The organism is Bradyrhizobium sp. USDA 372 (genome assembly GCF_053629095.1).
In genome coordinates this window covers 6,555,905-7,017,277 of record NZ_JBRJHR010000001.1, presented here as the reverse complement: position 1 = coordinate 7,017,277, position 461,373 = coordinate 6,555,905, and the positions used below count along the sequence as shown (strand labels likewise).

The following is a 461,373-nucleotide window of genomic DNA, read 5'->3' as shown; positions in this document are numbered from 1 at the left end:
CACCTTGTCGAAGGAGCGGAAGCTGGAGCCCTTGCCGAGCCGCGGCGAGACGATGTGATCGACGATGCGATAGTCGAAGGTGTCGCCGGCAACGCCGATGCCGGCGTGGCCGAGCGGCTCGGCGCGAAGCACGCCGCCCGCACGCGAGAAACGCATCACGGAGAAATCGCTGGTGCCGCCGCCGAAATCGGCGACCAGCACGGTGGCATCGCGCTCCAGCCTGCGGGCGAAGGAGAATGCCGCGCCCACGGGCTCGTAGACATAGCGCGCATGGCCCGCGCCCAAGCGCTCGAACGCGGCGCGGTAGCGCTGCATCGCCAGCGCCTCGTCGGGATTGCCGCCGGCAAAGCGCACCGGGCGACCGACCGTGATGTTGGCCGCCTCGAAGCCGAACTTGGCCCCGCCGTGGCGCGCCAGCGTGCGCAGGAAAGCCGCCAGGATGTCCTCGAACTTGTAGCGCTGCCGGAACACCTGCGTGGTATTGAAGCTGGAGCTCGCCGCGAAGGTCTTGAACGATTGCAGGAAGCGATAGACGTGGCGCCCTTCGAGAAACTGCTCGATCGCCCACGGCCCGCCCTCGGCCTGGGCGCCGGCGCCCGGCCGGTCCTCCCAGAAGCACAGGGCAGACACATACACGCTGTGGCGCTGCCCGCCATGGTCGAAGCGAATGGCCTCGACGCGGCGGTCGTCCGCCGCCAGCGCAACGACCGTGTTGCTCGTGCCAAAATCGATGCCGATCGAGACGGCGGGCGAGGCGCTCGACATGAACCACTCTGAGGGAGGATTGGATAAGGGGGCGGACCACTAGCGGCTTTGCATGACCATGCCAAGGGCCCTGGCATTGCAGCACGGCCGGAACCCGGACCGCCCGGGGGCCAGGTGCCCCTCTCGGACCGCTTTTTCAGCCGGCTTTAGTGCCCGTTTGTTCAAGAAAGGCGCCGCCATGTGTCCGCATCGGCAACTTTATGTCCGAACCGGACCCTTTAACCCACTATTATGCTGCAATGCGATAGGCTGCATGCTGCTATGCAACCACGGGCATGGACACTGGCATCTGGTATACATAGATTGCCCCTAGAAATGAGACAGCAAGGCTGACCGTCTCAAGAAAGGGAATTCCGATGTCGAAGACCGCCTCCGTCGCTTTCGCCCCCTCCTCCTCCTCACTGTTCGCCCGGTTCATGGCCGCGGTCGATCGGTTCCTGCTGGCAAGCGCCGAGATCTCGAACCACAATGGCGACCTGCCGCGTTTCGGCCTGTAAGACAGCTTGGCGGCCCCGCGCAACGGCGGGACCGCAGACCACCCGAGACCCAATTGTTTGGATTAAATGGCCCCGCACATCGGGGCCATTTTCGTTTTACGCGCTGCCTCCGCGCGACCACAGCTGCGACGATTCGTCCACCGACGTGCCCGCCGATCCGATTGTTTGCCCCTTGGCATCTCGCATACCATTCGACCAGCAAGCCCAATTGAACAATCAAAGGTGTAAGGCGGGGGACGACGTAGCGCAGCGGAAGCAGCCGAGGGGCACATTTGCACCAACCCTGGCCGAGGCTTAGCCGAAAGGAGCGGATGCCGCGCGTTGTCCCTGCTCATAGAGTTTCTACCGGGACTGCCATGGGAGAATCGGCACCATGGGTGACACCAGGCATTTGAATCGAGATGGGCTGACGCAAGCCGACAAAGAGCGGCTGCGTTGAGGGTTCGACAGGGAGAGAAACAGATGAAGCCATTCGTTCTGAATGTCGCTTTGGCGGCAATCGCGATGTCATGCGCGAGCAGCACCGCAAGCCGGGCTGCCTGGGAGCCGGTCCGTCCGGTCGAGTTCATCGTGCCCGCGGGCACCGGCGGCGGCGCCGATCAGATGGCGCGCACCATCCAGGGCATCGTCACCAAGCACAATCTGATGAAACAGCCGCTTGTCGTCATCAACAAGGCCGGCGGTGCGGGTGGCGAAGGTTTTCTCGACGTGAAGACCTCGTCGGGCAATCCGCACAAGATCATCATCACGCTCTCGAACCTGTTCACGACGCCGCTGGCGACGGGCATTCCGTTCAACTGGAAGGATTTGACGCCGGTCGCAATGCTGGCGCTCGACGAGTTCGTGCTCTGGGTCAATGCCGAGAAGCCCTACAACAGCGTCAAGGACTATGTCGAAGCCGCGAAGAAGGCGCCAAGCGGCTCGTTCAAGATGGGCGGCACCGGCTCGAAGCAGGAAGACCAGATCATCACGGTCGGCATCGAGAAGGCGATCGACGCCAAGTTCACCTACATCCCCTACAAGGGCGGCGGCGAAGTCGCAGTCCAGCTCGTCGGCAACCACGTCGATTCGACCGTCAACAACCCGATCGAGGCGGTGGCGCAATGGCGCGGCGGCAAGCTCCGTCCGCTTTGCGTCTTCGACGCCCAGCCGATGGCCTATGACGAGCCGATCGCCGACGGCAAGGCCTGGAAGGACATTCCGACCTGCAAGTCGCAGGGCCTGGCTATGGAATATCTCATGCTGCGCGGCATCTTCATGTCGCCCAAGGCCACGAAGGACCAGATCGAATATTATGTCGAGCTGTTCAAGAAGGTCCGCGCGACGCCGGAATGGCAGGAGTTCATGAAGAGCGGCGCCTTCAACACGACCTTCCTGACCGGCGCCGACTACGCCAAGTGGGTCGAGGCGGAGGAGAAGCGCCACGAAGGCCTGATGAAGGAAGCCGGCTTCCTCGCGCCGGGAAATTGATCCGCGAATTGACCCGCGACATCGATGACGGCTGAGGACGCTGCTTCCGGCCGTCTCCTCGACTGCGCAGCACTGCGATTTCCGCCTGGAGGGCTCATGACTGAACGATCCGGATCCGAGTCCGGCCCCGCACACAAGACGCTGGAAATCGGCACGGCGCTGCTGATCGGCGTGTTCGGCCTGATCGTGATCGTCGGCAGCCTGAAGGCCGGCATCAACTGGGGCGCGGAGGGGCCGCGCGCCGGGTTCTTCCCCTTCTATGTCGGCAGCGCCATCGTCGTTGCAAGCGCCATCAACCTCTGGCATGCGCGGCGCGACGACGATGGCCGGCTGTTCGCGGAATGGGGGCAGCTGCGCCAGGTCATGAGCGTCGTCGTGCCGACCGCGATCTATGTCGGCTCAATGCCGTTCATCGGCCTCTACGTCGCCTCGATGGTGTTCATCGCCTGGTTCATGCGCTGGCTCGGCGGCTATCGCTGGCTGACAGTCGTCGCGGTGGCGGTCGGCATGCCTGTCGTGACCTATCTCGTTTTCGAGCGCTGGTTCCTGGTCCCGCTGCCGAAGGGGCCGCTCGAGGAATGGCTCGGTCTGTAAGAGCTACGCATTCATTCAATTGCTGCTGCAGGACGTTTTGACATGGAAGAGTTGGCCAACCTGTTTCACGGCTTCGCGGTCGCCCTGCAGCCCTACAACATCATGCTGATGGTGATCGGCATCACGCTCGGGGTCATCATCGGCGTGCTGCCGGGACTAGGGGGCGCCAACGGCGTCGCGATCCTGCTTCCCCTCACCTTCAGCATGCCGCCGACATCGGCGATCATCATGCTGTCCTGCATCTATTGGGGCGCATTGTTCGGCGGCGCCATCACTTCGATCCTGTTCAACATACCGGGCGAGCCATGGTCGGTGGCGACCACCTTCGACGGCTATCCGATGGCCCAGCAGGGCAAGCCCGGCGAAGCCCTGACGGCTGCCTTCACCTCGTCCTTCGTCGGCGCGCTGTTTGCCGTCATCATGATCACGCTGGTGGCGCCCCTGGTCGCAGGCTTTGCGCTGCGGTTTGGTCCGGCGGAGAAGTTCGCGGTGTACTTCCTCGCCTTCTGCTCCTTCGTCGGCCTCAGCAAGGAGCCGCCGTTCAAGACCATCGCGGCGATGATGATGGGCTTTGCGCTCGCGGCGGTCGGCCTCGATTCGATCACGGGGCAGTTGCGGCTGACCTTCGGCGTCACTGAGCTGCTCAACGGTTTCGATTTCCTGATCGCCGTGATCGGCCTGTTCGGCATCGGCGAGATCCTGCTGACCATGGAGGAAGGACTGGCATTCCGCGGCGGCAATGCCAGCATCAACCTTCGCGTCGTGCTGCAGACCTGGCGCGAGCTGCCCGCCTATTGGATGACCTCGCTGCGGTCCTGCCTGATCGGCTGCTGGATGGGCGTCACGCCCGCCGGCGCCACGCCCGCCTCCTTCATGAGCTACGGCATCGCCAAGCGCCTGGCGCGACGCGGCAACAATTTCGGCAAGGGCGAGATCGAGGGCGTGATCGCGCCGGAGACGGCCGCACATGCCGCCGGCACCTCGGCGCTGCTGCCGATGCTGTCGCTCGGCGTGCCCGGCTCGCCGACCGCCGCCGTGCTGCTCGGCGGATTGTTGATCTGGGGCCTGCAGCCCGGCCCCATGTTGTTCGTGGAGCAGAAGGAATTCGTCTGGGGCCTGATCGCCTCGATGTATCTCGGCAATCTCGCCGGCCTCATCGTCGTGCTGACCTGCGTGCCGATCTTCGCCGCGATCCTGCGCGTGCCCTTCGGCATCATCGCGCCGCTGATCCTGGTGCTCTGCGCGATCGGCGCCTACTCGGTGCACAACAGCACCTTCGACGTGATGCTGATGCTGGTGTTCGGGGTGCTCGGCTATCTCCTGAAGAAGTGCAATTATCCGCTCGCGCCGCTGGTGCTCGCCATCGTGCTCGGCGACAAGGCGGAGGAAGCATTCCGCCAATCGCTGCTGGGCTCGCAAGGCTCGCTCGGGGTGTTCTTCTCCAACGGCCTCGTCAGCACCATCATGGCGCTCGGCCTGGTCGCCCTGTTCTGGTCCGCGATCCAGGAAGGCTACAGCCGGCTCCGTACATCGATGGCGTAAGGCCGGGATCTGCGTAAACTGCATCGGCGCGAACGCCAAATTGCCGCACTCCAGAATTCTGGAATATAGAATTCCAGGAATTGCGCCGCCGCCACGGACTGCGCGTCGGCGGACGCGACCAATGCAGGCGTGGAAAAATCTCCGAGCGCATAAGCTTTCAATAGCGTCCTGCGGTATCGCTGAACCAAGAAAAAGCAACGCAAAACCAACGATTTATCTTGGACAAGCTGCAATCGCCGCCGTCCGCCGAGCGCGATCGGGGCTTTACAATCATGCCCTCCTGGCGCATGTGAACAAGCCCGCGTTATTTCGCCGCACCCTCCCATCCCAGCTTGAATCTTGGCATATTGCATACCAGGATGCCCGCCAGCGCATGCATAAAAATGATCGGCGCGTTCGGGAGGGTTTTTGATGACGGACATGGTGCAGTCGGCAGCGGCCCCTAGTGCCGCACGCGTAAGCGATGCCTATCGCTGGGCGCAATTGGCGATCGGTGTGGCGGCGATGGTGATGATCGCCAATTATCAATATGGCTGGACGTTCTTCGTCCCCGACATCCAGAAGAAGTTCGGCTGGGATCGCGCCTCGATCCAATGGGCCTTCACGCTCTTCGTCCTGTTCGAGACCTGGCTGGTGCCGATCGAAGGATGGTTCGTCGACAAATACGGCCCGCGCATCGTCGTGCTGGTCGGCGGCGTGCTCTGCGCCATCGGCTGGGCGATCAACGCGCAGGCGACCTCGCTCAACGGCTACTATCTCGGCATGATCATCGCAGGCATCGGCGCCGGCGGCGTCTACGGCACCTGCGTCGGCAACGCGCTGAAATGGTTTCCGGACAAGCGCGGTCTTGCGGCCGGCATCACGGCGGCCGGCTTCGGCGCAGGCTCTGCGCTGACCGTCGCGCCGATCCAGGCGATGATCAAGGACAGCGGATTCCAGACCACCTTTCTGTATTTCGGCCTTGGGCAAGGCATCATCATCTGCATCCTCGCCTTCTTCCTGCTCGCGCCAAAAGCGGGTCAGGTGCCGAACGTGGTGGCGAATGCCAATATCATCCAGACCCGGCGCAACTATCAGCCGACCGAAGTGCTGCGCCAGCCGATCTTCTGGTTGATGTACTTCATGTTCGTGATCGTCGGCGCGGGTGGACTGATGGTCACCGCGAACCTGAAGCCGATCGCGGTTGACTGGAAGGTCGACAGCGTGCCGGTGACGCTGATGGCGGTGACGATGACGGCGGTGACCTTCGCGGCCACGATCGACCGCGTGCTCAACGGCCTGACGCGTCCGTTCTTCGGCTGGATCTCCGACATGATCGGCCGCGAGAACACGATGTTCATCGCCTTCGGCATGGAAGGGTTCGGCATCTGGATGCTCTATCTCTGGGGTCACGATCCGGTCTGGTTCGTGTTGCTCTCGGGCTTCGTGTTCTTCGCCTGGGGTGAGATCTACTCGCTGTTCCCCTCGACCTGCACCGACACGTTCGGCGCCAAGTTCGCGACCACCAATGCCGGCCTGCTCTACACCGCGAAGGGCACCGCCGCGCTGCTGGTGCCGATCGCCAACTACATGCAGCAGTCGTCGGGCACCTGGGACAGCGTGTTCATCATCGCGGCCGGCGCCAACATCCTGGCTTCGCTGCTGGCGATCGCCGTGCTCAAGCCCTGGCGCAAGGTCGTGGTCGCCAAATCGACGATCTGACCCGCCCCAAGCAGCGGCTTCCAAACACCACCGCCCGGCCTCAACGGCCGGGCGTTTTCGTTTGGACGCAAAGATCCCGCGCTCCCGTAGGAGTCAGGCAGACCCGCGCATTTTGTGGAAAGGGAACCAAGATAGGGCTTGCAAACTGGAATATGGCATACCAATCTCCACGCCGCGCCTGCGACGATAAGCCACAACATTTGCGACATCAGGTCATCTTGGCAAACTGATGCGCGACCAAACGGGCGCGTTGGGAGGTTCTCGATGATTTCCAGCCCGGACGGCGTCGTCACCGCCGCGCCTCTTCGCACCGGTTTCCGCTGGCTCCAGCTCGGCATGGGCATCGTCTGCATGGCGATGATCGCCAATCTGCAATATGGCTGGACGCTGTTCGTCGATCCGATCGACGCCGCCCATCATTGGGGGCGCGCCGCGATCCAGCTCGCCTTCACCGTCTTCGTCGTCACCGAGACCTGGCTGGTGCCGGTCGAGGCTTGGTTCGTCGACAGATACGGCCCGCGCATCGTCATCATGTTCGGCGGCGTGATGATCGCGCTGTCCTGGATCCTCAACGCCTACGCCGACAGCCTCACCCTGCTCTACGCGGCGGCGATCATCGGCGGCATGGGCGCGGGCGCAGTGTACGGCACCTGCGTCGGCAACGCGCTGAAATGGTTTCCCGACCGCCGCGGCCTCGCGGCGGGTGCGACCGCCGCCGGCTTCGGCGCGGGTGCCGCGATCACCATCGTGCCGATCGCGAGCATGATCGTCTCGAGCGGCTATCAGCACGCCTTCCTCACCTTCGGCATCGGCCAGGGCCTCGTCGTGTTCGCGCTCGCCTTCTTCGTCCAGCCGCCGCGCCTCTCCATCCCGCCGAAGAAGAAGCAGCTCAACCTGCCGCAGACCAAGATCGACTTCACCCCGCCGCAAGTGCTGCGCAGCCCTGTTTTCTGGGTGATGTATCTCGTCTTCGTCATGGTGGCTTCCGGCGGACTGATGACTGCGGCGCAGATCGCCCCGATCGCGCACGACTTTGGGATCGCCGACACGCCGGTGACACTCGCCGGCTTCCAGATGGCGGCGCTGACCTTCGCGATCTCGCTCGACCGCATCCTCGACGGATTCGGGCGCCCCTTCTTCGGCTGGGTCTCCGACACGATCGGCCGCGAGCCCACGATGTTCATCGCCTTCGGCACCGCCGCCTTGATGCTGCTGACGCTTTCGGCCTATGGCCACGTGCCTGTTGTCTTCGTGCTGGCGACCGCGGTCTATTTCGGCGTGTTCGGCGAGATCTACTCGCTATTCCCCGCAACCTGCGGCGACACCTTCGGTGCGAAGTTCGCAACCACCAACAACGGCATGCTCTACACCGCCAAGGGCACGGCCTCCCTGCTCGTCCCGCTCGCGAGCGTGATCTCGACCGCCTATGGCTGGAAGGCCGTGTTCGTGGTCGCGGTGGCGTTGAACGCAATGGCGGCGCTGACGGCGCTGTTCGTGATCAAGCCGCTGCGCCGCGCCTTCATCCTCGGCAAGGAAGCCGAGCACACTGAGGCCGCGACCGGCACGGCCAAGACCGAGACGGCCTAAGCCGCGCATTTTGCAAGGCTTGCTAAGGGGCGCAGCAATGCGCCCCCTTTTTTTTGCTGGATGTAAACGTCAGCATTCCTGTCGCAAGATTTTTCGGATCAGCCAAAACCAGCGCTTGACGATTGGCATTATGTATACCACACTTCTCCCAACGTTCACCCCAGGGAGGTTGCAATGCTGGTCGGAGACATTCTGCGCAAGAAGACGCCGCGCGTTGTCACGGTGCGTATGAACGAAACGGTGGGGATCGCGGCCAAGCTGATGCGCGCCAACAATATCAGCGCGCTGGTGGTCAAGGACGTGGTCCGCTCCGAGGGCAACACCGCGGTCGGCATGTTCACCGAGCGTGACGTGGTGCGCGCCGTCGCCGAGCACGGCGCGGGCGCCGTCAACGTCAAGGTTTCCCAGCTGGTCTCGGTGCAGCAGCTGGTGTCCTGCAGCTCCTCGGATACAATCGAGCAGGTCCGGCATCTGATGAACCGTCATCACATCCGTCATTTGCCGGTCATCGACGATTACAGCCTCGTCTCCGTCATCAGCATGCGCGACATCGCCGCTGCGATGGACGAGGCGCTCAACGGTACGCCGCAAGCGGCAGCCTAAAAGAGCTCGCCCTACTTTCAGTCACGGAAGAGCTGCCCCCTCTCCCGCTTGCGGGAGAGGGTTGGGGAGCGGGCTGTCTCCGCCAGCGAGACTCCCCACGAGGATAGAGCCCTCACCCGCCGCGCTCTTCGAGCACGTCGACCTCTCCCGCAAGCGGGAGAGGTGCAGGGAGCCTATGGCCCGATCGATCCACCCAACTACCAAATTGGTCCCGCGAGGATTTCATGAAGATCTGCATCTACGGCGCCGGCGCGATCGGCGGATATCTCGGAGTTCAGCTCGCGCGCGCGGGCGCCGACGTCGGCCTGATCGCACGCGGCGCGCACCTTGCCGCCATGCGCGAGCGCGGCCTGACGCTGCTCGCGGGCGAGGAGAAGCACACCGTTCATCCGCGCTGCACCGACGATCCCACCGAGCTCGGCGTGCAGGACTTCATCATCATCACGCTGAAGGCGCATTCGATCACCGGCGTGATCGAGAAGATGCAGCCGCTGCTCGGGCCCCACACCCGCATCGTCACCGCCGTCAATGGCATCCCCTACTGGTACTTCTACAAGCACGGCGGCCAATACGAGAACTCGACGCTGGAGAGCATCGACCCCGGCGGACGGCAGTGGCGCGAGCTGGGGGCCGAGCGCGCCATCGGCTGCATTGTCTATCCCGCCACCGAGATCGAGGCGCCCGGCGTGATCCGCCACGTCTACGGCAACAACTTTCCGCTCGGCGAGCCCTCGGGCGAGATCACCTCCGACGTGCAGCGGCTCGCCGATCTCTTCGTCGCGGCCGGCCTGAAAGCCCCCGTGCTCGACCGCATCCGCGACGAGATCTGGCTGAAGCTCTGGGGCAATGTCTGCTTCAACCCGATCAGCGCGCTGACCCATGCCACGCTCGACGTGATCTGCACCGATCCCGCCACGCGCGCGCTGTCGCGCGCGATCATGGTGGAGACGCAAGCCATCGCCGAGACCTTCGGCGTCAAGTTCCGCGTCGACGTCGAGCGCCGCATCGAGGGTGCCCGCAAGGTCGGTGCCCACAAGACCTCGATGCTGCAGGATCTCGAGCGCGGCCGCCCGATGGAGATCGATCCGCTCGTCACCGTCGTGCAGGAGATGGGCAGGCTCACCGGCATCCCGACGCCTGCGCTCGACTCGGTGCTGGCGATGGTGACCCAGCGCGCCCGCATCGCCGGCCTCTATGACGGCGTCTCGACGCCGGCTGATCCGCGCGCACTGGCGGTGGCGTGATGGCAACCGCGACCAAATGGCTGCGCTTCCGCCATGCCGGCACCACGGGCTTCGGCACGCTGACGTCATCGGGCATCAGCCTGCACGAGGGCGAGATGTTCGGCCGCAATGCCAGCACCGGCAAGACACTCGCGCTGTCGGAGGTCGAGCTGCTTGCGCCCTGCGTGCCCAGCAAGATCGTCGCGCTCTGGAATAATTTCCACGCGCTCGCGGCCAAGCTGAACCAGCCCGAACCGCCGGAGCCGCTCTACCTGCTCAAGGCCACCACCAGCATCGCCGCACCCGGCGCCGTGATCCGCCGCCCCTCCTACTACGACGGCAAGACGACCTACGAGGGCGAGCTCGGCATCGTCATCGGCAAGACCTGCGCGCACGTCTCGCCTGATGAGGCCGATGGCTTCATCTTCGGCTACACCTGCGTCAACGACATCACCGCCAACGACATCCTGACGCGCGACCCCACCTTCCCGCAATGGGCCCGTGCCAAGGGCATCGACGATTACGGCCCGTTCGGCCCTGTGATCGCGACCGGCCTCGATCCCGCAAAACTCACGGTGCGCACCATCCTCAACGGCGCGGAGCGACAGAACTACCCGATCTCGGACATGATCTTCAGCGCGCAGGAGCTGGTGAGCAGGATCTCCCACGACATGACCTTGCTGCCCGGCGACCTCATCGCGGTGGGTACCTCTGTCGGCGTCGGCGTGATGAAGGAGCCCGTGAACAGTGTGACCGTCGCGATCGACGGCATCGGCGAGCTCACCAACGAGTTTCGACTGTAATCTTTCGCCGCCGCAGCGCAGCAAAATTGATCCGGCGCAAATCGGCCGTCGCGGCCAACGCTATCCTCCCCGGCAAAATTGATTTCTGATGCAAGGGAGGACGCAATGACGAATGCCGGCAACGCGCTTTTGTGGACGGCCCTGTACTTCGCTCTCTCGTTCGCCGCGATCTTCGTGGTCTGGTTCGCCGACAAGATCCGGTCGAACCTGCTCGGGAAGCAATAGCCCAGGGCACGTTGGTTCGTCTTGGCGCTCGCGGCTGGCCTGGGTGCAAGCGGGCCGGCAGAGCGACGTGCGCGCCACCTCGCATCTTTCCGCAGCGCCTGGCGTTGACGGGATCCCGGTGCTGCGCGCCCCCGGGCGAGCCAGCGGCCCCCGTCAGCACCAAGCCGAATTTCGGATAATCCGGCTTCTCCCCGTGCGCCGCCGAGCCCGAGCCGGCTGTGGATCGTTTGGCCACAAACGTCCCGCGTCGCCCCGGCCTCTTGATCTCGGTTCCGCTCTTCAATAGCAACACAGGAGTGCGCCGGCGTGAGGAATTCACGATGTGGCTGTTTTTCCTGGTTGCCTGGATCGCCCTGCTCGCCGTCATCGCAGTCTTTGCCCAGCAGGCGTTCGGTTACGACATTGCCCACCTGCCCGCCTGGTTCGCGGGCCTGTCCGTGCCGCAGCGCATTGCCACCGGCGCCATCCCTGTCCTTGCCCTGGCCCTGATCGCCGGCTCCGCCTGGCGGCTCTCGCGGCAGGACCGCAGCCTGAAGACGCTCCGCGATCGCCTCAGGAGGACCCGCGAGGACGTCGTGGTCGCCCACGCCCTGCAAAACCACCTCGATGCCACCGTCCAGCATTTGATCGAGAGCGATCCTCGGGAAGCGGTTTCCACCCTCCACGACAAGCTGGGCGAGACCGAGCGGCGCGCCCTGCTCCAGCAAGGCCGCAACGAATCCACCGACATGCACGACCAGCTCGCCGAAATCCGCCGCCGCCAGCAGGCGCTGCGCGAGATGGTCGGCAAGGTCGCCGAGCATCGCCGTGCGGTCGAGCCGGTCTTCACCGAGATCCGCGACCGCCAGAACCAGCTCGAACGCGCCCTGCACGACCTCGAGACCGACGACCGCAAGAACAACCTCGCCGACCGGCTCAAGGACATCGCACGCGACGTCTCAGGACTGCTGACACGGGTGAGCGCGGTCCAGGAGACGTTTGCGACCCTGAACCGGTACAAGGAGGATCTGGCGAAATCTCACGCGGAGCTGGCGCCACTGCGCTCGACCGATACCGGCATCAATGCCTTGATCGGCGAGCTTAGCCTCAGCCATGACCGCCTCGAAAAAAGCATCGACGAGCTCGAGACCGGCGGCGAGGCGCCGCTTCCCACCCGCGTGGAGACGCTGTCGCAGAACAAGATCGTGATCGAGCAGCGCCTCGCCCGCATCGACGACAATTTCAACGTCTTGAAAGGAATCCGGCTCGATTTCGAGGAGCTCAGCCAGCGCCGGGTCGAGCTCGAACGCGCGATCGCCGATGTCGAGACAGATGCGGACGGCAAGACCCTGACCGACCGCCAGAACGCGCTGAACGATTTCGTGCTCCAGTCGCGCCAGCGCCTCGGCGCGCTGCAGGAGACGCTGGCGACGCTGAACGCCTTCAAGGCCGAGCTGTCGAAGTCGCAGGCCGACCTCATCCCGCTCAAGGCGCCGGTGTTCGGCATCGAGGCCATGATCGCCGAGGTCGGCGCCACCCGCGATCTCCTGGTAAAAACCGTCGGCGAGATCGAGGCGAGCGCCGGCATGACGCTGGCCTCGCGCGTCGACATGTTGACCAGAAGCAAGCGCGAAGTCGAAGACCGCCTCGCCCGCGTCTTCGAGAATTTCAACGCGCTCGATGCACTTCGCAAGGACATCGGTGGCATCTTCGCGACGATCCGGAATAGTTTGAATCGGATCGGGTGAATTTTGGTAGGCCGCAGCGTCGGTCGCGGCCCCCGAACATCCAGACACATCACATCTCCGCGCGCCCGATCAATGCCGCCAACATGTCCCGTGCGCGCCGCAACTTGGACGCATTCGGTCGCCCTTTTGGGAGGCGTGTCTGGGGGCACGGCATGACCGTGTTTGGACCAAACCTTCTAGGGGTATCGCTGTGAAGAAGATTGTATTTGCTCTGGGTGCCACGCTTGCTCTTGCGACGGCCGCGAACGCTGCGGATCTGCCGCGCCGCCAGCCCGTGCCGGCCTACCCGGCCGAGCAGGCGCCGATCGGCAAGATGCCGATTGGCAAGAGCCCGGTTGGAAAGGCCCCGATCGGCAAGGCGCCGGGCCCGGTCGCGGCGCGCTACTGACGCGCAGCGACGTCCGCGCGAGACATTTGCGGCCGATGGTCGAGGGGGAATAGCGTGACGAACAATGCTGGTCGATCGGGATCCTGCATCCTCGCGGGCTTCGCTCTTGCGGCTATGCTCTCGTGCACGACGCCCTCGGCCTCGGCTCACGAAGCCGACAGGCGCGTTGCCGATGCGAACGCGCTTGCTACGACCGACGCCGCCGCGCGGCCTCAGCCGCCATCGACGCGGCGCTCCGTCGCGCGTGCGGAGAGAGGCCCCTACTATGTCGACTTCCGCGCCCGCACGGCCGCGAGCTGGGGCCATGCCTTCGTCTGGTACGGCAAGACCAGCGAGAAGGCCGTCGAGGTTGCGGGCTTGACGCCGGCCGGCGACACGCTCGCTTACGTGCTCGGTCACATCACCTTTGTGCCATCCGAGACCGGTGCCAGCTACGGCGATCTCGATCCGGAATATCTGACCGCGAGCTATCGGGTCTACCTGAACGAAGCCGACGCCAAGCGTGTGTTCGCCTACATCAAGGAGTTGCAGGCCAGCTCTCCGGTCTGGAACGCCGAGACCGTGAACTGCACCGGCTTCATCGGCGACATCGCCGAGTTCATGGGATTGAAGGTGCCCCATCGCTGGCAGCGCCCGGAAAACTTCGTCAACAGCCTCAAGGAAATCAACGGCGGGCGCCAGATGGTGCGGTTGTCGGCGAAGTAGCTCCTCGCCCCATACTCGGTGTCATTGCCCGCGTAGGCGGGCAATCCAGTATTCCAGAGACCGCGAGGCTAGAGCCGAGACGCCGCGGCGTACTGGATGCCCCGGTCAAGCCGGGGCATGACGACGGTGTCTTGAGCAAAGGCTTGTGCAGACAGCAGCGCACGCCAATTGTCCGCCCTGCGGAATCTCCTCGCCTTCCGCATGGTCGCCCCGCCCGGCGGCGCAATAGACTTTTCCCACCCCCGGCGGCATCCTCCCCGCCAGTCAATGGATAACAGAGCGCCACGCCGGGCGCGGGGGAAACAGATCATGTTGCAGACACGGTTCACCAGGCTCGTCGGCGTCCAGCACCCGATCGTTCAGGGCGGCATGCAATGGGTCGGACGGGCCGAGCTGGTGGCGGCGGTCGCCAATGCCGGCGCGCTCGGCTTCATCACGGCGCTGACCCAGCCGACGCCGGAGGACCTGACCAAGGAGATCGCGCGCTGCCGCGACCTGACCGACAAGCCGTTCGGCGTCAACCTCACCATCCTGCCGGCGATCAAGCCGCCGCCCTATGCCGAGTACCGCGCCGCGATCATCGAGAGCGGCATCACGGTGGTCGAGACCGCCGGCAACAAGCCGCAGGAGCACGTCGACGAGTTCAGGAAGCACGGCGTCAAGGTCGTGCACAAATGCACCAGCGTCCGTCACGCCCTCTCGGCCGAGCGGATGGGCGTCGACGCCATTTCGATCGACGGCTTCGAATGTGCCGGCCATCCCGGCGAGGACGACACGCCCGGCCTGATCCTGATCCCGGCCGCTGCCAACAAGATCAAGATCCCGATGATCGCCTCGGGCGGCTTCGCAGATGCCCGCGGCCTCGTCGCGGCGCTGGCGCTGGGAGCCGAGGGCATCAACATGGGCACCCGCTTCATGGCCACCAGGGAGAGCCCGATCCACCAGTCCATCAAGGAGAAGATCGTCGCCAATGACGAGCGCGAGACCGAGCTGATCTTCCGCACCATGCGCAACACCTCGCGCGTGGCCAAGAACGCCGTCTCGACCAAGGTCGTCGCGATGGAGAAGGAAGGCGCCAAGTTCGAGGATATCCGCGAGCTGGTTGCCGGCGCCCGCGGCAAGATGGTCTATGCCACCGGCAATTCCGACGAAGGCATCTGGTCAGCCGGCCAGGTCCAGGGCCTGATCCAGGACATCCCGAGCTGTGCCGAACTCGTCTCCCGCATCGTGCGCGAGGCGGAGGCGATCATTCGCAGCCGGCTGGAGGGGATGATCGTTCAGCCACAACGCGAAGCAGCGGAATAATCACTGCAACACGTGAGAGCATTGCATGAAAGCCTACGTCTACGGCCCTGAAGGCGCGAGGATTTCCGACGTCGCTCAACCGAAGCCGAAGGGCACGCAGGTGCTCGTCCGAGTCCGCACCTGTGGCCTCAACCGCGCCGACACCGGCATGCGCAAGGGCCACGCCCATGGCGCGGCCGGCGGCGTCGGCACCGTGCTCGGCATGGAATGGGCCGGCGAGGTTGCCGAGCTCGGGCCCGACGCGAAGGGTGTCAAAGTCGGTGACCGCATCATGGGCTCGGGCGGCGCGGCCTTCGCCGAGTATACGCTGGCCGATCACGGCCGGCTGTTCCATGCGCCCTCGAACATGAATTTCGAGGAGGCCGCCACCCTCCCCGTCGCGCTCGCGACCATGCACAACGCCGTCGTCACCGTTGGCGGCGTGCAGGCAGGACAGAGCGTGCTGATCCAAGGTGCGAGCTCCGGCGTCGGGCTGATGGCGATGCAGATTGCCAGGCTCAAAGGCGCAAAACTCGTGATCGGCTCGTCCACCGACGCCACTCGCCGCGGCCGGCTGAAGGAATATGGCGCCGACCTCGCCGTCGACAGCTCCGATCCGAAATGGGTGGACGAGGTGCTGAAGGCGACGAACGGCGAAGGCGTCGACCTCATCGTCGACCAGGTCTCGGGCAAGGTCGCCAATCAGAACCTCGCCGCAACCAAGGTGAAGGGTCGCATCGTCAATGTCGGCCGGCTCGGCGGCACCCACGCCGACTTCAATTTCGACCTGCACGCGGCCCGCCGCATCGACTATGTCGGCGTCACCTTCCGCACCCGCACGATCGAGGAGGTCCGCGAGATCTTTGCCGAGGTCCGCAAGGACATCTGGGGCGCGGTGGAATCGCGCAAGCTGCAACTGCCGATCGACAAGGTGTTCGCGTTCGGCGACATCGACCAGGCGTTCGCGCACATGGAGGCGAACAAGCATCTGGGGAAGATCGTGGTGACGGTGCCGTAACCGTCGATCCAGTCTCGGTCTCGTAGTCCCGTAGGGTGGGCAAAGCGAAGCGTGCCCACGATCTCTGTATCCATCGCGGACGAATGGTGGGCACGGCGCTAACGCGCCCTTTGCCCACCCTACTTGGCCGGAGCAAGGCGTAGAACGCTCCTGCAACTCACTCGCGACTACAGCTGTGGATCGGCGCTTGATGTTCAGCCATGGGCTGCTAAATCCCCGCCATGACCTCCCAGCACAACAAGACCTCGGTCGCGGCCATCTCGATCTTCGCCAGCGGCGGCATGGCGGCGGCCAAATTCGTGGTCGGGATCGCGATCGGCTCGCTGGCGCTGATCTCCGAGGCCCTGCATTCCTCGATCGACCTGGTTGCGACCATCATCACCTGGGCGGTGGTGCGGGTCTCCGACAAGCCCGCCGACGAGGAGCACCATTACGGCCACGGCAAGCTGGAAAGCGTCTCCGCGCTCGGGGTCACGGCCCTGCTCTACGTGCTCGCGGGCGGCATCCTGGTCGAGGCCTATAGCCGGCTGCGCGAGGGAACCCCGCCGCCGACCATCTCGGCCGTGCCGTTCGTGGTGCTGGTGATCGACATCGTCGTCAATCTCTGGCGCGCCCGCGCCCTGCACCGCGCCGCGCGCGAGACCCGGAGCCAGGCACTGGCGGCGGACGCGCTGCATTTCGCCTCCGACGTGATGGGCTCCTGCGCCGTGATCGTGGGCCTGATCCTGGCCGGGCTCGGCTTCTGGTGGGGCGACGCCGCGGCTGCCGCAGCGGTTGCCGTGATGATCGCAGCGCTCGGCCTGCGCATGGCCGGCTCGACCGTGCAGACGCTGGTCGATCGCGCGCCCGAAGGCGCGCAGGAGAAGGCCACAGCCGCGATCCGCGGCGTGCCTGGTGTGATCGACGTCGAACGCTTGCGCGTGCGCATGGTCGGAGCGACCACGTTCATCGACACCATCGCGAAGGTGCCGCGAACCTATCCGATCGACCGCGTCGAGGACATCAAGCGCAACGCGCAGGCCGCCGTCGCCAAGGCTTTCGGCGATGCCGACCTCACCTTCGCCGCAGTGCCCGTCGCGCGCGACAACGAAACCGTGCGCGACCGCATCATGGTGATCGCGCGCAATTCCGCCCTCGCCGTCCACCACGTCACGGTGCACGATCTGGGCGCCAAGCTGATCGTCAGCATCGACCTCGAGGTCGATGCCGACATGGCACTCGAGGCCGCCCACGACGTCGCCAACACGCTGGAGCGCAACATCCAGGAGGAGTTCGGCGAGGACGTCGAGGTCGACGTTCACATCGAGCCGCTGGAACCGGAACTGCCGTTCGGCGTCGATGCCGCGCCCGAGAGAGTGCAGACCATCGCCGCCGCGCTGGCCGAGTTCGCCGGCGAAGGCGAGATCCACGACATCCACAATGTGCGGGTCCGCAACACCGACGCCGGCGAGATCGTCAACTTCCACTGCCGCGCGGCACCGTCGATGAGCGTGATCAAGGTGCACGAGCATGTCGACGCGATCGAGCGTGCGTTGCGGCGCGCGTTCCCGAGCGTGAAGCGCGTCATCAGCCACGCCGAGCCGCCGCGCGCGTGATGAAGAATGCGCGGCGAGTCACACGTTCTCGTTTCGGACTCCTCGCGTCCGTGAGTTTGCGGACGCGCGATGCACAAACTGCGCGTTGGATAAGAATAATTTCGCGTTAACGATTCGTTGACTCTCGACAGCCCGCGAAAACTGGATTCAAATCGGTGTGATTCGGAAGCGATGTGGGGCTGCTTCCGGACCTCAGTTGCAAGCTGGTTTTCAGGGGGCCGAAGGCATGTCGCGCGCAGACGCCGCGAGCGCGTGCGTCCAATCCGATTCGATCAAGGGATTGGCGCAATCGATCGCGAAACCTGCCTATCACCGGCTCCTGATCGCGGAGCCGGCGCTGCGCCGCGCCGTGCCGACGCTCATCATCGCGTTCCTGATCACGATCTGCCTCGGCGCGTTCGTGCAGGTGGTCGATCAGACGCGCCAGAAGCGGCTGGTGATCCGACACGACATTTCGGCGCTCGCCGACCTGCTCGCCGAGCGCATCGACCGCCTCACCTCGGTTCGGCAGGAGCGGCTCAGGAACATCGAGAGCCTGCCGTCGCTGCTGCCCGATCTCATTCCGTCCTGGGCCACGGCCTCCGGCCGCCACGTCATCGTCACCTCCGCCGGCATCGACCGCCGCATCCTCGCCCGCATCCCGGCCGACAGCGATCCCTCAGGCAACGACCGCCTGCTCGATGCGATCACGACCGCGCAGCTGATCGCGGCGCCGCCGCGCGACGGCAACATCGCCGACATGACGCTGCCGAGCGGCAACGCCGCGATGGCGACCTCGCGGCAGATCAAGTCGCTGCCCGGCTTCGTCACCGTGATCCAGGAGCGCAACGAGCCGATCTGGGGCTCGGACGCCGCGCTCTCGGTGACGCTGTCGGCGACCACGGGCTTCGTCGTCCTGATCCTCGGCTTCGCCTTCCACTGGCAGTCGACCCGCGCTCGCGAAGGCGATCTCATCAACGACGCCGTGCGCGGCCGCATCGACACCGCGCTCAACCGCGGCCGCTGCGGATTGTGGGACTGGGATCTGTCGCGCGGCCGGATCTTCTGGTCGCAGTCGATGTTCTCGATGCTCGGCCTCGACGGCCGTCACGAGCTCCTCACCTTCGGCGAGGTCAACGCGCTGGTGAAGTCCGACGACATCGACCTGTTCGAGATCGCCGACCAGCTCATCTCGGAGAAGATCGACCACATCGACCAGACCTTCCGCATGCAGCATGTCGACGGCCACTGGATCTGGCTCCGCGTCCGCTGCGAGAAGACCCGCGGGGCGACCGATTCCAGCGTGCACCTGATCGGAATCGCGGTCGACATCACCGAGCAGAAGAGCCTCGCCGAAAAGACCGTGGAAGCCGACCTTCGCCTGCGCGACGCGATCGAGACCATTCCGGAGGCCTTCGTGCTCTGGGATGCGAGCGACCGCCTGGTGCTCTGCAACTCGCACTTCCAGCGCCTGCACAAGCTGCCGGACACCGCCGTCATCCCCGGCACCTCCTACGAGACCGTGCTCGAGGTCGGCCGCATGCCGGAGGTGCGCACCCGCCACAACGAGACTGCGGCCCAAGGCCCGGGCGCACGTACCTTCGAGGCGCAGCTCGACGACGGCAGCTGGCTGCACATCAGCGAGCGCCGCACCAAGGACGGCGGCTACGTCTCGGTCGGCACCGACATCACCCGCATCAAGGAGCACGAGCAGAAGCTGGTCGACAACGATCTGCGCCTGCGCGCCACCGTCATCGACCTCAAGCGCTCGCAGGCCGCGCTGGAGCGTCAGGCGGTCGAGCTCGCCGACCTCGCCGAGAAGTACCAGCGCGAGAAGACCCGCGCCGAGGAAGCCAACCAGACCAAGTCGAAGTTCCTCGCCAATATGAGCCACGAGCTGCGCACGCCGCTCAATGCCATCATCGGCTTCTCCGAGATCATGGGCTCGGGCATGTTCGGCGAGCTCGGCAGCGAGAAGTACCAGGAATACTGCCAGGACATCCTGACCAGCGGCCATTATCTGCTCGAGGTCATCAACGACATCCTCGACATGTCCAAGATCGAGGCCGGCCGCATGAAGCTCGACATGGAAGAGCTCGACCTCGCGCAGACGCTGGCCGAATCCTTGCGGGTCGTCACCGGCCGCGCGCAGGACAAGCACCTGACGCTGGATGCCGACATCGCAAAATCCATCTCGGTCGTCGCCGACCGCCGTGCCACCAAGCAGATCATCGTCAACCTGCTCTCCAACGCCGTGAAGTTCACGCCCGACGGCGGACGCGTCGTGGTGCGCAGCCGGCAGCTCGACGACAGGATCGTGCTGATGATCGCCGACACCGGCATCGGCATCGCGCCGCATTCGCTGGCGCGGCTCGGGCGTCCCTTCGAGCAGGTCGAGAGCCAGCTCACCAAGACCTATCACGGCTCGGGCCTCGGCCTTGCCATCGCCCGCTCGCTGGCGCAGCTCCATGGCGGCTCGATGCGCCTGCGCTCGAAGATCGACGTCGGCACCGTCGTGCGCGTGACCCTGCCGCGCGATGCTATCAAGGCGGCGTCGGGGATATCGGCTGCGGCTTGAATCCTACAATTGCAGCGTCGGCGCCACTTCCCGCGCGACGTTGACCAGCGCTGCGATCAGCGGCGTCATGGGATCGCGCTGCGGGACCACCATGCCGATGCTGTAATTGACCTCGGGATCGACGATCGGAATTGACCGCACGGTGTCGGACAGGCCGAGCGTCTCGGCGAGCTTCGCCGGCATCACGCTCGCCCAGCGCCCGGTCTTGACGTGCGTGAACAGCACCAGCAGCGAGTTCGACGTCAGCGTCGGTGTCGCCTCCGCACCGACCGATCGCAGCGCGCGGTCGATGATGCGGCGGTTCTGCATGTCCGGCGTCAAGAGGCACAGCGGCACCTGCCCGACCTCGGTCCAGGTCACCGCCTCGCGGTCGCCGAACATCGCATCCGGCGCGGTGAGCAGGCGATAGCTCTCGTTGTAGAGCGGGATGGTGCGCACCTTGCCGATCGGCTCGTTCTCGATATAGGTCAGCCCCGCATCGACCTCGAGATTTTCGAGCAGCCCCAGCACCTCGGACGAGGTGGTGGACTGGATGCGAAAGCGCACCTCGGGATGCTTGGCGCGGAACGGCGTCGTCAGCGCGGCGACCATGCCGAGCACGGTCGGGATCGCCGCGATGCGGATCTCGCCGGAGAGCTGATGCTTCAGCCCGTTGATCTCGTCGCGCATCGCGCGGGCATCGCCGACGATCCGCCGCGCCCAATCGAGCGCCCGCTCGCCTTCGGGGGTAAATCCCTGAAAGCGCGAGCCGCGCTGGACCAGCATCACGCCGAGAATTTCCTCGAGCTGCTTGAGCCCGGTCGACATCGTCGGTTGCGTTACGCCGCAGGCTTCGGCCGCGCGTCCGAAATGTCGCTCCTTGGCCAACGCCAGCAATAGCTCAAGCTTGTCAATCAACCGGTCGTCCCCTCGAATTCCATCGTGGCATGCAAGTTAGCACGCCGGGCCTGCACCAACACGTAAAAACCGGCAGCCGATCCAACTTTCATTACCAATCCGTATCGATCAATCGCGGTTGCAAATCGATCGGAATCCGCAATCGCAGCACGGGACAGCTTTATTGATCTGCGAATGATTCCAACTAGTTTGCGGCGAAGGAAACGCTCTGGTTGAGAACGAAGAATGACAGCGGTTTTTGAGCCTTGGAACGAGACGCGCGGCGCCGAGATCATCGCCGAACATGCCGGCCAGGAGGGCGCGACGCTCGTCATCCTGCACGCGCTTCAGGAGGCGTTCGGCTATGTGCCGGAGGCGGCGATTCCCATGGTGGCGCAAGCGCTCAACCTGTCGCGCGCCGAGGTGCATGGCGTGTTCACCTTCTATCATGACTTCCGACACAAACCGGCCGGCCGTCACGTTCTGAAGCTGTGCCGCGCCGAGGCCTGCCAGGCTGCCGGCGGCGATGCCCTGGCTGCGCGGGCCGAGGCGAAGCTCGGCGTGTCGCTCGGCAACACCACGGCCGACGATCGCGTCACGCTGGAGCCGATCTACTGCCTTGGCCTCTGCGCGACCGCGCCGTCCGCGATGCTCGACGGCCGCCTGATCGGCCGGCTCGACCAGAAGCGCCTCGATGCACTGGTTGCGGAGGTGCAGCGATGAGCATGCGTGTCTACGTCTCACGTGATGCCGGCGCGGTCGCCGTCGGTGCCGACGAGGTCGCCCTGGCGCTGGAGCAGGCCGCCGCCAAGCGCGGCGTTGCCATCGAGATCGTCAGAACCGGCTCGCGCGGAATGTACTGGCTGGAGCCGCTGGTCGAGGTCGCAACGCCGCAGGGACGCATCGCCTTCGGCCCCGTCACCGCGGCCGACGTGCCCTCGCTGCTCGACGCGCTCGCCCGCAACACGCCGCATCTGTTGCGGCTCGGGGCCACCGACGAGATCCCCTGGCTGAAGCGCCAGACCCGCCTCACCTTCGCCCGTTGCGGCGTGATCGATCCGCGCTTGCTCGACGACTACCGCGCCCATGGCGGCTACAAGGGCCTCGCGCGGGCTCTGTCGCTTGGCTCGGATGCGGTCCTCACCGAAGTCACCGCATCGGGCCTGCGCGGCCGCGGCGGCGCGGGCTTTCCGACCGGCATCAAGTGGAAGACCGTCGCGCAGGCCAAGGCCGACCGCAAGTTCATCGTCTGCAACGCCGACGAAGGCGACAGCGGCACTTTCGCCGACCGCATGATCATGGAAGGCGATCCCTTCCTGGTGATCGAGGGCATGACCATCGCCGGCCTCACTGTCGGCGCGACCAAGGGCTATATCTACATCCGCAGCGAATATCCGCACGCCGTAGAAGCGATGAACGCCGCCATTCTGGTTGCGAAGCACGGCGGCTATCTCGGCGACAAGATCGGCGGCTCGAAGCAAACCTTCGATCTCGAAGTCCGCGTCGGCGCCGGCGCCTATGTCTGCGGCGAGGAGACCTCGCTGCTGGAGAGCCTCGAAGGCCGCCGCGGCATCGTACGTGCAAAACCGCCGCTGCCGGCGCATCACGGCCTGTTCGGCAAGCCGACCGTCATCAACAACGTGCTGTCGTTTGCCGCGATCCCCTTCATCCTCGCCGAGGGCGCCAAGGCTTATGCCGATTTCGGCATGGGTCGCTCGCGCGGGACCATGCCGATCCAGCTTGCCGGCAACATCCGCTACGGCGGGCTGTTCGAGACGGCATTCGGTGTGACGCTCGGCGAGCTCGTCGACGACATCGGCGGCGGCACGGCTACCGGCCGCCCGGTCCGCGCGGTGCAGGTCGGCGGCCCCCTGGGCGCCTATTTCCCGCGCGCTTTGTTCGACACCCCCTTCGACTACGAGGCCTTCGCCGCACGCGACGGCCTGATCGGCCATGGCGGCATCGTCGTGTTCGACGACAGCGTCGACATGCGCAGGCAGGCGCGCTTCGCCATGGAGTTCTGCGCCGTCGAATCCTGCGGCAAGTGCACGCCGTGCCGGATCGGCTCGACCCGCGGCGTCGAGACCATCGAGAAGGTCATGAGAGGCGAGCGCGTCCATGAAAACATCGCACTGGTCGAGGACCTCTGCAACACCATGAAATTCGGCTCGCTCTGTGCACTCGGCGGCTTCACGCCCTACCCCGTGCTCAGCGCATTGAAGCATTTCCGGGAGGATTTCGCACCCATCCCGACCACGCTGCAGGCTGCTGAATAGGAGAACGACGATGTCTCTGATCGAAGAAATCGACTACGGCACGCCACGCTCCAAATCGGAAACGATGGTGACGCTGACCATCGACGGCAGAGAAGTCACGGTGCCCGAGGGCACCTCGATCATGCGCGCCGCGATGGATGCGGGCCACCAGATCCCGAAGCTCTGCGCGACCGACATGGTGGACGCGTACGGCTCCTGCCGGCTCTGCCTCGTCGAGATCGAGGGCCGCGCCGGCACGCCGGCCTCCTGCACCACGCCTGTGATGAACGGCCTCATCGTGCACACCCAGACCGAGCGGCTCAAGAAGCTGCGCAAGGGCGTGATGGAGCTCTACATCTCCGACCATCCACTCGACTGCCTCACCTGCGGCGCCAACGGCGATTGCGAATTGCAGGACATGGCCGGCGCCGTCGGCCTGCGCGACGTGCGCTACGGCTATGAGGGCGAGAACCACGTCTTCGCCAAGACACCTGGCAAGTCCCACGGCTGCGACAACGACCACTGGATGCCGAAGGACGAGTCCAACCCGTACTTCACCTATGATCCCTCCAAGTGCATCGTCTGCTCGCGCTGCGTCCGCGCCTGCGAGGAGGTGCAGGGCACCTTCGCGCTGACCATCTCCGGCCGCGGCTTCGACAGCCGCGTCTCGCCCGGCATGAGCGAAAGTTTTCTGGGCTCCGAATGTGTCTCCTGCGGCGCCTGCGTGCAGGCCTGCCCGACTGCGACGCTGACCGAGAAGTCGGTGATCGAGATCGGCCAGCCCGAGCACTCCGTCGTCACCACCTGCGCCTATTGCGGCGTCGGCTGTGCCTTCAAGGCGGAGATGCGCGGCGAGGAAGTGGTGCGCATGGTGCCCTACAAGGACGGCAAGGCCAATCGCGGGCATTCCTGCGTCAAGGGCCGTTTCGCCTGGGGTTACACCAACCACAAGGAGCGCATCCTCAAGCCCATGATCCGCGAGCGGATCGAGGATCCCTGGCGCGAAGTGTCCTGGGACGCGGCGTTCTCGTTTGCCGCCGCCAGGATGCGCGGCATCCAGAAGACATACGGCCGCGACGCCATCGGCGGCATCACCTCCTCGCGCTGCACCAACGAAGAGACCTATCTGGTGCAGAAGCTGATCCGCGCCGGCTTCGGCAACAACAATGTCGATACCTGCGCCCGCGTCTGCCACTCGCCGACCGGCTATGGGCTCGCCACCACCTTCGGCACCTCCGCCGGCACGCAGGATTTCGACTCGGTCGAGGACACCGATGTCGTGGTCGTCATCGGCGCCAACCCGGCCTCCGCCCATCCGGTGTTCGCCTCGCGCCTGAAGAAGCGGCTGCGCCAGGGCGCCAAGCTGATCGTGATCGATCCGCGCCGCACCGAGATGGTGGAATCGCCGCATGTGAAGGCGCTGCACCTGCCCCTGATGCCCGGCACCAACGTCGCAGTCATGACCGCGCTGGCGCATGTCATCGTCACCGAAGGGCTCGTCAACGAAGCCTTCGTTCGCGAGCGCTGCGACTGGAGCGAATTCGAGGAATGGGCCACCTTCGTCGCCCAGCCGAACAACAGCCCCGAAGCCACCGCCATCCTCACCGGCGTCAATCCGAAAGACCTGCGGGAAGCTGCCCGCATCTACGCCACCGGCGGCAACGGCGCGATCTATTACGGCCTCGGCGTCACCGAGCACAGCCAAGGCTCGACCACGGTGATCGCGATCGCGAACCTTGCGATGGTCACAGGCAATATCGGCCGTCCCGGCGTCGGCGTGAACCCGCTGCGCGGCCAGAACAACGTGCAGGGCTCCTGCGACATGGGCTCGTTCCCGCACGAGTTGCCCGGCTATCGCCACGTCTCGGGCGATGCCGTGCGCGACCAGTTCGAGGCGCTGTGGAACGTCAAGCTCAACCCCGAGCCGGGCCTGCGCATCCCCAACATGTTCGATGCCGCGGTCGAAGGCACCTTCATGGGGATCTACGTTCAGGGCGAGGACATCCTACAGTCCGATCCCAACACCAGCCACGTGGTCGCGGCGCTGTCGGCGATGGAATGCGTCATCGTCCACGACCTCTTCCTGAACGAGACCGCGAACTACGCTCACGTCTTCCTGCCCGGCTCGAGCTTCCTCGAGAAGGACGGCACCTTCACCAACGCCGAGCGCCGCATCCAGCGCGTCCGCAAGGTGATGACGCCGAAGAACGGCCTGGCCGATTGGGAGGTCACCATCGGCCTTGCCAAGGCGATGGGCTTCGAGATGAACTACAGCCACCCTTCCGAGATCATGGACGAGATCGCGGCGCTGACGCCGACCTTCGCCGGCGTCTCCTATGCCAAGCTCGACGAGCTCGGCTCGGTGCAATGGCCCTGCAACGACAATGCGCCCGAGGGCACGCCGGTGATGCATATCGACGGCTTCGTCCGCGGCAAGGGCAAGTTCGTCGTCACCGAATATGTCGCGACCGACGAGCGCACCGGCCCGCGCTATCCGCTGTTGCTCACCACGGGCCGCATCCTCAGCCAGTACAATGTCGGCGCGCAGACAAGGCGCACCGAGAACGTGGTCTGGCACGCCGAGGACCGCCTTGAAATCCACCCGCATGATGCCGAGCAGCGCGGCGTGCGCGACGGCGACTGGGTGCGGCTGAAGAGCCGCGCCGGCGAGACCACGCTGCGCGCGGAAATCACCGACCGCGTCGCGCCGGGCGTCGTCTACACCACCTTCCACCATCCGGACACGCAGGCCAACGTCATCACCACCGACTATTCGGACTGGGCAACCAACTGCCCCGAGTACAAGGTCACGGCGGTGCAAGTCTCGCCCTCGAATGGCCCGTCCGACTGGCAGAAGGCCTATGATGCACAGGCGCGCCAATCCCGCCGCATCGTACCGGCCGAAGCCGCGGAGTAAGGCGCATGCACGTAGCAGTCCAGGCCATCGATCGCGACATCTGGCGCAACGGCGCAGCCTCGGAAGGAACGCGTTTCGTTCCCGAGGAGACGCCGCTGGCGCTCACCTATAATGGCGGCACCTACGCCGTCATGATGGGGACGCCGCAGAACCTGGAGGATTTTGCGATCGGCTTCAGCGTGAGCGAAGGCATCGTCAAGTCGGTCGACGACATCAAGTCGCTCGAAATGGTCCGCCTCGACGACGGCATCGAGCTGCGCATGTGGCTCGCGTCGGAATATGCCGAGCGCATCAACCAGCGCCGCCGCCACATCGCAGGTCCCACCGGCTGTGGCATCTGCGGCGTCGAGTCCATCGCCGAAGCGGTGCGGCCCGCGGCGATCGTCCCGAACGGGCAGACCTTCACGCCCGAGCAGGTCATGGCGGCGATGCAGGCCATCGCGCCGCTGCAATCGATCAATCTGCAGACGCGCGCCGTTCACGCCGCCGCGTTCTGGTCCCCTACAGGCAACATCGTCGCGCTTCGCGAGGATGTCGGCCGCCACAACGCGCTCGACAAGCTCGCCGGCGCCCTCGCCCGCAGCCGCACGGAGCCGCGCGGCGGCATGGTTCTGCTGACGAGCCGCGTCTCGGTGGAAATGGTGCAGAAGACCGCCGCGATCGGCGCGCCGGTGATGGTCGCCGTATCCGCGCCGACCGCGCTCGCTGTGCGCACGGCGGAGGCCGCCGGCATCACACTGATCGCCATCGCCCGCCAGGACGGGTTCGAAGTGTTTTCGCATGGCGACCGGATCGTCGCGCGCCATGCCACGGAGGTTGCCGATGTCGCCTGACCGCCTGATCTACATGGCCAACCAGATCGGCAAGTTCTTCGGCAGCCAGGGCCATGACAAGGACGTGCCTGGTATTGCCGAGCACATCAGGAAGTTCTGGGATCCCCGCATGAAGCGCGCGATCTTCGCCCATCTCGATGCCGGCGGTGCCGGCCTGGAGCCCAACGTGCGCGAGGCCATTACGGCGCTGAAGCAGGCTATGACCCTTCCAGCAGCGCCCTGAACACGCGCCGCACCTCGCTTTGCGTCTCCTTCACGCGCGCCTCGAGCGAGGAGAAATCCGGCGCGTCGCCGGCGCGCGCCATGACGCGCTGCAGGTCGGTGCCGGCGGTTTCCGGCTTGAAGCGCTCGCTGACGCAGAGGCGCAGGATCTGGGTGAGGTCGTGATAGAGCCGCGCCGCGGCCCGCAAGATCTCCGTCTCCGATTGCGCGAGCACGCCGATCCTGCAGGCATTCTCCAGCACCTGCATGGTGCTGACGTCGAGAATCTCCGGCTTGTCGCGAGCATGCACGAGCTGGAGGTATTGCGCGATGAAATCGATATCGACCATGCCGCCGGCAGCGTGCTTGAGATCCCAGCAATCGGCCTCGCCCTTCTCCTGCGCGATCGCGCGCCGCATGTCGGCGACGTCGTTGGCGGTGATGGCGGGGTCGCGGCGGCGAGTCAGGACATCGCGGATGACGCGCTCGATCCGTTCCCGGAATTCGGGCGACGCCGACACCACGCGCGCACGCGTCAGCGCCATGTGCTCCCAGGTCCAAGCCTCGTTGGCCTGGTAGTCCGCGAACGAGGTGAGGCTCGAGGCCACCGGGCCCGCGCGTCCCGAGGGCCGCAGCCGCATGTCGATCTCGTAGAGCACGCCGTAATTGGTGCGTGTCGTGAAGGCGCTGATCAGGCGCTGGGTCAGCCGCGCAAAATAATGCGCACCCTGCAGCGATTTCGTCCCATCGGAGTCGGGATTGTCGCTGTCGAAATCGTAGAGCAGGATCAGGTCGAGATCGGACGAGGCCGTCATCTCGCGGCTGCCGAGCCGGCCCATCGCGATGATCGCGGTCTCCTGGCCCTTGATGCGGCCGTGCTGGGCGGCAAAGCGGTCGGCAACGAGGCCGTGCACGGTGTGGACGATTCCCTCCGCGACGTCGGCGAAGGCCGTGCTCGCCTGCTGCGCCGAGACGGTGCCGGAGAGGATGCGCGTGCCGATCAGGAACAGGCTCTCCTGCCCGAACAGGCGCAGACGATCGAGGAACTCCTCGTATGAACCGGCGTCCTGCACCGTGGTCGCGAGCCGCCCGGACAATTCCTGCCTGTCGGGCATGGCCCCGAAGAAGCGCGGATCGATCAGGCCGTCCATGAGCTGAGGCTGACGCGCCAGCATGTCGCCGAGCCGGGGCGCTGCTCCCAGCACCAGCGCCACCAGCGCGACGAGATCGCGGTTCTGGCCGAGCAGCGTGATCAGCCGGCCACCCCGCTGCAGTGCTCCGAGGAAATGATCGAACGAAACGACGGCGCGATCCGGCTCTTCGGCATGGGCAAGGCCGTCGATCAGGGCCGGCACGAACTCGACGAAGGCGCTTCGCGTCGCCTCAACGCGGAAGACGCGATAGTCGCCGGTGATCCAGTCGCGCACCGTCTGCGCGACCGCGGCCGGCTTCTTGAAGCCGAGCGCCGCCAGGTGCTGCAGCAGGCGCGGATCGTCGGGGCCAGCACCGTAGTCGAGCGCCGGCAGCTTGGCCGTGCCGGTGGGGTCGTCGCCCTCGAACAGTTTTTCGTAGTGACCCTGGACGATCTGGAGCTGGTGCAAGAGGTCGCGCGCAAAGGCCTCGCGATTCTGATAGCCGAAGAACCAGGCGAAGCGCTCGACCGCCTGCTTGTCCTCGGGCAGCGTGTGGGTCTGCTCGTCGGCGATCATCTGCAGGCGATGCTCGACCCGGCGCAGGAATTCGTAGGCGATCGTCAGCTCGTCGCGCGCCGCCGCAGTGATCCAGTTGCTGGAGGCGAGCACGTCGAGCGCCTTCAGCGTCGGCCGAATCCGCAAGTCCGGATGGCGGCCGCCGGCGATCAATTGCTGGGTCTGCGCGAAGAACTCGATCTCACGAATGCCGCCGCGCCCGACCTTGACGTTGTGGCCCTCCACCGCGACCTCGCTCTGGCCGCGATAGGTCTGCATCTGCCGCTTCATGTCGTGCACGTCGGCAAGCGCTGCGAAATCGAGATGCTTGCGCCAGACGAACGGCGCGATCTCGGCGAGCAGCGCCTCGCCCGCCCTGGGATCGCCGGCACAGGCCCGCGCCTTGATCATCGCGGCGCGCTCCCAGGTGCGCCCTTCCCGCTCGTAATAGTTCAGCGCGGCATCCCGCGAGATCGCCACCTGCGTCGAGGACGGGTCGGGCCGCAGCCGCAGATCGACGCGGAAGACGTAACCGTCATAGGTGCGCTGCTGCAGGATGCGCGCCATGCCTTGCGTCACGCGGACGAAGAACGGCTGCGGTTCGATATCGGGCGCGAGGGTCGTCGCATCGGGATCGAAGAACACGATGAGATCGATGTCGCTGGAATAGTTCAGCTCGCCCGCGCCCATCTTGCCCATCGCGAGCACGATCAGGCCGCAGCCCTCTTCGGGTGCTTCGGGATTGGGCGGTGAGAGCTTGCCGCGTGCGGCTTCCTGCCGCAGCAGATATTGCAGCGCCGCCTGCACCGAGGACACCGCGACATCGGTCAGTGCCGCCGTCACCCGCATCACCGGCCAGACACCGCCGATGTCGCACAGCGCGATCAGGAGCGCAGCTTCCGCTTTCATGCGGCGGAGCAGCCGCATCACCTCGGCCTCATCCGAGGCCGCGAGCACCGCGCTGCGCGCCTCGGCGATCAACGCCGCCAGATGCGCATCCGGATCGCAGTCGAGCAGCCGGATCAGGCGCAAGGCATCGGCGCGCACCAGATCGAACAGATAGGGTGAAAATTCCGCGATCCCGGCGAGGATGTCGCGGGCGAAGGGATGGCCCAGGAGCGTTGCGAGACGAGCCGATTGTGCCGGCTCGAGCTCAGCCAGCCAGCTTTCGAAACGGCCTTCGTCGGTTGTGGAAGCGGCAATATGGGGAGCCTCCGCGAAGCGTGCGGCCAGCCTCTCACCATGCTTGTCCGCGTTTCCCGGCGCGGAGTGGTTCATGCCACCTTCTGTGGCACATCCGGTATTGGCGGAGCAACCCTGTCGCCGGCACCCGCGCGCGCCGGCAGCACGAGCGTGGCGACGAGGCCGGGATGGGCATCGCCCAAGCGCAATTCGCCGCCGTGCAACGTCGCGACCGCCGAAGCGAGGCTGAGGCCGAGGCCCGAGCCCGGCAGCGTGCGGCTGGCCTCCAGCCGCACGAATCGCTCGATGACGTGCTTGCGATCCGCTTCGGGGATCCCCGGGCCGCGATCGGTGACGCTGAGCAGCACGTGGTCGCCATCGCGCCTCGCCTCGATCGTGATTTGCCTTGCGTCCATGCTGACCACGGTTCCCGCGGTCTGTGCCGCGGGCTTGCCGTATTTGATCGCGTTCTCGACGAGATTGGCGAGCGCCTGGCTGATCAGCTCGCGATTGGCATGAACCGGTGTCGGCTCGCACTTGACCTTCAAGGTCATGCCGTCGTCCTCGGCGAGCGGCTCGTAGAGCTCGTGGATGCCCTCCGCGACCTCCGCGGCGTCGAAGTCGTCCATGTTGCCCCGCGCTTGTCCGGATTCCGCCCGCGCGATCATCAGAAGCGCGTTGAAGGTCCGGATCAGCCCGTCGGACTCCTCGATGGTCCGCTCCAGCGCGGCGCGATAATCCGCCTCGCAGCCCGATTTCGCCAGCGCCTCCTCGGCGCGGTTGCGCAGCCGCGTCAGCGGCGTCTTGAGGTCGTGGGCGATGTTGTCGGAAACCTCCTTCAGCCCCGCCATCAGCGCCTCGATCCGCTCCAGCATGGCGTTGAGGTTCTCGGCGAGGCGGTCGATCTCGTCGCCGCTGCGCCCCACGGGCAGGCGCTCGCTGAGATCGCCCGTCATGATGCGCTGCGCCGTTCCGGTCATCGCATCGATGCGCCTCAGCACCCGCCGGGCGACGAAAATGCCGCCGCCGAGGCCGAGCACGACGACGATCAGCACCGAAAACTGCGCCGCCTTGGCGACGATGCCGAACAGGCGCCGCCGCTCGGCAAGGTCGCGGCCGATCAGAAGCCGGAAGCCGTTCTCCAATTCGGTGACGCGAACCAGTGCGCGATGATCGCGGTCATCACTGTCCTCGATCCGCCGGTAGGCTGTCTCCGACCAGCCGCGCGTCGCCAATACCCCCGGCGCCAGCGAGCCGACATTGCCGGCAATCGCCTGGCCCGTCGGCGTGGTCACGAGGTAGAGGTTGGCTCCCGGCCGCAGTGCGCGGTACTCGATCGTGCGCACCAGGCGAACCATGCCGCCGCGGCCGTAGATCTCGTTGATCTCCGAGGTCTCGGCATTGACCGTCTGCGTGATCTCCTCGGTGATCAGCCGCCGCGTGTTCCAGGCGAAATAGGCCAGCAGCGAAGCCGCGAACATCGCGAACAGCAGCAGATAGACCAGCGTCAGCCGGAACGCCGTGGTGCGGACGAGTTTACCGAATGCCGTCACGGATCATGTACTTTCCGGCTTTTCCGAACTTGTATTTCCCCAACATTTACAGACAATCACGTGGCTCACCGTCACAAAAATTATAGGCTCGCCACGACCAACTCTCTACTTAAATCTACGCAATCTCCGAAAATGGAGAGACCCGAGCTCTACCGGCCGTGACTTCCGCCTGCGGTCATCCAGACCGCGGCGGCACAAGTCTACCAATACCTCCAATGAGCATACCAATCGCGATGCTGAGACCGGACTGTGTTTCCTCATCTTCGAGATTGTGGCGCCAATCGGCCGGCGCCCAAAAAAAGATGCGAGCAAGGAACGGCGCGATATCGGTTGGCTCTATCCGATGAGCGAGACGGTTGCGTAGCGTGTTCCACGCTTCAACCACGTCCCACAAGTCGTGAGGATTTTCATGGGCCCTGTCAGGCAATGGACCGTACAGTGCGCGAGCTACACACAGAAGATTGAAGAAAGTAAGGTTTGCCTTGCGGAGCGCTGTAGGGTCGTGGACTGCGGCCTCTACTTTCGCCCGGATCAATTCCTCTAGGACCAGATGACCTTTGAGCACGATGAGCGTTCCGTCCTCAGTGCGGTTCTCGATCTTGTGCATCGCCATCCTGATTTGGATGTAGGCGGCTTGATCGGCCCGAATATCGTCAATCATGGAATGTTTCCTCAGCTCCTAGCACGTCACACACACCTGCGTGGTACAGAACGCTAACAGCGTCGTCACGACAAGATAACCAAGCCGAGGTCGCAAGAAATCGGGAGGGCTTGGACGAAAGGTGGCTTCGCCTCACCGCCCGGAGGGATCGTCTGGAGTTGCCTTGCGATCCGCCACTAAGCTCTCAATAGACCTAATGAGTGTGCCTCGCGAGAACCCGCCCTTATCGCTAGGATCGAGAAGCGGATTAATCACCACGTACAGTCCGTCGCGCTCGGCTTGAACCATCAAATCATCGAAGCCGCTGTCAGTATAGATCACGGTCGTCTGATATGACCCAAGATCGATACCCGCCGAGCGCCAGTTGTCGATGTATCGATCTAGTTCTAAGGGGTTCGTCAGAATTGGTACAACGTTGCCGATTACGACGACCGCGCCATCGTCAGTACTTTGGAGCAGAAGCAAGGGCGCGTACCAACTGCTCCAGTATTCGTAGCGCTTAGCAATCGCTTCGTCGTAACGGACCGTCCTAGCGCCGATCATCTCTCGCAGCTTCTCCTTCACACCGAGAACCCTGGTCAGTTGTGACCTGCTGCTAAAAGCACGAGATTGATCGCTATAACAAAGCGGGTCCTTGTCCTTCGCTGCCTTTGCAACCCACGCATTCAGCTTTTCTGCGAAGTCTTCGGCAGCCAATTTAGTGAGACGATGAATCTTGCCCCGTTCAGTGCAATACTCGCTCTCTCCGTTCGCAAGCATGCACTCGACGAGAAAGTCTCCTGGGGCGAAATCGGGCTTTCGTCCCCCCCAAGCCATAACGGCTTCTTCTCGCTCGTGAACACCGGCAGCAAAAGCGCCCTGACCTCGTTCAATTGCCCGAAACCACCCGTTGACGTCGAAATTTACGAGGAAACTATAATCTCTGAAAAAGTCATTTTGGATCGTTCCAAGTAGCCGATCCAAAGGATGCAAGCACTCATCATGGATGAGCCCTACCTGTAAAGACGCGCCGTCCAACTCGGCGACCTCTGCTGTGAGAGAGCTGACGTGCCGACCGCATCTCAGACAGGTTAACAGTGATTGATTAGCCAATGCGGCATCGCGCAGCTTATGCCGATGCATCTCGGCACAAAGGCCTTTTTGCAGATCCTCGTCTGAATCAAACGGAAAATGGACAAGTTCCGCTCCCTGAATGATCTCCTTGTGGCGTTCGATATAGCGGAGCATCCCGGTCATTGTTGCTGTTCGGCGAAGAACATCGATGACAATGCCGTTCTTAAGGCGGCACTTGCTTCCGCCGAATTGGAGGCGCTCCTCGCAGTCATCGTTGAACCGCCGGAACTCCATGAGAACTAAGTTACCTGATTGGCCCAACTGCTCGCCCTCTTCGGATAGGGTTCCTAGGAGGACTTCCCGCCCCACTGGAAAATCGAAACTTCCAAACTCAAATTTCAGGAAAGTCTCGGCTTGAACTGGAGCAGTAAATTCGGCCGAACGGACAAACCGAGCGTATTTCTCTCGCTCGGCTGCGATGGAAGCTGTATGCCTTCTAGTCGAGTGTGTCAGGCAATCGGAGATCAACTTTGTCCACAAAAGCGCTGGGTTCAGGTAGCCCTTCGCGGCCAGAATAAGCAAAGTAGCTTGCTCAAGCGGAGAGTTCTCATCGAGATCGACCACCGCCACATGCATCCGTCGAAGGACTTCTTCTCCTATCCCCCGCGGATCGGAACAACCCTTTTCATTCGCAATCGCGACCAAATGCTCGCGAAGCTTATCGATCAATACGGTAAGCGCCTTCGCCTGATCACGGTAGAAAGCTTCATGAGAGCCCATACGATATGCGCCTAGGGCAACACGCATATCGGAAGAAATTCTTCGTGAGGACTCGCTAGTGGTAACCAGGACGTAGCGCCCAGCCTCTCCGGAAAGGTGCTGTCGCACAAACTGGTCAAGCGTCTTACCCAGTTCGGTTGCCGCACCAAGTGAGAAGGACAGTTCTCTCTTGACCTGCAGATAGAGGGACTCTGCTCCTGTTGAAATATTTAGATCGTCGACGGCCTCGGTGGTCTCGAAACCAATGACCTCTACTCGGGCGCCCGCCAGGGCCTGCGTTGGCTGATCGCAGAGAGCCGTCGCCAGCAAGTAAGCCGCGACGCGGTTCTGATAACGCACTCCCGAGTTTGTTGCCGCACCACCGCCGGACTCAGCTGCCATGGTCCATTCCGATTAAATGAATTAGCTTTCTTGTCGATGCTGTCAGCGCCGCCCGCAGTCCCCCTCGGGATGCGCGCTCGAAGAAGCTAGTTCAGCTGTCGACACAGGAAGTCTGCCTAAGCGCAAGGGACGTAAGCAAAAGCAACGACAAATGCAAACGGAAAAAAACCGTATCGATCACAGGCCATCGATACAACCGTTTGAATTCTCTTATGCTTATTTGATGCCGTCACGGATCATATATCCGGCGCCGCGGATCGTGTGCAGCAGCGGCCGCTCAAAACCCTTGTCGATCTTGGAGCGCAGCCGCGAGATGTGCACGTCGATGACGTTGGTCTGCGGATCGAAATGATAGTCCCAGACGTTCTCCAGCAGCATGGTCCGCGTCACCACCTGGCCGGCGTGCTTCATCAAATATTCGAGCAGGCGGAATTCGCGCGGCTGCAACGTCAGCTCGTCCTTGCCGCGGGCAACACGATGCGAGAGCCGATCGAGCTCGAGATCGCCGACACGATAGAGCGTCTCTTCGGCGGGACCGCCGCGGCGGCGCGACAGCACTTCGACGCGGGCCAAGAGCTCGGCGAAGGAATAGGGTTTTGGCAGATAATCGTCGCCGCCGGCGCGCAGGCCCTTGATGCGGTCATCGACCTGCCCGAGCGCGGAGAGAATCAGCACCGGCGTGGTGTTGCCCTTGTCGCGCAAGGCGCCGATCAGGGACAGGCCGTCGCGCTTGGGCAGCATGCGGTCGACCACCAGCACGTCGTACTCGCCGTTCTCGGCCATGGCGAGGCCTTCCTCGCCGTCGGCGGCGTGGTCGGCGATGTGTCCGACCTCGCGAAACGCCTTGGCCAGGTAGTCGGCGGATTCGCGGTCGTCTTCGATGATGAGGAGGCGCATCGTGCGTTCGGCGGCGATCAAGGAGGTCAACCTTCTCTAAACATGGCGCGGGCGGCAATCGCATGCAAGCCGAGCGGGAGAAGCTCGAAGCGGGAAAAAGGCGGGCGGTGAAGCTGGGGGGACCTCACCGCCCTAGGCCTTCCGACGGAGGGGGGCGTAATTCCACCGGAAGGTAGACGAGGGAAGCCAGCTTTGCGCTGCTTCCCCGAAGGGCGCCGACGGCGGGGGCGACTGATGCCGGCGACACCCTTCATCTCGTGGGCCTCCTGAAGGCCTCAGCCCTTGGCGAGGGGCACCGCGACGAAGCGCGACTGGCCGCCGCTCTTCACCCGCATCAGGACGCTGTTCTTGTTGTCGGTCCGCGCCGCGTTGATGGCGTCGCGGACTTCGCCGGCGGTCGCCACGCTCTTGCCGCCGACCTCGAGGATCACGTCGCCTTCCTTGAAGCCGCGTTCGGCCGCGGCGCTCTTCGGATCGACCTCGGTGACCACGACGCCTTCCTTGCCGGCGCCGGCCACGGAATTGGCGGGCGCAACGGTCATGCCGAGCTTCGGCACGTCGGTGCCCTTGCTGGCGCCCTTGCCGCTGTCATTGTCGGTGTCGGCCTTGGCCTCGACCGTGTTCGGCAGCTGGCCGAGGGTGAGGTTGATGACCTTGTCCTGGCCCTTGTGCAGCACGTTGAGCTTCACGGACGCGCCGGGCGCCATGCCGCCGATGGTACGGGCGAGCTCGCGGGCATCCTTGACGGGTTCGCCGTTGACCGCCGTGATCACGTCGCCGGACTCGATGCCGGCCTTGGCCGCCGGACCGTTCGCCTGCGGCTCCGCCACCAGCGCGCCTTCGGCCTTCTTCATGCCGAGGCTGTCGGCGATGTCGGACGTGACGGGCTGGATCTGCACGCCGATCCAGCCGCGGCTGACCGAGCCCTTGTCCTTGAGCTGCGCGACCACGCTCTTGACCGTGTTGGCCGGAATCGAGAACGCGATGCCGACGCTGCCGCCGGAGGGCGAGTAGATCGCGGTGTTGACGCCCATCACCTCGCCGTTGGTGTCGAACGCAGGACCGCCGGAATTGCCCTTGTTCACGGGCGCGTCGATCTGGATGAAATCGTCATACGGGCCGTTGCCGATGTCGCGGCCGCTGGCGGAGACGATGCCCGCGGTCACGGTGCCGCCGAGACCGAAGGGATTGCCGACCGCGAGCACCCAGTCGCCGATCCGCGGCTTGCTATCCGCAAGCTTGGCGAACGGGAAGTTGGTGCTGCCCTCGACCTTGATCAGCGCGAGGTCGGTGCGCTGGTCGGTGCCGATCACCTTGGCGGTGTAGGTCTTGCCATCGTCGGTGGTGACCTCGACCTTGTCGGCGCCGTCGACCACGTGGTTGTTGGTCACGGCATAGCCGTCAGCCGAGATGAAGAAGCCGGAGCCCTGGCCCTGCACGACGCGGCCACGACCGCCGCCCTTCAGGCCTGGAATGCCATCCGGACCGCCGAAGCGGCGGAAGAAACGCTCCATCGGCGAGCCCGGCTGGAACGGCGAGGACGAATCGTCGCCGTCATCGTTGCTGGCGGTCTTCTCCTTGATGTTGACCTTGACCGAGATCACCGAGGGCTTCACGCGCTCGACGATGTCGGCAAAGCCGATGGGACGCTCGACCTTGCGGACCTCGTTGTTGACCTGCGCATGCGCCGGGCTGGAAAACAGGTCGGCCGGCGACGTCGACGGGCTGAAGCCATAAACGGCCGCGCCGAGACCGGCGACGACCGAGGCCATCAGCGCGAACTTGCGCGCGGAAAACACCGACCGGCGCGGCTGCCGGTAGGACGGGAGGTTCGAGAGGTCGATACGATCGTTCATGCAGAAATCTCCAGGGCCCTGAATTCCTTTTGGTGCCGGATGTCGGCACCTTGCGGACCTGAAGATGGGGACTCCCGCCTTACCGCGCGCTGGCGGCGGGGTTAAACTTTCGTAATGAACGGACGAAGCGGATGCGGCAGTTTAGCACAGGCCGAAAATCATGGTCTTACAGGAACTTAATCGAGTTCCGCTGACTAAGCGGCGGGCGCGATTTCTCCCCCTCAGCTCGCCCTGACACTGACGATGAACTCGTCGACTTCGCGCTTCAAGGTCTCGGCCTGCTGCGACAGATCGACCGCCGAATCCCTGGCCTCGGCCGCCATGCGGCCGGTTTCGGCGGAGGTGGAGGTGATCTGGACGATATGGTTGGAGACGTCGAGGGTTCCGCGCGCGGCGTCCTGGGCGCTGCGCGTGATCTCCTGCGTGGCGTTGCGCTGCTGGGCGGTGTCGATCTCGATGCCCGACATGATGGACGAGATTTCCGACAGCGTCTTGGAAATGCCATCGATCGCGCCGCGGGTCTCCGCGGTGATGCCCTGAATGCTGGCGACATGGGAGGTGATCTCCTCCGTCGCCTTGCTGGTCTGATGCGCCAGGTTCTTCACTTCCGAGGCGACCACCGCAAATCCCTTGCCCGCTTCGCCGGCCCGTGCCGCCTCGATGGTGGCGTTGAGCGCCAGGAGATTGGTCTGCGATGCGATCGCCTGCACGAGCTGGACGACCTCGCCGATCTTTTCGGCGGCATCCGACAGCGTGTGAATGGTATCGCGGCTCTTCTCGGCCTGGCTTGCGGCGCCTTCGGCGCGCTGGGTCGCGTCCGTGACGCGGCGGCTGATCGTGCCGATCGAATTCGTCATCTCCTCGGCAGAGCCTGCGACCGTCTGCACGCTGGCGCTGGCCTGACCCGCAGCGCTCGCCACCGCATTGGCCTTGGTGCTGGTGTCGTTGGCGGTCCGCGACAGCGTCTCCGCGTTGGTCTTCAGATGCACCGCCGATGACGCCACGCTGGCGACCACGCTGGCGACGAGATCGTTGAAGCGCTTGATCCTGTTATCGAGGAATTTCGACCGCTCGGCCTGATGCTGTGCTTCATGCAGCTGCTGCTCGGAGAGGCGGCGCCGCTCGATGCCGTTGGTCTTGAACACCTCCAGCGCACCGGCAAGCAGGCCGATCTCGTTGCTGCGGCCGAGCCCCGGAACGGAGGTGTCGAATTTCTGATCGGCAACCTCGCGCATGGCATGGACGATAGCCGCCAGGGGATTGAGGATGCCGTTGCGCACGGCGAACCAGGTGGTGAAGCAGATCGCGAAAGCGACGACGGCGATCACGCCGCAGGCGACCAGGAAATAGGAGAACGCGGTCTGCGCCTGCTGGTAGATCTGCATCGCATGGTCGCGCGCCGGGCCGCTCAGTGCGGCGAAGTCCGAGGACAGGCTGGTGATCTCGTTGTTGAGATAGAGCACCGCGATGAAGCCGGTGCCGCCGCCGATGCCAAGCAGGAACAATAAAGCAGCGACGACGGCGCCGACCAGGAAGCGGATCGTCAGATTGCTGTTCGCGAACATCGGGGGACTCAGGAGCTGGGATCAGATCTCGCGACAAGCTTCCAGACAAAGGTCAATTTAGCATGAACCACGCAGCCGCTGCCGCGGCCTACGCGGCACCACGTAGCTCGACGGCTTCAGGAGGACTTGGTTTCAGGACGACTTGGTTTCAGGACGACTTGGTTCGTCCGACATCAAGGCCGCGAGCCGCGCCTGTTCGTCGGGCGTGAGCGGCGGGGCCGGTACGTCCACACCGCTTCGCGCGCGACGGCGGATTTGCAGCCACAGCGCCAGGCCGCCGCCGAGCAGCAGCACCGGCCCGAGCAGCCACAGCAGCAGGGTCTGCCGCTCGAAGCGCGGCTTGAGCAGCACGAACTCGCCGTAGCGCGCCACCAGGAAGTCGAGCACTTGCGAATTGCTGTCGCCGGCCGCGATGCGCTCGCGCACCAGCAGGCGCAGGTCGCGTGCCAGCGGCGCATCGGAATCGTCGATCGACTGGTTCTGGCAGACCATGCAGCGAAGCTCGCGCGACAATTCGCGCGCGCGCGATTCCTTCACCGGGTCCGACATGATCTCGTCGGGCTGCACCGCGTGGGCCGCCGGCAAAGCCAGCAGCAGCGCGATGAACGCGGCCATCATCCAGCGCATCGGATCATTCCGCGGGCTGCAGGCGCTGCTTGGCCCGTGCCGGCTTCGGCGCGCCGACCCGCAGGCGGCGGTCGGAGAGCGAGAGCACGCCGCCGAACGCCATCAGCACCGGCCCCCACCAGATCAAGAGGACCAGCGGCTTGTGATAGATGCGCACGGCGATGGCGCCTTCGGCGGTGGCATCGCCGAGCGAGACGTAGAGCTGGCTCGCGCCGCGCGTCAGCAGCGCCGCCTCGGTGGTCGAGGAGCCGCGCGTGGTGAAGCTGCGCTTGGACGGCGTCATCACCGTAACCACCTCGCCATCGCGGCTGATCTTGAACTCGGCGATCATCTCGCGGTAATTCGGGCCCTGGCGTTGAAACAGCCCGTCGAGCTTCAGGTCGTAGCCGGCGACGTGGGCGACGTCGTTCGGCTTCATGGTCGCGATGTATTCGCTGTTCCAGGTGGTCTCGCAGACGATCCCGATCAGCGCGACGCCGAGGCCGGCATGCGCGAATGCGGTGCCCCAGGCCGAGCGTGGCAGGCCGCGCGCCCGGTGCAGCACCGTTGCGAACGGCAGGCGCACCAGGCCGGTCCGTTCGACGAGGTCGGTGACGGCGCCAGCAATGACGAAGACGCCGAGTCCGATCGCGAGCGGCGCCAACGCGCTGCCGCCCCGCACCCAGGCCCAGACGATGGCGACCACGACCAGCCCGGCAACGCCGGCCGCGAGCAGGCGCTGCATCACGCCGAGCAGGTCGCCGCGTTTCCACGCCAGCATCGGCCCGAATGGCACCGCGAGCAGCAGCAGCGCGAACAGCGGCGCGAAGGTGAGATTGTAGAAGGGAGCGCCGACCGACATCTTGAAATCGGCGAGCATCTCCATCGCCAGCGGATAGAGCGTGCCGAACAGTACCACCGCACAGGCCACGGTGAGCAGGAGATTGTTCAGCACCAGCGCGCCCTCGCGCGAGATTGGCGCGAACAGGCCGCCCTGCTTCAGCGAGGTGGCGCGGCCCGCGAACAGCGACAGGCTGCCGCCGATGAACAGGCAGAGGATCAGCAGGATGAACACGCCGCGGGTCGGATCGGTCGCGAAGGCGTGCACCGAGGTGATGACGCCCGAGCGCACCAGGAAGGTGCCGAGCAGCGACAGCGAGAAGGTCAGGATCGAAAGCAGGATGGTCCAGACCTTCAGCGCGTTGCGCTTCTCCATCACCAGCGCCGAATGCAAGAGCGCGGTGCCGGCGAGCCAGGGCATTAGCGAAGCGTTCTCGACCGGATCCCAGAACCACCAGCCGCCCCAGCCGAGTTCGTAATAGGCCCAGTACGAGCCCATGGCGATGCCGAGGGTCAGGAAGATCCAGGCGACCAGCGTCCAGGGCCGCACCCAGCGCGCCCAGGCCGCATCGATCCGGCCCTCCATCAGCGCCGCAATGGCGAATGAGAACGAGATCGAGAAGCCAACATAGCCGAGATAGAGCATCGGCGGATGAACGGCGAGGCCGATGTCCTGAAGCACCGGATTGAGGTCGCGTCCCTCGATCGGCGGGCTGGCGATGCGCAGGAACGGGTTCGACGTCATCAGGATGAAGAGGTAGAAGGCGCTGGCGACCCAGGCCTGTACGGCCAGCACGTGCGCACGCAGCGACAGCGGCAGATTGTTGCCGAAGCCTGCGACCAATCCGCCGAACAGCGCGAGGATCGACACCCACAGCAGCATCGAGCCTTCATGGTTTCCCCACACGCCGGTGATCTTGTAGAGCAGCGGCTTCATGGAGTGGGAATTCTCGTAGACGTTGGCGACCGAGAAATCCGAATACACGTGCAGCATCACCAGCGCCGTGAACGAGGCGCCGACGAACAGCAGCTGCGCCAGCGCGGTCGAGCGCGCCACGTTCATCAGGGCGGCGTCGCCGAGGCGCGCGCCGATCAGCGGCACGATGGACTGGATCAGGGCCAGAGCGAGTGCCAGCACCAGCGCGTAATGTCCGGACTCTGCGATCACCGCACCGCTCCCTGCGGATTGCCCTGCGCGGTCGCCGCGGGCCTGGCACCGGAGGCTTGGGTACCAGAGGCTTGGGTACCAGAGGCTTGGGCGCCGTAATCGTCCTTCCAGTGCCCCTGCTTCTTCAGGGCATCGGCGACGTCCTTGGGCATGTAGGTCTCATCGTGCTTGGCAAGCACGGTATCGGCCTTGAACACGCCGTTGGCGTCGAGCGCGCCTTCGGCGACGACGCCCTGCCCTTCGCGGAACAGGTCGGGCAGAATGCCCTTGTAGGCGACCGGCAGCTTGGCGTTGCCGTCGGCGACCTCGAACGTCACTGCGAGATTGTCGCCGCGCCGGAGCGAGCCGGGCTGCACCAGGCCGCCAAGGCGAAACCGCTTGCCGGCCTCGACATGCTTCTCGGCGACCATGGTCGGGGTCGAGAAGAACACGATGGAGTCGCGCAGCGCGTTGAGCACCAGCGCGGCCGCGAGCGCGAGCACGGCGAGCGATCCGCCGATGATGGTCATACGTCGCTGCTTGCGCGTCATGGCGTATCCGTTCTCCGCATCTCTCGTCCCGAAATCGTCATCCGCCGATCCCGAGAGTCCTCAGGCCTTCGTTGAGCTGGCGCAGCCGCTCGGCGTTGCTGGCAACCGCCTGCCGGGCATCGACTGACGCCCCCATTGCCTTGTCCCGCTCGCCCATCACCAGATAGGCGCGCACCAGACGCAGCCAGCCTTCGACATCGTCGCCGTTCTGCTTCAGCCGCGTCGCCAGACGATCGACCATGCCGCGCACCATGGCATTGCGATCGACTTCGGCCATGTCCTTGGAGGCAGCAACCGTCTCGTCGGACAGCGCGGGCATCGTGCCGCCCCCACCGACTCGCGCCAGCGAGGACTGCACCAGGGCACGCCACGGTGCGTCCGCAGGCGCTTTCGCAAGCAGCGCGCGCCAGATATTGGCCGCATCCTCCTTGCGCCCATCCTGCTCGGCGGCAAGACCCAGGAAATAATTCGCCTTGGGGTCGTCGGCGTTCAAGCCGCGTGCGCGCTCGAATTCGGCCTTGGCCTCCGCGGTCACCACGCCGCCGGCGGCGGCCGATATCGCTTCGCCGAGATCGGACCGGCGCTCCGCGCTCTCGCCATTGTAGGTGAGCGAGTTGCGATAGGCGCGCACCGCGTCGTCGAAGCGGCCGAGCCGCTCCAGAACCGGCGCGAGCACGTTCCAGCCGCGACCGTCCGTCGGATTCTTTTCCAGATGCTGCTCGACCTGCACGACGAGGTTCTCGAGCGACTGCGCCATGCCGGACCCTCGCTCCCGCTGCGCGAGGGGGAAGTCCTGCAGCCGGGGGGAGCCGAGCGGCATGTAGACGCCGATCGCAACGAGCGGCAGGCCGGCAAGCGCCAGCACGGCCGCCGCGCGGCGCCATTTGAGGTTCGACATCGGCGCCGTTGCCGGCTCGCTGGCCGCCGCCGCAAGCAGCCTGCGGCTGATCTCGACGCGCGCAGCCTCGGCTTCGGGCGCCAAGATCAACCCTGCGGCCAGATCACGCTCGATCTCAGCCAGCTGGTCCTTGTAGACCGCGACCTCGCTGCCCTGATCTTGCGCGCGGCTGGTGCGGCCAAGCGGCCAGAGCACGGCGAAAATCGCCGCGACCGTCATCAGCGCGAACACGAACCATAGCGTCATCTGGCAAGCTTCCGGCGGCGCCCGAACCGCGCCTATAGGTGCCTTTACACCACGGCCGGAGGATGCGGCAATTGACAATTGTCAATTCGGCGCGACCCGCACGTCGTCCCGAAAGGGTGAAAATCCAACGGCTTAGCCGATCTCGAAGTCGACACTTTGGGCGGCGTGCTCGCCGTGCCCGTCGAAGGCCTTCAGGAAGTATGTTCCCGGCTTGATCGCATCGGGCAATCTGATGCGCAGCGCTCCGACCGGAACCCTCGATGCAACCCTCGTGATGGTCTCAGGCAGCTGCCGATCGCTGGCCTTCTCGACCAGCACCACCTTGGCCCCAACCATCAGCCTTTGATACTTGGCCACGATGACGCGGTTCTCAATTTCGATCGAGCTGATAACGGGTTTCATGCGCCCACAGATAGAAATTCCCCGGACTTGCGGCGGGAGCGTAGGGCGCGCCACATGTGTCGTCAACCTCAAATTGTGATCAAAAAAAGATGCGCGCTGATCAACCCGCGCGCGACGATTTGCGCTCGCCCGTGAGTGCGTTTTCCGCGGCCCGGCTCATCAACGAGGCATAGTCGTCGCCGAACAGCACCTGGCAGAAGCGGATCGCGGCCTGCACCTGCTGCTGCCGATAGGTGCGGACCTTGTGATCGGCGGCGCGCAGCGACTGCACCAACTGCTCGGTCGAGCGTTCCACATATTGCTGGAGATCGGAATAGGTGCGCAGCGTCACCTCATTGATCGCAAGCTCGCTCGCATAGTTGCGGCAAGTCGCGACGAAATCGATCAGCGCCACCGTCTCCTCGACTTCGGTGCTGTCGATCCGCGCGCCCGGCGGAATGTCCTTTTCGGGACGCTGGCGCAGGATGCGGCGGACGCGGCCGGGCACGCTGTCGATCTCGGATTGCAGCGCATTGGAGATGTCGGCCCGGATCGAGGTCAATTGCTTGCCCCAGGCGGAATCGTTGCGCAGGTCGAGCTCGGTGCGGAGGCCGCGCACGCCGTCGTGCAGCGTCTTGAGATTGCCGGCGACATTGTCGAAATGGCCGCGCTTGATGTCCATGCGCAGGATCGCGGCAACGCAGGACAGATCATGCAAGGCCATCGTGACGGCGATACCGTAGGGCGTCGCCGCGACGCGGATCTCGTCGTCGGATGCCGCTATCTTGACCGCAAGGCGGATGATCTGCCAGGGCGCGGTCATGCGCTGCACGACGATCGACAAGGCGAAAGGCAGCATCTGCGGCGTCTGAAGCGCCGGAATGTTGAGCGCCGACGTCACCGAGGCGATCTGGGAATCCCCAAAGGCCCGCAAGGTGCGCGGCAATTTCTCGTTCAACGTCGCGATGGCGTCCCGGACCTGGAGCACCGCACCGATCGAATAGAGATCCTCGATCACGTTGGGCGGGCCGACCCGGGCAAGCGCCCGCGACTTGTCGCCGCCGCCCGGCCCCGTCAGCTCGAAGATGGCATCCGCCGCCACGGCCTGAAGCTTCTGCGCCAGGGCCTCGACCTGCCCTGCACTGTCCGCCGGCATGCGCGCCAGCGCCGCCTCGAACTCGTTCACCTTGGCCGGTGCGCCGTCTCGGCCAAGCCACTGCCAGATCGGCTGCAGCGAGGAGCGGCGAATCTGCCCGGCCCTGACAGGAGTGCCCGCCTCGACCAGGAACGGCTCCAACACCTGGAACAACAGCCGCGACAGATCGTCCGTACGCGGCGGCAAAGCCTCCTCGGCCTCGCTCTTGCGGACGATCTTGCGCAGCTGCTCGAGCACGAGGGTGGCCACCGCCGTGTCCTGGCCGCGCTCCAGCGCACGCTCGAACTCCCGCATCAGCAGCGCCTGCGACTGCGGCGGGAGCTGCGCGAGATATTCCCTCAGCCGCTCGATCGATGTCTGGCTCATGCGCCCGGGTAATGCACGGTAAAATGGCGGACATGGGATGGGTCCGGCACGATCATAGGAGGTCCCCACTTAAGAAGCCGTTTAGGAAGCCGCCTCGAATGCCCCCGCTTTTCCCTGGAGGAGCGTCGGCCATGCCGGAAACTGTCGTCGAAACAAGGGATTATAGGCCCGGAAGAACCAGCTCGGCGCGCAGGCCCCCGGTCGGCGCGCTGCCGAGCGAAAGGCTGCCGCCATAGAGGGCGGCGAGGTCGGTCACGATTGACAGTCCCAGCCCCGACCCCGGCTTGGATTCGTCGAGGCGCTGCCCGCGCCGGGCGACCTGGGCGCGCTCCGCTTCCGACAGGCCGCGGCCGTCGTCATCGACGATGACCCGCAAACGCGGGCCGGCGCCGGCCTTGGGGGGCGGCTCGACGAGGACCTCGATGAAGACGCGCGAGGCCGCCCATTTGCAGGCGTTGTCGACGAGATTGCCGACCATCTCCTCCAGATCCTGCCGCTCGCCCCGGAACCTGGCGGACGGATCGGCCTTGGCTTCGACCACGATGCCGCGGTCGCGATGGATCTTCTCCATGGTCCGCCGCAGCGCCTCGATGGCGGGCGCCACCTCCGTCACGGTCGCAACCACCGAGACCCGTGCCGCGATGCGGGCGCGCTCCAGATGATGGGCGACCTGGTCGCGCATCACATCCGCCTGCTCCATCACCTTCTCCGCGAATGGATCGGCCGCATGCGCGCTGGCTTCGTTGACGATCACCGAGAGCGGCGTCTTGATCGCATGAGCGAGATTGCCGACATGGGTGCGCGCGCGCTCGACGATCTCGCGATTGGCGTCGATCAGCGCGTTGGTCTCGCGCGCGAGCGGCGCGATCTCGACCGGGAATTCACCCTCGAGCCGTTCCGCCCGCCCGGAGCGGATGTCGGCGATCGATTCCGAGATGCGCTTGAGCGGCGCGAGGCCGAAGCGGACCTGGAACACGGTCGTCAGCAGCAGCACGATGCCGAGCGCGGTGAAGGTGCCGCCGAGGTAGTAGTCGAAGCTGCGCGTCTCGTCGAAGATCTCGGTGTCGTCCCCGGCGACGCTGACCAGAAATTTGCCGTCGGCGCCGAGATCGACCGGCCGTTCCACCATGCGCAGATTTTGCCCTTCCGGCCCGTCGACGTAAGCGAGGCGGATGCCGGCAGCGGTGAGCTCGGCGCCCTGCTCTTCCAGCTTCGGCAGCTTCTTGTCCCAGAGCGAGCGCGAGGAGCGCACTTCCGGCTTTTCGGTGTCGGTGCGGGTGATCTGCCAGTACCAGCCGGACAGCGGCAGCTCGAACAGCGGCTCGCCGAGCGACTGGAACTGGCGGTCCGGCGGCTCGTCGGGGGTGGCGACCTCGGCGATGAGGGTGCGCAGATAGAGATTGAGCCGGCGGTCGAAGGCGCGCTCGGTGGCGTTCTTGTAGACCGACGACAGCACGATTCCTGTGATGGCCAGGATCACCACGAGCCAGGCGGTCGCCGACAGGAACAGTCGGTTCGCAAGCGAGCTAGCGGCCATCGGAATGATCCCGGTCGGCGCAGGATGGCAGGTGGTTGGACGTCATGACCGGACCAAGGGCCCTGTTCGGCCTCCCGTCAAGCCAAGATACTTAAAGGCCGGAACGCCTCAAGCGCCCGGCGCCGGCGGCGGGGTCAGGAGATAACCGAGGCCGCGGACGGTCTGGATGATGTCGACGTCGAGCTTCTTGCGGATGCGGCCGACGAAGACTTCGATGGTGTTGGAGTCGCGGTCGAAATCCTGGTCGTAGAGATGCTCGACGAGCTCGGTGCGCGAGACCACCCGCCCGGAATGATGCATCAGGTAGGCCAGAAGCCGATATTCGTGCGAGGTCATCTTGACGGGATTGCCCGACACGCTGACCCGGCCGGTCCGGGTGTCGAGCGTAACCGGGCCGCAGGTCAATTCGCTCTGGGCATGGCCGGTGGAGCGGCGCAGCAGGGCGCGGATGCGCGCCAGCACCTCCTCCAGATGGAACGGTTTTGCCACGTAATCGTCGGCGCCGGCATCGAAGCCCTGCACCTTGTCGCTCCAGCGGTCGCGTGCGGTGAGGATCAGGACCGGCATGGTGCGGCCGTTGCGGCGCCAGGCCTCCAGCACCGAGATGCCGTCCTTCTTGGGCAGGCCGATATCGAGCACCACGGCGTCATACGGCTCGTTGTCGCCCAGATAGTGCCCCTCCTCCCCGTCGAAGGCCCGATCGACGACATAGCCGGCGTCGGTCAGCGCCTTGGTGAGCTGGCGATTGAGATCGGGGTCGTCCTCAACAACGAGCAGGCGCACGCTTCTCTCCAAAAATGGGCTGCCAGAACAGGCGAGTTGAACACCGCCAGAGATGAGCAATTCCGGCGTGAACCGAATATGAACGCGGGGAACCGGCCGACGTTACTTTTTGGTCATATACGACCTGCCGCGCGTAAATGCGACTGCGCCCACCATGCCGCCGGAGGAGCCGGCGGCATGGTGGGCGCAAGGTGCCGCATCGCGCGGCGAGCCGGAAGGTGCCGGCGTGCCTTGCCGGCCGTCAGGTCCGGAAGAACACGAACCAGACGACGGCGAGGATCAGGATCGCAAGCCCGGTCGAGATGGCGAGCAGCGCCGCCACCGAAGGCCCAGGCTCGCCCTGGCGCGCCTCGGTCGGAGTTTCGACGATCCGGTTCTGCTCTCGCGTGGTTGCCATGGTGACCTCAATCTGTGGCTGTCGCGTCGGATGGCCGCGACCTCCTCGCGGCGATGAACTGCCGGGGGCAACGCGTCATCTCGGGCGATGTTCCGGGCCATGGGCCCGCCAGACGACGCGGTGCAGGCGACGATTAACGCCGTTGCAAGATTCCGCGTCGGCGCTTGCTATGATTCGCAACTGGGCGATGGTATCTTCAGGGCTTGTCCTCTGTTGCGTCTGGAGTAGCCCATGGCCCCCCGCGCCAATTGGAAGGGTTTTCTGCGTCTGTCGCTCGTGACCTGCCCGGTCGCGCTCTATCCGGCCACTTCGGATACCGAGAAGGTCTCGTTCAACCAGATCAACCGCAAGACCGGCCACCGCATCAAGTACCTCAAGGTCGACGCCGAGACCGGCGACGAGGTGACTTCCGAGGACATCGTCAAGGGCTACAAGGTCGACACCGACACGTACATCGAGGTCAGCAAGGACGAGCTGGACGACATCGCGCTCGACTCCACCCACACGATCGAGATCGACGAGTTCGTGCCCAAGGCCGACATCGACAACCGCTATCTGATCCGCCCCTACTACCTCGTGCCGGACGGCAAGGTCGGCCACGACGCCTATGCCGTGATCCGTGAGACCATCCGCAGCATGGACAAGGTCGCGATCGGCCGCGTGGTGCTGACCAACCGCGAGCACATCATCGCGCTGGAGCCGCTCGAGAACGGGCTGATGGGCACGCTGCTGCGCTACCCCTACGAGGTCCGCAGCGAGAAGGAATATTTCGACGACATCCAGGACGTGAAGCTGACGCGGGACATGCTCGACCTTGCCAAGCACATCGTCGAGAAGAAGTCCGGCGCGTTCGAGCCCGAGCTGTTCGAGGATCATTACGAGACCGCTCTGATCGATCTCATCAACAAGAAGCGCAGCGGCATGCCGATCACCGCCAAGGCCGCACCGAAGACCGGCGGCAACGTCATCAGCCTGATGGACGCGCTGAAGAAGAGCATCGCGAGCGAGAAGGAGGCTGCTCCCGCGGCGAAGGTCGCCAGGGACACGGCCAAGGAAAGCGCCAAGGCCAAGAAGCCGAAGAAGCGCGTCGAGGGCCAGCGCGAGATGCTTCTGCCGATCGCTGGCAAGGGCGGCAAGGACGCCGCGGCCAAGGCTGCGACCAACCCGAAGAAGGCCGCCGACAAGCCGGTGCGCGCCCCCGCGCGGGCAAAGAAGGCCGGCTAACAGCATCACACCCCGCGATCGCGCCGTGATGTCTCTCCTCGCCGATCGGCCGGTCTGACATGCCCTGGTCGACGGCGTTCGACGATCCCGTTCGCGTGAGCAACAAGCGCAAGCTGCTCACGCTTCAAGAGGCCGCCGACTACATCATGCAGCTGCCCGAGGACGCCCAGCACGAGGCGCATTGGCAGACCGCGATCGAGACCTTGATCAATGCGGCCGAGACCGGCGGCGGCTGGGTGATGTTCGCGCGCATCGCGATGTTGCGGGCGCTGAATGCGGACGGCCGGCGCGGATGAGCGCGATCGAGATGTCCTTGCCTGTTCGTTGACGAACAGGCTCAACAATCGGTTAAGGGCCACAGCACGGAGGGCAATGCCCGCGCCGGGCGGCCGATTTGACTTCATTTGGACGGAACTACGGAACCTTAATTTAATGAATGCCGTCGTAGGAGATAAGGTGCGATCGCCCTCGCTCGATCCATTTGGCGCGCACGAAGACTTATTCGATCGATTTGCAAGTCCGATAACGACGCGACCTTCCATCGGATCGGATGAACAGGAGTTGGCAATGCGTCTGGTTAGGTCCTTTCTTGCCGATGAGAATGCCGCGACCGCAATCGAGTACGGTCTGATCGCCGCAGGGATCGCTCTGGCAATCGTGACCATCGTCAACAGCACGGGCGCTGCGCTGCTCAACAACAAGTTCAACTCGGTCAGCACGGCGATGAAGTAACCGCCGGCCAACGGCCTGCGCAGCGGCTGGCCCGTGCCCGCCGGACTTGCGGGCCATGATCTGGGCCAACAGCATCTGTTCCTGGTTCACGACAACACCCCGGATTGCGCTTCGCTCCATCCAGGCTACGGCGCTTTGACGGCCCTCTGAGTGCTGATATTCTTCGGCGGAGCGGGCTCGACGAGCCGTGCCGTCAATCGATCAACCAGCGCTGCCGAGAGGATGCGGATGAGAAACGTGACGCTCCTGGCTCTCGGCCTCATGTTTGTCGTCGCGTGGTCGCACGACAGCGCGCGAGGCCAGACTTCGGCCGCGCCGCCGGTTTCGCTTGCTCCGCCCGATGCATCGCCGCCACGCCCGGGTGCCGCCAAGCCTGCGCGGGTGACGACGAACAGAGCTCCGCCGGCGGCGTCCAGCAGAGAGCCTTCCGTGATTGGCGGGCCTCAACCGATGCCGAATCCGGCCGCCGACTACGATGGCTTCAGCGTCGGCACCGTCGATGACGTTAACACGGCGAGCCGCGTGGCGCCGCCTGCGCGTTCACGCGCAGCAAGGGACGCCGGGTCCAATCCAGATGCAAATGGCCTCGATCAGGAAGATGAGGCGTTGAAGCGAAAGCTGATGATCTGCCAGAACTGCAAATAGCAGGGCAATCGCATATGACTTGTGGCGGCGGTCTGCGCGCACGCCTCGTCCTTCGAGACGGCGCTTGCGCGCCTCCTCAGGATGAGGCGAATCAGCATGAGTGCTCGTTGAACCTGCTGCCGCGCACTCCGCCCTCGTCCTGAGGAGCCCGCCTAAAGCGGGCGTCTCGAAGGATGGCAGCGGGGAAAAATTCCCAAAAGCGATAGCCCTACTGCAAATAGGGATGCGGCTACTTCGAAGGTTCGCCGACGCCGTTCACCTGTCTCCAACCTCGAGCGCTTCCAAGACCACGGCCGTCCGATCAGCCAGCTCGGGAATTTTGGCCAGGTAGGCCTGGTAATGCGGCGAGGCTCGGTGAGCTTCGACGGCCGCAACGTCGCGGTACAGCTCGTCGAGAACGTAGCGATCTTCGTTCGATATGTCGCGCCAGACATCCCAACGCAGGTTGCCGGGCTCAGCCCTGGAAGGCGGTGCCATGCCGACAAGCAATGCGCTGAGTTCAGCGGACTTGCCCGGGCGAGCAACCAGGATAGCGGTGATCTTGGATGGCGATTGCGTCATTCGATGGCTCCCCATGAGAGGGTAAGCGCGGCTTCAGATGCGGGCCCATCCCTCTCGAATTCCACACTTGCGAATCTTCAAATCTTCGCGGCGCTGCTCCTATCCTTGAGGGCGGCCAGCAACTCTATTCCCAGCGCTCCGGCCGACGCGGGGTTCTGCCCCGTGATGAGCCGGCCATCGACGACGACGTGAGGTTGCCAGTTGGCTGCGGACGAGTACTCGGCACCCTCTGCCCTCAACGCGTCCTCAAGCTCGTAAGGCACGTCATCGCGGGCGTAGTCGTACTCTTCCTTCTTCGAGAAGGACGTGAGCTTCTTGCCGCGCACGAAAGGGACGCCATCGCCAAGGTCAACGCCAAGCAGCGCGCACGGTCCGTGACAGACAGCGGCGACGAGCTTGCCAGTGCTCCAGGCACGCACGATGGCACTCTGGACCGCAGCATTGCGCTGGATGTCCACCATGGGCCCAAGACCGCCGGGCACCAGGATGGCGTCGTAGTCCGCGGCGTCCACCTCGGACAATTTGCGACTGTGATTCAAGCGGCGAAAGGCTTTGCTCGCGAGAAACTCCTTCTGAGCGGCATCTTTCTCGTCGTACGCATCGTAAGGCGTCCACCCCCCGGCCGGGGACGCGAACTCCACTGCGACCCCAGCCTTGTCGAGCACCTCGAAAGGATGGGCGACCTCGGCGAAAAAGAAGCCGGTCTTGCGACTATGCGGACCGATCACGGCTGCGTTGGTGACAATGAAGAGGACATGCTGGGTCACGGTTTTCTCCTTTCGATGACGCTGTGTGTGTGATCGCGCTTCCGCGACGCGGAGAACGCATCAGTTCGGACAGGGCTGCCCGGCCGCGCCCCACAAGGCCATGTCCTTGACATGGTCCTCGAAGGTGCCCGGCGGCGTCGAGCGGCCGGCCCCAGGCGCCCAGCCGCGCGGGATGAAGCCACTCAGCGACGCATCGTGCCGCAAGTGCCCGACGAGACCGGCGGCGTCGCGACCGCCATTGCGCTTGGGATCCTTCAACTGCGCGCAGATCTCGGCACCGCTCTTGCCGAACCAGATGAAAGCCACCGGGGCCAGCTGCCAGTCGATGCCGGCGCGCGGCGGCGACGGCGCCGGCTCGTTCGCCTGGGTGGAGGTCATGTGACAGGTCGAGCACGGAATGGCCTCCGTGCCGATGCGGCTCTCGCCGCCGTGGATGTTCATGCCATGCGGGCGGGGCTTGGTTTCGCCGGCCGGCGTCCAGATCGGGATGGCCTTGGCGTCGACATGGCAATTGGCACACCGTGGATGTGTCACGACGGCCTCAATCCGCTTCCACGCCTCCAGTCCCTCGGCGCGACTGACGCTGCCGGACGGCAGCACGTCCTTGGCGGCCTCGTCCTTGGCCGCGACGATCCCGGTGAGGGCCGCGACGGCCGAAGCTGCCAGGACGAACGCGATCAGAGATCTCTGCATGGCGCGTCTCACACGAAATCGATGAACTTGTTGAAGGGCATTTCACGGATGCGCTTTCCGGTCGCCGCGAAGATCGCGTTGGCGAGCGCAGGCGCGGCCGGTGGCACCGGCGGCTCTCCGACGCCCCTCACCTTCGGATCGTTCTCGAGCCCGCGAACTTCGATGACCGGGCATTGGTAGATCCGCATCGCCTCATGGTGGTTATAGTTGGTCTGCTGCGCCGCGCCTTTTGAATAAGTGAGCTCGCAATTGATGGCGTGGCCCAGTCCCCAGACGACGCCACCCTGCACCTGGTTCTCGAAATTCACGGGATCGACGACCTTGCCGACGTCGACCGCGACCCAGACCTTGTCGATCCTGATGCCGCGGTCCGTCGCCGTCACCTCGACGACCTCGGCGACCGGTGTCCCGAACGACTCGACGAAAGCGACGCCGCGGCCACGGCCGTTCCCGAGCGGTCCCTTCCAGTCCGACATCTGCGCGACGGTCTCCAGCACCTTGCGATAAGGCGGCACGGTGCACATCGCGATGCGCGCCTTCATCGGATCGAGACCCGCCGCATGGATCAATTCGTCGATGAAGCTCTCGGTGAAGAAACCGGATGTCGAAGCGCCGACCGAGCGCCATGTGGTGCTTGGCGACAAGCCCTGCGCCTCGTAGCTGGTGGCCCGGAAATTGGGAATGTCGTAGTAGACGTTCCACAGGCCGGCGGCCAATTGCCCATCCGGATCCTTCGAGGGCGTGCCCGAACGCTCGAGCAGTCCCTTGAGCGGCGCCGTCGAGGCCAGCTGCAGGTCGGCAGCGAGGATCTTGCCCTTGTCGATGCTGCCGCGGTGCCGGGCGATCGCGATCTGCCGCGGAATGTCCTGGAGGAAATCCTCTTCGCGCGAGAACACGAGCTTGATCGGCGTGCCCTTCATCTGATTGGCGATCTCGGCGAGAACGCGGACGTTCTCGTACTCGAGACGGTGGCCAAAGCTTCCGCCGGTCCATTGATTGTGGAAGGTGATCTGTTCCGGCTTGAGGCCGATCGCAGTCGCCGCGACCCATTGCACGAAGCGTGGGCTCTGATGGCCGACCCAGATCTCCATGCCCTCGTCGGTGACGAGGCCGATCCCGTTGAGCGGCTCGAGCGGCTGATGCGCCACATAGGGCGCGCGATATTCGGCTTCGACGAGCCTGCCGGTCTTCAGGCCGGTGTCAATATCGCCGATCTTCCGCCACTCCTTGCCGAGAAACTCGGGCTTGAAGGAGGATTCCAGAACCTTCCAATGGTCGGCCTGCTCGGCGGGATAGGCCGAAGGCGCCCACTCGCAAGCGATGGCGTCGACCGCCCTCATCGCGTACCAGCTGTTCGTGGCGATCACCGCGACGCCGTTCTTGATTTCGAGGATCTTCCTGACCCCCGGCATCGACTGCGCCTTGCTGGCGTCGTACGATTTCAGCGGCTGCCCCTTATTGGGATTCAGCTTGACGGACGCGTACAGCATGCCGTCCGTTTTCAGGTCGATGCCGAACTTCAGCTCGCCCATCACCTTCGCGCGGACGTCGAGCCGCATCATCGGCTTGCCGAGCATGCGCCAGCTGGACGGATCGCGCGGCTGCGCATCGAGCACCGGCGGAATTTTCGATGCCTCCGCCGCGAGTGCGACATAGGCGATCTTGGTCCCATTGGGCAGGATCACATGGCCTGATTGCGTGCGAAGGTCGGCCACCGCGACGCCCGAACGTCTGGCCGCGGCGGCCTTGAGCGTCTCGCGCGCGACCGCACCGGCAACACGCAGCTTTTGATACGTGTCCGGAATCGAGCTCGATCCACCCGTCATTTGCAGGCCGGACTTGCGCAGCCATTCGAGCGTGGACGCGCGCGCTTCCTCCGCAGCCGGGCTTTGGTCCGCGGCCACGAACGGCGCGAACTCGTCGGCGAAGCCCGTGTTGAAATAGGCGGGGCTTGGCTCAGCGAACCGGATTTCGAACTGGCCGGGGTCGAGATCCATCTCCTCGGCGATCATGATCGGCTGCACCGAGCCGACACCCTGGCCGATGTCGGCGTGTTGCGCGATCAGCGTGATCTTGTCGGGGCTGATTTCGACCCATGGATTGAAGGTTACCGAATTCGGGCCGAGGCCGGCGGCCAGCGGATTGCCATCGGCGCTCGTCGCGGCCGCTTCGGCCCGACCATAGGCACCGAAAGCGATGCCGCCGGCGACGACAGCAGAGCCGAAAACGAAAGCCCGACGCGAAAAGGCCTGCATCTGGCCCATCTCACTTCTCCGCCATCTTGTTGGCCGCAGCCGCATGGATTGCCGCACGAATCCGCGGATAGGTGCCGCAGCGGCAGAGATTGCCGGACATCGCCTGATTGATCTGCTCGTCCGTCGGTTTGGGGATCGATGCAAGAAGCGAGATGGCCTGCATGATCTGACCGGTCTGGCAGTAGCCGCATTGCGGCACCTGATGCGCGATCCAGGCCTGCAGGACCGGATTTTGGTCCTTGTTGTGCAGGCCTTCGAGCGTGACGACCGATTTGCCCGCGGCCTCGCCGATATGGGACTGGCAGGACCGCACCGCCTTGCCGTCGACGTGAACGGTGCAGGCACCGCATTGCGCGACCCCGCAGCCGTATTTGGCACTGGTGATGCCGAGCTCGTCACGCAGCACCCACAACAGCGGCATCTCGGGAACGACGTCGACCTGGCGCTTGATCCCGTTCACCGTGAGCTCGATCATATCGATGTGTCCTTCGCCTACCTGGTCGCTGCAACAGCACTGCCCGATGCACGTTGAGCCGTATTCCCGAATCCTGCTGGATCATGCGCAATCCCTGCGAAATGGCTTTTCGACGTAATCGGGTTTCACGTCGGCCTGGCCGCAGCACAATTCGCGATACTGCCCCGGCGTGAGATTTGCGGCCTTGCGGAATACGCGCGTGAAATTGGCCTGCGAGCCGAAACCGAACTCCAGGGCAATCTCGACCAGGGACAGGCGGTCACGGGCGAGCTCCTGTCGCGCGGCGTGGACGCGGCGATCGGTGACGTAACGGTGCGGTGACAGTCCGGTCGCTTCGCGAAACAGCCGGGAGAAATGATAGGGGCTGAGGCAGGCCTGAGCCGCCAGATCCTCGAGCCTGACATCGTTGCCGAGAGAAGCCTCGATATAGTCCAGCACGCGCTGGAGGCGCCGCGGGTCGAGCGCCGGCGACTTGTCGGGCGCGCGCCAACGGTCGATCGTGTAATTGCCCAGAAGATGCGCCGCGAGGGCGACCTGGATCCCCTCGACGAACAGCGCGTCGGTCGGCTGGCGCGGGCGATGGAGCAGATCGCGAAGCGGCGAGCAGATGTGGAAGAGCACCTGGTCCGGCAGGCCGTGGGCGTAGGCGATCTCGACTTTCGCCGGATCGATGTCGAAATCCGCAAGTGCGCTGTGGTCGAGCAACGCCGGCGGCAGATAGAGATGAAGACATTCCATCCGGTCGGAAAGCTCGAGATGGCTCTCCTGCGTCCCTACGGGCACGAGATAACTCATCCCCGGACGTGCGAGGCTTTTCTGGACTTCGCCGTTGCCGGCGCGGCACACCATCCCGCCGCCCGACAGCAGCATGACGAGCTCGGTGCAGATGGGAACGGGCGTTGCCTGACGGCCAGCCTCGAACTTGCGATGCTCGATGCTCAGCCCTGGCCAATCACTGGCCTGCGCGAGCTTCTCGCTGTTCTCGTACTTCTGATCTCCATGCGTCACGAGCGCCATCACGACCTCCGCTTCGTTGCGGCGAATCCCGGCCCCGTATCGCGCGAGCGATCATTCCATCCGGTGGTGAATTGCAGCCCGGTCGCTGCCACGCCGATCGTGAATTACTCACAAGCCTCGTTGGCAGAGTCCAGAGGCGGCGCGGTTAAAAGAGGTAAAAGCCAGGCAAGGCAAAGGCTTGGAGCCAGGCGCGTTCGGCTTCGAAAGCTGATCTCGTCGCACCTCAGCAAGATGCGTACGTCATCGCGCAGGAATCGGAAATACCGCAATGCCGCCGCGCGCTAGAAGGCGCATCAACGGCAATGTCGCCGTATCGAGATCGGAGCCTGTTATGAAGACGCTTATCTTTGCGCTTGCTGCAATGTCGATCGCAACGGCCTCCGCCGCGGTCGCGGCCGAGAGGACCGTCTCCATCGTCCTCGTCCACGGCGCCTTCGTCGACGGATCGGGCTGGAAGGACACCTACGACATTCTCTCGAAAGCGGGCTATGAGGTGCTCGTCGTCCAGCAGCCGACGATCTCGCTTCGTGACGATGTCGCGGAGACCGAGCGCGTGATTGCCAGGGCGCGGCATCCGGTCATTCTCGTCGGGCATTCCTATGGTGGAATGGTCATCACGGAAGCCGGCGACAATCCGAAGGTTCGCAGCCTGGTCTATCTCGCGGCATATGCTCCCGATGTCGGGGAGTCGGTCGCCACGCTGTCGGAAGCACCCGTGCCGCCCGGCGAGCACAAGGGTCCCTTGGTCACCGAGGGCAATTATCTCTTCGTCGAGCGCGATAAATTCCCGACCTCCTTCGCCGCCGGTGTCGACCCGGCCACGACCCGCTTCATGGCTGCGGCGCAATTGCCGTTTGGATTGCAGGCGGTGCAGACCAAGGTCGAGCGCGTGGCCTGGAAGACGAAGCCGACCTATTACATGGTGACGATGGAGGATCACATTATCCCTCCGAGCTTGCTGCGCACCATGGCCAAGCGATCGGGCGCGAAGGTGACGGAGATCAAAAGCAGCCACGCAGTGATGCTGTCGCATCCGCGCGAGGTCGCGGCGTTCATCAGAAGCGCAGATACGTCCGCGACCGACTGAGATCGGCTGCGCCGCACACCGACGGACTTTCCTGCCGCAGACAAGGACTCGCAACATGGCCCTGAAGGATATTCTGCCGGGAAAACTGGGGTTCGGCGCAGCGCCGCTCGGCAACATGTTCCGCGACATCCCGGAGCAAGAAGCACTCGCGACGGTGAATGCGGCCTGGGACGACGGCATCCGCTATTTCGACACCGCGCCGTTCTACGGCGCGGGGCTTGCCGAGATCCGCATCGGCGCCGCGCTCGCCGGCCGGCCGCGAAGCGACTATGTCGTCAGCACCAAGGTCGGAAGATTGATCCTGGACGAGATCGAGGATACCAGCGCCCGCGACCTTGGCGAGAAGGGCGGCGTCTTCCAACACGGGCGTCCGAACAGGATCGTGAACGACTATTCCCGGGACGCGACGCTGCGTTCGATCGAGGACAGCCTGAAGCGGCTCGCGACCTCCCACATCGACGTCGCCTTCGTGCACGACGTTGCGCAGGATTTCTACGGCGACGAGTGGCTCTCGGTGTTCGAAAGCGCCCGCAAGGGCGCCTTCAGAGCGCTCGACCGGCTGCGCGAGGAGGGCGTGATCAAGGCGTGGGGACTCGGTGTCAACCGGGTCGAGCCGATCGAGCTGCTGCTCGCGCTCGACGAGCCGCGCCCCGACGGCTTTCTGCTGGCGGGCCGATACACGCTGCTCGACCACGCAAGGGCGCTGCAGCGGGTGATGCCGGTGGTCGCGGAGCACGAGCTCGCGATCGTCGTCGGCGGACCCTACAGTTCCGGCGCACTCGTTGGCGGCCCGAACTTCGAATATGCGCCGGCGCCTCCCGAAATCCTCCAGAAGGTGGCGCGGATCAAAGCGATCGCAGACCGCTATGGCATCAGCATGAAGGCGGCCGGCCTGCAGTTCGCGCTCGCCCATCCGGTGGTCGCGGCCGTCATTCCCGGTGCGAGCCGCCCGGGCCGCATCGCCGAGGATCGCGCTGCGCTCGAGGAGGCCATCCCGGCGGACTTCTGGCGCGAGCTCCGCGCCGAGGGGCTGGTCAGCCCCGCAGCCCCGCTTCCCGTCGCCGATTGAAAGCCCGAGGGCGCGGCAGGTTTACCCCGGCCGAGCACCGCTCCGGCCGGCAGGACAACGCAGACCAATCCACCGAACGACCAAGGAGAGCGACATGACAGATGAAGCCGTCAACGCCACCGACATGGATCGCCGCGCCCTGCTCCAGACCGCCGGCGCAGCCGTCGTCACGGGCCTCGTCGCCGGCACGGCAATCGACGCACGGGCCGCGACACAGGACGCCGAGCGCGACGAGGCGCCGCTCGGCGCGCGGCTCCAGGGCGTCCAGCATTTCGGGCTGACGGTCCAGAACATGGAACGGGCCTACCAGTTCTACACGGAGGTGCTTGGCGGCACCGAGGTGTTCCGGCACGGCGACTTCCAGGGCGACGGGGTGCAGAACACGCTGCTGGCCGACCAGGAGATCGAGGCGAACGCACGCGGGGTCAATCCGCGAACCATCGGCGTGCCCGACTTGCGAAGCGGAGCACAGCGGCTCGATGTCCGCTTCATCCAGTTCGACAACATGGTGCTGGAGCTGCTGCAATATCGCGAGGCTGATCAGCCCATGGGCAGCGCGAAGAGCTTCGCCGAACCGGTGGAGCACATGAGCCCTGCTTTCCCGCGCATGATGCATATCTGCTTCTATGTTCGCGACGATGTCGACTTCAACAAGTTCATTGCCGATCTCGAAGCGGAATCGGCACGCCGCGGCATGACGCAGGTGAGAGCGAACCGCACGATCCGCGTCATGACGGAAGCGGATCGCAAGGCCGCTCCCCGCAGCAGCAACACGAACCGGGTGACCGCCGAACCCTCGAACGGTTGGGAGCTGATCTATTGCAAGGGACCGGAGGGCGAGCAGCTCGAGTTCGTCAAGGCGCTGGGTCCCGTCAAGAAGCGCTTCAGCGAGGCCTTGGCAAAGCGGCAACAGACCATCGTGCGCTAGACTCTCGTGCGGGGCGGCGGTCAGTGCCTTAGCAGGTCACCCGGCGATACAGTCACATCTCGAGGACTTCACCATGCAAACTCTCGTCCGCAACTCGCTTGCCGCCCTGCTGATCGCCGCCGCTACGGCGCCGGCGACGCTTCCGGCCGTGGCTCAGGAAACGCCGCGCTTGCACTATCAGGAGATCCCGGAGGGTGCATATTCCGTGGTGGCGCAGGTGCGCGCCAAGCCTGGAAAAGAAGACATGCTGCGCGCCGCCACCTTGCCGCTGATCGACCTGGTCCGCAGCGATCCCAAGAACCTGGTCTATTTCCTTCAGGAAGACCGCGCCAAGCCCGGCCACTTCATCTTTTACGAAGTGTTCGCCAGCCAGGCCGATTTCGACGCGCACAACGCGATGCCTTATGTGAAGGATTGGTTCGCCAAGCTTCCGGAACTTGCCGACGGCGGTGTCGAAATCATGCGCATGGCCATGCTTGGCAAGCCCAAGAAATAGCCGAACTGTCCCGCGCGAGCGCTTTGCCGCAATTGCCCTGCGGCAAATCGTACGAATTCGGAACCGCTCTCTTCAAAATTATTGCAGTGCATGATAATTACGGCCGATCGGTTCGATCGATTGGCAATGAGCAATGCGGGCTGCCACGGAGATACGACAACGGGGCACAGACCGGCGGGAGCTCACCTACTGCTTCGGCCCTTTTCGACTCGTTCCCCGCCGCCAGTTGCTTCTTCTCAAAGGGCGCCCCGTCAAGCTGGGTGGACGCGCATTCGAGCTTTTGCAGCTGCTGGTGCAACGCTGCGGCGAGCTGGTCAGCAAGAATGAGCTGATGGCGGCCGCCTGGCCGGGCACCTTCCTCCACGACAGCAATCTCAAGGTCAACATGTGGAGCTTGCGGCGTTCGCTGGGAGATACCCAGATCGAGCCCGTCTACATCGCGACCGTGGCACGCCGCGGATACAAGTTCATCGCGGAGGTGCAGATCAGCATCGGCGAGGTCGAGGACGATCTTGCGCTCGCCGAACCGCTCCCCCCGTCCAGTCCGCCAATGCTGCGCGGCATCGTCGGTCGTGAAGCGGAAATCGACGAAATCACGGGTCTGTTGACCGGGAACAGGCATGTGACTCTGGTTGGCGCAGGAGGAATCGGCAAGACGACGGTTGCCTTGGCTGTAGCCCAGGCATTTTCGCCACAGTGCCGCGACGGCGTGTGCTTCGTCGATCTCGCAACGATCTCCGACCCGACGCTGTTCGGCGCCGCTCTGGTGACGGCCCTCGGCATCAGGGGCAATCCGGACAACAGCCTGGCTGCGGCCATCGACTATCTGAGACCGCGGCAGATGCTGGTCATTCTGGACAATTGCGAGCACGTCCTGCCGGCCACGACGATCTTCGCCGGCAGATTCATGGCTGACACATCGCCGTCGAGGCTGCTTGCGACGAGCCGAGAACCGCTCGGCACCGCCACCGAGCATGTGGTCCGGCTCGGCTCGCTGGTCTCACCAAAACCCGGCCACGCCCTGACCGCCGATCAAGCCGTCAGGTTTCCGGCAGTGCAGCTGTTCGTCAGCCGCGCCGCCGAATGGGCGGACTACCAATTCGTCGACGATGATTGCGAGGCCGTCGCCGCAATCTGCCACTCGCTCGACGGCCTCCCGCTGGCCATCGAATTGGCGGCAGCCCAAATCGGCAGGTTCAATCCTCGCCAATTGGTGGAGTTGCTCGACCAGAATCTGGGTTTTCGTGCCCCCGCCGCCGATGGCGCGCCGCCGCGCCATGAAACGCTGATGGCGACGATCGACTGGAGCTTCAGGCTGCTGTCGCAGCGGGAAGCCAGACTGTTCGGCCTGCTCTCGGTGTTCAGTGACGCGTTCGAGGTTGAGGACGCGGTCTTCGTCGCCGAGGCGGCAGGGCTCACGCCGGTCGACGTCGTCACCGGCCTCGGCAGTCTCGTTGCCAAATCGCTTTTGAGCGCGCAGGCACATGGCGCGAGCCTCCGCTATCGCCTGCTCGACAGCACATGCCGCTACGCGGGCGAGCGGCGCCGGGCCGATCCTGCCTGCGACCAGGCGTTGCGCCGTCATGCGCAACGGGTCCTCACGCTGTTCGAGCAGTCCGAGGAGGAGTGGAAATGGCGCGAGCCGGCCGATTGGACACAGCGCTACCTTGGCCGCATCGCCGATTTGCGCGCCGCTGTTTCATGGGCATTCGGCGAGCATGGCGATCCCGTGCTCGGGATCAGGCTCACGGTTGCGGCGATCACCTTGTGGTCGGAAACGTCGATCCTGTCGGAAGCGCAGGCGCGGTTGGCGGACGCGCTCGCATTGGCCAAGTCCGTCCCGTGCGACGATCTGTCGAAGACAAAACTCGCCTGCGCCCTTGGATGGAGCCTATTCTACGCCCGCAAAATGTCGAACGAGAACGAGATTGCCTGGCTCGATGCCATCCTCTTTGCAAGGCGGGCCGGCAACATCGAATATCAGCAGCGGGCGCTGGTCGGCTTCGGCTTCTACCTGTTGCAGATTGGCGAGGTGCCGCGCGCCACGACTTATCTCGAGGAAGCAACGGAGCTTGCCGACCGCGACCGCGACCTCACGGCAACGTCCGAAGCCGATCGGGCACTCGCCTGGGCCCGCGCTTTTGCCGGCGAGTTGAGCAAGAGCCGCCCGGTTCTCGATCGCCTCGCGGCGACTTATTCGCTGGCAGAGAGCCGTTCGCGCAAGGATGCGAACGAAGTCTACCGGTTCATCACCGTCCGCTTCAACCTGCCTTTCGTGGCGTGGATGCAAGGACAAGCCGACTACGCGGCGAGGCTGGCCAAGGACGCCGTCGACGCCGCTGATCGCAGTGGCCATTGGGTGTCGCAGTCGAACGCACTCGGGCTCGCCGCACTTCCCGTCGCGCTCGAAACCGGCAATCTGGACGCGCTCGCAGGCTACACTGAGCGACTGCGCCGCAACCTTGAACGCGAGCGCATCTCACGCTGGGTTCCGGTCGAGCGCTATTTCTCCGCCTGCCTTCGCGACCTCAGGGGCGATCCACGCGCGGTGGAGGATATTCGAGGTGCGATCGACGAGCTGATCGAGTGCCGGTTCTTGATGCGGATCGGCAGCTATCTTGCGGTCCTCGCCCGCGTCTATCTGAAGCAGGGACAGATTGCCGAAGCGCGCCAGGCCATCACCCGGGCGATCGAGCATCAGGAACGCCAGGGCGAGCGCTGGTGCCGGTCGGAGCTCCAGCGGGTTGACGCCGCGATCCTTCTTCAGGCGGGCGAGCCGCTGCGCGCCGAAAAGCGGCTGCAGCAAGCACTGGCCGAAGCGCGCGCGATCGGCGCGATGACATTCCAGTTGCGGATCGCGGCCGATCTTGCGGCACACTGGATCGCGACCGGCCGCAGATCCAAGGCTGTCCGGCTGCTCTCGCCGATCTATGGCGAGTTCACCGAGGGCTTCGAGACGCCGGATCTGCTTGCGGCCACGCATCTGCTGCAGCGCGTGCGGCCCACCGCGCGCGGCTACGGCGACCATCACAGGATGGAGCCGGTGCACGCTCGCGACGCATAGCTGGCCTACCGCCACGCTCGCCGCGCGCGCTTTACGCTTCCGGAAATTCCTGATCCTCTCTTCGCAACAAGCCGGATCAACCGGCCTTGCCAGGGAGAGAGACGCCATGAAGCTCGGCACCGCCATTGCGGAAATCATGAGGCGCGAGGGCATCGAGATCCTCTGCGGCTATCCGGTCAACCATCTGATCGAGCACGCGGCCAAGGCCGAGATCCGGCCCGTGATGGTGCGGCAGGAGCGCGTCGGCATCCACATGGCGGACGCGATCTCGCGGGTGACGTCGGGGCGCAGCATCGGCGCCTTCTGCATGCAGCACGGGCCGGGCGCGGAGAATGCGATGGGCGGCGTCGCGCAATGCTTCGGCGAATCGGTCCCCGTGCTGGTGCTGCCGATGGGCTATCAGCGCAGGCTGGCGCATATCGAGCCGAACTTCAATTCCAGCGAGGCGATGAAGCCGTTCGCGAAATCGTCCGAGCCGATCGTCCTCGCGACCGAAGTCGCCAACATCTTCCGCCGCGCCTTCACCAAGCTGAAGAACGGCCGCGGCGGACCCGTGATCGTCGAGATCCCCTCGGACATGTGGAACGAGGAGGTGCCGGAGCCGCTGAACTACACGCCGGTGCTGCGCACCCGCTACGGCGCCGACCCCGTTCACGTCAAGGACGCCGCCGGCCTGCTGGTGAATGCAAAACGGCCGGTGATCTATGCCGGCCAGGGCGTGCATTATGCGCAGGCCTGGCCGCAGCTGAAACGGCTCGCCGAGCGGCTGGCGATCCCCGTCACCACCAGCTTGGGGGGCAAATCATCGTTTCCGGAGACGCATCCGCTGTCGCTCGGCTCCGGCGGCCTCGCAGTGCCGCGCGCGGTGCCGAAGTTTCTGGCCGAGGCCGACGTCATCTTCGGCATCGGCTGCTCCTTCACCGAGACCAATTTCGGCATCGCGATGCCGAAGGGCAAGACCATCATTCATTCGACGCTCGATCCCAATCATCTCAACAAGGATGTGGAAGCGAAGATCGGTCTGGTCGGCGACGCCGGCCTCGTGCTCGACGCGCTGCTGGAGGAGATCGGCAAGACCGTCACCGCGGATCGCGATGCATCGGCGATCGCGGCCGAGATCGCGGCCTCGCACAAGGAATGGTTGGCGAAATGGATGCCGAAGCTGACCAGCAATGACGCGCCGCTCAGCCCCTATCGCGTGCTGTGGGACTTGCAGCACACCGTGGATATCGAGAATACGATCATCACCCACGATGCCGGCAGTCCGCGCGACCAGCTCTCGCCGTTCTGGAAAGCAGTAAAACCCCTCACCTATCTCGGCTGGGGCAAGACGACGCAGCTCGGCTACGGCCTGGGTCTTGCGATGGGCGCCAAGCTGGCAAGGCCCGACAAGCTCTGCATCAACGTCTGGGGCGATGCTGCGATCGGCTTCACCGGCATGGATTTCGAGACCGCGGTGCGCGAGCGCATCCCGATCATGTCGATCCTGCTCAACAATTTCTCGATGGCGATCGAGCTGAAGGTGATGCCGATCTCGACCGAAAAATATCGCTCGACCGACATCTCCGGCGACTACGCCGCGATGGCACGCGCCTTCGGCGGCCATGGCGAGCGGGTGACGCGGCCGGAGGACATCGTGCCCGCGATCAAGCGCGGCATCCAGAAGACAAGGGAGGGCGTCCCGGTGCTGCTGGAGTTCATCACAGCCAAGGAGACCGAGGTGTCGCGGCCGGGGACGTGAGGCGGGCCGGTGCGGGGCATGGCTGCGAGCGCTGGCTCCGGCCGCGAAAGATGTGATAATCCGGCCCGGTGCCGCGCACGTCGCGGCATCAAGCTGGATGAGGAATGACCACGCTTTCGCACGACATCGAGGAACTCGAACGCCAATTGCAGTTGGCCGCGGCCGAGAATGCGCAGCTACGCGCTGAGCTTGCGACTGCGCGGGATCGCCAGAGCGCCAGCGCCGAGATCCTGCGCACCATCGCGGCATCGCCGTCCGATGCGCGGCCGGTCTTTGCGGCGGTCGCCTCCAGCGCGAAGCGCCTGCTCGGCGGCTTCTCCGCCACCGTGCTTCAGTTCATCGGCGACGAACTGCACCTCGTGGCGTTCACGCCGACCAGCCCGGAGGCGGACGCAGGGCTGAAGGCGTCGTTCCCGCGCAAGATCACGGACTTCCCGACTTTTGCCCTCGTGCGCGAGGGCGAGACGATCCAGTTTCCCGACAGCGAGGCTGCCGACGTTCCGGAACTGAACCGGGAGCTGGCGCGGCTGCGCGGCTTCCGCAGTGTGCTGTTCATGCCGCTGATGAACCGGGGCGCGCCGGTCGGCATGATCAGCGTCACGCGCGCCGTAACGGGCGCATTCGCGCCCGACCTGGTCCAGCTGCTGCAGACCTTCGCCGACCAGGCCGTGATCGCGATCGAGAATGCACGCCTGTTCAACGAGACGAGAGAGGCGCTCGAACGCCAGACCGCGACGGCCGACATCCTGAAGGTGATGGCGGCCTCCCCGTCCGACGTGCAGCCGGTGTTCGAGGCGATCGCGACCAATGCCAACCGGCTGATCGGCGGCTTCTCCACCGCGGTGCTGCGCTATATCGACGGCGCCGCGCACCTCGCGGCATTCACCCCGACCGATCCGACCGGCGATCGCGTGCTCCAGGCCTCGTTTCCGGTGCGGTTCGCGCAATTCCCGCCCTATCAGCTCGTGGCCAATGGTGCCGCGGCACAATTGCCCGACACCGAGCTCGAGCCCGCCGCGCGCGACATCGCGCGCGCCCGCGGCTATCGCAGCATGCTGTTTACGCCCCTGATGAGCGAAGGCGAGGCCATCGGCATCATCATCGCGACGCGACGCGCGACCGGCAACTTCGCCGAGCATCATGTGCGCCTGCTGCAGACTTTCGCCGACCAGGCCGTGATCGCGATCAAGAATGTCAGCCTGTTCAACGCCACCAGGGAAGCACTTGAACGTCAGACTGCGACTGCCGACATTCTCAAGGTGATCGCGGCTTCACCGTCCGATGTCACGCCGGTGTTCCAGGCCATTTCCGACAGCGCCAAGGCGCTGATCGGAGCGCATTCCTCCACCGTCACCCGCGTCGTCGACGGCATGCTGCATCTGGCCGCCTTCACGACCGACAATGATGCCGGCAATGCGGATCTGCTGAGCTCATTTCCGACACCCTTGTCATCGTCGGGCATTCACAGCCGCGTGGCGACGAGCGGCGAGTTTGCCTTCCGCAGCGACATGCAGAACGAGCCTGGTCTGACCGAGGCCATGAAGGAGCTGGCGCGAACGCGCGGTTATCGCAGCATCCTGGTGGTGCCGATGCTGCGCGACGGCGTTGCGATCGGCACCATCGCCGTGACACGGCGGGAGCCCGGTCATTTCCCGGACAAGGCGATCAACCTGCTCAAGACCTTTGCCGATCAGGCCGTGATCGCGGTCGAGAATACCCGACTGTTCAACGAAGTTGCGACCCGCACCAGCGAGCTCGCCCAATCGCTCGATGATCTGCGCGCCGCGCAGGACCGGCTGATCCAGACCGAGAAGCTGGCATCACTGGGCCAGCTCACGGCCGGCATCGCGCACGAGATCAAGAACCCGCTCAACTTCGTCAACAATTTTGCCTCGCTGTCTGCCGAGCTGACCGAGGAGCTGAACGAGGCGCTCGCGCCGGTCCCCCTCCCCGAGAACGTCCGCAGCGAGGTCGACGAGCTGACGGGGCTTCTGCAGGACAACCTCGGCAAGATCGTGCAGCACGGCCGCCGCGCCGATTCCATCGTCAAGAACATGCTGCTGCATTCGCGCGAAGGCGTCGGCGAGCATGGGCTGAGCGACATCAACGCCCTGGTCGAGGAAAGCCTCAACCTCGCCTATCACGGCGCACGCGCCGAGAAGCCGAATTTCCACGTGACGCTGAAGCGCGAGCTCGATCCCGCGGCCGGACACGCCGAAATGTTTCCGCAGGAGATCACCCGCGTGCTCCTGAACCTGATCTCGAACGGCTTCCACGCGGTCACCCGGCGCAAGGCCGACGGCGCCGCCGGCTACGAGCCGATGGTGACCGCCGCGACGCGCGACCGCGGCGACCAGATCGAGATCTCCATTCGTGACAACGGCACCGGCATTGCCGACGACGTGAAGGAGAAGATGTTCAATCCGTTCTTCACGACCAAGCCGGCCGGCGAAGGCACCGGCCTCGGGCTGTCGATGACCCACGACATCGTCGTGAAGCAGCACGGCGGCACGATCGACGTCGCAACGGAGCTCGGTGCGTTCACGGAGTTCACGATCCGGCTGCCGCGGAAGAGCGGCTTCCCGGACGCAGGCCGCTGAGCCTTACTCGGCCATCTCGACGGGTTGCTTGGCCGAGGGTCCGGCCAGCGGGCGCTCCTCCATCGCGATCAGGCACAGCGCGGCTATCGTCATCAGTGCGGTGGCGGCGCCGAAGACGTAGCGGAACGCATGACGCATGTCGTCGGCGGGAATCGCTACGCTGCCTGCGGCATGGTGCTCGCCGGCGAGCGGGATGTCGGTGCCGAGCGCGATGAGCAGGATCGCGGCGAAGGCCGCCACCGTGAACGAGGACATCAGCGAGCGGAAGAAGTTCATCGCGCCGGTGATGGTGCCGACTTGCGGACGCGCGACCGAGTTCTGCAGCGAGACCACGCAGACCGGGAAAGTCGTGCCGAGACCCAGCGCGAACGCGGCCATCAGCAGCAGCAGCCCCCACAGCGGCAAGGTGGTGACCGTGAGGCCGAGGCCGCACAGCGCGGCCCAGGACGTGCCGATGATGGCGACGCGCTTATAGTGCTTGGCCCGCGCCATGGTGCGGCCGGCGACGGCGGCGCCAACGGTCGAGACTGCCGCGAGCGGGATCAGCGCAAGCCCCGCCTCGCTGGCGCTCAAATGGTAGACCTGCTCGTAATAAAGCGGCAGCTGCACGGTGAGGCCGGTGATCGCACCGAGCCCGCAGCCGCCGGCGGTCAGCGCGAACGGCGCCACCGATCCCGTCAGCAAGGGCAGCGGCAGGAACGGCTCGTCGGCCCGCCGGGCGTGCCACACGAAGCCCACCGCGAGCGCGACGGCGCCGCCCACCATCGCCAGCACCGTCGGCGACAGCCAGGGATAGCGCGTGCCGCCCCAGGTCAGCACCAGCATGAAGACCACGGCGGCGGCCATCAGCAAGACGCCGCCGAGCCAGTCGACCTTGCGCTTGCGATGGAACACCGGGATCTTGCTCATCTTGGGCAGCAGCAATGCGAGCGCTGCGGCCGCAAGCGGCAGGTTGATCCAGAAGATCATCGACCAGTGCAGATGCTCGGCGAACACGCCGCCGATGACCGGGCCGAGGATGCCGCCGACCATCCAGACGCTGGAGAAATAGGCCTGATACTGCCCGCGCTCGCGCGGGCTCACGACGTCGGAGATCACGGTCTGCACCACCGGCATGATGCCGCCGCCACCGAGGCCCTGAAGCCCGCGTGCCAGGATCAGCATCGGCATGTTCGGCGCGATCGCGCACAGCACCGAGCCCGCGACGAACAGGCTGAGCGAGATGATGATCATGACGCGGCGGCCGTAGATGTCGCTGAGCGTCCCGAACACCGGCGCGACCGCGGTCGAGGCGAGCAGATAGGCGGTGATCACCCAGGAGAGATTGGAGACGTCCTGGAACTGGCGTCCGATGGTCGGCAGCGCGGTCGCCACGATGGTCTGGTCGAGGGCTGCCAGGAACATCGTCAGCATCAGGCTGATGACGATGGTGCGGACCTCGTCGGAGCTCAGCGGCACCGGCGGGGCGATCGACGGCGCGTCGTCGACGCTGATGACCTCGCTCGGCAGGCGGGACAGCTCTTCGGCAATATCGTCGGGCAAGGCCTGGATGTCGGCAGAATTGCTCTGCCGGTCGAACTTGTTCATCTCGATCGGACGTCGTGACGCGGCGCAACGCCGCGAAGGATTCGTTCTATGCAGGCAATGTAGAGAGGAAAGTTCTTCCCAGGCAGGCACCGCGGCGCATGGGTGCATCCCGCCGATGCATCCTCGCGGTTCCGGGATCGACAGAGCCGGGCCGTATTGAGGTACTGCTTGGAGCCTGAGCGCCCCCGAGCCCACTAAAGCCTGATGGGGTCCAGCAAGTTGATCAGATGTGGTTTGCCGGGATCAACGATGACCACCTTCTTGCCGAACTTGGGATTGCTCTGGAACAGAGCGCCGAGGCTGTGCTTTTCCGGCGACCAGTTTTCTCGAACCGGCTTCTTGGTCGCCGGATTCTTCTTCTTGCGCGCCTTCTCCTTGGCCTGCTCCTTTTCCCAGTCGGCTTGGCGCTCGATATCTATCTCGTCAATCGGATAGGTCAGGTGGATTGTGTATTCGGCGTCGACGCCCCGCGCTTCCAGCAGCATTTCCAGCGTCTCACGTTCGGGATTGCCGTGTTCGCCATCACCCGAGAAGACGTAGTGGTCGGCAGGCAGGCGCTCGAAAAAGACCTGCTCCAGATTGTTGGAGCTGCCGTGATGCGGCACCTTGAGAAGATTGACGTGGCGCGTCTTTCCGGGGGCAAGCAACCTGGCCAGCTCAAGTCCCTCCAAGACCTTGTCACCACGCGCGTCGCCGGTCAGCAGCATGCACTTGCCGCCCATTTCGGCCAAAACGACGATGCTGGAGAGATTGGGCACCGACTTGTCGACGAATGCCGCCAGCATTGCTTCCGGGCTTTTCTTCCCCTGCTTTTGCTCCCGCAGCCATTTGTCATGGGCTTCCTGTAGGGCCAGCAATTCCGGCTGCATCGGTCCGGCCACGGTCATCTTGAGGCCACCATCCAACATGACCGCGTCCGTATCCTCGGTCGCGAGGATCAGCTCGCCGTCGAATTTGTGGTTCAGTTTCCACTGCCGACGCGCCGGCGAGCGTCGCTGCAACACTTCCCGATCATCACGCAATTGACGGCCCTGCGATATGCCGGCGAGAACATCCACTGTCTGATGCACCTCTTCCTCGTCGGATTCTTCGTCGGGCTCGATTGAGTCAAAATCCGGCCTTCGCGCAGTGCCTGCCTCGAATGACGCCGGCCCAAACCCGGACAACAGTTCTTCAGGCGCAGTCGTGAGCAGATCGTCAAAGCTGTTGTGCCACAAGCTGGCGACCTTGAGACGGAGATCGGGACTGTTCCCCAGCTGATCCGCCGTTAGTTCGAGAATGCCCCTAATGTGATCGTCGTCGATGTGACTGACCATCACAACGTCTATCGGCAAGGGATCATTCGGCTCCAATTCGCGCGAACGGTGAATCTGCGCGATTCTCGGCGCCAGATGTGGCTTATAGACCTTGGCAGGTCCTCCATCGATCAGCATCAGGTGCGGATCGTCAGCTGTTCCGAAATGAAGGATCAGGCAATCGCCCTTGCGGGCGCGCAAGACGTCAAGGCTAAAATGCATCGCATTCCTCCTCAGATCGATTGAAGTGCCCGCAACACGTCGAGCATGCCGTGCCCCTGAAAGCTGCGCTCGCGGCCAAGATCCGTCGCGCTGTCGCACAGGATGCGTTTGACTCGGCGCGGTTGCCCGATCAGCTCTTCGTATCGGGCGAGCAGCATCGCCGCGGCTCCGCTAACCATGGGAGCCGCCATGCTGGTGCCCGATTCCGGAGCCCAATCATCATTCGGAACGGTCGATAGAATCCGCTCACCGGGCGCGACGAGATCCGGCTTCGCGCGGCCATCGCCGGTCGGACCGCGGCTCGAGAAGAAGCTGACTCCGTATGTATGCGGCCAATTCCCGTGGGTCGATCCAACGGTGATGACGCCGTCGGCATTTCCGGGATCGGTGATACTGAAGGCGGCATAATTTTCGAACGGACCATCCTTCGTTTCGAATTTCTGAAAGCCGCGATTGCCTGCTGCGGCCACGACCACCACTCCGCTTTCGACCAAACGTTCGCATTCGTTGCAAATCGGCGTCCGCCCACATGCAAAATTGCGCACGTTGTGCGGAATTGAGAGGCTGAGATTCGCGCCGTGAATCGTGATGTAGTTATGCCGCTCGTTGACGTAACGGATGTATTGCATGGCAGCGATGACGGCGAACTCGGTCTCCTCAAGGCTCGCACCCAGCACGCGGAAATCGTAGAGTCCGATGTCCGGGCACATGCCGCCAGCGTATTTGCCGTCCTTCTGGTCCGCTCCGATGATTCCGGCAACGTGGGTCCCGTGCGAACTGGGCAGCTTTTCAGATTTGTCGTTTGGATCCGGCCTCTTGACCGTGATCAGCCTTTCGACGGTCGCCCAGTTGATGGGGCGCTCCTTCTCGAAGTCTTCGGCAATCTTCTCCAGGCTGACGTCCACCTCGGCTTCAGAGAGCCCGGACGCTCGGATCAGCTTCTCGCGGGTTTGAGCATCGACGTCACCCGTCTCACTGCTAACGATCTCGCGAATATTCGTGAAGTCGAAGATTTTCCTGACACGCGACGCCGGCTTCTCGCCGGACGTCATGAACGCGTCGTGATTGTTCTGAATACCGGAATCAAGAACTGCCCAAACGATATTCTTGCACTGGACGTTGAACAGCGACCTCGCAGCGTCGGCCTTGACCGCAGGCACCGACCGATCGAGCGCGGGAACGGCCGATCGGTTGAGCGATACCTGGAAAATACAAGCTGGTCTTTCTTCCGCCGGCTCGCTCCTGGCATCGACGATGTCGTTCTGCTGCCGAACGTTCTCGTCCGCCTTGACTACCTCATAAAGTGCAAACATGCCGGAGAGAATCTCGTCGGCGTAGTCCCGGTATCGTTCCAATGCCTGCTCAAAGGTCAGTGGCTCAAGCGGTTCGTCCCAACCGACGGGACGTTCCAGCTTGCAAATCCAGTAGATCAATCCGGCAAGCGCGATATACCTTTGGAGCGACGTGGCATTGTCCAATGCGCGTTCGCGCGGCGCGTTGGACCTCCTCGGCCCTTGCTGGAGCAGCTTTTTGATCGTCCCCTGATTGTCGCCGGCATCTACGCCTTCGATCCTTTCGGCCACCTTCGGCTCGCGCCACCATTGTGTCCGCGGTACCAGGATGCGGAGCACCTGGTCGAAATAGAGCCGCGCACCGACGAGCCCCTGCAAATAGGCGACCTTGGCCTTTGTTGGAGGCCGGCCAGGCGGGGCAGATTCGACCGGCAGTTTCAGCGCGCCTGCGATGGTACGGGCCACGCTCACCGCGGTCGCATTTTTGTGCGGCGTAATCAGAACGTCCTGGGCGATGCCCGGATCGAGAGCGTAAGCCGCCCAGACATCGCCGAGCAGCGGCGAGTCCTGCAGCACGCGCCTGTCGTCGCGGGGACCCAGGAGGATGTGTTCGACCACTTCGGGCGGAATAGAGAACTGCTTGGGTCTTCCGTCGGCCGAGACCGGCCAAGTCGGCCCGCGGCTTTTGGGTGTGCCGCTTTGCGGTTTTGCGCGCCGCTTACGCCCCTTGTCGTCCGCCATTGTCGTCTTCCTCAGACACCGGACTGCGGATAGGGAAAGGCAGGCGCTGGCCTGACCGCCGCAACATGCTTGCGCAGGGCCGCATCACACACGGCGTAGCCCCAATTGATCAATCTTTCCTGCGTCGTCGCGTCCAGCCGTTTCAGACGTGTCGGCACCTCCGCAAGCTGCAACGTACGCTCGAAAGGACACGGCAGAGCATCGGCCAGCCCGTAGTCCGCGATGTCGGTGCGGATGCCCCAATAGGCGCCCTTGCGCGTTCCCGACTTGAAGGAGTCGATGACCTGCCGCTTGCGCAGCGAACGCACCTGATTGTCGATCAGATTGAGGACGCGGTAGGAATGCCGGGGCCAATCCGTCTCCGGTTGCTCTTCAGCCTCTATCTTGCCGCCGGCATCGCTGACCAGAACCGTCTGGTGGCGCTTCCATGCCGTCTCAAGGCCGAGATTGTCGTAGACGCCGCCATCGCTGAGAACGACGCGCGTGGTAAATGGAGGCCGCTGCAGGTCGAGTCCCGTACCGGGCACGAAATCGCTGTCCTTGAGACGCAATTCGAATGGAGAGAGGACCGGGGGAAAAGCGGAGGAAGCCGCTACGGCTTGCGCCAGCGGAATTTTGGGATTCTTCACCTCGCCGACGCGGTAGTCGCGCATATAAGGCTTCATGAAACGCCAGAGCGCGCCTGATTGCACGTTCGTTGCATTGATTACGAAGCGCGGCCCGTCAGGCATGTCCTGCAGTGTCTTGCCGTGAAACAGGTGATCGTCGTACGCCTCGGCGATACGATCACCGATGCTGCCTGGCAACAGCGCCCCCAGGATCACCGACTCGGCATCGATCGTGACGCCTGCGAAGGTGCGCAACGGCGCGACAAATTTCGGAATGAAATCGCTGTTGATGCTGCCAGGTTTGAAGCTGAGCTCGGGCCACGCCAGCGCCAACATGCCAGCAGTGATCGACCCACCGGAAACGCTCGATATGCGCTCGATGTTCTGCAGCAGTCCCGTTTCGTACAGCCGCCACAGGACGCCGATATGAAACACCATCGCGCGATATCCTCCGCCGGAAAGGCAAAGCGCAGTGGTTGGTTCTATTGGCTTGTTCTCGTCGTCCGTCGGTATCGGATCAACCGGATCAGTATTCATCGGACCCCCAAAAATTCTAGGGTACCTCAATCATTCAAACAACCTAAGTATATCCAGATCAAAATCTACAACCAGAATATCACCTCAACCCGTGAATGTGAAGCGTATCTCCGTGCGACCTCTACGCACAGCCGTTCAAGGTCGCTTCTTCAGACGCGCCCGTTTCGGCAAGGTCGCCGGCCAGTGCACGATGTGGTCCTCGAGCTTCTCGTCCGGGACCTCCTCCTCGCTGCCCTCGACGCGGCCGCGCACGGAGACGCCGGCTTCGTGCACGGTGTTGGGGTCACCCGAAACCAGCGGATGCCACCAATAGAGGTCGCGCCCTTCGGCGACGAGCTTGTAGCCGCAGCTCGGCGGCAGCCAGTTCAGGGTGCGGACATTGGCCGAGGTCAGGCGGACGCAGTCCGGAACCTTGTCGGAGCGATTCGGATAGTCCTTGCAGGCGCAGCTCATCCCATCGAGCAGCTTGCAGCCGATATGGGTGAAGTAGATCTGCCCGGTGTCCTCGTCCTCGAGCTTGTTCAGGCAGCAGCGGCCGCAGCCGTCGCACAGGCTTTCCCATTCGGCCCCCGACATCTGTTCCAACGTCTTGGTTTTCCAGAAGAATCCTTCCTGTCCGGAAGGTCGTTTGGGAGCTGCGGTCATGCGCCTCAACAACGGTTCGAAAGAGCTACGGCAACGCCATCTAGGGCGCGCCGCGGCAAGGGTGCAAGCGAGGCCCCTTTGAGGCCCGTAATGAACCGGGGTCAATTAGGCCTGTTGTTCAAAATCGCGAGCGTGACCATTGGTTTATGGGGCCCGCTCGGCTAGAAGGAACAGCAAGTCCCTCGGATGCTGGCCGGGCGCCTCGGGTTTGCCGCAACATTCCCGCAAGACGTCTCGAGGCCGCCCCGGCCGGGTGCTTGAACGCTTTCGAAGCAAGCCTCAAGGGTTCTAGGTGCGCCAGATCATACCACCGCATTGGAAACAGAGGATCCGGAATTTCTTCCTGGATCTCGATGCGCGCATCGACTCCTCGCTGTTCTCCTCGGCCAAGGGCATCCGCGAACTCTACGAGCGCTACTCGACCTTCATGGACCGCTTCTATGTCGGGCGGTGGAAGCGCTGGGTGTTCATCGAGCCGCTGTCGGAGGCCGCAACCCTCGGGCTCGGCGGCCTGGTCGTGATGCTCACCCTCGCCATTCCCGCGTTCCGCGAGACCGCGGACGAGGACTGGCTGAAGAAGTCCGACCTCGCCGTGAGCTTCCTCGACCGCTACGGCAACCCGATCGGCAGCCGCGGCATCAAGCACAACGATTCGATTCCGCTGGAAGACTTTCCGGACGTGCTGATCAAGGCGACGCTGGCGACCGAGGACCGCCGCTTCTACGAGCATTTCGGCATCGACATCGCCGGCACCGCGCGCGCGCTCGTCACCAACGCGCAAGCCGGCGGCGTGCGCCAGGGCGGCTCCTCGATCACCCAGCAGCTCGCCAAGAACCTGTTCCTGAGCAACGAGCGCACCATCGAGCGCAAGGTCAACGAGGCCTTCCTCGCGATCTGGCTGGAATGGCGCCTGACCAAGAACGAGATCCTCAAGCTCTATCTCGACCGCGCCTATATGGGCGGCGGCACTTTCGGCGTCGACGGCGCGGCGCATTTCTACTTCAACAAGTCCGCACGCGACGTGACGCTGGCGGAAGCGGCGATGCTCGCCGGCCTGTTCAAGGCGCCGACGAAGTATGCCCCGCACATCAACCTGCCCGCCGCCCGCGCCCGCGCCAACGTCGTGCTCGATAACCTCGTCGATGCCGGCTTCATGACCGAGGGCCAGGTGTTCGGCGCCCGCCGCAACCCGGCCTTCGCAGTCGACCGCCGCGACGAGGCCTCGCCGAACTATTATCTCGACTACGCCTTCGACGAGATGCGCAAGCTGGTCGACACCTTCCCGAAGTCCTACACCGAGCGCGTCTTCGTCGTCCGCACCGCCATCGACACCAACGTGCAGAAGGCGGCGGAAGACGCGGTCGAGAACCAGCTGCGCCAGTTCGGCCGCGACTATCACGCGACGCAGGCGGCGACCGTCGTCGCCGATCTCGACGGCGGCATCCGCGCCATGGTCGGCGGCCGCGACTACGGCGCCAGCCAATTCAACCGCGCCACCGACGCCTACCGCCAGCCCGGCTCCTCGTTCAAGCCCTACGTCTACACCACGGCGCTTTTGAACGGCTACACGCCGAACTCGGTCGTGGTCGACGGTCCGGTCTGCATCGGCAATTGGTGCCCGCAGAACTATGGCCATTCTTATTCCGGCTCGGTGACGCTGACGCAGGCGATCACCCGCTCGATCAACGTCGTGCCGGTGAAGCTGTCGATCGAGATTGGCCGGAAGAGCGAGCCGAAGGCGCCGAACCCGGCCAAGGTCGGCCGCGCCAAGATCGTCGAGGTCGCGCGCCGCTTCGGCCTCAAGGCGCCGCTGCCCGACACGCCCTCGCTGCCGATCGGCTCGGACGAAGTCACCGTGCTCGAGCATGCGGTGGCCTACGCGACCTTCCCCAACCGCGGCAAGGCGGTGACGCCGCATTCGGTGCTCGAAGTGCGCACCGGCGCCGGCGACCTGGTCTGGCGCTGGGACCGCGACGGACCGAAGCCGCGGCAGGCGATCCCCGCCTCCGTCGCCGCCGACATGGCCGGCATGATGAGCCACGTCGTCAGCGAAGGCACCGCGCGGCGCGCCGCGCTGGACGGCATTCCGACCGCGGGCAAGACCGGCACGACCAATGCGTATCGCGACGCCTGGTTCGTCGGTTACACCGGCAATTTCACCTGCGCAGTGTGGTACGGCAACGACGATTACTCGCCGACCAACCGCATGACCGGCGGCTCGCTGCCGGCGCAGACCTGGCACGACATCATGCTCGCCGCGCATCAGGGCGTCGAGGTCCGTGAGATCCCCGGCATCGGCATGGGCCAGAAGCTGCCGCCGCAGCCGATGGCCGCGCACGCCAGTGCGGCGCCGAAGGTGCTGGAGACCAAGCCCGGTCCGCCGCCGGTGCTGACCAAGCGCGGTGCCGACATCCTGGTGCGCGTCGAGAAGCTGCTGGATGATGCGGCCAAGGCTGCGAACAAGTCGACGGCAAATGACGGCAAGCCGTCCTCGTCGACGAGCGCGCTCGCCTTCCCGCAGAATTATGCGGAAGAGAACGCCAACACCTCCGCCCCGCGCAAGAACTGATCGAAACCCGTGCGGCTGATCCTGATCACATTGACGGCGCTTCTTCTTGCGACAGTCGTCGGCGTCGGCGCGACGTGGATGACCACGACGCGCGGCACCGAGATCGGCGCGCTGACCATCGGCGCCTGGACCGCGCGGCCGCGCACCGGCACCGCCGACGTCGACCCCTATTCGCGCGCCACCATCGTCCGCAACGGCGAGCTGCCGATCGGCACCGGCGACGGCGTCGCCTTCACCGCCACCACTGACGACAAGAAGAAGGCGCTCGACGGCCGCTGCGACGTGATCGTGTCCGGCGTGACGCCGCCGGCGCGGTTCTGGACGCTGACGCTGTACGACCGCAAGGGCCACCTCGTCGCCAACTCGCTGCAGCGCTACGGCTTCACCAGCCAGGAGATCGTGCGCTCGTCCGACGGCTCGTTCGAGATCCGGATCGCCTCGCGCTCGCGCGCCGGCAACTGGCTGCCGACCGGCGGCATCGAGCGTTACGCATTGATGCTGCGTCTCTACGACACGCCGGTCGGCGTTGCGACGCGCACCCAACGCGATGCGCCGATGCCGAGCATCACAACGGTGGGCTGCTCATGATCCGGCTCGTCTTCACCATCGTTGCCGGCGTGGTGCTGGGCCTCGTGGTCCATCTCGTCAGCGTGCTGGCGCTGCCGCGGATCGCCACCCAGGATGCCTATTCGCGGCTGACGCCGATGACCAGGGTGAACGCCGTCACCCAGCTTCCCCTCGCCGATCCCAACAATTCGCCGATGCCGTTCATGGATCCGGCCTTCGCGCTGGCGATCTGCCGCTACGACCTGTCGGGCGGGCCGATCAAGCTGACGGTGCCGGTGAGCCAGGCCTACACCTCGGTATCGTTCTACACCCGCAACGAGATCGCCTATTACGCCATCAACGACCGCTCGGCGGGCCGCAAGGTGATCGAGCTCGACCTGATGACGGAGGCGCAGCACAACGAGCTGCCGGAGGACGAAGAGGTCACCGCGGCCGACCGCCTGATCATCGATTCCCCAACCACGACCGGCCTGATCCTGATGAAGGCGCTCGCCCCCGAGCCCGGCCTGATGCAGCAGGCGCAAGGCTCGCTTCAGGCTGCGACCTGCGCTCCGCAGACCGAGCCGCCAGCCAAGGCCGAGGCGCCGCGCGGACGGCGGTGAGCGCGGCCGTTTCGGCGAGCTAGAACAAAAGTGCGAAAACAACCCCATGCACAGTAGCGGGGGTGTTGAAATCATTACGCTCTTCGGATCGGTGATGTTGAGGCTGCTGGCCGTGCGTGCGCCGCTCTTTGACTCGTCGGGCAAAACAGGGGCATACTGGCATCATCGAGAGTTCGTCACACCCGCGCGGAGCCATCCGTCGCGGGTGTTTTCATTTGGGGGAGCACGGAGCGCCATGCTTCGACAGTGGTTCTCTGAAGCCAAATCAATGCGCGTTTGCAACACGCAAAATTCTGGACTACGCTTTAGCTCAGCCCCACGCCCTGCCGTAAGCAGGTGTGAAGCTCCCCGCCACGACGGATTACGGGCAAGCTTGATTTTGCGCATTGGCGCATTTTTCTGTCGTGTCCATGCGAAACAATTCCGCCGCGTTCGGCTCGGGCGCAATCATCGGCACTCTGGGCGGCCTCATTGGTCTTGGTGGCGCGGAATTTCGGCTGCCGCTGCTCATCAGTCTATTCAGGTTTCGCGGCCTTGAAGCCGTGGTTCTCAACAAGGCGACGAGCCTGATCGTGGTGGCGAGTGCGCTGCCGTTTCGCGCAGGCGCCGTTCCGTTCGACGAGATACATGCCCATTGGCCGATCATCTTGAACCTGCTGGCGGGCAGCCTTGTCGGCGCCTACGCCGGGGCGTCCTGGGCGACGCGTCTCGAGTCCGGGACGCTGTACAGGATCATTGCCGTCCTGCTGCTCGTGATCGCGGGCATGCTTCTGTTCGCACACGGCAACGAGGCCGCGATCACTCCGGCGCTGACCGGCGCGAGCCTGATCGTCGCGGGCATCGCAGCGGGCTTTATGATCGGGATCGTGGCATCGTTACTCGGCGTTGCCGGAGGCGAATTCCTGATCCCCACCCTGATCCTGTTGTTCGGCGCGGACGTGAAGCTGGCAGGAAGCCTCTCACTGGCGGTGAGCCTGCCGACAATGCTGGTGGGATTTGCGCGCTATAGTCGCGATCAGAGCTTTTCGGTGCTGCGCGCGAATTGGCGGTTCATGCTTGCAATGGCGATTGGATCCATCACCGGCACATTCATTGGCGGCCTGCTTCTCGGCATCGTCCCGAATTCGATTCTTCTGCCGGGATTGGCTGTGATCCTGGTCGTTTCGGCAGTGAAAATCTGGCGGCACGAGTGAGACGGCCTCAGGCATAAGGCGTTCCGGCCTGCGATTGCAACTGCCGTCGCCGACGGATGCGATAAACCGATGCCGGCGGAATATTGAGCGCGGTTCGCCCGACCAGGCTTGCCTTCAGCCCGAGACGGTCGAGGATGGGCCGGGGCACCGGGCAGCGCGGTCCGTAGGTGAACTGATAGAGCGTGCCGCCCTCCTGCATGTGGCGGAAGGCGCCCGTCAGGATCGCGATCACCTTGCGCGGCGACATCGACAGGAGCGGAAGGCCGCTGACGACGGCCGCGGCTGGCGCCATGAACGGCTCGTACTGACTTAGCTGGCGCGCATCCATCCAGAGCACGCGCGCTCTCGGGAAGCGCTCCTGCAACAGGCGGACGAAATCCGAACCGTATTCGATCAGCAACAGGTCACGCTCCGCGACGCCGTGCCGGAGCAACGCCTTGGTGAAGATCCCGGTGCCCGGCCCGAGCTCGATCACCGGCCCGGTCCCGGGCACGATCTCCTGCGTCATCAGCCGCGCCAGTGACTGGCCCGATGGCGCGATGGCGGAGACCTGCCAGGGGTTGGACAGGTACGAGCGGAAGAACTGGAAGAAGTCTGCAACTGCGGTCGCGTTCATTGCGATCCTCTGTTTCCCGCTGGCGAAGGGAGCGATCCTGTCCGGAAAGGGCTGGTGCGACTACGATGCGATGTTGTGTTGCCGGGCCTCGCCCTGAGCCGCGCTGGAAAGGGGTTCCCACGCTTCCCACATCGCGAGGCGATCGGCATAGGCGGCCCGGGCGCGCGGCAGACCTTCGGTTCCGACAAAGAACCGCAATGGCGGATTCTCGGCGTCGACGATCTTCAGGATCGCATCGGCCGTCGCCTCCGGCTCACCAAAATCCAGCTTGGCGCCGGCGGCAAACACCTCCGCCCGCGTGTTGCTGTAGGCGTTGATGACGGGCGCGATCCTGAGCGAGGCCGTGCTGGCGAACCCCGTCGCATAGGCGCCAGGCTCGAGCAGCGTGACTTTCAACCCGAAACCCTTGACCTCCTGGGCCAGGCTTTCATGGAGAGCTTCGATCGCGAATTTCGAGGCGTTGTAGAACCCGGTGATGGGCCCGGCGACGATGCCCGCAACGCTGGACACGCCGATGATGTGGCCGCTGCCCTGCCGTCGCAGCAAGGGGAGCGCGGCCTGGATGACGCGAAGGGTGCCGAAGAAATTGGTGTCGAACTCAGCACGGACATCGGCCTCGTGTGCCTCTTCGATCGCCCCGACCAGCGCGTAGCCGGCGTTGTTGAGCACGACGTCCAGCCGTCCGAAATGCGCGTGAGCCCGGGTCACGGCATTCTGCACCGCATGGGCATCGGTCACGTCCAGGGCGATCGGCAGCACGGCATCGCCGTAGACTTCCGAAAGATCGGCCACGTCAGCCAGAACGCGGGCGGTGGCAGCCACGTTGTCGCCGCGCTTGAGGGCGGCCTCCGCCCAGACGCGGCCAAAGCCGCGGGATGCCCCGGTGATGAACCAGACTTTGCCAGACATGCGATATCCTCGATCGATTGAGTTGGGCTTACTCGGCAAGTCCTATCCTCGCCGGCCAGGATCGGCATTGGCGAGGTGCGCCAACGAAGTTGCCGGAGACGCCAAAAAGACGCCGCAGCGGTCAGTGAATCTTGCTGCCGTGCAGCTCGCGCCAGCGGCTCGGCGTCACGCCTTCCCAGTACCGGAAAGCGCGATAGAACGAGCTTGCGTCCTGATAACCCAGAAGGCAGGCGACCTCGTCGATGTCAGCCGTCGGATCCGACAGAAGCTGCCGCCCGAGCTCCTGACGCGCCTCGACGAGGAGCTCGCGGAAGCTCGTACCTTCCTCGGTGATGCGGCGCTGAAGGGTCCGCTCGCTCAAGCCGAGATCGCGCGCGACGTCTGACAATTCCGGCCGCCCGCTCGCAAGGCTCCGCTTGAGGACGACCTTCACCTGCTCCCTGACGGAGCTGCGCGCTTCCAATTCGCCCAAGGCCGACGCCAAGGCCGGCGTCAGGATCTCGAGCAGCTCCTTGTTGTGTCCGGAAAACGGACGATCGAGGTCGGCGGATTTCAGGACCAGCAGGTTCCGCGCCGCGCCATAGCGGATTTGGCATTCGAAATAATTGTGGTGGACGTCGTTCTTGGGGCGAGGACGAACAAGCTCCACCCGCTTCGGTGTCAGATGCAGTCCCGTCCCGCGGCGCCCGAGTTCGACCAATGATGCGAAGGTCACGTCGATCGAAATCGCGGGCTCCGACTCGGTTGCGTACGGCCACTCCGTCGTGACGACGCACTCGTCCTTGCCATCGTCGACGTGCAGCTGCTCGGGCGAGCACAACCGCTTGAAGCGCGCGAGGCGGTTCAGTCCATCGCGATAGTCCCTTGCATAGAACGCAGCGAGGCTCGACGGCGGATGCACCGCCGTCTCGACGCTCTGCACCAGCATCAAGCCGAGCCCCGGCTCCGGCTTCAGCTCCTCCAGCGCTCGCCAGAGCGCAAAATATTGCACCGTGGTGACCTGCCCCTGATCGTTCAGGTGCAAGGTCGCCGGCAGCTTCGCCTGCCGCAACAGCACGGCCGGCGGCACGCCGATGTGTTCAACGGCCTGCCAAAAGGCCCGGGGAATCTTGCACCTGTCCGCCGCCGTTCCACTCATGACTGAACCTTAGCGCATCTGGCTCATGATGACGCGATCGAACATGCGATCGCCGAACCATTCGCGAATCTTGATCATGGGAAGCGCATATTTGCCTGCAACGTAGCGCGTGCGCGGCTTCGGCTCCGTCACCGCCCTCGACACGATGTCGGCGATGACGCTCGGATTGGTGCCGCGTCCCTGTCCATAGGCTTTCACGGGTCGATTTCGCGACCGCCTGGGTCAGTTTGGCGTAAGGGCCTTCACCCGATCGTTTGAGCAGGCCATTGGCGACCACATCGCCGAATCCCGTCTCGATCAGGCCGGGCTCGACGACGACGACCTTGATGCCGAATGGCGCCAGTTCAAGCCGCAGGCAGTCGGACCAGCCTTCCAGCGCATGCTTGGTTGCGTGGTACCAGGCGCCCAGGAGCGTGTAGATCTTGCCGCCCATCGAGGTGATGTTGACGATCGTGCCTGCGCGCTTCTCGCGCATCTTCGGCAGCAGGAGCTGCGTCAGGCGGGCGGCGCCGAACAGGTTCACCTCGAACTGGTAACGCGCCTCGTCGATGCCGACCTCCTCGACGGGACCGTATAGGCCGAAGCCGGCGTTGTTGACGAGCACATCGACCCCGTCCACCTCGCGCAGGATGGCATCGACCGCCGCCTGGATGTCGGCCTCGCTCGATATGTCCATGCGCAGGGACCGCGCCCCGAGCTTGACGAGGTCATCCATCTTGTCGACGTGCCGCGCGGCGACGAAGACCTGAAAGCCGTCCTTGATCAGACGCCGTGCGATTTCCTTGCCCATGCCGGAGGAGGCTCCGGTGACGAGCGCCGTTCTTTTCGATCTGTCGAACATGTCAACCTCTCTTCGTTCCGATCCTTATCCTGCCGCCTCCTCGGTACGGATTGACTGACCAAGCGCGCCAATAGACTTGCACAACCCGCCAATCCTGGCGATCACTTAAACCGCTGTATTCGCAAGAAAAAAAGCGCGGTCCGGGCGACCGCGCTTCGGTAGAACGGCTCGATATTGGCGGAAGCCCTACCCGCGAACCCGGTGGAATGTGCGGGTCTGTCCCATCGCCGGCAGGCCGAGATAGCCTCGCAGATGCATCTTGCCGTCCTTGACGGCTGCCTTGCAGTTGTAGGTGCGTCCCGATGAGGCGTCATAGATCGAGCCGCCGCTCCACTCGCCATTTTCCCAGTGCAAGCCCGTGATGAAGACGATGTTCTTTAGCGACCGCGAACGCAGCGCGGGGTCAGGGTTCTTGGCGTCCTTCTTGAAGGTGACGTTGTCCGCCTCGACGATCTCGTTGCCGTAGAGCATGCGCGCCTGGAATTCTGCGCCGGCCTTGAACATGTCGAGCTTCACAGTGCCGTCGTCTGCCTCCCAGGTCCCGACGATCGCGTCGGGCACCGGCGCCTCGCCATGCGCCATCGGCATCAATCCGATGTTCAGGGTCGCCATCAGCAGGAAAATGGCGGATCGACGGGAAAGCGGGAATGATTGCATGGTCTGTTCCTTGATCTGCGGTGGGCAGGAGCGATTAGGCCGCTCGCTGGTCTCGCAGGTGTCTAGATTTCAGGAACAGCGTTGGCAGCGGCAGAAGGCGCCAGCGGGATTGCGAGACGTGCCAATCAATGACGCCGCGCCCGGCGACGCGCCTCGATCGCGTTGCAGACGGACACGTATACTTAGCGGATGATCTGAAATCCTTCGCCCTTCAAAACTCCAGCTTGTCACGAATGGCCTCGATCCCGGCTTTCGCGCACGCTTCGTCCGCGTCACCGCCCGGAGCGCCAGAGACGCCGACCGCTCCGACCAGAGAACCGCCGGCTTCGACGATCAGCCCTCCGCCTATGATGACGGCTCCGGGAAGACTACGAATGCCTGACTGCATCATGCCGGGCTGGCTGATCGCGTTCAGTTCGGTCGTGCTGGTTTTGAACGACGCCGCCGTCCACGCCTTGCCGGATGCCGTCGAGGGCGTGTGAGAGCCAGCGAAGCGATCGCGCAGCATCACTTGGGTGATACCGAAGCGATCGACGACGGCGACGGCAACCTGATATCCACGGCTGCGGCAGCTATCCAAAGCGGCGCGCGCGAGATCCAGCGCCAGCTCCGGACTCAGCGATTTGTAGGCGACGAGGGTCTCTTCCGCCCGCACTGGGCCGACAAACGCAGCCAGCAGAATCGTCGCGACCGACAGACGGCGAAAGCTCATGGTCATCTCCGACAGAGGTGGACAATTTCTATTTGGTCTCACCATATGTCAGATCATCGAACAAGGTCACGCTATCTGCCTTGGTCCACAGGCCGATCATGCCGGCGTCCGTGATGGTGGCGTCCTCCACCTCGAATAATGGCTTTCCGTCAAACATCACCTTGAAGCGATTTCCCGCGAAGTCGCAACGCAGCGCGTGCCATTGCCCGGATGGCACCGGCGTGTTGACGCCGTAGCCACCCTTGCGTCCGACGATCTCCAGCGAACTTCGTATGCCCTTGATCGTCTTGTAGAGCACCACGTTGTCCTCCAGCGCGTTTGCCCGGACGACGTAATAATTGTCGGCGTCCTTGGCACGCCAGATGATTCCCGCGGCGCGATCCTCGGACCCGGACACCGCCTTGAACTTCACTTCAACGAAGCCGTTGCGGATGTTGCTATCGCTCTTGATGGCGACCGGAAAAGTCGCGCGTCCGGATTGCTTGAGGACGTTCGGCTTGCTCGGCGCTGTGGGCTCCGCCTCGACGGTCCATTTCGGTTCACCCTTGCCTGTCATCGTGAGAGTCCAGCCTGCCGGCGCCGTTCCAGCGGGAGCGTTGTCGAAATTCAGGGTCTCGGCCATGGCGTTCCCTCCCATCAGCAAAGCCAGCATAAGAGCCAGGATGAGACTGGCCCGTGCGGACGACCACAACCGAAAGGCCAAAGCGGCGCGCATCGTCGGCTGTTCCAACGTCAGACATTCAATCATTGAAACGCCTCACGGTGCTTTGGCTCAGCTCTTGGTGCTGGCGGTCTTCTCGATCGCCGCACGCAAGCCTTCGGCAAGCTTGACCGCGTCGTCGTTGGCCCAGAAGTGCATGAAAAAGAGTCGCGGCTGTTCGTTCAGCATGTGGCTGTGCAGCGCCGTCACCTCGATGCCATGTGTCCGCAGCGCCACGATGACCGGATTCACCTCGTCGCTGGTCAGGACGAAGTCGCCCGTGATGGCCGCCTTTCCGCCGCCGGTCGGCTGGAAATTGATCGCGGTCGCGACGCCCATCGCACCGACCGGCGTCAGCAGCATGCCGTCTTCGGAGACAGGGTCTCGCCGTTTGACGTTGAACTGGTAGACGCCGCCATTGGCCTGCCCCTTGACGCCGATGATCTGATCGAGCTTCGCCGTGTCGAGATCGATGGAGGGCGAGTTCGCTGCCGCGGCGACCGTCAGGGGCGTCTTGCTTTCGGCGAGGGCATCATGGATTGCCGACGCCAGCTTGACCGGGTCGCCATGTCCGGTGACGTGCATGTAGAAGGTCGCCGGGCTTGCGCGCAGCAGATGGTTGTGCACGGCGGTGATCTCGAGACCGCTCGCAATCATCTTCGTCATCACAGGGCTGACCTCGCTCTCGAGCAGCACGAGGTCACCCATGACCATGGCTCCGCCATGCGCGGGCTTGAACGCGAGCCAGCCGCCAAGCGCCAGCGCCGGCTTGATCGTGACGCCATCCAAAGTCACGGTGAGATCGGTGCGCGGAAAGCCGTAGCGATGGACATCGTCCGCAACCATGGGCTTGCGGCCCAGTGTCTCATCGACCTTTTGCCAGTCGATGCCCTGCGCGTGAGCGCTCGTGATGAAGCAGGCAGCGACGCCTATCAGTGCCGAAACAGTCTTATGCATGGATCAGCTCCCTTGAGCTCTGGGTGTGTCCCTGCCCCAGGTGACGCTGGACATGTGGGGCCGGCTCCGGCCGTTCCGCCAGACACAGCGGACTCGCCGCCGAGGCGCATGCCATGGCGATTCGGCGGCCGGAAGCTGGCAAGTCGGGCGGATTGTGGAATGGAGCTGCGGTGTGATGACATGCTGCGCCCTTGGTGATCAGGACGCGATGCTTGGGCATGTCGCCTCGCGGGGAGATCGCACATCCCCGTCGCGCCGACTAAAAACCCGCAAGACCGGGCTGTCAACCGGCGCACGGCCGCGCCACGTCACGAAGAGTTGCCCCTGCGAAAGGAACTCGCCAGCCCATCTTGAAACGACGAGGCGGTTTCACATACATTCTCCGGGTGGGGACGATGCAGACTCCCCGTGAGACCCAGGTCCAAGCTCTGCGCAGCACGCAAATACGTGGAGCTTGCGCATGGACACCGAACGTCATTCCCCTCCCCTCCGAACCATAGCCATCCTCTCGCGCGGCGACGTTGCCGCGCGGCGCGAGGCGACGGCGCAGAACAGCCGCTTCGTCCGCGTCTTCGAAGCGCTCGCCGCCGCGGGCATCGAAGCCTTCCCGGCGATCTACGACGAGAGCTTTGCGGGCGCGGTCCGCGACCAATTGCTCGCAGCCGACGGCGTGCTGGTCTGGGTCGATCCGATCCACCAGGGCAAGACCCGCGCCGAGCTCGACGCCCTGCTGCGCGACGTCGCTGCGCAAGGGCCATGGGTGAGCGCGCATCCGGACATCATCCTGAAGATGGGCGTCAAGGAGGTGCTCTACCGAACACGGCATTTGGGCTGGGGCGCCGACACGCACCGCTACGACAGCGCGGCAAGCTTCCGCAGCCAGTTTCCGGCGCGCCTTCGTGCCAGCGGCCCGCGCGTGCTGAAGCAGAACCGCGGCAATGGCGGCCAGGGCGTCTGGAAGGTCGAGGCCCTGCCCGACAGCCAAGGCATGGTTCGCGTGCTGCATGCGCAGCGCGGCAGCATGCCCGAGGACATGCCGATGGACGCCCTGCTCGCACGGTGCGAGCCTTATTTCGGCTGGGGCGGCTGCATCATCGACCAGGCGTTTCAACCGCGCCTGCCCGACGGCATGATCCGGTGCTACATGAGCGGCGCCAAAGTCGCCGGCTTCGGACACCAAAAGATCAAGGCCCTGATCCCGCCGCCGCCTGAAGGACCGGAGGCGCCCGAGGCGCAGCCCGGGCCGCGGATCATGCACGGGCCTGATGCTCCGCAATTCCAGGCGCTGCGGCGGTCGATGGAGGACGAATGGACGCCGCAGATGATGGCAACGCTCGGCATCGATGAGCCCTCGTCATTGCCGGTGATCTGGGACGCGGACTTCCTGTACGGGCCGACAGATGCGGCCGGCGCGGACACTTACGTGCTCTGCGAGATCAACGCGAGCTCGTGCTTTGCGATCCCCGAGGAGGCGCCGGCGGCGATCGCGCGGACGGTGAAGCAACGCCTCCTGCTACCTCAGAGTACACGGGCGCGAACATAGCCTCGTCGGCGGAGCCGCATTGGCAGCAGCTGTCAGGCGACAGTAGGACGCAATCGCGAATTGACTGCGTTGTTGAAGCCACCAGGCGCGAGAGCTATCGATTTGAAAACTCGTGTTCGATCGGAGGAACGCATGAGCACCATGAAGGGCGGCTGTCACTGCGGCGCAATCCGTTACGAGGTCGAGGGCGAAGCAATCGTGCACGCGCTGTGCCACTGCCGCGATTGCCGGCTTCACGCCGGGGCTCCGGTCGTCGGCTGGACGATGTACCCGGACGGCGCCGTCAAGGTGACCAAGGGCGAACCTAAGGTTTACCGCTCCTCGGAACACGGACGACGGCACTTTTGCGGCGAGTGCGGAACCGGACTGTTCTACGTCAATACCAACATGATGCCGGGGATCATCGACATCCAGAGCGCGACCTACGACGATCCCGAGGCGGTGCCCGCCACGATGCAGATCCAGGTCGCCGAGCGCCTGCGCTGGATGGAGCATGCGCACGAACTGCCGGCGTTCGAGCGCTATCCGCCACAGCCATAGGCTAGCATCGCGCTGCACCGTCTAATGTGTCCCCCGCACAGCACCAAGGCAGCCCCCAAGGCTATCGCATACGACTTGTAGCACGGCCGGTGCGCACGCCTCGTCCTTCGAGACGGCGCTTACGCGCCTCCTCAGGATGAGGCTCATCGGCATCAGTGTTCGTTGAAACCGCTGCCGCGCACTCCGCCCTCATCCTGAGGAGCCCGCTGAAAGCGGGCGTCTCGAAGGATGGCCGCAGGGAAGAGCTCTCAATGGATAGCCCCCGCACAGCCCGGTGCATCATGCCGGTATGGTAGCGCGCCTTGGTCAATCAATCGCCTGCGCGCCGATGAAGCGCATGAACGGCTTTTGGCCATCGGCACCGAACAGCACGACCTCGTAACGCTGCGGCGTGCCGCCTTCCATCCCGGGCGATCCGACCGGCATGCCCGGCACGGCGAGTCCCTTCGCGTTGGGACGCTCGGAGAGGAGGCGCCGCACGGCCGCAGCCGGCACGTGCCCCTCGACGACATAACCGGCGACCTCTGCCGTATGACAGGCGACCAGGTTCGATGGGATGCCGAGACGAGCCCGGATCGGGTCGAGGTCGGGGGTCTCCTCCACCTCTACGGTAAATCCTGCATCCCGCAGATGCTGCACCCAGCCGGCGCAGCAGCCGCAGCTCGGATCCCGGTGCACCGTGAGTGTGGCTGCGTCGGGCGCGGCCGCGGCCGGCCTTGCAAGAGCGGCCGCGGCGATCAGCCCGACAAGCGACCGGCGGGTCATCAAACAGGCGCGTTGCTTCATCTTCGGATTCCTTTCGCTGTCACTCCAGAGCTTGATCGTGCATCAGGGCTCGCGTCATCCGGCCGGCTCCACGACGCGCAATCTGGCGCCGATCGGCTTTGGCGTCTCGGTCGATGGCGCCTTGTCCTCGCGCTTGGGCGGCAAGCGGACGCCCTTCACCAATCCGAAGATCGCGGGGATCACGATCAGCGTCAGCAGCGTCGACGATATCATGCCGCCAATCATCGGCACCGCGATCCGCTGCATGATCTCCGACCCGGTTCCGGTGCTCCACATGATCGGCAGCAGGCCCGCCATGATGGCGACGACCGTCATCATCTTGGGACGCACGCGCTCGACCGCGCCCACCATGATGGCCTCGTGGAGATCCTGCCGGGTGAACCCCCTGCCCTCGGCGCTGCACGTCGCCTTCAGCTCGGCTAGGGCATGCTCGAGGTAGATCAGCATCACGACGCCGGTCTCGGCGGCGACGCCGGCGAGCGCGATGAAGCCGACGGCGACGGCGACCGACAAATTGAAGCCTAGCCACCACATCATCCAGATGCCGCCGACCAGCGCGAAGGGCAGCGACAGCATCACGATGAGGGTTTCGGTCATGGCCCTGAAATTCAGGTAGAGCAGCAGGAAGATGATCGTCAGCGTCACCGGCACCACGATCTTCAGGCGTGCCGCGGCGCGCTGGAGATATTCGTACTGGCCGCTCCAGACCACGTAATATCCGGGCGGGAACTGGATGCTGTCAGTCACGGCGCGTTGCGCGTCGGCGACGTAGCTGCCGATGTCGCGGTCGCGGATGTCGACGTAGACGTAGGTCGCGAGCTGGCCGTTCTCGGTCCGGATCGAGGTCGGTCCTCGCGCCGGCTCGACCTTCGCGACCTCGCCGAGCGGCACGGCGCCGCCTGCGGGCATCGGCACCAGGATGTCGCTGGCGATCGCCTTGGGATTGTCGCGCAGGTCGCGCGGATAGCGCATGTTCACCGTGAACCGCTGCCGCCCCTCCACCGTCGTCGTGACGGTCTGGCCGCCGAGCGCGGCCGCGATGGTGTCCTGAACGTCCTGGATCAGGATGCCGTAGCGGGCGAGCGCCTCGCGATCCGGGACGATCTCAAGATAATAGCCGCCGATGCCGCGCTCGGCGTAGGCCGATGCGGTGCCCGGGACCGCCTTGATCACGCGTTCGACCTGCTTCGCCAGCCGATCGATCTCGACGAGGTCGGTGCCCATCACCTTGACGCCGACGGGAGTGCGGATGCCGGTGGACAGCATGTCGATGCGCGCCTTGATCGGCATGGTCCAGGCGTTTGAGACGCCCGGAAACTGCAGCGCCTTGTCCATCTCCGCGATCAGGCTGTCGATGGTGACGCCAGGGCGCCAAAGCTCCTTCGGCTTCAGGCTGACCACCGTCTCGAACATCTCGGTGGGCGCCGGATCGGTCGCGGTCGCCGCCCGTCCCGCCTTGCCGTAGACCGATTGGACCTCCGGGAACGACTTGATGATGCGGTCCTGCGTCTGCATCAGCTCGGCCGCCTTGGTCACCGAGATGCCGGGCAGCGTGGTCGGCATGTAGAGCAGCGTGCCCTCGTTCAGCGTCGGCATGAACTCGGTGCCGAGCTGCCGCGCCGGCCAGATCGTGACGGCGAGCACGACGAGCGAGGCCAGGATCACCAGCGTCTCGGCGCGCAGCACGCCCTTGATGACCGGCCGGTAGATAAAGATCAGGAATCGGTTGATGACGTTCTTGCTCTCGGGAACGATCCTGCCGCGAACGAAGATCACCATCAGTGCCGGCACCAGAGTGACGGACAAGAGGGCCGCGGCAGCCATCGCGAAGGTCTTGGTGAAGGCCAGCGGGCTGAACAGCCTCCCCTCCTGCGATTCCAGCGTGAAGATCGGCATGAACGAGACGGTGATGATGAGCAGGCTGAAGAACAACGCCGGGCCGACCTCGGACGCCGCATCGATCAGGATCTGAACGCGCGACTGACCGGGCTCGGCGCGCTCGAGGTGCTTGTGCGCGTTCTCGATCATGACGATCGCGGCATCCACCATGGCGCCGATCGCGATCGCGATGCCCCCGAGGCTCATGATGTTGGATCCGAGGCCCAGCAGCTTCATGGCACCGAACGCCATAAGCACGCCGACCGGCAGCATCAGGATCGCGACCAGCGCGCTGCGGACATGGAGCAGGAACACGATGCAGACGAGCGCGACCACGATGCTCTCCTCGAACAACGTGTGCTTGAGCGTGTCGATCGCCGAATAGATCAGGCCCGAGCGGTCGTAGACCGGGACGATCTCGACCGACTTCGGCAGGCTGCTCGCGATCTCCTTGAAGCGCTTCCTGACGTTCTCGATGACGTCGAGCGCATTGACGCCGAAGCGCTGCAGCACGATGCCGCTCGCGACCTCGCCCTCGCCGTTCAGCTCGGCGATGCCGCGCCGCTCGTCGGGTCCGAGCTCGACATTGGCGACGTCCCGCAGCAGCACCGGCGTGCCGTTGCTCGTCTTCAGGACGATATTGCCGAGATCGTTGATGCTCTTGATGTAGCCCTTGCCGCGAATGACGTATTCGAATTCCGACAGCTCGACCGTGCGGCCGCCGACGTCGGAATTGCTGGCGCGGATCGCCTCCCGGATCTTCTGCATGCTGATGCCGCGGTCGCGCATGCGCTGCGGGTCGAGCACCACGTTGTACTGCTTGACGAAGCCGCCGATGCTGGCGACCTCCGCGACGCCCTCGGCCTTGGCCAGCGCGAATTTCAGATTCCAGTCCTGGATCGTGCGTGTGTCGGCGAGGTTCAATTCCCTCGACATCACGGCGTACTGATAGACCCAGCCGACGCCGGTCGCATCGGGCCCGATGGTCGGGGTGATGCCGACGGGAAGCCGCGACGTGGCGCTGTTCAGAAACTCCATCACACGCGAGCGCGCCCAATAGATGTCGGTGCCGTCCTCGAAGATCACGTAGACGAACGACACGCCGAAGAAGGAGAAGCCGCGCACCACCTTCGATTTCGGCACGGTCAGCATCGCCGTCGTCAGGGGATAGGTGACCTGGTCCTCGATCACCTGCGGCGCCTGGCCGGGATATTCGGTGTAGACGATGACCTGGGGGTCCGAGAGGTCGGGGATCGCGTCGAGCGGCAGATGAAGCAGCGCGTAGAAGCCGGCGGCGGCCGCAAAGCCGGTGCCGAACAACACCAGCAGCAGGTTGCGCGCCGACCAGGCGATGATGCGGGCGATCATTTGTGCTCTCCCGTCGCATGGCCGGCGTCGGGGGCTTGAGGCGCAGCCTCGGCAAAGCCTTTCAGCGCGGCCTTCAGGTTGCTCTCGGCATCGATCAGGAAGTTGGCGGACGTGACCACCGCTTCGCCTTCGGCAAGGCCGTCCCGCACCTCGATCAAGCCGCCGCCGCGGCGCCCGAGCTTCACCTCCCGCGGCTCGAAGCGCCCTTCCCCCTTGTCGACGAGGACGGCCTGCCGCGTGCCGGTGTCGAGCACCGCGCTGTCCTGGATCGCCAGGACGGGCGCGCTATCTGCCGTATCGACCTCGGCATCGACATACATGTCCGGCAGCAGCACCGCCTCGGGATTGGCGAGCTCGATGCGGACGCGGACCGTCCGGGTCTCGCGGTTCACCTGCGGATAGATCACCGCGATCTTGCCGGTGAAGCTTCGGCCGGGGAAGCTGCGCGCGCGCACCGCAACGGACTGCCCGACCGCGATGTTGCCGAGATCGCGCTCGGCGACGTCGACCAGCGCCCAGACCAGCGAGGTGTCGGCGATGCGGAACAGCACGTCGCCGGGATTGGCGCGCATGCCTTCGATCGCGTTGCGCTCGAGCACGATCCCGTCGCGCGGCGCCGACCAAAGGATGGTGACGGGCGCGACATGCGTTTTCTCCATCTCGGCGATCACCCGCTCGGGGACGTCGAGATTGACCAGCCGTTGCCGCGAGCCGCGGCCGTACATCTCGACGCCGCCGACGGTCTTGGAGGTGATGGTCGCGAGGTATTCGGCCGCCGCGGAGGCGACCGCCGAGCTGTAGATCTCCATCAGCGGCTGGCCCGCCTTGACGCGGGTGCCGGTGGTGACGTCCGCGATCTTCTGCACGAAGCTCTCGGCGCGCATCGCGATCACCGAGACGCGGCGCTCGTCCAATTGGATCGTGCCGGGCGCCTTGACCAAGGCACGGACCGATCGCCGCGCGACCGGCTCGGACTTCACGCCGCTGCGCTGGATCTTGCCGGGCGACAGCTTCACCGTGCCATCATCGACGTCGTCGCCTTCGTAGACGGGGATATAGTTCATCCCCATCGGGTCCTTCTTCGGCACCGGCGAGGTGTCGGGCAAGCCCATGGGATTGCGGTAGTAGAGAATCTTGCGCGATGAAGCCGCCTGCGCTGGTCCCGGTTCTGCCTGGGCGGCCTTATCGTCATCGTAGACCGGCAGATAGTCCCGCCCGCGGTCATCCTTCTTTGGCCCGGCGGACCAGAGCGGCGCGCCACTGGGATCGCGATAGTAGAGCGGAGTCCGGTCCGCTGGCGCCGCAGCCGGGGTCACTTCGGCATGGACCGACCAGCGCCCCTCGTTCGAGGACCAGTACGCGCCAAGGGCGAGGCCGCCGCCGAGAGCGAGAGCAGTCAAGAGACGCAACGTCTTCATGGTTGAATTCGCGCGCTCAGAGCGCGTCCATGTGAATGGGAAAGAGAAGTTCGGGCGCCATCCGGAGGCGCCCGAAAGCTCACTTGATCGCCTTGACGACGACCTTGCCCGTGACCGTCTCGGCCTCACCCTGCACCTTCGCCGAGAGCGTGACCTGATAGCGGCCGGCCATCGGCAGGTCCGTCCTAAAGGCGTAGACGCCCGGCTCCTTGGACGGCAGCGGTGCGACCGCCGATTCCATCTCGGCCATGCCGTCCGGCGCCATGTCCACGCGCGTCTTGAAGATGACGGCGTCGGACACCGGCTTGCCGGTCTGCTTGTTGGTCAGGCGAACGGCGAGCGTGACGTCGTCGCCCTTCTTCATCTCGGGATTGACCGGCTCGAAAGCATAATCGCCGGCGCCCGCCAACGCGGCCGAGGCGGCAAGCGAAAGGGTGGCGGCAACAGCCGCAGTGCTGAATTTGGAAAGCATTGTCCTGTCCTCATGAATTGATCTCGACCGTGACGCAGGAATGCGCACATCAGCCGTCGTCGCGCGGGGCGTGCCCGCGCGCGTCTTTTACGGAGATCAGATTCGAGGAGGCCGGAAGGGAGGACTGCCGCCGCGGGAGGCGACGACCTGATCGGCGGGAATAGCCGCTTCCGCTGCCGCGACGGCAAGGAATTCGAAAGCCAGGGGACGAATGTCCGCAAGTGCGACAGTACCGCCGACACAGCAGAAGCCCATCCCGCACGTGTAGCTGCTGTCGGAGCCCGTTCCCTTCATGTCGGGACAACAATCGTCCATCGACATATCGCCGTCGCCGCCGACCTGCATGGCCGCCTGCATATCACCCGACGACATCGTAAGGCTGGAAGCGGACGCACCAGCCGGCAGCATCGCCAGGGATATGGCGATGGCGAGTGCCAGGATGGTCCGAACGATCCGCATCAGACGTGCTTTAACCTTTTGGATACCCTTTGGAACCCGCAATGCAGCCTGAGTAACATAGTCTGCGGCCGAAAGCATTCTTTGATCCGGGTCAAGCATTCGTGAGCAAGGCTCGGATCCCTGTCAGCCCGATCGCCCGCATCCTGCTCGCCTATTGCGACCTCGATACCAGCTCGTCGGACCGAGCCGTCCGCGACCATATCAACGCGAGCGGGCCGAGTGCGATCCCGGTCGCGAGCACGGTGAAGGCCAGCAACCAGCCCTCTGCACTCTGCGGACCGCCAGCGGCATCGAGGGCAACCCCGGTTCCCCACGCTCCGATCGCCGACAGGCCGAACCCGACGGTCGAATGCAGGGCCAGAGTCGCGCCGCGATGCTCCGAGACAGCTGCAGCCGACATGCCGGCCGTCAACGCACCGGAATCCGCCGGCACCGTCAGGCCATAGATCACCAGCAGCAGCGCCAGCAACCATGCCGGAGCCGTCGCATTCAGACCGATGACGAGCGCAACGCAGGCCGAAGCGATCATCACCACCGTGATCGCCCGATGTCGCCCGAACTTCAATGCGGCCTCGTTGCCGAGGATGCTGGCCGGCATGGAGATCACTGCAAAGCAGAAGCTCATCAGGACCGGGCTCAGCCATGAGGGTGCGCCCTGATGCGCGACGACGTAGGTCCAGAAGCCGACCAGCCAGGTGCGAATGCCGTAGAGCTCGAAGCAATGCGCGCCATAGCCGAAGATGTAGCCGAGTGCCTCGCGGTTGGCGAAAACGGGCGCAAAGTTCAAAAGGCGTCCTGTTCTTGGAGCGGGACTGCGCCTCTCGATCAAAAGACACGCGACCACCATCGCGATGGGGCCGATGCCGGTCACGTAAAACGCGGTCCGCCATCCCCAGCCGTCGGCGAGGACTTGCGCGATCAGGAACGACAGGCCGACGCCCACCGAGAAGCTCGACGTGTAGAGCGTGACCGCCCGCGAGCTGTCGCCGGCGGGCAACCGGTCCGTCAGTGCCTTGAGCCCGGGCATGTAGGCACCGGCAAAACCAAGGCCGGCGAGCGACAGATGATGGTCCCCGACCAGAACCCTTGCGCGAAGATGCCGAACGCAACGGTCGCTACTCCGCTGACGACAGAGCCGCAGAGGAGCACGAGCCGTGCGTCGATGCGATCGGTCAGCGTCGTGAGCACGGGCACCGCCAGCATGTAGCCAAACGCATAGCCGCTCGCCATCATCCCGCCCTCGGCGGCCGACAACCCCCACGCCGGCATCAGATGCTGGGCGAGATTTGCGGACAACGTTACGTGCGGCAGCAGATTGCCGAGCTGGCCGATACACATCACCGCAATCAGCGGCCAGCCGCGCAAGCTACGAATGTTCTCCTCCCCTCGGACAGGGACTCATGCCGTCTGATCCCCACGAAGCAGCAGAAGGGCGAAGAACGCAGAGACCGAGGCCAGGGCGCTGATCCAGAGCGCGCTGCTGCCGAGATGCTCCACCATCAGTCCCAGCGCAAGGGGCGCGAAAGCGCCCGTTGCCCTGGAAGGCAGCGAAATCATCCCGACACGCCTGCCGAACCCGACCGGCCCAAACAGCGCCAACGGCAGCGTACCACGGGCAATGGTGATGATGCCGTTGCCGGCGCCATACAGCACCGCGAAGGCCGGTGCGAGCCAAGGGCCGCCTGCGACCAGCGCAAGCACGCCGATGGGATTCATGAGCATGGCGAGTCTCGCCGACAGCAGCGGATGAAACCGGCCAAGCCATCCTGCTTCCAGAAGGCGGGCACCGACTTGTGCCGGTCCGACCAATGCTCCTGCCAACAACGCCTGTGCTGGCGTGGCGCCGAACGCGACCAGCATGGTGGGCAGAATGGCCGAGACTCCGGAGCTGACAAAACTTGCGGCCGCAAACATGTACGCCAGCAGTATCATGACGAAGGTTTCGCTCTGCCGACCGGATTGCCGGCTTGCGCCCGTGCTCGGTCCGGACTCCTGATGCAAAGGAGCGGCACGGGGCAGCGAAAGGTTGAGCGGCAAGGCAAGGCCGATGTGGATCACCGCCCACAGCTGACAGGCCGCGCGCCAGCCGTACTCCGTGGCGAGCCAGGTCGTGAGCGGCCAGCCGAGCGTGCTGGCGAAACCGGCGATCAGGGTGATGCCGGTGATCGTTCGTCGCGCATCGGCGCCGTAAATGCGCGCAAGCGTCGCGAACGCGGCTTCATAGAGGCCCATGCCCATGCCGATCCCGAGCAGGATCCAGGCTGTAATCAGCGCCGCTACGCCATAGGCCGCGGACAGCAGCAGCAAGCCTACCGCCAAAACGAGGTTCGAGACAGCAAGCAGGCTGCGCCCACCGAACGTATCGATGGCATGCCCAACTCTCGGACCAAGCAGGCCGGAGATGATGAGCGCTCCCGACAGCGCGGCGAACACGTAAGTCGGCGCAAGACCGAGATCGCCCGCGATCGGCGCAGCCAGGATCGCAGGAAGATAGTAGCTCGACGCCCAAGCGATGGTCTGCGCGGTGCCGAGCGCGACGACGACAGTGAGCGGGCTCGCAGTGCCACGGCTCATGAGCAACCGCATCCCACACCGCCCGCCTTCTTGGCGGATTCATCGGCGGCGCAGCAGGCCGAGGGTTCGGCCTTGGGCGGACCACCGCAGCATCCCGCTGCGCTGGCGGACTCCACGCCGGCGCGTGTGCAGACGCCGGTCTCCGGCAGCACGAGCTCGACCCTTGCCGCCGCCTCCTTGTCGCCGGCGATGTCGGCGACGATCGAGCGGACCTGCTCGTAGCCGGTCATCATCAGGAAGGTCGGCGCGCGGCCGTAGGATTTCATGCCGGCAAGATAGAAGCCCGGCTCATCATGCGCCAGCTCGCGCGCGCCGTGAGGCCGCACCGTTCCGCAGCTATGCTCGTTGGGGTCGATGAGCGGCGCGAGCGCGAGGGGCGCCTCGATCGCCGGATCGAGCCGCAGCCGCAGCTCGGACAGGAACGAGAGATCGGGCCGGAAGCCGGTCGACACCACCAGCTCATCGGCAACCACACTCGGCGCAGCAGAACTGGCGCCTGCCGAAATCCTGAGACGGCCTTCGAGCTCCGAAATATGGGTGACACCGAAGCCGGTCTCGACCGCAATCTTTCCGGCAGTCACGAGCGCGGCGAAGGCTGAGCCCAGCTCGCCGCGCGCGGCAAGCTTGTCGTTGCGGCCGCCGCCGAAGGCCTTTGCCGGATCCGCGCCGCGCAGCAGCCAAACGGGCCTGGTGCCGGGCGCCTCCTCGGCGAGCTGCGCGAGATCGATCAGCGTGCCCAGGGCGGAATGGCCGGCACCGAGCACGGCCACGGTTTTGCCCGCATATCTGTCGCGAGCGGAGCCGCGCACGGCCGGCATGCCATAGGCGATGCGGCCGGCGCATTCGCGTTCGCCGAACGCCGGCAGACCGTTGCTGCCGGCGGTATTGGGCGAGGACCACGTGCCGGAGACGTCGATGACGGCATCGGCGCGCATCACCTCGTCGCCTTTGCCGTTCCGGTAGCGGATTTCGAACGGCGCCTGGCCCCGCCCCTTCGTCTTCGCCTTGTCGAAGCCGGCGCGGCTGATCGCCGTGACGCGGCTCGAGGTCCGGATCGTCTCGCGCAGCGGCGTTCGCGTGGCCAGAGGCGCGAGATAGCGATCGATCAGTTCGCCGCCGGTCGGATATGAGCTCGGGTCCGGCGAATTCCATCCAGTCGGCGCAAGCAGGCGCGCCGCGGCCTTGTCGACGTTGTATTCCCAGGGCGAGAAGAGCTGGACGTGCTGCCATTGCCGCACGGCATGCCCGGCTTCGGGTCCGGCCTCGAGCACGACAGGGGACATGCCGCGTTCGAGCACATGAGCGGCGGCTGCGAGGCCGACCGGCCCCGCTCCGATGATGGCTACGGTCTTGTCCACTCCCAGTACTCCATCCTTCTAGAATTATCGAATAATTAGCGAAATGAATCAGGCTGCCGTCTGGGCATCGTTACATCCCGCTTCGTCTGCACAGCACTCCGCGGCCAGGAAGTCGACCAGCCCCCGCATGGCATCGAAATGGGCGCGGCAGATCAGGGTCGTCGATTCCCTGCTCTGACTGACCAGTCCGACCGAGACCAAGGTTTTGATGTGGTGCGACAGCGTCGAGGCCGGAATCTTCAGCTTGTCCTGCAGGCGGCCGACCGGCATGCCCGCATGCCCGGCCCGAACCAGCGCCCGGTAAATCTGCAGGCGGGTCCGATTTCCGAGGGCTTCCAGGCGTGCTGCTGCGTCGTCGATCTTCATGAGCGACACGGTGCGCCCGTGCACATCGATTGTCAAACGATATTTCTAGAATATTCGAAATTTGGATCGGTGCCCGGAGGTTTCCAGATTGACGCGGCCTCGATAATTCCATAAATCTGGATGTATGGAAACAGAGCAAGCCGTCCTGGCGCTCGCCGCGCTGTCTCAACCGACCCGCCTGGAGGCGTTCCGGACGCTGGTCAGGCACGAACCTGAAGGTCTTGCGGCCGGCGACCTCGCGCGCCTCTTGGAAGTCCCGCAAAACACGCTGTCGGCGCATCTGTCGATTCTGAGCCGCGCCCGCCTCGTATCTTCCGAGCGGCACAGCCGCTCGATCGTCTATCGCGCCAATCTCGGCGAGTTTCGCAACGTCGCAGTCTTCCTGCTGCGCGATTGCTGCGACGGACGGCCGGAAGTTTGCGACCCCGTCGTCGAGACTTTGCAATCGTGCTGTTCGCCAAAACGAAAGGAGCGAAGCCGTGTCTGATCACAGGTTTAACGTCTTGTTCCTATGCACCGGCAATTCGGCACGATCGATCTTGGCTGAGTCGATCCTGCGCAAGGACGGCGGCGGCCGCTTTCAGTCCTTCTCCGCCGGCAGCACCCCGAAAGGCGCAGTCCATCCGCTGGCGTTGCGCACGCTGGAACACATGGGCTATCCCGCCGACGGAATGCGCTCGAAAAGCTGGCTGGAGTTTGCCGCTCCGGATGCACCGGTGATGGATTTCGTCTTCACCGTCTGCGACAACGCAGCGGGTGAGGCCTGTCCGATCTGGCCGGGCCAGCCGATGACGGCGCATTGGGGCATCCAGGATCCTGCCGCAGCAGAGGGTTCAGAACTGGAGAAACAGGCGGCATTCGTCACCGCGTTTCGTTATCTGAGAAACCGCATCGCTACATTCGTGAACCTCCCGCTGAGGAGCATCGACAAGCTTTCGCTCGGCACCAAGCTGCGCGAAATCGGCCGCTCCGAAGGTGCAACCGATTTGGTACCGAAGGCCGGCTGATGGACAGTTTCGATCTTTCACGGCGCCTTGCGGCCGAAGCGCTCGGCACGGGCATTCTCGTCGCCACCGTGGTCGGCTCCGGCATCATGGCGGAAACGTTGACCAAGGACGTCGCGCTTGCGCTGCTTTGCAACACCTTGCCGACCGGCGCCATCCTGGTCGTCCTGATCACGGTGCTCGGCCCGATCTCCGGCGCGCATTTCAATCCCGCGGTGACACTCGTCTTCACCGGACGGCGCGAGCTGCCCCCATACGAGGCTGCGTTCTATATTGTCGCGCAAATCGCCGGCGGGATCGCGGGAACGGTGGCGGCGCATCTGATGTTCGGTTTGCCTGTGCTCGACCTCTCGACGAAAGTCCGAACCGGAGGGCCGCAATGGTTCGCCGAAGCGGTGGCCGCGTTCGGGCTGGTTGCGACGATCCTGGCCGGCATCCGGTTTCAGCGGACGGCCGTGCCTTGGCTGGTGGGCCTCTACATCACCGCGGCTTATTGGTTCACGGCCTCCACCTCGTTTGCCAATCCGGCCGTGGCCATTGCGAGGTCCCTGACCAACACGTTCTCAGGCATTCGTCCCGCCGACCTGCCCGGCTTCGTCATTGCCGAGCTGTGCGGAGCGTTCGCCGGCATGCTGCTGATGAACTGGCTGCTCGGACGCTCACGCGCGTCCGCCTCGGTTGCAATCACGGAGACAATTCGATGACCGTCACGATCTATCACAACCCGGCCTGCGGCACCTCGCGCAACACGCTGGCGATGATCCGGCAGAGCGGCACCGAGCCCGTCGTGGTCGAATATCTCAAGACGCCGCCCTCGCGCGACGAGCTCAAGGAGCTGATCGCGACCATGGGCATTCCGGTCCGCGCGCTGCTGCGCGAGAAGGGAACGCCTTACAAGGAGCTCGGCCTGGACGATCCCAAATGGAGCGATGACGAGCTCCTCGATGTCATGATCGCCCACCCTATCCTCATCAACCGTCCGATCGTGGTGACGTCAAAGGGCACGCGCTTGTGCCGGCCGTCGGAAGCCGTGATCGATCTCCTGGACGCTCCGGTCGGCCGCTTCGTGAAGGAAGACGGCGAAGTGGTGGAAGCGCGATAGGCCGGCAAGCGCGCTTCGGAAGGTTCAGCTATCCCAGCAAGCCTTTCAAGCCCGCATAGATCGAGCCGACGGCGGTCGCGGCAACGCCGGCCAGTGGCCCCACGGTCTGCATGAGGTCCTGTATCAGGCGGGCGCGGCGGCGCAGTTGCTCCTCACCGACATGCTGCCCCAATAGACGCGCCATGCGGAAGGCGAACGCGTTCGGCTTGCCGCCCTGGGTCAGCACACGCGGCAATATCTGGAAGATCACGACGCTGAGAATGTTACCCGAGACGAAGGCGAGCAGGATACTGGCGCCATATTCGAACACCTCCCGCCATTCGATCCATACCGTTGGAAGGATCGGGACACGATCGTGGATCCCGGTGATCGTCAGCATCGCCAGGATGCTGACACTCGCGGTGAGAAACGCGAGCACGAATGCCGCCAGGACGTAGACCCGGTGCAGCGGATAGGCAACGAATCCGAACAAGAGCGGTACGGCGATCGACGCGATCCGAAGCGGGATCGGCGACAGGTTGAAGGTGATGGTCACAAGCACATGCGCGATCACCAGCAGCAGAGACGGAATCGCAACATAGAGCACCGCATGCGTTCCGTAATAGCGCAACGGATTGTTGTAGCGCTCGAGACGGACGTTGACGCGATCGAGATCGCGCCTGAGCTTGTCCAGCTCGGCAACGATCTCGTCGATCTCGAGAAGCGTCGGCCGTACGACGCGCAAGTCCCGCGAACAATGCTTGCACGCGATGGCTTCGTCCTTGATCGTCTCGGCGCAGAACGGGCACTCCATCGCTAGCGCGACTTCCTTCGTCTCATGATCGCTTCGATCTCGTCTCTGGCCCGTTTCAGTTCATCGCGCAGATCCTCGCGCTTGCGCAAGAGATCGTCGCGCTCGGCAAGCAGCGTGGCAGGAACGGCGATGTCGCGCCCGCACGAGGCACAAACCAGCGCACCCTCGGCACTTTCGGACCGGCAGTAAGGGCAGGTCACTTGGGCAAAGGTCACTTGGGCGCGACCTTCAGAGTGAAGACGGCCGTGCCTGGCCGGCCATCGCTGTCCTTGATATCGACGCGCACCGTGTATTCGCCGGGCGGCAGCTCCGCATCCTGCATGTTGATGCCATCAGCCTGCACGAAGGGCTTCACCCTGGGAGTCAGGTCGACGTTAGGCGTGCGGAGGAAGATCACCTTGACCGAGTTCGGGTCGACCTTTGCCCCGCCATAGGACTGAAATTTCAACACCAGCCGCAGCGGCGAGCTCGCCGCGTCGCCCGGCGAGACGAACTCGACCTTCGGGCCACGCAGGATGCCGCGCTGTTCGACGGCAACCGCTCCCTTGGGAGGCGGCAGCTTGGCTTCCTCCTCCGTGATCAACAGCGTGGCACGCGATGGCGCCGAGACCAGCAAAGCTGCAGCCACAATTCCGAGCAAGACATTCCGCTTCATTTCCCCTGCCCTCCTTCCCGTCTCATCACCGCAAGCCGCCATCGCCGATGATCGTGTACGGCGCCCAAAACAGCGGATGCGCATAGGCGAACTCGGTCTTGCCTTCGCTGTTGAGATAACCCGGACCGTCGACGAGGGCCATTGCCGCCTGGCGCAGCGCCTCGCTGCGCGACAGCTTGGGATCGTCGGCCTGCCGCTTGAACAGGTCAGTCACCAATTGCCGCGCCGACTGCGAATGCACCGACCAGTTCGTCACCAGCAGTGCGCGCGTTCCGGCGTAGAAGAAGGCGCGCCCCAGCCCGGATGCGGCCTCTGCCCCGGCGCCGGCGCCGGCCCCGGTATTGCAGGCCGACAGGACGACCCAGTCCGCATCCAGCTTGAGGCCGAGGATCTCCTCCATGGTCAGGAGGCCGTCACCGCCCTCGCCCGTCACCGTCGGCGACGACAGAGCGAGTGCCGGCTGCGTCAGCCCGTTCAGCTCGCCCGGGACGAGCCCATGGGTGGCAAAGGCCAGGATCCTGAAGCCGGACAGGTTCATGGTCTTAACCGCGCTCTCGGTCGCGCTCTTGCCGAGGAACAACACCTTCGAGGGGTCCGCCTGCAGTGCCAGCGCGATCGATTTCAACTCGTCGGCGGTGTCGGGCAAACGGGGCAGCAGACCGAGCTCGGCGCTGTCGACGCCTTCGAGCTTGGGACTGTTGCGCCGCTTCAGCGGACCGCCGCGCGTGATGTTGCCGCCGGCGTCGGCGACCTGAATCTTCTCTCCGCCGCCTTCCGCCTCGGCCTGCTGCTCGCGGTTGAAATAAGGATCGCCAAAGGCCACGAGGTCGCCGCGACCGGGCTTGCCCGGCGGCAATTGCCGCAGCGTGCGCAGCGCCGCGGCCGAGGGCACCGTCGACACGGCATGGCTTCGCGCCAGCCACGGTACGTTGCGATAGCCGACGAAGAGCGGGTCCTCGTCCGCGGCCACCTCCGCCGGTGCCGTCGGCAACAGGGACAGCGGCAGAAGCCCGAGAGCGCCGTTGGTCACGACGATCAGGTTCTTGGCCGGCTTCCATCCGCTCTCGACCGGCTTCAGCAGCAGCTCGTAGAGCTCGTGGCCGAGCTTGAGATCGAACGGCGGAATGTCCGAGATCATCGCCGCCTGCGGCTCGAGCGCTTCGCGCAGCTTGCGTATCTTGGTCTCGATGTCGCCGATCCTGGCGTTGACCGCGGCGAACGCCACCGGGCCCGATTTCGGCACGGCCCAGACGAAACTGCCGCTCTGGCCGAAATAGAACGACAGCATCGCCTCCCCGTCGGCGAGCGTCGCGCGGATTTCGGCGACGCTGGGCGGCTTGGGAGAGACGAGATCGGCGTAGACCGGAAACTTCTGCTTGATCTCCTGGCGCGCCTTGTCGCGCTCGGTGCGCAAGGCGGCGATCGAGGCCTGGATCTGCTGCACGCCTTTCTCGTCCCGCTCGGTGGACGGAAGCGCCAGCACGTTGTTGAGCGTTCCAAGTTGCGCGTTGACCTGCTTGGTGAGGTCCTGCTCCTTGCGGACGAGATCGGCCAGCGCCGGATCCTTGGCGGCCGCCCGCGCGCTCGATGCCGCCAGAGCCTGCTGAACCGAGCGGCCGCGGATGGCGTCCGCGAGACTGAAGGTCTCCTCGCCGACCCCGCCGCTTGCGGCTTCGGTACGTGCAAGCAGCACGAAATAGCTTTCAACGATGCTCTGCAGGCGCTGGCTGCGCGCGGCGACCACGGTGGTGTTCTCGTCGTCGGCATTTTCCCGCGCGCTCGCCATCATGATCGGGATGGCGGCCTTGAACTCGCGGATCGCTTCGGCATCGCGCCGCGCCCGCATCAGACCGACCGCCAGCGTGCCGCGCGCCGAGGCGGCATCGAAATGATTTTCGCCGACGCGGCCGACCTGCTTCTTCACCAATTGCTCGGCTGCAGCGATGCCGGCCTCGAGCTGGCCGGAGGCGTAGAGCGAGAGGATGCGCGACGGATTGAGCTCGAACACCTGGCGGCGCTGCGGCTCCCAATTCGCAATCGCCTTGTCGATCGCCGCGTACATCGCGTTGGCTTCCGGCGTCTTGCGCTGGAGCGCCAGGATGCCGGCCAGTTGCGACAGCCATTGCACGGTGGATTGAGAATCGTCGGGAACACCGACGGTCTTGTTGATCTCCAGGGCCACGCGGCCGAGCTGCTCGGCTTCTTCGTAGCGCCCCTCTTCGACCAGAATGCCCGCGAGGCCCATGACGTAGCGCGGCGTCACCGGATTGTACTTGCCGGTGTCCTTCAGTCGCGCCAGCAGAGCACGACGGGCGTCGACCTCGGCTTCGGCAAGCCGGCCTTGACGCGCCTTCATGCGGGCCTGACTGAGCACCAGGTTGTCGATCGACTGCAGGAAGACGGTTTCCGCCGGGGGATTGTCCGACTCCATCACGCCCTTCATGCCGGCCCGCTTGCGCTGCTCGGCCACGCGATAGGCAGCCTCGGCCTCCGCGAACTGCCCGCGCGCTTCGAAGATCATCGCCCTGGTCGCTTCGAGCTCCCCTTCCCAGTTCTGCCCGAAGCGCGCATAGGAGGTGCGCCACCCCGGAAGACCGCTGGTGCGCGCCTCCTGGATTGCGGCCTGTGTGCGACGCAGATAGGCTTCCGCCTGGGCGACATCGCCCATCTGGATGAGGTTGCCGACAACGGACCGGTTGGCGCTCAATTGGTATCCTTTTGCGCCCGGCTGGGTGGCGGTCTCACGCAACAACTTCTGAATCACATCCATCGACCGCTTTGGGTCGCCGGCTGCGGCGTATTGCAGCGAGAGGAGCTGCTGCATGCGGCCCATCAGCCGAGGCTCGACGGCGCCGCGGCCGACCTCGACGGCCTTGCTGGCATCCGCAATGGATTCAGCAAGCCGACCAAGCTGCGCACGCGCATTGGCTCGATCGAAATAGAACTGCGCGAGATCTTCGCGCGATTCCTTGCCCTTTGGCGTGGAATCGGCATCCGCTTTCAGCTCCACGATCAGCTTCTCGTTCGGCTTCTCGCTATCGAGGATCGCCGTGATGTCGGCGATGGTGCGGGGCGGCGCGATGAAGCCCTTCGGCAGTGCGGTGCCGGGCTCCAGCTTCGGCGCCGCTTCCTTCGGCAGCTCGACGGCGACATTGGCCCGGCCATTGGCGGCGTTGAGAGCCGCCATCACGCAGGCCTTGACCTGCGGCTTGGCCTTGGCGCGGCAACCCTCGATATCGGCACCGGCCTTGCGGCCGCCTTGTGCCTGCATGCAGGCTTGCACGATCGGCTTGCCGACCGTCATCCGGCAGTTCTCGAGCGCGGCCTCCTGGGTCAGCGCGGCGGCCGGGCCGGCTGATCCGAAGAGAATGGCAAGAATTGGCAGTTTTCGCGCAAGTGTGGAATTTCGACGGACCTCAAGCCGCATCCCGGAATTGCTGCTCATCGCAAAAGACCTTCGTGCAAAATGACTTGGTGTAACAGCGCAATCCTATCGCTACGGCCGGGGGGAACAAGCGCCAATCGGGGCGATTCGCCCATTATGCTGAACCGCGAGGCCCGCGGCGGGCGCGCGTGCGGCAGCACCGTCCCGGCGGAACTGGCAGGCGTGAGGACCGGCGCTCAGCCCTTCGAGATCACCGCGCGGCCGTAAGGCGGCTGGCCTGCGACCGGCGGGTTGGCGGTCTGGGCGGCGAGCTCGCCGATCAGGCGGTCGGCATCGGCGGCCATGCCGTCGGGGGCCTGGATCACCAGGCGCTCCAGCGCCCAGCGGTAGGACGAGACGCGCTGCTCCAGGCACTGCTGCACCCATTGCACGATCAGCGAGTTCTCCTGCATGCGCGCGACCGCATCGTCCCTCTCCCTCGGCGAGAGCGCGGAGACGCGCGCCATGCTGGCATCGCGCTTCCTGTCGAGGTCGATGACGCGGATCGCGCTGGCGAAGAACGGCTCGAAGCGGGTGATGTCGTTGCGCACGTCCTCGATCAGCTGCGCATAGCGCGAGGAATGCGAGCGGTGCGGCTCGTCGATCAGCGTGCGTCCGTACATGGTGCGGTCGAACACGATCTTCTGCCGCCACGGCGAGGGCAGCGCCTTGTAGTCGCCGAACACGCTCTTCCATGCCGGGCGCGACAGCGGCGGCTCGATCATGGGATAGGCGAGATCGCGAAGCTGGCGCTCTTCGTCGGTGAGCTGGAATTGCGAGGGCTTCAGGCCGACGCTGGAGGTGACCTCCGCACCGAGCCAGCGATGCATGTCGTCGCTGCGCATGCTCTCGCGGGTGCGGCCGAAGTCGCCGCCGCTGCACGCCGCGAGCAAGGCGCTTAGCAGCGTGAGCAGGACGGCCGATAGGACAGGCCGGATCTGACGGATGGAGCCCGGCATTGCATGAAGCCGGATGTCAGCGACGGCGACGACGGCGCCCCGGCGCTGTGCCCTGCTCCGGCCCGCGATCGCCACTGGTTTCGTCCGCCTCACGCTCGATACGGATCACGGGAAGGATCACGACCGTTCCCATGTCCGCGCGCGGAGCGACATCCCCCGACGAGCCCACCCGGCGACCGGCCGGAAATTCGATGATGGTCCCCATGTCAGCTCTCTTCAATTGCCGCGCGACCGAACGCGCCCCTGCAACATGCATTTCATTAAGATCAGTTCATGGTTAACGGGGTGTAAACGCGCCCCTTCGACCGTAAGCGCACGGACCGCGCCGTCCCGTTGCGGCACGACAATTGCTGAATTTGCAGGGCCGGCTTCACGCATCGTTTTCCTTAACGAGGCTTTAAAAGAACCTGCGCTAGGCTCGCCCCCAAGTCTCTTTCCCGAGTTGCGTACGCCTCCATGACCAAGTCGCTGTTTCCCGGATTCGACGGGCTGATGACCCTGTCCCGTCGCGAAGGTGTCGACGTCCGTCCGACGCTGCTGCGCGTGCTGACCGACCTTTACGTCCAGACGAGCACCCACAGCGACGACGAGCAGCGGCAGTTCGTCGAGCTCGCCACGCGGCTGATCGACCAGGTCGACGATGCGACGCGCGCGGCCGTCAAGGCGCGGCTCGCGGTCTATCCGCAGACGCCCGTCCCGATCCTGCAGAAGCTCGGCCTGGTCGCGGCCCAGGAAGGCCGCAGGGTTCCATTGGCCCGGGAGATCCCCGCTCCGCCGCGCACGCCCGCATCGGCACGCGTGCCGACCGAAGCCGAGCAGCGCATGGCCGCCAACATGGCGATGCAGCCGAAAGAGGCGGCCGAGATCCACGACATGTTCTTCCGCGCCGGAGCCTCCGAGCGCGCGCTGATCCTGCACAATCTGGCGCAGACCCCGCTGAAGGCCGCCCCCCGGATTCCGACCGTGCGCGCCAAGCGCGCGATCCAGATCCTGGAGATGGCGGCGATCGCGGGTGATGTCGAAAACTTCGCCTTCGAGCTCGGCGACAGCCTGATCCTGCCCTCGCGCGTCGCAGCCCAGATCGTCGACGATGCCGGCGGCGAGGCGCTTGCGATCGCCGCGCGCGCGCTCGACATGCCGAGCCCCGTGTTCCAGCGCATCCTGTTGTTCTTCAAGCCGGAGATCGGAACGTCCGTGAACACGGTGTACCGGTTGTCGCGGCTCTACGACCGCCTCGCCGAGCGATCGGCGCTGGTGATGCTGGCGGCCTGGCGCGGCTCGACGCTCGCGGTGACGCGGGCCAAGCACCAGTCGTCGCTACACGACGGCGAACGCCAGCGCGCCCGTGCCGGCGCAAGCCAGACGCGCCCCGGGTTGCAGCCGGGCTCGGCGCCCGGGGTGAAGACCGGTACCGGCGGGTCGTCGGAGCGATAAGGCCGGCCTTCAGACGCAGCGACATTGGATGGAGAGTGCGCGACGCCTGCCCCAAGCGCGTCATTGCGAGCGTAGCGAAGCAATCCAGAGTCCCTCCGCAGAGAGCTTCTGGATCGCTTCGTCGCTTCGCTCCTCGCAATGACGATTGGCGCTAGGCCTTCGCCAATTCCAGAAAATGCCGCCCGGCGCGATCCTCGGTCTCGACGATCCAGGCGTCCGGATCGAACCGGATTTCCTTGGTCAGCCGCTCCTCGATCGTGTGCTCCGGCAGAGGCTGCGGCGCGACGGGCACGAAGAAGCGATCGATGGGCCGGCCGTCGTCATAGACGGTCTGCGGCGCCGGCGCGTACAGCATCGCATTGCCGTCGAGCAGCGACACCTTGACGAACACCGCGCCCGCCTCCTCGGCACCGCGACGCCGCACGGCGCCGAACACGCCCTCGGTCTGGCAGCGCCGCAAGTAGGCCGCGACCCAAATGTTGGATTTCAAACGCATGAGCTAACCTGCGGCAGAGGTGCGCTTGCGCTTCACCACCTTGACCAGCTCTTCGTCGATCCTGCTCTGCCAACCCGGACCTTCCGCCTTGAAGTGATCGAGCACGGCCGGACTCAGGCGCAAGGTCACCTGTTGTTTCGTCGGGGCTCTATTGGGACCGCGTCCCTTCCGCATGCCCGGGAAAACCTCATCGAAAGTCTTGGCCCTGGCAAAGTCGCCCTTGGTCCATTCCGGATTGTCGCTCACAGCACGCATGTCCCGTGCGGTGTAGCCCTTCTTAGCGACGGTTTTCTTCATAGAGCCTCCTTTCCTTCCTGCTGGCAGGACGCATGCTGACGATGCTGACGCCCTCAGCTCCACGGGTCGCGAAGATCACCGAGATCACGCCACGAATGTTGATGCCGATCGCGCGCCAGCGACTGCCATGGGTGGCCAAAACCAAAGCATTGTCGAAGAAGGTCTCGTTGAGATCTGCGAAATCCATCCCGTGCTTGTCGAGATTGGCTCGGCGCTTTGGCTCGTCCCAAACGATCTTCACAAGATTATTTTGTAACTACAAAATAATCTGAAGTCAATTGTAGCGACATCCCGCCGCGCGGAGGCACCGAGGGCGCGCTTGGGATTGTGCCTCTGCGCCGGCCTGGCGCTTATTCGACGGGGTGGCCGATCGCAGCGGCGAGCTCGCGCAGCAGGCGGTCGGAGACCTGACCGGTGACCTGCATCTTGTGCTCGCGCTCGAATTTCTGGATCGCGGACTGGGTCTCGCTGCTCATGCTGCCCGTGATCTTCAAATTGCCGTAGCCATATTCGGACAGCGCACGCTGCACGCCGGCAATGCGCCGCGCGGCCGGGCTTTGCGCCGGGATCGGCGCCGGCGGACGCACGGCCGCCGGCGGCGTCGAGGTCGTCGCCTTGACCAGATTGGTCATCGGATCGTTGGAGCGCGTCGAGGCGGTCGCCTCGACCGGCCTTTCGGTCGCCTTCTCGGCGGCACGCTCGGCAGCCTTGGACTCGGCAGGCTTGGGCTCAGCAGGCTTGGGCTCGACGCGGAACTCGGTCGCGCGCGGCTCGAGCGGCGAGGTATCGGCGCCGACGGGGCGCGGACGCGGCAACGGGTTCGACAGCGGCACGGAGGACGGCGCGGGAAGATTGATCACCGTGCCGAACATCGGCGCGGGGTGCCGGCCGGTCTGGAGGAACAGCGCATTGGCGACGATCGCGGCGATCGCGGCGACGGCGACGAGACCGGCCAGCGTATCCTTGGGGCTGTGCAGCAGCACGCGCATCACGAGGTTGCGCTCGGTCTCGACATCGATGACCGCGGCCTTGGCGCCACGGCGGCGCGGAGCGGCTTCGTCCTTGGCAGACTTCTTAGGCACTTTTCTTCACCAGAGCGGGTTGATCCTGAGGTTGGTCCTGGGACTGGTCGTGAGCTTGGTCTTGAATATCCTGGCGCAGCGCCGGCGTCAGCGTCGCGATCTTGCGCTCGGCCGGCTTGACTTGCGGCGGCGTGTAGACGAGCGGCAGCTTGACGGTGACCGCCGTGCCCTCGCCCAACCGGCTTTGTACCGTCAATTCGCCGAGATGCAACGCCACGAGGCTCTTCACGATCGAAAGTCCAAGGCCGGTGCCCTCGTGACGGCGCTGATAGGTCGTGCCGGTCTGGAAGAACGGCGCGCCGATGCGCTTGAGATCGTCGGGCGCGATGCCGACGCCGGTGTCGCTGATGCGCAGCGTCAGCTGCGAGCCGGACACCGCGGCAGAGACGCAGACCTGGCCGCCGCGCTCGGTGAACTTGATGGCGTTGGCGACGAGGTTGAGCACGATCTGCTTGAAAGCCCTGGGGTCGCCGGTCATGACGGGCAGGTCCTGCGGCGCGTCGGTGATCAGGTCGATGCCGTTCTCCCGCGCCTTCAGCGCCAGCAGATTGCAGCAATGGAGCAGCGAGGCGCGCGGCGCGAACGGCTCGGACGCGATCTCGAAAGTGCCCGATTCCATCTTCGACATGTCCAGGATGCCGTTGACGACCGACAGCAGGTGCTGGCCGGAATCGTTGATCAGCTGGGCGTATTCCTTGCGCTGGGCCGCACCCAGCATCAGGCTCTGCTCCTGCGCGATCATCTCGGAGAAGCCGATGATGGCGTTGAGCGGCGTGCGCAGCTCGTGGCTCATGGTGGCGAGGAAGCGCGTCTTGGCGGCATCGGCCGCCTCGGCGGCGCTGCGCGCCTGGTCCAGTGCCTGCTCGAAAAGCTTGCGGTCGGTGACGTCGCGCATCACGGCGACGACTTCGGCTTCGCACGTGACGTCACGCGCCCTATCCTGGTCGAGCGGACGGCAGCGCATCTCGACCCAGATGAAATCGACCTGACCCCTCTCGGAGACGGGCTCGCGCCGCAACCGGAACTCGACGCTGCGCACCTCGCCGCGCGCCGCATCCGACAACGCGGTGAGATAAGCCGGCCGATCGGCGACATGGACGCGGTCGAACAGGCCGTGGCCGAGCAGTTGCGCCACCTGCATGCCGAGCATGGTCTCGGCGGCCGGCGAGATGAACTGCACCGCGCCGTTGCGCTGATGCCGTGAGATGACGTCGCTCATGTTGCGCGCGAGCAGGCGATAGCGCTCCTCCTCGCGCGACAGCAGCGCGACGCTGGTGCGCGCAAGCGATTCCGCGCCGAAGGCGAGGCCCGCGGCATAGAGAGTAGCCGAGGCAACGCCGAACGCCATCAGCACGCCGCGCTCGGCCGCGCTCGGCTCCGCCACGGGCAGCCAGCCGAGCTGGCTGACCAGGATCAGCATTCCGGCGCAGGACAGCGCGAGCAGCGAGGCGAAAGCCGCGACGCGGCGCGAAGCCGACAGCGCAGCTTCGAGCGGAACTACGACCAGCCAGACCGCGGCGAAGGATTCGATGCCGCCCGTCGTGACCGCGACGGCCATGATCAGGCCGGCGAGCGCCAGCGACGACAGCACATGCGCACCCTCGTAGCGGCCGGTGCGTGACAGGAACCAGGACAACATGATCGGCGCGATCAGCCAGGCGAAGGCCGCGACCTCGATCGCGCTCGGCGCGCCGCGCATGGCGAGATAGACCGGGAATGCGGCAAAGGCGGCGAGGCTGCCGAGCAGCCGCGGTGCCATGAAGGCGCGATGGCGCGCGCGCGTCAGCGCATCGTAGCGCGCGGAGGGATGCAGCAGTGCATCGAGACAATCGCGGATGATACTCAAAACTGTCACGGGTCTCGCGCTTCGGCTCAATCGTCTTGAGAAGACGCGCCGGAACGCCTCCTTGTCGTTGCGCCACCGTGTCAGAGCGACCTTAAACGAGTGCTAAGGCGGCACAGCGCGCGGCCGGACACCGCGTTATCGCGGAGCTTTTTAGACGATTTGGCGACGTCTTCGCTGCGGATGGTGAACACAGGGTTTCACTTGCTCCGCATGGTTTCGAATTGGTGGATGCGGGACGGCCAGCAAAACCACGGGCGCGCGCGTCAACTGAAAATTCACCGGAACGTCGCTTCCAAAGATTCTTGCGTCAATTTTCCGCGAATTAAGCTCAAGGCAATCACTTGCGATTTATCGAGGGTTGCTAGGTCCGACATCCGCGGGAGATCGCCGCGGGCGGACTCTAACGGACAGGTCGATAAGATGCGCTTTCTGCTCCGCATCACATTCTGGCTCGGGCTGGTGCTGGTGCTCCTGCCGCGGGACAAGACGCCCGAATCGGACAAGCTGCCGCAGATCGGCGCCGCCGATGCGGTGCAGGCCGCGACCGCGGCCGTTTCCGACATGACCCAGTTCTGCAAGCGCCAGCCGGCGGCCTGCGAGGTCGGCGGCCAGGCCGCGACCATCATCGGCCAGCGCGCCCAGGACGGCGCGAAGAAGCTCTATCAGATCATCAACGACAAGAAAGAGCAGATCACCAACGACAAGAACGACGGCAGCAAGAACGAGAACAAGAAGGCGCCCGACCATACCGGCTCGATCGCGCTGGCCGGCGAAGGCGATCTTGCCGCGAACGAGGCGCCGCGCGATACCCTGACCCAGGATGATCTTGCGCTCGAATGGCGCGGACCAGGGCCGGCGAATTAGCGTCCAAACCCTATCGATTTCAGGGCTTCGCGTCTCTATATTGGCCCTAACAGGAACTGTGGGCCGATATGACGACGATCGACGACATCAGGGACAATTTCGAGCTTCTGGACGAGTGGGACGACCGCTACCGGTACGTCATCGAGCTCGGCCGCACTCTGGAACCGATGCCGGAGGCGGAACACTCGGCCGAGAACAAGGTGCAGGGCTGCGTCAGCCAGGTCTGGCTGCAGAAGTTGGTCGACCGCGGCAATGGCGAGCCGGTCCTGAGATATCGCGGCGACAGCGACGCCCACATCGTGCGCGGGCTGGTCGCGATCGTGCTCGCGCTGTATTCGGGCCGCACGCCGCGGGAGATCCTCGATACCGACGCGATCGCCGTGTTCAACGAGTTCGGCTTTCGCGACCATCTGACGCCGCAGCGATCCAACGGCCTGCGCTCGATGGTCGAGCGCATCAAGACCGACGCGAGAGAAGCGCTCGCGGAAGTTTCGTAAAGAACGCCCCCTCGCGTGAGGAGCGCCGTAAGGTGGGCAAAGGCGCCCTTGCGCCGTGCCCACCATTTTTCTTCGATTGCGCTGGAGCTGGTGGGCACGCTTTGCTTTGCCCATCCTACAAGATCCCCCGACTACTTCCGCTTCCGCTGCTGCTGCCCGAGACCCATCTGCTTGGCGAGCTGCGAGCGCGCCACCGCATAGTTCGGGGCCACCATCGGATAGTCGGCCGGCAAGCCCCACTTCTCGCGGTATTGCTCCGGCGTCATGTTGTATTGCGTGCGCAGATGGCGCTTCAGCGACTTGAAGCGCTTGCCGTCTTCGAGGCACACGAGATAATCGGGCGCGATCGACTTCTTCAGCGACACGGCCGGCTTGGCCGGCTCCAGCGGCGCGGTTTCGGTGCGGCCTGACGAGACCCGCACCAAGGCGCCGTGCACCTGATTGATCAGGTTCGGAATCTCGGCCGCCGGCGTCGGATTGTTGCTGAGATAGGCCGACACGATGCTCGCGGTCAGCTCGATGAAATTCTTCGCCCCCGCATCCGACATGCGCCCCCCTTCTCCCGCTTGTGGCCACGGGATTGACGACACCGAAGTATTCCCTGTCAAGAATACATTCGGCTGAAACACGACGACTGAGGGCGATCGGCTGATTACTGGTGAAGGGCGCCCGCTCTACTTGAACCCCGGCGCCTCAACCGCGCTGGTCGAGATGGGCGCGGAGCTCGTCGATCGAGGCAAAGCGCATCATGCCCTCCGGCATCTGCGCCTCGATGGAACCATCGGAATAGAGCGAATAGGCCATGCCATCGACGATGCCGGACTTGAGCACCGTCACGGGTGGTGCGGACTCCACGGGCGGCGGCGGCTCGGGCGCCGGCGCGGTCTCCGCGAAGGTCGACGGCGAGCGCGGCGGCGGCGGCGGACGGCGCGGGGCGGCCGGCGGTTCTGGCGGGCGCGTACGGTCCGGCTTCGGCCAGGCCACGTCAAAGCTCGCTGGCGGAAGGTTCGGGGCCTCACTGGGCTCCACAGGCGGCGGCGCCGCCTCACCGGATTTCGCCTCGGCGCGCTCGCGTTCCTTGCGCGAGGTCGAGGCGAACAGCAGGTTGCGCCGGCGCGGCGCTTCCGGAGCGGCAGGTGGCGTCGGTGCTTCCGGTTCCTGCTGCGGTGCCTCGGCACGCGGACGCTCGCGCGCAGCAGCTTCGCTCTGCCACGGCGGCGGACTTGCGGGCGGTGGCGGCGGCGCCGGCTCGGCTCTCGCCGCCGCGGCGGGCACCGGCTCGGGGGCGACTGCGCCAGGCGCGGCGAGACCCGGCAGCACGGGCCTGACCCGAACCTCGGATGGCACGACCGCACCGGCCAGCCGGCGCGCGAGGCCCTTGAGCTCGAGCAGCACCAGACGCAGGCCGACCAGTAACATTCCGGAGCAGACGCCAATGGTGCCGGAGATTATGAGAGTCCCACCGAGACTGAATTCCCTGATCGTCATGCCGAAAATGATCGCGAGGAGACCCGCCAGGACGGCGCAAATCCCCACGATCAGCAATGCCAAATTCATCGAACTCACCCCCGGCCGCGCATCTGCACGCGAGAACCGCTACGCCACGATACCGTCATACGCTGTTCCACGCCAACGGCCAATTCTGGGCGGTGTTCCTAAAGGGAAGGAAATCAGGGACTTATTCACATTCCCTTCAGCTGCGGCTCGCTACTGCTAGAGCTGCTCTCAAGTCATCGGAATTGGTGCCAACCGGAATTGCTGCGTCGCATCAGGAATTTAGCCATAATGCCCAATTACTTGGTAATGGAACTGCGCTATAGGGAGTCCGGGGTTGAGGCCCGCGCGCACCAGCAGGGCCAAGAGGGGATTCCGGGGCACCGATAGCCATGACATCCATCACGACTTCGGCGATCGACACGCCTTCACGGCGCTCGGTCGAGCGGACTTGCGACGATCTCGCCATGCTGGTGCTGGCCGCGGTCGCCGTCATTGCAGGCTTGACCTTCCGCGATTACGGGCTCGGCTGGGACGACTACACCCACGCCGAATACGCCGACCTGCTGCTGCGCATGTTCGGTTCCGGCTTCAAGGATACCGCGGCGCTCTCCTTCGCCAATCTCTACATGTATGGCGGCGGCTTCGACATGGTCGCGGCCCTGCTGCACAAGGTCATTCCGCTCGAGCTGTTCGAGACGCGCCGCCTGGTCGGTGCCATCGTCGGCGTGATCGGGCTTGCCGTGACGTGGCGGCTCGGCCGCCGCATCGGCGGACCGCTCGCAGGCCTCGCCGCGCTGCTCCTGCTCGCGCTCTGCCCGATCTTCTACGGCCACATGTTCATGAACCCGAAGGATGCGCCCTTCGCGGTCGCCATGATCATCCTGATGCTCGGCCTCGTGCGGCTCGCCGAGGAATATCCGCAGCCGTCGCCGCGCACGATCCTGATCGTCGGCCTGGGGGCCGGCCTCTCGCTCGGCTGCCGCGTTCTCGGCGGGCTCGCTTTGGTCTACGCCACGGTCGGGTTCATGCCGCTGCTCCTGGAGGAATTGCGCAGCGAAGGTCTGCGCGAGTCGGTTCGCCGCTTCGCCCATGTCGTCTATGTGCTGCTGCCCGGCCTCGTGCTCGGCTACCTCGTGATGGGCCTGATCTGGCCGTGGTCGATCATGGAGCCCGGCAATCCCTTCGAGGCGCTGACCTACTTCTCGCATTTCTTCGAGAAGCCATGGAAGGAGATGTTCGACGGCGCGATCGTGTCGGTGCCCGACATGCCCTGGTCGTATCTGCCGACGCTGTTCGCGCTGCAGCTGCCCGAGGTGATGCTGGTGCTGATGGGTGGTGCCATCGTCAGCACCTTCGCCATGCTGCCGCGGCGCGAGGTTCCGGCGCGCCGCAAGACCATCCTCCTGATGCTGACGCTGGCTGCGACGCTGCCGCTCGCGATCGCGATGGTGAAGCGCCCGGCGCTCTACAACGGCATCCGCCATTTCGTCTTCGTGATCCCGCCGATGGCGGTGCTCGGCGGCGTCGCCTTCGCCTGGACCATGGAGCGCCTGCGCGCCAACCACCGCACCTGGCAGCCGGTCGTGCTCGCCACCTTCTGCTTCGGCCTCGCGCTGTCGCTCGCCGAGATGATCCGGCTGCACCCCTACCAGTACACGCACTTCAACCACATCGCGGGCACGGTGCGCGGCGCCGACGACCGCTTCATGCTGGACTATTGGGGTCTCGCCTTGAAGCAGGCCTCGGACGGATTGCGCGAGCAGCTCGTCGAGCGCCAGGAAGTGCCACCGAGCAACCGCAAATGGAAGGTCGCGGTGTGCGGACCGCAGCGCCCGGCCCAGGTCGCGCTCGGGCCGGACTTCACCATCGGCTGGGATTCCAATGCCGCCGATTTCGCCATGACGCTCGGCGAGTTCTACTGCAAGGGCCTCACGGCGCCGGTCATGGTCGAGATCAAGCGCGACGACGTGGTGTTCGCCCGCGTCTACGACATCCGCGGCCGCGGCATTTCCAGCCTGCTCTCGATCCCGGCGCCGTAGGATTATTCTCCGTTTCCGTAGATGGGATGGACCGAAGCGTAATCCGGGGACCTGTGGCGTCGTGCGAGCTGCCCCGCATTCCGCTTCGCTCCATGCGGGCTACGCGCGACAGCCACGCTCCTTGCGCCTTGCCGCCAGCCTCACCCGCGACTACGCTCGCTTCCCGCAACAACGACGTTCGGAGAGATCAGCCATGTCGCCAGCAGAAGCCCGCGTGAGGGAAGTGCCCTCCAACATGACGGAGGCGGAGTGGCAGCAACGGATCAATCTCGCCGCCTGCTATCGCCTGGTCGCGCTGTACGGCTGGGACGATCTGGTCGACACCCACATCTCCGCGCGCGTGCCCGGCCCCGACCATCACTTCCTCATCAATCCCTACGGGCTGATGTTCGAGGAAATCACGGCCTCCAGCCTCGTCAAGGTCGATCTGCACGGCAACCAGCTCTCCGAGAGCGAGTACAGCATCAACCCCGCCGGCTTCACCATCCATTCGGCAATCCACGAGGTGCGCGAAGACGCCATCTGCGTGCTGCATCTCCACACCCTCGACGGCACCGCGGTGTCGAGCAGCGCGGAAGGGCTGCTGCCGCTGAACCAGACCGCCCAGCTCGTCACCCACGACCTCGCCTATCACGACTATGAAGGCATCGCCCTCGACCACGAGGAGCGGCCGCGGCTGCAGAAGGATCTCGGCGACCACAACCACATGCTCCTGCGCAATCACGGCACGCTGACGGTCGGCCGCTCGGTCGCTTCCGCTTTCGAGCGCATGTATCACCTCGAACGCGCCTGCTCGATGCAGGTGCGCACGCGCGCACTGGGCACGCCGGTCTATCCGGTCGAGGAGATCGCGATCGAGAAGAACACCGAGCTGTTGTCCAACCGCGACCGCGCCGAGCTGCGCGCGAACAACCTCGTGTGGCCGCCCTTGCTGCGCAAGCTCGACCGCGTCAATCCCGGCTACAGGTCTTGAGATATTTGGGATCTGGTGTAGAGTAACACCAACGAACCTCTACGCCTTTTGGAATGAAACGCCGCCCAATCCCGGGCGGCGTTTTTATTTGGTGTGGCGACCTCTCCGCTCGTCATTGCGAGGAGCCCTTGCGACGAAGCAATCCAGACTGTTTCCGTGGAGGGATTTCTGGATTGCTTCGCTTCGCTCGCAATGACGATGAGAGAATCTTCGTAGCGAATGAAGCTATCGTAGGGTGGGCAAAGCGAAGCGTGCCCACGTCTTCTTCCTTCCTAATCACTGGGAGATGGTGGGCACGGCGCTTTTGCGCCTTTGCCCACCCTACGGCACCGTGCCTATTTCACCTCCGCCAGCGCGGCGAGGATCCTTGCCCAGGAGCGGATCCCTTTCTGGAAGCTCTTCAGGTCGTATTTCTCGTTGGGCGAGTGGATGTTGTCGTCGTCGAGGCCAAACCCCACCAGCAGCGAGTCGAGGCCGAGCGTGCGCTTGAAGTCGGCGACGATCGGGATCGAGGCGCCGGAGCCCATCAGCACGGTCTCCTTGCCCCACTCCTCCGTCAGCGCCCTGCTGGCGGCGGCAAGCGGCTTCATGGTCCAGTCGAGCGCGACCGCGGGCGCGGCGGAATGGTCGCCGAACTCGACCTTGCAGTCGCCGGGAATGCGCGCCGTCACGTAATCACGGAAGGCCTTGCGGATCTTTTGCGGGTCCTGGCCCTGGACCAGACGGAACGAGACTTTGGCCGAGGCATGTGAGGGAATCACGGTCTTGGAGCCCTCGCCGATATAGCCGCCCCAGATGCCGTTGACGTCGCAGGTCGGACGCGTCGAGGCCTGCTCGACCAGCAGCCTGCCCTTCTCGCCAGCCGGGAGCGACAGCCCGATCGGCTTGAGAAAGGTCTCGGGCGTGAAATCGAGCTTCTTCCACTGCGCCAGGATGTCGGGCGGCGTGTCCTTCACGCCGTCATAGAAGCCGGGAATGGTGATGCGGTTGTCGTCGTCGAACAGGCCGCCCAGGATCTTCGTGAGCAGGCGGATCGGGTTCATCGCGGTGCCGCCGAACACGCCGGAATGCAGATCGCGATTGGCGGCGGTGATCTTCAGCTCTTCATAGAGCAGGCCGCGCAGCGAGGTCGTGATCGCCGGCGTGCTCGGATCCCACATGCCGGTGTCGCACACCAGCACGTAGTCGGCCTTGAACTCGTCCTTGTTGGCCTCGATGAAGGGCACGAAGTTCTTCGAGCCGACCTCCTCCTCGCCCTCGATCAGGAAGGTGACGTCGACCGGCAGCGAGCCCGTCACCTTCTTCCAGGCACGGCAGGCCTCGACGAACGTCATCACCTGGCCCTTGTCGTCCTCGGCGCCGCGCGCGACGATGATCTTGCGGCCATCGGCATGATCGGTGACGACGGGCTCGAACGGCGGACGGTGCCAGAGATCGAGCGGGTCGACCGGCTGCACGTCGTAATGGCCGTAGAACAGCACGTGCGGCCGTCCGCCCGCGCCGGTCCTGCCGACGACGGCGGGATGGCCCGCGGTCGGCCTCACCTCGGTGGCCACACCGAGGCTGGCGATGTCCTTGGCGAGATGCTCGGCGGCAGCCTTGCAATCATCGGCGAAGGCGGGATCGGCCGAGATCGACTTGATCCGCAACAACGAGAACAGGCGCTCCAGGCTGTTGTCGAAATCCTTGTCGATGTGGTCGAGCACGGATTGGAGCTGCGCGTTGGCCATGATTGCTATCCTGGTTGTTGGGTCTCACGAGGTCCCGGGTTTTAACGCCGGCGCGGCCGCGGGGCTAGCCGCAAGCGGCGGATGCCGGATGTGCCAGGCGAGGCACCCTGCGAGGACCGCGGTCGCAGCGAGGTTGTTGCCGCTGGCTTGGATGACAATGGGAAACCACGGCAACGACAGCAGCATGAGGATGCCGGCGGCACCCAGCGCGAGCCAGGTTCCCAGGCGCACATGCGCTCGCTCGTCGAAGGCGGCGCGATGCATCAACACCGTCATCGGGAAGAACAGCCACATGAAGTAGTATTGCCGGGCCAGAGGCGAGGCCACCGTCATGAGGCAGAACAGGATGCCGAGCTCCTCGGCATCCGAGCGCGCCGTTCGCCGCGCTTGCCGCGGCATGATTGCGACGAAGCCGAGCCCGAGCAGCGCCGACAGCGCGAGCACGATCCAGTTCGCCGTCCTGTAGTCGACGTCGATCACGTTCATGGTGCGCGGCGGCTTCTTGGGATCGTCCTGATTGTAGTTGATCGGCCGCACCAGGCGATGCGTGACGGCAATCAGGGATTGGTTGACCCACGACCAGTTCTGCTCGCCACGCTGGCCAAAGCCTTTTTCCGAGCTCGTCCCGACCATGCCCTGGTACCATTTCGCAAGCTCGGCGGCGTTGCGCTCGAAGCCGCGGATCGGCGCCGGCACGAGGTAGAGAAGTATGCCGGTGAAGACGATCGTGCTGACAAGGGCGGCCCATTTGCGCCGCCACGCCAGATAAGGCAGCACCGCGACTGGAAACACCTTGATGGCGATGGCGAGTGCGAACATGAAGCCGGCGAGCCACGACCGTTGATGCCGCAGGCTCCAGAAGCCGTAGAGCATCATCGCCAGCAGCACGAGGTTCGGCTGGCCGAGGTCGAACATGTCGAACACGAAGGAGACGGTGACGACGACCGGCAGCGCCTCCAGCCACCGACCCGGCGCGCGGCCCGAGCCGGTCATGACCTGGGAGAGCGCCCCGGTGCACCACCACGCCACGGCGTTCAGGATCGACAGGACGACATAGAGCGGGATCTTGCCGAACCAGCTCGGGATCGCCAGCAGGATCGCCGGCAGCGGCGGATAGATGAAATCGAAATAGTCCTCGGGCGAGGCAGGATAGAGCGGCTCACCCTGCAAGACCTGCTGTCCAGCCCAGTACCAGAGCGAATAGTCCTTGGTCTTGCCGCGTCCGAAAATCTCGGGAACGAGCACGTCGGCGGCCAGGAGGATGCAGCAGAACAGAAAAAGCAGATCCAGCGGCGCCCGCAACGACGGGCGTCTGGGCAGGTCAGGCTTGGCTAACGGGGAGGACGTGGTCACGGTGCGGTCCCGAGCGGCGATGACACAGGACGTAGCAGACCGGCAAGGGCTTGGAGAGTCCCCTCACCTGAATGTGTGACGTTCGGCCCCTCCCAGATCGCGGGAGCGGTCGATCGATTGCCTTGCTGTGCGGCGTTCTGCCTACCGCCGCAGCAATCCGCCGAGCGCACCGCGGACCAGCGTGCGGCCGATCGAGCCGCCGAGCTGACCGCCGATCGACTTGCCGAGATTGGCCGCCATCCCGCCAATCACCTGGTTGGTGACCGATCGCGTCACGTCGCGGGCGATGACCTGGCCGGTCGACAGACGACCTCGCTTGACGTTGGTGCCGAAGATGGTGCCGACGATCGAGCCGATCTGGCCGAGAACGCCGCCGCCTCCGCCCGCGGGGCCGTCGGCGGTCGCCGCCGTGCCGGCGATGCGCTTCTGGATCATCTCGTAGGCGGACTCGGCATCGACGGCCGTGTCATATTTGCCCTTCACCGGACTTGCCGCCATGATCGCCTTGCGCTCGTCCGGCGTAATCGGTCCGATGCGGGCGGACGGCGGCCGGATCATCACCCGCTCCACCATCGAAGGCGTGCCGTTGCCCTCGAGGAAGGACACCAGCGCCTCGCCCTTGCCGAGCTCCGTGATCACCTTTGCGGTGTCGAGCCTCGGGTTGGGCCGGAAGGTCTGCGCCGCAGCGGCGACCGCCTTCTGGTCGCGCGGGGTGAAGGCACGCAAAGCGTGCTGCACCCGGTTGCCCAATTGTCCGAGCACACGGTCGGGCACGTCGATCGGGTTTTGCGTCACGAAGTAGACGCCGACACCCTTGGAGCGGATCAGGCGGACCACCTGCTCGATCTTGTCCATCAGCGCCTTGGGCGCGTCATTGAACAACAGATGCGCTTCGTCGAAGAAGAACACCAGCTTCGGCTTGGGCAGATCGCCGGCTTCGGGCAGCTCCTCGAACAGCTCCGACAACATCCAGAGCAGGAAGGTCGCGTATAGCCTCGGGTTCTGGAGCAGCTTGTCGGCGACCAGGATGTTGACCATGCCGCGGCCGTCGCTGTCGGTCTTCATGAAGTCCTTGAGCGTCAGCGCCGGCTCGCCGAAGAATTTGGTGCCGCCCTGGTTCTCCAGCACCAGGAGCTGGCGCTGGATGGTGCCGACGGTCGCCTTGGTGACGTTGCCGAACCCCTGAGCGGCCTTGCGGATGGCGGCGAGCGGGTCCTGCTCCGCGTCCGCAGCCTTCTTTCCGCTGTCGGGCACGATGGCGTCGAGCAGCGCCCGCAGATCCTTCATGTCCATCAAGGTCAGGCCGTTGTCGTCGGCGACGCGGAAGGCAACGTTGAGCACGCCTTCCTGCACGTCGTTCAGATCGAGCATGCGCGCGAGCAGAAGCGGCCCCATTTCCGTGACGGTCGCGCGCACGGGGTGGCCCTGCTCGCCGAATACGTCCCAGAACACCGTCGAGAACTGATCGGGCTGGAATCTCAGCCCCATTTCAGTGGCGCGCTTGACGATGAAGTCCTTGGGTTCGCCGATCTGGCAGATGCCGGCGAGGTCGCCCTTGATGTCGGCCGCGAAGACCGGAACACCGGCGCGTGCAAATCCTTCCGCCATCACTTGCAGCGACACGGTCTTGCCGGTTCCGGTTGCACCCGTGACGAGGCCGTGGCGATTGGCGAGCGCAAGCGTCAGCCAGGCCTGCTCGTCTCCCTTGCCGACGAAGATCTTGGCGTCGGTATCGCCGAGCTTGCTGTCCTGTGCGGTCATTATTCTCTCTGATCTCTCTGCCGAGTTTCGCGTATTGAAACTCAAATGCACCAGTTCCGTAGTTTAACGCATCTCGCGCGCCGATTAAATCGGTTCAGCGGCTCCTGCGCATGCGACATTGTCGGACACCGATGGGCGAGATCAGCCGAAAGTCGGAACGCGGCGTTCGCAACGCGGCAATTTTTTGCCGATTCGTTCTAGGCTCTTGCACGGCGGCAACACTTTTCGCGCGTTCGCGACGGCGCATGCGTTCATCGCTTGTATTTCACGTCACACCGGCTCAAGATCGTTTTCGAAAGCAATATTCCGGAATGTAAACCGGCTGAGGGGCGGGTCTTATGGACGAGCTGATCGGACGGCTGGCGACAAACGCCAGCATAGACGGTGCTGTCGCTGAAAAGACCGTCGGCATCATCCTGGCCTTCCTTCGCAACGAGGGTCCTTCCGACAGCGTGCAGGCCCTGATCGATCAGATCCCCGGAGCGGAAGCTGCGATCGAAGCGTCCAAGAGCGGTGGCGCCCTGTCGCGGCTGATGGGCGGCGGCTTGATGGCCGTCGGCACGCGCCTGATGAGCCTCGGGCTCGGCATGTCCGAGATTCAAAACGTCTCCCGTGAACTTTTCCGCTACGGGCGAGACAAAATCGGAGCGGATCAGATGGGCAAGATCATTGCGGGGACGCCGGGCCTCAGCCAGTTCGCCTGAGCGACGCTTTTCATATCGAGCATCATGACATATCCGATCTCCGAGATTGAGGGCCTGCCGGCCTTTGCCGCCAACAAACTGAAGGCGCAAGGAATCCGCACCACGGACGCGCTGCTCGAGGCGGCCTCCACCGTGAAGGGCCGCAAGGCGCTTTCGGCCAAGACCGGCATCAGCGAGCAGCAATTGCTGGAATGGGCCAACGTCTCCGACTACATGCGCATCCCCGGCATGGGCAGGGCCAAGGTCGGGCTCGTCCGCGCCGCCGGCGTCACCACCGTGCGCGAGCTCGCCTATCGAAATCCGGCGAGACTGGCGCAGAGCATGCGCGAGGCCAACGAGAAGAAGAAGCTCGTCCGCCTCCTGCCTTCCGAGAAGTCGGTCGGCGACATCATCGCCAAGGCCAAGAAGCTGCCGCCGAAGATTACGTATTAGGCTGCGGGCCAAGCTGGAGAGGTGGGGCATCACTGCTCCCAGATCGTCATTGCGAGCGCAGCGAAGCAATCCAGAATCTTTCCGCGGTGACAGTCTGGATTGCTTCGCTGCGCTCGCAATGACGGAGTGTGGGCAAGAACATCGCGTCCTCTCGGCCGTCTGTGCGCATCGGAATGGCCGCGAATCGCCCTCAATCCGGCTTGACACCCTCTTCGCGACCGCGCAAAGCGGGCCGCATGAATGCCTCGCCCTCCCCTTCCGTCCCGCCGGCCGGCTCGGCCGGGATCGACGCGCTGCGGACGCTCGTGGGCCGGCCGCTTCCTGCGGTGATGGGCGTGCTCAACATCACCCCGGATTCCTTCTCCGACGGCGGCGAGTTCATCGCGCCCGCGCGGGCGCTGGAGCGGGCGCGGGCGATGATCGCCGCCGGCGTCGACATCATCGACATCGGCGCCGAATCCACCCGGCCCTACCAGGGCGCCCGGCCGATCACGGCGGCGGAAGAGCTCGCGCGGCTGAAGCCGGTGCTGTCGGACGTCGTGGCGCTCGGTGTGCCCGTCTCGATCGACAGCATGAAGGCGGAGGTGGTGGCCTTCGCGCTCGACCAGGGCGCGGCGATCGCCAACGACGTCTGGGGCCTGCAACGCGACGCCGAGATGGCGCCGCTGATCGCCGCCAGGGGCGTGCCCGTCATCGTCATGCACAACCGCGACAGCGTCGATCCCGCCATCGACATCGTCGCGGACATCAAGACGTTCTTCCTGCGCTCGCTGGATCTCGCCGCAAAAGCCGGCATCGCGCGCGACAAGATCGTGCTCGATCCCGGGATCGGCTTCGGCAAGACCGCCGAGCAGAGCATGGCCGCGCTGGCGCGCTTGCGCGAGCTCGACATGTTCGGCCTGCCGATCCTGGTCGGCGCCTCGCGAAAACGCTTCATCGCCACGGTGTCGCCGTCGGAGCCCTCGGAGCGGCTCGCCGGCTCGATCGCGGCGCATCTGATCGCCGCGCAGCGCGGTGCCAAGATCATCCGGACCCATGACGTCGCCGAAACCCTGCAGGCCCTGCGGGTGGCGCATGCCATCGAGAGCGAGCAATGACCGATACGATCTTCGTCACCGGCCTGTCGATCCATGCCCGTCACGGCGTCATGGATCACGAAACCGAGGTCGGTCAGCGTTTCGTCATCGATCTCGATCTCTATACCGACCTGTCGGAGCCTGCGCGCAGCGACCGGCTCGCCGACACGGTGTCGTACGCTGAAGTCGTGGCGACGACGACGGCGGCGTTCAAGAACACCAATTACAAGCTCCTGGAGCGCGCGGCCGGCGCGGTGGCCGATGCCATCCTGTCGCACTTCCCGCGCATCCGCGCCGTGAAGGTCACGGTGCACAAGCCGCACGCGCCGATCGCCGCGATCTTCGACGATGTCGGTATCGTGCTGACGCGCTCCCGGCATCCCTGATGGCGAGCGTGCTGATCGCGCTGGGCGGCAATGTCGGCGATGTCCGCGCGACGTTCAAAAAGGCGATCGCGCATATCTGCGGCATGGCACAGGCGGCGCTGATCGCGCGCTCGTCCGACTATACGACCCCGCCCTGGGGCGACGAGAACCAGGATCCCTTCATCAATGCCTGTATCGAGATCGAGACCAGTCTCGATCCGCACGCGCTATTGTTCGTGCTGCAGAAAGTCGAGCAGAAGTTCGGCCGCACGCGCGAGAAAGACCGGCGCTGGGGCCCGCGCACGCTCGATCTCGACATGATCGCTTATGACGATGTCTCCTTGCAGAAGCCCGACCTGACGCTGCCGCATCCGCGCCTGTTCGAGCGCGCCTTCGTGCTGGTGCCGCTGGCCGAAATCGCACCGGACCGCGTGATCTCGGGCATTCGTGTGCGTGACGGGCTCGCCAGCGTCTCGACGCAAGGCATTGAGCGGCTTCCGGATACCGGTTAACCAAAAACAACCGTTTGCAGGAACGGTCCGCCGTGGCAATTTCGCCTGCGGATAACAAGACGTTGGGGAGCCCCGCGCCGCATGACCTCCGTGACTGACGACCTGCCGCTGGCGGCGGATTTTCCCAAGGCTACGCCTGAGGACTGGCGCAAGCTGGTCGACGGCGTGCTGAAGGGCGCGCCGTTCGAGAAGCTGGTCGGCAAGACCTATGACGGCGTCAAGATCGAACCGCTCTATCCGCGTGCGAAGGGCGTTACGCCGGTGGTGGGCCGGCTGCCGGCCGCGCCGTGGCAGATCGTGCAGCGGATCGACCATCCCGATGCGGCGCTCGCGAATGCGCAGGCGCTGCAGGATCTGGAGAACGGTGCGACCGGGCTTGCGCTGGTATTCGCCGGCGCCAATGGCGCGCGCGGTTTCGGCCTGGAACCTTCTGCCGACGCGGTGGCAAAGGTCCTGAAGGACATTCATCTCGACGCCGGGATCGGCATCGAGCTCGAGATTGGACCGCAATCGCGGATGGCCGCGATCCATGTCGCGGAATATGTGAAGAGCAACGGCCTCGATCCCGCCGCCTGCAACATCCGCTTCGGGCTCGATCCGCTCGCGGCTGGCGCGGTGTGGGGCCACAGCCCCTATACTTGGGAGGAAATCGCCCCCGCGATCACGGGCGCCATCAAGGGCCTCGCCGGGCTCGGCTTCAGGGGGCCGTTCGCCTCCGCCGACGGCCGCGTGATCCATGATGCCGGTGGTTCGGAAGTGCAGGAGCTCGCCTTCGTGCTGGCCTGCGGCGTCGCTTATCTGCGCGCGATCGAAGGCGCGGGCATTCCGCTGGAAACCGCGCAGGGCATGGTCTATGCGCGGCTCGCCGCTGATGCCGACCAATTCCTGACCATGGCCAAATTCCGCGCGCTGCGGCTGTTGTGGGCGCGCATCGTGACCGCTTGCGGGCTCACGCCGAAACCGCTGTTCATCGCCGCCGATACGTCCTGGCGCATGCTGACGCAGCGCGATCCCTACGTGAACATGCTGCGCGCGACCGTGGCGACCTTCGCCGCGGGGCTCGCCGGCGCCAATGCCATCACCGTGCTGCCGCATACGCTGGCGCTCGGCCTACCCGATCCGTTCGCGCGGCGCGTGGCGCGCAGCACCCAGCTTTTGCTGCTGGAAGAAAGCAACCTCGCCAAGGTCAGCGATCCTGCGGCGGGCGCCGGCGGGATCGAGACGCTGACGGCGCAGCTGTGCGACGCGGCCTGGGCGCTATTCCAGGAGAGCGAGAAATCCGGTGGCGCCTTCGCCGCGCTTCAGCAGGGTGTGTTCCAGAGCAAGGTCGCGGCCACGCGCAAGGCGCGCCAGGCCAATATCGCGAAGCGCCGCGACGTGCTGACCGGCGCCAGCGAGTTTCCGAACCTGCAGGAGAGCGAAGCCACTGTCCTGAAGGCAACGCCGATCGCGCTTCCGCCCTATGGCGAACAGACATACAAGTTCGAGGCGCTGGCGCCGATCCGTCTCGCGGAACCGTTCGAGGCGCTGCGCGACAAATCCGACGCGATGTTGAAGGCGCGGGGCGCACGGCCAAAGGTGTTCCTGGCCAATCTCGGCACGCCCGCCGATTTCACCGCGCGCGCGACGTTCGCCAAGAGCTTCTTCGAGGCCGGCGGCATCCAGGCGGTCGACAGCGAGGGCTTTGCCGATCCGGCCAAGCTGGCCGCGGCCTTCAAGGCCTCCGGCGCCGAGTTGGCCTGTCTGTGTTCCAGCGACAAGGTCTATGCGGAACACGCCGAAGCTGCGGCGAAGGCCCTGCAATCGGCCGGCGGGCGACATATCTATCTGGCAGGCCGCCCGGCTGAGGCAGAGGCGGCGCTGCGGGCCGCCGGCGTCACGGGTTTTGTCTTCGCCGGCGGTGATGCGGTTGCCACGTTGCAAGACGCTTATCGACGGATGGAAATGGCATGACCGAGACCAGCAAACCCGTTCTCACCGGCGGCTGCCAATGCGGGGCGGTCCGTTTTGCCCTGACGGCGTCGCCGAACAAGATTTCGATCTGCCACTGCCGGATGTGCCAGAAGGCCAGTGGCGCGCCGTTTGCCTCCTTCGCCGACATCGAGAAGACGGACTTTGCCTGGACCAAGGGCGCGCCGTCGGCGTTCCAATCCTCGTCGATCGCGATGCGCGACTTCTGCGCCGCCTGCGGCACGCCCCTGAGCTTCCGCCGCATCGATGGCCCGCGCATCGAGATCATGACTGGCGCCTTCGACCGGCCGGACCACGTGGTGCCGACACGGCAATATGGCACTGAATCCCGCCTCGGCTGGGTGGTCGGCATCGCCAATTTGCCGAGCCAGACCACGCAGCAGAATTACGGACTGGAGAAGATGGCCACCATCGTCAGCCATCAGCATCCGGACCATGATTGAGCTTACGATATGGTTGAAGCCATGAGCCGCATTCCGAATTTCGCCGACATTGCCTTTGAGCGGCCAACCGTCGCTGCGCCTGCGGGCAGCGCCGAGCCGTGGCTGACGCCGGAGGGCATTCTGGTGAAGCCCGCTTATGGCGAGGCTGATGTCGCCGGGCTCGACTTCCTCGAGACCTATCCGGGCATCGCGCCATACCTGCGCGGCCCCTACCCGACCATGTATGTCAACCAACCCTGGACGGTCAGGCAATATGCCGGCTTCTCCACGGCGGAGGATTCCAACGCGTTCTACCGGCGCAACCTCGCGGCGGGGCAAAAGGGCCTCTCGGTCGCGTTCGATCTTGCCACCCATCGCGGTTACGACTCTGACCATCCGCGCGTCGGCGGCGACGTCGGGATGGCCGGCGTTGCCATCGATTCCATCTACGACATGCGCACGCTGTTTGCAGGGATTCCGCTCGATCAGATGAGCGTCTCCATGACCATGAACGGCGCGGTGCTGCCGATCCTCGCGCTCTACGTCGCGGCCGCCGAGGAACAGGGAGTGCCGCCGGAGAAGCTGTCGGGCACCATTCAGAACGACATTCTGAAAGAGTTCATGGTGCGCAACACCTACATCTATCCGCCGGCGCCCTCGATGCGGATCATCTCTGATATCTTCGCCTACACCTCGACGAGGATGCCGAAGTACAATTCCATTTCAATCTCCGGCTATCACATGCAGGAGGCCGGCGCGACGCAGGATCTCGAGCTCGCCTATACGCTCGCGGACGGCGTCGAATATCTGCGCGCCGGACTTGCCGCGGGGCTCGACGTCGACCGCTTCGCGCCGCGCCTGTCGTTCTTCTGGGCGATCGGCATGAACTTCTTCATGGAGGTCGCCAAGCTGCGGGCGGCGCGCCTGCTCTGGGCGAAGCTGCTGAAACCCTTCAACCCGAGGGACCCGCGCTCTCTCTCGCTGCGCACGCATAGCCAGACCTCGGGATGGTCGCTGACCGCGCAGGACGTCTTCAACAACGTGATGCGTACCACCGTGGAGGCGATGGCGGCGACGCAAGGCCATACCCAATCGCTGCACACCAACGCGCTCGACGAAGCACTGGCGCTGCCGACCGACTTCTCGGCGCGCATTGCGCGCAACACCCAGCTGTTCCTGCAGCAGGAGAGCGGCACCACCCGCATCATCGATCCCTGGGGCGGCTCGTATTATGTCGAGCGGCTCACGCGCAACCTCGCCGCCAAGGCCTGGGGCCATATCCAGGAGATCGAGGAGCTCGGCGGCATGGCGAAGGCGATCGAAGCCGGCGTGCCGAAGCTGCGCATCGAGGAGGCCTCGGCCAAGACGCAGGCGCGGATCGACGCCGGCAAGCAGGCGGTGATCGGCGTCAACAAGTACAAGCCGACCGACGAGGACAAAATCGAGATCCTGAAGGTCGACAACACCAATGTCCGCCGGCTGCAGATCGACAAGCTCAAGCGGCTGAAGGCAGAGCGCAATCAGCAGGAGGTCGATGCCGCCCTCGCCGCGCTGACGCGCTCGGCCGGCGAAGGCAACGGCAATCTGCTCGCGCTCGCCATCGACGCGGCACGCGCCAAGGCGACCGTCGGCGAGATCTCCGACGCGATGGAGAAGGTGTTCGGCCGGCACCGCGCCGAGATCAAGTCCATCACCGGCGTCTACAAGCGGGAGGCGTCCAGCATGGGCACCCAGGTCGAGAAGGTTCAGGCGCTGATCGACGCCTTCGAGGAGGCGGAAGGCCGCCGCCCGCGCATCCTGGTCGCCAAGATAGGCCAGGACGGCCATGACCGCGGCCAGAAGGTGATTGCCTCAGCGTTCGCCGATATCGGCTTCGACGTCGACATCGGGCCGCTGTTTGCCACCGCCGACGAAGCCGCGCGGCAGGCGGTCGAGAACGACGTGCACATCCTCGGCGTCTCCTCGCTGGCCGCCGCCCACCTCACCGCCGTGCCGGAGCTGAAGGCCGCGCTGAAGAAGCAGGGCCGCGACGACATCATGATCATCGTCGGCGGCGTGGTGCCGCCGCAGGATTACGATGCGCTCTATGCCGCCGGCGCCGAGGCGATCTTCCCGCCCGGCACCGTGATTGCGGATGCGGCCGAGGAGCTGATCCGCAAGCTGAACGCCCGGCTGGGGCATAGCGAGGCGGCGGAGTAGCCTCGCGGTCGATATCTTCTAAAGCGCGATGAGATTTGGACGAATCGTAATCGCGCGTTAGGTCCTTGTTTGAGCGTGATCCCTTCGGAAAACCGGTTCACACTTTTCGAGATCATGCTTTAGCTGGATCGCGGACGGGTCCGGGCCAGTGTCCGTGCCAGTGAATCCGTCCAATCAGGAATCCAGGAGGCAAACAGGGCTTTCCAGCGCTCGGCATCCGCAGCTTCGGTTTCGAGCGCGACCGACCATTCGATGAGGGTACGGTCGCCTTCGACGATCGGACGCAGATGCATGGTGCCTTGGTAGCGCGTCGGCGCCGGACTCGGACCGCCGTCGTCTTGCGGGTATGGTATCGCTTCGAGACCGGCATAAGTGAGAGTGTGCTGCCGGTCCGAGTGATCGACCAGGCGCTGGCGGATCCAGTTTCCGAGATAGCAGAAGCGCCTGATGGCGCCGACTTCATCGCCGCGCTTGTCATCTTCGATCTCGCTCTCGCTCACCCCGTCGATGTAAGCGGGGTAGTTGTTGAAATCGCGGATCAGCGACCAGACGTCGTTCAGCGGATGGTCCAGCACGGCGCTGTAATAGGCTTGGTTCATCGATGGCTTGCCTTTGGTTCTTCGTTACGCGCTGAAGTTGGCTGCGCGCGCGGACAAAACCCACCCGATTTCCGACCACCCATTCGATCGGCCGTCTGCTCTTCACAACATGGCGCGTCCAGTTGGTAGCGCTACCTTGCGGCGGCGACGCAAAGCCGACTAGAATGCCGGCGTTGACAAGAGCGCCCGACATCACGGGCGCCGCTGGGAGGCATTCAATGTCCAAGATTTCGCGCCGCACCTTTGCGGCTTCCACCGCTGCAGTCGCGGCCTCCGCCGCTTTCGGCTTCAAGTCCGCACTTGCGCAAGCCTATCCGGCCCGGCCGGTCACCGTGATCGTGCCTTGGGGCGCCGGCGGGGGCACCGATGCCACCGCGCGCATCGTCGCGGCGCTGCTGGAGAAGGACCTCGGCCAGCCGTTCAACGTGGTCAACCGCACCGGCGGCTCCGGCGTGGTCGGCCATAGCGCGATCGCGACCGCGCAGCCCGACGGCTACACCATCGGCATGCTCACGGTCGAAATCTCGATGATGCACTGGCAGGGCCTCACCGACCTGACGCCGAAGAGCTACACGCCGCTGGCGCTGATGAACGAGGATCCGCCCGGCATCCAGGTCTCCTCCTCCTCGCCCTACAAGACGGTCAAGGAGCTCGCCGATGCGATCAAGGCGGCGCCTCCCGGCAAGTTCAAGGCCTCCGGCACCGGCCAGGGCGGCATCTGGCATCTGGCGCTGGTCGGCTGGATGCAGGCGATGGGCCTGCCTGCCAACCAGGTCGCCTGGGTGCCGTCGAATGGCGCAGCGCCCGCGATGCAGGATCTCGCTGCCGGCGGTCTCGACCTCACCACCTGCTCGGTGCCGGAGGCGCGCGCGATCATCGAGGCCGGCAAGGCCAGGAGCCTCGCCATCATGGCGCCCGCGCGCAACCCGGTGTTCAAGGACGTGCCGACGCTGAAGGAGGCCATGGGCATCGACTACGCAACCGGCGCCTGGCGCGGCATTGCCGGGCCGAAAAATCTGCCGCCGGAGATCGCAACGAAGCTCACGGCGGCGCTGAAGAAGGTCTACGACTCGGCCGAGTTCAAGGATTTCATGAGCAATCGCGGCTTCGGCACCGTGTGGGGCGATGCGGCCCACTTCGCGGGCTTCATGGACAAGGGCGATGCCCAGATGGGCGAGGCGATGAAGGCCGCGGGCCTGAGCAAGGCGTGAAGGACTGAGCTCTTGCCACATCGTCATTGCGAGCGCAGCGAAGCAATCCAGAATCCCTCCGCAGAACGACTCTGGATTGCTTCGCTACGCTCGCAATGACGGAGTGCATATTCGATAGCCCCGCCGCGCGCGAGGCAGAACATCTCTCACAGGGCCCTCCCATGCGTCTTCCCGACTCCGTCACGGGATCGTTTCTCGTCGTGCTCGGCGCGGCTGCCGCCTATGGCGGCTACATTCTGCCGCCGGTGCCGGGGCAGCCGGTCGGCCCCAACGTATTTCCGCTGGTGATCGGCTGCGGCCTTGCGCTGTGCGGGCTCGCGATCGTGTTCGGCATCGGCCATTCCTTCGAGGAGGAGGAAGAGCTGGTGCCGTTCGAGGACGGCCAGGCGGCAGCCCCGCCGCCGCAGAGCAAGCTCTACGGCCTGCGCGCGCTGCTGCCACCGGCGCTGCTGCTGTTCTATGTCTTTGCCGCCGACAGGCTCGGCTTCATCATCACCGCGGCGATCATGGTCTACGTGACCTCGACCGCGCTCGGAGCCAAGTGGAAGCTGGCGCTGCCGCTCGCGATGCTCTCGCCGTTCGCCATTCACCTCATCTTCGGCAAGCTGCTCCGCGTGCCGCTTCCCGCCGGCCTGTTGCCGACGCCCTGGTAATCCCATGCTGAAGACCCTGATTGATGCCTTCGCGCTGATCTCCACCTGGGAGGTCATCATCGCGATGATCGCGGCCTCCGTGTACGGCCTCGTGATCGGCTCGCTGCCGGGCCTGTCGGCGACGATGGCGACCGCCCTGCTCGTCCCCGTCACCTTCTATCTGTCGCCGATCGCGGCGATCGCGACCATCGTCGCGGCCTCCTCGATGGCGATCTTCTCCGGCGACATTCCCGGCGCGCTGCTGCGCATCCCGGGCACGCCCGCCTCCGCCGCCTATGCGGATGAAGCCTACGCCATGACGCGCAAAGGCCAGGCCGAGCTGGCGTTGGGGGCCGGCGTCTGGTTCTCCGCCGTCGGCGGCATCGCCGGCGTGCTGTCGCTGATGATCCTGGCGCCGCCGCTGGCAGAGATCGCGCTGTCGTTCTCGACCTTCGAATATTTCTGGCTGGCGCTGCTCGGCCTGATGTGCGCCACCTTGGTGGCGCGTTCCTCGCCGGTGAAGGCGATCGCCGGCATGTTCATCGGCCTGCTCGTCTCCTGCATCGGCATCGAGAATCCCGGCGGCATCCCGCGCTTCACCTTCGGCCTCACCGATCTGTTCGGCGGCATCGAGCCGATCCCGGCCCTCGTCGGCGTGTTCGCGGTGGCGCAGGTGATGCGCGCGATGCTGACGCCGGAACCACCACCCCTGCCGCGACGAAAATTCGGGAGCATCATGGCCGGCCAATGGAGGCTGACCAAGCTCTATCACTGGCAGATGACGCGCGGGAACATCGTCGGCATCATCATCGGCGTACTGCCCGGCGCCGGCGCCGACATGGCCGCCTGGGTCTCCTATGCGATGTCGAAGCGCTTCTCCAAGGAGCCGGAAAAGTTCGGCACCGGCCACGTGGAGGGCCTGGTCGAGGCCGGCGCCAGCAACAATGCCAGCATCGCCTCGGGCTGGGTGCCTTCGCTGCTGTTCGGCATTCCCGGCGACACCATCGCCGCGATCGCGATCGGCGTGCTCTACATGAAGGGGCTCAATCCCGGCCCGACGCTGTTCACCGAGAAGGCGTCGAGCATGTACGCGATCTATCTGATGTTCATCATCGCGAACATCCTGATGATCCCGCTTGGCATCGCCATGATCCGGGTCGCCGCCTATATCCTGCTGGCGCCGCGCTCGGCCATCATGCCGATCATCATGCTGTGCTGCGCGGTCGGCTCGTTTGCGATCGGCAACAACATGTTCGGCGTCGTCACGGTCGCCGCGTTCGGCGTGATCGGCTATGTCATGGAGGCGAACGGCTATCCCGTCGCGGCCATGGTGCTCGGCATCGTGATGGGCACCATGGTCGAGCAGGCTTTTGTGACGTCGCTGATCAAGTCCGATGGCAGCATTTTGCCGTTCTTCGAGCGCCCGGTCGCGGCCATCCTCGCTGCCATGGCGATCGGCGCGCTGCTGTGGCCGGTGATGGTGTGGGTCTGGCGGAAGGTGAAACCAGCGCAGACGGTCGCCGCAACGACCCGGTGATATCAGGCGGGCGGGCCTCGCCTGCCCCCGGCCGGGTCAGCAGAACTGTCTCCGTATCGCTGGGCCGGGCGGCTGCCCTGTGCTAATATCCAGCCATGACCGATGTCGCAGACATTCCACTCCAAACTCTCATCGGGAAGCTCCGAGAGCTTGCTCCCGCCTTGAGGGCTGCGGGCGTGAAACGGCTGCACATCTTCGGATCGCGTGCCCGCGGTGACGCGCGGCCGGACAGTGACCTCGACGTGTTGGTCGAAACGACCTCGCGCGAGGAAGCGCCGCGGTTCGACTATTTTGAGGTCCTACACCTGATCGAGGATCATGTCGGCGTTCGAGTGCAGGTATCGATGCGCGACTTGCTGAAGCCGCGCATGGCCGAGCGGATCGCGGACGATCTGATCGAGGTCTTCTGAATGCCGCCGACCGTCGAAGACCGGCTGCTCGACATTCTGGAAGCCATATCGGACATCGAAAGCGTCACGAAGGGCCTCACATTCGATCAATTTGTCTCCGAAAAGACCTCCCGCCTCGCAATCGAACGGCTTCTAGAGATCATCTGCGAGGCATCGAGATTCATCCCGGATGAGGTCAAGCGAACGGAGCCTGGAATCGACTGGCGCAAGATGATCGACTTTGGAAATCTTCTGCGTCATGCCTATCATATGACGAAGGCCGAGATCGTTTGGGATATCATTCAAACACACCTTCCACCGTTGAAATCCTGCGCTGAGAGACACGTTCGCATGTCAGGCCGCTAGCGGCTGGACGCGAAAGCAACGATGACCACTCCCAAATCCATCGACATCAAATCCCTCGCCCGCGACCTCCGCGCCGGCAGTCGCGCGGCGCTTGCGCGGGCGATCACGCTGGTGGAGAGCCGGCGCGGCGACCACCAAGCGCTGGCGCGCGAGCTGGTGCAGATGCTGCTGCCCGACACCGGCAAGGCGTTCCGCGTCGGCATCACCGGCTCGCCCGGCGTCGGCAAATCCACCACCATCGATGCGCTCGGAACGTATCTGATCGAGCAGGGCCACAAGGTCGCGGTGCTCGCGGTCGATCCGTCCTCGGCGCGCAGCGGCGGCTCGATCCTCGGCGACAAGACCCGGATGGCGCGGCTGTCGGCCGCGAACGACGCCTTCATCCGCCCCTCGCCCTCCTCCGGCACGCTCGGCGGTGTCGCGGCGAAGACGCGCGAGGCGATGCTGCTGTGCGAGGCCGCCGGCTTCGGCGTCGTGCTGGTCGAGACCGTCGGCATCGGCCAGTCCGAGACCGCCGTCTGCGACATGACCGACTTCTTCCTTGCCCTCATGCTGCCGGGCGGCGGCGACGAGCTGCAGGGCATCAAGAAGGGCCTGGTCGAGCTCGCCGACATGATCGCGATCAACAAGGCCGACGGGGACAATCTCAAGCGCGCCAAGATCACCGCTGCCGACTATCGCGGCGCGCTGCATATCTTGGCGCCGCGATCGGAGCATTGGCATCCGCCGGTCGAGACCTATTCGGCGCTGACCGGCGACGGCATCGCAAGGATCTGGCAGAAGGTTCTGGATCACCGCAAGGCGATGAGCGCGTCCGGCGATTTCGCCGCGCGGCGGCGCGAGCAGCAGGTGAAGTGGATGTGGTCGATGCTGGAGCAGCGCATGCTGGCGCGGCTCCGCAGCGAGGCATCGGTGCGGACGAAAGTCCGCAAGATCGAGGCCGAGGTCGCCGAGGGCCATCTCACGCCGGCACTCGCCGCCGAGCAGATTCTGGAGTTGCTGCAATGAGCGACAAGCTCCGCATTCTCCTCACCGGCTTCGGTCCGTTTCCCGGCGCGCCCTATAATCCGACCCAGCCGCTGGTGGCGCGGCTGGCGCAATTGCGCCGGCCCGCGCTCGACGATGTCGCGCTATCGAGCCACATCTTCCCGGTCACCTATGCCGCGGTCGACCGCCAATTGCCAGAAATGCTCGCTGCGCAAAAGCCCGACGCGCTCCTGATGTTCGGCCTCGCCGCACGCACGCCTTACCTGCGCATCGAGACGCGGGCGCGCAACGCGGTCACCATGCTCTGGCCCGATGCCGCCAACACCCGCTCGGCTAAGCGCGGCATCGCCGGCCATGCGGACGCGATGATGTTCGGCCCGCACACGGCAAGGCTGCTGCGCGCCGCGCGCCTCACCGGCATCGACGCGCGTCCCTCACGCGATGCCGGCGCCTATCTCTGCAACTACCTGAGCTGGCGCGCGATCGAGCACGTGAAGGCGGGCGGGCCGCAGCTCGCGGCGTTCATCCACATTCCCCTGCTTGCGCGCAACGGCGCCGTTCGCCGCAAGGGCGCAGCCCGCATCACGCTGGAGGAGCTGGTGGATGCGGGGGAAGCGATGCTGATGGAGATGGTGCAATTGGCACGGAAGGCGCGGAACATACCGGTCTCGTAGGGTGGGCAAAGGCGCGCAGCGCCCCGCCCACCATGCATCGCTTGGGCGCGGACAATGGTGGGCACGCTACGCTTTGCCCACCCTACGGCACCGTCTCTTGCGTAAACATTTAACCCTACCGCGAACAATCCTCACGGTCCTCGCCCTGCTGAGCTACGAAACCGCTGCGGACCCCCGCGTCCGCCGGAGGACGCGTCATGGACCTCAATCGCCGTCATCTCATCGGGGCTTCGACCGCCGGCATTGCCGGTGCCCTCGCCATGCCTGTTGACGCCGCGCGCGCCGCGCCGCTGACGTCGATGCTCGGCCGCGATGCCACGCAATACGGTGTGCGGCCCGGCAGCAGCGAGGATCAAACACGCGCGCTGCAGCGCGCCATCGACGAGGCCGCGCGCGCGCAAATGCCGCTCGCCTTGCCACCGGGCGTGTACCGGACCGGCCTGTTGCGGCTGCCGAACGGCGCGCAGCTGATCGGCGTGCGCGGCGCGACCAAGCTCGTCTTCACCGGCGGGGCCGCGGCGATCCAGAGCGACGGCTCCGATGCGATCGGCATCACCGGCATCACCTTCGACGGCGGCGGCATTGCGCTGCCGACACGGCGCGGCCTGATCCACGTCCTCGGCGGGCGCGATGTGCGCATCACCGATTGCGAGATCACGAGCTCGGGCGGCAGCGGCATCTGGCTCGAGCAGGTCGCGGGCGACATCTCCGGCAATATCTTCACCGGCATCGCGGTGACGGCGGTTGTGTCGTTCGACGCCAGGGGCCTCTGTGTCTCCCGCAACACGATTCTCGGCACCAACGACAACGGAATCGAGATCTTGCGCAATGCGATCGGCGATGACGGCACGCTGGTCGCCGACAACCGCATCGAGAACATCAAGGCCGGCCCCGGCGGCTCGGGCCAATACGGCAATGCCATCAACGCCTTTCGCGCCGGCAATGTGATCGTGCGCGGCAACCGCATCAGGAATTGCGACTATTCGGCTGTGCGCGGCAACTCGGCCTCGAACATCCATATCACGGGCAACAGCGTCAGCGACGTGCGCGAGGTCGCGCTCTATTCCGAATTCGCGTTCGAAGCCGCCGTGATCGCCAACAACATTGTCGACGGCGCGGCCGTCGGCGTCTCCGTCTGCAATTTCAACGAGGGCGGCCGCATCGCGGTGGTCCAGGGCAACATCATCCGCAACCTGGTCCCGAAGCGGCCGATCGGCACCGCGCCTGACGACGATGCCGGCGTCGGCATCTACATCGAGGCGGACTCCTCGGTGACCGGCAACGTCATCGAGAACGCGCCGTCCTACGGCATCGTCGCCGGCTGGGGCAGATATCTGCGCGATGTCGCGATCACGGGCAACGTGATCCGCAAGGCGCTGGCCGGCGTCGGCGTCTCCGTGGTGCCGGGCGCCGGCACCGCGCTGGTCAACAACAACATGATCTCCGAGACGCCGCGCGGTGCCGTGGTCGGCCTCGATCACGCCCGTGCGGTGACGTCGGACCTGTCGGCCGACGGCGCACAACGCTTCGCGCAGCTGCTGGTCGGCGGCAATGCGGTGCGAAGGTAGGCGTGGTTGACGGCCGGGCCCTGCATCCTTCAAGGCTCCCCATGGGATGCACTGCGTCCCATGCCTCGCACCTCAGGATGACGGAGCGACAGGTGCGGCTGCCTGCCGTTTTGCCCTCGCGACGGAGCGTTAGAACGCGTTCCGCAGCAGCGGGTATTTCGCTTCCAGGCCGTCGAGGCTGAAGGTGAATTCGACGACGCGCTCGGGGGCGGCGACGATTTCCTCGGCGGGCGGAGCGAACTGCGGCAGGAGCGCCGCCATCGCTGCAGGCGCCGTCCTCGGCGGCTGCGCGGCAGGCACCGGCGGCCTCACTTCCGGCGCGGTGAATGGCGCGGTTGCGGCCGGCTCCGCGCGCGGCGATCTCACGGCAGGTGCGGTGAACGGTGCCTTCGCAGCGGGAGCCTTGAGCGGCGGCATCTCGGCAGGCGCGGTGAACGACGGCCAAGCCACCGGCATGGCAAGCGGCGCGATCGGGGCTTCGGTGATCTCCGCGAGCACGTCGGGCTTCGGATCGAGCCTGACCGGCGTGGCGGTCTCGGGAGCGATGTGAACGGCCTTTGGCTGCAAGGTCTTGGGCTGCACGGTCTGCGCCTGCTCGCGCGGCGCCATGCGGGGCATCGTCGCCGGCGACCAACCGAATGCCGGCGTCACGCTCGCGGCCGCCTCGGCGACGTCCCCGCCGGTCGCAAGCGCGCGCCAGGTCTGGACGGCGCGCTTGGCCTCCTGGATGTTTTCGAGGAACGCGATCTCGGAATGATAGCGGCGCCAGCGGCCGGTCTCGAACATCTCGGAGAGATGTTGCAGGCGCTGTTCGGCGAGAGCGCACCAACGCGCCGCGATTTGGCGGCTGCCAGCCGCGTCGCGAACGAACTCTTGGCGATGTGTCATGAACCAGCCCGTCAGGAGAAAACACGGACGCGGGGGACGCAACGCACACGAATCAATTTAGACGCGACATGAATATTTTGTGGAAAAGTTTTGACTTGTCCAGCAACGACGCGGCATTGGTCGTCAAACACCGTAGTCGTGCGGTGATTTTCCGTGTTTTCGAGTCAAGCTTCGCACAAGCATAACGGAGTTGCGGCGCGCTCCGCGCGCGGCGGAGACCGACGCCGCGGCGACCTTCAACCGCAAGCTGAACGGAAGCGAAGCTTCAAAAGATCGGACGCCAGATTCCTGTTTTGGCGCGTTTTCTTCACGCGAACCGGCATCCACTTCGGTCAAAAACGCTCTGAAAAGAAAAGACCCGTCCGGGGGGACAACCGGACGGGTCGAGCCATATGGGCGCTTGGGGTGGATGGGCGCTCGCGCCTGATATGACTGATGGGGAGGGATGACCGCTCCCACATCAGTTGGTCGTGGCAGCGGGCTCAACGTTCAATGCGGGGTCTGATTTTTTGACCTTCGGCGCGCGCGCAAAGTTGTCGCAGCGACTATCGCGTCGCCGGCCTATCTGCCTGAGAAATCGCGGCTTTATCGGCTGTGCTCGACAGCGAGGGCTGTTCGATCGCGCGAATGCCGGGCTCGTCGCGACGCTTGTCGGCATCTTCACGTTTTGTTGTACCCGAGGCAGCAGCGACCGGCGTCGCGCTGTCGACGGGAATAGCCATGACGGCGGCAAACGCGTCGGCCTGGCCGTCGCCGAAGAGGTCGTCACGCCCGGGGGAGCCGAGGTCGCGCGCGGTCTTCACCAATGTCATGCGCAGCGCTTCCGGCTTGAGTGCGTAATTGCGCTCGAGCAGCAGCGCCGCGACGCCGGAGACATAGGCGGCGGAGAACGAGGTTCCCGACGTCATCTGGTACTTGCCGTCGGGTGCCGGCAGGAAGATGTCGACGCCGGGGGCCGCGACGGCGATGTAGTTGCCGCGGTTGGAGGCGGCGAACAGCCTGTCCTGCTGATCCGTCGCGCTGACCGCAATCACGTTGGGGTTGGCGGCCGGATAGAGCGGCGGCGATTTCGCGCCGGCATTGCCGGCGGCCGCGATCAGCACGAGACCTCGCGCGGCCGTCGCGGCGATCGCGCGCTCGATCACCGCGTCCTTCGGACCGGCAAAGCTCATATTGACGATCTGCGCGCCGTGCTCGGCGGCGTAATTCAGGGAACGCAGGATGATGTAGGACGAGCTCTCGGCGCCGCCATTGGCACCGCCGAAGGCCCGGATGGCGATGATGCGGGCCTCGGGCGCGCTGCCCATCAGACGGGCATGGGCCGCGATCGCCCCGGCGATGCCGGTACCATGGACGTGCGGTCCTTCGGCACTGCCGAGCGCGTCGAAATTGTCGGCGATGGAATTGGCGAGCTCGGGATGCCGGGCGTCGACGCCGGAATCGATCACGGCGATCGTGACGTTGGCCCCGTGCGCCAGCGTATGCGCCTGCGGCAGGCGGAGCTTTGCCAGCGCATATTGCGCAGGATCGCCCTCGGTCGTGGCAGCCGATTTCTGGTCCTGGAGCACGTAGCGGAAGTTCGGCTGCAGCGAGCGCACGCTGCCGTCGGCCGCGAACTCGCGCCGCACGGTTTCATAGGGCCGGCCATCGGCAATGCGGAACAGGCCGAACGTGGCTCCGATCAGCGGGAAATTCTCGGAAGCGAGGCGGGTCAGGCCGTGGCGACGCGCCAGCTCGTCGGCCTCGGCGGTCGACAGCACACCGTCGATCTCGGCGACGAATTCGCCTGCGAAGCTGCGCGAGGTCAGCGCGACCGGCGTGTCGTTGCCGCGCCCCTTGCCGGCGCTCTTCTTGCCAGATTTTCCAGTGCCCTCGCCGCCCGCGTTCGGCTGCGCCAGACATTCGCCGTCGGCAGCACGGTAGGACGCGGTGCAGGCCGGGTAGAGGTTCGGCGAGTAACGCGCGTAGGGCAGCACCGGCGTCGTCGGGCGGATGCGCGACGTCGTGGTACGCGGAATGGTCGCCATCGTCCGCGGGCCGCGGTCGACGCTTACCGCGCGCGCAGCGATGTTCGGGCTGACCCGCGGGGTGATGTTGGGAGAGATGGTCGGCGTGCGCGAGGGCACACTGATCGTGGGGGTGCGCATGATCGCCTGCGCCTGCGCAACCTCGACGCCGAGACAGGAGGCGACCAAAAAGGCAACGCCGACGGATGAAGCGCGGATCCCGGTGCGCACCCAGCTCTCGGATTTGCCCGTCATCGGTTCAGCGGCGCGCCTACGGCGCCGCGACGGCGAGGTTGACGAACTTCTCGCGCTGCATCCTGCCGAGCAGCGAAGCGAGCTCGTCCTGGCTCATCGCCTTGTCGAACTGGAGGCGGAACATGCCGCCCTTGGCATCGCCGATGATCGAAGCCTGGTAGCTGTCGAGCAGCGCGGTGATGTCGGCGACGCGCGCCTCGGGCGTGAAGCGCACCAGCGCACGCGCCGGTGCGGCCGCGCTGCCAAGCTCGCGTGTGATCGGCGCACTGGTCGAGAGCGAGGCGGTCTGGAAGGTCGCCGGCTGCTTCTTCATCAGCACGGCGCCGATGATGCCGGCCTGCAGCACGAGCGCGACGGCGCCGAGGCTCGCCGACCAGGCCAGCGTGCGCGGCGACAGGCTCGCGAAGAAGGTCGAGATGCGCGCCGACAGCGGCAGCGAGCCGCTCGCCCGGGCCGGCTCGGCGTCGATCGCAGCGAACAGCTTCTGCATCGCGCGTGCCGACGGCGCCCCCAAGGTCTCGTTCAGGTGGATGGTCTCTTCGTACTCGGCGCGGATCGCGGCATATTGCCTGGCGAGCTCGGGATCGCGCCCCAGCGCTTCCTCGACACGGCGCGCATCGCGCGCGTTCAGCGTGCCGGCAGCGTGCCAGGGCAGCAGCAGTTCAATTTCACTGGGCTCTTGCTCCAGCATCTTCTTGCTCAAAGCCATCATGGCCAGCCTCGCTCAACGCCGGCTGCCTTCAGCAGTTCGGCCAGTTTCTTGCGCGCATAGAACAAGCGCGTCTTCACAGTGTTCTCCGGTATCCCGACGATTTCGGCCACCTCTTCCACGGACTTCTCGTGGTAGTAGACGAGATCGACGATTTCCCGGTGATCCGGCGAAAGGCCCGTCAGACACTCCCGCAACGCCTCACTGGTATCCTTCTTCTGCACCACCGTTTCCGGATCGTCGGACGTATCCTCGATCGCGTTGGCGGCGTCTTCGTCCAGCTCGAAATCCTTCCTGCGCCGGAGCGCAGACAGGGCCTTGAATCGGGTGATTGCCAGCAGCCAGGTGGAAACGGCGGATCGGCCCTCGAACTTGCCGGCTTGACGCCAGACGTCGAGAAACACCTCGCTGATGAGGTCTTCCGCCGCCTGCTCGTCCCGCACGAGCCTCAGTCCGAACCTGTAAACCCTGACATGGTGCCGCCCGTACAGCACCTGCATGGCAAGCCGGTCACCTTGAGCGATCCTAGCGATCAGGATCTCGTCCGAAGCCGCCTGTGTCGCGCTCAATGGCCGTCTCGCAAAGTTGGTCGAGTCGATGCGGCGGACGGTTCGACGTGGGGGGCAAAATTGTTCAACCTACCGCACTCATACGGGGGCCTGTGTGAGCTACCCCACATACAGGCTTTTTTCTCGTCCCACCCGCGGTGGTCAGCGTCGCAAGTCCGAATCGGTACCATAATACTGCGAATTTCCCTGCGGAATGCCCTGTCCGGGGTACAGGCGGCCCGGCCTCACCGGTTCCATAGCAGCCCTGCACCACCTTTGTCGCGCCAAGCCCTGCTTCGGCTCGACCGCAGCGCACACGATACCTGATCGCCGGTAAAAATCTCACACTGGCTTATCGCCTTGTTCCGCGCTGCACGGTTCGGATTCGATTTCAAAGGATACCAAACCTAAAGGCTTGCCACGTAGGTTTTTACGCTGACATCCACCATTGGCGGGACCATGAGCACGGCCGCGACGTCCTTTCCGGAGAGGAATGCCGCAGAGGTCGCGGATCTCGTCCTCGCGTCCGAGACGACAGCTCCCGAGGTCAGGGCACGCCGGGCCCGGCAGCGCCGCCAGATGTATATCGGCCAGGTCGCAAGCTACTCGCTGGGCGCCTCGGTCCTGCTGCTCTACGCCTATGACGGGACGATCTCCATCGGCGTTCCGTCGCTGTTCTGGCTCGGCGGCCTCCTGATCATCGGGACGTTCACGGTGCTGTCGGAAGCCGGTTTCGGCAACCGCTTCGAGGATCATTACCTCACCGTCTATCAGATCTCGGCGCATATGGCGCTGCAACTGGTGTTCCTGCTCGCGGTGCCGACGGTCGGGGTCGCGTTCCTCGCCGTGTTGTTTCTGATCTTCGCGTTCGGCACGCTGCGCATGACGTCGAGCCAGGCAATGGTCACCTGGGGCCTTGCCACCTGCGGGCTCACCTTGGTTTTCCTCGGATCGGATCTGCCGATCGGACTGCCGGTCGCGACCCGGCTGCAGCGAACCGCCTCGATGCTCTGCTTCGTGCTGGTGATCGGCCAGTGCGCCTTCCTCGGCCTGTTCGGCGCCACGCTGCGCAAGATCCTGTACCGGCGCAGCATCGAATTGAAGGCCGCCTATCGCCGCATCGAGGAACTGGCCGAGCTCGACGAGCTCACCGGCTCGTACAACCGCCGCTGCATCATGCGGCTTCTCGACGCCGAGATCGAAAACTCGCGGCAGGCATCCACGCCTTGCGCGATCGCCCTGATCGATCTCGACTGGTTCAAGCGCATCAACGACGCTTACGGCCACCCCATTGGCGACGAGGTGCTGCGCACCTTCGCGATCACCATTTTCGCCAACACCCGGCCGACCGACAGTTTCGGCCGCTACGGCGGCGAGGAATTTCTGCTGCTGCTGCCGGACACGTCGGGCGACGTCGCGCGCCGCGTGCTCGAGCGCCTGCGCGGCATCGTCGCCGATCTGGACTGGAGCGCATTCTCTCCGGGCATGCGGGTGACCATTTCCGCGGGCGTCGTGACGCTGCGCGACGCCGATACTGCCGACACGTTTCTCGCGCGCGCCGACAGCGCGCTCTATTCCGCCAAGGCGCAAGGGCGCAACTGCATTGCAACGAGCTGACCGACCCATTTTCCTCCGGTGCGACAGAAGCCGCCGCCGGCCCGAACGCTCCAGGACAGGGCAATGAGATCCAATTCCGCAAGACCATCCGAAAACCTGATCGAGGAATTGCAGGCTGCCCTCTCGCACGGCACCGTCGCGCGCCGGGTGGAGACGCTGCGCCGCGTCACCGACCTCTTCGTGGGCAACGCGGTCGACTATTCCGACGACCACATCCGCGTGTTCGACGACGTGTTCCAGTGCCTGGTCGAGCAGATCGAGACATCGGCCAGGGCTCTGCTCGCCGAACGGCTCGCACCGATCGCGGCTGCGCCCCCGCAGATCATCCGCACGCTCGCGCTCGACGAGATCATCGAGGTCTCCGGCCCCGTGCTGTCGAAGTCGGAACGACTGGACGAGGCGACACTGATCGAGATCGCGCGCACCAGGGGCCAGGCGCATCTCAAGGCGATCTCGCTGCGGCGGACGCTGTCGGAGGCCCTGACCGACGTGCTGGTGGCGCGGGGCGACGAGGACGTGGTGCAGTCAACCGTCGGCAATCCGGGCGCGCAATTATCCGAGGAGAGTCTCGCCGACCTCGTCGTCCGCGCCGAGCGCGACGACGACCTCGCCGGCTGCATCGGCCTGCGGCCTGACCTGCCGCGCCATCACTATCTGAGGCTGGTCGCCAAGGCATCCTCGAGTGTGCACAGGAAGCTCGCGGCCGCACATCCCGAGCTCGCGGACGAGGTGTCGAGAGCCGTCGAGGAAGCGGCCCAACGGGTTCGCGCCGTTGCCAGGACGAAGCAGACAGACATGGCTCGCGCGCTGGTGAAGTCGCTGCACGAGGACGGCCGTCTCACCGAGCTCCAGATCACGACTTTCGCCGAACAGGGCAAGTTCGACGAGACCAATGCCGGGCTCGCGGCGCTCGCGGGCGTTGCGGTCGAGACCGCCGAGACCATGATGATCGAAAGCCGTACCGAGGGCGTGATGATCCTCGCCAAGGTCGCGGGCATGCAATGGCCGAGCGTGCGCGCGATCATCGCCATGCGCGAGAAGCTCTCCGGCGGGTCGCAGACCGACATGCTGAAGCTGCGCGACACCTACGAGAGCCTGCGCGCATCGACCGCACAACAGGTCCTGCGCTTCCACCGCATGCAGAATGCGACGACGGTGGCCTGAAGCAGGCGCGGCTAGTACCGCAACACCCTCGATCCCACCGCCGCGCCGATCGCCGTCACCAGCGCGGTCGCGAGCGTGTACCAGGTCGCGACGAACAGCGGGGAATCGTCGGTGCAGTGCGAGGCATAGAGGGTCGCCGCAAGTCCGGCCGACACCAGCCCGGCGAGCGCTCCGGCGAGCGCGGGGCGGGACGGCGCGCCGTGGCGCAGGCCGAACAGCGCCCCCGCAAGCAACGGCAGCGACATCGCGGGGATCGCGACCAGGCACACCCTGGAGTTCTTGCCCATCAGGCGCATCGTCATCGGCATGGCTGGCGCCATCATCGCCTCACTGCCGATCGCCACCGCGAGCAGCCCGACGGGAAGCAGCAGCAGCCAGCCCCAGCCGCGCAGCAGGGCTTCGGGGCGCGACAAATGCAGGCTGACGATGATGGCGGGGATTGCGAGCGACAGGGTCACCGCGAACTTCATGTCGAAGAACGGATTGCGCATGGCGCTCATCACGTCGGCGCGCATACCGAGGAACGTCGCAAAGATCAGGATCGACAAGGGCGCGGCCACCAGCAGCGCCATGGTCAGCACGGCGCCGACCCGTGGGGCGCGGTGCGCGTTGTCGACCGCAAGCGAGCGAATGAGTTGATCGGTGTCCATGATCAATGGTCCCGCAGTTTGGCCGTCAGCGCCGCAAGTCCGCGATGCAGCGCGACCCGGACGGCGCCCTCGCTCATCGACAACTTTGTCGCCGTATCCTTGATCGAGGCGGCCTCGACCGCGATCGACTGCAGCACGTCGCGCTGACGCTGCGGCAGGGTTCCGAGCTGGGCGGCGACCTCGCCGGCCGAAGCGGTCTCCTGCGGCGCTTCGCCCGGCAGCGTCTCGGCGAAATCGTCGATGTTGACGAACACGCGCCTGCCGCGCCGGCGGAGCGCATCGATCAGCTTGTTGCGGCCGATCGCAAACAGCCAGGGCGCGAAAGGCGCTTCGCTGTCCCAGGTATGCCGCTTCAGATGCACCGCCAACAGAATCTCCTGCACGATATCCTCGGCCTGGTCGGGGGGCTGACCTGCCCGCGCCAGGCCACGCCTCGCGGCGGCCCGCAGCACCGGCGTGACTGCCTTCAACAGGCGATGATACGCGGCATCATCGCCGGCCATGGCCGACCGCATCAGGCCGGTCCATTCGTCCTCACGTCCGCGCACCCGCGCCCCTCACCATGCAATTCGGCCGCTCTTTCAATTTGTTACGCGGGCACCGAACATATCACGAATTCGTGATCGAGATCCGGGCCGCGCGACCGATGCGGCCGCAAACATCTGCGACGGCTCATAACACCGATCGCTGCGTCCCGCATCGGGCGGGTGGCTGCGGGAGGGGGTTTGCCGCGTTTTTGGCGGGTGTAGCCCGAAGATTCCCATTTTTTGCCGCGCTGTCGTCACGCCCCGGGGTCTCTGTTCGCTGCCGGGACGGGCGGAATTGGGGAGATCGTCGACATGATGAAAACCAGCGCGCGCGCGGCCCTGATCGGTTTGGCCGGGCTTGTCTTGCTGTCCGGAGGCGTCGCACAGGCGGCGCCGAACTCGGCCGCCGGCAACAAATCGGAGAGCGTGGACAAAGGGGCCGATACGCCCAAGCCCCGGCGCCATGACTCGCGCCGCACCGACAGCAAGAAGACGGTGCAGAAATCCGAGGACAAGGCCGACAAGAAGGACGCGGCGGCCAAGGCCGACGAGGCCAGGAACGACAAGACCGACAGTCAGGTGCCGGCCGCGAGCCAGATGCCCCCGGGGGTCGCCAACGCCAATGCGCAGCTCGCCGCTGAGACGCCGGCTGCCGCAGCCGTTTCCGCGATGACGAACCGCGCCAACGACAACGTCCAGGCAGCCGCCGATAATACCAACGCTGAGAACCCGGAAAACCAGGTCGTCGCGCCCGATCAGCTCAACGACATCGATCGCGCCCTGCAGGAGAACCCGCCGCCGCAGAAGACGGTGATCGCGGCGACCGAGGCGCAGCCACGGCCGGCGCCGGTGATGGCCAGCGCCCAGCAGAGCTCGGCCTGGGACCAGAGCTCCCTGATCGGCAAGATCTTCATCGGCGTCGGCACATTGCTGACCCTGGCCTCCGCCGCGCGCATGTTCATGGCCTGATTGGCTGTTCCGCGGGACGCACGCCGCGCGCGTCCCGCGTCCGGCCCCCTTGAAGGCATCCGCGCCAGCGGGCACATTGCCCACTCAATCAAAAGCGTGGGTGGAGCATGAGCACGTTCGAACACATCATCGTCGAGAGCATCGGTGCGGTCGGCATCGTCAAGCTGAACCGGCCAAAGATGCTCAACGCGCTCTCGTTCGGCGTCTTCCGCGAGATCGCCGCGGCGGTCGACGATCTCGAGGCCGATGACGCCATCGGCTGCATCGTCGTGACCGGCAACGAGAAGGCCTTTGCCGCCGGCGCCGACATCAAGGAGATGCAGCCCAAGGGCTTCATCGACATGTTCTCCGAGGATTTCGCCGCGATCGGCGGCGACCGCATCGCGCGCTGCCGCAAGCCGACCATCGCCGCGGTCGCGGGCTACGCGCTCGGCGGGGGCTGCGAGCTCGCCATGATGTGCGATTTCATCATCGCCGCCGACACCGCGAAGTTCGGCCAGCCCGAGATCACGCTCGGCACCATTCCAGGTATCGGCGGTACCCAGCGGCTGACACGCGCGATCGGCAAGTCCAAGGCCATGGACCTCTGCCTCACCGGCCGGATGATGGACGCGGCGGAAGCCGAGCGCTCCGGCCTCGTCAGCCGCATCGTACCCGCCGACAAGCTGATGGACGAGGTCATGGCGGCCGCCGAGAAGATCGCCGCGATGTCGCGCCCCGCGGCCGCGATGGCCAAGGAAGCGGTGAACCGCGCCTTCGAGACCACGCTCTCCGAAGGCATGAGCGTCGAGCGCAACCTGTTCCATTCGACCTTCGCGCTCGAGGACCGCTCGGAGGGCATGGCGGCGTTCATCGAGAAGCGCAAGCCGATGAACAAAAACCGGTAGCGCACAAACCGGTCAGGCTGGTGTAAGGCACTGGCGCTTTGCCGCATACATCCTGTGACGCGCCTGCAACAAGCACGGAATACATGGGGGTTTCCCCCGCGGCAGTTTGCCTGCGGGACCTCGGCTGGCTAAACAGTTAAGAGGCCATCGTCGGCGGGGGCGGACAGCCGGGGTTAAGCGGGAATACATGATTGGGCGTACCGCCAGAGCTGGTCGCGGAGGGACGCGACGTCGATCGGGCGCGGGTCCTGTGCTTGCGACATGGACCACGCTGGCGCTCTCTTGCGCCCTGCCCGCGACGGCATCGGCCGAAGCCCTGCCGGAAGCATTGGCAAAAGCCTACCAGACCAATCCGCAGCTCAATGCCGAGCGCGCTCGCCAGCGCGCCACCGACGAGAACGTGCCGCAGGCGCTCGCCGGCTACCGGCCGCAGATCGTGGCGAGCCTCAGCGCCGGGCTGCAATCGGTCCGCAATCTGTTGCCCGACAACACCATCCAGACCGGCAATCTGAAGCCCTGGATCATCGGCGTCACCGTGACGCAGAGCCTGTTCAACGGCTTCCGCACTGCCAACGGCGTGCGGGCCGCCGAGCTCCAGGTCCAGTCGGGCCGTGAAGCGCTGCGCAATGTCGGCCAGGGCGTGCTGCTCGATGCGGTCACGGCCTACACCAACGTTCTCGCCAACCAGTCGCTGGTCGAGGCGCAGCGCTCCAACGTCGCCTTCCTGCGCGAGACGCTCGCCGTCACCCAGCGCCGCCTCAATGCCGGCGACGTCACGCCGACCGACACCGCGCAGGCCGAAGCCCGCCTCAATCGTGGCCTTGCCGATCTCAACGCGGCCGAGGTCGCGCTTGCGGTCAGCCAGGCCACCTATGCGCAAGTGATCGGCAATGCGCCCTCGCAGCTCAGGCCTGCCGAGGCCGTCGACCGTTATCTGCCGAAGAGTCGCGAGGACGCCATGACGATGGCGATCCGCCAGCATCCGGCGGTGATGGCCGCCAGTTTCGATGTCGATGTCGCCTCCACCAACATCCGCATCGCCGAAGGCACGCTGCTGCCGAGCGCGACCATCCAGGGCAGCGCCAGCAAGAGCCGTAACAACGACCCGACGCTCGGCACCTTCGCCGAGGACCAGGCCTCGATCGTCGCCAACGTCACCGCGCCGATCTACGACGGCGGCCAGGCCGCGGCGCAGACCCGGCAGGCCAAGGAGATCACGGCGCAGAGCCGCCTCGTGCTCGACCAGGTGCGCAACCAGGCGCGCACGGCGGCGGTCAGCGCCTGGGTCGCCAATGAAGGCGCCAAGATCACGGTCTCGGCCTCCGAATCCGAGGTGAAGGCGGCCACCGTCGCGCTGCAGGGCGTACAGCGCGAGGCTGCGGGCGGCCAGCGCACGACGGTGGACGTTCTGAACTCGCAGGCCGATCTGATCCAGGCCAAGGCCCGCCTGATCGGCGCGCAACGCGACCGCGTGATCGCCTCCTACACGCTGCTCAGCGCCATCGGCCATCTCGACGTCAAGACGCTGAACCTGAACACGCCGGATTACCTGCCCGAGGTGCACTACCACCAGGTCCGCGACGCCTGGCACGGCCTGCGCACGCCGTCGGGGCAGTAGCCTTCAAATCTCTCTGGTGGATGCCGATGAAAAGCCGCCGCATCCATCTGATGGGAGCCTCGGGCTCCGGCGTGACCACGATCGGTCGCGCGCTCGCGGACCAGCTGGCGCTGCCGCATCACGACAGCGACGATTATTTCTGGCTGCCGACCGTGCCGCCCTATCAGACGACCCGCCCCGCCGCCGACCGCCTGCGCCTGATGCGCGAGATGTTCTTGCCGCGCCTCGACTGGGTGCTGAGCGGATCCGTCACCGGCTGGGGTGAGGAGCTCGTTTCGTACTTCGACCTGGTCGTCTTCGTGACCGCGCCGCGCGAGATCCGGATGAAGCGGTTGCGCACCCGCGAGGCCGCCCATTTCGGCGCTGATGCCGTCGCGCCAGGCGGCTGGCGCCATGGCGAAACCGAAGACTTCGTCGAATGGGCATCCCATTACGAAGCCGGCGATCGCGAAGGCCGCAGTCTCGCTAAGCATGAAGCGTGGCTCTCGGGCCTGCCCTGCCCGGTCGTGCGCGTGGACGGCTCACGTCCGCTTGCTGGTCTCGTCGAGCAGCTATGCAGCGAAGCGGAGCGGTTGCCCGGCTGATGTGATATTCTTCTTCCACCCGCCTACAAAAAAATAACCGGGAGAGAAACCATGCTCAGCCGACGCAGCGTCCTGCTTGCCTCCCTTGCGGCCGGAGTAGCCATGACCAGCAAAGCCCATGCCCGCGCGGCGCAGCCCGCGACGCCGATCAATTTCGACGTCCCGGCGCATGCCTGCGACTGCCATACCCACATTCATGGCGATGTCGAAAAGTTTCCGTTCTTCGCCGGACGCGTCTATACGCCGGAGCCGGCTTCGCCGGAAGAAATGGCCGCACTGCACAAGGCGCTGCATATCGAGCGCGTGGTGATCGTGACGCCGAGCGTCTACGGCACCGACAATTCCTCCACGCTGTTCGGCATGAAGGCGCGCGGCGCGACCGCGCGCGGCGTCGCCGTGATCGACGACAAGACGCCGGAGAGCGCGCTCGATACGATGCACCAGGACGGCTTCCGCGGCATCCGCCTCAATCTGGCGACCGGCGGCGTCAACGATCCCAATGTCGGCCGGCCGCGCTTCACCGCCGCCGTCGAGCGCATGAAGGCGCGCGGCTGGCACGTGCAGCTCTACACCACGCTGGCCATGATCTCGGCGATCAAGGACCTCGTCGAGACGGCGCCGGTGCCGGTCGTATTCGACCATTTCGGCGGCCTCGAGGCTTCGCTCGGGCTGGAGCAGCCGGGCTTCTCCGATCTCGTCGCGCTGGTGAAGTCCGGCAAGGCCTATGTGAAGATCTCGGGTGCCTATCGCTCGTCGAAGCTCGCGCCCGACTATCAGGACATGGTGCCCTATGCCCGCGCGCTGATCGCAGCCAATGCCGACCGCATCGTCTGGGGCACCGACTGGCCGCATCCGGATTCGAGCCGCGTCGAGGGACGCAAGCCCACCGACATCGCGCCGCTCTATCAGATCGACGACGGCCGCCTGCTCAACCAGCTTCCGGTGTGGGCGCCGGATGCCGAGGTGCGCAAGAAGATCCTGGTCGACAATCCGGCGCGGCTCTACGGGTTCTGACGATCAGCGCGCGCGGCGGGAAAAGAAGGAGATCAGGACCGGCAAGGTCACCAGGATCACGACCGGCGCCAGCATCATGCCGGTGACGACGACGACCGCGAGCGGCTTCTGCACCTGCGAGCCGATGCCTTCCGACAGCGCCGCCGGAAGAAGGCCGACGCCTGCGACGACGCAGGTCATCAGCACGGGCCGGAGCTGCAGCTCGCCGGTGCGCACCACCGCGCTCATGCGGTCCATGCCCTCTTCGATCAGCTGGTTGAACTGCGACAGGATGATGATGCCGTCCATCACGGCGATGCCGAACAGCGCGATGAAGCCGATCGCCGCCGAGACGCTGAATGCGGTGCCCGAGATCAAAAGGCCCAGCACGCCGCCGAAGATCGCCATCGGGATCACGCTCATCGCGAGCAGCGTGTCCGTCATCGAACCGAAGTTGAACCAGAGCAGCACGCCGATCAGCGCCAGCGAGATCGGCACCACGATCGAGAGCCGCCGGATGGCGTCCTGGAGATTGCCGAACTCGCCGACCCATTCCATGTGCGAGCCCGGCGGCAGCTGCACCTGCGCGGCGATCTTGTCCTGCGCCTCGCGGATCGCGCTGCCGAGATCGCGTTCGCGCACCGAGAACTTGATCGGCAGATAACGCTCCTGCTGCTCGCGATAGATGTAGGCAGCGCCGGAGACGAGGCTGATGGTCGCGACCTCGCTCAAGGGGATCTGCGTGACGGTGCCGTTCGGCCCGGGCGCGCCGATCCGCAAGTTCTGGATCGCCTCGGCGCTGCGGCGATATTCCGGCGCGAGGCGGACGATGATCGGGAAGTGGCGGTCGCTTCCGGGCTCATAGAGGTCGCCGGCGGTGTCGCCGCCGATCGCGACCTTGATGGTGGCGTTGATGTCGCCCGGTGCAAGGCCGTAACGCGCCGCCTTGGCGCGGTCGATGTCGATCTGAACGGTCGGCTGCCCGAGCGAGGTGAACACCGCAAGGTCGGCGACGCCCTGCACGGTCGACAGCACCTGCTTGATCTTGTTGGCGGTGTCGGTGAGCGCCTGGAGGTCGCTGCCGAACAGCTTGATCGAGTTCTCGCCCTTCACGCCGGAGACGGCTTCGGAGACGTTGTCCTGGAGATATTGCGAGAAGTTGAATTCGACGCCGGGAAAGCGGTCGTCGAGCTGCTTGAGCAATTGCGCGGTCAGCTCTTCCTTGTCGCGGGTGCCGGGCCATTGGCTCACGGGCTTGAGCGGCGCGAAAAACTCGGCGTTGAAGAAGCCGGCGGCGTCGGTGCCGTCGTCGGGACGGCCGTGTTGCGATACGACGGATTCGACCTCGGGCCGGGCCCGGATCACCTTGCGCATCTCGTTGACGTAGCTGTTGCCTTCCTGGAGCGAGATGGTCGGCGGCAGCGTGGCACGGATCCAGAGATTGCCCTCCTCCAGCTTCGGCAGGAATTCGAGGCCGAGCAGCCGGGCGAGCGCCACCGTCATCAGCACGAGGCCGACCGCACCGCCGAGGACGATGCTGCGATTGGCGACCGCCCAATTCAGCAACGGCGAGTACAGCCGGTGCAGGATCAGCATCACCTTCGTCTCGGTCTCCTCGACATGCGCGGGCAGGATGATTGCGGACAGCGCGGGAGTCACGGTGAAGGTGGCAAGGAGGCCGCCGGCCAGCGCGTAGGCATAGGTGCGCGCCATCGGGCCGAAGATGTTGCCCTCGACGCCTGACAGCGTGAACAGCGGCAGGAAGGCCGCGATGATGATCGCGGCGGCGAAGAAGATCGATCGCGAGACGTCGGCGGCCGCGCTGAGGATGGCATGGCTCTTCATGCCGAACAGCGTTTCGGGGGACATATGCTCGGATTCCGACATCGGTGTCGTTTGCGTCAGGCGGCGGAAGATCGCCTCGACCATGATCACGGTGGCATCGACGATCAGGCCGAAATCGATCGCGCCGACCGACAGGAGGTTGGCCGATTCCCCGCGCAGCACCAGGATGATGACGGCGAAGAACAGCGCGAACGGGATGGTGGCGCCGACGATCAGCGCGCTGCGGAGATCGCCGAGGAAGATCCACTGCAACAGCACGATCAGCAGGATGCCGATCACCATGTTGTGCAGCACGGTGTGGGTGGTGAGCTCGATGAGGTCGCCGCGGTCGTAGATGCGCTCGATGCGCACGCCGGGCGGCAGGATGCTGGAGTTGTTGATCTGCTGGACGAGTTCGTGGACGCGCTTGATGGTCGGCGAGCTCTGCTCGCCGCGCCGCATCAGCACGATGCCCTGCACGATGTCGTCGGAATCGTCGAGGCCGGCAATGCCGAGACGCGGCTTCTGGCCGACCGTGACGGTGGCGACGTCCTTGACCAGCACCGGATTGCCGCCTGTCTGCGCCACCATGGTGTTGGCGAGGTCGTCGATCGAGCGGATCAGGCCGACGCCGCGCACCACGGCGGATTGCTGGCCGATATTGACGGTGTTGCCGCCGACATTGACGTTGGAATTGCCGACCGCCTGGAGCAGTTGCGGCAGCGTCAGGCCGTTGGCGACCAGCTTGTTGAAGTCGACCTGAATCTCGTAGGTCTTGCTCCTGCCGCCCCAGCCGGTGACGTCGATCACGCCGGGCACCGCGCGGAAGCGGCGCTGCAGCATCCAGTCCTGGATGGTCTTGAGGTCGAGCACGCTGTAGTTCGGCGGGCCGACGAGACGATAGCGGAAGATCTCGCCGATCGGGCTGAGCGGCGAGATCTGCGGCTGGACGTTGCCGGGCAGCGGGGCGAGCTGCGCCAGGCGATTCAGCACCTGCTGCAGCGCCTCGTCATAGGTATAGGCGAAGGAGAACTGGATTTTGACGTCGGACAGACCGTAGAGCGAGATGGTGCGGATGGTCGTGATGTTCTTCAGGCCCGCCACCTGGGTCTCGATCGGGATCGTGATGTAGCGCTCGATCTCCTCCGCCGACAGCCCCGGGCTCTGCGTCACGATGTCGACCATCGGCGGGGTCGGATCGGGATAGGCCTCGATGTTGAGCCGGTTGAACGCGATCAGACCGCCGATCAGCACGGCGGCGAACATGCCGACCATCAGGAAACGCCGGTTGACGGCTAGGGCAACGAGACGATCCATTCAGGTCTTCAATTTTCTTGGGTCGTCGATCAGCTGCCGGACGCCGCACGGTCGATGAACAGACTGCCTTTGGTGACGATCTGCTCGCCGGGCTTCAGATTGCTGGTGACCTCGACGAGATTGCCGTTGATGAGACCGGTCTTGATCTGGCGCAGCTCGACCGACTTGTCCTCACGCGCGACCCAGAGGCGGACCTTGTCGGCCTCGTAGATCAGCGCCTGCTTCGGCACCGCCGGCGCGGCGCGGTCGCCGGCCGAATAGATCGTGACGTTCGCGAACATTTCCGGCTTGAGCAGCCCGTCCTTGTTGTCGATCGTGGCGCGGACCAACAGGCGGCGGGTGGCGGGGTCGATCGCGGCGGCAACGTAATTGATCTTGGCGCTGAACGGACGGCCCGGCAGCGCCATCACGTTGACGGTGATGTCCTGCCCGATGCACACCGCGGCCGCATCGCTCTCGCGCACGAAGGCGGTGAGCCAGACTGTGGAGAGGTCGCCGACCACGAAGACCGGATCGCTCGCGCCGGAATTGACGTATTGGCCCGGGCCGATCTTGCGCTGCACGACGGTGCCGGAGATCGGCGAATAGATCGTGATCTCCCGATCGATGACGCCTTTTTCCTGGAACGTCCTGATCGCCTCGTCGGTGAAGCCGAGGATGCGCAGCTTGTTGCGTGCGGCTTCCAGCGCCGTCCCCGAAGAGCGCATGTCGTTGCGCGCCTGCACCTGGGCCGCTTCCGCCTGCTGGTAATCCTTCAGCGGAATGGCATGGCCCTCGTAGAGGTCCTTGGCGCGCTTGAACTGGATGTCGGAAAGCTCGAGCGCCGACTTCGCCTTGTTCTGCGAAGTCATCGCCGCGATGAAATCGTTCTGGGCCTGCACGGTGTCGGCGGCCTCGATCGTAAACAGCGGTTGGCCTTGCTTCAGCATCTCGCCCGGCTTTGCGAGCAGCTTGGTGACGCGGCCTGCATAGGGCGAGAACACCGGCGTCGAGCGGTCCTCGTCGACTGCGACCTTGCCCTCGGTGACATACTCGGCGCGGAAGCTCCTGGCGGCGACCGGCTCGATCGTCAGCGTCGCCCATTCGGACGGCGTCGGCGTGAAGGTCTGCGCATTCCTGCGCGACTGGCTGGAGATTTCGGAGTGCTTCTTTTCCTTCGCCCCCGAAGAGAAGAAGCCGTACGCTCCGGCACCGGCGCCGGCGAGAGCTAGTAAAACTACGGATGCGATCACCCGTTGTTTTGTAAGCACCTGCAATCGCTTGGTATTCTCAACTACCATGGGGCCCGGTCGTGTCTGCGACGATCTCGGCAAATGACGGCCTGATCGGTCGCGCTAATAGTGCCGAATTGGGAGTTCAAACAACCTAAAAAACGCCTCGCCCCTATCCGTTTGCGTTAAAATTTTGCGACACGTCAGCTTCATGTCAGCTTCGCGCCGGCCAGTGCGCCGGATGACTGCCGAGCGGCATCGCCGGACGGCTCCATTGCGCCGGCGTCTTCGACAGCAGTGCGGAATGCTGCACCGCCTTCAACGTGCCGAAGCCAGATTGCATGCGTTCTATGAACGCAGCATGTACGGCCTCTCCCGTAGTATCCGGGGTATTCAATCCGCCCTCGAGCCGGCCGAGATTCCACAGCCAGCGCCCCGTCTGCGCCAGCGATACGCGCACGTGCCAGCTGCCGCCTTCGCGCACCTGGCGTGCCTTGGCCATCATCGCGCCGAACGCCATCAGATAGCCGGTGGCGTGGTCGAGCATCTGTGCCGGCAATTCCTTGGGGCCATCGATGCCGGCGGCCTGGCCTTCGGCATGGTTGAAGCCCGTCGCGGTCTGCACCAGGGAGTCGAAGCCGCGCCGCTCGGCCCAGGGGCCGGCGTGGCCGTAGGCCGACAGCGTGACATAGACGATGCCGGGATTGATCTGCGCTGCGTGCTCCGGCGCAAAGCCGAGCGCGGCGAGCGCGCGCGGACGATAACCTTGCGAGAAGATGTCGGCGTCCTTGAGCAGCTCGCGCAACTGCACCCGCCCGGCTTCGCTCTTCAGTTCGATGAAGGTGGTGAGCTTGCCGCGGCCGGTGTCGATGGTGAGCCAGTCGATCGCGGGCAGATCCGGTCCTGATACCAGCAGCACGTCCGCACCGTGCGCAGCGAGCGTGCGGCCGGCGACGGGGCCGGCGATGACGCGGGAAAGATCGAGCACGCGAAGACCTGAGAGCGGACGATCGCCTTTTGGCCACGGCTTTGGCGGCGCTTCACCGATCTTCTCGATCGAGAGCAGCGGCAATTGCGCGAGCGCGCGCGCCTGCGGGTGCGCGGACCATTCGTCGTAGGAGCGCATCAAGGCGACGACTCCGCCCGCGGCATAGGCCGCGCTTTCGAAATCCTCGCCCTTCCACTGCATCAATGCGGCCTGTACTTTCTCGCGCTCGGGCTCGCAGTCGAGCACCTTGCAGACGGCGTCGCGGTGATGCGGAAAGTTGGTGTGGCAGCGAACGAAGCGGCCATCGCCGGTTCTGTAGACGCCGGCGATGGCGTCCCAGGCCGGTGGCGGTGGCTTGTCGTCGCGGCGCAGATAACGCTCGGAACGGCATTCGGCGACGGCATGGCGTATGTCGACGGAGACGTCCTGCGCCTCGCCGCTGCGCAGCTTCCATATCTCGGCGGCGGCAAGGCCGGCCGCCGCGATCGTGGTCTGGCCGGCGACGGCAACGCGAAACGAGGACGGGATTTGCGGCTCCTCGCCGGTCAGCCGCACGCGGCCGAGCGCGGCCTGATCGCCACCGGCGGAGGTCCAGATATCCTTGAGAATATCGGCGGGGCTTTGCATGGCCACTTCTCTCCCTTGCAGTTGAGCATGATCTCTGCGCAAGCGCGTTCCGCGTTTGTCGCGTCGGAAAACCGCTGCACATTCTTCCGGATCATGCTGTAGTTTCGCGACCATCCATCAGCACATAAGGGAATGCAATGGCCGCCATCGATCCCCTCATCGCAGGTGCCGTGTTCATCGCGACAGCGGCCACCGACGCAGTCTATGTCATGTTCACCTCGGCCGTGATCGCGCGCAAGCGCATCCCCGCCGCGAACTGGAGCGCGGTCTGGTACCTGCTCTCCTCTTACGCCGTGATCAGCTACACCGAAAACGCCTTCTATGTCGCCTTCGCCGCGATCGGCTCCTGGGCCGGCGCCTATGCCTCGCTGACCTTCCTGCACCGCCCGCCCGGTGGCCCGCCGGTGGGGGCTGCGCCGGAGTGAGGAGTCCCGCGTCTCGCCGCGTCATTGCGAGGAGCCCTTGCGACGAAGCAATCCAGACTGTTTCTGCGGATGCAATCTGGATTGCTTCATGCGCTCGCAATGACGACGTGGGGGCTTCTGGGCGTCTCTCGAAACAGCTACAGTCCCTGCGACCACCAAAAAGGAGCCAACAATGGATCTCGGTCTCAAGGGCAAGAACGCCGTCGTGCTCGGCGGCACGCGCGGCATCGGGCGGGCGATTGCGGCGACGCTGGCCGGTGAAGGTGCCAATGTCGCGGTGTGCGCGCGCAACGCCGATCAGGTTGCGGCAACCGTCGCGGAGTTGAAGGCGAGCGGCATCAACGCCACCGGCGGCACGGTCGACGTCACCGACGGCGCGGCGCTGAAAAGCTGGATTGAGACGGCTGGGAAAGCGCTCGGCGGCATCGACTTGCTGTTTTCCAATGCCGGCGCAATGGCGCAAGGGCACGATCCCGCATCCTGGGAGCAGAATTTCCGGCTCGACGTGCTCGGCGCCGTGCACGCCTTCGAGGCCGCCCGGCCGTTCCTCGAGGCAAGCGGCGCCGAAGGCGGCGATGCGGCCTTCGTGATCGTCTCGTCGATCGCCGCAGCGCAGGCGGACGCGGCCGGCTCCTACGGCCCGATCAAGGCCGCGCTGATCCACATGGCCAAGGGACTGGCGCGGCAATACGCGAAGAAGAAGATTCGCGTGAATGTCGTGTCGCCCGGCACTGTCTATTTCAAGGGCGGCGTCTGGGAGATGATCGAGAAGAACATGCCGGAGCGGTACCAGGACGCGATGAAGCGCAACCCGACCGGCCGCATGGCGACGCCGCAGGAGATCGCGAACGCGGCGGTGTTTCTGGCAAGCCCGGTGTCGGGATTCACCACGGGTTCGAATCTCGTCGTGGATGGTGCGATCTCGAACCGGGTGAATTTTTGAGGGGCGGCATCATCATCGACGAACTTGGAGGGTGGGCAAAGCGAAGCGTGCCCACCGCTTTCGCGACGAGATCCCAGAAGGTGGGCACGGCGCTTACGGCGCCTTTGCCCACCCACGGCAGCTGAGAGTGTGGCGCGCGATCGCGTCAGCAAACTCGTCATTGCGAGCGTAGCGAAGCAATCCAGCATCTTTCCGCGGGGACAGTCTGGATTGCTTCGCTGCGCTCGCAATGACGGCGTGGTGGGCAGCCCGCCTTACGACGCTCAATGAAAATCCCGCGACGGCGGCAGGATGCGGACGTTGCGGGGGTGTCGGACTTTTTGCGCGGGCATGTCCGCGAGGGCGCGGGGGTCTTCGTTGAGTGGCTCCACGACGGTGGCGCCTGCGGGCACCGGATGTTTGCGGCTTAGCGCATCGTTGGCCAATCCGACCAGATCCTGCGAGCGGTCGACCATGCGCTGGGCGATGAGATGCGTCACCTTCTCCGGGCTGCTCTGGATGTAGCCCTCGACCAGGATGAGGCGCGCGCCCATCACCTCTTTCCGGTACTGCTCCATGATCTTGGGCCACACCACGACATTGGCGATGCCGGTTTCGTCCTCCAGCGTCATGAACACGACGCCGCTGGCGCTGCCCGGCCGCTGCCGCACCAGGACCACACCGGCGCAGCGGACGCGGCGCCGCTCGTTCTCATGGCTGATCTCCTTGCAGGCGACAATACGCTCGCGCGTCAACATCTCGCGCAGGAATTCCATCGGGTGGCCCTTCAGCGACAGGCGGATGGTCTGGTAGTCCGCGACCACCTGCTCGGCGCGCGGCATCACCGGCAGCGGTTTTGCGCCTTCGTCCGGCTGCTCGCGCGCGGTCGCCGCTTCGAACAGCGGCAGCGGCACGTCGTCGGGCAGTCGCCGCACCTGCCACAACGCCTCGCGGCGATCGAGCCCGAGCGAGCGGAACGCATCGGCATCCGCCAAGAGGATCAGCGCGCGCTTGGGCAGGCCGGTGTCGCGGGCGAAATCTTCCAGCGAGGTGAAGGGCCGGCGGTTGCGCGCGGCGACGATGCGGTCGGCCCAGTCGGGCACTCTCTCCACGTCGTCATTCCGGGGCGCGCCTCTTGGCGCGAGCTCTGGTGCGCAATTGCGCACCTTAGAATCCATACTCCCGATCGTGGTTATGGATTCCGGGCTCGACGCTGACGCGTCGCCCCGGAATGACCGCTGGGAGCGCTTCAGCCTCTCCTCGTCCTCGTCCAGCCAGTGGAATCCATCGATCTGGCGGAAGCCGAGGCGCACGGCACAGTATTTGCCATCCGTATTTTCCAGCGTGTTCTGCGCAAAGCTGTAGGACACGTCGATGTCGCGCACCTCGACGCCGTTCTTGCGGGCATCGCCGACGATCTGCGCCGGCGCATAAAAGCCCATCGGCTGCGAGTTCAACAGACCGCAGCAGAAGGCGTCGGGATGATAGTGCTTCAGCCACGACGAAATGTAGACCAGCTGTGCAAAGCTCGCGGCATGGCTCTCCGGAAAGCCGTAGGAGCCAAATCCCTTGATCTGGTCAAAACAGCTTTTGGCGAAATTGGGATCGTAGCCGCGGGCGACCATGTTGCCGATCAGCTTCTCCTCGTACTGGCCGATGGTGCCGACGTTGCGGAAGGTCGCCATCGAGCGGCGCAGGCCGTTGGCTTCCTCGGAGGTGAAGTGCGCGGCCTCGATCGCAATGCGCATCGCCTGCTCCTGGAACAGCGGGACACCGAGCGTCTTGTGCAGCACCTTGTAAAGCTCGTCCTTGTCGCCATGGTCCGGCGACGGCGAGGGATAGCTCACCTTTTCGAGCCCGTTCCGCCGCCGCAAGTAAGGATGCACCATGTCGCCCTGGATCGGCCCGGGGCGCACAATCGCGACCTCGATGACGAGATCATAGAAGGTTCGCGGCTTCAGCCGCGGCAGCATGTTCATCTGGGCGCGGCTCTCGACCTGGAACACGCCGAGCGATTCCCCGGCGCACAGCATGTCGTAAACCCTGGGATCGTCCTGCGGGACGCTCGCCAGCACAAGACGCTCGCCCTTGTGCTGGTCGATCAGATCAAAACATTTCCTGATGCAGGTCAGCATGCCCAGCGCGAGCACGTCGACCTTCATCATATGAAGCGCGTCAACGTCGTCCTTGTCCCATTCGATGAAGGTGCGGTCGTCCATCGCGGCATTGCCGATCGGCACATAGGTGTCGAGCCGGTCCTGGGTCAGCACATAGCCGCCGACATGCTGGGACAGGTGACGCGGGAATTCGATCAGCTCGGTCGCAAGCTCGACCGCGAGGTTGATCATGGGATTGTCGGGATCGAGCCCGGCCTGGCGGACCTGCATGTCGTTGAGGCCCTTGCCCCAGCTGCCCCAGACGGTGTCGGCGAGCGCGGCGGTGACGTCCTCGGTCAGGCCCAGCGCCTTGCCGACGTCGCGGATGGCGCTGCGCGGGCGATAATGAATGACGGTGGCGATGATCGCGGCGCGGTGGCGGCCGTAGCGCCGATAGACATATTGCATCACCTCCTCGCGGCGCGAATGCTCGAAATCGACGTCGATATCGGGCGGCTCCAGCCGCTCCTTGGAGATGAAGCGTTCGAACAACAGATCGACCTTGGTCGGGTCGACCGAGGTGACGCCGAGCACGTAACACACGGCCGAGTTCGCTGCCGAACCGCGGCCCTGGCACAAAATGTTCTGGCTGCGCGCGTAGTGGACGATGTCGTGCACGGTGAGGAAGTAATGCGCGTATTTCAGCTCGGCGATCAGCGCGAGCTCTTTGTTCAAGGTCGCGCGCAGCTTGTCGTCGATCTTGCCGCCGAAATATTTGTCGACGCCCGCCCAGGTCAGGTCCTCCAGATGCCCCTGCGCGGTCTTGCCCGGCGGTACCGGCTCGTCGGGATATTGGTACTTGAGCTGATCGAGCGAGAACTCGATTGCGTCCGCAAAGCGCATGGTCTCTGCGATCGCCTCGGGAAAATCGCGGAACAGCCGCGCCATTTCGCGCGGCGTCTTCAGGAAGCGCTCGGCATTGGCTTCGAGCTTCCGCCCAATCGCCTCGATCGTGGTCTTTTCCCGGATGCAGGTCAGCACGTCCTGAAGCGGACGGCGGCGAGGATCGTGATACAGCACCTCGTTGGTCGCGAGCAGCGGCACCTTGGCCTTTGCGGCGAGATCATCGAGCCGCGAGAGGCGCCGCCTGTCGTCGCCACGATAGAGCAGGCTCGCCGCCAGCCACACGCCCTCGGCACGGCTATCCCTAAGCTTTGCGAGAACATCCAGCGCCTGCGCCGGCTCGAAACGATGCGGCAGCGTCAGGATCAGGAGCTGGCCTTGCGAGAATTCCAGGAGATCGGCGAAGGTGAGACGGCACTCGCCTTTCTCGATCCGCGTGATGTCGTCGCCGCGCTTGCCCCTCGTGAGGAGCTGGCACAGCCGGCCATAGGCGGCGCGATCGCGTGGATAGACCAGGATGTCGGGCGTGCCATCCATGAAGACGATGCGGGCGCCGATCAACAGTTTCGGCTTGTGCAGCACCTCGTCATTGTCGAGCTCGTTCCAGGCACGCACCACGCCGGCGAGCGTGTTGTGGTCGGCGATGCCGATCACCGGAATTCCCAGAGCGCTGGCCTGATGCACATAGGCACGCGGATCCGAGCCGCCGCGCAGGAACGAGAAGTTTGTGGTGATGCCGATCTCGGCATAGCCAAGCGTATTCATGCGAAGAGACCGTGCACATACCAGCCGGGAGACGCAGGCTTGCCGTCACCGTCGAACACCTCGCCTTCATAGAGACCGTCGCGAAAGATCCAGAAGCGCAGGCCCTCGGCATCCTCGATGCGGAAATAATCCCGCGTCAGCTGCTTGCCGTCCTGCCGCCACCATTCCATCGCGATGCGCTCGGGGCCCTCCACCCGCACCACCGCATGCAGCGCGCGGCGCCAGGTGAATTGATGCGGCGGGCCATCGGGCACGGTCGCGAACGGCACCTTGATCGGCTCCGGCTTGTCGAACAGCCGCAAGGGACGCAGCGGCGGCTCTCCCTCGGTACGAACAGGCCATTCCGCCTGCATGGCAGCCGCGAGATGATGCTGCGCCGATGCGGCCAGCACCGCGCTTTCGGGGATGTGGGTATCCTGCGGCAGGTGCACGACGACGCGTTTTCCCCCGATGCGCGCGGCGATGCGGTCGATCAGCGCGGCGAGCTCGTCATTGTCGTGGACATGCGCATCGAGATCGCGTTGCTCCTGCACCACGATCTCGGTGCGGCTCGCCGACAACCGCACCATGTCGAAGCCGAAGCCGGGATCGAGGGGATCTGCGAGTGCATCGAGCCGCTCGCGGAACAGGCGGTCGATCACGGCGCTTCGCGTTACGGGACGTCCGGTTTCGACCGTGATCGTGCGCACCACGCCATCGGTGCGGAAGAATGCCGCTTCAAGTCGCCGTGCGCCTTTGCCCTGCTTCTCCATGGACGTAACAAGCGTGTCGGCCAGCCGCGACAGCGTCATCGCGATCATGGTGTCGGTCGCGATCGGCTCGGCAAAGCGTTTTTCCACGATGTAATCGGGCAGCGGTTTTCGCGGGCTAATCGGCGCATCGCCCTGCCCCAGCGCATGGGCGAGCAGCGTGGAGAAGCGCGCGCCGAACCGCGCCGTGATTTCGGAGGCGCTGCGCGATGCGACATCGCCGATGGTCTTCAGCCCGGCACGGCGCAGGCCGGTGGTGATGGCTTCACCTGCACCGAGCGCGGAGACTGGAAACGACCTGATCGCCTCCGCCTCGCCGCCATCGGCAACGATGGTGCCGGATGCCTGCCGCGTCAGCGTGCGGGCGCAGATCGAGGTGCCGGCGATCGCCGCGCTGACGGCAAAGCCTTGCCGGCCGAGCGCGCGGACCAGCGTCTTGAGCAGCGCGGCCTCACCGCCGAACAGATGGGCGCAGCCGGTGATGTCCAGGAACAGCCCGTGCGGCGCATCGAGCGCCACCAGCGGCGTGAAACGGTCGCACCAATCGGCGATATCGCTGAGCGTCTTGGCATCGGCGACAGGGTCGGCGTCGAACACACGCAGGTCCGGACACATCGCCCGCGCATTGGCGAGCGGCTGGCCGATATACAGGCCGAGGCGCTCGGCGGCCTCGTCCAGCGCATGGATCACCAGCGCATTGTTGTCCTTGATGACGACGATATCAGGCTCATGATTGGTCTTACCCAGCCCGGCGCTGCTGAAGAACCGCTGGATCCTGTCGATGGGCAGGCGCGGCAGCCACAGGCTGAGGATACGTCGACGGTTCACTGAACTGGCACTCATCACAATTCCATTCCATGATCCACCGGCCGCACGGGCCATGACGATTGCGCAAGAGTTCGGCATCGAACACCGGCGCGCCCCAGGCACTCCACACCGAGCCCGGCGGCGAATGCGCCGCCCGCAGCATCCATCGTGTTTCCGCGGTCGAAGGCAGCGGCTGCGCCGCCATCCGCAGCAAGAGGCCGGTAACGCCCGAGCCTTGCGCGGCGAGCGTCAACTTGCGGCTTGCCACGAGATCGAACTGTCTGGTCTCGCCCCACAGCTCGAGCACGACGGCGCCCAGCGCATCGCAGGCGAGCGCATCGGCCGAGGTGCGCAACGCGCTCTCGACATCGGCCGCGCGCACCATCACCAGGCGGCGCGGATCGAGGCCGAGCTCGGCGAGCCCGCTCATCGACAGCGCACCGGCTTCGAGCTCCGAAAAATCCTGTCGCACCCACAGCAGCGGCCGACGCGCGCTCACGCGTCCCGCAAGCCCCATGACAAAGCCCGTCGCGGCCGCGCCCTGGCGCCCCTCGCAAAACACCTCGTGGATCGCCGCGCGCGCGAGCCCGCCCTTCAGCGCGCTGTCGGCCTCGCTGTGGCCGAGCGCGACGCGATCGTGTTGATGCATGACCTCCGCCGTCTCGATGCGCTCGATCTGGCTGCGCAAGGTCGCAAGCGCGCTGATGCGTGCGCCGCTCATGCTCGCCGCTCCTTCAGGAATTGGTGCCGTGGTCTTCAAAAGAAGAACCAACGGCTGGCTCATTTGTTCATGATATGTTCTAATATAAAGCTAACGGTGCTCGAAGAGTCAATCGAATTGGCGCGCTGTCGGATTCATGAGTTGAATCAAAGGGATTCCCAAATGGACGTGCAACGCAAACTAGAGATTCTGGCGGATGCCGCCAAATACGACGCATCCTGCGCTTCCAGCGGCACCGAGAAGCGGGATTCCAGCGACGGCAAGGGCATGGGCTCGACCGCGCCAGGCATGGGCATCTGCCATTCCTACGCGCCGGACGGACGCTGCATCTCCCTGCTCAAGGTGCTGCTGACCAACGCCTGTAATTACGATTGCCTCTATTGCGTCAACCGCGCGTCCTCGAACGTAGCACGCGCCCGCTTCACCATCGACGAATTGGTCAAGCTCACGCTCGACTTCTACCGGCGTAATTACATCGAGGGCCTGTTTCTCTCCTCCGGCATCATCCGCAGCCCCGACTACACGATGGAGCAAGTGGTGAGCGTCGCGCGCAAACTGCGCGAGGAGCATCACTTCCGCGGCTACATCCACCTGAAGACCATTCCCGAGGCCGACGACGCGCTGATCGCAGAGGCCGGCAAATATGCCGACCGCCTTTCGATCAACATCGAGATGCCTGAGGAGACGAGCCTGCAGCAATTCGCGCCGGAGAAGGACGTGCGCGCGATCCGCCGCACCATGGGCCGGCTGCGGCTGAAGCTGGACGAGGCCGAGGAGAACCGCACAACGAAAACAAAGGCCAAGCCGCAGCGCTTCGCGCCCGCAGGCCAAAGCACGCAGATGATCGTCGGCGCAGACAGCGCCTCCGATCACACCATTCTCCACACCAGCGCCAACCTTTACGGCGCCTACCGGCTGCGGCGCGTCTATTACTCCGCCTTCAGCCCGATCCCCGATGCCAGCCGCGCACTGCCCCTGCGCGCGCCGCCGCTGCTGCGCGAGCACCGGCTCTACCAGGCCGACTGGCTGATGCGGTTCTACGGCTTCGATGTCGGCGAGATCGTCGACGACAGCGCGATGCTGCCGCTCGACATCGATCCCAAGCTCGCCTGGGCGCTGCGCCACCGCGACCGCTTCCCGCTCGACGTCAACCGCGCCAGCCGTGAGGAACTGCTGCGCGTTCCGGGCTTCGGCACCAGGACGGTCGACCGCATCATCGCAACAAGGCGCACCACCACGATCCGCCTCGCCGATCTCGCGCGGCTGCATGTGCCACGCAACAAGGCGCTGCCGTTCATCGTCCTCAGCGATCACCGCCCCTCATCGCATCGTCTCGATTCCGCCGGGCTGATCGAACGGTTCAAGCCGAAGGCAACGCAACTGGGATTTGGCTTCTGATGCAGTACATCACCCTCGACACCGAAACCGATTTCGACGGCTGGCGCAATGCCGCGCGCAGCCTCGTGCTTCACCACGTGCCGCCCAGCGACGTCACCTGGACCGTGCAAGGCGGCGAAGCCGAGTTGTTCGCGTCCCCCGCGCCGTCTCCGATCCTCGAGGTGAACGACGGTACCTTCAACGTATCAGGCAAATTCGTCGAGCTCGCCAAGGCGGCGATCCTGCATCGCGACGGCGAGCGCTTTGCGATCCTCTATCGCTTGCTGTTCCGGTTGAAGGACAACCACGATCTCATCGAGGTCGCGACCGATCCTGATGTCGCGCGCGTCACTTCCATGGCGAAAGCGGTCTATCGCGACGAGCACAAGATGCATGCCTTCGTCCGCTTCCGCGAGATCGGCCGGGAACGCCAGGCGCATTACGTCGCCTGGTTCGAGCCGGAGCATCATATCGTCGAGCTCGCCGCGCCGTTCTTCGTCAAGCGCTTTGCCGACATGCCCTGGTCGATCCTGACCCCGGACCTCTGCGCGCATTGGGACGGCCATGCGCTCTCGTTCACGCCGGGCGTCAGCAAGAGCGAGGCGCCGGGCGAAGACCGTCTCGAGGAAACCTGGCGGCGTTACTACGCTAGCATCTTCAATCCGGCCCGGCTCAAGGTGAAGGCGATGCAGGCCGAGATGCCGAAGAAATATTGGAGGAACCTGCCCGAGGCTTCGATCATTAAGCCCTTGATCGAGGACGCCGAACGCATGACCGGTGCCATGATCGCCAATGCCGCAACCGATCCGCATAAGCCTCAGAAGCGGCCGGAGGCTCCGATGAAACGCAAGCCAGCTGCCGACGATCTCGAAACGCTCCGCGAGGAGGCCGCGCATTGCCGCGCCTGCCATCTGTACAAGGACGCGACGCAGACCGTGTTCGGCGAAGGCCCTGAGAATGCCAACATCATGTTGGTCGGCGAGCAGCCCGGCGACAAGGAAGACCTCGCCGGTCACCCCTTCGTCGGCCCGGCCGGGCAGATGCTCGACCGCGCGCTGGAGGAGGCCGGCGTCGACCGCAAGAAGGTCTATGTCACCAACGCGGTGAAGCACTTCAAATTCGTGCCGCGCGGAAAGATCCGTCTGCACCAGAAGCCGAACACCCCGGAGATCCGGGCGTGCCGGCAATGGTATGAGCGGGAAGTTTCGGCAATCCAGCCCGATCTCATCGTGGCGATGGGCGCAACTGCCGCGCAGAGCGTGTTCGGCAAGATCACTCCCATCGGCAAGAACCGCGGCCGATTGATCGATCTTCCCGACGGGCGCAAGGCGCTCGTGACGGTGCATCCGTCCTATCTGCTGCGGCTGCCCGATCCCGAAGCCAAGGTGCTGGAGTATCGACGCTTTGTCGAGGATCTGAAGATCGCCGCCGGCTTGCAGAAGAAGGCCGCACGCGCCGCCTAAGCACTGGCAGGACAACGGCATACTTGCAGGAAAACGGCTTTCGCGCCTCGGTTGTCATCCAGGCTTCAAATCCATCGCGGACAATGCCTTGACCTGAAAGTTAAGGGGCGTCCAGACATGACCGATGTTGCATTCGACCGCGCGGTAGCAGATCCCGCGCCCGTCCAGCCGGCCTCGCGGCCAAATCTCGACAAGGGCTTCAATCCGCTGACGATGATCCTGTTCTTCGGCATCCTCGCCGCGGGCCTGCTGTTCGTCGCCTACAGCATCTATGTCGACGTCAATGCCACCGGCGCGCGGGTCACGACCTACCTGCCCTACATCCTCCTGTTCGTCGCGCTCCTGATCGCGCTGGGCTTCGAATTCGTCAACGGCTTCCACGACACCGCCAATGCGGTGGCGACCGTGATCTACACCCATTCGCTGCCGGCCGAAGTCGCGGTGATGTGGTCGGGCTTCTTCAACTTCCTCGGCGTGCTCCTGTCCTCCGGCGCGGTCGCCTTCGGCATCGTCTCGCTGCTGCCGGTCGAGCTGATCCTCCAGGTCGGCTCCAGCGCCGGCTTTGCCATGGTGTTCGCGCTGCTGATCGCCGCGATCCTGTGGAATCTCGGCACCTGGTTTTTCGGCCTGCCCGCCTCCTCCTCGCACACGCTGATCGGCTCGATCATCGGCGTCGGCGTCGCCAACGCCGTCATGCGCGGCCGCGACGGCACCTCGGGCGTGGACTGGACCAAGGCGACCGAGATCGGCTACGCGCTGCTGCTGTCGCCCCTGTTCGGCTTCATCTGCGCCGCCACGCTGTTGCTCCTGCTCAAGTTCATCGTGCGCAACCCGGCGCTCTATTCCGCGCCGGAGGGCAACAAGGCGCCGCCGCTGTGGATCCGCGGCCTCTTGATCGCGACCTGCACCGGCGTCAGCTTCGCGCACGGCTCGAACGACGGCCAGAAGGGCATGGGCCTGATCATGCTGATCCTGATCGGCACCGTGCCGACGGCCTACGCGCTCAACCGCGCGCTGCCGGAATCGCAGGTCGTCCAGTTCCAGAAGACCTCCGATGCGGCCGCCAAGGTGATCTCGGCGAAGGGCGCCGGCCACAGCATCATCGGCGATCCCCGCCCCGCCGTGACGCAGTACATCACGCTGCGCCACATCAACGAGGGCACCTATCCCTCGCTTGCCGTGCTGGTGAAGGATGTCGGCGACCAGGTCGCCAAATATGGCACGCTGAACAAGGTGCCCGCGGAAGCCGTCGGCAACACCCGCAACGACATGTACATGACCTCCGAAGCGATCCGCTTCCTGATGAAGGACAAGGAGAACGATCTCACCAAGGAGGAGATCGCGACGCTGAACGCCTACAAGGGATCGCTCGATGCCGCCACGAAGTTCATCCCGAACTGGGTGAAGATCGCGGTCGCCATCGCGCTCGGCCTCGGCACCATGATCGGATGGAAGCGCATCGTCATCACGGTCGGCGAGAAGATCGGCAAGAGCCATCTCACCTACGCGCAAGGAGCGTCCGCCGAGCTCGTGGCCGCCGCCACGATCGGCGCGGCCGACGTGTTCGGCCTTCCGGTCTCCACCACGCATGTGCTGTCGTCGGGCGTCGCCGGCACCATGGCGGCGAACGGTTCGGGCCTGCAATGGTCGACGATCCGCAACCTGCTGATGGCCTGGGTGCTGACGCTGCCCTGCGCGATCATGCTGTCGGCGACGCTCTATGTGATCTTCTCGCGGATGTTCTGAGAGTCGCTCCCTCTCCCCGTTCTTACGGGGAGAGGGCTGGGGTGGGGGGCTCCATCCGAGAAAATAGTGACAGATGGACTCGCGGAGAGTCCCCCTCACCCGGCGCTTCGCGCCGACCTCTCCCCGCAAGCGGGGCGAGGTGACGAAAAGCTACGACGCCGCGAGCTGCTCCTCGACCAGCTTCACCCAATAGGACGTGCCGTAGACGATCGCCTCGTCGTTGAAATTGTAGGCGGGGTGATGCAGGCCGGCGCTGTCGCCGTTGCCGCAGAAGATGAAGGCGCCTGGCCGCGCTTCCAGCATGTAGGCGAAATCCTCGCCGCCCATCAGCGGCGCCATCTCGTGCACATGGGATTCGCCCGCGACCTGCGTGGCGATGCGCCGTGCCACCTCGGTTTCCGCGGCATGGTTGTTCACGACGGGATAGTTGCGCTTGTAGTGCAGGTCGATCTTGGCGCCGGTGATCTGCGCCACGCCCGCCACGACCTCATGCACGCGCTTCTCGACCAGCTTGCGCACCTCCGGCGTCAGCGTGCGGATGGTGCCTCTCAGCGTCGCGGTCTGCGGAATGACGTTGCGGGCGTTGCCGGCGTGGAACTCGCAGATCGAGATCACCGCCGATTCCAGGGGATCGACGCTGCGGGAGACGATCGACTGCAGGGCCGTGATTACCTGCGCGCCGACCAGCACGGAATCGACGCATTTGTGCGGACGCGCGGCGTGGCCGCCGAGGCCTTCGATCATAATGTCGACCTCGTCGGTCGCCGCCATGATGGGGCCTGGCCGGATCGCGAACGAGCCGACCGGGATGCCTGGGCCGTTGTGCATGCCGTAGACCTGCTCGATGCCGAAGCGCTCCATCAGGCCGTCCTTGACCATGGCCGCGCCGCCGGCGCCGCCCTCCTCGGCGGGCTGGAAGATCACCACGGCATCGCCGGCAAAATTGCGCGTCTCGGCGAGATAGCGGGCCGCCCCGAGCAGCATCGCGGTGTGGCCGTCATGACCGCAGGCGTGCATCTTGCCGGGTGTCTTGGAGGCGTAAGGCAGATTGGTCTGCTCCTCGACCGGCAGCGCGTCCATGTCGGCACGCATGCCGATCACCTTGAGCCCCTCGCCGGCCGGCTTGTTGCCCTTGATCACGCCGACAACGCCGGTCTGGCCGAGGCCAGTCACGACCTCATCGCAGCCGAACTCCCGCAGCCGGTCCGCAACGAATGCTGCGGTGCGGTGGACATCGTACAGCAGCTCGGGATGCTGATGGATGTCCCGCCGCCAGGCCTGGATATCGGGTTGAAGGTCGGCGACGCGGTTCACGATGGGCATGGAAGGTCTCGAGCTGGTTGGAAATACAGGACTGTCTACCATGCAAGCGTCGGTCCACCCAACCGCCGGCAATCGGGGTCTAGCCCTGTTCACCCGGCATGGCCGGGCTTGTCCCGATCGGCTGCGTCGGCCTATTAGACGAACGCAAAGAGACCATTCGGGTGGAAGCAGAATGCCGAGGCGGCTTGAAGGTGAGTTTGACTACATTGTCGTCGGAGCCGGTACGGCAGGCTGTATCATCGCGAACCGGCTGTCAGCTGATCGCAACAACCGCGTCCTCATCCTGGAAGCCGGCGGCGACGACAATTGGATCTGGTTCCACATTCCGGTCGGCTATCTCTTCGCCATCGGCAATCCGCGTTCGGATTGGATGTTCAAGACCGAGGCCGAGCCCGGCCTGAACGGCCGTTCGCTGGCCTATCCGCGCGGCAAGGTGATCGGCGGCTGCTCGGCGATCAACGCCATGATCTCGATGCGCGGCCAGGCTGCCGACTACGATCACTGGCGCCAGCTTGGCCTGACCGGCTGGGGCTATGACGACGTGCTGCCGCTGTTCAAGCGCCTCGAGGACCACTTCCTTGGCGCCAGCGAGCATCACGGCGCCGGGGGCGGTTGGCGCATCGAGGCGCCGCGGCTGTCATGGGCTGTTCTCGATGCCGTCGGTGACGCGGCCGAGGAGATGGGCATCAAGCGCATCCCGGATTTCAACACCGGTGACAACGAAGGCACCAGCTATTTCCATGTCAACCAGAAGCGCGGCCGGCGCTGGTCGTCGGCGCGCGGCTTCCTCAAGCCCGCGCTCAACCGTCCGAACCTGCGGCTCGAGAAGCACGTGCTGGTCGACCGCCTCATCATCGAGCAGGGCCGCGCCGTCGGCGTGCGCTTCATCCAGAACGGCGAGATCATCGAGGCGCGCGCGAAGCGCGAGGTGGTGCTCTCGGCAGGCTCCATCGGCTCGGTGCAGGTGCTGCATCGCTCCGGCATCGGCCCTGCCGACTGGCTGTCGCCGCTCGGCATCGACATCGTCATGGACAAGCCCGGCGTCGGGCGCAATCTCCAAGACCATCTCCAGCAACGCGCGATCTACAAGGTCGAGGGCGTGCGCACGCTGAACGAGACCTATTACAATCTGTTCCGCCGCGGCCTGATGGGGCTCGACTACGCCTTCCGCCGCCGCGGTCCGCTGACCATGGCACCCTCGCAGCTCGGCATCTTCACGCGCTCCGATGCGACGCGCGCCCGCGCCAACATCCAGTTCCACGTGCAGCCGCTGTCGCTCGACAAGTTCGGCGATCCCCTGCATCGCTTCCCTGCGATCACCGTCAGTGCCTGCAATCTGCAGCCGACCTCGCGCGGCACCGTGCGACTGCGTTCGGCGAGCCCGGACGAGAAGCCGATCATCGCGCCGAACTACCTGTCGACGGACGACGACCGCCAGGTCGCCGCCGACGCCATCCGCACCACGCGACGCCTGATGCAGCAGAAGGCGCTGGCAAAATACCGGCCCAGCGAATATCTGCCGGGGCCGACGGTCGGCGATGACGACGCCTCGCTGGCAAAGGCCGCCGGCGACATCGGCACCACCATTTTCCACCCTGTCGGCACCGCGAAGATGGGCACGGCAAACGACCCGATGGCGGTGGTGGATGAGCGCCTGCGCTTCTATGGCCTTGGCAATTTGCGCATCGTCGATGCCTCGATCATGCCGACGATCACATCGGGCAATACCAACACGCCGACCGCGATGATCGCCGAGAAGGGTGCGACGATGATCCTGGAGGATGCGAAGTAAACGCTATCGTGTCCCGGACGCGGCGCAGCGCGAAGCGGTGCGACGCTGAGCCGGGACCCATTGCGGCCCTGGGTCCCGGCTCTGCGGCGCACCGCCAAGCGGCGCTGCGCCTTGTCCGGGACACGAGACTGCACTCACGAAATCGTCATCGCATCCGGGAATAAGTCCCCCGCTCCTCCGATCACCTCCCCGAAGCCCAATTCCGGGCGACGTGGAGAGGCGCGATGAGCGGACACAATCACGGGGACGACGGCGTCAGCCGCCGCAAGGTGCTGGAGTGCATGACCTGGGCCGGCACCGGGGTGCTCTGGACCGTCACGGGCGGCGTGCCACGCTCGATCGGCATCATCGATTCGGCGCAAGCCGCAACCGCGGCCGCGCCCGGCATGACCTTCCTCCAGATCAGCGACAGCCATGTCGGCTTCGACAAGCCGGCCAATCCCAACGCGCTCGGCACGCTGGAAGAGGCCGTGAACAAGATCAACGCGATGCCGGCAAAGCCGTCGTTCATGATCCACACCGGCGACATCACGCATCTGTCGAAAGCCGCCGAGTTCGACAATGCCGAGCGCATCATCTCGCAGACCAAGCTCGACGTGCATTACGTGCCCGGCGAGCATGATTTCATCGACGAGGAGGTGAAGCTCTATCGCGAACGGTACGGCCGCGGCACCAAAGGTCACGGCTGGTACTCGTTCGACGCCGGGGGCGTGCACTTCATTGGCCTCGTCAACGTCGTCGATCTCAAGGCCGGGGGCCTGGGCAATCTCGGCGCCGAGCAGCTCGCCTGGCTCGAGGACGATCTGCGCGGCAAGTCGAAATCGACGCCGATCGTGCTGTTCGCGCACATCCCGCTCTGGACCGTCTATCCGCAATGGGGTTGGGGCACCGAGGACGGCGGCCGCGCGCTGGAATACGTCAAGGGCTTTGGCTCGGTCACCGTGCTGAACGGGCACATCCATCAGGTGATGCAGAAGGTCGAGGGCAACGTCACCTTCCACACCGCGCGCTCGACGGCCTTCCCGCAGCCGGCGCCGGGAGCCGCTCCCTCGCCCGGCCCGATGAAGGTCGAGGACGCAAGGCTGCGCTCCATGCTTGGGGTGGCCAGCATCAACTTCAAGCAGAACGAGCAGCGGCTCGCGATCATCGACACGCCGCTCCAGGGCTAAGGTTGAACGGAAGCTGACAATGAAGACTTTCAATCGCCGCGACTTCGGTTTCGACCTCGGTCTCGCTCTGGCCGCGGCTATCCTGTTGCCCGCGGCAAAGGCGCACGCCGACGACACGGACGTGCATATCGACAATTTCGTGTTCCAGCCGGCCGAGCTCAAGATCAAGGTCGGCACCACCGTGACCTGGACCAACCGGGATGACATCCCGCACACCATCGTGTCCGCCGGCAAGTTCAGGTCCAAGACCCTTGATACCGACGACAAGTTCTCCTTCACCTTCACCAATGCGGGCGACTACAAGTATTTTTGTTCGCTGCACCCGCACATGACGGGGATGATCAAGGTTGAGTAACGTCTCCAACCAAGGCATCAACGTCCTGCCCGGCCGGTGGTCCCACGCCGGCCGGGCGCATGCGCCCGCGGTCAAGGCAAAAGAAGAACCAGAGGCAAAGCGAGGAGCGATGCCCGCCACCGACGATGTGCAGAAGGCACAGCGCTTCCGCGAGGCAGCGCTGCCCTATCTCGACGACGTCTACACGCTCGCACGCTACCTGCTGCGCGATGCCTCTGACGCCGAGGACGCGGTGCAGGAGTGCTATCTGCGCGCGCTGAAGCATTTCGACAGCTACCGGGGGCCTGCGATGAAGCCCTGGCTGTTCGCGATCCTGCGCAACGTCTGCAACGCCGAATATGTGCGTCGCGCGAACCGGCGCAGCGCGATCGAGGATACGCTAGGTGCCGCCGAGCAGACGCCGCTCTGGCGGGAGACCGAGGCGAGTCCCGAGACCGAAGTGCTGCGCAGCCGCGATGCCGGCGCCATCCGCAAGCTGATCGACGCGCTCGCCGAGCCGTTCAAGGAAACCTTCGTGCTGCGCGAGATCAACAACCTGTCCTACCGTGAAATCGCCGAGGCCGTCGGCGTCCCCGTCGGCACCGTGATGTCCCGCCTCGCCCGCGCCCGCGCCATGCTGCGCGCGGCCTGGACGGAAGAGGAGCAAGCGAAATGACCTGCGACGAAGCAAGGATCCTGCTTCACGCGCTGCTCGATGGCGAGCTCGATGCCGGCCACGCGCGCGAGGTCGAGGCCCATATCGCGAGCTGCCCGGCCTGCGCCGCGGAGTTCGCGGCGCAGCGCGAGATGCAGCGCGTGCTCGCAGGTACCAATTTGCGCTACACCGCGCCGGCAAGCCTGCGCGCTCGCATCGAAGCCTCGTTGCCTGAGCCGCAGCGCCAGCAGCCGAGCCGCCGCGCCGTGCTGCGCGGATTTGCGATGGGCTCGGCCGTCTCCGCGCTCGCCGCCACCGGAATCGTCGCGGTGGTGCTGCGCCAGGATGACCAGCAGCGGATTCTGTCTGAGGTCGTCTCCGCGCATCTGCGCTCGCTCCAGGCCGGCCATCTCACCGATGTGGTCTCGACCGACCAGCACACCGTCAAGCCCTGGTTCAACGGCAAGCTCGACGTCGCACCACCGGTGATCGACCTCACCGCGCAAGGTTTTACGCTGGTCGGCGGCCGGCTCGACTATATCGACGCCCGCGCCATCGGCGCCGTGGTCTACCGGCGCCGGCAACACGTGATCAATCTGTTCGTGTCGCAAACTTCGAGCACCGAGCATCGGCCGCCGAAGACCCAGACCATGCAGGGCTTCAACTGCCGCCGCTGGGGCGGCCGCGGCCTGAACTTCTGGGCCGTCAGCGATCTCGGCGCCGACGAACTTGCCGAATTCGTCGACAAGTTCGAGGCGGCAATGAAGGCGAACGTGGAGGGGTAACGGTCTCCGCCGTCATTGCGAGCGTAGCGAAGCAATCCAGACCGCATCCGCGGAGGGATACTGGATTGCTTCGCTTCGCTCGCAAAGACGAATGCCGAGATGGCTCGGCCAAAATCAGGCCGACCTTCGCACCGCGTTGTCCACCAGCGTCTTGCCGAGCGACCAGATCGCGCCGGGGACCTTGTGGCTGCCGGCGATGACGTCGTCGAAGGCGCGCTCGATCCAGGTGCAGTCTTCCTCGGTGATGGTGAGCGGCGGCAGCAGCTTGATGGTGTGGCTGCCGTGGCCGGCGACTTGCGTCAGGATCTTGTGATCCTTGAACAGCGGCACGGTGATGAGCTGGCAGAACAGGCCCTTGTTGGCGGTCTCCAGCACGTTCCAGGAGGCCCGCAGGCGCAGCGATTTCGGCGGGCCGAACTCGATGCCGATCATCAGGCCCTTGCCGCGGACTTCCTTGAGCAGCTCGTAGCCCGGCACCATGCGCGTCAGCGCGAGGCGCAGCTCGGCGCCGCGCTTGGCGGCCGCATCGATCAGCTTCTCCGATTCCATGACGTCGAGCGTGGCGATGCCCGCGGCCATCGCGAGGTCGTTCTTGGAGAAGGTGGAGCCGTGCACCACCGCGCGGTCCATCTGGTTGAAGATCTTGTCGAAGATGCTCTTGCGCGTCAGCACGGCGCCGACCGGCACGTGGCCGCCCGACAGCGACTTCGACAGCAGCACCATGTCGGGCTCGACGTTCCAGTGCTCGACCGCGAGGAAGCGGCCGGTACGGCCCATGCCGGTCTGGATCTCGTCGGCGACGAACAGCGTGCCGTATTTCCTGCAGAGCGCGGCCGCCCCGGGCAGGAACTCGTCGGTGGGCATGTTGACGCCCTTGCCCTGGATCGGCTCGACGACGAAGGCGGCGACCTCGCGCGAGGCCAGCGCCTTTTCCAGCGCGGCCAGGTCGTTGAACGGGATCGGGGTGCAGCCCGGCAGCAGCGGCTCGAAGCCGGTGCGGAAATTGGCGTCGCCGGTCAGCGACAGCGCGCCGTACGTCAACCCGTGATAGCCGTGCGCGCAATAGACGATGCCGGGACGCCCCGTCGCGCCGCGCGCGAACTTGATCGCAGCCTCGACGCATTCCGCGCCGGAATTGGCGAAGAACGCCTTGTCGAGATAGGGAACGTATTTCAGGAGGCGCTCGGCCAGCACACCGGCGAGCGTCGAAACGTCGAATTGGACGAGGTTGGGCAGGTCGGCATCGAGCACGCTCTTGAGCGCCTCGCGCATGACGGGATGATTGCGCCCGATCGCAAACACGCCAAAGCCGGACAACAGGTCGAGATAGCGCGCGCCGTCGCGGTCGTAGAGGTACTGCCCCTGCCCCTTCTGGAAGCCGACATCGTAGCCGATGGTCTTGAGCACCCGAACGAACTGCTCGTTCAGATACCGGTTATGCAGGGTGCTGCGCTGGGCCTGACGGTCCGCGAATAGCTGAGACATGTCTGGATTTGGGCTGTGCATCCGCTACATACTTCGGTTGAGGGCCGTCTCGTCAACTGAAAACGGACCGTTACTGAAAACGGTCTGTGCGGCCTTTTGCCCTTTTTCGGACCATCTTCGCAAGCACAGCTTTAGACCATGTTGCACTGCCAAGGAACACACATGCGTTTGGCCCTTTACACCGGACTAATACTGGCTGGCGGTTACGCCGGCCTGACGCCCGCGCTCGGCGCGGATCCGACCGGCGACTGGCGGGTCGCCGACGGCGTTGCCAACATTCGCGTCGCCCAATGCTACGGCAGCATGTGGGGCGCGGTTTCCTGGGAAAAGCAGCCCGGCGGGCGCGACGAGAACAATCCGGATGCCTCGAAAAAGAACAGGCCGACGCTCGGCATGGCAACCCTGATCGACATGAAGAAGAAGCCCGGCGTCGATCAGTGGGAAGGGCAGGTCTACAACGCCAAGGACGGTCAGCTCTACAGCGCGACGATCACGCCGGCCGGCCCCGACCAGCTCGAGATCAAGGGCTGCGTCATGGGCTTCCTCTGCGGCGGCGAAACCTGGACCCGGGTCGGCCCGCCGATCCCTTCCAGCCCTGCCAACGCCATGGCCAAGGGCGCGGCGAAATCCAGCGGCACTGCGCCGAAGCCGCAAGCGGGGCAAGGGGCCCAGGCAGCCCAAGCCACGGGCGGCACCACCACGCCTGCGCCCGCAGCTCCCAAGGCCGCCGGCGCAGCCAAGCCCGGTCAGAAGGGCACCGCCGACCCCGTCGGCGACATCTGCCTACTCCCTGAGATTGCGGGGTTTGCCCATTAGGGCCGGCTGGAACAGCAGCACGGCGGCGAGCGTCGTCACCAGCGAGAGGGCCAGCAGCTTGCCCATGCTGGACGTGCCGGGATGGCTCGACAGCCACAGGCTGCCGAACGCGGTCGCCGTCGTCAGCGCACTGAAAAAGATCGCGCGCGTCAGGCTGGTCTGGAGCAGGTTCGTCCTGCCCGAGCGCCAGGCCACGACATAATAGATCTTGAAGGCGACGCCGACGCCGAGCAGCAGCGGAAACGCGACGATGTTGGCGAAGTTCAGCGGCAGGCCGATCAACACGCAGATCTCGAGCGTCACCGCACCGGCAACCAGAAGCGGCACCAGCGTCATCAGCACGTCGACGAAGCGGCGGAGCGTGATCCACAGCAGGAGCCCGATCACCAGCAGCGCATAGATGCCGGCGTGGATGAACGCCTTCACCACGGTGTCGCCGGATTTCAGGATCGAGACCGGCCCGCCGATCGCAGTCGGCTCGGCCTGGAGCACCGCCGCTGCGAATTTGCGCAGCGTATCGTTGTCGTTGGGATCACCCTTGGGCAGCGCCTCGACGCGGATGACACCGTCCTTGCTCTTCCAGGCGCTGACGAGATCGGGCGGCAGCGAGCTTAGGGTGACGGGACCTGCCTGCATCGCGTTCCTGAGCTGGTCGAACACGATCTTCAATGGCGCGACGAACACGTCCTGCGCCTTGTTGCGCGTTGCCTCGTCGCCATTGGCGAGCTTTTCGAGCGCGTTGGCAAGACGGCGCGAGGCGACAGCGCCCGGGCCCTTCGCGTCGCCCGCCGTCCGGCGCAGATTGTCGACCGAGGATTTCAGCGCTTCGACATTCTCCTGGTCCGTCGGCGCGGCGTCGATCTGATCGGGGTTGAGCGCGGGATTCAGCACTTTGGCGCGCCCTGCGCGAGCAGCTTCAGCTTCGGCGGCTGGTCCTGCGGCACGAAGCTGTCGAGCGACATCACCCTGAGCACCTCGGGCACCTTCTCCAGCTTCGCCTCGACCTGGCTCGCCTGCTCTTCCGACGTCGTCATCACGTTGACGGCATTGGCGCCGGTGTTCGGATCCTTGCGCAAATCGAGGAAGGTGGCGATCGACTCGGCGTGCGGATTGCGCAGGTTCATCGGGTTGAAGTCGAACTTCATGAAGTAGAGCAGCGGCAGGCCGCCGAGCGCGAGCAGCAGCGTGCCGCCGACGATCAGCACCCGATGCTTCTCCAGGAAATGGTCGAGCGGCGCGAGGAAGGCGTAGCCGACTGGCTCCGGCTCGCCCGGCGGGTTCAGCAGCTTCAGCATGGCTGGCAGAACGGTAATCGACGAGATGAACGCCACCAGCATGCCGACGCCGGCGATCTGGCCGAGCTCGGCGATGCCCTTGTAGTCGGTCGGCATGAAGCAGAGGAAACCGGCAGCCGTCGCCATCGCCGCCAGCGACAGCGGCACCGCCGAGCGCTTGGCCGCCAGCACCAGCGCACCGGCGAGATCGTCGTGCTTGTAGCGCTCCGAGCGGTAGCGGACGCTGTACTGGATGCCGAAATCGACCCCCAAGCCGACGAACAGCACCGCGAAGGCGATCGACAGCAGATTGAACGATCCGACCATCATCAGGCCGGCCGCGGTCGTGATCGCAAGGCCGACGAACAGATTGACGAACACCGCGAAGATGATCTTCGACGAATGCAGCGCCAGCCACAGGATGACCAGCACGACGAGAATCGTGCCGACGCCGTTGACGACCGCGCCCTCCTGAACGGTGGCGTATTCCTCGTTGGCGATCGGCACGGGGCCGGTCAGCCGCACCCGCGCCTGGTATTTGCCAGTGAAATCCAGATCCGCAGCGGCCTTGCGGATCGCGTCGGTGGCATCCTTGCCCGGCTCCAGCGCGTTGTAGTCGAGAATCGGCTTGAACTCGATGAAGGTACGCTTGTCCGAATCCTTGAGCGGCTCGTCGCTGACGAGCTCGCGCCAGGAGAAGCTGGCATTGCCCTTGTTGAGCACGGTCTCGACCGTCTGCGCGATCAGGTTGAAGGGCCGCTCGGTGTTGTCGAGCTTGACCTGGCCGCGCTTGACGCCGGCAAGGCCCGTCTCCAGCGCCCCGGTGAGGCCGCGGATCGAGGGGTCGCCGGCCATGATCTCGATCAGGGGCGCTGCGGATTCGAACTGGCCGGTGATCTTGCCGACCTCCTCGGTCGGCAGGAACAACAGGCCGTTCTTCTCGAAGAATTCGCCGCTGCCGAGCTGCTGCATGGACTGGAAGTTGGTCTTGTCGTCCTTCAGCTTGGCGTAGAGCGCATCGGCCGCCGCGCTCGCCATTTCCGGGGTCTTGGCCTCGACCACCGCCGTGATCGTCGCATCGCGGTCGAAGGCGCGATCGAATTGCTGATCACGCTGGCGCCAGTCCAGATTCTGGGCAATCAGCGAGTTGATGTCGGTGTTGATGGCGAAGTGGCGCGCAGCGTAATAGCCCGCCCCCACCGACAGCAGGAGCCCGAGAACGACGACGAGGGAGGCAAACCGGGTGCAGGCCCTGACGATGGCAACGACGACGCTTTGCAGCACTTCTTTTCTTTCTGCGGTTAACAGCTTGCCGGAAACGCCCGCTGTTTATCGGAGTTCCCGGGCGAAACCTATTGCTGTTTTGGGTGGTTCTCGCCGCCAGAAGGTTCGAGGGTAAACGGCGGGAGACCGTGGCAAAATCATGCGGGCCGCCGGTATAGCCGGGGAGTTGAGGCGGGAAAGTGACGAAGGACTACGCAGGAATGTCGCGCAAGCGAGCACATCGCATACCCTACCAAAATACCTCAGAAGCCTCCGCCCGCGGTTCCAGCTTTCCATTCTGCCGATTTTTTGACACAAAGTACTGCGCCTCCATGCGGCGGAGCCCCCACAGGGGTGGGTAGTTACCGCAGGCGCGAACCAATGGTGCGGATATTGCAACTCATTGGTCAGTATCGGAGTGCCGCTTGGGGACTTACGAGAGCGGATGGGTGCAACTTGCGTGATGGGCGTCCCATGGAACTTTATCTGGCGCAACCGCGCGGCTTCTGCGCGGGCGTGGTGCGTGCAATCGAGATCGTGGAACGGGCGCTGGAGAAGTACGGCCCGCCCGTCTACGTGCGCCATGAGATCGTGCACAACAAATACGTCGTCGAGAGCCTGAAGAACAAAGGCGCCATCTTCGTCGAGGAACTCTCCGAGGTGCCACCGAAGGCGGTGACCGTGTTCAGCGCCCATGGCGTCGCCCGCAGCGTCGAGGAAGAGGCCGCCGCACGCGACCTTCCGGTGCTCAATGCCACCTGCCCGCTGGTCACGAAAGTTCACAATCAGGGGAAGCGCTACATCGGCAAGGGCCGCACCCTGATCCTGATCGGCCATGCCGGCCACCCCGAGGTCGAGGGCACGATGGGCCAGGTCCCGGGGCCGGTGCAGCTTGTTCAAAGCGTTGAAGAGGTTAAGGCACTGACCCTGCCGGCAGATACGCCAGTGGCCTACATCACCCAGACCACCCTGTCGGTCGACGACACCAAGGACATCATCGCGGCCCTTCAAGCCCGCTTTACAGACATTCAAGGTCCGGATATCCGGGATATCTGCTATGCGACACAGAACCGCCAATCTGCGGTAAGGGACTTGAGCAAGCTGGTCGACGTGATCTTGGTGGTGGGCGCTGCCAACAGCTCGAACTCGAACCGGCTCCGCGAAATCGGCACTGAGGCCGGCGTCGCGAGTTATTTGATTGCCGACGGCAGCGAGCTCAATCCGGAGTGGTTGAAGGATGCCAGGACCGTCGGCGTCACGGCCGGCGCTTCGGCGCCCGAGGTACTCGTGGATGACGTGATTGAAGCGATGCGGCGGATCGGACCGGTGAAGGTCTCGGTGTTGCCGGGCCGCGAGGAAAACATCGAATTCCGGCTTCCGGCCCAACTGGCCGCGAGCTGACCCACCCGAATTGAAAAGCCCAGAAAGAAACCTGTAATGGCTATCCCGTTCTTCAAGGAAATGCGTATCGGCGGCTATTTGCTCAAGCAGAAACTGCTTGGCCGCAAGCGCTATCCGCTCGTGCTGATGCTGGAGCCGCTGTTCCGCTGCAACCTCGCCTGCGTCGGCTGCGGCAAGATCGATTATCCCGATGCGATCCTCAACCGCCGCATGACCGCGCAGGAGTGCTGGGACGCGGCCGATGAATGCGGCGCGCCGATGGTCGCCATTCCCGGCGGCGAGCCGCTGATCCACAAGGAGATCGGCGAGATCGTGCGCGGCCTCGTGGCGCGCAAGAAGTTCGTCTCGCTCTGCACCAACGCGCTGCTGCTGGAGAAGAAGCTCGATCTGTTCGAGCCCTCGCCCTATCTGTTCTTCTCGGTGCATCTCGACGGCCTGCGTGACCACCACGACAAGGCGGTCTCGCAGAAGGGCGTGTTCGACCGCGCGGTGTCGGCGATCAAGGCGGCCAAGGCGCGCGGCTTCACCGTCAACGTCAACGCCACCATCTTCGACGGCCATCCGGCCGAGGAGATCGCCAAATTCCTCGACCTCACCACCGAGCTCGGTGTCGGCGTCTCGATGTCCCCGGGCTACGCCTATGAGCGCGCCCCGGACCAGGAGCACTTCCTCAACCGCACCAAGACCAAGAAGCTGTTCCGCGACGTCTTTGCGATGGGCAAGGGCAAGAAGTGGAATTTCATGCATTCCGGCCTGTTCCTGGACTTCCTCGCCGGCAACCAGGAATACGAGTGCACGCCATGGGGCATGCCCGCGCGCAACATCTTCGGCTGGCAGAAGCCCTGCTATTTGCTCGGTGAAGGCTACGCGAAGACCTTCAAGGAGCTGATGGAGACCACCGACTGGGATTCCTACGGCACCGGCAAGTACGAGAAGTGTGCCGACTGCATGGCCCATTGCGGCTACGAGCCGACGGCCGCGACCGCAGCGCTCAACAACCCGCTGAAGGCGATGTGGGTGGCGCTGCGCGGCGTGCGGACCAGTGGCCCGATGGCGCCGGAGATCGACCTCTCCAAGCAGCGCCCGGCGCAGTACATCTTCTCCGAGCAAGTCCAGAAGAAGTTGTCGGAGATCCGCAAGGACGAAGCCGCCGCCGCGCAGGCGAAGGCCGCGCAGAAGGCTTCGACGGCGGCGTAAAACGCACACGAGCTGGCACGAACGAACGAAGCCCGGTCGCGACCGCGACCGGGCTTTTTTCTTTTGCGCAGGATCCGTGCAGCGTGGGAGCACGCCATCAGTCCCAGCGTCATTGCGAGCGAAGCGAAGCAATCCAGAATCTTTCCGCGGAGACAGTCTGGATTGCTTTGCTGCGCTCGCAATGACGGAGAGTGCGGCAGCAGCTTACTCCTGCCATTCGGGCTGTCCATCGCAGACACACCTTCGCATTCCCGCGGTGCGTTCGCCCGGGCTATGCGTCTCGTTCGCGCCCCTTTGAAGACCAGAGGGCGCAGGGAAGGCCGGGCGCCGGCGGCACCCGCGGTCCGCATGCATCAGAAAACGCACACGGGGTGGATCACAGGTGCTGCCGGTCGGCCGGCCTTCCCTGCGCGGTTGTTTTAACGGTGTCCTTCGTGCTCTCCTCGGGGAGCGTTGCACTATTGCCCCCGTCGTCGTCGCGGCTGATCGATGTGCACACCCGGTCGGGCCGCCGCATCACCGCAAGACTTGACGCCAGAACCCCGGGCGTCGGGACCACACGACTTCTCCGTCCGCGGACGGCCCTTCAGGAAGCATCGGGGGCTCGCGTGTGCTCGCCCCAGAGATCCAGCCTGGCCGCTTTGACGGCGCCGTGTCGTACGCGTCGCGCATGACTCACGGATGCCCGCCCTGTCATCGCCTTTCGCGCCGGCGCTGCCGCGTCCACCGCACCCCGACCCGCATCTCGTGACGATCGCGAAGCGCCCCTCTGGCAGGACCGGGATGAGCGTCCTATGCCACAAATCCGAAATTCGGGAAAGTGGAATATTTTTGCAGGAAGGGATTGACGAGGTCCGCGCTGTTTTGCCCGACGGGCATTTTGACCAGCCGCGTTGAGCTCCTGCGAGCCTATCGCTGTCGTTGCGTGCTGAGTGGAAGGACGCCACTCGCCCGTGACGGGGATCGGGCAGCTCAAAACAAAAGGCCCGGTCAGACGACCGGGCTGTTTTGTCTTGCCAACTCGAAGAACCCGCTCACGCCGCCTTCGACACCAACTCCTCGCTCTCGATCAGCTCCGTCCCGATCAGATAATCGCGGCAGCCACGCAGTGACCGCAGCGCGCGGTTGAAGTCGATGCCGGTCGAGACCAGGGCATGCAGCGTCGCCGGATTGCGCACGATGCCGCGCAGCACGGCGGCGAGGTCGATCTGGCCGTTCGGCTTGATCGCGGCGCGGGCGAGCGCCGGCAGCGCGCGGTGGGCGGGGTCGCTGATGACGCGGACCGCGGCGAAAGGCAGCCCGGCCTCGGCGGCGTAGGCGGCGGCGATGTGGCTTTCCATGTCGACGGCGGCGGCCCCGGTCTCGGAGTGCAGCGCTGCCTTGCAGGACCGCTTCGTGACCACTTCCTCGGCCCCGGCGAGGCTGCCGCGCACGACGCGGCGACGGCCGGAGGTCAGGCGCTCGATCAGGTCGTCACCGAGCGACAAGCCGGCAGCCCAGCGGGCGTCGCCGGAGAGCACTTCTGTCGCCAGCACGACGTCGCCGGAGCGCAAGCTCGGATCGAGCCCGCCGGCCACACCGAACGAGATCACGCCGCGAATCGTCTCTGGGTCCACCACCGTCAGAAGCGCCCGCAACTGGGTCGGGCTGCTGGATGAACAAATGACCGCCATGCCAGGCCCGGCCGCAATGCGGGCCTCCTGCACCAGTCCAGTCACGATCAGTATCGGCCGCGGGTCGATGGCATTACCCGCGGTAACAAAGTCCCCCGTCCCCAAAGTCACATTCCGACCCCTACCACCCTGCTGTTGGTGTTCCGCAAGTTCCGATACCGCGCCAATGCCCACAGCGGAAAGAACTTTGGGTAACCATGATAACGTAGATAGAACACGCGGGGGAAGCCTGTGGCGGTGTACCGCTGCTCTTCCCACAGTCCTTTTTCGTTCTGTGTTGCAATCAGGTACTCCACCCCGCGGGCGACGGCCGGGTGATCAACCTCGCCTGCCGCCATCAGGGCAAGCAAGGCCCATGCCGTTTGCGAGGCGGTCGAGGGGGCGGCCTCCCAGCCCTTGTAGTCGAGCCGGTAGCTTACGGCGTCCTCGCCCCAGCCGCCGTCGTCGTTCTGGATCGAGGCCAGCCAGTCGGCGGCCTTGCGGATCATGGGGTCCTTGTGGTCGACGCCGGCCATGTTGAGGGCGCACAGCACCGACCAGGTTCCATAGATGAAGTTCATGCCCCAGCGGCCGTACCAGGACCCCTCCGGGTGCTGGGTCTTCCGCAAGTACGCGACGCCGGCGGCGACGTGCTTGCTGGTCTTCTCGGTCTCGCCGAGTTGGGCCAGCATCGAGATGCAGCGCGCGGTCACGTCCTCGGTCGGCGGATCAAGCAGCGCGCCATGGTCCGAGAACGGGATGTTGTTCAGGTAATATTCGAGGTTGTTGACGTCGAAGGCGGCCCAGCCGCCGTCGTCGCTCTGCATGCCCTCGATCCACTCCCGGCCGCGGGCGATCGCGTCGTCATAGCCGGCCGCACCGTGCTCCCGGCGCATGCGGTCCATCGACATCACGACCACGGCCGTGTCGTCGAGATCGGGGTAATGGGCATTGTTGTACTGGAAGGCCCAGCCGCCCGGGCGGACGTCGGGCCGCTTCACCGCCCAGTCGCCCTTCACCGCGAGCTCCTGCCTCGGGATCAGCCAGTCGAGGCCTTGCTTGGCCGCCGGCACCGCCTTGTCGCCGCCGGCTTCCAGCAGCGCATGCGCGGTCAGCGTCGTGTCCCACACCGGCGAGACGCAAGGCTGGCAATAGGCCTCGTCGCCCTTGATCACGAGCAGCTTGTCGATGCCCCGGCGCGTGATCGCGCGCGGCGGGAAGTTCTCGTCCTTGCCGAGCGCGTCGTACATCATGACGATGTTGGCCATGGGCGGATAGATCGCGCCCATGCCGTCCTCGCCGTTGAGCCGCTCCTCGGTGAAGGCGAGCGCGGCGTCGATCGCGCGCTTGCGCAGGCTCTTCGGAAACAGCGGCTCGATCACGCGCAGGATCGCATCCAGCGAGCGGAACAGCAGGAACCAGGCCATGCTCTGATGCGGCGCCTTGGCGGTCATGCCGATCGAGCGCGGGTCCTGCAGGAACAATTCGTCGATGCCGACGCCCTTCGGATTCCTCGCGCGCGGCTTCAGCGCGGCGATCACCATCAGCGGCACCATGGTGGTGCGCGCCCAGTAGGAGATCTTGTTGAGGTGGAACGGCGACCAGAACGGCAGCAGCACGATCTCGATCGGCAGCACCGGCACCGCGCGCCAGGTCACGACGCCGAAGGTTGCGAGCAGGAAGCGGGTGAAGACGTTGCTGTTGATCGCGCCGCCGCGGGCGTGGATCGCCTCGCGCGCGCGCATCATGTGCGGCGCGTCGATGGAGTCGCCGATCATCTTCAGCGCGAAGTACGCCTTCACGCTGGCGCTCATGTCGAACTCGCCGTCATGCACCAGCGGCCAGCCGCCATGAGCGCCTTGAACGCGGCGTAGGTAGTTGCCGATCTTGGCCTCGAGCACGGTGTCGACCGGCTCGGCGAGATAGTGGCGCAGCAGGATGTACTCGGCCGGAATCGTGCAGTCGGCCTCGAGCTCGAACACCCAATGGCCGTCGGATTGCTGGAAGCCGAGGACGCCCTGGGTCGCCGACGCAATGCTCGATTCCAAAGCTTCGCGGCTGGTCGCGGTCACGGAATCCATGTCGCTCGATTGCTCCGATAGTCGATTGAAAGTTGACCGGGACATTTGCCCGTCAGGCCGCCTTTCAGGATCCTTTGGCGGCCAGAACCAGATCGGCGGCGCGGTCACCCGACCGGACCGATCCCTCGATGGTTGCTGGCAATCCCGTAGCAGTCCAGTCGCCGGCGAGGAACAGGTTTTTCAGCGCAGTGACCGGCCCCGGACGCAGGGCATTCTGGGCCGGCGTCGCCGCAAATGTGGCGCGGCGCTCGCGCACGATCTGCCAAGGAGGCAGCTCGCCGGAGACACCGCCCGCCTCGCAGACGTCGTTCCAGATCGCCTGCGCGAGTTCCTCGCGCGGCATGTCGACGAGCCGGTTGCCGTTGCTGATGGTCACCGAGAGCCGATTCGGGAACGCGAACAGCCATTCCACAATGCCGCCGATCACACCGAGGATCGGCGCCGAGCCGGGCGGCGGCTCAAAGCGGAAATGCGCGTTGACGATGGCGCGGAATTCAGTCGGCGTCTTCAGCCCCGGCAACAGGCCGGCGGCCGCGCGCGGCGGCACCGCCATCACGACGACATCGCCCGCGCCGAGCTGGATCAAATCCTCGCCGCCGAAATTCAGCGCGGTCACCTTGCCGTCCGTGCTGACGAACGAGCGCAGCTCATGGCCGAGCTGAACGGTGTGGCCACGTTCCTGCAGAAACGTCACGGCGGGCTCGATCAGCACGGCGCTGAGGCCATCGCGCGCGATCAGGGGACGACAGGCCTGCCCGCCCGCAAGCAGCGTTTCGCGCACGATCGCGCCGGCAAGCCCGGCCGAGCCTTCAGGCGGATCGACGTTGAGCGCGGCGAGCAGCAGCGGCTGCACCAGGCGCTGATAAAGGATGCCCTCGGTCGGAATCGACTTGCCGACCAGCGTCTCCTCCGACGCCCAGATCAGCGGCGCCAGCTTGAGATAATCGGAAAGGCCGGTGTCAGGCACGCGGCGGCCTTCGTCGAGCACCCAGGTCGGCCAGCGGCCGTCGCCGAGATCGATCTGCCAGCGCTGCCCGGTCTTGATGTCGACGAAGGGAAATTGCGCGCGCTCCGGGCCGACGAGGCCCGCCTCGGTGCCGATCGCGCGCGCATAGGCACGCGCATGGCTGTTGCCCGACAGCAGCAGATGATTGCCGTTGTCGATGGTGAGATTGGTCGCACCGTCGAAATAGGACCGGCAGCGGCCGCCGGCCTGGTGCGTCGCCTCGTGCACGGCGACCTTGAAGCCGGCATTGGCGAGCCGCACGGCGGCGGAGAGGCCGGAAATTCCAGCACCGATGATGTGAGCTGTGTTTTGCATCAGATGAAAGCGTAACGGAGCAGGATCAGGATCCGTGTGATCTTCGACACACGTACCGGCGCGCGTGGCGCGGAGAAGCCACGCGCGATCAGGAGGTCCAGAATGGAATGATAGTATTTCGACATGATCCGCGGCGCGCGCACGGCGCGGCGCCTGTTGCGGTTCATGATCTCGTCCGACTTCTCGAAATGCACCTTGGCGCGCTGCGCCAGCGGCAGGCAGACTTTCGGCAGCGCGCGCTCGGCGATCACGCGGTTCGGATCGTTGGAGGTGATGCCGGCATGCAGCAGCGCCTCGCGCGGCAAATAGAGCCGGCCGAGGCCGGCGTCCTCGTCGATGTCGCGCAGGATGTTGGTGAGCTGAAGCGCGCGGCCGAGATGGTGCGCGAGCAGAATGCCGTCTTCCTCGGGCATGCCGAACACCCGCACCGACAGCCGCCCCACGGCGCTGGCGACGCGGTCGCAATACAGATCCAGCGTCGTCATGTCGGGCGCGCGGATATCCTGCGGCACGTCCATCTCCATGCCGTCGACGATGGCGAGGAAATCCTCTCGCTTGAGCCCGAACGTCTTCACCGAGGCGACGTAGTCCTTCAGCCGCGGCGGGGGATGGCCCTGATAGAGCGCGTCGATGTCGTTGCGCCATTCCTGAAGTGCTGCGAGCCGCTCCTCGCGCGGGCCGTCGGAATCGGCGATGTCGTCGACCTGGCGGCAGAAGCTGTAGATCTGGAACATCGCGTCGCGCTGGTCACGCGGCAGGATGCGCATCGCGGCATAGAACGAGCTGCCGGATGCGGTCGAGCCGTAATTGGCGCCGGGCGTGGTCGCCTCAAGCGTCATGGGCAGTCCCCGGTCTGGAAATGGCCTTGCGGCCGACCGCACGGCGGCCGACTTCGCCGATCATCCCGGCGAGGCTGAAGGCGAGCAGCTCGAACTTGTTCAGATGCACGCGCTCGCGCAGGGGGTCGCGGACCTTGAGCAGGCGCACGATGCGGTCGGCATAGGCCTGGATGACGGAGACGTCGACGCCGAGACGGAAATCGCGGATTTCCGCAGCGAGCGACCTGCCCTCCTCGAGCAGCGCCTCGTTGCGCGCGGCGAGCGATTGCAGGCAGGCCAGCATCGCTGGCGGCGATTGCGCAAGGCCGAGCTGCTCGACCGAGGCGCCGTGTGCTGCCAGCGCATCGCGCGGCAGATAGACGCGGTTGAGCTCGCGGAAATCCTTGCCGCAATCCTGCAGGTGATTGTTGATCTGCAAGCCTGCGCAGAGCGCGTCCGAGGCGGCCCAGGTCGAGGTGCTCTCGCCATGAACGTCGAGCATGAAGCGGCCGACTGGCATCGCCGAGTAGCGGCAATAATGGATGACCTCGTCCCAGGTCTCGTAGCGCAGCTTGGTCACGTCCATGCGGAACGCGATCAGCACGTCGAGCGCGTGGCGCGGCGGCATGCCGCGCTCGGCCAGGGCGCGGCGCAGGCTGACGGCCTCAGGCTGGGTGTCGCCCTTGCCGAGCAGTTCCGCCTCGAGCAGGTCGAGAAAAGCGAGCTTCTGGTCGGCGGGCAGCGTGGCGTGGTCGGCGATGTCGTCGGCGGTGCGGACGAAATTGTAATAGGCCAGGATCAGGGCGCGATGACGCGGATGAATGATCCAGGACGCGACGGGAAAATTCTCGTCGCGGTCACCCTTGCCGGATCGCAATTCGCTCGCAGAGGTCATCGAGGGGCTGGTTTACAATCGGTTGGACAGGAAGGGCTTCTTCGCTCGCGCGGGCTCATGCCGGCGGCCCCCATATAGGGGAATACGGCCGCAAAACCAATCCTGTCCGTCGACGGCCGCCCCTTCGCGGATCGCGCCCGGAAAAAGCGGCCGAGGCCGCCTTGGGGGCCAATGGCCGAGTTTATTGATTGTGGTTCTTCAGGACCTGGTCGCAGGCCTGCGAGATCTTGGCCCGGTTCTCCTTGAGGCAGGCCAGGATCGTGAAATCGCCCTGGTCGATGACCGGACGGCAGAACTTCTGCACATCGCGGGTGCAGGCCTTCTGCTCGGCGTCCGTGCCTCGCCCTTGCTGGGCGAACGCCGCTGTCGAAAGGGAGGCCGACAGCAGGGTGAGAGCGACGAGAAGATTACGCATTGTATTCCTTCATTCTGGCGGCAGAATCGCACCGATCCCGGACTGCACAGGGCGGATGACCGGAACGGATTGTTCTGATGGCAAGTCGCCGCTTGTAGCGGCCTCAGAGAAGGCACAAGCACTGGCAAATGCGGCCAAATTGGCGCCGCACCCGCCGAACAGGTCTTCCCCGCATTTTCAATCGCAGATGTAAGGGCTTGATACTACATCATAATTCGGAAGCGTTGCGTTTTAATGCAGACCTGTTGCCGCGCTGCATCTCTTCGCCCGCCCTTGGTCGCCGCAAACATGCCGAAACACGGCAAATCGCGGCCCTAGAGCACGGCGGGGCTGCGTGAACCGCCGTCTCTGGCCGCCGGGCGTTGAACCTGCGACTTGCTCGGAGCACTAAACTTTCGATGTGGCGAGACGTTCTCAATGGTGAGCGAACGTCGTTCCAAAACGGGATATTTGCGATGAAATTCTTTGGGCGATCTGGACTGGCAATCACGGCGGCCGGCATCGGGGCGGCGCTGCTCTTTTCGGTTACGGCAAGCCATGCTCAGTCGTCCGGACCGTTCGCCGGTTTCGACGGCGCATGGAGCGGCACCGGCACGGTGTCGTTGTCCGACGGCTCCACCGAGCGCATCCGCTGCAAGGCGGATTACAAGGTCGCCGGCAGCGGCCTCAGTCTGAAGCAGGCGCTGCACTGCGCCTCCGACAGCTACAAGTTCGACCTCACCAGCGACGTGACGAGCCAGGGCGACCGCATCTCCGGCAATTGGAGCGAGTCCAGCCGCAACATCTTCGGCAACCTCCAGGGCACCGCCGGTGGAGGCCAGATCGAGGTCTTCGTCGAGGCCAACGGCTTTGCCGCCAATCTGTCGCTGCGCACCAACGGCACCAAGCAGACCGTGCAGATCTCGTCCAAGGGCGAGATCCGCGGCGTCAACATCACCATGACGAAGGGCTGAAGGCTCTTCGCCCGCAACGAGGAACATGCCCCCGGTTCTCGCGAGCCGGGGGCTTTTTGCTGACACGAACTTGCGCGGCTGGATTTGCTGAGATGGACCCGATCCGCAGACATCTGTTGAAAGCCGCCGGGCTGTTCGTGGCCAGCCGCGCCTTCGCCGGTGAGCAGGGAGCGAACATGCAGCCTTCGTCCGTGAAGCCGCGTCACGTGCTCTGCTTCCTCGGCAGGAATGAAGGCCTGCTGCATCCGCCGAAGGCGGTGGCCAAAACGATTGCCGATTTCGGCTTCGAGATCGACCGCACCTATTCGCAAGGAAAGCCCGATCCGCGCATGGAGCGGTCGTTCGGCGTGTGCTGGGACCGCGTCTTCCCGAAGGCATGGTCCGCGTCCGACGAAGCGGCCGTGGCCAACCACAAATCGGTCCTCTACCTGCGGAGCCCGCCGATGGCTCAGCAGAAGACGGCCGCCTACTCGGCCGCCGCGCTGCAGATCGTGGACGAGATGTTCGACGCGGGCGCCGTTGCCGCAAAAGGCGAAAGCGCCGGCGTCGCCCACGGCCTCTCGCGGTGGCGAAGTCTCATGGATCAGGCGCGCAAGGGCTCCATCACCAGCCAGGGCCTGCGCATGACCCCCGCCGTCACCAAGGCCTGTCGTCTTGCCTTCGCCAAGCGCCCGCTCGCCGGCGACCGCTATTACGAGACCGTCGGCTATCACCTCGTCGGCCTGCCGGAGGTCTATGTCGCGAAATCGCGCGGCAACGAATGGTCCGCGGTGATGCTGATGGAAGAGATCGCCAACGCCATGGCCGAGCACGGCGTCGAGGCGACGTTGCGCGACCGCAAGCTGACGCTGTCGCGGGAGCAGGACTACGCCGAGGACGACTTCAAGTTCAACCCCTACGGAATCGTCCGCGTCGAGGCGTGAGCGCGAGGCGGCGTCTGCCGCCCCAGACTCAGATCGCCGGCTTGTCCGTGCCCTGCAGCTTGTCGTGCAGGTTGATCAGCCACATCGCGGTCGGCCTGAGGATGAAGAGGTCGGCGACGAGGGCCATGACCATCGAGAAGGCGCTGAGCCAGCCGAACAGCCGCAGCGACGGCAGGTCGGAGAACACGGTGACGACGAGGCCGCAGGCCAAGACCACCGTGGTCAGGATCAGCGCCGGTCCCACCAGTACGGTCGCCCGCTCCACCGCGAGCGCGGAGCCGACGCCCGGCTTGCTCTCCAGGCGGAGACGGTTGAGGAAGTGGATGGTGGCGGAGAGGCCAAGGCCGAACGAGACGGTGAGCGCGACGACGCTGGCGAATTGCAGTCCCTCGCCCATCGCCCACAGCACCGTGCCCGACATCACCACCGGGAAGATGCCCGGCAGGATGCAGGCGAACATCACGACCCAGGAGCGGAAGGCAAGGCCGATGAAGATCGCGACCAGCGCGAATTCGACGGTGAGGCCGCGGTTCAGCTTCTCGATCATGCTGGCCGAATTGCGCGCGGCAATGGCGGCGAGGCCCGTCACCGCGACCTCATAGCCCGGATGCTTCTTGCGGACGGCGTCCAGCTCGGAATCGAGCTTGTCGACGATCGGCAGGAGCTGGCTGGAATCCTTGTCCGGCACGCGGCCGGCGACCACGACGGCGTCCTGCTCGGCGTCGATGAAACGCCGCACCAGATGCTCGGGGATGACGCTGACATATTCCTTCAGCGTCGCGACGTCGGCACTGCCGGCCTTTTCCGCCAGCCAGCGACGCAGCGTCTCCAGCGACCAGACGTTGCCGACGCCCGCGGCCTTCTCGACCGTCGCGTGGACTTCAGCGATGGTCTGGAGCGTCTGCGGTGAATAGAGCGATTCACCCTTGGGGAACACGATCAGCACGTTGACCGGATTGGCGCCGGTGAGCTTGGCGTCGAGCCGGTCGCTGGCGGCGACCGCCTGGCGCTTGTCCGGCACCTGGTCGGCGAGCCGGTAGCGCGGCTCCAGATTGGCATAGATGACGCCGAGGCCGCCGACGAACAGCACCGCGATCAGGCTGAACAGGCCGGGCCGGCCGACCATGCGGACCGCGATCCAGTAGCAGAAATTGCGCAGCGCCTGGACGCCGGCATCGGCCCCCTGGAACTTGACCGCGAAGACCTTCTCGTTGCGCACGAACAGCACGCCGAAAACGGGCACCAGCGACAGCACCGCGACCAGCGCGATGATGGTGGCGGCAAGCCCAGCCTCGCCGAACTTGCGGATCAAATCGGAGTCGGAGAATTGCAGCGCGATGAAGGAGATGCCGGCGGTGCCGTGCGTCAGCACGCAGGCCGGCCCCACCACCAGCACAGCGTTCTTGAACGCGGTGAACTTGTCCTGGCCAGCGATCAGCCGGTCGCGCGCGGCGAAGGTCAGCTGCATCGAGTCCGAGAAGCTGATGACCATGATGAGCGGCGTCATCACGTTCAGGAACATGTTGAGGTTGAAATTGGCCCAGCCGAGCGCGCCGAGCGCCAGCAGAATCGCGATCATCGGCGGGAATGCCGCCGCGATCATGAACGAGATCTTGCGGAAGAAGATGATGGCGATGATGCAGCCGGCGAGAATGCCGAGGATGTTGTAGGTCAGCCCGTCGCGCTCGACCGCGTTGCGGATCTCGAGCTGCATCACCGGCACGCCGGAGAGCTGGACGTTGAGCCCGGTGTCGCCGAGATCTTCCTTCATCAGCGCGCGGATGTCGCCGACGGTCTTGGTCAGCTTGTTGGAGCCGACCACTTCGGGATCGAGCGACAGCACGATCAGCGCCAGCGTGCCGTCCTCCGACAGCAGCTTGCCGCGGATGATCTCGTTGTTCTTGACGGTCTCGATGAACTTGTCATAGGCCGCGCCCTCGGGCAGCTCGGCCGGGAACAGCGCCGCCGGCAGCTTGCCCGGGGCCGGCGCCTGGCGCGCCGAGAACAGCGAGACGAGGCCGCGCGTGCCTTCGACCAGTTGCAGGTCGGTGACGAAGTCGCGCAGCTTCTCCAGGTTGTTCCGCTCCAGCAGGGCCTTGCCCTCGACCACGACGAGGACGTCGAACTCCTCCGCCGGGAACTTCTTGGTCACCTCTTCATACTGGCGGAATTCCCGGCTGTCGGAGCGGAACAGCTGCGACAGCGAATCGTCGATCTTGATCCGGTAGATGCCGAACACCGCGCCGACAATCAGCGCGAGCAGGACGATGCAGGAGACGATCGGGGCCCGGACGGCGATCAGCCCGAGACGCTCCAGCCCGAAGGCGATGGAGGACGCAGGTCCCTGCTCGACCTTGTCGACATGAACCTCACTCTCGCTGTGCTTTTCGAGCATGCCTTGTCCAGTTCCTAAATCGGCTCGGCCTGTGAGCTTATTGCGCCCCGCGAACGGCTTGAAAACGCCATACCAATGGGAGGCTTGCCCCTTGAAAATGCGCGGAAAATCGCCGCGAGGGGGTTTAGCAGGTCAGTCACCCCTCTCGCAAGCAGGCGAAGTGTGGGCAAATCGATCAAGATGCGGCGATTTCGGGCCCGGTCCCCGGTTATCCCGGCGAGAATGTGCCAATTTGGCGCGGCGCGCGATCTGCGCTCTCGTCCTTCAATGCGACGCCGGTGACCTCCCGGGCCAGCCCCTCGCGAACCAGCCAGGCGATCTTGAACGCCGCCTCGTCATGGCTCAACCCGGCGTGGTGGATGTTCGAGACGCAATTGCGCTCGGCATCGGTGCGGCCGGGCTGCGGCGCGAAGGTCAGATATGCGCCGAGGCTGTCGGGCGCGGACAGGCCGGGCCGCTCGCCGATCAGCATCAGAACCATGCGCGCGGCGAGAATGGCGCCGATCTCGTCGCCGAGCGCAACGCGCGCGCCCGAGGCGACGACGACATGGCCGACCGCGACAGCATCGCCCTCGGCAAGCAATTGTAACAGGCGCCCTACCACGATCGCCGCATGGCTGTGGACCGCCGCTGCGGACAGGCCGTCTCCGATCACGACAGCGAGCTGGCACGGCGCCGAGACGCTTCGTGCCAGACGCTGCGCCGAGTCGGGCTCGAGCTGTCGTCCCAGATCCGGCCGCCGCAGATAGTCGCTGCGATCGACCGCCCGGCTCCTCACCTCGGTCACCGCAAGACCGAGCGCGTCGAGATCGGCGATCAGACGCGGCGTATCGAAGGCCGCATGGACGGCATCGCGCGCACGGGCATGGTCCAGCGTGAAATCGAGCAGCGCCTTCGTCGGCAGGCTCGCGCCGCTGCGCCCGAGCGCGACGCGCGCCGGCGTGAACGCCCGCAGATCGAGGGTCGGACGGTGCGGCAGGGCCGGATCAGACATGTGGCATCATTCGGCGGGAACGGCGGCCTCGCGCAGGCGGATCGAGTAGTTCGAAGCGTTCTGCTTGCCGCTGGAGGCCGCGCGCGCAAAGGTGATGAGGTGGTGCGCAATCAGCGTGCAGCCGATCAGGCCTTCGAGATCGCCGCGCTTGATGCGCCCCAGCGCGAACTTCCAGAATACGCGCTTGTAGTCGCCGAGCACGCCGACCTTCCAGAAGATGTTGCGCAGCATGACGAGGCCGCGCCGGATGTTACGCCAGGTTTTCATCTCATCCGGCACCGGCATCTTCAGGCGGTTCACATAGACGTTGTCGCATTGATGCTGAAAGCGCGCGTAAACCTTCTCGGGTGCGTAAGCGACCGCCATGGCGTGCTTCCAGGACGCGACGACCTCGTCATAGGGCAACAGGAAGTCGACGTTGGAATCGCGGCTGTCGTCATCGACTAGGCGCCCCTCGCGCTCCAGCCGGTCCCATAGCGGCGTCTTCGGCAGCGCCTGCAGCAGGTTGATGGTGAGCAGCGGAATCCGGGACTCCTCGACGAAGGCGAGCAAAGCCTCCGAGGTGTTCGGCTTGTCGGTGTCGAGCCCCATGATGATGCCCGAGACCACCTCCATGCCGTAGGAGTTGATGGTGCGCACGCCCTCCAGGATCGGGACCATCATGTTGTGGTCCTTCTGCATCGCCTTCAGCGCGTCGGGATCGGGCGTCTCGATGCCGCAGAAGATGGTGATGAAATAGGCCTCGCGCATCTTCTCGAGGATCTCGGGGCGCTTGGCGATGTTGAGCGTGGCTTCGCACGCCAGCCGGACGACATAGCCGGTCCGCTTCTGCCACTCGATCAGGTGCGGCAGCAGGTCCATGGCCGCCTTGCGGTTGCCGATGAAATTGTCGTCGACGAAATAGACCGTATCGGTCATGCCGCATTCGCGCAGGCGGTCGAGCTCGGCGATGATCTGCTGCGGCGTCTTGATGCGTGGATTGCGGCCGTAAAGGCCGGGGATGTCGCAGAACTCGCACTGATAGGGACAGCCGCTGGAATACTGGATGCTGCCGAGGAAGTATTTCTTGACCGCGGCGAGCTCATAGGCCGGGATCGGAAACTCCGTCATCGGCACGCGGTCCTTGGTCGTGAGCACGACCTGCTGTTCGGGCCGCGAGGTGTCGCGCGACAGGATCTCGATCAGCTGGTTGGTGGCATCGCCCAGCTCGCCAACATGCAGATAGTCGAAGGACGGATAATAGTCGGGGCAGGCGCTGACGGAGGGACCGCCGAGCGCGACCGGCAGATCGAACTCATGGGCGCGGCGGCAGATGTCGTTCATCTGCTGGCGCTGGATGTGCATGCCGCTGACGAAGACGGCTTCCGCCCATTCGAACTCCTCCCTCGTGGTGCGGCGGAGGTTCTCGTCGACGAATTTGACCTGCCAGTCATGCGGCAGATAGGCGGAGATCAGCAACAGCCCCTGCGGCGGCATGAAGGCGCGGACGCCATCGGTCAGGGGATAGGAATGCTCGAACGTGCCGAAGGACGAGGTGTAGCGCGGAAACACGCAGAGAATCCGCCGGGACGTTCCGTTACTTTCAGCTCGCATCAAAGCTCCCCCGCCACGACCTGGTTGCGGAAATTGCCAGCCAGACACATAGCGTAATGCTGTCGCCGGAATTTCTCAACATTGTGGCACAAGCACAATTCCGGACAGCGCCGACGGTTTCCCCAAAGGAGAAAGTTTGACGCTTAGTGCCGCCTTACGCGATCAGACGCGAGGCAAAATCGGGCAGCAGGCCTGCATCGGCCGCAATCCGGAAATCGCCGCCGGTGATGCCCGACCGCGCCAGCCAGTCGTCGAATTCCGGCGCGCGGCGCAAACCAAAGACGTCCCGGACATAGAGCGCGTCGTGAAAAGACGTCGACTGGTAGTTCAGCATGACGTCGTCGGCACCGGGAACGCCCATGATGAAGGTGACGCCGGCGGCGGCGAGCAGCGTCAGCAGATTGTCCATGTCGTCCTGATCTGCCTCGGCGTGGTTGGTGTAGCAGATGTCCACCCCGAGCGGCAGGCCGAGCAGCTTGCCGCAGAAATGATCCTCCAGCCCGGCGCGGATGATTTCCTTGCCGTCATAGAGATATTCCGGGCCGATGAAGCCGACCACGCTGTTGACCAGCAGCGGGGCGAAGGCACGGGCGACCGCATAGGCGCGCGCCTCGCAGGTCTGCTGGTCGACGCCGTGATGGGCGCCCGCCGACAGCGCCGAGCCCTGGCCGGTCTCGAAATACATCACGTTCTGCCCTTCGGTGCCGCGCCGCAGCGATCGCCCCGCCTCGTGCGCCTCCTTCAGAAGCGCAAGGTCGATGCCGAAGCTGCGGTTGGCAGCCTCGGTGCCTGCGACCGACTGGAAGACGAGGTCGACCGGCACGCCCTGCCCGATCAGTGACAGCGTCGTCGTGACATGGGTCAGGACGCAGCCCTGCGTCGGGATTTGCAGCCGCGCGATGATCTCGTCGAGCAGCCGCAGCAATTGCCCGATGATTGCGGGATCGTCGCTGGCGGGATTGATGCCGATGCAGGCATCGCCCGCCCCCAGCAGGATGCCGTCGAGGATCGAGGCGGTGATGCCCCTGGCGTCGTCGAACGGATGGTTCGGCTGCAGGCGTGTGCTCATCCGCCCCTTCAGGCCGATGGTGTTGCGAAAGGCGGTGGTGATCTCACATTTCCGCGCCACCAGTATCAGATCCTGGTTGCGCATCAGCTTCGACACCGCGGCCGCCATCTCGGGGGTGATGCCGGGCGCCAGCCGCTTCAACATGTCAGGCGTTGCGGCGTCCGACAGCAGCCAGTCGCGGAAGGCGCCGACCGTCAGCGATGCCACCGGCGCAAACGCCTTGGCGTCATGGCTGTCGATGACGAGGCGGGTGACCTCGTCGGCGTCGTAGGGAACGACGGCTTCCTGCAGGAATTGGCCGAGCGGCACATCGGCGAGCGCCATCCGCGCCGCGATCATCTGCTCGGAGCTGGCAGCGGCAATTCCGGCCAGCCGATCGCCGGAGCGCGGGGGTGTCGCCTTGGCGAGCAGGTCGCGCAGATCAGGGAAGCTGTAGGTCGTGGCGTCGATGCTGTGGCGGTAGACCAAGGGTCTCTCCGGGGTTGCTCGGCCAACGGCCGACTCCAGGACTATCCCGAAAGACTATCCTGAAACTAAACCCAGGGATCAAGACGCTGAAATGGCTTGCCTTTCCTTCGACCAAGGACGGAGGGCGGCCAGGAGCTGCGTTAACGCCGTATCCATCTTCGTTCCGCATAGTTTTGCATCAATTTTACCCAACCCCGCTCACCGGCCGCTCCAGGCCATCCGGGCCCCTGAATATCATGACATCCGACCGATCTGGGAATGCCGCCAAGCCGGCAGGCCGCTTCACGCTTGCCGGCAAGCTCTATGCGATCTTCGCGCTGTTCGCGCTGCTCACGGCGGCGATCGCGATATTGTCGGACTACAACAGCCGCCGCAGCGCCGACCTCGCAGGCGCGATCGAGACCGCCAATGCCGCCGCGCTGAACGTCGAGCGGGTCAACTCGCTGGTCTATGCGGTGGTGATGGAATCGCGCGGCGTCTACATGTCGACCGAGCCGGCCGTGGTGAAGAAATACGGTGACGGCCTGCTCAAGTTCAACGCCCAGATCCTCGACGTCGTGAAGCGCTGGGAGACCATCGTCAAGGCCGACGATGCTGAGCAGTTCGCGACGTTCAAGAAGCGCATCGAGCAGTTCGTCGAGTTCCGCAAGGAGCTGGTGCGCCGCGGCGTCGAGATCAACGCGGCCGCGGGCCGCGAATGGGGCGACAACGACGCCAATCGCAGCGTGCGCTCGGCGCTGAACAAGGACCTCGAGGCGCTGTCCAAGGTCTATGCCGAGCGCGGCAGGCAGATCGCGCAGCAGACCGAGACCAACCGCACATTTTCGTTCATCCTCACCTGCCTCGGCGGCGTCGCGCTCGCCCTCGTCGTCGTCGGCATTGTCATCATCGCCCGCTCGATCGCCCGGCCGCTCGCCGCGATCACGGCCACCATCAAGCAGGTCGCCGACGGCGCCGAAAATGTCGTGGTGCCGCACTCCAACCGCGCCGACGAGATCGGCGCGCTGGCCCGCGCCATCCAGGTCTTCCAGGACGCGATGGGGCGCAACCGCAACCTCGCCTCGCAGGTATCGCAAGACGCCGCCGCACGTGAGGAGCGCGCCCGCCACGTCGAGCAGTCCGTCGAGCAATTTCGCGAGGCGATCGGCGCGATCATGCGCGGCCTCAGCGACAATGCCTCGGTCATGCGCGAGACCGCGCAGACCATCACCCGGGTCACAGCGGATGCGAGCAGCCGCGCCGGCACCGCGGCGAACGCCACCGAGCAGGCCTCGCACAACGTCACGGCGGTCGCGGGCGCGGCCGAGGAGCTGTCGGCCTCGGTCGTCGAGATCGGCCGCCAGGTGCGGCAGAGCGCCGGCGCGGTCGAGCAGACTGGCCAGCGCACCGAGAAGTCGATCTCCGAGATCGAGAGCCTCGCTGCGGCCACGCAACGTATCGACGGCGTGCTCAGCCTGATCCAGGCGATCGCCGAGCAGACCAATTTGCTCGCGCTGAACGCCACCATCGAGGCGGCGCGCGCCGGTGATGCCGGCCGCGGCTTTGCCGTCGTCGCCCACGAGGTGAAGGCGCTCGCGGGCCAGACCGCCAAGGCCACCGCCGAGATCAGCGAGAACGTCGCGATGATCCAGGCCTCGACCCGCAACGCGGTCGACGCCGTGCGCGAGATCGGCGGTGCGGTGCGCGAGATCAACGAGGTCACGTCGGCGATTGCCGGCGCCGTCAGTCAGCAGGACCAGGCCACGCGCGAGATCTCCTCCAATGCGCAAAGCGCCGCGCAGGGCAACGAGACGCTGGTTGCGAACATCACCTCGCTGCGCGATGCCATCGGCGAGACCGATACGGCGGCGGCTTCGGTGCTGACCGCGGCGAGCAGCCTGACCGAGACGGCGCAGACGCTGTCGCGCGAGGTGGAGACGTTCTTCCAGAACCTGCGCGCGGGGTCGGCGGACGGCCGCATCGCCAGGGCGGGGTAGCGGCTGGACCACCGCGGCGAAAGCGGTCGCTCCAACAAAAACTGAAAAAACAACCCCATGCACAGTAGACGGGGCCAAGCTTTTCAATGGCTTGGCGGCCGGGCGTCAAAGCTTGCTGTTTTTACGAATCGATTTTGACTCGTCGGGCAAAACACTGGCATGATGTCAGCATGGCGAGCGTGGCGCCGGTGCCGCGGCCGGCGCACGACCGAACGGGTTGTTACCGCTCCGAACCCGATCGAGCGACCAGGATCCGGACGCGGCCGCCGGCATCTTCGACCTCGCGGTAACGACTTAGCTCCGCCTCGATCTCGGGATCGGACCTCGCCCAGGCCAGCCAGTCGAACGGGACCGCGCTCAGCAGCTGGGTATCCACGAGGATCACATCCGGTCGACCGGCGCGCAGGTCCGCGAGCAAGTGCCGTCGCTCGAAATCGATGATGCTGTCCAGTCTTGCGCGCTCGCCTTGGGTTGGCTGCGTCGTCTTCTGGAGCATCGTCGCGCCGGCCGCCAATAGCTGCACGCAGGAGCTGCCCACCCAGGTCCCGTTGACCTCACGGACGAGCGGATGCCCCAGCGCGATGTGATCGCCGATCGTGATCAGCCGCGGATGCGTTGCGAGAGCCTGGATGCGCTCCTTGAGCGGCGGAAACGGCCGGACCTGCAAGGACAGGCAGTAGGCGATGAGCGCAACGGCAGCAAGGCCCGCGATCATGACCGGCATCCGCATCGTCCTCACGCGCGCATGGAGCAGCGGCGCGGCAATCGCAAAGACGCAGAGCGCAAACGCCGTGTAGGTCCAATGCTTGCCCTGGAGAACGAAACTCGCAGCTCCGCCGACGGCTGCGGCCAGCCACGGGGTCGCGTTGCCCCCGATCTTGAACTCGTGCGGGGCCAGCAGGCCGAGAAACACGATGGATCCGGCCATCACCGTGGCCGGGAAGGACAGCAGATCGCCCAGATTCATCCGCAGCGGCAGATAAGCGGCAGAGACCATCGGCGCATAGTCGAACAGATAAGCGGGGAAGACGATGACGAGGATCGCTCCGTAGCCGATGACGACAGCAGCCGCCGTCATCGCTTCCGGAGAGAACAACGGCTTGACAGAGCGCTGGCGGAAGACCGCGAGGACGACCGGAAGTCCTGCGACCAGGGCGAGGTGGGGCTTGATGCTCAAGGCCAGCCCGGCGCCAAGTCCTGCCAGGATCGCCACCGGTCCGGGGCTGAGGCCGCGCCAGCGGATCGCCGTGACGGCGACGAAAGGGGTCAGCGCAATGACGGCGATGTGCTCACGCTGTCCGAAGACGCCGCTCGGAAGAATTGCGAACAAGAACGCGAACAGGCAGGTTGCGACGACCCGCTCTTCAGTCCCCAGCCTTGCTGCCGCAGCGGCACGATCGATGATCAGAAGCGCGACGACGATTTCGACCAGGATCAGGATGATCACGATGAGCTCAGGCGCAATGCCGGTCGTTCGCGCCAGCATCGATGCCGGCATGTACAGATAGACCGACAGCGGCGGATTCAGCTCCAAAAGGTCGACGCCGGGCTTGCGCCCATCCAGGACCTGCTCGCCTTCCGTCAGCAGACAGGCCAGATCGGGGTTCAGAACGACGGGGATCTGGACCAGCAAGGCGGCCAGGAGAAGCGCCGCGACGATCAGCCAACGCAGGCTCATGCGGAAACGGCTTGCCGGCATATCGGGGGCGCGAGCGCTTCCCGTGACGTCGGCCGCAGACGTTATCTCGCGCGCAAGCGATCTATGCTCTTTCACCTGGGTGAACCTGCCATGGCGTGCAGGGTCACTCTCGGCCAGCAGTAGTTACTATTGTACTACGGCGATCTGAAGCGCTGCATCAAGGCTAAAGCGGGGGCTTCCTCTTGCATATGGGCACCGCTGCGGGGATGTTCGCCAGGAGTTGATCGCGCCGGTGTACCTGATCCCGACAATTCCGGCTCGCCCACGGCTACGGGCATGTTGCAGCTCCGCGCCAACTGACGCGGAGGGCCAATAAGCGACATCAAGTGCCTACTCGATCACTACATCGGCCCGCGTCAGCAGGGTCGGTGGCATGTTGATGTCGAGTGCCTTGGCGGTCTGGAGGTTTATAACAAGTTCATACTTGATCGGCCGTTCAACCGGCAGATCGCCAGGTTTCGTACCCTTGAGAATCTTGTCGACAAGGATTGCAGACCGGCGAAACTGATCTGGCAAATCAGTCCCGTAGCTCAAGAGGAAGCCCGCTTCCGCGTATTCTCTCACCGCAGAGATTGCAGGCAGCTGATTTCTGACGGCCATGACGCCAACCAGACCGCGGTGGTTGAACAGTACTCCATCGCTCAACACGACGAGCACCTGAGCGCGTTCCCTCACCATTGTCGCGAACGCTTGTTCAAGCATATCCGGGCCGCGCGCCTCGGCCGGGACAAGCGTCAACCCCAGCGCTTGGGCAGCTTCCCGCAGCGATGCCAGCCGCTCCTGATTGGGCGCAAAGTCCGGATTCCACAGAACGCCCACACGCGAGAGGTTCGGCAGAGTGTCCTTCAGAAATTCGAGCCGCTTGCCGTTGATCTCATCGCCGGGCTCCGAGCTGAACCCAGTGACATTGCCACCCGGGCGCGCCAGACTGGCGACAAGTCCGGCACTGACAGGCTCAGCACTGTTGGCCATCACGATCGGGATCGTCCGGGTCGCCTTCATGGCTGCAACCGTGGTCGCATTGGTCCCGGACACGATGACGTCCACGCCGAGCCCGACCACCTCGGTGGCAAGCGCCGCCAGCCGCCCCATGTCTCCGTCGGCAAAGCGGTACTCGATGACGACATTCTCGCCAGCGCGGTAGCCAAGGCTCCGCAGGCCCGCTTCGAAGGCTCCAACATTACGAAGTGTTTGCTCCCGCGACGCGCTCGCGAGATAGCCTACCCTGTAGCGCCACCTTGCCGGTTGCTGCGCACGCGCTCCGAGCGGCCACGTCGCCGCCGCGCCGCCGATCAGCCCCATGAACTCGCGTCGTCTCATTGAGCACCGCGGAGGAAAGGCCCATCCATGTCCGAAGCCTAGCACTTTGCGGCGACACAGCTAGTGAGAATGGACAACCAATCCGATGTCCGAAGCCGCGTCCCTATGTCCGAGATGGGCCACAAGCGAAAAGCGCAATCCTTGCCCGGGTCCAATGCATTCCTCTATGCGCAGATCCTGGCGCAGGACGTCACCTCTACCCCGCCATCACCCCGCCGCGCCTGATCAGCTCCTTGCCCACCGCGGCGAGGTGCACCTGGTCCGGGCCGTCGCCGATGCGGATGAAGCGGGCGTAGACGTAAGCGCGCGCGAGGAACGTGTCCTGCGACACGCCGGCGGCGCCATGGATCTGGATGGCACGATCGATGACGCGGGCGGCCATGCTGGGGACCACGATCTTGGCCGCGGCGATCAAATCGCGCGCGGCCTTGTTGCCCTCACGGTCCATCCTGTCGGCGGCCTGCAAGGTGAGCAGCCGCGCCTGTGCGATCTCGCAGAAGGAGTGCGCAATGTCCTCGCGCACCGAGCCCTGCTCTGCGAGCGGCTTGCCGAAGGCGACGCGCGAGACCGCGCGCTGGCACATCAATTCCAGCGCGCGCTGGGCGCAGCCGATCAGGCGCATGCAGTGATGAATGCGGCCGGGGCCGAGCCGGCCTTGCGCGATCTCGAAGCCGCGGCCCTCGCCGAGCAAAATGTTCTCGGCGGGCACGCGGACGTCGTCATAGACGATCTCGGGATGGCCGACCGGCGCATCGTCATAGCCGTAGGTGAGCATGTCGCGGACGATGCGCACCCCACGCGTATTCTTCGGCACCAGGATCATGGATTGCTGGCGATGGCGGTCGGGATGGTCCGGAGCAGTCTTGCCCATCACGATCAGGATCTCGCAATCCTCGTTCATCGCGCCCGAGGTGAACCATTTGCGGCCGTTGATGACGTAGTCGTCGCCGTCGCGCTTGATCTCGCACTGGATGTTGGTGGCGTCGCTGGAGGCGACCTGCGGCTCCGTCATCGAGAAGCCGGAGCGGATCCGCCCCTCCAGAAGCGGCTTCAGCCAACGCTCCTGCTGCGTCTTGGTGCCGTAGTTTGCGAGCACCTCCATGTTGCCGACATCGGGCGCCGAGCAATTGAAGACTTCGGGCGCCCAGAGGATGCGTCCCATGATCTCCTTCACCGGCGCGTATTCGAGGTTGGTCAGACCCGGGCCGTGCTCGCCGGACAGGAACAGATTCCACAGCCCCTGCTCCCGCGCCAGCCGCTTCAAGTCCTGCAAGACGGCAGGTGTTTTGTAACGCGCGGCCTCGGGCTTCACCTGCTCGTAATAAAGCTCTTCGACCGGCTCGACATGGGTGCGCATGAACTGGCGAACGCGCTCCTGCAGCTCCAAAGAACGGGCGGAGTGTTGAAAGTCCATGATGGGTCTCCTTCTTCCTTCTCCCCTTGCGGGAGAAGGTGGCGCGAAGCGCCGGATGAGGGGTTCTCTCCGTCGGCGACAACGTTCGTGAGGAGAGAGACCCCTCACCCGGCTGCGCTTCGCGCATCCACCCTCTCCCGCAAGGGGAGAGGGTGCACCGCCTCCTCGGCCGCCCCTCATGTCCCCTTCAGTCCCGTAGGGTGGGCAAAGCGAAGCGTGCCCACGCATTCTCTCGACAATCATTGATAGATGGTGGGCACGGCGCAAGGGCGCCTTTGCCCACCCTACGATTCCCTTCCCTTCTCCCCTTGTGGGAGAAGGTGGCGCGAAGCGCCGGATGAGGGGTTCTCTCCGCGAGTCCAAGATGGAGACGACTCGCGGAGAGAGACCCCTCACCCGGCTGCGCTTCGCGCATCCACCCTCTCCCACAAGGGGAGAGGGTGGACCGTCGTTGTAGCCCCCGCCTCACGTCCCCCGCAACAGCTCGCTCGCCACCACCCAGTCATTGCCGTCGAACTGGAGCATGTAGCCGTCCTTGATCGGGCGGAAATCCTGCGGCGTGGTGTTGAGGGTGATGCCGGGCATCAGAAGCGACAGCGGCACGTTCTTCAGGTTCGCCGCCTGTGCCATGATGTTCTCGCGCGTCAGATTGTCCTTGCATTGCTTGAGCAGCACCACCAGTGCCTCGGCGACGGTGTAGCCGTAAAGGCCGGCGACGTTGTTGATGTCTGCATTGGGCAGGCGCTTCTTCATGAAGTCGATATAGGCGGTCATCGCCGGATCGTCCTTCGGTGCCTCGACGAACGGCTTCAGCGCGCCGAGCGACAGCACGCCCTTGCCGGCCTCGAGCCCGGCCGGCGCCATCACGGTGGCCTTGTTGGCGCAGCCGGAGGCCAGAAAGCGCGTCGGCTGCCAGCCGACCTCGTGCGCCTTGCGGATCGCCTGCGCGCAGGCGCGCGGCGTCACCGAATAGATCATGAAGACGTCAGCCTTGGTGTTGGCCAGCGTCAGGACCTGGGAATCGACAGTGGGGTCGGCGACCTCGAAGCTCGACGCCATCGCGATCGCCTTGTCGGCGTCGGCACCGAGCGCCTCCTTGACGCCGCGAAGATATTCCTTGCCGGCGTCGTCGTTCTGGTAGAGCACCGCAAAGCGCGCATTCGGGTTCTTGGCGCGAGCATAGGCGACGTCGATCGCGGCCTCGCTGGTGTAGTTCGGCGCCCAGGGCAGCGCGATCGACCAGGGCATGTTGGCGGGATCGTTCCACTTCGAAGCCGAGCTGATCAGGAAGATCTGCGGCACCTTGTTGCTGTTGAGATATTTTGCGATCGCCGAGCTCGGCGCGGTGCCCATGGTGGCGAAGATGAAGGCGACGCCGTCGCCTTCGACGAGGCGCCGCGCGGCTTCCATGGTCTTGGGCGGCGAGAAGGCGTCGTCGAGCGAGATCAGGTTGAGCTTGCGGCCATTGACGCCGCCCTTCTCGTTGATCTCGTCGAAATAGGCGGAGATCACCCGTCCCGTGATGCTGAGCGGCGAGGCCGGGCCGCTATAGGGCATGGTGTTGCCGATCTTGATCTCGGTGTCGCTGACCCCGGGGCCGTAGGATTTTTGCGCCGAGACAGGGTCGGACAAGCAGGCGGCAGCCAGCGCTGCGGCCAGGGCCAAAGCGGCTTTCATGGTTTCTCCCCGGGTGAACATCGCCGCGCGAGACGGTCGCGCGGCGTGCTGCTTGTTGTCAGCACGTTCAGCTCAGCGGAGTTCCGCAAGAGGGTCTTGCGTCGAGTTGCTGATGGCGTTGCGCTAAAGCGCGATGAGATTGGGATGAACCATCGTCGCGCTTTAGGTTGTTGTTTACGCATGATCTTTCCGGAAAACCGCTTCGCACTTTTCCGGATCATGCTTTAGCCGCGCCGCTTCAAGGCAAAGCCCAGGCTGATCCAGCCGGCGCCGGCCATCATCAGATCGATACCGAGAAACAGGCCGAGGATATAGACGCTGTTCACCGGCCAGCGCGCCACGATCAGGAGGCCGAGCAGCAGCGTGATGGCGCCCGAGAGCGCGACCCAGACCCACGGGCTCTCGCGCTTCATGCTGAAGGCGAGAAACAGCCGGACCACGCCCGAGGCGATCAGCGACGCGCCCAGGAACAACGTCAGCAGGACTGCCGCGAATAGCGGGTTCGCGAAGGTCAGGAAGCCGGCGACGACATAGAGCACGCCGAGCAAGGCCCAGATCAGAAACTTGCCCCAGCTCTTCATCTGGAATGCGCCGATGATCTCCGTCACGCCGGCGACGATCATCATGGCGCCGACCACGATCACGCTCGCCACCGTCGCCATGACCATGCTGCCGAGCGCAACGAAGCCGGCGATGAGATAGACGACGCCGAGCGCAACGATCCAGCCCCATTTGCCGTGTAGCGCAGAGATACCCGAGCCGAGACCGGGATGACGGGACGCATCCGAAGCACTTGTCATGGGCCACTCCTGCATGCGAAGCCCGCGGGCACGCGCCAGGATAGCACGCCCCATGCCGGGACGACAGTCAGTAGAGCAGCCCCCACCTGCGGCAACGTTGACACAAATCAAGATCGAATTCGGCGCGTCAGCGGCGTGGCCGCTCCATTTCGAGCTCGGCCTTGAGATTGTCGAGATCGCGATAAATTGAAGCGACGGCAAGCACGCGACCGCCCTTGCGGTACTTCAGCAGGCAGTCCCTTCCCGAAATACTGCCGTCGATCGCGATGTCGTCGAAGTTTTCGGCGTGGCCGACATAGTTGATCGGCACGTCGTAGTGCTGGCTCCAGAAGAACGGCACCGCATCGAAGCGCTCGCGCCTGCCGAGCATGTTGCGCGCCGCGGTCTGCCCCTGCCGCTCCGCCACCACCCAATGCTCGACGCGGATGGTCTGCCGCGAGTGCGAGTCAGGCCAGCGGGCAATGTCGCCGGCCGCGAAGATGCCGGATACACTGGTCTCCAGATATTCACTCACGCTGACGCCACGATCAGCCGCCAGCCCCGCCTGCTCGGCGAGCGCAAGGCGCGGCTTGACGCCGATGCCGACGACGACGAGGTCGGCCTCGATGACGGCGCCGCTTTTCAGCGTCGCGCGCAGGCCATCGAGATGGTCGACGGTGTCCTTCAGGTGGAAGATCACGCCGTTCTCTTCGTGCAGCGACCGGACGAAGTCGCCCATCTCGGCGCCGAGCACCTTCTGCATTGGCCGTTCCTCCGGCGCGACCACGTGCACCTCGATCTTGCGCGCCCGCAAGGAGGCGGCGACTTCGAGGCCGATGAAGCTGGCGCCGATCACCAGCGCGCGCCTCGCACTCCCTGCGGCCTTGATGATGGCGCGGCTGTCGGCGACGGTCCGCAGGGTGTGAACATGCGGCTGGTCCGCGCCCGGAATCTGCAGCTTGACCGGCTCGGCGCCGGTCGCGAGCAGCAGCCGGTCGAATGGGAGCTTGTCGCCATTGCCCAGCGTCACACTGCGCGTCTTGAGACCGATGGCAGCGACGTCGGTGTTGAGCCTGAGATCGATACCGGCGTCCCGGTAATAATCCTCGCCGCGCAACGGCAACCAGTCCTCCGGCGCATTGCCAGCGAGGTAATCCTTCGAGAGGTTCGGCCGGTCGACCGGCATCGCGCCGTCATTGCTGAGCATGGTGATGGCGCCGGCAAAACCCTCACGCCGGAGCGTCTCGGCGGCAGCGAAGCCGGCAGCACCGCCGCCGACAATGACGAATTTGTCGGGCGTTGCCGCGCTGCGATGTGCAGCCGGCGGCTTCGGTGCCTCGCGCTTGCGCCGAACGATGATGTTGTCCCGATCGCGCTCGACCTGCCACACCGCCAGCGCATTCAATGCCGGCGGACGACTGGCTTCGCCCGTGCGCAAGGAGAAGCAGGCATGATGCCAGGGACAGCGGATGCTGTCGCCCACCACCAAGCCGTCGGCAAGTGGGCCATGATAATGGCTGCAGGCCGGCTCGATCGCAAAGATCTCGCCGCCGGCTTGCACCAGCAGAACGTCGTCCTCTCCGACGTGACCGAGCAATTTGCCATCCTTGAACGCGGTCAGCGACACGCCTTTGCTCAGGTCGGGTCCGCTCGGCTTGTTGTCTTCGGCCATGGCAAACGCCTCCTTGCGCGCGCGGGGTCAATCGTCCGAATTGGCGAGCCCCAGCAGTTCCTGGCGCGTCAGCGCATTGTCGCGGAACACACCCAGCATGCGGCTGGTGACGAGATCGGTCCCGGGCTTGTGCGCACCGCGCGTGGTCATGCAATGATGCGTCGCCTTGATGATGACGCCGACGCCTTCGGGCTTGAGCACGTCGTTGATGGTATTGGCGATCTGCGCGGTCATCTTCTCCTGGATCTGGAGCCGTTTCGCGTAGACGTCCACCACGCGCGCAAGCTTGCTGATGCCGACGACGCGCCCCTGCGGAATATAGGCGACCCAGGCGCGACCGACGATCGGCGCCATGTGGTGCTCGCAATGGCTCTCGAAGCGAACGCCGCGCAGCACGATCATCTCGTCATAGCCTTCGATCTCCTCGAAGGTCTTCTGCAGGATTTCGGTCGGGTCCTGCGCGTATCCGGAAAAATACTCCTCGAAAGCGCGTGCGACGCGATCCGGTGTCTCGCGCAAACCGTCGCGCTCGGGATCATCGCCGGCCCAGCGGATCATGGTCCGGATCGCCTGCTCGACCTCCGCTTTGTCCGGGCGATCGGACGGCGCCTGCGCCACCGCGACACGTTCCAGCTTGCGCACTGATGACTTCATCAAGATCCTCCCTGCAACGAGCCCGCCTATGGAAGCGGGCCCACAGCTTGGACGGCTGCAATCGGAAAAGGTTCCCGCAGATCAGGGAAATTTGGTGAACGGGTCGTTGGCCCGGCGCCGGCGCGCCATGGCCTCAGGTGAGGAGCGCCGAAGGCGCGTCGGGGCTGCCTATGACGCAGCCGCTTTCCGGACGTCGATCACGGCCTGCGCCCATTCGGCGGGCCGCTCCTGCGGCAGGTTGTGACCGGCATCGGTGAAGACGCGGCGCTTGAAAAATCCCTCGAACTTGCGCGCGTGGTGGGCGGTGCCGGGATTGACGCCGTCGCTGTCGCCGTCGATCGCAATCGTCGGGACACGGATCGGCGGCTGCGCGGCGAGCTTTGCCTCTATTCCCGCATAGGCGGGATCGCCCGCCACCAGCGCATAACGGTGGCGGTAGGAGTGGATCACGACGTCGACGAAGTCAGGATTGTCGAACGATGCAGCGCTCGTCTCGAACGTCGCGTCATCGAATGTCCATTTCGGCGACCACATCGTCCAGAGCTGACGCGCAAAGCCGCGGCGGTTGCGCTCCAGCGCGCGGCGGCCGCGCTCGTTGTGGAAGAGATATTGATACCAGAGCGCCGCCTCCTCCGGCGGCGAAGCCGGCTCCATGGATCGCGCGATGTTCTGGATGTTGTAGGAATTGCCGGAGACGAGACCGATCACGCGCTCCGGATGGAGCGCCGAGACCACGCAGGCGGCGCGCCCGCCCCAATCATAGCCGCCGACGATTGCGCGTTCGATCCCGAGCGCATCCATGAAGGCCAAGAGATCAGCGCCGAGCGCCGCCTGCTCGCCGGAGCGCAGCGTCCCGGCGAAGCGAAACCGCGTCGGGCCGTAACCGCGCAGCCAGGGCACCAGCACGCGTGCGCCGGCCTCAGCAAGGATCGGCGCGGTCTCGGCATAGGCGTTCACGTCATAGGGAAAGCCGTGCCCCATGATGCAGGACCAGCCGTCCGGCGCACCGTATTCGCGATAGGCGATGTCGAGGATATCCGTGGTGACGGTTTTTTGTTGCATGATTTGCTCACGGCGTTGGGCCACGTGGATGGAGCGCAGCGCAAGCCGGGCCGCGAGCATCCGCGAATCCCGGATTTCGCTTTATCCGGGCTACGAGAGCCCGATCTACTTCTGCGGACCGGACAGCGAGATGTCGCGTTCGGCGCGGAACACGTTGCTGTAGAGATTGGCGATCCATTGCCGGCCAATCTCGGTCTTGTTGAGATAGCCGATCTCGGTCTGGATGTGCGGTGCGACGCTGTTCCAATAGAATTGCGGGTAGCGGTTCACGATGTCGGCGGGCGAGTCGTAGCCGAGTTGGCGGTTGATGCCGACCTCCTCGAACTCGTAATAGAGCGCGTTGGCCTTGCGCAGATAATTGGGATCGCCGAGCTGGCCGATGAAGTCGGCCGCACGCAGGATCGAAGCTTCGTCGTCATAGTCCTGGCCCTGCTGAGCGGGGAACCGGGTGCCTTCGATGGCACGGGCGACGCGTTCCGGATCGAGTCCCGGAATATGCCGCAGTCGCCGCGTCACGTACAATTTCGATCGATCGACGTGATACATCATCAGGCTGGCATCGGATGCACCCCGCGGCAGGGAAACCTTGGTGCCGGCCGCGTCGACCAGAAAGCCGTCCTCATCGTCCTCCTCGAACAGGCCTCGCACATAGCCGATGTCGTGAGCGAGGCAGGCGATCAGGACGTGGACGTAATCCTCGGCCGACAGATGGGTATGAAGACTTCGGCCGCGGAGGATCGCCTGGGCTGCCAGCGTCACCAGCATCGTATGCTCGATATTGTGATAGAGCGCATCGCTGTTGCCGATACACTCCATCGCGGTGCGGGTCGCACTCTCCACGATGCTCGCGGCAGTTTCATCGAACCGGCGACGCAGGAACTTGCCGAGGAATTCCTCCAGGGATTCGGCCGCCAGTCTCGGTAAGGTTATCATGGATGCAGCCCCGTCCGCCGCTGGTGTCCCATGCCGTCTCCCGACGTCTCATTCTTGTCCTCGACGCAGCGGGGAGCATAGCCCATCTTGGGCCGGGTAACCAAACGTCGGGGACGAAAATACGAAAATACCGCGCCGTTTCGCTGCGCAACATCACGGTTGCGGCCAAAGTTTAACACAACCCAAAGCAGCCGGAAAGCCGCTGCCGCCGCTCGGGGCGCGGCACCGCAGGGAATTGGCCGCGCGGGCCGGCTACTCCACCTGAAGCACGTCGACGGCGACGGCGAGCTTCTGCTTGGGCGAGCCGACGATGATGCCGTCGACCGGCGAGACGTCGGAAAAATCGCGCCCCATTGCGAGCACGATGTGATCGTTGCCGATGAGGAGATCGTTGGTCGGATCGAGATCGATCCAGCCGAGCTCGGCCCCGCACCACAGCGACACCCAGGCGTGGGTGGCGTCGGCACCTTGCAGCCGCGGCTGGCCCGGCGGCGGAATGGTGCGCAAATAGCCGCTGACATAGGCCGCGGGCAGGCCGAGCCCGCGCAGCCCGGCGATCATGACATGGGCAAAGTCCTGGCAGACGCCGTGACGCTTGTCGAAGACCTCGTCGAGCGGCGTCGAGATCACGGTCGCCTTGGGATCGTAACGGAAATCGCCGCGGATGCGGCGCATCAGGTCGACGGCGCCGGCGAGGATGCCCGCGCCTGGCGGAAAGCTCATCCCGGCATAGGCGCTGACCGGGCGCAGCACCGGCACCAGCGGGCTGGCAAAGACATAGCCGACCGGCGAAGACGGCCCGAGGCTGGTTGCTTCGAACGCGATGTCGCGAATGCTCTCCCAGGGCGGGCTGACCGCATCGCGCGCCAGCGGCCGGCGCGAGATCGAAACCCGCGAACGCGAGTCGATGCGCAGATTGCGATGCGCGGCTTCGATCGTCACGCTCTCGGTCAGCGTGCCGAAGAAGTCGCGCCGCACGTTGCGCTCGGACGGGCGGGGATGGATCTCGACCTCGTGCGAGATCAGCTCCTGGCCGCCGCCGCTTCTGGGCTCCAGCCGCAGCGTGCAGCGGGCGAAGCTGACGGGATTCTCGTACTCGTAGGTGGTGACGTGACGGATGTCGTAGATCACGCCAGCCCCGTCAGCTTTTCCGGCCGGGCGGCATTGGGGCCATGCGGGAAGTAGTGCTGCCCGATCGCTTCGGCGAGGCTGAGCAGATCCTGCTCCAGCGCGAACAGCGTCTTGACCTCGAGCTTCTCGGCCTCCGCGGTCGCGAGCATCGCCTGCATCGCCACGGCGAGACGCTGCGGCTTCTCGATCAGGCCGTGCTCCTTCAGGCTCGGCAGCGCCGCAATGTGCTCGTTCAGCGTCGTCACCTGAAACGCCACCGAACGCGGATTGTAGCCGTCGAGCACCGCGAGGTCGCGCACCGGGGCCAGGATCGGCGCCAGCAGATAACGCGAGCGGTAGGTGATCTGGCAGTCCACCAGCGTCAGCAGGATGTCGAGATCCTCATCGCCAGCCTCGTCATAGGCGAACTGGCGCGTGAAGCGCGTGGTGTTGATGGCGCGCTCGACGCGGCGGCCAATGTCGAGGAACCGCCAGCCGGCGGCGCGGTTCATGTTCTCCTGCGCAAGGCCTGCGAAGCTCGCCAGCTCCTGCAAGGTCAGCTCGGCGGCGCTCAGCACGCTGTCGTCGTCCTCGACCTCGTAGGCGAGACGCTCGGCCATTTCCGTGATCACCTGCCAGGCATCGGGCGACAGCCGCTCGCGCAAGGAGGTCGCGGTGCGCTGCGCCGCGCGCACCAGCGACAGGGCCGAGCCGAAACGCTCCGCGCTCTGCAGCGCTTCGGCGACGATGCGCCCCGCGGCCGTGCGCGAGGATTGCGAGACCGCGCCCCAGGCCACCAGCAGGCGCTGGATGCGTTCGGCCGATTGCGCCGAGGCCGCGGTGCCCTTGTTGGGCCCGCTCGGCGAACCAAGCGCACGCACCAGGCGCAGCGTCGCCTCGGCGCGCTCGAGGTAGCGGCCGAGCCAGAACAGATTGTCGGCGGCGCGGCTCGGCAGCACGCCGGCGATGCGGCGGATGCGCACCTTGTCCGTCGCGGGCAGAAGCGTCGCGGTCGCGACCTGCTTGTTGGAGACGACCCAGACGTCGGCGGCGCGCGCGCCGTCGCCCATCGACACCGCGCGCGCGTCCGGCTGCTCGGCGATCCGGCAGAAGCCGCCGGGCATGATGGCCCAGCCGTCGGGCGTGGCGGCGGCAAACACGCGCAGCACGAAGGGGCGCGGCGTGATCTGGCCCTGCTCCCACACCGGCATGGTCGAGAGCCGCACCACCTCCTGGCCGACATAGTCCATGCCGCGCGCGCTGATCGCATCGATCAGGCGCTGCCGTCCGCCCGCGTCGAGCTCGCTCGCGAGCACCGGGCCAAGCGAGTCGAAGCCGGGAACGCCGCGGCGATAGGCGCCTTCGATCGCAACTTCGTCGAGCCGCGCCAGCACCTCGTCGCGCGCGTTGCGCTGGCCGCACCACCAGGTCGCGATGTGCGGCATCTTCAGGTCTTCGCCGAGCAGGCGGCGGCTCAGCGCCGGCAGGAAGCCGAGCAGCGCCCGCGCCTCCAAGACGCCCGAGCCCGGCATGTTGGCGACGACGACGCCGTCCTTGCGCAAGACGTCGATCAGGCCGGGCACCCCGAGATGCGAGGAGGCATCGAGCTCGAGCGGGTCGAGCGAGTTGGAATCGACCCGGCGCAGGAGGACATCGAGCCGCTTCAGACCGGCAACCGTGCGGATGTGGACGCGATTGTCGCTGACCGCGAGGTCGTCGCCCTCGACCAGCAGGAAGCCGAGATAGCGCGCCAGCGTCGCGTGCTCGAAATAGGTCTCGCTGAAGCTGCCGGGGGTGAGCACGCCGATGCGCGGCTCGTCGCGATCGGCGCGCGCGCGCAGGGAGTCGCGGAACGCCTCGAAGAACGGCGCGACACGCGGCACGTTCATCGACTTGTAGAGATCGGAGAAGGCGCGCGACAGCACCAGGCGATTTTCCAGCGCGTAGCCCGCGCCTGATGGCGCCTGGGTGCGGTCGCCGAGCACCCACCAGCGCCCGTCGGGCCCGCGGCCGACATCGGCGGCATAGATCGACAGATAGCGCCCGCCCGGCGGCGGCACGCCGCAGACCGGACGGAGATATTCGGGACTGCCGGCGATCGCCGCGGCCGGGAGCGCGCCTTCCGCCACGAGGCGCCCCTCGCCATAGATGTCGCGCAGCACGCGCTCGAGCAGCTCGGCGCGCTGGGTGATGCCGGCGCAGAGCTGCTGCCAGTCGGCTTCATCGATCAAAAGCGGCAGGTGGCTGAGCGACCAGGGCCGGTCGGCGCTGTCGCCGGGCGCGCGGTAGGTGACGCCGGCCTCGCGCAGGTGACGGTCGGCCATGCCGAAGCGCCGCTCGATCTCGTCGGGCGCCAGCGCGCCGAAGGCATCGAAGAAGCGGCTCCAGACCGCGCGCGGCGTGCCATCCGGGCTTAAGAACTCGTCGGGGATACCCGGCAGCCGGCTATAGTCGCGGACCCATTGCGCGAGGCGGCGCTGGCCGTCACGCTGGCCTTGCGCCTTTCCCGCCTTGTCGTCCTGCTCGGCTGCGCCCTCGGCCATGCGCCTCTCCCTGCCCCACCATCATACTCATTGCAGGAGCGGGGTCCGCAAGTCGAGGGTCAGCGGAAACTCATTTGTGCGTTCCTCGGGCGGCGGCTGCATCGGCCCCGGGGTGTGGCCGTGGTCCTGGAAGCGCGCCAGCCGCCGGGCCTCGGCCTCGTAGGTGTTGACCGGCTTGGTATCGTAATTGCGCCCACCGGGATGGGCGACGTGGTAGACGCAGCCGCCGAGCGAGCGGCCGTTCCAGGTATCGATCAGGTCGAAGGTCAGCGGCGCGTGGACGGGGATGGTCGGGTGCAGGCCGGAGGCCGGCTGCCAGGCCTTGAAGCGGACGGCGGCCACGGCCTCGCCGGAGCGGCCGGTCGGGGTCATCGGCAGGCGGCGCCCGTTGCAGGTGACGACGTGGCGGCCCTCGACGAAGCCTTCGGCCTTGACCTGGAGCCGCTCGACCGAGCTGTCCACATAGCGCACGGTGCCGCCGGCCGAGCCCTCCTCGCCGAGCACGTGCCAAGGCTCCAGCGCCTGGCGCAATTCCAGCGTCACGCCGCCATGATGGACGCGGCCGAAAGCGGGGAAGCGGAATTCGAGCTGGGCCAGATACCATTCCGGCTCGAACGGATAGCCCGATTGCTTGAGCTCGCCGAGCACGTCGAGAAAATCTTCCCAGATGAAATGCGGCAACATGAAGCGGTCGTGCAGCGCAGTGCCCCAGCGCACGAACTTGCCGCTCAGCGGCTCGCGCCAGAACTTTGCGATCAGCGCGCGGATCAGGAGCTGCTGCGCCAGCGACATGCGCGGATCCGGCGGCATTTCGAGCGCGCGGAATTCGACGAGGCCGAGTCGCCCCGTGGGCCCCTCCGGCGAATAGAGCTTGTCGATGCAGATCTCGGCGCGGTGGGTGTTGCCGGTGATGTCGACGAGCAGATGCCGGAACAGCCGGTCCACCAGCCACAGCGGCGTCTGGTAGCCCGGCGGCGGCACGTGCGAGAGCGCGATCTCGAGCTCGTAGATGCTGTCGTGGCGGGCCTCGTCGATGCGCGGCGCCTGGCTGGTCGGCCCGATGAACAGGCCGGAGAAGAAGTAGGACAGCGCGGGATGGCGCTGCCAATACAGCACCAGGCTCTTCAGGAGGTCGGGCCGGCGCAGGAACGGCGAGTCCTGCGGAGAGGAGCCGCCGACCACGACGTGATTGCCGCCACCGGTGCCGGTGTGGCGGCCGTCGACCAGGAAGCGGTTGGCGCCGAGCCGGACCTTTGCCGCATCCTCGTAGAGGCCGGTGGTGATCTCGACCGCATCGCGCCAGCTCTTCGCCGGCTGGATGTTGATCTCGATGACACCAGGATCGGGCGTCACCTTGATCACCTCGATGCGCGGATCGAACGGCGGCGGGTAGCCCTCGACATGGACCTGTAGCTGCATCTCCTCGGCGGTGGCTTCGAGCGCGGCAACGAGTTCGAGATAGTCCTCGATGCGCTCGACCGGCGGCATGAAGGCGCAGAGCACGCCGTCGCGGACTTCGACCGACATCGCGGTGCGCACCGGGACGGAGGTGTTGAGATGCTCAGGCGCGGCCCGCGGCGGGGATTCCGGACGCGCGGCGAGCGTGAATACCGGCAGCTTGTCCCGCGCCTCCATCGGGTCCTGCTCGACGATGTAGGGATATTGGTTGGGCGGGACGTAACCGAGCGACCCAATCGGCAGGCGCAAACCGAGAGGCGAATCGCCGGGCATCAGGAACAGATGGTTGCGCCGGAGTTGCCACCGCTCGCTGCGCCAGCGCGGCGGCGCGTTCCAGCGCTGCACCGGCAGCACGAAGCCACGCGGTGCGTTGAGACCCTCGTTGAACACGCGTGCCATCCGCGCGCGAGCTTCCGGATCGGATAATTTGGAATCGGAGGGATCGACGTTGACGGGAAGCTCGGCCTCCTTCTGGAGCCAGTACGCGGTGTCCTCATAAGCCGGCATGATGTAGCCGGCATCGAGGCCGAGCCGGGCCGCCGTGCCTTCCATGAAGGCCTCGGCGTCCTTCACCTCGGCACGGCGCCGATTCTCGATCTTGGCGATGAGGTCGGCGTTCTTCCAGATCGGCACGCCGTCCTTGCGCCAATACAGGCCAAAGGCCCAGCGCGGCAGGCTCTCGCCGGGATACCATTTGCCCTGGCCGTAATGCAGCAGCCCGCCCGGCGCGAAGCGCGTGCGCAGGCGGCGGATCAGATCGTCGCCGAGCGCGCGCTTGGTCGGGCCGACGGCCTCCGTATTCCACTCGCCCGCCTCGAGATCGTCGACCGAGACGAAGGTCGGCTCGCCGCCCATGGTGAGCCGCACATCATGGGCAGCGAGATCGCCGTCGACCTGCTCGCCAAGATCGTTGAGCCGCGCCCAGGATTCGTCGGAGAACGGCTTTGTGATGCGCGGCGCCTCGCGGATGCGCTTCACGCTCATGTCGAAGGCGAACTCGACCTCGGCAAAGCCGGCCCCGCCAGAGATCGGCGCCGCCGAACGATAATGCGGCGTGGCCGCGACCGGGATGTGCCCTTCGCCCGCGAGCATGCCCGAGGTCGCGTCGAATCCGATCCAGCCGGCACCCGGCAGATAGACCTCGGCCCAGGCGTGCAGATCGGTAAAATCGTTCTCGACTTCCGGCGGCCCCTCGATCGGATCGATGTCGGGACGGATCTGGACCAGATAGCCCGAGACGAAGCGGGCGGCGAGCCCGAGATGGCGCACGGTCTGGATCAGCAGCCAGGCGGAATCGCGGCATGAGCCTGCGCCGGAGACAAGCGTCTCCTCGGGCGTCTGCACGCCCGGCTCCATGCGGATGATGTAGCGGACTTTCTTCTGGATTTCGCGGTTGAGGTCGACCAGGAAATTGACGGTGTTCGGGGCCTCGTGCGGGATCGTATCGAGGAACTTGGCGAACAGGCGATCGGGCTTGATGGTCTCGAGGTACGGCGCGAGCTCCGTCTTCAAATCCTTGGGATAGTCGAACGGAAAGCTGTCGGCATAGGGCTCGACGAAGAAGTCGAACGGGTTGACCACGGTCATCTGCGCCGTGAAGTCGACCTCGAATTTCAGCTCGGTGGTCTTCTCCGGAAAGACGTAGCGCGCCAGCCAGTTGCCCTGCGGGTCCTGCTGCCAGTTCACGAAATGATTTGAAGGCGTGACCTTGAGCGAATAGCTCAGGATCGGCGTGCGGGTATGCGGCGCCGGCCGCAGCCGGATAGTCTGCGGTCCAAGGTCGATCGGGCGGTCATATTTGTAGTGCGTGACGTGGTGTAGCGCGACGTAGATCGACACGGGGTGCGGTGCTCCAGCAGCTTTTTTGAGCAGAACACCTGAGGTCAACGCGATCAAGCACTAACAACGGGCAGAGTGTGCCTAGGTAAGATGCGGGGCGGGTGATTGTGGGCGCCTTTCTTCCTTCTCCCCTTGCGGGAGAAGGTGGCGCGAAGCGCCGGATGAGGGGTATCTCTCCAGTCGCAAGATCGATCGTGAGGAAAGAGACCCCTCACCCGTCTCGCCGCTTCGCGGCGAGCCACCCTCTCCCGCAAGGGGAGAGGGAAAGAGAGAGCGCGTTACGCCGCAGACGTCAGCCTTTGCAAAAACTGGGTCACCTCGCGGCGGAGTATCTCGACTTCGCCGTGGACGCGCTCGGAGGCGTGGTTGACGCGAACAGCGACGCGGCCGGTGTCGGCAGCGGCTTCGCTGATGCCTGTGACGTTGGAGGACACCTGCGAGGTGCCGGCGGAGGCTTCGTGAACGTTGCGGGCGATCTCGCGCGTCGCCGCCCCCTGCTGCTCGATCGAGGCCGCAATCGAGGCGGTGATGCCGTTGATTTCGGCGATGGTCTGCGCGATCGCCTCGACGGCCGCGACCGAATTGCTGGTCGATTGCTGCATCTCGCCGACCTTGGCGCTGATCTCCTCGGTCGCCTTGGCCGTCTGGTTGGCGAGGCTCTTGACCTCGGAGGCCACCACCGCGAAGCCGCGGCCGGCCTCCCCTGCGCGGGCCGCCTCGATGGTGGCGTTGAGCGCGAGCAGGTTGGTCTGCGAGGCGATCTCGCTGATCAGCTTGACGACGTCGCCGATCTGCATCGCGGCGTCCGCAAGGCTGCGGATCTCGCTGCCGGCGCGATTGGCTTCGTTCACCGCCCGCCCCGTGCTCGCGGTCGAGCCGGCCACCTGGCGGTTGATCTCGGCGATCGACGATGCGAGCTGCTCGGCGGCGCTGGCGACGGTGGCGACGTTGCGCGAGGCCTGGTCGGAGGCAGAGAGCACGCCGGAGGTCTGCAGGCTGGTCTTCTCCGCCGCCGCCGCCATCTGGCCAGCGTCGGATTCGAGATCGGTCGCGGCGCCCATCAGCGTGCCCGCAACCTGGTCGAGATGCGTGCCGAACTGCCTGGCGAGGTCCGCGATCTCGACGACCCTGCGGCCGAGGCTGTCGGTGCCGGCATTGATGACGGTGGCCGAGCGGCGGAACGAGCCAGGCAATCCGCGCGCCAGGATCTTGCGGAAATGCTTGCCGTGGCTGGCATACTCCATCGAGGCCGAGGCTTCGCGCTGGAACGCATCGGTGATGTCGAGCATGTCGTTGACGGATTTCTGGATCGCCCCGATCCGCCCGGCCTGCCGCTCGCTGAGGATGCGCGCCTCGAGATCGCCGCCCGCCGCCTTGCGGCACACATCAGCGACCTCGTCGACGGCAACCGCGGTGCGGTGCTGACACCAGACGGCATAGCCGGAGAGCGCGATCGTCGCGCCAAGCAGAGCGGCACTCGTGATCCCGGTCATGCCGAGAAGAGAGAGAACGAACGCGACGACGGCAAGACCACACGCGAGCGCGGTCGCTCCCTGCGCCTTAGAGAGAGAGCACAAATTCATCGTAACCGACACCCTGTTGCTTGAGCAGCCCGATCATCGCCTCGAAGCTTGCCTGCATACCCTCCTTGGCATTGGCATGCCGCGCCTCTTCGGCGCACAGCGTCTTGTAGATCGGCTTGATGCGCTCGATCTGCGCGGGATCCGGCTTGCGACGGTTGGAGTGATAGCCGACGATGTTGCCGCGCTCGTCGAACGTCGGCGTGACGTGGGCGAACACCCAGTAATGACTGCCGTCCTTCGCCAGATTGACGACGTAGGCGAAGATCTCCTGCCTGGACTGCAGCGTATCCCAGAGCAGCTTGAAGACGGCGCGCGGCATGTCGGGATGGCGGATCAGGCTGTGGGGCGCGCCCATCAGCTCGGCGTAAGAATATTTCGCCATCCGGATGAAGACGTCGTTGGCGTAGGTGATGCGGCCCTTGAGATCGGTCTTGGACACGATCAGCTCCTCCTCGCCGAGGAGATTTTCCACGCCAGTCGGCCGTATCGCATGCGTCATCGTTGACGAATCCTGTCGAGGGCAGCGCCCTCGAAGGGTAGCCCGCATCACCTCACGAATACGGTGCGAAATGTTAATCCCGAGTGACCGCGGAAACTCCTGCGGTCATATGACACCTACGTATGAGTACGTAGGTGTCGGCATCCTGCAGCGGGGTGCATCAGCACCATCACATCGTCGCGCCCAACACCCAGGGCGCGAACTCGGCGCCGCCGAAATCAAAGCTCTCGCTCTTGGTCGGCTGGCCCGAGGCGGTCTTGAGGATGAGCTCGAAGATGCGCTGGCCGCATTGCTCGACGCTCTCCTCGCCTTCGAGGATGGTGCCGCAATTGACGTCCATGTCCTCTTCCATGCGCTTGTACATGGGCGTGTTGGTGGCGAGCTTGATCGACGGCGCCGGCTTGCAGCCGAACACGCTGCCGCGGCCGGTGGTGAAGCAGACGAGGTTGGCGCCGCCGGCGACCTGTCCGGTCGCGGCGACCGGATCGTAGCCGGGCGTGTCCATGAACACGAAGCCCTTCTTGGTGACGGGCTCGGCGTAGCGCAGCACCTCGACGAGGTTGGTGGTGCCGGCCTTGGCCATCGCGCCGAGCGACTTCTCCAGGATGGTGGTGAGGCCGCCGGCCTTGTTGCCGGGGCTGGGATTGGCGTTCATCTCGGCGCCTTCGCGCGTCGTATATTCGTCCCACCAGCGCATGAGGTCGACCAGCTTCTCGCCGACCTCGCGGCTGACGGCGCGGCGCGTCAAGAGATGCTCGGCGCCGTAGGTCTCCGGCGTCTCCGACAGGATCACGGTGCCGCCGTGGCGCACGATGAGGTCGCTGGCCGCGCCGAGCGCGGGATTGGCCGACACGCCGGAATAGCCGTCCGAGCCGCCGCATTGCAGCGCCACGGTGAGCTCGCTCGCCGGCACCGTCTCGCGCTTGACCTTGTTGGCGTCAGTCAGCGCCTCGCGCACGAAGGCGATGCCGGCTTCGACCGTCTTGCGGGTGCCGCCGACCTCCTGGATGTCCATCGCGCGCAGGCGTCCGGCGAGCTTCTGCTCTTCCATCAGGCCGCCGATCTGGTTCACCTCGCAGCCGAGGCCGAGCACGATGACGTGGGAGAAATTGACGTGCCGCGCATAGCCGCCGAGCGTGCGGCGGAGCAATGCCAGCGGCTCGTTCTGCGTCATGCCGCAGCCGGTTTTGTGGGTCAGCGCGACCACGCCGTCGACGTTGGGGAAATCGGCCAGCGGATTGTCGCCGGTGAACGGATTCTTCTTGAAGACGTCGGCAACGAGGCTTGCCACATGCGCGCTGCAATTCACCGAGGTGAGGATGCCGATATAGTTGCGCGTGGCGACGCGGCCGTCCGGACGGCGGATGCCTTCGAAGGTCGCCGGCAGGTCGAAGTTCGGCGTCGGCTTGACGTCGACGCAATAGGCATAGTCCTTTGAGAAATCACCCATGCCGCAGTTCTGCACGTGCACGTGCTGGCCCGGCGCGATCGCTTGCGTGGCAAAGCCGATGATCTGACCGTAGCGCCTGATCGGCTCTCCTACCGCGATCGGCTTGATCGCGACCTTGTGGCCGGAGGGGATGCGATCGACCGTGCTCACGCCGTCGGCGACCAATGTTCCCGGCGGCAGGCTCGCACGCGCGATCACCACGCCATCATCGGGATGCAGGCGGATGACGGGGCTGATGGTCATGGGAAGTCTCCTTGGGTCTCTTACTTCACCTCTCCCCGTTCTTACGGGGAGAGGTCGGATCGCGCAGCGATCCGGGTGAGGGGCAAGCCGCGCGTTCGATCGTTAGATTAGTCGTGTTGAGAGAGGCCCCTCACCCTGACCCTCTCCCCGTAAGAACGGGGAGAGGGAAAGAGTTCAAGCCTTGCCGGCCGAATCCTTGCGGGTCGCGTTCACCTGCATCTTGGCGTAGGTCGTCATCAGGCCGACTTCGTTGGACAGCGTCACCAGCTTGAAGCCCATGTTGATGGCGCGCGCCGCGCCTTCGGCGCCGCTGCAATGAATGCCCGGGTTGAGGCCGCGCTTGCTGCATTCCTTGATAATCTTCTCGTAGATCGCGAGGATCTCGGGCTCGCTGCGGTCGAGCTTGGGCTCGAGGCCGTAGGAGAAGCCGAGATCGGACGGGCCGATATAGACGCCGTCGATGCCTTCGACATCGAGGATCGCTTCCATGTTCTCGACGGCAGTCCGCGTCTCCATCATCGGCAGCAGCACGATCTCGTCGTTGGCCGTCTTCTGGTACGAACCCGCGGTGCCGTACATGCCGGCGCGGATCGGGCCGTTGGAGCGCACGCCCTTGGGCGGATATTTCGAATAGGAGACCAGGTTCCGGGCTTCCTGCGGCGTGTTGACCATCGGGCAGATCACGCCATAGGCGCCGCCGTCGAGCACCTTGCCGATGATGCCGGGCTCGTTCCAGGGCACGCGGACCATCGGGGTGATCGGATGCTTGTCCATGGCCTGGAAGCACTGCACCATCGAGAGATAGTCCTGCACGCCGTGCTGCATGTCGACCGTGACGCTGTCGAAGCCGCATTGCGCGATCATCTCGGCCGAGAAGCCGGAGGGGATGGCAAGCCACGCGTTGACGACCGCCTTGCCCGACTTCCAGATCTCTTTGACTTTATTCGCCACGTTGCCTTTCCTTCCCTGTTGCTCTCACTCGCCGCGGATCGGGTTGGGCCGCACTTTGAGCGAAAAAAAGCGTGAATGTCCATGGCTCTCGCCGCGCACGCACGCATATCTGGTTTCACTCCTCGGCTATTGTCTCGTCCGCGCCTCCGAGCCCCGCAAGGCTCCGTTCGAGCTCGCCGAGCATCTCCTGCAATTCGGCGAGCTTGCGGGCGCCAAAGCGCCGCGTGATCTCGGCATAGATCGCCTCCGACGTCGGCGCGACCGAGGCCATCAGCTTCAGCCCTTCCTTCGAGATCGAGACCATGCTGCGGCGCTGATCGGCTTTCGCGGTCTTGCGCTCGATCAGGTTGCGGGCCTCGAGATCGCGCAGGATGCGCGACAGGCTCGGCCCGAGCAGGAACGCGGTGCGCGCGAGTTCCGTGACCTCGACCGCCTCGATCGCAGCCAGCGCCCGCAGGATGCGCCATTGCTGCTCGGTCAGGCCGTGCTCGCGTAGCGAGGGACGAAACTGCCGCATCACCGCTTCCCGGGCCCGCAGCAACGACATCGGCAGCGAGCGCGAGAAATCGCGCATCGGCACCTGGCGCGCGGCCGGCGGGTGACCGTTGGCGGGATCGGCGGATTTCTTGGTCATGACGCCCTTTCAAGCTGCAAAACGTTTGCAGTGCAGCAAGTCGAATTTGTGGTTGACGCATTCACTTAACATGTTAAGTATCTCGCGGCACCACGATTTGTATGATCACGGATGGCGCTTTCCAACGACGATATCCAGGCTTGCGCGAGGCGTCTGCACCAGGCGGAGAAAACCCGCACGCAGATCCGGCAGCTCTCGCAAGACTTCCCCGACATCACCATCGCGGACGCCTACGCGATTCAGAAGGCCTGGGTCGACGTCAAGATCGCCGAGGGGCGGGTGGTCAAAGGCCACAAGATCGGCCTGACCTCGAAGGCGATGCAGAGCGCGCTCAACATCGACGAGCCGGATTCCGGCGTATTGCTCGACGACATGTTCTTCGCCGATGGCGGACTGGTGCCGACCGAGCGCTTCATCGCGACGCGCGTCGAAGCCGAGCTCGCCTTCGTCATGAGCAAGCGCCTTTCGGGGCCCGAATGCACGCTATTCGACGTGCTCAACGCCACCGACTTCGTGGTGCCGGCGCTGGAGATCCTGGATACGCGCATCGAGCGCGTCGATCCCAAGACCAAGGCGACGCGCAAGATCTTCGACACCATCGCCGACAATGCGGCGAATGCCGGCATCGTGCTCGGCGGGCGGCCGATCCGCCCGCTGGATGCTGACCTGCGCTGGATCGGCGCGCTGTGCTTTAGGAACGGCCAGCTGGAAGAGACGGGCCTTGCCGCCGGCGTGCTCAATCATCCTGCGACCGCCGTGGCGTGGCTTGCCAACAAGATCGCGCCGCTTGGGCTGGCGCTCGAACCGGGCCAGATCGTGCTCGCCGGCTCGTTCATCCGTCCGATCGAGACCCGCAAGGGCGACACAATCCAGGCGGATTATGGCGCCTACGGCTCGGTGAGCTGCTACTTCGCGTAAACGAAAGACGACAGGGAGTGACCGCGATGCCGCATTTCACCATCGAATATTCGGCCAATCTCGACGGCCGCCTCGACATCGCTGGGGTGTGCGAGGTCGTGCGCAAGGCAGCCGTCGAGACCGGCATCTTCCCGCTCGGCGGCATCCGCGTTCGTGCTGTCAGGTGCGAGCACTATGCGATCGCGGACGCGCGGCAGGATTACGGATTCCTGGACATGGTGCTGCGCATCGGCGAGGGCCGCGACCTGCCCACCCGCCAGAAGGCCGGCGAGCACGTCTTCCAGGCGCTCTCAAGACATCTCGATCCCGTCTTCGCCGCCAGCAAGTTCGCCCTGTCGTTCGACATGCAGATCAACGACAAGGACACCAGCTGGAAGCGCAACAACATTCACGACGCCCTGAAAGCGGAGGCCGCTCATGGATAAGCCAACGCCGAAAGCCGATCTGTTCCAGGCCAACCGCGACCGCCTCGCGCCGCTGCTGAAGCAACTGCGCGCCGACGGCATCGGCCACATGATCGACGGCAAGACGGTCGCCTCGATCTCCGGCGAGACGTTCGAGACCAAATCGCCGGTCGACGGCACCGTGCTCGCCAGCGTGGCGCGGGGCAATGCGGAGGATATCGACGCGGCGGCGACCGCGGCGGCGCTCGCGTTCAAGTCCTGGCGCGACATGGGGCCGGCGATGCGGAAGAAACTGCTGCATCGGGTGGCCGACGCGATCGAGGACAATGCCGACGACATCGCCGTGCTCGAATGCATCGACACCGGCCAGGCCTATCGCTTCATGGCCAAGGCCGCGATCCGCGCCGCGGAGAATTTCCGCTTCTTCGCCGACAAATGCGCGGAGGCACGCGACGGCCTCAACACGCCGAGCGACGAGCACTGGAACGTCTCAACGCGCGTGCCGATCGGTCCCGTCGGCGTGATCACGCCGTGGAACACGCCGTTCATGCTCTCGACCTGGAAGATCGCCCCGGCGCTGGCCGCCGGCTGCACCGTCGTGCACAAGCCGGCCGAATGGTCGCCGGTGACGGCCTCTATCCTGGCGAAGCTCGTCAAGGAGGCCGGCGTTCCCGACGGCGTGCTCAACACCGTGCACGGCTTTGGCGAGGAAGCGGGCAAGGCGCTGACTGAGCATCCCGCCATCAAGGCGATCGGCTTCGTCGGCGAGAGCGCGACGGGCTCGGCCATCATGATGCAGGGCGCGCCCACGCTGAAGCGCGTGCATTTCGAGCTCGGCGGCAAGAACCCGGTGATCGTGTTCGACGACGCCGATCTCGACCGCGCGCTCGATGCCGTCGTGTTCATGATCTACTCGCTCAACGGCGAGCGCTGCACCTCCTCGAGCCGCCTGCTGATCCAGCAGGGCATCGCGGAGAGATTCGTGGAGAAGCTGACCGCGCGCGTGAAGGCGCTGAAGGTCGGCCATCCCCTCGATCCCGCCACCGAGATCGGGCCGCTGATCCACGAGCGGCACCTGGCAAAAGTCTGCTCCTATTTCGACGTCGCGCGCCAGGACGGCGCGACGATTGCCGTCGGCGGCAAAGCTTATGACGGGCCGGGCGGCGGTCACTATGTCGAGCCGACGCTGGTAACAGGCGCGCATGGCAAGATGCGGGTGGCGCAGGAGGAGGTGTTCGGTCCCTTCCTCACCGTGCTGCCCTTCAAGGACGAAAAGGACGCGGTCGAGATCGCCAACGACATCCGCTACGGCCTCACCGGCTATGTCTGGACCAACGACGTCGGACGCGCGCTGCGCGTTGCCGATGCGCTGGAGGCCGGCATGATCTGGCTGAACTCGGAGAATGTCCGCCATCTGCCGACGCCGTTCGGCGGCATGAAGGCTTCAGGCATCGGCCGCGACGGCGGCGATTACTCGTTCGACTTCTACATGGAAACCAAGCACGTCTCGCTGGCGCGGGGCACGCACAAGATTCAGAAGCTGGGGATTTGATTGTCATTCCGGGGCGCGACGAAGTCGCGAGCCCGGAATCCATTCATCCACCAACTCTGCTGCGCGATGGATTCCGGGCTCGGCTCTGCGAGCCGCCCCGGAATGACAGGACCGAGGGGAAACGCACATGCCCGTACCGCAACACGTCTTCGAGCCGCCGTTCAACATCATCCGCTCCAGCCACGTCGTGCTCGACGTGACCGATTTGAAGCTGAGCCGCGAGTTCTACGAGACCATTGTCGGCCTCCATGTCGAGGACGCCGACGATAACGCCGTGTACCTGCGCGCCGCCGAGGAGCACCAGCATCACTCGCTGGTGCTGCGCAAGGCAGCCGTGCCGGCTTGCGCCCGGCTCGGCTTCAAGGTCGGCAACGACGGGGATCTCGACAAGGCTGCCGCGTTCCTCTCCGAGAACGGCCTCGCCTACGCCTTCGTCGATCAGGCGTTCCAGGGCCGCACGCTGCAATTCACCGATCCCTTCGGCTTTAGAATTGAGCTCTACGCGGCGATGGAGCGGCGGCCGCATCTCTTGCGCCGCTACGACCTCTATCGGGGCTGCCACCCGCAGCGGCTCGACCATTTCAACGTCTTCGCCGCCGAAGTGCAGGACACCATGGAATTCTACGCCCGGCTCGGCTTTCGCCTCACCGAATATGCCGAGGAGGACGGACCGAACGGGCGCATCGCCGCGGCCTGGATGCATCGCAAGGGCAACGTCCACGATTTTGCGATCACCAACGGCAAGGGTCCGCGGCTGCACCATTTCGCCTATTGGACGCCGACGGCGATGAACATCATCCATCTCTGCGACGTCATGGCCTCGCAAGGCTTTGTGAAGAACATCGAGCGCGGCCCGGGGCGCCACGGCATCTCGAACGCGTTCTTCCTCTATGTGCGCGATCCCGACGGGCACCGCCTCGAGCTCTACACCAGCGATTATTTCACTGGGGATCACGACCACGAGCCGCTGCGCTGGTCGCTGCGCGATCCGCGCCGCCAGACGCTGTGGGGCGCCCCTGCCCCGCGCTCCTGGTTCGAGCAGGGCTCGCCCTTCACGGGCCAGGCTGTGCGCGAGCCGAAATTCGTGGCCGATGTGCTGGTGGCGGACTGATGAAGCTGCCTCGTCTCGCCACCTATTCCGTCAAGGGTGATGTCGGCTATGGCGCCGTCCTGGAGGGCGGCATCGTCGATCTCTCCGCCCGCTATGCCAAGACCTATCCGACGCTGCGCGAGGTGATCGCTGCGGGCAAGCTCATCAGCTTTGCCGAAGAGGCCGCCAGCCGCACGCCGGATCACGCGCTCACTGAGATCACCTGGCTGCCGCCGGTACCGGCGCCGGAGAAGATCATCTGCATCGGCGTCAACTATCCCGACCGCAATGCCGAGTACAAGGACGGTCAAGAGGCGCCGAAATATCCGAGCATGTTCATGCGCTCGCCCCGCTCCTTCGTCGGCCACGACACGCCGCTGGTGCGCCCGCGTGCCTCCGCGCAGCTCGACTATGAAGGCGAGATCGTGCTGGTGATCGGCAAGCAGGGCCGGCACATTCCGGAAAGCGCCGCGCTCGACCACATCGCGGCGCTCACGCTCTGCAACGAGGGCTCGGTGCGCGACTGGCTGCGCCACGCCAAGTTCAACGTCACGCAGGGCAAGAATTTCGATTCCAGCGGCAGCCTCGGGCCGTGGCTGGTGCCCTACACGAAGGAATCGGAGATCGCCGACATCCGCCTCACCACGCATGTCAACGGTGAACTCAGGCAGGACGATCGCACCAGCCGGCTGATGTTTTCGTTCCGCTACCTCATCAGCTATATCTCGACCTTCGCAACGCTCGTTCCCGGCGACGTGATCGTCACGGGGACGCCGACCGGCGCCGGCGCGCGGTTCGATCCGCCGCGCTATCTGAAGCCGGGCGACGTGATCGAAGTTGCGGCCGAGGGCATCGGCTCTTTGCGCAACGGCGTGGTCGACGAAGCCTGACCAACAACCGAAATGGAAGTGCCAAAATGACCACCCTCACCGGCGGCGAAGCGATCGTAAGCGGGCTTGTCGCCCACGGCGTCGACACCGTGTTCGGCCTGCCCGGCGCGCAGGTCTACGGCCTGTTCGACGCCTTCCACCAGGCGCAGCTCAAGGTGATCGGCGCACGACACGAGCAGGCCTGCGGCTACATGGCATTCGGCTACGCGCGCGCCAGCGGCAGGCCCGGCGTGTTCAGCGTGGTGCCCGGCCCGGGCGTGCTCAACGCCAGCGCGGCGCTGCTCACCGCCTTCGGCTGCAACGAGCCGGTGCTCTGCGTGACTGGCCAGGTGCCGACGCAGTTTCTCGGCAAGGGCCGCGGCCATCTGCACGAGATGCCGGACCAGCTCGCGACCTTGCGCACCTATGTGAAATGGGCCGAGCGGATCGAACATCCCGGCAACGCGCCGACAATCGTGTCGCGCGCGTTCCAGGAGATGATGTCTGGGCGGCGCGGTCCCGCCTCGGTCGAGATGCCCTGGGACGTCTTCACGCAGCGCGCGGCAACAGTGCCTGCGCAGGTGCTGGAGCCGCTGTCGGCGCCGCAGCCCGATCCCGATATGATTAAGCAGGCGGCAGCGCTGATCAAGGCGAGCAAGGCGCCGATGATCTTCGTCGGCAGCGGCGCGATCGAAGCGGGTGAGGAGATCCTCGAGCTCGCCGAGATGATCGATGCGCCGGTGGTCGCCTTCCGCAGTGGCCGCGGCATCGTCTCCAATGCGCATGAGCTCGGGCTCACCATGGCCGCGGCGTACAGGCTGTGGCCGAACACCGATCTGATGATCGCGATCGGCACGCGCGCTGAGCTGCCGGCCTCCGGCTTCCGCTGGCCCTATCAACCGAGCGGCCTGAAATCCATTCGCATCGACATCGATCCGGCCGAGATGCGCCGACTCGCCGCCGATGTTGCAATTGTCGCCGATGCCAAGGCCGGTACGGCCGATCTCGTCGCGGCCGTGAAGAAGGCCGGCTACGCCAAGAGCCGCAGCCGACGCGAAGACATTCGCGAGGCCACCGCAGCAGCGCAAGCCGAGATCCAGCGCGTCCAGCCGCAGATGGCCTATCTCAACATCCTGCGCGAGGTGCTGCCGGCGGACGCGATCGTCACCGACGAACTGTCGCAGGTCGGCTTCGCCTCCTGGTACGGCTTTCCGATCTACCAGCCGCGCACCTTCATCACCTCGGGCTACCAGGGCACGCTCGGCTCGGGCTTTCCGACTGCGCTCGGCGCCAAGGTCGCCAATCCCGACAAGCCGGTCGTCGCCATCACCGGCGACGGCGGTTTCATGTTCGGCGTGCAGGAGCTTGCCACCGCCGTGCAGTTCAACATCGGCGTGGTGACGCTGGTGTTCAACAACAACGCCTACGGCAATGTCCGGCGCGACCAGCGCGAACGGTTCGACGGCCGCGTCGTGGCCTCCGATCTCGTCAATCCGGATTTCGTCAAGCTCGCGGAGTCCTTTGGCGTGACTGCTGCGCGCGTGACGGCGCCGGAGCAGTTCAGGGCGGCAATGGAGAAGGCGCTCGGCCACGGCGGGCCGGTGCTGATTTCCGTCGAGGTGCCCAGGGATTCCGAAGTCAGCCCGTGGGCTTTCATTCACCCGCCGAAGCCGTAAACGAAGCGTCGTCGTTCCGGGACTCTTCCCTTCTCCCCTTGTGGGAGAAGGTGGATCGCTGACGCGAAGCGGCAGCGAGACGGATGAGGGGTCTGTCTCCGCGGATCGAGACCCCTCATCCGCCTTCCCTTCGGGAAGGCACCTTCTCCCACAAGGGGAGAAGGAAACGCGTCAGCGCGTCCTGCGGAAGGTCAGATTGATCCGCTTCCGGCCGAGCAGCGGATGCTCGCCGTCGGCGAGCGGCGCGACGCCGTGATAGGCGAGCCTGCTGGCCCCGCCCCAGACCACCACGTCGCCATGGACGAGGCGGAAGCGGCGCGGCTTGTCGCTGCGCGCGAGGCCGCCGAACAGGAAGGTCGCGGGCAGGCCGAGCGAGACCGAGACGATCGGCGCGGAATAATCCAGCTCGTCCTTGTCCTGATGCAGCGACAGCCGCGTGCCCGGCTCGTAGCAATTGACGAGGCAGGCATCGGGGGCAAAGCCTTCAAAGCCGCCCTGCTCCGCGGCGCGGCGGGCGAGATCGCAAAACAGCGGCGGCATCGCCGGCCATGGCGCAGCGGTGCGCGGATCGATGGGGTCGTAGCGGTAACCGGTGTGATCGGTGATCCAGCCGCGCTCGCCGCAATTGGTCATCGCCACCGACATCTGATGGCCGCCGGGCGTCGTCATCCGCCGGAACGGCGATTGCGCCACGATGGCGCGCACGGTGTCGATCAGCCCGCTCTCGATCGGCTTGACGAAGCCGCGCAGCAGCACGGCGCCGTCGGCGATCTCCTCGCGCGGCGGCTGCGCCTCGGCGACGCTGTCGAACAAATCACCCGTCAATCGCAGCGCTCATTTGGCATCGTGGAAAATCACACCCAGCGTGTGGCGCTGGCCGGACCTGATCCGGCTGACGCCGTGGCGGAGATTAACGCGGTAGGTGCCGCGTGTCCCCTGCACCGGGCGATGATGCACAGCGAAGGCGACCGCATCGCCCTGCATCAGCGGCACCACCTCGGCCCGCGACTGCATGCGCGGGCGCTGCTCGGTCAGCACGAACTCGCCGCCGGTGAAATCGCGTCCGGGCTCGGAGAGCAGGATCGCAACCTGGAGCGGGAACACGTGCTCGCCATAGAGGTCCTGGTGCAGGCAATTGTAGTCGCCCGCCTCGTATTGCAGCAGCAGCGGCGTCGGCCGCGCCTGCCCGGCGTCGTGGCAGCGTTTCAGGAACGTCTCGTGTGTGGCGGGATAGCGGATGTGGATCCCCATCGCCTCGTTCCAGCGATTGGCGACGGCTTGAAGATGCGGGTAGAGCGCGGGGCGGAGCTGCGCGATCAGATCGGGCAGCGGATAGGAAAAGTACTTGTACTCGCCGCGACCAAAGCCATGGCGGCCCATGACGATGCGGCTGCGGAAGTGCGCATCGTCCGGGTAGAGCGCGGCGATGGCGCGGCATTGGTCCGGCGTCAGCAGGTTCTTCAGGACGGCGCAGCCCTGGGTGTCGAGCTCGGCGGTGATTTGGGGCCAGTCGAAGGCATCGACGTGGGCGGCGAGGTCAGCGGATGGCTTCTGGGGCGATTTGCGTGCTGTTGCTGTCATGGCTGCGACCTTCGCAAAGCAGACTCGCCCTCCGCCACCCGATTTCCGATGACTATCTCCCCGTCATTGCGAGCGAAGCGAAGCAATCCAGAATCTCTACGCGGAGACAGTCTGGATTGCTTCGTCGCAAGGGCTCCTCGCAATGACGGAGGAGAGAGTCGCGCTCGCAATGACGCGGAGAGAACTCAGCCCCTCACCGGCAGCGTCACCACGTCATACCCGTGCCGGATCGTCCGCTTCAGCACGGGATCCTCCAGCTCGAAGTCGAAGCGATCCGCCGGGCGGATGCCGCCCTTGGCGGCGAAGGTGCCGCCGAACATGGCGCTGCCGTCGGGGAACTTGCCGCCGTCAAAGCCGCGCGCGATGAGGTCAGCGACCGGCAACATCGCATCCAGCGTGCCCTCCTGGTAGAGCACACGCTCGCCCTTGATGGTGGCGTAGGAACGCAGGATCATCTTGTCCCAATGGCCGATGACGTCCTCGAGCTCCCAGAGCGTCGAGGCAACCGGCTTGTCGCACATCTGCTTGGAGACCGTGACGCTGTAGGCCTCGACCTTGCGGTCGGTGTGATCGGAGCCGCAGCCGACGAAGATGCGGCCCTGCCAGCCGATCAGCACGAACTCGACCTCGCCGGAGGAATCGCCACCGGTACATTCGATGCTGTCCTCCTGGGTCAGTCGCCGCGCCGAGGCGCGGTAGTAGATCGGCGTCGAGGCCGGGCGGGCGATGCCCATCTCCTCCAGCTCGGCGATGTGCTTGTCGCGCGCGACCGTGTCGCGGCCGGTCCAGCCGGCGATGACCAGCTGATCGATCGCCAGCGTCAGCGGCGTGGTGGCGTCCTTGGCGTCGATGGTGAAAGTCAGGTCAAACACGAATGACGGCCTCCATGCCGGCAGCAAGTTCGAAAATGCGATGGTCCGAGCCGCCTGCGCCCGCCAGCATCAGGCCGACGGGAACGTCGCCCTCGCGATGACAGGGCAGCGAGATGGCGCAACCGTCGATCAGGTTGATCAGGCTGCAATTGCGCAAGGCGCGGATGTTCTCGCGGGTGAAGGCCTGATCGTCGGCGAGGTCGGCGATCTTCGGCGGTGTGTTGGGCGTCGTCGGCAGCACCAGGGCATCATAGGGCGCGATGCGCGCGTTGACGCGCGCGATCAGCGAGCGGCGTTCGTTGAGCAGGTCGATGTAGTCGGCCGCGCTCTGCGCCTCGCCGCGCATGATGCGCACGGCGACCCTGCGATCGTAGACGTCGCCCTTGGCCGTGATGAGATAGCGGTGCCAGGCATAGCTCTCGGACGCCGCGAAGCCGCCCTTGGCATTCATCGGGCCGACGTCGTGGAACTCCGCCATCTCGATCCGCTCGATGATGGCGCCGTGATCGGACAGCGTCTTCAGCGCGCGCTCGAAGGTCTTGGCCACCTCTGCGTCGAGATCGTCGAGGGCGATCGTGGTGGGCACCGCGAGGCGCATGCCCTGGATCGGCCGCGGCCTCAACGCGACGATCGGCTCGCCCGCGAGCACGGCATCGAGTATGGCACAGCAACTGACCGATCGTGCCAGCGGCCCGATGCTGTCGAGCGAGAACGACAGCGGCACCGAGCCGTCGAGCGGCACGCGCCGCTGCGTCGGCTTGTAGCCCACGATGCCGTTGAAGGCGGCCGGAATCCGGCAGGAGCCGCCGGTGTCGGTGCCCAGCGCGCCATGCGCCATGCCGTCGAGCACGGACACCGCCGCGCCGGCCGACGAGCCGCCGGGCACGTGGCCCTCGGACCGGTTCCAGGCCCCCTTCGGCGTGCCGAAATGCGGATTGATGCCGATGCCGGAAAAGGCGAACTCGGTCATGTTGGTGCGGCCGATGACGACGAAGCCGGCCCCGCGCAGCCGCGCCACCGTCGCGGCATCGTGCTCGGCCGGGGCTGAGTCATCGAGCGCGCGCGAGCCGGCGCGCGTCACCTGGCCCTTGATGTCGAACAGATCCTTTATCGAGATCGGGATGCCGGCATAGCGCGACGGCGCCGCCTTGGCCTTGCGCAAGGCATCCATCGCGTCGGCCGCCGCGAGCGCGGCGTCCTTGTCGACGTGGATGAAGGCGCGCTGGCCTTCGCCGGCGGGGTCGGCGATCCTGGCGAGGCAGGCCTCTACCAACTTGCGGGAGGTGGTGCGGCCGCTTTCGAGGTCATCGGCGAGCTGCGCCAGTGTCGGAAAATCGGGCATGTCTGTCTCACGGAATATTCGCGCGCAATCTATAGCGCTGACTCAGCTCGACACAAGCATTGTGCGCATGATGGCATGCATGCGCATTGCTGGACCGTTGACGCGCCATGGTCGATTGTCGCATCAAGTTCGAAACCGGCGGGCGCGAGGCCTGTCGCTCGGGAGACTCTTGGGAGGAGCCGCCAACATGGCCGAACCGCAGCGCGCGCGACCGAAACCGACGCCGGAAACCCAGCATTTCTGGGACGGCACCAAGGCCGGCGAATTGCGCCTGCAGCGCTGCGATGCCTGCGCCCATGTCTACTTCCCGCCGCGCCCGTTCTGCCCCTCCTGCGCCTCGCGCAAGGTCAGCATCTTCAAGGCGAGCGGCAAGGGCTTTCTCTACAGCTACGTGATCAACCACCGGCCCGCCGCGCCCGGCTTCACGCCGCCTTACGCCATCGCGGTGGTCGAGCTCGACGAAGGCCCGCGGATGATGAGCAACATCATCGACTGCCCGCAGACCCCCGAGGCACTCGAGCTCGACATGAAGCTCGAGGTCGCGTTCCAGGAGCTCGACGACAAGATCACCCTTCCCGTCTTCCGTCCGGCGAAGGGGTAGACCATGCGCAAGAACCAGGTTGCCGTCGTCGGCGCAGCCGAGACCACCGAGCTCGGTGTCATCCCCAACGCCTCGCAGCTCCAGCTGCATGCGGACGCCGCGCTCAACGCCATTGCCGACGCCGGGCTGAAGCTCTCCGACATCGACGGCTTTGCCACCGCGGTCGAAACGCCGCAGCAGGTCTGCCATTATCTCGGCATCAAGCCGACCTGGGTGGACGGCACCTCGGTCGGCGGCTGCTCCTTCATGCTGCACGTCCGGCACGCGGCGGCGGCGATCGAGGCGGGTCTCTGCAAGACGGTGCTGATCACCCACGCCGAGAGCGGCAAGTCGATGATCGGCAAATTGCCGCGCTCGACGCCGGCCGACAGCCTCAACGGCCAGTTCGAGGCGCCCTACGGCGTCTACGGCCCGCCCAGCATGTTCCCGATTCCCGTCCTGCGCTTCATGAAGACCTACGGCATCACCCACGAGCAATTGGCTTCGGTGGCGGTGGTGCAGCGGGAATGGGCGGCGAAGAATCCGCGGGCGATGATGAAGGATCCGATCACGGTTGCCGATGTCCTCAACTCGCGCATGATCGCCTATCCGTTCCGGCTGCTGCAGTGCTGCCTCGTCACCGACGGCGGCGGCGCGCTGATCCTGACCTCGGCCGACCGCGCCAGGGATTTTCCGCGGAAGCCGGTCTACATCATGGGCACCGGCGAGAGCGTCGAGACGCCGATGGTCAGCCAGATGGAGACGTTCAACTCCTCGCGTGCGTTCAAGACGGCGGGGCCGCTGGCCTTCAAGGAGGCCGGCATCGCGCACGGGGACGTCGATCATCTCATGATCTACGACGCATTCGCGCATCTGCCGCTGTTCGGCCTCGGCGATCTCGGCTTCATGCCGTACGAAGAAACCGGCCAATTCATCGCCGACGGCAACACGCGGCCTGGGGCCAAGCTGCCGCTCAACACCAACGGCGGCGGATTGAGCTACATGCATTCGGGCATGTACGGCATGTACGCGCTGCAGGAGAGCGTGCGCCAGATGCGCGGGATCGCGCCGGCGCAGGTGCCGAACGCGAAGATTTCGGTGTGCCACGGCGTCGGCGGCATGTTCGCGGCGAGTGGCACGATCGTGTTCACGAACGAGAGGTAATTGCTGCTCGCCTCTCCCTCTCCCCGTTCTTACGGGGAGAGGGTTGGGGTGAGGGGCTGCATCCACATACACCAGACTCGCGGAGAGTCCCCCTCACCCGAATTCGAGCTTTGCTCGAATTCGACCTCTCCCCGCAAGCGGGGCGAGGTAAGAAAACAGGAGAACCCACATGAGCAAATCACTGCAAGACAAGGTCATCATCGTCACCGGCGCAGGGCGGGGCATCGGGCGCGAGATTGCGCTCTTGTGCGCGGCCGAGGGCGCCAAGGTCGTCGTCAACGATCCCGGCGGAGCTGCCGACGGCGCGGGCGCGAACGCGGCGCCCGCCGAGGAGGTGGTCGAGGAGATCAAGAAGCGCGGCGGCACGGCGGTCGCCAATTTCGAAAGCGTCGCGGAAGCTATTCCCGCCAGCAAGATCGTGAAGACCGCGACCGATCATTTCGGCCGGCTCGACGGCGTCGTCAACAATGCCGGCATCCTGCGCGACATGATCTTCCACAAGATGAGCGTGGAAGCCTTCGAGGCCGTCATCAAGGTGCATCTGATGGGCTCGTTCTACGTCAGCCACGCCGCGGCGCGCATCTTCCGCGAGCAGGAATCGGGCTCGTTCGTGCACTTCACCTCGACCTCGGGCCTGATCGGCAATTTCGGCCAAGCCAACTACGCGGCGGCCAAGCTCGGCATCGTCGGGCTGTCGAAGTCGATCGCGCTCGACATGGGCCGCTTCAACGTCCGCTCCAATTGCGTCTCGCCGTTCGCCTGGACGCGCATGATCGGCACCATCCCGACCGAGACCGACGCCGAGAAGGCGCGCGTCGAGAAAATCAAGCAGATGGGCCCGGAAAAGATCGCCCCCCTCTGCGGCTATCTGCTCGGCGATTCCGCCAAGGACGTCACCGGCCAGATCTTCGGCGTGCGCATGAACGAGATCTTCCTGTTCAGCCAGAACCGCCCGATCCGCTCGGTGCAGCGGAGCGAAGGCTGGACGCCGCAGTCGATTGCGGAACACGGCATGCCGGCGCTGAAGGGCTCGTTCTACAAGCTCGACCGCTCCGCCGACATCTTCACCTGGGATCCGGTGTAACCGATCCCTGCCTTTGCTGCATCGCGATCTCCGGTTGTCCAGCCGGAGATCGCCCGCTTTACGCCCGATTGCGGGCGGATGGTTTGCTCCCAATAAAAAAAATCGGGAGGCAACCATGACAAAACCACTGACCATTCCCGCAAATGGCAGCGAGCCCTCTCTCGCGCGCCGCACGCTGTTGAAGGGCGCTGCCGCCGCAGTCGCGGCGACGGGCGTCACCATGAACGGAGCCCTGGCCGCGTCCGTCGCGCCCCTCGGCCAGACCGGCGCACCGACGAGATCGACGGCGCCGCTGCCGCTCGGACCATTGCCGGGCAGCCGCTACCCCGACTCTCATCTGGAATCGGCCAAGAAGGGACCGCCGACTTTCGGTCCTTCCGGCTTTCCGGCCTTCGCCGGCACCATGGCGGTCGAGCGCGTCGCAACCGGCTTCCGCTGGGCCGAGGGGCCCGTCTATTTCGCAGCCGGGCGATACGTGCTGTTCAGCGACATTCCGAACAACCGCATCATGCGCTTCTGCGAGGACGACGGTCACCTCAGCGTCTATCGCCAGCCGTCGATGAACTCGAACGGCAACACGATCGATCGCGAGGGACGCCTGATCACCTGCGAGCACAGCGGCCGGCGTGTGACGCGGACCGAGCTCGACGGCTCGATCACGATCATTGCCGACAAGTACAACGGCAAGCGGCTGAACTCCCCGAACGATGCGGTGGTGACTGCCGATGGCGCGATCTGGTTCACCGATCCCGCCTACGGCATCGGCGGTTTCTATGAGGGGATCAAGGCCGACCCCGAGCAGGACAAGAAGAACGTCTACCGCGTCGATCCGAGGTCCGGAGAGGTCAAGGTCGTGGTCGACGATTTTGTCGAGCCCAACGGGCTTGCCATCTCACCCGACGAGAAGAAGCTCTACGTCTGCGACACCGGGTTCACCGACGGGCCGGACAATCCTTCGCATATCCGCGTGTTCGACCTCGACGTCGCGGCAGGCAAGGTCTCGAACAGCAAGGTCTTTGCCGACATGCCGAAGCCCGGCATCACCGACGGCGTTCGCTGTGACACCGAGGGGCGGGTCTGGTGCTCGGTCGGTTGGGGCGATCCGAACGAAGACGGCGTGCGCTGCTATACGTCCTCGGGCGAATTGCTCGGCAAGATCCACATTCCCGAGACCGTGGCAAACCTGTGCTTCGGCGGCCAGCAGCGCAACAGACTCTATATTTGCGGCTCGACATCGCTTTATGCCGTCTACACCAGCGTGCAGGGCGCGATGAAGCCGTGAGTTGGTGACGTCGAGTTTCCGGGTTCGCCCTTCGGGCGCCACGGAACGACGTCGCAGCTACCCGGTATTCCTCAACCCCGCCGAGATGCCGTTGATCGTCAGCTGGATCCCGCGCAGCACCTGCTCGTCAGGGTTCTGCGCGCGGTGCTCTCTCAAGAGCTCGACCTGCACGTGGTTGAGCGGATCGAGATAGGGGAAGCGGTGGCGCACGGAGCGCTCCAAGAGCGGGTTGCCCTGAAGCAATCGGTCCTGGCCCATGATATCGAGCAGCGTTTCGATGCAGGAATGCCATTCGCGGCGGATGCGGCCAAAAATCTTTTCGCGCAAGGCCTCGTCCGGCACGAGCTCGGCATAGCGCGAGGCGATCGCGATCGAGCTCTTGGCCAGCACCATGTCCATGTTCGACAGCAGCATGCGGAAGAACGGCCATTCCTTGTAGAGCTCTTTCAGGAACGGCATGCCCTGCTCCGGATGCTCCGCGATCCACTGCTCGACCGCGCTACCGAAGCCGTACCATCCCGGCAGCATCAGGCGGCATTGCGCCCAGGAGAACACCCAGGGAATGGCGCGGAGGTCCTCGATCGCGCGGGTCTTCTTGCGCGAGGCCGGACGGCTGCCGATGTTGAGCGTCGCGATCTCGTTGATCACGGTGGACGACCAGAAGTAATCGACGAAGCCCTCGGTCTCGTAGACGAGGCCGCGATAGGCCTTGAAGGCGAGGTTCGACAATTCGTCCATCGCGGTCAGATATTCGCGGCGCGGCGCGCTCTGGCGCGGATGCAGGAGACTTGCCTCCAGCGTCGCGGCGGCGAGAATTTCCAGATTGTTGCGGCCGACCTCGGCGTTGGAATATTTCGACGAGATGATCTCGCCCTGCTCGGTGATGCGGATCTGGCCGTTCACCGCGCCGCCGGGCTGGGCGACGATGGCGTCATAGCTCGGCCCGCCCCCGCGCCCGACAGAGCCGCCGCGGCCGTGGAACAGGCGCAAGCGCACGTGATGGCGCTCGAACACCTCGACGAGGCCGATCTCGGCCTTGTAGAGCTCCCAGCCTGAGGTAACGAAGCCTCCGTCCTTGTTCGAGTCGGAATAGCCGAGCATGACCTCCTGCACGCTACCACGGCTGTCGACGAGGCGGCGGTAATCGTGCAGCGACAGCATGCGGTCCATGATGCTGCTCGAGGCCTGCAGATCCTCGATGGTCTCGAACAGCGGCACGATGTTGATGGCGCTGCGGCCGGAGGGATGGACGAGGCCGACCTCTTTCAAGAGTACGGCGACCTCGAGCATGTCGGACATGCCCTTGCACATCGAGATGATGCATTGGGGAATGGCGTCCGAACCGAACTTCGCATGCGCTTCCGCGGCAGCATGGAACACGTTGAGCTCGCCCATGGTCTCGTCGCTGTATTTGACGAAAGGAGAGACCAGAGCGCGCGTCGAGCGCAGCTCGTTCGTCAGCAGCGAGATGCGGGCTTCCTCGCCGAGCGCGAGATAGGACATGCCGGGGTTGGCGGCGTCGATCAGCTCGGCGATGGTGCGCTCGTGCACCGCCGAGTTCTGACGGATGTCGAGCCGTGCAAGATGGAAGCCGAAGCAGTCCACCGCGCGGCGGAGCAGCCGCAGCCGGCCGCGGGCGATGACGCGGGCATTGTTGGAGATCAGCGAGCGATGCAGCACGTCGAGATCGGCCTGCAATTCCCTGACGCTCTCGTAAGGCGCCGCCTTGCCGACCGGCCGGCGCGTGATCTCGACTTCGAGCTTTTCAGCCGTCGCGGTGAGCCGGGCATAGATGCCTGAGACCGCGAGGCGATAGGGCTCCCCGCTCCGATGCGGCGAGGTGTCCGGCGAGCGCTCCGCCAAATTGCGCAGCTCCTCCGAGACGTCGGCGAGATGGGCTGCGATCGACAGCTCGGCGCCGAGCACGTGCAGCTCGTTGAGATAGAACTGCATCACCCGGCTCGACTGCAGCCGCAGCGTGCCGCGCATCACGTCGGCGGTGACGAAGGGGTTGCCGTCGCGATCGCCGCCGATCCAGCTGCCCATCCGCAGGAACGAGGCAAGCTCGCTCGCGGCCGCCTCGCCGCCCTGCTCCAGCCGGTCCTCCAGCGCGTTGACGAGCCGCGGCACCTCGCGCAGGAAGGTGTAGTCGTAGAACGACAGGCCGTTGGCGACCTCGTCCAACACGGTGAGCTTGGTCCGGCGCAAGAGATTGGTCTGCCACAGCGTCAGCACCTCGCGGCGCAGCTGCTCGTCGCCGGCATCGGCCTCCTCCGCGGTCATGGCGACACGCTCGCGGCGGTCGAGCAGGGCTGCGATCTCCATCTCGCGGTCCATGGTGCTCTTGCGGCGGACCTCGGTCGGGTGCGCGGTCAGCACCGGGCTGACCAGCGCGGTCTTGAAGAAGCTGCGGAGCTGGTCGGGACCAATGCCCGCCGCCTTGGCGTGCGCCAGTGTCTCCGCCAGCACGCCGGAGCCGCCATTCTTGGCCGCGCTGCGCGCGCGCATCTGGCGGATGTTGTTCTGGTCCTCGGCGATGTTGGCAAGGTGGGAGAAATAGCTGAAGGCGCGGACGATCCGCACCGTCTCGGAGGTCGACATGCTGTCGAGGATCTGCTCGAGCTCGCGGCGGGCGAGCCGGTCCTCGTCGCGGTGGAACCGGATCGAGGTCTGGCGGATGCGCTCGACCAGATCGAACAATTCGGCGCCCTCCTGGTCGCGCACGGTGTCGCCGAGAATGCGCCCGAGCAGGCGGATGTCGTCCCGCAGCCGGGCATCGGCCTCCATCGCCTGAACATCCTCAGGGCGGTTGGGGCGAAGCTCAGTGGCGTCGGATGGTACGGTCTGGAGGGACATGGCTCGCTCCCCTGCTCGCGCCCTTGGCGGCCCGGTCCGGCGGAGTGTGCGATATTTTTCTGCCGCAGTGCAAGATGAAGTTGGTGGCGGCGCGGCAGGGCGAAGATTTCTTGTCCCGGACGCGCTGCAACGCCCCTTAGCGTTGCAGCGCGTTCGGGACCGAGGAGCGACAGAGCACATGTGCCGCGACATGGGCCCGGCTCTGCAGCGCATCGCTGAACCGGACGATGCTTCGCATCGCCGGGGGAGCGCTGCGCTGCGTCCGGGGCACGAGAATGGTCGGCCTTGTCAACAAACATGCCTTCGCGGTCTCGCAGTGCTCGGGACATCCCGGCGAAGCGAAACCGATCATGTTTCATCATCCGAGAGCAGATGATGGGTTTCGCTGGCGCTCTACCCATCCTACCGCGTTCGCCCTACGCCGGCACGATCACCTTGCCGATCGGCCAGAGCGCGATGCCGGCGAGCTTGAGATGCGCCCAGGCGAAGGGGATGCCGATGATGGTGATGGCGAGAACGAGCGCGGTCACGAGGTGGCCGAGCGCCAGCCACCAGCCGGCGAGCACGAACCAGATGATGTTGCCGATCACCCCGAGCGGGCCGGTGCCGATATCCTCGACACCGGTCACGTCGTAGCGGCTGACCGCTTTCGAGCCGAACGGCAGCAGCGTGTAGACGGCGATGTTGAACGCCGCCCGCGCCCAGGGCAGGCCGATGATGGTGATCGCCATGACGATTGCGGCGATCAACCAGCCGAACGCCATCCAGGCGCCGCCGATGAGGATCCAGAGGATGTTGAGCAGAATAGATACGGGGGTCATGGGACTCAGGAGCCTCGAGCTTGTCCGGGTTCAACAAGCAGGCATATATGGGCGCGATCTCCGGAATCAAAGACCGTTGCGACGACTGCGTTCGGCTCGCAGTGACCTGCCGACGAATCCAACATCCGTGATTCCTCGCAAAATCTCCTTCGCACCGAGACAAAGCGTCAGCGCGGCGACGCCAACCGCGGCAAGTCCCGAGATGAGAATGGAATTGGGGCAGAATATGACAAGAAACAGGTCAAGCGGTATGTATCCAATCGGCATGTGCGGCCAGCAAGCAAACGCCAACGCCCAACCGCACAACAGCACTGCAGCAGCGTTCGCTCCGGCCAGGGTCGGCACGACGACCGCGAGACCCTTTTTCATAGAAAGCGCGAGATCGACCATCTTCACGACGGCACAGCATGCGACCACGATGACGACCATCAGCCCCCAAGCGGAAGCGTTTGTAGCGATGCTCTGAGCCGGACCGCTCCACGCCCACAGCGCGATGACGCAGGCTAGCAGAGTCAGGTTAACCTTGACGACCTCGGGAAACTTGCAACGAAGCGTCCAGGCATTCGCTGTTTCGACAAGGTCAAGCAATGCGCAAGTGATCAAGCCGGCTGCAAAACCGCCGAGATGGACGCCCCAGTCGATCCGCGAACTGCCGAGCGCGAACGCAATGTTCAACCCGATGTTTATAGCGAAGAAGTCGAACCCGACGTCGAGCTTGCCGAGTATCCACAGGCAGAGCAGCGCGCCGAGGATGCCCGACGTGGCGCCGGACGCCCCGACTGTCAAATAAGGCGTGGAATGGATGCCATTGCCGATGACGGCACCGAACACCATCGCACAGAGGTAGATGATAAGGAAATAGGCCGGCCCGACCCGCCGCTCGAGATGCGCGCCCCACAGCACCAGGCACAACATGTTCATGGTGAGGTGGACGAAATCAACGTGCAAGAAGCCATACGCGACGAGGCGCAAGTACTCGTGCCGCGCGATTGCGGTCGCGTACATGCCGCCGGACCGATACAGCAAGTCCGCCGGCGCCGACGCGCCGCCCGCCAGGATGAAGCAGAAACCCGACGCGAGGACAGTGACCGTCATCATCACGTAGACGGCGGCATGGGGGACTTCGAAGAAGCCAGGACTGGCACGGTACGGGGGCATGGACGACCGAAGCGGGTTGGCGTGGGCACCCAACCTAGCCGAGCCGATCGATGATTGCTACTCCAGCGCGTACCTGGCGGTCTCGGCTACCGCCCCTCCATCTTCGGGTCGCGCTTCTCTTTGAAGGCCTTCATGGTCGATCGTGGTCGACAAGACGCCGACGCTGAGGCCGTGCCGTCGCGCTCCTTGCGCAGGTCGAGCCCGGCGCAGGACGTAAGCGAGATTGGTGGCACGCTTCCGCCTTGCCCACCATACCATATCGTCAGATCTTCCGGCCCGCCTGCTCCCAATAGGGGTCGCGCAGGCGGCGCTTGAAGATCTTTCCGGAATCTTCGCGCGGCAGGCCGCTGCGGATCTCGATGTGCTTGGGCACCTTGTAGTCGGCCAGATGCGCCTTCAGGCTGGCACGGACACTGGCGGCATCGAGCGTCACGCCCGGCTGCGGCTCGACCACGGCCATCAGCGCCTCGCCGAACTCGGCATCGGGGATGCCGAACACGGCGCAATCATGCACGCCTGATACGGCGTGCAGCACGGATTCGATCTCGGCCGGATAGATGTTGACGCCGCCCGAGATCACCATGTCGCGCTTGCGGTCGCAGATGAAGACGTAGCCGTCTTCGTCGATATAGCCGACGTCGCCGGAGGTGATGAAGCCGTCGCGGTCGATCTCGGCGCGCTTCTCCGGCTTGTTGTGATAGGTGAAGTCGGCCATCTCGGCCATGCGGGAATAGATCTCGCCGATTTCGCCGACGCCGAGCACGCGTCCGTCTTCGCCGATGAAGCGCAGCTCGGCGCCGGGCGAGATCTTGCCGACGGTGCCGGGCTTCTTCAGCGCATCCTCGGAGGTCGCGAAGGTCACGGCGCTGGATTCGGTCGAGCCGTAGAATTCGTAGATCACCGGACCCCACCAATCGATCATGGCACGCTTGACGTCGGCCGGGCATGGCGCGGCGGCATGGATGACGTGGCGGAGCGAGGAGACGTCGTACGTCCTGCGCACCTCCTCGGGCAGCTTCATCAGGCGGATGAACATGGTCGGCACCATGAAGATGGTGTCGATCTCAAAGCGCTCGATCGCCTGCAGGAATTCCTCCGCCTCGAAGCGTGGCATCAGCACCAGCACCCCGCCGAGCTTGCCGGCGCGGATGCCGAACGAGTTCGGCGCGGAATGATAGAGCGGTCCCGGCAGCAGCGCGCGGGCGCCGGGCTTGAGCCCATAGATCATCGCGCGCATGCGCTCACCCGCGGCCTGCTGCTCCGGCGTCGGCGCGTTGCGGCGGACGCCCTTGGGATGGCCCGTGGTGCCCGAGGTATAGATCATGTTCATCGGCTGCGGCACGATCGGACCGTCATAGGGCGCATGTTGCGTAAGCCAGGCTTCGAAATCGGTCGCAAAACTCGGCGTCGTCAGATGATCCGGATCGATCTTGTAGTTGTAGCGATTTCGGGCGGCGTCGGCACGCTGAGCACGGTAACTCCCTCAGGAATCGCATCGCGCAAACCATGCAGCATGTCGGCATGAGCGATCAGGACGGCGGTGCCGGAATCTTCGAGGATGTAGGTGATCTCCTCCGGCTTGAAGTGCCAGTTGATCGGCACGCCATAGGCCCCCAACCGCATCGCGGCGTAGGCGGCTTCCAGGAAGGCGATGTCGTTGCGCATCAGCATGCAAACGCTATCGCCCTGGCGGACGCCGATCTTGGCGAGGCCGGCGGCGATGCGGTCGGCGCGGGTCGCGACTTCGGTGTGAGTGCGGCGGCGGTCGCCGGAGACGATGCCGAGGAAGTGAGAGGTTTCGTTCATTTGTCGAGTTCCGATCTTTCGTCGGGTTGAAGATTTTTAGCCACGAGCACCCTCGTCATTCCGGGATGCGGCGAAGGCGCAGGCTACGACGCGCAATGGCGCATCTGAGAATCCATAATCACGAGTCGGGGTTATGGATTCCGGGCTCGATGCTTCGCATCGCCCCGGAATGACAAGAGGCTAATCCACAAAATTCGGCGCGCGCTTCTCCAGGTTGGCGCGGACCGCCTCGGTCTGGTTGGGGCTGCCGATCAGCTTCTGCTGCTCGACGGATTCGGCGAGCAGTGCCGGGCCCGGATCGACCGAGAGATCGTTGAGCATCCGCTTGGCCGCCCGGATCGCATCGGGGCTTTTCCCTGCGATCTCGCGCGCGACCTCCAGCGCCACAGCGCGCGGATCGTCGCAGATGCGCGTGGCGAGGCCGTAGGCCATCGCCTCCTGCGCGGAGAAGATGCGGCCGGTGTAGGTGAGATCGCGCAGGATGTCGTCGCGCACCAGCGAGGCCAGGATCGGCGTGCCCGCCATGTCTGGCACTAGGCCCCATTTGATCTCCATGATCGACATCCGCGCATCCGGGCTGAGGAAGCGCATGTCGGCACCGAGCGAGAGCTGGAAGCCGCCACCGAAGGCGACGCCGTGCACGGCGGCGATCACGGGCATCGGAAGCTGGCGCCAGCCCCACACCGCCTGTTGCGCGAAGTTGGCCTTGCCATAGGTGCGCACCGTGAGATCGCGATTTTCGCCCCCCGGAATTCCGTTGCCGCCCTTCTCCTTCATGGCGGCAAAACGCCCCATGTCCAGCCCGGCGCAGAAGGCGCGGCCTTCGCCCGAGAGCACGACGGCGCGCACGCCTTTTTCCCTCGAAAGCCGGTCGGTTGCGGCGACGAGGGCCTCGAACATGGGCTGATCCAGCGCGTTCATCTTGTCCGCGCGCACCAGGCGCACGTCGGCGACGCCTTCCGAGATCGAGACCGAGACGCGATCTTCCATGGATCAATTCTCCCCTGTTCTTGTTCGGTGCCGCTTTACAGGACGACGGCGGCCGGATTTAGTCAATCGACCAATTAACTGACAATCCCTACGGGGGAAACAGCCATGTTCAAGGAAAATCTTCTGGCCGGCCGGCGCATCCTCGTGACCGGCGGCGGCACCGGTCTCGGCAAATCGATGGCGGAGCGCTTCCTCCAGCTCGGCGCCGAGGTGCACATTTGCGGCCGACGCAAGATCGTCTGCGACGAAACCGCGACCGAGCTGATGGATCGCTACGGCGGCCGCGTCACCAGCCACGGCGTCGACATCCGCAACGCGCTCGCGGTCGAGGAGATGATCGAGACCATCTTCCGCGATGGTCCCCTCACCGATCTCGTCAACAATGCGGCCGGCAATTTCATCTCGCGCACCGAGGAGCTCTCGCCGCGCGGCTTCGATGCGGTCGCCAACATCGTCATGCACGGCACGTTCTACGTGACGCATGCGGTCGGCAAGCGCTGGATCGCCTTGAAGCAGCCCGGCAACGTCGTCTCGATCACCACGACCTGGGTGCGCAACGGCTCGCCCTACGTGGTGCCGTCGGCAATGAGCAAGTCGGCGATCCACGCCATGACGATGTCGCTTGCCACCGAATGGGGACGACACGGCATCCGCCTCAACACCATCGCCCCGGGCGAGATCCCGACCGAGGGCATGAGCAAGCGCATCAAGCCGGGCGACGAGGCCGGCGCGCGCACCAAGGCGATGAACCCGATGGGCCGCGTCGGCACCATGGAGGAGTTGCAGAACGTCGCCGTGTTCCTGATCTCCGGCGGCTGCGACTGGATCAACGGCGAGACCATCGCCATGGATGGCGCCCAGGCGCTCGCGATGGGCGGCAACTTCTACCAGCTCCGTGACTGGAGTGACGACGACTGGAAAACGGCGCGCGAGAGCATCATGGCGCAGAACGAGAAGGACCGCGCGAAGCGGGGGTGATGTTCTCTCGTGCCCCGGACGCGGCGCAGCGCGCCGCCTTCGGCGTGGTGCGCTGCAGAGCCGGGGCCCATGTCGCAGCATGCTGGGTCCCGGCTCAGCAGCGCATCACTTCGTGCTGCGCAGCGTCCGGGACACGAGACGGCGGCATTCTCCTGCCATCTTGTCTTCATCCGCCGATGACGCCACACTCCCCCGCATAAAAACAAGAGCTACGGGAGAAACATGTCCACACAGCCATTGGCGAACCTCGCCGACATGGTGCGCGAGCGTGCGAAGAGCCGCGGCAGCGCCATCGCCTACGAGTTCGAACGCCGCACCACCAGCTTTGCCGAGTTCGACATCAAGACCAACAAGGTCGCCAACGCGCTCTTGGCAATGGGCGTGACGAAGGGCGATCGCATCGCCTATCTCGGCAAGAACAGCGACATCTATTTCGAGCTCTTGATGGGTGCGATGAAGGCTCGCGTGGTGATGGCGCCGGTGAACTGGCGGCTCGCGGGGCCCGAGGTCGCCTTCATCGTTTCGGATTGCAAGGCGCCGGTTTTGTTCGTCGGGCCCGAATTCATCACACAGGTGCGCCAGATCAGGGACCAGATACCGGGCGTGCGCACCATCATCACCGCCGAGGGCGGCGTGCCGGAATGGCCAGATTTCACGGCGTGGCGCGATGCGCAGCGCGGCGACGATCCCAAGGTGCCGATCGACACCAAGGACATCGCGATCCAGCTCTACACCTCGGGCACCACGGGCAAGCCGAAGGGCGCAATGCTGAGCCACGCGAACTTCCTCAACCTGGTGCAGACCGGCAACGCCGAGGACAAGCCGGAATGGAACCGGTGGTCGACCGACGACGTCTCGCTGGTGGCGATGCCGATCTTCCACATCGGCGGCTCCGGATGGGGCGTGATGGGTCTCTATCACGGCGCTCGCGGCGTGATCGCGCGCGAGTTCGATCCGACCAAGGTTTTGGATTTCTTCGAGCAGTCGGGCATCACAAAGCTGTTCATGGTACCGGCGGCGATGCAGTTCGTGGTGCGGCAGCCGCGCGCCAGGACGGTCGACTTCTCGCGGCTGAAATACATGCTGTACGGCGCCTCGCCGATTCCCGCAGCACTGCTGAAGGAATGCATCGAGGTCTTCAAATGCGGCTTCGTCCAGATGTATGGCATGACCGAGACGACAGGCACCATCGTCGCGCTGCCGCCGGAGGACCACGTCGAGGGGCTGGAGCGGATGCGCTCGGCCGGCAAGGCGCTGCCGGGGGTCGAAATCGCAATTCTCGACGCCGACGGCAAGCCGCTGCCGCCGCGCCAGGTCGGCGAGATCGCGACGCGCTCGGGCTCCAACATGGCGGGCTATTGGAATCTGCCGGAAGCCACCGCCGCGACGCTGCGCGGCGACGGCTGGCTGCGCACTGGCGATGCCGGCTACATGGACGAGGACGGCTACCTCTACATTCACGACCGCATCAAGGACATGATCATCTCCGGCGGCGAGAACATCTACCCGGCCGAGGTCGAGAGCGCGCTGTGCGACCATCCCGACGTCGCGGAAGCCGCCGTGATCGGCGTGCCCGACGAGCAATGGGGCGAGGCGGTGAAGGCGGTCGTGGTGATGAAGCCCGGCAAACAGGCGACCGCCACCGACATCATCAACTTCACCCGGACGCGCATCGCCGGGTTCAAGACGCCGAAGAGCGTGGAGTTCCTGCCGGCGCTGCCGCGGAATCCGTCAGGCAAGATCCTGCGGCGGCAGCTGCGCGAGCCGTATTGGGCGGGGAAGGATCGACGGGTGAACTAATTAATCCATAATCTCTCCGCGGAGACATCTCTGGATTGCTTCGCTGCGCTCGCAATGACGGTGTGGAGACAGGAGCGCATCTCTCTCCTCCGTCATTGCGAGGAGCCCTTGCGACGAAGCAATCCAGGCTGTCTCCACGGAAAGACTCTGGATTGCTTCGCTGCGCTCGCAATAACAGTCAACGCTTCCCCGGCCCCATATAGCCGAACAGGAACCCTGCCACTTTCCGCATCTGGATCTCCTCGCTGCCTTCGGTGATCCGATAACGGCGGTGATGGCGATAGATGTGCTCGAACGGCTTGTGGCGTGAATAGCCCATGCCGCCATGGACCTGCATGGCGCGGTCGGCGGATTCGCAGCAGAGACGGTTTGCCCAATAGTTGCACATCGAGACGCGGTCGGACAGTGTGCGCTCGATCTGCTCCTCGTTGAGCTGGTCCATTTCCCAGGCGGTCTTGCGGATCAAGAGGCGTAGCATCTCGGCCTGCGTGGCGAGCTCGACCAGCGGGAATTGAATCGCCTGGTTCTCGGCGAGCGCCTTACCGAACGGCTTTCGCTCGCGTGCATACTTCACGCTCTCGTTGATGCAGTAGACCGCGGCGCCGAGCGAGCTCGCGGCCTGACGGATGCGGTTCTGGTGCACGAAGCATTGCGCCAAGGATAGACCGCGGCCGACCTCGCCGAACTGCGCATCTTCGGGCACGAACACGTCGGTAAAGCTCACGCGCGGATGGTCGGTCGGCATGTTGAAGGTCCACATATACTCCTCGACCTTCACGCCAGCGCTTTTCGCCGGCACCAGGAAGCAGGTGATGCCGCGGGCATCGCCGTTATTGCCGCTGGTGCGCGCGAACAGCGCGCAGTGGGTGGCGACATGCATGCCCGTGGTCCACATCTTCTCGCCGTTGATGACCCAGCCCTTGACGTTGTCGCGCGTCGCGGGCACCGCGCGCGTCTCCATGTGGGTGGCGTCCGAGCCGTGATGCGGCTCGGTCAGGCCGAAGGTGATGCGGTACTTGCCCCTGATCGAGCCGTCGATCATCGCCTTCTGGTCGTCGCGGCCGTAGCGGTCGAGCATGGTGACGACGGGAAAGTTGCCGACAATGGAGTGCTCGTTCTGGAGGTCGTTGTGCAGGCCGAGACCCTTTGCGGCGAAGTGCTCGCGGATCACGGCCATCCACAGGTTGGAGCCGTCCTTGCCGCCATATTGCTTCGGCACCGGAAAGCGCAAATGCCCGGCGGCATCCGCAAGATCCTTGGCCTTGCGCAGCAGCGCCTCCCATTCGTGGCGCGGCAGACCGCCATTCTCGAAATCCGTGCGCGCCCATTCGCGGCGGTGGTCGAAGAAGCGGATGTTGTCGTCGGCTTGTTCGAGCGGCTTGATCTCGCGCTCGATGAAACGGTCGAGCTCTCCGAGATAGGCGACGAGATCGGCAGGCAATGAGAAATCCACAGGTTCTCTCCCGGATTGATTTTATCGTTTTGCGTTAAGGCGCTAGGCGCATTCTTGCTTGGCACGATTAAGGTGAGAAGAGCGCGTGCAAGTCAAGCAAGCCGAGACGTGACGATGGCGCAAGGCGCACCAGCGCAATTCGATGGTGCTCAGACGCACCCGCACGGTAGTATGGCGCCAATATTCCTTCGAAAGAAAATCCGGGAGCGCGCGATGGAGCTGAAATTCTCAAAGGTGGAACGCAAGGGGCCGATCACGATCGTGACGCTGTCGCGCCCCGAGGTCTACAACGCGCTGCACACCGACGCGCATTTCGAATTGCAGAAAGTGTTCGACGATTTCTCCGGAGATCCCGAACAGTGGATCGCGGTCGTCACCGGCGCCGGCGACAAGGCGTTCTGCGCCGGCAATGATTTGAAGTGGCAGGCAGCGGGGGGAAAACGCGGCTGGGACAAGGGCGGCTTTGCCGGCCTCACCTCACGCTTCGACTGCGACAAGCCGATCATCGCCGCCGTGAACGGCGTCGCCATGGGCGGCGGCTTCGAGATCGCGCTCGCCTGCGACCTCATCATTGCCGCGGAGAACGCAACCTTCGCCCTGCCCGAGCCGCGCGTTGGACTAGCCGCGCTCGCCGGCGGCCTGCATCGGCTGCCGCGCCAGATCGGGCTGAAGCGCGCCATGGGCATGATCCTCACCGCGCGCCATGTCAGCGCCAAGGAAGGTCTTGAGCTCGGCTTCGTCAACGAGGTGGTGCCGCAGGGCGAGGCGCTGACGGTTGCGCTGCGCTGGGCGGAGACGATCGCCAAGAATTCGCCGATGTCGATCCGGGCCTCGAAGCAGGCGATCCAGAAGGGGCTCGGCGTGTCGCTGGAGCAGGCCATCGCGGAGCAGCGCGACTACCCGGCCGTGCAGGCGATGGTCGCCTCGCAGGATTACATCGAGGGCCCGAAGGCGTTTTCCGAGAAGCGGCCGCCGAAATGGGTGGGGAAGTGACCGCGCTCTGCGCGGTCATTCCGGGGCGCGCCCCGCTTGGGCGCGAACCCGGAATCCATCGAGGGTCCGAGGCGGTGGATGAATGGATTCCGGGCTCGTCGCTTCGCGACGCCCCGGAATGACAGCAAGAGAGCATCGCGCCCTACTCGCCTCGCGATAGCTCCCGCTTGTAGGACGCATAGTTCGGCTGATCGACCGCAAGCTTGTCCATCGTGGTCGCCCAGAGATGATTGGCGAGACCGGGGGTTGCCAGATCGACCTCGCCCTTGGCGATGCGATCGGCGAGCGCGCGGTTGAGCTCCATGACCGAGCCGTCGATGCCGAGCAGCGCGCGCAGGCGCTCCACCTCCTCCGCGTCGCTCCCCGCCTCCCGCGTCAGCTGCCGCGTCACGAGGTCGAGGATGTTGATGGCGACGCGCAGCTTGAAGGCCTGGTGGCCGGAGATCAGCGGCGTGATGTCGCTCCGGAGGAAATCGGCGACCGACTTGGTCAGCTCGATCGGGGTCGGCTCGTCCTGCATGTGTCAGCTCCCGCGCGGCGCCAGGAGGCGCAACAGATCGATCTCGGTCTCGCTGGCGCGGCGGCCGATCATGGCGCGCTCCATGGAATGGTCGGGACCCTCGCGGAAGCGCTGCATCATGCCGCCGCACATGATGCCCCAGCGCAGCGTGCCCATCACTTCCCAGAATTTGACTCGCTCTGGATCGACTTTTCGGCCTGCCGCCTCGTAGCCGGCGAACAGCTCCTCGCGTGTGCCAAAACCGCCGACGGGCTTGTCGATCTCGCCGAAGCGCCAGGAGTTGACGCAGACCCAGCCGAGGTCCTCCATGGGGTCGCCGAGATGGGCGAGCTCCCAGTCGAGCACGGCGCGGACACCATCCCGACCGATGATGAGATTGCCGTTGCGGAAATCGCCATGCACCAGCGTGGTCTCGGCCGCGGGACCGGGATCGTGGTCGCGCAGCCAGCGCAGCGCCAGCTCGAACACAGACTTGGGCCAGTTCAGGCTGCGATAGTCGCGCTCGAACTCGGCGATCTCCTGGGTCGCGCCCCTGCTGCGCAGCTGAGGCAATTTGTCGTGTGGCAGCCGATGGAGACCTGCGAGAATTCCGCCGATCTGCCGCGCCAGAATGGGGCGCGCCGCAGCAAACTCCTCATCGCGAAGAATCTTGCGCGCGATGGTCTCGCCCTCGACCCTTTGCATGATGAAGCCGGTGCCGAGATCGTCCTCGGGCGTGAGCACATGCATCACGCGCGGCGACGGCACGCCGGCTTCATAAGCAAGCTGCATCAGCTGCGCTTCAGCGGCGAGACCCGCAGCGCGCGTCGGCGCCGCGCCATAGCCTTTTGGCGAGCGGCGCAGGATCGCGCCGATCACACCATCGGGATGCACGATATCGAAGCGCCAAGTTTCCTGGCTGGCGCCGCCGGACAGTTTTGCCGCAGAGGTGACGCCGGTCGCCCCTTCGCACCAGCGCTGGACGCTGCGTGAAAGCGCCGCCTCGATCATTTGCCCTTGAACTGCGCGGGCCGCTTCTCGAGGAACGCACCGACGCCCTCGCGGAAATCCTCGGTGTCGCCGGCGCGGAGCTGGCACTGGAATTCCAGATTGAGCTGATCCTCGAAGGAGTTTTCCGGGCTGTCCCAATAGAGCTTGCGGATCAGGGACAGTGCGACGGTCGGCCCGCTGGCGAGATCGCGCGCCAGCTTCATCGCTTCCTCCATCAGCACGCCGTCATCGTAGACACGGTTGACGAGGCCCCATTCCAGCGCCTTCTCGGCCGGCAGCCGCTCGCCCATCAGCGACAATTCGATCGAGCGCGCGCGTCCGACGAGCCGCGGCAAGAGCCAGGTTGAGCCGCAATCCGGCACGAGGCCGATGCGGCGGAAGGCCTGCAGGAAATAGGACGAGCGCGCGCACAAAATCATGTCGCCGAGCAGCGCGAAGCTCATGCCGGCGCCGGCGGCGGGGCCGTTGACCGCGGTGATGATCGGGCAATGCAGATTGCGGATGCGGCGCAGGAAGGGATGAAAGCCGGTCTCCAGCGTCAGGCCGGCCTTGGTCTTCTTCGACTGGTTGTTGCGGCCCTGCAGATTGGCGCCGGTGCAGAACGCGCGCCCTGCGCCGGTCAGCACCACGCAGCGCACCTCGCCTTTCTTCTCCTCGATCGTATCGAGCGCTTCGGCAAGGCCCCCCAGCATGTCCACGGAGACCGCGTTCATCACCTCCTGATGGTCGAGCTTGAGGATCGCGACCGAGCCATCGAAGTCGAGCGTGACGTGTTTGAACTGCATGGTTTCCTCGTCAGTTGCGGCCCGCGTCAGTTTCGCAGACCGGAATTTGGTTTTGTCGGGGCGCATATTTGATTTTTGGCGCGGTCTTGTCCATGGTGATCGGAGCATAGCAAGCAATCTTGTGCGCAGCGGCTGATGGGCCGCAGACCAAAATACAGGAAACGCGCCATGAACCTTTTCGACCTCTCCGGCCGCGTGGCCGTGATCACCGGTGGCAATGGCGGCATCGGCCTCGGCATCGCGCAGGCGCTCGCGGGCCAGGGCTGCAACGTCTCGATCTGGGGCCGCAATGCTGACAAGAACAAGGCCGCTGCCGCGAGCATGGCGGGCCTCTCGGGCAAGGTCGACAGCCGCGTCTGCGACGTCAGCGACCCGGCCTCGGTCGCTTCAGCGATGAAGGCCACGCTCGACACCTTCGGCCGGGTCGATGGCTGCTTCGCCAATGCCGGCATCGGCGGCGGCGGCCGGCGCGCCTTCATCGAGCGCACCGAGGAGGAATGGCGCACGATGTTCGCGACCAATCTCGACGGCGTGTTCCACGCCTTCCAGGCCGCGGCGAAGCACATGACGGATCGCGCCAATGCAGGCGATCCCTTCGGCCGCCTCGTTGCGACCTCGAGCCTCGCCTCGATCTTCGGCACCGCGCGCAACGAGCATTATGCCGCGACCAAGGCCGCCATCAACGCGCTGGTGCGCGCGCTCGGCGTCGAACTGGCGCGTTACGGCGTCACCGCCAATGCGATCCTGCCCGGCTGGATCAAGAGCGACATGACCGCAGGGCTCATGGCCAACGACAAGTTCGTCGCCAACGTGATGCCGCGGATTCCGATGCGGCGGTTCGGCGAGGCGTCAGATTTCGGCGGCATCGCGGTGTATCTGATGAGCAAGGCGTCGTCGTATCACACCGCGGACACGTTCGTGATCGACGGCGGCTATACCGCGTTTTGAGATTTCGTAGGGTGGGCAAAGGCGCTCTTGCGCCGTGCCCACCGTAAGCATTTTTCGAATGTCGTGGTGGGCACGCTGCGCTTTGCCCACCCTACGGCTCCTCGTTTTGTCAGCGCAGAAGGGAATGGGCAAATGTTCTCGCACGTGATGATCGGCACCAACGATCTCGACAAAGCCAAGACGTTCTACGACAAGCTGCTCGGCACGCTCGAGGTGCGGCCGGCCAGGGTCGACGGCCATCGCATCTTCTACATCACCAAGACCGGCGTGTTCTCGGTGTCGAAGCCGATCAACGGCGAGCCGGCGACATGCGCGAATGGCGCCACGATCGGCTTTGCCGCCAATTCGCCGGAACAGGTCGATGCGTGGCACGCGGCGGGCGTCGCGGCCGGCGGCAAGCCGATCGAGGATCCGCCGGGCATCCGCGAGGGCTCCGGGGTTAAGCTCTATCTCGCCTATCTGCGCGACCTCGACGGCAACAAGATCTGCGCGATGCATCGGATGCCGGCGTGAGGCCGACCGATCTCTCCTCGTCATTGCGAGGAGCTTTTGCGACGAAGCAATCCAGACTGCCGCCGCGGTAAGATTCTGGATTGCTTCGCTGCGCTCGCAATGACGGAGTCCTGGGCTCGGACGGCGCTCCAGCCCAGCGCGCCTCCCCATTCAAACAACATTTCAAACGTCCCTGCGATATTCCATCGCATGGCATGGCCCGCGCGTGAAAATGCGCGCTCGCGCTTTGGCGGCGCTGCGTCTATTCTCCGGCCCAAACTGAACTCAGCGATCCCGGGAGGACCAATGACAAAACACACCTACATTCCCCGCACCACCAACTACACGCTCAATCCCGGCGACGAGCTCAACGATCTGCGGATGTCGGACCAGGTCCGGCCGCTCTACGATCACGTCAAGAAGTTCATCCGCGACACCGTCGAGCCGATGTCGATCGAGTTCGCCAAGGCCGGCGAAAGCAAGGAAGATCGCTGGAGTTTTACGCCAAAGCAGCTCGAAGTGCTGGAGAAGGCCAAGAACAAGGCCAAGCAGGAAGGCCTCTGGAACTTCTTCCTGCCGGATGACGAGACCGGCCAGGGCCTGAAGAATCTCGACTACGCCTATATCGCCGCCGAGCTCGGCAAGAGTCCGCTGGCCTCCGAGACCATGAACTGCTCGGCGCCCGACACCGGCAACATGGAGGTGCTGGAGCGCGTCGGCACCAAGGAGCAGAAGGAGACGTGGCTGAAGCCGCTGCTCAACGGCGAGATCCGCTCGGCCTATGTCATGACCGAGCCGAACGTCGCCTCCTCCGACGCCAAGAACATCTCGACCACCGCAAAGCTCGTTGGCGACGAATGGGTGATCAACGGCGAGAAGTATTACATCTCCGGTCTCGGCGATCCCCGCTGCAAGATCCTCATCGTGATGGTGAAGACCAATCCGGACGCGGCACCGAGCAAGCAGCAGTCGCAGATCCTGGTGCCGCGCGACACGCCCGGTGTCGAGGTCCTCGGTCCCATGTACGTGTTCGGCCAGGACCACGCCCCTCGCGGCCACATGCATATGCGCTTCAACAATGTGCGGGTGCCGAAGGAGAACATCCTGCTCGGCGAAGGCCGCGGCTTCGAGATCTCGCAGCTCCGGCTCGGACCGGGGCGCATCCATCACTGCATGCGCACCATCGGCAAGGCCGAGAAGGCGCTCGACCTGATGGTGCAGCGCGGCCTCACCCGCGAGGCCTTCGGCAAGAAGATCGCCCATCTCGGCGGCAACATGCAGATCATCGCGCAGGCGCGCTGCGAGATCGAGGCGATGCGGCTAATGGTGCTGAAGGCCGCCAAGGCGATGGACGTGCTCGGCAACAAGGAGGCCCGCGTCTGGGTCTCCATGGTCAAGGCCATGGTGCCCGAGCGCGCCTGCAGGATCATCGATCAGGCCATCCAGATGCACGGCGCCACCGGCATCTCGCACTGGACCCCGCTCGCCGAAATGTATCAGGACGTGCGGCACCTGCGCTTCGCCGACGGTCCGGACGAGGTGCACTGGATGGTGGTGGGCCGCCATGAGCTGAGCATGGCGTGAAGACTCTCTCCTCCCCCTCTCCCCGTTCTTACGGGGAGAGGGTCGGGGTGAGGGGCCTCTCTCCACACGCGAGGTGATCGAGGGACCTGTACCCCCTCACCCGAATTCGATCTTCGATCGAATTCGGCCTCTCCCCGCAAGCGGGGAGAGGTGAAGCGCCTACGTCGCGGGCACGAGCTTGTCCTGCGTCTTGGTCTCGAAATCGGACGCGTCGTGGCGCTCGTGGAGCTGGCTGGCGGGATCGCCGGAGACGCGGTTGACCATGCGGCCGCGCTTCACGGCCCGACGCTTGGCGATCTGGTCGGTCCAGCGCTGCACGTTCTTGTAGTCCTGCACCGACAAGAATTCGCCGGCGCCATAGACCAGCCCCTTGGCGAGCGCGCCGTACCAGGGCCACACCGCGATGTCGGCGATCGTGTAGTCCTTGCCCGCGAGATATTCGTTGTCGGCGAGACGCCGGTCGAGCACATCGAGCTGGCGCTTGGTCTCCATGGCGAAACGGTCGATGGCGTATTCGATCTTGGTCGGGGCATAGGCGTAGAAATGGCCGAAGCCGCCGCCGAGATAGGGCGCGCTGCCCATTTGCCAGAACAGCCAGGACATCGCCTCGGTGCGGGTCTTGATGTCCTTCGGCAGGAAGGCGCCGAACTTCTCGGCGAGGTAGAACAGGATCGAGCCTGACTCGAACACCCGGATCGGCTCCGGGCCGGAGCGATCCATGAGCGCCGGGATCTTGGAATTCGGATTGATGTCGACGAAGCCGCTGCCGAACTGGTCGCCGTTGCCGATCCTGATCAGCCAAGCGTCGTATTCGGCGCCCTTGTGGCCGAGCGCGAGGAGCTCCTCCAGCATCACGGTGACCTTCACCCCGTTCGGCGTCGCCAGCGAGTAGAGCTGAAGGGGATGCTTGCCGACCGGCAGCTCCTTGTCGTGAGTGGGGCCGGCAATGGGTCGGTTGATGTTGGCGAACTGACCGCCGTTCTCCTTGTTCCAGGTCCAGACTTTAGGCGGCACGTAGGGGGCGTCGGTCATGCGGGGGCTCCGGCAAAAAGATGCGCCTGCATTAATTAGCCCGCAAACGGCCGATGACAAGGGCGCCGAAATGCATTGCCGGACGGGACAACTCTGCGTTTTGTCATGGCAGCCCCTCCCCGCCGTCATTCCGGGGCCGGATTCTCGCTTGCCGAGCCCCGGAATGACGACGCCACTCAGGACGCCGCGGCCTGCGGCCCCCGGATCAAGCGCGACGTCTACACACAAGATGCCTCGTCGAATCCGGCATGTCATCGATCGGCTCGCGTCACTTTGCTTTGCCAGCGAAAGCAACGAGAATGCGAAGCCTGCCGCCGGGAGAGAGCCATGAAATCGCCGATCTGCGACATGCTGGGGATCGATTTCCCGCTGCTCGCCTTCAGCCATTGCCGCGACGTCGTTGCCGCCGTCAGCCGCGCCGGCGGGTTTGGTGTATTGGGCGCGACGGTGCATACGCCGGATACGCTCGAGCGTGAGCTGAAGTGGATCGACGATCACGTCGACGGCAAGCCCTACGGCATCGACGTGCTGATCCCGGAAAACATCTCGACCGCGGGCGAGAAGGACGTTACCTGGAAGAGCCTGGAAGCGCGCGTGCCGCAGGAGCACCGCAACTACACGCGCGATCTGCTGAAGAAGTACGACATCGAGCTGACCAGCAGCGAGGTCGCGGACAACCAGCCGCAGCCGTTCGACGGCAAGACCGCGCTTCAGCTGCTCGAGGTCTCCTTCGATCATCCGATCCGCCTGATCGCCAACGCGCTGGGCGTGCCGCCGAAGGCGATGATCGAGATGGGCAAGAAGCACGGCGTGCCGGTCGCAGCGCTCGTCGGCGCCAAGGAGCACGCGCTGCGCCAGGTCGCGGCCGGGGTCGACATCCTCGTGGTGCAGGGCACCGAGGCCGGCGGCCATTGCGGCGAGGTCTCGACCATGGTGCTGGTGCCGGAGGTGATCAAGGCGATCAAGCCCATCCGCGACGTGCCGGTGCTGGCGGCCGGCGGCATCATGACGGGACGGCAGATGGCGGCCTGCATGGCGATGGGCGCGGCCGGCGCCTGGACCGGCTCGGTGTGGCTTGCGACCGTGGAGGCCGAGACCACGGAGATCTTTCGCGAGAAGATGATCGCGGCCTCCTCGCGCGATGCGGTGCGCTCGAAGGGCCGCACCGGCAAGCCGGCGCGGCAGCTCCGCTCGGTCTGGACCGATGCCTGGGACCGCGCGCCGGACAGCCCGGGCGCGCTGCCGATGCCGCTGCAAAGCATCATCAGCCGCGACGCCTTCCATTCGATCGACCGGGCCGCCGCAAGCGGCAACGCGAGGGCGCGCGATCTCGTCAGCTATTTCGTCGGCCAGGGCGTCGGCCTGATCGACAGCGTGAAATCGGCGGGTGCCGTGGTACAGGAGTTCAAGCAAGATTTCGCCGAAGCCGTCGAGCACATGAATGCGCTGGTGGCGGACTAGTCACGACCTCGTCATTGCGAGCGCAGCGAAGCAATCCAGACTGCCTCCGCGGAAAGATCCTGGATTGCTTCGCTGCGCTCGCAGACGAAACAAATGACATCGTGAATTGAAGCATGACAGATAAGAACAAGAATCCCGAAGACCGCATCCCCGTCATCGTCGGCATCGGCGAGATCGTCGACCGCCCGAAGGAGATCACCGACGGTCTCGAGCCGCTCGACCTGCTCGAACAGGCGCTGCGGCGCGCCGAACAAGATTCCGGTGCAAAGCTGCTCGGCGAGGTGCAATCGCTCGACATCGTCAATTTCCTGAGCTGGCGCTATCGCGATCCGGAGCAGCTCTTGGCGCAGCGCCTCGGCATCTCGCCTGCGCATTGCTATTACGGCCCGGTCGGCGGCGAGAGCCCGATCCGCTACATCCACGAGGCGGCCAAGCGTATCGCGCGCGGCGAGTGCAGCGTCGCGGCGATCTGCGGCGCGGAGGCGCAATCGACCGCGACCAAGGCGGAGCGCGCCGGCATCAAGCTGCCGTGGACGCCGTTCGCCCATGACGTCGAGGAGCCCAAGCGCGGCGCGGCCTTCCAGAAGCCCTTGGCAGTGAAGCTCGGCGTGTTTCTGCCCGTCACGGTGTATCCATTCTACGAAGCGGCCTCCTCGGCGCATTGGGGCCAGACGCCGCGCGAGGCGATGGCGGAATCAGGCACGCTGTGGTCGCGCTATTCGGAAGCCGCCGTGCAAAACCCCAATGCCTGGCTGAAGCGGCGTTACGCGCCTGAGGAGATCACGACACCGACCGCGGACAACCGCCTGATCGCCTGGCCCTATAACAAGCTGATGGTGGCCAACCCCAGCGTCAACATGGGCGGCGCGCTGCTGCTCACCAGCCTCGCCAAGGCGCGGGCGGCCGGGGTCGCCGAGGACAAACTGGTCTACCCGCTCGGCGGTGCTTCGGCGGAAGAGCCGCGCGACTATCTGCTGCGCGACCAGTTTTACGAGAGCCACCCGCAGAACGCCGTGCTCAAGAGCGTGATGGACCTCGCGGGCGGCGACGGCAACAGGTTCGACGCGATCGAGCTCTACAGCTGCTTCCCCTGCGTGCCCAAGATGGCGCGGCGGACGCTGGGCTTGGGACCCGACGTGCAGCCGACCGTGACCGGCGGCCTCACGTTCTTCGGCGCGCCGCTCAACACCTACATGACGCATGCGGCCTGCGCGATGGTGCGGCGTGTGCGCGACGACGCCAGGCTCGGCCTGCTCTACGGCCAGGGCGGCTTCGTCACCAAGCACCACGCGCTGGTGGTGTCGAAGACGCCGCCGCGCGAGACGCTGGCGCAGGAGACGAGCGTGCAGGACGAGGCCGACCGCAACAAGCGCGCGGTGCCGGAGTTCGTTAACGAGGCTTCGGGCAAGGGCAAGGTCGAGAGCTTTACCGTGCTCTACGGCCGCGGCGGCGACGTCGAGCACGGCGTCGTGATGCTGCGGACAGAGGACGATCGCCGCACGCTGGCGCGGATTCCGCCGAGCGATGGCGCGACGCTGGCGCATCTGCTCGACATGGACCGCACCCCGGTCGGCTCGCTCGGCGAGTTCGCTATGGCAGCCGATGGCGTGCCGGAGTGGCGGGCGGCGTGATCTCGTAGGGTAGGCAAAGCGAAGCGTGCCCACGACCTTCGTGTGATCCGGAAAGAATGGAGGGCACGGCGCAAGAGCGCCTTTGCCCACCCTACGAGATCTCAGCCCTTCGGCGCCTGTTTTTCCGACGCGGTCGAGACTCAGGCAGCGCGGACCGAGCTCAGGAACCTGCCGACCTCGGTCTTCAGCCGGCTCGAATCGTTCGACAGCATCTGCGCCGCGGACAGCACCTGCGATGAGGCCGTGCCGGTCTCGGTCGCGCCGCGCTGCACGTCGGTGATGTTGGACGACACCTGCTGGGTTCCCTGCGCCGCCTGCTGCACGTTGCGCGCAATCTCCTGCGTCGCGGCGCCCTGCTCTTCCACCGCAGCGGCGATGGCGGACGAGATCTCCGATAGGCGCTCGATCGTCGAGGAGATCTCCTTGATCGCACCGACCGAATCATTGGTCGCCGCCTGGATGCCGGAAATCTGCTGGCCGATCTCGCCGGTCGCCTTCGCGGTCTGCTCGGCGAGCGCCTTCACCTCGGAAGCGACCACCGCAAAGCCGCGGCCGGCTTCGCCCGCGCGCGCCGCCTCGATCGTAGCGTTCAGCGCCAGCAGGTTGGTCTGGCCCGCGATGGTATTGATCAGCTCGACGACGTCGCCGATGCGCGCGGCGGCTTTGGACAATTCGCTGACGCGCTCGGTGGTGGCACGGGCCTGACCGACGGCATCGCCCGCCATCCGCGCCGATTCCTGCACCTGGCGGCTGATCTCGCCGACCGACGAGGCCATCTCCTCGGTCGCGGAGGCCACCGATTGCACGTTTGTCGAGGCTTCCTCCGAAGCGCCGGCCACCGTGGTCGCCAGCCGCTGCGAGCGGTCGGCGGTCGCGGTCAGGGTCGAGGCGGAGGCCTCTAACTGGCTCGAGGCCGACGACACCGTCTGCACGATCTCGCCGATCATCGTTTCGAATTCGCGGGTGATGTTGTCGACGCGGCGGCCGCGCTCGATCTTGGCTTCGGCATCGGCTGCGGCGGCCTCGTCGGCCGCCTTCTTGGCGATCAACGCCTCCTTGAAGATCTGGAGCACGTCGGCCATAGCGCCGATCTCGGTCCTCTCGCCGCGATGCGGGACTTCGGCGGAGAGGTCGCCCCGGCCCAGCGCCTGCATCGGCAGGGTGATCGAGTTGATGCCGCTGGAGACGTCACGGACGAGATAGAAGCCGACGCCGACGCCGCTGACGACGGCAGCGCCGAGAATGATCGAAACCAGCATGAACGCATGATAGTAGCTCTCGGCGGCGTCGCTGGCGGCCTGATTGCCGCCCTTGGTGTTGAGATCAATGTCCTTCTGCAGGACCTCGTCGGACTTCAGGCCGATCTTGTTGACGGTCTTGGTATTGAGCTCATGGGACGCATGCGGAACTTTGCCCGCCTCCATACGCGACAGTTCCATGACGTCCTGGGCGCCCTTCTGGTACTCAGCCCACAACTTCGACCATTCGCCATAGAGCGCCCGCTCTTCCGGCGAGGTGATCATCGGCTCGTAGTTCTTTCGAGCCTTGGCCAGCATCTCCGTGACGGTCGCCGCAGTCTGCTCTGCCGCCAGCTTGTCATCCAGCGTCTCGGACAGCATGTGCTCGCGGACCACGTTGCGGTAGGTGATGACGGCGGCCCGGATCTCGCCCAGCACCCGCACGCTCGGCATCCAGCTCGTCGTGATGTCGACCGTGTTGGCGTTCATCGACCGCATCTTTATGACGGCGAGCAGGCCCATGCCGGCCATCGCGACCAGCAGGAACGCCACGACACTGATGATCTTGGCGCGGATGGAAATGGTGGCGAGCATAATAGGAGTCTCTTTGTGCTGGCGGCGGTGCCGCGCCCGGAAGTTCTACGAATCAACCAAAGGGAGCAGCACCGACATCCGACAGCAGAGCACCCGTGCAGGTGTCAGCGACGACTCCGTGCGAGTTACGGAGCCCGAAACAAGTGAACAGGCGGCTAAGAACGCCCTGCGCTCAGCGCATGAGCCTAAGCGCATCCGTGAAGAACTCCGCGCCGCCGAAATTTCCGGACTTCAGGGCTAGCAACATGTCGCCACCTTCCGAGCCGACCGCGCGCAGCACCGGAACTCCCGCAGCGATTTCCACTCCTACGAGAAATCCGGGAATCCTCAACCGATCGACCACGGCGCCGGATGTCTCGCCACCGGCGACGACCAGGCGCCGGACGCCGGCCTGAACCAAGCCCTCGGCGATATCGGCCATGGCCTGCTCGATGGCGTGGCCGGCGGCATCCCGGCCGTGGCGTGCCTGTACGGCGGCAACGGCTTCCGGCGTCGCGCTCGAAGCGATCAGCACCGGACCTTCCGCAAGCCGCGGCCTTGCCCAGTCCAGCGCGCGCTGCGCTTCGCCGGCGCCCGCGACGATCTGCTCGGGATCGAGATGGAGCACCGGCATGATGCGTTCGGCGACGGCAATCTGCTGAAGCGTCGCCTGCGAGCAGCTGCCGGCAAGACATGCGGCCGGTCCGCCGACCGCAGCGCCGGTTTCGCTGCTCGGCGGCGCCGACTTCACCTTGCCCGTCGACACCAGCGCGCGCGCAAGCCCGAGGCCCATGCCGGACGCGCCGACCGACAGAAGGTGTTCGGCGGCGACGAGACCGATGGTCTCGAGGTCGCGGTCGAACACGGCGTCGATGATCGCGGCACCGATGCCCTTGGCGGCGAGCTCGGCCAAACGTGCCCGCACGGCCTCCGCGCCGCGCGTGACGGTGGCGAGATCGACGAGGCCGATCTGCGTCCTGCTCTGGCGCGCCAGCACGCGCACCAGGTTGGAATCATGCATGGGGTTGAGGGGATGGTCCTTGAGCGGGCTCTCGTTGAGCGGCACGGCGCCGACGAACAAATTGCCCTGATAGACGGTGCGCCCGGTCTCCGGAAAAGCCGGCGTCACCAGCACGGCTCCCTCGCCGCAATCGGCACGCAGCGCGTCCATGACGGGGCCGATATTGCCGGCATCGGTGGAATCGAAGGTCGAGCAGATCTTGAACAGCACGTGGCCCGCGCCGCGGCCGCGCAGCCATTTGTCCGCCGCGCGCGAGCGCGACACGGCAAGGCCGGCCTCGATCGAACGGCTCTTCAAGGACACCACGACGGCATCGACCTCGGGCAGCGCCAGATCGTCGGCAGGTATGCCGATGGTCTGGACGGTGCGCAGGCCCGCGCGCGTCAGCGTGTTGGCGAGGTCGGAGGCGCCGGTGTAATCGTCGGCGATGCAACCCAATGCAAGTGTCACGGCTTCACTCCCGCATAGGGCTTGAACCAGGCGAGGCCATCGGTGGTCTTGCCGCGTGGATTGTATTCGCAGCCGACGAAGCCGGCATAGCCGAGCCGGTCGAGCTCATCGAACAGGAACGGATAGTTCAGCTCCTCGCCGTCGGGCTCGTTGCGCGAGGGAATGCTGGCGATCTGGATGTGGCCGATGATCGGCATCATCTCGCGCAGCCGCATGGTGACGTCGCCGTGGATGATCTGGCAGTGATAGATGTCGAACTGGAGTTTCAGGTTCGCAAGCCTCAGTTCCTGGATCAGATCCCGCGCGAAGCCGAAATCGTTGAGGAAGTAGCCGGGCACGTTGCGCGCATTGATCGGTTCGATCACGACGTCGATGCCGTGCGGCGCGAAGAATTCCGCAGCCCAGGCCACCGATTTGTAGAAGGCCTCGATCGCGGCGCGCTCGCTGCGGTTGGCGATGCCGGCCATCAGGTGCAAGCGCTTGACGCCGGTCGCCTTGGCATAAGGCAGAGCCGTCTCCAGGCTCGCCTTGAGATCGGAGAAGCGTGATGGCAGCGCGGCAAAGCCCTTCTCGCCGGCGTTCCAGTCGCCCGGCGGCATGTTGAACAGCGCCTGGGTCAGGCCGTTGCGCTTGAGCCGTTCGCCGACGGCCTCGGCGGGATGCTCGTAGGGAAACAGGAACTCGACCGCGGTGAAGCCCGCTTGCGCAGCGGCGTCGAAGCGGTCGAGGAACGGCACCTCGGTGAACATCATCGAGAGATTGGCGGCGAAACGCGGCATTGGAGATCCTCTTACTTGTCGCCGGGCAGCTTGACGCCGGTGACCTGCGCATACATCCGCGCCACCGATGCGTCATCGTCCCGGCCCATGCCGGCGGCCGACGTCATCAGGAACATCTGGAGCGCGGCGGCGGAGACCGGCACCGGGAATCGGGCGCTGCGCGCCATGTCCTGGATGATGCCGAGATCCTTGACGAAGATCTCCACCGCGCTGCGCGGCGTGTAGTCGCCGTCGAGTACGTGCGGCATGCGGTTCTCGAACATCCAGGAATTGCCGGCCGAGGCCGTGATCACCTCGTAGACCTTGCGGATGTCGAGGCCCTGCTTGGCCGCGAAGGCAATCGCTTCGCTGGCGGCGGCGATGTGAACGCCGGCGAGCAGCTGATTGATCATCTTGAACGCAGCGCCCTGCCCGGCGGCATCGCCGAGCTCGTAGAGCTTGGCAGCCATGGCATCGAGCGCCGGCCGCGCTTTGGCAAAGGCGGCCGGGCTGCCGGAGGCAAGAATCGTCAATTCGCCTTGCGCGGCGCGCTGTGCTCCGCCGGAGATCGGCGCATCCAGATAATGCCGGCCGGTCGCCTCCAGCTGCTTAGCCAGGCGCCGCGCCACATCCGGGTCCATGGTCGCCGAGGAGACGAACACGCTGTCCTTCGGCATGGTCTCGGCGGCGCCATCCTTGCCGAACAGGATCGCCTCGGTCTGCGCGGCATTGACGACGACGCTGACGACGATATCGGCGTCCTTGGCCGCTTCGGCCGGCGTCTTGGCTCCCGCGCCGCCGTCCTTCACGAAGCGCGCGACGGCATCCGCCGAGACGTCGCAGCCGGTCACGGCGTGGCCGACGCGCTTGAGCGAGGTCGCCATGCCAAATCCCATCGAACCGAGCCCGACGACGGCGATACGCTGACTTTGTGACGTGGAGGCGGACATATGCAACTGACCCTTGCGAACGTTTCCCGGATGGCCGCCCTTTTGCGGCAGCTTGGCAACCGAATAGCACGGCTTGGCCGCGCTGCCAAAGCGTGAGACAAGCAGGCATGACGGCCATGAGAACCGAAACGAGCAACGAAACAAGGCTGCGCGAGGAGATTTGCCGCTTCGGACGATCCCTGTTCGAGCGCGGGCTGACGCCAGGCTCCTCCGGCAATATCAGCGTCAAGCTGGACGACGGAGGCTGGCTGGTGACGCCGACCAACGCCTCGCTCGGTTTCCTCGATCCCGCAAAACTGTCACGGCTGGATAGCGGGAGCCGGCTGGTCTCGGGCGATGCGCCGACCAAGGAAGTTCCGCTGCACACGGCCCTCTACGATACGCGCGGAAGCGCGCGGGCCATCGTGCATCTGCACTCCACGCATTCGGTCGCGCTCTCGATGCTCCCCGAGATCGACCCGCGCGCCGCGCTGCCGCCGATGACCGCCTATTACCTGATGAAATGCGGCGCCACCGCACTCGTGCCCTATTACCGCCCCGGCGATCCCGCGGTCGCGGATGCGATCAAGGGGCTGGCGGGGAAATATTCATCCGTGCTGCTCGCCAATCACGGTCCGGTCGTTGCCGGCGACACGCTGGAAGCCGCGGTGTTCGCCACGGAGGAGCTGGAGGAGACGGCGAAGCTGTATCTGCTGCTGCGCGGGATGAACCCGCGGTATCTGTCGCCGGAGCAGGTGAAGGATCTGGTGAAGGTGTTCGGGGTGACGCTGCCGGAGCATGGGCACGACGATTGAGCCTCGCTCCAACCTCGTCACTGCGAGCGCAGCGAAGCAATCCAGAATCCCTCCGCGGAAAGACTCTGGATTGCTTCGCTACGCTCGCAATGACGTAGGATGTGGCGACGGAGAAGCCCGCATGAGCGGAGCGATATGCGGGACCAGCGGCCCCGGATATCGCTTTGCTCATCGGCTACGACACCGTCTGACACTGCCGGAATTGATTTGCATAACCGGGATCTCGAGCACATGATCCCCCTGTAATTGACTGAAGGAGTTGTTTCATCGATCGCCAGGAGAATTGTCATGGATTTCAAAGTATCCTGCACCCTCCTCTCTGCCGCCTGCTTTATTGCCCTGCCACTTTCCGCAAGCGCGCAGACGTCTACGCGCGGCGTCCCCGATCTCAAGGTCGAGGCCAACTGCAAGGCAACTCAGGAGATCGACAAGTCGCTGACCGAACCGCAGTCCTACGAGGCCTGCATGAGCGACGAGCAAACCGCACAGCAACAGCTCGGGCCCATCTGGCCGACAACGCCGGAGACAATTCGCACCCAATGCACCACCGAGGCCTCCGCCGGTGGCATCGAAAGCTATGTCGACCTGCTCTCCTGCATTCAGATGTATGGCTTCGGGCAACCCTCGGCACCCGCGTCAACGCTGCGCGGCGCAAGCAAGAATCGGAACAAGAAGCAATCGGGATAGGGATCGTAGCGAGCGGCTACAATCCGAGATACGCCTTCCTCACGTCGGGATTGCCCTTGATCTCCGCGGACCGGCCCTGCATCAGCACGCGGCCGGTCTGCAGGATGTAGGCGCGGTCGGCGATCTCCAGGCACTCGGCCATGCGCTGCTCGACGATCAGCACCGTCATTCCGGCGTCGCGGATGCGCTTCACCGCCTGGAAGATCTCGTCCACCAGTTTCGGCATGATTCCTTGCGAGGGCTCGTCCAGCATCAACAGCCGCGGCCGCGTCATCAGGGCGCGGCCGATCGCGAGCATCTGCTGCTCGCCGCCAGAGAGCGTCTCGGCGCGCTGCTCCAAACGCTCCTGAAGGCGCGGAAACAGGTTGAAGACGAGATCGAGCGGCCCTTCGCGGTCCGCCTCGCCGCGGTAGAGATAGCTGCCGAGACGCAGATTGTCGCGCACCGACAGGCGCGGGAACAGGCGGCGGTTTTCCGGCACATAGGCGATGCCGGTGGCCGTGATGTGATGCTGCGCCATGCCGTCGAGGCGCTTGCCGTCGAACGTCACGGTGCCCGAACGCGGGCGTTCGGCACCGGCGATGGATTTGAGCAACGTCGACTTGCCCGCGCCGTTGGCGCCGGCGACGCAGACGATCTCGCCCTTCTCCACCTCGATCGAGACCGCGGAGATCGCGACCAGGCCCTGATAGGCGGTGGTGACTTCACGCACCGACAGCATGACGATCTCCCAGATATGCCTTGATCACCTTGGGATCGCGCACGACGTCGGCGGGCTTGCCCTCGACCAGCACCTTGCCGAGGTCGAGCACAATGGCGCGGTCGACCAGCGGCATCACGATCTCCATGACGTGCTCGACCATCAGCACGGTGATGCCGGCATCGCGCACCTTGCGCACCAGGGCAACGCCGGTCTGCGCCTCGGTCGGCGTGAGGCCAGTGAGGCACTCGTCGAGCAGCAGCAGCTTCGGTTCGGTCGCAAGCGCCCGTGCGACTTCGAGGCGGCGCTTTTCGGCCGGCACCAGGTCGCTCGCGAGCACGTCGGCGCGCGCGGCGAGCCCGGTGAATTCCAGCACCTCGTGCGCCTTGCGGCGCGCCTCACGCATCACGGTGTTGCGCACGAGAGCGCCGACGATGACGTTGTCGATGACCGTCATCGTCTCGAAGCTCTTGACCACCTGGAAGGTGCGCCCGATCCCGCGCTGGCAGCGCGCGGCCGCCGGCAGAGTGGTGACGTCCTCGCCATCGAACCAGATCGAGCCTTGCGTCGGCGGCAGCACGCCGGCGATCAGATTGAACAGCGTCGACTTTCCAGCGCCGTTCGGGCCGATCAGGCCGACGATCTCGCCGCGGCCGACCGAGATCGAGACGTCGCTGTTGGCGATCAGACCGCCGAAGCGCTGCCAGACGCCGCGGGTTTCGAGCAGCGCGGTCATCGCGTGGCCTCCTTGCGCCGGCGCGAGAACAGGCCGACCAGCCCTTCCGGCCGCGCGAGCGCGATCAGGATGATCAGCGCGCCGTAGACGATGAGGTCGACGCCGCGGCCGGAGCCGCCGATATAGGAGCGCGTCAACTCGGTGATCGGGATCAGGATGACGGCGCCAAGCAGCGGCCCCCACAGCGTGCCGATGCCGCCAAGCACTGCCGGCAGCGCCATCAAGAGCGAGAACTGGAAGCCCATGACGCTTCCGGGATCGATGTAGGAAACGAACTGCGCATAGAAGCTGCCGCCGACCGCGACCAGGAAGGCGGAGACCGCCGCCGCGCCCATCTTCGAATTGAACACGACGACGCCGAGGCTCTCGGCCGCCTGCGGGTTGTCCTTCACTGCGCGCCACCAATAGCCCCATTTGGAATCTTCCAGCCACCAGGTGACGAACCAGGCAACGCAGGCGAGCACCAGCGCGAAGTAGAAGTATGGCAGTTTCGAGCGCGTGAACTGGAATTTCAGCCAGCTGTCGCCGCGCACGGGAATGTCGATGCCGAGGGCCGCACCGGCCCAGTCCCAGTTCTGGATCAGCAGCAATCCGATCTCGGCGATCACGATGGTGGCGATCGCAAAGTAGTGGCCGCCGAGGCGGAAGCAAGGATAGCCCAGCGCCATCGCGATTGCGGCGGAGATCAACCCGCCGGCGATCATGCCGAACCAGGGCAGCACGCCGAACTTGGTGAACAGCAGCGCGGTGGTGTAGGCACCGAGCCCGAAATACAGCGCGTGTCCGAGCGATATCTGCCCGCAATAGCCGGACAGGATGTTCCAGCTCTGCGATAACGCCGCGTACATCAGCGTCAGCACCATGATGTTCTGGACGTAGACGTCCTTGACGAACAGCGGCACGATCGCGGCGACGGCCGCAAGTCCGGCGGCGGTAATGAGGTCGCGGCGGCGCCGCGCGACGAATTGCTTGTCCATCACATCGACCCGAACAGGCCACGCGGCCGAATGAACACGACGAGCAGATAGACCGCGTAAATGCCGACCGACTTCAGCGATGGCGGCAGGATCAACGCGGTGGTGGCTTCGACCAGGCCGACGACGATGCCGCCGGCGAAGGCGCCGAACACGCTGCCAAAGCCGCCGAGCGCGACTGTGACATAGGCGATCAGCGCAAAGGACGCGCCGACGTCGGGATAGATGTAGAAGAAGGTTGCCATGATGGCGCCGGCAAGCCCGACCAGCGCACCGCCGAGGCCCCAGCCGAGCGCGAACACGCGGTTCTTGTCGATGCCGACGAGGGCCACCGCGCCGGGATCTTCACGGGTCGCTTCCAGCGCGCGGCCGAAATCGGTGCGGTTGATGAACAGATAGAGCCCGCCGAACGCGGCGATCGCGACCAGCGCGCCGAACAGCTGCGGCTGCGGCAGGTAGATCCCGGCGACCGATACCGTCTTGCCGCCGAGCCATGAGTTGGGAACGCTGCGGTAGTCGGCAGTGAAGAACAGCTGCGCGAGGCCCCGCATCACGATGGCGAGGCCGAAGGTGGCGAAGATCTGCACCATGCCGACATTGGCCTTGGCACGCATCGCAAACCGCACGATCAGGAGATAGACCGCCGCCCCCAGGACAAACAGGGCGGCGGCGGCCAGCGGCGCCGACAGCAGTGGATCGATCGCGAAGAACGTGAACAGGAAGAATATCACGTACATCGCCAGCATCAGGAATTCGCCATGGGCGAAGTTGACGACGTCCATCAGGCCAAAGATCAACGCCAGGCCGACGGCGATCAGTCCGTAAAGCAGCCCCATCAGCAGGCCGCTCGCAAGACTCTGGATAATCGTTTCTGCTGTCACGTCGCTTCGTCCCCCGCCCGCAACCTGATCGCTTACTTCATCGGCCAGACTGCATCGGCCACCGCCGCCTGCGACGGGAAGATGGTGACGAACTTGCCGCCGACATATTGCAGCAGGACCGGATCGGCATCGTTGTTCTGGCCCGATTCGTCGAACTTGACGCGCTTCCAGGGCATGATGGTCTGCTCGCCCGGCATCTCGGTCGCGGCCAGCGCGTCACGGATCTTCTCGCCCTCGGTGGATTTGGCGCGGTTGATGGCGTCAGCCATGATGATCATGGCCATGAACTGGCGCGACGTATTGTCGTTGAGATCCTTGCCCGACTTCGCCTTGAACAGATCGTTGATCTTGCCGACCATCGGCCGCTTGGCGGCGAGATCGAGCGAGAAGCTGCCGCGGGTGATCGCACCCTCGAGCTTGTCGCCGACTGCGTCGTACAGCGCCTTCTCGGAGAAGCCGGCGGCCTGCGCCACGATGGCGTTCGGCTTGTAGCCGAGTTCGGCCATGGTCTTGACCAAGAGGATGCCGTCGGTGGTGTAGCTGGAAGGCATCAGCACGTCGGCATTGGCGGCCTTGAGCTGCTGCACCTCGGCCGACAGCGACGGCGAGTTGGCGCGGTACTTGATGTCGGCGACGATCTTGTAGCCGCGCTCGGTCGCGAGCTTGGTCTGCGCGTTGGCGGAGTCGGTGCCGAAGATGGTATCTTCGTGGAACAGCGCCAGCGTGTTGGCCTTGGCGCCCTTCTTCTTCATCGCATCGAGGAAGTCGAACATCCCGGCCGAGAACATCTCGTCATGCGGCGAGGCGCGGAAATAATACTTCAGGCCACGGCGATGCAGGCTAGGCGAGGAGTTGTCCGCTGAGATGAACGGGGTCTGGTAGCGTTCGCAGATCTGGCTGATCGTCACCGCAACCGCGCTTTGATAGGAACCGAGGATGGCGCAGACCTTTTCCTGCGTAATCAGCCGCTCGGCTTCGGCGCGCCCCTTCTGCGGATCGCCCTGGGTGTCGGCATAGACAATACGGATCTTGGCACCGCCGAGACCGGGCAAACCTACGCCCTTTGCCAGCGGAAGATCGAAATCCTGGTCGTTATTGATGATGTCGATCGCGGTCTCGAAAGCACGCTGCGCATCGACACCCACCTGCGCGCCGGAGCCCGACAGGGGATAGGTTGCGCCAATCACCACTTCAGACGTTTGCGCGCGCGCAGCTAATGGCAGCAGCGCAGCGGCGGCGGTGGCTCCGAGCAGTACATCGCGGCGAGTCATCGTCATTGGCTAAAGTCCCCTGTTATCCGAATTTTTGCGCGTATCGAATGAAGCGATTGGCAAAGAGCGTAAAGCCCGAAGAAACAGCAAACGCTGCCTACTAAATCACGGCCATGGTCTTGTTCTTCAGATCCGTCACCAGCATCAGGCCGGGCGAATGCGTGATCGCGAACGGCAGCTTCGCGGCGTTGATAACCGATTGCGGCGTCACGCCGCAGGCCCAGAATACCGGAATCTCGTCTTCGGCAACAGGTACGGGATCGCCGTAGTCGGGCTTGGCAATATCCTTGATGCCGATCAGATGCGGATGGCCGAGATGCACGGGCGCACCGTGCACGGCGGGATAGCGCGAGGTGATCTGCACCGCGCGGATCGCATCGGCCGGCTTGAACGGGCGCATCGACACCACCATGGGGCCGGCGAACGGACCTGATACGCCGCAGGCGATGTTGGTGCGGTACATCGGCACGCGCACGTTCTTCTCGATGTGGCGGATCGGCATGCCCTCCTCGAGCAGCGCCTCCTCGAATGAGAACGAGCAGCCGAGCACGAAGGTAACGAGGTCGTCGCGCCAGTAGCTCTTCACGTCGGTCGGCTCGTCCACGACCTCGCCGTCGCGCCAGACACGGTAGCGTGGCACGTCGGTGCGGATGTCGAGGTCGGTGCCGAGCGAAGGGATGTAAGGGCTGCCGACGTCGGACATGCCGATGATCGGGCACGGCTTGGGATTGAGCTGGCAGAAGCGGTGAAAGGCGCCGGCATATTCCGCCGGCAGGATCGCCAGGTTGCCCTGGACACATCCGGGGGCGACGCCGGCGGTGGAGGCAACCAGCCCCTCGCGGTAGGCGAGCCGGGCCTTGCGGCTCGGGAGGGTGTCGGGTGTTTCAGTTTGCTGCGCTGCCACCAAAACAGTCATGTGATCGACCTGCCTATAAACTCGACAAAGACAAACCAACACCAAGCGTGCTATAAAGTCTAATCGTCGTTTCTAATCAATCTCGATAAATATGATTTATCGATCGGGAAAATCCTTCCAATGCTGGACTTCAGGTCGATCGAGACGTTCCTGTGGGTTGTGAAGCTCGGCAGCTTCCGCGGCGCCGCGCAACGACTCAACACCACCCAGCCGGCGATCTCCCAGCGCATCGCCCAGCTCGAGCGCGAGATGGGCGTGAAGCTGCTGAACCGCGATCATCGCGTGGCGTCACCGACACCGAGCGGCCGGCAGATGATGGTCTACGCGGAGAAGCTGATCGGCCTGCGCGCTGCGATGATGGCGGAGATCGGCGACCGCTCGGCGATGCGCGGCGTGATGCGGCTCGGCGTCGCCGAAACCATCGTGCACACCTGGCTGCCGCGGCTGGTCAAGAGCGTGAACGAAATCTATCCGAACCTGTCGCTGGAGATCGAGGTCGACATCACGCCGAATCTCACCGCGCGCCTGCTCGCGCAGGAGATCGAGCTCGCTTTCGTCGTCGGACCGCTGTCCGCCTCCGGCGTGCACAACCGCGTGCTCGCCGATTATCCGATCGGCTTTCTCGCAAGTCCTTCGCTCGGGCTCGGCAAGGGCCCGCTGACGCCGGCGGAGCTCGCGCGGTTTCCGATCATCACCTTCCCGCGCAAGACCAAGCCTTACGAGGTCGTGCGGGAGGTGTTCGACCGGCCCGAGCTGCCGCCGATCCGCCTGCACGCGTCCGCCTCGCTGGCGACCGTCATCCACATGGCGGTCGAGGGACTCGGCATCGCCGTGATTCCCGACGCCATCGTCGAGAACGAGCTCGCCGACGGGCGCCTGCAGCTGCTCGACACCGACCTCGCCATCGCACCGCTGACGTTCACCGCGAGCTGGCTCGCCTCTCCCGACGTCGTCGCCGTGGAGCGCGTCGCCGAGCTTGCACGGCAAATTGCGCAGAGCAGCCTCGCGGTTGACGCGCCCGCACAGGCGCGTCATTGAAAAAGGCGCCGGACAAAAAGAGAGAACGACCGCATGAGCCGAGCCGCCACCAACCTGCAAATCGATTCCGCCCGCCTGTGGGGCTCCATCCACGAGACCGCGCAATTCGGCGCGACGGCCAAAGGCGGCGTGCGGCGGCTGACGCTGAGCAGCGAAGACAAGCAGGTGCGCGATTGGTTCCGCAAGGCCTGCGAGGATGCCGGACTGGACGTCCACGTCGATGCGCTCGGATCACAGTTCGGCCTGCGCAAGGGCCGCGACATGTCGAAGCTGCCCGTCGGCATCGGCTCGCACCTCGACACCCAGCCGACCGGCGGCAAGTATGACGGCATCCTGGGAACGCTCGGCGCGCTGGAGGTGATCCGCACGCTGAACGATGCCGGCATCGAGACCGAGGCGCCGATCTGCGTCGTCAACTGGACCAACGAGGAAGGCTCGCGCTTCGCACCTGCGATGATGGCCTCCGCCGCCTATGTCGGCGACTTCACCACCGACGACATTTTGTCGCGCAAGGATATCGATGGCACCACCGTCGGCCAGGCGCTCGACAGCATCGGCTATCGCGGCGACAAGCCGGTCGGCTTTCAGAAGCTCGGCTGCTTCGTCGAGCTGCACATCGAGCAGGGTCCAATTCTGGAGGCGGAAGGCAAGACCATCGGCGTGGTCGATTCCGGCCAGGGCGTGCTCTGGTACGACGGCAAGATCTCCGGCTTCGAGAGTCATGCGGGCTCGACGCCGATGCCGCTGCGGCGCGATGCGCTGGCGACCTTGTCCGAAATCGTGCTGGCGATGGAGTCGATTGCGAAGAAGCACGGACCGAACGCGGTCGGCACCATCGGCGAGGCCGTGATCGCCAATCCCTCGCGCAACGTCATTCCCGGGGAGATCGCCTTCACCATGGATTGCCGCAGTGCCGACGGCGCCATCATGGATGCGCTCGATCGCGATCTGCGTGCGGCAATCGCCGAGATCGGCGTGCGCCGCAAGGTCGAGGTCAAGATCGATCTCGTCTGGCGCAAGCCGCCGACGCATTTCGATCCGAAGCTGATTGCTGCCGTCGAGAATGCCGCGACGACGCTCGGCTATTCCTCGCGCCGCATCACCTCCGGCGCCGGCCACGACGCCTGCAACCTCAACACGGTCATGCCGGCCGCGATGGTGTTCGTGCCCTGCAAGGACGGCATCAGCCACAACGAGCTGGAGGATGCGACGCAAGGCGACTGCGCCGCGGGCACCAACGTCCTCATGCATACCGTGCTGGCGATCGCCGGCGTCGCGTCCTGACCGGAGAGAATTATGCGCGGAGTTTTCGTCGACGCCAATGAATCGTTGGCCGTGATCATGGAGCGGCTGGAGAAGCCCGGTGATCCCAAGGTGCGGATCAACAGGAACCCCGACATCACACCCGAGCAATATCCGGAAGTTCTCGACGGCGCCGAGATCGCGATCGTCGACCACACCGCACTGCCGACCGAGGTCGCGAAGAAATGTACCGGGCTGAAGCACGTCGTGTTCCTCGGCACCGGCGCGCGCAGCTACATGAATCCGGAAGAGCTCGCCGAGCTCGGCATCTCCGTGCATCTGATCAAGGGCTACGGCGACACGGCGGTTGCGGAATCCGCGATCGCGCTGATGTGGGCGTCGGCCCGCGTCATCGCGATGATGGACCGCGAGATGCGGGCCGGGAACTGGCTGCGCGAGGACGGCATGCAGCTCACTGGCAAGACGCTCGGCCTGATCGGCTTCGGCGGCATCGCCGCGGAGGTCGCGCGCATTGCGTCCGGCAGCGGCATGAAGGTGATCGCCTGGAACCGCTCGCCGAAGAGCCATCCCGCCGTCGAATTCACCGACCTCGACAGCGTGCTGGCGAGAAGCGACGTGGTGTCGTTGCACCTGCTGCTCAACGACGAGACGCGCGGCATGATCACGCGCGAGAAGATCTTCGCCATGAAACGCGGCGTCATCCTCATCAACACCGCCCGCGCCGCTGTGGTCGACGAGGCCGCCATGATCGACGCGCTGAAGTCGGGCCATATCCGCCACGCCGGCCTCGATGTCTTCAACATCGAGCCCCTGCCCGGCGATCATCCGCTGACGAAGCTGCCGAACGTGACGCTGTCGGCGCATTCGGCCTTCCGAACGCCGGAGGCGAGCGAGAACCTGATTGAAGCGGCGCTGGTTCACTGCCGCCGGATCGTGAAGGGGTAAGAGCAACAACAATGGCCGACTATCGCATCATCAAGGCTGAGCCGCTCACCAATGTGGTCCGCGCCATCGTCAAGGCCGGCGGCTCCTCGGAGCGCGAGGCCGAGCTTGTCGCGACCAACCTCGTCGAGGCCAATCTGAGGGGACATGACTCCCACGGCGTCGGCATGATCCCGCGCTATGTCCAGAGCGTCACCAATGGCGGCCTTGCCGTGAACCAGCACGTCAAGATCGTGCTCGACACCGGTCCGCTCCTCACGCTCGACGGCCTCACCGGCTATGGCCAGGTGATCGGTCATGAGGCGATGGAGTTGGCGGCTGAGCGCGCCAAGCGCAACGGTGTGTGTCTCGTCGGCCTCTCCAACTCGCACCACATTGGCCGCATCGGCCACTGGGCCGAGCAGTGCATCGACCACGGGCTGGTCTCGATCCACTTCGTCAACGTGATCTCGCGGCCGATCGTGGCGCCCTGGGGCGGCAGCGATGCGCGTCACGGCACCAACCCGTTCTGCGTCGGAATCCCGCGCGCCGGCAAGGAGCCCATCGTGCTCGACTTCGCCACCAGCAGGATCGCGCAGGGCAAGACCCGCGTCGCCCACAACAAGGGCGTCGCGCTGGAGCCCGGCACCATCATCGACAATGAAGGCAAGCAGACGACCAACCCGCGCTACACCGTGATTCCGCCGTACGGCGCCATCCTCCCCTTCGGCGAGCACAAGGGTTCGGGACTCGCGCTCGTGTGCGAGATCCTCGGCGGTGCGCTCTCCGGCGGACAGGTGGTCAAGGGTCCGTCCGAGGGCAAGTACAACGTCCTCAACGGCATGCTCTCGATTGTCATCGACCCGACCAAGCTCGGCACCGCCGAAAACCTCGCGCGCGAGGTCGAAAGTTTCGTCGCCTGGCACACCGGCTCACCGCCCGCGCCCGGGGTCGACAAGGTGCTGATCGCCGGCGACCCGGAACGCGAGACCAGGAAGAAGCGCCTTGCCGAAGGCATTCCAGTCGATCCAACGACGTGGCAGGAGATTCTGGAGGCCGGGAAGAAGTTCGGGCTGGATCAGGCTGCGATCGAGAAGATCGCAGGCTAGTTGCGACCGCAGCGCATCCTCAGCGTCGTTACGACCTCATGGATGATTGCGCACGGGAGTGTGGACGACGGCGAAGCATCGGCTCGCCCGCGGGGCGAATTTGAACCGGCCCGCGTTGCCTCGCGACAACGCGGATATCCCGGCTCAAATCCGCTTTCGAGGTTCACATGCTCTCCCGTCTCGCAAAGTTCATGTCCGGCTCCGCCGAGCCATCACCCGCAGCCGACCTCTACCGGCAACGGCTCGCCATCTATGAGAGCGAGCTTGGCGAGCCCGAGCACACGTTCGCGGACAACGCAGAGCGCCGGATCGACATCCACGCCTTCGGCCGCGATTTCGTCCCGGTCTGCCGGGAGGGCTCCGACGAAGGCTATGTCCTCCTGACCAACGGCATGAGCGAGCAACGGATGCACGGTGTCCCAGGGGACGCGAAGCCACGAGCCGAGCTGATGTGGTACGTCCGCGAGCCGACCGAGGAGGTCTGGGCCAATCTGCGCTGGCTGGCCAATCTGCCGTTCATCGACACGACCTGGTTGGGCTTCGGCCATCGCGTCGCGCTTCCGTGGCCGCCGGTTGCGGGAACAGACTTCCAGACGTTCCTGTTTCTCACACCGATCATCGGCCCCGACAAGGAGATCGCCGAGGCGTTGGAGATCGCGGGCGATCCCGTGGAGATCTTGACCGTGAACCTGATCTCGCAGCAGGAGCTCGCGCTGATCAAGTCCAGGGGACTCGACCCGTTTCTCGACCTGCTCGATGACAACGACTACCCGCCGATCTTCGATCCGGCGCGGAAATCGTATGTTTGAGGCCTAAGCCAAAAGCACTGCTGCCCTTCCCTTCTCCCCTTGCGGGAGAAGGTGGCGCGAAGCGCCGGATGAGGGGTTCTCTCGGCGAGCAATTCTGCGAATGATAGATCTGTCTCCGCGGAGACAGACCCCTCACCCGTCTCGCCGCTGCGCGGCGAGCCACCCTCTCCCACAAGGGGAGAGGGAAAGATCGACCGCCTCAGTCCACCATCTCGGCGACCGCCTTGCCGCACGCCGTCGTGTCGGCATTGCCGCCGAGATCCTTGGTGCGCAGCGTGCGTTCAGCCAGCGTGCGCTCGATCGCCTCGACGATCGACTTGCCGGCTTCCTTCTCGCCGAGATGCTCGAACATCATCGCGCCGGACCAGATCGCGCCGATCGGGTTGGCGATGCCCTGACCTGCGATGTCGGGTGCCGAGCCGTGCACCGGCTCGAACACCGAGGGAAAATCGCCTTCGGGATTGATGTTGCCTGACGGCGCGATGCCGATCGTGCCGGTGCAGGCCGGGCCGAGATCGGAGAGGATGTCACCGAACAAATTCGAGCCGACCACGACGTCGAACCAGTCCGGATGCAGCACGAAGTTCGCCGTCAAGATGTCGATGTGGTACTTGTCCCACTTCACGCCCGGAAACTTCTTGGCCATCGCCTCCACGCGCTCGTCCCAATAGGGCATGGTGATGGAGATGCCGTTGGACTTGGTCGCCGAGGTCAGGTGCTTCTTGGGCCGCGACTGCGCGAGCTCGAAGGCGAATTTCAGGATGCGGTCGACGCCGGTGCGGGTCATCACCGTCTGCTGCGTCACGAACTCGCGGTCGGTCTCCGGGAACATGCGGCCGCCGACCGAGGAATATTCGCCTTCGGTGTTCTCGCGCACCACCCAGAAATCGATGTCGCCGGGCTTGCGCCCCGCCAGCGGCGACGGCACGCCGGGCATCAGCCGCACCGGGCGCAGGTTGACGTACTGGTCGAACTCGCGGCGGAACTTGATCAGCGAGCCCCACAGCGACACGTGGTCCGGGATCTTGGCCGGCCAACCGACCGCGCCGAAATAGATCGCATCGTGCTTGCCGATCTTCTCCTTCCAGTCATCCGGCATCATCTGGCCGTGCTTTTCGTAATAGTCCCAGGACGAGAAGTCGAAATGGTCGAAATGCAGCGAGACGTTGTGCTTCTTCGCCGCCGCCTCCAAAACGCGCAGGCCTTCCGGCATCACCTCCTTACCGATGCCGTCGCCGGGAATGACCGCGATCCGGTATTGTTTCTTGCTCATCGAGAACGTCCTTGGTTGGTCCGGCAGTCGCCGCCTTCTGACTGCACTGCAATGGACCAAACGCGGCGGCAGTGCAACGCTGCACTGCAATGTTGACCATGGCGCGGGCGAGCGCCTACTGATTTGATCCTGTTCCCACGAACGAGTACCCCCATGGATCTGCATCTGCGCGGCAAGCGCGTCCTGATCACCGGCGCGTCCAAGGGCATTGGCGCAGCCGCTGCCGAGGCCTTCGCCGAGGAAGGCGCGCATCTCCTCCTCGCGGCGCGCAGCGGCGATCAGCTCAAGGCGCTGGCCGACCGCTTGCGCGCCGCGCACCAGATCGACGCCGCAACGAGCATCGTCGATCTGCGCAAGGAGGACGACGTGGCCCGGCTGGCGAAAGAAGCCGCCGACATCGACGTGCTCGTCAACAATGCCGGCGACATCCCCGGCGGCTCGATCGACAAGATCGACGAGGCGGCCTGGCGGCACGCCTGGGAATTGAAGGTGTTCGGCTATATCAACCTGACGCGCTACATATACGCGCAGATGAAAGCCAGGGGCGGCGGCGTCATCGTCAACGACATCGGCGCGGCCGGCGAAAAGTTCGACGCCAACTACATCTGCGGCAGCGCCGGCAATGCGGCGCTGATGGCGTTCACCCGGGCGCTCGGCGGCAAGAGCCTCGCCGACAACATCCGCGTCGTCGGCATCAATCCCGGCCCCGTCGGCACCGACCGCCACGTCACCCTGCTGAAGACGCGGGCCAGGCACCAGTTCGGCGACGAAGGCCGCTACAAGGAATTCCAGAAGAGCCTGCCGCTCGGCAGGCCCGCGCACGCGCGCGAGATCGGCGACCTCATGGCGTTCCTCGCCTCGGATCGCGCCGGCTATACCTCGGGCGTGATCTACACGGTCGACGGCGGCATCAGCGCGGGGTGGGGATAACATTATCCTCGTCATTGCGAGCGCAGCGAAGCAATCCAGGAATGCCTCTGTAGCAACCAGTCTGGATTGCTTCGTCGCTTCGCTCCTCGCAATGACGAGCTGCGAATAAGCACAGGAGTAAGCTAATTGTCCCAAGATCTGATCCGCGAAACCGCCTGCACCGTCGTCGACAAGCTGCGCTCCGGCGACGTCTCGCCGCTCGAGCTCTTGGACGTGCTGGAGAAGCGCATCAAGCAGGTCGACGGCAAGGTCAACGCGCTGCCGACGCTGTGCTTCGATCGCGCGCGGGAGAGCGCGAAGACACTTATGCAGAAGCCGGCGGGTGCGCGCGGACTGCTCGCCGGGCTGCCGGTTCCGATCAAGGATTTGACCGATGTCGCGGGCGTGTTGAACACGCAGGGCTCGCCGATCTTCAAGGACAACATCCCCGCGAAGTCCGACCTCATGGTCGAGAACCTCGAGGCCAACGGCGCGGTCGTCTACGCCAAGTCGAACACGCCGGAATTCGGCGCCGGCGCCAACACGTTCAACGAGGTGTTCGGCGCGACGCTCAATCCCTGGGATACGAGGAAATCGGCCGCAGGCTCCTCCGGCGGCGCGGCGGTGGCACTGGCGACCGGCATGGCTTGGCTCGCCCAGGGCTCCGACATGGGCGGGTCGTTGCGCAGCCCCGCGGCCTTCTGCGGCGTCGTCGGCATGCGGCCGAGCATCGGCCGCGTCGCGCATACTCCGAAGTCCGGCATCGATCGCAATCTCGGCGTGGTCGGCCCGATGGCGCGCAACGTCGAGGATCTCGCGCTGCTGCTGGATGCCATGAGCGGCGACTATGCCGACGATCCGCTGTCGCTGCCGGCTCCGGCAACCTCGTTCCTGTCGGCGGCCCAGGCGGGCAAGAGGCCGAAGCGCATCGCCTATTCGCCCGATCTCGGTATCACGCCGGTCGATCCCGAAGTGAAGGCGATCACGCGCAAGGCAGCCGAACGTTTCGCGGAGGCGGGCGCCATCGTCGAGGAGGCGCATCCGGACTGGCGCGAGGCGCATGAATGCTTCCACGTGCTGCGCGCCTTCGATTTCGCGATCACCAAGGCCAATCTGCTGCGCACCAAGCGCGACCTGCTCAAGCCCGAGGTGATCTGGAACATCGAGGAAGGCCTCAAGCTCACGGTCGAGCAGCTCGCGCGCGCCGAGGCGCAGCGCGTCGGCATGACGGCGCGGGCGGTCGAGTTCTTCAAGAGCTACGATCTGCTGCTGACGCCGACCACGATCGTGCCGCCCTTTCCGATCGAGCATCGCTATGTCGCCGAATGCGCCGGCAAGAGGTTCGACAATTACGTCGAGTGGCTCGGCATCGTCTACGCCATCACGCTGGCCTGCTGCCCCTCGCTGTCGCTGCCGTGCGGCTTCACGGCGACGGGCCTGCCGGTCGGTGTGCAGGTCGTCGGCGCGCCGCATGCCGATGCGCAGGTGATTGCCGGGGCGAAGGTGCTGGAGGATATCCTGGGCCTGCGCGCGACGACGCCGATCGATCCGAAGGTGAAGAACTAGCCGCGCTCTCGTGCCCCGGACGCAGTGCAGCGCTTCTTCAGCGTTGCGCTGCAGAGCCGGGGCCCATCTCTCCGCGACCTCCCCTGCAGCCCTGGGTCCCGGCTCTGCGGCGCAGCGCTGAAGCGCTGCACCTTGTCCGGGACACGAGGCCTCACTTCCCGCGCGTCGCCTCCAGGCTCCGGCTGTAGCGCGACATCGCAAAGCAGAAGACGAAGTAGATCGCGGCAACGAAGATATAGACTTCGACGGAAAACTGCTGCCAGGCGGGATCGATGATCGCGGTCTTGGCCGTCGTCAGCAGGTCGAATATGCCGATGATCAGCACCAAGCTGGTGTCCTTGAAGAAGGCGATGAAGGTGTTGACCAGCGGCGGGATGACGTGGCGGATCGCCTGCGGCAGGATGATCAGCCGGTGCTTGCGCCAGTATGACAGGCCGAGCGCATCGGCGGCTTCATATTGCCCACGCGGCACCGCCTGGAGCCCGCCGCGGATCACTTCGGCGAGGTAGGCGCCGGCGAACAGGATGATCGCGATCTGCGCGCGCAGCAGCTTGTCGATGTTGAATCCGGCCGGCATGAACAGCGGAAACATCACGCTGGCCATGAACAGCAGGCTCACCAGCGGCACGCCACGGATCAGCTCGACATAGAGCACGCTGAGCGAGCGGATCGCCGGCAGTTTTGAGCGCCGGCCGAGCGCGACCAGGATGCCGAGCGGAAAGCCGAAGGCGAGGCCGAACGTCGCCAGGATCAGCGTGACCGGCAAGCCGCCCCAGCGATCCTGCGAGACGAAGGACAGGCCGAACACGCCGCCCCACATCAGCACGCTGATCAGCGCCAGTGCACCGATCCAGAGATAGACCAGCTCGCGCCGCCACAGCGCGCGGCGGGTCGAGAGGGTGTACAGCGCAATGAACAGCACGACCGATAGCGCCGGCCGCCACTGCTCGTCGAACGGATAGGTGCCGAACAGGATGAAGCGGTACTTTTCGGGGATGATGGCCCAGCAGGCGCCGAGGCCGCGCGCGGCGCGACAGGCGCTGGAATCGTTTGTGGGCGTCAGCCAGACCGCGTTGGCGATACCCCATTGCACGAAGCTGAAAATACCCTTGGCGAGCAGCGCCAGCAGCAGGACGGTGAGGATCCCATTCGGGATCGAGGAGAACAGGTTCTTGCGCAGCCAGTGCAGCACCGGATTGCCAGGCTGCGGACGGCGGGCAGCTCGGGGCGCCTCCGGCATGTCGGTGATGGCCGTCATGATCAGCGCTCCACCAGCGCGATACGCGAATTGTACCAGTTCATGAAGAAGCTGATGGACAGGCTGATGGTCAGGAACACCGCCATGATCAGCGCGATTGCTTCGATCGCCTGCCCGGTCTGGTTCAGCGTGGTGTTGGCGATCGAGACGACGTCCTGGTAGCCGATCGCGACCGCGAGCGAGGAGTTCTTGGTCAGGTTGAGATACTGGCTCGTCATCGGCGGCACGATGACGCGCAGCGCCTGCGGCAGGATGATCTGCCGCAGCATGAAGCTGCGGCGCAGGCCGAGCGCGTTGGCGGCATCCCACTGGCCGCGCGGCACGGACTGGATGCCGCTGCGCACGATCTCTGCGATGAAGGCCGAGGTGTAGGTCACCAGTGCGATCAGCAGCGCGAAATATTCCGGCGCGAGCGTCAGCCCGCCGACGAAATTGAAGCCGCGCAGCTGCGGCCACTCGATGGTCCAGGACACGCCGAGCACCAGCGAGACCGCGGCCGGCACCGCGACGATGAGGCCGAGCGCAGACGGCCAGACGGGCCGCGGCTTGCCGTCGCGCATCTGCTGCGCGACCAGCCACCGACGGAAGAGGAAGAACACCGCGCAGCCCAGCAGCGCGGTGCCGAGCACCGTGAGCTGCGGCGGCCCGAACGGCATCGCCGGCAGGGATCAGGCCGCGATTGGACAGGAACACGCCCTCGACGGGCCGCCACGCGGCGCGTGCAGCCGGCAGCGCCTGCATCAGCACGTACCAGAACAGCAGCTGCAGCAGCAGCGGGATGTCGCGGAGCGTTTCGACATAGACCGCCGCAAGCCGCGACAACAGCCAGTTGGCCGACAGCCGCGAGATCCCGATCAGCGTGCCCAGGACCGTTGCGAGCACGATGCCGATCACGGCTACGCGCAAGGTGTTGGCGACGCCGACGACGAAGGCCCAGAGATAACTATCCCTCGGATTGTAGGCGAGCAGGCTGTCGGCAATCGGCATGCCGGCCTCGCGGCCGAGAAAGGCGAAGCCGGTGGTGATGCGCCGCGCCGAGAGATTGGTAACGGTGTTGGACCAGAGGAAGGCGATCACCCCGACCGCGATGCCGACCACCAAGACCTGCCAGAACAGGCCCTTCAATTCGTTGCGCCCGAGCACGAAGCGGCGACGCGGCGGTGCTCTGGGATGATCGGCGGTCACAGCACAAAAATCCTTCTTCAAATGCAGCGATTTCCGGCGACGCACGTCAAGTGTTGCACCGAACTGAAATTCATGCAACAAATGTTTCATGGCCGAGCCCGCGAAATCCTCGCCCCTGAGCGAACTGCGCATCGCATTGCCATCGCTCCCCCTGCGCTTGCAGGAGGTCGGCCGTTTCGTCGCCGCCAATGATTACGACGCCACCACACGTTCGATGCGCGATCTCGCGGCGGAAGCCGGCGCCGATCCCGCCGCGTTCACGCGGCTTGCGAAGGCGATCGGCTATTCCGGATGGGACGAGCTGCGCGCGGCGCTGACCGAGGCGCGCCGGCCATCGCAGACCGCGCCCTTCTCCGGCCGCACAAGAGGCCGCCGTCACGGGCCGAACGCCGATGTTACGCTCGTCATCGACAAGCTCGAGGCCGAGGCCGCGGGCCTTCCACGCATCCCGGCCCAGCCGATCGCGGAAGCGGCGCGCGCGCTGCACGAGGCCAAGCGGATCTGGATCGCGGGCTACCGCAGCTGCCGCAGCGTCGCGGAGCTCCTGAATTATGAGCTGCGCCTGTTCCGGCCCGAACAGGTGCAGCTCGTGGGCACGTCCGGGCCTGATGATCTCGATCTCGGCGCGTTCCGGCCCGAAGAAGCCGTCATCGTCATCGGCTTCCTGCCCTACACCCATGCCAGCGTCCGCGTCGCGCAGGCCGCTCATCGCAGCGGCGCAACGCTGGTCGCGATCGCGGACAGCCTCGCGGCACCGATGGCCGAGGGCGCCGATCACGTGCTGCTGTTCGAGGCGGCCTCCTCGCCCGGCTTTTTCCCCAGCCTCACCGGCGCGATCGCGATCGCGCAGTCGCTCGCGGCGGTCACGTTCTCGCTCGGCGGCGCCGCCGCGAAGAAGCGTCTGGAAAATACCGAGGTGCGGCTCAGTGCTGCCTCCACCTACGTCTCGGAGAAAGGTTGACCCATGAGCACCCGCACCAGCCGCGTGCTGCATCGCTCGCTGCGCGAAACGCCGCCCAAGGCGATCGGCGGCGAAGGCGTTTATCTCTTCGCCGAGGACGGGCGTCGCATCATCGATGCCTCCGGCGGCGCGGCGGTCTCCTGCCTCGGCCACCAGCATCCGCGCGTGATCGCGGCGATGGCCAGCCAGGCCTCGACGCTGGCCTATGCCCACACCGCCTTCTTCTCTTCCGAGCCGGCCGAAGCGCTGGCCGAGCGGCTGGTCGGGCATGAGCCCGGCGGTCTCGCCTACGCCTATTTCGTCAGCGGCGGATCGGAGGCGATCGAAGCCAGCATCAAGCTGGCGCGGCAATATTTCATCGAGCGCGGCCAGCCGCAGCGGCAGCATTTCATCGCGCGGCGGCAGAGCTATCACGGCAACACGCTCGGCGCGCTCGCCGCCGGGGGCAATGCCTGGCGTCGCGCGCCCTATGCGCCGCTGCTGTCGAGCGCTTTCAGCCACGTCACGCCGGCGTTCGCCTATCACGAGAAGCGCGAGGGCGAGTCGGATGCGCAGTTCGTCGCGCGCCTCGCCGCCGAGCTCGAAGCCGAGTTCCAGCGGCTCGGCTCCGACACCGTGGCGGCCTTCCTCGCCGAGCCCGTCGTCGGCGCCACCGCCGGCGCCGTGACCGCCCCGGACGGCTACTTCAATGCGGTGCGCGAGATCTGCGACCGGCACGGTGCGCTGCTCATTCTCGACGAGGTCATGTGCGGCATGGGCCGCACCGGCACGACGCATGCCTGGGAGCAGGAAGGTGTCGCACCCGATATCCAGGCAATCGCAAAGGGGCTCGGTGGCGGCTATCAGCCGATCGGGGCCATGCTCGCAAGCGGCAAGATCATCGACGCCATCCGCTCGGGCTCGGGCGCATTTCAGCACGGCCACACTTATCTGGCACACCCCCTCGCCTGCGCCGCCGCGCTCGCGGTGCAGGATGTGATCCGCGACGACGGTCTGCTCGACCGCGTGAAGGAGCGCGGCAAGCAGCTCGAGCAGCGCCTGACGGAGCGTTTCGGCAATCACCGCCATGTCGGCGACATCAGGGGCCGAGGCCTGTTCTGGGCAATCGAGCTCGTCGCCGATCGCGCTAGCCGCGCCGCGTTCGATCCGGCGCTCAAGCTGCACCAGAAGATCAAGGCCGAAGCCTTCGCGAACGGGCTCGGCTGCTATCCGAGCGGCGGCACCGTCGATGGTGTGCGCGGCGACCACGTGCTGCTCGCACCGCCCTATATCGCCTCGGCGGACGAAATCGACCTGATCGTCGACAAGCTCGGCACGGCCGTCGACAACGTGTTGCGTAGTGTCAATCACTGAGGGGAGAGTGGTATGAGGAAAGTGGTTATCGCAGCGGGCCTGCTCGCGGCATCGACGGTGATGGCGTCGGCGGCGACGCTCGATACGGTGAAGAGCCGCGGCACCCTGGTGTGCGGCGTCAGCGCCGGTTTTGCCGGCTTCTCGGCGCCGGACTCGCAGGGCAATTACAAGGGTCTCGACGTCGATTATTGCCGCGCGCTGGCGGCGAGCGTGCTCGGCGACCCCACCAAGGTGCGCTACGTCTCGTTGACGGCACAGAACCGCTTCACCGCCTTGCAATCGGGCGAGATCGACGTGCTCTACCGCAACTCGACGCAGACCTATTTGCGCGGCGTAACGCTCGGCCTGCGGCAGGGCCCGATCAACTTCTACGACGGCCAGGGTTTTGTCGTGAAGAAGGACCTCGGCGTGAAGGAGCTGAAGGACCTCAAGGGTGCCACCGTCTGCGTCGCGCAGGGCACCACGCACGAGGTCACGCTCGGCGATTACGGCCGCGCCAACGGCATCGACTGGAAGCCGCTGGTGTTCGACCGCATCGACACCATGTACCAGACCTTCTTCGGCGGCCGCTGTGATGCCATGACCCAGGACGCTTCCGCCCTCGCCGGCGCGGTGACCACCGCAGCGCCGAACGCGGCCGACTATATCGTGCTGTCGCAGACCATCAGCAAGGAGCCGCTCGGCCCCTTCACCCGCAACGGCGACGAGGTCTGGAGCGACATCATCACCTGGCTGCATTACGGCCTGATCGAGGCCGAGGAGCTCGGCGTCACGCAGGCCAATGTCGATGAGATGACGAAGTCGCAGACGCCCGCGATCCAGCGGCTGCTGGGCGCCAGCGGCGATCTCGGCTCGCGACTCGGGCTCGACAACAAATGGCTGGTCACGGCGATCAAGGCCGGCGGCAATTACGGCGAGATTTTCGAGCGGAATGTCGGCAAGGCGAGCCCGCTCAAGCTCGATCGCGGCCTCAACGGCCTCTGGAGCAAAGGCGGCTTGATGTACGCCATTCCGTTCAAGTAAAGGTGCCCTGTGTCCCGGACGCGCTGCAGCGTGCAACGCTGCTGCGCAAAGCCGCGACCCAGCAAGGACAATGGGCCCCGGCTCTGCAGCGCAATACTGCGCATTGCGCTGCGTCCGGGGCACGAGACCTCCGAGGTAGTCAACTTCAATGACGACGTCCCCTCGCATCGCCCTGATCCACGCCCTCAAACATTCCATCGCCCCGATCGAGGCGGCGTTTGCGCAGGCGTGGCCCGAGGCGCGGCTGATGAACCTGCTCGACGACAGCCTGTCTGCAGACCTGGCCCGCGACGGCACGCTCACTGATGCCATGACCGAACGCTTCCTGGCGCTCGGCGACTACGCGGCGGCGACGGGAGCGGATGGCATCCTGTTCACCTGCTCCGCCTTCGGCCCCTGCATCGAGGCCGTCGCGCGCGCGCATGCGCCGATGCCGGTGCTCAAGCCGAACGAGGCCATGATCGAGAGGGCGGTGACCATGGGCCAGCGCATCGGCCTGCTCTCGACCTTTCCGCCGACGCTGGCATCGATGCCGCCCGAGTTTCCCGCTTCGGTCGAGATCGTGCCGAAACTTGCCGAAGGCGCACTGGCCGCGCTCGACCGCGGCGACCGCGCCACGCATGACCGGCTGATCGCAGACGCCTCAAGGAGCTTGCGCGATTGCGACGTCATCGCGCTGGCGCAATTCAGCATCGCCGCGACCGCGCCGCTGGTTGCCGAGGCCACGGGCCGCCCCGTCGTGACCACGCCGGACAGCGCGGTCGAGAAGCTGATGAGGCTGTTGAAGGTGAAGGCTTAAGCGCCGGCCTTGGTCCGACGCCGCGCATCCTTGATCGCGACCGCAAGCGCAGCCTTGGTCTCGTTGACGAAATCCTCGACCAGCTCCTCGCGCGTGGCGTGCGCCGCCTCGCCGGTGAACAGGCCCTGCTCGGCCAGCATGACCACCCCGTGCAGCGCCGCCCAGATCTTGAGCGCCTGCCGCTCGCGCAAATAACCCACGGCGGGCGCTTCCAAAGCTTCGATGACGAGCGCAAAGGTCTCCCGCGTCGCTGCGTGCAACTCGCTGCCCTTGGCCGCGCAGGACACCGTGCGCGAGGCGAACATCAAGCGGTAGATGCCATTCCGGCGCAGACCGAAATCGAGCGTCGCCTGTGCGAGCCGCGAGAGCTTCGATTGCTTCGATTGCTTTGCCATCGCTTCGCGCAACAGCGCTGAGAGCTGCCGGAATGCTTCCGCGGTGACGGCGGCGAGCAGCGCCTCGCGGTCGGCAAAATGCCGGTACGGCGCCGGCTGCGAGACGCCGAGCTTCTTGGCAAGCGCCTTGATGCTGATCGCCTCGGCGCCGCCCTGCTCCGCCTCGTGCAGCGCGGCCTCGATCAGCGCATCGCGGAGATCGCCATGGTGGTAGGTCTTCTCGGGCTTGCGGGCTGGTCGTGAACGCATGTCGGGGCGAAGCCTATAAGTTTGCGCTTGACAGGGGAAGCCCGCCGCGAATGTAATAGCATATAACTTAAACAAAACCGGGATGAGGAAACGCGCCGCCCTTCGGGCCCTCGCGCGCACACGACCAAGGAAGCCGAAAATGGCAGAGCGACTGAAGGTTCACGTCGATCCGGACAAATGCCAGGGCCATGCCCGCTGCAAGGCGCTCGCGCCGGAGCTTTTCGAGCTCGACGAATACGGCAACGCGCACGAAGCCGGCGACGGCACCGTCCCGCCGGGGCTCGAGGACAAGGCCTGGCTTGCGAAGTCCAACTGTCCGGAAATCGCAATCGATGTGATCGAGGAATAACGCGGCCGCGGCCGCCCCGCGTGCTTTCAGCGAACACGAGCCAAGGGATTCCCTGCCATGTCCGATGTCGACCAGCCCGCCGCCCATCCGCCCGTGACCGACTGGGTCCATGACTTCGACCACACCGATCCGCAATGGACGGAGGACCCCTTCCCGATCTGGGACGAGCTGCGAGCCGCAAGCCCCGTGGTGCACACGAAACGCTTCCTCGGCTGCTACCTTCCGACGACCTATCAGGCCGTGCGCGAGATCGCCAACGACTCCGAGCACTTCTCCTCACGCCGCATCATCGTCCGTGACGTGCGGCCGGAAATCGCCAGCCGGAACGCGGCCCCGCCGATCACCTCCGATCCGCCCGAGCACAAGCCGGCCAAGCAATTGTTGCTGCCGCCCTTCACGCCGGATGCGATGAAGAAGCTCGAGCCGCGGGTCCGCGCCATCTGCAACGAGCTGATCGACGACTTCATCGCCGAGCGGCGAGTGGACGCTGCGGCGCGCTACACCAAGCACATTCCGGTTCGGGCGATCGCGCACATGCTCGGCATTCCCGAGAGCGACAGCGACCTTTTCATCAATTGGATCCACATGATCCTCGAGCTCGGCATCAGGGACGAGAGCAAGCTGCTCCAGGCCGTGCAGGAGATGACGGCCTATTTCGGCGGCCACATCGAAGCGCGCAAGAACAAGCCCACCGACGACCTGATCTCCTACCTGATGAACGCCAAGGACAAGAACGGCAATCCGCTCGAGGACAGCCATGTGATGGGCTCGCTGCGCCTGCTGCTGATCGCCGGCATCGACACCACCTGGAGCGCGATCGGCTCCTCGCTCTGGCATCTTGCGAAGACGCCGGCCGACCGCGAGCGGCTGATCGTCGAGCCCGGGCTGATCCCGACCGCCGTGGAGGAGCTGCTGCGCGCCTATTCCCCGGTGACGATGGCGCGCGAGGTGGTCAAGGAGACCACGGTGTCCGGCTGTCCGGTCAAGCCGGGCAATATGGTGCTGCTGTCCTTCCCGGCCGCCAACCGCGACCCCAAGATGTTTCCGGACGCTGACAAAGTCGTGATCGACCGGCGTGAGAATCGCCACGCCGCCTTCGGTCTCGGCATCCACCGCTGTGTCGGTTCCAACCTCGCGCGCATGGAAATGCAGGTGGCGCTGGAGGAATGGCTGAAGCGGATTCCCGACTTCCGGCTCGATCCGGCAGGCACCGTGACCTGGTCACAGGGAACGGTGCGAGGCCCACGCCAGTTGCCATTTTTGCTCGGAAAGGCGATGTAAGCCTTCCCGAAGCGAAGGAAGCGGACAGGCCTGTCATGGCATGCGCGACACCAAGCACGCCTCCGCCATGCATCGCCACGAGCAGGCCATGACCGACCAGACGCCATCCGACAGCAAGCTGACGCGCACCAAGGAGAAATGGGCGCGCGAGGGCCGCTTTCTCACCGGCAAGATCACACGGCCGGAGGATCAACGGCTTCCACCCGGGCAGCACCTCACCAAGGACTGGCCGGTGCTCGATCTCGGGGTCACCCCGCCGGTCTCGCGCGAGCGCTGGCGGCTCGACGTCTATGGCGCGGTCGAGGTGCCCGTGTTCTGGACATTTGCCGAGTTCGCCGCGCAGAAGCAGTCCCGGTTCACCTCGGACATCCATTGCGTCACGACCTGGTCGCGCTATGACAACGAGTGGGAAGGGCTCGCCACGCGTGAGCTGCTGGCGGCCTGCCAGCCGCGCGAGGATGCCCGCTTCGTCGTGCTGCATTCCTACGACGGTTACACCACCAACCTCGCGCTGGAGGATTTTGCCGCCGAGGACGCGCTGCTCGCCCACAGCTGGTCCGGCCAGCCGCTGACGGAGGAGCATGGTGGCCCGGTGCGGCTGGTGGTGCCGCACCTCTATTTCTGGAAGAGCGCGAAATGGCTCCAGGCCATCGAATTCCTGACCGAGGACGCGCCGGGCTTCTGGGAAGTCCGCGGCTACCATAACCGCGGCGATCCCTGGGCCGAGCAGCGCTATTCGGGCGATTAAATTCGAGCAAGAACGGGGGAAGCCCATGCCGACGGAACGCTTTCAATTCACCGGCGAAGGCGGCCATCAGCTCGCGGCCGCGCTGGAGCTGCCCGACGGCGAGCCCGCGGCTTTCGCGCTGTTCGCGCACTGCTTCACCTGCGGCAAGGACACGCTGGCAGCAAAGCGGATTTCCGTGGCACTGGCGGCCAGGGGCATCGCTGTGCTGCGCTTCGACTTTACCGGGCTCGGCTCGAGCGAAGGCGATTTCGCCAATTCGACGTTCTCCTCCAACGTTGCCGACCTCGTGCGCGCAGCCGATCATCTGCGTGGCATCCGCAAGGCACCCTCGATCCTGATCGGCCATAGCCTCGGTGGCGCCGCGATCCTCGCCGCCGCGGGACAGATTCCGGAGGCGAGAGCGGTGGCCACCATCGCGGCGCCCTCGGATCCCGCCCACGTCACCGGCCTGTTCAGGGAGCATCTCGACGACATCCGCGCGCAGGGCGAGGTCGAAGTCTCGCTCGCGGGACGGCCGTTCCGGATCAAGCGCGAATTCCTCGACGACATCGCCGAGCAAGCGCTGATGAAGGACGCCACCGGCCTGCACAAGGCGCTGCTGGTGATGCATTCGCCCGTCGACGACACCGTCGGCATCGACAACGCGACGAAGATCTTCGTTGCGGCAAGACACCCCAAGAGCTTCGTCTCGCTCGACCATGCCGATCATCTTCTGACCAAGCCTGCCGACGCGCTCTATGCGGCCGACGTGATCGTGGCCTGGGCGAGCCGTTATGTCGATGCAGCGAAGCCCGCGAAGGCGATGGATCTACCGGAGGAGCCGCGGAAGGTCGTGGTGCAGGAGACCCGCAAGAGCAAATTCAACCAGGCCATCGCGGTCGGCCCACATCATCTGGTGGCGGACGAGCCGCTCGCGGCCGGCGGCGCCGATGCCGGACCCGGCCCGTACGATTTCCTGCTCGCCGGCTTGGGTGCCTGCACCTCCATGACCATGCGCCTTTATGCCGACCGCAAGTCGCTTCCGCTTGACCGCGTCACGGTTACGCTGAAGCATTCCAAGATCTACGCCAAGGACTGCGCGGAATGCGAGACCCGCGAGGGCATGCTCGACCAGATCGAGCGCGACATCGCGGTCGACGGCGCGCTCGATGCCGAGCAGCGCAAGAAGCTGATGGAGATCGCCGACAAGTGCCCGGTGCACCGGACGCTGAGCTCGGAGATCCGCATCGTGACCAAGGCGGTGGAGTAGCTCAAGCGGCCGGCGAGTCGGCTTCGGCGGCCTGGAGCGGCTGAACCCGCAGCGCACCGCGCAGCCCTGCCGCGGTGCCGAGCAGGATGCCGGCAACCGCGACGAACGATCCCAGCGCGAGCGTAGACACGCCCGTGAGGCCCTGCCCGATCGAGCAGCCGAATGCCATCACGCCGCCGACCCCCATCAGCGCAGCGCCGGCCCCTGAGCGCAGCATGTGGCGTGGCGACGAATAGCCCTCGAGCTTGAATCGGCGAGTTGCGACTGCCGTCACCAGACTGCCAGTGAAGACGCCGACGACCGTCGCGATGCCGAAGTTGAGCGTCAGCCCGGTCGAGAGCATGGCGTATTGCAGGGCATCGGCGATTGGCGCGACGAACGTAAGGGAGGTCACGGGGACCGGATTGAAGTCGTCGGCACCGAGATGGCCGGTGACCAACCAGCCACCGGCGACGAGAAGGCCCACGATGATGCCCGCCACGATCTGACCGGGCGAGCGGCGGAACGCCGGATGCGCGAAAGCAAACAGGATCAACGCGAGGATTGTCGCGGCTGCGGCGAGCGCGCGCGAAAGCGATTCCGTAAAGCCGAGCGTCGCCAGCAACGACGGCAGCGAATTCGCGGCGGCCGTGGTTTGCGTCGCCTGGACCAGCGCGAGACGCCCCGGCGCGATCAAGCCCTTCAGCGTCATCTGCGCGGCGATCGCCAGCACGATCACGACCACGAAAGAGCGGAGATTGCCGCGGCCGAGCAGCACCAGCGCCCGCGATCCGCAGCCGTTCGACAGCACCATGCCGTAACCGAACAGCAGGCCGCCGAGGAACAGCACCGCCGGCGAAAACGACGGCTGCAGATAGATCGACTTGCCGAGATCGACCGTGCCGCTGCCGGCAAGGAGCTGGCTGGCGGCGATCGCAACCGCAATCGCCAGCGCATAGCTCCGCACCAGTCGCCCATCACCCTCCGCCAGCCACCCGCGCATGCTGCTCATCAGGCAGAAGCCGCTGAGCAGGCCGACAGCGCCGTAGACGAGGCCGATGACGAGACCAGCGAGGATGACGAGTTGCGTGGATTCCATCGGTTGTTCTCAGACCTCTCGCCCTTCTCCGTCATTGCGAGCGCAGCGAAGCAATCCAGTCTGTCTTCGCGGATGCATTTTCTGGATTGCTTCGCTGCGCTCGCAATGACGGTGGATTACGGCTTCAGTATCACCCTGTCGCGCGAAGAACCGGCGACGGCGGCGTACGCCTCCTTCGCGCGCTCCAGCGGATAGATCGCGTTCGCCTTGATCGGAAACGGCTTCAGATGGCCGCTCGCAAAACCCGGCCCAAGGTCGCGCAGCACCGCGCCCGTTGCGGCCGAGGATAGACCCAGCGTGTCGATGCCGACATAGGTGTGCTGGCCCCGATAGAACTCGAGGATGTTGAACTGCACGATGCGATCGATCGCGGCGATCAGGATCTGGCGGCCGCGCAAGGCCAGCGACTTGTGCGCGGCCTGAAAATAGGGATCGCCGACCGTGTTGAAGACGATGTCGGCGCCCTTGCCGCCGGTCAATTCGCGCACGCGCGCGGCGACGTCGGTGACGGAGGCGTCGATCACCTCGATGGGCGCGTTGGCGTGGCCTTCATAGGCTTCCGCCTTGCGCACCACGCCGATGACGCGCGCGCCCTGCCAAGTCGCGATCTGCACCGCGGCCTGGCCGACCTTGCCGTTGACGCCGAACACCAGGACAGTCTCGCCGCTCTTCGGCACGCCGGCGCGGCGAAAGCCTTCCATCGCGGTGACGAAGGGCACGCCGATGCCGGCGGCCTCCTGCCAGGACACCGTCTTCGGCTTCTCCACGACCGCATCGGCTTCGACCACGAGATGGCTCGCATGGGTGCCGTCACGACGGATGCCGAGATCGCCGGAGGAGCCGAACACTTCGCGCCCGATTGTGCCGGTGGGCCCGTCGATCACCACGCCGGCGTAATCGCGGCCGGGGGTCCGGGGGAACACGGCATAGGGCATCAGCCCGGTCGCAGCCTTGACGTCGGACGGATTGACGGCGGCGGCCTTCACTTCGATCAGCAGATCGTTCGGCCCGCGCGCGAGCATCCGGCGCTCAACGATCGGTGCAAGCGCAGCGGCATTTTCAGCTTTGGCGTTGAGGCGCACGCAGCGCGCTTCGACGGTTTTGGCATCGGCTGACATGAAAAGACCCGCGATTTCTGGCGGGACTTGTCGCCTCTGGAGCCAGTCGAGTCAATCCATCCCGTCAGTCCTTGGGCCGCTTGTCGTAGAGCCGCTTGGCCTTGCCGAGCGAGCGCTCCAGCGTCGCGGGCGCAACCACCTGCACCCTGGAGCTGACGCCGATCGTGTTCTTGATGTGGGTCGAAATCCGGTCCGCATGATCGACGAGCCCGCGGCCGTCCCAGCTCTCGGGCCGTGCCTCGGCGATGATGGTCAGCTCGTCCATGCGACCCTCGCGGGTGAGTTCCAGGATGAAGTGGCCGCCGCACCAGTCGGTCGCGAGCAGCACCTCCTCGATCTGGGTCGGGAACAGGTTGACGCCGCGCAGGATGATCATGTCGTCGGAGCGGCCCGTCACCTTCTCCATGCGCCGCATGCCCGGCCGCGCCGTGCCCGGCAGCAGCCGCGTCAGGTCGCGGGTGCGATAGCGGATCACCGGAAAGGCTTCCTTGGTGAGCGAGGTGAAGACCAGCTCGCCCTTCTCGCCGTCCGGCAGCACAGCGCCGGTCTCGGGGTCGATCACTTCCGGGTAGAAATGATCCTCCCAGATGTGCAGGCCATCCTTGGTCTCGATGCACTCCTGCGCGACGCCGGGGCCGATCACCTCGGACAGGCCGTAGATGTCGGTCGCGTCCATGTCGAAGGCGTCCTCGATCTCGGCGCGCATCGCGTTGGTCCAGGGCTCGGCGCCGAAGATGCCGATCTTGAGCGAGCACTGGCGCGGATCCAGCTTCTGGCGCTTGAACTCGTCGAGGATCGCGAGCATGTAGCTCGGCGTTACCGTGATGATGTCGGGCCGGAAGTCGTTGATGAGCTGCACCTGCCGCTCGGTCATGCCGCCAGAGATCGGGACCACGGTGCAGCCGAGCTTTTCGGCGCCGTAGTGCACGCCGAGACCGCCGGTGAACAGGCCATAGCCGTAGGCATTGTGGATGATCATGCCGGTGCGTCCGCCGGCGGCGCGGATCGAGCGCGCCATGACCTCGGACCAGGTGTCGATGTCGCGCTGCGTATAGCCCACCACGATCGGCTTGCCGGTCGTTCCGGATGAGGCATGCACCCGGACCAGCTTCTCGCGCGGCACGGCGAACATGTTGAAGGGATAATTGTCGCGCAGGTCCGTCTTCACCGTGAACGGAAATTTGGCGAGATCGGAGAGCTCGCGAAAGTCGGACGGATGCACGCCCGCTTTATCGAACGCCTTGCGGTAATGCGCGACGTTGTCGTAGGCGTGCTTTAGCGACCAGGCCAGCCGCTGCTTCTGCAGCGCCATGATCTCGTCGCGCGAGGCGCGCTCATGCGCATCCATCTCCGCATTATAGGCGCTGCCACCTTCCTTGAGCCTCGTCAGAGCCATCCTCGTTTCCCCACATTGTCTGTTCTTTTCTTCGTTGGTCTTATTGATCTTGCGGCGGCAGCCACGCGCCGGGAATGACGCGCGAATGTCCGCGGAATTCCGCGATGACGACCTCGCCCGCCGTGACACGCACGTCGTAGATGCCGGAACGGCCGCCGCGGGTGATTTCCCGCGCCTTGGCGATGAGACGATCCCCAAGCTTGCCCGGCTTGATGAAGGTGATCTGGCCCTGCGCCGCCACGACGCGCTCATTGTGCGAATTGCACGCGAACGCGAAGGCGGAATCGGCGAGCGTGAAGATGAAGCCGCCATGGGCGATGCGCTGGCCGTTGACCATGTCCGGCCGCACCATCATTGCGAGCGTCGCAAAGCCCGGGCCGATCTCGACGATCTCCATGCCGAGACCCTTGGAGGCATCGTCCTCGGCCCACATCGCATCGGCGCAGGCGCGGGCGATATCCTCAGGCGACAGGGCGGCTTTGACGTTCACGCGCTTCTCCCGGCTGTTTGCACGCAATGTTCTGCTGGTTGGACAACACTGTCAAACATGGTCGTAATCGACGACGACCCGTTCCGTAGAAGGCTTGGCCTGGCAGGTGAGAACAAAACCGGCCTTCAGCTCCCACGGTTCCAGCGAATAGTTGATGTCCATCGGCGCCTCACCCTCGACCAGCTTGGCGCGGCAGGTCGAGCACATGCCGCCCTTGCAGGCGAAGGGCAGATCGACGCCGGCGCGCAGGGCGGCATCGAGGATCGCCTCGTCCTCGGCGACGGGCACGTCGCGGCGCTTGCCATCGATGATCAACGAGGCGATCGCCTTCGGCGGCGCGTCGGGCGCAACCGCCCTTCTCGGCCGCGGCTTGCCGCCGAATTCGGACACGAAGCGCTCGACATGGATGCGCTCGCCGGCGATGCCGAGATCGCGGCAGGTCGCCTCGATGTCCTCGCTCATGCCAAGGGGACCGCAGATGAAGACATGATCGACGCTTTCCGCCGGCACCAGCGAGCGGAGCAGCACCCTCACCTTCTCGCCGTCGAGCCGGCCATGCAGGATCGGGATGTCCTGCTCCTCGCCGGAGATGACGTGAAAGATCGAGAGACGATCGATGAACCGGTCCTTGAGTTCCTCGAGCGCTTCGAGGAACATGATGTTGTCGGTGGTGCGGTTGCCGTAGAACAGGAAGAAGCGGCTGTCCGGCTCGCGCGCCAGCACGCCCTTCACGATCGACAGGATCGGCGTGATGCCGGAGCCGGCAGCGAAACCGACGTGAATGCACGCCCCATCTGCCGGCGGGACCACGCCAAAGCGGCCGGTTGGCGTCATCACGTCGAGCTCGTCGCCGCATTTGAGATCGTCGGCTGCCCAGCTCGAAAACGCGCCGCCATCGACCTTCTTCACGGCGATACGGATCTCGCCGTCATCGGGACCGGAACAGATCGAATAGGAGCGGCGCACCTCTTCGCCGTCGAGCATGGTGCGCAGCGTCAGGTACTGGCCGGGCGTGAAGGCGTAATCGCCGGCGAGTTCGTTGGGGATTGCGAAGGTCATCGACACGGCGTCCGTGGCCTCGCGGCGGAGGTCGCTGACGGCGAGGCGATGGAAGCGCGGTGCGGCTGCGGACATCAGGGGCACCCTCGTTCGGTCTCTAAGTCGTCATTGCGAGCGAAGCGAAGCAATCCAGAGTCTTTCCGCGGAAGCAGTCTGGATTGCTTCGTCGCAAGAGCTCCTCGCAATGACGGCGGGGCTGGCATCGTGCGCCTCAATGACATTTGAAATAGTCGAAGGGTTCGCGGCAGGCCTTACAGCGCCAGAGCGCCTTGCAGGAGGTCGAGCCGAACTCGGACAGCAGCTCGGTCTTGTCCGAGCCGCATTGCGGGCACGCCACCGTCTGCGCGCCGAACAGCGCGCGGCGCGAGCTCGAGGCTTGCGGCGGCGCGATGCCGTAGGCGCGCAGCTTCTCGCGCCCCTCCTCGCTCATCCAGTCCGTGGTCCAGGCCGGCGACAGCACGGTGCGGACCTTGGGCTGATGGAAGCCGGCGCTCTCCAGCGCGACCTCGATTTCGAGCGCGATCATGTTCATGGCCGGGCAGCCTGAATAAGTCGGTGTGATCGCGACCTCGACATGATCGCCGTCGAGAACGACGTCGCGGAGAACGCCGAGATCGGCGATGGTCAGCACCGGGATTTCGGGATCGACCACGCTAGCCGCAGCGTTCCAGGCACGCTGGCGCAGCTCGCCATCACGCTGCAGCACCGTCACCATGTCAGCCCCGGAAACGTTCGCTGCATCGATTGCAGCTCCGACAGCAGATGGCCGAGATGCTCGCTGTGGCGGCCGGAGCGGCCGCCCTGCTGCATCCACTCGTTCTGCGGCAGCGCGAGCGTTGCCTCGCGGGTGACATCGGTGAGCGTCGTCAACCAGCGCCCGCGCAAGCTCGCGGGATCGACAGCAATGCCGGCATCGATCAGGGCGCGTTCGCCGTCGTCGACGGCAAACATCTCGCCGGTAAAAGCCCAGAGATTTTCGATCGCAGCCTGCGCGCGCCGGTGACTCTCCTCAGTGCCGTCGCCGAGCCGGATGATCCATTCCGAGGCATGGCGCAGATGGTAGGCGCTCTCCTTCTCCGATTTCGCAGCAATCGCCGCCAGTGTCGCATCGCGCGAGCTCACCATCGTGCGCCAATAGAGATCGGCGAAGGCGGAATAGAAGAACTGCCGCACCAGGGTCTGGGCAAAGTCGCCGTTGGGCTGCTCGACCAGGAGCAGATTGCGGTACTGCCGTACGTCGCGCAAATAGGCCAGCTTGTCCTCGTCGTTATCCCTGCCTTCGGCCTTGGCGGCAAAGCTGTAGAGCTCCCGCGCCTGGCCGATGAGGTCGAGCGCGATGTTGGAGAGCGCCATGTCCTCTTCCAGCATCGGCGCATGCCCGCACCATTCCGACAGCCGATGACCAAGGATCAGCGCATCGTCGGCACGGCGCAGCGCGTAGAGCACCAGCGGCGTTTCGGAGACCTGGATGTTGGCGACCGCCATCACATGTGCCCCACTTCTTCCGGCACTTCGTAGAACGTCGGGTGCCGGTAGATCTTGGATTCCGCCGGCTCGAACATCATGCCCTTCTCGGCGGGATCGCTCGCGGTGATCGCGCTCGAGGGCACGACCCAGATCGACAGGCCCTCGCCGCGGCGGGTGTAGATGTCGCGCGCGGCTTGCAGCGCCATGGTCGCGTCGCTCGCATGCAGCGAGCCGACATGCTTGTGCGCAAGCCCGTTGCGGCTGCGAATGAAGACTTCCCACAGCGGCGTATTCGGCGTGGCCATATCGTTATCCTATTCGGCAGCTTGGGCGGTCTGACGCTGGGCGCGCTTGGCGGCGTAGGCGGCGGCCGCCTCGCGCACCCAGCCGCCCTCCTCATGCGCCTTGCGGCGGGCGGCGATGCGGTCGCGGTTGCAGGGGCCATTGCCGGCGAGGACCTGCTTGAACTCGGTCCAGTCGATCTCGCTGTAGCGCCAGTGCCCGTCGGCGTCCTGAATCATGCCGGGATCGGGAATGGTGAGGCCGAGATATTGCGCCTGCGGTACGGTGGCATCGACGAACTTCTGGCGCAGCTCGTCATTGGAGAAGCGCTTGATCTTCCATTTCGTCGAGGTGTCGCTGTGCTGGCTCGTCGCGTCCGGCGGGCCGAACATCATCAGCACCGGCCACCACCAGCGGTTCAGCGCGTCTTGCGCCATCGCCTTCTGCTCCTCCGAGCCGCGGCACAGCGTCACCATGATCTCGTAGCCCTGGCGCTGGTGGAAGGACTCCTCCTTGCAGACGCGAATCATCGCGCGGGCATAGGGCCCATAGGAGCAGCGGCACAGCGGGATCTGGTTCATGATCGCGGCGCCGTCGACCAGCCAGCCGATCGTGCCGATGTCCGCCCAGGTCAGCGTCGGATAGTTGAAGATCGAGGAGTACTTTGCCTTCCCCGCGAGCATGGCATCGACCAGCTCTTCGCGCGAGGAGCCGAGCGTCTCGGCGGCAGCGTAGAGATAGAGCCCATGGCCGCATTCATCCTGCACCTTGGCGAGCAGCGCGGCCTTGCGGCGCAAGGTCGGCGCGCGCGTGATCCAATTGCCTTCGGGCAGCATGCCGACGATTTCGGAATGGGCGTGCTGGGAGATCTGGCGGGTAAGCGTCTTGCGATAGGCCGCCGGCATCCAGTCGTTCGGCTCGATGCGCTCCTCGGCATCGATGCGGGCCTGGAATTGCGCAGCCTTGCCTGCGTCCTCCAGATCGCGATCAGCGGTCTCGGCCGTGTTCAGCGCCTGGGTGTACATGCGCATCCTCCCGTTTATTGGGAGGGAATATATAACAAGATTCACGTCATGCAAGATATTTCTGTAACATAACGGTCAGGCGCCGAACCTCCGTTCCAGCAGCTTTCGCGCCGCCGGCAACGCCCCTTTTTCATTGGTTCCGTGGCCGTCGAGCCATTGTTCGGACGGAGCAAGCAGCGCACGGTAGATCGCGCCGCAGAGTTCGCGGGCAGCCCTGCCCGGCCAATCCGGCGGCAGCAGGCTCTCGGGCAGCAGCGGATCGCGCAGCACGACGCGGCGGTAATAGTGGATCAAGAGGATCCGCGCGGTGAAGGCGTCGGCCTCGGACAAATCGGTGCCGCGCGCAATCGCGGCGCGCAGCGGCTCGAAGGTCTTCATGAATTTCAGGTAGGCATCGGCGGTGCGATCGAGCGGCCAGCTCGCGCTGAGCAGACGGCGGCCGCTGTCATCCTCCGCGGAGACCTCGAGGCGGATCGCGCCCGCTGCCTCCTCCGGCATCGGCACACCTGACGGCGCCACCCACACGCCCGGCAGCGGGCTGCCGAAGCCAGCATTGCGCAGCGCTTCGCGCGAGGCGTCGCGGTCCTCGCCATTGCCGATCAGCAGCAGCTCGAAGCGCCCGGTCCAGTCGGACGGCGGCGGATCGTAGATGTGGCGCGTCGCGGCCTCGAACGTCTGGCGCCCCTTGTCCGCCAGGCGATAGAAACTATTGCGGCCGACCTTCTCGCGCGTCAGCCAGCCGTCGGCAGCAAGCCGCGACATCGCGGTGCGCACCACGCCGCTGTCGATATCGAGGCTTTCGAAGAATTCCAGCAGCGTGCCGAGCCACACCGAACCACCGCGCGGCACGATGGCGTCGCCGAATACGGTGATGACGATGGAGCCGGTGCGCGACGGCTCGCGCTTGAGCTGGTCGATGATGCGGGAGAGCGGATGCGCCATGCACGAGGCATAGCGCGTTTGGTGCGGGCGCGACAATGGAGGGAAGCGACGGCTCTTGCTCTCCCTCTCCCCGTTCTTACGGGGAGAGGCGAAGGATCACCTGTGCGGGTCGGGATAGGCCAGGCTGCGCCAGCCGCTGCGATCGAACGGGCGCCATTGGCCTTCCTTCTGCGCGAGGCGATCGGCCACGGCATAGACCGCGGCGGGATGATGGCCCATGCCGCAATGGCTGCTTTCGACCTCGATGCTCTCGGTCTGTGCGCCCGACTTCTCCATGCAGCCCTGCCAGGCGCAGACGCCGTCGGTGCGGCTGAAGATGGCGGTGGTCGGCACCGGCGGCGGCACGGCGAGCTCGCCGCCAAAGCGCGGATCGACCTCGTCGGCCTTGCGTCCGCTCGCCCATTCATAGACGCGCCAGGCATTGGTCGAGCGCGGATCGCCGGCAAAGGGGCTGCCGAGCGTGATCACCTGGCGCACGCGCTCGGGCATCATCTTGGCGAGCTGGCGCGCATAGAGGCCGCCGAGGCTCCAGCCGACCAGGCTGATCTTGCGGCTGTGCGTGTCGCTGAGCTCATGGACCAGATCGACCATGGCGTCCTGAACGCCCTCGCGCAGGCCATAGTTGCGCCCCTGGCGCCAGCCGCTGACCGCATAGCCCTTGCTGGCCAGAAACGCGCGCAGCGCGCGTGTCGAGACATCGGACGCCACGAGGCCCGGAAGCACCAGCACCGGATGCCCATCGCCGCGCGGCGCAAGGCTCAACAGCGGCAGCGCGCCAAGGAATGCGCCGAATTCGTGGATCGCGCGCCCCTCCAGAAACATCAAGGTGCGGGACGGCGGGCGCATCATCTGGGCAGTTGCGGTCATCAATGTTTCCCCCTGGGAAGAATACTGGAAAGGCCGCCGGCAGCGAGACCGGCAAATCGGCGGTGAATTCCAATGCACCGGCTTCTTGATCGTTCCGCAGCGCAACAGGAATCAGCTAGGCGGCCGGTTCCCGATATTCAAGCGGGACAGACGCGAGGCGACAATAGGCCCGCGCGTTAATGCTAACGGCCGTGACGCAAAAGTCACAACAATCGGAGCAGGGATTCTACGGTGTAGAGCACGAGCCCGGCGAGCCCACCGATCAACGAGCCGTTGAAGCGGATGTATTGCAGGTCGCGGCCGATGTTGATTTCGATCAGCGAAATCAGCTGCGTCATATTCCACGCCTTGACCTGATCGGAGATGAAGGTCGAGACGCCGCTCTTCTGGTCCGCGACGAAGCTGCGCAGCACGGTCACGAGACCCTTGTTGATCTCGCCGCGCAGCTCGGCATCGCTGGCGAGCGCCTCGCCGGCGGAGACGAACATCCCGGCGAGATGATGTTGCAGCACCTGCGTCTCGCCGCTCGCGCTGCGCTCGATGAAGGAGCGCGTATTGGCCCAGACGGTACGGGCGAGATCGGCAAGCTCCGGCCGCGCCAGGAGATCGCGTTTCAAACCGTCGATGCGGTCGATATAGGCCTGGTCGGTGCCGAGCCGGTCGACGAAGCCCAGCACCATGCGGTCGAACTCGCCGCGGAACGGATGCTTGGGATCGCTGCGCACTTCGTTGAAGAAGGCCGTCGCGGAGGCCACGATCTTGTTCACCAGAAACTTGTCGGCGCGATAGAGCTTGAGCAGGGTCGGCAATTCCGCGCGCACCTTCTCGCGGATCATCGCCATCGTCTCTGTCTGGTTCAAGGTCTCGTGCATCACGCGCAGGAGATCGTCGAACAGGATCTGGTGCCGTCCCTCCGCGACGAAGCCCCGCAGCGTGCCGGCCGCGAGCGGCGCGAGGTCGATCGCCTGGAGCTGCGAGGACATGCGGCGGATGATGAAGGTCATCAAGCCGGAGCTTTCGGTTGCCGACACCGCCTCCGGCAACAGACGCAGTGCGAAGCGCGCAAGGTCGTCACTGCGTTTGCGGTCGCGCAGCCAGTCGGCAACGAAGGAGCCGAAATCGATCTCTTTCAGCTTGGCCTCGACGGGACCCGCCTCCAGGAAATGCACCTGGATGAATTCGCCGAGCTTGTCGGCGATGCGGGCCTGGTTGCTCTGGATGATCGCGGTGTGCGGGATCGGCAGGCCGAGCGGCCGCTTGAACAGCGCCACCACCGCATACCAATCGGCGAGCCCACCGATGGTCGCAGCTTCGGCGAAGGCTGCAATGAAGCCGAACACGGGATGCACGGGCAGCAGCCACTTTGCGAGGACAAACAGCGCCAGCGTCGAGGCCAGCACCAGCGTCGCCAGCGCTTTCACGCGGCGCAGCTCGGCCGCTCGTTCGGCATCGCCCGGAGTGTCGAAGGAGAAGGTGGCAGATGAGTCCATGACTGCGTCACAGTACTCGTCATTGCGAGCGAAGCGAAGCAATCCAGTCTGCCTCCGCGGAAAGACTCTGGATTGCTTAGCTTCGCTCGCAATGACGGCGGCGCCAAACAAAAGGCCCGCCGAAGCGGGCCTCAAATTCAGTTTGTGCTCAGGCACCAGATCAGGCGGTCTTGTTGTAGACCTTGGCAAAGTTGTCCTGAGCGGACTTCGCACCGTTGGCGGCGAGCTTGCCGAGATAGTCGGCGGTCGCCTTGGCGCGCGAGACGAACACTTCACCGCGGGCGCGGAGCATGCTCGACTGGATCTCGACGGCTTCGCTGACCGACTTGGCGGACGCGAGCTTGTCGATGCCCGAGAAGAACGCCTCGGCGTCCTCATAGATCGCCTGCTGGATGTTGCGGCTGATCTTGCCGGCTTCGGTGACGGACTCGGTCACCGCGTTCTCGACGGCGGCGGTCACGCGCTCGGAGCCAGCGAACACCTCGGCAGCACGGTCCTTGGCGGTGTTGGCGGTCTTCTTGACGAATTCGCGGGCGGCCTCGGGAACTTCCAGGTTCTGGATGTTCTTGAAAGCGTCCTTGAAGCCCTCGAAAGCGGTGTTGGTTTCAGTGGTCATGGGGTTCTCTCCATCCTCAAAGGTCTGAGCTATGGGCTCACCCCGTCCGCATTGGCCCGGGGCACGGCTTATATGGCACGGTTAATTGTGCGATGCAATATTCGTGTATTGCACTGCGATATCACGAAATCGTGAAGAGCCTTAGCCGGAGGCATCGTGGTGCCTCCCTAGCCATTGGGCTTCAGAATCGGCCCGATCCGGCCCTAATGCCGGACGGCGCTGCTAGTGCTGGACGGCGCCTGGCAGCCCATAGGCCTCCATCTGAGCCTGGACCTGCGCAATGTTATGGCCGAGCACGACGATGTCATGGGTCTTGCCGTCGACGTCCCGCACATGGTCCCGCAGCAGGGCCTCGGCCTTGAAGCCGAGACTCTCGAACAAGGCGATCGCTGCCTGCTGATCCACCGTCATCTGGACCGAGAGCTTTTCCAGGCCTGCCCCGAGCGCGAGGGCAAAGGTCTCCTGCGACAACGCCTTGCCCACGCCCTTGCCGCGGACCTCGGGCGAAACCACCATGCGGATCTCGCCGACATGAGGCGACCAGGAATGGGGATCACGCACCAGCGTGCCGCAGCCGACGACCTTGTCATCCCTGACCGCGAGCAGGCTCGTGATCGCACCCCGCTCGATCTCCTTGACCCAGGCGGAGAGCACCTTCGGCTCGCTGATGTTGCGGGGGAGGAACAGCAGATCATGGGTCGGCAGGCCCTTGCCGAAGGCCAGCACGGCGGCCTCGTCCGCGGGCGACATCAGGCGGATCTCGATATCGCCGGCGTCGGTCTTGACGTGGCGCGGATAGGAACGCTGCTCGCTCATGTCGATCTCTTTCCCAGCCAGGAATCCAGTTTCGGCCACAGCCGCTTCACCGCATTGGCGCCGGCAACGAGCGAGACGTGACCGCCCTTCAGCATCACCTCTTCCTTGTCAGTCGAGCCGATCTTGGCGATCAGGTGCTTGGCGGCGTCATAGGGCACGATGTGGTCGTGCTCGGCGACCGCATGCAGGATCGGCACTGTGATGTTCTCGAGCTTCGCCGCGCGACCTCCGACCGACATGGTGTCGTTGAACAGCTTGTTGTCCCACATCAGGTCCTTGGTGATGGTGCGGAAATATTCGCCGGCCAGCGGCAGCGTGTCGGTCGCCCAGCGGTCGAACATGCGGTACGACTTCACGAACTCGTCGTTCCAGATGTTTTCCCAGAGCTGGATCTGGCTCACCGTGCGCGAGGCCGGGCGCAGCATCTCGAACGAGGACAGGATCATCTCCGGCGGCACGTTGCCGACGCTGTCGACGAGGTGGTCGACGTCGAAATAGCGGCGGTCGGAGAAATTCGAGAACAGCTTCATCTCGCGGAAGTCGATCGGCGTGGTGAAGCAGATCAGGTTCTTCATCGGCCCGTCCTGGTGGATCGAGCCGTAGAGCAGCGACAGCACGCCGCCAAAGCAATAGCCGATGACGGAGACGTCCTGCTCGCCGGAATCGGCCTGCACGCGGCGGACGCAGTCGGGGATGAAGTCGAGGACATAGTCCTCCATGCGCAGGCTCTTCTCCTCCGGCCGCGGCGCGCTCCAGTCCAGCATGTAGACGTCGTAGCCACGCCTCAGCAGGAATTCGATGAAGCTCTGGCCGGGCACGAGATCGAGGATATAGCCGCGGTTGGTCGTGGCCATCACGATCAGAACCGGCACGCGGTAGATCTCATCCGACATCGGCCGATAGTGATAGAGGCTCATCGTGCCGCGCGAATGCAGCACATCCTTTGGCGTCGAGCCGAGCGTGGGGCCGGAGGTCGAGAAATATTCGACGCCCTTGATGCTGCGCTGAATCGCGCGCTGCACCTCGGACTGGATGCGCTCCGGGATCGAGGCAAGATCAAGTCCCGCCGGCGCGTTCATTTTTGGTCTCCGCCTTCGGATGGCGGACGCTTGGTGCGCGGCGGCCGCGGCGCGGCGCCGGGTTGCTGCGCGCCCGAATTGGCCGACATCTGGCTCAGCATCGACTTGATCTCGCCGAGCTGGCCTTCGATCGACTGGAGCCGTTCCGCGATGCCGGTCATCTGCTCGCGGCTCGGAAGGTTCATCGAGAGCAGGTATTTCTCCATGAGATCGCCGAATTGCTTCTGAGCACCTGCAGCAACGCCGCCGGCGCGGTTCATGGCCTGCGAGAATTCGGGCGTCTCCATCGCCTTGGTCGCGAAGGAGTTGAAACCCTTCTCCATTTCGCCAACCATCTTCTGCCACAAGGCGACCGGATCGGTGATCTTGTCGGTCATCAGCGTCCTCCCAATGCGGAGGGCTTTGCACCCTTCTTGTCCCGCCATACCACACCGTTGCGCGGTGCCGGTCAACCGGCAAGCAGCAGGCGCGGCGTCGGACACGCCGCTTCTTCGCGGAACGAAACCGTGCGATACAGCATCGGTCAGCAGGAGGGACCCGTGACCGCACATCAGCCGCCCCAGACCGTCCGCGCCAACGGCATCGACATCTGCTACGAGATCTTCGGCAACGACAATGCCGAGCCGCTGCTGCTGATCATGGGCCTCGGCGCGCAGATGATCCATTGGGACGATGCGTTCTGCGAGCAGCTCGCCGCCCGCGGCTTCCGCGTGATCCGTTTCGACAACCGCGATATCGGCAAGTCGAGCCATCTCAGCGGCGGCAAGCGCCTGACGCCGTTCGAGCTGCTGAAGCTGCGCTTCTTGCGGATCCCCGTGGCCGCCACCTACAAGCTGATCGACATGGCCAAGGACACGGTCGGCCTGATGGATGCGCTCGGCATCAAGTCGGCGCATCTCGTCGGGGCGTCCATGGGCGGCATGATCGCGCAGGAGGTGACGCTGTCGTTTCCGCACCGCGTGCGCTCGCTGACCTCGATCATGTCGACGACGGGCAATCCGCGCGTGCCGCCCCCGACCCGCGAGGCCGCCGCGATGCTGATGGCGCCGCCGCCGCGCAGCAAGGAGGAGTTCATCGTCCGCTACGGCCAGACCTGGAACGTGTTGCGCGCCGGGCACTTCCCGGAAGAGGAAGCGCTCGACCCTGGCCGCGCCGAGCGCGTGTTCGCACGCGGGCTCAATCCCGCCGGCGTCGGCCGCCAGCTCCGCGCCGTGCTCGCCTCCGGCAGCCGCAAGGAGCGGCTGCACGGCGTGAGGGCACCGACGCTTGTGATTCACGGCACCGTCGATCCGTTGGTCCGCCCCGAAGGCGGCAAGGACACGGCCGCGTCGATCCCGAACGCAAAGCTGCTGATGATCGAGGGCATGGGCCACGCGCTGCCCATGCGCTTCTGGCCGGAGATCATCGATGCTATCGACAAGCACGCGCACGGCGCGGCGGCGCAGGCGGCCTAGGCCGGCCAGTCTCCTCTCGGTGACCATGTGAGCTGCCGGTGCCTGTCTTAACGTGGGTTCCGATGAAGGCTATACAAGCCGTCTCAGACGCCAAACAGAGGCTGCGGCCTCTCGGAGCTCACATGCATTTCATCATCCGATCCGCGGCAATGATGGCCGCTTCCATTATCATGTTGTCTCTTGCCGGCGGCGCCGCGATGGCCGCCAGCGCGCAGGAAGAAGCCAACCGCCAAACCGTGCTGGCCTTCTATGAGAAAGGCCTCAATCAGAAGGACGCCGACGCCGCCCTCGCCTATGTCGGCAACCGCTACGTCCAGCACAATCCAACCGCTCCCGACGGGCCCGACGGCTTCCGGAAGTTCATCGGCTTCCTGCGCGAGAAGTTTCCGAACTCGCGCAGCGAGATCAAGCGCAGTTTTGCGGAGGGTGACTTCGTCATCTTGCACGTTCATTCCGTTCGCGAGCCCGGCACCAGGGGCCGCGCAATCGTGGACATCTTCAAGCTGGAAAACGGCAGGATCGTCGAGCACTGGGACGTCGTTCAGGAGATTCCCGAAAATCCGGCGAACGGCAACACGATGTTCTAGCATTGCAGCTGCGTCGGGTGGGCAAAGGCGCGCGCCCTTCGCGCGCCATGCCCACCATCCATAACGAGGATAAAGACGTGGGCACGCTTCGCTTTGCCCACCCTACGATTCCGACATCGTGGATGCGGGCTCGGCGCAGCACAAAGAAATTACCTAGCCCTTCCGCGCGATCCAGATCACGTGGCGCGCGCCGCCGCCTCTGCCGGTGGCGCGAACATTGACTTCGTTGACGTCGAACCCGGCGCGCTTGAGACGCCCTGCGAACTCGGGATTGGGTCCCGACGACCAGACGGCCAGCACGCCTCCCGGCCGCAGCGCCGTCTTCGCGACCTGCAGCCCGCTCGCATCGTAGAGTGCGTCATTGCCCTTCCGGGTCAGTCCCTCGGGCCCGTTGTCGACGTCGAGCAGGATGGCGTCGAAAGCCGAACGCTTCGCCCGTATGACTTCGCCGACGTCGATCTCGCGAATGCTCACCCTGGCATCATCGAGGCTGTCGCCGAACACATCCGCCATCGGACCCCGCGCCCAGGCGACGACCGACGGGACCAACTCGGAGACGACGATCTTCGCCTGGGCTCCGAGCACGGCCAGCGCCGCACGTAGCGTGAAACCCATGCCGAGACCGCCGATGAGAACGACGGGTTTTGCGACTTTCTCGATCTGCTTCGCGGCAAGCGTGGCGAGCGCCGCTTCCGACCCCGACAGGCGGCTGTTCATCAGCTCGTTGGTGCCGAGCTTGATGGAGAACTCCTTGCCCCGCCGCATCAGGCGGAGCTCCTCGTCGGAACCGGGGACTTTGGCGGTGTCGAGCTTTTCCCAGGGAATCATGGGAGTGCTTTAGCACGAAAGGGCGAGCAATCACCCGCCCGCCCAGACGTCCAGCACATAGCGGTTGTTCGCGCCCATCTCCTCGATCCACCGGGCACCGGCGGCGGCATCGCTGCCGCTCTTCTCGCGCTGGATCGCGACGAGCGCGGCCTTCACGTCGGGCTCCATTTTTCCACCATCGCCGCAGACATAGATGATCGCGCCCCGCTCGATCAGCGGCCAGACCTTGTCCTTCTGCGCGGCGAGCACGTGCTGCACATAGGTCTTCGGCCCGTCCGCGCGCGAGAATGCGGTGAACAGCTCGGTGATGCCAGCAGCCGCCAGCGCTTTCAGCTCGTCCGCATAGAGAAAATCCTGATCGGGATGGCGACAGCCGAAGAACAGCACGGCCGGGCCGAGCGTGGTCCCTTTCGCCTTGCGCGCGGCGCGCTCCTGGATAAAGCCGCGGAACGGCGCAAGTCCCGTGCCCGGACCGATCATGATGATCGGCACGGATGGATCATCCGGCAGGCGGAAGCCTGCCTTGGTCTCGCGCACGGTGGCATAGATCGTATCGCCCGGCCGCCGGTTGGCGAGATAGTTCGAGCAGATGCCCTTGTAGGTACCGCGGCCGGAGGCCGCCGGCCCCTCGACCACGCCGACCGTGACGCTGCAACGCGCCGGGTCGACCGACGGCGAGGACGAGATCGAGTAATAGCGCGGCGCCAGCAGCGAGAGCATTTCCAGATAGACGTGGAACGGCAATTCGCAGGCCGGATATTCGAGCAGCATGTCGAACACCGATTTGCGCTTGGCGAGGATCTCGGTGCGATAACGCTCGAGCGGCTCTGCCTCCTCGCCGACGAAGGCCACCAGCTTCGGCTTGGTGACGGGGCAGCGGGTGTGCTCGGCCATGATCTGGATCTGCTTGCGCGTCGCCACCTGCTGCAGCTCGACGAACTCGCTGAGCAGGCGGCCGACCGACACGGCCGCGCCGACCGGCAATTGCGCGCGCCGGCCTTCAGCCACCTGGAGCCTGATCTGATCGGCCGGCAGGAAGCCGAAGCGGCGGGCAACCGAATCCACCAGCGTCGGATCGTTGCGCGGGACGACGCTCAAATGGTCGCCGACGCGATAGGCGACGTTGGCCGGCAGCTCCACCTCGATGTGGCGCGTCGAGCGCTCCGATGGATAAGGTCCGGCCTTGTTCTGGAGCTCGTCGTTGACCAGCACCTTCATCGCCACCGCACCACCCTGGGCGACGATGGTGTTGACCGCGGTCACCGCGACAGGCTCGATCGCGTAAAGCGGATCGTCCTCGGCGGTCCGGGTGAAGTTCCAGTCGATGCCGAATTCCTTGGTCGCGACTTGCGCGGCTGCGGGGAACCATTTCTGGAACTGGCCGTCGAGATCGCTGCGCGCATCGCCCTCGCCGCGCGGATAGACCGCGCGCGCGCCATGCTTCGACAATTGCTCGTCGATGAAGCGCGGCACCGATTGATAGGTCGCGGCCCAGTCGCTGTTGCCGCAGCCGAACACGGCATAGCGCACGCCAGCGAAAGCGTCCTTCGGCAAATCGCCACCGAGCCATTTGACGAATTGCGTGGCGTTGTCGGGCGGCGCCCCGTTGTAGGAGGCGCAGATGATCAGCACGCCGCCCTCCTGCGGCAGCTTGCCGACATAGTCGTCGAGCGTGCCGAGATGCACGGCGAAGCCGTTGATCTCGGCAAGATCGGCCATGCGCGTCGCGAGCTCCTCGGCGGTGCCGAGATTGGAGCCGTAGAGCACCAGCATCGGCGTGTTGTGGCCGGGCCGCGTGGTGGGCTTGCGCTGCGCCATTGGCGCCGAGGACGCAGCCGCAACCGGCCCGCCATAGGCGCCGCGCTCGCGATCGGCACGCGGCCGCACCTTGATCTTGAAGCCTTCCGGTTTGATCGTCAGCGTCTCCTTCAGATGCATCTGGTAGCGCTGATGGTCGATCAGCTTGAAGCGCTGCAGGATCATGCCGAGCGCGAGCGCGGCCTCGTGCATGGCGAAGCCACGGCCGATGCAGGCGCGCTGGCCGTTGCCGAACGGCTTCCAGGCATTGATCGGCCGTTTCGCCTCCGCCTCGCGGCTGAAATTCTCGGGATCGAACGCGTCGGGGTTGGGACCCCACACGCTGGGATCACGATGCAGCGCCGTCACCAGGATGGTGACGAACGTTCCCTTCCTGAGCTTGTACTTGCCGCCGCCGATGGTTTCGTCGTTCAGCGGCGAGATGCCGTAGGCCGGCGCCGGCGGCCACAGCCGCAGCGACTCTTTCAGGATCTGCGTGATGTAGGTGAGCTGCGTGACCTGCTGATAGGTCGGCTTGGCGTTGACGTCGGGACCGAAGACGCGGTCGACCTCGTCATAGGCCTTCTTGAGAATGTCCGGATGCTTGAGCAGCGCATAGAGCGTATAGGACAACAGGCCGCTGGTGGTCTCGTGCCCTGCGATCAGAAACGTGTTGATCTGGTAGCGGATGTTGACGTCGTCGAGCTGCTCGCCGGTGGAACGGTCGACGCCGGTCATCATCGCGGCGAGCATGTCCTTCTTGTCGTCGATGGCCTCCGCGCTCTTGCGCCGCTCGGCGATGATCTCGTCGACCATCTTGTTCATGAAGGCGACGTCTTCGGCCAGCGTCTTGCGGCGCTTCTGCATCCAGAGCTGCTCGAACGGCAGGCCGCGCGTCATCATGATGGTTTCGAGCGAGCGCACCAGCGACTCGACGAAAGGATGGTAGTCGCGCCGGTAGAACGAATTGAAGCGGTACTCGAAGCCGCACAGGCCGATCGTATCCAGCGTCAGCGCTGTCATGTCATGGACGACGTCGATCTCGTCGTCGGCGTTGAGCCGCTCCCATTTCTGGACGAGCTGCTCGGCGATGTCGACCATGCTCGGGTGATAGGACTGCATGGCGCGGTTGCCGAAGGGCTGCAGCAGGATGTTGTGCGCCTTGCTCCAGTTCGGCTCGCGGGTGTCGGCGGTGAACAGGCCGTCGCCGCCGACCGCACGCACACGCCGCAGCGCGCCGCGCACCGTCTTGTCGAACCGCTTCTCGTCCGAGAGCTCGTCGACGAGATCGTGGCCGGAGACGACGACGATCGGCGAGCCCATCATGTCGAGCCAGAAGATCGGACCGAGCTCCTTGGCCAGCCGCGTCAGGTGCTGCACGGGAGCGGCCGCGTCCAGCGACAGCATGTTGCCGACCACCGGTTTGGTCGGCGGCTGCGGAATCGGGTCCAGACGGTTCTTGGATGACATCGAAATGTAGTCCCCCTGCCTCAATGTCGTCATTGCGAGCGAAGCGAAGCAATCCAGAAATATATCCGCGGAGGCAGTCTGGATTGCTTCGTCGCTCCGCTCCTCGCAATGACGCGTTCGCAATGACGGGCGCTAGCCAAACCGCCTTCTACGCCATTCGATCAGCTTGGCGCTGACCTCTTCCGGCTTCTCCTGCTGCGTCCAATGGCCGCTGTCCTTCACCAGATACTTCTCGAGGTCATCGATCAGCTTCTCCATGCCGTCGGCCGCCGATGGCGGCAGCACCGCATCGTTCTCGGCCATGATCATCAGCGACGGCACGTGGACGTGATGGTCCAGCCCATTCGCGCGCTCCCAGTTACGGGTGAAATTGCGGTACCAGTTGATGCCGCCGGTAAAACCGGTCTTCGTGAATGTATCGACGAACACTTTCTTCTCGTCAGCCGACAGGATCGGCGTGCGCGGATCATGTCTGGCGTCGTAATTCGCGATCATCTGCGGGAACGCCAGGTTGATGCGGGGCGAAGCACCAATGCCGGCAATCGGCTGTTCCTCGGGCGCACCCGGAGGGCGCGCGGCCGGTTTGCGCATGAAGGCGTCAAAAGTCTGCTCGACACGGCTGCTGAAGATCTTGTCCGGTCCGCGCGCGGGGTCCTGGAACTGGACGATGTACATCTGGTCGCCAAAGCGCTGGCGGAACAGCGCGATCGGGTCGATCGGCGCGCGGTCCCAGTGCGGGGTGTTGACCCCAACGACGCCGGCGACGCGCGTGGGATGCCGCAGCGGCATCTGCCAGACGACGAAGCCGCCCCAGTCGTGACCGACAAAGATCGCCTTGTCGATTCCGAGATGATCGAGCAAACCGACGAGATCGCCGGTCAAGTGCTCCATGTCATAGGCTTCGACCGGCTCGGGCCGGTCGGTCGCGCCGTAGCCGCGCTGGTCGGGCGCGATCACGCGGATGCCGGCCTCGCTCAGCGTCTTGATCTGATGGCGCCAGGAGAAGGCGAGCTCGGGCCAGCCGTGGCACAGCACGACCGGCGGCTTGTCGTCGGCGGGGCCTGCCTCGTAATAGCCCATGCGGATTCCGTTCGTCGTCGCGAACTTGAGCGGGGGCATTTCAATCATTGCAAATTCCTTACTCCGCAGCGCCCTTGATATCGGTGGCCGGCGGCGTGTAGGCCGCCTCCAGCGCGGCGAACTCCTCGGGCAGCATGTCGCACATCACCTGGACGTGCGGAATGATGTTGGCGCCGACGATGAAGCCGAAATCGAGCTGGTCGCGATAGCTCTGCACGGTGATGTTGAGCGCCTGCCCGTGGGTCGAGATCGACACCGGGAAGATGTGCAAGAGCTCGGCGCCGGCGGCATAGAGCGTCTGGCGCGGCCCGGGCACGTTGGACACGGTGATGTTGGCCGCGGGCGGCAGCACGTCGGAAAGATTCGAGCGGCTGTAGAGCAACGCCAGGATCTGCACCATGATCGGCGCGCCCAGCATCGAGATGTTGGAGACCTGCGGCATCAAGGCGCGCAAGGGATGCGACATCTCCTTGGACTTGGTCGATTGCGCGATGATGGCCTCGAGGCGCGCCTTGGGATCCTCGATGTTGGTGGCGATCGAGCAGATCATGCCGAACACCTGGTTGTTGGCCTCGGTGTTGCCCTCCTCGCGCAGCGAGATCGGCACGGCGGCGGTCAGGGATTTCGCCGGCAGCGTGCCATATTGCAGGAGATAGCGGCGAACCACGCCGGAGGCGAGCGCCAGCACGACGTCGTTGAGCTTGCCGCCGGCCTGCTTGGCCAACGCCTTGGCCCGCGACAGCGGGATCGACACGCCGGCAAAGCTCCGCTCCGAGGAGATCGTCTTGTTGAGCATGGTCGGCGGCGACACCATGCTGGCGAGGCTCTCGCGCGACTTCGGATCGGCGATCTTGCCGAGCACGTCGGAGACGCTCTTGAGCACGGTCGGGATGTTGCCGGCGAAGCGCACCGCGCTCTCGATCTGGTACATCGCGTTGTCGAACAGGATCGAGCCGATATCGCTCTTGCCGGTGCGCGGCAGCTGCAGGTTCTTCGCCGCTTGCGAAGCCTCCAGCGGCTGGCTGAACAGCTGCTGATAGGAATCGAGCAGGTTCGCCGCGATGTCGCGCGGCTCCTGTCCGGGCTTGCTGCCCGCGGTCGGCGGATCGACCTTCCGCGGGATCGGCGAGATGTCGTAGATCATGTTGGTCAGCGCCGCACCGGCGCCGCCGTCGATCGCGGCATGGTGCATCTTGGAATAGAGCCCGACCTCGTTGTCCTTCATGCCCTCGAATACGTAGAACTCCCAGAGCGGGCGGGCGCGGTTCAACAGCTTGGCATGCATCCAGCCGACGATGCGCTCGAGCGTGGCGCGGTCGCGCGGCTGCGGCAGGCTGGCGCGGAAGATGTGGCGGTCGATGTCGAACTGGTCGTCCTCGACCCAGGAGGGATGATCGATGTCGAGCGGCGCCTTCTCCAGCCGCGCCTTGAGAATCGGCGCGATGTGCAAGCGCGAGACGATCATCGCCTTGAAGTCTTCGAAGAAGTCGCCCTTGTAGTCGTCAGGCAGGCGGAAGATCGCCATGCTGCCGACATGCATCGGCATCTCCGGTGTTTCCAGATAGAGAAACGACGCGTCAAGCGACGACAGCTTCTTACCGTCAGCCATGGTTCCCTCCCGTATATTCGACGGGCGCCTTGGCGGCGCTTCTCGTCAGGCCGATACTGCCCGCTCCGGCGGGGCATATGCAATGGCAAAGGGCCCCGCCCGGTCAAATGGCCAGAAGTCTCCCTCCGGTTGCGCCAGGCGGTCCGCCACGGCCCACAGCACCGCCGGGTTCACGCCGAGCCCGATATGGCTCGCCAGCAGCACCTCGATGTTCTCGGCACGCTCGGAGGGGCGGAGCAGACAGGTCCGCCAGTTCACAACACCGTCGGCGCGCGAATAGATCGACGTCGCCGGCACCGGCAGATCGCCGGCGATAGCCTCGCGCGCTTCCACAAAATCATCGACCCGCTCGCCGGACAGCGTCTCGTAGAGCCGCGTCGCGTTGGTCGCCCGTACGTCGTTGGCAAAAGGGCTGCCGAGCGTGACGACGTAGCGGACCTTGTCCGGTGCCCAAAGCGCGAGATCGCGGGCATAGACGCCGCCGAGGCTCCACCCGACCAGGCTGACCTTGCGTCCCGTGGCGGCATGGATTTCGGCCAGGCGCATGCGCAGCGAATCCCGCATGCGCCCGAGCCCGCCGAGATTGCGGCCCATCCGCCAGGCATGCGCCTCATAACCGAGCTCGCTGAGATAGCGCCGCAGCGGCACCATCGAGAGGTCGCTGGCGAGAAAGCCCGGCAGCGCCAGCACCGGATGGCCGTCGCCCCGCGGCGCCCGCATCAGGAGCGGCGACAGCAAGAGGCTCGCATTCAACTCGAATAGGCCACGGGCCTCGGCGAGCAGCAGGCCGAGACCCGGCGGACGAAGCCGGCCCTCTTGCAGCGCCCCGTCCGGCCCCGGCGACACTATTTTTTCTTGTCGCCGCTGCGCGGGCCGCCGAGGCCGGCCATCGCGACGAACATGTCCTGAAACCGCTCGGCGATCTTGGGATCGAAGGTGAACCAGCTCTGGATCAGCGATTCCGGCGAGACCTTCTCGATGTTACTGAGCACCTGCTGCTGCAGCTTGTCCATCACCGCCGTCTGCATCGGCCCCACGTCAGGCAGACCGAAGAACTGGCGGGCCTCGAGGGGGGTGCAGTCGATTTCGATGTTAACCTTCATGTCCCCTCCAGATGAGATTCGAGCGGCCTGTCGGAGTATCACCGCGAGAAGGTCTGCAACGCAAGCGACCTGAGGGGAAGCCGTTAGGACCGGCTCCCCCGATCGACGGGTATGGTCAATCAAATTGTCCGGCCCGCGCCCCCGCGCAGAAGCTCGCCGGCCTGCCCGGGATTGCCGGGCAGCATTGCTGCACAGCGGTGCAACTTGGCGCGTTCCTTGCTGGAATGACGCTTGCACGGGTCGAGAACTCTGGGCAACATGGATCAGTAAGCCCCGCCGAACAATCAAAAATCACCGGCGCGGCAGTGTGGAGAGGGTCAAGAATGTCAGTCGGTCAAAGTCTGTTTGCGGCGACGCTCGCCGGTACGCTTGCGTTGGCGATCTCGCCAGCAGCCAGCCAGACGCTACGTTATGCCAATCAGGGTGACCTGAAGTCGCTCGATCCCTATACCCTGAACGAGAGCACCACCCACGCCCATCTCGGCCACGTCTATCAGGGCCTCACCGCGCGCGACAAGGACCTCAAGATCATTCCGGCACTGGCGGAAAGCTGGGAAACTCCGGAGCCGACCCGCTGGCGCTTTCATCTGCGCAAGGGCGTGAAATTCCACAACGGCGATCCCTTCACCGCCGACGACGTGGTGTTCTCGGCCGATCGCGTCCGCAAGAAGGGGTCCAACATGCAGACCCGTCTTGCGCCCGACGTCAAGGTCGTCAAGGTCGACGACTACACCGTCGATTTCGTCCTGCCCTCGCCCAATCCCATCCTGCATAATTCGTGGGATGTCTGGTACATCATGGACAAGAAATGGGCCGAGGAGAACAACGTCGTCGACCCGACGCCGGTAGCGGCGACCACGCCGAGCTACGCCTCGCTCCATGAGAACGGCACCGGCCCCTTTATCATCGAAAGCCACCAGCCCGGCGTGAAGACCGTGTTCAAGGCCAATCCCAATTACTGGGGCAAGGTCGAAGGCAACTTGAAGGAGATCATCTTCACGCCGATCTCCTCCGACGCCACCCGCGTCGCGGCGCTGCTCTCGGGCGAGGTTGACGTCATCGAGCCGGTGCCGATCCAGGACATCTCCCGCGTCGATTCCAGCCCGAATGCCCAGGTGCTGAAGGGACCGGAGCTGCGCACCATCTTCATCGGCTTCGACCAGATGCGCGATGAGCTGCTCTACTCCAACATCAAGGGCAAGAACCCGTTCAAGGACGCCCGCGTCCGCGAGGCCTTCTACAAGGCGATCGACATCGAGCTGATCAAGACGCGCGTGATGCGTGGCCTGTCGACGCCGTCCGCGCTGATGATCGCGCCGGAGCTGTTCGCACTGTCCAAGAGCTTCACGCGCCCGAAATTCGATCCCGACGGCGCCAAGAAGCTGCTGACCGAAGCCGGCTACCCGGACGGCTTCGAGGTCACCATGGACTGCCCGAACGACCGCTACGTCAACGACGCCGCGATCTGCCAGGCCGTGGTCGGCATGCTCGCCCGCATCGGCGTCAAGATCAATCTCCTGGCGCAGCCGAAGGCGCAGTACTTCGCCAAGGTGCTGAAGCAGGGCGGCTACCAGACCTCGTTCTACCTGCTGGGCTGGACCCCGAGCACGATGGACTCCCACAACGTGCTCTACGACATCATGGGCTGCCGCGACGATGCGAAATCCTCCCGCGGCGAGGCCAATCTCGGCGGCTATTGCAACAAGGCGTTCGACGCCATCACCGACAAGGTGCTGGTCGAAACCGACGCCGAGAAGCGCAACCAGCTGATCAAGGAGGCCTACGAGATCGGCATGAAGGACTGGTCCTACATCCCGCTGCACCAGCAGGCGCTGGCCTGGGGAGTCTCGAAGAAGGTCAACCTGCCGCAGCGCGCCGACAATCTCGTCATGTTCCACTGGTCGACCAAGAAGGAATAGCATCGGTTGAACACGAGGTCCCGGCGGCATCTGCCTTCCGGGACCTCTTCTTTTCCGGCCGTCAAGGACGTCGGCCGTACGCTCACCCAAGGAAAGTGGAAGGCATGCTCGCTTTCACGCTTCGCCGCGCCGTTCAGGCCATCGGCGTCATGTTCGCCGTCGGCATCATCGCGTTCTCGATGTTCCGTTTCGCCGGCGACCCCGTCAATCAGATCGTCTCGATCGACACCTCGGCAGCCGAACGTGCGATCGTGCGCAAGTCGCTCGGCCTCGACGACCCCGTGCCGGTGCAGTTCGTGCGCTATTTCGCCGATGCGGCGCAGTTCAAGTTCGGCGTCTCCTACCAGTTCCGCCAGCCGGTCGCAGCCCTGTTGATGGAGCGCATGCCCGCGACGCTGGAACTTGCGATCTGTGCGACCGTGTTTGCAATGGTTTGCGGCATCCTGATGGGCGTCTATTCGGCGCTCAAGCGCGATACCGTGCTGGCCAAATTATTCCAGGCGGTCTCGCTAATCGGCATCTCGCTGCCGACCTTCCTGATCGGCATTCTCCTGATCTATCTGTTCGCGGTGACATTGGGCTGGTTGCCCTCGTTCGGCCGCGGCGAGGTGGTCAAGCTCGGCTGGTGGACCACGGGCCTGCTCACGGTGTCGGGACTGAAGGCACTGATCATGCCTTCGATCACGCTCGGCCTGTTCCAGATGACCTTGATCATGCGGCTGGTGCGCGCGGAGATGCTGGAAGTGTTGCGGACCGACTATATCCGCTTCGCCCGCGCGAGGGGGCTGACCACGCGTGCCATCCATTTCGGCCACGCGCTGAAGAACACGCTGATTCCCGTGATCACCGTGGCCGGGCTTCAGTTTGGCTCGGTTATTGCATTTTCGATCATCACCGAAACCGTGTTCCAATGGCCGGGCATGGGGCTTCTGTTCGTCCAGGCCGTGCAAAACGTCGACATTCCGATCATGGCCGCCTACCTGCTGATGGTTTCACTGATTTTCGTCACCATCAATCTGGTGGTGGACATTCTTTACACCGTGGTCGATCCGCGCCTGCGCTCGACCGTCGGTCGCGCCGCATAAGGCAGCCTGCATGTCCGACGCAGTCGTCTCCAATTCCGACAAGCAAAGCGCACAGCCGGTGCAGGCCGCGCATGGCTGGTTCAGCCGCACGCTCGACAGCGACCTGTTCTATTCGTTCCGCCGCTCCAAGCTCACCATGGTGGCCGCGGCCATCACGGTCCTGTTCTTCCTGCTTGCGATCTTTGCCTCCGTGCTCGCGGTGCAGAACCCGTTCGATCCGGCACAATTGCAATTGATGAATTCGCGGATTTCACCGCTGTGGACCGCGGACGGTCAGAGCCCGTTTTTGCTCGGCACAGACGAGCAGGGCCGCGACGTGTTCTCCGCCATTCTCTATGGCATGCGCATCTCGCTCGCCGTGGGCGTCGCGGGCGTGATCTTCGCCGGCGCGCTCGGCATCGCGCTCGGCCTGATCGCCGGCTATTTCGGCGGCGCAGTCGACGGCGTCATCATGCGGATCGCCGACGTGCAGCTCACCTTCCCTGCCATCCTGATCGCGCTCCTGGTCAACGGCATCGCGAAGTCGATCCTCGGCAACCGGCTGGACGCCACCAGCATGCTGGCGGTGCTGGTGATCTCGATCGGCCTGAGCTTCTGGGTGGGCTATGCCCGGACCGTGCGCAGCTCCGTGATGGTGGAGAAGAACAAGGACTACGTGGCCGCCGCGCAGCTGATCGGCCTGCCGGCCCCGAAGATCATGCTGCGGCACGTGCTGCCGAACACGATGGGCCCGATCCTGGTCATCGCCACCATCAACCTCGCGCTCGCCATCATCACTGAGGCGACGCTGTCCTTCCTCGGCGTCGGCCTGCCCGACACCATGCCCTCGCTCGGCACGCTGATCCGCATCGGCAATAATTATCTGTTCGCCGGCGAATGGTGGATCGTCGCCTTCCCGGGGCTCGCGCTCGCGGCGCTGATCCTGTCGATCAATCTGCTCGGCGACTGGCTGCGCGATGCGCTCAATCCGAAGCTTCGATGAATACGCCTCGTCCATGACCGAACCCGTCCTTTCCGTACGCGATCTTCACGTGGAGTTCGCCTCCCGCCGCGGCACGCTGCGCGCCATCGACGGCGTCTCCTTCGACATCGCCAAGGGCGAGGTGCTCGGGGTCGTCGGCGAGTCCGGAGCCGGCAAGTCCGTCACCGGCCTCGCGGTAATCGGCCTGATCGATCCGCCCGGCCGCATCGCCGGCGGCGAGATTCATCTCGCGGGCCTGCGCATCGATAATCTGCCGCCGGAGGAGATGCGCCGCGTGCGCGGCAAGCGCATCGGGATGATCTTCCAGGATCCCCTGACATCGCTGAACCCGCTGTACAAGGTCGGCGACCAGATCGTGGAGACGATCCGCACCCATCTCAGTCTGTCGGAGTCGGCCGCCCGCCGCCGCGCCATCGATCTGCTCGCCGAAGTCGGCATTCCCGCGCCGGAAAAGCGTATCGACGGCTATCCCCACGAGTTCTCCGGCGGCATGCGCCAGCGCGTCGTGATTGCGCTCGCGATCTGCGCCGAGCCGGAGCTGATCATCGCGGACGAACCAACCACCGCACTCGACGTCTCCGTGCAGGCGCAGATCATCTCGCTGATCAAACGGCTCGGACGCGACCACGGCACCGCGGTGATGCTGGTGACCCACGACATGGGCGTGATCGCGGAGACGTCGGACCGCGTGGCGGTGATGTATGCCGGCCGTGTCGCCGAGATCGGCCCGGTGCAAGACGTCGTGAAGAATCCGCTGCACCCTTACGCCAAGGGCCTGATGGGCGCGATCCCGACGCTTGCCGGCGAGGACAAGCGCCTGGTGCAGATCCCAGGCTCGATGCCGCGCCTGTCGGCGATCCCGCGCGGCTGCTCGTTCAATCCGCGCTGTGCCTTCGCCTTCGATCGTTGCCGGGTCGACCGGCCGGAGCCGCTGCCGCGCGGCGCGCAATCGGTGGCCTGCCACCTCTATGACGACGTGCCGGCGGAGAGCGTGGCATGAGCGCTCCCTTCGTCCAGGCCACAAACCTGCGCCGCGTCTTCGACGTCTCGAAGCCCTGGCTCAACCGTGTGCTCGAAGGCGGACATCTCGAATATCTCAAGGCGGTCGATCACGTCACTTTCGACATCAGGAAGGGCGAGACGTTTGCCCTCGTCGGCGAGTCCGGATCCGGCAAGACCACGGTGGCCCGCATGGTCGTCGGCCTGCTGCCGCCGAGCTCCGGCGACGTGCTGATCGACGGCGTCTCCATGACCGACCCGCGGCAGGCGCCTGCGCGGCGAAAGCTGCGCCGCCGGATCCAGATGATCTTCCAAGACCCCTATGCGAGCCTGAACCCGCGCTTTCGGGTCGATGCCATCATCTCCGAGCCGATCCGTGCCTTCGACCTGATCCAGGGCGAGCGCGACATCCAGGCCCGCGTCGGCGAGCTGCTCAGCCTCGTCGGCCTGCATCCGGACGACCGGTTGAAATACCCGCACGAATTCTCCGGCGGCCAGCGCCAGCGCATCGCGATCGCGCGGGCGCTCGCATCGGACGCCGAATTCATCGTCTGCGACGAGCCGACCTCGGCCCTCGACGTCTCCGTGCAGGCGCAGATCCTCAACCTGATGCGCGACCTCCAGGACAAGTTCGGCCTGACCTACATGTTCATCAGCCACAACCTCGCCGTGGTGCGCCACATGGCGAGCCGCGTCGGCGTGATGTATCTCGGCCGTATCGTCGAGATCGCGGAGGGACGCGAGCTGTTCGCCAATCCGCGCATGCCCTACACCAAGATGCTGCTGGGCGCCGTGCCTGATCTCGCCATGAGCGGCCGCCAGCGCATTCCGGTCAAGGGCGAGATCCCGAATCCGATCAATCCGCCTCCCGGCTGCGCCTTCAATCCGCGCTGCCCGCTGGCGTTCGATCTCTGCCGCAGGGAGACGCCGGAACTGATCGACGGCGTCGCCTGCCACGCCGTCAACACCGCGCCGGTCCCGGCGTGACGCGCCCGTGCCATGCAGCCTGCGCATTTGGCGGCGGCGTGGCCCTGTGATCAATTGCGCGCGCCGAAAATAAGGTGGTGAAGTCCCATGGGCAATATCAATCCCGATCCGTTCACGACGAGGCCCGAGATCGAGGGCACGTTCGGGGTCGTCGCCTCGACGCACTGGATCGCGACGGCCGTGGGCATGGGAATCCTGGAAAAGGGCGGCAATGCCTTCGATGCCGGCGTCGCCACCGCCTTCACCCTTCAGGTGGTCGAGCCGCATCTGAACGGTCCCGGCGGCGACGTGCCTGTCATCGTCCATGACGTCAAGCGCGCCCGCACCGAGGTGATCTGCGGCCAGGGCCCGGCGCCGGCGCGCGCCACCATCGCGCATTACAGAAACGAAGGCCTCGACATGGTGCCGGGCACGGGCCTGCTTGCCGCCTGCGTTCCCGGCACCTTCGAATCCTGGATGATGCTGCTGCGCGACTACGGCACGATGCGCGTGCGCGACGTGCTGGAGCCCGCGATCTCCTATGCCCGCGACGGTTATCCGTTGGTGGAGCGCGCCTGCGCCACGATCCAGACCGTCGAGCAATTGTTCCGCAAGCACTGGCCAACCTCGGCCGCCGTCTACCTGCCGAACGGCGAAGTGCCCAAGCCGGGCACGCTGTTCACCAACAAGACGCTGGCTGCGACCTACGCCCGTATTCTCAGCGAGGCCGAGAGCGGCGGCGGCGGCCGCGACGCCGAAATCGAGCGCGCGCGCAAAGCCTGGTCGCAAGGCTTCGTCGCGGAAGCCATCGACAAGTTCTGCCGGACCCAGGAGGTGATGGACGTCAGCGGCTCGCCGCATCGCGGCGTGCTCTCCGCCGACGACATGGCGCGCTGGCAGCCGACGGTCGAGGCGCCACTCACCTACGACTACGGCCGCTACACCGTCTGCAAGGCCGGCGTCTGGAGCCAGGGGCCGGTGACGCTGCAGCAGCTCGCGCTGCTGAAGGGCTTTGCGCTCGACGGCCTCGACCCGACCGGGCCGGAGTTCATCCATCTCCAGATCGAATGCGCCAAGCTCGCCTTCGCCGACCGTGAAAAATTCTACGGCGATCCCAAGTTCAGCGAGATCCCGATCGCGACGCTGCTGTCGGATGCCTACAACGACGAGCGCCGCAAGCTGGTCACCGACAAGGCTTCGCTCGATCTCCGGCCCGGCGCGGTCGAGGGCTTCGGCGGCGTAGTCAAGCTGCGCCGCGCTGAGGGCCAACGCGAGGCTGTTGGCGCGCTCGGCGCCGGCGAGCCGACCGTGGGGCGCTTCGGCGAGGTGCGCGGCGACACCGTGCATTTCGACATCATCGATAAGGCTGGCAACATGGTGTCCTCGACGCCTTCGGGGGGCTGGCTGCAATCCTCGCCGGTCATTCCCGAACTGGGCTTCTGCCTCGGCAGCCGCGCACAAATGTTCGATTTGGAGGAGAACCAACCGGGCTCGCTCGCGCCGGGCAAGCGGCCGCGCACGACGCTCTCTCCGACCATGGCGCTGCGCGACGGCGAGCCTTATCTCGCCTGGGGCTCGCCCGGCGGCGACCAGCAGGACCAGTGGATCACGCAATTCTTCCTGCGTCACGTCCATTGCAACCTCAATCTCCAGGAAGCGATCGACGCGCCGGCCTGGCATTCCGAGCATTTCCCGATCTCGTTCTGGCCGCGCACCGCGCGTCCCGGCGTGCTCGTGGTCGAGAACCGCGTGCCGAAGGCGACGATCGGGAACCTGCGCGAGCGCGGGCATATCGTCGAGGTCGGTCCCGACTGGTCGGAAGGCCGCCTCACCGCGGCCTCACGCGTCGGTCGCCGCCGCCGCGCCGCCGCCAATCCGCGCGGCATGCAGGGCTACGCGGCGGGGCGCTGAAGGCAGCACATGACCTGGTCGATCATCGCGCGCGATCCTGCCACCGGCCAGTTCGGCATCGCGGTCGCAACCCGCTTCTTCGCCGTCGGCGCGCGCGTGCCCTATATCGCGGCCGGCCTCGGCGCCATCGCAACGCAGGCCTTCGTCAATCCCTATTACGGCATCGACGGCCTCAAGCTGTTGCGAGAGGGCCTCAACGCGCACGACGTGCTCGCCGCGCTGCTGGCGACCGACGAGGGCCGCGAGAGCCGCCAGATCCACATCATGGATGCGAGCGGCGCAATCGCCGCGCATACCGGGCGCGACTGCGTCGATTGGTGCGGCCACGTCGCGGGCAGCGGCTTCTCGATCGCCGGCAACATGCTCACCGGGGCCGACGTGCTCGACGAGACCGCCAAGACCTACATCGCCAATGACAGCCTGCCGTTCCCGCGCCGCCTGCTCGCGGCAATGCGCGCCGGCGAAGCCGCCGGCGGCGACAAGCGCGGCAAGCAGTCGGCGGCCCTCGTGATCCACGGCCAAGAGGAATGGCCGGCGCTCGACATTCGCGCCGACGACCATCCCGATCCGATCAGTGAGCTCGAGCGCCTGGAGCGCGTCAGCCACGAGCTGTGGGTCCACTTCCGGCCGTCCATGCCGACGCGGCAGAACCCGGCCGGCAACACCGATCGCAGCGTCATCGACGCCAGCATCGCTGCGGCGCGCGCGAGACGATCATGAGTGCCAGCCCCCTCATCGAGATCAAGGATCTGCGTATCCGCTTTCACGGCGACGACGGCCGCATCACCCACGCGGTCGACAGCGTCGATCTCAGCGTCGCCAATGGCGCCACGCTCGGTCTCGTCGGCGAATCCGGCTGCGGCAAGAGCGTGACATCGCTGGCGATCATGGGCCTGCTGCCGAAGCAGAGCGCGGAAATATCCGGCGCGATCCGCTTCGACGGTTTCGACCTGCTGGCGACACCGGACCAGACGTTGCGCGATCTGCGTGGCAACCGGCTGGCGATGATCTTCCAGGAGCCGATGACCTCGCTCAATCCGAGCTTTACGATCGGCGACCAGATCATCGAGACGATCCTGCGTCACCGGGGCGGCTCGCGGAGAAGCGCGCGCGAGCGCGCGATCGAGCTGTTGCGCCGCGTCCATATCCCCTCGCCCGAGCGTCGGATCGACGACTACCCGCACAAGCTCTCCGGCGGCATGCGCCAGCGCGTCATGATCGCGATGGCACTCGCCTGCGACCCGCGCCTGCTGATCGCGGACGAGCCGACCGACCGCACTCGACGTCACCCTGCAGGCCCAGATCCTGGAGCTGATGCGCGAGCTCAAGGCCGCGAGCGGCGCCGCGATCATCCTGATCACCCACGATCTCGGCGTCGTCGCCGAGGTTTGCGACGAGGTCGCGGTGATGTATGCCGGCGAGATCGTCGAGAGTGCGCCGGTGGACGAATTGTTCTCCGCGCCACAGCATCCCTACACGGTCGGCCTGCTCGGCTCGATCCCGCGGCTCGACCACCGCGCCGAGCAGCTTGCAACGATCGAAGGCATGGTGCCGAACATGGCGCAGCCGCTCGCCGGTTGCCGCTTCGCCGCGCGTTGTCCCTTCGTGCTGGAGGTCTGCACCAAGACGCCACCGCCGCTGGTGGCAGTCAGCCCCGGCCACCTCTCGCGCTGCATCCGCGCGCCGCTCGAACTCTTGGTGTCGTGATGCCGCTGCTCGAAGTCAACGGCCTGGTCAAGCATTTCGTCGCGCAGCGCTCGCTGTTCGGCCGGCCGCCGCTGGCGCATGTGAAGGCGGTCGATGGCGTGTCCTTCTCGCTCGAAGCCGGCAGGACGCTCGCCCTCGTCGGCGAGTCCGGCTGCGGCAAGTCCACCGTCAGCCGGCTGGTGCTGCGGCTGATCGAGCCGGATGCCGGCACGATCCGCTTCGACGGCCGCGACCTGCTCGCGCTCGACGCCGCCGGCTTGCGCGCCTTCCGCCGCGAGGCGCAGATCATCTTCCAGGATCCCTACGCCTCGCTCAATCCGCGCATGACAGTCGGCCAGATCCTGACCGAGCCGCTGGCCCTGCACGATCTGGTGCCGCCGGCCCGACGGGCAGAGCGCGTCGCCGAGCTGCTGCGGCTGGTCGGGCTGGAGCCGCGCCTCGCCCGGCGCTATCCGCACGAATTCTCCGGCGGTCAGCGCCAGCGCATCGCCATCGCCCGCGCGCTCGCGGTCGAGCCGAAGCTCATCATCTGCGACGAGCCGGTCTCGGCGCTCGACGTCTCGATCCGCTCGCAGATCCTGAATCTGCTGCGCGAGCTGCAGGACCGGCTCGGCCTCGCCTACATCTTCGTTTCGCACGACCTCGCCGTCATCAAGCACATCGCCGACCACGTCGCGGTGATGAATCTCGGCCAGATCGTCGAGACGGCGGAAGCCGACGCGCTATTCGCCGCACCGCGCCATCCTTACAGCCGCGCGCTGCTGTCGGCGATCCCGCTGCCACAGCCGAAGGCGAAACGAACGACGGTGCTGCTGGAGGGCGAGATCCCAAGCGCGCTCAATCCGCCCGCCGGCTGCCGGTTTCACACCCGCTGCCCGTTCGTGATCGAGCGCTGCCGCAACGAGGCGCCTGCGCTTCTAGCCGACGGCACGGGCCACGCCACCGCCTGTCATCGCACCGCGGAGCTGCCGTCCGCGGACGCCATTCTGCCCACCGCCGGCGGATTTTCGCCGGCGCTTGCAAAATTGGTCGCGGCCTTCAGCCAAAAGACGGAAGGCAGAAGTCCCGCCGGGGTTGGTATACAGGGCGCCGCGTCCGCAACGAAATAGCCGAAGCAATGGGGATTGTCCGATGAAGATGTCTCGCCTGGCCGCAACGGCCGCCGCCGTCCTGATGTCGCTCGGAGCCGCGCAGGCCCAGACCACGCTGCGCATCGGCCTTGCCGAAGATCCCGATATCCTCGATCCCACGATGGCGCGCACCTATGTCGGCCGCATCGTGTTCTCCGCCTTCTGCGACAAGCTGTTCGACATCGATGAGAAGCTCAACATCGTGCCGCAGCTCGCCCTGTCGAGCGAAACCGCCGACGACGGCAAGGCGCTGGTCATCAAGCTGCGGCCCGGCGTGAAATTCCACGACGGCGAGCCGCTCGATGCCGAGGCCGCAAAGTTCTCGCTGGAACGGCATCTGACGTTCCCCGGCTCGTTCCGGAAACCGGAGCTCGCCTCGGTCGATCACGTCGAGGTCGTCGATCCCCTCACGATCAAACTGGTGCTGAAGTCGCCGTTCTCGCCGCTGCTCGCTCAGCTCACCGACCGCGCCGGGATGATGATGTCGCCGAAGGCGGCGAAGGAGGCCGGCGACAAGTTCGGCCTGCGCCCGGTCTGCGCCGGCCCCTACAAGTTCGTCGAGCGCGTGCAGCAGGACCGCATGGTATTCGAGAAGTTCGCCGACTACTGGAACAAGGACAATGTCTTCATCGACAAGATCGTGTTCCAGCCGATCGTCGATGCCACGGTGCGGCTCGCAAACCTGAAATCCGGCGGCCTCGACCTGATCGAGCGCGTGCTCGCCACCGATCTGAAGGAGGTGCGCGCCGACTCGCGGCTGAAGGTCGCGACCGCCATCGAGCTCGGCTATCAGGGCATCACCCTCAACATCGGCAAAGACAAGGCCAAGGGCCCGCTCAGCCAATCCGCCAAAGTGCGGCAGGCGCTCGACCTCGCCATCGACCGCGATGCGATCAATCAGGTCGTGTTCAACGGCGAGTTCCAGGTCGGCAACCAATGGGTCAATCCCCATCATCCCTATTATCAGAAATCGCTTCCGGTCCGTCCCCGCAACGTCGACAAGGCCAAAGCGCTGCTGAAGGAGGCCGGCGTGACGCCGCCGGTCAGCGTCGACTTCCTGGTGCCCAAGGGCGCGGAAACCGAGACGCCCGCGCAGGTGATCCAATCGATGGCGGCGGAAGCCGGGTTCGACATGAAGATCCGAGTCACCGAGTTCGCGACCGGACTCAAGCAAGCGGAGGCCGGTGACTACCAGGCCTACATGCTCGCCTGGAGCGGCCGCGTCGACCCTGACGGCAACACCTTCGTGTTCCTGCACAATGGCGCGCCGCAGAACTATGGCGGGTGGAACAATCCGCAAGCCGACAAGGCGCTGGAGGAGGCGCGGCTCGTCACCGATCCCGCCAAGCGCAAGGCGAGCTATGAAATCCTGGCCAAGCTGGTCCAGGACGAAGAGCCGCTGCTGTACCTCTATCACCGCCGCATCATCATCGCGCATACGACCAAGCTGGAAGGCTACAGGCAGATGCCCGACGGCCTCGTCCGGGTCATCGGACTCAAGCTGAAGTGATCGGCCTGACATTTAGTCCGTGTCCCGGATGCGGCGCAGCGCGGAAGCGCTGCTCCGCAGAGCCGGGACCCATGGCAACAACGAACCGTGGCAGCTGGGTCCCGGTTCAGCAGCGCAACATTGCATGTTGCGCTTCGCCCGGGACACGAGTGGGACCATGCTGAACTTCCTCGCCCGCCGACTTGTGCAGATCGTGCCGACGCTGTTCTTCGTCTCGGTGCTAATCTTCTCGCTGCAGCAATTGCTGCCGGGCGATCCCGCGCTGGTGATGGCGGGGGAAGAGCGCGACCCGGCCGTGATCGAGCAGATCCGTCGCCAGTACCGGCTCGATCAGCCCGTCCCGGTGCAATACGCCTACTGGATCAAGGGCGTGCTTGCGGGCGATTTCGGCGAGTCGCTGCGCAACAAGATGCCGGTGCGCGAGCTGATCGCGCAGAAGCTGCCGGTGACGCTGCAGCTCGGCTCGATGGCGATCCTAATCGCGCTGCTGATCGGCATTCCCGCCGGCATCGTCGCCGCCGTCAAGAAAGGTTCGGCCTGGGACTACGGCGCCAACCTATTTGCGCTGTGGGGCATCTCGACGCCGAACTTCTGGCTCGGGATCATGCTGATCTTCCTGTTCTCGATCGAGCTCGGTTGGCTGCCGGCTTCCGGCTACGTACCACTCACCGAGAACTGGCGCGCGAGCCTCGCCGTCACCATCATGCCAGCCTTCGTGCTCGGCAATGCGATCGCCGCGATTCTCATGCGGCATACCCGCAGCGCCATGCTTCAGGTGCTGGAAAGCGACTACGTGCGCACCGCGCGCGCCAAAGGACTGTTGGAGCGCACGGTGATCCTCAAGCACGCCATGCGCAATGCGCTGACCCCCGTCATCACGCTCGGCGCGCTCGAGCTCGGCACGCTGCTCTCCGGCGCGGTCCTGACCGAGCAGATCTTCTCCATTCCCGGCTTCGGCAAGCTGATAGTGGATGCCGTATTCAACCGCGATTATGCCGTGGTGCAGGGCGTGGTGCTGGTGACGGCCACGGTCTACATCACGCTGAATCTCGTGGCCGACATCGCCTATATCCTCGTCAATCCGCGGCTTCGGGGCTGATTCATGACCGACGCCGCGCTGCCGAGCCCTGTCACTCGAGCCGACGAGCTGGATAGCCCGGCCCGCCGCGCGCGTCGGCGGCTGTTCAAGCGCAAGGCCGCGGTGTTCGGGCTCATCGTGCTCACGATATTCATCGCGCTTGCCGTGCTCGCCCCGCTCATCGTGCCCTACGACCCCCTCGCGACGAGCTGGAGCCTGGTGCGCAAGCCGCCCACAGCAGCCCACTGGTTCGGCACCGACGAGCTCGGCCGCGACATCCTGAGCCGAGTCGTCTACGGCGCGCGCGCCTCCCTGCTCGCGGGTCTGATCTCGGTCGCGATCGCGCTCGGCATCGGCGTGCCGCTCGGCCTGCTCGCCGGCTATCGCGGCGGCTTCACCGACGCACTGATCAGCCGCATCACCGATGCGATGCTGGCCTGCCCGTTCCTGATCCTGGCGATTGCGCTCGCCGCTTTCCTCGGCCCGAGCCTCGGCAACGCCATGATCGCGATCGGCATCTCGGCGACGCCGATCTTCATCCGCCTGACCCGCGGCCAGGTGCTCGTCGTCAAGGCCGAAGACTATGTCGAGGCCGCGCGCGCGCTCGGCAATCCGCCGTGGCGGATCGCGTTCTCGCACATCCTGCCGAACATCCTGCCGGCGCTGCTGGTGCAGGCGACGCTCTCGATCGCAGCGGCCATCATCGCCGAGGCCGCCCTCTCCTTCCTCGGTCTTGGCCAGCAGCCGCCGGCGCCGTCCTGGGGCAGCATGCTCAACGCCGCGCAGCGCTTCCTGACCCAGGCGCCCTGGATGGCGATCTGGCCGGGTCTTGCGATCTTCCTCGTCGTGCTGTCGCTGAACCTGCTCGGCGACGGCCTGCGCGACGCGCTGGACCCAAGGCAGCGTTGATTATTTCTCATGGTGACGAGCGCGTTATTACGTGCGTCTCGAACCATGATGGCCCCGCTGCAACCCGCGGCCATCCTTCGAGACGCGGCCTCACGGCCGCTCCTCAGCATGAGGACCTCAGATCACCACCTCCCGCAGCACGCGGCGGCAATCCATCTCGAATTCCAGATCGACCACCGGCGGACGGGCGAAATGCCAGGTCAGTCCGGAGCGGAGCGCGCCGCGGCGGACCAGTTCGTCCACCAGCGCGTGGTGAAAGTCGTGCACCGAATAGGCCTGCACGCCGGTCGTATCCTTCCAGCCGAAGCCGAAGGCCGCCATCCGGTTTTCCATCTGCGATGTGGTGGTGAAGCGCACCTTCTCGCGCAGCCCCTCCGGGCTGAGGTCGCGGTAGCTCACCGTGCGCTCGACATAGGTGCCGCCGCCCTCGCGCGCCTCGGCGCCGCCGGCGATGACGAAGCTCGGCAAATCTGACCGCGTTGGACGCGTGAAGGAGAACGCATAGAACGACGGCTCAGACGGCGGATCGATCTCCGGACAGACATTGCTGCGCGCCACCGGATTGGTGGTGCCGTCGAAGATGCCCCATTCGGACAGCGTCTTCACATAGTGCAGGTTGAACGCGCGAAAACCTTCCTCGCTGAAGGCCGCCGGCGAGCGCAGCTCGCAGGCACAGAAAGCCGTCAGCGGACACCCCGCCTCCTGGATGAATTTTGCAGCCAGCGCAAATCCTTCCGCGAGCGGCACCAGGCGGTCGAACCGGACCCGCTCGATCTCATAGCCCGCATCCGCGGCGGCACCTGCGGAATATTGGAATACGGATGGAATGAAACGGTAGTTGCCGGCCGAGAATTCGCGCGTCATGACGGACTCCTATTCCAGTTGCATGCGGGTGCCCTTGGCGCCGTTGAGCAGGCGCTTGAGGTGAAACCCGGCCAAGGGATCGTCGGCGTGCATGCCGACCAGCGCGGCAAAGGCCGGCATGGCGGCGGCATCGCCGGCCTCCATCTTGGCAAAGGCTTCGGCATATTGCGCCGTCGCCGACGCTTCGAATTTCGCCTGCAGCAGCGGTTCGAAGGCGCGCAGCGGCTCGCTGCGTCCGCGCAGCATCAGGTCGCCCACGGGACGGCCACGAAAATTTTCGGCCCCCTTTGCCACGCTGGCACTGACGCAAATGCGCGTTCCCAGATGCTTGTTCGCTGTCTCCAGCCGGGCCGCCGTATTGACGGTGTCGCCATAGGCCGTGTAATCGAAGAAGCGGTTGCCGCCGAAATTGCCGACCAGCGCCGGGCCGGCATGGGCACCGATGCGGGTGGCTCCGAAATTCACACCTCTTGCCTTCCAGCTCGCCGAGAAGTCCTCTGCCCAGGCGTCGAGAGCATGGGCACAGGCGACCGCACGCGTTGCATAGTCCGGCTGGTCGCCGGGGGCGTTGAACAGCACCTGGATCGCATCGCCGATGATCTTGGCGACCGTCCCCTCATGGGCAAACACGATCTCGGTCATGCCGCCGACATATTCGTTGAGGAGCTCGCCCAGCGTCTGCGGAGGGGCGGTCTCGACCAGCGAGGTGAAGCCGGTGATATCGGTGAAGAGGGTGGCGACATCGCGCCACTGCACCTCCATGCCGTCGCCATCGACGTCGCCGGCCAGCCGCCTTGCGATCTCCGGCGAGAAGAAGCGCGACAGCGAAGCATGGGCGCGCTCGGCTTCCATCTGGCGCCGCCGCACCTCGCGCAGCATCTCCACATGGCGGATGGTCTTCTCGATCGTAGCTTCGAGGTCGGCGAAGTCGATCGGCTTGGTCAGGAAGTCGAACGCACCACGGTTCATGGCGGTGCGGATGTTGCTCATGTCGCCATAGGCCGAGACGATGATGGTCGACTTCTTCTCCTCGGCCTCCTGGAGCTTTGCCAGCAGCGACAAACCGTCCATCCGTGGCATGTTGATGTCGGAAACCACCATGTCGACATGCGGATTCTGCTCCAGCGATTCCAGCGCCTCCAGGCCGTCGCGCGCGAAGATGAGCGCGAGCTGCCCATCGCGGATCTGCCTGCGGAATTTCTGCAGGATCAACGCCTCGAGGTCCGGCTCGTCGTCGACGAAGAGGATGGTCGCAGTCATGCGGCTTGCTCGAGCCTCGTATCGATCTCCTGGCGCAGCAGCACAAAGTCGATCGGCTTGGTGAGGAGCCCGACGGCGCCCCGCTCGATCGCCTTGCGGCGCGTCTCGGCATCGCCATAGGCCGTGATCATGATGACGGGAACGTCCGGATGCGCGGCACGCACTTTCGGCAGCATGTCGAGCCCGCTCATGCCGGGCATGTTGATGTCGGACAGGATCAGGATCAGCGAGGGATCACGAACTTCGGCAGCGCGCTCGAGCGCCTCGGGGGCCGAGAGCGCAAACTCCATCTGGAAGCGGCCGGCGCGCAGGTCGCGCCGGAACTGCTGCCGAAACAATGCCTCGACGTCGGGCTCGTCATCGACGACCAGGATGTAAACGTTCAAGACTTTCCTCCGGAAGTGTCGGCCGCTGCCATCGTCCGCGGCAGCGTGATGATGAATTCGGTGAATACACCTTGTGTGGTGTTCACGTCGATCGTGCCGCCGTGTTGTTTCACCACGATGTCGTGGCTCATTGAAAGGCCTAGGCCCGTGCCTTCGCCGGCCGGCTTGGTGGTGAAGAAAGGATTGAACATCTTCTCCTTCACCTCAGGCGGAATCCCCATGCCGTTGTCGCGGATCCGGATCTCGACCCTGTCGCCGAGATTCTTCGTTGCCGCGCGCAAGGTGGGCTCGAACGCCTCGCCGTCGCTCTCCTTGCGCTTGTTCGCGGCATAGAAGCCGTTCGAGATCAGGTTGAGAAAGACGCGCGTGATCTCCTGGGGATAGATATCGATCATGCCGGCAGCCGGGTCGAAATCGCGCTGGAGCGTAACGTTGAAGGCAGGCCTTTCGGCGCGCGCGCCGTGATAGGCGAGATTGAGACTCTCCTCCACCACCGCATTGATGTCGACGGCGCGATGTTCGCCGGAACCCTGACGCGAATGCAGCAGCATGTTCCTGACGATGGAATCGGCGCGCTTGCCGTGCTGCACCACCTTCTCGAGGTTTGCCCTGAGCATGCCGGTCAGCTCGTCAACCTCCTGCTTCGTCTTGCCGTCGAGCGCGGCGGATTGCAGGGTCTCGTTGAGCTCGTCGATCAGCTCGGTCGAGACCGCGGAGAAATTATTGACGAAATTAAGCGGGTTCTTGATCTCATGGGCAATGCCGGCGGTGAGCTGGCCGAGCGAGGCGAGCTTCTCGGTCTGAATCAGACGGTCCTGAGCGGCGCGCAGGTCCTCGAGTGAGCGCGACAGCTCATCCGTGCGGTCCCTCAATTCGTTGAGCAGGCGCGCATTTTCCATCGCGATCACAGCCTGCGCCGCAAAATTCGTCACCAACTCGATTTGCTTGCTGGAGAAGGCAAGAGGCCGCTGACGGTAGATCAGAAGCGCGCCGATCAGGTCGCCGTCCTTGAGCATGGGAACACCAACCAGTGTCCGCGCCCCGGCGCGTAGCGCCAGTATTGGTCCGTCATATCCTTGAGGTGTTTCGAAGAAGTCCGGCTCCGTCCTCGTATCGACAACATGCACGGTTTCCCTGGTCCGAACGATGCGGCCGATGACGGTGTTCGGAGCCGGCCGTGTCGGCTTCTGGTAGATTTCGTCCTTCAGCTCGGCCGGAACACCGTGCATCGCGATGGCGCGGAACGTGTCTCCCTCCCGCAGATAAAGAGACCCGAACTCAGCCTGGCAGATGCGAGTGGCGTTCTCCAACATGATGCGAAATACCGGCCCCAATTGTCCGGGGGAAATGGAGATAACCTGGAGCACTTCGGAAGTTGCGGTCTGCTGTTGCAGCGATTCGCTCAATTCCGCCGTGCGCTGCTCGACCTTCCTTTCCAAGTCGGCATAGGATTCCTGCAGCCGCGCGCCCATCTCGTTGAACTGATCGGCGAGGCCTTCGAGCTCGTCGCCGGACTTGATCGAGATGCGTTGGGAGAAGTCGCCGCCGCCGATCCGCTCGGCGCCGCTGCGCAGCGCCTGGATCGGCCCGACCATGCGGCGCGCCAGGAAAACCCCGGCGAGCACCGCGAAAATCGAGGCCGCGAGCAGCACGATGGCGAGCCGCTGCAACGAGGCGTAGAGCGAAGCATAGGCCTCCTCCACCGGAAGCTCCACGAACATGGTCCAGCCCAGCGGCGGGATCGGGGCTGAGGCTGTCAGGACCGTCTGTCCCTGGATGTTGTTCGCCTCTTGCAACGAGTCCGGCATGGTGCCGCCACCAGCTCGGGCACCCCTCACCTGGGCGAGGCCGGACATGTCGGTGTTGCGCAGCACGAGACTGATGTCGGGATGCGCGATCAGGCGGCCCTCCGGGCCGACCACGTAGGCGTGGCCGTGCTCGCCGACCTTGATCTGGGACACGACGTCCCAGATCAGCTTGAGGTTGACCTCGGCGATGCTGACGCCGGCGTCCTTGCGCGCGCCCGCCAGCGCCAGCGTCATGTAAGGCTCGGACTCCCGGCGGAAATAGACAGGTCCGTAATAGACCTTGCGCGCGACCGCCTCGGTGAACTTCGGGTCGCTCGACAGGTCGATCCCGCTATCGAGCGCGTCCATCGCCAGCCGCGAGACCCGCAGCCGCTCCTTGCCGGTCGAATCCACCTGGGCCAGCTCGGTGACCGCAGGCACCTGGCGCAACAGGCGCAGCGCGTCGAACCGGCGCTGCTCGATCGAACCGCTCGACCAGGGCAGCTGCGTGGTCCAGCCGAGCTGACTCTCGATCTCCTTGACGAACTGGCCGATCTTGGCCGCGGCCGCCTCCGCCTGCTCGTGCTGGACCCGGATCAGCGAGGCCTTGTGCTCGCGATAATAGAAGTAGACCTCGAACAAGCCATTGGCGAGCAGCGCGATGGCGACGACGGCCACGAACAGCGCGACGTATTTGGCAAAGAGCCGGGTCCGGATTCCGCGGCCCGCCGTCTCACCGGAGCCGGCCTCGCCGCGGGGCGCGCTCGGCAGTGTCCCGGCTTGGCGGGTGTCGGGGTGAAGGGACAGGCTCATCCCGCGGAACCTAGCAAGAAGCCCGGACCTTGTCTCTCGCAAGCGCGGGAAAAGGGCTCACCCGGGGCGCAACGAAAAGGGCGGCAGCGGATGACCGCTGCCGCCCCTCGGGACTTGCCTTGCCAGCGGCCTCAGGTCGGCCGCAGCACCTTTGCATCGAGGTCGAGCTCGTTGACCTGCTTGTTCCGCTCGGAATCGGCCGCCGCGCGATGGTCGGTCGCCAGCACCACATAGACCGCCGGCAGCACGAACAGCGTGAACAGCGTGCCGATCGACATGCCGGCGACGACCACGAGGCCGATCGAGAAGCGGCTGGCCGCGCCCGCGCCCGTCGCGGTCAGCAGCGGGATCAGGCCGGTCACCATCGCCGCCGTGGTCATCAGGATCGGCCGCAGGCGGATGCGGGCCGACATCTCGATGGCCGAGCGGCGGTCGAGCCGCTCGTTGACCTGGAGCTCGTTGGCGAACTCCACCATCAGGATGCCGTGCTTGGTGATCAGGCCGACCAGGGTGAGCAGACCGACCTGGGTGTAGATGTTCATGGTCGCCGCGCCGAAGAACAGCGGGATCAGAGCACCGACGATCGCCATCGGCACCGAGATCATGATGACCAGCGGGTCGCGCAAGCTCTCGAACTGCGCTGCCAGCACCAGGAAGATGATGATCAGCGCGAAGCAGAAAGTGATCGCGAGCTGATTGCCCTCCTGAACATATTGCCTGCTATCGGCAAGATAGTCGTGGCTGAAGCCCTGCGGCAGCTTCTTGGCCTCGCCTTCGAGGAAATCGACCGCAGCGCCGATGGTCACGCCGGGCATCGGCACGGCCGAGAACGTCGCCGAATTGAGCTGATTGTAGTGCGTCAGCGAATTCGGGTCGGTCTTGGTCCTGATCGAGACCACGGTCCACAGCGGAAGCTGCTGGCCGGTGTTCGTGGTCACGTAATAGCCGCCGAGGGCTTCCGGCGAGAGCCGATTGACGCGCGGCACCTGCGGAATGACCTGATATGAGCGACCCTCGAGATTGAAGCGGTTGATGTAGTTGCCGCCCAGCAGGACCGCGAGCGTAGAGCCGAGGTTCTGCATGTTGACGCCGAGGTCCTGCGCCTTGGTGCGGTCGATCGTGACCTCAACGTTCGGCTGGTTATAGGCCAGGTCGCTGTCGGAGACGATGAACATGCCGCTCTTGCGCGCGGCGTCCTTCAGCTTTTCCATCTGCTCATAGACCGCCTGGAATCCAGCGGTGGAGTTGATCACCATCTGCACCGGCAGGCCGCCAGGTCCGCCCGGCAGCGGCGGCAGGTTGAATGCGAATGCCTGCACGCCCTCGATCTTGGAGAGTTCGGCCTGCACCAGAGGCTTCAACTTGATTGACGAGCGTTTTCGCTCGTCCCAGGGTTTGAGCAACATGCCGGCGATGCCGCCTTGCGGGCCGTTGATGCCGTTCAGGACGAAGCGCAGATCGGTCTCCGGAAATTTTTCGAATTCCTTGTCGAGCTTGTCGCCGTAGAAATCGAGATAATCGATGTTGGCGTATTTCGGCGCCTTGGTCACCGCGAAGACGATGCCCTGATCCTCCTCCGGAGCCAGCTCCTTCGAGGTGTGCATGTAGAGGAAGCCGACGAGCCCGAGGATCGTGATCGCGAACAGGCCAGTGATGGCCTTGTAGTCCAGCGAGCGGTCGAGCTTCCGCCCATACCAGCGCGTCATCGCGCCGAACACGTTGTTGACGAGCTTGGCGAAGCGGCCCTCTTCGGTGTTCTTCAGCAGCACCGAGCACATCATGGGCGACAACGTCAGCGCGATCACGCCCGACACGATCACCGAGCCCGCCAGCGTGAAGGCGAATTCCCGGAACAGCGAACCGGTGAGGCCGCCAAGGAAACCGATCGGCGCGTAGACCGCCGCGAGCGTGATAGTCATCGAGATGACGGGGCCCACGATCTCGCGCGCGCCTTGCAGCGAGGCCTGGACCGGCGTCTTGCCCTCCTCCAGGTGGCGGTGGATGTTCTCCACTACCACGATGGCGTCGTCGACGACGAGGCCGATCGCCAGCACCATTGCGAGCAGGGTCAGGAGATTGAAGCTGAACCCCAGCGCCAGCATCAAGGTGCAGACGCCGATCATCGACAGAGGGATGGTGACGACGGGAATGATGACCGAACGCAGCGAGGCCAGGAACAGGAAGATCACCACGATCACGATGATCACGGCTTCGCCCAGCGTCTTCTCCACCTCCTCGATCGAGGACTGAATGAACTTTGTCGAGTCGTAGGCGACCTTCATCTTCATCGACGGCGGCAGGTTGCGTTCGAGCTCGGGGAACAGCGCGCGGACACCCTTGACCAGCGTCAGCGGATTGCCTTGCGGCGTCGCCTGAACGCCGATGAAGATCGCGTGCTCTCCGTTGAAGGCGACGCTGGCGTTCGTGCTCTGGGCGGCAAGCTCGACGGTGGCGATGTCCTCCATCCGCACGAAGCCGCCGTCCTTCGCCTTGACGATCATTCTCTTGAATTGATCGACGTTGGTCAGGTCCGTGTTCGTCGAGATATTCGAGACGATCAGATAGCCCTTGGTCTGGCCCGCCGCGGATTGGAAGTTGTTGGCGGCGATCGCCGTCGCAACGTCGGAAGCCGACACATTGCGGCCGGCCATCTTCACAGGATCGAGCCAGAGCCGCATGGCGAAGGTCTGGCCGCCGAGAATGTCAGCCGACGCGACGCCGTCGACGGTGGAAAGCACCGGCTGCACCACGCGCGTGAGGTAGTCCGATATCGCCGAACCCGACAGTTCCTCGGACGAGAAGCCGAGATACATCACGGCCGTGGTCTGGCCCGTGGTCTTGGTGACGATCGGGTCGTTGGATTCCTTCGGGATCAGGTACTTCACCGAATTGGTCTTCGCCAGCACCTCGGTGAGCGCCTGGTTCGGATCGAAATTCAGCTTGATGTAGACCTGGATCGTCGAGGTGCCGAGCACCGAGGACGAGGTGATGTAGTCGACGCCCTCGGCGGAGGCGACCGCCTGCTCGATCGGCGTCGTGATGAAGCCCTGGATCAGATCTGCGGACGCGCCGGGATAGACGGTCGTGATGTTGATGACCGTGTTCGACAGCTTCGGATATTGCCGGATCGGCAGCACCATCGCCGCGCGCAGGCCGATCAGCAGGATCAGCAGGCTGACGACAACCGACAGAACCGGTCGTTTGATGAAAATATCGGTAAAGGCCATCGCGGGCGATCTCGATTTCTTTTTTCAAGATGCGTGATCCGGCCGGGCCGGATCACGCGAGGATGTTGTCAGTAGCGCGGCGGCTGCGCCGGGGTCGGGGGGGCCGGATCAGTCGAGATCGACACCGGCGCGCCCGATTGCAGCTTGAGCTGGCCGACGGCGACGACCTTGTCGCCTGCCTTCAGGCCCTTGACGATTTCGGTCCGACCCTCGACCCGGTTGCCGGTCTGCACGAAGGTGCGCACCGCCGACAGGCTGGTCTTGCCGTCCTCTTCCTTCTTTTCGGTGATCACGAACACCGAGTCGCCGTACAGCGTGTAATCGACCGCCGTTTCAGGCACCGTGATCACGGCCGGCTTTTCCGGCAAAACCACCGTCGTGGTCACGAACATGCCGGGCTTCAGGATCTTCTCCGGATTGGCGATCGTCGCCTGCACCCGGATGTTACGGGTATCTGTGGCGATCTGCGGCTCGATCGTGGTGATCTTGCCCTGGAAGGTGCGGCCGGGATAGGCGTCGACCTTCAGGCGGACGGTCTGGCCGACCTTGAGGCTGCCGGAATCCTTTTCCGTCACCGTGAAGTTGGCCCACAGCTCCGACAGATCGGTCAGCGACACGATCGCGGTGCCGGCGGTGAGATACTGACCGACCTCGACCTTGCGCATGCCGAGATCGCCGGCGAACGGCGCGCGCACCAGCTTCTGCGAGATCAACGCTTCGGTCTTGGCGATGCCCGCCTGCGCCTGGTCGTAGGCAGCCTGCGCGGTATCGACGGTCGCCTGCGGACCGAACTGGCGCGAGGCCAGCTGCTTGGCGCGATCAAGCGACAGCTGCGCGACGGTCGCCTGCGCCTTGTAATTGGCGAGATCGCCCTGCTCCGGCGCGTCGAACAGCTGCACCAGCGGCGTGCCGGCCTCGACACGCGTACCCGGCTCGAACTTGATCTCGGTGACGCGGCCGTTGACGTCGGCGCTGACGTCGACCTGGTGCACGGCGACGAGGCTGCCGACCGCGGTGAGCAGGTTCGGCACCACCTCGGACTTCGCCTCGGCCGCGCTGACCGGGGTCGGCGGCGGCTTGTTGTTGGCGAAGAACTGCTTGATCATCTGGCCGCGGAAGGAATTGAACCAGACGAGCCCACCGACGAGCACGGCCAGAAGCGTGCCGACGATGATGAACCAGCGTACCGGCCGGACCGGACGCTTGGGAGCCTTGTTGTCGATCGGTTGCCCCGAAATCTTGTTTTCGGCCACGATGTTCATGTCATGCACTTTCTGCAATCGCCGCCTGGTTCGCATCCGCGGCCTGATTGCGGCCCAGATGCGAAGCAATTGCGGCGTCGTTAAGTCCGATACCCCTCAGGAGAAACTCACAGAGCTGCCGCTCCAGGTCGGTCGCCCTGCCGTAAGCAAGACAGGGCGTGGCCGGCAGCCTGGTCAGCGCCGCGGTCATCACAGCATGATGCGCAAACCAGAACAGGTTGAGCGGATCGCCAGCGCAGGGCCGCGCGTCACCGCTCGCAACCGCACGCTCGAGCGAGGCGACGAAGACAGCGCCTATCAGCGTCTCGATCTTGGCATAGAGCAAGCGGGCGAATTCGCCATCATCCAAATGGCTCGTGGCCATCAGCCGCAGGCGCTGGGCCTCTTCCTGATCGGGACCGTCGGCGATCTGGAGGAAGTGTTCGACCATCCCGCGGATCACTTCGACCAGCGTGGCGGTCGAGGGCTCCCGTTCGAGCAGCTCCATCAGAGCGGGATCCGCCTCGCATTCGTCGCTGAGGATCTCGGCATAGAGCGCCGCCTTGGACGGGAAATGCTTGAACAGCAGCGCCTCAGAAATCGCAGCCGCGGCCGCCACGCTCTTCGTCGTGGTGCCGGTGTAGCCGTGTCGGGCAAAGCAGCGCTTTGCGGCGCCGAGGATCAATTGACGCCTCAGGTCGCTGGTCATACGCAATGAGCTCATGCTGGGTGAGTAAGCACTCACCCACGCAGGAGTCAAGCACTATGTTGCATCGCAACCTGTGTGCGACGTAGAATCGATGGAAATTGATCAAGCCTGCACGGCCCGCGTGCAGGAGTTCGGCAAGGGATGGGCAGACCGCCTAGATCGGCCGGAAGCCGAGGTCAGCGCGGATCCGGTTGACCATGTAGGTCCCGTCCCGGGTCGGCAGAATCCGCTCCAGATTGGCGCTGTCGATCTTCACGTTGGCAAATCGCGGCCCGGCAGAGACGTCGTGGACGGCTTTGGTGAAGGCTTCGACTTCGGCCATGGTCGTGACAGCCCGGCTGTCGTTAATGCCGCAAGCCCTGGCGATGCCGACGAGGTCGGCGGCCCCGGAGGTGTGGCTGGTCTGGCCGCCGGTCTCGCCATAGGCCTCGTTGTCGAGCACTGCGATCGAGAGGTTGGCCGGCTTCTGCAGGCCGATTGTGGCGAGGCTGCCCATTCCCATCAGCATCTCGCCGTCGCCGGTGATGACCAGCACGGGCAGCTTCGGCTGCGCCAGCGCCAGACCCAGCCCGATCATCGCGGCGCCGCCCATGCCGCCCCAGAGGTAAAAGTTGCGGGCATGGTCGCCGGCGGCGCACATGTCGTTGGTTGAGGCCCCGAGACCGCCGATCGCGACGACGTCCTTGCGGTTCGCCAGCAGCGTGGAGACGACCTGGCGACGGTCGAGGAGATTGGCCTTGCTCATTTGGTGAAAACCTTGGCGCCGATCAGGCGCTGCGACAGAAGGACGGCAGTAGGGGTCAGCGCGTTGTAGGCCTGGGCTGCGGCGGCCTCCAGCACCGCCGGCACCTCGGCTGCGTGCGAGGCGCGCAGCACCTTGACGCCGGAGAGTTCGAACACGCCTTGCGTGGTCGAGCCCATCGGCACCTGCCATGGATTGAACTCGCCCCACTCGCCGCGCATGGTCACGAGCGTCAGAAACGGAAAGCGCAGGATCGGGATCAGCGACAGCATGTTGATGCAATTGCCGACGCCGCTCGACTGCATCAGCAAGACGCCGCGCTGTCCACCCGCCCAGGCGCCGGCGAGCAGCGCCACGCCCTCCTCCTCCGTCGTCAGCGCAATGCCGCGCATGGTGGAGGAGTCCAGCACGCGCTGGATCAGCCTGGAATGACCGGCGTCAGGCACGTAAGGCACCTGCCGGACGTCGAAGCGCTGCAAGGTCGCGAAAATATCGTCGGGCCAATTCGGGGCCGTGTCGGCAGCGTCAGCGCGTGCGTGCATTTTCCTGTCCGGTCGGCTAGCAAGGTGCAAAGACTGTAGACGCATGCACGCGTCGACCAGAACAACAAAAACGGCATATCGGCTTTAACCGGCGAGTATAACGGGATGAACGCAGATGCGAAGGCGCTGGCGGCAAGCTTCGACCTCGAGAAGCTGACGCCGGAGTTCTACGACAACCCCTATCCGACCTATCGTGCACTGCGGGAGAACGAGCCGGTCAAGCGCCTGCGCAGCGGCACCGTGTTCCTGACCCGCTACGACGATCTCGTCACCACCTACAAGAACACGAAATCGTTCAGCTCGGACAAGAAGCGCGAGTTCGCGCCGAAATACGGCGACACGCCGCTCTACGAGCACCACACCACCAGCCTCGTCTTCAACGACCCGCCCGCCCACACCCGCGTGCGCCGCCTGATCATGGGCGCACTGTCGCCGCGCGCGATCGCGAGCATGGAGGGGGACCTCATCAAGCTCGTCGACGGCCTGCTCGATGCCATCGCCGCCAAGGGCGCTTGCGAACTGATCGAGGACTTTGCCGCTTCGATTCCGATCGAGGTGATCGGCAATCTGCTCGACGTGCCTCACGAGGAGCGCGGACCGCTGCGCGACTGGTCGCTGGCGATCCTGGGCGCGCTCGAACCGGTGGTGTCGACGGAGGCTGCGACGCGCGGCAACAAGGCGGTGGCGGACTTCCTCGCTTACCTGCAGACGTTGGTCGCGCGCCGGCGCGCCAAGCCCGGCAATCCCGAGCGCGACGTACTGACGCGCCTCATCCAGGGCGAGGAGAACGGCGAGCGGCTGACCGAGAAGGAGCTGCTGCACAATTGCATCTTCCTGCTCAATGCCGGCCACGAGACCACCACCAACCTGATCGGCAACGGGCTCGTGGCGCTGGACCGACATCCCGACCAGAAGCAGCGGCTGACCGAGAACCCGGACATGAAGACCGCGGTCGAGGAGATGCTGCGCTACGAGAGCTCCAACCAGCTCGGCAATCGCATGACGACCGAGAGGGTCGAGCTCGGTGGCGTCATGCTCGAAGCCGGCACGTCGGTGACGCTGTGCATCGGCGCGGCGAACCGCGACCCCGCGCAGTTTCCGGACCCTGAGCGTTTCGACATCGCGCGCACGCCGAACCGGCACCTCGCCTTCGCCACCGGCGCGCATCAATGCGCCGGCATGGCGCTGGCGCGGCTGGAAGGGGCGATTGCGATCTCGCGCTTCCTGGCGCGCTTCCCGAACTATGCCGTGAGCGGCCAGCCGGTGCGCGGCGGACGGGTGCGGTTCCGCGGCTTCCTGAGCGTGCCTTGCGCGCTTCGCTGACGGGCTCGACAACAAAAACTGCGAAAACAACCCCATGCACCGTAGAGCCTGGGTCGCCGAACGGCGCCCTGTGGCCCGGCAGAACCACCTGACATTTCGGGACTATCAGGCCGCGCCGCGCCATCGGCGCATTAAGGCTTCCGAGCTGGCAAACCGATACCCACATTCATTTGGGCGCGACCGCCGATGCCGTCGGTTGACGCCGCGCGCAGCAATGGAGTGACGGCAGATGAGCGCGTCGGTCATTGATTTCGTTGCGACGGAAGCACGCTTTGGCGCCCACAATTACGAGCCGATCGGGGTCGTCCTTGCGCGCGGCGAAGGTGTCTGGGTCTGGGATACCGAAGGCAACCGGTACCTCGATTGCCTGTCCGCCTATTCGGCGGTCAGCCAGGGCCACTGCCACCCCAAGATCCTGGCTGCGATGGTCGAACAGGCGCACAGGCTGACGCTCACCTCGCGCGCCTTCCACAACGACCAGCTCGCCTTGTTCTATGAGGAGGTCGCGGCGCTCACCGGCTCCCACAAGGTGCTGCCGATGAACAGCGGCGCGGAGGCCGTCGAAAGCGCGATCAAGTCGGTCCGCAAATGGGGCTACGAGGTGAAGGGCGTGCCGGACGGCCAGGCCGAGATCATCGTCTGCGCCAACAATTTCCACGGACGCACGCTGGGCATCGTCGGCTTTTCGACCGATCCCGAGACACGCGCCCATTTCGGGCCGTTCGCGCCGGGCTTCAAGATCATCCCGTTCGGCGACGCCGCAGCGCTGCGGGACGCAATCACGCCGAACACCGTCGCCTTTCTGGTCGAGCCGATCCAGGGCGAAGCCGGTGTCATCATTCCCCCGCCCGGCTATTTCACTGAGGTCCGGGAGCTCTGCACCGCCAACAACGTGATGCTGGTGCTCGACGAGATCCAGACCGGGCTCGGCCGCACCGGCAAGCTGCTCGCCGAACAGCACGAGGGTATAGAAGCAGACGTGACGCTGCTCGGCAAAGCCCTGTCCGGCGGCTTCTATCCGGTCTCGGCCGTGCTCTCGAACAACGAAGTGCTCGGGACATTGAGGCCCGGGCAGCACGGCTCGACCTTCGGAGGCAACCCACTTGCCTGCGCGGTGGCACGCGCGGCGATGCGCGTGCTGGTCGAGGAAGGCATGATCGATAACGCGGCGAGGCAAGGGGCACGCTTTCTGAACGGCTTGGAGGACATCCGTGCCAATACGATCCGCGAGATACGCGGGCGCGGCTTGATGCTGGCGGTCGAGCTTCATCCCGAGGCCGGGCGGGCACGCCGCTACTGCGAGGCGCTCCAGGCCAAGGGCATCCTGGCCAAGGATACCCATGAGCATACGATCCGCATCGCCCCGCCGCTGGTGATCACAAGCGACCAGGTCGACTGGGCGCTGGAGCGGCTCGCCACCACCCTGACGCAGGATCTCTCCTGAATTTCAAGAAGGTCTGGCGGGTCGGCGAGGTATCCACGCTTGCTCACACGGCATAACGCCGGTAGAGCACGACGATGACAGCGAGCACCGTCCCGGCATAAACGACCTGCGCTGCGCGATCCAAAACAACTGCGACGCGCTTTCGGCCGGCGTCCCGAAGTTTTTCATGCCTGTAGCCCGCAAATACCGTCATGAGGCATAGTACAAAGAAGATGTAGAACATCTCTTCGACCACCACCGTGTATCCGACATCGCCGATCTGACTGTTCACCGCTACGAGCAGCACCGCGCTCGCCAGGATCGAGGTTACTGGGATCGTCACGCGTTCACGAAACATGGTTTCGGGAAAGAACAGCGTCGTGAATACGACGAGCACGAGCAGAAACAGCGGCAGCAGGTTCTTCAGCATGTAGATGGCGGAGCTGCGGCGCAGCATGATGACCGCATCGAAGCCCGCAAATTCCGTACTTGCTTCGGCGCCAAACAAGGACGCCTTTCCGAGCGCCGAGCCACTGGACAGGGATTCGACGAAATAGTTCAGTCCGAGAAATCGCCAGAGCTGAAGTCCGGAATAGGCCCCGTCCTCGGCCCGCGAGCTTCCGTCGTCGGCGAGGCGCAAGCCGAACCGATCGATGACATAGGTGATGAGTTCCCGCCGCTGTTCCGTATTCTGGAAATGCAGACGCAACTGCTGCGTGTCGAACGGATAATCATGGAGATCGAAACGGGCCTTGAAATCGCCGCTGACGCGATAGAGCCGATAGCTCAGGCCATCTTCCTTTCCAGCCTGCATTGGCCGAGCCGGATCGAACGCCCCACGATCCAGCAAGGCCGGGAATTCGACGTGCGTCTCCGCCGCATCGTCGCCAGCGAACCGCATCCAGAGATAGAAGTCGACGTTGAACGAATTTTGCTTCACGTCAATCCGGCCGACGCGAATGATGTCGATGCCGGTATAAACAACGCGCTGAATCCAGTAGCGCCGATCCTCGAACGCGATGACATGGCCCGCCTCCTGTTCTGCAGCGAGATCGATTCCACTAGGCTGATCGATCCGCACGAGTTGCAGCGGCGCCGTGACGAACCGACCGTAGCGGAAGAAGCCCATTCGGATCGGGCGCGGAATGTCGCGGTTCGCATTGAAATAGAGTCGCCCGGTCAGCCCGACGACCGCCGATTTCGGACTGTCGATTGCGGCCAGTGCGACGCGCACGCGGTCGCGATCTGCAGCCTTGCTGTCGGATTGTTTCTGAATCCCCTGACTCATAAACCGGCGATGTACGGCAGCTCGTCTCAGCGCATCGATCATCAGACGCGCGGCGTCATACGAGCCGCCGCCAACCCAGCTTGGGGAGGTTCCCGCTTTCGCTTTGTAGTCGGCAGCAAAAACCTGCGCCGCCTCGCCGGCGCTATCGAAAATCAGTGACGATGCGGCATACAGATTCTCACTAAAGAAACCCGGACGCGCTTTTTCCTCGGGCTCGTCGACGAAATTCTTCAAATAGCTTTCGCGACCCGCCCCCTGGGTTGTGATGATCGTGCCCTTGATGCCGCGGCGGCGCAGCCCCTTGACGATGGCTGCGATATAATCGGCTGCCGCGCCAACGACGATGATGCCAGGGCCAGGTTCCTGCGCGGCGGCGTCCAGCGCCTCGTCCATCGATCCAATCCGCCTCGGGGCGACGTCCAGTCCGAATGCACGCAACTGCTCCGACGGATAGGTAGCCGCAAATCCGCGCGCAAAGCTCTTGCCATAGGAATCGAGCGTGTGAACAAGGCGGACTTTTGGCTCCTTCATCACGGCGCGCAGATGTTCCGCGATCGAGCGCGCCTGCGCGGAGACCGGTGACAGCGCACGAAAGTAGTATTCATGACCGGATGTCAGCTCGTCGGCAGCCGCGCCTCCCGTGAGTGCCGGGATCCGCGCGTCCTTATATACCGGCGCCGCCGCGAGCGATGCGGAGCTGAGATAGTGCCCGAGCACAGCGACGCATGGGCTGTTGGCGATCGCCTGCGCATTCGCGCGCGCCACGGCTGGATCGCTTGCGTCGTCGAACAGAACGAGTTCAATCGGCCGCCCGTTGACGCCACCCTTGCCGTTCACCTCGTCGATTGCAAGCTGCGTCGCGACCAGGCTTTCCGTCCCGGCCGGAGCGGACGGGCCAGAGAGCGAATTGGCGAATGCGATACGAATAGGCTCCGGACGGGTCCAGAGGATGGCGGCCCAGGCGACGGCGAGCACCAAGGCGACGCTCGCAACAACGGCAAGCCACATTATAAGCCGCTGCTTCATCGTCGATCCTTGCATCGATCGGCATAAGCCGAGATTCTCAAGATCGAGGCCTCAGTCATGTCAAGATTGCCGCCGCTGAGAGCGTTTTTCAAGCCGCCCCATCGCCTCCCAGCCGGCTGAGGATGTTGATGTCGCGCCCGACGGCGGTGAAGTCGAGGCGATTGCCAGAGCCAATATTGCGGTATGCGGCATTGCCATAGTGCAGAGCAGTATCGATGGAAATATGTTGCTGGACGTCGGGCGGTGAAGCCTGGAGCGCAGCCAGCGTTGACTGCGCTGCAACCAGGGCCGACTCACAGGCCAGCGCCGGATCATCGGGCGCCCGTTCGCGCCGATCATTCGACTATCGCGTACCGGCCTATTTTCATGTGTGCTACTAATTGGGAGGCAAAACGGTAGCAGGAAATGCAGATCATGACTGACGATCAGGTCAATCTCGTGGTTCAGCACCTTTGCGAGCAATTGCACTTGGCGCTCCGATTGAAGGGCAGCGAGGCACATCCGCCAAACGCCAAGGATATTGGATTCGATCCTGCCTCTGTAAGAACTGTGTTGCTGACCGGCTTGCGTTCGGCGGGTTTCACGATCCACCACGAGGCAGCCGGGGCGAGCGAAGAGCCGCCGTGGTCCTAACGCAAAACGTGGGACAGAAGCCCCGGGCCAATGTATCGGTTGGGTCAACCGCGGCCAGCGAGCCGCGAGTCCGACCAATGCCCGTTCTGCCGCCGAACGCGGACGCAAATTCAGAGCGGCCATACTGACGGCCGCCAAGCTGGTCAAACCTGGACGGCCGCTCGAGATCGACTGGGCGCTGGAGCGGCTCGCCACACCCTGACGCAGGATCTCTCTTGAGGCTGCCTGCGTCGGAAGATCGCAATGCCGGCAGTGGCCAGCAACGAACGATTCGGCCGGCCGTGCGTTGAAAGTCGTGGGCGATTACGAGCTGGGAGCGAAGATCATGCTTCCGCGTGGCGTTTGCCTGACGGCTGTTTTGGTTGGCGTCTCGATGCTGACGACGAGCGCGTCGGCCCAGGGCCCCCTGGGACACGGACGGGGTGGACCACCAGGGCCAGCCGCAGCGCCGCCATCAGCACCACCGGCCATGGCCCGTCCGGCAGCACCGCCGGCTATGGCTCGTCCAGCAGCACCGCCAGCCATGGCGCGTCCGGCGGCACCGCCAGCCATGGCGCGTCCAGCGGCACCGCCAGCCATGGCGCGTCCCGCCGCGCCGGCATTCCATCCCCCTTCCGCGCCGCAGCGGCCGGCAATGGCGCCACGTCCGGCGCCGCACATCGCATCACCGCCACCGCGCCCGAGCCCACAATTCAGTGCCCCGCGAGCCGCCCCGCAGGTGGCGGCGCCGCGGCGCGAATTCCACCCCCCGCCGGCAGCGCCACAACGTCCGGCCATGGCGCCGCGGCCGACGCCGCATATCGCCACCCCTTCGCGCCCAAGTGCACCCCCGGCCGTGAGCGAGCGATCGGGACCGCCGCGCCAGATGCTTTCGCGCCAATCCGCGGAACGCCAAGACCGCATCGACCGCTTGCAGCAGCGCGTGCAGCAATTGCAATCGCAGAAGACGGAAGACCCAAGGGCGCGACAGCAGCAGCAACGGTTGCTGCAGTCGCAGAGCCGCCTTCTTGAGCGCGAGCAACGTGTCCAACAGCGCTCGCAGCAGGTCGAGCAGCGCCAGCGCGACATGCTGACGCGCCAGACGACGGAGCGCCAGGCCCGCATCGAACGCCTGCAGCAGCGGGTGCAGCAATTGCAGTCGCAAAAGCCCGAAGGCGTGCGAGCGTTGCGCGAGCAGCAACGGACGCTCCAGGCGCAGAACCGTTTGCTTGGCCGAGAGCAGCGCGCGCAGCAAATTGACCTGGCGCGCCAGCAGCGGCTTGGATTGCAGGCCCCGGCGGAGCGCGCTGCGACACTTGCGGCTGCGCAGGCCACCCAGCGCGGCCGGTTTGCCGAGCGCTTCCGCGACCAGGCCCCTGCGCAAGCCCAGGCGGCGCTCGCCGCCCGCCAAAGCGGCTGGGCTCCCCGACAGGCCTGGCGTCACCGTCATCCCGCGGTGTTCGTGGCTTGGCTTGGGCCCGTGTTCTGGCCTTACGCCTATTCCGACATCTTCAACTACACGTTCTGGTCCTATGCCTACGAGCCCGGATATTGGGCGTACGCCTATGACGATTTCGTCGACACCGTGTTCTGGGGCGGTGACGGCCCTTACTCCGCTTATGCCAGCACCTACCCGTATGACACTCCGCAAGCCGGCGGCAGCTACCGCGCGCGCCAGCGCGCCAGCGTGAGCCCGCAGATGCTTCAGCAATTGTGCGCCACACCGGACAAGGGCGTGACCGCCTGGCCGCTTGCCGATATCGCACAGGCGGTGCGGCCGACGCCGGAGCAACGCGCATTGTTGGACGAGCTCAAGACGGCGGCGGCCAATGCTGCCGGTGTGTTCAAGGACTCGTGCACGGAGACTTATGCACTAACTCCTCCTGGCCGCTTGCGCGCGATGATGAACCGCATCAGCGCGACGCTTGAAGCCGTCAAGATCGTTCGACCGGCACTGGAGAATTTCTACAACTCGCTCAGTGACGAGCAGCAGGCCCGCTTCAACGCGCTCGGTCCCAATGTCGGCGAGCGCTCTCCGCAGCAGCAGGAGGCGAGTAGCGAGGGCTGCGGCGATCCGAAGTCCAGCCTGACGCAGCTGCCGATCCAGAGGATCGAAGCCGTGCTCCACCCCGCTGGTAAGCAGAAGGAGGCGCTCGATCGGCTCAGCGAAGCGACGGCGAAGGGCGTTGAGGGCCTCCAGGCGGCCTGTCCGAACGATGCGCCGCTGACGCCTATTGGACGGCTCGAGACGATGCAGCACCGGCTTGAGGCCATGTTGACGGCCGCGAAGCTGGTCGAGCCGGCCCTGGACGAATTCTATGCCACGCTGAGCAGCGAGCAGAAGGCGCGCTTCAACAGGCTGCAACAGGTCGCAGGCCCGTGAGGACGTCGCGTTCTCTCGTTGCATTTTGCGCAGCGGTCGAACGACGTCAGGTGACGTAATCGGTTTCCTGCGAAGGCAACCCCGCGATTGAGGGAGGGATCATGACAGCATTAGCTTCCTCCATAAAACACGACATTGCTGCGGCGTACGCCGCGTGGGATTCAGCATTCAACAAAGCAGATGCCAGGGCTATCGCGGCGACTTACGTGTCAGACGCCAAATTGTTGCCGCCGACGCATCAAGTGATATCCGGTCCGACAGCGATCGAGAGCTTCTTTGCTGGGCTGTTTTCAAGCGGATTCACCGATCACAGGTTAGTCGTCATCGACGCCGGTGGAGATGAGAATATCGTCTACGGCACGGCCCATTGGAGTGCCAACGGTAAGACAGCGGATGGCGCCAGCCAACCTGCAGGCGGGATAGCAACCCACGTGTTTGAGCGTCAGGCAGATGGTTCGCTGAAGCTGAAGTTGCATACGTTCAATTGAGCTGACCGTTGCCTGATGCGGCACGAGGAAGCTTATCGTGGATATCGCGCAATGGCTTCGCGGTCTCGGGCTGGAGCGCTACATAAAGACGTTTCGCGACGCTGAAATCACGTCCGAGATTTTGCCAGAACTGACCGAAGCCGACCTGCGGGAGCTTGGCTTGCCACTCGGCCCGCGCAAGGCTTTGCTAAGGGCAATCCATGCACTCGCTCCGCCGATTGCTCGGGTGGCTGTCGAGGCCAATGGACCTGCCGACTACGCGAAGCCATCGATCCCTTCGGACGCGGAGCGTCGGCAGCTCACAGTCATGTTCGTCGACCTGGTCGGCTCGACGGCACTTGCTTCAGGGCGCGATCCCGAGGAGCTGCGTGACCTCTTGCAGGCCTACCATAACACCGTGGTGGGCGAGATCGACCGATTCGAAGGCCACATAGCCAAATTCCTGGGCGATGGCGTTCTCGCTTATTTCGGCTGGCCGCGGGCGCACGAAGATGAGGCGGAGCGCGCCGTTCGCGCTGGGCTTCGAGTGACCAAGGCGGTCGCATCCCTTACCGAACCGGGTGGTGCAGCGCTCGCCGCTCGCGTCGGCATCGCAACCGGTCTGGTCGTGGTCGGCGAGCTGATTGGCGAGGGAGAGGCTCGCGAGCGCGCAGTCATCGGCGAAACACCAAACCTAGCCGCCCGACTGCAAGGTCTGGCCAAGCCGAGTGATGTGGTGATTGCCGAGTCGACCCGCCGCCTACTCGGCGAAGCTTTCACGTACCACGACCTCGGCACGGTGCCTCTCAAGGGTTTCCCGGAACTGGTGCAGGCGTGGCTTGTCATTGGTGAAGGCGCAGCAGAGAGCAGGTTCGAGGCCCAGCATGGCATGGCAACGACCGCACTGGTCGGACGGAATGAAGAACTTGCATTGCTCCTGGATCGCTGGGAGCGGGCGAAAGAGCGGGAAGGACAGATCGTCCTGCTCGGCGGCGAGGCCGGCATTGGCAAGTCGCGGCTCGTGCGAGCCTTACGCGACCAGGTCGCACGTGTGCCGCACACGCCGCTGAGCCATTTCTGTTCACCATTTCATACCAACACCGCCTTGTATCCCGTCGTTGGCCTCCTTGAACGGGCAGCGGCAATACGGCGGGAGGACGCTTCCGACGAACAGCTCGATAAACTCGAGGCCATGCTTGCTCTTGGTGCGGACGATGTGCATGAGAGCGCGCCGGTTCTCGCGGATCTCCTGGCAATCCCGACCGGAGAGAGATACCCACCCCTTGCACTTAGTCCGCACCAGAAGAAGGAGCGAACCTTCCAGGCCCTTCTGGAACAGATACAAGGCTTAGCGGCAAGACAGCCAGTGCTTGCCGTTTACGAGGACGTCCATTGGGCAGACCCTTCTATGCTCGAACTTCTCGATCGGCTTGTCGACGAGGCGCAGCGACTTCCGATCTTGATGATCGTTACCTTCCGGCCCGAGTTCATTCCGCGCTGGACGGGTCATGGACACGTGACAGCGCTCTTTCTAAGCCGACTGGGACGTAGGCAAGGGGCGGCAGTCGTTGACCGGATCACGGGCGGCAAAATGCTCCCTCAGGAGGTGCTCGAGCAGATTTTGGCCAAGACCGACGGCGTGCCGTTGTTCGTCGAGGAGCTCACCAAGGCCGTCGTCGAATCCGGGCTGCTCAAAGATCAGGGCAGCCGCTATGAGTTGATCGGCCCATTGCCGCCGCTTGCGATCCCGACGACGCTGCAGGACTCCTTGATGGCCCGCCTTGATCGATTGGCGCCGGTAAAGGAAGTTGCCCAGATTGCAGCTTGCATCGGACGCGAATTCGGACACGATCTTCTGCGCCTTGTGACGGCGCTCGACGAGCACGCGCTCCAGCATGCTCTCAATGATCTATTGGCGGCGGAACTGATATTCCGTCGTGGCGCACCTCCGAATGTTGGCTACAGCTTCAAACATGCGCTGGTGCAGGACATCGCGCACGAGAGCCTCCTCAAGAGCAAGCGGCAGCAGATCCATGCCCGCATAGCTGCAGCTCTCGAACAACATTATCCTGCCCGTGCGGAGGCGGAGCCGGAGACGATCGCTCTGCATCTCACCGAGGGTGGACTGGCAGGAAAGGCGGTGGACTACTGGCAGCGGGCCGGCCGTATTGCGGCTGCGCGTTCCGCCAATCTCGAAGCGATCACCCATCTCACAAGGGGACTGGAGGCACTCAAGTCCAATCCACAAGGGCCGGAGCGTGATCGCCAGGAACTCGCTCTGCAAGCAGCAATCGGAGGTCCACTGATTGCCATTCACGGATACACGGCTCCGCAGCTTGGCACAGCCTTCAGCAGGGCTCATGCGCTCTGCTATGAGCTCGACGACACGGGTGCCTTGTTTTCCACCCTTAGCGGCAAATTCATCTTCCACTTCGTGCGCGGCGACCTTGCTGCCATGCAGAGCCTCGTTGCCGAAGCGCAGCGCGCCGCCGAGCGCACCGGGCACACAGCACTGGAATTGGCTGCGCATCGTCTGGCCGCGCTCACCGCAATGCATTCCGGTGATTTTCTGACCGCACGCTCGGAGCTCGAAACGATCTTGAGTCGCTATCAGCCAGAGGAGCATCGGCCGCCGCCTGTGCACTACGTACATGACCCGAAGGCCTCGGCGCTACCCTACTTGGCGATTGTGCTTTGGGTTCTTGGTTACCCCGAACAGGCTCAGCGGACTAGCCGTGCCGCATCTCAATACGCCATGGAGTTGAATCAGACGAACCTTACCGCGCATGTGCAGGTCTATGGCGAGGCGGCTCCTGCGGAGCTAATGGGAAACGTGGCGGCCGTACATGCGCACGCCGACGCCATCATCCATCTCGCCGATCAGAACAGCTTGAACTATTGGCGCGTGAGCGGCCTCATCCTGCGGGGCTGGGCAATGGCGCAAGAGGGCAACGTGGAGGCCGGCCTGGCGCTCATGCGCCTCAGTCTGAACGAGCGGAACAGGCTCGGAGCCAGTTGGTACCAGGTTCGGTACTTGTGGATGCTCGCGGCCACCTACCTCCACTTGAGCGACTACGACAACGGCGTCGCTACCCTTGCCGAAGCAAAGGCCCTTGCCGCGCACAGCGGCGAGCATATGTGGGAGGCAGAACTTGCATGCATCGACGGTGAACTGCACCGCTTTCGTGGTGCTCCGGCTGACGAGGTCGAGGGGTATTTGCAAACTGCACTCAAGGTCGCGCAAAGACAGAGCGCAAAGTCCTTTGAATTACGTGCTGCAATAAGTTTGGCTCGGCTTTGGCGCGACCAGGGCAGGACGGCCGACGCGCGGCGCCTTCTTGGCTCGGTTTACGGCTGGTTTACGGAAGGCTTCGAAACGCCGGACCTTCGTTCCGCCAAGGCGCTCATGGAGGAGCTTACCCGACCATGATCGCGCTTTTCCAAACTTCAGACGTTGCACAGCAAGCATACGGGTGACACGGCAACCCTATACTTGCGTTATTGGAACTGAACACGAGTCAACTCCGCTGTGGGGGTCACAAGCAGTCATGCTCTGGACGATCAGCACTCAGAGCCGACCTTCCTTTCATGGGTGCACGGCCTTTCCGACCTCACGCGACGGAAATCGTCGTCGACCCAGCATCACTCGCGTTTGCGATCGATTGAGACTGCTCGGCCTCATTCGAGGCAATGGCGTTGCATTGCTGGAAGTGAGACGACACCGCAAGATCGGCCAGATGATCCCAGTACTCTGCTTCTGCGAGCAGCTTCCACTTGTTCATGCTGTTGTAGGCTGCCTGTTGGCGGCACAATGAGCCCATCGCACGCATGCGTCGCACTTGATCCACTGCGAACCTCCCCTCGCGCTTGCTTACAAGCGCATTTGTGTTGTCACAGCTTCGCAGATCGAATTGACGAGTGATAGCCCCGGTGTTTGACGGTGAAGCGATGACAGCGCAATCGTCTGACTTTTTACCCGAACAAGCGAGCCCGGCAAGATTTGATCTGAAACCAGCTTGGCCCGGCGCATTAAATTGCAAGATCGTCCTTGGCGGTCTTTCGCCGCAAATAAAGCACGCCACGCCCCTGCTTTCGGCAAAGCTCGCCAATCTCGTCGCGCGATCACAACAATGGCCCCGACGGTTGCACGTCGGGGCCATGCAAGATCACCAGGCATGGGTGCATCCGCCGCGCCTGCTGACCGTTGAGGCCGCTGATTACCACCTCCGATCTTGCACAGACTGTGGCGGGGCAGCGGCATCGGGATGATATTCTGCCTGAAAGCTGATGGCAGTCACTACATCATTGGTGGTACTCCCAGCAGCTCGCGGCTTCGCATTCGCAACTGGGTCGATCGGACAGCAAGTCCAACCAATGTCCGTTCGACCGCCGAAAGCGGAGGCACACCACCTTCCCGTACCGATCGATGCAGGTGCGCAGCACCTCGTTCATCGGCTTGCCCATACGCGTAGTCGATTTGCGATGGCTATCGCGCTGCGCTTGATCTACCTTTTCATAACGGGCGGAGAACGCTCGAGGAGCCCTGCGAGCAACCTCCGACCCAATGACCGATCATGGGTGGAATAGGAGGACATCATGCAGAGCATGGCCACCGAAACCTTCATCGGCAATATGCGCGGCCCGGTTATCAGGCGAATGGATGCCGACTACGACGCCGTGCGGAGCCTCTACAACGGTATGATCGACAAGAGTCCAATGATGATCGCGCGATGCGCCGACGTCGCTGACGTCGTCGCAGCGGTCAATTTTGCAAGGGACAATGATCTCCAGGTCGCGATCCGCGGAGGCGGCCACAATGGGCCGGGCCTCAGCAGTGTCGAAGACGGACTGATGATCGACATGTCGATGATGAAAGGCGTGCGGGTCGATCCCGGCGCTCGTACCGTCCGCGTCGGACCCGGCTGCTCGCAAGGCGATGTCGACCACGCCACGCACATCTACGGGCTTGCCGTGCCGGCCGGCATTGTATCGACCACTGGGATCGCCGGCCTTACGCTCGGCGGCGGCACGGGATACCTGACCCGCAAGCATGGCCTCACCATCGACAATCTCCTCGAGGCGGATGTCGTGCTCGCGGATGGACGCATCGTCACCGCCAATAAGTCGGAGAACGCCGACCTTTACTGGGGACTGCGCGGGGGCGGCGGCAATTTCGGCATCGTCACGAGCTTCCTGTTCCAGGCTCATCCTGTGACGATGGTATATGCCGGTCCGATCTTCTGGGATCTCGAAAATGCCCGGGCCGTGATGCAGAAGTACAGGGATTTCCTCCGCAGCGCTCCCGAGGAGCTCGGGGCCTTTGTCGGCTTGAAGACCGTTCCGCCGATGGACCCGTTCCCGCCGGATCATCAGGGCAAGCGCGCCTGCGCCATCATTGCCTGCTACAATGGTCCGACAGAAGACGGCAAGGCGGTCATAGCGGGGTTGCTCGGTGAGCTGCCCCCGCCGCTCTTCAATTGGATGGGTGAAATGCCCTATCCGGCCCTCCAGTCCATGTTCGATCCGTTCTTCCCGAAAGGTCTGCAGTGGTACTGGCGCGGCGATTTCGTGAAAGAACTGACCGACGAAGCAATTGACGCCCATATCTCGCAGGCCCGCAAAGCACCGAGCGCGCTGTCGCTCATGCATCTCTATCCGATCGATGGCGCCGTCCATCGCGTCGGCAAGAGCGACACCGCCTGGAACACGCGCGACGCGACCTGGTCGATGGTCATCGCCGGTATCGATCCCAATCCGCAAAAAGCAGGCGAAATCACGCGCTGGACCAAGGACTATTGGGAGGCCGTGCACCCCTACTCGGCTGACGGCGGCTATGTGAATTTCATGATGGAGGATGGAGACGACAGCAGACTTAAGGCCACTTACGGCGACAACTACGACCGCCTCGCCGCCTTGAAGGCCAAGTACGATCCGATGAACTTCTTCCACATGAACCAGAACATCCGACCGCTGCACTCGTAGACGATCACACCGGCTGCAGGGTTCGGGCGCCTCCAAAGTGCTTGTCGGAGCGTTCTCTCGCTTCGAGGAACGAGGGAACGCTGTGGCGCTTGTGTTAACTATACTACCGTCCTGTGCCGCGCGATGCAGGTGCGCAGCACCTCCTCCATCGGCTTGCCCCACCAGTCGTTGGAGAAAATCTCGATCTCGGAATAGCCGGCGAAGCCCTGCGCTTCGACGGCCGCACGTACCGATTTAATGTCGATGACGCCGTCGCCCATCATGCCGCGGTCGTTGAGGATGTCCTTTGTCGGCACCAGCCAGTCGCAGACGTGGAAGGCGAGCAGACGATCCCGGCCGGCGCGGACGATCTGGCTCATCAGCTCGGGATCCCACCAGATGTGATAGACGTCGAGCGCGACGCCGAGCATGCCGGTACGCTTGGGATCGAGCCGGTCGCAGATGTCGAGCGCCTGCTTTGTCGTGTTCACGCAGGCACGGTCAGCGGCATAGGCCGGATGCAACGGCTCGATCGCCAGCGGCAGTTTGGCTTGCCTCGCGTAGTCGAGCATGTCGGCCAGGGCGTCCTCGACCTGCCCGCGCGCCGCCACGAGATCCTTCGAAGCCTCGCTGCCCGGCCGCGAATATTGCGGCAGGCCGCCGACGACGAGGACGATGCAGGGCGCGCCCAGCGCCTTGGCCTCGTCGACACAGCGGCGGTTGTCGTCGTGCACCTCGCCCCGGCGCGAGGCATCCGAGGTGAACATGCCGCCGCGGCAATAGCCTGAGAGATCGAGGCCGGCCTCGCGCACCGCGCGTGCGGCGCGGTCGAGACCGACGGCGGCGACCTGGTCGCGCCAGGGATCGATGGCACGGATACCTTGTCTTGCACAGGCATCGATGATTTCGATGAGGTCACCCTGCTTGCGGACGGTCGCCGTGTTCAGCGACAGCCAGCGGTGGTCGGACGAAAAATCGCGCATCAAGGTTCGATACCGTGGGTGGCGAGCACGGTCTTCATCCGTTGCGTCGCGAGTTCAGGGTTGGCGAGCAGACCGGCCTTGTCGGCGAGACGGAACAGCTCGGCGAGATGCAGCGTGGAGCGGGTGCTCTCCTGTCCTCCGACCATGGTGAAATGATCCTGGTGGCCGTTGAGATAGGCCATGAACACGACGCCGGTCTTGTAGAACCGCGTCGGGGCCTTGAAGATGTGACGCGACAGCGGCACCGTTGGCCCCAACACGTCGTGGAAGCCGGCCTCGTCTCCTGCCGCCAGCCGCGACAGCGCATAGGACGCCGCCGGCGCAATGGCATCGAAGATGCCGAGCAGCGCGTGGGAAAAGCCTTGGCTGTCGCCGGCGATCAGCTCCGCGTAGTTGAAATCGTCGCCGGTGTACATCTTGATGCGCTTGTCGAGACGCCGGCGCATGTCGATCTCGCGCTGCTCGTCGAGCAGCGAGACTTTGACGCCGTCGATCTTGGCGGCGTTGCCGTTGATGATGGCGACCGCAATGTCCATCGCCTTGTCGAGATCTTTCGTGCCCCAATAGCCCGCCAGCGCCGGATCGAACATATCGCCAAGCCAATGGATGATCACGGGCTCGCGGACCTGCGACAGCACGCGATCGTAGACTTTTGCGTAGTCGTCGGCGCTGCGGCCGAGCTTTGCCAGTGCCCGCGAGGCCATCAGGATGATGCGGCCGCCGACCTTCTCGACCGCCGAGATCTGTTCCTCATAGGCGCGGATGACGTCGTCGAGGCTCCTGGCGTCCTCCACTGCGAGATGGTCCGTGCCTGCACCGGAGAACACCAGCGCGTTGCGGCGCTTGGCGGCGGCGACCGAGCGCGTGATCAGCTCCAGCGAGGTCGGCCAGTCCAGCCCCATGCCACGCTGGGCGGTGTCCATGGCTTCGGCAACGCCGAGGCCGAGGTCCCAGACGTGCTCGCGAAAGGCGATGGTCTTGTCCCAGTCGACCGCAACCGACAGCCAGGGATCGTTGTCCGCGAAGGGATCGGCCACGGTGTGCACGGCCGAGAAGGCGATGCGGTTGAGCGGTCCCTCGAGCTTTGCGGGAAACGGGCGCGAGGCCGCGAGCCGGTAGGTCTCGATCGAGCGATCGGTCTTCGGCAGCTTGAGCGACAATGACGACATTGGTTGGACTGGCTTGTTCATGATTTCGAACCTCTCCCCGTCATTGCGAGCGAAGCGAAGCAATCCAGAATGCCTCCGCGGCGGCAGCCTGGATTGCTTCGTCGCTTAGCTCCTCGCAATGGCGGCTTGGTAGACATCGCGGCTTATCCAATCAACCTCAGACCTTGATCGGGGCGACGTCGATCCAGCGCCGCTCCTTCCAGCTCTTCAGCGCGCATTCGGCGAGCTGCACGCCCTTGGCACCTTCGAGCAGCGTGAACTTGTAGGGCGCGTCCTCGTAGACGTGGCGGATGAACATTTCCCACTGCTCCTTGAAGCCGTTGTCGTAGGTGACGTTATCCGGCAGCTTTTGCCAATCGCCGTAGAAATCGTGCAGCCGCTTCTCGTCGGGGTTCCACACCGGGCGTGGCGTCGCCTGCCGCGCCTGGATCATGCAGTCGGTCAGGCCCGCGACCGCCGAGCCGAGCGTGCCGTCGACCTGGAAGGTGACGAGGTCGTCGCGATAGACGCGCGTCACCCAGGACATGTTGATGTGGGCGATGATGCCGCCGTCGAGCTGGAACGTGGCGTAGGCGGAATCATCGGCCGTCGCCTTGTACTTCTTGCCCTGCTCATCAAAGCGCTCGGGGATATCGGTGTTGCCGATGCAGCTCACGCTCCGGACGTTGCCGAACAGGTTGTCGAGCACGTAGCGCCAGTGGCAGACCATGTCGAGGATGATGCCGCCGCCGTCCTCGTCGCGATAGTTCCAGGACGGCCGCTGCGCCTCCTGCCAGCCGCCCTCGAACACCCAATAGCCGAACTCGCCGCGCACCGAGAGGATGCGGCCGAAGAACCCGGAATCGCGCAGGAAGGCGATCTTCTTCAACCCCGGCAGGAACAGCTTGTCCTGCACGGTGCCGTGCTTGACGCCCTTGGCATTGGCGAGCTTCACGACCTCGAGGGCCTCCTCGAAATTGGTCGCGATCGGCTTCTCGCAATAGACATGCTTGCCGGCGTTGATGGCCTGGGTCAGCAGGCCGGGGCGCGCTTGCGTCGTTGCGGCGTCGAAGAACATGGTGTCGTTCTTGTCGGCGAGCGCGGCGTCGAGATCGGTGGTCCAGCGCGTGATGTTGTAGCGCCTGGCCAGCGCCTCGACTTTCTCGGCGTTGCGGCCGACCAGGATCGGATCCGGCATGACGCGGTCGCCGTTCTTCAGGCGGACGCCGCCCTGGTCGCGGATCGCGACGATCGAGCGGATCAGATGCTGATTGAGCCCCATGCGGCCGGTGACGCCGTTCATGATGAGGCCGAGGCGTTGGGTGGTCATGCCAATTGCTCCTGAAGTGATCCTGGCTGTTCGAGCGGGCGCAGCGCCGACCAGTCCGGATGGACCGACGTCGCAAAGCCTGCTGTGTGAAGCGATCCCGTCAGGAGATCGCCGCTGTGAATCTTGAGGCGGATGCCCTGCCCGGCATCGGCATAGAGATCGGGATGCGCGGCCGCGAAGGCGCGCGCCTCGGCGGCGGGCGTCTCGCCGAAGCCGTCGACGTAGTGGTGGCCGTTGCGCTCGGCATGGGTGACGCCGATGAAGGCGCCGAGCGCGAGGTCCTGCTGCACGGCAAGACCGGCCTGGCAGGTCAGGTCCTCGCCGGTGATGAAGAACGTTTCGGCGCCGGACGTCCATTGTGCTGCGCGGGTCGCGTTGAGGATCGACTTGTAGAGACCCTTGCAGGATTTCGAGGAGATGCCGCGATAGCCGAGCGGCCTCATCGCCAGGAACGCATCATAGGCGTCATCAGCCTCGTCAATGATGAAGTCACGCGCGGCGAGCGGGCCGAGAGCGGTCTCCCGGGTCACGTCGCGCGGCATCGGCTGCTCGATGTAGAGCAGCCTGCCGGCGATCGGCTGCAGCGCTTGATCGCGATCGAGGCGACCTACCAATGCGCGCAGCGCGACCAGGTCGGCGTATTGCTCGTTGGCGTCGAGCGAGACCTTGTAGTCGCGATCCAGCTTGCCGAGTTCCTTGCCGATGCGCGCCAGCCGGGCCGCGTCTGCCTCGGGATCGCCCGACAGCTTGAGCTTGAAATAGTGAGCGCCGCCGTTCTCGCGTGCATCCGCGACACCGCCCTCGCCCTCGATCTTGTCGTCAAGGCCGACCGTATGCCGGATGGCAACCCGTGGCAGGGGCGTTCGCGTCTTCAGAAACCCTGTGATCTCGGCACCGGTCAGATCGAGCGACATCCGCCCATCGATGCCCGCGATGTTGTCGGTCATTCCATCGAAAAAGCTGGCGCCGACCGCGCGGAGCAGTGCATCGATGATCGCCTTGTCGATTTCCGCCGGACCATAAGCGGCGGCGAGCGGTGGAATGTTCTCTTTTGCACAAGCAGCGACTTGGTCGCCGATACAAGATGCATGCAGATGAAATGCCGTCTGGAATCCGGTCTGCGCCAGATAGAGCCCGCGCGCGATCTGAAGCGAGCGTCGCAGACCGTCCACCGTCTGCGCCGGCGACAACTCCGGGCGCTTGTCGAACCACTTTGGCACCAGCAGCTCGGCACTGGCGCCGACCGCGCTTCCCCTGCCCTCGACCTCGATCTCGGCCCGCACGAACAGCTGCGGCGTCGCGTTGATCGTGATCGCGCCGAAGCGGAACGGTCGCGCGAATTGCACGGGACGTTCGAAGAAGGCGATGTCTCGCAGCTTCAGGCGCGGGGACATGGTGTTGCAGCTTGACGAAGTTGGTGAGCGAGGTCTGGCCACTGGCGCGGTGCACCTCTCCCGCTTGCGGGAGAGGTCGGCACGTTCCGGGCGATGCGAAGCATCGTCCCGTGCCGGGTGAGGGTTCTATCCTCTTGGGGAGTCTTGCCAGCGGAGACACCCTCTCCCCAGCCCTCCCCCGCAGGCGGGGGAGGGAGCGCACCGGCGTCGTGGTGGCTAACGGCAGATCCCATAACCTAATCCAATGCACCCTGCGAGAAGAAATGCTTGCGGATGCGCTGCACGAGCTCCGTAAACACCGGATCGGCCATCACATCGAGCGAGCGCGGGCGCGGCAGCGGCACGTCGTAGATTGCCGCGATCGCACCGGGGCGCTCGGTCATGACCAGCACGCGGTCGGCGAGGAACACGGCTTCCGGGATCGAATGCGTGATCAGCAGAACCGTCTTCTTCGTCTCGCGCTGGATCCGCATCAATTCGACATTCATGCGCTCGCGCGTCAGCGCATCGAGCGCGCCGAACGGCTCGTCCATCAGCATGATCCTGGGATCATGCACCAGCGCGCGGCAGATCGAGGCGCGCTGCTGCATGCCGCCGGAGAGCTGCCAGGGCAGCTTCTTCTCGAAGCCCTCGAGGCCGACCAGCTTCAACAGCTGCTTGGCACGATCGAGATATTCCTGCCGCGGCAGGCGCTTCATGTCGATCGGCAGCATCACGTTGCCCAGGATGTTGCGCCATGGCAAGAGCAGCGCGTTCTGGAACACGATGCCGACATTGCCGTGCGGCGTCGTCACCTTCTCGCCCTCGACCAGGATCTCGCCCGTGGTCGGCGCCAGCAGACCCGAGATCAGCTTGAGCAGCGTGGACTTGCCGCAGCCGGATGGGCCGACCACGACGAAGAACTCGCCGTCATTGATGTGGAAGTCGAGCGGCCGCAGCGACGGCACGTCGCCGTCGCGCGTCCGATAGGTCTTCGACACGCCCGACAGCTTGATGCCTGACCCGTCCCCGGCCCGGTCTGACACCAATCGGAGGTGAGCGGCTGGCTGGTCCGCTTGATCGGCCTTTTTCGGTATCATTCAATCATATCCCATCGAACGCCGCTGATCAGCCTCGTCATTGCGAGGAGCGAAGCGACGAAGCAATCCAGAGTCTTTCCGCAGAGACAGTCTGGATTGCTTCGCTTCGCTCGCAATGACGAAGGCAGTCACGAGCCGCTCTTCGGCAGGTAGTCGTTGGTATAGAAGGCCTTCGGGTTCTCCTTGGCCTTGGCATCGAGCCCGCCATATTCGACCAGCAGATTGACGGTCTCGGCCATGTTCTGGTCGGTGACCTGGAACGGCCGCTTGCCCTTGGTCTCCGCGGTCCGGTACAGCGGAATGGTCAGCTCAAAACCCTGCGTCAGCGTGTCGATCTTGCCGCCCTTCGGGTTGGCATCGAGGATCGACTGCGCCGCGGCCTTCGGCTCCTTCTCGGCGGCCTCGACCGCTTTCGTCGTTGCCGACATGAAGCGGCGGACGAGATCGGCATTGGCCTTCACATAGTCGGCGTTGGCGATGATGCCCGAGGAGACCATGTTGATGCCGTAGTCGGCGAACTTGATCGGGTAGACGTCCTTGCCCGTCGCGTCCTTGATCTTCATCGACTGGTCCATGACGTAGCCGAGCAACAGATCGGCCTGTCCGTTGATGACGGCGTTGAGCTTGGTCTGTCCGTCGCCGGCGACCGTCTGGAAGTCGCTCTCCTTCAGGCCTGTCTTCTTCAGGAACAACGGCCAGATCTGCGTCATGGAATCGGCCGGCGTGATCGCCACCGTCTTGCCCTTGATGTCCTCGGGCTTCCTGATGTTCTTGTCGGCGAAGCCCATGGCGGACATCGGTGAGGTCTGCAGCAGCACGCCGGTCGCGACCACGGGGGCGCCCTTGATCGCGGCTCGCATCATGGTCGGGACGTCGACATAGCCGAAGTCGGCGGTCTTGGCGGCGACGGCCTGCGTGGTCGCAGCCGAGCCGCGGCCTTCCTGGATCTCGAGCTCGATGCCTTCGGCCGCGTAGATGCCCTTGGCCTTGCCGTAATAGAACGGCGCGTGCTCGCCATAGACGTACCAGTTCAGCATCAGCACGACCTTGTCGGCTGCCTGCGCCGGCATGGCTGCGAACGCCAGCAGTGCCACGGATGCAGCCCCAATCCACTTCCTCATCGTTTCTCTCCCTTGCCGTTTGTTGCGTCGGCCGTTGGTGGCCGCTCGTTGCTTTAGTCAGGATGCAAAGATCACGTCTTCGCGCTGGCTGACATGCCAGGGAATGACCAGTTTCTCGATCCGGTCGACGATCCAGAACAGGACCACGCCGAGCAGCGCGAGGATCACCAGCGCCGCAAACATCGTCGGCAGGTCGAACGTGCCGATCGAGCGCTGCATCACGTAGCCGATGCCGGAATTGGAGCCGACGAATTCGCCGACGACCGCGCCGACGACGGCGAGCGTCACCGAGACTTTGAGACCGGAGAAGATCGCGGGCAGCGCATGCGGCAGGTTGACCGCGCGGAACACCTGCAGGCGGCTGCCCTGCATGGCGCGGGCGAGATCGACCATGTCGGGGTCGACCGACTTGAAGCCCTGCACCGCGGAGACCACCACTGGAAAGAAGCCGAGCAGGAAGGCGGAAATGACCTTGGGAATGATGCCGAAGCCGAACCAGACCACGAACAGCGGCGCAATCGCGATCTTCGGCACGGATTGCGAGAACACCAGCAGCGGATAGACGTAGCTCTCCACCGTCTTCGACCCCGCGATCAGCATCGCGACGGGAATGCCGAACAGCGCCGACAGCAGGAAGCCGCAGACGGTTGCATAGGTGGTCGGCCAGGACTGGCGCAGCAGCTCCGGCCATTCGGTGCGCAGCACGGCGACGACGTCGAGCGGCGACGGGATCTGGTAGGCGGGAATCTTGAAGATCCGGATCGCAAGATCCCAGGCGACGACGATGAAGACCAGGAACAAGAACGGCCGAACCCAGGCCGCATTCAGCAGCTTGGAAACAGCGTTTTGCGGCTTCGGCTCGGCCAATTTTCACTCCCGGCAGTCTTCTTCGTTATGGCGAGAAATTAACCCGTTGGATAAATACTGTCCAGAGCTTTCCCTGTGACGTTTTGCGCCGGGGTTCCGGCGTCCTCTCGTGTCCCGGACGCGCTGCAACGCGAAGCGTTGCTGCGCTGAGCCGGGACCCAGGAAGCGGCACGTGCTGCGCTGCGTCCGGGGCACGAGAGCGGAGCGAGGTGCGCCCGCCTCCACGTCGTCATTGCGAGCGCAGCGAAGCAATCCAGACTGTCTCCGCGGAAAGATTCTGGATTGCTTCGCTGCGCCCGCAATGACGGAGCAAGTCGCTCATCTGGGCTACAGGCTACACCGCCTGCACCACCGCAGTCCGCGACTTCGGGGCCTTCGCGATCTCGAACAGCTCGGCGGACTTGCCCGTCAATGCCGCCAGCACGAGGCCGGACATGTGCGCCAGCCGCTCGTCCTTGGCCTTCTTGTCCAGGAGATCACGGCCGAAGATCACGCTGAGCGTCGCCGAGTTCGAGAGATAGAAGAAGCTGAGCGCCGCAATGGAGATGTAGAGCTGCACCGGGTCAACCGCGACCTGGAAATCCCCGCTCTCGACGCCGCGGCGCACCACGGTGCGGATCATCTCGACGAAGGGCGAGTGCATCGACTTGACCTTGTTCGATTTCTTCAGGTGCTTGGCGCGCGCCAGATTCTCGGTCTGCAGCAGCGACAGGAATTCGGGGTTGCGCAGGAAGTAGTTCCAGGTGAACTCGATCAGGCGGCGGATGGCCTCGGGCGGATCGAGATGTTCGAGGTCGAGCCCCCGCTCCTCGCTGCGGATCTTGTCATAGGCGCCTTCGAGCACGGCGAGATAGAGCTCGTCCTTGTTGCCGACGTGGTAGTAGAGCATGCGCTTGTTGGCGCCGGCCTTGGCCGCGATGCGGTCGACGCGCGCGCCGGCAAGGCCATGGGCGGAAAACTCCTGCTTGGCGGCTTCGAGAATGCGCAGCCGCATCCCCTCGGGGTCGCGCTGCCATTTCAGAGGTCGCTTTGCCTTCGCCAAACCGGGTGCTCGCTGGGTGGTGTCACGACGCGTGTAACATGCGGGCGGGCGTTTGAGAATGTCTCGTGCCCCGGACGCAGTTTCGTAGGGTGGGCAAAGGCGCACTTGCGCCGTGCCCACGTCTTCTCATCGAGCAGCCAAGACGTGGGCACGCTTCGCTTTGCCCACCCTACGGGAGCTCCTCACTCCACCGGCTTCGGCGAGCGCTCCAGAAGCACGGTCTGAATCCCGCACGTGCCGTTGCGCACCGTCATGATGCGCGTGCCCGGCTTGCGGCCGGTGCGCACCTCGGAGACGTCGAGGCCGGCAGCGATAAGGCGGGCGCGGGTGGCGTCGATGTCGGCGACGCGCCAGCTCAGGCCCCAGAGCCGGTCATGCGTGGCATCGCCACCCGCGACCGGGCGGCGTACCACCTCGACGATGAGGTCGCCGCAGCGGAAGAACATCAGCTGGCCCCAATCCTGGTGCGAGCGGTCGAGCGCGAGATCAAGGCCAAGCCGGGCGCCGTAGAGCGCGGCGGCGCGCTCGGAATCCTCCGTGGTGACGACGACGTGGTCGAGCCCCTCGATCGGCGCGATGTCGGTCGCGACCGACTTCGGCCGCTCGTCGGCCAGCTCCAGGAAAAACATGCGGACGCCGCGCGTCAGCTCCGTGGCGGCCCGCGTGCGCTTCCAGTGCAGCACGGCGTCGGTAACGGCGTCGCTGCTTTCGACCTCGGCGACCGGGTCCGGCCTCAGGGCCACCCGCTCAAGCCGGCGGTGCATCTTGCCGATATTTGCGACACGAAAGCACAGGCTGGCGAGCACGCCCTCCTGGTCGCCGAGCAGTGCGCGCATGCGGTCGGCGGTGACGCTGAAGCCGTGAGGGGCCATCAGCTCGATGGTCATGTTGTCGAGGGTGAACAGCACCCGGTCGGCGCCCTCGCCCGAGTTCTGCCAGGCCGGCGCGCGGGCGAGCAGCGTCTGATAGGCCGCCCTGGCCGCACCGATATCGGCCACCAGAACGACGATGTGATCGAGGCCGGTGATCATTCTGCACCCTTTTGATGGACCTGGAACCCCGGCAGCGAAAGACGGCGTTTGTCCGGGCTTGGCATTGGCCAGTGATGGTCGTATTCCCGGACCATGCTGACCTCAAGCGCTTCGGGCGGCAGTTTTGCGAATAATTTCAGCGTCCCTCCGGAGCGGAACCGGTGCTACAGTCATCCCGCCCGCCGGGACCACAAGCGCATCACGGACAAGCAATGCAGGCTCTCTTCATCGGACAGACCTATATCGACGTCGTCTTCATCACCGACCACATGCCGACCGGCGACGAGAAGCACGTGGCGCGTGACTACGCGGTCTCCTTCGGCGGCAACGCGGTGACCGCGGCGTTCTGCTGTGCCAAGCTCGGCATCGTGCCGGACCTGATCGCGACCGCAGCCAATGACTGGCTCGGGCGCATGTTCCAGGACATGTGCGCGAAGTACGGCATCTCGCTGCATGGGCGCAAGGTCAACCAGTCCTCGCTCTCCTTCATCATGCCCAAGGACGGCAAGCGCGCCATCGTCCGCTGCCGTGACGACGAGCACATCCACCCCTTTCCGATGCTCAATCTCGGCGGCTGCCGCGCGCTGCATGTCGACGGCCACCAGCCGGATGCCGCCATCCACTACGCCAAGGTGTGCCGCGAGGCCGGCATCCTGACCTCGCTCGACGGCGGCGGCCTGCGCACCAACACCCATGAGCTGCTGGAATTCATCGACGTCGCCATCGTCGCCGAGCGCCTGTGCGAGCAGATGGATTTGACGCCGGAGAAGATGCTCGACTATCTCAAGAGCCGCGGCTGCAAGATCGGCGGCGTCACCATGGGCGAGAAGGGCCTGTTCTGGTACGACGAAACCGGGACGGTGCAGGTGATGCCGGCGATGCCGATCCCCCGCGAGCGCGTGATCGACACCAACGGCGCCGGCGACGTCTTCCACGGCGCCTATGTCTATTCCTACCTCGCCCATCCCGGCAAAAGCTGGCGCGAGCATTTCGATTTTGCCCGCGCCGCCTCGACCTTCAAGATCCAGCGCCTCGGCAACGAGGCCGGCTTGCCGACTCTGGTGGACATCGCGAAGGTTCGGCACGAGTTCGAGGTCAGGGTCTAGAACAAGATGGGGCGCGTCTTCGTCGCCGGGAGCATCAACATGGATGTGGTGGCGACGGCCGATCGCCATCCACGAATCGGCGAGACCGTCGCCGGCCGCCAGGTGCTGTATTTTCCGGGCGGCAAGGGCGCGAACCAGGCGGTGGCGGCGTCGCGGCTCGGGGCGCGGACCACGCTGATCGGCCGGCTGGGCAGGGATTCGTTCGGCGCCGAGCTCAAGGCCTTTCTCGGCGAGCAGGGCATCGATCTCGGTTACGTCGTGGAGACGGCCGAGACGCACACCGGGACGGCCATCATCACGGTGGCCGAGGCCGACAACACCATCGTCGTCGTTCCCGGAGCCAACGGGCTGGTCGGCGCTGATGACGTCAGCGTCGTGCCGCTGCTGAAGGGCGACGTCGCGGTCAGCCAGTTCGAGATCCCGCTGCCGACCATCGCCGCATTCTTCCACCGCGCCCGCGCGGCGGGGGCAGTCACCGTGCTGAACCCGGCGCCGGCGCAGAAGATGCCGGGCGAGCTGCTGGCGCTGGTCGACATCCTCGTGCTGAACGAGACCGAGCTCGGCTTCCTTGCCGGCAGCGAGCTCTCCGAGAGCGACGCGGCCGCCCGCATCACCGAAGTCGCGCGACAGCTTCAGGCGCGCGAGGACCAGACCATCTGCGTCACGCTCGGCAAGCGCGGCGTGCTGGCGCTCGCCGGGCGCGACGAGACTGCGGTGGCCGGCCGTGTGGTGAAGGCGCTTGATACCACAGGCGCCGGCGACTGCTTTGTCGGCGCGCTCGCCGCGCAACTGGCTGACGGCGCAGCCTTGCGTGAGGCGCTGACGTTCGCCAACAGCGCCGCCTCGATCAGCGTGCAGCGGATGGGCGCCGGGCCGTCGATGCCGACGGCCGGGGAAGTGGCGGCGGTTTTATAGGCGCTGCGCTTTCTCCACCTCGCCCCGCTTGCGGGGAGAGGTCGGATTGCATCGCAGATGCAATCCGGGTGAGGGGGTACAGGTCTCGCGATCATCTCATCTGCGGATAGAGCCCCTCACCCCGACCCTCTCCCCGTAAGAACGGGGAGAGGGAGAAGAAAGATCACGCCAGCGCGCTCTTGAGGTCGAAGCTTTCGTCGGCGGCCTGCTCCGGCGTGATCGAGCGGTTCATGGCCTGCAATCTCCGGCCAAACATGTGATCGCCGGCGCGGTTGATCGATTCGATGCCGAGCAGCTTGTCGCCATGATAGCAGAAGGCCGAAAAGGCCTTCTTGGCAGGATCGCCACGCAGCACGACGCGGTCATAGCCGGTGGTCAGCCCCGCGATCTGGAGCTTGTCGTCGCCCTGGTCGCTCCAGAACCAGGGATGGCTGTCGTACGGTTTCTTGTCGCCGGTCAGCTTTGCTGCGAGGCAGCGGGCGTGATCGGTGGCGTTCTGCACCGATTCCAGCCGCAGGGAGCCGCCGAAGCGCGGGCTTGCGAACAGCGCGCAATCGCCGATCGCGGAGATGTTGGGATCAGCCGTCGAGAGATATTCGTCGACGACGATGCCGGCCGCGACCGGCAGCCCCGCCTCGGCCGCGAGCTCGATGTTCGGCAGCACGCCGACGCCGACCACGATGAGGTCGGCCGGCAGATGCCGCCCGTCGCTCAAGGAGACGCCGGTGACCTTGCCGCCCTCCGCTTCGATGGAGGTCGCCTGCACGCCGAGATGGATGCGGATGCCGGCCTCGCGGTGGCGGTCCTGAAAATATTCCGAGACCTCCGCCGTCACCGCCCGCGCCATCACGCGCGGGGCGAGCTCGAGCACGTCGACCTCGAGGCCCTTGATGCGGGCGGTCGCGGCAAACTCAAGGCCGATGAAGCCGGCGCCGATGATCACGGCGCGCGTCTTCGACGGCATGATCGCGCGCAGCGCCTCGCTGTCGTCGAGGATGCGTAAGTATTTCACGTCGGGCAGGTTGGCGTTGGGCAGATCGAGCAGCCGATTGCGCGCGCCGGTCGCCAGCACGAGGTGGCCGTAATCCAGCATCTCGCCCGAGGCAAGATGCACCTTGCGCGCGGCACGGTCGATCGAGGTGGCGCGGCCGGCGATCAGCTCGATGGTCTGGTCCTGGTAAAACTTCTCAGGCCGGAACATCAGGCTCTCCGGACCCGCGGAGCCCTTGATGTAGGCCTTGGACAGCGGCGGCCGCTGATAGGGCAGATGCGCCTCGTCGTTGATCAGGCAGATGCGCTCGGAAAAGCCGGCCTGGCGCAGCGATGCCGCGACCTGGTAGCCGCCATGGCCGGCACCGACGATGATCACCGGGCCCGTCATCGGACAGCCCATTTCCGGAAGACACGAGCGTGACCCATGCCGCCTCCTCTCTCGCTGATTTTGGTTGCTGGCCTTGCGAGGAGCCGGCGCTCGTGTCCGTCCCTTGGCGAAAGCAGCCCCATTTGAGCCTATCGTTCCGCCCCGCGCAAGAGCGGCAGCCGGGGATTGTCACCCCTGCCCTTCTGCGATTTAGTTCGGGCCTCGACCTCCTGCCGGAGAATTCCAGATGACCGCTCCCGTCTCAAAGCCCGACGATCCCGCTCTCCTGCGGATCGACGGCCCGATCGCGACCATCACGCTGAACCGCCCTGCCGCGTTCAACGCGATCAACCTTGCGATAGCGCAGAAGCTCGAGCAGTTCGCGGCCTATCTCGAGGGCGCCGACGACATCCGCGTCGTCGTGCTCGAAGGCGAAGGCCGCGCGTTCTGCGCCGGCGGCGATCTGCAGACGATCGGCGCCGCCGCCGAAGCCGGCACGGTGACGCCCGTCGTCGGCGAGCTCCTGAAGCACTATCACGCCTTCATCGAGGTCGTCAGGCGGATGCCGAAGATCTCGCTGTCGAGCGTGCACGGCTCGGCCGCCGGCGCCGGCATAGGCCTCGCCTTCGTCACCGATCTCTGCATCGCCGCGGACGATGCCAAATTCACGCCGGCCTATGCCAAGATCGGCGTGTCGCCCGACGGCGGCTCGACCGTCGGCATCGTCGGCACGGTCGGATCGCGCCGCGCGCTGCAGATCTTTCTCGCCGAAGACAATTTTACCGCGCAGCAGGCCTATGAATGGGGCCTGGTCGCCAAGACCGTTCCCGCAACCGAGCTGAAGGCGGCAACGCGACAGCTTGCCGAGCGTCTCGCCCAGAACCCGCCGGCTTCGATCGCCGGCACCAAGCAGCTGGTCTATCAGGCTGCGACCACGCCGGTGAAGCAGCAGCTCGATGCCGAGGAGCACAAGATCATCATGGCGATGAACACGGAAGACTTCCGCACCGCCGTGAAGAAGTTCACGAGCAAGGGGAAATAGCGGCCATACGATCGGTAACAGCGCCATCGCATATGAGCCGTGGCGCCGGGCTGCGCGCACGCCTCGTCCTTCGAGACGGCGCTGACGCGCCTCCTCAGGATGAGGCTAATCAGCGTCAGTGCCCGTTGAAACTGCAGCCGCGCACTCCGTCCTCATCCTGAGGAGCCCGCCTCAAGCGGGCGTCTCGAAGGATGGCCGCAGGGAAAGCTCTCGAATGCGATAGCCCTGCGGCGGTGCTCAGCCCTTCGCGGGACCCGTCCTCTGCATGAAGTCGAAATCGCAGCCCTCGTCGGCCTGCAGGATGGTCTCGTTGAACAGCCAGGCGTAGCCGCGCCGTGCTTCTCCCGGCGCGGCAACCGGCTTCAACGCAGCACGGCGGCGGTCGAGTTCGGCGGCGTCAACCAAGAGCTCGATGCTGCGCTTGGCCACGTCGAGGCGGATCATGTCGCCGTTCTCAACCAGCGCCAGCGGCCCGCCGACGGCGGATTCCGGGGTGATGTGCAGCACGATGGTGCCGAACGCGGTGCCGCTCATGCGCGCATCCGAGATACGCACCATGTCCTTGGTGCCGCCGCGCGCGAGCTTCTTCGGGATCGGCAGATAGCCGGCTTCCGGCATGCCAGGTGCGCCCTTCGGGCCGGCATTGCGCAGCACCAGCACGTCGTCGGCGGTGACGTCGAGATCGGGATCGTCGACCCGCAAGGTCATGTCCTCGACTGACTCGAACACGACGGCGCGCCCGGTGTGCTGCAGCAGCTTCGGGCTCGCGGCCGATTGCTTGATGACCGCACCGCGCGGGGCGAGATTGCCGTGCAGGATGGCGAGGCCGCCCTCTTTCTTGATCGGATTATTGCGCGGGCGGATGGCATCCTGGCCCGGCACATCCTCCGCATTCGCCGCGATCTCGCGCAACGTCTGGCCGCTGATGGTCCTGGCATCGAGGTCAACGAGATCGCCGAGCTGCGCCAGCAGCTTGGGCACGCCGCCGGCGTGGTGGAAGTGCTCCATATAGTGCTCGCCGGATGGCTTGAGGTCGATCAGCACCGGCACCTCACGGCCGATCTGGTCAAACGCTGCGAGATCGAGCCGGTGCGGCGAGCGATGCGCCATCGCGGTCAGATGGATCAGGCCATTGGTCGAGCCGCCGATCGCCTGCAGCACGACCTGCGCGTTCTTGAACGAGGCCGGCGTCAACACGTCGCTCGGCTTCGGTCCCTTGGCCTTGGCCATCTCTGCGGCGACCTTGCCGCTGGCCTCGGCCAGACGGAAGCGCTCGGCATGCGGCGCGGGAATCGTCGCGCTCATCGGCAGCGACAGGCCCATGGCTTCGATCATGCACGCCATGGTCGAGGCCGTCCCCATCACCATGCAGGTGCCGACCGACGGCGCGAGGCGGCCATTCACCGCCTCGATCTCGGCATCGTCCATGTCGCCGGCGCGATATTTGGCCCAGAGCCGGCGGCAGTCGGTGCAGGCCCCCAGCACCTCGCCCTTGTGATGACCGACCACCATGGGGCCGACGGGGATCACGACAGTGGGCAAATCGGCGCTGATCGCGGCCATCACCTGCGCCGGCAGCGTCTTGTCGCAGCCGCCGATCACGATCACCGCATCCATCGGCTGGGCGCGGATCATCTCCTCGGTGTCCATCGCCATCAGATTGCGCAGGTACATCGAGGTCGGGTGCGCGAAGCTCTCGGCGATCGAGATGGTCGGGAACACGAACGGCATCGCGCCCGACAGCATCACGCCGCGCTTGGCGGCTTCGATGATCTGCGGGACGTTGCCGTGGCAGGGATTGTAGTCGCTATAGGTATTGGTGATGCCGACGATCGGGCGCTCCAGCGCGTCATCGGAATAGCCCATCGCCTTGATGAATGCCTTGCGCAGGAACAGCGAGAAGCCGGCATCGCCATAGCTCGTCAGACCCTTGCGCAAGCCACTCGTCATCATGCCGCTCCTTTTGGCTTACCATCGTGGTACAGCGCGCTCCTCGATTGTCAATAAGCCCGGGCGATAGCGTCGCACTTTCCGGCTTAGATCACCGCTTGGCACACCAATGGATTGCAGGCGAGGCCGGCGCCTCGGCAAACTTCAGCTTCAGGCATCACGGAACGGCACTGTCCTGGCCGCGTTGGAACGCCAAGCATTTGCTCCGGCCTTGCTTCGCACGGTGGCAGCCTCTCGGGGCATGTCACGTCCCACGCGAGAGCTGACCGAGCAGGTTGAACAATGAGGGTCTGCGGAGCGATGCGGGCCGGTTTGTTCATCGCATTGATTGCAGCGGCCTACTTTGGCGGGCAGGTCCAGGTTTGTTTCGCGCAACAGCGACTGTCGGCTTCTCCGAGCGAAGCCACGAAAGTGTCTCCAAGAAAGGAAGGCACCCCCAGGAAGGAGACCGGGCGATCTGCGGACCCCTATACGGTGGGCTTCGTGACCGGTACGCCGCAATGCACCGAATTCGCGCTCGCTCAGGACATTGCGACCACGCTCGCCGGCGGCCAAGAGACCGGCCCTCGGGGCCAAGTCGCATTACGGGTCCTGCCGATAGTGGGAAACGGCGGTATCCGTAACGTTCTCGATGTGCTCACCCTCGCAGGTGCCGACGTGGCGATCGCGCCCGTTGTTCTGGTCGACCGCCTCCGGGAGACAAGGACCTTCGGGAACATTTCAGACAGACTGACCTACATTGCACCGCTCCATATCGAAGAGTTCCACCTCCTTGCGCGGCCGGAGATCGGAAGCCTGGCGGAACTTTCGGGAAAGAGGGTCAATCTCGGAGAGGACGGCAGTGCCGGCGCCATCCTCGGCCGCGAAGTGTTGAACCGTCTGGGCATCAAGATCAGCGAGTCGAACTTGGGACCGGAGGCCGCGCTGGATGGTCTGAGGAAGGGAGATCTCTCCGCCGCTCTGCTGGTCTCAGGAAAACCGGTCAGCTTCCTGACGCAGGTCTCGCAACTCGACAATATTCACCTCCTGCCAATCCCCTACTTCAAGGAGCTGCTGCAACAAGATTATCTGCCATCGACGCTCCGCCACAAGGACTATCCAAATATGATCGCCGCCGAAGCAAGCGTCGACACGATCGCGATCAAATCCGCTCTCTTCGCCTTCAACTGGCCGATTGGCAGCGAGCGGTTTCGGTTGCTGGAATTCTTCGTCCAGACATTGTTCACGCGCTTTCCTGAATTCCTAGCTGGCGCACATCACCCCAAATGGCGCGAGGTGAACCTGGCCGCGCAGCTCCCCGGATGGCGACGATTTCGGCCGGCAGAGCGCTGGCTCCAGCAGCAATCCGGCGGCGAGGCCGCTCTTCGCAAGGCGTTCGGCAGATTCCTCGAAGGAAAGCCGACCGCCAATCCGCCCGACCGGGAAGATTTATTCCGGGAGTTCCTGCGCTGGCGAGAACGCAATCCGGATAAGTGAGCAAGATTTGGCAGTCAAATGTCGGGAGGTGTCGATGCGCAACGCGCTTGTGAGCGCAGCCTTGGCTGCGTTGCTCGCCTTGATCGCCGACGTGCGGCAGCCTGCAGCCCAATTCGCGCCCCTCTTTCCACCGACGCCGCAGACACTCGCACCGCCCAACGCGCCGCCGGCCGGCACGACCGAGCGCATCAGGACAGCCCCTCACCGAAGCACGAAGGCGCACAGGAAGCGCGACATCGTTCGTTCGCCGCCCAATCAGCGGAAAGTCGCCGAGAAGAACGGATACAAGCGGGTCAGCGATCTCGTGAATTTCCCAAAGTTCTTTCCGGGCCTCGGCATCATTTTCGTGAAGCCCGACACGTTGCCGCTAGGGCCGTTCCTGTGCTTCGATCGCAGGGATCGTCTGGTGGCGACCGTGTACATGGTCCCGAACAAGGACATCGACGATCACAAATCATGGGAGGGAGCGGGATCCGCAGCACCAGTTGACCACGTCAGTCTCTACTTCAACACGGGTCACCCCGGCGTGGACGTGCCGCATTACCACGTGGTGCTCTGGCATGTGACCAGGAAACAGGAAGCGCGCGTTGCAAAATGACGTGCAACACCTCTGCGATGACAGGCGAGGTACGGAGCACGGACCGTCCTTAGGCAGCACGTCCCGGCGTTCGCGTATCGACCTCGCGTCGCAAAGCGGCACATGCAGCCTCGAACTTCCGCGAGCCCAGTTCGCCGGCCGCCAGCTGGGCTGCGTGAATTTCCGCTGAAGCGCCTCGAACGTCATCATGCGCCAATTGCAGCTTGGCGATACGGAGTCTCAGCCTGACCGCCTGCACTCGCCCGTCGATGCTCGACCATAGCTGCCGGGCCAGGTGCAGATGCCGCAGCGCAGACTCGTACTCGTCACGCGCATCGGCGAGAACCGATTGCGCTTCGTTCGTCAATGCCCGGATCGACGGCATCGGCCATCGGTCCGGGCTTCCGGAAAGCTCTTCGATCAACTCCAGCGCCTGCTCATGGCGGCCTGTATGCGCGGCGGCGAGCGCCAGATGCGCGAACAGGATTCCTCGGCGCTGCAGGGTCCACCAGGTCTTTCCGATCAAGCTGCGTTCGAGACTGGTGTAGGCGGCTTCAGCCTCGCCACGTTCCAGCAAAAGCATGGCGTGGCCGGGCTCCGGGCACCAGCCGAGGGCATAGGCCTTTTCATAGGCCTCGAGCGCGGCGTCGTCATTGCCGATCGCAGCCTGGACGTCCGCCAGCACGCGATTGGCATCGCCGATCGCCCATGGCGCGTCGCTGGTCAGCCGTGCCAGCGAATCCTGAATGCGCGACAAGGCCTCGCCAAGCGAGCCCCTGACGCCAAGGACTTCTGACCGATGAAGCTGACAGGAGCCGGTCAATTCCATCCCGCTCTCGGTGCAATATTTCTGATAGCCGAGCGTCCACTGGTCGGCCCTCGCCCAATCTCCGAACATCCGCGCCGCCCACAGGATGTTGCAGTAGAGGATGCCTCCGACGATCGGGTCGATATCGCCGCTGGAGAGCGCCATCGCAGCGGCGAGGTCCTGATCCGCCAGTCCTGCGCGCGTATCGCCGAGACACAGCCGGTAGAATCCGCGATAAGCCAGACTCAGCGCCTCGATACCAACCGCGTCCCTGTGCCGGACCGTGCTGTACGCGGCATCGGCAAGCGAAAGCGCCTGTTCAGGCTCGCCGTCGAACGCGGCGACCTTCGATTTCATCCAGAGAGTCAGCGCAGTCGTGGCGGGATCCTCGATCTCGGAGGCCCAATCCTCCGCCCGCGCCAGCCACCCCTTGGCAATCGCCGCCTGGCCGCGCTCGAAGTGCAAGCAGGAGAGTGTGACTGCATCGATGACGGCCAGCGACACGTTGCCGGCCTTGGTGTGGGCGGAGACCGCGCGAGCCAGGAGAGGCAGCGCCGCATCGGCCTTGCCGGTGCACTGCAAGGCCAGCGCCCATTGGTGCAAGTCGGCGCCATCGAGCGGTCGGATCGTATCGGCCGCCTCGAACAGCGCTGCGGCTTCGTCCCAGGCTTGCACGGCAGCGGCGCGCTGCGCTTGCACCCACACGTCCGGGGCTTGCCCGTCCGTCGTCTCGGGAACGGCAACCCGTGGCTCCGATCCGCCGTCGATGCAGAAACGATATCCCCTGCCCGGCATGTTCCGGATGGCGCCATCCATGCCACCCTTGCGCAGCACGCCACGCAGCATGCTCACCGCCCGCTGCAAGGAGTTGTCGGTGACGGTTACGTCAGGCCAGAGGGTATCGAGCAGCTCTTCCTTGGTGACGACCCGGTCCCGGTTACGCGTCAGGTAGACCAGCAGATCGAACACGCGCGGCTGCAACGCGACTTCCCGCTGCGCATGAATAAGCGCGCGGCCCGCTTCGTCGAGTTCGAAGGGTCCAAACCTGAGGGTCATATCGTTATGTCCGGGAGAGACGGAAAAGGTTCAGGCAAGGATCAGGCAATGATCAGGCCCTGGTCAGGACGATCAGCGCCGGCGACGCCTATAGCTCCTCATGGCCTTCGGTCACGACGACCGACTGGCAGCAGCATCAACCCTGAGGAGACGCCTTATGGAACTCTATGTCATTCGCCGCCCAAGCGCCTGGTCAAACCTGAGCGAACTGGAAGCCGCAGGCGCGAAGTCCGCGCGGATCGGCAACGAGCAGATGTCCGATCGCGTTCGCTGGATCCGCAGCTATGTGGTCCATGAGGCCGACGGCCGCATCGGCACCTTCTGCATCTATGAAGCCCGCGACGGGGAGTCGATCCGCGAGCATGCACGGCGCGTCGGCATGCCGGGCGAGGAATTCTACAAGGTCGCCACGACCGTCGTCGTTCGCGGCGATCCCACCCCGCAGACGGCCGCCGCCGAATAGCAGATCAGCGCGGGCGGCGTCCTCAACTCGTGCTTCCGTGAAGGGATGAGAAATGTCCATTCAGTCTCAGGCGCCGCCCGCGCTGAGCCCCTCGCAGCGATATCTCGCCGGCATCCTGCTGCGCCTTCGCCGGCTCATCAATCGGTCTGTCGCCAGCATGCTGGCGAACCGCGAGAAGGCCGCAATGCAGTTCGCGAAGGGTTGCGGCGACCATGACCAACGGTGACGACACGGCTCGAGACCCGGGTCACCGTCGGAAGATTTGCATTCCCCGCGATAATTTCAACTCGAGGAAATAGTCATGAACTTCTTCTTCCCATCCGACGCTTCCGAAGCCAAGACCTCCGATTCCGAGACTTTCAGGCTCGGAAATTTCAAGTTCAGAACCGCCGCGCTGGCGATCGGGACGGTCGGTGCCGTCATGATGTCGCTCGTTCTGGCTTCGGCTGCAACGACGCTCGGCGACCATCGCGCCGATGGCGTGAGCGGCGGCGCAACGGTCCAGAAAAGCCCAGGCAAATGCAAGGCCGCAACGGTTCCAACAGCCTTTGCAACGTGACGAAGGCGGCGGTGACCACCGTCCGTTGAAACAGCCGCTTCAATCCCTCACCCTTGAACTGGAAGATCTATCATGTCCATCACCATGCAAAACGGACCTACTCAGACGGCAAGCTCGTTCGCGGCACGAAGCTTCTTGCTCGGCTATGGCGTGCTCGCGTATCTGATCTTCTTCGGGACCTTTCTCTACGCCGTCGGCTTCATGACGCAGTTCGTTGTGCCCAAGACGATCGACGGCGGCGCGGCGGGCTCGATCGGACAGGCGCTCATGATCGACCTGGCGCTGATGTCACTTTTTGCCGTCCAGCACAGCGGCATGGCTCGCCAGGGCTTCAAGAAGCTATTCGCCGCCTTCGCCTCGCCTGCACTCGAGCGCAGCACCTATGTGCTGCTGGCAAGCCTGAGCCTGATCCTGCTGTTCTGGCAATGGCGTCCCATCACCGCCATCGTTTGGGAGATGGAGACACCTATGGCAGCCTACGCCGCGGTCGCCGGCAGCTTCGCCGGCTGGCTCATCGTGCTGTACAGCACGTTCCTGATCAGCCATTTCGAATTGTTCGGACTGACGCAGGTCGTCAGCCACTTTGCAGGTAGGCTCGCGGAGCCGATGAAGTTCAGGACGCCGGGACTCTACCGCCTGATCCGGCATCCGATCTATCTCGGCTTCATCATCGCGTTCTGGTCGACGCCGACCATGACGCTCGGGCACCTGCTGTTCGCGATGGTGACGACGGCCTACATCTTCGTCGGCATCTGGTTGGAGGAGCGCGACCTGGTCACTCTGTTCGGAGATCAGTACCGGCACTACAGGGAGAAGGTGGCGATGTTGATCCCGGGCCTGTTCTGATCCGGCGCGAACGTACGGTTTGAGCGGCCAAGCAGAGCTTCGGCCGCTCTCGCCATGTCGCACGCTCCCTAGCGCTTATTCCAATCGATGACCCGGCTCGGATCGGCGTCGAACTCCATGCTGCAGAACGTGCCGCCCTGGAAATAATCGCCGACCGGATCCGGCTTCAGCTTGGCCTGCTCGGCCATGGCGTGCTCGCGGAAATCTTCGGCGCGGCCGGTAGGGCGGTAGCCGAATTCGTAGGCGCGGTGGTTGTCCCACCAGGCGCGCTCGTTGAAGGAGGCGCCGTAGAAGATCTCGAAATGAATGTCGGGATGCTCGAGCCCGATGCGGCAGAGCTGCACGAGGTCGTCGGGCTTGAGCCAGATCGAGAGCCGGCGCTGGTCGAGCGGCATGTCGCCGAAATTGCCGATGCGCAGGCAAGTCACCTTCAGCCCGTGCTTGTCGGCGTAGAGCGCGCCGACCGCTTCGCCGAACACCTTGCTGACGCCGTAGCGGCCGTCGGGGCGCGGGGTGACGTCGGTGCCGATCTTGTGGTGACGCGGATAGAAGCCGACGGCATGGTTCGACGAGGCGAACACCACGCGCTTGACGCCCTTGCGGTACGCCGCCTCGAACAGATTGTAGCCGCCGATGATGTTGGCCTGAAGGATCTGGTCCCAGGTGCCTTCGACCGAATAGCCGCCGAAATGGATGATGCCGTCGACGCCCTCGCAGATCGCCTCGCATTGCGCGAGATCGGCGAGGTCCGCCGCCTTGAACTGCTCGTTCGCGCCGAGATCGGCCGGTGGCTTGATGTCGGAGAGCAGGAGATCCGGATAAATCGGCGGCAGCAGTTTCCGCAGGCTCGTGCCGATTCCGCCCGAAGCTCCCGTCATCAAAATACGCGGCATGTTGTCCCTCACCGTTAGTGACCGAATTTGCGGTCACGTGTCTCTAATGATAGCAGGATTGTCCAGAGGGAACGAAACGAGAGAACCGGCATGAATGAGGCATCGTCCCACACCGAGGAGCGGCCAGGTTGGCGGCCGGCGAGCTATTATCCCGATCCGGCGATCCGTGCACTCGATCCCCGCTTCGAAAAATACTGGCTGAAGCTGTCGGCGGTGGAGCGGCTGGCGACCGGCCTGCGTTGGGCCGAGGGGCCGGTCTGGTTCGGTGACGGGCGCTATCTCCTGTGCAGCGACATCCCGAACCAGCGCATCCTCAAATGGGAGGAAGAGACCGGCGCGGGTCAGCGTGTTCCGCAAGCCCTCGAATTTTGCCAACGGCAACACGCGCGACCGGCAGGGCCGGCTCGTCACCTGCGAGCACGGCGGCCGGCGCGTGGTGCGCACCGAATATGACGGCAGCATCATCGTGCTGATGGATCAATTCAACGGCAAGCGGTTGAACTCGCCGAACGATGTCGTTGTTAAATCGGACGGCTCGATCTGGTTCACCGATCCGACCTTCGGCCTGCTCGGCAATTACGAGGGCTACAAGGCCGAGCCCGAGATCGAGCCCAACGTCTACAGGCTCGATCCCGAGACCGGCAAGGCGACGATCGTGGCCGAGGGCGTGCTCGGGCCGAACGGGCTGTGCTTTTCCCCGGACGAGAAGATCCTCTATGTCGTGGAATCGCGCGGTGTGCCGAACCGCAAGATCCTCGCCTATGACGTCTCGCCCGAGGGCACCACGATCTCGAACAAGCGCGTCCACATCGATGCCGGGCCGGGCACGCCCGACGGCATGCGCTGCGACATCGACGGCAATCTCTGGTGCGGCTGGGGTATGGGCGATCCCGAGCTCGACGGCGTCGTGGTGTTCGCCCCCGACGGCGTCATGATCGGCCGCATCGCCCTGCCCGAGCGCTGCGCCAACGTCTGCTTCGGCGGCGTCAAGCGCAACCGCCTGTTCATGGCTGCGAGCCAGTCGATCTATGCGCTGTATGTGAACACGCAGGGCGCGCTGGGGGGATAGGCTCGCCGCAAGCAACGGTCTCGTAGGGTGGGCAAAGCGCAAGCGTGCCCACCATTTCTTGTTCGTCGCGCGATCGTGGGCACGTCGCTTACGCTCCTTTGCCCACCCTACGAGATCTCTCCTGCGTCATTGCGAGCGAAGCGAAGCAATCCAGACTGTCTCCGCGGAAGGATTCTGGATTGCTTTGCTTCGCTCGCAATGACGAAACGAAAAAACGCCGGGGCGGTTTCCCGCTCCGGCGTTGTGTCTGCTTTCGTGACGCGCTTACGCCGCGTTGAAGCCGGCGACGGCCTTTACTTCGAGGAAGTCCTCAAGGCCGAACTTGCCCCATTCGCGGCCGTTGCCGGACTGCTTGTAGCCGCCGAACGGCGCGGTGCGGTCGTTGGGCACGCCCTGAAGGTTGACGTTGCCGGCGCGGATCTGGCGACCGACGCGCTTGGCATCCTCGACCGTCGCGCCCGTGACGTAGCCGGCGAGGCCGTACGGCGTATCGTTGGCGATCTTGACCGCGTCGGCTTCGTCCTTGGCGCCGATGATGGTCAGCACCGGCCCGAAGATCTCCTCGCGCGCGATCGTCATGTCAGGGGTGACGTCGGCGAAGATAGTCGGACGGACATAGAAGCCCTTGTTGACGCCTTCGGGCAGGCCCGGGCCGCCAGCGACCAGCGTCGCGCCCTCGTCGATGCCCTTCTTGATCAGGCCCTGGATCTTGTCCCACTGGCCACGATTGACCACCGGGCCGATGGTGGTGCCTTCGCCGCGCGGATCGCCCGCCTTGGTCTTGTCGGCCACGGCCTTCGCGATCGCGGCGACTTCCTTCATCTTGGACAGCGGCACGATCATGCGCGAGGGCGCGTTGCAGGACTGGCCGGAATTGTTGAACATGTGCATCACGCCGCCGGTCACCGCTTTGGTGAGGTCGGCGCCTTCGAGGATGACGTTCGGCGACTTGCCGCCGAGCTCCTGGCTGACGCGCTTCACGGTGGGGGCCGCGCGCTTCGCAACGTCGATGCCGGCGCGGGTCGAGCCGGTGAAGGAGATCATGTCGATATCAGGGTGCTCGCTCATGGCGGCGCCGACCTCGGGGCCGAGGCCGTTGACGAGGTTGAACACGCCCTTGGGCACGCCGGCGTCATGGAGGATCTCCGCGAAGATCAGCGCCGAGGTCGGCGTGAACTCGCTGGGCTTCAGGATCATGGTGCAGCCGGCGGCGAGCGCGGGCGCGACCTTGCAGGCGATCTGGTTCAGCGGCCAGTTCCAGGGTGTGATCATGCCGACCACGCCGATCGGCTCGCGCAGCACCATGGCGGTGCCGACCGGCTCCTCGAAATGATAGTTCTTGAGCACGTCGAGCGTGGTCATGAGATGGCCGAGGCCGGCGCCGGCCTGCAGCTTCTCCGCCATCGGCAGCGGCGCGCCCATCTCGTCGGAGACGGCAGCGCCGATCTCCTTGAGGCGGCCCTTATAGACCTCGATCACTTTGCTGAGCAGCGCGACGCGCTCCTCGCGGCTGGTCTGGGAGAACGTCGCGAAGGCGCGCTTGGCGGCGGCAACCGCCTTGTCCACGTCGGCCTTGGAGCCCAGCGCAACCTCGTACATCGCCTCTTCCGTCGCCGGATTGATCACGGCGGTGGACTTCTTGACGGCGGGATCGACCCAGGCGCCGTCGATGTAGAATTGCATGCGATTGACCATCGTTAACCTCTTCTTGGGGGCTTGCAGGGGGCGTTTCGGCAGGCATCCTTGCACGAAAGGGCCGGCAATTGAACCCGCCATATGCGGAACCAGCGTTGCGGCGAGCGGAATATGTGACGCGATTTGAAGCGAGGCAAGCGGCCCTAATCGCAAGAACCTGGGTCCCGGCTCTGCGTCGCGACATTTCATGTCGCGCCGCGTCCGGGACACGAGATTGTAACGAGTCTAGATAGTCTCGTGCCCCGGACGCAGCGCAGCGTCCCTTCGACGATGCGCTGCAGAGCCGGGGCCCATGCTGCCAGTTGCCCCTACTACACCGCCATCTTCCGATGCAGCACCGGCGCGCCGGTGGTGAGGCTTTCGGCCGCATCGATGATGGCGTTGGCGTCGATGCCGTAGTGCCGATAAAGGTCCGCGATGCTGCCGGTCTGGCCGAACTGCTCGACACCGAGCGCCTCGACACGGTGGCCGCGAACGCTGCCGAGCCAGCCGAGCGCGGCGGGATGGCCGTCGATCACGGTCACGATGCCGCAGTCGCGCGGCAGCGGCGCCAGCAGCTTCTCGATGTGGCTGAGATGCTGCACGCCGCGGCGGTCGCGCCGCAATTTTCGCGCCGCGGTCCACCCCGCATGCAGGCGGTCGGCCGAGGTAATCGCGAGCAGGCCGACGTCGCGGCGGCTCTCGCCGATGAAGCCGGTCGCCTCGATCGCTTCGGGCGCGACCGCGCCGGTATAGGCGATCACGACCTCGGCGTTCGGCCCCGGCTTGCGCAGCCAATAGGCGCCATCGGTAATGCCCTGCCGCAGCTCGCCCGTCATGATCCGCTGCGCCTGCTCGATGGCGCGCGTCGAGAGCCGCAAATAGACCGAGCCGCCCTCGCCCGGATCGCGCTGCATGTGCTCGAAACCGTAAGCCATGATCACCGCGAGCTCGTCGACGAAGGCCGGCTCGAACGAGGCGAGCCCATCCTGCGCCATGCCGATCAAGGGCGTTGCGATCGACTGATGCGCCCCGCCCTCGGGCGCGAGCGTGAGGCCGGACGGCGTCGCCGCCACCATGAAGCGCGCGTCCTGGTAGCAGGCATAGTTCAGCGCATCGAGCCCGCGCTCGATGAAGGGATCGTAGAGCGTGCCGACCGGCAAGAGCCGCTCGCCGTTGATCTGGTGCGACAGGCCGAGCGCCGAGAGCATGATGAACAGGTTCATCTCGGCAATGCCGAGCTCGAGGTGCTGACCCTTGGGCGAAGCGTCCCAATTGTAGGTCGAGGGAATTTTCTCGCTGCGGAATAAATCCGCCTTCTCGGCTCGCGCGAACAGGCCGCGGCGGTTGACCCAGGGGCCGAGATTGGTCGAGACGGTGACGTCGGGCGAGGTCGTGACGATGCGTTTTGCGAGCTCGCTGTCGCTGCGCGCGATCTCGTTCAGCACGAGGCCAAAGCCCTGCTGGGTCGACATCTGCGGCGACGGCTTGAACGCGAGCTGTTGGGGCATCTCGACGACGGGCGCCGTGAGCCGGCGACCATCCTGGTTGAACGGCACGCTTGCGAGGAAGGCCTCGAGCTCGGCGGCATCCTGCGACAGGCCTTCGAACTTGTCCCATTCATGGCCGGGACGGATGTTCTGGCTGTCGCGGTATTTCTCCATCTGCGCGATCGTCATCAGGCCGGCGTGGTTGTCCTTGTGACCCTGGAACGGCAGGCCGACGCCCTTGATGGTGTAGGCGATGAAGCAGACGGGGCGGTCGTGATCGATGGAATCGAACGCCTCCAGCATGCTCGCCATGTCGTGGCCGCCGAGGTTCGACATCAGCGCCAGAAGCTCCTCGTCGCTGCGCTTGTCGATCAGTTTCGTGATCGGGCCCTGGTCGCCGATCTCGTCATGCAGATGTTTGCGGAAGGCCGCGCCGCCCTGGAAGCAGAGCGCCGCATAGAGCGCGTTCGGGCAATTGTCGATCCAGCGCTTGAGTGCCTCCCCGCCGGGCTCGGCGAACGCCTCGCGCATCAGGCGGCCGTATTTCACGATGACGACGTCCCAGCCGAAATTGCGGAACATGGTCTCGAACTTTTCCCAGAGACCTTCGCGCACGACGGCATCGAGCGACTGCCTGTTGTAGTCGACCACCCACCAGGTGTTGCGCAGGCCGTGCTTCCAGCCCTCCGCCAGCGCCTCGAAGATGTTGCCCTCGTCCATCTCGGCGTCGCCGACGAGCGCGATCATCCGTCCCTCGCGGCGATCCTTCATCCAGCCATGCGCCTTGACGTAATCCTGCACCAGCGAAGAGAACAGCGTCTGTGCGACGCCGAGGCCGACCGAGCCGGTGGAGAAATCGACGTCGTCGACGTCCTTGGTGCGCGAGGGATAGGACTGCGCGCCCTTGAAGCCGCGAAAGTTCTCCAGCTTCTCGCGGCTCTGCCGGCCGAACAGGTACTGGATGGCGTGGAACACCGGGCTCGCATGCGGCTTCACCGCGACGCGGTCCTCGGGGCGCAGCACGTGGAAGTACAGCGCCGACATGATGGTGGCGAGCGAGGCGGACGAGGCCTGGTGGCCGCCGACCTTGAGGCCGTCCGCGTTGGGGCGGATGTGGTTGGCGTGGTGGATGGTCCAGGACGACAGCCACAGCGCCTTGCGGCTGAGAGCGGTCAGGGTGTCGAGACGGGCGGGGTCAACGGGCATGGCGATGCTCCGGGAAATATGCACCGATCATACGCCTGCGGGCCGCGTCAAACTTCTCAATTTTTCGCGCCATACCCGCCGATATTGGGATATTTTACCAACATAGCCGACCAGAAGCAGGTTCCATCCCAATGCCCGAGCTCGACGCCATCGACCGCAAGATCCTCAGCCACCTTCAGAACGACAGCCGCCTGACCATGCAGGAGCTCGCCGACAAGGTCGGACTCTCGGTGTCGCCCTGCCACCGCCGGGTCAAGCTCCTGGAGGAGCGCGGCGTCATCTCGCGCTATGTCGCAACCGTCGACCAGAAGGCGCTGGGGCTGCATGTCAGCGTGTTCATCTCGATCAAGCTGGCGCGGCAGAAGGAGGAGGACCTCAACCGCTTCGCGCGCGCGATCTCGAAATGGGACGAGGTGCTGGAATGCTATCTGATGACCGGCAACCGCGATTATCTGCTCCGCGTCGTCGCCGCCGACCTCGCCTCCTACGAGACGTTCCTGAAGACCAAGCTGACCCGCCTCGACGGCATCGCCTCGATCGAGTCGAGCTTCGCGCTCAGCCAGGTGAAGTACTCGATCGCGCTGCCGGTGTAGCCGCAAGCTCCGGCCTGGTAGGGTGGGCAAAAGCGTAGCGTGCCCACCATCACCACGCACGCGGATGCATGGTGGGCACGGCGCTTCGCGCCTTTGCCCACCCTACAAAAGCGTCACCGCCACGGCTGCACGATGATCTTGGTGTGGGCTTCGGGATTGGCGAGATCGGCGAAGGCCTTTGCGACGCCGTCGAGGCCGACTTCGGCGGTGACCATCGCAGCCGCATCCACCTGCCCTTCCGCGATCAGGCGCAGCGAGCTTGCGAACTCCTCCGGCGTGTAGCCGAGCACATATTGGACGTTGAGCTCCTTCATGATGCCGAGCATGGGCTCGCTTTTGTCGCTCTCCATGCAGACACCGACCACGACGATGCGCGCATCGCGCGGAGCACCCTCGAACACCTGCTGCAACAGGCCGGGCACGCCGACGCATTCGAAGATGACCGCGGGCTTCAACGCCGGCAGCATGGCCTGGAACGGCGGCCGCGCCGCCTTCTCGGCCTCCGACATCTGCGCGTGCTCGGCCCAGGTCGCGTAAGGCTGCGACACCCGGGGGTCGACGACGATGTCGGCACCGAGCTTGGCGGCGAGCGCGCGCCGCGCCGGCGAATAGTCGGCCGCGACAATCGGATGCAGCCGCTTGAGCTTCAGCGCGGCGATCACCGCGAGCCCGACCGGACCGCAGCCGATCACCAGCGGCACCTCGCCGCCACGGATATTGGCTTTGGCGACGGCATGAACGCCGACCGCCAGCGGCTCGGTGAGCGCGGCATGCTCCGGCGCGAGACCATTGGGGACTTCGAGCAGCAGCGCTTCGCTCAGCAGCATCGCCTCGGCATAGCCGCCGACATTGTCGTTGGAATAGCCGATGCCTTCGATGCCCTGCGGCGTCACCAGCGCGGGCAGCGAACAAACGTGCGTGCCCGGCTTCAGCTTGCGCGATGTGCCCGGGCCGTAATCGACGATCTCGCAGCAGAACTCGTGGCCGAACACGACGTCGCGGCCGAGGTCCATGGGCTTTCGCCCGGTCTTCCGCGCCATCTCCACCATGCGATGGGCGTGCTGGCGTGCATGCAGGTCGGAGCCGCAAATGCCGCAGGCGAGCGTCTTGACCAGAACCTGGCCGGGGCCCGGCGTCGGCTCGGCCATCCGGCCAACGACAATCTCACCGTTCCTGAAAATCGCGGCGCGCATCCGGCTCCTCCCTGATCGTTGGAGCCATTGATAGCACGACGCGGAACCCGCGAACTTGCGTCAGGCGTTCGGAGAGCGCTCTTCCAGCACCAAGAGCTGAGCGCGGCGGACGCGCTCGCGATGGGCGATGTAGAGGCCGCTGGCGACGATGAAGGCCGCACCGACGATGGTCCAGATGCTCGGGACCTCGCCAAAGATGAAGAAGCCGAGAATGCTGACCCACAGCAATTGCGAGTAGGAGAACGGCGCCAGCACCGAGGCGTCGCCATAGCGATAGGCCAGCACGACGATCCACTGGCCCGCGGTCGAAGCGACGCCGATGAAGATGCCGAGCGCGATCGCGGTCCAGGACGGCGTCACCCAGACGAACGGCACGATTGCGGTGAGGATGGCAAGGCCGGTGAGCGAGGAATAGGCCATGGTGGTGACGACGGCTTCCCGTCCGCTCATCATGCGCGTCAGGATCAGCGTGCCGGCCCAGCACGCCGCCGAGACCAACGGAAAGACTGCGGCGGGGTGAAACGCGCTGGTGCCCGGGCGCAGGATGATCAGCACGCCGATGAGGCCGAGCGCGGTGGCGAGCCAGCGGCGCATGCCGACCTTCTCGCCGAGGAACACGATCGAGAGCGCCGTGACGAACAGCGGCGCGACGAAGCCGGTGGCGGAGGCCTCCGCGATCGGCAGGAAGCCGAGGCCCGTGATGAAGAACAGCGAGGAGCCGAGCAGTGCCGCCCCCCGCATCACGTGCAGGCCGGGACGCTTGGTGCGCATCGCATAGTACGGCGAGGCGGGCAGCATCACCGGCGTGAACAGCAGCGTGAAGGTGAGGAACCGGATCCAGGTGATCTCGATCGAGGGCAGGCTGGTCGAGAGATATTTCGCAGTGACGTCGGAGCAGCCGAGAAACACCGTCGAGAGCAGGATCAGCGCGATGCCCTTGAAGGGATGATCGACGCGCGCAGGCGCGCGGCGAGCCTGCTGCTTCTTCTCCGGCACAGGCATGGGAATAACGTCGAGCCTTGCGGCTGCGGCGGGCGGCGGTGTCACGGCTGGAACCCGGGCAAAATGCGAATCGAGAACAGCCGTAAAAAACGACAAATGCCCCGCGTTCACAACTTCCGAAAACAGGATGCCGATATGCGCAGGCCGCCGCGCGCGTCAATGCTCCGTTAATATTGCCCGTTGTGCACTACAGCATGGGCAAGCCGCGCGGCTTCGGTCCGCGCGGAAACGCTGCATCGAGCGCGGCAACCTCGTCTTTCGTCAGCACGAGATCGCCTGCCGCCGCATTTTCGCCGGCATGTTCCGCGGACGAGGCCTTCGGAATCGCGAACACCGTAGTCGCACGGGTCAGGAAGCTCAGCGCGACCTGACGCGGCGTCGCACGATGCGCCTCCGCGATGCGCGCCAGCACGGCGCCGCCCTTGCTGCTGCTCAACGGGAAATCGTCGTGGCCGAACGGCGAGTAGGCGACGACGGCGACATTGTGCCGTTCGCACCACGGGATCACCGCATGCTCGATCGCACGTTCTTTCAGATGATAGAGCACCTGGTTACAGGCGATCCGGCCCTCGCCGGAGACGTCGAGAATCTCGTCGAGATCGTCGGCATCGAAATTGGAGACGCCCCAGGATTTGATCTTGCCTGATTGCACCAGCTCTTCGAACGCAGCGACGGTGTCCTCCAGGGGATAGGAGCCGCGCCAGTGCAAGAGATAACAGTCGAGCCGATCGGTCTTCAGCCGCTTCAGCGAGCGCTCGCAGGCGGTGATGGTGCCGCGGCGCGAGGCATTGCTCGGCAGCACTTTCGAGACGAGGAACACCTCATCGCGCCGGCCTGCGATCGCATCCGCAATGACGAGCTCGGCATCGCCATACATCTCGGCGGTGTCGATGTGGGTCATGCCGAGATCGAGCCCGCGCTGAAGCGCCGCGATCGCGCGCTTGCGGTCGCCGTGGTCCAGATACCAGGTGCCCTGTCCGATCACGGAGACGTTGGCGCCGGTCTTGCCGAAGGGCTTCGTGTTCATGTCTATTCCTTCAGATGCTTTCGAGCCCGCCGATATCGGCCACCAGCACGCTGCCGGTCGAGGACTCCGTGATATAGAGCCGATCTTTGTTTTCGCCACCAATCGCGACATTGGTACAGTTCGGTCCCGCACACGACTTGATCCGCGCGATCAACTCGCCGTTCGGCGCGAACACGAACACGTGCCCGAGCGAGGCATGGCCGACGAACAGGCGGCCCTTCGCATCCATGGTCATCCCATCAGGGCCGCTGGTGCCGAACAGCGAGCAGAAGCGCCCGACCTTGGACACGCTGCCGTTCTTCATGAACGGCAGCCGCCACACCGCGTTGTCCCGCGTCATCGCGACGAACAGCACGGTTTCGGTCGGGTCGAGCACCAGCCCGTTCGGACTGATGCCGGTGTCGAGCAGGCAATCCAGGCGGCCGTTCGATGCCAGCCGATACACCCGGCCACTCGGGTCATGCAGGCCGGTCTGGCCCTGATCGGTGAAATAGATGTCGCCGTTGGCGGCGAGATGCAGATCGTTGCAGCCGCGAAACGATTCCGAATTGCGCCCGGTCAGGATGGGCTTGATGCGCCCGGCCGTTGCATCGAGCTCCATGATGCCGTGCCTATAGTCGGCGATCAGGATGCGTCCGTCGGATGCAATCTTCAGCCCGTTCGGCCAGCCCTCATATTCGATCACGAGCGACCAGTCACCGTCGGGCGCGATGCGAAAGATGCGGCCGAACGGAATGTCGACGATGTAGAGATGGCCGTCCTTGTCGAAGGATGGCCCCTCGATGAAACTGTCGGTCGGGATGTTCGGCCGGTTGGCATCGGCCCAATCGGTTCGCACGCCCTTGCGGCGGAACTTGTCGGGCATTGCCGAGAACAGCCTGGTCTCGATCAGGCGCGGCGGCGTTTCCAAGTACATCATTGTTGTTATGGGTGCTGGGGAAGAAGCCGCGGCAGCATAGGGCACAATCGAGGGCGCGTCGATTGGCGCGGGCGGCATGGCTGCGTCCACGTCGCTCTCGTGTCCCGGACGCGCTGCAGCGTGAAACGCTGCTGCGCAGAGCCGGGACCCAGAAAGCCAAACACTCCGCTGTTGGATGGACCCCGGCTCTGCAACGCACCGTCGCACCGGACGATGCTTCGCATCGCCGGGGAGACGCTGCGCTGCGTCCGGGGCACGAGATCGCAGCGTTAGCACACACCTGTGTCCAAGCCGTCATTGCGAGCGCAGCGAAGCAATCCGGACTATCTTCGCGGCAAGACTCTGGATTGCTTCGCTACGCTCGCAATGACGACGGAGAGAGCCAGCCCTATCCCGCCGCGCTTGCGACCTTCGCCTGCTGTGCAGGCACCTCCGTCGTCGCGATCAATCGTTTCAGCTCGGGGATGCAGGAGCCGCAATTGGTGCCGGCCCTGAGCTTGGCACCGATTTCGGCGGCGGTGCGCGCGCCGCTCGCGATGCTGTCGCAGATGGTGCCGCGGCCGACGCCGAAGCAGGCGCAGACGATGGGACCGGTCGAGGCCGCGCCTTCGCCGGACTTGCCCGACAGCAGCATGCGGCGCTGCTCGTCAGTGACCTGATCGGCCACGAACAGGCTCTTCACCACCTCCCAGTCGCCGGCATCGTGCGCCGGGCCGACGAACAGGCAGGTCTCGATGCGATCGCCTGCGAACGAAGCCGCGCGAAAAACCCCGCCGCCGAAATCGCGATATTCGGCAACGTCCTCACCGGCGACGCTCTCGAGCCAGGCCGGCCAGCGGGCAAGATCCGCATTGTCGGCGAAAAGATAGCCGAAGCCGCCGCTGACGGTCACGCGCGTCCACAACAGGTTTTGCGGCAGATCGAGCGGCTTGCGCGACAATGCAAAACCGCGGAAGACGAATTCGTAAGGCGCGATCGCGGCCGGCGTCGCCTTGGCTTCCGGCTGTCCCGAGAACGGATCGGTGAACGGTGCTACCATCGCCCCGACGCGGCCGTGCGAGGCGTTCATCGCGCTCCAGTGGATCGGCACGAACAGGGTGCCGCGCTGCTGCCGCTCACTGACGACGACCTTCAGGATGCACTGGCCGTAATCGGTGGTGATGCGGGCATAGCCGTCATGGGCGAGGCCATATTTGCCGGCGTCGTCGGGATGGATCTCGACGAACGGCTCGGGCAGATGCGCGCCCAGCCGCTGGCTCAGGCCGGTGCGCGTCATGGTGTGCCACTGGTCGCGGATGCGCCCGGTGTTGAGCCTTAAGGGACGCGACGGGCCGGTCTCGCCGCGCAGCACCGGCACCTCCGGCGCAATGAAGCGGCCCTTGCCGTCATTGGTGAAGAAGCCGCCTTGCGCAAAGAAGCGCTCGCCGGGCATCCCGCCTTCGCGCACCGGCCACTGCACCGGCTTCAAACCATCGAAGGCTTCGTCCGACAACGAGGTCAGCGCGCCGATGTCGAAATCGCGGCTGCCATTGTTCTCGAAGGCCGAGAGCGCGGCGTGCTCGCGGAAGATGTCGGCGGCGGATTTGTAATTGAAGCTGTCGCCGAAGCCGAGGCGCTTTGCGGTCTCGCTCAGGATCCACCAATCGGGGCGCGCCTCGCCCGGCGCCGGCAGGAACGCGCGCTGGCGCGAGATGCGCCGCTCGGAATTGGTCACCGTGCCCGACTTCTCGCCCCAGGCCAGCGCCGGCAGCAGCACGTGCGGGCCGGCCTCGACCGTGTCGTTGGAGAGCACGTTCTCGGAGACCACGAACAGCTCGAGCTTCTTCAAGGCATCGCGCACCATGTCGGCATCGGGCAACGATACCGCGGGGTTGGTGCCCATCACCCAGAGCGCCTTGACCTCGCCGCGGTTGATGGCCTCGAACAGCTGCACCGCCTTCAGGCCTTCATGGGTCGCGATGCGCGGCGCCTTCCAGAACCGCCTGACGCGGTCGATGTCGGGCGGCGTGAAGCCCATATGGGCGGCGAGCATGTTGGCGAGGCCGCCGACCTCGCGGCCGCCCATCGCGTTGGGCTGGCCGGTCAGCGAGAACGGCGAGGCGCCCGGCTTGCCGATGCGGCCAGTGGCGAGATGGCAGTTCAGGATGGCGTTGACCTTGTCGGTGCCCTGCGCCGACTGGTTGACGCCTTGCGAATAGAGCGTGACGGCCTTCTCGGTGTCGCGGAACATCTTGAAGAAGGCGGCGACGTCCGGCTCGGAGAGCCCCGTGGCGAGCGCGGTCGCGGTGACGCTGCCAGCGATGTTGCGCGCGCGCGACAGCGCATCGTCGAAGCCAGACGTGTTCTGCGCGATATAATCCTGGTCCAGCACGCCATTGTCGGCGAGATGCACGAACAGGCCGGAGAACAGCGCGGTGTCGGTGCCGGGCCTGAGGCCGAGGAACAGATCGACGTCACTGGCGGTGTCGGTGCGGCGCGGATCGATCACGATCATGCGGGCGCCGCGCTCCTGCCTGTTCTTCAGCATGCGCTGGAACAGCACCGGGTGGCACCAGGCCGCGTTCGAGCCGACGAAGACGAGCAGATCGGCCTGGTCGAGATCCTCGTAGCAGCCGGGCACGGTGTCGGCGCCGAAGGCGCGGCGATGGCCCGCGACCGAGGAGGACATGCAGAGCCGCGAATTGGTGTCGACGTTGGCGGTGCCGACAAACCCCTTCATCAGCTTGTTGGCGACGTAATAGTCCTCGGTCAGCAGCTGGCCGGAGAGATAGAATGCGACCGCGTCCGCGCCGTCGCGCGCCACGATATGCTGCATGCGATGGGCGACATGATCGAGCGCATCGCTCCAGGCGACGCGCTCCAGCACGCCCTTGCAGCGGATCATGGGATAGAGCAGCCGCCCTTCCAGCCCGACGGTCTCGCCGAGCGCGGAGCCCTTCGAGCACAGCCGGCCGAAATTGGCGGGATGATCGGGGTCGCCCGCGATCGCCGCGCCACCCCTGCCGTCGGGCGTTGCCAGCACGCCGCAACCGACGCCGCAATAGGGACAGGTGGTCTTGGTGGTGCGGAGGTTCGGATCGATCGCCGTCATGTCACGCCGCTTTCGAAGGCTGCGCCAGTGCGCGGCCGAACATCATGTCGGTGCGGATCGCCGCGACCTTGTCGCGGTTGCGGATCAGCTCGAGGTACCACAGCGCATCGACGGTATCGCCGATCAGCACCGCCCCGGTCAGCCGGCCGTCGGCGATCACGAGCTTCTTGTAGGTGCCGCGCCTGCGGTCCGACAGAACGAGGCTCTCGCTGCCCTCCCCGCCCATGAAGTCGCCGGCGGAGAACACGCTGACGCCGGAGACCTTCAGATTGGTCGAGACCACGCTGCCCTGATAGGCGGCGGGCCGGCCGGCCAGGTGCCGCGCCAGCACGCGCGCCTGCTCATAGGCCGGCTCGACCAGACCATAGCAGATGCCGCGATGCTCGGCGCATTCGCCGAGCGCAAAGATGTCGGACGAGGAGGTCTGCATCACGTCGTTGACGGCCACGCCGCGGTTGACCGCAATCCCCGCCTCTTTCGCCAGCGAGACGTTCGGCTTGATGCCGGCGGCGAAGATCACCGCATCGGCCTCGATGCGGCTGCCGTCGGCGAGCTCGACGGCCTCGACCTGACCGTCGCCGTGGATGCAGGTCGTCGCGGCATTGAGCATGACGCGGATGCCCTTGCGCTCGACCAGCGTCTTGAGCAGGTCGGCCGCGGGCCCGTCGAGCTGACGCTCCATCAGCCGGTCCATCAGGTGCAGCAGCGTCACGGGCGCGCCGGCCTTGGCAAGACCGTACGCCGCTTCGAGCCCGAGCAAGCCGCCGCCGACAACGACGACGCGCTTCTTCGCCGCGGCCAGCGTCAGCAGCAGGTCGACGTCGCGGGTGTCGCGAAACGTGTGCACGCCGGCAAGATCGGCGCCCGGCACATTGAGCCGCAGCGGCGTCGATCCCGTGGCGAGCACGAGCTTGGAATATTCCATGCTCTCTTCGCCCGCGATCTTGAGCTCGCGGCGGCCGACATCGATCTCGGTGACGCGATAGCCGTAGCGCACCGTGACGCCGCGGTTTCGCCACCAATCGGCCGGCCGCAGCTCGATCTCGTGCGAGCCGGTCTCGCCGGCCAGCACGGAGGACAGCAGCACCCGATTGTAAGCGAGCCGCGGCTCTTCGCCGATCACGGCGACCGCATAGCGGCCGAGCGCGGTCTTGGCGAGCTCGTCGACCAGACGCGCGGCCGCCATACCGTTACCGACGATGACCAGCGGTTCACTCACAACGCATCTCCTATTCGGCGGCCTGCGCCTGCGCGCCGTAGGCCTCGGAAATCATGTAGCCGGACAGCACGCCGTAGGCGTCGGTCCAGGCTGCGGCGAGCTCGGGCGTCCAGGCCTCGCCAAGGCCCTTCTCGAGGGTCCACAGCAAGGTCGCGCCGACCACGGGGTAGTGCTCGGCCTTGGCGCCATAATCGACGTGACGCTTGGCGAGCGCGGAAGCCGCGGGAAGAATCGACTCCAGGTTCGACAGGCCGCCGACCACGGCGGCGAGCATGCCCATCAGCTTCTTGCGCTGCTCGGTCATGTCCTCGGGAAACATCGCGCGCACGGACGGCGCCACCTCGAACAGGCGGTCGTAGAACAGCACCGCGGCGGCTTCCGAAATCGGGGCGACCTTGGCGAAGCTCTGCTGAATGAGGGTAATCTGCTCGGGCGTCATAATGTTCTCCTGTCTGTTTCGGTCTGCCTTCGTCCGCGCCATTGCGGAAAAAGTTCATGGATCAAACGTCATCAGAGAGACTTCTCCCCGCGTACGGGGAGAAGCGACATTCGTGCCAGTTTGTCGTGCTCACACACGCGCCTCGGCGAGGCTTGGGGCGCCTTCACCCTGCGGGCTGCGACGCAGGTAGAACCACCAGGTCAGAGCGAGGCAGGAGCCGTAGAAGCCGAGATAGATCGCGAGCGCGAGCTGCGGCCCGCCGGTCATGGCGATCGACTTGCCGAAGCCGCTCGGGATCAGATAGCCGCCGACGGCGCCGACCGCACCGATGAAGCCGACGGCCGCGCCGCTCTCGATGCTCGCGGTCTTCAGGGCAGCGCTGCGTGCCGCACCGCCCTTGCCGCGCACCTTGAACAGGTTCTCCTCGCGGAAGATCGAGGGGATCATGCGGTAGGTCGAGCCGTTGCCGATGCCCGTCGTCACGAACAGGATCAGGAACATCGACAGGAAGCCGGCGAAGTCCTTGTGCCCGACGAAGTAGAGCGCGCCGACCGTGGCGCCCGCCATCAGGATGAAATTCCAGAACGTGATGATGGAGCCGCCGACCCGGTCCGCGAGCCAGCCGCCGAGCGGACGCGACAGCGAGCCGACCAGCGGGCCGAGGAAGGCGATAGAGATCGTCACGGTGGGGAATTGCGTCTTGAGCAGCAGCGGAAACGCCGCCGAATAGCCGATGAAGGACCCGAACGTGCCGATATAGAGATACGCCATGATCCAGGTGTGCTTGCGCTTGACGATCGCGAGCTGGTTCTTCACCGATGATTTCGCCGTGGCGAGGTTGTTCATGAAGAACACTGCGCCGAACACCGCGATGCCGATCGGCACCACCCACATCAGGCCGGCATTCTGCAGGAAGATGCCGTCGACGGGCGTTGCCTGGAACAGGTTGAAGACGGCGAGCGTCATCAGGATCGGGGTCAGGAGTTGCACGCTGGAGACGCCGATGTTGCCGCCGGCCGCGTTGAGGCCGAGCGCCCATCCCTTCATCCGGTCAGGAAAGAAGAAGGAGATGTTGGTCATGCTGGAGGCGAAATTGCCGCCGCCGAGACCCGCGGTCGATGCGACCAGCAGCATGAGCCAGAACGGCGTATCGGGCTGGCTGACGAAGTAGGCAAGCGACAAGGTCGGGATGAACAGAATCGCCGCGCTGAAGATGGTCCAGTTGCGGCCGCCGAACGTCGTCACCGCGAAAGTGTAGGGAAAGCGCATGAAGGCGCCGATCAGGCCCGGCACGGCGACGAGCTGGAACAGCTGGTCGGTGGTGTAGTGGAAGCCGGCCTGCGGCAGCTTGGTGGTGACGATGCTCCAGATCAGCCAGACCGAGAAGCCGATATGTTCGGCCACGATGGACCAGATCAGGTTGCGCCGCGCGATCGACTTGCCGGTCGCGTTCCAGAACGCCTCGTCCTCGGGGCGCCAATCTGAAATCCAGCTGGAGTTCAGGGTCGGATTCTTCGTCATTGATTATCCCTTCCAGGCTCACCGCTGCGTCGTTGCAGGCTCTGCCTCCGGTCACGGAGGCGCGCTCCGAGGCTTCACCCCCGGTGGCGAGTTCACGATGCTGATTGATGATGTTGAGGGACGTCGTCGTTGGCGTCGCGCAAAGACGCTTCAATTTCCGTGCCAGTTGCGCGCACGCAGGAAACACAGGGATTTCAGGAAGTTATTCGCATTGCCCGAATTGTTTGCAGGGCGTTTTCGCACGCTAAATTTGCGATTCGCTCAATCCCTGTGCGACGCACAGGGATTGAGCTTGATGTCGATTAATTGGGCGCGGGCATATCTCGCGTGAACCCGTGATTACGCGGCCTCGACGAAGCGATGACGCTCGTAGAGGAATTCGAGCACGCGCTGGCGGCACTTCAGATAGGTGGCGTTGGTCGCGAGGTCGAGCCGCTTGCGCGGCCGCGCCAGCGGCACCTCCAGCACCTCGCCGATGCGCGCGCTCGGTCCGTTGGTCATCATCACGATGCGGTCGGACAGGAGCACGGCTTCGTCGACGTCGTGGGTGATCATCAGGATGGTGTTGCCGAGCTTCTGATGCAGCGCCATCACCGAGTCCTGCAGGTGGGCGCGGGTCAGCGCGTCGAGCGCGCCGAACGGCTCGTCCAGCAGCAGCACCTTCGGCTCCATGGCCAGCGCCCGCGCGATGCCGACGCGCTGCTTCATGCCGCCGGAGATTTCCGAAGGACGCTTGTCCCTGGCATGGGCCATCTGCACGAGGTTGAGATTGTGCATCACCCAGGCGTCGCGCTCGGCACGGGACTTGGTCTTGGCGAAGACCTTATCGACGCCGAGCCTGACGTTCTCGTAAACGGTCAGCCACGGCAGCAGGCTGTGGTTCTGGAACACCACGGCGCGATCGGGCCCCGGCGAGTTCACCTCGCGGTTCTCCAGCAGCACGCCGCCCGTGGTGGCGCCGGTCAGCCCCGCGATGATGTTGAGCAGGGTCGACTTGCCGCAGCCGGAATGGCCGATGATCGAGACGTATTCTCCCTTCTCGATCGTCAGGTTGATGTCCTTCAGCACCTCCGTGGTGGCGGCGCCGCGGGTGAAGACCTTGTCGATGTGGTCGAGCTTCAGATAGGCGGTCATGTCCCCTCTCCTCAGTTCTGCGCAGTGCCGCGGGTGACGACCTTGCCGAGGCCCGCGATCAGGCGGTCCAGCACGAAGCCGACGATGCCGACATAGAACAGCGCCAGGACGATCTCGCTGATATGCGAGGAGTTCCAGGCGTCCCAGATGAAGAAGCCGATGCCGACGCCGCCGATCAGCATTTCGGCGGCGACGATCGCCAGCCAGGACAGGCCGATGCCGATGCGCAGGCCCGTGAAGATGTAGGGCGCCGCCGCCGGGATCATGATCTTGGAGAAGAACTCGAGCGGATTGAGCTGCACCACCGCGGCGACGTTACGATAGTCCTGCGGGATGTTGCGGATGCCAACCGCGGTGTTGATGATGATCGGCCAGATCGAGGTGATGAAGATGACGAAGATCGCGCTAGGCTGGCCGTCGCGGAAGGCCGCGAGCGAGAGCGGCAGCCAGGCCAGCGGCGGAATGGTGCGCAGCACCTGGAACAGCGGATCGAGCCCGCGCATGGCCCAGACCGACTGCCCGACCAGCACGCCGAGCCCGATGCCGGCGATCGCCGAGAGCGAGTAGCCGAAGGCGACGCGCTGGAGGCTGGCGGAGAGATGCCAGAACAGCCCCTTGTCGATGCCGCCATGGTCGAAGAACGGATCGAAGATCAGCTCCTTGGTGTCCTTGAAGACTCTCGACGGCGGCGGCAATGCCGAACCGGCCCTCCGGCAGACCAGCTCCCACACCAGCGTCAGCAGCGCGATCACGACCAGCGGCGGGATCACGCGCACGGCCGTCTCACGTGCGATGCGAGCGTAAACTTCGGCGCGCGGGGGACGCTTCGGCGTCAGCGCGACGACGGGCGCAATCGTTGCGGCAGGCGTCGCGGTCTCAACCTCGATCTTCGTGGCAGTCATGTTCATCGCTATCTCTCTCCGGCGTGGCAAGGACGATGCGGCCGCCCCTAAAGGCGGCCGCAGGGCTCCATCAGACTTCGACGCGCTTGATCGCGAGCGACTTCAGATAGGCGGCCGGATTTTCCGGATCGAACACCTTGCCGTCGAAGAAGGTCTCCTTGCCGCGCGAGGTGGAGGCCGGAATGTCGGCGGCGACGACCCCAAGGGTCTTGGCCGCGTCCTTCCAGAGGTCCTCGCGGTTGACCTTGGCGATCAGCGCCTTGCTGTCGAAACCAGCCTCGTATTTGCCCCAGCGGATGTCCTCGGTCATGAACCAGAGATCGTGGCTCTGGAACGGATAGGAGGCATGGTCGCGCCAGTACTTCATGATGTGCGGCGAGTTCTCGACCACCTTGCCGGGGATGCCGTAGTCGAACTTGCCCTTGGCGCGGTCGGCGATGTCCTCGACCGGGCAGTTGATCCACTGGCGCTTCGCCATGATGGTGGCGAGCTCTTCCTTGTTCTCCATCTTGTCGGCCCATTGCTGGGCCTCCATGACGGCCATCAGGATCGCCTTTGCGGCCTTCGGGTTCTTGTCGACCCAGGCCGCGCGCATGCCGAACGACTTTTCGGGATGCTTGCTCCAGATCTCGCCGGTGTTGACGGCGGTATAGCCGATGCCCTGGTGGACCAGCTGCCCGGGCCAGGGCTCGCCGACGCAGAAGGCGTCCATGGTGCCGACCTTCATGTTCGCCACCATCTGGGGCGGCGGCACGGTGATGGTCTCGACGTCCTTGTCGGGGTCGATGCCGCCGGCTGCAAGCCAGTAGCGGATCCAGAGGTCATGCGTGCCGCCCGGGAAGGTCATCGCGACCTTGGCCGACTTGCCTTCGGCCTTCTTCTTCTCGAAGGCGGCCTTGAGCACCGAGGCATCCGCGCCGACCTTGAGGCCGGCATATTCCTTGGCGACCGAGATGCACTGGGCATCGAGATTGAGCCGCGCCAGGATGTACATCGGCGTCGGCTGGTTGTTCTGCGTCACCTTGCCGGCCGAGATCAGATACGGCATCGGGGTGAGGATATGCGCCCCGTCGATGCCGTTGCCTTCGGAGCCGAGCACGAGGTTGTCGCGCGTGGTGCCCCAGGACGCCTGCTTCTGCACGTCGGTGTCGGGCACGCCGTGCTTGGCGAATAGGCCCTTGTCCTTGGCGACGAACAGCGGGCCGGCATCGGAGAGCGCGATGAAGCCGAGCTTGGCGCCCTTGACCTCGGGGCCTGCGTCCTGCGCGAAGGCGCCGGCGGGAAAATTCAGTTTGGCGGCGGCAAGAAGAGCGGCGGTCGAGCCGGTGGCCTTCAACAATTGCCGGCGGCTGAGGCCGGTCGGTTTCCGAGGGCCGGCGGATGCGCTTGGTCATAGGCAGTGTCGTCCTTTGGCGTCGTTGCGGAATGATTTGCGGCTGTGCGCGCGAGCTGCCCGTCCGTCCGGTTGCGCCGTCCTTGGCGCGTGCGAACGCACGACGGGGGGACCCCCGTCTGGTGGCGTCAGCAAAATCGGATGAGATGTCTCGCGGGACGGCTTCAATGGCGTCGGGCTGGTCGTATTCAAGCTTCATGCCAAGCTTGCCGCCGCAAAAAGTGACGATTATTCAAAGCATTACAACGATCGCGCCAAACTGTCGCAGGCCGGTTCCGCATGCGAAATTTGCGATTTGCACATTCCTTGTGCGACGCACAAAGCTTGTGCATCAGCTCAATCAAGAGGCCGCGAGGGCGGCAGAACGAGATCAGCCCGAGCGGGATTGCATTGAAATTGCTCTCTATTTCTGGCGCGCTGTAGCGGCACGCAACTTGCTTCGCAATTGCCGTCAACGACGACTGCGGCTTGGCCGCATTGATGCAGCCTCTGGCGGCTGCGTCCCGGAAGCTCACCTGCTTCGCGGTCTCCCGGCTTCAGAGTCCTCGTGACGCGATTCCCAAGGCTTCCAGACTTTCCATAGCCCCTCGTGCGCGGCAGGCAGCCCGCACGACCGATGATGTTCAGCCGCGCTCTCGCCTGGGGGCGTGTCGATCTCACTTACGAAGCAAAAGGAACCATTGATGTCGTATCTCGCGCCTTCGGAATTCGTCACCAAGATGGTGGATGCGGGCGAGTCCAAGATCTTCATGTCCACCCGGGATACCATCATCCGCGCCTACATGGCCGGAGCCATCCTGGCCCTCGCGGCTTGGTTCGCCGTCACGATCAACGTCAACACCGGCCAGCCGCTGGTCGGCGCGCTGTTGTTCCCCGTCGGCTTCGTCATGCTCTATCTCCTCGGCTTCGACCTGCTGACGGGCGTGTTCGTGCTCTCGCCGCTCGCGCTGATCGACAAGCGCCCGGGCGTCACGCTCAGTGGCGTGCTACGCAATTGGGGCCTCGTCTTCGTCGGCAATTTCGCCGGCGCCTTCACCGTGGCCTTCATGATGGCCTTCGTAACGACGTTCGGCTTCACGCAAGCCCCCGACAAGGTCGGCGCGGCCATCGGCAATATCGGCGAAGGCCGAACGCTGGGTTATGCCGCGCACGGCGCGGCCGGCATGGCGACGCTGTTCCTGCGCGGCATGCTCTGCAACTGGATGGTCTCGACCGGCGTCGTCGGCGCCATGATCTCGACCTCTGTCCCCGGCAAGGTCATCGCGATGTGGATGCCGATCCTGGTGTTCTTCTACATGGTGTTCGAGCATTCCGTCGTGAACATGTTCCTGTTCCCGTCGGGCCTGCTGCTCGGCGCGAAGTTCTCGATCATGGACTATCTGATCTGGAACGAGATCCCGACCGTGCTCGGCAACCTCGTCGGCGGCCTCGCCTTCACCGGCATGACCCTCTATGCCACCCACGTCATGACCCTGCCGAAGCGCCAGGCGGAGAAGGCTGCAAAGCCCCGCGTCGCGGCCTGATCACACGCACCTCAACACGAGAGCCTCGCCCGTATAGGGTGAGGCTCTCTTTGCCTTGGTGACGACGATGACCCGCGGACTCCTGATTTCGGTCGGCCAGCACTCCGACAAGGGCCGCAAGCCCGTCAACCAGGACTTCCACGGCGTCCTCATTCCCGAGGAGCCGCTGCTCAGCCTGAAGGGCATCGCGGCCGTCCTCGCCGACGGCATTTCCTCGAGCACGGTGAGCCAGATCGCCAGCGAGTCGGCGGTCAAGAGCTTCCTGATGGACTATTACTGCACGTCGGAATCCTGGACGGTGAAGACCTCCGCCCGCCGCGTGCTGGAGGCGACCAATTCCTGGCTGCATGCGCAGACGCGCAAGAGCCAATATGCCTATGACCGCGACAAGGGCTATGTCTGCACGCTCAGCGCCATGGTCATCAAGGCGGCGACCGCGCACATCTTCCATGTCGGCGACTGCCGCATCTACCGCCTCGCCGGCAAGGCGCTCGAGCAGCTGACCGACGATCACCGCATCATCGTGTCGTCGGAGCAGACCTATCTCGGCCGCGCGCTCGGTATCAACCCGCAACTCGAGATCGACTACCAGACGGTCGAGATCCAGGCCGGCGACACCTTCCTGCTGGCGACGGACGGTGCCTATGAGTTTGTCGATGCGCGTTTCGTCACGAGTGCCATCAACGAGCACGCAGCCGAGCTCGACGGCGCGGCGAAGGCGATCGTGGAGGAAGCCTATCGGCGCGGCAGCGACGACAACATCACGGTCCAGATTCTGCGGATCGACGCGGTGCCGGAGGAAACCGGCGTTTTCGATCGGACCTCGACGCTGCCACTCCCGCCTCTTTTGGAGCCGCGCGCGATGTTCGACGGCTACCGGACCATCCGGGAGATCCATGGCAGCAGCCGCAGCCACATCTATCTCGCCGTCGATGCGGAAACCGAGGAAACGGTCGCGCTCAAGATTCCGTCGATCGACCTGCGCGACAACCAGGCCTATCTGAAACGTTTCCTGATGGAAGAGTGGATCGCGCGGCGGATCGACAGTCCGTACGTGCTCAAGCCGCGATCGCGATCGACGCGGCGCAATTATCTCTACGTCGCGACCGAGTTCGTCGAGGGGCAGACGTTGCGGCAGTGGATGCTCGACAATCCGCGGCCCGATCTGGAGACGGTGCGCAGGATCATCGAGCAGATCGCCACCGGGCTTCGCGCCTTCCACCGCATGGAGATGCTGCACCAGGACCTCCGGCCCGACAACGTCCTGATCGACAAGACCGGTACCGCCAAGATCATCGACTTCGGATCAGTGAGGGTCGCGGGCGTCGCCGAAGCCGCGCCGAGAGCGGCCGACACGGAAATTCTCGGCACTGTTCAATATACGGCACCGGAATATTTCCTCGGCGAAGGCGGCTCGCCCCGCTCCGACATGTTCTCGCTGGCCGCCATCTGCTACCAGATGCTGACTGGGCATCTGCCCTACGGCGCCCAGCTTGCGAAAATCCGCGGACGATCGGACGCGTGGAAATTGCGATATCGCCCCGCGATCGATGCCGAGCGCGGCATCCCGGGCTGGATCGACGGCGCGCTCAGGAAAGCGCTGCATCCCGATCCCTACAAGCGCCACGAGGACATGTCCGAGTTCGTCTTCGAGCTCAGAAATCCCAATCCGGCCTATCTGAACACGCGCATCACGCCCCTCCTCGAGCGCAATCCGCTGATGTTCTGGAAGCTGACCTCGGCCGCGCTCGCCTGCGCTGTCGTCGTGCTGCTGGCGCTGCTGCACGCGCGCTGAGGCGTGGAGAGATCCGCGAACGTGCGAGCTGCGTCGTAATCGAATAGATCATGATGGAATTCCTTGACGTGATCGGGGAATGCCGCCGCCGTCAGGCGGAGGCCGTGATCTCGGAGACAAAGTCCCGGTAGGAGCGCAGTGGGCGACCCAGCATCTCGGTCAGACGCTCGACGTCGCCGGCATCGGGTATCATCCCCTCCGTGAGAAAGCGCTCGCTCATCAGGCGCATGTCGAAGGCCATCCAGCTCGGCATGAACTGCCTCAGATTCTTTTCGAAGCCAGCAGTGTCGTCGCCCGGGTAGACGATCGTGCGGCCCAGCGCCTCGGACCAGATGGCGGCGGCCTTCGCGCCGGTCAGCTGATCGCGACCGACGAGATTGAAGCGTGCGAGCGGAAGCGGCGTTGCAGCCCGCTCGCGCCGAACGAGCTCGATCGCGGCGATCTCGCCGATGTCGCGTGCGTCGATCATCGCGAGGCCCTTGCTGCCGATGGGCATCGGATAGATGCCATAACCGAGCACGACGTCCTTGATCGTGAGATCGTTGTTCATGAAGTAGGCCGGGCGCAGGATGGTGGCGTCGAAGCCCATCTGCTCGATCATGCGCTCGACACCGAACTTGCCGGCAAAGTGCGGCACGTTGACGTAGTGATCGCTGTGGATCACCGACAGGTAGACGACCCGCTCGACGCCGGCCTCCCGCGCGACGTTGAGCGCGACCAGCGCCTGGGTGAATTCATCCGCGACGACTCCGTTGAGCAGAAACAGGGTCGAGACTCCCGTGAAGGCGCCGCGTAGCGCGTCGACGTCGAGGAGGTCACCCTGCACGACGGTGACCTCTGCAGGCAGGTTCGCCTTCGCAGGATCGCGGACGAGCGCGCGCAGGTCGGCGCCGCGCTTGACGAGTTGTTCGACGACGTGGCGGCCAACGGTGCCGGTGGCGCCGGTAACGAGAATGGTCATGGGGGTCACTCCGGGTTGGGTTTGAAGACACCCCGAAACTAGTGATCCACAATCTGACTGATAGACGGTATATTTGGACAGACCGTCTCACTGGTGGAACACATGGATCTCCTAGCCCTCGCCGATTTCAATCTGGTCGCCCGGCATGGCGGGTTCGGACGCGCCGCGCGTGCTGCGGGTCGTCCGAAGGCTACCTTGTCCCGCCGGGTCGCGGAGCTCGAGGCGGCGCTCAACCTGCGCCTGTTCGAACGCGGCGCGCGCACCTTGAAACTCACCCAGGAAGGACGCGCGCTTTACGAGCGGACCGGGACGTTGCTGACCGAGCTCGACGAGACCGCCGCAGCGATCGCTTCGGGAGGCGACAGGCCGCGCGGCAAGTTGCGCATCAGCGCACCCTTGCTGTTCTCTCAGATCGCCATGGGGAAGCTGGCCGCCGCCTTCGCCCTGAAATATCCGGAGGTCCGCCTGGAAATAACGACGGAAGACCGGGCCGTCGACATGGTCGAGGAAGGTTATGACCTCGTCATTCGAGTCGGTCCCGATCCGGATGAGAGCCTCGTAGGTCGCATCTTCCTGCGCGACCGGCTGGTGGTCGTGGCGAGCCCCCACCTGAAACGACCAAAGGACAAGCTCGCAGTACCCGCCGTCGTTCGCGGGACGGGTGACCGGAGTGTCGCCTGGAACGTGACGGGGCCGACTGGTCGATTGCGTGTTGCAGTCGATCCAGTGCTCAGCCTGGCATCCCTGATCATGGTCCGTGACGCGGTCAGAGCCGGCGTCGGTGCTGGATGCCTTCCCCTGTCCCTCGTCAGTCCCGATCTATCCGTTGGCACGTTGAGCCATTGGGGTGACATCGACGCTCCCGAGATCCAGCTGTGGGCGCTCTACCCGTCGCGGCGATTGCTGAGCGCACGTGTTTCCGCCTTCCTCGACTTCCTGAAGGAAGCCTTTCCGAAGGGCACGTCCGAGGAGCTTGCCGCCTATCTCGAAAGATAGTCGCTGCGCGCGCCGATTTCCTGATCCTCACGCCGGCTCCGCCGTCTTCACCCCCAGCGGTTTCGGCGCCACGCCGCCGCCGGGCTTGAGGTGGAATTCGTAAGTCATCAGGTGCCACCGCCCGTTCGCCTTGGTGCCGTCGGGCATTGTGGGATCGTTGCGTGGCTCGACCTTGGCGACGAGATCGTCCTTCACCCCGAACACCACGTCGGAATCGAGATATTTGTCGCCGTCCATGAAGACGTGGGTGATCAGCGGCTCATAGCCCTTGGCATTGACCAGGAAGTGCACGTGCGCCGGGCGCATCGGGTGGCGGCCGGTCTGCACGATCATCTCGCCGACGGGACCATCGGTCGGAATCGGATAGCTGCACGGCAGGATGGTGCGGAAGAAGAAGCGGCCGTCGCTGTCGGTGATGAAACGCGCCCGCGCCGAGGCGCCGACCTCGTCATAGTTCGGCTTCTGGGAGTCGTAGAAGCCGTCATCATCGGCGTGCCAGACGTCGACGGGAACGTTCGCAAGCGGCTTGCCCTGCAAATCCGTGACGCGGCTCTGCACGAACATCCGCTCGCCCGTCTGATTGTTCGGCGAGATGTCGGTGCCGTGCGCAGTCACCTTGTGCTCGCCGACATAGAACGGACCAAGCACCGTAGTCTGAGTGGCACCGTCGCGATCCCTGTGATTGACGGCGTCGACCAACATGGAGACGCCGAGCACGTCGGACAAGAGGATGAATTCCTGGCGGGTGTCGGTGCATTTCTGCCCGGTGCGGGTCAGGAAATCGATGGCGTATTCCCATTCCCCGAAGGTGAGACCGGTCTTGCTCACGTAATCGTGCAGCGACTTCACCAATTCCTGCAGCAGGAATTTCGCACGCGTATCGGGCTTCCGATCGAAGCTTTTGACGACGGCTTCGGTGAGGTCGGTCTCATTGAATTGCGTCATGGTGCGTTTGCCCTCGCGTTTTTATCGTTGGCCCGGGCGGGCTCCTTGCGTTCCGAGGCCGAGTCTACACCACGCGGCCCGGCCTCGTTAAGCGCAACCGACTTGGAATGCGGCCGCCATTTCGGTATCAACTTTCCGACAAAACGCCCCGGAGGAACTGATGCTCGCCCCCACCCCTGCCTCGCCCGAATCCGTCGGCATGTCCAAGGCTGCGCTCGACCGCGTCGATGCGCATCTCAAGCGCCGGTACATCGATGCCGGACGCTTCCCGGGCACGCATCTTCTGGTCTACCGCCGCGGCAAGGTCGCGCACAGCTCGGTGCAGGGCTTTGCCGACGTCGAGCGCAAGGTGGCGGTGAAGGACGATACGATCTACCGCATCTATTCCATGACCAAGCCGCTCACCAGCGTCGCCTTCATGATGCTGGTCGAGGAAGGGCTCGTCGCGATCGACGAGCCCGTCGCCAAATACATTCCGGAGTGGAAGGATCTCGGCGTGTTCGTCGCCGGCACCTATCCGGCGTTCCTGACCCGGCCGCCCTCCCGGCCGATGCTGATCGTCGACCTCTTGCGCCATACGTCTGGACTGACCTACGGCTTCCAGCAACGCTCCAACGTCGATGCCGCCTATCGCACCGAGAAGATCGGCGAGGTCGAGAAATCAGGCACGCTGCAGAGCATGATCGAGGGCCTGGCAAAGATCCCGCTGGAGTTCTCGCCGGGCGAGTCCTGGAACTATTCCGTCGCAACCGACGTGATCGGCTATCTCATCGGCAAGATCTCGGGCATGCCGTTCGAGCAGTTCCTCAAATCGCGCATCCTCGATCCGCTCGGCATGACCGACACCGACTTCCACGTGCCGGCATCGAAGGCGCATCGCTTCGCGGCCTGCTATTCGGCGGACCCGGGCGGCGGCACGGCCTTCCATGCCGGCCAGCGCCGCGAGGGGCTGACACTTCAGGACGATCCGACAACGAGCTCGTTCCTGTCGCCGCCCTCGTTCATCTCCGGCGGCGGCGGCCTGTGCTCGACGGTCGCCGACTATCTCACCTTCTGCCGCGCGCTGCTCAATGGCGGCGAGCTCGGCGGCGTCAGGCTGATCGGGCCGAAGACGCTGGCGCTGATGACGACCAACCACATTCCGGGTGGGCGTGCGCTGCCGGAGGTCTCGCGCTCGCTGTTCTCGGAAGCCACCTATAACGGCATCGGCTTCGGTCTCGGCTTCGCCGTCACCATGCGCCCGGCCGAGACGCTGATCGCCGGCAGCCCCGGCGAATACAATTGGGGCGGCGCCGCCACGACCTCGTTCTGGATCGATCCCGCCGAGGAGCTGATCACGATCTTGATGACCCAGGTGCTGCCGTCGAGTGCTTACCCGCTCCGCCGCGAGCTGCGCAGCATGGTCTACGCCGCAATCACCGAGAGCAACCTGTAACCAATCGCGGCCGATCCCGCGGCTGCCGGCCGCGGGATCGCATGATCAAGCGCTCATTTGAGCATCTCCGGCACGATCAGGCGCGGCAGGAACAGCGACACGCTGGGCCAGACGATGAGCGCCGCCAGCACGAGCAGCATCGGGATCAGCATGATCATCGTGTCCTTCAGGGCATAGCGCAGCCGCACGCCGGCGATCGAGCAGGCGATCATCAGACAGAGGCCATAGGGCGGCGTCACCAGTCCGAAGGCCAGCGACACGATGGAGATGATCGCGAACTGGACCGGATGGAGATCGACGGACTTGGCGAGCGGCTCCAGCACGGTGCCGACGATGATGATCGCCGGGATGGCGTCGAGGAAGCAGCCCACCACCAGAAAGCAGAAGGCGATGAAGAAGCCCGCCGTGACCGTGCCCATGCCCCAGGTCGAGACGTTGGCCAACAGTTCCTGCGGGATCTTGTAATAGGCCAGCAACCAGCCGAAAGCGCTCGCCGTGCCCACGCAGAACAGCGCCACGCCGGCAAGGCGGCCGGTGTCGAGCAAGGCCTTGTACAATTCGCGCAAGCCTGTCTCGCGATAGAAGAATGCGGAGAGCGCTACGGAATAGAGCACCGCGACGCAGGCGGACTCGGTCGCGGTGAACCAGCCGAGCAGAATGCCGCCGACGATGATGAACGGCGTCATCAGCGCCGGTATCGACCGCCAGATGGCGCATCGCATCTCGACCCAGGTCGACTTCGGATATGTCGGATAGCCGCGGCGCACCGCATAGACGTGCACCGTCGCCATCTGCGCGCCCGCGATCAAAAGGCCCGGCACGATGCCGGCCAGATACATCGCCGCGATCGAGGTCGAGATCAGCCCGCCCCAGACGATCATCAGGATCGACGGCGGGATGATGACGGCAAGCACCGCCGACACCGCCGTGATGGCGATGGAGAACGAAAGGTCGTAGCCCTCCTTGCTCTGCGCATCGATGAAGATCTTGGACTGGCTCGCCGCATCCGCGGTGGACGAGCCCGAGATGCCCGCAAAGAACACCGACAGCACGACGTTGATCTGCGCCAGCGATCCCGGCCAATGCCCGACCATCGAGCGCGACAGCTCCACCAGGCGGTCGGTGATGCCGCCGATGCTCATCAGGTTCGCCGTCAGGAGGAAGAACGGCACCGCGAGCAGGATGAAGGAATTGTAGGCGTTGAAGGTTTCCTGCGCGAGCATCATCAGCGACAGGCGCGGCTCGATCAGAAGGATCGGCACGCAGGCCAAGCCGAGCGCGAAGGCGACCGGCACGCGCACGATGAGCAGGCCGATGAAGACCCCGAACAGCACCATCGCGGCCTGTCCGGCAGAAAGTACAGTGCCGCTCATTTCTGTGCCCCGACCAGAATGCGCATTTCATCAATGATCTGTTCGCCCGCAAACACGATCCACGTCACGCCGGCCACCGGCCAGGCGACGTGGATCAGCCAGAGCGGCAAATCGGCCAGCTCCGACGTTCTGTTCCAGGCGAAGCGTGTGAATTCGATTCCGGCCAACACGAACACGAGGGCCAGCGCCAGCACGCCGAGCCGCGCGATGATCCGCACCGCGGCCTCCGAGCGCCGCGACAGATCGGGCCATACGTCGACCTCGAAATGCTGCGCCTCGCGGATGCCCACCATGGCGCCAATCATGATCGTCCAGACGAACAGGAAGCGCGCCATCTCCTCCGTCCAGATGTAGGAGGGAATGAACGGCGTGTAGCGTGAGACGATTTGCAAGGTGACCGGAATGACCAGGATGCCGACGCAGGCGGCGAGCAGGAATTCCAGCAATTTCGCATAGGCCGCGGTGACGCGACGCCACAGCGACGGCGTGGACGGGAGGTGCATTTCGGACATTGGAGCTCCGTACGGCGCTCATCCGCCACGTCCGGGCAGGAAGCGGGGCCTGCCCGGAATGCTGTCGGCGGACGGGGCGGCCTCAGACGACGTTGATCTTCTCGAAAATGCCTTCCGCGCCGATCTCCTTGGCGTAGGTGGCCATCACGGGGTCGGCGAGCTTCTTCATGGCATCGCGCTCCTCGAACGGAACGCGCTTGAGCTTGCCGGCCTTCTCCAGCGTGTCGAGCTTGACGACCTCTTCGCTGGACTCGAGCTGGCGGCCGTAATCGCCGGCCTCCTTGCCCGCCTTCATGATCGCGTCCTGCAGATCCTTGGGCAGGGTCTTCAGCGTCTTCACCGAGAAGCAGATCGGCCGGATCGACACGGCGTGCTGTGTCAGGTTGAGATGCGGGGCCACTTCGTAGAACTTCATCGCCTCGACGCCGGCCGCCTCGTTCTCGCCGGCCGAAATGACCCCGTTCTGGATCGCGTTGTAGATTTCGTTATAGGCGATCACGGTCGGGCTCATGCCGACGGCCGCGAAGGTCTTCGACCAGATCGGCGCGCCCTGCACGCGGACCTTGAGGCCTTTGAGATCGGCGAGGTTCTTGAGCGGCTTGTTGGCGAAGATGTTGCGGATGCCGCCGCCGGCATAGCCGATCAGAACGACTTCGGCCTTGGCCGCGACCTCATCGGCGATCGGCGCCAGGATGTTGGCTTCGACCACCTTGTTCATGTGCTCGATGCCCTTGAACACGAAGGGCGCATCGATGAACGGGGCCGCCTTGGCGAAGGTCGACATGTGGGCCGGCGAGACGATGCCGTAGTCGACCGCCTTGCCCTGCGACATGTATTCGAAATACTGCTTCTCGAGGCCGAGCGAGGAGTTCCTGTGCAAGGTGAAGTTGACGGGCTTGCCGTAATATTTCTTCACCAGCTCCTCGAACCGCAGCAGGGCCCGGTTGAAGGCATGATCGTCATTGAACTGCACGGCACCGTTCAGCGTGATCGGAGCTTGCGCCCTCAGGATCGACGGCATGCCAATGGCAGCTGCCGCAGTGGTTGCGCCGATCCCAGCGAGAAATGACCTTCGCTTCATCGTCTCCCCTCCCTTTGATGCTCCAGCCCTGTCGCCGGGCCGTGAGCGCAGCCGTTATGCGGCTTGTGAGAGGCAAGCGTATGAAAAACCTCGACGGGACGGAAGTGATTTCGCGTGCGTTGCCGGCCCTCATCGTCGCGGCGCTGCTCCGGCACGACCTGCTGCACTGCAACGGGCGCTCCGGCCGGCGCGCTCAGGAGGCAGCCGTGCGGACCTGTGCGCTGCACGCAAGAGGACCGCGCGGCTCCTCGAAGCCCTAATGCACCTAATGCAAATGACCGATCAGATAGATGCCGCCGCCGATCACGATGATCGCCGGCACGGCCCACAGAATCAACACTGGCATCACGCTCCTCCTTAGTTGGACGTGCAGACCTTGACCGTCTTCATGCCGCTCTCAGCCTCAGTGCGCGTCTTGTAGATCGTGCCCGAGGGACTGACGACGGTCATGGACGTGTCCGTCGGCTTCTTGTCGACGATGGTGCACTTCTTGGTCTTGACGTCCTGGACGACGTAAAACTCGTCGGCCGCGAACGCCGGCAGGGACAACGCAGCAACCATCAGCGCTGCGGACGCTATTCTCAACTTCATGTTCTCCTCCTCCAGATTGCAGGGCTCGTTGCCTGCCGATCCCAACGGGAAAAACCGGCAATTTGTTCCTAATCGCCGGGAACGCCACCCGCGATGAGATGTTGGTGCGGCGCTATTCACCTCAGAGGAGAACCAGGATGAAGAAGCTGTTCCTGCTGTCCGCCGCGGCAGCGTTGATCTCGACCGGCGCTTTTGCGCAATCCACCGTGGTGACCACGACGGGAACCGGCCACGCGGCCGCGGTTCAGATCGAGCCGCAATACAGGACCAAGATCAAATCCTACGTCACCGAACATCGCATCCGCCCGGTCACGACGAAGGAGAAGATCATCGTCGGCGCGACGGTGCCGAGCGACGTCGAGCTCGAGGCGGTTCCGTCCGATTGGGGCCCGTCGCTGACGAAGTATCGCTACGTCTATTCGGGAGAGCGCGTGATGCTAGTCGATCCCGGCTCACGCACCGTCGTGCAGGAAATCGACTGATCAGGACGGGAGAGCGGCCGTCTCGGCGGCCGCCTCCCTCCCCGAGTTGATCGCATGACGTCGATCTGTCCGGAAAACCGCGTCGCGCGGTTTTCCGGATCATGGTCTAGACCGTCGAGATGCCGTCGATCGGGCTGATGTCCCCGACGAAACGCAGCAGATCGGCCATCGTGAACTCGCCCGGCACCTGCGAGGGCAGCGTCGGCTTCCAGTTCTTGCCCTTGAGCCAGAGATACGACTGGTGGTCGCCATGGACGAGGCCGACGAAGACCTCGGCGAGCAGGGTCGCGCCGACCGGCCCGAGCCTTTCACCGCCGCCCCGCTGCTCCGCCTCCTTGAGGATGTAGTACCAGAGCGGGGTGTGCTCGTGCAGGCCGTGCTTCTTCGCCACCGCGCCGTCGGTCCCCTTGGCTATTTCGGCCGGCGTCAGCGGGTTCTTGATCTTCATGGCCTTGGCGACGTCCTGCCCGGAGGGCAGGCCCAACAGCACGCCGCGCTTGAGATTGCGGAACGGCAGGCTGCCGCCGTCGCCGGGCAAGGTGTGGAGTTGCGGCACGACGAACGGATCGATCTTGCGCGACGGATTGAGCGTCACGCCGGCAGGATTGTTCGGCAGCACCTGATAGAAGCGCCGCCAGTCGATGATCCAGTTGCTCGAAAGCACCGGAAGCGGGAGCGGCGGCTGAATCGGGTTTGGCGCCAGATCGCCGATGATGCCGCCCGACAGCCCGGTGAACCTGAACAGCAGATCCAGGGTTGCCGGAGTGAGGCCGCCGGGCGTGAAGATCCGGTTGTGGCTATAGACCTGGCGCACCATGCTGTGGCCGAGACGGTAGACGGCGGCTGAAAATTCGACGGGCATGTAGGGTGTCTTCTTGAAGCGGTAGAAACGCCGCCCCTGCTCGAGAATCTTCGCGACGATCCCCTTCTCGGTGATCCGCTCCACGAAATCGTGCAGGACCATCCATTGGTAGTGCCAGGTCACGATCCGGCGCGCTTCCTCGAAGATCTCGCCCGCCGGCTTGCCGGACGCTGCGAGCTGATCGCAGACCTTGTTGTGAAACTTCAGCATCGCAAGATGGGTTTGCGCGACGAGCAGGTTCTCGTCGTTGCGGTGATCGCCGATCAGGGCAAACCCCTCGGGATTGCGCGGCAGGTCGTTGCGATGATCGCCCGTGATGGCATCGACGTTGACGGTCTTGCCAATCAGCAGCTTGGGCCCCGGCGTCTTGCCGTTGTCGGTCGCCGAATTGCGCGCGTACAGATGACGGCTTCCGTCGGGACCGAGACCATAGATGCTGTCGAGATCGAGCGCGGGCGTGCGAAAATTCGTGACCGCGGTCGGATCGGCTTCCTTCTCGCCGAAGGAGGTCAGATCGAGCGTGATATCATGATCGACGAATTGCCCGAGATAAGTGAAACCCGCTGGGACATTGGGATTGTTTCCGGCGGCGTCGCCGGGGGCGGAATCCTTCATCGCGTCGGCGAGCTCATGCAGCGGACCGTCGTCGACAGCCAGCGGCTCCAGGGTCGGAAACATCCGGCCAAACATGCCCGGATCGTCGTGTCCGGAAAGCGTATCCAGAAATTGTCGCGTCGGTTGACGTCCGGCCTTGCCATGACCGGGATGAACATTCACGTCGGTTCCCATCGCTTGCTCCTGCTCAAAATGCTGTAGGGGAGAGGGGCGCCGAAGATGTCGTGATCTAAAATTCTCGTTTCAGTATACGTTCAGAAGAATTGCCCCTCAGGGTGTAGTACGACGAAACATTACCACAGATTGCATTCTATGGATGTGTCCTACCGCGAGGCTTTTTGCCCCACCGACGACACAGGCTTTTGATCGCCCGCAGCTCGAGCAGGAAAGACTAAGGCGCGATCGACCGCCGGCCCAATCGGGCTTCAGCGTTTGGCAGCGAACCGCGACCAGATCTCAGCGTCGGTGTAGAAGTCGACGCCGCCATCGAGATCTCTCACCAGCCATTCGCCGAGATAGACGATCTGAGTGCCGCTGCGCCGCTCGTGCCGAAGCTCGAATTTTCCGTCGGCATCCTTCTGCAGCGAGCAATTCGACTGAACCCAGCTCGGCCACTCCTGCAACGGCTGCCCCAAAAATTGCCAAGCAACCAAAGCCGCGTTGTCCGGCAAGGGTTCTAAGCGCAATGTCTTGGTCACGTGATCTCCACCATGCGAGTTTGTCCCCGATGCAAACGTCTCGGGACCGGAAAGGTTTGGAATCGTCGTTCCCTGACAGCATGCCTGACGGGTTCCAACGGTTCCTCTACTTTTTCGTCCGTGAAAACCCGGTCCCCTCGCGCCCTAACCGATCGTCTGCAGCGCCGGAAACGTCTCCAGCAGCCAGATGCTCACGTTCGAGACCGCGCCGGTGAGAAAACCGATGCCGGTGATCACCATCAAGGCGCCCATGGCGCGCTCGACATTGACGAGGTGGCCCTTCATGCGCGCGAACAGCGCGGAGAACTGCTCGATCATCAGCGCGGCGATCAGGAACGGAATGCCGAGGCCTGCGGAATAGACCGCGAGCAGGCCGGCGCCCCTCGTCACCGTGGCTTCCGCCGCGGCGATCGAGAGGATCGCAGCGAGGATCGGGCCGATGCAGGGCGTCCAGCCGAAGGCGAATGCGAGACCCATGATATAGGCGCCCCACAGGCCGACCGGTTTGGGGATCGGCAGCCGCCCCTCGCGCATCAGAAGGCCAATGCGCGTCAGGCCGAGGAAGTGCAGGCCCATGATGATGATGACGATACCGGCGAGGATCGACAGCTCCGCCGACCAGGCCCGGATCAGCCCGCCGATCAGCGAAGCGCTGGCGCCGAGCGCCACGAAGATGGTGGAGAAGCCGAGCACGAACAGGAGCGCCGACATCATGATCGCGCGCTTGGAGGCCGCGGCCGGCTCGTCGCTCTCGACATGCTCGATCGTGGCGCCCGTGAGGTAGATCAGATAGGGCGGAACCAGAGGCAGGACGCAAGGCGAGAGGAAGCTGACGAGGCCGGCAATCAGCGCCGCCGGGATCGAAACATTTTGCATGATGCAGTCGGAGCCATCTCAGGCCCCGGTACGGCGCGCAGGGAACGCGCCCGGCCCGGAGCCGAACCGGCTCTGGTGTAGCCGATGCCGGAGAATGCGCAACTGAGGCGCACAAAACCAAGGCTCCTCCCGATGCCCTCCGTGATCACAGATGCGGCATCGGGACGCGCACAAACCTCGCCAAAAAGCGGGATTCGGCGGCGCGGCTACTTCACCACGCGGAGCAGCGGACGCCGGGGCTGGTCCTGCGTCTGCTTGGAAGGGGGCGGCGGCTCGCTCGCAGCGCTCCGCAGCATTTCGTCGCACAGCGCCTTGAGATCGGCACTGTCAATTCCTTTCAGTTTCATCCTGACGTCGAGGATGACGATGGACAGCATCTCGGCCGACTCACGGCTGTTGCACGCATTGAGAACCCTGCGGCACTCCTCGAGCGTTTCCAGCACCGACTGCAACTGTTCGTCTGAATGCGACACCGGCGTTCTTTCCGTTAATTCGGCCTGCGAGACGTATCGCTCACGCCCCTTCGGCCCCCCATGGAAAACAAAAGATAGCACGAGGCGACTGCGCCTTCGAACCGGATTTCAGTGTGTTTCTGCTGTGGAACCGTATTTCCGGCCGCCATCGCCATGCGGCACCATCGGCGATCGCCGAAATGCTTTGGGAGCAAACGCCTGATGCGGTGTGTCGATCCATCAGCGGCGACAGCGTGGACTTGCGCGCAAGATCATTCATTGCGGACAGCGCCGGCAATCCCGCAGCCATTTTGCGGCTCGCAACGGAACTCACGCCATACCCCTCAGTCGAGCCGATAGTCTCGCCCGAATTTCCAGCTCATGGCAGCATCCAAATACCGCCCTCAGGTAGTAAGGATGACGTTCAAAACTCGTCGTTCCCCAACCCGTCGTGGTTGTGGTTTGCTCCAGATTCTGCCAGTTTAGCTTTCCAAAGGAAATTGTATGCACTCCTTGGCGGAAAGGGGCGTTCCGCTGGCGGAACGCCCAAAGACAAATGTCAGCGGCCTCTCGGATTGGGACACCGCCCGCATATTTTTGGAAGTCGTGCGAAGCGGAAGCTTTCGCTCGGCGGCCGAGCGCCTGTCGCTGTCGATCAACGCCGTGCGGCGCCGGATCGACGATTTCGAACGCCAGACCGGCACCACGTTATTCACCCGCGACGTCCACGGCACCCATCTGACCGATGAGGGCGCCCTGGTGGTGTCCGCCGTCGAGCGCATGGAGGCGGCCACCTTCGACGTGCTGCGCGCCAGCGATTCGATGGCCAACGCCCTGTCCGGCGAGGTCCGCGTCGCCGTCACCGAGGGGCTCGGCACATTCTGGCTGGCCCCGCGCCTCGTCGAATTCCAGCAGGCCTATCCGAAGATCCTGGTCGACCTGCATTGCGCGATGCGCTCGGCCGACGTCTCGCGCCACGAGGCCGACGTCGCCATCCATCTGTCCCGTCCCTCGGCGCTCGACATCAAGCTGGTGCGGCTCGGCCGCATGCATCTGATGTTCTGGGCCTCCGAGAAATACATCGAGAAGCATGGCGCGCCGCGCTCGGCGGCGGAATTGATCAAGCATCGTCTGGTGCTGCAATTCGCCGACCAGCTCGCCGCCAAGGAATCTTTCGAGAGCTTCTTCCCGGGCGTGTCCGAACGTGACCTTCTGGTCATGAAGACCAACGTCTCGAGCGCCAATTATTGGGCGGTCGCGAATGGCGCCGGCATCGGCGTCTTCCCGAGCTACGCCATTGCGCTTGGCGGGAAGTTGATTCCACTGGAGGTCGAGCTGAACCGGCCGCTGGATATCTGGCTGTCCTACCATCCCGGTAGCGGCCGTATTCCGCGCGTAAGGCACATGATTGACTGGCTGATCGAGGCTTTCAATCCGGCTCGTTTCCCGTGGTTTAAGGAAGAGTTCGTGCACCCGCACGAATTCAAGCACTCGTATATGGGCGAACCCCTGACCCAGCTCTTCGGGGGATTTTCAACCGAAGAACAAAGGTGAAAACAGAGATGAAAGCAGCGGCGAAAAGAATGAAGCAGCGCAGCGCGGGCAAGCCGGACATCGAGCTTGGCAAGCGGATTCGTCTGCGGCGCGTCGAGATGAAGATCTCGCAGGCCGAGCTCGGCGAGAAGCTCGGCGTCAGCTTCCAGCAGGTGCAGAAATACGAGAAGGGCGTCAATCGCGTCGGTGCGGCCCGGCTTCAGCAGATCGCCTCCGCCCTCGATGTGCCCGTGACCTTCTTCTACGACGGTGACAACAAGGCCCGCGAAGTCGAGAGCCTGCTCTTCCTCGACTCGGCCTTCAGCCTCCGCCTGCTGCGCGCCTACAGCAAGATCAAGGATCAGACGGTGCAGCGTCAGCTCGTCTCGCTGATGGAATCGATCGCGGCGAACGAGAGCTGAGGCCGATCGACGGTCCGGCCTTCACGGCCGACGTTCAATCCGCCGCGTCACGGGGACGCGGCCGGATTGCACGCGATCGGCTGGATCCGATCTGAACTTGACTTGGCCCGCGCGCGATTCGCGCGTGGCCTTGATTTTCGGAGCGGCCTGACCGCCCCTTTTTCCTGGCAGTTTTCCTTCGAGTCTCGGCCCCGTCGAACGTCGTGCGCCATGCAATCGCAGCACGGCCGGATGCAGGCTCTGCTCTCCAGCGCCGGTTGACCGCGGCGGCGCCTGCGCCGCACATTGCGCCTCGCCACCGAGCAGCGAGCGCGCGATGCCAGACACTTTCAGCATGACCGAAAAACCCTACGCCGACGGCAAGATCCTCACGCACACGGCCGACGGCGTCGGCGTGATCACTTTCAACAATCCCGACAAGCGCAACGCGATGTCGCTGGAGATGTGGGAGGGATTTGGCGAGGCGCTGACCGCCTTGCGCGACGACGACAAGGTGCGCGTCGTGATCCTGCGCGGCGCCGGCGGCAAGGCGTTCGTCTCGGGCGCCGACATCAGCCAGTTCGAGAAGGTCAGGCACAACGCGGCGGCGTCCGAGCAATACGCCAGGCGCAGCGCCGCCCAGCGCGCCCTCCTCACCGACTATCCCAAGCCGACCATCGCCTGCATCGACGGCTATTGCCTCGGCGGCGGCATGCAGGTCGCGATGCTCGCCGACATCCGCCTCGCCGCGCAGGACAGCCAGTTCGGCATTCCCGCGGCCCGGCTTGGCATCGCCTATGGCTATGACGGCTTGAAGCACCTGGTATCGCTGGTCGGCCCGTCCTGGGCGCGGCTCCTGATGTACACGGGCATGCGCATCGATGCCGCCGAGGCGCTGCGCATCGGCCTCGTCGAGCGCGTGTTCCCGCAAGGCGAGCTCTGGGGCGAGACCATGGCGATTGCCGAGACGATCGCGCAGAATGCTCCGCTCGCGATCAAGGCCGCCAAGGTCACCATTGCGCAGGTCTTGAAAGACGAGAGCGCACGCGACATCGACGCGATCAAGGCGATCGGCAATGCCTGCATGGACTCGGATGATTTCCGGGAAGGCCGCCAGGCCTTCATGGCAAAGCGCAAGCCGCAGTTTCAGGGCCGCTGAAGCTGAACCGACATTCAGGAAGATTAAATTCCGCGCGCGGCCCAGTCGCCATAGCAACCAGTTGATCTCCCGCAAGTTCTCCCGCCACCAACGAGGGAGATTGCGATGAAACTCAGAATTGCTGTTCTTGCGCTGGCTGCGGTGGGTGGTGTGTCGCTCGCGTCGGGACCGGCGCTTGCGGCAATGCCGAACGGCATCCCGCAGGCCGACAAGATCGCAAGCGGTCCGGCTGCGAATATCGATCAGGTCCGCATGGTCTGCAACGCTTGGGGCCGCTGCTGGTGGCGACCAAACTATTACGGTGCCTATGGCTATTACGGCCCACGCCGTTTCTACGGGCCGCGGCCATATGGCTATTACGGCCACCGCCACTGGCGTCGCTGGTAAATGACGTAGGGCCCCGAGGACCGCTTTCGCGCGCGCTTCAACTACAGCGCCGCAAGCACCGCCTTCGTGATGTCAGCCGTGCCGTTGCTGCCGCCGAATTCCATCGGCTTGATGCCGCCGGCATAGACTTGGTCCACCGCACGCTCGATCGTCTCGCCGGCCTCCGCGGCGCTCTCGACGCCGTGTTTGTCGGCGAGCCAATCCAGCATCATCGCGGCGGACAGGATCATGCCGGTGGGATTGGCCTTGCCCTGCCCCATGATATCGGGCGCCGTGCCGTGGCAGGGCTGGAACACCGCGTACTTGTCGCCGATGTCGGCCGACGGCGCCATGCCGAGGCCGCCGATCAGGCTCGCGGTGATGTCGGAGACGATGTCGCCGAACATGTTCTCCATCACCATCACGTCGAAATCCCAGGGACGCTTGACCAGCATCGCCGAGCAGGCATCGACATAGAGCCGGTCGGTCTTCACGCCTGGATGCTTCTTCTCGATCTCGTCGAAGATGCCGCGGAAGAACGCAAAGGCCTTGAACACGTTCGCCTTGTCGACGCAGGTGAGCGCACCGGGCTTGCCGCGCGCCTTGCGCCGCTCGGCGAGGCGGAACGAGAACTCGAACAGGCGCTCGGAGGTTTTGCGCGTGATCACCATGGTCTCGCGCGCGTCCTCATGGGTGACGACGCCCTTGCCCATCGAGGCGAACAGTCCTTCGGTGGACTCCCGGATCACGACGAGATCGATGCCGCGCTGGTCCGCGCCGACGATCGGGCTCGGCACGCCCGGAATGAGGCGTGCGGGCCGCACGCCGGCATAGAGATCGAAGATGAAACGCAGCTCGATCTGCGGCGCGATCTCGGTATTGTCGGGGTAGCGCACCGACGGCAGGCCGCAGGCGCCCAGCAGGATCGCGTCCGCCTCCTCGCAGAGCTTGATGGTGCTATCCGGCATCGACTTGCCGGTCGCGAGATAATGGCTGGCGCCGGCCGGAGCCTCGGTGAAGCGGAAACCGAGGCCGGATTTTTCGCCGACCTTGCGCAGCACCTCGAGCGCCGGCGCCATGACCTCCGGACCAATGCCGTCACCGGCAAGCACGGCAATGTGGAAGGCGTTGTTTGCGGACATGGAAGCCTCGAGGAAGGAGTTAGCCAAGTCGTCATTGCGAGCGAAGCGAAGCAATCCAGAATCTTTCCGCGGAGGCAGCCTGGATTGCTTCGTCGCTTCGCTCCTCGCAATGACGACGGAGAGAGCGTTCGTTACGGCGTCAGCACCGTACGCCCGACCACCGCGCCCTGCTGCAATTGCAGCAGCGCGTCGTTGGCCTTGGCGAGCGGTTGCTGCGTCACCGGGATCGGCGGCACCTTCTTCGACCGCACGAGGTCGAGCAGCTCCTGCGTTTCGCGCAGGTTTCCGACATAGCTGCCCTGGATCGTCACCGCCTTGATCGGAATCAGCGGCAGCGCCCAGGTCGCACCGCCGCCGAACAGGCCGACGATGACGAGCTTGCCGCCTTTGGTCAGGCAATCGAAGCCGAGCTGCGTCGTCGCAGAGTTGCCGACGAGGTCGATCACGGCGCGGATCGGCCCGCCGGCCTTCTTGGCAAGCTGCTCCAGCGCATCCGGCGCCTTGGGATCGACGGTTGAGAGCGCGCCGGCCTTCTCCGCGGCCTCGCGCTTCCTGGCGTCGATATCGACCATGATCGCGCCCTTGCCGCCCATCGCTTTCAGCAGCGACAGCGCCATCAGGCCGAGACCGCCGGCGCCGAACATCACGATCGGCGTGTCGAAATGCTGCTCGACCTTCTTCAGCGCGCTGTAGGTGGTGACGCCCGAGCAGGCATAGGGCGCGGTCGTCGCGGGATCGAGGCCCTTCAGATTGAGCAGGTAGCGCGGATGCGGCACCAGCATGTGATCGGAATAGCCGCCGTCGCAATAGACCCCGAGCGAGCGCGGCGTCAGGCACATGTTCTCGTCACCGGCGAGGCACGTGGCACATTTGCCGCAGCCGATCCAGGGATAGACCAGGCCGACATCGCCGACCTTCAGGTCGCCCTGGTCGGTCGGCTTCACGTCCGGGCCGAAGGCGAGGACCTCGCCGACGGTCTCGTGGCCCATGGTCAGCGGCAGGTTGATGCCGCGGTCCTTCAACGAGAGCGGCTTGCGGCCATGGCCGAGATCGTAGCCGCCTTCCCAGATGTGAAGGTCGCTGTGGCAGACACCGGCGGCCTTCACCTTGATCAGCACCTGCGTGCCCGCGGGCTGCGGCGTCGCCTCGTCGAACTCCTGCAGCGGCGCCTTGAAATCGGCAACCTTGAAACTCTTCATCGGCGTCCTCCCGCATGCTTCTTGTTGTCGCGCCACCATGCCACGGTCGGCGGGGCGAGACAAACCGGTCTTAGTTCAAGCCAGCGGATGGTGGCAAGCCGCGAACTGGCCGGGAGCGACCTCGCGCAACTCCGGTATCTCCGCGCTGCATCGCTGATCGGCCCGCGGGCAGCGGGTGCGGAAGCGGCAGCCGGATGGCGGCGCAATCGGCGATGGCGGCTCGCCGGCCGCCACACTTTCGGCGGGACGCACGTCTGGATCGGGCACCGGGATCGCCTGCAACAGCAGCGCGGTGTAGGGATGCGCAGGCCGCGCGAACAATTGCTCGGAAGGGCCGACCTCGCAGAGCCGGCCGAGATACATCACCGCGACGCGATCGCTGACCGCTTTGACCACCGCGAGGTCATGGGCGATGAACAGCAGCGTCAGGCCGAAGCGCGCCTTCATCTCCTCCAGCAGGTTGAGGATCTGCGCGCGAATGGAGACGTCGAGCGCCGAGACCGGTTCGTCGCAGACGATGAATTCGGGGTTGAGCACCAGCGACCGCGCGATACAGATGCGCTGGCACTGGCCGCCGGAGAATTCGTGCGGCAGGCGGTTCGCCACGAGATCGGGGTCGAGCCCGACCGCGGAGAGCACCTCGTGAACGCGCCGTTTGCGTTCGGCGGCATCCTTGACGCCAGCGATGATCAGCGGCTCGGCGACGATGTCGCCGATGCGCCGGCGCGGGTTGAGCGAGGCGATCGGGTCCTGAAAGATCAGCTGCACGCGGCGGCGCATCCTGCGCAGCGCATCGCCGTCCATCGCGGTGAGGTCCGCGCCGTCGAACATCACGCGGCCGGACTTGGCACGGCGCAGTTGCAGGACGGCGCGGCCGAGCGTCGACTTGCCGCAGCCGGATTCGCCGACCAGTCCGAGCGTCTCGCCGCGCGCAACCTGGAGGCTGACACCGGAGACGGCATGAACAATCTTGTTGCCGAGGCCATATTCGACGACGAGATTGTCGACGTTCAGAAGCGGCGCGGGGCGCACAGCAAGCTGCATCATGCCTCGATCCCCTCCGTCATCCGGATCGGGTGGAAGCAGGCATAGACATGCCCCGGCATCTCGGCACTCGTCAGGACCGGTTTGGCCTCATGACAGCGCGCGGTGGCATAATTGCAGCGCGGCGCGAAGGAGCAGCCCTTCAGCGGCCGCGTCGGATCGGGTGGACGGCCCGAGATCGCCGGCAGCGGCGTATGCGGCGCGGCATCCAGCTTCGGGATCGCCGCCAGCAGCGCCTCGGTGTAGGGCATGTGCATGCGCTTGAACAAGACCTGCGTCGGCGCGCGCTCCACCACCCGGCCCGCATACATCACCGCGACCTCGTCGGCGCGGCCGGCGACGACGCCGAGATCGTGGGTAATAATGATCATCGCCATGTGGCGGCGGCGCTGCTCGCGCGCGAGCAGATCGAGGATCTGCGCCTGGATGGTGACGTCGAGCGCGGTGGTCGGCTCGTCCGCGATCAGGAGCTTCGGTTCGCAGGACAGTGCGATCGCAATCGCGATGCGCTGGCGCATGCCGCCGGAGCATTGATGCGGATATTGCGCGAGCCGCTGCTCCGGCGCGGGAATGCCGACGGCGGCGAGCAGCTCGATGCTGCGCGCCTTCGCGGCGGGGGCGTCGAGCTCGAGGTGCTCCTGGATCGTCTCCATCAGCTGCGTACCGATGGTGAGCACCGGGTTGAGCGAGGTCATGGGGTCCTGGAACACGACCGCGAGATCGCGTCCGCGCAAGCGCCGCAGGCTTTCAGGCTCGAGCCGCACCAGATCCTGTCCGTCGAACATCACCCCGCCCGTCAGCTTCGCCTTCTTCGGCAGCAGCTGCAGCACGGCGCGCGAGAGCATGGTCTTGCCGCAGCCGGATTCACCGACGATCCCGAGCGTGCGTCCGGCCTGCAGCGAAAGGTCGACGTGATCGACGGCGCGCAGGTTTCCGCGCGGGGTCGGCAGCTCGACCGCAACATCCTCGATGGTCAAGAGCGGCGCGCTCACAGTGCCCCCTGACGTGGATCGGTGAGGGCCCGCAAGGTGTCGCCGACGAGGTTGAAGGCCAGCACGGTGAGGAACAGTCCGGCCGCCGGCAGGAACGCCAGCCGCGGCGCGACGTCGAGGCTGTCGCGTCCCTCCCCGATCATGCTGCCCCAGCTCGCCATCGGCGGCGGCACGCCGAGGCCAAGGAAGGACAGCGCGCCTTCGACCACGATGGTGACGGCGACGCCGAGCAGGAAGAAGGCGAGCAGCGGCAGGACGACGTTCGGCAGCAACTCGCGCAGGATGATGCGCGCATGGCTCGCACCGAGCGCCTCGGCCGCGATCACGAACTCGCGCCGCGCCAGCGTCAGCGTCGCCGCGCGCGCCACGCGCATGAAGGCGGGAATGCCGAGCACGCCAAGGACCATCGTGAGGTTCGGGACCGACTGGCCGAGATAGGCGACCACCGCGAGCGCGAAGATCAGCGGCGGAAAGGCGAGCAAGACGTCCATGCTGCCGACCACCAGCGTCTCGAACCGGCCACGGAAATAGCCGGCGAGCAGGCCGAGCGCGCCGCCGACGACAAGGCCGATCATGGGCGCGATCAGCCCGACCGCCAGCGACACCCGCGCGCCAAAGATCAGCCGGGCGAGCTCGTCGCGGCCGAGCCCGTCGGTGCCGAGCCAATGCTCGCCGGAGAAGGGGGCGCGCCGTTCCAGCATGTCCATGTCGGTCGGGTTCTGCAGCGGCAGCACCGGCGCCAGGATCGCGAGCGAAAGGATGATCGCAAGCCAGGCGCTTGCGATCCAGAACAACAGGCCGAGCTTGCGCTTGCGGCCGACCGGCGCGGCCACCTCCTCGTCCTGGATCGACAGCTCAAGCGTGGCCATGGCGGATCCTCGGATCGAGCACGGCGTAGAGCATGTCGACGATGAAATTGACGATGACGAAGCCGCAGGCGACCAGCAGCACCACGCCCTGGAGGATGACGAGGTCGCGGGTGTAGATCGCCCCGACCAGCAGCCGGCCGATGCCGGGCAGCGCGAAGATCGATTCCACGATCAGCGTGCCGCCGAGCAGGCGGCCGATATTGATGCCCGTCACCGTCACCAGGGTCAGCGACGAAGGCTTGAGCGCATGCACGAACAGGATGCGCGATGGCTTGAGGCCCTTTGCTTTGGCCAGCGCAATGTAATCCTCCTGCAAGGTCGCGATCATGTCGGAGCGCAGCACGCGCATGATGCCCGGCCATTCCGCCAGCGCCAATGTCAGCGCCGGCAGCACGAAGAAGCGCAAATTGGCCAGCGGCGCCTCGGTGAACGGCACATAGCCGGTCGCCGGCAGCCAGCGCAGCTCGACCGCGAAAAGATAGATCAGCAGGATCGCGGTCAGGAACGACGGCATCGACAGCATCGCGAACGCGCTGCCGGTCATGAAGCGGTCGAACGCGCCGCCGGCGCGCGCGGCACAGGCGATCGCAACGGGAACGCCGATCAGGAGCCCGATGAACTCGGCCATCAGCATCAGCTGCAGCGAAACCGGAATGCGCTCGGCCACCGCCTGCAGCACGGTCTGCCCGGTGCGGAACGAGCGGCCGAGATCGCCCTGCAACACATGGCCAAGCCAGCTCAGGTAACGCCACCACAACGGCTGATCGAGCCCCATGTCACGGCGCAGCGCTGCGACATTCTCCGGCGTTGCCTGGTCGCCGAGGATAACGAGCGCGAGATCGCCCGGCAAGAGCGAGGCGATCAGGAAGGTGAGCAGCGAGACCGCGAGCAGCACCGGCAGCATCGCAAGGAGCCGCCGAACGACGAAGTTCAGCATCGCGAGGTCATTCCAGCCAGGTGGTCGAGACGTCGATCACGCCGTTGTAGATCTTGGGAAAGCCCTTCAGCCTGGCGCTCGACAGCGCGTAGTAAGTGTTCTGGAAGGTCCAGAACCAGATTGCCTCCTTGTTGATCAGGCGGCTGATGGCGCAATAGTCCTCGGTGCGCTGGGTGATGTCGGCGGTGACGCGTGCATGGTCCAGAAGCCTGTCGAGCTCGGGATCGGAGAAACCGGCGAGCGCCAGCGGGCTGCCGCTGCGGAAATTCGCGTACATCTGCGGATCGGGATCGGCGAGATCGACGATGCGCCACGGCGTCAACTGGAACTGACGGGTGAAGGCGCGCGTCGGAATCGTGGCCTGATCGACCTGCTCGATCTCCATGTTGGCGCCGGCGCGCTTCCAGAACTGCTGCAGCACCTGGCCGATCATGCGGCCGCGGGGCGTTGCGGTCACCAGCATCTTGAACTCGACCGGCTTGCCGTACTCCTTGATCAGCGCCTTGGCCTTCTCGACGTCGAACGGCAGCGCACCGTCGTCCTTGCACTTGACCCAGGAGCCGTCGCCGTAGGGATTGCTCGCAGGTCGGCTGAGGCCATTGCTGATCGCCTGCGACATCTTCGGACGGTCGATCGCCATCACCAGCGCCTGCCGCACCCGCACGTCGTCGAACGGCGCCACCTTGGTGTTGAAGGCGTAGACCTGCGCGCCCGAGCCCTTGTAGGTGTGCACCGTGAGCTTGGGGTCCTTCTGCGCCTTCATGATGTTGTCGGCATCGTTCTCGTCGTCCCAGATGATGTCGGCCTCGCCCGATTGCAGCGAGGCGAAGCGCGACTGCGCGTCAGGCAAAGGCTTGAGGATGATGCGGTCGAGATAGGGACGGCCCTTGTCCCAGTAGTTGGGGTTCTTCTCCAGCACCATGCGGTCGCCGGCGGTCCAGGATTTCAGGATGTAGGGACCGGTGCCGACGGGATTGCGGTTGTAATCATCGCCCTTGGTCTTCCAGGCCGTCGGCGAATGAATGACATTGTTCGAGCTCTGGATGGTGATCACTGCCGGCCAATTCACCGAAGGATCGGTCAGATTGAAGATCACCGTATGTTCGTCCGGCGCCAGCACCTCCTTGACGTTGGTGATGTAGAAGGCGCAGCGGCACTTGTTGGCGGGGTCCTTCTGCCGATCGAAATTCTCCTTGAAGGCCTGCGCATTGAACGGCGTGCCGTCGTGGAATTTCACGCCTTCGCGGAGCTTGAAGGTCCAGCTCTTGTAATCGTCGGAATGGGTCCAGGACAGCGCGAGCTTCGGCGCCGCCTCGCCCTTGTCATTCAGCGTTGTGAGCGTGTCGAAGATCGCGGCGGCGGCGGTGAAGGTCGAGGTGTCGTAGACGCCGACCTTGAGCGGATCGAAGCCTGCGATCTCCAGCTCCTGACCGACGGTGATGCTGCCGCCCGATTTCTGCGCCTGCACCGGCGTTGCCAGTGCAAATACCGCAACGAGGAAAATAGGCACGCGCTTGCGTGCCACGGCCGCCGCGTTCGTCATGGTTCCTCCCGGGATCCCGCGTCCGATGTTTCGGATCGTTGAATGACTCGGACGCGAGCTTGGCGACAAATGCTCGCCTCGGCAAGAGGAACCAACGAGAGTTCAAACGCCGCATGTGGCGGCGATGCGACTCAGGATGTCGCGGCTGTTTTGCCTGGCGGAATTGATACGCCGCTCGCAAGGCCGATCTCCTCGCGCAACGCGCTTGTGTGCTCGCCGAGCACGGACACGGTCTTGGCCGGCGTCGTGTCAGCCGCGGACATCCGAAACGGCAGGTTGAGCACCTGGAACGAGCCGCCCTCGTCCCGCACCTCCGAGAGCGCCCGGCGATGTGCAAGCTGCGGATCGGCCAAGGCCTCGGACACGCTGCGATAGGCCGAGGCCGGCACGCCGGCAGCACCAAGAACGCGCAGGCATGCATCGGTCGAAAGCTGCCGCGACCAGACTTCGACGCCATCCATCAGCTCGGCCCAGCTCTCGCGGCGCGCTGCATAGGTGGCGAAGCGTGGATCGGAGACCCAGTCGGGGCGGCCGATCACCCCCATCAGGGCCTGGAATGTCTTCTCGCTGGCGATCGTGATCATGACGTAGCCGCTTGCCGTCTCGGTCGGTCCGAACATCGGGCGTGGCGGCGGCGCCACCGTGAATTGCGAGCTCTGCAACTCGGTCAGCGTCAGCGACAGCATCGTTTCCAGCATGGAGACGTCGATGTGCTGGCCAACACCGGTCACGGTGCGCTGATAGAGCGCGGACGCGATCGCGCCGAAACCGTAGGTCCCGGTGACGACGTCGGCGTGGTAGATGCCGCAATAGTCCGGACGGTTGCGGCCCGGCTGGTAGGCGAGATGCGCCATGTCGTAGCCTGAGGCCGCGTGGATCACCGGGGCGTAGGCCGGCAGTTCGGCCGAAGGGCCGGTCTGGCCGTAGCCGGAGATCGAGCAGTAGATCAGCCTCGGGTTGACCTGACGCAGGCTGTCGTAGTCGAGTCGAAGGCGACGCATCACGCCGGGACGGAAGTTCTCGACCAGAATGTCCGATGTCGCGGCCAACCGGCGCACCGCCTCCTTGCCATCCTCGGACTTGAGGTCGAGGACCACGCTCTTCTTGCCGACATTGAGCTGGCCGAACGCGGTGCTGCAGCCGTTGCGCAAGGGAGGCCGGGTCCGCATCGTCTCCCCGCCGTCGGTCTCGATCTTGATGATCTCGGCGCCCATGTCGGCGAGCATCCGCGTGCAATGGGGCCCCGCGATCGTGGTCGAAAAATCCAGCACCCGCAGGCCTGCGAAGGCCTTTGTCGTCGTCCCCTCATGCTTATCTGCTAGCTGCATGCCTGCCTGCGTCCTCGGAACTCTTTGGAACCGTCGAAGTTCTTTGTTGTTGATGCGGCGACCCTAGAGGGCGGCGGCTGAGTAGGAAAGTGTTTACCGAACAGACGTGCCGCGTGGGCGGGCTTTGGAATTCCAGCACAACTGGACCCGTTCTTGCATAGCAGCAAGCGGGGTCTGAAGAGGGCGGCTGTTCTTGAGGGTCTTGTTCGTCACCACAGAGATGGACGACTTCGTCCGCGTTGGCGGACTGGGCGCCGTTTCCGCCGCCCTCCCCCGCGCACTTCGCTCCTTCGCCGATATCCGGATCATGCTGCCCGGCTATCGCGACATCATCGAGCAACTCACGCATATTCAGGTCGTTGGCCGCTGTCCTGCATTCGCGGAGATGCCGGCCTGCTCGCTCGGCCGTGCCGCGACCAAGGACGGCCTGCCGGTCTATGTGCTGTTGTGCTCGCAGCTCTACGACCGGCCCGGCAACCCCTATGGCGATGAATTCGGGCGCGACTGGCCCGACAACGACATCCGCTTCGCGCGCTTCGCCTCGGCGGCGGCTGAGCTCGCCATGGGCAAGCTGGACAAGAATTGGGCAGCAGACCTGATCCATGCCAATGACTGGCAGGCCTCGCTCGTCCCGGCTTACCTTGCCTGGCGCGGCGCCAAGCTGCCGTCGATCCTGACCATTCATAACCTCGCCTATCAGGGTCTCTTCCCTAAGGACTCGCTGCGGCGGATCGGCGCACCGGAGAGCTCCTTCCACATCGACGGCGTCGAGTTCTACGACCAGGTCTCCTTCCTCAAGGCAGGCCTCGTCTATGCTTCGCACCTCACCACGGTCAGCGGCACCTATGCGCGGGAGATCACCACGGCCGAGTTCGGCTGTGGCCTGGAGGGCCTGCTGCGCCTGCGCTCGGACGCTGCCGAGCTCACCGGCATCCTCAACGGCATCGACGAGAGCTGGGACCCACGCTCCTGCGCCCAGCTCGCCCAGCAATTCGGCGCCGGCGACTGGGTCGGCAAGAAGGCGAACGCCGACTACGTCCGCAAGCAGTTCGGGCTGGCGGTCTCGCGCGGGCCGATGTTCGGCATCGTCGCGCGACTCGTGCATCAGAAGGGCATCGACCTCGTTCTGTCGGCGGCGGACGAGATCGTCGACGCCGGCGGGCAGATCGTGGTCACCGGCTCCGGCGAGCCGGCGCTCGAGCAGGCCCTGATCGACGCGCACCGCCGTCGCCCCGACGCAATCGGGGTCGCGATCGGCTTCAACGACGCCCAGGCGCGGCGCATCTTCGCCGGCAGCGACTTCACCTTGATGCCGTCGCGGTTCGAGCCGTGCGGGCTCAGCCAAATGTACGCCCAGCGCTTCGGCTCGCTGCCGATCGGTCACCAGACCGGCGGCCTCGCCGAGACCATCAGCGACGGCGAGACCGGATTCCTGTTCTCGAGGCCGTCGCGCGAGTCGTTCCTCGGCGGCGTGCGGCGCGCCTTCTCGGCCTTCATGGCCCACGACCAGCTCGATACGATGCGCCGTAGCGCCATGGGACGCTCGTTCTCCTGGAGCATCTCGGCCGGCAGCTACAGCGCGCTGTACCGCAAGCTGGCGTCGGTGTGACGCTGAGGCGTTTCCGCATACTCCGTCATTGCGAGCGCATCCCTCTCCAGGTGTCATTGCGAGGAGCCCTTGCGACGAAGCAATCCAGATTCTTTCCGCGGAGGGACTCTGGATTGCTTCCGCCTTCGCCAAGGCTTCGGCGGACAAGTCGCTGCGCTCGCAATGACGACGCGGAGAAGGTTGCGTATCCAACGGCCCTCTCGTGCCCCGGACGCAGCGCAGCGCGTCGCCCTTGCGACGTGGTGCGCTGCTGAGCCGGGGCCCATGTCTCGACTGAGCTCGTGGCCCCTGGGTCCCGGCTCTGCGCTGCAACGCTCCACGCGTTGCAGCTTGTCCGGGACACGCCGGGAGCGCTCAGCGACGCACGTCCATCTGCGACCGGCCGATCCATGCGCGGTTGAGACACCGTGTCATCCAGTCGGGCTGCAGCTCGCCCCGCAGCCGCGCCTGCGCTTCCTGGTAGGGGCCGACATAGCGCAGCCGGTCAGGCAATTTCGGATAGGTGCGCCTGATCCACCGCAGTGCGTTGTCGGCGGATCGGATTCCGCGCGCGTCGAACTCAAAGCCGAAGCCTGCACGCAAGCGCTCGGGCAGCATGCTCGCGGTGAGCGCGCGATACCAGCGCGGCGGCCGCAACCACGGGCGTGCGCCCCGTGAAGATCTGCGTCGCGATCTCGCGTGCTGCGCTGCTGACGGTCAGCGTCTCCGACTGCGCCATCGCCGCGGTATAGGCGGCGAAGCCGGACCAATTCGCCGGCAAATCATCCCCCGTCAATCCGAACAGGGCGCCGTACAGCCTGGCCTCGCACCAATAGCGATCGCGCTCCTCCGCCGAGAGTGGCGGCAGCACCAGATCATGTGCCATGAGCGCGGTCTCGACCAGCGTCGCATGGACCCAGCGCAGCGCGGGGATGTCGTTGGCGCAGTAGCGCGAGCCGGCCACGAACGGACCCACGGTCTCGGGCATTTCGCCGACGATCATGCTGTGACGCCGATGCAGCTGCCGGGACGACACCAGCGCCCGGTCCAGCGAGCCGAACACCATCGTGAAGACGATGTCGAAGGTGCGATGGAAGCGGCCGATCGGATCGGCAAGGGTGCGCGAATGCTCGGCGATCGCCGCCGCCACCCATGGATGGGCCAGCTGCAGCAGCAGCGCACGGCCGGCGCCGAGAAAGATCACGGCCTCCCGGTCGATCTGCCAGGTCAGCGAGGCCGGGCCGAACACGCCCGCGACCGGTCCCGCCGCGTTGGCACGCAGCGTATCGAGCGACTCCTCCAGATCTTTCTCAGCGACCAATTGCAGGCCTCGCGACGAAGATACGGCGACCATACTCCGGACCGCGCGCCTGCGAAATCGTCGTCGTGCGAAGCTATGACGGACAGAGCCCTCACTCCGCCGCCATCGGCATCTCGTCCAGATGCTCGTGCAGCACAACGCCGGCGAGCGGGTCGAATTCGCCGATCCAGGGCTTGCGCGCCAGCACCGACTTCGTGTGCGCATAGCCGGCGTGCCAGCGCCGCGTGATCCCGGACGGACTGAAGTCGATATCCTTGGTATGGGTCTCGTGCTCGAGCTGCGGCGCCAGCAGCCGCACCACATGCATGCGGGTCGGGCAGCCGTAGCTCGTCAGCTCCCTCACCGCGGGATCGTTGCGCTCGCTCTCGGGCAGCCGCGCCGCAAGCTGGTTGATGACGTGGCGCAGGCGATGGGCCTGCTGCTGGCGCACGATCTGGCTCGCGATGCGGCTGGAATATTGCACGTCCTTGTGCCGGTTCAGCACCTCCGCCATCGTGGTCGGCTCCGGCCCGACCGGATTCCACAGATGCACGGAGAAGATCAGCGAGTCCCTGCGCGGATTGTCGTCGAACACCGCTTCGGTCGGCGTGTTCGACAGGATGCCGCCGTCCCAATAGAGCTCGCCGTCGATGCGCACGGCGGGGAAGGCCGGCGGCAGCGCGCCCGAAGCCATCACATGCTTCACCGTCAGCTCGCCGTCGCGACTGTCGAAATAGCGCATTTCGCTGGTGCCGACGTGAGCCGCACCGACCGTGAGGCGCGGCGCGCAGCGGTTGGCGAGATCGAAATCGACGAGCTCGCTCAGCGTCTTCTCCAGCGGCGCGGTCGAATAATAGCCGGCGTGATCGGCGCCCAGCGGATAGGAATCGCCGGCATGGGCCAGCGGATTGGGCCGGAAGAAACCGGCAATGCCGTGGGTCACGGTCGACCAATAGGCCAGCTTCTCGTTGAAGCCGGGAAACGCGGCGCGCCAGTCCCAGACCGGCTGCTGCTCCATCCGCTTCCAGAACTCCCGCAAGCGCGCGAGCCGGTGCTCCGGCGCGTTGCCGGCGATGAGGCTCGCATTGATCGCACCGATCGAGGTGCCGATGATCCAATCCGGCTCGATGCCGGCTTCGTGCAAGGCCTGGTAGACCCCGGCCTGGTACGAGCCGAGCGCGCCGCCGCCCTGAAGCACGAGCACGACCTGACCCGGCAGGTCGAACTTCTTGTGCTGCGAATTGTCCTGCGTGCCCATGTCTCGCTCCTGGTGAGCTTGCACCGTTCGAATATTCGACTTGCTGCGCCGGCTCATGTCAATGCGCGGTCCAACCGCCGTCGACCGGCAGCGCAACGCCGGTGATCGAGGCCGCCGCGTCCGTCGACAGGAAGACCGCCAGCGCGCCGAGTTCCTCGACCGTGGCAAAGCGCTTGTTGGGCTGCTGCGCCAGCAGAACGTCGCGGATCACCTGATCGCGCGAGATGCCGTGCGCCTTCGCCTGCCCGTCGATCTGTGCCTCGACAAGTGGGGTATAGACATAGCCGGGGCAGACCGCGTTGCAGGTGATGCCTTCCTCCGCAGTTTCCAGCGCCGTCACCTTGGTCAGGCCGACGATGCCGTGCTTGGCCGCCACATAGGCCGCCTTGAACGGCGAGCCGACCAGGCCGTGCGCCGAGGCAATGTTGATGATCCGGCCAAAGCCGTTCTGCCGCATCGCAGGTAATGCGAGCCGCGTGGTGTGGAACGCCGAGGACAGATTGATGGCGAGGATCTGGTCCCATTTCTCGACCGGAAACCGGTCGAGCGGCGCGACATGCTGGATGCCGGCGTTGTTGACCAGGATGTCGAGCCGGCCGGATTGAGCCACCGTCGCCGCGATCATCTCGGCGATCGAATTCGGCCTCGTCATGTCCGCCGGCGAATAGCTGGCCTTGACGCCGAACTCGGCGGCGATCTGCTCGCGCGTCCGGCCGATCTCGCTGGCGACACCAAGGCCATTGAGCACGATGTCGGCGCCAGAGGCGGCGAGGGCCCGTGCGATGCCGAGACCGATGCCGCTGGTCGACCCCGTGACCAGCGCCACCTTGCCGGCCAGCACGCGTGACGAAGCTGACGTCTGCGTCTTGATGGGAATATTCATGATCCGGACCTCTTCTGAGCGCGACCTGCGCCATGGCTGGAGCGAAAGGTGCGGGATCTCCGGGATTTGCGGAAATGCCGGCTGGCTTCCGAGTCCATACGTCCGCGCTATCGCAGGCAGGATGTCATTTCCTGTCCTGATCGGCTAGATTCTCGGCCGATTTCTGCTGGGAGCCGATCCATGGAAATGCACCAGGTCCGCTATTTCCTCGCGGTGGCGCAGCTCTTGAACTTCACGCGCGCGGCCGAGGAGTGCAACGTGACGCAGCCGTCGCTGACGCGCGCGATCAAGCAGCTCGAGGCCGAGCTTGGCGGCGATTTGTTCCGCCGCGAGCGCCCCGCCGCGCAATTGACCGAGCTTGGCCAGCGCATGCATCCGCTTCTGAAGCAGTGCTATGACGCGGCCATCGGCGCGCGCTCGCTCGCCTCCTCGTTCAGGAGCGGAGAGATCGGCGCGCTCCGCATTGCGCTGACGCATTCGATCGACCTCGCTTTGCTGATTCCACATCTCAACGAGATCAAGCGGCAGTTCAACCGGCTCGAATTCCGCTTCCTGCGCGGCTCGGGCCGCGAGGTCGGCGACTTCCTGAAGAAGGGCGAAGCCGAGCTCGGCATCGCGGCCGAGATCGACGAGGCCTGGGACCGGCTGGACGTCTGGCCGCTGTTCACCGAGAGCTTCGAGCTCGTCGTCGGCGACGGGCACCGCCTGGCCGGCCGCAGCTCGGTCGAGCTGGACGATCTGCGATCGGAGCTGCTGCTGAGCCGAACCTTCTGCGAGCACGCGCGCCGCATCTCCGCGAGCCTGCGCGAGCACGGCATCGACATCGAACAAGGTCATGAGGTTTCGAACGAACGCGATTTGATCGAGCTGGTCGAGGCCGACATGGGCATCGCCATGGTGCCGCACACCTCACCCGTGCCGGAGCGGCTGACCCGCGCCGCAGTCACGGGGCTGGACACCCGCCGCACCGTCAACCTCTATGGGGTCGCCGGCCGGCAACGCACCGCCGTGGGCAACGCCGTGATGCGCATGCTGCGCGGCGCCGACTGGCGCGAGATCGCGGGATAGCGCCGACGCTCAATTCTCCCGGCTCGCGCGCTCCAGCGCTTCGATCAGATCGTCGATCTCCATGCGCTTGCGGAAATCCGGATCGACGAAACGAGCCCTCACGATGCCGTCGCGCCCGACCACGAACACGGCCGGGATCGGCAGCATCCACCCCTCATTGCCGTGGAATTTCGCCATGTCCTGATAGGACAGCAATTGCTGGATCTCGGCGCCGAGCCAGATTGCGAGGTTGAGCGACAGCGCATAGCCGTTGTCGAGATCCGTCAGGATCGGAAACGGCGCGCCGGATTCGGCCTTGAGCTGCCCGGTATATTCCTGCGTCTCCGGCATGATCGCGACGACCTGCGCCCCCATCGCCTTGATGCGGTCCACCGACTGGACCACGGCACGGACATTGAGCCGACAATAGGGACACCAATGACCGCGGAAGAACATCACCGCGAGAGGGCCGCGCGCCTGCAGCGCGGGCAGCGACACGAGACGCCCACCCTCGTCCGGCAGCATGAACGGCGGCATCGGATCGCCCGGCCGCGGTGCGGTCTCGCCACCGCCGTTGCCGTTCAAGCGCGCGACCAGGCGATCGACCGCCTCGCCATAGGCCGGAAAGACCTTGCGGCTGGCATCGGCATAGGCGCGGAGCTGTTCGTTCAGCGTGCCGTCCATGTCGCGGCAGCGCTGGAAGGCGAGCCTGAGCTGTTCGGCGTCGGCTGGCGAGAGAGACGTCATCTTCCTGCTCCGGCTTTCTCTGAGGGCGAATATTAGTTTCCCGGTTCGCCCGCCCGCAAGAGGCGACCGCAATCCAATCGGGCGTGCTGGCATCGGACGCCGGATGCCGCGAAAGCGGAAATGCCGTTGCCCAATCGGTTCGATAGCTGCCGCGTATCGGCATAGCGCCGGGCTATCGCATCGAGAGCAATCCGGCATTTCAAGATGGAGAGGGTCTCGGGCGAAGCTCCTGCCATAGCCCGCGGCCATCAGGGCTCGCGGCCAACAGAGGAGACTTTCCATGTCTAGCCATCTCACAATGTCGCGCGTGGTTTGGACCGGCGTTGCCGCTCTCGGCGCGCTGACATTTGCGACGCCGGTTTTCGCCGGCGAATGTCCGGCCGGCAAGACCAAGCCGAACGCGCAGCAGATGGTCGACTACAAACCCGTCGGCGTCACCGACGTGACGCTCGGCGCGATCGATCTCGGCAAGCAGCCCGCCCATATCGAGGGCCGCGAGCTGCGCTTCCGCAAGCTGACCATCGAGCCCGGCGGCATCGTGCCCTGGCACAGCCATGACGACCGCCCCGCCCTGATCTTCGTGCAGCAGGGCGAGATCGTCGAATACGCCTCCAACTGCATCGACCCGATCGTGCACAAGGCCGGCGACATCCGCCCCGAAGTCTACGGCACCTCGCATTGGTGGAAGAATCTCGGCAAGGAGACCGTCATTCTCTACGTCGGCGACGTCCGCAAGGATCCCAACGACCATCACATGTGACAGCCTTAGGTGTCCCGTCATTCCGGGGCGATGCGCAGCATCGAACCCGGAATGGCCACTCAAAGAGAAGCCCCGTCATGACCATTCTCTCGGCGTCCGTGAAACCGACCGCGATGACGGCGGATGCGCACTCCCCTGGCCTCGCGTTTCGCTCGCTCGTGATCGGCCTCACCGCCTTCCTGACGGTCGTCGATCTCTTCGCGACGCAGGCGATCCTGCCCTCGCTGACGCAGCACTACGGCGTCACGCCCGCGGCAATGGGCTTTGCCGTCAACGCCAGCACCTTCGGCATGGCCACAGCAAGTCTCGTGGTGGGCTTCTTCAGCCCGCATATCGACCGGCGAACCGGCATCCTGCTGAGTCTGGCCCTGCTTGCGATCCCCACCAGCCTGCTGGCTGTCGCGCCCAATCTTGCCGTCTTCACCACCTTGCGGATCGCGCAGGGCCTGTGCATGGCGTCGGCCTTCGCGCTCACCCTCGCCTATCTCGGCGAGCAATGCAGCGCGATGGACGCCGGCGGCGCCTTTGCCGCCTACATCACCGGCAATGTCGCCAGCAATTTCGTCGGCCGGCTGATCTCGGCCGCATTGGCCGATGGCCTCGGCCTCGCCTGGAACTTCTATTTCTTCGCGGCGCTCAATCTTGCCGGCGCGGCGCTGGTCTATCTCACCGTCAACCGCGTGCGGCCGATGCATGCGACGATGCGGGCGCCTTCGCCCTGGTCCGCAACCATCGCGCATTGGCGCAATCCGCAGCTGCGCGCCGCTTTCGGCATCGGCTTCTGCATCCTGTTCGCCTTCATCGGCACCTTCACCTACGTCAATTTCGTGCTGGTGCGGCCGCCGCTGTCGCTCGGCATGATGGATCTCGGCCTCGTCTATTTCGTCTTCCTGCCGTCGGTCGTCACGACGCTTCTGGCCGGCAAGGTAGCCGCGCGGCTGGGAACGCGGCCCACGATCTGGAGTGCGCTCGCCGTCGCTGGGCTCGGCTTGCCCTTGATGCTGGCGCCGCATCTCGGCGAGGTGCTCGCCGGCATGGTCCTGGTCGGCGTCGGCACATTCTTCGCGCAGGCCGCCGCGACGGGTTTCGTCGGACAGGCCGGAGCCGACAACCGCGGCATCGCCAGCGGCGCTTATCTCGCGTGCTATTTCTGCGGCGGGCTGGTCGGTACGGCCGTGCTCGGCCGGCTGTTCGACAGCTTCGGCTGGCAGACGTGCGTCTGGGGCGTCGGGGCCGCCCTCGCGCTGGCGGCCTTGCTCACTTTCGCCCTGAAACGCTAGCGTTTCGCCGGCGCTTCCTGCGGCGGCTCGTCGTCGGCAATGGCGCGCCAGGCGGCGCCGTCGAGATCGTCGTACTGGCCGCTCCTGAGCGACCACAGGAAGGCGACGAGGCCGGCACCTCCGAGCATCAAGGCCAGCGGGACCAGGATGACCAGGATCTCCATCACACGAACTCCCGCGAGGCGCTGCGGGCGCGCAGCGAGTTCAGCATCACCAGGATCGACGATCCGCTCATGGCCGCGGCCGCGATCAGGGGCGTCACGACGCCGCTGATCGCAACCGGCACCGCGAGCACATTGTAACCGATCGCAAGCCAGAGGTTCTGCCGCATCAAATGCAGCGCCTTGCGCGAAGCGTCGATGGCGGCGACGACGGGGGCCAGCGGCCGGCCGAGGAAGACGAGATCGGCCGTCGCCTGGCTGAGATGCGCGGCCGAGATCGGGGACATCGAGACATGGGCCGCCGCCAGCGAGGGCGCATCGTTCATGCCATCGCCGACCATCAGCACCTTTGCGCCGCGCCGCTTCAATTCTTCGATGCGCGCGATCTTGTCGGCCGGCGTGACGCCGGCACGCCACTCGGGAATGCCGAGTGCATGCGCCGCCGCCTTCACCGCGGGCTCGCGGTCGCCGGACAAGATCTCGATGCCGATGTTGCGCTCCTTCAGCGCTGCGATTACGGCCTGCGCATCGGGGCGCAGGCCCTGGCGAACCGAGAGGATGAACTTCTTGCTGCCCTTGCTGAACGCCACGATGGAGGCCTCGGGATCAAGCGCGGCGACGCCGACCAGCGCCTCGGCGCCGCAGAAGGAGGGGCGACCAAGGCGAAGCGCGACGCCGTCGACGGTTGCGCGGACGCCCTGCCCGGCCTCCTCCACAGCGCCGACGATCGGAGACTTCGCACTGGCAGCCTGCGCAACCGCAGCCGCCACCGGATGATGGCTCGAGAGCGCGAGCCGGCCGGCGAGCTCGAAAATATCGGCGGGGATATCGGCCGCGTTCATGACTTCGAGCTCGGGCAGCGTCAGCGTGCCGGTCTTGTCGAAGATCACATGATCGGCTTCGGCCAGCCGCTCGATCGCATCGCCCGCATTGAGCAGCACACCTGCCCTAAACATCGCCCCCGAGGCCACCGTCTGCACGGTCGGGATCGCGAGCCCGAGCGCGCAGGGACATGTGATGATCAGCACGGCAACGCCGGTCACGATCGCATCGTGCCAGCTCGCACCCGCGACGACCCAGCCGAGGATGGTCAGAAGCGCGGTCGCATGCACCACCGGCGCGTAGAGCCGCGAGGCTCGATCGGCGAGGCGCATGTAGCGCGAGCGCGCCTGGAGCGCGTTGTCGAGCAGCCGCGTGATCTCGGCGAGCAGCGTCGCCTCGGAGGCGGCCGAGACCCGCACCCGCAAGCTGCCGGAGATGTTCATCGATCCCGCATAGACCGGCGTGCCCTGCTCGGCCGTGACATAGAGTGTCTCGCCGGTGATCAGGCTCTGGTCGATCTCCGAACGCCCTTCGATCACGGTGCCGTCGACCGCGCAGCGCTCGCCGGGCCGGAGCAGCACGATGTCGCCGGGATGGATCGCCGCGACCGGCACCTGCGAGATCTCGCTGGGCCCGACGAACTTCGCCGCCGTCTCCGCCTTCAGCGCCGCGAGATTGCCGGCGACCGCGCGGGTCCGCCGTCGCATGTTCTGGTCGAGGAAGCGGCCGACCAGCAGGAAGGTCAACAGCATGATCGCCGCATCGAAATAGGCATGCTCGGCGTGATGGATCGTCTCGACCACGGACATGCCGAGCGCCAGGAACACGCCGATCGAGATCGGCACGTCCATGTTGGTGGTCTTCGCCGACAGCGCGCGCCAAGCCGAGCGGAAGAACGGCTGGCCGGCATAGGCCGCCGCCGGCAGCGCGATCAGCGCCGACAGCCAGTGGAAGAAGTCGCGCTGCTCCGGCAGCATGTCCGAGACGTTGCCCGACCACACCGGGATCGACAGCATCATCACGTTCATGGTGGCAAAGGCCGCAACCCCGAGGCAGCGCAGCAGGAAGCGGGATTCGGCGACCTCGGTGACCTCGGCGCTCTCGGTCTCGAACGGATAGGCCTTGTAGCCGAGCTCTTCGAGCCGATCGATGAAGCGGTCGGGCTCGAGCGTGCCCGCCTTCCATTCCAGCGCGACCCGGCGGTCGGTGAGGTTGACGCGCGCCAGCGTAACGTCGGGGATGGCCGAGAGCCCGCGTTCGATCTTGGCCATGCAGCCGGCGCAGTGAACGCCCTCGACGGCGAGATCGATGTGCCGGAGGCCCTCGCCCGCGTCGCGGACATAGTGAGAGAAATCGCGCGTGACCTGCATGACGGAATCCTTCAGTTCAGGATCACGCGGTTGCGCGACATGAACACGCGCGTTCCCCGCGCCTCGCCCTCGATCACCAGGTCCCATTGGCCCGGCGCGACCGACGCCGCATTGCCGCGATAGAGACCGCCGCCGGCTTCGCTGAGCTCGACCGCAAGGTCGGAGCGCTTGTCGGTCGGCCGCTCCAGCCGGCCGCCGAACTTCAGCCCGGAGATCGGCTGGCCGCCGGCATCGCGGGCTTCGACCTGGACCGAAGCGCCGCCGTCGTTGCGGCGCTCGATATGGGCGTTGACCTTCCATTTGCGCGCGGCCTGGTCCTGCGCCGCCGAGATCTCGTGCTCATAGGTCAGGCCCGCGGCGTAGGGGCTGTCGACGTCGGTGCCGGGCAGCGTCGCGATCGCGAGCTTCATCATCGTCACGTTGACGCCGATCACGAGGCCGAAGAAAGCGACCAGCATCAGGAAGACTTTGGTTCCGGTCAGCGGCTTGGAAGCCATGGCAGTCTCCTGATCCTCAAGGCGAGACGAAATTGTCGGTGGCGGAAGCGACGACGCCGAGCCCGATGTCGGTGACGTGGAAGTGGACCGGAATCGACTTCTCCGGATTGTTGTCGGCCGGCGCGGTGACGAGGAGCCGCAGCTCGCTCGTGGCATCGCGCGGGATCACGATCATCGGCCGGTCCGGCGTCACCGAATCGACTCCGACGACGTGAACGGTCGAGTTGACCGGCCCATTGGCGTCGATCGCGATGACGCGGTCATAGCCGCTCTTGTTCAGGAGCCGCACCGTATAGGCGTTGCGGATCGAGCCGTCGCTGAGCTTGACCGCGACCGGGTTGCGGTCGTGCAGCACGTTGACGTCGAGCAGGCTGCGGGTCGCCAGCGTATAGATCATGATGCCGCCGACCGCCGCGATGATCGCGCTGTAGACGACGGTGCGGGCGCGGACGATCCGGTAGATCGGCGCCTTGCCCTCCTGGCGCCGGTGGATGTTGATGTCGTTGTCGTAGCCGATCAGCCGCTTCGGCCGGCCGATCTTGGTCATCACGTTGTCGCAGGCATCGATGCAGAGCCCGCACTGGATGCATTCCATCTGCGGTCCGTTGCGGATGTCGATGCCAGTCGGGCAGACCGCCACGCACTGGTAGCAGTCGACGCAATCGCCGACCTGCTGGCCGAGCGCGCGCAGCTCGGCGGCCTTCTTCACCGAGGTGCGCTTCTCGCCACGGTCATAGCGATAGGTGACGTTGAGCGCCCATTCGTCGGTGAGCGCGGCCTGGATGCGCGGCCAGGGGCACATATAGGTGCAGACCTGCTCGCGCATGTAGCCGGCGAGGATGTAGGTCGTCGCGGTGAGGATGCCGATCCAGATATAGGCGATCATCGGCGCCTGGAAGGTGACGAGCTCCTTCACCAGGGTCGGCGCGTCGTTGAAGTAGAGCACCCAGGCGCCGCCGGTCCACCAGGCGATCAAGAGCCAGATCGAATGCTTGAGCACGACTTCGGAGATGCGCTCGAGCTTCATCGGATCGCTCGACGCATCCTTCTTCATGCGCTCGCGCCGGTCGCCCTCGATCAGGCGTTCGACCGCATAGAACAGGTCGGTCCACACCGTCTGCGGACAGAGATAGCCGCACCAGATCCGGCCGCCGATGGAGTTCATCAGGAACAGCGCCACCGCGGCGACGATCAACAGGCCGGTGAAGTAATAGACCTCCTGCGGCCACAGCTCGATGAAGAAGAAATAGAAGCGGCTGTTGGGAAGATCGATCAGCACCGCCTGGCTCGGCGCGCCGAGACCGCGATTCCAGCGCACGAAGGGCAGGAAATAATAGACGCCGAGGCAGAACGCCATCAGGCCCCATTTGATCCGGCGGAATGTGCCGGAGACGCTCTGGGGATAGACCTTCTTGCGGGCTGCGTAGAGTGGCCCGTAGTCATCGTCCGTTGTGAGGTCTTTCGGGTTCACGGTCTTGTTCATCGCCAAAACTTTTCAAGAGGTGCGATTAAACCTAGACCCGACACCGCCGCATCAGTTGATCCAGCTCAAACGGGGGCGCTTTTCTTCGCCCCCGCCGGAAGTCGTCGGTCGCGGAACGGCCTATTTACCGCCGCCCAACGAGTGGACGTAGACCGCCATCGCCTTGATGGTGGCGGGATCGAGCCGGCCTTCCCAGGCCGGCATCACGCCGGCGCGCCCCTGGCTGATGGTTTCGATCAGGCTCGCCTCGTCGGAGCCGTAGAGCCAGATCTTGTCGGTCAGATCAGGTGCGCCCATCTCCTGGTTGCCCTTGCCGGCGTCGCCGTGGCAGGCGGCGCAATTCTCCGCGAAGATCTTCTGGCCCTTGGCGGCGTCATAGCCGTTGCGGGTGGACAGGCCCGAGAGCGACCGCACGTAATTGGCGACCGTGACGATCTCGTCGCCCTTCAGCACGCCGTCCTTGCCGAAGGCGAGCATCTGGCCCTCATGGGTCTTGGCGTGGCCGGAACGCGCGCCGAACTGGATGGTCTGCATGATCTGGTCGAGCGTGCCGCCCCACAGCCAGTCGTCGTCGTTCAGGTTCGGGTAACCCTTGGCGCCGGCACCGCCGGAACCGTGGCACGGCGCGCAATTGTCGCCGAACACGGTCTTGCCCTTGGCGCGGGCGAGCGCCAGCAGAGCCGGGTCCTTCTCGATGTCGACGAGCGATGCCGTGCCCAGCGCCGCCATCTTGTCACCCCGGATCTTCTCGAGGTTGGCAAGCTCGACGGCGACGTCGGCGCGCGAGGAGTAGCCGAACAGGCCGGTAGTATTGCTTTGGATCAGCGGCCAGGCCGGATAGACGATCCAATAGCCGATCGCCCAGACGATGGTCAGGTAGAAGCAGATCACCCACCACCGCGGCAGCGGCGTGTTGAGCTCCTTGATGCCGTCCCACTCGTGCCCGGTCGTGGACTTGCCCGAGACGGAATCGATGTCGCTAGAATGATCGGTCATGATGTCTCACTCCTCCCGCAAGGGCAGGTGCGCTGCCTTGTCGAACGCAGCCTTGTTACGGGGCCAAAAAGCGTAGGCGATGATCGCGAGAAAGATCGCGACGAACGCCGGGGTCCAGATCGTCGTCACGAGATCGGACGCAAGATTATGGACGGTCAGGATGGCTTTCATCGTTCATGCCTTCTCAGCGAAGATTGGCTTTCTCGTTGTAGATCTTGAAGTCGACCAGCGTGCCGAGCATCTGCAGGTACGCGACGAGCGCGTCCATCTCGGTCGGCGTGCCGGTCTTGCCGTCGAAATTGCGTACGACGGCCTTGGCGTAGCGCTTGGTGAAGGCGTCGGTGCCGGCATTGTCCGGATCTGCTTGGGCCTTCAGGTCGGCTGCGGCATTGGCGACCTGTTCGTCGCTATAGGGGACCCCGACGGTCTTGAGCGCGCGCATGTCGCCGGCGATCGCATCCGGGTCGACCTCGGCCTTGCTCAGGAACGGATAGCCGGGCATCACTGACTGCGGCACGATCGCGCGCGGGTTGGTCAGATGCGTGACGTGCCACTCGTCGGAATATTTGGCGCCGACGCGGGCGAGATCCGGACCGGTGCGCTTGGAGCCCCACTGGAACGGGTGGTCGTACATGCTCTCCGCGGCGAGCGAGAAGTGACCGTAGCGCTCGACCTCGTCGCGCAAGGGCCGGACCATCTGCGAGTGGCAGAGATAGCAGCCCTCGCGGACGTAGACGTTACGTCCGGCGAGCTCGAGCGGCGTGTAGGGCCTGACCCCGTCGACCTTCTCGATCGTGCTCTTGAGGTAGAACAGCGGGGTGATCTCGACGAGACCACCGACCGCAATCACCAGCAGGATGCCGACGATCAGGATGATCGAGTTCTTTTCGAAGATTTGGTGGCGTGTCCAGAACGACATTGCTTGAGCTCCTCATTCCGCCGGCTGAAGAGCGACGGGCATCTGGACTTCCTGTTCGCCGACGCGAACCGTCATCCAGAGATTGTAGGCCATGATCAGCGAGCCGATCAGGAACAGGCCGCCGCCTGCGGCGCGGATGATGTAGAAGGGATGCATCGCCTCGACGGTCTCGATGAAGGAATATTCGAGGAAGCCGAGCGAGGTGTAGGCGCGCCACATCAGGCCCTGCAGGATGCCGGACACCCACATCGCCGAGATGTAGAGAACGATGCCGAGGGTGGCGATCCAGAAGTGCCAGTTGACGAGCTTGAGGCTGTAGAGACCCTTGCGATTCCAGGCCCACGGCACCAGGCAGTACAGCGCGCCGAAGGAGACGAAGCCGACCCAGCCGAGCGCGCCGGAATGCACGTGGCCGATGGTCCAGTCGGTGTAGTGGCTGAGCGAGTTGACCACCTTGATCGACATCATCGGGCCTTCGAAGGTCGACATGCCGTAGAAGGCGACGGAGACGACGAGCATGCGCAGCACGGGATCGGTACGCAGCTTGTCCCAGGCGCCCGACAGCGTCATCAGGCCGTTGATCATGCCGCCCCAGGAGGGCATCCACAGCATGATCGAGAAGGTCATGCCGAGCGTCTGCGTCCAGTCAGGCAGCGCCGTGTAGTGCAGATGGTGCGGGCCGGCCCAGATATAGAGGAAGATCAGCGCCCAGAAGTGGATGATCGACAGCCGATAGGAATAGATCGGCCGTTCGGCGCGCTTCGGGATGAAGTAGTACATGATGGCCAGGAAGCCGGCGGTCAGGAAGAAGCCGACCGCGTTGTGCCCGTACCACCACTGGAACATGGCGTCCTGAATGCCGCCCCAGGCGATGTAGGACTTGGAGCCGAACACGGAGACGGGCAGCGCGGGATTGTTGCCGAGATGCAGCACCGCGATCGTCACGATGAAAGCGAGATAGAACCAGTTCGCGACGAAGATGTGCGGTTCCTTGCGCTTGATGACGGTGACGAGGAAGACCAGCAGATAAACCACCCAGACGATGGTCAGCCACAGGTCGGCGTACCATTCCGGCTCGGCATATTCCTTCGACTGGGTGACGCCGAGCAGATAGCCGGTGCCAGCGATCAGAATGAAGAAGTTGTAGCCCACCACGACGAACCACGGCGCGATGTCGCCGGCAAGGCGCGCACGGCAGGACTTCTGCACCACGTAGAAGGAGGTCGCGATCAGCACGTTGCCGCCGAAGGCAAAGATCACGGCGGAGGTGTGCAGCGGCCGCAGGCGGCCGAAGCTGGTCCACGGCAGATCGAAGTTCAGCGCGGGCCAGGCCAGCTGCGAGGCGATGATGAGACCGACGAGAAATCCGGCAATGCCCCAGAACATCGCCATGAAGGCGGAGAACTTGATCGGCCCCATGTTGTAGTTGGGTCGGCCGTTGATCTCCGCCGGCGGCAGCGCCGCCGGCCGCTCGAAGTAGCGGTTGATGATGACGAACACCGCCGCCACGCTCGCCGCCGCGCTGAGCGCGGCGTGGAATGCGAAGGGCGCATCGAGCGCCTTGGCCGAGGCGATCACGCAGAGGAAAGCGGTGACTGCGAATACGACAGCCAAGCCGCTTTCACCGATGGTCATGGATTTTGAGATGGAGGGCTGGCTCATGCGGATTCTCTCTGAAAGAACACGCTGCCAGAAACCACATCCACCCTCGCGGGGAATTGATTGAAATCAAGATGGATGGATTTCTGTTAATGTGAGCCGATGTGCAGCCAGCTGAGTGCCTTTTCGCCCCGCGCGCAGCGCCATCACACGCGAGAGCTTGGTTCTGTAGGCATGCTTGGAGACACCTCCGTGAAATCACGGAGGTTGGAACCGAAGGATCCAGACGTCACTCCCGCGCCGTCGCCTTGAGCGCCGCGATGACGTCCTCGCGCGCGATGATGCCGACCAGCTTCTCTATGCCGTCGAGCACGATGATGCTCCTGATGCGGTGCTCGACCATGATCTGGAGCACGCGTGTCAGCCGCGTGTCGGGGCTCACATAGATGAACTCGGGCGTCATGACGTCGCCGATCTTGCGGCTCATCAGGTCGTCGTAGCGCGGCAACATCTGGCTCGGCGTGAAGGCGAAGCACTTCAGGATGTCGAACTTGGTGACGATGCCGACCACCTGCCCGTCGTCTTCGACGGGATAGGAATTGAAATCGTCGGTCTCGAACATCTCGCTGAGCTGGAACAAGTCGAGGCCGCGCTGCACCGTCTTGACGTTGCGCGTCATGTAGCCGTCGACGGTCTGTTCAAGAAATTGATACACGGCGCGTCCTCCTCGATTCCTCAATTGGCCGGCCGGATGGTCAGTGCGACAGCAGCACGCTGCGGGCGGTTTGCGTCACCAGATATTGGGTGACGCCTCCGAGGATCAGTTCGCGAAATCTCGAATGACCATAGGCGCCCGCGACGATCAGGCCGGCGCCGACGTCACCGGCGACCTTCTCCAACCGCGCAGCAGGGGTTTCGTTTCCTGCGGCCTCCAGGACCCGCGCCGTCGCGGTGACGCCGTGACGGCCGAGCCAGGCGGCAACGTCGCTGACCCCGGCCATCACGGCCGAACGGTCGTCGCCCCGCTCTGGGATTTCGACGATGGTGACGTCCTTCGCCTTGTGCAGCATCGGCAGCGCGCCCGCCACCGCCCGCCGCGCTTCCGGCGTGTCCTTCCACGCCACCAGCACGTTGCGCAGATCGAGCCAGTTGGCCCGGTCGGGCGCGACGAGCAGCGGGCGGCCGGCCTGCATCACCAGGTCCTTGGGGCTCGCCAGCGAGAAAGCGTCGGAGAAGGCCGGGCTCTGCCCACCGCTGACGACGATGTCGGCGCAACGCGCCTGCGCCGCGACGAAGCGCGCCGGATAGTCCATGGCGCTGCGCCACTCCGCATGCCCGCCGCGATTTTTCACGGCCGCGCGGAATTCTGCTTCGAGGCCGGCGAGCCGCCGCCTGATCGAAGCTTCGCCGTCGTCGATCAGCGCTTGCGCCTCGGCGCCATCGGTGAAATAGAGCGGCGGGGCGAACTGCGCTGCTGCGACCCCGATGATGGCCGCCTCGAATCGTTCGGCGAGCTCGCCTGCGACCTGAAGACGCGCTTCGTTGGGCTGATCGAGCGCCAGGCTGACCATGACGGTCGCGTATGTCATCGGATATCTCCAGCATTGCAGAATTTTTCGAATCCTAGACCTGCTGCCGCGCAACAGGCTGAGATAGATCAAATCCGACGCTGCTGGGGGCCCGCTCTCCGTGCGATGGGAATCCGCCAGTGGATTCAACGTCCGCGCTTGCCTCCTGGCAAGCCTTGGGCGACATTGCCGGAGCGGTAAAGGCATCCTGCCGGCCCGTCGAGAATAGGAGCAGAGCTTGGCGCCGACCCGCGTGACCCATCCGGCAGACGATGGTCGGGGCAAGCATTTTCGAGTCCGCATCGAGGGATTCGGCGTCGGCACCTGGGACCTCGACCTGCAGACCCGCGAACTCGAATGGTCGGACATGGCCAGGCGGCTGTTTGGCCTGCAGCCGGACCAGGCCGTCAGCTACGATCTCTTTCTTTCGCTCTTGCAGCCCACCGATCGGGACCACCTCCTGAAGGCGATCGGGCGCGCCTCGGAAGGCGGCGGGGGTCTCGACCTGTCCTTCAAGATCGGCGGCGCGTCCGGTAACGGCCAATGGATCCGGGCCAGGGCCGGCGTGATCCGGGACGATGCGGGCACGCCGCGTCACCTCAGCGGGATATTCCTCGACATCAACGAGGAGAAGCAGCTCGAGGAGGCGCTGCGCTCCCAGGAGAATCATCTTCGCTCGATTCTCGAAACGGTGCCCGACGCCATGATCGTCATCGATTCACGCGGCATCATGCAGCTCTTCAGCAGCGCCGCGGAGCGGCTGTTCGGCTACAGCAGGCAGGAAGCGATCGGGCGGAACGTGAGCATTCTCATGCCGGAGCCCGATCAGTCGCGTCACGACAGCTATCTCGCGCGCTATCTCAGGACCAATGATCCGCACATCATCGGCATCGGCCGGATCGTGACGGGCAAACGCCGCGACGGCACGACGTTCCCGATGCACCTGTCCGTCGGGAAGACGCAACGCGCGGGCGAGCCCTATTTCACCGGCTTCGTGCGCGACCTCACCGAACACCAGCAGACCCAGGCGCGGCTCCAGGAGCTGCAATCCGAGCTCGTGCACGTGTCGCGGCTCACCGCGATGGGCGAGATGGCTTCCGCCCTCGCCCACGAGCTCAACCAGCCGCTGGCGGCGATCAGCAATTACATGAAGGGATCGCGGCGCCTCCTCGCCGGCAGCACCGATCCCAACATGCCGAAGGTCGAAAGCGCGCTGGATCGGGCGGCGGAGCAGGCCTTGCGCGCCGGCCAGATCATCCGCCGCCTGCGCGACTTCGTCTCCCGCGGAGAATCGGAGAAGCGGGTCGAGAGCCTGTCCAAGCTGATCGAGGAAGCCGGCGCGCTCGGGCTCGCCGGCGCGCGCGAGCAGAACGTGCAGCTCCGCTTCAGCCTCGATCCCGACGCCGACCTCGTTCTCGCCGACCGGGTGCAGATTCAGCAGGTGCTGGTCAACCTGTTCCGCAACGCGCTCGAGGCCATGGCGCAGTCGCAGCGGCGCGAGCTCGTCGTCGCCAACACCCGCGTCGCCGACGGCATGATCGAGGTGGAAGTCTCCGACACCGGCATCGGGTTCCGGGAAGACATCATTCCAAACCTGTTCCAGACCTTCTTCACCACCAAAGACACCGGCATGGGCGTGGGACTCTCGATCAGCCGCTCGATCATCGAGGCCCATGGCGGCCGCATGTGGGCCGAGAGCAACGCAGCGGGCGGAGCGACATTCCGCTTCACCCTGCCGGCAACCGACGAGAGCTGATTCATGACGACCAAGGGACATGTCTACGTCATCGACGACGACGCGGCGATGCGGGACTCGCTGAACTTCCTGCTGGATTCCGCCGGCTTCGCCATCACCCTGTTCGACGACGCGCTCGCCTTTCTCGAAGCCCTGCCCGGCCTCGATTTCGGCTGCATCGTCTCCGACGTGCGCATGCCCGGCCTCGACGGCATCGAGCTCTTGAAGCGGATGAAGGCGCAGCAAAGCCCGTTCCCGATCGTGATCATGACCGGTCATGGCGACGTGCCGCTGGCGGTCGAGGCGATGAAGCTCGGGGCCGTCGACTTCCTGGAAAAGCCGTTCGATGACGACCGTCTCACCGCCATGATCGAGTCGGCGATCCGCCAGGCCGAGCCCGCCGCCAAGAACGAGGCCGTCGCGCAGGACATCGCTGCCCGCGTCGCGTCGTTGAGCCCGCGCGAGCGCCAGGTCATGGAGGGGCTGGTCGCGGGCCTCTCCAACAAGCTGATCGCCCGCGAATACGACATCAGCCCGCGGACGATCGAAGTCTACCGGGCCAACGTCATGACCAAGATGCAGGCGAGCAGCCTTTCGGAACTGGTTCGCCTGGCGATGCGCGCCGGCATGCTCAAGGATTGAGGCAGGTCAAGGCGGCTTCACGGCGCCGTGCTAACCAGAGAGCATGGTTGAGGTCAGCCCATATCGTGCGCGGCCGTCGTCCTCCCCACAGCCCACCGTCTTTGTGGTCGACGATGATGCCGCAGTCCTGGGATCCCTGCGGTTTCTGCTGGAGACCGACGGCTTCGCCGTGCGAACCTTCAGGAGCGGCACGGCGCTGCTCAATCTCGGCGCCGCGCCAGGGCCGGACTGCTACGTCATCGACTACAAGATGCCCGACATTAACGGCATCGACCTGACCGGCCGGCTGCGCAAATCCGACCGCGACGCGCCCGTGATCCTGATCACCGGCTATCCCGACGAGAACATCTCGGCCCGGGCCGCGACGGCGGGCATAAAGGACGTGGTTTTGAAGCCGCTTCTCGACGAAAACCTCGTCAAATGCATCCGCCACGCGATCAAGGACCGCCCTCACGCCTGACCTACGGGATTCTACGTAAGGCACCCCCCTTAAGATATCTCGCGAAATTTTCGAAGCACCCGATACCGCGTAGGAAAGCGTCATCACAACGGAGATGGCGCAGATGCTGACCCAGACGCTCAACACCCAGGCGATCAACACCCAAGTGGGTGGCAAGATTGCTCCTGCCCACCCCGTTACCGACCAGTTCGGCGCCATCGCCGGCCATGTCGGCCTGGTCGCCACCGAGTTCTCCTACGGCAAGGACGAGGAGATCTATGGCGAGGACGAGGCGGCCGAATATGTCTACCAGGTCGTCATCGGCGCGGTGCGCAGCTACAAGCTTCTCTCCGACGGCCGCCGCCAGATCGGCGCCTTCCATCTTCCCGGCGACGTGTTCGGCCTCGAATCCGGTCCTACCCACCGCCTCGCCGCTGAAGCCATCATCGACACCACCGTTCGCCTCGTGAAGCGCGCGAGCCTCGAAAAAGCCGCCGGCACCGACGTCCAGGTCGCCCGCAAGCTCTGGGCCATGACCGCCGGCGAGCTTCGTCACGCCGAGGACCACATGCTGCTGCTGGGCCGCAAGACCGCCATGGAGCGCGTTGCGACCTTCCTGCTCGAAATGGATCGCCGCCTCGCCGTTGCCGGCATGATGGCGCTGCCGATGTGCCGCCGCGACATCGGCGACTATCTCGGCCTCACGCTGGAGACCGTGTCGCGCGCGCTGTCGCAGCTTCACGCTCAGGGCATCCTCGGTTTCTCCGGCGCCCGCCAGATCGTGCTGCGCAACCGCCAGCGCCTGCACAATCTCGACGCCTGATCCTCAATCTACCTCCCCAACCACTTTGGCCGGCTGAACTCGTTCAGCCGGCCATTTCTTTCGCGGCGACCAGACCCGTGCGCCGCGTCTCCGGCATCGCAAAGAGGATCAGCAGCAGTCCCGCTGCAGCGACGCCGGACAGCCCGATGAACGCGGTGGCATTGCCGAACTTGTCGCTGACGTAGCCGCCAAGCACCGTGCTCAGCGACGCGCCGATGCCCATCGCGGTGCCGACGATCCCCTGCGCCAGATTGAAATGTCCGCTGCCGAACGCGACGTCGGCGACGATCAGCGGGATCATCACCGCGAATACCGCGGCGGTAATGCCGTCGAACACCTGCACCAGCACCAACAGATACGGATCGCGCACGGTCGCAAACAACAGGCCGCGGATCGCCAGTGCGCCGAATCCGATCAGCAGCAGGGGCCGGCGGCCCCACGCTTGCGCCTTGCGCCCGACCGTCGGCGACACCAGCGCCACGATCGCTTGCGGAACGACGATGCAAAAGGCGACGAGAACAGTCGCCCATTGGCTCGACCGCGCCGTCACCGCGCTCGCCATCAGCGGCATCATCGCGGCATTCGCCAGCTGCAGCAGCAGCACGCTGAGCGCGAACACGATCAGCGGGCGCTGCCGGACCAGGTGCCAGATATTGGGGTCGCCGCGATCGGCGGCTTCAGGCGGCATCTCGCCGTGACAGCGCCTGATGTCGACTTCGTTCTCGCGGATGCGCGACAGCGCGATCAGGGTCGGGATCGCGAGCAGGAAGGTGACCAGGAAGACCGAGCGGCTCGACAGCAGATAGCCCGCGGTGCCCATCACCGCCGCGGCGACGCCGTTGCCGAGTGAGGCGAAGCGCGCGTTGCGGCCGAGCCGCTCGCCGATCGCGAGCGGGCCGACGAGGCCGAGACTGATCGCCGCGATCGCGGGCCCGAGCACGCAGCTCGCCATCGCATGCAGCGTGGCCGCGGTGACCACGACGGGGAAGATCGGCATCGCCGCATAGGCCAGCGCGCAGGCGCCGATGGCCGCGATCGCGAGGGCGGCGACGAGGCGTTCCGATTTCGCGGCATCGATGATCGCGCCGCCCGGCATCTGCCCGATCAGGGCGACGATGCCGCCGATGGAGAGCACGAGCCCGATCTCGACCTGGGTCCATTTCTGCGTCGTCAGGTAGACCGCGATGAAGGGGCCGAATCCGGTCTGCACGTCGGCGAGGAAGAAGATGAACCAGTCGAGGCCGCGCAGGCTCTGGCGCGACGGCGCCGGAATGCCCGCAGCCGCCTGCACCGCGACGTTGTCCTGCTCGACGCCGCCGCCGCGATCTGCATGGTTCGGCTTCCTCGACAACAGCACGGGCGGTCAGCCCTCCCTGCACCTCACTGAATCGCTTGCAGCGGCTGAAGGCTGCCGGACGCGCCGAGCACGACGATCGGCGTGTCCTCCTTGTATTCCGGTGCGGCCGCGACCTGCGCCTTGGTCAATTCCAGGGTGATGCTGTCCTTCTTGTTGGCGATCTTGCCGAAGCGCAGCGCGTTCCAGTCCACGACGATCTTGCGGCTGCCGACGCCGAGGAAGCCGCCGAAATCGATCGCCGCAGCGCGGACATGACCGGTGCGGTCGACGATGACGTCGACGATGCGGCCCATGTCCTCGCCGGCGGCGCTGCGAACGTCGCGGCCGAGCACACCGTGGGCCTCGCTCGCGCCGATGATGGTCACCGATGGCGGCGGCGCGGCGTCCTTGGGCGTGACGGGCACGACGGAAGCCGGCGGTTGTACCGTTGCCGGTGCGTTTGCTTCGGTCGGAGGTGAAGATGGCGCTGCGGCCGGCTCTTCCGCCGCGCGCGATACGGCGACCGTCAAGCCCGCGACGATCGCCACGCTTAGAACCAACCATCCGGTCGCGCGCATGACCTCCTCCTTGCGCAGCTAGCGCGCCAGCACGATCGAGACCTGAATCTGACCGCGCGTGCGCAACACTTCCAGCGCCACGTCGTCGCCGTGACGACTAACGCGTAAGTCCACGCTGGAGTCGCCGAGGCGCAGATCGTGCAGGATCACCTCGTTGAGAAACGCCGGCAGATGCGGGTTGCGCAGACGAATCTCGCCGCGCGCGACGTCGAACTCGAGGCCCAGCGCCGCCTCCAGCAGCGTGAACGGCGTCGCGCTGGCCCAGGCCTGCGGCGCGCAGGCGACCGGATAGAGCGTCGGCCCGCGCCGTTTCTCGCGCCGGAAGCCGCAGAACAATTCGGGCAACCGCCGCAGGTCCATGTAGGTCGCGGCGTCGAACAGACCCTTGAAGACATGCGCCACCGTATGCTTGAGGCCGTAGCGCGCCAGCCCCAGCGCGATCAACGCATTGTCGTGCGGCCAGATCGATCCGTCATGATAGGACATCGGATTGTAGCGCACCTCGCCTTGCGCGACGGTGCGGATGCCCCAGCCCGAGAAGAAATGCGGCCGCATCAGATCGGCGGCGACGAGACGCGCGCGGTCCTCGCGGACCATGCCGCTGAACAGGACCTGCCCGGCATTCGAGGTCCTGACCGTGCAGGGCCGCTTCTTGCCGTCGAGCGCGAGCGCATAAGTGCCGAGCTCCTCGCACCAGAACGCCTGCTCGAAGCGCTCGGCGAGCGCCTTGGCTTCGGCCTCGAGCTTGCGCACGCGGTCCGGCTTGCCGAGCCGCAGCGCGCAACGCGCGGCGAGCTGCTTGGCGGCAAAGACGTAGCCCTGCACCTCCGCAAGCGCGATATTGCCCTCGGCAAGCTGGCCGTCGGCATGGAAGATCGCATCGTAAGAATCCTTCCAGCCCTGGTTCGCCAGCCCCTTCTCGGTCGCGCGCTGGTATTCGACGAAGCCGTCCTGGTCGGGATCGCCCGGACCGTCGATCCAGGCCAGCCCCGCCTCGATCGCGGGCCACAGTTCGATCAACGTGGCCTCGTCGCCGGTGCGCTCGAAATAGCTGCCTGCGAGCAGCACGAACAGCGCGGTCGAATCGACGCTGCCGTAATAATGCGCGAACGGCACCTCTCCGAGCGCGGCCATCTCGCCGCCGCGCATCTCGTGCAGGATCTTGCCGGGCGCGGCGTCGGCGAGCGGATCGACGGCCGTGGCCTGGAAATGCGCGAGTCGGCGCAGGACGCCCTTGGCAATGCGCGGATCGACCCAGAGCATCTGCAGCGCGGTGATGAGGCCGTCGCGCCCGAACGTCGTCGAGTACCAGGGAATGCCGGCATAGGGATAACGGCCCTGCGGCGTCTCGGTCATCAGCATGTTGAGGTCGGCCATGGCCTGGCACAGCACCTCGTTGAAGATGTTGTTGGAGGTCTCGATGCTGGCGGCCCCGGCCGTCTGAAGCCGCATCTCGCGGCGGTGCGCCAGCAGACCCGGGAAGAACCGCACCGGCTTTTCCGTCACCGGCCGGTTGCAGGATACGGCGACGAACAGCGATTTGGCCTGGTGCGGCTCCAGGTCGAGCTCCCAGGTTGCGGCATCGACCGAGAGCCGCGTCGGACGCGGATCGAAATGCAGCCCGGTGGTCCGCTCTGTGTCGTCGAGACCGCGATATTCGAACAGCACGTCGGTCGGCCCGAGCAGCCGGCTCGTTCCGATCCCGCGGCGCGGTCGCCGCTCGCCACGGACTTCGAACAGATCGGCGAAGTCGTTGCCGAACAGCAGCGTCAGGTTGAAGCTGGTGCGCCGGTCGCCGTGGTTCTGCACCCCGATGCGTTGGTAGGCGGTGCCGCGCCACAGGAAGATCGTGCGCACGACGTGCAAGAGGTCCTTTTGCAGAACGAGGTTGCCCTGCCGATAGATGTCCGGATTGGTGAGGTCGACGGTCAACGCCGAATTGTCGTCGCGCAGATTGGAGCCGAGCAGCAATGGCTGGAGATCGTCGAGCACCAGCTCGAGCCGCGCGAGGTAGCGCGTGTCGTGATGGAACAGCCCGTCTGGCCCGCCGGCGGACGCGCCGATGTCGCCGTGGCTGTCGAGCACGATGAACGTGTCGTCGTGCTTGAGCGAACGCCGCGGCCGGGCCGAGGGCCCGGTCATCGGAATGTAGAAGGGCTGTTCCGCGACCTGTTCCGGGGTCCGCGTCACGGAGACGAACTTGGTTACGGCTTCGGCCGACATGAGCTGCTCCCCTGCGCTTGTTTCGAAACGCGACCGACTCGAGAACGCGACTGTTGGTTACGCGGCAGCTTGCGCGAGCCGGCTCATTTCCTGCGTGACCAGCTCACGATACGGCCCGTGACCCTGCATCAGACGCTCGGGCGAGCCGTCCTCGATGATCTTACCATTCCTCAGCACCACCACACGGTCGAAATTGCGCAGCGTCGCGAGTCGATGGGCGATCGCGATCACGGTGCGGCCGCGCATCAGGCGCGACAGCGCCTCGCGGATCGCCTCCTCGGATTCGCTGTCGAGCGCGGCGGTCGCCTCGTCCAGCAGCAGGATCGGCGCATCCTTCAGGAAGGCGCGCGCGATGGCGATGCGCTGGCGCTGGCCGCCCGACATCTTGACGCCGCGGTCGCCCACCATGGTGTCGAGACCCTCGGGCAGGCTCTCGACGAAGTCGCAGCGCGCCGCGATCGCCGCGCGCAGCACCTCGTCGTCGGTCGCGTTCGGCCGGCCGTAGCGGATGTTCTCGCGGATCGACCGATGAAACAGGGAAATGTCCTGCGGCACGACGGAAATCGCCTCGCGCAGGCTCAGCTGCGTCACCTTCGCGATGTCCTGGCCGTCGATGGTGATGTTGCCCTCGTCGACATCGTAGAAGCGCTGCAGCAGCGTGAACAGCGTCGACTTGCCGCCACCGGACTGGCCGACCAGTCCGACGCGCTGGCCGGGCTGCAGGCGCAGGCTGAAGCGCTCGAAGATCTTGTCGCCGCCGGGATAGCCGAAGGTGACGTTGTTGTACGCGATGGCCGCGCCGCTCTTCACCAGGGGCTCGGCCTCGGGATGGTCGCGGAGCCCGTGCGGCACCAGCAGCGTGGCGATCGCCTCGGTCAGACGCGCGACGTGCTGGGTGACGTCGACCAGCGCCACCGCGAGATCGCGCGTGGCGCTCAGGATGGAGATGCCAAGGGTACAGACCAGCACGACGTCGCCAGTCGTCGCTTCGCCCTTCTGCCAGAGCGAGATGGCCCAGGCCATCAGCGCAATCGTCAAGAGCACGGTGATGGCGGCATGCAACAGCCGCAGCTTTTCCAGATAGCGCAGGCTGCGGCTTCGCGCGGTCAGCTCCTGGTTCACCGTCGCGTCGAACCGCTCATGCTCGTGGCTGATGCCGCAGAAGGCGCGCACCAGCGGCATGTTGCTGATGACGTCGATCATCTCGCCGTCGACCACCGCGGCCTTGTCGGCGAAATCGTCATGCAGGGGCTTGCCGGCCGCGGCGAGACGAAACATCGCAGCCACCATGCCGCCAGCGATCAGGATCAAGCCGAGCGCCATATAGGGGCTGACGGTTCCAATCAGCAAGATTGCGGCAATTGTGGCAATGCACGGCGGCAACACATTCCAGACGAACATGTTCTCGACGGTGAACACCGCGTTCGACGTCGCCGTGATGCGGCTTGTCAGCATGCCAGGCATGCGGTCCGAGAAATAGCTCGGCGCGTGTCCGGTCAGATGACGAAAGATGTCGCGCCGTAAATCGCCCGTGACCCGGACAAAGGTGAAGCTCGCCGTCCAGCTCGCGATCCGCCACAGGAAGTTGTCGGCGGCGATCAGTGACATGAGCAGAATGAATGCCAGCCATACGCCGCCGCCATGCGAGGGCCCGGCGGACAAGGCATCGACCAAAGCCTTGACGCCATATTGAGTGCCTACGGAGCAGGCAACGGCCCCCACGACCGCGGCCAGGATCACCAAATGCGACGCAAGACGACGCCGGAGATAGCGCAAGACAAAGGCAAATGGCCTGCGCGCGTATCCAGAAAGCTGATCCATATGGCTATCGCCCCGTTATGCTGATTTTCGTTTCGTTACTGGTCGAGTGAACATCGACCGCTTCGCCCCGGTTCCCGGGCAACGCCATCACGACATGCGGATGCGGACGATCTGCGAAGATGTGGTGGCAGCATCGCGACGGTCCCCCGACGTGTCGAATATGTAACGTTTGGGAGAAGGAACTTCGCAGGTGCGGGAACGTTCCCTCGTCTGGCATTGCCGGTGCCGTAAAAGGTGGGGGTTTCAACATTCATGATCGCAGAGGAGATGGTGAGATGCGCATCGCGCAGGTAGCTCCGTTGACGGAGGCTGTTCCACCCAAGCTGTATGGCGGCACCGAGCGGGTGGTGCATTGGTTGACGGAAGAGCTGGTGGCCCTGGGACATGACGTGACGCTTTTCGCCAGTGGCGACTCGCAGACATCTGCCAAGCTCGATGCGTTATGGCCGCGGGCGCTACGGCTCGACGGTTCCGTGCGCGATCCCAATGCGCTGCACATGGTGCTGCTGGAGCGGGTGCGGCAGAAATGTGACGACGAGGAATTCGACTTCCTCCACTTTCACCTCGACTATTATCCCTGGTCGTTGTTCCACCGCCAGCCGACCCCGTTCGTGACCACGCTGCACGGCCGGCTCGATCTTCCCGAGCATCAGCCGGTCTTCAACACCTTCTCCAAGATGCCGGTCATCTCGATCTCCAATGCGCAACGGCGGCCGGTGCCGCAGGCGAACTGGGTGACGACGATCCACCATGGCCTGCCGGAGAAGCTGCTGACGCCGAAGCCGGCGAAACAGGAATATCTCGCCGTGCTCGGCCGCATCGCACCCGAGAAGGGCGTCGACCGCGCCATCAAGATCGCGACCCATTGCGGCATTCCGCTCAAGATCGCGGCCAAGGTCGATCGTGCCGACCAGGATTATTACGACGAGCTTATCCGGCCGATGATCGAGAACAATCCGCTGGTGGAGTTCATCGGCGAGATCAGCGATCACGAGAAATCGGATTTCCTGAGCGGCGCGCTCGGCCTCTTGCTGCCAATCGACTGGCCGGAGCCGTTCGGCCTCGTCATGATCGAAGCCATGGCGTGCGGAACACCCGTCGTCGCCTTCAACCGCGGCTCGGTGCCGGAGATCATCGACGAGGGCCTCACCGGCTTCATCGTCGAGGATGTCATCAGCGCCGCGGGCGTGGTGAACCGGCTTTCGCAACTCGACCGCACCGCGATCCGCAAGCAGTTCGAGACGCGCTTCACCGCGCGGCGCATGGCCCTCGACTATCTTGCCGCCTATCGCAGCCTGACCGAGGCCAAGGCGCCGCGGATCAAGCTGGTGAGCAGCGCTGAATAGCAAGGCAACTTAAGCGCAAGCGTCATGGCCGGGCTGTACCGGCCATGGCTTGTAGTAAGCGAATTCGTCATTGCGAGCGCAGCGAAGCAATCCAGGATCTTTCCGCGGAGGGACTCTGGATTGCTTCGCTGCGCTCGCAATGACGGGGGACTTTGTGACAGCCGGCCCTACCCGCCCTCGCCCGCTTCGGCTCGACGAAATCGAACATCCTTCCTATGCGCTCGCCTCGCTACATCCCCAATAGCCGCGGCAGCCACAGCGACAGGCCGGGCCAATAGGTCACCACCACGAGGAAGCCCAGCATCGTCAGCAGCCATGGCCACACTGCGACCGTGAGCTCGGTGATCCCCATCTTGGCGATGCCCGAGGCGACGTAGAGATTGAGGCCGACGGGCGGATGGCAGAGGCCGACCTCCATGTTGACCGTCATCAGGATGCCGAAGTGAATCGGATCGATGCCGAGCTTGACCGCGACCGGAAACAGGATCGGCGCCATGATCAGGATGATCGAGGACGGCTCCATCACGTTGCCCGCGAGCAGCAGCAGCAGGTTGACGAGCAGCAGGAAGCCGATCCACCCCAGGCCTTGGTCGATCATCCATTGCGCCAGCGCCTGCGGGACGTTCTCGTAGGTCATCAGGAACGAGAACAGCACGGCGTTGGTGATGATGTAGAGCAGCATCGCCGAGAGGTTCGCCGACGACAGCAGCACGCGCGGCACGTCGCGCAGCTTCAGATCCTTGTAGATGAACACCGCGACGATGAAGGCGTAGACCGCGCTGACGGCAGCCGCTTCAGTCGGCGTGAACAGGCCGCTGTAGATGCCGCCGATCACGATCACGATCAGGAGGATGCCCCAGATCGACTTGCGGAACGCATCGAGACGCTCGACGAAGGTGGCCTTCGGCATCCGCGGATAGTCGTTGCGCCAGGCGCGATAGAACGTCGTCATCCCGAGCAGCGTGGCGAGCGCAAGCCCCGGCACGATGCCGGCGATGAACAGCTTGCCGACCGAGCTGTTGGTGGAGACGGCGTAGAGCACCATCGGGATCGACGGCGGAATCAGAATGCCGAGCGAGCCCGACGTCGTGATCACGCCCGCGCCGAACCGCTTCGGAAAGCCTTGCACGACCATGGCGGGCAGGATCACCGAGCCGATCGCGACGACCGTCGCCGGCGAGGAGCCGGAGATCGCGGCGAACAGCGCGCAGGCGACCACACCCGACAGCGCGAGGCCGCCGTACCAATGGCCGACCAGCGAGGTTGCGAAGGTGATCATCCGCCGCGCCACGCCGCCATGGGTCAGGAAGTTGCCGGCGAGGATGAAGAACGGGATCGCCATGATCTCGAAATTCTCGATGCCCGTGAACAGCTTCAGCGCCACCGATTCGGTTCGCACGTCGGTCAGCGTGAACATGAAGCTGAGCACGGTCAGACCGAGCGCGATCGAGATCGGCATGCCCGTGAGCATCAGCGAGAGCAGCAGCGCGAACACGATGAAGACGCGCAGGCCCTGCGGCAGGGTGATGACGTGGGCCGCATGCGCGAAGCACAGGGCGACGATCAGCACCGGCAGCAGCATCAGGATCCAGCCGAGCGGACTGCGCTCGTCCCGCACGACCTGGGTGGGCGTGACCGGCGCCGGATGCACCGGATCCGCCTCGACACCCTCGACGCCCGCCATGTCGTGATGCGGCAACTCGCCGGTGCGGTGGAACGACCAGGCGACCTGCAGGAAGCGGAAGCACATCAGGCCGGAGCCGAGCGGGATGGTGAGATACACCATCCACATCGGCGCTTCCAAATCGTTGGACTGCTGGCCGGTCTGCCACATCTGGCTGACGAACGCGGCGCCGAAATAGGCGACGATGGCGGTGAACAGCGCGCCGCACAGGAGGCCGAAGGTGATGACGCGACGGCGCGAGCCGCCGGGCAGGATGTTGACCAGCACGTCGACCCCGACATGGATGCCGGTCCGGACGCCGTAGGCGGCGCCGAACTTCGCCATCCAGATGAACATGTAGATGCAGAGCTCCTGCGCCCAGGACAGGTCGAGCGAGGCAAGCCAGGTGAACGCGGCGCGCGCGGGCACGGCGAGGAAGGCCAGGTTGCGGGCTTCCGCCCATTTGGCGATGTCGATCGACAGCCCGGCGCCGTAACGGTGCAGCACGGCGACGAAGATGAGCGACGTCGCAGCCGCGATCATCGTCGCGATCAGCCATTCCTCGAGATGGTCGAGAAAACGATTCAGCACACGCAGCAACTTGGTCCCCCTGGATTGGATCGTTCAAGCGCAACGGCCGGGAGCGCGATCACCCCCGACCGTTGGTAGTGTTCTTGTTAGGCCGCAGCCCGTCAGTTCATCTTGACGTCGAGTTCCTTGGCGAGGAGATCGAGCACCTCCTGCCCGACGCGCCCCTTGGCCCATTTATAAGTCGGCTGCATCGCCTCCTGCCAGGCCTTGCGGTCGGCTTCGGTGAGATAATGCAGATTGGTCTTGCCGGTCTTCTTGATCTCGGCCAGCGCGTCCTCGTTCTCCTGGCGCGCGATCGAGTTGGTGTAGTCGGTCGCCTCCGCCATCGCCTTGTCGAGCTGCGCGCGGATATCGGGCGGCAGGCCGGACCAGAATTTCGAGTTGACGATGACGGCATATTGCAGATGCGCGTGATAGGACACGGTGATGTCCTTCTGCACCTCATAGAACTTCTGCGTCAGATAGTTCGACGCCGTGTTCTCGCAGCCGTCGACCACACCGGTCTGCAGCGCCTGGTAGACTTCCGAGAACGCCATGATCTGCGGGATCGAGCCCATGATACGGAGATATTGGTCTGCGATCTTCGATCCGGAGATGCGGAATTTAAGCCCCTGGAAATCAGTCGGCTTCAGCAAGGGGCGGTTGGCGGAGAGCATGTGAAAGCCGTTGTCCCAGTAAGCGAGGCCGGTGATGCCGTTGGCCTCCAGCTTCTGGAACAGCCACTTGCCGACCGTGCCCTTCATCGCGTTGGAATAGGTCACGTCGTCCTTGAACAGCCAGGGCAGGTCGAGCGCCTCGAATTCCTTGATGCCGAGCGGCGCGAATTTCGCGGTCGAGGGCGCGAGCATATGCACCGAGCCGAGCTGGAGCGCCTCGATCTCCTCCTTGTCCTTGTAGAGCGTGGAGTTCGGATAGACTTCGACCTTGACCTTGCCGTCGGTGTATTTTTCGGCGAGCTCCTTGAACTTCAGCGCGCCCTTCCCTTTCGGCGTGTCGTTGGCGACGACGTGGCTGAACTTGATGACGATCGGGCCCTGGGCTTGGGCGGTGGCGGGAGCCAAGAGAGGAGCCGAGAGAGCAGCGAAGAGAACAGCCGCGGCGGCGACCGCGGCAAGCAGCTTGCGCATGAACGTACCTCCCAACAACCTCTAACCGGGTTCTTGTTGTTTTTCAGGCCAGTAGTGGCAGCAATCCGCCAGCCGAACAACTAGACCTAAGCCCAATTTGCCGCAGCCAAGCTAACGTGGCGACCGCCAGATGCGCAAGCCGCTGCCCGCGCGAGTCCAAGGGGACGATCGCTTATGCCGCATTGCGGCAGCGCCATCAGTCCTTGCGTTGCGCGACCATGAAGAGGCGGCGGAACGGGAACAGCGTCTGCCCCGCCGCATTCTTCGGATAGGCCGTTGCGACGCGCATCCCGTAGGCGGCTTCGAACGCGGCTTTCTCCTCGCCTTGCAGAACGTCGAGATAGCGCGTCAGCCAGGTGCCCTTGGTCCATTCCTTCACGGGGTTGTCGCCTTCGAGCACCTGCAGATATTCGGTTTCCCAGAGGTCGATGTTCGCCGACATCGGCGCGAGCAGATCGTGATAGAAGGCCGGCCCTTCCACCGGGGGCGGTGTGACGAGATGCTCCACCTTGGATCGCCATGGGCCGTCGAGCGCGGTCTCGCCGATCAGCACATGCGAAGGCGCGAGGAAATTGCGCGGCATCTGCACCGCGAGCATGCCTCCTGGCGTCACCTTCTCCATCAGCGACGGAAACAGTGCTGCGTGATTGGGCAGCCAGTGCAGTGCGGCATTGGAATAGATCAAGTCGTACTGTCCGGCGGGACTCCAATGGCCGAGATCTTCATGTGACCATTCCACGTCAGGGGCGGCCCTGCGTCCCGCCGCAACCATCTCGGCCGAGCCCTCGACACCGGTCACGCGCGCCTCAGGCCAGCGCTCCCCGATCAATTTGGTGACGTTGCCGGCGCCGGCGCCGAGATCGGCGATCGCGCGCGGGGCAAAATCCGGTATCCGCAGCAACAGGTCGACGGCGGGCCGGAGCCGATGGCCGGAGAACTTCAGATATTGCTGCGGATCCCAGACCATCCTTCGACGCCTTTTGTTTTTCGTATTTCCTTCGCCAAGGCTCTTGTCCTTAAAAAAAGGCTCTTGTCCTTCGGCAAGCCTCTTGGTTACCACTGCTCATCCCGGTCGGGCAATTCGCAAGCCCGCCGGACAGGGCAGGAAACAAACAGCAAAAAGCAGGCAACGACCAAGAGAGCGTGCGACCATGGATCTCGGGCTCACATCGAAAACCGCTGTCGTCACCGGCGCGAGCATCGGCATCGGCCGCGCCATCGCCAAGGGCCTCGCCGCCGAAGGCGTGCGCGTCGTCGGCGTGGCGCGCCGCACCGATCTCCTCGCGGAGCTGGTGCAAGAGGTCGGCGGCGGATTGATCATCCCGTTCGCGCAGGACGTGATGGCCAAGGACGCCGCCGAGACCATCGCGGCCTTTGCCGTGAAGGAGCTCGGCCATGTCGACATCCTCGTCAACAATGCCGGCGGCAGCCGTCCCCTGCCCGTCGATGCGCCCGACAGCAAATGGGACGAGGCGATCGCGCTCAACTTCACCAGCTACCGCCGCATCGCCCATGCACTGCTGCCGCAGATGATCGAGCGCAAATGGGGCCGCATCGTCAACATCACCGGCAAGTCGGAGCCGGAAGGCCTCAATGCCGCTTTCGCCGCCAAAGCCGCCGTGCACGCCTGGGCCAAGGGGCTCTCGCGCGAGATCGGCAAGCACGGCATCACCATCAACTGCATCCCGCCCGGCCGCATCATGAGCGAGCAGATCCGCCGCAACTACCCGCCGGATTACCGCGAGCGCTTTGCCGAGGAGGAGATCCCGGTCGGCTATTGGGGCGAGCCGGACGATCTGGCCGCACTCGCGGTGTTCCTGGCCTCGCCGGTGGCGCGGTACATCACGGGCACGGTAATCCCGGTGGATGGAGGACTGCGGCGGTATCAGTTCTAGGACCGCACGCTCTTCATGCACGTCCCAAGCATTGCTGCGCCGCGGAAGGGTCGAGGCATCGACAACGTTGATTTGCGTCAAGCGAGCGGTCGAGCGGTTGCGAGATCCTCGCGCGCTATCGGCGAACCGACACGAGAGTGCGCGCGGTGAACGGTTGGACGCGTTGGGTGCCCGGGATC

At 65.0% G+C, this 461,373-nt stretch carries 400 protein-coding genes and 10 pseudogenes (2 of these 410 only partly in view); 174 read left to right on the top strand and 236 right to left on the bottom strand.

Features of this window, described 5'->3' with window-relative positions; translation table 11 throughout:
• Positions 1–765: the 5' portion of an Hsp70 family protein gene (locus tag AB7M16_RS32735; protein WP_453946487.1), read on the bottom strand. Its footprint begins 567 nt before the window's first position; the window shows 765 of its 1,332 coding nt (coding positions 1–765); it begins with the start codon at positions 763–765; its stop codon lies off the left edge, out of view.
• A gap of 356 nt (positions 766–1,121) precedes the next feature.
• On the opposite strand from AB7M16_RS32735, the gene AB7M16_RS32730 reads away from it, so the two are divergent.
• The 4 genes from AB7M16_RS32730 (at position 1,122) to AB7M16_RS32715 (ending at position 4,868) form a co-directional block, all read left to right on the top strand.
• Positions 1,122–1,262: a hypothetical protein gene (locus AB7M16_RS32730; RefSeq protein ID WP_172784271.1), complete on the top strand. Its 141-nt coding sequence runs from the start codon at positions 1,122–1,124 to the stop codon at positions 1,260–1,262.
• Positions 1,263–1,724: 462 nt separating this feature from the next.
• Positions 1,725–2,732: a Bug family tripartite tricarboxylate transporter substrate binding protein gene (locus AB7M16_RS32725; protein WP_172784270.1), complete on the top strand. Its 1,008-nt coding sequence runs from the start codon at positions 1,725–1,727 to the stop codon at positions 2,730–2,732.
• 96 nt (positions 2,733–2,828) lie between these two features.
• Positions 2,829–3,326, top strand: a complete 498-nt coding sequence (locus AB7M16_RS32720; RefSeq protein ID WP_212256896.1) for a tripartite tricarboxylate transporter TctB family protein — start codon at positions 2,829–2,831, stop codon at positions 3,324–3,326.
• Positions 3,327–3,368: 42 nt separating this feature from the next.
• Positions 3,369–4,868: a tripartite tricarboxylate transporter permease gene (locus AB7M16_RS32715; protein ID WP_172784268.1), complete on the top strand. Its 1,500-nt coding sequence runs from the start codon at positions 3,369–3,371 to the stop codon at positions 4,866–4,868.
• Here the strand turns inward: AB7M16_RS32715 and AB7M16_RS32710 are convergent.
• Positions 4,838–5,290 (bottom strand): hypothetical protein, encoded by a 453-nt coding sequence (locus AB7M16_RS32710; RefSeq protein ID WP_453946486.1) that lies wholly within the window; start codon positions 5,288–5,290, stop codon positions 4,838–4,840. The genes AB7M16_RS32715 and AB7M16_RS32710 overlap by 31 nt on opposite strands.
• Between AB7M16_RS32710 and oxlT (AB7M16_RS32705) the strand changes: the two genes are divergently transcribed.
• From oxlT (AB7M16_RS32705) to AB7M16_RS32650, 12 genes are all read left to right on the top strand, one after another.
• Positions 5,280–6,569, top strand: coding sequence for an oxalate/formate MFS antiporter (gene oxlT / locus AB7M16_RS32705; RefSeq protein ID WP_172784267.1), 1,290 nt, complete (start codon positions 5,280–5,282; stop codon positions 6,567–6,569). The two genes, AB7M16_RS32710 and oxlT (AB7M16_RS32705), sit on opposite strands and share 11 nt — an antisense overlap.
• A 264-nt stretch (positions 6,570–6,833) precedes the next feature.
• Complete coding sequence (oxlT, locus tag AB7M16_RS32700; RefSeq protein WP_453946485.1) at positions 6,834–8,156, top strand: oxalate/formate MFS antiporter; 1,323 nt, start codon at positions 6,834–6,836, stop codon at positions 8,154–8,156.
• Positions 8,157–8,330: 174 nt separating this feature from the next.
• Complete coding sequence (locus AB7M16_RS32695) at positions 8,331–8,759, top strand: CBS domain-containing protein (RefSeq protein WP_260382962.1); 429 nt, start codon at positions 8,331–8,333, stop codon at positions 8,757–8,759.
• Positions 8,760–8,983: 224 nt separating this feature from the next.
• Positions 8,984–10,003, top strand: a complete 1,020-nt coding sequence (locus tag AB7M16_RS32690; protein WP_172784264.1) for a 2-dehydropantoate 2-reductase — start codon at positions 8,984–8,986, stop codon at positions 10,001–10,003.
• Positions 10,003–10,785 carry a fumarylacetoacetate hydrolase family protein gene (locus AB7M16_RS32685; protein WP_260382960.1) on the top strand — a complete coding sequence of 261 codons (783 nt, stop codon included), beginning with the start codon at positions 10,003–10,005 and terminating at the stop codon, positions 10,783–10,785. Before AB7M16_RS32690 ends, AB7M16_RS32685 begins: the two co-directional genes overlap by 1 nt.
• A 545-nt stretch (positions 10,786–11,330) precedes the next feature.
• Entirely contained in the window at positions 11,331–12,737 is a 1,407-nt protein-coding gene (locus AB7M16_RS32680) for a hypothetical protein (protein WP_453946484.1), read from the top strand.
• A 190-nt stretch (positions 12,738–12,927) separates the two neighbouring features.
• The gene (locus AB7M16_RS32675) at positions 12,928–13,125 is read left to right on the top strand and encodes a hypothetical protein (RefSeq protein WP_025035161.1); all 198 of its coding nucleotides are present in this window, start codon (positions 12,928–12,930) and stop codon (positions 13,123–13,125) included.
• A gap of 54 nt (positions 13,126–13,179) precedes the next feature.
• Positions 13,180–13,830, top strand: a complete 651-nt coding sequence (locus tag AB7M16_RS32670) for a hypothetical protein (RefSeq protein ID WP_439363703.1) — start codon at positions 13,180–13,182, stop codon at positions 13,828–13,830.
• A gap of 309 nt (positions 13,831–14,139) precedes the next feature.
• Positions 14,140–15,135 (top strand): NAD(P)H-dependent flavin oxidoreductase, encoded by a 996-nt coding sequence (locus tag AB7M16_RS32665; protein WP_172784260.1) that lies wholly within the window; start codon positions 14,140–14,142, stop codon positions 15,133–15,135.
• Between the two features lie 25 nt (positions 15,136–15,160).
• Positions 15,161–16,132, top strand: a complete 972-nt coding sequence (locus AB7M16_RS32660) for a zinc-binding dehydrogenase (RefSeq protein WP_453946483.1) — start codon at positions 15,161–15,163, stop codon at positions 16,130–16,132.
• A 221-nt stretch (positions 16,133–16,353) separates the two neighbouring features.
• Positions 16,354–17,727 carry a cation-efflux pump gene (locus AB7M16_RS32655; RefSeq protein WP_172784258.1) on the top strand — a complete coding sequence of 458 codons (1,374 nt, stop codon included), beginning with the start codon at positions 16,354–16,356 and terminating at the stop codon, positions 17,725–17,727.
• 226 nt (positions 17,728–17,953) lie between these two features.
• On the top strand, positions 17,954–20,284 hold the full coding sequence (locus AB7M16_RS32650) for a PAS domain-containing sensor histidine kinase (protein WP_453946482.1): 2,331 nt from the start codon (positions 17,954–17,956) through the stop codon (positions 20,282–20,284).
• A 3-nt stretch (positions 20,285–20,287) separates the two neighbouring features.
• On the opposite strand, the gene AB7M16_RS32645 is transcribed toward AB7M16_RS32650, so the two are convergent.
• Positions 20,288–21,181, bottom strand: a complete 894-nt coding sequence (locus AB7M16_RS32645) for a LysR family transcriptional regulator (protein WP_453946481.1) — start codon at positions 21,179–21,181, stop codon at positions 20,288–20,290.
• A gap of 225 nt (positions 21,182–21,406) precedes the next feature.
• Between AB7M16_RS32645 and AB7M16_RS32640 the strand changes: the two genes are divergently transcribed.
• Genes AB7M16_RS32640 through AB7M16_RS32620 form a run of 5 tightly spaced genes read left to right on the top strand, consistent with a single transcriptional unit; the run spans position 21,407 to position 27,388 of the window.
• A complete protein-coding gene (locus tag AB7M16_RS32640; protein ID WP_439400930.1) occupies positions 21,407–21,883 on the top strand; it encodes a formate dehydrogenase subunit gamma in 477 nt (158 codons plus the stop codon).
• Entirely contained in the window at positions 21,880–23,436 is a 1,557-nt protein-coding gene (locus AB7M16_RS32635) for a formate dehydrogenase beta subunit (protein ID WP_453946480.1), read from the top strand. The genes AB7M16_RS32640 and AB7M16_RS32635 overlap by 4 nt, the downstream gene beginning before the upstream one ends.
• A gap of 10 nt (positions 23,437–23,446) precedes the next feature.
• Entirely contained in the window at positions 23,447–26,332 is a 2,886-nt protein-coding gene (gene fdhF, locus AB7M16_RS32630; protein WP_453946479.1) for a formate dehydrogenase subunit alpha, read from the top strand.
• 5 nt (positions 26,333–26,337) lie between these two features.
• On the top strand, positions 26,338–27,165 hold the full coding sequence (fdhD, locus tag AB7M16_RS32625; RefSeq protein ID WP_453946478.1) for a formate dehydrogenase accessory sulfurtransferase FdhD: 828 nt from the start codon (positions 26,338–26,340) through the stop codon (positions 27,163–27,165).
• Complete coding sequence (locus AB7M16_RS32620; RefSeq protein WP_172784251.1) at positions 27,155–27,388, top strand: formate dehydrogenase subunit delta; 234 nt, start codon at positions 27,155–27,157, stop codon at positions 27,386–27,388. The genes fdhD and AB7M16_RS32620 overlap by 11 nt, the downstream gene beginning before the upstream one ends.
• Here AB7M16_RS32620 and AB7M16_RS32615 read toward each other — a convergent pair.
• The 16 genes from AB7M16_RS32615 to AB7M16_RS32540 all read right to left on the bottom strand — a co-directional run bounded on the left by AB7M16_RS32615 (position 27,363) and on the right by AB7M16_RS32540 (position 47,890).
• Positions 27,363–30,332: a bifunctional [glutamine synthetase] adenylyltransferase/[glutamine synthetase]-adenylyl-L-tyrosine phosphorylase gene (locus AB7M16_RS32615; protein ID WP_453946477.1), complete on the bottom strand. Its 2,970-nt coding sequence runs from the start codon at positions 30,330–30,332 to the stop codon at positions 27,363–27,365. The two genes, AB7M16_RS32620 and AB7M16_RS32615, sit on opposite strands and share 26 nt — an antisense overlap.
• On the bottom strand, positions 30,329–31,789 hold the full coding sequence (locus AB7M16_RS32610) for an ATP-binding protein (protein WP_453946476.1): 1,461 nt from the start codon (positions 31,787–31,789) through the stop codon (positions 30,329–30,331). Before AB7M16_RS32610 ends, AB7M16_RS32615 begins: the two co-directional genes overlap by 4 nt.
• Before the next feature lie 175 nt (positions 31,790–31,964).
• Positions 31,965–32,450, bottom strand: a complete 486-nt coding sequence (locus AB7M16_RS32605) for a hypothetical protein (protein ID WP_453946475.1) — start codon at positions 32,448–32,450, stop codon at positions 31,965–31,967.
• Positions 32,451–32,582: 132 nt separating this feature from the next.
• A complete protein-coding gene (locus AB7M16_RS32600; RefSeq protein WP_453946474.1) occupies positions 32,583–34,664 on the bottom strand; it encodes a hypothetical protein in 2,082 nt (693 codons plus the stop codon).
• Between the two features lie 216 nt (positions 34,665–34,880).
• Positions 34,881–35,561, bottom strand: a complete 681-nt coding sequence (locus tag AB7M16_RS32595) for a response regulator transcription factor (protein WP_453946473.1) — start codon at positions 35,559–35,561, stop codon at positions 34,881–34,883.
• A 275-nt stretch (positions 35,562–35,836) separates the two neighbouring features.
• Positions 35,837–37,417, bottom strand: coding sequence for a Do family serine endopeptidase (locus tag AB7M16_RS32590; protein WP_212256912.1), 1,581 nt, complete (start codon positions 37,415–37,417; stop codon positions 35,837–35,839).
• A 221-nt stretch (positions 37,418–37,638) separates the two neighbouring features.
• Positions 37,639–38,982, bottom strand: coding sequence for a methyl-accepting chemotaxis protein (locus AB7M16_RS32585; protein ID WP_212256913.1), 1,344 nt, complete (start codon positions 38,980–38,982; stop codon positions 37,639–37,641).
• Between the two features lie 132 nt (positions 38,983–39,114).
• Complete coding sequence (locus AB7M16_RS32580) at positions 39,115–39,609, bottom strand: cytochrome c-type biogenesis protein (RefSeq protein WP_212256914.1); 495 nt, start codon at positions 39,607–39,609, stop codon at positions 39,115–39,117.
• 4 nt (positions 39,610–39,613) lie between these two features.
• Positions 39,614–41,596, bottom strand: a complete 1,983-nt coding sequence (locus AB7M16_RS32575; RefSeq protein WP_212256915.1) for a heme lyase CcmF/NrfE family subunit — start codon at positions 41,594–41,596, stop codon at positions 39,614–39,616.
• The gene (ccmE, locus tag AB7M16_RS32570) at positions 41,593–42,126 is read right to left on the bottom strand and encodes a cytochrome c maturation protein CcmE (protein WP_453946472.1); all 534 of its coding nucleotides are present in this window, start codon (positions 42,124–42,126) and stop codon (positions 41,593–41,595) included. Before ccmE ends, AB7M16_RS32575 begins: the two co-directional genes overlap by 4 nt.
• Positions 42,127–42,163: 37 nt before the next feature.
• On the bottom strand, positions 42,164–43,270 hold the full coding sequence (gene ccmI, locus AB7M16_RS32565; protein ID WP_172784243.1) for a c-type cytochrome biogenesis protein CcmI: 1,107 nt from the start codon (positions 43,268–43,270) through the stop codon (positions 42,164–42,166).
• 132 nt (positions 43,271–43,402) lie between these two features.
• Entirely contained in the window at positions 43,403–43,672 is a 270-nt protein-coding gene (locus tag AB7M16_RS32560) for a hypothetical protein (protein ID WP_172784242.1), read from the bottom strand.
• 100 nt (positions 43,673–43,772) lie between these two features.
• Positions 43,773–45,173 (bottom strand): hypothetical protein, encoded by a 1,401-nt coding sequence (locus AB7M16_RS32555; RefSeq protein WP_260382944.1) that lies wholly within the window; start codon positions 45,171–45,173, stop codon positions 43,773–43,775.
• Between the two features lie 160 nt (positions 45,174–45,333).
• On the bottom strand, positions 45,334–46,710 hold the full coding sequence (locus AB7M16_RS32550) for a sensor histidine kinase (protein ID WP_212256918.1): 1,377 nt from the start codon (positions 46,708–46,710) through the stop codon (positions 45,334–45,336).
• A gap of 108 nt (positions 46,711–46,818) precedes the next feature.
• On the bottom strand, positions 46,819–47,493 hold the full coding sequence (locus AB7M16_RS32545; RefSeq protein ID WP_036035233.1) for a response regulator transcription factor: 675 nt from the start codon (positions 47,491–47,493) through the stop codon (positions 46,819–46,821).
• Between the two features lie 241 nt (positions 47,494–47,734).
• On the bottom strand, positions 47,735–47,890 hold the full coding sequence (locus AB7M16_RS32540; RefSeq protein ID WP_162832009.1) for a hypothetical protein: 156 nt from the start codon (positions 47,888–47,890) through the stop codon (positions 47,735–47,737).
• Positions 47,891–48,121: 231 nt separating this feature from the next.
• Here AB7M16_RS32540 and ku point away from each other — a divergent pair, with 231 nt between their 5' ends.
• The 4 genes from ku (at position 48,122) to AB7M16_RS32520 (ending at position 50,491) form a co-directional block, all read left to right on the top strand.
• Positions 48,122–49,114 carry a non-homologous end joining protein Ku gene (gene ku, locus AB7M16_RS32535; protein WP_439363708.1) on the top strand — a complete coding sequence of 331 codons (993 nt, stop codon included), beginning with the start codon at positions 48,122–48,124 and terminating at the stop codon, positions 49,112–49,114.
• Between the two features lie 59 nt (positions 49,115–49,173).
• Entirely contained in the window at positions 49,174–49,410 is a 237-nt protein-coding gene (locus AB7M16_RS32530; protein WP_172784238.1) for a hypothetical protein, read from the top strand.
• 271 nt (positions 49,411–49,681) lie between these two features.
• The gene (locus AB7M16_RS32525) at positions 49,682–49,846 is read left to right on the top strand and encodes a Flp family type IVb pilin (RefSeq protein WP_172784237.1); all 165 of its coding nucleotides are present in this window, start codon (positions 49,682–49,684) and stop codon (positions 49,844–49,846) included.
• 228 nt (positions 49,847–50,074) lie between these two features.
• On the top strand, positions 50,075–50,491 hold the full coding sequence (locus tag AB7M16_RS32520) for a hypothetical protein (RefSeq protein WP_453946471.1): 417 nt from the start codon (positions 50,075–50,077) through the stop codon (positions 50,489–50,491).
• A 255-nt stretch (positions 50,492–50,746) separates the two neighbouring features.
• On the opposite strand, the gene AB7M16_RS32515 is transcribed toward AB7M16_RS32520, so the two are convergent.
• The 6 genes from AB7M16_RS32515 to AB7M16_RS32490 all read right to left on the bottom strand — a co-directional run bounded on the left by AB7M16_RS32515 (position 50,747) and on the right by AB7M16_RS32490 (position 56,259).
• Positions 50,747–51,052 carry a putative quinol monooxygenase gene (locus AB7M16_RS32515; protein WP_172784235.1) on the bottom strand — a complete coding sequence of 102 codons (306 nt, stop codon included), beginning with the start codon at positions 51,050–51,052 and terminating at the stop codon, positions 50,747–50,749.
• A gap of 77 nt (positions 51,053–51,129) precedes the next feature.
• The gene (locus tag AB7M16_RS32510; protein WP_260382941.1) at positions 51,130–51,819 is read right to left on the bottom strand and encodes a type 1 glutamine amidotransferase domain-containing protein; all 690 of its coding nucleotides are present in this window, start codon (positions 51,817–51,819) and stop codon (positions 51,130–51,132) included.
• A gap of 60 nt (positions 51,820–51,879) precedes the next feature.
• Positions 51,880–52,512, bottom strand: coding sequence for a hypothetical protein (locus AB7M16_RS32505; protein ID WP_172784233.1), 633 nt, complete (start codon positions 52,510–52,512; stop codon positions 51,880–51,882).
• Positions 52,513–52,520: 8 nt separating this feature from the next.
• Positions 52,521–54,776 carry a xanthine dehydrogenase family protein molybdopterin-binding subunit gene (locus tag AB7M16_RS32500; RefSeq protein ID WP_453946470.1) on the bottom strand — a complete coding sequence of 752 codons (2,256 nt, stop codon included), beginning with the start codon at positions 54,774–54,776 and terminating at the stop codon, positions 52,521–52,523.
• 1 nt (position 54,777) lies between these two features.
• On the bottom strand, positions 54,778–55,242 hold the full coding sequence (locus tag AB7M16_RS32495) for a (2Fe-2S)-binding protein (RefSeq protein ID WP_453946469.1): 465 nt from the start codon (positions 55,240–55,242) through the stop codon (positions 54,778–54,780).
• 81 nt (positions 55,243–55,323) lie between these two features.
• Positions 55,324–56,259 carry a helix-turn-helix domain-containing protein gene (locus tag AB7M16_RS32490; protein ID WP_453946468.1) on the bottom strand — a complete coding sequence of 312 codons (936 nt, stop codon included), beginning with the start codon at positions 56,257–56,259 and terminating at the stop codon, positions 55,324–55,326.
• A gap of 331 nt (positions 56,260–56,590) precedes the next feature.
• On the opposite strand from AB7M16_RS32490, the gene AB7M16_RS32485 reads away from it, so the two are divergent.
• The 7 genes from AB7M16_RS32485 (at position 56,591) to AB7M16_RS32455 (ending at position 67,244) form a co-directional block, all read left to right on the top strand.
• Positions 56,591–57,346, top strand: coding sequence for an alpha/beta fold hydrolase (locus AB7M16_RS32485; RefSeq protein ID WP_453946467.1), 756 nt, complete (start codon positions 56,591–56,593; stop codon positions 57,344–57,346).
• Positions 57,347–57,401: 55 nt separating this feature from the next.
• Positions 57,402–58,415 (top strand): aldo/keto reductase, encoded by a 1,014-nt coding sequence (locus tag AB7M16_RS32480; RefSeq protein WP_453946466.1) that lies wholly within the window; start codon positions 57,402–57,404, stop codon positions 58,413–58,415.
• A gap of 94 nt (positions 58,416–58,509) precedes the next feature.
• The gene (locus AB7M16_RS32475) at positions 58,510–59,343 is read left to right on the top strand and encodes a VOC family protein (protein ID WP_453946465.1); all 834 of its coding nucleotides are present in this window, start codon (positions 58,510–58,512) and stop codon (positions 59,341–59,343) included.
• Between the two features lie 73 nt (positions 59,344–59,416).
• Positions 59,417–59,839: a putative quinol monooxygenase gene (locus AB7M16_RS32470; RefSeq protein ID WP_453946464.1), complete on the top strand. Its 423-nt coding sequence runs from the start codon at positions 59,417–59,419 to the stop codon at positions 59,837–59,839.
• A gap of 133 nt (positions 59,840–59,972) precedes the next feature.
• Complete coding sequence (locus AB7M16_RS32465) at positions 59,973–62,903, top strand: ATP-binding protein (RefSeq protein ID WP_453946463.1); 2,931 nt, start codon at positions 59,973–59,975, stop codon at positions 62,901–62,903.
• A complete protein-coding gene (locus AB7M16_RS32460) occupies positions 62,809–64,644 on the top strand; it encodes a thiamine pyrophosphate-requiring protein (RefSeq protein ID WP_453946462.1) in 1,836 nt (611 codons plus the stop codon). Before AB7M16_RS32465 ends, AB7M16_RS32460 begins: the two co-directional genes overlap by 95 nt.
• A gap of 104 nt (positions 64,645–64,748) precedes the next feature.
• Positions 64,749–67,244 carry a GAF domain-containing protein gene (locus tag AB7M16_RS32455; protein WP_439363718.1) on the top strand — a complete coding sequence of 832 codons (2,496 nt, stop codon included), beginning with the start codon at positions 64,749–64,751 and terminating at the stop codon, positions 67,242–67,244.
• A 3-nt stretch (positions 67,245–67,247) separates the two neighbouring features.
• Here the strand turns inward: AB7M16_RS32455 and AB7M16_RS32450 are convergent, their stop codons facing one another.
• The 5 genes from AB7M16_RS32450 to AB7M16_RS32430 all read right to left on the bottom strand — a co-directional run bounded on the left by AB7M16_RS32450 (position 67,248) and on the right by AB7M16_RS32430 (position 74,171).
• Positions 67,248–68,831 carry an MDR family MFS transporter gene (locus tag AB7M16_RS32450; RefSeq protein ID WP_453946461.1) on the bottom strand — a complete coding sequence of 528 codons (1,584 nt, stop codon included), beginning with the start codon at positions 68,829–68,831 and terminating at the stop codon, positions 67,248–67,250.
• Positions 68,832–69,025: 194 nt separating this feature from the next.
• On the bottom strand, positions 69,026–70,348 hold the full coding sequence (locus tag AB7M16_RS32445; RefSeq protein ID WP_439363719.1) for a hypothetical protein: 1,323 nt from the start codon (positions 70,346–70,348) through the stop codon (positions 69,026–69,028).
• Positions 70,349–70,359: 11 nt separating this feature from the next.
• Positions 70,360–72,381 (bottom strand): S8 family peptidase, encoded by a 2,022-nt coding sequence (locus AB7M16_RS32440; protein WP_453946460.1) that lies wholly within the window; start codon positions 72,379–72,381, stop codon positions 70,360–70,362.
• 11 nt (positions 72,382–72,392) lie between these two features.
• Positions 72,393–73,526 (bottom strand): patatin-like phospholipase family protein, encoded by a 1,134-nt coding sequence (locus AB7M16_RS32435; protein WP_453946459.1) that lies wholly within the window; start codon positions 73,524–73,526, stop codon positions 72,393–72,395.
• 135 nt (positions 73,527–73,661) lie between these two features.
• The gene (locus AB7M16_RS32430) at positions 73,662–74,171 is read right to left on the bottom strand and encodes a YcgN family cysteine cluster protein (protein ID WP_453946458.1); all 510 of its coding nucleotides are present in this window, start codon (positions 74,169–74,171) and stop codon (positions 73,662–73,664) included.
• Between the two features lie 292 nt (positions 74,172–74,463).
• Here AB7M16_RS32430 and AB7M16_RS32425 point away from each other — a divergent pair, with 292 nt between their 5' ends.
• From AB7M16_RS32425 to AB7M16_RS32410, 4 genes are all read left to right on the top strand, one after another.
• A complete protein-coding gene (locus AB7M16_RS32425; protein WP_453946457.1) occupies positions 74,464–76,740 on the top strand; it encodes a transglycosylase domain-containing protein in 2,277 nt (758 codons plus the stop codon).
• 9 nt (positions 76,741–76,749) lie between these two features.
• Positions 76,750–77,328, top strand: a complete 579-nt coding sequence (locus AB7M16_RS32420; RefSeq protein WP_172784217.1) for a DUF1214 domain-containing protein — start codon at positions 76,750–76,752, stop codon at positions 77,326–77,328.
• Positions 77,325–77,909: a DUF1254 domain-containing protein gene (locus AB7M16_RS32415; protein WP_172784216.1), complete on the top strand. Its 585-nt coding sequence runs from the start codon at positions 77,325–77,327 to the stop codon at positions 77,907–77,909. Before AB7M16_RS32420 ends, AB7M16_RS32415 begins: the two co-directional genes overlap by 4 nt.
• 410 nt (positions 77,910–78,319) lie before the next feature.
• The gene (locus AB7M16_RS32410) at positions 78,320–79,102 is read left to right on the top strand and encodes a sulfite exporter TauE/SafE family protein (RefSeq protein ID WP_453947288.1); all 783 of its coding nucleotides are present in this window, start codon (positions 78,320–78,322) and stop codon (positions 79,100–79,102) included.
• A gap of 7 nt (positions 79,103–79,109) precedes the next feature.
• On the opposite strand, the gene AB7M16_RS32405 is transcribed toward AB7M16_RS32410, so the two are convergent.
• From AB7M16_RS32405 to AB7M16_RS32370, 8 genes and pseudogenes are all read right to left on the bottom strand, one after another.
• Positions 79,110–79,718 (bottom strand): class I SAM-dependent methyltransferase, encoded by a 609-nt coding sequence (locus AB7M16_RS32405; RefSeq protein WP_260382929.1) that lies wholly within the window; start codon positions 79,716–79,718, stop codon positions 79,110–79,112.
• Positions 79,719–79,778: 60 nt separating this feature from the next.
• Positions 79,779–80,627: an SDR family NAD(P)-dependent oxidoreductase gene (locus tag AB7M16_RS32400; protein WP_172784214.1), complete on the bottom strand. Its 849-nt coding sequence runs from the start codon at positions 80,625–80,627 to the stop codon at positions 79,779–79,781.
• Positions 80,628–80,748: 121 nt separating this feature from the next.
• Positions 80,749–81,765: an AraC family transcriptional regulator ligand-binding domain-containing protein gene (locus AB7M16_RS32395; RefSeq protein ID WP_453946456.1), complete on the bottom strand. Its 1,017-nt coding sequence runs from the start codon at positions 81,763–81,765 to the stop codon at positions 80,749–80,751.
• A gap of 9 nt (positions 81,766–81,774) precedes the next feature.
• Positions 81,775–82,606 (bottom strand): annotated as a pseudogene (locus tag AB7M16_RS32390) (oxidoreductase).
• 186 nt (positions 82,607–82,792) lie between these two features.
• The gene (locus tag AB7M16_RS32385) at positions 82,793–83,263 is read right to left on the bottom strand and encodes a DUF2147 domain-containing protein (RefSeq protein ID WP_453946455.1); all 471 of its coding nucleotides are present in this window, start codon (positions 83,261–83,263) and stop codon (positions 82,793–82,795) included.
• A gap of 211 nt (positions 83,264–83,474) precedes the next feature.
• Positions 83,475–83,975, bottom strand: coding sequence for a GlcG/HbpS family heme-binding protein (locus AB7M16_RS32380; RefSeq protein WP_453946454.1), 501 nt, complete (start codon positions 83,973–83,975; stop codon positions 83,475–83,477).
• A gap of 28 nt (positions 83,976–84,003) precedes the next feature.
• Positions 84,004–84,597: a family 16 glycoside hydrolase gene (locus tag AB7M16_RS32375; RefSeq protein ID WP_453946453.1), complete on the bottom strand. Its 594-nt coding sequence runs from the start codon at positions 84,595–84,597 to the stop codon at positions 84,004–84,006.
• A 150-nt stretch (positions 84,598–84,747) separates the two neighbouring features.
• On the bottom strand, positions 84,748–85,632 hold the full coding sequence (locus tag AB7M16_RS32370; protein ID WP_453946452.1) for a DUF1259 domain-containing protein: 885 nt from the start codon (positions 85,630–85,632) through the stop codon (positions 84,748–84,750).
• Positions 85,633–86,092: 460 nt separating this feature from the next.
• Between AB7M16_RS32370 and AB7M16_RS32365 the strand changes: the two genes are divergently transcribed.
• The gene (locus AB7M16_RS32365) at positions 86,093–87,175 is read left to right on the top strand and encodes a Cj0069 family protein (protein ID WP_453946451.1); all 1,083 of its coding nucleotides are present in this window, start codon (positions 86,093–86,095) and stop codon (positions 87,173–87,175) included.
• Between the two features lie 132 nt (positions 87,176–87,307).
• Positions 87,308–87,715 carry a GFA family protein gene (locus tag AB7M16_RS32360; RefSeq protein ID WP_453946450.1) on the top strand — a complete coding sequence of 136 codons (408 nt, stop codon included), beginning with the start codon at positions 87,308–87,310 and terminating at the stop codon, positions 87,713–87,715.
• A 306-nt stretch (positions 87,716–88,021) separates the two neighbouring features.
• Here the strand turns inward: AB7M16_RS32360 and AB7M16_RS32355 are convergent, their stop codons facing one another.
• From AB7M16_RS32355 to AB7M16_RS32315, 9 genes and pseudogenes are all read right to left on the bottom strand, one after another.
• Entirely contained in the window at positions 88,022–88,501 is a 480-nt protein-coding gene (locus AB7M16_RS32355; protein WP_453946449.1) for a DUF411 domain-containing protein, read from the bottom strand.
• Between the two features lie 54 nt (positions 88,502–88,555).
• Positions 88,556–91,747, bottom strand: a complete 3,192-nt coding sequence (locus AB7M16_RS32350; RefSeq protein ID WP_453946448.1) for an efflux RND transporter permease subunit — start codon at positions 91,745–91,747, stop codon at positions 88,556–88,558.
• Complete coding sequence (locus tag AB7M16_RS32345; protein WP_453946447.1) at positions 91,744–93,165, bottom strand: efflux RND transporter periplasmic adaptor subunit; 1,422 nt, start codon at positions 93,163–93,165, stop codon at positions 91,744–91,746. The genes AB7M16_RS32350 and AB7M16_RS32345 overlap by 4 nt, the downstream gene beginning before the upstream one ends.
• A gap of 79 nt (positions 93,166–93,244) precedes the next feature.
• Positions 93,245–93,637 (bottom strand): FixH family protein, encoded by a 393-nt coding sequence (locus tag AB7M16_RS32340; protein ID WP_453946446.1) that lies wholly within the window; start codon positions 93,635–93,637, stop codon positions 93,245–93,247.
• Between the two features lie 96 nt (positions 93,638–93,733).
• Entirely contained in the window at positions 93,734–94,096 is a 363-nt protein-coding gene (locus tag AB7M16_RS32335; protein ID WP_439403472.1) for a hypothetical protein, read from the bottom strand.
• 151 nt (positions 94,097–94,247) lie between these two features.
• A pseudogene (locus tag AB7M16_RS32330) lies at positions 94,248–95,434 on the bottom strand (MFS transporter).
• Between the two features lie 60 nt (positions 95,435–95,494).
• Positions 95,495–96,670, bottom strand: a complete 1,176-nt coding sequence (locus AB7M16_RS32325) for an MFS transporter (RefSeq protein WP_453946445.1) — start codon at positions 96,668–96,670, stop codon at positions 95,495–95,497.
• A complete protein-coding gene (locus tag AB7M16_RS32320) occupies positions 96,667–98,028 on the bottom strand; it encodes an NAD(P)-binding domain-containing protein (protein WP_453946444.1) in 1,362 nt (453 codons plus the stop codon). Before AB7M16_RS32320 ends, AB7M16_RS32325 begins: the two co-directional genes overlap by 4 nt.
• A gap of 48 nt (positions 98,029–98,076) precedes the next feature.
• Positions 98,077–98,394, bottom strand: coding sequence for an ArsR/SmtB family transcription factor (locus tag AB7M16_RS32315; protein WP_453946443.1), 318 nt, complete (start codon positions 98,392–98,394; stop codon positions 98,077–98,079).
• A 124-nt stretch (positions 98,395–98,518) separates the two neighbouring features.
• Between AB7M16_RS32315 and AB7M16_RS32310 the strand changes: the two genes are divergently transcribed.
• From AB7M16_RS32310 to arsC, 4 genes are read left to right on the top strand one after another with little or no spacing between them, the layout of a single operon-like run.
• On the top strand, positions 98,519–98,881 hold the full coding sequence (locus tag AB7M16_RS32310) for an ArsR/SmtB family transcription factor (protein ID WP_453946442.1): 363 nt from the start codon (positions 98,519–98,521) through the stop codon (positions 98,879–98,881).
• The gene (locus tag AB7M16_RS32305) at positions 98,874–99,401 is read left to right on the top strand and encodes an arsenate reductase ArsC (RefSeq protein ID WP_453946441.1); all 528 of its coding nucleotides are present in this window, start codon (positions 98,874–98,876) and stop codon (positions 99,399–99,401) included. Before AB7M16_RS32310 ends, AB7M16_RS32305 begins: the two co-directional genes overlap by 8 nt.
• Positions 99,401–100,102, top strand: a complete 702-nt coding sequence (locus tag AB7M16_RS32300) for an aquaporin (RefSeq protein WP_453946440.1) — start codon at positions 99,401–99,403, stop codon at positions 100,100–100,102. The genes AB7M16_RS32305 and AB7M16_RS32300 overlap by 1 nt, the downstream gene beginning before the upstream one ends.
• A complete protein-coding gene (gene arsC, locus AB7M16_RS32295; RefSeq protein ID WP_453946439.1) occupies positions 100,099–100,500 on the top strand; it encodes an arsenate reductase (glutaredoxin) in 402 nt (133 codons plus the stop codon). Before AB7M16_RS32300 ends, arsC begins: the two co-directional genes overlap by 4 nt.
• A 28-nt stretch (positions 100,501–100,528) precedes the next feature.
• Here arsC and AB7M16_RS32290 read toward each other — a convergent pair whose 3' ends face one another.
• From AB7M16_RS32290 to AB7M16_RS32265, 6 genes are all read right to left on the bottom strand, one after another.
• Positions 100,529–101,293, bottom strand: coding sequence for a hypothetical protein (locus tag AB7M16_RS32290; protein WP_453946438.1), 765 nt, complete (start codon positions 101,291–101,293; stop codon positions 100,529–100,531).
• 2 nt (positions 101,294–101,295) lie between these two features.
• Positions 101,296–101,508: a hypothetical protein gene (locus AB7M16_RS32285; RefSeq protein WP_246571179.1), complete on the bottom strand. Its 213-nt coding sequence runs from the start codon at positions 101,506–101,508 to the stop codon at positions 101,296–101,298.
• Positions 101,505–101,948, bottom strand: a complete 444-nt coding sequence (locus AB7M16_RS32280) for a hypothetical protein (protein ID WP_260382911.1) — start codon at positions 101,946–101,948, stop codon at positions 101,505–101,507. The genes AB7M16_RS32285 and AB7M16_RS32280 overlap by 4 nt, the downstream gene beginning before the upstream one ends.
• A 25-nt stretch (positions 101,949–101,973) precedes the next feature.
• On the bottom strand, positions 101,974–105,393 hold the full coding sequence (locus tag AB7M16_RS32275) for a CHAT domain-containing protein (protein ID WP_453946437.1): 3,420 nt from the start codon (positions 105,391–105,393) through the stop codon (positions 101,974–101,976).
• 176 nt (positions 105,394–105,569) lie between these two features.
• Positions 105,570–106,331, bottom strand: a complete 762-nt coding sequence (locus AB7M16_RS32270; protein WP_453946436.1) for a hypothetical protein — start codon at positions 106,329–106,331, stop codon at positions 105,570–105,572.
• A gap of 16 nt (positions 106,332–106,347) precedes the next feature.
• On the bottom strand, positions 106,348–106,536 hold the full coding sequence (locus AB7M16_RS32265) for a hypothetical protein (protein ID WP_172784191.1): 189 nt from the start codon (positions 106,534–106,536) through the stop codon (positions 106,348–106,350).
• A gap of 251 nt (positions 106,537–106,787) precedes the next feature.
• Between AB7M16_RS32265 and AB7M16_RS32260 the strand changes: the two genes are divergently transcribed.
• A complete protein-coding gene (locus AB7M16_RS32260) occupies positions 106,788–107,765 on the top strand; it encodes a DUF2336 domain-containing protein (RefSeq protein ID WP_453946435.1) in 978 nt (325 codons plus the stop codon).
• A gap of 151 nt (positions 107,766–107,916) precedes the next feature.
• Here the strand turns inward: AB7M16_RS32260 and AB7M16_RS32255 are convergent, their stop codons facing one another.
• From AB7M16_RS32255 to AB7M16_RS32235, 5 genes are all read right to left on the bottom strand, one after another.
• On the bottom strand, positions 107,917–108,261 hold the full coding sequence (locus AB7M16_RS32255) for a DUF1491 family protein (RefSeq protein ID WP_172784189.1): 345 nt from the start codon (positions 108,259–108,261) through the stop codon (positions 107,917–107,919).
• Positions 108,262–108,264: 3 nt separating this feature from the next.
• Positions 108,265–108,558, bottom strand: a complete 294-nt coding sequence (locus tag AB7M16_RS32250; RefSeq protein ID WP_172784188.1) for a BrnA antitoxin family protein — start codon at positions 108,556–108,558, stop codon at positions 108,265–108,267.
• The gene (locus AB7M16_RS32245) at positions 108,539–108,799 is read right to left on the bottom strand and encodes a BrnT family toxin (RefSeq protein WP_172784187.1); all 261 of its coding nucleotides are present in this window, start codon (positions 108,797–108,799) and stop codon (positions 108,539–108,541) included. The genes AB7M16_RS32250 and AB7M16_RS32245 overlap by 20 nt, the downstream gene beginning before the upstream one ends.
• Positions 108,800–108,908: 109 nt before the next feature.
• Entirely contained in the window at positions 108,909–109,640 is a 732-nt protein-coding gene (locus AB7M16_RS32240; protein WP_439363737.1) for a peptidoglycan-binding protein, read from the bottom strand.
• Positions 109,633–111,495 (bottom strand): PAS domain-containing sensor histidine kinase, encoded by a 1,863-nt coding sequence (locus tag AB7M16_RS32235; RefSeq protein WP_212256962.1) that lies wholly within the window; start codon positions 111,493–111,495, stop codon positions 109,633–109,635. The genes AB7M16_RS32240 and AB7M16_RS32235 overlap by 8 nt, the downstream gene beginning before the upstream one ends.
• A gap of 411 nt (positions 111,496–111,906) precedes the next feature.
• Here AB7M16_RS32235 and AB7M16_RS32230 point away from each other — a divergent pair, with 411 nt between their 5' ends.
• Together AB7M16_RS32230 and AB7M16_RS32225 are read left to right on the top strand one after the other, a co-directional pair.
• On the top strand, positions 111,907–112,350 hold the full coding sequence (locus AB7M16_RS32230; protein WP_172784184.1) for a DUF5330 domain-containing protein: 444 nt from the start codon (positions 111,907–111,909) through the stop codon (positions 112,348–112,350).
• 68 nt (positions 112,351–112,418) lie between these two features.
• A complete protein-coding gene (locus AB7M16_RS32225; protein ID WP_172784183.1) occupies positions 112,419–112,847 on the top strand; it encodes a SufE family protein in 429 nt (142 codons plus the stop codon).
• A 131-nt stretch (positions 112,848–112,978) separates the two neighbouring features.
• Here AB7M16_RS32225 and AB7M16_RS32220 read toward each other — a convergent pair whose 3' ends face one another.
• Together AB7M16_RS32220 and AB7M16_RS32215 are read right to left on the bottom strand one after the other, a co-directional pair.
• Positions 112,979–113,395, bottom strand: a complete 417-nt coding sequence (locus AB7M16_RS32220; RefSeq protein ID WP_172784182.1) for a MucR family transcriptional regulator — start codon at positions 113,393–113,395, stop codon at positions 112,979–112,981.
• Positions 113,396–113,540: 145 nt separating this feature from the next.
• Complete coding sequence (locus tag AB7M16_RS32215; protein WP_453946434.1) at positions 113,541–114,404, bottom strand: DUF308 domain-containing protein; 864 nt, start codon at positions 114,402–114,404, stop codon at positions 113,541–113,543.
• A gap of 329 nt (positions 114,405–114,733) precedes the next feature.
• On the opposite strand from AB7M16_RS32215, the gene AB7M16_RS32210 reads away from it, so the two are divergent.
• Together AB7M16_RS32210 and AB7M16_RS32205 are read left to right on the top strand one after the other, a co-directional pair.
• On the top strand, positions 114,734–116,383 hold the full coding sequence (locus AB7M16_RS32210; RefSeq protein ID WP_172784180.1) for a glycosyltransferase family 39 protein: 1,650 nt from the start codon (positions 114,734–114,736) through the stop codon (positions 116,381–116,383).
• A 193-nt stretch (positions 116,384–116,576) separates the two neighbouring features.
• Positions 116,577–117,356 carry a class II aldolase/adducin family protein gene (locus AB7M16_RS32205; RefSeq protein WP_212256968.1) on the top strand — a complete coding sequence of 260 codons (780 nt, stop codon included), beginning with the start codon at positions 116,577–116,579 and terminating at the stop codon, positions 117,354–117,356.
• Positions 117,357–117,691: 335 nt separating this feature from the next.
• Here AB7M16_RS32205 and AB7M16_RS32200 read toward each other — a convergent pair whose 3' ends face one another.
• From AB7M16_RS32200 to AB7M16_RS32190, 3 genes are all read right to left on the bottom strand, one after another.
• Positions 117,692–119,086, bottom strand: a complete 1,395-nt coding sequence (locus AB7M16_RS32200; RefSeq protein WP_453946433.1) for a M20/M25/M40 family metallo-hydrolase — start codon at positions 119,084–119,086, stop codon at positions 117,692–117,694.
• A gap of 24 nt (positions 119,087–119,110) precedes the next feature.
• Positions 119,111–120,439, bottom strand: coding sequence for a glycosyltransferase family 87 protein (locus tag AB7M16_RS32195; RefSeq protein ID WP_453946432.1), 1,329 nt, complete (start codon positions 120,437–120,439; stop codon positions 119,111–119,113).
• A 141-nt stretch (positions 120,440–120,580) separates the two neighbouring features.
• Positions 120,581–122,200, bottom strand: a complete 1,620-nt coding sequence (locus AB7M16_RS32190; protein ID WP_453946431.1) for a helicase HerA-like domain-containing protein — start codon at positions 122,198–122,200, stop codon at positions 120,581–120,583.
• A gap of 338 nt (positions 122,201–122,538) precedes the next feature.
• Here AB7M16_RS32190 and AB7M16_RS32185 point away from each other — a divergent pair, with 338 nt between their 5' ends.
• The 8 genes from AB7M16_RS32185 (at position 122,539) to scpA (ending at position 129,881) form a co-directional block, all read left to right on the top strand.
• Positions 122,539–122,904 carry a DUF2267 domain-containing protein gene (locus AB7M16_RS32185; protein ID WP_212259623.1) on the top strand — a complete coding sequence of 122 codons (366 nt, stop codon included), beginning with the start codon at positions 122,539–122,541 and terminating at the stop codon, positions 122,902–122,904.
• 24 nt (positions 122,905–122,928) lie between these two features.
• Positions 122,929–123,336, top strand: a complete 408-nt coding sequence (locus AB7M16_RS32180) for a DUF4332 domain-containing protein (protein ID WP_025035066.1) — start codon at positions 122,929–122,931, stop codon at positions 123,334–123,336.
• Between the two features lie 236 nt (positions 123,337–123,572).
• Positions 123,573–124,433 carry a dihydropteroate synthase gene (folP, locus tag AB7M16_RS32175; protein WP_453946430.1) on the top strand — a complete coding sequence of 287 codons (861 nt, stop codon included), beginning with the start codon at positions 123,573–123,575 and terminating at the stop codon, positions 124,431–124,433.
• The gene (gene folB, locus AB7M16_RS32170) at positions 124,430–124,798 is read left to right on the top strand and encodes a dihydroneopterin aldolase (protein ID WP_453946429.1); all 369 of its coding nucleotides are present in this window, start codon (positions 124,430–124,432) and stop codon (positions 124,796–124,798) included. The genes folP and folB overlap by 4 nt, the downstream gene beginning before the upstream one ends.
• A complete protein-coding gene (gene folK, locus AB7M16_RS32165; RefSeq protein WP_453946428.1) occupies positions 124,798–125,289 on the top strand; it encodes a 2-amino-4-hydroxy-6-hydroxymethyldihydropteridine diphosphokinase in 492 nt (163 codons plus the stop codon). Before folB ends, folK begins: the two co-directional genes overlap by 1 nt.
• A gap of 81 nt (positions 125,290–125,370) precedes the next feature.
• Positions 125,371–127,242, top strand: a complete 1,872-nt coding sequence (locus AB7M16_RS32160; protein ID WP_453946427.1) for a methylmalonyl-CoA mutase family protein — start codon at positions 125,371–125,373, stop codon at positions 127,240–127,242.
• On the top strand, positions 127,239–127,703 hold the full coding sequence (locus AB7M16_RS32155) for a GFA family protein (RefSeq protein ID WP_453946426.1): 465 nt from the start codon (positions 127,239–127,241) through the stop codon (positions 127,701–127,703). The genes AB7M16_RS32160 and AB7M16_RS32155 overlap by 4 nt, the downstream gene beginning before the upstream one ends.
• Positions 127,704–127,724: 21 nt before the next feature.
• Positions 127,725–129,881 carry a methylmalonyl-CoA mutase gene (scpA, locus tag AB7M16_RS32150; RefSeq protein ID WP_453946425.1) on the top strand — a complete coding sequence of 719 codons (2,157 nt, stop codon included), beginning with the start codon at positions 127,725–127,727 and terminating at the stop codon, positions 129,879–129,881.
• A gap of 119 nt (positions 129,882–130,000) precedes the next feature.
• Here scpA and AB7M16_RS32145 read toward each other — a convergent pair whose 3' ends face one another.
• A complete protein-coding gene (locus AB7M16_RS32145; protein ID WP_453946424.1) occupies positions 130,001–130,480 on the bottom strand; it encodes an SRPBCC family protein in 480 nt (159 codons plus the stop codon).
• 218 nt (positions 130,481–130,698) lie between these two features.
• Between AB7M16_RS32145 and AB7M16_RS32140 the strand changes: the two genes are divergently transcribed.
• The 8 genes from AB7M16_RS32140 (at position 130,699) to AB7M16_RS32105 (ending at position 137,844) form a co-directional block, all read left to right on the top strand.
• Entirely contained in the window at positions 130,699–131,691 is a 993-nt protein-coding gene (locus AB7M16_RS32140) for a tripartite tricarboxylate transporter substrate binding protein (RefSeq protein ID WP_453946423.1), read from the top strand.
• Between the two features lie 161 nt (positions 131,692–131,852).
• Positions 131,853–132,344: a tripartite tricarboxylate transporter TctB family protein gene (locus AB7M16_RS32135; RefSeq protein ID WP_172784169.1), complete on the top strand. Its 492-nt coding sequence runs from the start codon at positions 131,853–131,855 to the stop codon at positions 132,342–132,344.
• A 4-nt stretch (positions 132,345–132,348) separates the two neighbouring features.
• Positions 132,349–133,860, top strand: a complete 1,512-nt coding sequence (locus AB7M16_RS32130; RefSeq protein WP_172784168.1) for a tripartite tricarboxylate transporter permease — start codon at positions 132,349–132,351, stop codon at positions 133,858–133,860.
• 95 nt (positions 133,861–133,955) lie between these two features.
• Positions 133,956–134,270: a nucleotidyltransferase family protein gene (locus AB7M16_RS32125; RefSeq protein WP_172784167.1), complete on the top strand. Its 315-nt coding sequence runs from the start codon at positions 133,956–133,958 to the stop codon at positions 134,268–134,270.
• Complete coding sequence (locus AB7M16_RS32120) at positions 134,271–134,615, top strand: HepT-like ribonuclease domain-containing protein (RefSeq protein ID WP_172784166.1); 345 nt, start codon at positions 134,271–134,273, stop codon at positions 134,613–134,615. It begins immediately after the preceding gene.
• 21 nt (positions 134,616–134,636) lie between these two features.
• Entirely contained in the window at positions 134,637–135,623 is a 987-nt protein-coding gene (gene meaB / locus AB7M16_RS32115; RefSeq protein WP_453946422.1) for a methylmalonyl Co-A mutase-associated GTPase MeaB, read from the top strand.
• Complete coding sequence (locus AB7M16_RS32110) at positions 135,620–136,276, top strand: pyroglutamyl-peptidase I family protein (RefSeq protein ID WP_439400952.1); 657 nt, start codon at positions 135,620–135,622, stop codon at positions 136,274–136,276. Before meaB ends, AB7M16_RS32110 begins: the two co-directional genes overlap by 4 nt.
• A 197-nt stretch (positions 136,277–136,473) precedes the next feature.
• Positions 136,474–137,844, top strand: coding sequence for a TIGR03808 family TAT-translocated repetitive protein (locus tag AB7M16_RS32105; RefSeq protein WP_260382894.1), 1,371 nt, complete (start codon positions 136,474–136,476; stop codon positions 137,842–137,844).
• A 129-nt stretch (positions 137,845–137,973) separates the two neighbouring features.
• On the opposite strand, the gene AB7M16_RS32100 is transcribed toward AB7M16_RS32105, so the two are convergent.
• The 4 genes from AB7M16_RS32100 to AB7M16_RS32085 form a co-directional block, all read right to left on the bottom strand.
• Entirely contained in the window at positions 137,974–138,732 is a 759-nt protein-coding gene (locus AB7M16_RS32100) for a TIGR03809 family protein (RefSeq protein WP_260382893.1), read from the bottom strand.
• A gap of 545 nt (positions 138,733–139,277) precedes the next feature.
• Complete coding sequence (locus tag AB7M16_RS32095; RefSeq protein WP_453946421.1) at positions 139,278–140,993, bottom strand: S8 family serine peptidase; 1,716 nt, start codon at positions 140,991–140,993, stop codon at positions 139,278–139,280.
• A gap of 16 nt (positions 140,994–141,009) precedes the next feature.
• Positions 141,010–141,705, bottom strand: a complete 696-nt coding sequence (locus tag AB7M16_RS32090; protein ID WP_453946420.1) for a hypothetical protein — start codon at positions 141,703–141,705, stop codon at positions 141,010–141,012.
• Entirely contained in the window at positions 141,702–142,271 is a 570-nt protein-coding gene (locus AB7M16_RS32085) for a sigma-70 family RNA polymerase sigma factor (RefSeq protein WP_036006024.1), read from the bottom strand. The genes AB7M16_RS32090 and AB7M16_RS32085 overlap by 4 nt, the downstream gene beginning before the upstream one ends.
• A gap of 438 nt (positions 142,272–142,709) precedes the next feature.
• Here AB7M16_RS32085 and AB7M16_RS32080 point away from each other — a divergent pair, with 438 nt between their 5' ends.
• Together AB7M16_RS32080 and AB7M16_RS32075 are read left to right on the top strand one after the other, a co-directional pair.
• Positions 142,710–143,867, top strand: a complete 1,158-nt coding sequence (locus AB7M16_RS32080) for a GGDEF domain-containing protein (RefSeq protein WP_172784159.1) — start codon at positions 142,710–142,712, stop codon at positions 143,865–143,867.
• A 63-nt stretch (positions 143,868–143,930) separates the two neighbouring features.
• Positions 143,931–145,031, top strand: coding sequence for a DUF2336 domain-containing protein (locus AB7M16_RS32075; RefSeq protein WP_172784158.1), 1,101 nt, complete (start codon positions 143,931–143,933; stop codon positions 145,029–145,031).
• Positions 145,032–145,042: 11 nt separating this feature from the next.
• Here the strand turns inward: AB7M16_RS32075 and AB7M16_RS32070 are convergent, their stop codons facing one another.
• Together AB7M16_RS32070 and AB7M16_RS32065 are read right to left on the bottom strand one after the other, a co-directional pair.
• Entirely contained in the window at positions 145,043–145,681 is a 639-nt protein-coding gene (locus tag AB7M16_RS32070; RefSeq protein ID WP_172784157.1) for an NrsF family protein, read from the bottom strand.
• Between the two features lie 2 nt (positions 145,682–145,683).
• Complete coding sequence (locus tag AB7M16_RS32065; protein WP_172784156.1) at positions 145,684–146,229, bottom strand: sigma-70 family RNA polymerase sigma factor; 546 nt, start codon at positions 146,227–146,229, stop codon at positions 145,684–145,686.
• A gap of 291 nt (positions 146,230–146,520) precedes the next feature.
• Between AB7M16_RS32065 and AB7M16_RS32060 the strand changes: the two genes are divergently transcribed.
• The 5 genes from AB7M16_RS32060 to AB7M16_RS32040 all read left to right on the top strand — a co-directional run bounded on the left by AB7M16_RS32060 (position 146,521) and on the right by AB7M16_RS32040 (position 151,280).
• Positions 146,521–147,177 carry a hypothetical protein gene (locus AB7M16_RS32060; RefSeq protein ID WP_172784155.1) on the top strand — a complete coding sequence of 219 codons (657 nt, stop codon included), beginning with the start codon at positions 146,521–146,523 and terminating at the stop codon, positions 147,175–147,177.
• A gap of 107 nt (positions 147,178–147,284) precedes the next feature.
• On the top strand, positions 147,285–148,064 hold the full coding sequence (locus AB7M16_RS32055) for an enoyl-CoA hydratase (RefSeq protein WP_172784154.1): 780 nt from the start codon (positions 147,285–147,287) through the stop codon (positions 148,062–148,064).
• Positions 148,065–148,251: 187 nt separating this feature from the next.
• A complete protein-coding gene (locus AB7M16_RS32050) occupies positions 148,252–149,682 on the top strand; it encodes a TolC family outer membrane protein (protein WP_172784153.1) in 1,431 nt (476 codons plus the stop codon).
• Positions 149,683–149,708: 26 nt separating this feature from the next.
• A complete protein-coding gene (locus AB7M16_RS32045; protein ID WP_453946419.1) occupies positions 149,709–150,266 on the top strand; it encodes a hypothetical protein in 558 nt (185 codons plus the stop codon).
• 51 nt (positions 150,267–150,317) lie between these two features.
• Positions 150,318–151,280, top strand: coding sequence for an amidohydrolase family protein (locus tag AB7M16_RS32040; RefSeq protein ID WP_453946417.1), 963 nt, complete (start codon positions 150,318–150,320; stop codon positions 151,278–151,280).
• Positions 151,281–151,283: 3 nt separating this feature from the next.
• Here AB7M16_RS32040 and AB7M16_RS32035 read toward each other — a convergent pair whose 3' ends face one another.
• From AB7M16_RS32035 to AB7M16_RS32025, 3 genes are all read right to left on the bottom strand, one after another.
• Positions 151,284–154,400 carry an efflux RND transporter permease subunit gene (locus AB7M16_RS32035; RefSeq protein ID WP_453946415.1) on the bottom strand — a complete coding sequence of 1,039 codons (3,117 nt, stop codon included), beginning with the start codon at positions 154,398–154,400 and terminating at the stop codon, positions 151,284–151,286.
• Between the two features lie 29 nt (positions 154,401–154,429).
• On the bottom strand, positions 154,430–155,680 hold the full coding sequence (locus AB7M16_RS32030; RefSeq protein WP_453946414.1) for an efflux RND transporter periplasmic adaptor subunit: 1,251 nt from the start codon (positions 155,678–155,680) through the stop codon (positions 154,430–154,432).
• Positions 155,681–155,825: 145 nt separating this feature from the next.
• Complete coding sequence (locus tag AB7M16_RS32025) at positions 155,826–157,226, bottom strand: CoA transferase (protein WP_453946412.1); 1,401 nt, start codon at positions 157,224–157,226, stop codon at positions 155,826–155,828.
• Positions 157,227–157,363: 137 nt separating this feature from the next.
• Here AB7M16_RS32025 and AB7M16_RS32020 point away from each other — a divergent pair, with 137 nt between their 5' ends.
• Positions 157,364–157,651 carry a hypothetical protein gene (locus AB7M16_RS32020; RefSeq protein ID WP_057027154.1) on the top strand — a complete coding sequence of 96 codons (288 nt, stop codon included), beginning with the start codon at positions 157,364–157,366 and terminating at the stop codon, positions 157,649–157,651.
• A 172-nt stretch (positions 157,652–157,823) separates the two neighbouring features.
• On the top strand, positions 157,824–158,594 hold the full coding sequence (locus tag AB7M16_RS32015; RefSeq protein WP_453946410.1) for an SDR family NAD(P)-dependent oxidoreductase: 771 nt from the start codon (positions 157,824–157,826) through the stop codon (positions 158,592–158,594).
• Between the two features lie 263 nt (positions 158,595–158,857).
• Here the strand turns inward: AB7M16_RS32015 and AB7M16_RS32010 are convergent, their stop codons facing one another.
• From AB7M16_RS32010 to AB7M16_RS32000, 3 genes are read right to left on the bottom strand one after another with little or no spacing between them, the layout of a single operon-like run.
• Positions 158,858–162,337, bottom strand: coding sequence for an error-prone DNA polymerase (locus AB7M16_RS32010; protein WP_453946408.1), 3,480 nt, complete (start codon positions 162,335–162,337; stop codon positions 158,858–158,860).
• Complete coding sequence (locus tag AB7M16_RS32005) at positions 162,334–163,929, bottom strand: Y-family DNA polymerase (RefSeq protein WP_453946407.1); 1,596 nt, start codon at positions 163,927–163,929, stop codon at positions 162,334–162,336. The genes AB7M16_RS32010 and AB7M16_RS32005 overlap by 4 nt, the downstream gene beginning before the upstream one ends.
• Positions 163,826–164,614 (bottom strand): ImuA family protein, encoded by a 789-nt coding sequence (locus AB7M16_RS32000; RefSeq protein WP_453946405.1) that lies wholly within the window; start codon positions 164,612–164,614, stop codon positions 163,826–163,828. Before AB7M16_RS32000 ends, AB7M16_RS32005 begins: the two co-directional genes overlap by 104 nt.
• Positions 164,615–164,776: 162 nt before the next feature.
• On the opposite strand from AB7M16_RS32000, the gene AB7M16_RS31995 reads away from it, so the two are divergent.
• The 3 genes from AB7M16_RS31995 (at position 164,777) to AB7M16_RS31985 (ending at position 169,200) form a co-directional block, all read left to right on the top strand.
• Positions 164,777–166,012 (top strand): putative DNA modification/repair radical SAM protein, encoded by a 1,236-nt coding sequence (locus AB7M16_RS31995; protein ID WP_260382879.1) that lies wholly within the window; start codon positions 164,777–164,779, stop codon positions 166,010–166,012.
• Complete coding sequence (locus tag AB7M16_RS31990; RefSeq protein WP_453946404.1) at positions 166,012–167,454, top strand: UdgX family uracil-DNA binding protein; 1,443 nt, start codon at positions 166,012–166,014, stop codon at positions 167,452–167,454. The genes AB7M16_RS31995 and AB7M16_RS31990 overlap by 1 nt, the downstream gene beginning before the upstream one ends.
• Before the next feature lie 117 nt (positions 167,455–167,571).
• The gene (locus AB7M16_RS31985; RefSeq protein ID WP_260382877.1) at positions 167,572–169,200 is read left to right on the top strand and encodes an inorganic phosphate transporter; all 1,629 of its coding nucleotides are present in this window, start codon (positions 167,572–167,574) and stop codon (positions 169,198–169,200) included.
• A gap of 150 nt (positions 169,201–169,350) precedes the next feature.
• Here AB7M16_RS31985 and AB7M16_RS31980 read toward each other — a convergent pair whose 3' ends face one another.
• The gene (locus tag AB7M16_RS31980; protein ID WP_172784138.1) at positions 169,351–170,523 is read right to left on the bottom strand and encodes a M20 aminoacylase family protein; all 1,173 of its coding nucleotides are present in this window, start codon (positions 170,521–170,523) and stop codon (positions 169,351–169,353) included.
• A gap of 172 nt (positions 170,524–170,695) precedes the next feature.
• Between AB7M16_RS31980 and AB7M16_RS31975 the strand changes: the two genes are divergently transcribed.
• The 5 genes from AB7M16_RS31975 to AB7M16_RS31955 all read left to right on the top strand — a co-directional run bounded on the left by AB7M16_RS31975 (position 170,696) and on the right by AB7M16_RS31955 (position 175,258).
• On the top strand, positions 170,696–172,315 hold the full coding sequence (locus tag AB7M16_RS31975) for a GMC family oxidoreductase (RefSeq protein WP_453946401.1): 1,620 nt from the start codon (positions 170,696–170,698) through the stop codon (positions 172,313–172,315).
• Positions 172,316–172,539: 224 nt separating this feature from the next.
• Positions 172,540–173,484 (top strand): metallophosphoesterase family protein, encoded by a 945-nt coding sequence (locus AB7M16_RS31970; RefSeq protein WP_453946400.1) that lies wholly within the window; start codon positions 172,540–172,542, stop codon positions 173,482–173,484.
• A 19-nt stretch (positions 173,485–173,503) separates the two neighbouring features.
• A complete protein-coding gene (locus tag AB7M16_RS31965; RefSeq protein ID WP_439363765.1) occupies positions 173,504–173,839 on the top strand; it encodes a plastocyanin/azurin family copper-binding protein in 336 nt (111 codons plus the stop codon).
• Positions 173,840–173,948: 109 nt separating this feature from the next.
• Positions 173,949–174,494: a sigma-70 family RNA polymerase sigma factor gene (locus tag AB7M16_RS31960; RefSeq protein WP_453946398.1), complete on the top strand. Its 546-nt coding sequence runs from the start codon at positions 173,949–173,951 to the stop codon at positions 174,492–174,494.
• Positions 174,491–175,258: a zf-HC2 domain-containing protein gene (locus AB7M16_RS31955; RefSeq protein ID WP_439363767.1), complete on the top strand. Its 768-nt coding sequence runs from the start codon at positions 174,491–174,493 to the stop codon at positions 175,256–175,258. The genes AB7M16_RS31960 and AB7M16_RS31955 overlap by 4 nt, the downstream gene beginning before the upstream one ends.
• Before the next feature lie 114 nt (positions 175,259–175,372).
• Here AB7M16_RS31955 and hpnO read toward each other — a convergent pair whose 3' ends face one another.
• Complete coding sequence (hpnO, locus tag AB7M16_RS31950; RefSeq protein WP_453946396.1) at positions 175,373–176,764, bottom strand: aminobacteriohopanetriol synthase HpnO; 1,392 nt, start codon at positions 176,762–176,764, stop codon at positions 175,373–175,375.
• Between the two features lie 141 nt (positions 176,765–176,905).
• Between hpnO and AB7M16_RS31945 the strand changes: the two genes are divergently transcribed.
• Complete coding sequence (locus AB7M16_RS31945; RefSeq protein WP_172784131.1) at positions 176,906–177,559, top strand: DUF2147 domain-containing protein; 654 nt, start codon at positions 176,906–176,908, stop codon at positions 177,557–177,559.
• Here the strand turns inward: AB7M16_RS31945 and hpnN are convergent.
• Positions 177,527–180,117, bottom strand: a pseudogene (gene hpnN / locus AB7M16_RS31940) (hopanoid transporter HpnN). The gene AB7M16_RS31945 and the pseudogene hpnN overlap by 33 nt on opposite strands.
• A 453-nt stretch (positions 180,118–180,570) precedes the next feature.
• Between hpnN and ispH the strand changes: the two are divergent.
• Together ispH and hpnH are read left to right on the top strand one after the other, a co-directional pair.
• Positions 180,571–181,497: a 4-hydroxy-3-methylbut-2-enyl diphosphate reductase gene (gene ispH, locus AB7M16_RS31935; protein WP_172784129.1), complete on the top strand. Its 927-nt coding sequence runs from the start codon at positions 180,571–180,573 to the stop codon at positions 181,495–181,497.
• Positions 181,498–181,533: 36 nt separating this feature from the next.
• Positions 181,534–182,694 carry an adenosyl-hopene transferase HpnH gene (gene hpnH, locus AB7M16_RS31930; protein WP_036006086.1) on the top strand — a complete coding sequence of 387 codons (1,161 nt, stop codon included), beginning with the start codon at positions 181,534–181,536 and terminating at the stop codon, positions 182,692–182,694.
• 1,034 nt (positions 182,695–183,728) lie between these two features.
• On the opposite strand, the gene AB7M16_RS31925 is transcribed toward hpnH, so the two are convergent.
• The 6 genes from AB7M16_RS31925 to AB7M16_RS31900 all read right to left on the bottom strand — a co-directional run bounded on the left by AB7M16_RS31925 (position 183,729) and on the right by AB7M16_RS31900 (position 189,876).
• On the bottom strand, positions 183,729–184,478 hold the full coding sequence (locus tag AB7M16_RS31925) for a phosphorylase (protein WP_212259700.1): 750 nt from the start codon (positions 184,476–184,478) through the stop codon (positions 183,729–183,731).
• On the bottom strand, positions 184,475–186,427 hold the full coding sequence (shc, locus tag AB7M16_RS31920; protein ID WP_453946395.1) for a squalene--hopene cyclase: 1,953 nt from the start codon (positions 186,425–186,427) through the stop codon (positions 184,475–184,477). Before shc ends, AB7M16_RS31925 begins: the two co-directional genes overlap by 4 nt.
• A 64-nt stretch (positions 186,428–186,491) precedes the next feature.
• Positions 186,492–187,748 carry a hydroxysqualene dehydroxylase HpnE gene (hpnE, locus tag AB7M16_RS31915; protein ID WP_453946394.1) on the bottom strand — a complete coding sequence of 419 codons (1,257 nt, stop codon included), beginning with the start codon at positions 187,746–187,748 and terminating at the stop codon, positions 186,492–186,494.
• Positions 187,748–188,587, bottom strand: a complete 840-nt coding sequence (gene hpnD, locus AB7M16_RS31910; RefSeq protein WP_212259707.1) for a presqualene diphosphate synthase HpnD — start codon at positions 188,585–188,587, stop codon at positions 187,748–187,750. The genes hpnE and hpnD overlap by 1 nt, the downstream gene beginning before the upstream one ends.
• Positions 188,577–189,461, bottom strand: coding sequence for a squalene synthase HpnC (gene hpnC, locus AB7M16_RS31905; protein WP_172784124.1), 885 nt, complete (start codon positions 189,459–189,461; stop codon positions 188,577–188,579). Before hpnC ends, hpnD begins: the two co-directional genes overlap by 11 nt.
• A gap of 181 nt (positions 189,462–189,642) precedes the next feature.
• Positions 189,643–189,876: a hypothetical protein gene (locus AB7M16_RS31900; RefSeq protein ID WP_025035011.1), complete on the bottom strand. Its 234-nt coding sequence runs from the start codon at positions 189,874–189,876 to the stop codon at positions 189,643–189,645.
• Positions 189,877–190,331: 455 nt separating this feature from the next.
• Here AB7M16_RS31900 and AB7M16_RS31895 point away from each other — a divergent pair, with 455 nt between their 5' ends.
• Together AB7M16_RS31895 and AB7M16_RS31890 are read left to right on the top strand one after the other, a co-directional pair.
• A complete protein-coding gene (locus tag AB7M16_RS31895; RefSeq protein ID WP_172784123.1) occupies positions 190,332–190,829 on the top strand; it encodes a hypothetical protein in 498 nt (165 codons plus the stop codon).
• 92 nt (positions 190,830–190,921) lie between these two features.
• The gene (locus AB7M16_RS31890; RefSeq protein ID WP_453946391.1) at positions 190,922–191,752 is read left to right on the top strand and encodes a hypothetical protein; all 831 of its coding nucleotides are present in this window, start codon (positions 190,922–190,924) and stop codon (positions 191,750–191,752) included.
• Positions 191,753–191,780: 28 nt separating this feature from the next.
• Here the strand turns inward: AB7M16_RS31890 and AB7M16_RS31885 are convergent, their stop codons facing one another.
• The 4 genes from AB7M16_RS31885 to AB7M16_RS31870 all read right to left on the bottom strand — a co-directional run bounded on the left by AB7M16_RS31885 (position 191,781) and on the right by AB7M16_RS31870 (position 198,271).
• On the bottom strand, positions 191,781–194,147 hold the full coding sequence (locus AB7M16_RS31885; protein ID WP_453946389.1) for an efflux RND transporter permease subunit: 2,367 nt from the start codon (positions 194,145–194,147) through the stop codon (positions 191,781–191,783).
• A gap of 208 nt (positions 194,148–194,355) precedes the next feature.
• Positions 194,356–195,141, bottom strand: a complete 786-nt coding sequence (gene eutC, locus AB7M16_RS31880) for an ethanolamine ammonia-lyase subunit EutC (RefSeq protein WP_453946388.1) — start codon at positions 195,139–195,141, stop codon at positions 194,356–194,358.
• A 6-nt stretch (positions 195,142–195,147) separates the two neighbouring features.
• On the bottom strand, positions 195,148–196,734 hold the full coding sequence (locus AB7M16_RS31875) for a B12-binding domain-containing radical SAM protein (protein ID WP_453946387.1): 1,587 nt from the start codon (positions 196,732–196,734) through the stop codon (positions 195,148–195,150).
• 154 nt (positions 196,735–196,888) lie between these two features.
• Entirely contained in the window at positions 196,889–198,271 is a 1,383-nt protein-coding gene (locus AB7M16_RS31870) for an ethanolamine ammonia-lyase subunit EutB (RefSeq protein ID WP_453946385.1), read from the bottom strand.
• 236 nt (positions 198,272–198,507) lie between these two features.
• Between AB7M16_RS31870 and AB7M16_RS31865 the strand changes: the two genes are divergently transcribed.
• Positions 198,508–200,247 (top strand): methyl-accepting chemotaxis protein, encoded by a 1,740-nt coding sequence (locus tag AB7M16_RS31865; protein WP_453946384.1) that lies wholly within the window; start codon positions 198,508–198,510, stop codon positions 200,245–200,247.
• 220 nt (positions 200,248–200,467) lie between these two features.
• Here the strand turns inward: AB7M16_RS31865 and AB7M16_RS31860 are convergent, their stop codons facing one another.
• The 17 genes from AB7M16_RS31860 to hpaR all read right to left on the bottom strand — a co-directional run bounded on the left by AB7M16_RS31860 (position 200,468) and on the right by hpaR (position 223,767).
• Positions 200,468–201,925, bottom strand: a complete 1,458-nt coding sequence (locus tag AB7M16_RS31860) for a hypothetical protein (RefSeq protein ID WP_453946382.1) — start codon at positions 201,923–201,925, stop codon at positions 200,468–200,470.
• A 351-nt stretch (positions 201,926–202,276) separates the two neighbouring features.
• Positions 202,277–203,248, bottom strand: coding sequence for an ABC transporter substrate-binding protein (locus AB7M16_RS31855; protein WP_453946381.1), 972 nt, complete (start codon positions 203,246–203,248; stop codon positions 202,277–202,279).
• A gap of 214 nt (positions 203,249–203,462) precedes the next feature.
• On the bottom strand, positions 203,463–204,680 hold the full coding sequence (locus AB7M16_RS31850) for an acyl-CoA dehydrogenase family protein (RefSeq protein WP_453946379.1): 1,218 nt from the start codon (positions 204,678–204,680) through the stop codon (positions 203,463–203,465).
• Between the two features lie 465 nt (positions 204,681–205,145).
• A complete protein-coding gene (locus tag AB7M16_RS31845; RefSeq protein ID WP_453946378.1) occupies positions 205,146–206,357 on the bottom strand; it encodes an ABC transporter substrate-binding protein in 1,212 nt (403 codons plus the stop codon).
• A 224-nt stretch (positions 206,358–206,581) separates the two neighbouring features.
• Positions 206,582–207,157 carry an HdeD family acid-resistance protein gene (locus tag AB7M16_RS31840; protein ID WP_172784111.1) on the bottom strand — a complete coding sequence of 192 codons (576 nt, stop codon included), beginning with the start codon at positions 207,155–207,157 and terminating at the stop codon, positions 206,582–206,584.
• A gap of 127 nt (positions 207,158–207,284) precedes the next feature.
• Positions 207,285–208,808 carry an FAD-dependent oxidoreductase gene (locus AB7M16_RS31835; RefSeq protein WP_453946376.1) on the bottom strand — a complete coding sequence of 508 codons (1,524 nt, stop codon included), beginning with the start codon at positions 208,806–208,808 and terminating at the stop codon, positions 207,285–207,287.
• 27 nt (positions 208,809–208,835) lie between these two features.
• Complete coding sequence (folE, locus tag AB7M16_RS31830; protein ID WP_439363781.1) at positions 208,836–209,462, bottom strand: GTP cyclohydrolase I FolE; 627 nt, start codon at positions 209,460–209,462, stop codon at positions 208,836–208,838.
• A 168-nt stretch (positions 209,463–209,630) separates the two neighbouring features.
• On the bottom strand, positions 209,631–210,524 hold the full coding sequence (locus tag AB7M16_RS31825; RefSeq protein ID WP_453946375.1) for an alpha/beta fold hydrolase: 894 nt from the start codon (positions 210,522–210,524) through the stop codon (positions 209,631–209,633).
• Positions 210,525–210,629: 105 nt separating this feature from the next.
• The gene (locus AB7M16_RS31820) at positions 210,630–211,457 is read right to left on the bottom strand and encodes an HD domain-containing protein (RefSeq protein WP_172784107.1); all 828 of its coding nucleotides are present in this window, start codon (positions 211,455–211,457) and stop codon (positions 210,630–210,632) included.
• A gap of 252 nt (positions 211,458–211,709) precedes the next feature.
• Positions 211,710–212,588 carry a transglutaminase family protein gene (locus tag AB7M16_RS31815; protein ID WP_453946374.1) on the bottom strand — a complete coding sequence of 293 codons (879 nt, stop codon included), beginning with the start codon at positions 212,586–212,588 and terminating at the stop codon, positions 211,710–211,712.
• Positions 212,585–215,110 carry a circularly permuted type 2 ATP-grasp protein gene (locus AB7M16_RS31810; RefSeq protein ID WP_453946373.1) on the bottom strand — a complete coding sequence of 842 codons (2,526 nt, stop codon included), beginning with the start codon at positions 215,108–215,110 and terminating at the stop codon, positions 212,585–212,587. The genes AB7M16_RS31815 and AB7M16_RS31810 overlap by 4 nt, the downstream gene beginning before the upstream one ends.
• 27 nt (positions 215,111–215,137) lie before the next feature.
• Positions 215,138–218,407, bottom strand: coding sequence for a transglutaminase family protein (locus AB7M16_RS31805; protein ID WP_453946372.1), 3,270 nt, complete (start codon positions 218,405–218,407; stop codon positions 215,138–215,140).
• A 278-nt stretch (positions 218,408–218,685) separates the two neighbouring features.
• Complete coding sequence (locus AB7M16_RS31800) at positions 218,686–219,990, bottom strand: methyl-accepting chemotaxis protein (RefSeq protein ID WP_453946370.1); 1,305 nt, start codon at positions 219,988–219,990, stop codon at positions 218,686–218,688.
• The gene (locus AB7M16_RS31795; RefSeq protein ID WP_212259738.1) at positions 219,968–220,489 is read right to left on the bottom strand and encodes a PAS domain-containing protein; all 522 of its coding nucleotides are present in this window, start codon (positions 220,487–220,489) and stop codon (positions 219,968–219,970) included. Before AB7M16_RS31795 ends, AB7M16_RS31800 begins: the two co-directional genes overlap by 23 nt.
• Positions 220,490–220,658: 169 nt before the next feature.
• Positions 220,659–222,182 carry a UxaA family hydrolase gene (locus AB7M16_RS31790; RefSeq protein WP_439363787.1) on the bottom strand — a complete coding sequence of 508 codons (1,524 nt, stop codon included), beginning with the start codon at positions 222,180–222,182 and terminating at the stop codon, positions 220,659–220,661.
• A 174-nt stretch (positions 222,183–222,356) separates the two neighbouring features.
• Positions 222,357–223,133: an HpcH/HpaI aldolase family protein gene (locus AB7M16_RS31785; protein ID WP_453946368.1), complete on the bottom strand. Its 777-nt coding sequence runs from the start codon at positions 223,131–223,133 to the stop codon at positions 222,357–222,359.
• A 115-nt stretch (positions 223,134–223,248) separates the two neighbouring features.
• The gene (gene hpaR, locus AB7M16_RS31780; protein WP_172784100.1) at positions 223,249–223,767 is read right to left on the bottom strand and encodes a homoprotocatechuate degradation operon regulator HpaR; all 519 of its coding nucleotides are present in this window, start codon (positions 223,765–223,767) and stop codon (positions 223,249–223,251) included.
• A 111-nt stretch (positions 223,768–223,878) separates the two neighbouring features.
• Here hpaR and hpaH point away from each other — a divergent pair, with 111 nt between their 5' ends.
• The 6 genes from hpaH (at position 223,879) to AB7M16_RS31750 (ending at position 230,276) form a co-directional block, all read left to right on the top strand.
• On the top strand, positions 223,879–224,685 hold the full coding sequence (gene hpaH, locus AB7M16_RS31775) for a 2-oxo-hept-4-ene-1,7-dioate hydratase (RefSeq protein ID WP_453946367.1): 807 nt from the start codon (positions 223,879–223,881) through the stop codon (positions 224,683–224,685).
• 26 nt (positions 224,686–224,711) lie between these two features.
• Positions 224,712–225,110 (top strand): 5-carboxymethyl-2-hydroxymuconate isomerase, encoded by a 399-nt coding sequence (locus AB7M16_RS31770; RefSeq protein ID WP_453946366.1) that lies wholly within the window; start codon positions 224,712–224,714, stop codon positions 225,108–225,110.
• Complete coding sequence (hpaE, locus tag AB7M16_RS31765) at positions 225,103–226,641, top strand: 5-carboxymethyl-2-hydroxymuconate semialdehyde dehydrogenase (RefSeq protein WP_453946365.1); 1,539 nt, start codon at positions 225,103–225,105, stop codon at positions 226,639–226,641. Before AB7M16_RS31770 ends, hpaE begins: the two co-directional genes overlap by 8 nt.
• Before the next feature lie 127 nt (positions 226,642–226,768).
• Entirely contained in the window at positions 226,769–227,752 is a 984-nt protein-coding gene (gene hpaD / locus AB7M16_RS31760) for a 3,4-dihydroxyphenylacetate 2,3-dioxygenase (RefSeq protein ID WP_453946364.1), read from the top strand.
• The gene (locus AB7M16_RS31755) at positions 227,752–228,621 is read left to right on the top strand and encodes a fumarylacetoacetate hydrolase family protein (RefSeq protein WP_453946363.1); all 870 of its coding nucleotides are present in this window, start codon (positions 227,752–227,754) and stop codon (positions 228,619–228,621) included. Before hpaD ends, AB7M16_RS31755 begins: the two co-directional genes overlap by 1 nt.
• A 26-nt stretch (positions 228,622–228,647) precedes the next feature.
• Complete coding sequence (locus AB7M16_RS31750; RefSeq protein WP_453946361.1) at positions 228,648–230,276, top strand: thiamine pyrophosphate-dependent enzyme; 1,629 nt, start codon at positions 228,648–228,650, stop codon at positions 230,274–230,276.
• Between the two features lie 171 nt (positions 230,277–230,447).
• Here the strand turns inward: AB7M16_RS31750 and alkB are convergent, their stop codons facing one another.
• The 4 genes from alkB to AB7M16_RS31730 form a co-directional block, all read right to left on the bottom strand.
• Positions 230,448–231,101 carry a DNA oxidative demethylase AlkB gene (alkB, locus tag AB7M16_RS31745; protein ID WP_453946360.1) on the bottom strand — a complete coding sequence of 218 codons (654 nt, stop codon included), beginning with the start codon at positions 231,099–231,101 and terminating at the stop codon, positions 230,448–230,450.
• Between the two features lie 9 nt (positions 231,102–231,110).
• Positions 231,111–231,857: a 2OG-Fe(II) oxygenase gene (locus tag AB7M16_RS31740; protein WP_453946359.1), complete on the bottom strand. Its 747-nt coding sequence runs from the start codon at positions 231,855–231,857 to the stop codon at positions 231,111–231,113.
• 185 nt (positions 231,858–232,042) lie between these two features.
• Entirely contained in the window at positions 232,043–232,729 is a 687-nt protein-coding gene (locus AB7M16_RS31735; protein WP_172784091.1) for a DUF2848 domain-containing protein, read from the bottom strand.
• Positions 232,722–234,071 carry an amidase gene (locus AB7M16_RS31730; protein ID WP_453946358.1) on the bottom strand — a complete coding sequence of 450 codons (1,350 nt, stop codon included), beginning with the start codon at positions 234,069–234,071 and terminating at the stop codon, positions 232,722–232,724. Before AB7M16_RS31730 ends, AB7M16_RS31735 begins: the two co-directional genes overlap by 8 nt.
• Before the next feature lie 187 nt (positions 234,072–234,258).
• Here AB7M16_RS31730 and AB7M16_RS31725 point away from each other — a divergent pair, with 187 nt between their 5' ends.
• The 4 genes from AB7M16_RS31725 to AB7M16_RS31710 all read left to right on the top strand — a co-directional run bounded on the left by AB7M16_RS31725 (position 234,259) and on the right by AB7M16_RS31710 (position 238,181).
• Positions 234,259–234,672 (top strand): Zn-ribbon domain-containing OB-fold protein, encoded by a 414-nt coding sequence (locus tag AB7M16_RS31725; RefSeq protein ID WP_027558650.1) that lies wholly within the window; start codon positions 234,259–234,261, stop codon positions 234,670–234,672.
• A gap of 3 nt (positions 234,673–234,675) precedes the next feature.
• Positions 234,676–235,815 carry a thiolase C-terminal domain-containing protein gene (locus AB7M16_RS31720; RefSeq protein WP_260382838.1) on the top strand — a complete coding sequence of 380 codons (1,140 nt, stop codon included), beginning with the start codon at positions 234,676–234,678 and terminating at the stop codon, positions 235,813–235,815.
• Positions 235,816–235,984: 169 nt separating this feature from the next.
• A complete protein-coding gene (locus AB7M16_RS31715; protein ID WP_109144458.1) occupies positions 235,985–236,899 on the top strand; it encodes an SDR family NAD(P)-dependent oxidoreductase in 915 nt (304 codons plus the stop codon).
• A gap of 115 nt (positions 236,900–237,014) precedes the next feature.
• Positions 237,015–238,181: an SMP-30/gluconolactonase/LRE family protein gene (locus tag AB7M16_RS31710; RefSeq protein WP_453946357.1), complete on the top strand. Its 1,167-nt coding sequence runs from the start codon at positions 237,015–237,017 to the stop codon at positions 238,179–238,181.
• Positions 238,182–238,238: 57 nt separating this feature from the next.
• Here the strand turns inward: AB7M16_RS31710 and ppc are convergent, their stop codons facing one another.
• The 5 genes and pseudogenes from ppc to AB7M16_RS31685 all read right to left on the bottom strand — a co-directional run bounded on the left by ppc (position 238,239) and on the right by AB7M16_RS31685 (position 245,812).
• Positions 238,239–241,037, bottom strand: a complete 2,799-nt coding sequence (gene ppc / locus AB7M16_RS31705; RefSeq protein WP_212259765.1) for a phosphoenolpyruvate carboxylase — start codon at positions 241,035–241,037, stop codon at positions 238,239–238,241.
• Between the two features lie 416 nt (positions 241,038–241,453).
• The gene (locus tag AB7M16_RS31700) at positions 241,454–241,858 is read right to left on the bottom strand and encodes a YccF domain-containing protein (RefSeq protein ID WP_453946356.1); all 405 of its coding nucleotides are present in this window, start codon (positions 241,856–241,858) and stop codon (positions 241,454–241,456) included.
• Between the two features lie 66 nt (positions 241,859–241,924).
• Positions 241,925–243,016: a rhomboid family intramembrane serine protease gene (locus AB7M16_RS31695; RefSeq protein WP_453946355.1), complete on the bottom strand. Its 1,092-nt coding sequence runs from the start codon at positions 243,014–243,016 to the stop codon at positions 241,925–241,927.
• 262 nt (positions 243,017–243,278) lie between these two features.
• Positions 243,279–244,822, bottom strand: a pseudogene (locus tag AB7M16_RS31690) (acyl-CoA synthetase).
• A gap of 180 nt (positions 244,823–245,002) precedes the next feature.
• Positions 245,003–245,812, bottom strand: coding sequence for a crotonase/enoyl-CoA hydratase family protein (locus AB7M16_RS31685; RefSeq protein WP_453946354.1), 810 nt, complete (start codon positions 245,810–245,812; stop codon positions 245,003–245,005).
• Between the two features lie 105 nt (positions 245,813–245,917).
• Here AB7M16_RS31685 and AB7M16_RS31680 point away from each other — a divergent pair, with 105 nt between their 5' ends.
• Positions 245,918–246,790, top strand: coding sequence for an SDR family oxidoreductase (locus AB7M16_RS31680; RefSeq protein ID WP_453946353.1), 873 nt, complete (start codon positions 245,918–245,920; stop codon positions 246,788–246,790).
• Positions 246,791–247,012: 222 nt separating this feature from the next.
• Entirely contained in the window at positions 247,013–248,590 is a 1,578-nt protein-coding gene (locus tag AB7M16_RS31675; RefSeq protein ID WP_453946352.1) for a fatty acid--CoA ligase, read from the top strand.
• Between the two features lie 178 nt (positions 248,591–248,768).
• On the opposite strand, the gene AB7M16_RS31670 is transcribed toward AB7M16_RS31675, so the two are convergent.
• Complete coding sequence (locus AB7M16_RS31670) at positions 248,769–250,043, bottom strand: acyl-CoA dehydrogenase family protein (protein WP_453946350.1); 1,275 nt, start codon at positions 250,041–250,043, stop codon at positions 248,769–248,771.
• 213 nt (positions 250,044–250,256) lie between these two features.
• Between AB7M16_RS31670 and AB7M16_RS31665 the strand changes: the two genes are divergently transcribed.
• A complete protein-coding gene (locus AB7M16_RS31665; protein ID WP_453946349.1) occupies positions 250,257–251,036 on the top strand; it encodes an enoyl-CoA hydratase-related protein in 780 nt (259 codons plus the stop codon).
• Between the two features lie 142 nt (positions 251,037–251,178).
• Here AB7M16_RS31665 and AB7M16_RS31660 read toward each other — a convergent pair whose 3' ends face one another.
• The 3 genes from AB7M16_RS31660 to AB7M16_RS31650 are packed head-to-tail and all read right to left on the bottom strand — an operon-like array spanning position 251,179 to position 253,331.
• Positions 251,179–251,556 carry a DUF6285 domain-containing protein gene (locus tag AB7M16_RS31660; RefSeq protein ID WP_453946348.1) on the bottom strand — a complete coding sequence of 126 codons (378 nt, stop codon included), beginning with the start codon at positions 251,554–251,556 and terminating at the stop codon, positions 251,179–251,181.
• A 3-nt stretch (positions 251,557–251,559) separates the two neighbouring features.
• Complete coding sequence (locus tag AB7M16_RS31655; protein ID WP_453946346.1) at positions 251,560–252,546, bottom strand: phosphotransferase family protein; 987 nt, start codon at positions 252,544–252,546, stop codon at positions 251,560–251,562.
• Positions 252,543–253,331, bottom strand: coding sequence for an enoyl-CoA hydratase/isomerase (locus tag AB7M16_RS31650; protein WP_260382829.1), 789 nt, complete (start codon positions 253,329–253,331; stop codon positions 252,543–252,545). The genes AB7M16_RS31655 and AB7M16_RS31650 overlap by 4 nt, the downstream gene beginning before the upstream one ends.
• Positions 253,332–253,499: 168 nt before the next feature.
• Between AB7M16_RS31650 and AB7M16_RS31645 the strand changes: the two genes are divergently transcribed.
• The 3 genes from AB7M16_RS31645 to AB7M16_RS31635 all read left to right on the top strand — a co-directional run bounded on the left by AB7M16_RS31645 (position 253,500) and on the right by AB7M16_RS31635 (position 256,355).
• Positions 253,500–254,279, top strand: coding sequence for an SDR family NAD(P)-dependent oxidoreductase (locus AB7M16_RS31645; RefSeq protein WP_172784075.1), 780 nt, complete (start codon positions 253,500–253,502; stop codon positions 254,277–254,279).
• A 132-nt stretch (positions 254,280–254,411) separates the two neighbouring features.
• Positions 254,412–254,792, top strand: a complete 381-nt coding sequence (locus AB7M16_RS31640) for a VOC family protein (protein ID WP_271510784.1) — start codon at positions 254,412–254,414, stop codon at positions 254,790–254,792.
• Positions 254,793–255,077: 285 nt separating this feature from the next.
• Complete coding sequence (locus tag AB7M16_RS31635) at positions 255,078–256,355, top strand: acyl-CoA dehydrogenase family protein (protein WP_172784073.1); 1,278 nt, start codon at positions 255,078–255,080, stop codon at positions 256,353–256,355.
• Between the two features lie 159 nt (positions 256,356–256,514).
• On the opposite strand, the gene yghU is transcribed toward AB7M16_RS31635, so the two are convergent.
• Positions 256,515–257,387, bottom strand: a complete 873-nt coding sequence (yghU, locus tag AB7M16_RS31630; protein ID WP_453946344.1) for a glutathione-dependent disulfide-bond oxidoreductase — start codon at positions 257,385–257,387, stop codon at positions 256,515–256,517.
• A gap of 327 nt (positions 257,388–257,714) precedes the next feature.
• On the opposite strand from yghU, the gene AB7M16_RS31625 reads away from it, so the two are divergent.
• Together AB7M16_RS31625 and AB7M16_RS31620 are read left to right on the top strand one after the other, a co-directional pair.
• A complete protein-coding gene (locus AB7M16_RS31625; protein WP_260382826.1) occupies positions 257,715–258,848 on the top strand; it encodes a nitronate monooxygenase in 1,134 nt (377 codons plus the stop codon).
• Between the two features lie 113 nt (positions 258,849–258,961).
• Positions 258,962–260,479, top strand: a complete 1,518-nt coding sequence (locus AB7M16_RS31620; protein ID WP_453946343.1) for an acetyl-CoA acetyltransferase — start codon at positions 258,962–258,964, stop codon at positions 260,477–260,479.
• A 140-nt stretch (positions 260,480–260,619) separates the two neighbouring features.
• Here AB7M16_RS31620 and AB7M16_RS31615 read toward each other — a convergent pair whose 3' ends face one another.
• The 4 genes from AB7M16_RS31615 to ltnD form a co-directional block, all read right to left on the bottom strand.
• Entirely contained in the window at positions 260,620–262,311 is a 1,692-nt protein-coding gene (locus tag AB7M16_RS31615) for a methyl-accepting chemotaxis protein (protein WP_453946342.1), read from the bottom strand.
• 172 nt (positions 262,312–262,483) lie between these two features.
• Positions 262,484–263,761, bottom strand: coding sequence for a 3-oxo-tetronate kinase (gene otnK / locus AB7M16_RS31610; RefSeq protein WP_453946340.1), 1,278 nt, complete (start codon positions 263,759–263,761; stop codon positions 262,484–262,486).
• Positions 263,758–264,540 carry a 2-oxo-tetronate isomerase gene (gene otnI / locus AB7M16_RS31605; RefSeq protein ID WP_172784067.1) on the bottom strand — a complete coding sequence of 261 codons (783 nt, stop codon included), beginning with the start codon at positions 264,538–264,540 and terminating at the stop codon, positions 263,758–263,760. The genes otnK and otnI overlap by 4 nt, the downstream gene beginning before the upstream one ends.
• An 11-nt stretch (positions 264,541–264,551) precedes the next feature.
• Positions 264,552–265,469, bottom strand: a complete 918-nt coding sequence (gene ltnD, locus AB7M16_RS31600) for an L-threonate dehydrogenase (RefSeq protein ID WP_212259799.1) — start codon at positions 265,467–265,469, stop codon at positions 264,552–264,554.
• Between the two features lie 107 nt (positions 265,470–265,576).
• On the opposite strand from ltnD, the gene otnC reads away from it, so the two are divergent.
• Complete coding sequence (otnC, locus tag AB7M16_RS31595) at positions 265,577–266,263, top strand: 3-oxo-tetronate 4-phosphate decarboxylase (protein WP_172784065.1); 687 nt, start codon at positions 265,577–265,579, stop codon at positions 266,261–266,263.
• A 288-nt stretch (positions 266,264–266,551) separates the two neighbouring features.
• Positions 266,552–266,950, top strand: a complete 399-nt coding sequence (locus tag AB7M16_RS31590) for a hypothetical protein (protein ID WP_172784064.1) — start codon at positions 266,552–266,554, stop codon at positions 266,948–266,950.
• A 16-nt stretch (positions 266,951–266,966) separates the two neighbouring features.
• Here AB7M16_RS31590 and AB7M16_RS31585 read toward each other — a convergent pair whose 3' ends face one another.
• The 6 genes from AB7M16_RS31585 to AB7M16_RS31560 form a co-directional block, all read right to left on the bottom strand.
• Complete coding sequence (locus tag AB7M16_RS31585) at positions 266,967–267,671, bottom strand: ABC transporter ATP-binding protein (RefSeq protein ID WP_260382821.1); 705 nt, start codon at positions 267,669–267,671, stop codon at positions 266,967–266,969.
• Positions 267,655–268,386 (bottom strand): ABC transporter ATP-binding protein, encoded by a 732-nt coding sequence (locus tag AB7M16_RS31580; protein WP_453946338.1) that lies wholly within the window; start codon positions 268,384–268,386, stop codon positions 267,655–267,657. The genes AB7M16_RS31585 and AB7M16_RS31580 overlap by 17 nt, the downstream gene beginning before the upstream one ends.
• On the bottom strand, positions 268,383–269,363 hold the full coding sequence (locus AB7M16_RS31575) for a branched-chain amino acid ABC transporter permease (RefSeq protein WP_172784061.1): 981 nt from the start codon (positions 269,361–269,363) through the stop codon (positions 268,383–268,385). The genes AB7M16_RS31580 and AB7M16_RS31575 overlap by 4 nt, the downstream gene beginning before the upstream one ends.
• Positions 269,363–270,241: a branched-chain amino acid ABC transporter permease gene (locus tag AB7M16_RS31570; RefSeq protein WP_453946337.1), complete on the bottom strand. Its 879-nt coding sequence runs from the start codon at positions 270,239–270,241 to the stop codon at positions 269,363–269,365. The genes AB7M16_RS31575 and AB7M16_RS31570 overlap by 1 nt, the downstream gene beginning before the upstream one ends.
• A gap of 32 nt (positions 270,242–270,273) precedes the next feature.
• Positions 270,274–271,518 (bottom strand): ABC transporter substrate-binding protein, encoded by a 1,245-nt coding sequence (locus AB7M16_RS31565; protein WP_212254871.1) that lies wholly within the window; start codon positions 271,516–271,518, stop codon positions 270,274–270,276.
• 94 nt (positions 271,519–271,612) lie between these two features.
• Entirely contained in the window at positions 271,613–272,428 is an 816-nt protein-coding gene (locus AB7M16_RS31560; protein ID WP_453946335.1) for a putative hydro-lyase, read from the bottom strand.
• 120 nt (positions 272,429–272,548) lie between these two features.
• Between AB7M16_RS31560 and AB7M16_RS31555 the strand changes: the two genes are divergently transcribed.
• From AB7M16_RS31555 to AB7M16_RS31535, 5 genes are all read left to right on the top strand, one after another.
• Positions 272,549–273,466 (top strand): LysR family transcriptional regulator, encoded by a 918-nt coding sequence (locus AB7M16_RS31555; RefSeq protein WP_172784058.1) that lies wholly within the window; start codon positions 272,549–272,551, stop codon positions 273,464–273,466.
• A gap of 33 nt (positions 273,467–273,499) precedes the next feature.
• Positions 273,500–274,750 (top strand): allantoate amidohydrolase, encoded by a 1,251-nt coding sequence (locus tag AB7M16_RS31550; protein ID WP_453946333.1) that lies wholly within the window; start codon positions 273,500–273,502, stop codon positions 274,748–274,750.
• 12 nt (positions 274,751–274,762) lie between these two features.
• Positions 274,763–275,674: an NAD(P)-dependent oxidoreductase gene (locus AB7M16_RS31545; RefSeq protein WP_453946332.1), complete on the top strand. Its 912-nt coding sequence runs from the start codon at positions 274,763–274,765 to the stop codon at positions 275,672–275,674.
• Positions 275,675–275,685: 11 nt separating this feature from the next.
• Positions 275,686–276,759 carry a malate/lactate/ureidoglycolate dehydrogenase gene (locus tag AB7M16_RS31540; protein WP_453946330.1) on the top strand — a complete coding sequence of 358 codons (1,074 nt, stop codon included), beginning with the start codon at positions 275,686–275,688 and terminating at the stop codon, positions 276,757–276,759.
• Positions 276,760–276,926: 167 nt separating this feature from the next.
• Positions 276,927–277,568, top strand: a complete 642-nt coding sequence (locus AB7M16_RS31535) for a suppressor of fused domain protein (RefSeq protein ID WP_453946329.1) — start codon at positions 276,927–276,929, stop codon at positions 277,566–277,568.
• Positions 277,569–277,767: 199 nt separating this feature from the next.
• Here the strand turns inward: AB7M16_RS31535 and AB7M16_RS31530 are convergent, their stop codons facing one another.
• Positions 277,768–278,841, bottom strand: a complete 1,074-nt coding sequence (locus AB7M16_RS31530) for a tartrate dehydrogenase (protein WP_453946327.1) — start codon at positions 278,839–278,841, stop codon at positions 277,768–277,770.
• A gap of 153 nt (positions 278,842–278,994) precedes the next feature.
• Here AB7M16_RS31530 and AB7M16_RS31525 point away from each other — a divergent pair, with 153 nt between their 5' ends.
• A complete protein-coding gene (locus AB7M16_RS31525; RefSeq protein ID WP_453946326.1) occupies positions 278,995–279,771 on the top strand; it encodes an SDR family oxidoreductase in 777 nt (258 codons plus the stop codon).
• Positions 279,772–279,897: 126 nt separating this feature from the next.
• Complete coding sequence (locus AB7M16_RS31520; RefSeq protein ID WP_453946325.1) at positions 279,898–281,316, top strand: amidase; 1,419 nt, start codon at positions 279,898–279,900, stop codon at positions 281,314–281,316.
• A 151-nt stretch (positions 281,317–281,467) separates the two neighbouring features.
• Here AB7M16_RS31520 and AB7M16_RS31515 read toward each other — a convergent pair whose 3' ends face one another.
• Positions 281,468–282,574 (bottom strand): amino acid ABC transporter permease, encoded by a 1,107-nt coding sequence (locus AB7M16_RS31515; protein WP_453946324.1) that lies wholly within the window; start codon positions 282,572–282,574, stop codon positions 281,468–281,470.
• A 2-nt stretch (positions 282,575–282,576) separates the two neighbouring features.
• Positions 282,577–283,759 (bottom strand): annotated as a pseudogene (locus AB7M16_RS31510) (amino acid ABC transporter permease).
• Between the two features lie 88 nt (positions 283,760–283,847).
• Between AB7M16_RS31510 and AB7M16_RS31505 the strand changes: the two are divergent.
• From AB7M16_RS31505 to AB7M16_RS31490, 4 genes are all read left to right on the top strand, one after another.
• Positions 283,848–284,720 carry a MurR/RpiR family transcriptional regulator gene (locus AB7M16_RS31505; RefSeq protein WP_453946322.1) on the top strand — a complete coding sequence of 291 codons (873 nt, stop codon included), beginning with the start codon at positions 283,848–283,850 and terminating at the stop codon, positions 284,718–284,720.
• 3 nt (positions 284,721–284,723) lie between these two features.
• A complete protein-coding gene (locus AB7M16_RS31500; protein WP_453946320.1) occupies positions 284,724–286,073 on the top strand; it encodes an aspartate aminotransferase family protein in 1,350 nt (449 codons plus the stop codon).
• A 12-nt stretch (positions 286,074–286,085) separates the two neighbouring features.
• Positions 286,086–287,096, top strand: coding sequence for an amino acid ABC transporter substrate-binding protein (locus AB7M16_RS31495; protein ID WP_453946319.1), 1,011 nt, complete (start codon positions 286,086–286,088; stop codon positions 287,094–287,096).
• A 148-nt stretch (positions 287,097–287,244) separates the two neighbouring features.
• Complete coding sequence (locus AB7M16_RS31490) at positions 287,245–287,895, top strand: aspartate/glutamate racemase family protein (RefSeq protein WP_453946318.1); 651 nt, start codon at positions 287,245–287,247, stop codon at positions 287,893–287,895.
• Here AB7M16_RS31490 and AB7M16_RS31485 read toward each other — a convergent pair.
• On the bottom strand, positions 287,892–288,539 hold the full coding sequence (locus AB7M16_RS31485) for a TetR family transcriptional regulator (RefSeq protein ID WP_439363816.1): 648 nt from the start codon (positions 288,537–288,539) through the stop codon (positions 287,892–287,894). The two genes, AB7M16_RS31490 and AB7M16_RS31485, sit on opposite strands and share 4 nt — an antisense overlap.
• A gap of 139 nt (positions 288,540–288,678) precedes the next feature.
• On the opposite strand from AB7M16_RS31485, the gene AB7M16_RS31480 reads away from it, so the two are divergent.
• The 4 genes from AB7M16_RS31480 to AB7M16_RS31465 all read left to right on the top strand — a co-directional run bounded on the left by AB7M16_RS31480 (position 288,679) and on the right by AB7M16_RS31465 (position 292,166).
• Positions 288,679–288,888, top strand: a complete 210-nt coding sequence (locus AB7M16_RS31480) for a ferredoxin (RefSeq protein ID WP_018648108.1) — start codon at positions 288,679–288,681, stop codon at positions 288,886–288,888.
• Between the two features lie 57 nt (positions 288,889–288,945).
• Positions 288,946–290,169, top strand: a complete 1,224-nt coding sequence (locus AB7M16_RS31475; protein WP_453946317.1) for a cytochrome P450 — start codon at positions 288,946–288,948, stop codon at positions 290,167–290,169.
• 88 nt (positions 290,170–290,257) lie between these two features.
• Complete coding sequence (locus tag AB7M16_RS31470; RefSeq protein WP_212254920.1) at positions 290,258–290,917, top strand: sulfite oxidase-like oxidoreductase; 660 nt, start codon at positions 290,258–290,260, stop codon at positions 290,915–290,917.
• Positions 290,918–290,942: 25 nt separating this feature from the next.
• Positions 290,943–292,166 carry a bifunctional alpha/beta hydrolase/OsmC family protein gene (locus AB7M16_RS31465; RefSeq protein WP_453946315.1) on the top strand — a complete coding sequence of 408 codons (1,224 nt, stop codon included), beginning with the start codon at positions 290,943–290,945 and terminating at the stop codon, positions 292,164–292,166.
• Position 292,167: 1 nt separating this feature from the next.
• On the opposite strand, the gene AB7M16_RS31460 is transcribed toward AB7M16_RS31465, so the two are convergent.
• From AB7M16_RS31460 to AB7M16_RS31385, 16 genes are all read right to left on the bottom strand, one after another.
• Complete coding sequence (locus AB7M16_RS31460) at positions 292,168–293,244, bottom strand: YeeE/YedE family protein (protein ID WP_453946314.1); 1,077 nt, start codon at positions 293,242–293,244, stop codon at positions 292,168–292,170.
• A 116-nt stretch (positions 293,245–293,360) separates the two neighbouring features.
• The gene (locus AB7M16_RS31455) at positions 293,361–294,362 is read right to left on the bottom strand and encodes a quinone oxidoreductase family protein (RefSeq protein ID WP_453946313.1); all 1,002 of its coding nucleotides are present in this window, start codon (positions 294,360–294,362) and stop codon (positions 293,361–293,363) included.
• A 64-nt stretch (positions 294,363–294,426) separates the two neighbouring features.
• Positions 294,427–295,758, bottom strand: a complete 1,332-nt coding sequence (gene paaK, locus AB7M16_RS31450; RefSeq protein ID WP_439363820.1) for a phenylacetate--CoA ligase PaaK — start codon at positions 295,756–295,758, stop codon at positions 294,427–294,429.
• Between the two features lie 40 nt (positions 295,759–295,798).
• Positions 295,799–296,248 (bottom strand): hydroxyphenylacetyl-CoA thioesterase PaaI, encoded by a 450-nt coding sequence (gene paaI / locus AB7M16_RS31445; protein WP_453946312.1) that lies wholly within the window; start codon positions 296,246–296,248, stop codon positions 295,799–295,801.
• Positions 296,249–296,299: 51 nt separating this feature from the next.
• Positions 296,300–297,382 (bottom strand): 1,2-phenylacetyl-CoA epoxidase subunit PaaE, encoded by a 1,083-nt coding sequence (paaE, locus tag AB7M16_RS31440; RefSeq protein WP_453946311.1) that lies wholly within the window; start codon positions 297,380–297,382, stop codon positions 296,300–296,302.
• A 136-nt stretch (positions 297,383–297,518) separates the two neighbouring features.
• Entirely contained in the window at positions 297,519–298,022 is a 504-nt protein-coding gene (gene paaD, locus AB7M16_RS31435; RefSeq protein ID WP_453946310.1) for a 1,2-phenylacetyl-CoA epoxidase subunit PaaD, read from the bottom strand.
• The gene (paaC, locus tag AB7M16_RS31430; protein ID WP_212254850.1) at positions 298,016–298,792 is read right to left on the bottom strand and encodes a 1,2-phenylacetyl-CoA epoxidase subunit PaaC; all 777 of its coding nucleotides are present in this window, start codon (positions 298,790–298,792) and stop codon (positions 298,016–298,018) included. The genes paaD and paaC overlap by 7 nt, the downstream gene beginning before the upstream one ends.
• On the bottom strand, positions 298,792–299,079 hold the full coding sequence (gene paaB, locus AB7M16_RS31425) for a 1,2-phenylacetyl-CoA epoxidase subunit PaaB (protein WP_015687593.1): 288 nt from the start codon (positions 299,077–299,079) through the stop codon (positions 298,792–298,794). Before paaB ends, paaC begins: the two co-directional genes overlap by 1 nt.
• Before the next feature lie 9 nt (positions 299,080–299,088).
• A complete protein-coding gene (gene paaA / locus AB7M16_RS31420; protein ID WP_453946309.1) occupies positions 299,089–300,081 on the bottom strand; it encodes a 1,2-phenylacetyl-CoA epoxidase subunit PaaA in 993 nt (330 codons plus the stop codon).
• Positions 300,082–300,156: 75 nt separating this feature from the next.
• Positions 300,157–301,023 carry a phenylacetic acid degradation operon negative regulatory protein PaaX gene (paaX, locus tag AB7M16_RS31415; protein ID WP_212254848.1) on the bottom strand — a complete coding sequence of 289 codons (867 nt, stop codon included), beginning with the start codon at positions 301,021–301,023 and terminating at the stop codon, positions 300,157–300,159.
• Between the two features lie 96 nt (positions 301,024–301,119).
• Positions 301,120–301,890, bottom strand: a complete 771-nt coding sequence (locus tag AB7M16_RS31410) for an esterase/lipase family protein (protein WP_453946308.1) — start codon at positions 301,888–301,890, stop codon at positions 301,120–301,122.
• A 203-nt stretch (positions 301,891–302,093) separates the two neighbouring features.
• Positions 302,094–303,380: a DUF445 domain-containing protein gene (locus AB7M16_RS31405; protein ID WP_453946307.1), complete on the bottom strand. Its 1,287-nt coding sequence runs from the start codon at positions 303,378–303,380 to the stop codon at positions 302,094–302,096.
• Between the two features lie 160 nt (positions 303,381–303,540).
• Positions 303,541–303,996 carry a phasin gene (locus AB7M16_RS31400; protein WP_212254845.1) on the bottom strand — a complete coding sequence of 152 codons (456 nt, stop codon included), beginning with the start codon at positions 303,994–303,996 and terminating at the stop codon, positions 303,541–303,543.
• 222 nt (positions 303,997–304,218) lie between these two features.
• The gene (locus AB7M16_RS31395) at positions 304,219–304,812 is read right to left on the bottom strand and encodes a GNAT family N-acetyltransferase (protein WP_172784031.1); all 594 of its coding nucleotides are present in this window, start codon (positions 304,810–304,812) and stop codon (positions 304,219–304,221) included.
• Positions 304,809–305,891 (bottom strand): PHA/PHB synthase family protein, encoded by a 1,083-nt coding sequence (locus AB7M16_RS31390; protein WP_260382797.1) that lies wholly within the window; start codon positions 305,889–305,891, stop codon positions 304,809–304,811. Before AB7M16_RS31390 ends, AB7M16_RS31395 begins: the two co-directional genes overlap by 4 nt.
• Complete coding sequence (locus AB7M16_RS31385) at positions 305,888–306,268, bottom strand: hypothetical protein (protein WP_172784029.1); 381 nt, start codon at positions 306,266–306,268, stop codon at positions 305,888–305,890. The genes AB7M16_RS31390 and AB7M16_RS31385 overlap by 4 nt, the downstream gene beginning before the upstream one ends.
• Before the next feature lie 162 nt (positions 306,269–306,430).
• Here AB7M16_RS31385 and AB7M16_RS31380 point away from each other — a divergent pair, with 162 nt between their 5' ends.
• Entirely contained in the window at positions 306,431–307,345 is a 915-nt protein-coding gene (locus tag AB7M16_RS31380) for an alpha/beta fold hydrolase (RefSeq protein WP_172784028.1), read from the top strand.
• A 122-nt stretch (positions 307,346–307,467) separates the two neighbouring features.
• Entirely contained in the window at positions 307,468–307,932 is a 465-nt protein-coding gene (locus AB7M16_RS31375) for a nuclear transport factor 2 family protein (RefSeq protein ID WP_453946306.1), read from the top strand.
• A gap of 153 nt (positions 307,933–308,085) precedes the next feature.
• Here AB7M16_RS31375 and AB7M16_RS31370 read toward each other — a convergent pair whose 3' ends face one another.
• The 6 genes from AB7M16_RS31370 to AB7M16_RS31345 all read right to left on the bottom strand — a co-directional run bounded on the left by AB7M16_RS31370 (position 308,086) and on the right by AB7M16_RS31345 (position 315,819).
• Entirely contained in the window at positions 308,086–308,760 is a 675-nt protein-coding gene (locus AB7M16_RS31370) for a spermine/spermidine synthase domain-containing protein (protein ID WP_453946305.1), read from the bottom strand.
• Between the two features lie 30 nt (positions 308,761–308,790).
• Positions 308,791–312,027 carry a bifunctional cytochrome P450/NADPH--P450 reductase gene (locus tag AB7M16_RS31365; RefSeq protein ID WP_453946304.1) on the bottom strand — a complete coding sequence of 1,079 codons (3,237 nt, stop codon included), beginning with the start codon at positions 312,025–312,027 and terminating at the stop codon, positions 308,791–308,793.
• A gap of 132 nt (positions 312,028–312,159) precedes the next feature.
• Positions 312,160–313,155, bottom strand: a complete 996-nt coding sequence (locus tag AB7M16_RS31360; RefSeq protein WP_172784024.1) for an alpha/beta fold hydrolase — start codon at positions 313,153–313,155, stop codon at positions 312,160–312,162.
• A 10-nt stretch (positions 313,156–313,165) separates the two neighbouring features.
• Positions 313,166–314,716, bottom strand: a complete 1,551-nt coding sequence (locus tag AB7M16_RS31355; RefSeq protein ID WP_453946303.1) for a WS/DGAT/MGAT family O-acyltransferase — start codon at positions 314,714–314,716, stop codon at positions 313,166–313,168.
• Positions 314,717–314,761: 45 nt separating this feature from the next.
• On the bottom strand, positions 314,762–315,562 hold the full coding sequence (locus AB7M16_RS31350; RefSeq protein WP_172784022.1) for an esterase/lipase family protein: 801 nt from the start codon (positions 315,560–315,562) through the stop codon (positions 314,762–314,764).
• Positions 315,562–315,819, bottom strand: coding sequence for a DUF6489 family protein (locus AB7M16_RS31345; protein WP_172784021.1), 258 nt, complete (start codon positions 315,817–315,819; stop codon positions 315,562–315,564). Before AB7M16_RS31345 ends, AB7M16_RS31350 begins: the two co-directional genes overlap by 1 nt.
• A gap of 323 nt (positions 315,820–316,142) precedes the next feature.
• Between AB7M16_RS31345 and AB7M16_RS31340 the strand changes: the two genes are divergently transcribed.
• The 12 genes and pseudogenes from AB7M16_RS31340 (at position 316,143) to AB7M16_RS31285 (ending at position 330,015) form a co-directional block, all read left to right on the top strand.
• Complete coding sequence (locus AB7M16_RS31340; protein WP_212254839.1) at positions 316,143–317,738, top strand: ABC transporter substrate-binding protein; 1,596 nt, start codon at positions 316,143–316,145, stop codon at positions 317,736–317,738.
• Between the two features lie 104 nt (positions 317,739–317,842).
• The gene (locus tag AB7M16_RS31335; protein ID WP_212254838.1) at positions 317,843–318,823 is read left to right on the top strand and encodes an ABC transporter permease; all 981 of its coding nucleotides are present in this window, start codon (positions 317,843–317,845) and stop codon (positions 318,821–318,823) included.
• Positions 318,824–318,833: 10 nt separating this feature from the next.
• Positions 318,834–319,805: an ABC transporter permease gene (locus AB7M16_RS31330; RefSeq protein WP_212254837.1), complete on the top strand. Its 972-nt coding sequence runs from the start codon at positions 318,834–318,836 to the stop codon at positions 319,803–319,805.
• 13 nt (positions 319,806–319,818) lie between these two features.
• Positions 319,819–320,805, top strand: a complete 987-nt coding sequence (locus AB7M16_RS31325) for an ABC transporter ATP-binding protein (protein ID WP_172784018.1) — start codon at positions 319,819–319,821, stop codon at positions 320,803–320,805.
• Entirely contained in the window at positions 320,802–321,791 is a 990-nt protein-coding gene (locus tag AB7M16_RS31320; protein WP_212254835.1) for an ABC transporter ATP-binding protein, read from the top strand. The genes AB7M16_RS31325 and AB7M16_RS31320 overlap by 4 nt, the downstream gene beginning before the upstream one ends.
• Before the next feature lie 87 nt (positions 321,792–321,878).
• Positions 321,879–323,681, top strand: a complete 1,803-nt coding sequence (locus AB7M16_RS31315) for a gamma-glutamyltransferase family protein (protein WP_212254834.1) — start codon at positions 321,879–321,881, stop codon at positions 323,679–323,681.
• 9 nt (positions 323,682–323,690) lie between these two features.
• Positions 323,691–324,401: a DUF1028 domain-containing protein gene (locus tag AB7M16_RS31310; RefSeq protein ID WP_212254833.1), complete on the top strand. Its 711-nt coding sequence runs from the start codon at positions 323,691–323,693 to the stop codon at positions 324,399–324,401.
• A pseudogene (locus AB7M16_RS31305) lies at positions 324,398–325,388 on the top strand (ABC transporter ATP-binding protein). Before AB7M16_RS31310 ends, AB7M16_RS31305 begins: the two are co-directional and overlap by 4 nt.
• Complete coding sequence (locus AB7M16_RS31300; protein ID WP_453946301.1) at positions 325,388–326,497, top strand: ABC transporter ATP-binding protein; 1,110 nt, start codon at positions 325,388–325,390, stop codon at positions 326,495–326,497. Before AB7M16_RS31305 ends, AB7M16_RS31300 begins: the two are co-directional and overlap by 1 nt.
• 22 nt (positions 326,498–326,519) lie before the next feature.
• Positions 326,520–328,028: an ABC transporter substrate-binding protein gene (locus AB7M16_RS31295; RefSeq protein ID WP_453946300.1), complete on the top strand. Its 1,509-nt coding sequence runs from the start codon at positions 326,520–326,522 to the stop codon at positions 328,026–328,028.
• 157 nt (positions 328,029–328,185) lie between these two features.
• Positions 328,186–329,127 carry an ABC transporter permease gene (locus AB7M16_RS31290; RefSeq protein ID WP_453946298.1) on the top strand — a complete coding sequence of 314 codons (942 nt, stop codon included), beginning with the start codon at positions 328,186–328,188 and terminating at the stop codon, positions 329,125–329,127.
• A gap of 3 nt (positions 329,128–329,130) precedes the next feature.
• On the top strand, positions 329,131–330,015 hold the full coding sequence (locus AB7M16_RS31285; protein WP_453946297.1) for an ABC transporter permease: 885 nt from the start codon (positions 329,131–329,133) through the stop codon (positions 330,013–330,015).
• A 117-nt stretch (positions 330,016–330,132) separates the two neighbouring features.
• On the opposite strand, the gene cnbZ is transcribed toward AB7M16_RS31285, so the two are convergent.
• The 9 genes from cnbZ to AB7M16_RS31240 all read right to left on the bottom strand — a co-directional run bounded on the left by cnbZ (position 330,133) and on the right by AB7M16_RS31240 (position 341,586).
• Positions 330,133–330,879, bottom strand: a complete 747-nt coding sequence (gene cnbZ / locus AB7M16_RS31280) for a 2-amino-5-chloromuconate deaminase CnbZ (protein WP_453946296.1) — start codon at positions 330,877–330,879, stop codon at positions 330,133–330,135.
• 9 nt (positions 330,880–330,888) lie between these two features.
• On the bottom strand, positions 330,889–332,139 hold the full coding sequence (locus AB7M16_RS31275; RefSeq protein ID WP_453946295.1) for an adenylate/guanylate cyclase domain-containing protein: 1,251 nt from the start codon (positions 332,137–332,139) through the stop codon (positions 330,889–330,891).
• Positions 332,136–332,525, bottom strand: coding sequence for a response regulator (locus AB7M16_RS31270; protein WP_035710643.1), 390 nt, complete (start codon positions 332,523–332,525; stop codon positions 332,136–332,138). The genes AB7M16_RS31275 and AB7M16_RS31270 overlap by 4 nt, the downstream gene beginning before the upstream one ends.
• Positions 332,522–335,125, bottom strand: coding sequence for an ATP-binding protein (locus AB7M16_RS31265; RefSeq protein ID WP_453946294.1), 2,604 nt, complete (start codon positions 335,123–335,125; stop codon positions 332,522–332,524). The genes AB7M16_RS31270 and AB7M16_RS31265 overlap by 4 nt, the downstream gene beginning before the upstream one ends.
• Positions 335,126–335,256: 131 nt before the next feature.
• Positions 335,257–338,352, bottom strand: coding sequence for a MexW/MexI family multidrug efflux RND transporter permease subunit (locus tag AB7M16_RS31260; protein ID WP_453946293.1), 3,096 nt, complete (start codon positions 338,350–338,352; stop codon positions 335,257–335,259).
• A 68-nt stretch (positions 338,353–338,420) separates the two neighbouring features.
• Positions 338,421–339,614: an efflux RND transporter periplasmic adaptor subunit gene (locus tag AB7M16_RS31255; protein WP_453946292.1), complete on the bottom strand. Its 1,194-nt coding sequence runs from the start codon at positions 339,612–339,614 to the stop codon at positions 338,421–338,423.
• Position 339,615: 1 nt separating this feature from the next.
• Positions 339,616–340,317, bottom strand: a complete 702-nt coding sequence (locus AB7M16_RS31250; RefSeq protein WP_172784004.1) for a TetR/AcrR family transcriptional regulator — start codon at positions 340,315–340,317, stop codon at positions 339,616–339,618.
• 139 nt (positions 340,318–340,456) lie between these two features.
• A complete protein-coding gene (locus AB7M16_RS31245; protein WP_453946291.1) occupies positions 340,457–341,047 on the bottom strand; it encodes a thiamine pyrophosphate-dependent enzyme in 591 nt (196 codons plus the stop codon).
• On the bottom strand, positions 341,044–341,586 hold the full coding sequence (locus tag AB7M16_RS31240) for a phosphonopyruvate decarboxylase (protein ID WP_172784002.1): 543 nt from the start codon (positions 341,584–341,586) through the stop codon (positions 341,044–341,046). Before AB7M16_RS31240 ends, AB7M16_RS31245 begins: the two co-directional genes overlap by 4 nt.
• 105 nt (positions 341,587–341,691) lie before the next feature.
• Between AB7M16_RS31240 and AB7M16_RS31235 the strand changes: the two genes are divergently transcribed.
• Together AB7M16_RS31235 and rocD are read left to right on the top strand one after the other, a co-directional pair.
• Complete coding sequence (locus AB7M16_RS31235; protein WP_453946290.1) at positions 341,692–342,909, top strand: cytochrome P450; 1,218 nt, start codon at positions 341,692–341,694, stop codon at positions 342,907–342,909.
• 229 nt (positions 342,910–343,138) lie between these two features.
• Positions 343,139–344,353 carry an ornithine--oxo-acid transaminase gene (gene rocD / locus AB7M16_RS31230; protein ID WP_453946289.1) on the top strand — a complete coding sequence of 405 codons (1,215 nt, stop codon included), beginning with the start codon at positions 343,139–343,141 and terminating at the stop codon, positions 344,351–344,353.
• A 43-nt stretch (positions 344,354–344,396) separates the two neighbouring features.
• On the opposite strand, the gene AB7M16_RS31225 is transcribed toward rocD, so the two are convergent.
• Positions 344,397–346,646, bottom strand: coding sequence for an ABC transporter substrate-binding protein (locus AB7M16_RS31225; protein WP_453946288.1), 2,250 nt, complete (start codon positions 346,644–346,646; stop codon positions 344,397–344,399).
• 414 nt (positions 346,647–347,060) lie between these two features.
• Between AB7M16_RS31225 and AB7M16_RS31220 the strand changes: the two genes are divergently transcribed.
• Entirely contained in the window at positions 347,061–347,279 is a 219-nt protein-coding gene (locus tag AB7M16_RS31220) for a hypothetical protein (protein WP_172783998.1), read from the top strand.
• Between the two features lie 494 nt (positions 347,280–347,773).
• Here AB7M16_RS31220 and AB7M16_RS31215 read toward each other — a convergent pair whose 3' ends face one another.
• On the bottom strand, positions 347,774–347,947 hold the full coding sequence (locus AB7M16_RS31215; RefSeq protein ID WP_453946287.1) for a hypothetical protein: 174 nt from the start codon (positions 347,945–347,947) through the stop codon (positions 347,774–347,776).
• A complete protein-coding gene (locus AB7M16_RS31210) occupies positions 347,944–348,708 on the bottom strand; it encodes a hypothetical protein (RefSeq protein WP_246570623.1) in 765 nt (254 codons plus the stop codon). The genes AB7M16_RS31215 and AB7M16_RS31210 overlap by 4 nt, the downstream gene beginning before the upstream one ends.
• Positions 348,709–348,720: 12 nt before the next feature.
• Between AB7M16_RS31210 and AB7M16_RS31205 the strand changes: the two genes are divergently transcribed.
• The 3 genes from AB7M16_RS31205 (at position 348,721) to AB7M16_RS31195 (ending at position 353,538) form a co-directional block, all read left to right on the top strand.
• Positions 348,721–349,641, top strand: coding sequence for a Spy/CpxP family protein refolding chaperone (locus tag AB7M16_RS31205; RefSeq protein ID WP_257187586.1), 921 nt, complete (start codon positions 348,721–348,723; stop codon positions 349,639–349,641).
• A 101-nt stretch (positions 349,642–349,742) separates the two neighbouring features.
• A complete protein-coding gene (locus AB7M16_RS31200) occupies positions 349,743–350,129 on the top strand; it encodes a YybH family protein (protein WP_172783995.1) in 387 nt (128 codons plus the stop codon).
• 37 nt (positions 350,130–350,166) lie between these two features.
• Entirely contained in the window at positions 350,167–353,538 is a 3,372-nt protein-coding gene (locus tag AB7M16_RS31195) for an AAA family ATPase (protein WP_453946286.1), read from the top strand.
• Between the two features lie 181 nt (positions 353,539–353,719).
• On the opposite strand, the gene AB7M16_RS31190 is transcribed toward AB7M16_RS31195, so the two are convergent.
• Positions 353,720–353,956: a hypothetical protein gene (locus AB7M16_RS31190; protein WP_212254817.1), complete on the bottom strand. Its 237-nt coding sequence runs from the start codon at positions 353,954–353,956 to the stop codon at positions 353,720–353,722.
• Between the two features lie 748 nt (positions 353,957–354,704).
• On the opposite strand from AB7M16_RS31190, the gene AB7M16_RS31185 reads away from it, so the two are divergent.
• Positions 354,705–356,090 carry an FAD-binding oxidoreductase gene (locus AB7M16_RS31185; RefSeq protein WP_212254816.1) on the top strand — a complete coding sequence of 462 codons (1,386 nt, stop codon included), beginning with the start codon at positions 354,705–354,707 and terminating at the stop codon, positions 356,088–356,090.
• A gap of 98 nt (positions 356,091–356,188) precedes the next feature.
• Here AB7M16_RS31185 and AB7M16_RS31180 read toward each other — a convergent pair whose 3' ends face one another.
• From AB7M16_RS31180 to AB7M16_RS31140, 9 genes are all read right to left on the bottom strand, one after another.
• Positions 356,189–357,052 carry a sugar phosphate isomerase/epimerase family protein gene (locus AB7M16_RS31180; protein ID WP_453946284.1) on the bottom strand — a complete coding sequence of 288 codons (864 nt, stop codon included), beginning with the start codon at positions 357,050–357,052 and terminating at the stop codon, positions 356,189–356,191.
• Positions 357,052–358,242 carry a dihydrodipicolinate synthase family protein gene (locus AB7M16_RS31175; RefSeq protein WP_453946282.1) on the bottom strand — a complete coding sequence of 397 codons (1,191 nt, stop codon included), beginning with the start codon at positions 358,240–358,242 and terminating at the stop codon, positions 357,052–357,054. The genes AB7M16_RS31180 and AB7M16_RS31175 overlap by 1 nt, the downstream gene beginning before the upstream one ends.
• 136 nt (positions 358,243–358,378) lie before the next feature.
• The gene (locus AB7M16_RS31170; RefSeq protein WP_453946280.1) at positions 358,379–359,530 is read right to left on the bottom strand and encodes a Gfo/Idh/MocA family protein; all 1,152 of its coding nucleotides are present in this window, start codon (positions 359,528–359,530) and stop codon (positions 358,379–358,381) included.
• The gene (locus AB7M16_RS31165; RefSeq protein ID WP_453946279.1) at positions 359,527–360,924 is read right to left on the bottom strand and encodes a hypothetical protein; all 1,398 of its coding nucleotides are present in this window, start codon (positions 360,922–360,924) and stop codon (positions 359,527–359,529) included. The genes AB7M16_RS31170 and AB7M16_RS31165 overlap by 4 nt, the downstream gene beginning before the upstream one ends.
• A gap of 236 nt (positions 360,925–361,160) precedes the next feature.
• Positions 361,161–362,003 (bottom strand): ABC transporter ATP-binding protein, encoded by an 843-nt coding sequence (locus tag AB7M16_RS31160; RefSeq protein ID WP_260382766.1) that lies wholly within the window; start codon positions 362,001–362,003, stop codon positions 361,161–361,163.
• Between the two features lie 128 nt (positions 362,004–362,131).
• Positions 362,132–363,124 carry an ABC transporter substrate-binding protein gene (locus AB7M16_RS31155; protein WP_172783986.1) on the bottom strand — a complete coding sequence of 331 codons (993 nt, stop codon included), beginning with the start codon at positions 363,122–363,124 and terminating at the stop codon, positions 362,132–362,134.
• A gap of 57 nt (positions 363,125–363,181) precedes the next feature.
• Positions 363,182–363,991: an ABC transporter permease gene (locus tag AB7M16_RS31150; RefSeq protein WP_172783985.1), complete on the bottom strand. Its 810-nt coding sequence runs from the start codon at positions 363,989–363,991 to the stop codon at positions 363,182–363,184.
• Positions 363,992–364,325: 334 nt separating this feature from the next.
• The gene (locus AB7M16_RS31145) at positions 364,326–365,033 is read right to left on the bottom strand and encodes a TetR family transcriptional regulator (protein ID WP_453946277.1); all 708 of its coding nucleotides are present in this window, start codon (positions 365,031–365,033) and stop codon (positions 364,326–364,328) included.
• A 182-nt stretch (positions 365,034–365,215) separates the two neighbouring features.
• Positions 365,216–366,064 carry a VOC family protein gene (locus AB7M16_RS31140; RefSeq protein ID WP_453946275.1) on the bottom strand — a complete coding sequence of 283 codons (849 nt, stop codon included), beginning with the start codon at positions 366,062–366,064 and terminating at the stop codon, positions 365,216–365,218.
• A 212-nt stretch (positions 366,065–366,276) separates the two neighbouring features.
• Between AB7M16_RS31140 and AB7M16_RS31135 the strand changes: the two genes are divergently transcribed.
• Both AB7M16_RS31135 and AB7M16_RS31130 read left to right on the top strand, forming a co-directional pair.
• Positions 366,277–367,170: a sugar kinase gene (locus AB7M16_RS31135; protein WP_157281072.1), complete on the top strand. Its 894-nt coding sequence runs from the start codon at positions 366,277–366,279 to the stop codon at positions 367,168–367,170.
• A gap of 6 nt (positions 367,171–367,176) precedes the next feature.
• Positions 367,177–368,085: a ribokinase gene (locus AB7M16_RS31130; protein WP_453946274.1), complete on the top strand. Its 909-nt coding sequence runs from the start codon at positions 367,177–367,179 to the stop codon at positions 368,083–368,085.
• Between the two features lie 163 nt (positions 368,086–368,248).
• Here AB7M16_RS31130 and AB7M16_RS31125 read toward each other — a convergent pair whose 3' ends face one another.
• Positions 368,249–369,466 carry an NAD(P)/FAD-dependent oxidoreductase gene (locus AB7M16_RS31125; RefSeq protein WP_453946272.1) on the bottom strand — a complete coding sequence of 406 codons (1,218 nt, stop codon included), beginning with the start codon at positions 369,464–369,466 and terminating at the stop codon, positions 368,249–368,251.
• 226 nt (positions 369,467–369,692) lie between these two features.
• On the opposite strand from AB7M16_RS31125, the gene AB7M16_RS31120 reads away from it, so the two are divergent.
• The gene (locus tag AB7M16_RS31120) at positions 369,693–370,487 is read left to right on the top strand and encodes an enoyl-CoA hydratase/isomerase family protein (RefSeq protein WP_453946271.1); all 795 of its coding nucleotides are present in this window, start codon (positions 369,693–369,695) and stop codon (positions 370,485–370,487) included.
• A 237-nt stretch (positions 370,488–370,724) separates the two neighbouring features.
• Here AB7M16_RS31120 and AB7M16_RS31115 read toward each other — a convergent pair whose 3' ends face one another.
• The gene (locus tag AB7M16_RS31115) at positions 370,725–372,437 is read right to left on the bottom strand and encodes an IlvD/Edd family dehydratase (protein WP_453946270.1); all 1,713 of its coding nucleotides are present in this window, start codon (positions 372,435–372,437) and stop codon (positions 370,725–370,727) included.
• 300 nt (positions 372,438–372,737) lie between these two features.
• On the opposite strand from AB7M16_RS31115, the gene AB7M16_RS31110 reads away from it, so the two are divergent.
• Positions 372,738–373,913: a TAXI family TRAP transporter solute-binding subunit gene (locus AB7M16_RS31110; protein WP_453946269.1), complete on the top strand. Its 1,176-nt coding sequence runs from the start codon at positions 372,738–372,740 to the stop codon at positions 373,911–373,913.
• 34 nt (positions 373,914–373,947) lie between these two features.
• Positions 373,948–374,511: a hypothetical protein gene (locus tag AB7M16_RS31105; RefSeq protein WP_453946268.1), complete on the top strand. Its 564-nt coding sequence runs from the start codon at positions 373,948–373,950 to the stop codon at positions 374,509–374,511.
• Between the two features lie 49 nt (positions 374,512–374,560).
• Here AB7M16_RS31105 and AB7M16_RS31100 read toward each other — a convergent pair whose 3' ends face one another.
• Positions 374,561–376,354 (bottom strand): winged helix-turn-helix domain-containing protein, encoded by a 1,794-nt coding sequence (locus AB7M16_RS31100; RefSeq protein ID WP_453946267.1) that lies wholly within the window; start codon positions 376,352–376,354, stop codon positions 374,561–374,563.
• Between the two features lie 157 nt (positions 376,355–376,511).
• Here AB7M16_RS31100 and AB7M16_RS31095 point away from each other — a divergent pair, with 157 nt between their 5' ends.
• From AB7M16_RS31095 to mddA, 4 genes are all read left to right on the top strand, one after another.
• Positions 376,512–376,817, top strand: a complete 306-nt coding sequence (locus tag AB7M16_RS31095; protein ID WP_212254800.1) for a nickel-binding protein — start codon at positions 376,512–376,514, stop codon at positions 376,815–376,817.
• A gap of 52 nt (positions 376,818–376,869) precedes the next feature.
• The gene (locus tag AB7M16_RS31090) at positions 376,870–377,043 is read left to right on the top strand and encodes a hypothetical protein (protein ID WP_212254799.1); all 174 of its coding nucleotides are present in this window, start codon (positions 376,870–376,872) and stop codon (positions 377,041–377,043) included.
• Positions 377,044–377,118: 75 nt separating this feature from the next.
• Complete coding sequence (locus AB7M16_RS31085) at positions 377,119–377,376, top strand: hypothetical protein (RefSeq protein ID WP_453946266.1); 258 nt, start codon at positions 377,119–377,121, stop codon at positions 377,374–377,376.
• A gap of 84 nt (positions 377,377–377,460) precedes the next feature.
• Entirely contained in the window at positions 377,461–378,222 is a 762-nt protein-coding gene (gene mddA, locus AB7M16_RS31080) for a methanethiol S-methyltransferase (protein WP_453947287.1), read from the top strand.
• Between the two features lie 68 nt (positions 378,223–378,290).
• Here mddA and AB7M16_RS31075 read toward each other — a convergent pair whose 3' ends face one another.
• A complete protein-coding gene (locus AB7M16_RS31075; RefSeq protein ID WP_453946265.1) occupies positions 378,291–379,115 on the bottom strand; it encodes an NAD-dependent epimerase/dehydratase family protein in 825 nt (274 codons plus the stop codon).
• A gap of 90 nt (positions 379,116–379,205) precedes the next feature.
• Here AB7M16_RS31075 and AB7M16_RS31070 point away from each other — a divergent pair.
• Positions 379,206–380,184, top strand: a pseudogene (locus AB7M16_RS31070) (SMP-30/gluconolactonase/LRE family protein).
• Between the two features lie 264 nt (positions 380,185–380,448).
• Here the strand turns inward: AB7M16_RS31070 and AB7M16_RS31065 are convergent.
• Together AB7M16_RS31065 and AB7M16_RS31060 are read right to left on the bottom strand one after the other, a co-directional pair.
• Positions 380,449–381,879 (bottom strand): aldehyde dehydrogenase family protein, encoded by a 1,431-nt coding sequence (locus AB7M16_RS31065; protein ID WP_453946264.1) that lies wholly within the window; start codon positions 381,877–381,879, stop codon positions 380,449–380,451.
• Between the two features lie 311 nt (positions 381,880–382,190).
• A complete protein-coding gene (locus tag AB7M16_RS31060; protein ID WP_453946263.1) occupies positions 382,191–384,554 on the bottom strand; it encodes a transketolase in 2,364 nt (787 codons plus the stop codon).
• A gap of 131 nt (positions 384,555–384,685) precedes the next feature.
• Here AB7M16_RS31060 and AB7M16_RS31055 point away from each other — a divergent pair, with 131 nt between their 5' ends.
• Complete coding sequence (locus AB7M16_RS31055; protein WP_027571162.1) at positions 384,686–385,147, top strand: Lrp/AsnC family transcriptional regulator; 462 nt, start codon at positions 384,686–384,688, stop codon at positions 385,145–385,147.
• A 113-nt stretch (positions 385,148–385,260) separates the two neighbouring features.
• On the opposite strand, the gene AB7M16_RS31050 is transcribed toward AB7M16_RS31055, so the two are convergent.
• From AB7M16_RS31050 to AB7M16_RS30995, 12 genes are all read right to left on the bottom strand, one after another.
• Positions 385,261–386,340: a zinc-binding dehydrogenase gene (locus AB7M16_RS31050; RefSeq protein WP_453946262.1), complete on the bottom strand. Its 1,080-nt coding sequence runs from the start codon at positions 386,338–386,340 to the stop codon at positions 385,261–385,263.
• A 60-nt stretch (positions 386,341–386,400) separates the two neighbouring features.
• Positions 386,401–387,342 (bottom strand): EamA family transporter, encoded by a 942-nt coding sequence (locus tag AB7M16_RS31045; protein ID WP_439403475.1) that lies wholly within the window; start codon positions 387,340–387,342, stop codon positions 386,401–386,403.
• A gap of 187 nt (positions 387,343–387,529) precedes the next feature.
• Entirely contained in the window at positions 387,530–388,369 is an 840-nt protein-coding gene (locus tag AB7M16_RS31040; protein ID WP_453946261.1) for an aldo/keto reductase, read from the bottom strand.
• A 10-nt stretch (positions 388,370–388,379) separates the two neighbouring features.
• Positions 388,380–389,285 carry an SMP-30/gluconolactonase/LRE family protein gene (locus AB7M16_RS31035; protein ID WP_172784616.1) on the bottom strand — a complete coding sequence of 302 codons (906 nt, stop codon included), beginning with the start codon at positions 389,283–389,285 and terminating at the stop codon, positions 388,380–388,382.
• Positions 389,286–389,676: 391 nt separating this feature from the next.
• Positions 389,677–392,379 (bottom strand): nitrate reductase, encoded by a 2,703-nt coding sequence (locus AB7M16_RS31030; protein ID WP_453946260.1) that lies wholly within the window; start codon positions 392,377–392,379, stop codon positions 389,677–389,679.
• Between the two features lies 1 nt (position 392,380).
• A complete protein-coding gene (locus tag AB7M16_RS31025; RefSeq protein WP_453946259.1) occupies positions 392,381–393,598 on the bottom strand; it encodes an NAD(P)/FAD-dependent oxidoreductase in 1,218 nt (405 codons plus the stop codon).
• Positions 393,599–393,608: 10 nt separating this feature from the next.
• Positions 393,609–394,037, bottom strand: a complete 429-nt coding sequence (locus AB7M16_RS31020; protein ID WP_172783963.1) for a globin family protein — start codon at positions 394,035–394,037, stop codon at positions 393,609–393,611.
• Positions 394,038–394,166: 129 nt separating this feature from the next.
• Positions 394,167–395,558 (bottom strand): MFS transporter, encoded by a 1,392-nt coding sequence (locus AB7M16_RS31015; RefSeq protein ID WP_453946258.1) that lies wholly within the window; start codon positions 395,556–395,558, stop codon positions 394,167–394,169.
• A 339-nt stretch (positions 395,559–395,897) separates the two neighbouring features.
• The gene (locus AB7M16_RS31010; protein ID WP_172783961.1) at positions 395,898–396,692 is read right to left on the bottom strand and encodes an ABC transporter ATP-binding protein; all 795 of its coding nucleotides are present in this window, start codon (positions 396,690–396,692) and stop codon (positions 395,898–395,900) included.
• A gap of 11 nt (positions 396,693–396,703) precedes the next feature.
• A complete protein-coding gene (gene ntrB / locus AB7M16_RS31005; RefSeq protein WP_212254785.1) occupies positions 396,704–397,600 on the bottom strand; it encodes a nitrate ABC transporter permease in 897 nt (298 codons plus the stop codon).
• A gap of 64 nt (positions 397,601–397,664) precedes the next feature.
• The gene (locus tag AB7M16_RS31000) at positions 397,665–398,933 is read right to left on the bottom strand and encodes a CmpA/NrtA family ABC transporter substrate-binding protein (RefSeq protein WP_453946257.1); all 1,269 of its coding nucleotides are present in this window, start codon (positions 398,931–398,933) and stop codon (positions 397,665–397,667) included.
• Positions 398,934–399,175: 242 nt separating this feature from the next.
• Entirely contained in the window at positions 399,176–399,502 is a 327-nt protein-coding gene (locus tag AB7M16_RS30995) for a hypothetical protein (RefSeq protein ID WP_453946256.1), read from the bottom strand.
• A gap of 168 nt (positions 399,503–399,670) precedes the next feature.
• Between AB7M16_RS30995 and AB7M16_RS30990 the strand changes: the two genes are divergently transcribed.
• Both AB7M16_RS30990 and AB7M16_RS30985 read left to right on the top strand, forming a co-directional pair.
• Complete coding sequence (locus AB7M16_RS30990; RefSeq protein ID WP_172783957.1) at positions 399,671–400,510, top strand: formate/nitrite transporter family protein; 840 nt, start codon at positions 399,671–399,673, stop codon at positions 400,508–400,510.
• A gap of 67 nt (positions 400,511–400,577) precedes the next feature.
• Complete coding sequence (locus AB7M16_RS30985) at positions 400,578–402,305, top strand: protein kinase domain-containing protein (protein WP_453946255.1); 1,728 nt, start codon at positions 400,578–400,580, stop codon at positions 402,303–402,305.
• A gap of 91 nt (positions 402,306–402,396) precedes the next feature.
• Here AB7M16_RS30985 and AB7M16_RS30980 read toward each other — a convergent pair whose 3' ends face one another.
• Positions 402,397–403,266 carry an SDR family oxidoreductase gene (locus tag AB7M16_RS30980; protein WP_453946254.1) on the bottom strand — a complete coding sequence of 290 codons (870 nt, stop codon included), beginning with the start codon at positions 403,264–403,266 and terminating at the stop codon, positions 402,397–402,399.
• A 102-nt stretch (positions 403,267–403,368) separates the two neighbouring features.
• Between AB7M16_RS30980 and AB7M16_RS30975 the strand changes: the two genes are divergently transcribed.
• Complete coding sequence (locus AB7M16_RS30975; RefSeq protein WP_453947286.1) at positions 403,369–404,262, top strand: LysR family transcriptional regulator; 894 nt, start codon at positions 403,369–403,371, stop codon at positions 404,260–404,262.
• Between the two features lie 27 nt (positions 404,263–404,289).
• On the opposite strand, the gene AB7M16_RS30970 is transcribed toward AB7M16_RS30975, so the two are convergent.
• Positions 404,290–405,207 (bottom strand): intradiol ring-cleavage dioxygenase, encoded by a 918-nt coding sequence (locus tag AB7M16_RS30970; RefSeq protein ID WP_453946253.1) that lies wholly within the window; start codon positions 405,205–405,207, stop codon positions 404,290–404,292.
• A 160-nt stretch (positions 405,208–405,367) separates the two neighbouring features.
• Between AB7M16_RS30970 and AB7M16_RS30965 the strand changes: the two genes are divergently transcribed.
• Positions 405,368–406,642 carry a serine hydrolase gene (locus AB7M16_RS30965; RefSeq protein WP_439363866.1) on the top strand — a complete coding sequence of 425 codons (1,275 nt, stop codon included), beginning with the start codon at positions 405,368–405,370 and terminating at the stop codon, positions 406,640–406,642.
• Positions 406,643–406,695: 53 nt separating this feature from the next.
• Here AB7M16_RS30965 and AB7M16_RS30960 read toward each other — a convergent pair whose 3' ends face one another.
• From AB7M16_RS30960 to AB7M16_RS30950, 3 genes are all read right to left on the bottom strand, one after another.
• Positions 406,696–408,015 carry a TRAP transporter large permease gene (locus AB7M16_RS30960; RefSeq protein WP_212254779.1) on the bottom strand — a complete coding sequence of 440 codons (1,320 nt, stop codon included), beginning with the start codon at positions 408,013–408,015 and terminating at the stop codon, positions 406,696–406,698.
• The gene (locus AB7M16_RS30955; protein WP_212254778.1) at positions 408,012–408,527 is read right to left on the bottom strand and encodes a TRAP transporter small permease; all 516 of its coding nucleotides are present in this window, start codon (positions 408,525–408,527) and stop codon (positions 408,012–408,014) included. The genes AB7M16_RS30960 and AB7M16_RS30955 overlap by 4 nt, the downstream gene beginning before the upstream one ends.
• An 82-nt stretch (positions 408,528–408,609) precedes the next feature.
• Positions 408,610–409,608 carry a TRAP transporter substrate-binding protein gene (locus AB7M16_RS30950; protein WP_212254777.1) on the bottom strand — a complete coding sequence of 333 codons (999 nt, stop codon included), beginning with the start codon at positions 409,606–409,608 and terminating at the stop codon, positions 408,610–408,612.
• A gap of 80 nt (positions 409,609–409,688) precedes the next feature.
• On the opposite strand from AB7M16_RS30950, the gene AB7M16_RS30945 reads away from it, so the two are divergent.
• Positions 409,689–409,868 (top strand): hypothetical protein, encoded by a 180-nt coding sequence (locus tag AB7M16_RS30945; RefSeq protein ID WP_172783948.1) that lies wholly within the window; start codon positions 409,689–409,691, stop codon positions 409,866–409,868.
• A gap of 97 nt (positions 409,869–409,965) precedes the next feature.
• Here AB7M16_RS30945 and AB7M16_RS30940 read toward each other — a convergent pair whose 3' ends face one another.
• Entirely contained in the window at positions 409,966–410,199 is a 234-nt protein-coding gene (locus AB7M16_RS30940) for a hypothetical protein (RefSeq protein WP_172783947.1), read from the bottom strand.
• Between the two features lie 137 nt (positions 410,200–410,336).
• Here AB7M16_RS30940 and AB7M16_RS30935 point away from each other — a divergent pair, with 137 nt between their 5' ends.
• Positions 410,337–410,681 (top strand): DUF1236 domain-containing protein, encoded by a 345-nt coding sequence (locus AB7M16_RS30935; RefSeq protein ID WP_212254776.1) that lies wholly within the window; start codon positions 410,337–410,339, stop codon positions 410,679–410,681.
• A gap of 106 nt (positions 410,682–410,787) precedes the next feature.
• Here AB7M16_RS30935 and AB7M16_RS30930 read toward each other — a convergent pair whose 3' ends face one another.
• The 4 genes from AB7M16_RS30930 to AB7M16_RS30915 all read right to left on the bottom strand — a co-directional run bounded on the left by AB7M16_RS30930 (position 410,788) and on the right by AB7M16_RS30915 (position 414,286).
• Positions 410,788–412,332 (bottom strand): peroxidase family protein, encoded by a 1,545-nt coding sequence (locus AB7M16_RS30930; RefSeq protein ID WP_453946252.1) that lies wholly within the window; start codon positions 412,330–412,332, stop codon positions 410,788–410,790.
• Between the two features lie 251 nt (positions 412,333–412,583).
• A complete protein-coding gene (locus AB7M16_RS30925; protein WP_172783944.1) occupies positions 412,584–412,856 on the bottom strand; it encodes a hypothetical protein in 273 nt (90 codons plus the stop codon).
• Between the two features lie 144 nt (positions 412,857–413,000).
• Positions 413,001–413,732 (bottom strand): cytochrome c biogenesis CcdA family protein, encoded by a 732-nt coding sequence (locus AB7M16_RS30920; RefSeq protein ID WP_212254774.1) that lies wholly within the window; start codon positions 413,730–413,732, stop codon positions 413,001–413,003.
• Between the two features lie 206 nt (positions 413,733–413,938).
• Positions 413,939–414,286 (bottom strand): hypothetical protein, encoded by a 348-nt coding sequence (locus AB7M16_RS30915; RefSeq protein ID WP_453946251.1) that lies wholly within the window; start codon positions 414,284–414,286, stop codon positions 413,939–413,941.
• A gap of 402 nt (positions 414,287–414,688) precedes the next feature.
• Here AB7M16_RS30915 and AB7M16_RS30910 point away from each other — a divergent pair, with 402 nt between their 5' ends.
• The 4 genes from AB7M16_RS30910 (at position 414,689) to AB7M16_RS30895 (ending at position 417,664) form a co-directional block, all read left to right on the top strand.
• Positions 414,689–415,738 (top strand): LysR family transcriptional regulator, encoded by a 1,050-nt coding sequence (locus AB7M16_RS30910; protein WP_172783942.1) that lies wholly within the window; start codon positions 414,689–414,691, stop codon positions 415,736–415,738.
• A gap of 29 nt (positions 415,739–415,767) precedes the next feature.
• A complete protein-coding gene (locus tag AB7M16_RS30905) occupies positions 415,768–416,139 on the top strand; it encodes a helix-turn-helix domain-containing protein (RefSeq protein ID WP_020608151.1) in 372 nt (123 codons plus the stop codon).
• A 316-nt stretch (positions 416,140–416,455) separates the two neighbouring features.
• Positions 416,456–417,277, top strand: coding sequence for an enoyl-CoA hydratase (locus AB7M16_RS30900; RefSeq protein WP_453946250.1), 822 nt, complete (start codon positions 416,456–416,458; stop codon positions 417,275–417,277).
• Between the two features lie 105 nt (positions 417,278–417,382).
• Entirely contained in the window at positions 417,383–417,664 is a 282-nt protein-coding gene (locus AB7M16_RS30895) for a hypothetical protein (RefSeq protein ID WP_172783940.1), read from the top strand.
• A gap of 41 nt (positions 417,665–417,705) precedes the next feature.
• Here the strand turns inward: AB7M16_RS30895 and AB7M16_RS30890 are convergent, their stop codons facing one another.
• From AB7M16_RS30890 to AB7M16_RS30855, 8 genes are all read right to left on the bottom strand, one after another.
• Positions 417,706–418,785, bottom strand: coding sequence for an isocitrate/isopropylmalate dehydrogenase family protein (locus AB7M16_RS30890; RefSeq protein WP_453946249.1), 1,080 nt, complete (start codon positions 418,783–418,785; stop codon positions 417,706–417,708).
• A 131-nt stretch (positions 418,786–418,916) separates the two neighbouring features.
• Positions 418,917–419,984: an alcohol dehydrogenase gene (locus AB7M16_RS30885; protein WP_212254770.1), complete on the bottom strand. Its 1,068-nt coding sequence runs from the start codon at positions 419,982–419,984 to the stop codon at positions 418,917–418,919.
• A gap of 75 nt (positions 419,985–420,059) precedes the next feature.
• Positions 420,060–421,031 (bottom strand): ABC transporter ATP-binding protein, encoded by a 972-nt coding sequence (locus AB7M16_RS30880; RefSeq protein ID WP_453946248.1) that lies wholly within the window; start codon positions 421,029–421,031, stop codon positions 420,060–420,062.
• Positions 421,028–422,020, bottom strand: a complete 993-nt coding sequence (locus tag AB7M16_RS30875) for an ABC transporter ATP-binding protein (RefSeq protein ID WP_453946247.1) — start codon at positions 422,018–422,020, stop codon at positions 421,028–421,030. Before AB7M16_RS30875 ends, AB7M16_RS30880 begins: the two co-directional genes overlap by 4 nt.
• The gene (locus tag AB7M16_RS30870; RefSeq protein ID WP_453946246.1) at positions 422,017–422,889 is read right to left on the bottom strand and encodes an ABC transporter permease; all 873 of its coding nucleotides are present in this window, start codon (positions 422,887–422,889) and stop codon (positions 422,017–422,019) included. The genes AB7M16_RS30875 and AB7M16_RS30870 overlap by 4 nt, the downstream gene beginning before the upstream one ends.
• Entirely contained in the window at positions 422,876–423,826 is a 951-nt protein-coding gene (locus AB7M16_RS30865) for an ABC transporter permease (protein WP_172783934.1), read from the bottom strand. The genes AB7M16_RS30870 and AB7M16_RS30865 overlap by 14 nt, the downstream gene beginning before the upstream one ends.
• A gap of 7 nt (positions 423,827–423,833) precedes the next feature.
• Positions 423,834–425,369: an ABC transporter substrate-binding protein gene (locus tag AB7M16_RS30860; protein WP_453946245.1), complete on the bottom strand. Its 1,536-nt coding sequence runs from the start codon at positions 425,367–425,369 to the stop codon at positions 423,834–423,836.
• A 131-nt stretch (positions 425,370–425,500) separates the two neighbouring features.
• Complete coding sequence (locus AB7M16_RS30855) at positions 425,501–426,697, bottom strand: CaiB/BaiF CoA transferase family protein (protein ID WP_453946244.1); 1,197 nt, start codon at positions 426,695–426,697, stop codon at positions 425,501–425,503.
• 193 nt (positions 426,698–426,890) lie between these two features.
• On the opposite strand from AB7M16_RS30855, the gene glgA reads away from it, so the two are divergent.
• Positions 426,891–428,306 carry a glycogen synthase GlgA gene (gene glgA / locus AB7M16_RS30850; RefSeq protein WP_212254765.1) on the top strand — a complete coding sequence of 472 codons (1,416 nt, stop codon included), beginning with the start codon at positions 426,891–426,893 and terminating at the stop codon, positions 428,304–428,306.
• 354 nt (positions 428,307–428,660) lie between these two features.
• On the opposite strand, the pseudogene AB7M16_RS30845 reads toward glgA, so the two are convergent.
• The 3 genes and pseudogenes from AB7M16_RS30845 to AB7M16_RS30835 all read right to left on the bottom strand — a co-directional run bounded on the left by AB7M16_RS30845 (position 428,661) and on the right by AB7M16_RS30835 (position 431,726).
• Positions 428,661–429,606, bottom strand: a pseudogene (locus tag AB7M16_RS30845) (oxygenase MpaB family protein).
• Positions 429,607–429,697: 91 nt separating this feature from the next.
• Entirely contained in the window at positions 429,698–430,843 is a 1,146-nt protein-coding gene (locus tag AB7M16_RS30840; protein WP_453946243.1) for a DUF3734 domain-containing protein, read from the bottom strand.
• A 58-nt stretch (positions 430,844–430,901) separates the two neighbouring features.
• Entirely contained in the window at positions 430,902–431,726 is an 825-nt protein-coding gene (locus tag AB7M16_RS30835) for a 3-hydroxybutyrate dehydrogenase (protein WP_453946242.1), read from the bottom strand.
• 180 nt (positions 431,727–431,906) lie between these two features.
• On the opposite strand from AB7M16_RS30835, the gene AB7M16_RS30830 reads away from it, so the two are divergent.
• The gene (locus tag AB7M16_RS30830) at positions 431,907–432,794 is read left to right on the top strand and encodes a LysR family transcriptional regulator (RefSeq protein ID WP_172783927.1); all 888 of its coding nucleotides are present in this window, start codon (positions 431,907–431,909) and stop codon (positions 432,792–432,794) included.
• Positions 432,795–432,803: 9 nt separating this feature from the next.
• Here AB7M16_RS30830 and AB7M16_RS30825 read toward each other — a convergent pair whose 3' ends face one another.
• Positions 432,804–433,520, bottom strand: coding sequence for a peroxiredoxin-like family protein (locus tag AB7M16_RS30825; RefSeq protein ID WP_453946241.1), 717 nt, complete (start codon positions 433,518–433,520; stop codon positions 432,804–432,806).
• A gap of 280 nt (positions 433,521–433,800) precedes the next feature.
• On the opposite strand from AB7M16_RS30825, the gene AB7M16_RS30820 reads away from it, so the two are divergent.
• Both AB7M16_RS30820 and AB7M16_RS30815 read left to right on the top strand, forming a co-directional pair.
• Entirely contained in the window at positions 433,801–434,280 is a 480-nt protein-coding gene (locus AB7M16_RS30820) for a cupin domain-containing protein (RefSeq protein ID WP_453946240.1), read from the top strand.
• A 77-nt stretch (positions 434,281–434,357) separates the two neighbouring features.
• A complete protein-coding gene (locus AB7M16_RS30815; RefSeq protein ID WP_453946239.1) occupies positions 434,358–435,560 on the top strand; it encodes an MFS transporter in 1,203 nt (400 codons plus the stop codon).
• Here the strand turns inward: AB7M16_RS30815 and ccoS are convergent.
• From ccoS to AB7M16_RS30765, 10 genes are all read right to left on the bottom strand, one after another.
• Positions 435,557–435,724, bottom strand: a complete 168-nt coding sequence (ccoS, locus tag AB7M16_RS30810; protein ID WP_008550618.1) for a cbb3-type cytochrome oxidase assembly protein CcoS — start codon at positions 435,722–435,724, stop codon at positions 435,557–435,559. The genes AB7M16_RS30815 and ccoS overlap by 4 nt on opposite strands.
• On the bottom strand, positions 435,724–437,913 hold the full coding sequence (locus tag AB7M16_RS30805; RefSeq protein WP_453946238.1) for a cation-translocating P-type ATPase: 2,190 nt from the start codon (positions 437,911–437,913) through the stop codon (positions 435,724–435,726). Before AB7M16_RS30805 ends, ccoS begins: the two co-directional genes overlap by 1 nt.
• Positions 437,914–437,924: 11 nt before the next feature.
• Complete coding sequence (locus AB7M16_RS30800; protein ID WP_453946237.1) at positions 437,925–438,410, bottom strand: FixH family protein; 486 nt, start codon at positions 438,408–438,410, stop codon at positions 437,925–437,927.
• A gap of 16 nt (positions 438,411–438,426) precedes the next feature.
• Positions 438,427–439,893 carry a cytochrome c oxidase accessory protein CcoG gene (gene ccoG / locus AB7M16_RS30795; RefSeq protein ID WP_453946235.1) on the bottom strand — a complete coding sequence of 489 codons (1,467 nt, stop codon included), beginning with the start codon at positions 439,891–439,893 and terminating at the stop codon, positions 438,427–438,429.
• Positions 439,894–440,013: 120 nt separating this feature from the next.
• Positions 440,014–440,889 (bottom strand): cytochrome-c oxidase, cbb3-type subunit III, encoded by an 876-nt coding sequence (gene ccoP, locus AB7M16_RS30790; RefSeq protein WP_212254755.1) that lies wholly within the window; start codon positions 440,887–440,889, stop codon positions 440,014–440,016.
• A gap of 6 nt (positions 440,890–440,895) precedes the next feature.
• Entirely contained in the window at positions 440,896–441,060 is a 165-nt protein-coding gene (locus tag AB7M16_RS30785; RefSeq protein WP_172783919.1) for a cbb3-type cytochrome oxidase subunit 3, read from the bottom strand.
• A gap of 13 nt (positions 441,061–441,073) precedes the next feature.
• A complete protein-coding gene (gene ccoO / locus AB7M16_RS30780; protein WP_172783918.1) occupies positions 441,074–441,808 on the bottom strand; it encodes a cytochrome-c oxidase, cbb3-type subunit II in 735 nt (244 codons plus the stop codon).
• 12 nt (positions 441,809–441,820) lie between these two features.
• Positions 441,821–443,470 (bottom strand): cytochrome-c oxidase, cbb3-type subunit I, encoded by a 1,650-nt coding sequence (gene ccoN / locus AB7M16_RS30775; RefSeq protein ID WP_453946232.1) that lies wholly within the window; start codon positions 443,468–443,470, stop codon positions 441,821–441,823.
• A gap of 226 nt (positions 443,471–443,696) precedes the next feature.
• The gene (locus tag AB7M16_RS30770; protein WP_172783916.1) at positions 443,697–444,122 is read right to left on the bottom strand and encodes a CBS domain-containing protein; all 426 of its coding nucleotides are present in this window, start codon (positions 444,120–444,122) and stop codon (positions 443,697–443,699) included.
• Between the two features lie 40 nt (positions 444,123–444,162).
• The gene (locus AB7M16_RS30765) at positions 444,163–444,996 is read right to left on the bottom strand and encodes a universal stress protein (protein ID WP_453946230.1); all 834 of its coding nucleotides are present in this window, start codon (positions 444,994–444,996) and stop codon (positions 444,163–444,165) included.
• Positions 444,997–445,213: 217 nt separating this feature from the next.
• Here AB7M16_RS30765 and fixL point away from each other — a divergent pair, with 217 nt between their 5' ends.
• The 4 genes from fixL (at position 445,214) to AB7M16_RS30745 (ending at position 448,614) form a co-directional block, all read left to right on the top strand.
• On the top strand, positions 445,214–446,731 hold the full coding sequence (gene fixL / locus AB7M16_RS30760; protein WP_453946228.1) for a sensor protein FixL: 1,518 nt from the start codon (positions 445,214–445,216) through the stop codon (positions 446,729–446,731).
• Between the two features lie 3 nt (positions 446,732–446,734).
• On the top strand, positions 446,735–447,352 hold the full coding sequence (gene fixJ / locus AB7M16_RS30755) for a response regulator FixJ (RefSeq protein ID WP_453946226.1): 618 nt from the start codon (positions 446,735–446,737) through the stop codon (positions 447,350–447,352).
• 43 nt (positions 447,353–447,395) lie between these two features.
• Positions 447,396–447,812: a response regulator transcription factor gene (locus AB7M16_RS30750; RefSeq protein ID WP_172783912.1), complete on the top strand. Its 417-nt coding sequence runs from the start codon at positions 447,396–447,398 to the stop codon at positions 447,810–447,812.
• 103 nt (positions 447,813–447,915) lie between these two features.
• Positions 447,916–448,614: a helix-turn-helix domain-containing protein gene (locus tag AB7M16_RS30745; protein ID WP_453946224.1), complete on the top strand. Its 699-nt coding sequence runs from the start codon at positions 447,916–447,918 to the stop codon at positions 448,612–448,614.
• A gap of 43 nt (positions 448,615–448,657) precedes the next feature.
• On the opposite strand, the gene AB7M16_RS30740 is transcribed toward AB7M16_RS30745, so the two are convergent.
• From AB7M16_RS30740 to AB7M16_RS30725, 4 genes are read right to left on the bottom strand one after another with little or no spacing between them, the layout of a single operon-like run.
• Positions 448,658–449,971 carry an MFS transporter gene (locus tag AB7M16_RS30740; protein ID WP_172783910.1) on the bottom strand — a complete coding sequence of 438 codons (1,314 nt, stop codon included), beginning with the start codon at positions 449,969–449,971 and terminating at the stop codon, positions 448,658–448,660.
• A 23-nt stretch (positions 449,972–449,994) separates the two neighbouring features.
• Positions 449,995–450,528 (bottom strand): PRC-barrel domain-containing protein, encoded by a 534-nt coding sequence (locus AB7M16_RS30735; RefSeq protein WP_172783909.1) that lies wholly within the window; start codon positions 450,526–450,528, stop codon positions 449,995–449,997.
• Between the two features lie 18 nt (positions 450,529–450,546).
• Positions 450,547–452,751 carry an amylo-alpha-1,6-glucosidase gene (locus AB7M16_RS30730; RefSeq protein ID WP_260382729.1) on the bottom strand — a complete coding sequence of 735 codons (2,205 nt, stop codon included), beginning with the start codon at positions 452,749–452,751 and terminating at the stop codon, positions 450,547–450,549.
• Between the two features lie 57 nt (positions 452,752–452,808).
• Positions 452,809–454,572 (bottom strand): ABC transporter ATP-binding protein, encoded by a 1,764-nt coding sequence (locus tag AB7M16_RS30725; RefSeq protein ID WP_172783907.1) that lies wholly within the window; start codon positions 454,570–454,572, stop codon positions 452,809–452,811.
• A gap of 275 nt (positions 454,573–454,847) precedes the next feature.
• Here AB7M16_RS30725 and AB7M16_RS30720 point away from each other — a divergent pair, with 275 nt between their 5' ends.
• Entirely contained in the window at positions 454,848–455,918 is a 1,071-nt protein-coding gene (locus AB7M16_RS30720; RefSeq protein ID WP_172783906.1) for a glycosyltransferase family 4 protein, read from the top strand.
• A gap of 229 nt (positions 455,919–456,147) precedes the next feature.
• Here the strand turns inward: AB7M16_RS30720 and AB7M16_RS30715 are convergent, their stop codons facing one another.
• The 4 genes and pseudogenes from AB7M16_RS30715 to AB7M16_RS30700 form a co-directional block, all read right to left on the bottom strand.
• Complete coding sequence (locus AB7M16_RS30715) at positions 456,148–457,428, bottom strand: TRAP transporter large permease (protein WP_246570689.1); 1,281 nt, start codon at positions 457,426–457,428, stop codon at positions 456,148–456,150.
• A 219-nt stretch (positions 457,429–457,647) separates the two neighbouring features.
• Positions 457,648–458,124: pseudogene (locus tag AB7M16_RS30710) on the bottom strand (TRAP transporter small permease); the annotation flags it as partial.
• A gap of 149 nt (positions 458,125–458,273) precedes the next feature.
• Positions 458,274–459,299 (bottom strand): DctP family TRAP transporter solute-binding subunit, encoded by a 1,026-nt coding sequence (locus tag AB7M16_RS30705; protein WP_453946221.1) that lies wholly within the window; start codon positions 459,297–459,299, stop codon positions 458,274–458,276.
• 196 nt (positions 459,300–459,495) lie between these two features.
• Positions 459,496–460,266, bottom strand: a complete 771-nt coding sequence (locus AB7M16_RS30700) for a methyltransferase domain-containing protein (RefSeq protein WP_453946219.1) — start codon at positions 460,264–460,266, stop codon at positions 459,496–459,498.
• Between the two features lie 184 nt (positions 460,267–460,450).
• Between AB7M16_RS30700 and AB7M16_RS30695 the strand changes: the two genes are divergently transcribed.
• Both AB7M16_RS30695 and AB7M16_RS30690 read left to right on the top strand, forming a co-directional pair.
• Positions 460,451–461,194 (top strand): SDR family NAD(P)-dependent oxidoreductase, encoded by a 744-nt coding sequence (locus tag AB7M16_RS30695; protein WP_453946217.1) that lies wholly within the window; start codon positions 460,451–460,453, stop codon positions 461,192–461,194.
• Positions 461,195–461,340: 146 nt separating this feature from the next.
• Positions 461,341–461,373, top strand: a pseudogene (locus AB7M16_RS30690) (SulP family inorganic anion transporter) (it continues 1,709 nt past the right edge of the window).

Bases quoted from the DNA above. Each gene is read 5' to 3' on its own strand.
- AB7M16_RS32730 (WP_172784271.1), top strand. From the start codon at position 1,122: ATGTCGAAGACCGCCTCCGTCGCTTTCGCCCCCTCCTCCTCCTCACTG.
- AB7M16_RS32725 (WP_172784270.1), top strand. From the start codon at position 1,725: ATGAAGCCATTCGTTCTGAATGTCGCTTTGGCGGCAATCGCGATGTCA.
- AB7M16_RS32720 (WP_212256896.1), top strand. From the start codon at position 2,829: ATGACTGAACGATCCGGATCCGAGTCCGGCCCCGCACACAAGACGCTG.
- AB7M16_RS32715 (WP_172784268.1), top strand. From the start codon at position 3,369: ATGGAAGAGTTGGCCAACCTGTTTCACGGCTTCGCGGTCGCCCTGCAG.
- oxlT (WP_172784267.1), top strand. From the start codon at position 5,280: ATGACGGACATGGTGCAGTCGGCAGCGGCCCCTAGTGCCGCACGCGTA.
- AB7M16_RS32710 (WP_453946486.1), bottom strand. From the start codon at position 5,290: ATGTCCGTCATCAAAAACCCTCCCGAACGCGCCGATCATTTTTATGCA.
- oxlT (WP_453946485.1), top strand. From the start codon at position 6,834: ATGATTTCCAGCCCGGACGGCGTCGTCACCGCCGCGCCTCTTCGCACC.
- AB7M16_RS32695 (WP_260382962.1), top strand. From the start codon at position 8,331: ATGCTGGTCGGAGACATTCTGCGCAAGAAGACGCCGCGCGTTGTCACG.
- AB7M16_RS32690 (WP_172784264.1), top strand. From the start codon at position 8,984: ATGAAGATCTGCATCTACGGCGCCGGCGCGATCGGCGGATATCTCGGA.
- AB7M16_RS32685 (WP_260382960.1), top strand. From the start codon at position 10,003: ATGGCAACCGCGACCAAATGGCTGCGCTTCCGCCATGCCGGCACCACG.
- AB7M16_RS32680 (WP_453946484.1), top strand. From the start codon at position 11,331: ATGTGGCTGTTTTTCCTGGTTGCCTGGATCGCCCTGCTCGCCGTCATC.
- AB7M16_RS32665 (WP_172784260.1), top strand. From the start codon at position 14,140: ATGTTGCAGACACGGTTCACCAGGCTCGTCGGCGTCCAGCACCCGATC.
- AB7M16_RS32660 (WP_453946483.1), top strand. From the start codon at position 15,161: ATGAAAGCCTACGTCTACGGCCCTGAAGGCGCGAGGATTTCCGACGTC.
- AB7M16_RS32655 (WP_172784258.1), top strand. From the start codon at position 16,354: ATGACCTCCCAGCACAACAAGACCTCGGTCGCGGCCATCTCGATCTTC.
- AB7M16_RS32650 (WP_453946482.1), top strand. From the start codon at position 17,954: ATGTCGCGCGCAGACGCCGCGAGCGCGTGCGTCCAATCCGATTCGATC.
- AB7M16_RS32640 (WP_439400930.1), top strand. From the start codon at position 21,407: ATGACAGCGGTTTTTGAGCCTTGGAACGAGACGCGCGGCGCCGAGATC.
- AB7M16_RS32635 (WP_453946480.1), top strand. From the start codon at position 21,880: ATGAGCATGCGTGTCTACGTCTCACGTGATGCCGGCGCGGTCGCCGTC.
- fdhF (WP_453946479.1), top strand. From the start codon at position 23,447: ATGTCTCTGATCGAAGAAATCGACTACGGCACGCCACGCTCCAAATCG.
- fdhD (WP_453946478.1), top strand. From the start codon at position 26,338: ATGCACGTAGCAGTCCAGGCCATCGATCGCGACATCTGGCGCAACGGC.
- AB7M16_RS32620 (WP_172784251.1), top strand. From the start codon at position 27,155: ATGTCGCCTGACCGCCTGATCTACATGGCCAACCAGATCGGCAAGTTC.
- AB7M16_RS32615 (WP_453946477.1), bottom strand. From the start codon at position 30,332: ATGAACCACTCCGCGCCGGGAAACGCGGACAAGCATGGTGAGAGGCTG.
- AB7M16_RS32605 (WP_453946475.1), bottom strand. From the start codon at position 32,450: ATGATTGACGATATTCGGGCCGATCAAGCCGCCTACATCCAAATCAGG.
- AB7M16_RS32600 (WP_453946474.1), bottom strand. From the start codon at position 34,664: ATGGCAGCTGAGTCCGGCGGTGGTGCGGCAACAAACTCGGGAGTGCGT.
- AB7M16_RS32595 (WP_453946473.1), bottom strand. From the start codon at position 35,561: ATGCGCCTCCTCATCATCGAAGACGACCGCGAATCCGCCGACTACCTG.
- AB7M16_RS32590 (WP_212256912.1), bottom strand. From the start codon at position 37,417: ATGAACGATCGTATCGACCTCTCGAACCTCCCGTCCTACCGGCAGCCG.
- AB7M16_RS32585 (WP_212256913.1), bottom strand. From the start codon at position 38,982: ATGTTCGCGAACAGCAATCTGACGATCCGCTTCCTGGTCGGCGCCGTC.
- AB7M16_RS32580 (WP_212256914.1), bottom strand. From the start codon at position 39,609: ATGCGCTGGATGATGGCCGCGTTCATCGCGCTGCTGCTGGCTTTGCCG.
- ccmE (WP_453946472.1), bottom strand. From the start codon at position 42,126: ATGACGCGCAAGCAGCGACGTATGACCATCATCGGCGGATCGCTCGCC.
- ccmI (WP_172784243.1), bottom strand. From the start codon at position 43,270: ATGACGCTATGGTTCGTGTTCGCGCTGATGACGGTCGCGGCGATTTTC.
- AB7M16_RS32560 (WP_172784242.1), bottom strand. From the start codon at position 43,672: ATGAAACCCGTTATCAGCTCGATCGAAATTGAGAACCGCGTCATCGTG.
- AB7M16_RS32555 (WP_260382944.1), bottom strand. From the start codon at position 45,173: ATGAGCCAGACATCGATCGAGCGGCTGAGGGAATATCTCGCGCAGCTC.
- AB7M16_RS32550 (WP_212256918.1), bottom strand. From the start codon at position 46,710: ATGGCCGCTAGCTCGCTTGCGAACCGACTGTTCCTGTCGGCGACCGCC.
- AB7M16_RS32540 (WP_162832009.1), bottom strand. From the start codon at position 47,890: ATGGCAACCACGCGAGAGCAGAACCGGATCGTCGAAACTCCGACCGAG.
- ku (WP_439363708.1), top strand. From the start codon at position 48,122: ATGGCCCCCCGCGCCAATTGGAAGGGTTTTCTGCGTCTGTCGCTCGTG.
- AB7M16_RS32530 (WP_172784238.1), top strand. From the start codon at position 49,174: ATGCCCTGGTCGACGGCGTTCGACGATCCCGTTCGCGTGAGCAACAAG.
- AB7M16_RS32525 (WP_172784237.1), top strand. From the start codon at position 49,682: ATGCGTCTGGTTAGGTCCTTTCTTGCCGATGAGAATGCCGCGACCGCA.
- AB7M16_RS32520 (WP_453946471.1), top strand. From the start codon at position 50,075: ATGAGAAACGTGACGCTCCTGGCTCTCGGCCTCATGTTTGTCGTCGCG.
- AB7M16_RS32515 (WP_172784235.1), bottom strand. From the start codon at position 51,052: ATGACGCAATCGCCATCCAAGATCACCGCTATCCTGGTTGCTCGCCCG.
- AB7M16_RS32505 (WP_172784233.1), bottom strand. From the start codon at position 52,512: ATGCAGAGATCTCTGATCGCGTTCGTCCTGGCAGCTTCGGCCGTCGCG.
- AB7M16_RS32500 (WP_453946470.1), bottom strand. From the start codon at position 54,776: ATGGGCCAGATGCAGGCCTTTTCGCGTCGGGCTTTCGTTTTCGGCTCT.
- AB7M16_RS32495 (WP_453946469.1), bottom strand. From the start codon at position 55,242: ATGATCGAGCTCACGGTGAACGGGATCAAGCGCCAGGTCGACGTCGTT.
- AB7M16_RS32490 (WP_453946468.1), bottom strand. From the start codon at position 56,259: ATGGCGCTCGTGACGCATGGAGATCAGAAGTACGAGAACAGCGAGAAG.
- AB7M16_RS32485 (WP_453946467.1), top strand. From the start codon at position 56,591: ATGAAGACGCTTATCTTTGCGCTTGCTGCAATGTCGATCGCAACGGCC.
- AB7M16_RS32480 (WP_453946466.1), top strand. From the start codon at position 57,402: ATGGCCCTGAAGGATATTCTGCCGGGAAAACTGGGGTTCGGCGCAGCG.
- AB7M16_RS32475 (WP_453946465.1), top strand. From the start codon at position 58,510: ATGACAGATGAAGCCGTCAACGCCACCGACATGGATCGCCGCGCCCTG.
- AB7M16_RS32470 (WP_453946464.1), top strand. From the start codon at position 59,417: ATGCAAACTCTCGTCCGCAACTCGCTTGCCGCCCTGCTGATCGCCGCC.
- AB7M16_RS32465 (WP_453946463.1), top strand. From the start codon at position 59,973: ATGCGGGCTGCCACGGAGATACGACAACGGGGCACAGACCGGCGGGAG.
- AB7M16_RS32455 (WP_439363718.1), top strand. From the start codon at position 64,749: ATGACCACGCTTTCGCACGACATCGAGGAACTCGAACGCCAATTGCAG.
- AB7M16_RS32450 (WP_453946461.1), bottom strand. From the start codon at position 68,831: ATGAACAAGTTCGACCGGCAGAGCAATTCTGCCGACATCCAGGCCTTG.
- AB7M16_RS32445 (WP_439363719.1), bottom strand. From the start codon at position 70,348: ATGCATTTTAGCCTTGACGTCTTGCGCGCCCGCAAGGGCGATTGCCTG.
- AB7M16_RS32440 (WP_453946460.1), bottom strand. From the start codon at position 72,381: ATGGCGGACGACAAGGGGCGTAAGCGGCGCGCAAAACCGCAAAGCGGC.
- AB7M16_RS32435 (WP_453946459.1), bottom strand. From the start codon at position 73,526: ATGAATACTGATCCGGTTGATCCGATACCGACGGACGACGAGAACAAG.
- AB7M16_RS32430 (WP_453946458.1), bottom strand. From the start codon at position 74,171: ATGACCGCAGCTCCCAAACGACCTTCCGGACAGGAAGGATTCTTCTGG.
- AB7M16_RS32415 (WP_172784216.1), top strand. From the start codon at position 77,325: ATGATCCGGCTCGTCTTCACCATCGTTGCCGGCGTGGTGCTGGGCCTC.
- AB7M16_RS32410 (WP_453947288.1), top strand. From the start codon at position 78,320: ATGCGAAACAATTCCGCCGCGTTCGGCTCGGGCGCAATCATCGGCACT.
- AB7M16_RS32405 (WP_260382929.1), bottom strand. From the start codon at position 79,718: ATGAACGCGACCGCAGTTGCAGACTTCTTCCAGTTCTTCCGCTCGTAC.
- AB7M16_RS32400 (WP_172784214.1), bottom strand. From the start codon at position 80,627: ATGTCTGGCAAAGTCTGGTTCATCACCGGGGCATCCCGCGGCTTTGGC.
- AB7M16_RS32395 (WP_453946456.1), bottom strand. From the start codon at position 81,765: ATGAGTGGAACGGCGGCGGACAGGTGCAAGATTCCCCGGGCCTTTTGG.
- AB7M16_RS32385 (WP_453946455.1), bottom strand. From the start codon at position 83,263: ATGCAATCATTCCCGCTTTCCCGTCGATCCGCCATTTTCCTGCTGATG.
- AB7M16_RS32380 (WP_453946454.1), bottom strand. From the start codon at position 83,975: ATGAGCTTTCGCCGTCTGTCGGTCGCGACGATTCTGCTGGCTGCGTTT.
- AB7M16_RS32375 (WP_453946453.1), bottom strand. From the start codon at position 84,597: ATGGCCGAGACCCTGAATTTCGACAACGCTCCCGCTGGAACGGCGCCG.
- AB7M16_RS32370 (WP_453946452.1), bottom strand. From the start codon at position 85,632: ATGCATAAGACTGTTTCGGCACTGATAGGCGTCGCTGCCTGCTTCATC.
- AB7M16_RS32365 (WP_453946451.1), top strand. From the start codon at position 86,093: ATGGACACCGAACGTCATTCCCCTCCCCTCCGAACCATAGCCATCCTC.
- AB7M16_RS32360 (WP_453946450.1), top strand. From the start codon at position 87,308: ATGAGCACCATGAAGGGCGGCTGTCACTGCGGCGCAATCCGTTACGAG.
- AB7M16_RS32355 (WP_453946449.1), bottom strand. From the start codon at position 88,501: ATGAAGCAACGCGCCTGTTTGATGACCCGCCGGTCGCTTGTCGGGCTG.
- AB7M16_RS32350 (WP_453946448.1), bottom strand. From the start codon at position 91,747: ATGATCGCCCGCATCATCGCCTGGTCGGCGCGCAACCTGCTGCTGGTG.
- AB7M16_RS32345 (WP_453946447.1), bottom strand. From the start codon at position 93,165: ATGAAGACGTTGCGTCTCTTGACTGCTCTCGCTCTCGGCGGCGGCCTC.
- AB7M16_RS32340 (WP_453946446.1), bottom strand. From the start codon at position 93,637: ATGCTTTCCAAATTCAGCACTGCGGCTGTTGCCGCCACCCTTTCGCTT.
- AB7M16_RS32335 (WP_439403472.1), bottom strand. From the start codon at position 94,096: ATGCGGATCGTTCGGACCATCCTGGCACTCGCCATCGCCATATCCCTG.
- AB7M16_RS32325 (WP_453946445.1), bottom strand. From the start codon at position 96,670: ATGAGCCGTGGCACTGCGAGCCCGCTCACTGTCGTCGTCGCGCTCGGC.
- AB7M16_RS32315 (WP_453946443.1), bottom strand. From the start codon at position 98,394: ATGAAGATCGACGACGCAGCAGCACGCCTGGAAGCCCTCGGAAATCGG.
- AB7M16_RS32310 (WP_453946442.1), top strand. From the start codon at position 98,519: ATGGAAACAGAGCAAGCCGTCCTGGCGCTCGCCGCGCTGTCTCAACCG.
- AB7M16_RS32300 (WP_453946440.1), top strand. From the start codon at position 99,401: ATGGACAGTTTCGATCTTTCACGGCGCCTTGCGGCCGAAGCGCTCGGC.
- arsC (WP_453946439.1), top strand. From the start codon at position 100,099: ATGACCGTCACGATCTATCACAACCCGGCCTGCGGCACCTCGCGCAAC.
- AB7M16_RS32290 (WP_453946438.1), bottom strand. From the start codon at position 101,293: ATGGAGTGCCCGTTCTGCGCCGAGACGATCAAGGACGAAGCCATCGCG.
- AB7M16_RS32280 (WP_260382911.1), bottom strand. From the start codon at position 101,948: ATGAAGCGGAATGTCTTGCTCGGAATTGTGGCTGCAGCTTTGCTGGTC.
- AB7M16_RS32275 (WP_453946437.1), bottom strand. From the start codon at position 105,393: ATGAGCAGCAATTCCGGGATGCGGCTTGAGGTCCGTCGAAATTCCACA.
- AB7M16_RS32270 (WP_453946436.1), bottom strand. From the start codon at position 106,331: ATGCCGGGCTCCATCCGTCAGATCCGGCCTGTCCTATCGGCCGTCCTG.
- AB7M16_RS32265 (WP_172784191.1), bottom strand. From the start codon at position 106,536: ATGGGGACCATCATCGAATTTCCGGCCGGTCGCCGGGTGGGCTCGTCG.
- AB7M16_RS32260 (WP_453946435.1), top strand. From the start codon at position 106,788: ATGACCAAGTCGCTGTTTCCCGGATTCGACGGGCTGATGACCCTGTCC.
- AB7M16_RS32255 (WP_172784189.1), bottom strand. From the start codon at position 108,261: ATGCGTTTGAAATCCAACATTTGGGTCGCGGCCTACTTGCGGCGCTGC.
- AB7M16_RS32250 (WP_172784188.1), bottom strand. From the start codon at position 108,558: ATGAAGAAAACCGTCGCTAAGAAGGGCTACACCGCACGGGACATGCGT.
- AB7M16_RS32230 (WP_172784184.1), top strand. From the start codon at position 111,907: ATGCGCTTTCTGCTCCGCATCACATTCTGGCTCGGGCTGGTGCTGGTG.
- AB7M16_RS32225 (WP_172784183.1), top strand. From the start codon at position 112,419: ATGACGACGATCGACGACATCAGGGACAATTTCGAGCTTCTGGACGAG.
- AB7M16_RS32220 (WP_172784182.1), bottom strand. From the start codon at position 113,395: ATGTCGGATGCGGGGGCGAAGAATTTCATCGAGCTGACCGCGAGCATC.
- AB7M16_RS32215 (WP_453946434.1), bottom strand. From the start codon at position 114,404: ATGAATTTGGCATTGCTGATCGTGGGGATTTGCGCCGTCCTGGCGGGT.
- AB7M16_RS32210 (WP_172784180.1), top strand. From the start codon at position 114,734: ATGACATCCATCACGACTTCGGCGATCGACACGCCTTCACGGCGCTCG.
- AB7M16_RS32205 (WP_212256968.1), top strand. From the start codon at position 116,577: ATGTCGCCAGCAGAAGCCCGCGTGAGGGAAGTGCCCTCCAACATGACG.
- AB7M16_RS32200 (WP_453946433.1), bottom strand. From the start codon at position 119,086: ATGGCCAACGCGCAGCTCCAATCCGTGCTCGACCACATCGACAAGGAT.
- AB7M16_RS32190 (WP_453946431.1), bottom strand. From the start codon at position 122,200: ATGACCGCACAGGACAGCAAGCTCGGCGATACCGACGCCAAGATCTTC.
- AB7M16_RS32185 (WP_212259623.1), top strand. From the start codon at position 122,539: ATGGACGAGCTGATCGGACGGCTGGCGACAAACGCCAGCATAGACGGT.
- AB7M16_RS32180 (WP_025035066.1), top strand. From the start codon at position 122,929: ATGACATATCCGATCTCCGAGATTGAGGGCCTGCCGGCCTTTGCCGCC.
- folP (WP_453946430.1), top strand. From the start codon at position 123,573: ATGAATGCCTCGCCCTCCCCTTCCGTCCCGCCGGCCGGCTCGGCCGGG.
- folB (WP_453946429.1), top strand. From the start codon at position 124,430: ATGACCGATACGATCTTCGTCACCGGCCTGTCGATCCATGCCCGTCAC.
- folK (WP_453946428.1), top strand. From the start codon at position 124,798: ATGGCGAGCGTGCTGATCGCGCTGGGCGGCAATGTCGGCGATGTCCGC.
- AB7M16_RS32160 (WP_453946427.1), top strand. From the start codon at position 125,371: ATGACCTCCGTGACTGACGACCTGCCGCTGGCGGCGGATTTTCCCAAG.
- AB7M16_RS32155 (WP_453946426.1), top strand. From the start codon at position 127,239: ATGACCGAGACCAGCAAACCCGTTCTCACCGGCGGCTGCCAATGCGGG.
- scpA (WP_453946425.1), top strand. From the start codon at position 127,725: ATGAGCCGCATTCCGAATTTCGCCGACATTGCCTTTGAGCGGCCAACC.
- AB7M16_RS32145 (WP_453946424.1), bottom strand. From the start codon at position 130,480: ATGAACCAAGCCTATTACAGCGCCGTGCTGGACCATCCGCTGAACGAC.
- AB7M16_RS32140 (WP_453946423.1), top strand. From the start codon at position 130,699: ATGTCCAAGATTTCGCGCCGCACCTTTGCGGCTTCCACCGCTGCAGTC.
- AB7M16_RS32135 (WP_172784169.1), top strand. From the start codon at position 131,853: ATGCGTCTTCCCGACTCCGTCACGGGATCGTTTCTCGTCGTGCTCGGC.
- AB7M16_RS32130 (WP_172784168.1), top strand. From the start codon at position 132,349: ATGCTGAAGACCCTGATTGATGCCTTCGCGCTGATCTCCACCTGGGAG.
- AB7M16_RS32125 (WP_172784167.1), top strand. From the start codon at position 133,956: ATGACCGATGTCGCAGACATTCCACTCCAAACTCTCATCGGGAAGCTC.
- AB7M16_RS32120 (WP_172784166.1), top strand. From the start codon at position 134,271: ATGCCGCCGACCGTCGAAGACCGGCTGCTCGACATTCTGGAAGCCATA.
- meaB (WP_453946422.1), top strand. From the start codon at position 134,637: ATGACCACTCCCAAATCCATCGACATCAAATCCCTCGCCCGCGACCTC.
- AB7M16_RS32110 (WP_439400952.1), top strand. From the start codon at position 135,620: ATGAGCGACAAGCTCCGCATTCTCCTCACCGGCTTCGGTCCGTTTCCC.
- AB7M16_RS32105 (WP_260382894.1), top strand. From the start codon at position 136,474: ATGGACCTCAATCGCCGTCATCTCATCGGGGCTTCGACCGCCGGCATT.
- AB7M16_RS32100 (WP_260382893.1), bottom strand. From the start codon at position 138,732: ATGACACATCGCCAAGAGTTCGTTCGCGACGCGGCTGGCAGCCGCCAA.
- AB7M16_RS32095 (WP_453946421.1), bottom strand. From the start codon at position 140,993: ATGACGGGCAAATCCGAGAGCTGGGTGCGCACCGGGATCCGCGCTTCA.
- AB7M16_RS32090 (WP_453946420.1), bottom strand. From the start codon at position 141,705: ATGATGGCTTTGAGCAAGAAGATGCTGGAGCAAGAGCCCAGTGAAATT.
- AB7M16_RS32080 (WP_172784159.1), top strand. From the start codon at position 142,710: ATGAGCACGGCCGCGACGTCCTTTCCGGAGAGGAATGCCGCAGAGGTC.
- AB7M16_RS32075 (WP_172784158.1), top strand. From the start codon at position 143,931: ATGAGATCCAATTCCGCAAGACCATCCGAAAACCTGATCGAGGAATTG.
- AB7M16_RS32070 (WP_172784157.1), bottom strand. From the start codon at position 145,681: ATGGACACCGATCAACTCATTCGCTCGCTTGCGGTCGACAACGCGCAC.
- AB7M16_RS32060 (WP_172784155.1), top strand. From the start codon at position 146,521: ATGATGAAAACCAGCGCGCGCGCGGCCCTGATCGGTTTGGCCGGGCTT.
- AB7M16_RS32055 (WP_172784154.1), top strand. From the start codon at position 147,285: ATGAGCACGTTCGAACACATCATCGTCGAGAGCATCGGTGCGGTCGGC.
- AB7M16_RS32050 (WP_172784153.1), top strand. From the start codon at position 148,252: ATGATTGGGCGTACCGCCAGAGCTGGTCGCGGAGGGACGCGACGTCGA.
- AB7M16_RS32045 (WP_453946419.1), top strand. From the start codon at position 149,709: ATGAAAAGCCGCCGCATCCATCTGATGGGAGCCTCGGGCTCCGGCGTG.
- AB7M16_RS32040 (WP_453946417.1), top strand. From the start codon at position 150,318: ATGCTCAGCCGACGCAGCGTCCTGCTTGCCTCCCTTGCGGCCGGAGTA.
- AB7M16_RS32035 (WP_453946415.1), bottom strand. From the start codon at position 154,400: ATGGATCGTCTCGTTGCCCTAGCCGTCAACCGGCGTTTCCTGATGGTC.
- AB7M16_RS32030 (WP_453946414.1), bottom strand. From the start codon at position 155,680: ATGGTAGTTGAGAATACCAAGCGATTGCAGGTGCTTACAAAACAACGG.
- AB7M16_RS32025 (WP_453946412.1), bottom strand. From the start codon at position 157,226: ATGCAAAGCCCCGCCGATATTCTCAAGGATATCTGGACCTCCGCCGGT.
- AB7M16_RS32020 (WP_057027154.1), top strand. From the start codon at position 157,364: ATGGCCGCCATCGATCCCCTCATCGCAGGTGCCGTGTTCATCGCGACA.
- AB7M16_RS32015 (WP_453946410.1), top strand. From the start codon at position 157,824: ATGGATCTCGGTCTCAAGGGCAAGAACGCCGTCGTGCTCGGCGGCACG.
- AB7M16_RS32010 (WP_453946408.1), bottom strand. From the start codon at position 162,337: ATGAATACGCTTGGCTATGCCGAGATCGGCATCACCACAAACTTCTCG.
- AB7M16_RS32005 (WP_453946407.1), bottom strand. From the start codon at position 163,929: ATGAGTGCCAGTTCAGTGAACCGTCGACGTATCCTCAGCCTGTGGCTG.
- AB7M16_RS32000 (WP_453946405.1), bottom strand. From the start codon at position 164,614: ATGAGCGGCGCACGCATCAGCGCGCTTGCGACCTTGCGCAGCCAGATC.
- AB7M16_RS31995 (WP_260382879.1), top strand. From the start codon at position 164,777: ATGGACGTGCAACGCAAACTAGAGATTCTGGCGGATGCCGCCAAATAC.
- AB7M16_RS31990 (WP_453946404.1), top strand. From the start codon at position 166,012: ATGCAGTACATCACCCTCGACACCGAAACCGATTTCGACGGCTGGCGC.
- AB7M16_RS31985 (WP_260382877.1), top strand. From the start codon at position 167,572: ATGACCGATGTTGCATTCGACCGCGCGGTAGCAGATCCCGCGCCCGTC.
- AB7M16_RS31980 (WP_172784138.1), bottom strand. From the start codon at position 170,523: ATGCCCATCGTGAACCGCGTCGCCGACCTTCAACCCGATATCCAGGCC.
- AB7M16_RS31975 (WP_453946401.1), top strand. From the start codon at position 170,696: ATGCCGAGGCGGCTTGAAGGTGAGTTTGACTACATTGTCGTCGGAGCC.
- AB7M16_RS31970 (WP_453946400.1), top strand. From the start codon at position 172,540: ATGAGCGGACACAATCACGGGGACGACGGCGTCAGCCGCCGCAAGGTG.
- AB7M16_RS31965 (WP_439363765.1), top strand. From the start codon at position 173,504: ATGAAGACTTTCAATCGCCGCGACTTCGGTTTCGACCTCGGTCTCGCT.
- AB7M16_RS31960 (WP_453946398.1), top strand. From the start codon at position 173,949: ATGCCCGCCACCGACGATGTGCAGAAGGCACAGCGCTTCCGCGAGGCA.
- AB7M16_RS31955 (WP_439363767.1), top strand. From the start codon at position 174,491: ATGACCTGCGACGAAGCAAGGATCCTGCTTCACGCGCTGCTCGATGGC.
- hpnO (WP_453946396.1), bottom strand. From the start codon at position 176,764: ATGCACAGCCCAAATCCAGACATGTCTCAGCTATTCGCGGACCGTCAG.
- AB7M16_RS31945 (WP_172784131.1), top strand. From the start codon at position 176,906: ATGCGTTTGGCCCTTTACACCGGACTAATACTGGCTGGCGGTTACGCC.
- ispH (WP_172784129.1), top strand. From the start codon at position 180,571: ATGGAACTTTATCTGGCGCAACCGCGCGGCTTCTGCGCGGGCGTGGTG.
- hpnH (WP_036006086.1), top strand. From the start codon at position 181,534: ATGGCTATCCCGTTCTTCAAGGAAATGCGTATCGGCGGCTATTTGCTC.
- shc (WP_453946395.1), bottom strand. From the start codon at position 186,427: ATGGATTCCGTGACCGCGACCAGCCGCGAAGCTTTGGAATCGAGCATT.
- hpnE (WP_453946394.1), bottom strand. From the start codon at position 187,748: ATGCAAAACACAGCTCACATCATCGGTGCTGGAATTTCCGGCCTCTCC.
- hpnD (WP_212259707.1), bottom strand. From the start codon at position 188,587: ATGACGCTTGAGGCGACCACGCCCGGCGCCAATTACGGCTCGACCGCA.
- hpnC (WP_172784124.1), bottom strand. From the start codon at position 189,461: ATGACCTCTGCGAGCGAATTGCGATCCGGCAAGGGTGACCGCGACGAG.
- AB7M16_RS31900 (WP_025035011.1), bottom strand. From the start codon at position 189,876: ATGCGTAATCTTCTCGTCGCTCTCACCCTGCTGTCGGCCTCCCTTTCG.
- AB7M16_RS31895 (WP_172784123.1), top strand. From the start codon at position 190,332: ATGAAATTCTTTGGGCGATCTGGACTGGCAATCACGGCGGCCGGCATC.
- AB7M16_RS31890 (WP_453946391.1), top strand. From the start codon at position 190,922: ATGGACCCGATCCGCAGACATCTGTTGAAAGCCGCCGGGCTGTTCGTG.
- AB7M16_RS31885 (WP_453946389.1), bottom strand. From the start codon at position 194,147: ATGCTCGAAAAGCACAGCGAGAGTGAGGTTCATGTCGACAAGGTCGAG.
- eutC (WP_453946388.1), bottom strand. From the start codon at position 195,141: ATGTCTGATCCGGCCCTGCCGCACCGTCCGACCCTCGATCTGCGGGCG.
- AB7M16_RS31875 (WP_453946387.1), bottom strand. From the start codon at position 196,734: ATGCGAGCTGAAAGTAACGGAACGTCCCGGCGGATTCTCTGCGTGTTT.
- AB7M16_RS31865 (WP_453946384.1), top strand. From the start codon at position 198,508: ATGACATCCGACCGATCTGGGAATGCCGCCAAGCCGGCAGGCCGCTTC.
- AB7M16_RS31860 (WP_453946382.1), bottom strand. From the start codon at position 201,925: ATGAGCCTGCGTTGGCTGATCGTCGCGGCGCTTCTCCTGGCCGCCTTG.
- AB7M16_RS31855 (WP_453946381.1), bottom strand. From the start codon at position 203,248: ATGGGGCTGATCGGCGGCGCGGCGGCGACGTGGCCGCTCGGAGCGCGT.
- AB7M16_RS31850 (WP_453946379.1), bottom strand. From the start codon at position 204,680: ATGGACTTTCAACACTCCGCCCGTTCTTTGGAGCTGCAGGAGCGCGTT.
- AB7M16_RS31845 (WP_453946378.1), bottom strand. From the start codon at position 206,357: ATGAAAGCCGCTTTGGCCCTGGCCGCAGCGCTGGCTGCCGCCTGCTTG.
- AB7M16_RS31840 (WP_172784111.1), bottom strand. From the start codon at position 207,157: ATGACAAGTGCTTCGGATGCGTCCCGTCATCCCGGTCTCGGCTCGGGT.
- AB7M16_RS31835 (WP_453946376.1), bottom strand. From the start codon at position 208,808: ATGGCCGAAGACAACAAGCCGAGCGGACCCGACCTGAGCAAAGGCGTG.
- folE (WP_439363781.1), bottom strand. From the start codon at position 209,462: ATGAAGTCATCAGTGCGCAAGCTGGAACGTGTCGCGGTGGCGCAGGCG.
- AB7M16_RS31825 (WP_453946375.1), bottom strand. From the start codon at position 210,524: ATGCAACAAAAAACCGTCACCACGGATATCCTCGACATCGCCTATCGC.
- AB7M16_RS31820 (WP_172784107.1), bottom strand. From the start codon at position 211,457: ATGATAACCTTACCGAGACTGGCGGCCGAATCCCTGGAGGAATTCCTC.
- AB7M16_RS31810 (WP_453946373.1), bottom strand. From the start codon at position 215,110: ATGGCCGAGGGCGCAGCCGAGCAGGACGACAAGGCGGGAAAGGCGCAA.
- AB7M16_RS31800 (WP_453946370.1), bottom strand. From the start codon at position 219,990: ATGAATTTGTGCTCTCTCTCTAAGGCGCAGGGAGCGACCGCGCTCGCG.
- AB7M16_RS31795 (WP_212259738.1), bottom strand. From the start codon at position 220,489: ATGACGCATGCGATACGGCCGACTGGCGTGGAAAATCTCCTCGGCGAG.
- AB7M16_RS31790 (WP_439363787.1), bottom strand. From the start codon at position 222,182: ATGACCATCAGCCCCGTCATCCGCCTGCATCCCGATGATGGCGTGGTG.
- hpaR (WP_172784100.1), bottom strand. From the start codon at position 223,767: ATGACCAAGAAATCCGCCGATCCCGCCAACGGTCACCCGCCGGCCGCG.
- hpaH (WP_453946367.1), top strand. From the start codon at position 223,879: ATGGCGCTTTCCAACGACGATATCCAGGCTTGCGCGAGGCGTCTGCAC.
- AB7M16_RS31770 (WP_453946366.1), top strand. From the start codon at position 224,712: ATGCCGCATTTCACCATCGAATATTCGGCCAATCTCGACGGCCGCCTC.
- hpaE (WP_453946365.1), top strand. From the start codon at position 225,103: ATGGATAAGCCAACGCCGAAAGCCGATCTGTTCCAGGCCAACCGCGAC.
- hpaD (WP_453946364.1), top strand. From the start codon at position 226,769: ATGCCCGTACCGCAACACGTCTTCGAGCCGCCGTTCAACATCATCCGC.
- AB7M16_RS31755 (WP_453946363.1), top strand. From the start codon at position 227,752: ATGAAGCTGCCTCGTCTCGCCACCTATTCCGTCAAGGGTGATGTCGGC.
- AB7M16_RS31750 (WP_453946361.1), top strand. From the start codon at position 228,648: ATGACCACCCTCACCGGCGGCGAAGCGATCGTAAGCGGGCTTGTCGCC.
- AB7M16_RS31740 (WP_453946359.1), bottom strand. From the start codon at position 231,857: ATGACAGCAACAGCACGCAAATCGCCCCAGAAGCCATCCGCTGACCTC.
- AB7M16_RS31730 (WP_453946358.1), bottom strand. From the start codon at position 234,071: ATGCCCGATTTTCCGACACTGGCGCAGCTCGCCGATGACCTCGAAAGC.
- AB7M16_RS31725 (WP_027558650.1), top strand. From the start codon at position 234,259: ATGGCCGAACCGCAGCGCGCGCGACCGAAACCGACGCCGGAAACCCAG.
- AB7M16_RS31720 (WP_260382838.1), top strand. From the start codon at position 234,676: ATGCGCAAGAACCAGGTTGCCGTCGTCGGCGCAGCCGAGACCACCGAG.
- AB7M16_RS31715 (WP_109144458.1), top strand. From the start codon at position 235,985: ATGAGCAAATCACTGCAAGACAAGGTCATCATCGTCACCGGCGCAGGG.
- AB7M16_RS31710 (WP_453946357.1), top strand. From the start codon at position 237,015: ATGACAAAACCACTGACCATTCCCGCAAATGGCAGCGAGCCCTCTCTC.
- ppc (WP_212259765.1), bottom strand. From the start codon at position 241,037: ATGTCCCTCCAGACCGTACCATCCGACGCCACTGAGCTTCGCCCCAAC.
- AB7M16_RS31700 (WP_453946356.1), bottom strand. From the start codon at position 241,858: ATGACCCCCGTATCTATTCTGCTCAACATCCTCTGGATCCTCATCGGC.
- AB7M16_RS31695 (WP_453946355.1), bottom strand. From the start codon at position 243,016: ATGCCCCCGTACCGTGCCAGTCCTGGCTTCTTCGAAGTCCCCCATGCC.
- AB7M16_RS31685 (WP_453946354.1), bottom strand. From the start codon at position 245,812: ATGGAAGATCGCGTCTCGGTCTCGATCTCGGAAGGCGTCGCCGACGTG.
- AB7M16_RS31680 (WP_453946353.1), top strand. From the start codon at position 245,918: ATGTTCAAGGAAAATCTTCTGGCCGGCCGGCGCATCCTCGTGACCGGC.
- AB7M16_RS31675 (WP_453946352.1), top strand. From the start codon at position 247,013: ATGTCCACACAGCCATTGGCGAACCTCGCCGACATGGTGCGCGAGCGT.
- AB7M16_RS31665 (WP_453946349.1), top strand. From the start codon at position 250,257: ATGGAGCTGAAATTCTCAAAGGTGGAACGCAAGGGGCCGATCACGATC.
- AB7M16_RS31660 (WP_453946348.1), bottom strand. From the start codon at position 251,556: ATGCAGGACGAGCCGACCCCGATCGAGCTGACCAAGTCGGTCGCCGAT.
- AB7M16_RS31655 (WP_453946346.1), bottom strand. From the start codon at position 252,546: ATGATCGAGGCGGCGCTTTCACGCAGCGTCCAGCGCTGGTGCGAAGGG.
- AB7M16_RS31650 (WP_260382829.1), bottom strand. From the start codon at position 253,331: ATGCAGTTCAAACACGTCACGCTCGACTTCGATGGCTCGGTCGCGATC.
- AB7M16_RS31645 (WP_172784075.1), top strand. From the start codon at position 253,500: ATGAACCTTTTCGACCTCTCCGGCCGCGTGGCCGTGATCACCGGTGGC.
- AB7M16_RS31640 (WP_271510784.1), top strand. From the start codon at position 254,412: ATGTTCTCGCACGTGATGATCGGCACCAACGATCTCGACAAAGCCAAG.
- AB7M16_RS31635 (WP_172784073.1), top strand. From the start codon at position 255,078: ATGACAAAACACACCTACATTCCCCGCACCACCAACTACACGCTCAAT.
- yghU (WP_453946344.1), bottom strand. From the start codon at position 257,387: ATGACCGACGCCCCCTACGTGCCGCCTAAAGTCTGGACCTGGAACAAG.
- AB7M16_RS31625 (WP_260382826.1), top strand. From the start codon at position 257,715: ATGAAATCGCCGATCTGCGACATGCTGGGGATCGATTTCCCGCTGCTC.
- AB7M16_RS31620 (WP_453946343.1), top strand. From the start codon at position 258,962: ATGACAGATAAGAACAAGAATCCCGAAGACCGCATCCCCGTCATCGTC.
- AB7M16_RS31615 (WP_453946342.1), bottom strand. From the start codon at position 262,311: ATGCTCGCCACCATTTCCATCCGCGCCAAGATCATCAGTGTCGTGGCG.
- otnI (WP_172784067.1), bottom strand. From the start codon at position 264,540: ATGCCGCGTTTCGCCGCCAATCTCTCGATGATGTTCACCGAGGTGCCG.
- ltnD (WP_212259799.1), bottom strand. From the start codon at position 265,469: ATGTCCGCCTCCACGTCACAAAGTCAGCGTATCGCCGTCGTCGGGCTC.
- otnC (WP_172784065.1), top strand. From the start codon at position 265,577: ATGACGGCCATGAGAACCGAAACGAGCAACGAAACAAGGCTGCGCGAG.
- AB7M16_RS31590 (WP_172784064.1), top strand. From the start codon at position 266,552: ATGGATTTCAAAGTATCCTGCACCCTCCTCTCTGCCGCCTGCTTTATT.
- AB7M16_RS31585 (WP_260382821.1), bottom strand. From the start codon at position 267,671: ATGCTGTCGGTGCGTGAAGTCACCACCGCCTATCAGGGCCTGGTCGCG.
- AB7M16_RS31580 (WP_453946338.1), bottom strand. From the start codon at position 268,386: ATGACCGCGCTGCTCGAAACCCGCGGCGTCTGGCAGCGCTTCGGCGGT.
- AB7M16_RS31575 (WP_172784061.1), bottom strand. From the start codon at position 269,363: ATGGACAAGCAATTCGTCGCGCGGCGCCGCCGCGACCTCATTACCGCC.
- AB7M16_RS31565 (WP_212254871.1), bottom strand. From the start codon at position 271,518: ATGACGATGACTCGCCGCGATGTACTGCTCGGAGCCACCGCCGCCGCT.
- AB7M16_RS31560 (WP_453946335.1), bottom strand. From the start codon at position 272,428: ATGACTGTTTTGGTGGCAGCGCAGCAAACTGAAACACCCGACACCCTC.
- AB7M16_RS31555 (WP_172784058.1), top strand. From the start codon at position 272,549: ATGCTGGACTTCAGGTCGATCGAGACGTTCCTGTGGGTTGTGAAGCTC.
- AB7M16_RS31550 (WP_453946333.1), top strand. From the start codon at position 273,500: ATGAGCCGAGCCGCCACCAACCTGCAAATCGATTCCGCCCGCCTGTGG.
- AB7M16_RS31545 (WP_453946332.1), top strand. From the start codon at position 274,763: ATGCGCGGAGTTTTCGTCGACGCCAATGAATCGTTGGCCGTGATCATG.
- AB7M16_RS31540 (WP_453946330.1), top strand. From the start codon at position 275,686: ATGGCCGACTATCGCATCATCAAGGCTGAGCCGCTCACCAATGTGGTC.
- AB7M16_RS31535 (WP_453946329.1), top strand. From the start codon at position 276,927: ATGCTCTCCCGTCTCGCAAAGTTCATGTCCGGCTCCGCCGAGCCATCA.
- AB7M16_RS31530 (WP_453946327.1), bottom strand. From the start codon at position 278,841: ATGAGCAAGAAACAATACCGGATCGCGGTCATTCCCGGCGACGGCATC.
- AB7M16_RS31525 (WP_453946326.1), top strand. From the start codon at position 278,995: ATGGATCTGCATCTGCGCGGCAAGCGCGTCCTGATCACCGGCGCGTCC.
- AB7M16_RS31515 (WP_453946324.1), bottom strand. From the start codon at position 282,574: ATGACGGCCATCACCGACATGCCGGAGGCGCCCCGAGCTGCCCGCCGT.
- AB7M16_RS31505 (WP_453946322.1), top strand. From the start codon at position 283,848: ATGGCCGAGCCCGCGAAATCCTCGCCCCTGAGCGAACTGCGCATCGCA.
- AB7M16_RS31500 (WP_453946320.1), top strand. From the start codon at position 284,724: ATGAGCACCCGCACCAGCCGCGTGCTGCATCGCTCGCTGCGCGAAACG.
- AB7M16_RS31495 (WP_453946319.1), top strand. From the start codon at position 286,086: ATGAGGAAAGTGGTTATCGCAGCGGGCCTGCTCGCGGCATCGACGGTG.
- AB7M16_RS31490 (WP_453946318.1), top strand. From the start codon at position 287,245: ATGACGACGTCCCCTCGCATCGCCCTGATCCACGCCCTCAAACATTCC.
- AB7M16_RS31485 (WP_439363816.1), bottom strand. From the start codon at position 288,539: ATGCGTTCACGACCAGCCCGCAAGCCCGAGAAGACCTACCACCATGGC.
- AB7M16_RS31480 (WP_018648108.1), top strand. From the start codon at position 288,679: ATGGCAGAGCGACTGAAGGTTCACGTCGATCCGGACAAATGCCAGGGC.
- AB7M16_RS31475 (WP_453946317.1), top strand. From the start codon at position 288,946: ATGTCCGATGTCGACCAGCCCGCCGCCCATCCGCCCGTGACCGACTGG.
- AB7M16_RS31470 (WP_212254920.1), top strand. From the start codon at position 290,258: ATGACCGACCAGACGCCATCCGACAGCAAGCTGACGCGCACCAAGGAG.
- AB7M16_RS31465 (WP_453946315.1), top strand. From the start codon at position 290,943: ATGCCGACGGAACGCTTTCAATTCACCGGCGAAGGCGGCCATCAGCTC.
- AB7M16_RS31460 (WP_453946314.1), bottom strand. From the start codon at position 293,244: ATGGAATCCACGCAACTCGTCATCCTCGCTGGTCTCGTCATCGGCCTC.
- AB7M16_RS31455 (WP_453946313.1), bottom strand. From the start codon at position 294,362: ATGTCAGCCGATGCCAAAACCGTCGAAGCGCGCTGCGTGCGCCTCAAC.
- paaK (WP_439363820.1), bottom strand. From the start codon at position 295,758: ATGGCTCTGACGAGGCTCAAGGAAGGTGGCAGCGCCTATAATGCGGAG.
- paaE (WP_453946311.1), bottom strand. From the start codon at position 297,382: ATGTCCGCAGCCGCACCGCGCTTCCATCGCCTCGCCGTCAGCGACCTC.
- paaD (WP_453946310.1), bottom strand. From the start codon at position 298,022: ATGGTGACGGTGCTGCAGCGTGATGGCGAGCTGCGCCAGCGTGCCTGG.
- paaC (WP_212254850.1), bottom strand. From the start codon at position 298,792: ATGGCGGTCGCCAACATCCAGGTCTCCGAAACGCCGCTGGTGCTCTAC.
- paaB (WP_015687593.1), bottom strand. From the start codon at position 299,079: ATGGCCACGCCGAATACGCCGCTGTGGGAAGTCTTCATTCGCAGCCGC.
- paaA (WP_453946309.1), bottom strand. From the start codon at position 300,081: ATGTACACCCAGGCGCTGAACACGGCCGAGACCGCTGATCGCGATCTG.
- paaX (WP_212254848.1), bottom strand. From the start codon at position 301,023: ATGGCGCATCCGCTCTCCCGCATCATCGACCAGCTCAAGCGCGAGCCG.
- AB7M16_RS31410 (WP_453946308.1), bottom strand. From the start codon at position 301,890: ATGACCGCAACTGCCCAGATGATGCGCCCGCCGTCCCGCACCTTGATG.
- AB7M16_RS31405 (WP_453946307.1), bottom strand. From the start codon at position 303,380: ATGGACTCATCTGCCACCTTCTCCTTCGACACTCCGGGCGATGCCGAA.
- AB7M16_RS31400 (WP_212254845.1), bottom strand. From the start codon at position 303,996: ATGACCACTGAAACCAACACCGCTTTCGAGGGCTTCAAGGACGCTTTC.
- AB7M16_RS31395 (WP_172784031.1), bottom strand. From the start codon at position 304,812: ATGAGCGAGCAGCGTTCCTATCCGCGCCACGTCAAGACCGACGCCGGC.
- AB7M16_RS31390 (WP_260382797.1), bottom strand. From the start codon at position 305,891: ATGAACGCGCCGGCGGGACTTGATCTTGCCTCGATCCCGGAGCGCATC.
- AB7M16_RS31385 (WP_172784029.1), bottom strand. From the start codon at position 306,268: ATGACCGACAAGATCACCGATCCGGTCGCCTTGTGGCAGAAGATGGTT.
- AB7M16_RS31375 (WP_453946306.1), top strand. From the start codon at position 307,468: ATGCATTTCATCATCCGATCCGCGGCAATGATGGCCGCTTCCATTATC.
- AB7M16_RS31370 (WP_453946305.1), bottom strand. From the start codon at position 308,760: ATGATTCCCTGGGAAAAGCTCGACACCGCCAAAGTCCCCGGTTCCGAC.
- AB7M16_RS31365 (WP_453946304.1), bottom strand. From the start codon at position 312,027: ATGTCATCCAAGAACCGTCTGGACCCGATTCCGCAGCCGCCGACCAAA.
- AB7M16_RS31360 (WP_172784024.1), bottom strand. From the start codon at position 313,155: ATGATTGAAATGCCCCCGCTCAAGTTCGCGACGACGAACGGAATCCGC.
- AB7M16_RS31355 (WP_453946303.1), bottom strand. From the start codon at position 314,716: ATGGCTGACGGTAAGAAGCTGTCGTCGCTTGACGCGTCGTTTCTCTAT.
- AB7M16_RS31345 (WP_172784021.1), bottom strand. From the start codon at position 315,819: ATGAAGGTTAACATCGAAATCGACTGCACCCCCCTCGAGGCCCGCCAG.
- AB7M16_RS31340 (WP_212254839.1), top strand. From the start codon at position 316,143: ATGTCAGTCGGTCAAAGTCTGTTTGCGGCGACGCTCGCCGGTACGCTT.
- AB7M16_RS31335 (WP_212254838.1), top strand. From the start codon at position 317,843: ATGCTCGCTTTCACGCTTCGCCGCGCCGTTCAGGCCATCGGCGTCATG.
- AB7M16_RS31330 (WP_212254837.1), top strand. From the start codon at position 318,834: ATGTCCGACGCAGTCGTCTCCAATTCCGACAAGCAAAGCGCACAGCCG.
- AB7M16_RS31325 (WP_172784018.1), top strand. From the start codon at position 319,819: ATGACCGAACCCGTCCTTTCCGTACGCGATCTTCACGTGGAGTTCGCC.
- AB7M16_RS31320 (WP_212254835.1), top strand. From the start codon at position 320,802: ATGAGCGCTCCCTTCGTCCAGGCCACAAACCTGCGCCGCGTCTTCGAC.
- AB7M16_RS31315 (WP_212254834.1), top strand. From the start codon at position 321,879: ATGGGCAATATCAATCCCGATCCGTTCACGACGAGGCCCGAGATCGAG.
- AB7M16_RS31310 (WP_212254833.1), top strand. From the start codon at position 323,691: ATGACCTGGTCGATCATCGCGCGCGATCCTGCCACCGGCCAGTTCGGC.
- AB7M16_RS31300 (WP_453946301.1), top strand. From the start codon at position 325,388: ATGCCGCTGCTCGAAGTCAACGGCCTGGTCAAGCATTTCGTCGCGCAG.
- AB7M16_RS31295 (WP_453946300.1), top strand. From the start codon at position 326,520: ATGAAGATGTCTCGCCTGGCCGCAACGGCCGCCGCCGTCCTGATGTCG.
- AB7M16_RS31290 (WP_453946298.1), top strand. From the start codon at position 328,186: ATGCTGAACTTCCTCGCCCGCCGACTTGTGCAGATCGTGCCGACGCTG.
- AB7M16_RS31285 (WP_453946297.1), top strand. From the start codon at position 329,131: ATGACCGACGCCGCGCTGCCGAGCCCTGTCACTCGAGCCGACGAGCTG.
- cnbZ (WP_453946296.1), bottom strand. From the start codon at position 330,879: ATGACGCGCGAATTCTCGGCCGGCAACTACCGTTTCATTCCATCCGTA.
- AB7M16_RS31275 (WP_453946295.1), bottom strand. From the start codon at position 332,139: ATGACTGCGACCATCCTCTTCGTCGACGACGAGCCGGACCTCGAGGCG.
- AB7M16_RS31265 (WP_453946294.1), bottom strand. From the start codon at position 335,125: ATGAGCCTGTCCCTTCACCCCGACACCCGCCAAGCCGGGACACTGCCG.
- AB7M16_RS31260 (WP_453946293.1), bottom strand. From the start codon at position 338,352: ATGGCCTTTACCGATATTTTCATCAAACGACCGGTTCTGTCGGTTGTC.
- AB7M16_RS31255 (WP_453946292.1), bottom strand. From the start codon at position 339,614: ATGAACATCGTGGCCGAAAACAAGATTTCGGGGCAACCGATCGACAAC.
- AB7M16_RS31250 (WP_172784004.1), bottom strand. From the start codon at position 340,317: ATGAGCTCATTGCGTATGACCAGCGACCTGAGGCGTCAATTGATCCTC.
- AB7M16_RS31245 (WP_453946291.1), bottom strand. From the start codon at position 341,047: ATGAGCAAGGCCAATCTCCTCGACCGTCGCCAGGTCGTCTCCACGCTG.
- AB7M16_RS31240 (WP_172784002.1), bottom strand. From the start codon at position 341,586: ATGCACGCACGCGCTGACGCTGCCGACACGGCCCCGAATTGGCCCGAC.
- AB7M16_RS31235 (WP_453946290.1), top strand. From the start codon at position 341,692: ATGAACGCAGATGCGAAGGCGCTGGCGGCAAGCTTCGACCTCGAGAAG.
- rocD (WP_453946289.1), top strand. From the start codon at position 343,139: ATGAGCGCGTCGGTCATTGATTTCGTTGCGACGGAAGCACGCTTTGGC.
- AB7M16_RS31225 (WP_453946288.1), bottom strand. From the start codon at position 346,646: ATGAAGCAGCGGCTTATAATGTGGCTTGCCGTTGTTGCGAGCGTCGCC.
- AB7M16_RS31220 (WP_172783998.1), top strand. From the start codon at position 347,061: ATGACTGACGATCAGGTCAATCTCGTGGTTCAGCACCTTTGCGAGCAA.
- AB7M16_RS31210 (WP_246570623.1), bottom strand. From the start codon at position 348,708: ATGACGGTGACGCCAGGCCTGTCGGGGAGCCCAGCCGCTTTGGCGGGC.
- AB7M16_RS31200 (WP_172783995.1), top strand. From the start codon at position 349,743: ATGACAGCATTAGCTTCCTCCATAAAACACGACATTGCTGCGGCGTAC.
- AB7M16_RS31185 (WP_212254816.1), top strand. From the start codon at position 354,705: ATGCAGAGCATGGCCACCGAAACCTTCATCGGCAATATGCGCGGCCCG.
- AB7M16_RS31180 (WP_453946284.1), bottom strand. From the start codon at position 357,052: ATGCGCGATTTTTCGTCCGACCACCGCTGGCTGTCGCTGAACACGGCG.
- AB7M16_RS31175 (WP_453946282.1), bottom strand. From the start codon at position 358,242: ATGAACAAGCCAGTCCAACCAATGTCGTCATTGTCGCTCAAGCTGCCG.
- AB7M16_RS31170 (WP_453946280.1), bottom strand. From the start codon at position 359,530: ATGACCACCCAACGCCTCGGCCTCATCATGAACGGCGTCACCGGCCGC.
- AB7M16_RS31165 (WP_453946279.1), bottom strand. From the start codon at position 360,924: ATGTCCCCGCGCCTGAAGCTGCGAGACATCGCCTTCTTCGAACGTCCC.
- AB7M16_RS31160 (WP_260382766.1), bottom strand. From the start codon at position 362,003: ATGATACCGAAAAAGGCCGATCAAGCGGACCAGCCAGCCGCTCACCTC.
- AB7M16_RS31155 (WP_172783986.1), bottom strand. From the start codon at position 363,124: ATGAGGAAGTGGATTGGGGCTGCATCCGTGGCACTGCTGGCGTTCGCA.
- AB7M16_RS31140 (WP_453946275.1), bottom strand. From the start codon at position 366,064: ATGATCACCGGCCTCGATCACATCGTCGTTCTGGTGGCCGATATCGGT.
- AB7M16_RS31135 (WP_157281072.1), top strand. From the start codon at position 366,277: ATGCAGGCTCTCTTCATCGGACAGACCTATATCGACGTCGTCTTCATC.
- AB7M16_RS31130 (WP_453946274.1), top strand. From the start codon at position 367,177: ATGGGGCGCGTCTTCGTCGCCGGGAGCATCAACATGGATGTGGTGGCG.
- AB7M16_RS31125 (WP_453946272.1), bottom strand. From the start codon at position 369,466: ATGACGGGCCCGGTGATCATCGTCGGTGCCGGCCATGGCGGCTACCAG.
- AB7M16_RS31120 (WP_453946271.1), top strand. From the start codon at position 369,693: ATGACCGCTCCCGTCTCAAAGCCCGACGATCCCGCTCTCCTGCGGATC.
- AB7M16_RS31115 (WP_453946270.1), bottom strand. From the start codon at position 372,437: ATGACGAGTGGCTTGCGCAAGGGTCTGACGAGCTATGGCGATGCCGGC.
- AB7M16_RS31110 (WP_453946269.1), top strand. From the start codon at position 372,738: ATGCGGGCCGGTTTGTTCATCGCATTGATTGCAGCGGCCTACTTTGGC.
- AB7M16_RS31105 (WP_453946268.1), top strand. From the start codon at position 373,948: ATGCGCAACGCGCTTGTGAGCGCAGCCTTGGCTGCGTTGCTCGCCTTG.
- AB7M16_RS31100 (WP_453946267.1), bottom strand. From the start codon at position 376,354: ATGACCCTCAGGTTTGGACCCTTCGAACTCGACGAAGCGGGCCGCGCG.
- AB7M16_RS31095 (WP_212254800.1), top strand. From the start codon at position 376,512: ATGGAACTCTATGTCATTCGCCGCCCAAGCGCCTGGTCAAACCTGAGC.
- AB7M16_RS31090 (WP_212254799.1), top strand. From the start codon at position 376,870: ATGTCCATTCAGTCTCAGGCGCCGCCCGCGCTGAGCCCCTCGCAGCGA.
- AB7M16_RS31085 (WP_453946266.1), top strand. From the start codon at position 377,119: ATGAACTTCTTCTTCCCATCCGACGCTTCCGAAGCCAAGACCTCCGAT.
- mddA (WP_453947287.1), top strand. From the start codon at position 377,461: ATGCAAAACGGACCTACTCAGACGGCAAGCTCGTTCGCGGCACGAAGC.
- AB7M16_RS31075 (WP_453946265.1), bottom strand. From the start codon at position 379,115: ATGCCGCGTATTTTGATGACGGGAGCTTCGGGCGGAATCGGCACGAGC.
- AB7M16_RS31065 (WP_453946264.1), bottom strand. From the start codon at position 381,879: ATGGTCAATCGCATGCAATTCTACATCGACGGCGCCTGGGTCGATCCC.
- AB7M16_RS31060 (WP_453946263.1), bottom strand. From the start codon at position 384,554: ATGCCCGTTGACCCCGCCCGTCTCGACACCCTGACCGCTCTCAGCCGC.
- AB7M16_RS31055 (WP_027571162.1), top strand. From the start codon at position 384,686: ATGCCCGAGCTCGACGCCATCGACCGCAAGATCCTCAGCCACCTTCAG.
- AB7M16_RS31050 (WP_453946262.1), bottom strand. From the start codon at position 386,340: ATGCGCGCCGCGATTTTCAGGAACGGTGAGATTGTCGTTGGCCGGATG.
- AB7M16_RS31045 (WP_439403475.1), bottom strand. From the start codon at position 387,342: ATGCCTGTGCCGGAGAAGAAGCAGCAGGCTCGCCGCGCGCCTGCGCGC.
- AB7M16_RS31040 (WP_453946261.1), bottom strand. From the start codon at position 388,369: ATGAACACGAAGCCCTTCGGCAAGACCGGCGCCAACGTCTCCGTGATC.
- AB7M16_RS31035 (WP_172784616.1), bottom strand. From the start codon at position 389,285: ATGTACTTGGAAACGCCGCCGCGCCTGATCGAGACCAGGCTGTTCTCG.
- AB7M16_RS31030 (WP_453946260.1), bottom strand. From the start codon at position 392,379: ATGACGGCGATCGATCCGAACCTCCGCACCACCAAGACCACCTGTCCC.
- AB7M16_RS31020 (WP_172783963.1), bottom strand. From the start codon at position 394,037: ATGACGCCCGAGCAGATTACCCTCATTCAGCAGAGCTTCGCCAAGGTC.
- AB7M16_RS31015 (WP_453946258.1), bottom strand. From the start codon at position 395,558: ATGACGAAGAATCCGACCCTGAACTCCAGCTGGATTTCAGATTGGCGC.
- AB7M16_RS31010 (WP_172783961.1), bottom strand. From the start codon at position 396,692: ATGACCGCCTATCTGAAGCTCGACCACATCGACAAGGTCTTCACCCGC.
- ntrB (WP_212254785.1), bottom strand. From the start codon at position 397,600: ATGAACATGACTGCCACGAAGATCGAGGTTGAGACCGCGACGCCTGCC.
- AB7M16_RS30990 (WP_172783957.1), top strand. From the start codon at position 399,671: ATGTCGTATCTCGCGCCTTCGGAATTCGTCACCAAGATGGTGGATGCG.
- AB7M16_RS30985 (WP_453946255.1), top strand. From the start codon at position 400,578: ATGACCCGCGGACTCCTGATTTCGGTCGGCCAGCACTCCGACAAGGGC.
- AB7M16_RS30980 (WP_453946254.1), bottom strand. From the start codon at position 403,266: ATGACCATTCTCGTTACCGGCGCCACCGGCACCGTTGGCCGCCACGTC.
- AB7M16_RS30975 (WP_453947286.1), top strand. From the start codon at position 403,369: ATGGATCTCCTAGCCCTCGCCGATTTCAATCTGGTCGCCCGGCATGGC.
- AB7M16_RS30970 (WP_453946253.1), bottom strand. From the start codon at position 405,207: ATGACGCAATTCAATGAGACCGACCTCACCGAAGCCGTCGTCAAAAGC.
- AB7M16_RS30965 (WP_439363866.1), top strand. From the start codon at position 405,368: ATGCTCGCCCCCACCCCTGCCTCGCCCGAATCCGTCGGCATGTCCAAG.
- AB7M16_RS30960 (WP_212254779.1), bottom strand. From the start codon at position 408,015: ATGAGCGGCACTGTACTTTCTGCCGGACAGGCCGCGATGGTGCTGTTC.
- AB7M16_RS30955 (WP_212254778.1), bottom strand. From the start codon at position 408,527: ATGTCCGAAATGCACCTCCCGTCCACGCCGTCGCTGTGGCGTCGCGTC.
- AB7M16_RS30950 (WP_212254777.1), bottom strand. From the start codon at position 409,608: ATGAAGCGAAGGTCATTTCTCGCTGGGATCGGCGCAACCACTGCGGCA.
- AB7M16_RS30945 (WP_172783948.1), top strand. From the start codon at position 409,689: ATGAAAAACCTCGACGGGACGGAAGTGATTTCGCGTGCGTTGCCGGCC.
- AB7M16_RS30940 (WP_172783947.1), bottom strand. From the start codon at position 410,199: ATGAAGTTGAGAATAGCGTCCGCAGCGCTGATGGTTGCTGCGTTGTCC.
- AB7M16_RS30935 (WP_212254776.1), top strand. From the start codon at position 410,337: ATGAAGAAGCTGTTCCTGCTGTCCGCCGCGGCAGCGTTGATCTCGACC.
- AB7M16_RS30930 (WP_453946252.1), bottom strand. From the start codon at position 412,332: ATGGGAACCGACGTGAATGTTCATCCCGGTCATGGCAAGGCCGGACGT.
- AB7M16_RS30920 (WP_212254774.1), bottom strand. From the start codon at position 413,732: ATGCAAAATGTTTCGATCCCGGCGGCGCTGATTGCCGGCCTCGTCAGC.
- AB7M16_RS30910 (WP_172783942.1), top strand. From the start codon at position 414,689: ATGCACTCCTTGGCGGAAAGGGGCGTTCCGCTGGCGGAACGCCCAAAG.
- AB7M16_RS30905 (WP_020608151.1), top strand. From the start codon at position 415,768: ATGAAGCAGCGCAGCGCGGGCAAGCCGGACATCGAGCTTGGCAAGCGG.
- AB7M16_RS30900 (WP_453946250.1), top strand. From the start codon at position 416,456: ATGCCAGACACTTTCAGCATGACCGAAAAACCCTACGCCGACGGCAAG.
- AB7M16_RS30895 (WP_172783940.1), top strand. From the start codon at position 417,383: ATGAAACTCAGAATTGCTGTTCTTGCGCTGGCTGCGGTGGGTGGTGTG.
- AB7M16_RS30890 (WP_453946249.1), bottom strand. From the start codon at position 418,785: ATGTCCGCAAACAACGCCTTCCACATTGCCGTGCTTGCCGGTGACGGC.
- AB7M16_RS30885 (WP_212254770.1), bottom strand. From the start codon at position 419,984: ATGAAGAGTTTCAAGGTTGCCGATTTCAAGGCGCCGCTGCAGGAGTTC.
- AB7M16_RS30880 (WP_453946248.1), bottom strand. From the start codon at position 421,031: ATGATGCAGCTTGCTGTGCGCCCCGCGCCGCTTCTGAACGTCGACAAT.
- AB7M16_RS30870 (WP_453946246.1), bottom strand. From the start codon at position 422,889: ATGGCCACGCTTGAGCTGTCGATCCAGGACGAGGAGGTGGCCGCGCCG.
- AB7M16_RS30865 (WP_172783934.1), bottom strand. From the start codon at position 423,826: ATGCTGAACTTCGTCGTTCGGCGGCTCCTTGCGATGCTGCCGGTGCTG.
- AB7M16_RS30860 (WP_453946245.1), bottom strand. From the start codon at position 425,369: ATGACGAACGCGGCGGCCGTGGCACGCAAGCGCGTGCCTATTTTCCTC.
- AB7M16_RS30855 (WP_453946244.1), bottom strand. From the start codon at position 426,697: ATGCAGCTAGCAGATAAGCATGAGGGGACGACGACAAAGGCCTTCGCA.
- AB7M16_RS30840 (WP_453946243.1), bottom strand. From the start codon at position 430,843: ATGGGCACGCAGGACAATTCGCAGCACAAGAAGTTCGACCTGCCGGGT.
- AB7M16_RS30835 (WP_453946242.1), bottom strand. From the start codon at position 431,726: ATGAATATTCCCATCAAGACGCAGACGTCAGCTTCGTCACGCGTGCTG.
- AB7M16_RS30830 (WP_172783927.1), top strand. From the start codon at position 431,907: ATGGAAATGCACCAGGTCCGCTATTTCCTCGCGGTGGCGCAGCTCTTG.
- AB7M16_RS30825 (WP_453946241.1), bottom strand. From the start codon at position 433,520: ATGACGTCTCTCTCGCCAGCCGACGCCGAACAGCTCAGGCTCGCCTTC.
- AB7M16_RS30820 (WP_453946240.1), top strand. From the start codon at position 433,801: ATGTCTAGCCATCTCACAATGTCGCGCGTGGTTTGGACCGGCGTTGCC.
- AB7M16_RS30815 (WP_453946239.1), top strand. From the start codon at position 434,358: ATGACCATTCTCTCGGCGTCCGTGAAACCGACCGCGATGACGGCGGAT.
- ccoS (WP_008550618.1), bottom strand. From the start codon at position 435,724: ATGGAGATCCTGGTCATCCTGGTCCCGCTGGCCTTGATGCTCGGAGGT.
- AB7M16_RS30805 (WP_453946238.1), bottom strand. From the start codon at position 437,913: ATGCAGGTCACGCGCGATTTCTCTCACTATGTCCGCGACGCGGGCGAG.
- AB7M16_RS30800 (WP_453946237.1), bottom strand. From the start codon at position 438,410: ATGGCTTCCAAGCCGCTGACCGGAACCAAAGTCTTCCTGATGCTGGTC.
- ccoG (WP_453946235.1), bottom strand. From the start codon at position 439,893: ATGAACAAGACCGTGAACCCGAAAGACCTCACAACGGACGATGACTAC.
- ccoP (WP_212254755.1), bottom strand. From the start codon at position 440,889: ATGACCGATCATTCTAGCGACATCGATTCCGTCTCGGGCAAGTCCACG.
- AB7M16_RS30785 (WP_172783919.1), bottom strand. From the start codon at position 441,060: ATGAAAGCCATCCTGACCGTCCATAATCTTGCGTCCGATCTCGTGACG.
- ccoO (WP_172783918.1), bottom strand. From the start codon at position 441,808: ATGTCGTTCTGGACACGCCACCAAATCTTCGAAAAGAACTCGATCATC.
- ccoN (WP_453946232.1), bottom strand. From the start codon at position 443,470: ATGAGCCAGCCCTCCATCTCAAAATCCATGACCATCGGTGAAAGCGGC.
- AB7M16_RS30765 (WP_453946230.1), bottom strand. From the start codon at position 444,996: ATGACATACGCGACCGTCATGGTCAGCCTGGCGCTCGATCAGCCCAAC.
- fixJ (WP_453946226.1), top strand. From the start codon at position 446,735: ATGACGACCAAGGGACATGTCTACGTCATCGACGACGACGCGGCGATG.
- AB7M16_RS30750 (WP_172783912.1), top strand. From the start codon at position 447,396: ATGGTTGAGGTCAGCCCATATCGTGCGCGGCCGTCGTCCTCCCCACAG.
- AB7M16_RS30745 (WP_453946224.1), top strand. From the start codon at position 447,916: ATGCTGACCCAGACGCTCAACACCCAGGCGATCAACACCCAAGTGGGT.
- AB7M16_RS30735 (WP_172783909.1), bottom strand. From the start codon at position 450,528: ATGCGCGCGACCGGATGGTTGGTTCTAAGCGTGGCGATCGTCGCGGGC.
- AB7M16_RS30730 (WP_260382729.1), bottom strand. From the start codon at position 452,751: ATGTCGGCCGAAGCCGTAACCAAGTTCGTCTCCGTGACGCGGACCCCG.
- AB7M16_RS30725 (WP_172783907.1), bottom strand. From the start codon at position 454,572: ATGGATCAGCTTTCTGGATACGCGCGCAGGCCATTTGCCTTTGTCTTG.
- AB7M16_RS30720 (WP_172783906.1), top strand. From the start codon at position 454,848: ATGCGCATCGCGCAGGTAGCTCCGTTGACGGAGGCTGTTCCACCCAAG.
- AB7M16_RS30705 (WP_453946221.1), bottom strand. From the start codon at position 459,299: ATGCGCAAGCTGCTTGCCGCGGTCGCCGCCGCGGCTGTTCTCTTCGCT.
- AB7M16_RS30700 (WP_453946219.1), bottom strand. From the start codon at position 460,266: ATGGTCTGGGATCCGCAGCAATATCTGAAGTTCTCCGGCCATCGGCTC.
- AB7M16_RS30695 (WP_453946217.1), top strand. From the start codon at position 460,451: ATGGATCTCGGGCTCACATCGAAAACCGCTGTCGTCACCGGCGCGAGC.